Raw genomic sequence first — 351,503 nt, 5'->3', positions numbered from 1 at the left:
TTCTATCTCCCACCTCAATTTGTACCTTGATGATTCCTTTTTCCTTAATGCTATACCCAGTTTCCTGTTATAGGTCAATTTATTTTCAACAATTCCTCTTCTCCTGTTAGTATCTATAACAGGTATACTATGTGTATTCTCAAAAATATAATCATATATATCAGAGGAATCATATGCAGCATCCATTAAAATATAATTATAATTCCTTACAGAATCTATCATTTCAAATGCCATATTCTTGTCATATACAGATGCAGTGGTCATCTTCCATTCCATTACAGATAATGAATCGGTATCTATAACTGCATGCACCTTCCTTCCGTATTCATAGCCCATTGTGCCGTAGCCCCATGAACTTTCAGGATCCTTGTATTTTCCATTCTTCCTTCTTCTCTGTGCTGTGGTATCCTTACATGTCTTTACAATGGATGAATCCACTGCAGCATTATCATTATCAGGATTTATCATATCTATTATTGATGAATTTATATAATGCCAGTCTATCCTCAGAGACCTATAAGATAATGTCCTGAAGTTTGGTATATCAGTTATATTCAATAACTCCATGAATTCTCTATGGTTATTGAAGAAGTATTTAGATGACCTGTATGATACTCCATATATCTTTAAAATTACAATAATCTTTACAATAAGTTTATTTGAGTACTTTCTGATTCTATCCTCCGCAACTATTTGAGCCAGCCTTTGCATAATTAATGGGATGTGGTTCGCTGCCATATCCCACTAATAATTTTCAAATTAATAAATATGACAATTGTCGAACAAATTATGAAGGTTTGGACACGCTATAAAAATAAATTAATATATGCGTTAAAAATTCATAGAGGATGAATTCTAATATTACTGCCAGGATTGAAAAGGGCCAGAGGTATTCAGATATTATTTCTGATAGGGCAAAGCATTTAATAATTGCTGCAAAACAGGATGGCGTTTTACATGACCTTGATGATACAGCCAGCGAATCAGGAGAAGTTGAATTAATTAATATATACTCCGATGATGGTCTAAAAATATTAAGGCATAGCACCGCCCATTTGCTTGCAAACGCTATTGTTGATTTATATCCTGGTGCAAAGCCCAATACAAGCAATGAGGATTCTGATGTATTCTATTACGATTTTGATATGCCACCAATATCAGTGGATGATTTCCCAAAAATAGAGGAAAAAATGAGGGAAATTGCATCAAAAAATTTAAAAATAGAAAAAATAAGGCAGGATAAAAATGCAATGCTTGAGATATTTAAGGATAACCCTTATAAAATAGATAAAATAAATGAAAACCTTAAGGATGGTGAAATATCGAATATTTACAGACAGGGCAATTACATTGAATTCTGCCGTGGCCCGCATGTGCCGTCAACAGGGTATATAAAAGCCTTTAAACTTTTGTCTGTTGCAAGCACCAATTATGAGGGTGATATAAATAAGCAAAAAATGGTGAGAATTTATGGCACATCATTCCCTGATCAGAAAATGTTAAAGGATTTCCTTCAAAGAAGGGAAGAGGCAATGAAAAGGGATCACAGAAAAATTGGCCAGGAAATGGACTTATTTTTATTTGATGAACGTGCCCCTGGCTTTCCATTTTACACGCCAAATGGCGCAATCATAAGGAATGAACTAATAAATTACATGAGGGAACTTAATGAAAAAAATGGCTGGGAGGATGTCTGGACACCGCATGCATACCGTGACATCATATGGAAGGAATCAGGCCATTACGATAAGTACAAAAACGATATGTTTCTGTTTAAATTGAGCAACGGGGACGATTACGGTCTTAAACCCATGAACTGCCCCGGGCATATAGCAATATACCAGCGTTCTGTTCACAGTTACCGTGAAATGCCCATTAAATATTCTGAGGCCGGCACAGTTTACCGTTATGAAAAATCTGGTGAGATGGGTGGTCTTACAAGGCCAAGGGCATTTACCATAGATGATGGTCATGGATTTTTAAGACCGGATCAAATTTTTGATGAGGTATCATCTCTCATAAAAATAATCCCTGATGTTTTTAGGACAATAATGGGGGAATCTGAAATATCATACGATTTAAGTACTATAGATAAATCAAACCCACAGAATTACCTGCTATCATACATTTGCAGGGATTGTGGTGAAAAATTTGAAATGAGGGCTGCATCAGGTGTATTAAAATGCCCTAAATGCGGTTCAACAAATCTGGAGGTTGATTTCTCAATGTGGGATAATGCCACAGATAATCTTAGAAGCGCACTGGAAGATCTAAATTTAAAATACAAGGAAAATCCAGGGGATGCCGCATTTTACGGCCCAAAAATTGACATACATGTTAAGGATGCCCTTGGAAGATTCTGGCAGCTTTCAACAATACAGCTGGATTTCTTCATGCCCATAAACTTTGATTTAACATATGTGGATTCAGATGGCAAAAAATCAAGGCCGGTTATACTTCACAGGGCCATTTATGGAAGCTACGAAAGATTTATTGCAATCCTTTTAGAACACTTCAACGGAAAGATGCCAACATGGCTTTCCCCGGTGCAGACCTATGTGGTTCCTGTATCTGAGAATTATAACGATTATGCCTCGTATGTTCACAGTGAGCTTGTTAAAAATCATATAAGATCCAAACTCGACCTTTCTGGAAATACCATATCTAAGAAAATAAAACTTATAAGACCAATGAGAGTTTCATATATTATAGTTGTTGGTGAAAAGGAAAAAATAAGCAATACAGTCTCTGTTAGAAACCGCAAGGATAAAACAAGGTCATATAACCTTCAGGATTTTATTTCTAAAATCACCATGGAAATAAAAAACCGCAGCATTGATCAATTATTTTAAATATAAAATATATTTTATACATATTTAATATATACATTTATGTCAAGAATACCGGAGGAGTTAAAATACACAAAAACACATGAATGGTTCAGTGTGGATGCAGGTGTGGCAACCATAGGCATAAGTGATTATGCACAGCAGCAGCTTACAGACATAGTATATATTGATATGCCAAAGCCTGGAGACGACAAAAAAATTGGGGATGTGCTTTTAACAATTGAATCCGTAAAATCTGCAGAGGATGTTTATTCACCAGTTAACGGCAAGGTTATAGAGATTAATATGGAACTCGAAAAGTCACCTGAACTTGTAAACGAGGACCCATACAAAAACTGGATAGTGAAAATAAAACTTGATGATGAAAAGTATAATTTCCTAACAGCAGAGGAATACAAAAAATATATAGGAGAATAAAAGAAATTATTATGAACAGAAAGGATAAATATTATATAAAGGCTAAAAAGGATAATTTACGCAGCAGGGCAGCATTTAAATTAATGGAGATACAGGAAAAATTCAATGTTATATCAGAAAATTCAAACGTCCTTGAGATTGGGGCATCACCAGGTGGCTGGACCCAGGTCATCAGAACAATAACCGGACGGCCAGTAATCTCTGTTGATATAAACAGGATGAAACCAATAGATGGTGTTATATTTATTCAGGGAGATATAAAGAACCCTGATATAATAAATATTATACAAAAAACTATGGAAGGCGAGGGAATTGAAAAAATAGATGTTATACTATCAGATGCCATGGTAAAAACCAGTGGAATTGGGGAGCGGGATCATTATGAATCCTACCTGCTTGGTACTGCGGTAATGGAGATGGCATTAAAATTGCTTTCACCGCATGGTAATGTTGTTATAAAACAGTTCCAGGGAGATGAAACGGGTAATTTTATAAATAAATGGAAGCAGTATTATTCGTTTAATAAAATTACAAAGCCAAGGGCATCCAGATCTGAATCGCGTGAGATATACATAGTTTTCAAGGACAGGATTTAATTCTGGTTCCTGTTTTTAAAATATTTAACAAGGTCTTTATAAAAATCGTAATCGGATATGCACATCTTTAACTCATTATTTTTTTCATTTAAAATTTCATTTATACGTTTTTCAATATATACCAGGCGTTCCTCATTTAGTTTTTTAAATCCGTTTATATCAACCATTTTATTCCATTCATCAACATATTCTTCAGGCGTCTTGTTATTAAATGCTGTCCTGCTTATCCTTTTTTTCCTTATTGAGTGCCTTATAAGGTCAAGGGTTTTAACATCTCTTGAATATGCCCTCTGGTATTCATCCTCATTCATATCAAGTCCTATAAGCTCAATGTTATTATCAATTGAATATCTTGCAGCCTCTATGTACACTGGTGATGGCGTCATAACCTCTCCGTATTTCGAGAGATTAACACCATATATAATTTCATAATCCGAAAGCGTCATTTCAAAGGGATTCTCAATAAAATATTTTATGCCCTTAACCTCCTCCGGTGATATGGTAATCATCATAATTTCTGGTTTGACAAAATACAGCTGCCTTTTTAATTCATCGCCATCACGTATTAAACCCTTTATTCCACCAAATATATAGAAATAATCATTTATTTTTTCCATCATAGCCTTTCAACTAAAATTTTTTTAAATGTATCCCTATCATTTATATTCATTAAATCCCTGATATTTACGACGGGGCATCCATATATATTCTCTCTTGTTGAATATGTCCTGTTAATAATTACTGGTATATCACCAAGAACATCACTTATTTTTTTTATGGACATTATTTTTTCAGAATTTTCCTCGGCATTGTTAAAGGCTCCTATCATAAGGAATGATTGAACATCATATGAAAGGCCATTAAATGGATTCCTGCTTATGTATTCAGATATGTAACCAAAGCTGTTTATTATTTTAAAAACTTCTTTTATAAATACATCATTTATATCCTCTTCCTCTACATTTATATTTTCTTTAAGTGTGGAAATATCCACCTCCCTGCTTATATCATCACCAAGTATGTTTTCAAGCTTTAGATATATATCTATTGTTGCAGAGCTTCCAGATTCGTAAAGAGATATGGACCTTCTGGAAACACCCAATTTCTGGGAAATATATCCTATTGAAAAATTCTTGCTATTTCTTATCTCTCTCATCTTTTCTCCATCTATTTTAACATAGAAGCCGCCGGGAGCAGAATATATATAGGGTTTCTGTCCATTAATATATTCCTTAAATGTTTGGAATGAAAATATTGGGAGGCCGTGCCTGAAATATAACACACCATCTTCTAATGCTCCAGTTCCAGTTTTTTCTCCAATAATTACTGCTATGGATCCGGTTATTTTTTCCATTTTTAATAATGATGAAACACTCAGTTTGCTAAACGTGTCAATATTATAAAGAACCTTAATTATATATTTTTCACCATCTCTTCTGCAAACTATATCAAATGTAACGAGGCCATATAGATCCGGCTCAGATACATTAAATCCGTTCTGTTTTAAGAACTCGTATATTTTTTTAATAAGTTCTTTCCTAACATCCACGTTCTAATATTATTAATATCATATAAAAACTTTTTTAAACAATAAAGTCAGTCAGTTGCATAATTCATTTCATTAAAATTTACAATTAAATATCAATTTTTAAACAAGAAGAACCACAGAAAATATGTAAGTATAAAAGGTCTAACAGCAATTCACTATGGCATATTGACTGGACTGAATACAATAAAAAAGAGAAATTAATAATAATAGGGGATGATGCATCTCGATTTATAACAGGATTTGGTGTATACAGTGAGGAAACAATAGATAATACAATAAATACATTAATAAAAGCAATAGAACTATATGGTAAACCAAAGGAAATAATAACAGACCATGGCACTCAATCCTTCTCAAATGGAAAGAATGGAATAATAGGAGATAAGAATAAGTTCAAGCAGTATTTGGATGATAATAATATAAAACATATACTGGCAGGAACGGATCATCCCCAAACAAATGGTAAATTAGAAAGGCTAAATTATACAATTAAATCATTAAAACCCTATTTTACAACATGGGATGAGGTTGTATATTATTATAATTATAAGAGAAGTCATATGTCATTATGTATAGATGAAAGGCCTGGGGTAACACCATCAATGGCATATGAGGAAAAGGGGGTAAGTTATATGAAAAGCAATAAATTTATTAAGGAACTCATTTAAGGATTTCATAACTTATATTAAAAATAAATTATAGATTGTAGTATACATGTAAACTAACTTATTTATATTGATTTAATTTTTATACTCAAATATGGTTGCAAATAAGGAACCAATATTTAAAGGAATGACAAAATATAAATGGTTTATTTTTATAGTTGCGCTATTGGGTTGGTCAATGGCTTCCATGGATCTAAATCTATATTCAATAAATTTACCTTTAATTATGAGTACATATCATATTTCTATAGCTTTAACAGGAATAATAACTGCATTAATATTTTTAGGTGCTACAATAGTCGTTTGGATAGTTGGTCCATTTTTAGACACATATGGCAGAAAGTCAGTATGGCAGTACAGTCTTTTAACTATGGCAATATTTACTGGTTTTACTATCTTCGCTACCACTGTAGTTATCCTGATTATAATAAGAGTACTATCTGATGGGCCATCATATATTGAATTTCCTACCGGAATAACAATTGCCAACGAAGAAATGCCTGCAAAATTACGTGGTAGCTTGTATGGTTGGATACAAGCAGGTTTCCCATTAGGCTATTTCTTAGCAACATTGATAGCAATAACTGTAGTTCCAAGATTCCCGTTAGATTTGGGGTGGAAAATAGCTTTTTTAATAGGTGTTGTTCCCATACTTTTAGTTGTAATAATGAGACATTGGGTTAAAGAACCAGAAAGATCTAAAATTGCTATTAAAGCAAGAAATTTAGCAAAAAATGGTCATTTAGATGAAGCAAAAGAAATTACAAAAAAATATCAGATAGATTTATCAGAAGCACCAAAGTATCCATATAAACAATTATTTACAGACCCTAAATTAAAAAAACATACTATATATAGTACAATAACTGAGCTATCTCATGAATTTTCCACTCCAGCTTTATTTTTCTTTACATCAACGGCTTTAGTTGTTTATAAACACATACCAGTTGAACAATCGTTTTACATCATATTAGCAGGAAATGGTTTAGCATTCTTTGCATATGGTTTAATGGGACATTTAGGTCAAAAAATAACAAGAAAATGGGCTAGTGCAATTATAGGCTTAGTAGGTGGTATATCAGTTATATTTTTTGCATTATCTTCTGGTTTACTAGAAACTATAATAGCGACCTTGTTATTTTATCCATTAGTACTAGCTTGGAATGGTACATGGTGGGTTTATATTGCCGAAACCTATCCAACTAGGGTTAGAGGCACTGCCGATTCATGGCAAGTAGGTTTGAATGATGCTGCATGGATTTTGGGAAGTTTAGCTTATGGATTCGTTATTTCAGCAGCAGGATTTTTATACACTTACTTATTAATAGGTGCATTACCGGTGTTGTTAGGCGCCATACTAGTAGCAACTAAAGGAATAAAAGTTAAGCCTGATGAAGAGCTAGAAGAAATAATAGTTTAATATTTAACAAATATTTTTTAAAATTAAAAATGTTAATTTAATATATATTTTATTATATGATATTAAATAATCAGATTGATTTACATGTAATATTATCTATTTATTATTAAAAATAAATTTCATATATTATGGAAATTAATGGTTTTTCATTATTAGATTTAGGAGCTAATTATCATGAGAAATCTATTTTAGTATATGGTGAAAGTAATGAGATTATTAAAGTACCATTTATTGGTGTTGTAATTAAGTTAAACGATCTGATAGTATTATTTGATACTGGTCCCAATATCGATGGTAATTATAGCATTATGAAACGATTTTCAACAAAGCAATCCGATAATCAACATTTAATTAATCAATTAAATTTATTAAACCTAAATATAAAGGATATCAAACTAGTCATATTGTCCCACCTGCATTTTGACCATGCTGGAGGTTTGAAATTCTTTAGGAATACTAATATACCAATACTAATACAAAAAAAAGAATTAGATTATGCTTACAATCCTGATTGGTTTTATAAAGATGTATATTATAGAAATGATTTCGATTTTGATGATTTAAATTATATTACTATTAATGGTAACTATAAAATTAATGACAATCTTAAAATAATTTCATTATACGGTCATACACCAGGAACTCAGGGTCTAATGTATCATTCAAAAAATAATAAGATAATCTTTACCAGTGATGCTATATATACATTAGAAAATATTCAACCAACTTTAAGAAGACAAGGATTTGATTCTTGTACTTCAATGTGGGGCAAATCAGCAAATAAAGTTATTTTAAAAAATAAATTTGATAATTTTGAAATATACCCTGGACATGATCCTGAATTTTATTCAAAGAAAAGGTTTGCACCCTATATTTATAAAGAATAGATGTTATAATTTAAATCATATAATATACAAAATTAAGTTTCTTGATAGTGTAATACTTTTACTGTAAATTCAAATGACCCTTTACCATTATACTTAATCAACCAGCCTTATCAGTGAATCACCATTGGGAAATGCACCTATCTTTTTAGTCCTTCTCTTTAATTCCCTGTTGAATCTCTCTGTTACATTGTTTGTATGCAGCTTTCTCTGATGTTCTTTTGGTAATGATATGTATGAATATAAAGAATCATACCACTTATAGAACATATCTATTGATTTATTTAACTTCATTTCCTCCATCCTATCCATGGCCATCCTAAATAACGATTCATCCATTAGTGCCTCTGACACTATTTTTGATACATCCTTCAAATGCTCATTATTCATGGTATTTTTTAAATTCTTCATGAAATGGAAATGGCAGTACTGCCACAGTGATTGTAGAAATGATTCCATTATAATATTGAATTTCACCTCACTAGTCCATATTCTTCTAGGCATTTACATTACCCCTTTTATATATTTATATAAATCATTCGTTATATATCTTTAGATGTGTTTAAGTTTAAACCATCCATAACCAATAGTTTCTATGGATATTGGTTTTAAATTGTATACCAACATTAATAGAAAAAGCAGGAAATAGGCAAAAAAATTAAAATAATTTTATTGACAGTGGGGCATAGGCATAATATATTATAATTTATATGTAAGAATATGGATTTATATAATAATTTATATTGCTATTTATATGAAAATAGTTGATGCAAAAACATATATATTAGATATACCGGTGGATACAATAAAGGATTCCCAATATACAGTAAATAAAATAAATCTTATTGTATTAAAATTATCAACAGATGACGGCATTGATGGTTATGGATATAACTGGAATACAGCCTCTGGAATGGATTTACCATATAAAATGTTTAATAAATACATAAAAAATGTAATAATAGGCGAGGATCCTTTTATGAGATTAAAAATAATGGATAAGATAACTAATGTAAATAATTTTGGTTGGGACCCTAGATTGGGAATTAACGGTCTTGGTGTGTATATTTTATCCATGGTTGATATGGCTCTCTGGGATATATTATGCAAAAAAATGGATATGCCATTATATAAGGTTCTCGGTGCAAAATCTGATATAGTTGAGGCATATAACACACATGGAGGATGGCTTTCATGGCCACTGGATAAATTAGTAGAGAATGCAATGGAACTAAAAAATGAGGGCTACAACTCGATAAAAATAAAGGTTGGTAGTAAAAATACAGATGATGATTATGAGCGTATAAAGGCTGTAAGAAATGCTGTTGGCAATAAAATGAAAATCATGATAGACGCCAACACAAAATGGGATCTCGAAACAGCAATAATGATGTCAAATAAGTTATATGAATTTAATATATATTGGCTTGAGGAGCCATTAAATTCACTTGATGTAAGATCGCATAAAATATTGAGAGAGAAAAGCAGAATTCCAATAGCACTTGGTGAATCATTGAACAATGAATATATTTTCAGGGATTATATAATAAATAATGCTGTTGATATAATACAGGTTGATGCAACAAAAGTTTCCGGCATAACAGAATGGTTAAAAATTGCAAACCTTGCGGAGGCATTTGGCATAAATGTTTATCCACATACCAATATACAGCAGCCATTGCATGCCCAGTTAGTTCTATCAGTAAAAAATGGAAGGATGGTGGAGCATGTCCCATGGCTTCTTGATGTCTGGAAATATCCATTAAAGCCTGAAAACGGTTATTTCCATTTAAATAATATAAAGGGTGCAGGAACTGAAATAAAAGAAACGGCAATTGAGAAATATTCAGTTAAAAAATTATTATAATAATGTAATTACATGAAAAATATGTGTGATGTCCTGAAATAAGTTACCTAATAAATTTATTTATTTTTATATAACCTTACCTCTTTTTTCTTAATATGCCATTAATGTTGTTGCCACGGGCTTGTTATTTATAGATAATGGCATATGCCTTCATTTAAAATTATAATTATACCATCCCACCCCTCGCTGTAAAATAAACCCTTAATGAGTTAATTGTATAATTTAACTTTTCTAAATTACCTTTGTTTGTGGATGGTCTATTCCTGTCAAGTTTTCTATATTGTAATGTTTATATGGTAACTCCATTCGAGACATGATAAAATTTTTTTTTAAGATTATGTATTGATATATTCTTATAAAATATCAGTTTTGCTTAATTCTGACGATATCTTATGCGGGCAGATTTTGATCTCGCACTTGTTACATATTATGTTTAATTTTACCGGTGAATTGATAACTATTCTATTTATTCCGGGTATCTCGTCTATTTCCCTGAATATATTTTTATCTATTTCACTATAAAAAATAATTCTTATAAAATTAGATTCAAGATCAGAATTCATGGAATACATTTCCTTAATATAAGAAGAATATTTTTTAATCAGGCACATTACCTCCCATAATACCTTTGGAAATGATCCTATATTTATATAGATTGTTACTATCTCATAGCCCATTAACAGCGATATTTTTGATATATCCGGTATAACCGATATATTTTCCATTATGGTTCTAACCACATCATTTTTATTAATAAACTTAATTGTTTCATATAACGTTCTCCTATTTACATTAAGTGCGTTTGCAAGGCTGCTTATTGAAACCTCAACATTATTTAAAAAAAGTTTGTCTCCCTTAACGGATATACCATTATTGTAAAGTGCCTGAACTATCTTTTTTTTTACGGGGTATTCCTTTAGGTATTCGTTTAAGACCAGCAGCATAAATATCATAAAGATTGAATGATATATATACTTATATAATTTTAATCTTAAGACTACAATCAGCGCGTTTGTTAATACTCTTATTATTTATCCAGATTTGAATATTGTATCTTAATTATATGAGGATATTAAATTATCGGCAATCTGTACCTTAATATAATTCAGGAAATTCATTCCCATCATAAATTCAGTGGTTTAATTTCTGGTATATTTATTTATAAAAGGCTAATAACGAATAGATTATATACATTTTAAACATAACATTATAAATGATAATTGATATTATCATAATATAATCAATCAAATAAATAACAACGGTGATAATAGTGAATGTCGATCCAAATATAACCAAATACCTAATTAAGGCTAAAATAATAACTGATGGTGTTGTTGAAAAACCTGATGTGGTTGGTGCAATCTTTGGCCAAACCGAGGGTTTACTTGGTGATGAATTAGATTTAAGGGACCTTCAGAAGAGTGGAAAGATTGGCAGAATAGAGGTAGAAATTGATACCAAGAAGGGCAGAACTGAGGGGTTTGTGTTAATTCCCTCCGGCCTTGATCAAGTTGAAAGTTCCATACTTGCCGCAGCCCTGGAAACTATAGACAGAATAGGTCCATGCAAGGCCAAGGTTGAAATAGAGGATGTTGAGGATGTAAGAATTAACAAGCGTGACAGGGTAATCCAGAGGGCAGAGGAATTATATAAAAAAATGGGTGAGAATGGTAAGAGCCTTAGCGAGAGCATAATTCAATCTGTCAGAGAGGAGGTTGAGAAAAAGGAAATAATATCATATGGTGAAGAACATCTGCCTGCAGGTCCTGCAATTAACAATTCCGACTCAATAATAGTTGTTGAGGGCAGAAATGATGTTCTAAATCTGTTAAGATATGGTATAAAAAATACAATAGCAGTTCAGGGAACAAGTGTGCCCAAAACCGTCAAGGAACTCTCAAAATCCAGAACGGTAACATTATTTGTGGATGGAGACCATGGCGGGGATTTAATAATAAAAGAAATGCTTCAGGTGGCAGATGTTGACTTTATTGCCAGGGCCCCACCAGGAACAGAGGTTGAGGAACTTACATATAAACAGATAGTGAAGGCCTTAAAATATAAAACTCCAGTTGAACAGTATCTTGAATCACACGGCATGATAGAAGAGCTAAAAGAATTTACCGAAAAATCAAATATGGAAAAACAGAAGATTGAGGAAAACAATAAATTAGATCATCAGGAAAAACACTCCGAAAAGCCTGCAGAAAAAGAGGTAAAAGAATCCAGATCAGATTCAAGGGAAGAACATAAAAACGAAGATAAGACAAATCATAAAGAACAGGTTAAGGAAGTACAGGCCTCAGAAGCCACTGTCCAGGAAGTGGAGGAGATAAAGAGGAATATAAATGACCCAAAATTTATAAAGAATAAACTGGAGGAATTATTTGAGGAAAAGAACATGGAAATATTTGATCAGGATTCAAATTCATTAGGGAAATACCCAGTATCAACCGGCGTTGATATGCTTGATGGTATTACCGGAGCAAATACATTAATCACAGGTGGAATAATTACACAGAGATTAATAGATACTGCATATACCATTGGAATCAAAAACATCTATGGCATGAAGATAGGCCATGTGACTAAAAAGCCTGAGAATATAAGGGTGGTTACATGGGATCATATGTAAATCTTAATGATTATCCAGATACCTCATATGTTAAAATTCCAACAAATCCACTTGATAGGGTTATAGGCCAGCCAGAAGCCGTTAGGCTTGCATTACTTGCCGCAAAACAGCGTAGAAATCTACTGCTTGTTGGTCCGCCAGGTGTTGGTAAATCCATGATAGCACAGGCCATGTCATTTTATATTGAAAGACCAAGGGAAGAGATCCGGGTTGTTCATAATCCTGCATATCCGGAGAGACCATTTATAGAGGTAAAAACTATAGATGAAATAGAGAAGGAAAAGAATGAGCTAAATTCTATAGAAGGCCAGATTATAGATCCAAAGGACGCACCCCAGAACGTTGCCGAGCGTTTAGGCTATCGCTGCCCGCACTGTGGATTTTATTCCCCACCAACTGAAAATATATGCCCAAACTGTAATAACAGTAAAATTATAAACAGTGCACAGGGTCCATTTAATGACGTTTTTAATGTTATAGGCGTTGCTTTTGGAGTTAATAACACAAACGACAGGGTAACACAAACAAGAAGAATAGGGGATAAAGAGGAAATAGTTGTTTACGAAAAATTTGGGGATAAAATAAGGGTCCTTGATGAGAAAACACTTGAAAAAAGAAGAAAAATGGAGAAAAAAAGTCCAAGCAAGGTAATAGTTCCAATAGATAGAAATCCCTTTGTACTTGCAACAGGTGCAAGTGAAACTGAACTTTTAGGGGATGTTAGGCACGATCCCTATGGTGGTCATCCACAGCTTGGGACGTTACCATATGAAAGGGTTGTTGCCGGTGCAGTACATATGGCCCATGAAGGTGTTCTTTTTATTGATGAAATCACACATTTAGGAAATCTTCAGAGATTTATATTAACTGCAATGCAGGAAAGAAAATTCCCGATCATAGGCAGGAATCCACAGAGCGCAGGTGCAAGTGTAAGGGTTGACGATGTTCCAACCGATTTTATACTTGTTGCAGCATGTAACATACAGGATTTACAGTACATATTAAGTCCATTAAGGTCAAGAATTATCGGTAATGGTTATGAAATACTTATGGAAATAGCAATGCCAGATAATCCCCAGAATAGACTAAAATACCTGCAGTTTATAGCCCAGGAAATAAATATAGACGGAAAAATACCACACATGACCATGGATGCTGCCAGAATAATTATAGAGGAGGGCAGGCGCAGGGCAAAGGAAGATCATAAGGAAAACTCACTTACATTAAGACTTAGGGAACTGGGCGGTCTTATAAGGGCCGCAGGAGACATGGCAGTGGAAAAGCAGCACAAGCTCATAGAAAAAGATGATGTTAAGGAGGCGCTTTCACTTTACATACCGGTTGAGGAGAAAATAAAGAAGTACTATGGAAGCATGTATAATGCCATGAATCAGGAGGCTACAGGATCTCAGAAGGGTGAATATAATACATATTATAACTATAATGATGATAGAACATATCAATAAATTTATCTTTAATTATAAAATAATTTTTATACTCACAAAATAATTAATATTTGTTAAGCATCCTGATTAAAATGACATTGATTATTACATTTGTTACAGTATACGTGGCATTATTTGCCATAATGAATCCGATAGGCGCAGTGCCGGTTTTAATATCCCTAACAGACGGATACACAATAAAAGAAAGGAAGGATGTAATAAGAAAGGCTGTTTACACAGCATCAGGAATGATTTTTGGATTTATGTTTCTTGGAATATACATTTTTGACATTCTTGGAATTAATTTGTATGATTTTGAGATAGCAGGAGGCGCACTTCTGTTTAAGGTTGGTTTTGATATGCTTCAGGGAAAAATATCACAGACCAAAATGACGCAGGCAGAAAAGGAGGAGTCATCTGAAAGGGAGGCAATTGCCATAGCACCCCTTGGCACCCCACTTCTTGCAGGCCCTGGTTCAATAACCACTGCTATTATATTTTTCAATGAAGAGAACATTGCATTAACATCCAGATTCATAACTATAATAGCAATAGTGCTTGTTCTCATTTCATCTTTTATTATTCTTAAATATTCAGTTAAGACATTTGAAAAAATTGGAAAAACAGGGTCTATAGTAATTTCCAGAATAATGGGATTGTTACTTACAGCAATAGCTGTCGATCTAATAGCAAACGGGATAATACATATATTTAATGTTTAAGTATTTCAAAAATTTCATTATAATTATCTAAAGTTAACTGTCCTGGCGCTGTGCTTTCTTTAAATTTTGCATAGCCGATATCTGAAACAGTTATTAGGGAAAATACCCTTAAAAAGCTATTTTTATCTCCCATTGGTATAAAGGCCATTTCCTTATTGGTTCTTTTTTTGAAATCCATTATTATTAAAAGGTCCCTGAGGAATTTTTCATAATCATTATAATTTAAGGCTATCTTGTAAATATCAGGATTGTGCATCTCCATTTTTTTTAATATATTTTTTACATCATCGTTATTATTACCATGATATGATAGCATCAACCTAGATTTCTGAAAATCATCTCTTTTAAAATAAAAGTTGGAAATATCAATATCTATTATTGGTGCCCTGTTAAATGCATATGAATATACTTTTATTATATCTGCTATTTTGCTACCACGGTATGTAAATATGTAATTTATTTTGTTTTCATTCATGTAAGAAATAATATTCTCTGGGTTTTTATCATTTAATTCAAAAAGATCGAATCTTATTTCATAATTATTATTTTTTTTTAAAATACCTGAGTCAAAAGCATTTTTAAGTTCATTAAAGGATTTAAAATATATGGATATGTATATATTATGCAGGTTATTAATATCAGCCGTCATCCAATGTTATAATAATACAACAATAATAAATGTTATTCTTTGAGTTTAGATAAGGTTTTAACTAAAAAAAGAATATACATTTATGGATATGATAGAAATTAAGAAAGGATCTAAGTACAGGGTTATATCCGGCAGCGGTGATGATAAACCAATGATTACTGATGGGGAGTACGTTGGTTATGCAATACTTGGTGAGGAGGGCGCTCTTGGTTTTCGTGTTCAGGATAACAATTCACAAAAAATTCGCCTTATACCAATTAACTCAATAGCATACATAGAGTTCGATGAGGAAAACCTTGTTATAAAAAATAAGGATGAGGAAAAGGATAAAACAAACTATATAGTTTAAAAAATTTTATTTTAACATTGCACAGCACATCTCTTCATATATCCTTTTACCATTAAATATACTGTTATAGAGGCATACCCTGTCAATTTTTATCTCGCAGTTTATTTTTATTTCTGGCAGTTCTAATTTTCTTTTAAATCTATAAATTGTAATATGTGGTTTAAAATTATTATTTTTAACCCCCAAACTATTAATTATGTCATAATAAATTTTATCGAGGCCATTGCCTGTAATGTCCAGATATCCAATATTTGCACCTTCCTTTTTGGGAAAGCCGCTTAATCCCTTAATATGTATTTTTACTGCACCCTCATCGATATTTTTTATAATATCACATACCATTTTTGCATATTTTTTATCTATATTCCCAAGGAAGTAATATGTAATATGAAGCAGATTTAAATCAACCTTCTTTCCCGGAAGTTGTATTCCATTGTATAATTCCTGGCTTAAAGTTACCGGCGATGCTATAAAACACCTCATCCTATCATTTTTGTTAATCATTTTATATTGTAAAACCATGTCAGAATAAAAAAATTTTGACATCTTAATAATCAAATTATTAGCATATATTTTTAACACTTTATAACAAAATATTAATACAGATTTTTGCTTAGAGTTCTAATGTTATATCCGCATTATCTCCAATCATTTGCACCGTACATAACTTTATTATTGCTATTTTTGGATGGTTATATATTTGGCTTTATAGCTAAAAAATCAGTTTTAGCAGTTATATTATTACTAATAGCACTAATTATTGGTATTTTTCTCGGTATGGTTTTAATAGGCGTGCCATCATTGGCCACCATAATTTCATTTACCACGCATTATCTATCAAATTTTGCTCCCATATTTCATCTTGGTTCAAATACCGTAATTTTATTTGTGCTAATTTTTATAATAGGTCTTGCCCTAGGGATATGGAAATCATAAAAAAATTTGGATAAATATAATTTAAAGCCATCGGAGGGTTTCGATCCCCCGACCTGCTGATTACAAATCAGCTGCTCTACCAACTGAGCTACGATGGCAGTAATACCATTATTAAAACGCATTATTTAAAATTTTTACTTTTGGTTTTTATTTCAGGATTAAAATTTAAAAAATTTATAATTAAATAATTATTTTTATTCTTCGTGGTTATATGCTTCCATTACATATTCCGCAAACTGGTCGTCAGGGTATGCTCCAACAAAAGTAACATCATCATTTATCACTATATGCGGTACTGCAGAAACACCAACATCTGAAGCTTCCTGATCGAACTCAAGAGATTCTATCATCTCTCCTTTTATGTTTTTGTTAAGCAGCGCAAATTTATGTGCTGTTCCAACGGCCCTTGGGCAGTACTGGCATGTTGGTGTTACATAAACCTTTATTGTGATTGGTTTATCCACCTTTGAAATCAGTTCAACAGCCTTTTTGGACACGTCAGCATCACCTATTGAAACATTTTCAAGGTCCTCTATTAATGATCCGAATTCATATCCTGAGGGAATACCGTAATAAACTATCCTGCCATCCACGACACCTTTTGGGGCCACTATGGTAGCTGGATACTTTTCAACACCGTACTTTTCAACAAGATCTTTATCGGTCTCATATACATATTTTACCAGATTTATCTTGTCGCTTAATGTGGCAACCTCCTCGGCAAGCTGTACTGTTTCCTTGCAGTATTTGCAGTCTGTATTATTGGATGTAAATACAACCAGATCCACAGGGTTTTTTAGCTTTTTTGCAAATTCATCCATTAGGTATTTTTTATCTTCATCTCTTATCAATGCCATATTTATCGATTAAGTATTTTAAACTACTATTTAAAGATTTCTGCACAAATTTGTGTACTATATTTATTATATGATTACATTAATATATAATCTTGCCATATTTTAAAGAATGACCGAAAAGCTATATTATACAGATATGTATGGAACTGAGTTTGATGCAAAAGTTGTTTCTGTTGATGGAAATAAGTTTATATTAGATCGAACTTTATTTTATCCAACCAGTGGTGGTCAGCCAAATGATACCGGTACGGTTAATCAGGATGGCACAACATACAACGTTATAGATGTTTATAAGGAGGGCGATGATATTATTCATGTTTTAGATCCCAATTCATCGTTAACCCCAGGAGCCCATGTGCATGGAAAAATAGACTGGGATAGAAGATACATACACATGCGGTATCACACAGCTGTGCATATAATTGATGGTGTTGTTAATAATAATTACAGTGATGAAGGTCTTATCACCGGGGGTCAGATTTATGAGGATCATGCAAGGGTTGATTTCGATTTTAAAGAGATTGATAGGGAAAAAATATCTAAAATCATAGATGAGGCCAATGATATAGTGAATAAGGGCCTAAAAGTTTTTCAGAGGGATATATCCCGTGATGAGGCTCTAAATATTCCCGGTCTTGCCAGAACAGAGCCAGGAAGAGAATTAATAAAGAAACTTGATCACGTACGTATAATTGAAATAGAGAATTTTGATTTTCAGGCTGACGGTGGAACACATGTTAAAAATACCAGAGAAGTTGGAAAAATAATAATGGGAAAAATAGAAAACAAGGGAAAGGGCCATAAAAGATTAAATTTCAGTTTAGAATAAAAAGTTCTTAAACTTAATTTTTCATATATATTTAAACAGTTTATCAATTATGGTGTCATTTATTAATATTTGAAATGTTTTAGGTTTATGATAATGTTTATTTGTATATTTTTTTTATATAATCATTCATTAAGATTGATAAAATAAATAACTTTATTAACCACTTGTATATATCAATGTGATAAACATGGAAAATAAAATGCCTTTGATAGGTGAGAAATTTCCGGAGATGGATGTTATAACCACGCAAGGTGCCAAGAAGCTTCCTGACGATTATTCAGGAAAGTGGTTTGTATTATTCAGCCACCCTGGCGACTTTACACCGGTATGTACAACAGAATTTTTTTCATTTGCACAGAGAAGCGATGAATTTAAGAAATTAAATACAGAACTGATAGGATTAAGCGTTGATTCAAAGATATCACACATGGAATGGATAAATTGGATTCATGATAATTTAAAAATAGATATAAAATTCCCAATAATAGCAGACCCTATGGGAAATGTTGCAAGGAATCTCGGCATGATACATGCAGAATCAGCAACATCAACAGTAAGGGCGGTGTTCATAGTCGATAATAAATCAACTGTTCGGGCAATATTATATTATCCACTTGAAATAGGAAGAAACATATCTGAAATACTGAGAATGATAAAGGCATTGCAAATGGTTGATAAATTTAAAATAGCAACACCTGCAAACTGGCCAAATAATGAACTAATAAAATCAGCGTTTATAAATCCTCCACCAGCAACAATGAATGATATACCTGAAAGAATGAAAAAATACCGCGGCTATGCATGGTGGCTCACATACCAGGATGCTCCCGAGGAGGAAGTAAAGGAGGCCAAGAATTTATCAAAAACGGAGTGAGAAATATGCCAGTTTATGAATCAGAAGGCAGTCTGGATGAGAGAACAAAGGACCTTTCAAGGGCGAGGCAGTCACTAATAGAGGAAATGCAGGCAATAATGTTCTATGATGAGAGGGCATATGCAACAAAGGATAAAAATCTTAGGGATGTAATAGAGCATAACCGTGATGATGAGAAGGAGCATTTTTCATTATTACTTGAATACCTTAGAAGAAATGACCCGCAGCTTGATAGGGAATTGAGGGAGATACTGTTTTCAAATAAGGAATTAAAGGACTTGGGGGACTAAAAAAATTTAATTTAATATAAAATTTAATTATAATATAATTATAAACTTATGCTAGGTTCATTTCCTTGTAAAGGTATTCTGGAAGTCTTGTCTCCTTTGGTATATCATTCTCGTCAATTGTTTCATTAATATTGCTTAAAGAAAAATATGCATCAAGGAATTTTTTGATATAAACATCATTTATCATGCCCATGGTTCCAATTCTAATTGTATTTCCCGATATCATTCCCATGCCCTTGGCAACAACTATATTTTTTTCTGCAAGTAATTTAATCTTTTCACTATTATTATTATCATAAAAGCACACCACAGTACTTGAATATGTATCTGAATTTCCAAATATCTGTATATTATTCTGATTAAGCATTTTTCTTATAAACTCAGAGGATGCAGCTATGCGTTTTGCCCTTTTTTCTATGGTTTCATCCTTTAATATTTTTAATGCAACGTTAAGCGCATTAAATATCCCTGTAGCAGGTGTATATGTCGTTTCATTTTTTTCAAGGAATTTTAATGATGTTTTTAAATCAAGATAAAATGGGACACCTGACATATCCATTTCCATTACATCATTGTATGCATCCTTGGATAGGAATATTATTGCTATTCCAGGAACACATGCTATATTCTTCTGGCTGCCAGTGGCCATTGCATATATACCATCCATATTTAAATTGTATCCTGCATATCCTGAAACATCATCTATTAAGAGTTTGGCATTTTTTGATTTTACTATTTTTACAATTTCCTTTATATTATACAATGCTGTGCCGTTTGAAGTTTCATTATGCACCAAAAATAAATAATCGTAGTCTCTTGATTGTATATCTTTAATAAGGCTTTCCGGATCCAATTCATTATAATTTACAAACTCTGCATTTTTTGTTTTTCTTTTTATTGAATCTATAAGGCGCTCTCCAAAATTTCCATAACTTATTGAAAGAACCTTTTTGTTTGTATCTATAAGTGAAAATACCATTGATTCAACAGCAAGTGTTCCTGATCCTGTTACCATGACAGTTTTATATGCACCTGATAGATAATTAAGCATCTCCTCATTTTCCGCCATTATCTCCCGGAATTTCGAGGATCTGTGATTATCAAGATATGTGGCAGCATCGAGAACAGATATCGGTACCTCAACCGGTCCAGGTATTAATAACATTTTTACCACTCTTTTAGAATATTTTCTGCGGTCATTATTGCAATTCTTTTTTGAGCCTCTGCACTCTGGGCCCCAAGATGTGGGGTTATAAGCACATTCGGCATCTTTAACATTTCAAATTCATAATCCTCCCTTGCAGGCTCATGCCAGAAAACGTCAGAAACAAATGATTTTATTGTGCCATCCCTGAGATACTTAAGCATATCCCTGCCATTTATTGCATTTGCCCTCGATGTATTAACAATAATAACCCCTTTTTTTAACATTGATAATTCCGGATCATTTAATATATATGGTGAATCCTTTCTCATTGTTACATTTATGGATAAAACATCAGAATTTTTTAGCAAATCCTCCAGGGTAACCTTTTTAACAAAGTCCTGGTATTCAACCGGATATGGGTCATATGCAATAAAATTCATGTTAAATGCCCTGGCGGCATCTGCTATTGCATGGCCAATTCTTCCATATCCAAGAATGCCAAGGGTTTTACCTGCAAGCTCAAAGCCTTTTAACTTTGTAAAATCATTTTTTCTGGTGTTTTCAATGCCCTTAACAAGATCCCTGGCACCCATAACCATCATTGCCAGTGTAATCTCCACAACGCTTTCGGTTGAGGAACCTGGAGCGTAAACAATCTTTATATTTTTCGCCTCTGCATAATCTGTATCTATGTTATCTACGCCAATGCCAGCCCTGGCGATTATTTTTAAATTTTTTCCCCTGTCAATAATATCTCTATCTATTTTTGTTCTGCTTCTCACAACAACAACATTATAATCATTAATAATTGATAGAAGCTTATCACGGTTAATTTCGGGCTGATATTCAACATTAAATTTTGATTTTAGTTTTTCTATAAGCACATTATCCACAGGGTCACATATAAGAACTTTTCCTTCCATGACAGGGTATAGCATTATTGCTTATAAAAATTTGTTTAAACGTTATAAATTTTAGAAAAATTTAAAATTTTTAAGTCTATCAGAAATAAAATATTACCAATAAGTATATTTTTGAATATTTTTTACAGCTTAAAATAAATTCATAAATTATCTGGTCATTAAATTGATTACAAAAATTAAAATAATGTTAATTAATTAATTATAGAATGATTAAATTTGGTGTGGCTGGTATACCCCTAACCAGTAAAGGTAGAACATATGTTGATTCTATAGAGGATACTGCTAATTTGGGTTTAAATTCACTGGAAGTTCAGCTTTTAAGGGTTAATGTAAGTGAGGACCCGGCAATGGATTATGCAGGCATGTATCCGAAGGATGTTGAGGACTCAATAATAGTTGATGTGTTACGGCCAGACGAATCTGGAAATTATAACAGCGTTGGTACTGATACAGTTATAGAGGAAGACGACATTATTCAGGAACTATTCTGGAATATGGCCAGAAATTATGACGACCTAAATATTGGAAAACAGGTTGCAGAAGAGCTTGACATAGATATATCCATGCATTCACCTTACTATATGGACCTTTTAAATGGTGGTGAGATTGCAGATAAGTCTTTTAATCATTTAAAATGGTCATTAATAATTGGCAGGGCAATGGGTGCCAAAAGAATAATAACACATACTGGATTTTATTGCAAAACAAAAAATTGCAGTTCTAAGAAGGCATATGAAATATATTCAGAACTTGCAAGGCTATTCCCGCATCAGAAGGGGTATCCTTATATAGGTGTGGAAGCCTCAGGGAAAAAGGACATCTTTGGGACGCAGAAGGATTTATTTACACTGGCAGACAAAATAAGTGACGTTGAACCAATACTAAATTTTCCGCACATACATGCCTTAAATAACGGGTCATTAATAGAAACAAAAGATTTTGACCATGTAATATCTGCATTTTCAAAGTATGCTAAGGGGGATCTTTATACAGAATTCGCTGGAGTGGAATATGATAATGGCAATGAAACCAAAATTACTGCAATAAAGCACGGAGACCTTAAATTTGAAACCCTTGCAGAGGTTCTTATTAACCTTGACCATGACGTTACCATAATTTCCATGTCCCCACTCCTTGAACACGATGCTCAGTATATGGAACTAATGTACTGGCGTGCCTTGTTAAAAAAATATCAGAAAAAACTGGCCAAAAAGGCATAATGGTGGTTAAATATGGTTAGAGATTATCCTGTAAAAAAAGGAATTAAAATGGATAATGATTATATAAAATCAATTTTACAAGAGTTTGCTGGAGGCATAAAGGAGGAAGGTGGACATATAATATCCAATTTCCCTGGGCTTAAAAGGATAGAATTATGGACTGACGGCAAAAAATTATTTGCCATAACAGAAACAGATACAAGCTATGAAAAACCTCAGGAAACCATAAAGAATTACAATGCATTAATAGAGAAGCTTACGGGTTACACAGCAAAAGAGAGGAAAAAACTTTTATCAAAATGAATAAAATTAAAGTACAAAGGAGCATAATGTAAATATGGCAAAAGATAAATTATTTATTTTATTCACAATAATTTCCGTGGTTTCTATTATATTTTTTATAGCATCTTTAAACGGTTTGGTATTCCAAAACCCATCAGTAACCAGATTAATAAATATAAGCAAATTGGGTAGCTGGCAGTACTGGATTTTGGTGGCATCATTTATTATATTCATATATTTTGTGTATGAAACCTCAGCTTATGTAAATGATATATTCAAGTTTAAAAAAATGATAAATACTGAAAGCAAAAAAATATTCCTAAAAAATTTGCCTGAACTTGAAAAAATCTCTAAAAAATTTGGTGGCAGTTATAAAATCAAACTTAATGAGGTTAAAAAAAGGTGGAATATAAAAACAAAAAATTAGTCAATCAATTTTTTAACAAATTCTGGAAGTTTAAAGCAGCCATTAAGCACATCTTCGTTAAAATATTTACCAAAGGATTTTTTTTCATCCCTTATGGACATATCTTTATTAGAACCCATGGTAAATGACCAGAGTCCACTTGGATATGTCGGTATGAATGCAATATATGTTAGTACATTATTAAAAATCGATTTCATTCCCTTATTTGCCATGGATAGTGCCTCAGGCTGATAATATGGTGACCCAGATTGTGTCACCACTATACCGCCATCTGATAAGTGATCGGATACATTCTTGTAAAAATCTTTGGAAAAAAGACCCTCTGCTGGTCCCACAGGGTCTGTTGAATCTATTATTATTCTATCGAATTTTTCATTTGAATTTTTCATATATTTAATACCGTCCCCTATTATTAATTCCACCCTATTATTATCAAAAGATTTGGCTATTTCAGGGAAATATTTTTTGGAAACGTCAACAACGTTTCTGTCTATTTCTACATTTACTATCCTTTCAAAATTTAAATCAACCAATCTTTTAGCCGCACCCCCATCCCCGCCTCCAATAATCAGGGCTGATTTGGGTCTTTTATTAAAATAAAAAGGCACCATGGTGATCATTTCATGGTAAATATATTCATCCTTTTCAGTTAGCTGTACAGTTCCATCTATAGATAAAAGCTTGCCAAAATCATAAGTTTCAAAAAGATCTATTCTCTGATAGTCGGTTTTGATTGAAAGAAGCTGATCCTTTACCCTGAATGAAAGCTGCAAGTTTTCTGAATATCTCTCTGAAAACCAGTTCTCTATTAATCTCATGGTAGTGTATGGTTATACAATATATAATTCTTAGCAGATGTTTTTATTTTATTTTTTTTATTATATTTTTGGAATATTCCAGAACTTCGATTTTTCAATAACATAATAAAATTGTAAACGAAAGATTTTAATATGTCTATGTATATAATGGTATTGGTGAAATAATGGTAGGGATAAGTGAGCTTTCAAAAAGCATAGCAAAGAAAACCGGAATAACACAGAAAAAAACAGCAGAAATAATTAACGAATTCCTTAAGGAGACAGTTGAGCAGGTAAATAACGGTGCAAAAATAAACCTGGCCGGTTTTGGAATTTTTGAAAGGAAAAAGCAGAGCGCAAGAACAGCAAGAAACCCACAGACAAAGGCAGAAATACAGGTTCCAGCTAAAGATAAGTTTGTATTTAGGGCCTCTTCAAAAATAAAATACAAAGAATAAATTTCATATTTTTTATTTTAATATTTATCATTTTGATATTTATAAATTTAAGTTAAAATATTAAAATGTAATTATAATCAAATGATAGTTCTTGGTATAGAGGGTACAGCACATACGATTAGCGCTGGTATAGTTGATGACTCAAGAATTCTCGCAAATGCATCATCAACATACATACCTGATCATGGCGGCATACATCCAAGAGAGGCTGCAATACACCATGCAGATAAAATAATGGATGTTATGCATAAGGCCTTTGAGGAGGCTAAAATAGGGCCAGATAAGGTAGACCTTGTGTCGTTTTCTCAGGGTCCTGGACTTGGCCCATGCCTGAGAATAGCTGCTGTTGCCGCCAGATCATTTTCATTAAAATATAATATACCGATACTTGGTGTTAATCATCCCCTTGGGCATGTAGAAATAGGTAGAAAACTTTCAGGTGCCATAGATCCCATAATGTTATACATATCAGGCGGAAATACCCAGATTATTGCACATGAGGCAGGAAGATACAGGGTTCTGGGTGAAACAATGGATATAGGTCTTGGTAATTTACTTGATAAGTTTGCCCGTGATTCTGGAATTCCATTTCCTGGTGGGCCCGTTATAGAAAGGCTTGCATTAAAGGGTAGGAAGCTGTTGGACCTACCCTATTCTGTAAAGGGCATGGATACCTCATTTTCAGGCATATATACTGCCTCAAAAAGGTATCTGGAGACAGGTGAGAGGCTTGAAGATATATGTTTTAGCATACAGGAAACATCATTTGCAATGGTTATTGAGGTGCTTGAACGTGCACTTTATTATACCAGTAAAAATGAAATTCTCCTTGCCGGTGGTGTTGCAAGAAACGATAGACTTAGAAGCATGATTTTAGAAATGGCAGAAAGTTCGGGCTATAAGGCATACCTGACGGATAAAAAATACTGCATGGATAATGGTGCCATGATAGCACAGGCAGGTCTTTTAATGTATAAAAATGGTGCCAGGCAGCAAATTATGGAAACACGGGTAAATCAAAGATTCAGAATAGACGAGGTTGAGGTTCCATGGATAAAATCAGTAAAAATTGAGGCATGTGTAAATCGTGGTGCAGAATCCAAAATAACCAGAAAGGATTTCTATGGGCGCGATGTGATAATGAAGGAGCGGTTAATTAAATCGTACCGTAACAAAAAGCTGGATAAAAAAATCAGAAATGAAAGAACGAGAAATGAATTTATGATACTTTATAAGCTCCAATCAGCAGGCATAAAATCACCTATGGTTTATGATTATGATAAATATCAAAATATATTAACTATACAGTATATCCCTGGCATTACGCTTAATCAGGCACTAAATGATAACCATGATAAGGAATTCTATTTGGATTTGATGGATAAGCTTGGAAATACAATAGCATTAATGCATAATAATAAGATTTCACACGGAGACCTAAATCCAAATAATATTATAATAAATGGAACACAGATATATTTAATAGACCCAAGCATGGGAAAATACCTTGCAAAGGAAGAAGATCTGGCAGATGATATATTCTTATTTACCGAATCATTAAAAAATCTCTATGAAAATGGGAAAACTTTAGAAAAATTATTCATTGATTCATATAAAAAATATTACAAGAATCCAGAAGATGTGCTTGCACTTGTAAAAGAAATAGCAGATAGAAGGCGCTATGTTTGAAAATTTAGCCTGAATACATAAATATTATTTCCTGCAATAAATAACCAAAGTAATTAAACAATATTAATATTAGGATTTATGATTTATTTTGTTACCCATAATAAAAACAAATATATTGAGGCATATAAAGAATTTAAAGAAAATGGTATAGATATCTCATGGATAGAAATGGAATATCCAGAAGTACAGGGAAATGACAATGAATTTATTTCCCGCTGGAGCTGTGAAAGCCTGGTAGGCCAGGTAAATGAACCATTCTTTATTGATGATACCGGCCTTTATATTGAAAACCTTAATGGTTTTCCTGGTCCATATGCATCCTATGTCCATGATACGCTTGGAAATTCTCTGATAGTTCGACTTGCATCAGGGTCCAGAGCATATTTTAAGACAGTTATATCATTTTATTATAAGAATAATATCTACCAGTTTTCAGGAATTTTAAAAGGTATAATAGCAGATGTGGAACATGGTGGACATGCATTTGGATATGATCCAATATTTGTACCAGAAAACTCTAATAAAACGCTGTCTGAACTTAGCATTGAGGAAAAAAATAAAATATCACACCGTGGTAAGGCCATAAAGAAATTCATGGCATTTTTAAAGGATAATAGTATTGTTTAAACTTTGATTTAAAAATCTATAATTTTATTAATAAGCATATAATAGGGAATAAATCAAAAAATTATGGTGAAATATTATGGCAGTTGCAGTTATTGCTGATAAAAAAACCGGGAAAACGTACAAAAAAGAATTTTCAGACGATGTTCTGGGTTCTCTAACAGGCAGAAGGCTCGGTGAGGAAATAGATGGCATATTTTTTGATATGCCTGGGTACAAAATGAAAATTACGGGTGGAAGCGCAAAGGACGGTTTCCCCATGAGAAAGGACCTTCCAATCATGGGTAAAAAAAGATTATTAATAACCTATGAAAGGGGAGAAAAGGCAAAAAAGGGAATAAGGAAAAGGGTCACATTCAGGGGCAATGTTATAGGGTCCGATATAGCCCAGCTTAATTTGGTTATTACACAGTATGGCCCAAAACCACTAGAAGAAAATAATACTACTGAGGGAGAACAGTAAAAATGCAACAGCCTTCGGTAAATATAGGAATGGTTGGTCATGTTGACCATGGGAAAAGTACGCTTACATATGCATTAACCGGCAAAAAAACAGATGTGCATTCAGAGGAAGTTAAGCGTGGCATATCAATTAAACTTGGTTATGCAGATACACCAATATATAAATGCGTTAATGCTGAAGGCAAGGTCTTTTATAGCAATAAAAAAATTAATGATTCGTGTGAACTTTCAAGGGTTATATCAATAGTTGATGCTCCTGGCCATGAAACATTAATGGCAACAATGCTTGCAGGATCATCAATAATGAATGGTGCCATTCTTGTTATAGCTGCAAATGAAAAATGCCCCCAGCCACAGACACGGGAGCATCTTACTGCCTTGGAAATAATGGGCATAAAGGAAATTATTGTTGTTCAGAATAAAATAGACCTTGTGACCAGGGAAAGGGCAATAGAAAGTTATAATGAGATAAAGGCATTTTTGAAAGGGAGTATAGCTGAAAATGCACCAATAATTCCTGTTAGTGCATATCATAACACAAATATAGATGTCGTTCTGGAGGCTATTGAAAATATAATAAAAACACCGAAATTTAATGAGAATGATGATCCAATAATGTATGTTGCAAGGTCATTTGATGTAAATAAACCGGGAACAAAAATAAAAGACCTTAAAGGCGGAGTTCTTGGCGGCTCATTAATACGTGGCATGCTCAGTGTTGGTGATGAAATAGAAATATCACCAGGTATACAGATTAACCGTGGCAATAAAACGGTTTGGGAAAATATGACCACCAGAATAGTATCATTAATGGCAGGATCCGAATCATATGATAGAATATATCCCGGAGGCCTTGCGGCTGTTGGAACAACACTTGATCCCTTTTTAACAAAGGGGGATTCCTTTACAGGTAGGGTAATAGGAAGGATTGGGAAGGTACCAAAAACAATTTTCAATCTCTCCATGGATTCACACCTGCTCAAAAGGGTTGTCGGTTTTGATGAGGAGCAGAAGGTTGAACCATTAAAAATTAATGAAATGATAATGCTTACAGTGGGAACTGCAAATACCATCGGCGTTATAACCTCTATTAAAGATGGAAATGTTGAGGTTTCATTAAAATATCCTGTTGCGGCAAGTATTGGGGATAGAATCGCAATAGGTAGAAGAATTTCAAATAGATGGCGTTTAATCGGTTATGGTTCAATAAAAAATATATAAAATGATTTCTGGATTATTACAATGCATTTTTATTGCTTCTATATTTTTCACATGACATGGATAAAACAAATGCGATTGGTATTATTGCAAGGTGCATAATTAATGCAGATATTGTGCCATTCATAAATTTATCAGCTATGTTGCAATCAGTTTACAGTTTCTGCTAACAATGTTAACATGCACCTTTGTAAGCTATTTTCTCGTTAATGCTTAACCTTCCTGTATAAAACCCAATAACCTATAAACCTATATTCCGTTAAATTATTCAGAAATTGAATTTTTTATAATATATCACTTGTATAAATGGTTATCAGTATTATAGATAATATGTATGGTAACTGATTTATATACTAAATTTTTATTCGTATAATATAATAAGTTATTAAGTATTAATATTTAAAAACTATTTGGTGATAAAATATATAAGAAAAAATAATACTTTCTATTGGATTAAAGGTCATGGAGTTAGAAAATCGTGTTAAAAAATATTTTGCTATTGAGGAAGAGGCCCTAAAAAAGGTCAAAATATCAGTTCCAAAGGAGTCGCATTTATACCAAATAGCATCGGATCACCTTGAAATGGTAAAAAATTATTACAACGATGCACGATATTTTTATGAAAAAAATGATTTAATTAATGCTTTTGCAGCATTGAATTATTCATATGGCTGGCTTGATTCCGGGATTAGGCTGGGAATATTTACAGGTGGTCCGGACTACCGGTTATTTACTCAGTTTAGATGATTAACCTCATCAGCATTATTTTCAACGCTATATATATTAAGGTTTTTATCTTCTTTGGGTATCTCTGTTTTTATTAGTTTTTCAATTACAGGCTCAAGTCTTGAATTTAAATATTTTGATGCCTTATTAAAGGATTCAACAGTTTTATTTATGTTTCTTGATAAATCATTCAATGCACCTGTAAAATCATCCAGCTGTTTATAAAATTCCTTTACATCAGCAATAAGCGAATTAAAATTATTGTATGTGTTAACATCCCTCCATCCCATATGTATTGTTAATAAAAGTGATATTAGGGTTATGGGTGTTGCAATGATAACCTTTTTTGATATAGCATCCTCTATTATACTGCTTGAATTTTCCATTATTATACCAAGAAGTGATTCCAAAGGTATAAACATTATAACAAAATCTACAGAATTATTGAATTTTTCCCAGTATTTTTTATTTGAAAGCTCTCTAACGTGGTTATTAAAGGCGGATACATACCTGGTCAGTTGATCCTTATTTTCTGGATTTTCTAAGTACTCAAAATATCCTGTCATTGGAACTTTGGAATCTATTATTACCCGCCTATTATTTGGCATTCTTATTATCATATCTGGTTTTGCCTCACTGTCATTAGATGCTGTTTGTTCTGAAAAATCACAGTAGGGAGACATTCCGGCCATTTCAACTATCCTCCTTAAAGTTATTTCTCCCCATTTCCCCCTTATGGATGGATTTTTTAATGCATATACAAGCTTATTCGTATCTGTTTCAAGGGAGTTTATCTTTTTATATAAATTTTCAATATTGTTATTAAGTGACCCAAGTTCCATTTTTCTGCTTTTTTCTGCACTTTCTAAATATTCATTATAGCTCTTTAAAGATTCTTTTAATGGCTCAATTATACTGCTTATTTTTAAAAGATTTTTCTCATTTTCCTGCCTTTCAGTTTCAATGGCGTTTTTAAATACCATTGAACCAGTATTAATTAAATTACTGTTCTGATCATTTATATATTTATTAATGACATCCTTAAAATTCATATTAAGTTTTTCAAGCATTGAATTCATAGTTTTTCTGGAAATAACGTAATAAATTAAAATGCCTGAAATAATACCGGCACCCATGCCTGAAAGAAACCACTGAAGATTTATATTTAGCATGGTTATAGGATTTAATATAATAATTTAATCTTTGTCATACCTAGTCCAACAAATACTGTAAATTTATTAAATAGTTAAGCATGATATACTTAAAATTATAATTTAGAAAATTAATTAAATAAAATATATAATCTGCCTTATAAAAATATTAATTTTTAAATCACGCTATAAATTTAAGCGGGTCCGAAGGGATTTGAACCCTTGACCGATGGATTAAGAGTCCATCGCTCTACCTAGCTGAGCTACGGACCCACACCTATGTATAACAAAATAGTATTTTAACTTTTAATAATTATAATCCTCTGTTTAATACATTTAAAATAATAACTTTTAATATTAGTATTGAATATAACCCGTAAATGGTAAGGTATATACCAATTGGCAATGGAAAATTGCTTGTTAGCTTTAATAATGATTATAATCTTACGGATATATATTTTTCAAGAGAAATGGCTGAGAATCATAGTGGTGGTAGGCCGTTTAAATATGGTATTTCAGTGGATAATAATTTTGTCTGGATGAACAAAAATTTCCTTATTTCCAAAGATTATTTTGATCATACAATGATTGGAATTGCAAAATATAAAATTTCAGACGTATATTTTGAGGATCAAAATTTTGTTGATATCTATGAGGATATCTTTGTAAGAAAGGTTAAGATTTTGAATACAACTGATACGATTAAAAAAATTAAATTATTTTTCCACCAGAATTTTTCAATATACGGAAATAATATTGGTGATACAGCTTTTTATTACCCATACAACAATTCTATAATACATTACAAGGGAAGGAGATATTTTATGATATCCACCCTGGATGGTAATACCTCCTTTGATCAATATTCCGTGGGAATAAAGGATTTTAATGGTTTGGCAGGTACATGGAAGGATGCAGAGGATGGTGAACTTGCAATGAATACAATTGCAACCGGATCCGTTGATTCAATAATTAGGCATACAATTTCCATAGACCCAAAAGCATCATTTGAACTGTATTATTATATACTGGCAGCCAGAGATTTAAAATCACTTCTTGAAACATCAAAGGAGATAACTGTTGAGAACCTGGAAAGAATGCTTAAGAGAACTGAAAATTTTTGGGAATTATGGGTGTCAAAATTTCAGGTTAACCTTGACAATTCATTGAATGAAATGTTTAAAAAATCGTTATTTATCATAAGGTCACATATTAATGATAAGGGCGCGGTTCTGGCATCAAGCGATAGCGAAATCCTTAGAAGCAATATGGACTCATATTACTATTCATGGCCTAGAGACGCGGCATATGCAGCTATTTCAATGATTATGTCTGATCACGGAGACCCTGCAAAATTATTTTTTGATTTTTGTATATCCACAATATCAGATGATGGTTATTTTTATCATAAATACAATCCTGATGGTAAAATAGCAAGTAGCTGGCTTCCATATTACATGAATGGAAAAAGAATACTACCAATACAGGAGGATGAATCCGCCCTTGTCATCATAGCCATTTATTATTATTATTCCGTTTATAAGGATATAGAATATATATCTTATCTTTATGAAAAATTGATAAAAAAAATAGCAGATTTTCTATATGAATTTACATACGAAAACGGTCTTCCCAGGGAATCTTTTGATTTGTGGGAAGAAAGATTCGGAATTAACACATATACCGTGGCCACCGTGTATTCTGCACTTAAATATGCCTCAGCTTTTGCACAGATATTCAATGACATAGATCTCTCAAAAAAATATATGGATAAGGCTGATTTAATGCTAAAGACATTTAAGTCAACATTTTATTCTGATCTAACTGGTTATTATGGCAGAACAATGAATAATGGGAAGATTGACTTTACTCCAGATTCCTCGGTCCTATCACTTATAAACCTTGATGTGCTGCCCCCAGACGATCCGACAATAAAATCAACTGTTAATAATATTGTCTCCAGATTATGGGTTCCTGACACAGGTGGCCTGGCAAGATATGAAAAAGATTTTTATCAGAGACGGGATAACAGATATGATATTCCAGGAAATCCATGGATCATTACGACGCTATGGCTTGCGGACTACTATATCAAGATCAAAAATTTTGATAAGGCCAGAGATTTAATTTCATGGGTTGTGAATCATAGTGAGGCCTCAGGTATATTGTCTGAGCAAATAGACCCTATAACAGGTCAGCCTCTTTCAGTATCCCCATTAACATGGTCACATGCACAGTTTGTAATTACATTAATTAATTATAAAAATGCCATAAATCAAAAATAAAAATTTACAATTGTTTTTATTTAAAATAAAATATTTGAAGTAAAATTTCATATTATAAAACAATAGAACGTGTGATATCTAAATCAAATGTAATTCAATATAACAAAGTTAATAAATATTAAATTAATAACCTTAAAAAAACCATACACATTTGGGCAATGCATTTATGCATCCCGGTTTATCAGAAGTTCTTTCTGATATGGCAGGTGTAACGGTTGGTGATAAAAGATGGCAACTCCGCATCATTCCCGTAGGGGATCAATGGCGTACTATCCCAGGGTACGCGCTAAAAAAATTGGGGCTGATATTCGCTCTTGGCCTGAAATTGAGGGTAAGGCGAAAATTCAGGCATTCGCTGGCTATAAAGTTGGAATGACACATATACAGATGACAGACTATAGAAAAAATAGCGTTACAGCAGGTAAGACAATAATGGCTCCTGTCACCGTTGTTGAGGTCCCTCCGCTTAATGTAATAGCCATTCGTTATTATGAGGAAGGAGACAATGGTCTGCAGGTATTTGCAGAGGAACGTGCAGAAAATATAGATAAATCTGTATTTAGGAGAATACCAGAAATTAAAAATAAAAAGGAATTAAAGGTTGAGATTAAGGACGTTGCAGATGTAAGATTAATAGTCCATACAAATCCAAAAATGGTTCCAAGCATACCCTCAAAAACCCCAGAAATATTTGAGATAAGGATAGGTGGTTCAACAATAGAAGATAGAATAAAGCTTGCAAAGGAAAAACTTGGAAAGGAATTAATATTCAGTGATTTTGCATCTGCCGGCTCGTTTATTGATGTTATATCTGTAACAAAAGGAAAAGGATTCCAGGGCGTTGTAAAGAGATTTGGAGTCAAACTTCTTCCAAGGAAAAACAGAAAGCATAGAAGGATGATTGGTACACTTGGTCCATGGCATCCAGACTGGGTCAGGAATACTGTTCCCCAGGCAGGCCAGGTTGGATTTCATCAGAGAACACTTCATAATATAAGGGTTGTTAAAGTTGATACAAAAGATCATGTTGATGATATAAACGTTAAAGGAGGTTTTCTTAATTATGGCCTGGTTAAAAATGATTATGTCCTGCTTTATGGTTCAATATCCGGACCAGCCAAAAGGTTAATTAAACTAAGAGACCCGGCAAGACAGACAAGGCCAAATGTTGAAAATATAGATATAACCTATATATCAAAGGAATCAAAACAGGGTGATTAAACTTGAAGGTTAATGTATATAATATTGATGGTGAGGTCGAAAAACAGATAGATTTGCCTACTGTATTCGAAATTATGCCCCGGGAAGACCTTATACATAAAGCATTTAAAGCCATTACCTTATCATTACGGCAGCCATATGGGTCTAGCCCGGCTGCGGGAACACGCAGAGTTGGCCATAATCTGGGCCCAAACCATGGAATATCAAGAATACCAAGAATCGCTGGCGGTTCACGTGGAGTACTTCTGGCAAGCATGGTTGGTGGTAGGAGTGCCCACTCACCCAGAAGTGATAAGGTCTTATATAAGAAAATTAATAGCAAAGAATTAAAATATGCAAGATTAAGTGCAATAGCATTAACTGCCAGTAAGGAACATATAATAAAGAGAGGGCACAGGCTTGATGAGGATACAACATCAAATCTAACATTTCCAATAGTGGTTGATAATGACATTGAATCAATAAATAAGGCCAAGGATGCTATGAAATTCCTACAAAATCTTGGTCTTCTGGATGATGTTATTAGGGCAAAAAACGGTGTTAAGATAAGGCCAGGAAGGGGAAAAATGAGGAACAGGCCATATAAACATCCAAAAAGTGTTCTTATTGTTGGGTCATCACAGGAAAAACTTAGGGCATTTGCAGGCTTGCCGGGCGTTGATGTTGCCACAATAAACAGCCTTAGCATAAGGAAACTTGCCCCAGGAGGCAACCCCGGCAGGCTTACAGTTTATACCGAAAATGTAATTGAGCAGTTAAGAGGTGTTTATTAATGGATTATATAATTACTCCTATAATTACAGAAAAAACTACGTTGATGATGGAAAAGGAAAATAAACTTACATTTCTTGTTGACCGTAGAGGTAAAAAGGATCAGATTAAAAAAGAGGTAGAGGAAAGATTCAATGTTAAGGTTAAATCTATAAATATTATGATAACAAAGAAGGGCAAAAAAGCCATAGTTAAATTAACCGATGACTTTTCTGCTGAAGAAATAGGGGGGAGAATAGGAATATTCTGAGGTGAAAATAAATGGGAAAACATATAATTGCACAGAGAAGGGGGCACGGGTCACTTACTTACCGTAGCCCTAGCTTCAGGCACGTTTCCGAAATTAAACATTTAGGCGATGGTAATTATAAAATTGAGGATATAATACAGGCACCGGGCAGAAATGCACCTGTACTTGTATTAAAAAATGAAAATAATGAAAAAAAATATATGCTTGCATTCAACGGAGCATATGTGGGTCAGGAAATTACGGTTGGTAATGCTGAATCAACATCCGTTGGTTCCACAAATTTTCTTTCAAAAATAGATGACGGTGCCCTTGTATTTAATATAGAGAGCAGGCCAGGGGATGGGGGGAAATTCTGTAGAACTGCCGGATCCTATGGACTTGTTATAAGCCATGGTGAAAGTGTTTCGGTAAAGCTTCCATCTGGCAGAATTAAAGAGTTTAATCCGGGATGCCGTGCCACAGTTGGTGTTGTTGCCGGTTCTGGGGCACGTGATATACCTATATTAAAGGCCGGAACCCACATTAAATATCTGCAGAGCAAGGCAAAGAAGCCATATACAGTTAGAGGTGTTGCAATGAATGCTGTAAATCATCCACATGGTGGAGGTAATCATCAGCATGTCGGCGGCCCAAGCACTGTAGGTCGTGGTGCACCACCAGGAGCAAAGGTTGGAAGATTATCACCTAAAAGGAGGAATAAATCATGGTAGTTAGAAAACAGGCATCTGTAAAATCAATTAAGAGAAGATCACGAAAGGCGCAGAAGGCCATAACAGGGAGGGCAAAGGAATTCCTTTACCGTGGCCATACACTTGAGGAGCTTCAGGGTATGGAACTGGATGAGCTTTTACCGCTACTTCCTGCTAGGGCAAGAAGATCATACAGCAGAGAAATGAATCACGAACAAAAGAAGTTATTTGAAGATCTGCTCAGTGATAAGCAGGATATAAAAACACATGTAAGGGATATAATCATACTGCCACAGTTCGTGGGAAAAACCATAGAACTATATAATGGTCATAGCTATTTGAAGTTTGATATTAAGGGAGAAATGATCGGCCATTACCTTGGAGAGTTTGCCCCTACAAGGAAGGAGGTAAAGCATTCTGGTCCAGGTGTTGGTGCCACAAGGTCATCGAAGTTCCTTCCACTGAAGTGATATTATGAGAGGATACAGCATAAAAAATTTACCGGAAAAATATGCGCTTGCAAGACTTAAGGAAGAAGACATCTCACTTAAGGATGCAGTTAACATAGCACATTTCTTAAAGGGCAAAAAACTAGAATCCGCAAAAAATATACTTGATGGTGTTATAGAAAAAAAGGTACCTGTACCCTATTTTAGGTATCTTGACTCCGTATCACATAGAAAGGGCATCGGACCCGGCAGATATCCGGTTAAGGCTGCCAAGGCCTTCAAAAGGCTGCTTAACGATGTGTCAGCAAATGCTGAATTTAAGGGTCTTTCAGAAAATCTTTTAATATATTCCATAGCTGCATCAAAGGGCAGGGTAATAAAAAAATACACCCCAAAGGCCTATGGAAGGGCAGGCGCATTTTACAAGGAGCTTATTAACGTTGATGTTGTTGTAACTGAGGAGGGTCAGCAATGAAAGAGAAAAAATTTGTCAGTGACAATATAAGAAAGCTACTTGTTAGTGAATACCTAAGAAGGGAAAATGATAGCGCCGGCTTTGGTGGCATGGAAATGAAGAGAACACCATTTGGTACAAACATAACGCTGTATGTAAACAGGCCTGGGCTTGTTATAGGCCGGCATGGAACCAAGATAAAGGACATGACGGAGGAGCTGGAGAAAAAATATAAACTTGAGTCCCCACAGATAGAGGTAAAGGAGGTGGATAATCCAGATTTAAATCCACAGATTATATCAAAGAAGATAGCCCTATCTCTTGAGAAAGGCTGGAATTATAGAAAGGCAGGGAATACAACATTAAGGCGCGTTATAGATCAGCATGCACGTGGCGTATTAATAAGGATCGGCGGTAAAATATCAGGCGAAAGGGCAAGAACGCAGAAGTTTATGTATGGAGAAATTAAATACTCCGGGGAGCCTGCAAGGGCAGGAGTTGATGGCGGCTTCTCAGTTGCAATGCTTAAAACTGGTGTCATAGGCGTATATGTAAAACTGTTAAAATCTGATTACAGGCTTCCTGATGAGATTGGCATTAAACAAAACCCTGTACAGCCTGTAAATGAATCGCCTGAAAATAATGAGGTGGAGGATAATGGAACTGAAGAGTAAGGATTTAAGATCCATGAGCAATGAGGAGTTAAATCAAAAACTCAAATCCCTTAAGGATTCATTGCTAAGGGAAAGGGCATCTGTTGCAATGGGTGGTGCCCCATCAAGCCCTGGCAAGATGAGATCCATAAGGAGGCAGATAGCCAGAGTGTTAACAATAATGGAGGAAAAAGAAGAATGAAAGATAAAGATTTTACCGGGATGCCGAAGGAGCTGCAGCCATGGGAGGGCTTTAACAGGAATAATGAGGTAGTTAGAATAAGTGTAGATAAAAGACGGTACGGAAAAACAGTTACTGTTATTGAGGGAATAGACCCAAAATCCGAAAACCTCAACGATATTGCCAAGGTATTAAAGAAGAAGGCTGCCTCCGGAGGAACAGTTAAGGACGGTAAATCTATAGAACTTCAGGGAGACCATAGGGAAACCATTAAAAAAGAACTAGAAAATATGGGATTTAAGGTTCAATTAGTATGATAAATAATGATATATATCTTCAGGAATTCATCGGAAACTATATAGAAGTCATATCCTCATCAAATAACAACAACATTGGCCTGCATGGATATGTGGTTGATGAAACAAAGAATACATTGATTATAGATCATTCAGGCAAACAAAAGGTCGTACCTAAGGCATATTCAAAATTTCGAATATGGATATCAGGAAATCCGTATGATCTGGAAGGTTCATTAATAATAATGAAGCCTGAAGATAGGACAAAAGAAAAAAAGAAGATATTTAAAAAATTAAGGAGAAATGATTAAGATGAAAAACATAGGCATTGATGTTAAACTGCCGGAGAAGGAATGCACTGACGTTAACTGTCCATTTCACGGGCATTTGACAGTAAGAGGGCAGATAATAGTAGGTACTGTTGTATCCAATAAAATGAATAAGAGCATAGTTGTCAGAAAGGAATCCAAGGAGCTTATAAAAAAGTATGAGAGGTATGCAACGAAATTCTCCAAATATCATGCACATCTGCCGGATTGCATCGATGTAAAGCCCGGTGATAAAGTAAAAATTGCTGAATGCAGAAAGCTTGCAAAAACCATTAGTTTCGTTGTAATAGAAAAGGTGGATTAAATGAAGGGTATATCTGGGAATGAAGCAAGAGGTTTACCACTGGGTGCTGTTATCCCATGTGCGGACAATACCGGTGCAAAATTGGTTAGCCTTATAGGTGTAAAGGCACTTCATACAGTCGCAAGAAGAATACCTGCAGCCGGTGTTGGAGATTTATTAATAGCTAGTGTTAAGAAGGGCACACCAGAAATGCGAGCCAAGGTTGTATATGCAGTTGTGGTAAGGCAGAAACGCCCATACCGCCGTGCAGATGGTAACCTTATACAGTTTGAGGATAATGCTGTTGTTCTTGTTACCCCTGATGGCGAGGTTAGGGGCTCTGAGATAAAGGGACCTGTAGCAAGGGAGGCTGCTGAAAGGTGGCCCAGGATTGCTGCTATAGCTTCAACAATAGTGTGAGGTAAAATTATGATAAACAATAAAATAAATGTATCATTAAGTAAAGATTTAAGGAAAAAATATGGGATAAGGCGTTTCCCAATTTCTAAGGGTGATGTTGTAACCATAATATCAGGGTCAAGAAAAGGCGAGGGTGGCAAGGTAATTGATGTTAACCATAAAAATAAGAAGATATCAATTGAGGGCATAACAATAGCGAAGGCAGACGGTAAGCAGGTTGCATACTATGTGGATCATAGCAATCTGCAGATAACAAGGCTTGATCTATCAAGGACAGACAGACAGGCCAAACTTAGAGAGATAACTGCCGCCAGGAATCTGCCACCTCCAGAACCGGAAGAAATTAAACAGGAGGAAACCACAGAGACTGTAACAGAAGGCGGAGAGTCAGAAAAAACGGCAGAAGATGAAGGTAGTGAAGAGGAAATTAATGATGAAAATAATAAAGATGTAATAAAAGAAAATGGTGATAATAATGAAAACTAAAATAATGATGGCCTCAAATAGATTAAAAATACCCAGAAAAACCCATTTCTGGTCTGTTACACCATCTCCGGGTACCCATAAAAAGGAAGACGCACTACCATTATTAATTGCCTTAAGAGATTATCTGAAGCTTGGTGACAAGGAAAGGGAAATAACAAGAATACTTGCAAATGGAGATGTAATGGTAGACAACAAGGTTGTAAAGGATAGGAGATTTCCGGTTGGATTCATGGATACAATATCCATTAAGACCATAAATCAGGATTTTCTCGTACTTTATGATAAGAAGGGTAAAATAATAATTACAAAAAACCCCGAGGAAAATAAGGGAATGAAACTATTGCAGGTAAAAACAAAAACAGTAATTGGCAAGGATAAATATCAGATAGGGTTCCATAATGGCTTTTCAATAATAACGGATAAAAATGACCTAAATACATATGATGTTGTACTTGTAAAAATGCCAAAGGTTGAGATACAGGAGGTTATGAGATTAATACCTGGCAATAAAGCGTTTATTATCGGTGGATCACACGTTGGCGAAATAGGCACAATAAAATCTGTTGAGGTTAATAAATCCTCCGGAAGCAATTTTGTGCATTTCAATGAGGGATTTACAACCGTTAAAAACTATGTGTTTGTTATTGGCAATCCAAAATACACATTTAAAATACCAGAAAACGAGGTGATGGCATATGATGAGTGAACAGAAAACAAACCCCATGAGTGCAATTGTTATAGACAAGGTCGTTATAAATATCGGTGTTGGGGCTGCTGGAGAGCGCCTAAATAAGGCTGCAAAGGTTATAGAACTGTTAACACACCACAAACCAGTGTTTACCAAGGCAGAAAAAACAATAAGGGATTTCAATATAAGAAAGGGACTTAGTATTGGTGCCAAGGTAACATTAAGAAAAGATGATGCATACAAGTTTTTAAAGGAAGCATTTTATGCCAAGGATTATAAAATACCCGTATATTCATTTGATAGGCAGGGTAATGCATATTTTGGAATAACAGATTATACAGATTTTAAGGGAATGAAATATGATCCCGATATAGGTATATTTGGCATGGATATAGCAATAGTTTTTAGAAGGCTCGGAGGATACAGAATATCAAAAAGAAGAATAAATCCAAAGCACATACCCAATAAAATAAGAATAACCAAGGAAGAGTCCATGAAATTTTTAGAGGATAATTTTAATGTAAAAATAGTGAGGTGAACATAAATGAGTCAAATAAAGCTTCAACCAAAGAAAAATTTCGGGCATGTAAACGGCTGTGTGAGGTGTGGCAGAAAACGCGGTATTGTAAGAAGATATGGAATCAATATGTGCAGGCAGTGCTTTAGGGAAACTGCAGGGAAAATTGGATTTAGAAAATACAGCTGAGGTGATATTAATATGAAAAGTGATCCATTAAATGATGTAATAAATTCAATAAAAATGGCTTCAAGAATAGGAAAGAATGAAATATATCTATCACCAGCATCGGTAGTCATAGGACGTGTGCTAAAGGTTATGCAGGATTATAACTATATAAAAAGCTTTGAGGTGGTGGATGAAGAAAGAGGAGGAAAATTTAAGGTGGTTTTAAGCGACACAATAAATAACTGTGGTGTAATAAAGCCCAGATTATCTGTAAAAAAATCCAATATAGAAAAATACGAGGCAAGATACCTCCCAGCCCAGGACTTTGGTATTATAATACTTACAACCACGAAGGGCATTATGAGCCATCTTGAGGCCAGAAAATATGGTATTGGTGGGAAACTAATGGCCTATGTTTATTAAAATAAATGGTGTTTAAAATGATAAAGTGGGAAGAAAAATCAAGAATAAAAATTCCTGGAGACGTTCAGGTTTCAATGGATGGAACCATCCTTAAGGTTAAGGGTAAGCTTGGGGAAACATCCAGAAACTTTAGGGATAAATATGTAAGGGTATCAATATCAGAAAATAATGTAATTATTGAGGCAAGCAAGGAAAACAAGTTCATAAAGGGCATAGTTGGAACATGGGTGTCTGAAACCAATGCAATGTTTGAGGGTGTCACAAAAGGCTATAAATATGAAATGAAAATAGATTTCACACACTTCCCAATGAGGGTCTCAGTACGTGGTGATAGCCTGTATGTTGAGAATTTCCTTGGTGGAAAGTCCCCAAGAATAGCAAAAATTCTTAAAAACTGCAAAGTTTCAGTCAAGGGTGACAGGGTAATAATTGAGGGCATAGACAAACGCGACATTGGTGATACTGCAGCCAACATAGAAAAGGCAACATACATTAAGCACTTTGATTCAAGAGTATTTCAGGACGGCATTTATTTATTAAAGGGGGTGAATCCTGATGAGTTATAAACCCGCACTATCTAAGGAACAAAAGAGATTATTGAAGAAGAAGAATGAGGATAACAGAAGGCGTGTTGAATTCCACAGGCAGGAATGGTTCAGATATAAGAAGCTTGGTGATTCATGGAGAAGGCCAAGAGGCAAGCATTCAAAGATGGCAAACCATGTTGGTTACCGTCCTCCTGTAGTAAAACCAGGATACAGAACGCCAAAAATAGTGCGTGGTCTGCACCCCTCAGGATTTAAGGAAGTTCTTGTCCATAACGTTGCTGAACTTAAAAAACTTAATCCGGATCTTGAAGGTGCAAGGGTGGCATCAGCCGTTGGATATAAGAAAAGGATTGAAATAGAAAGCGAGGCTGAAAACCTTGGAATTCATGTGTTCAATAAGGTGGTAAGATGAAAATGGAAAGCGTTAAGGCTATAGCTGCTGAGGAACTCAAGGTTGGAAAATCAAGGGTATGGGTGGATACAAATAACCTTGATAAGGTGCTTGATACAACATCAAGGGATGATGTTAGAAAGCTTATAGACCTTCATATAATACAGAAAAAAAATAAAAAAGGCAATTCAAATTACAGGTTAAAGAAGAGGATTTCCCAGCTTCAAAAGGGAAGGAGAAGAGGACCAGGTTCCGTTAGAGGAACAAAATATGCTAGATATCCACGTAAAAGAAGATGGATCACATTAATAAGGGCTCTTAGATCAGAATTAAGAACCTTAAAGGCTGAAAACAAAATAGATCAAAAAGTATACCGCAGATATTATAGAATAATCAAAAGCGGAACTTTTACCTCAAGGGCCCAGCTGGTTTCACATCTAAAATCTTCATCAAATATGGCAGGTGATAAAAATGAAAACAATACCAGTTCTTAAGAGAAGAAAGGAAGGAATTACAGATTATTATAAAAGATACAAACTTCTGAAGGCCGGGGCAACCAGGGCTGTTGTAAGGCCGAGCAATAAGGGCTTTACAATACAGTTTACAGATTATTCCCCAGACGGGGACAGAATTTTACTTACAGTTACAGATAAAACACTAAAAAAGATATACAATCTTAAGGGAAATAACATTCAGATGTATTACCTTGGCGGTTATCTAGCAGGTAAAATGGCAAAGCAGAAGGATATAAGCGAGGCCGTTCTGGATACCGGCAGGTATAAGTTCATGCATGGTGGGCGTTTTGCCGCAGCATTGAAGGGTATGATAGACGCCGGTATTGACATACCTGCTGATGAATCAGTGTTTCCATCTGAAGAAAGATTAAACGGTGGACATTTAAAAAATGCAATAAATCTTGAAGAATATAAAAATAAGGGTGTATAAATATGGATGAGGAATGGGTTCCAAAAACAGAACTAGGAAGACTTGTGGCAAACGGCCAGATCAATACAATAGGTGAGGCACTTCATACTAAATTACCATTGAAGGAATACCAGATAGTTGACTATCTTGTTCCTGATCTTAAGGATGAAATTATAAATATTGAAAGGGCTCAGAGAATGACCGATTCCGGTAGGAGAATGAATTATTCCATAACAGCTGTTGTCGGCAATGGCAATGGTTATGTTGGTATTGGCATGGGAAAGGCAAAGGAGGCTGCACCTGCCATAAGGAAGGCAATAAACAATGCAAAAACCAATATAATAGAAATAAAAAGGGGATGTGGCTCATGGGAATGTGGTTGCGGAAGGCCACACTCATTACCATTTTACATTGTTGGAAAATCCGGATCGGTTACAGTAAAATTGAAGCCTGCGCCACAGGGAGTTGGTCTTGCTGTAGGTGATGTGGCAAAGGTTATACTTAAAATGGCAGGAATAGAAGATGCATGGGGATTTGCATCAGGCCATACAAAAACAACAGTCAATTATGCGCTTGCCACTTTTGATGCGTTAAAGAAAACGGTATCTATGAAAATAAATCCAAAGATTACGCTTTCAACGCCAATTTATGTAGGGGGTATAGGAAATGATAGCAATAATAAGGATTAGAGGAAGCACAGGAATAAAACCAGGTATAGAAAAAACATTAGAACTTTTGAACCTTCACAGCATTAATCATATGGTAGTTTATGATGAGACGCCAAGCATTAAGGGCATGCTTCAAATAGCCAAAGATTATCTAACATGGGGAGAGGTTGATGCAGATACACTTGAATTATTACTTGAAAACCGTATATTACTGAGAGGCAGGAAAAAAATAGACGATGAGCATCTTAAGGCCATGGGATTCTCATCATATAGGGATCTTGCTGATGCAATTATATCAGGAAAAGTTAAATTAAATAAATCTAATGATATAATTCCTGTAATAAGGCTTAATCCTCCCAAAGGTGGATATGAGGCAATACAGAAGCAGTATAAACAGGGCGGATCTGCAGGTTATCGCGGGAAAAATATTAATGAATTAATTAAAAGAATGATTGTATCTGGGGTTGATTTAAATGGTCAGAACGAGAACTAAAAAGCTAAGAGGTGGCCATTACGGCCGAGGAATGAAAGCCGGTAGAGGCAAGGGTAAGAAAGGAGGAAATGGAATGGCCGGCCTTGGTGGCCATAGAAAGATCTGGCTCCTTAAGAACGATAGAAATCATTATGGTGTTCATGGTTTTCACTCACATGCACAAAAATATGAAAATTCAATTACATTAAATCAGCTGATGAATATCTATGATGATCTTAAGGCAGATGGGTATGTCAATGATGATGTAATAGATTTAAAATCAGCAGGATATACAAAGCTCCTTGGTACCGGTAATTTTAACATTAAGTCGAAAATAATTATAGACAATGCAACCGAAAAGGCTATTAATAAGCTTTCCAATTACGGTATTACGATAGAAAATGACAGAGATTCACAGGAATAAAGGGGCTGCCATTCCAGTTATATTCGTATTTGCAATACTACTTGTAATTTTTTATTATTTTGATCATTACACTGGCCTTAAACTGGCAATTGCAGGAATTCTTGTTGCACCCGTTTTCTATATAGCATATCTTTTGTTAAGCTATACAGGGCCAAAGAAAAGCAGGTTATACGGTCTGGAAAACCTAACTGCAAAACTTCCTGCAATAAAAAAGCCATCCGGGCATGTGGAATTCAAGTATAAGATGTTATGGACAGTCCTGATTGTCCTGCTTTATTTTGTTTTAACAAATGTTTACATATATGGTTTAAATACAAAGGATACAATAGATGTATTTGCATCTTTTAGGGCAATATTCGCAGGTGCTTCAGGATCATTAATGGATTTAGGTATTGGCCCCATAGTTACTGCAAGTATTGTTATGCAGTTATTTGCCGGGGCCAAGATTTTCAATTTAGACCTTACAAATGCCGAGGATAAGGCCATTTATCAGGGTGTTCAAAAGCTGCTTGTTATTATCATGATATTTGTTGAGGCAATACCCCAGGCCTTTGGTTTCCTGGTTCCGGATGCCTCTCTTGTTTCAAACCTTAATGCGGCTGCTCCTGGCTATGGAGAATTTCTTGCACAGTCAATTATAGTTTTGCAGCTTTTCTTTGGATCATACCTTGTATTTTTAATGGATGAGGTTGTTTCCAAATATGGTATAGGTTCAGGTATTTCATTATTCATCGCTGCAGGTGTATCACAACAATTATTTACAGGTACATTTAACTGGGTGCCATCCACAATTACAGCCCCATTATCGGTAAGCAACCCACCTGCAGGTGCAATACCCAAGGCAATATACCTATTTTTAAACAGTCCGGCCAGTTTAACAAATACCGGCATGGAGCAGATACTATTTGCGCAGCCAAATCCCATGATAGCATTAGTCGGCACCCTGTTAATATTCTTTATTGTTGCATATTTCCAGAGCAGCAAAATAGAATTGCCAATATCACATGAAAGGGTAAGGGGTGCAAGGGGAAGGTACCCGCTTCAATTATTATACGCATCAAATATACCGGTCATACTTGCCACAGCACTTCTGGCCAATATATCAATGTGGACATTATTATTCTGGAGCAGTCCTGTGCTAAGCAAGATACCCATACTTGGTCATAATAAACTTCTTGGTGGCTATCCATCAGCAACACAGGTAACCGCATTGGGAATATCAAACACAACCCCAACCAGCGGTCTAGCATACTACTTATACACACCAAATGGGCTATCGGACTGGCTGTTCCCTATACTCGAACCAAAAGTTTCCCAGAATGTACTGTTAGGGCACACACCAATAGAGGAGGTTATACACGTCATTGTATTTATGGCATTTCTCGTTGGTTTCAGTATTTTATTCGCTAAATTCTGGATAGAAACTACAAACATGGGTGCAGGTGCCGTTGCCAGGCAGATAAGGTCAAGCGGCATGCAGATACCTGGTTTTAGAAGGGATCCGAGGGTAATGGAAAAGGTTTTAAGCAAGTACATACCTGCAATCACAATATTTAGCGGCGCCATAGTTGGTTTGCTGGCCGGTGGTGCAGATTTAATAGGAACCGTTGGTGACACCAGTGGTACCGGCCTTTTACTTGCTGTTGGTATAGTAATTCAGTTCTACGAGGCAATGGGAAGGGAGCAGTTAATGGAAATGCATCCCATGATAAGACAGTTTTTCATTGGTGGATAAATGAGGGTAATAGTTTCTGGTATTCCGGGGGTTGGCAAGTCCACTGTTATCGATCTGGTTTCGCAGAGATCCGATTATAGTGTTAAGAACTTTGGCACAATAATGTTTGAAACTGCAAGAACAATGTATCAAATTAATAACAGGGATGAAATGAGGAAGCTGGACATAAAGGCCCAGATAGAACTTCAGAGAAATGCGGCCATTGAACTTGGAAAGATGGATAATATAATTATCGACACACATATGTCAATTAAATCACCATCAGGATATCTTCCAGGACTTCCTGAATGGGTTCTTAAGGAGCTAAATATATCATCATATTTTCTAATTGAGGCGGACCCTGATAAAATACTAACTCATAGATTGAATGACCCCACAAGGATTAGGGATAATGACACAGAAAAAGATATAAAAGAACATCAGGAAATAAACAGGTATTATGCCGTTGCCTATTCTGTTTATTCAGGTGCCACAGTTAACTTTATATATAATCCAGAAAATCATCCAGAGGAAGCAGCAGAAAATATTTTGAGGAGGTTATAAAAATGCAACAGGCAAATAAACCCGCAGCCCAGCAGCAGATGCAAAAGTTTTTGATGATAGAGTTTATATTCATGTTTGCTGGTCTTGGGTTAATATTTATTATTAGCGATCCAGCAATAAGGAATCCCATAGGATACGATATGAACAAGGTATTTATGCCAATACTTGGATTTCATTATCAGTACCCTATCTTAACCATAATGCTTACAGGTATTATATTAGGTTTAATATCATCGATACCAAGGTATTTTTTCACTGACTGGATTAAAATGGGTAAGGCACAAACTGTCAGCAGGGCATATCAGCAGGCGATGAGACAGGCGATGCGTGATGGTGACAGGGTAAAGGTTCAGAAACTGCAAAAAATGTCCATGGAGAGACAGATGGATCAGGCTGCAATATCAATGAATACAATGAAACCTCTATTTGTTACAGAGGTTTTTTTCTTTTTGATCTTTATCTGGCTTTATGTATTCATACTGACATTAAATTATCAGGTTGTTGCAATGCCATGGGATTTTGATCTTAACATAGTAACCACAAAGGTTTATATAATACCATTATGGATGGCCCTTTATACACTTGGAAACTTGGCTGTCGGTTATTTTGTAACAATGATCATGAAATATGTTGATTTTACATACAAAATAAAGAAAATTGAGGAGGAGGAAGCCTCTTCACTATGATAGTTACAATAAGTGGTGAATCAGGATCAGGTAAAACAACGGTTGGAAAATTACTGGCAGATAAATTAAATTATAGATTTTATTCTGGTGGTTATTTTTTTAGAAAGAAGGCTGAAGAGTACCACATGAGCCTGATTGAGTTTAGCAAATACGCAGAGGAAAATAAAAATATAGATATGGAGGAGGACAATTCAATTCTTAATTTTATGAGGGAAAATGACAATATAATAATAGAATCAAGGTTGTGTGGATATCTTTCAAAACATAATAATATAGATGCCTTAAGAATTTTTCTGGAGGCTGATGAAGAGACACGTATATCAAGGATATATTCACGCGATAATAATGCCGGGAGATCATCAATAATATGCCGTGAGAGGTCTGAATTAAGAAGATATATGACATTTTATGGTATTGATTATCGAAATTACATATATTATGATTATATAATTAAAACAGAACTGTACCGGCCGGAGGATATTGTTAATTATATTTATTCTATTATCAATAGATAACATGGAAAATATTAAGTGCATAATCTCAATAAAGCTGTAACTTATGGAAAATATTGAAAACAGTATAAATGGATTCATTGTACTAGATAAACCGGCAGGTCCAACAAGCCATCAGGTGGATTCGTGGGTAAGGGATATTACCGGTGAAAAAAAGGTTGGCCATATAGGCACTCTTGATCCAAATGTTTCTGGGGTTCTTGTCATGGCCCTGGGCAAGGCCACAAAGCTAATTGACATAGTGCATGAAAGGCCAAAGGAATATGTTGCAGTTATGAGATTTTATAAAGAACTTCAAGAAAAAGATATAAGATCAGTATTCTCCCAATTTACTGGAAAGATATACCAGCTTCCACCAGTAAGGTCGGCCGTAAGCAGGGAATTAAGGATAAGGGAAATATATTCATTGGATGTACTTGAAATAAAGGATAAGCTTGTTTTATTTAAGGTGAAATGTGAATCCGGTACTTACATAAGAACATTATGCACTGATATAGGTTATGTTGCAGGCCCAGGCGGACAGATGGCAGATTTAAGGCGGTTATCGACTGGAGATTTCACAGAGAATATGGCACACACCCTGCAGGATTTGAGTGATGCTGTTATTTTGTCAAAACTTGGTAAGCCCGAATACCTTAATAATATGATTATAGGTATGGACTTTATTTTTAAGAACACACCAAAAATTATAATTAAAAAGAGTGCCATTAAGAACATTCTTAAGGGATCAGATATATTCCCACCCGGCATTAAAACTGTGCTGGGGAACCCCAGAAAGGGGGACAGGGTGGCAGTGTATTCAGAGGAAAATGAATTAATAGCCTATGGAACAATGCTTGTGGATACACTTAATGACCTAAAGGCTGTTGACATAGATGGGCTTCTTGTGGAGAGTGATAACGGTGGAAAAGATAATGTGGTACGGCGTGGTGAGGAACGGAAAAATATACCGGTTTATAAACCTGGAAAAAGATTACATAAAAATACTGAACATGCTAAGGAGCGGAATAATACCGGAAACGGAAAAAAACCCATCAGAAACCATACCGGATTTAAGGGAAATAATTCTTTCTTACGAAAAGGAAAGAATAAATGAGGAATTCTCAGGAGACCAGTACATTATAAAAATATATTCGGTTAAAAGGGAACTTGATGAGATTATAAATTTATATCTTGAAAAATTACTGTCAATTTATATGATTATGGACATAAACTACGGTAACGATCCATGTGCATATTTTAATAAATTATTAAATTCCGATGTAAATGATATAGACCGGCTAATAGCAAATATGGGCATTGAGTTATGCCAGTTCAGGGAGAAAATAAGCGATTATCTTTATTCAAAATTAAACAATTACATGCCAAATACAGTAAAATTAATAGGGTATGATTTATGCCTGGAATTTCTCTGGAAAAGTGGTGGTTTAAAAAATCTTGTAAAGTACCCTGCAAGTACATTACAAATTCTGGGTGCTGAAAAGTCATTTTTTAAGCATATGCGTACAGGGTCACCATCACCAAAATATGGCATACTTTTTAATTATCCCGGCCTTTCCTCACTTCCGGTAAAAAAGCGTGGAAAGATAGCAAGAATAATTGCCAATAAGATGGCCATAACCATAAAAATGGATTATTTTGGGAGGTCAGGAGACGTGCAATCCATGAGGGATTATATACTTGAAAAAATGAAAAATTAGGTATAATTTGGCTTTGCAAACGGTGGGATTTCCTCAGGATATCTGCCTGTCAGGCAGCCAGTACACAGATTTGATATGCCTATGGCCTTTTTAAGCCCGTTTATTGAGAGATACCCCAGTGAATCCGCACCTATCTCATTTTTAATGTTCTCCACTGTCTTTTCGTTTGCAATAAATTCATCCTTAGTTTTCATATCCACACCAAAATAGCAGGGTGCAATAATTGGAGGTGACCCTATCCTTACATGAATTTTTCCCGCGCCATCCTTTTTAAGCAGGCTAATAATGAATTTCATTGTATTTCCACGAACAATACTATCATCTATAAGAACAATATCCTTACCTGATATCTCTGATTTTATGGGGTTAAGTTTTAATTTTATTGCATTATACCTGCTTTGCTGATCAGGCATGATAAAGGTTCTATCAGAATATCTATTCTTGATCAGCCCCTCACTGTACGGTATTCCAAGCTGCACTGCATATCCCAGGGCCTGCGACCTTCCAGAATCAGGTACAGGTATTACAACATCAGCCACTGCAGGTTCTTCTATTGCAAGTATTTTCCCCAGATTATACCTGACATTAAAAACCTCCCTGCCATCTATAATGCTATCAGGCCTGGCAAAATAGACATACTCAAACATACAGTGGGAATGCTGCCATTCTATGGTAAATATGCTTTTAATTACACCATTGTTTATCTCAACAAGCTCACCTGGTTTAACATCCCGTATCAATTCACCTGAAACTGTGTCTATTGCAGCGCTCTCTGAGGCTATCATGATGCCATCAGAATTCTTTCCTATTACCAAAGGCCTGTATCCCCTGGGGTCTCTTAAAGCATATAATGTATTATTAATTAGTATGGCCGCTGCATATGAACCTTTAAGTTTAAACATGGCCTTTTTAATTCCATCATATATTCCATATTTATTTATCTCACTGGCCATTAAAATGAGCATTACCTCAGTATCGCTGGAGCTTGTGAATATGTATCCATTTTTTTTAAGTTCCTCCCTGAGATCATGTGCATTGGTTATCTCACCATTGTGTGATATCCCTATATAACCAAGAGAACTGGAAATAACAAAAGGACCAGCATTTTCAATTCCCTTGGAACCTGAGGTAGAATACCTGTTATGGCCTATTCCTATATTGCCCGGCAAAGACGACGATTTAAAAACCTCTGATACAAGTCCCATGCCCTTGTTTATATGTATGCTTCCATCATAGGTGGCCATTCCTGAACTTTCCTGGCCTCTATGCTGAAGGGCCTTTAATCCAAACAAAATATTTATAAAGGCATTATTACCGTAGTATCCAACCACGGCACATTCTTCACTTGGCTTTTGCCCAGTTGTAGTGTCTGATTCTGGGTGATGGGAATCCACAGTAGGAACACCTTTTTTGCCTTATATTATAACTGTTATGGCCGCACCTTCTGCAACGTATGTGCATTTTTTTATTATTCATTTTTCCCATTGCTGCTGTACCATTGCTCATTTTAATCTCCTCCTGATGGTGATATAAATATTATATTGTCACCTCTTAAAAGCATCTTATCAAACACACCCTTATTCTCTCCATTAATTGTTTCTGATACATTTTTAAGTACCAAGTTCATGTATATATCATACCCTTCAAGTATCCCTGAATAGCTTCTGGATCCCTTAACATCTATCATAATGTTTTTCTCAAGTGAATTTTTTAATGTATCCATGGGTCTCGCAATGAATCCTGGTTTATTATTTGCCATTATTTTCACCATCCAAATTATTAATTACAACGTAATATAGAAATGATATAATAACTTTTATGAAACTTATATAATTTATGTTTAATTATATATATTATTGGTTATCTATTTTAAAAAATCTATTGGGTTTTTTTAATATTTTGTCTTGATATTATAAAGCTTGAAAATGAAAGTGCCACAATTAAAACTGAAATTGATATAATCTCATTAAATTCTATTGCGGAAGAAAATTTGGCCTGAAAAATTATTAATAATATTTCCCTTGCTGAAAACGAGATGGCTGCATTTAAGATATACTGTACTGTTTTGCCTGTACCATCAAAAAAGTCTGATACACTTTCATATATCTCAAAAATAACAACCGCTAAAAGGGAATTTTCAACTATTATATCTATGAATGTATATAAAATGTTCTCCCCGCTGCCTTTATAATACAAAACACTGTTATATATTGCAATGATCATGTAAACTATTACAGCAATAAATGCCGCCAGAAGAAGAATTTTTAACAAAACTGTAATCGCATTAATAAGCTTTTTATCCAGATTTTCAAATCTATAGTTCATGTAAAATTGCATCATATAGATTTATTTAATTATTTTTCTAAATCAATTTAGTAAAAATATGTAGGGAATTTTTAATTGAAAAATTCTAAATTCTTAAAAGGTATTAACAATAATGAATTCTGAGGAATTATTTAAGGAGGCACAAACCTTATTTCCAATGGGTGTCAATTCACCGGTGCGTTACTATAAGCCAGTCCCTGTAATATTTAAACATGGATATGGGTCCAAAATTTATGATGTTGAAAATCACGAATATATTGACTATTCCCTTGCATTTGGCCCCATGATACTTGGCCATGCCAATAAAACTGTAGCAGAAAAGATAAAAAATCAGGTGGATTCAGGCATACTTTTTGGCTCACTTACCGAAAATGAGGTAAAGCTTGGAGAGATTATACGGAATGCGGTAGGATCGATAAAAATGATGAGGTTTACCAACTCTGGAACAGAGGCAACAATGCATGCTATAAGGCTTGCCAGGGGGTTTACCGGCAGAAAGCTTATAGTAAAGATGGAGGGTGGATATCATGGTGCACATGATTATGCATTGATTAAATCTGGAAGTGGAAATATAACATTCGGCGTCCCATCATCTGCCGGCGTTCCAGAAGAGGTTTCAAAGACTGTTCTGGTTGGACAGTATAACGACATTGAAAGTATAGAGACATTATTTAAACAGTACGGCAATGATATAGCATGTGTTATAACAGAACCTGTACTTGGAAACATAGGCGTTGTAAGTCCAAAAAATGACTTTTTAAAATCTCTCAGGGAAATCACAGAAAAATATTCTTCCCTTTTGATTTTTGATGAGGTTATTACTGGATTCAGATTCGCCTTTAAGGGTTATCAGGACATTATTGGCATAAAACCTGATCTTACAACCATGGGTAAAATTATAGGTGGTGGAGCCCCAATAGGTCTTTTCGGAGGCCGTGAGGACATCATGGAAAAGATCAGCCCAAGCGGGGATGTCTATGAGGCTGGAACATTTTCAGGAAATCCATTATCAACCGCTGCAGGGATAGCCACACTGGAAATTTTAAGAAATAAGGATTATAACTACATTAATAACTATGCCAGCATGCTGGGAAAGGCTCTGGAAGAAATTACATCAGAACTGCATATGGATGTCCAAATAAATGTTGCATATTCAATGCTCCAAATGTTTTTCAATAAAACTCCTGTTGTTGATTACAGAACTGCCATTTCATCAGATGCAAATAAGTTTAGGAGGCTCTTTATGGAATTATTAAAACTTGGCATATATGTACCCCCAAGCCAATTTGAAACACAGTTCATAAGCTTTGCACATACAGATTCAGATCTAAATAAAACTGTGGATGCATACACAAAGGCCCTGGAAAGCATTAGAGATTAATATAAGTGATATATAAACAAATTATGGCTAAATTTTTTAGTTATTAAAATTTTTCATTTACCAACTAATTTATATAATTTCAAATTATTAAGATTAGACACGTATGTCCCTAATAGACCTAGTTTCCTGGAATTATAAGGATACACCAGAAGAGTTTAATAAACAGGTTAGAAATGGGTACGAATATTTTGAGGATTTAATGATTAAAAATTCAATAGATAACTTTGTAATTCTAATAACATGTAACAGAATAGAGATATATTTTGAAAATAAGTTGCAAAAAGAAATACCTGCTGATGGTGCAATAAAACTTTCGTATCCAGAATCGGTTTTTCATTTATTTAATGTATCCTCCGGTCTTGAATCAATGGTTGTTGGTGAAAATGATATACTAAGGCAGATTAAGGACGCAGCAGATTTATCAAGAAAAAGGATGCATATGAGCAAGATTTTGGATTTTACATTTCAGAAGGCACTATCTATTGGAAAGCTTGTAAGAACCCAAACGAATATAGCACATGGAAAAACCTCAATGGCAGCCATTGCCACCGATATTATAGAAAATAAATATAATTCTTATCATAATTTATGTATAATAGGTACTGGCAAAATGGCAGAATCACTTTTAAATTATTTAAAGGGTAATAATGGTATTAAAATAACAGTTGCTGGAAGAAATATAGAGCATGCAAAAGATCTTGCCATAAGATATGGATGTTATTATTCAGATTTAAGCGATATAAATGGTATTGTAAATAAAAATGATATTATAATCACGGCCACATCATCAAAAAAATACATAATAGATTCTGGGATTCTGGCAGGAATTAATGATAAAAGAATCTTAATTGATCTTTCAAACCCCCCCAATATAGAAAAAATTGGCAGGAAAAATATCGAAATTTATTCATTTGAAGATATTGGGAAAATATCTGAAGAAACCAGAAAACAGAGGGACATAGAGATAAGAAAGGCAAGAAGTATAATAGAAGATGAATTTAAATTATATGAGTATAAAATTAACCAGATAAGATCAGATGATATAATAGCAATATTTTATAAATTTGCTGAAAAAGTAAAGGAAGATGAAGTAAATGAACTTACAAAAAAGGTTGACCTTAACGAGGTTCAGTTAAAATACATTAATTTGATGATGAATTCATTTACAAATAAGATATTATCACCATACACAAACAGCGTTAAAACATTTATTAAAAATAATGAAAGGTATTCATATATACTCAATGAGTATGAAAAAATGCTTAATGAACGCCTTGGCAGCAATTTAAAAAAGTTATTGGAGGAAAATTAACTTCCATAGATGATATTATATTATTATAACATTGATTTTTAATAATTACCCAGAATCGTATAATTAAATTAATTTAAATGGATGAATTTTCAATATGGTTAATATTAGGCTAATTAGAAATATGAATGTTAAATATGGTGCAGTATAAATAAACAGTCTAAATGAAGAATTTTTATCATTATTTTTAATAAATAAATATGAATAATAAATGACAGGTATTGATAATATTAAAACTATAATAAGATAGATATAATTGAATATCCCTATAAAATAAGGTATAATTGAGAATACTATCAAAAGTATTGATGAGAATGATATGGCAATTGCTGTTGTTTTATCTGAATAAACTACAGGAAGCATCGGGACATTTGCCTTTTTATAATCGTCCTTATACCTGAAGGCAAGGCTCCACACATGAACAGGAATCCATATCATAACAAGTATAAACAGTATCCAGGGAAGCCATGAAAATGAGTTTGTAATTGAATACCAGCCAATTAAAACAGGAAAAGCGCCGGAAAAGCCACCAAATATTATGCTAAATGGTGATATCTTTTTAAGCCAGTAACTGTAAATCACAACGTTATCAAAGATTCCAAGAAGCATAAATAATGCTGAAATAAATTTTAAAAAAATTATTAAAATTACTATTGAGGATATTGACAGTATGTAACCGAATAAAAGTGCCCCTTTCTTTGATATCTCTCCCCTTGGTAATGGCCTGCCCTTTGTTCTTTCCATAACAGAATCCATGTTATAATCTATGTAATTTGTAAGGCTCTCTGCACCCATTGACCCAAGCATAACTGAAACTGTTGCTATAATAATATATATTACATTTTCAACACTATAATCTTTAACTGCCAAAATTGCACCTGCAAATCCTGTAAAAACTAGTAACCACCATACTCTTGGCTTTGTATATTTAATGTAAATCGAAATTTTATTTGACATCCATACGCCTTGATATTAACCAGATATTTAACTTAAATAAATAACTTTATTGATTTTAAATGAAATAATGTGTAATTGAAATGACGGTATGTTATACTCAGGCTTCATAATAAATATAAAAAGTAAAATATACGTAAAATACAAAATTCAGTATTGGGCTTTAAAAGTAGTGTTTGTGGGGTTATATTATTTTTCAATAATTAAAATATGAAAAATTTATAAATAAGTTAACAATAGATATGTATGTCACAGTCAGATAATATTAATAAAATAATTAACAAGGCAAGATTAAACAACTCATTAAGAGATTTACCATCGGTCCTTGTTCCAGTATGGCAGATAAAGATAAGGGAAAGATTTGGCATTAATGTTGATAGGGAAATAGCAGAATATATAGTTCTGGCAGCTCATGAGAGTGGAACGTGGAAGAGGCAGAGGGCCATTAGAAAGATAGAGAAGCTTCTTATCGAAAGGGGTGGAGATAAAACCGAATCATATAATATTGCAAAAAATATAGTGGAGATGGCAGTTGGTAACCCACAGCAATAACATTTCCAGGAAAAGCCTTGAAATATTTCTTCAGAATATTGAAAAAATTTCATCTTATAAAATAAATTTAGAGCAGTATCCCACTGATTCCTATACTGCATCATTTATCTTGTGGAATGCCTATTTCGATGGGAACATAGCACAAAAAAATGTAATAGACCTTGGAACTGGAAATGGCATCCTTGCCATGGGATCAGTATATCTTGGGGCTGCAAGTGTAACCGCTGTAGATATAGACCCTGAGGCAATAGAAATTGCAAGGCGCAACTCCATTGAGAATGGCCTAAATATAAATTTTAAAAACCGCGATGTTTCAGACATTTCAGGTGAATATGACACTGTTATTATGAACCCTCCATATGGGTCAGTAAACCGGCATGCAGATCTGCCTTTTATTAAAAAAGCATTTGAAATAGGTTATTATATATATTCAATACATAATTTTAAATCTCTTGATTTTGTAAGAAAATTATATGAAGAGTGTGGGGAAATAATAAGAATGAATGAAATTGAAATTGCCGTTCCGCATATTTATCAGCATCATAAAAAAGATTTGTACCATATAAAATCAGTGCTCATTTATGCAAAATCCAAAAAACATGAAAAAATTATATAGCTAAAAGTAATATTAAGCAAAACCTGATCCAGTATGGTTTTATAATGGCCGGGGTGGGGTAATGGATATCCTTGGGGACTGTGGATCCCCGGACCCGGGTTCGATTCCCGGTCCCGGCCCTCTTTTTATATAATGCAAAAATTAACCATAGTTTATCTGGTATTAATATTGTAATATTAAAATATTTTAAAATTAAAATCCACGTAAAGAGACTTAATTATATTTTTATATTTATTTTATATATTGTTATATGGCAGATCAAATAAACAGAGATGAGCTATTAAAAGACCCGGTTAAAGATGAGCATATTAATAAAAATACAACCCTTGGAGAATTAATTAATATTTTTGCCAAGAGTGGTGGATTTACCTCCAAAAAAATTTATGAGGGGTATGAAATACTAAAAGAAGAATTTACAAGTGATGAAACCACATTTCTGTCCTTTCCTGCAGATATTATATCAACAGGAACAAGAGGTATTATAAATCAGCTTGTAAAAAATAAACTGGTGGATGTTATAATTACAACAAACGGTACACTAGACCATGATATAGCCAGAACATATACAAATTATTATGCAGGTACATTCAATTTCGGTGATACCTTATTAAGGGATTTAAGAATCAACAGGCTTGGTAATGTGTTTGTACCGGACGAAAGTTACGGTGAAATTATAGAAAAAAAGGTAATGCCAGTACTCGAGGAGCTTTATAAGGTCAAGAAGGAATGGGCAGGCTGGGAACTCATAAGGGAAATAGGGCTTAAAATGCACGATGACAACTCAATATTGTACAACGCGGCAAAAAATGATATACCCATATTTGTTCCCGGCATTACTGATGGTTCTGTTGGTTCACAGCTCTGGTCATTTTATGAAATGAACCATGACTTTAAAATAAATTTATTGGAGGATGAGCATAAATTATCTGACATAATATTTGATGCAAAAAAAACAGGTGCATTAATGATAGGTGGCGGCATATCAAAGCACCATACAATATGGTGGAACCAGTTCAGGGATGGTCTGGATGAGGCGGTTTATGTAACAACAGCCCAGGAGTATGATGGGTCATTATCTGGTGCAAAACTTGAGGAGGCAATAACCTGGAAAAAGGTTAAGGAAAATGCAAAATTTGTAAATATTTATGGAGACGCTACAGTTATATTGCCAATACTTCTTGGGCCATTCCTGTAAATTTAATTTATTTTTAATAAATTATTATCATTTGTTCTGATATTTATTTAAATTTTTACGTAAGGGATTTATTTTTTGTTTCGGGTGCGTATTTAATTGTAATTATAAGTCCTATTAACTCGAATACTGCGAAGTATATTACTATTGTTTTTAAACCATACAATGCATCAATAATTGGAAATGAAAAAACTGCAAGTATGGAACCAAGTCTTGATACAGATGTTGCAAAGCCCATTGCTGTTCCCCTTATACGTGTTGGGAAAATCTCTACAGGATATGCATATGTCATTGGGCTTGGCCCCAGATTATGGAAGAAATGTACAATACCAAATGCACTGAAGGTCATAATTAACCCAACAACCATGTATATATTCATGAAAAAGAATATAATAAGTGCAATGAACGATCCTAAAAATCCAATTATTAGGAGAGATTTTCTGCCTATTTTATCCACATAGTATATTGCTATTAAAAATCCTATAAATACTGGTATGGATTCTGCCATACCTGTAAACACTATATAAAGGTCTGCATAATAGGATGTGATCTCTGTTGAAAATATCAGGGGTGAATATGTCCATATGCCATAGCTAACAATGTCATAGGAAAACCATGCAACTGAAATAAAAATGGAATAGACAAGATATTTCCCCTTTAAAACGTCCCTGATTTTAGAACCACCAACCTCAAGTTCAGGGATTTTATTTATTCTGTATCCTGTATATTTTTCCATTTCAAGCCTTGCCCTCTCACCAGCATTTTTACCAAATTTGTGCTGTATCCAGTATGGGCTCTCTGGCATTTTTTTCCTAGAATATAATACCAAAATGGGGAATATTGCACCGATTATATACATAAATCTCCATGCATTTACACCAGTAAAAAGCACCAATGGAACGGCGACAAATAAAAAAATTATTGATCCAATTGAAAATGAAAAAATGTTAATTAAAAGGTATTTTCCCCTTACCTTTTTTGGAGAAAATTCGGCCTGTATTGATGAGCTTATTGGATAATCAGCACCAATACCCAACCCCACAAGAAATTGAAAAATTGAAAAGTTTACGTAATTTGTTGAAAATCCAGTTAAAAAAATAAATATGGAAACTGCTATTAAATCGTAGACATAAATATATCTCCTGCCATAAATGTCTGCCATTTTACCAAAAATAATGCTGCCAGCAAAAACTCCCAGAATTGATGAAATACCCATAATTGAAATCTCATAGCTTGTTAATGCCATTACCTTTATTAAATATAGAAGGGCATATGAGAATACAGTAAGTGTGTATCCATCCATCATTATACCCATGGAGGATAGAATTGTTATTTTCTTTAACATGGGGGTTTGTGGTATGTCCTCAATAGTGTTATACGCCATCATTAAATGTTAATTACAGGTAAATATATAAAAATTTTTGTAATTACTCATATATAAGTAATATTGTCCATCCATTACCGCGAAAATATTATATACCGGCATGTAATTTCTATTAGACGACGGCCATAACATCGGGGAAATACCAGGTCTCTTTCCGAACCCGACGGTGAAGCCCGGTGTGTTTCATACTGTACTATCTTCCGCGAGGGGATGGGAACTATGTTTCGCTGTCGTTATTTATATTTAACAAAATTAATTAACCCTCTTATTATTACCTTTTATGATTAACCCTTGGAGTTCAAAACAATATTTTGATTATGAAAAATTAAAAAAGGATTTTGGAATAGAAAATACAGATAATTTTTTTAATCATTACCTTTTTACAAGGAGATTAATCTTTGGTCAGAGATCCATAAGTTATATAGAGTTTGCAATAAAGAATAAAATGCCTTTTAATGCCGTTACAGGGCTAATGCCATCTGGAGAAATGCATCTGGGGAATAAGATTACCATAGACCAGATGATGTATTTTCAAAGCCTTGGTGCCAGGGTTACAATAGCAGTTGCTGACCTTGAATCATATGCAACAAGGGGCATATCATTTGAAAAGGCAAGAAATATTGCAATAAATAATTATATTGTTAATTACATATCCATGGGATTAAAACCCTGCAATATATACTTTCAATCAGAAAATTTTGATATGCAGAAAACTGCATATGTTTTATCAAACGAAACAAACATGTCTGAACTGAAGGCAATATATGGCCTGGAGGATTCATCATCCATTTTACATGTAAATGCCCCAATAATACAGGCATCAGACGTACTTCATGTGCAGTTAGGAAAATACGGTGGCCCTGCTCCAACAATTGTTCCTGTCGGAGTTGATCAGGACCCTCATATAAGATTAATGCGCGATCTTGCCCAGCGGTACAGAATATACAATGTAAAGAAGGAAAATACTGGAATATCAGTATATATCAGGGGAAAAAATGACCCGCATGAGTTTATTGATAGGGCTGTTGAAATCCTTTCAAAGAATTTATACAAAACCGAAATTAATTATGAATACAGATCAATAAAAATATCAAATTCAGTCCCAGAGGATGATATTAAAATCGATATCATTCTGGCAAACCTTGAAAAGGACTTTAATGATATGACATTTATAGGGCCATCTGCAACATTCCAGAAGCTTGAAACTGGTCTAAAGGGCGGAAAAATGTCCTCATCTGTACCAGATTCATTGATATCACTCAATGATGATCCAAAGGAGGCTGAAAGGAAAATAAAAAATGCGGTTACCGGCGGAAAAAAAACTATTGAGGAACAGAAACAGTTTGGCGGCAATCCAGATATATGCCCGGTCTTTGAACTTTATGCCTACCATAATCCTGATAATGAATATGTTACAAGGGTGTACGATGAGTGCAAGGGTGGTGCAAGAATGTGTGGCTCATGCAAGGCCGAGGCTGCTGAAAATATATCAAAATTCTTAAAAGATTTAAAAGAAAAAAGGGATGAATCCATGACAAAGATTAATGATTATCTCATGAATAAATCCCTTTGAATCATGGAATAGAGATTCTTTAGCTCCTCTGGTTTAAATAAACCATATTCAGTTATAAAGGCGGTTACATATTCATGTGGGGTAACATCGAATGCAGGATTTCTTGCATGGCTTTCTGCCGGGCCTAAATGCTTATCATTTACAATTAGAACCTCATTTTCATCACGCTCTTCTATTGGTATTTCATCACCTGATTTGATTGAAAAATCAAATGTGCTTCCGGGTGCTGCAACATAAAATGGTATGTTGTTTACCCTTGCCAGTACTGCCTTTTCATATGTGCCTATTTTATTTGCAAAGTCACCATTGGCCGCTATTCTATCGGCCCCAACTATTACAAGATTTACATCCTTATTTTTCATGAAATATCCGGCCGCATTGTCTGCTATGATTGAATGTTCTATTCCCTCCTGCTGAAGTTCCCATGCAGTAAGCCTGGCCCCCTGCAATCTGGGCCTGGTCTCGTCAACGTAAACAAAAATATTTTTGCCGCTATCGTGTGCAATTCTCATCGGTGCCAGTGCAGTACCCCAGTCAACCACAGCCAAAGCTCCAGCATTGCAGTGTGTTAGTATCTTATCACCAGACTTTATTAATTCATTGCCGTATTCCCCTATTTTTTTTGATCTGGCTGTAATTTCCATTGCATACCTCCTTGCTGCCGATTCTGCAAATTTATTATTTTTCATATAATCAATAGCCTTAAAGAGATCATATGCTGTCGGCCTAGATGATGCAATGCGCTTAACAGCCTCATCCATATTTTCCTTATTCTTACTGGCCATGGCAAGACCATATGCGGCTGTTACGCCAATTGCGGGGGCACCCCTAACCACCATGTTTTTAATTGCATAATATATATCATCACTATTTTTAGCGGTAAAAATTTCAATTTTATCTGGTATCAATCTTTGGTCTATCAGCTTTACCTCTCCATTTTCATACCAAACAGCAAGCAGTGTTTTTGTTTCACCATCAATATTAACTTTCATGTTTAGATAATATCAAATCAAATATTAAATTTGCCCATTATCTTAATTTATTGCAAAATAATCTGGTTTATCAATTTTATTTAGGTTATTATCTAAAAAATTAAAACCTGGATTGACCAACAAATTTTCAGAATACTAATATGATAAAATATCTATAATATTCATTGGTGTAATAAATAAGTGTATTAAAATTAAAAATAATAGATAACCGGTGAAAAATCAACATAAAAAAGTAAAAATTTAAAATACTATTTCGTGATATGGTTAAATACACAAAAAGTTATATCCATAAATAATATATTATAGCGAGCTACTTTGTATGGGTCCGTAGCTCAGCTAGGTAGAGCGTCTGGCTTTTAACCAGGCGGTCAGGGGTTCAAACCCCCTCGGACCCGTTTGGTGATAAAATGAGTAAGTTTAATGTGCTTGAGCACGAGATAGTGCCTGAACACCATTTGGTGCCTGTTGAAGAGGAAGATAAAGTTTTAAAAATGCTGAATGTTACAAAGGAAAACCTCCCAAGGATAAGCATTAATGACCCTGCAGTTAAAGCACTGGAGGAGATTCATGGAAAGTTAGAGCCTGGGAGAATAATTAAAATTATACGGAAGAGTCCGACTGCAGGCTACTATGAATATTATAGAGTAATTGTAAAGAGTGTGATATAAATGAACCCAATTTTGGATGCTTTTTTTAAATCGGAAAGTGTTGTAAACTATCAGATAGACTCCATGAATTATTTTTATGCATCAAAAACAAACCCGGATAATATAATGCAGCAGATTGTTGATGAGACAAAAATATCTGATGATGCCACACCAGGTGTTATAGAACTTGACACAGCAAAAACCCATGGCCGTGAAATTAAAATCTATTTTGGCAGGGAAAGGGATGAGAATGGAAAACCTGTGGGTGACCCAACAATATGGGTTGATAAACCTGAAATTAAGGAGGCCTCAGGTGCATCAAATCAAATAACACCGCAGGAGGCAAGATTAAGGGACCTAAATTATATGGCCCCTATTATACTCCGGTTAAAGGTTGTCGAAGATGGAGTTGAAAAGGATACAAGCACAATAAAAATTGGTGAAATACCAGTCATGGTAAGATCAAAAATATGCACGCTGTCCGATCAAAATCTTGATTTATATATAGAAAAAAATAACGGCCCTATTGACGGAACAAGGGAGGAGAAATTAAAATATGTTGATGAGGACCCAACAGACCCCGGGGGATATTTCATTATAAAGGGAACAGAAAAGGTCATTGTCTCACTTGAGGATCTTGCACCTAATAAGATACTTGTTGAATATGAGGAGAAATACGATTCCAAGGTTGAGGTTGCCAAGGTTTTCTCACAGAAAGGCGGATTCAGGGCATTAATATCAATGGAAAAGGGCAATGATGGAATTATTAATGTATCAATACCCACAGTTGCAGGCAGCGTTCCACTTGTTATTTTAATGAAGGCTCTTGGAATAGAGAAGGATGTTGATATACACAATGCCATATATTCTGATATAAGAATGGATCCTTTAATTTATGCAAACATAGAAGATGCAAAGAATCCAAAAATATTACCACCAAATGGTGTCAATACAAAGGATGATGCCATATCATACCTGGAAAAAAGATTTGCAGCGGGCCAGGCCAAGGAATTCAGGGATAAAAAAATCGTACAGATGCTTGACCGTGCGCTATTGCCACATCTTGGTGGAGATGTTTCAGACAGGCTTAAAAAGGGCATATACCTTGGAAGAATGGCAAGATCACTTTTGGAATTAAATCTTGGTATAAGAAATGTTGATGATAAGGATCATTATGCAAATAAAAGGATAAAATTATCCGGTGACCTTCTTGATGAGCTTTTTAGAAATGCATTTCAATCTGTAATGAAGGATCTAAAATATCAGCTTGAAAAAACCTATAATAAAAAGAGGGGAATAAGGCTTAGACCTGCTGTTAGGCAGGATCTATTAACACAAAAAATCCTTCATTCAATGGCCACAGGAAACTGGATAGGCGGTAGAACTGGTGTTTCACAGCTTCTTGATAGAACATCCAATATGGCCACATTAAGTCACCTTAGAAGAATTATATCACCATTAACCAGATCACAGCCGCATTTTGAGGCTAGGGATTTGCATCCAACACAGTGGGGAAGAATATGCCCCAATGAAACACCCGAGGGCCAGAATTGTGGACTGGTTAAAAATGCCTCATTAATAATCAATGTAACCCAGGGTATTGATCCTGATATAGTTTATAATGAACTGAAAAATATGGATATTTATGAAATAACACAGGAGGAATTCTCAGGCAGGGTATATTTAAACGGAGACTTTATAGGTTATCATGACGACCCTGCAACATTAACAGAAACAATAAGGAATTTAAGGAGATCCGGAAAGATATCCAATGAGGTTAATGTAAAATATGATAGAAATACAAACGAGGTTATTATAAACTGCGATCGTGGAAGATTAAGAAGGCCACTGCTTGTGGTTAAGGATGGCAAAACAGTCCTTAACGAGGACATGCTTGAAAAATTAAGGATGGGTGACTATACAGTCAATGATCTGGTAAAGCTTGGGGCTATTGAATGGCTTGATGCAGAGGAGGAGGAAAATGCATACATTGCAGTTTATCCATTTAGCTTCCCGGAAAAATGTCCAAACTGTGGCGAGGTTCTGTATAGAAATTCAGTAACATGGGTAAATCCTGGCGAGGATAATGTTGTTCTTGAATGCGATAAATGTCATGCAAGGTTTAAGGGCACAAACCTTCTTGAAAAGGATCATACACACTGTGAAATTGACGCATCAATGATCCTTGGTGTTGTTGCATCCTTAATACCATATCCTGAGCATAATTCATCTCCAAGAATTACAATAGCCTCTGCAATGATTAAGCAATCCATAGGACTTCCCGCCGCAAATTACAGGATAAGAACAGATACGAGAGGTCACCTGTTGCACTACCCACAGGTACCACTGGTAACAACAAAGGTTATGGACTTTATAAAATATTACAGAAAGCCTGCAGGCCAGAATTTTGTTGTCGCAATATTATCATATCATGGTTATAACATGCAGGATGCCATAATAATGAATAAGGCATCAATAGAAAGGGGCCTCGGAAGAAGTGCATTCTTTAGAACATACACGGCAGAGGAAAAGAGGTATCCAGGAGGCCAGGAGGATAAATTTGAGATACCAAGTCATGATGTAATAGGCGCCAGGGCAGAAGAATTTTATAAAAATCTGGATGAGGATGGTATAATAGAGCCAGAATCCAGGGTTGAAGGTTCCGATGTTCTTGTTGGAAAAACATCACCACCTAGATTTCTAGAGGAGGAAAATGCCGACAAGCTTGGGCCTTTAAGGAGGAGGGAATCCTCTGTTACGGTAAGACCAAATGAGTCAGGTTATGTTGACAATGTATTCCTTACGGTTTCAGAAAGCAACAGCAAGATAGTTAAGGTGAAGGTCAGGAGCGACAGGATACCTCAGCCAGGAGATAAATTTGCCTCAAGGCATGGACAGAAGGGTGTAATCGGCCATGTTGTTCCTCAGGAGGATATGCCATTTACCGAGGATGGCATAATCCCGGATTTATTATTTAATCCTCATTCAGTGCCTTCAAGAATGACCCTTGGACATGTGCTTGAGATGATGGGCGCAAAGGTTGCAACCATGAGTGGAGAGAATATAGATTCAACAATATTCGATGGCCAGCCTGAAAAGAGTCTAAGAGAGGAACTTAAAAGATACGGTTTCAGGGAATCAGGTAATGAGGTAATGTATGATGGTATAACTGGCAGAAAATTTAAGGTTGATATATTCATAGGGGTTATTTATTATCAGAAGCTTCATCACATGGTGGCAAGCAAATTCCATGCCAGATCCAGAGGGCCAATACAGATATTAACAAGACAGCCCACAGAGGGCAGATCAAGACAGGGAGGTCTCAGATTTGGTGAGATGGAAAGGGATACATTAATTGCCCACGGTGCATCAATGGTTATAAAGGATAGGCTGCTGGACCAGAGTGATGGAACAATACTTTATGTTTGCGGCAACCCCTCATGCGGCCATATAGCAATATATGATTTCAGAAAGGGTACATTAAGATGCCCTGTATGCGGTAATACAGGAAATATATATCCAATAGAGACCAGTTATGCATTTAAATTAATGAGAGATGAATTAAGCTCCATGGGAATTGTCATGAGGCTTGAACTGGGTGATATGAAATGAGTTTTAATAATGTTTCTAAAAGAATTGAAAAAATAAAATTTGCATTACTTTCACCTGAGGAGATTAGAAAAATGTCCCAGGTTAGGGTTATTACACCAGATACCTACGATGATGATGGTTACCCAATAGAAAAAGGGTTAATGGATCTTCACATGGGTGTTATTGAACCAGGACTTAAATGTGCCACATGCGGTGGCAGGGTAGATGAATGTCCGGGCCATTTCGGGCATATCGAACTTGCCATGCCTGTTGTGCATATAGGCTTTGTCAAGGAAATTAAAAACATGCTTGATTCTGCATGCAAATCATGTGGGAGAATTAAATTAACAGATGAGGAAATAGAAACATATAAAAAGCAGTTAAGTGCAATAAATTATGAAACAGAGGACCCTGAAATTATAGATCTAACATTAAAGAAGATCCTTGACGTTGCAGCACAGAGGGTAAAATGCCCACACTGCGGGGCCGACAGCCCAAAGGTAATACTGGATAAGCCAACAACATTCAGGGAGGGTGGAATAAAAATAACACCCAAGGAAATAAGGGAAAGGCTTGAAAAAATACCTGATGATGACCTTATATTTTACGGTCTAAATAAGGATGCAGCAAGGCCGGAATGGATGGTTTTAACAGTATTACCGGTTCCACCAATTGATGTAAGGCCATCAATAACATTGGAAACAGGAGAGAGAAGTGAGGATGATCTTACACATAAGCTTGTTGATATAATAAGAATATCCCAGCGGCTTAGGGAAAGCAGGGATAATGGATCACCACAGCTGATTATAGAGGATCTGTGGGACCTTCTTCAGTACCATATAACAACATATTTTGACAATCAGACTGCCGGAATACCACCTGCAAGGCACAGATCTGGCAGGGCATTAAAAACCCTTGTTCAGAGATTAAAGGGTAAGGAGGGTAGATTCAGGGCAAATCTATCAGGTAAAAGGGTAAACTTTTCGTCAAGAACTGTTATATCACCTGAGCCATTCCTATCAATTAATGAGGTTGGAATACCTGAAATAGCTGCAAGGGAGCTTACTGTTCCTGTAATAATAAACTCATTCAATATAGACAAAATGAAGGAATGGATAAAAAGGGGGACATCACCAAGAACGCCTGACGGCAAGTACATTGCCGGAGTCAATTATCTTATCAGGCCAGATGGGCGCAGAATAAAGATTACAGATCAGAATGCTGAAATCAACAGTGAGAGGGCCGACATAGGATGGACAGTGGAACGCCAGATGACCGAGGGCGATATAGTCCTGTTTAACAGGCAGCCATCACTTCACAGAATGTCAATGATGGCCCATACAGTGAGGGTACTTCCTGGAATGACATTTAGATTTAATCTTGCTGTTTGCACACCTTACAACGCAGATTTTGACGGGGATGAGATGAACCTTCATGTTATTCAAAGTGAGGAGGCCAGGGCAGAGGCAAGAATAATAATGAAGGTTCAGGAACAGATTTTATCCCCAAGATTTGGAGGGCCAATTATAGGGGCAATACACGATCATATAACAGCCCTTTTCCTCCTAACACATAATAACCCATTATTCTCAGAGGAGGAATTTATACACATAACATCCTACTTAAATATAGATAAAATGCCTGATCCTGTTATAAAGGATGGCAAAAAATATTATCACGGCAGGGATATTTTCTCACTTATACTGCCAGAGGGCATAAATATGAAATTTAAGAGCCATCTCTGTGCCGGTTCCAAGGATAAATGCGAGTATGAAAATGACCCTGAGGATACATACGTTGTCATAACCAACGGAAAATTAATACATGGTACAATAGATGATGAGGCTGTTGGCCCATTCTCCGGTGTAATTGTAGATAGAATATTTAGAAAGTTTGGACCTGACGCTGCCGCCAAATTTGTTGATAATGTAACACGCCTTGCCGTTGGGTTCCTGAGTTTTAATGGATTCTCAACCGGAATTAAGGATTATGATATACCTGCAGATGCAATTGCAAGGATAGAGGAAATATCAAACGAGACCATAGAAAAGATAGACAAGCTAGTTGAGGCTTTCAGGGCAGGACAATTACAGCCAATGCCTGGAAGATCAATTGAGGATACGCTTGAGGTTGAAATACTTGGTGAAACTGGTTCAGTAAGGGATGAATCAGGTAAAATAGCATCATCGTACCTTGGTCTAAATGACCCATCAGTTATTATGGCAAGATCAGGTGCCAGGGCAAAAATGCTGAACATTGCAGAGGTTGCGGGTATGGTTGGCCAGCAATCAGTTAGAGGTGGAAGGCTTAATAGAGGTTATGCAAACAGAACCCTGCCGCACTTCAAGGAGAATGATCTTGGTGCCTATGCCAGAGGATTTATTAAATCATCCTACAGGGCAGGGTTGAGTCCCACAGAGTATTTCTTCCACAGTATAGGAGGAAGGGAAGGCCTGGTGGATATCGCCGTACGTACTTCAAGGAGTGGATATATGCAGAGAAGATTAATTAATGCATTTGAAGATCTTAAGGTAGATCCAGAAAGAAGGGTTGAGGATACTGTTGGGTCAATAGTACAGTTTAAGTACGGTGAGGATGGCATAGATCCAACACGCAGTGATGAGGGCAAAACCATTGATATTGATTATATAGCATACGATGAGCTGGGTGATGAACAATGAATGTAATTCTATGGAAGGATACAAAAAAGAATATTTCAGATATAGAAAAAAAGGCTCCATGTTATTATGCCATAGATTTTGATATACCCGCAGATATAACAAAGGGATACATAACCACAGATAAAAAGAATTTTGAGTATGAAACATCAATTTCTGAGATAAAAAAGTATGATGAAAACACAGATAAGGATTTATTATTCAAAAAGAAGCCCGCATCTGTTACTGTTATAAAAATTGATTCAATTAAAAAGATAGATAAAAAACCAATTTCAGATTTTAAACTTAATGATAACAAATCAGAGATTGATTCATTTGCAGTAGGGGAGGAATTTACAGTTGAATATAAGGAAAAATCTGAATATAAGATTCCAGAGAAGGATGAGGATGTTATTGCGGATTTTAAGGCACGTGGATATAACTTTCCATTATCTGTTGTTGATAAGCTGGCAAAGTATAAAAAGGAACTACCACCAGATAAGTATGAAAAACTATTAAAAAGGGTTAATTTGGAAATAGAAAAACGTGAGGTCGACCCATATGAGGCTGTTGGCATTATCGCAGCCCAGAGCATAGGTGAACCCGGAACACAGATGACTATGAGGACATTCCACTTTGCAGGTGTGGTGGAAATGAACGTTACCCTCGGCCTTCCAAGATTAATCGAAATAGTCGATGCAAGAAGGATACCAAGCACACCGTCAATGACAATTTATCTTACCAAGGAATACAAAAATGATGGTGAGAAGGTAAAGCAGCTCATAAAAAATCTTGAAAATACAGCCATAATCGATGTTGCGGATATTATTACAGATGTTGGAGACATGTCCCTTACAATTAAACTTGATGCATATAAAAGTAAGGACAGGCTTGTAAATATTTCTGATGTAATTAACGCCCTTGATAAGATAAAGGGGATAATATACAATCAGGTAGATAATGAGAGAATTTTAATAAAATTACAGCAGGAATCATTTAAGAGGTTATACCAGCTACAGGAGCAGTTAAAGGTTACACCGATAAAGGGCGTGCCAAAAATAAAGAGGGCAATAGCAAGATACGATAATTCCAGCAATGAGTGGATATTATACACGCAGGGTTCCAATCTAAAGGATGTATTAAATATAGAAGGCGTTGATCCAACAAGGACATATACAAATGATATAATAGAGATAGAAAACGTTCTTGGAATAGAGGCTGCAAGGAATGCAATATACCATGAGGCTGAAAACACATTAAGCGAGCAGGGACTTGACGTGGATAAACGGCATTTAATGCTTGTATCTGATATGATGACCTTCTCAGGTGCTGTAAGGGCAGTTGGAAGGCAGGGAATATCTGGAAGAAAAAGCAGTGTACTTGCCAGGGCCGCATTTGAAATTACATCAAAGCATCTGCTTAAGGCGGGCCTTCTTGGAGAAATTGACCCATTAAGTGGTGTGGCGGAAAACATTATTGTTGGACAGCCCATAACACTTGGTACCGGTGCAATAGATCTTGTCTATAAGGGGCAGAAAAAATAAATGGTAGGGTAATTTATATGAATGAAATAACTCTTGATAATACAACGCTTGGTTATATTAAGCTATTTGAAAGCTACACAAAAACAAATGTTTATGAATGCCTTGAAAATGAGGAGATGGTATTATTCGTAGTTGGGGAGCGAAAGCTGGCAGAGATATTTAAAAAACATGAAAAAATTATAACAGACCTAAAGGATAAAATAAATAAAAGAATACTCATGGCCGAATATTCTCCAGACCTTCTTACATTTGTGCATAACCTGTTTTTTAGGTACGATGTCAAGGAAATAGATCTGATCTGGAAGGATAATGCAACCAATGTATTTGTGTCAATTGCACCTGAAAATATCGGAAGGGCTATAGGAAAGGAGAGCAGAAATGTAAAATTAATGAGAGATGCCATTGCCAGATATTTTAAGATTAAAAATGTGATTATAAAGCAAAGATAAATATATATTTTAATATATTTTGATTAATTATTCTAAAAATTAAAAAATAATAAAAATTATCCGTTGGTTTCAATGATTTATTTTTTCAATAATATTAATCATGAATATTAAGGTATAAAATTATCATAAAAATAAAGTTGCTACTATTTTATATTAAAATTAATTATAAAATAATAAAAAATTTATTTTGCTCCGCCTGATGTTGTTTCCTCCTCTTCCTGTATGTACTGTGTGCCTGATTCTATTATGTCTGAAATTTCCTCGGTCTTATATCCAGAATGTACTGATAGCAGATAGAATATTATTGCAACAAGTATCACTATAATAAAGTCATATGGATACGGGAATGTGTTGGTCCCTCCATAATCAGCCTCGCCAAGGTATGACAGTGCGTCAAGTACAAGTATGTATAATGGTACCCAGTATCCTGCCTTTATATTCTCTTTTGTGAATACATTTACAACCTTTTTCGTTGCCAGCATAACCAGATAAACAGCTATGCCAAGGAATATTCCTATGGAAAGTATTCCAACCGTTGGCCAGCCAGACCAGTAAACTATAAGTGTTGCACCTATGAAGGCTATTGGTGCCAGAACCTTTGCATATGGTAATTTAAATGGCCTTTTAAGTTCATCTGCCTCCCTTCTAAATACCATCAGTGCCGATCCGCCCACTATGTATGTAAATGCTGTGGCACCTGTGATTAAACCAACAAGGGCATACCAGCTGGGGAAAGGTGCTAAAAATATTAACCCTATTATTACTGAAACTATAATTGGTATTATTGGCACCCTTGTTTTTTTGCTTACCCTTGATAATGCGGCTGGAAAGTATCCGTTTTCAGCAAGGCCAAATAATGTTCTTGTGGATGTGCCGGCGTAAACGTTTAATGTTCCTGCAGGTGAAACGTAAGCATCAGCATAAAGTATGTATGTAAGTATTACAAGTGCAAGTATTCCACTTGATTTTGCAAGGAATGCAAATGGTGCTGCAGATACGGCCTTGGCATATGCAGTCGGGTGATTGGCCACAAGTCCAAACCATCCACCGGCATTTGCCAGATCTGATGGGTTAATCGCACCTATAAATACGACCTGTAAAAGCACATATACAAGTATCCCTGTTAAAACTGAGAATACTGTGGCTATTGGTATTGACCTCTGTGGTGTTTTTGCCTCACCGCCATAGTCAAGGGCCTGCCTGAAACCAAGGAATGAGAAAACTATACCATCAGTTGAAACTGCCTCAAATATTAATGATGTGTTCCCTGTTGGTAAAAATCCACCCAGTGCAGGATTGGTGAAATTGGAGGAATGGAATACCAGAAATCCAAGCATAATTATGGTTACTGTTGGTATTATTAATTTCCACCATGTCATTCCTGTATTTGTCTTTCCCATTAATTTTACCCCTGCATAATTAAGACCAAAGAAACCAATTATCAATATTGCGGCAAGAACTATGCCAAGGCCACTTAATAATGTAACCGTTGCGGATGGATTAAGTGGGTTTGGGGCGCTGTATGCTAGGCTTGGTATATAGGAACTTGCATATGTTATTACTGCCTCAGCCTCTATGGTTGGAACTGATACTGCAGACAGAAAATAGGTCCATCCAAAGAACAAACCAGCAACGCCTCCACGGGAATAATGGCCATACCTGCTAATTGCACCTGTACGCGGTATCATTGAACCAAGTTCTGCATAAACCAGTGCAATAAATAAGACAAGTATTCCACCTATCAGCCATGATAATGTTGCTGCAGGGCCTGTGGTACCTGCAGAGGCGGCGGCTGCAAACAACCATCCGGAACCTATAATACCACCCAGACTAAGAAAATACAAATCCCATGTATTTAAAGCTTTCCTTAATCTTTTATCCTGCTTCATACTATTTGCTATGACATTTTCTTCAGCTTTTGACTCAGCCATATGAGAACATATAGCAGTTATATATAAATTTTTCTTAATGCATATCGATTATTTGCCTAAATTTTTTAAAAATGAATAAAAATTATGCAATTAAAATAGATTACTATAAATACAAAATTCTGGTTTCTACCATTGTTAAAATTGATTATATTTATATTGATGTAACCAATTATGTATTTATATATGAATGATGAAGAGAATAATGATGAAAATATAACAAGGGTAATTACACCGAATAAGAAAAAAGGGGAAATATACGGAATTGTTGAGAAACTTTCAGGGGCATCAAGATTAACAGTAATGTGCGAGGATGGGCTTTCAAGAAATTGCAGAATACCTGGAAAAATGAAGAAAAGGATGTGGATTCGTGAGGGAGATCTTGTTATTGTAAAACCCTGGGATTTCCAAAACGAAAAGGGGGACATAGTTTATAGATATACAAGAACACAGGCTGCATATTTAAGCAGAAATAGGATGCTTCCTGAAATAATAGATGTATTCAATGAGCGATAAATCTGCACTTGAACAGTTAATAGATAACGACGAGTTTTCTAACAGGTTAAACCTGGATAGAAAAACATACGGATTGGTATTTGATAGAAGAACATTAAATGCTGTATACTATCTTATTAAGAAATATTCCATAGATTATGTTGATTTCCCGATATCCAGCGGCAAGGAATCTTTAATATTTAAGGTGGTTGGCATGAATAAAAAATCATATGCATTAAAAATATACAAAATGTCAACATTAAAGTTTTCAAATACCATGGATTATATAAAAGGGGATTATAGATTTGAAAAAGAGCGAATAAACAGAACCAATTTAGTATATATATGGGCACAAAAGGAGTATACAAATTTAAAGGATATGAAAAAATCAGGGATAAAAGTGCCTATTCCATATGGCTATTATAAAAACGCACTACTTATATCATATATAGGTACAAGAACAGAACCTGCAAAGCAAATAAAAAATATAGAAACAGATTTTAATGCACTTTATGAAAAAATAAAAACATTCATGCGGAAAATGTATAAAGATGCGCATCTTGTGCACGCAGATTTAAGCGAGTATAACATTCTATTTTACAGAAACAATCCTTACATCATTGATGTTGGGCAGTCAGTATCTGTGAAGCACCCAATGGCCCTGGAATTTTTGAGAAGGGATATAAAGAATATAAATAACTTTTTTTCAAGGAAAAATGTTAAATGTGATGATGAATATTTATTTAATTACATAACAGGTGATGTTAATGATTGAGGCAGGGAGTATAAAAGTCCCTGAAAATAGAGTTGCCGTCATAATTGGCAAGAATGGTTCGGTAAGAAATCAAATAGAACAAATGGGAGATGTGAAAATATTTATAGACAGCGAAAATAATACTGTAACTGTATATCAAAAAAAGGACCCGCTTAAGGCACTTCTGGCATTTAATGTTGTTCAGGCCATAGCCCGCGGATTTAATCCAGAAAAGGCAATGATACTCTTTGAGGAAAATATGCAGTTCATGGTTATTTCAATAAAAGAGTTTACAAATGGAAATACAAAAAGGGCAACAGAACTTAAGGGGAGAATTATAGGCAGGGAGGGCAGAACCAGGGATATAATAGAAACCCTCACAGGAACCTATATTTCTGTAATGGGCAACACTGTTTCAATAATAGGTGATTACATATCAATTCAGTACAGCAGGGAAGCAATAAATATGCTCCTTCAGGGTAGAAAGCACAAAACTGTTTACTCATATCTTGAAAAAAATGCGGGTGAATTAAAATTCAGAAAGATGGAAGAATCATTTTAATTAAAATTATTAAAGTTTATATTCCTTGCTGAAATAATGTAACAAAGCGGGGTGGGGTAGTCAGGAGATCCCGACGGGCTCATAACCCGTAGATCAATGGTTCAAATCCATTCCCCGCTATTCTATTCCAGTTTTTTTGAGTCTATGTAATTTATTATTTCCTTTATATCTGATTCAATTCCAGTTGTGCATGTTTTTATTCCATGTTTTTTTAATGTATCATCCGTTACCTTTCCTATTGGATAAATTTTAATTTTTGGGTTCGGGCAAACTTTTAAAAAAATTTCTGCCTCTAGCGATGAGGTTAATACTATGCCATCACAGTTTTCCATCCCGCAGTAGGAAGCAATATTATTCTCAATTATTCTCAGTGAATATATAAAAAATTCGGAGAAATTATAATGGTTTTCTCTTAAGAAATTGTAAATTATTTTATTTGATGCCGTGCTTCTAAAGAGGCCTATATATTTGTCCCTGTAATTTTTTAAAAGATTAATAATACCATATGAATCCCTTTCTTCAGGAATAATGGGATTGAAACCTTTATTTCTTATTTCCGCTGCGGTGCTGTTACCAATGGCAATGAATACTGGATCAATCTTGAAATAGATCATATAATATTTAAAAAAAACATCCGCCCCAAAGGAGCTTGTTAATACCACCACATCTGGGGGCATCTTTTTTATCCTCTCAGCAGTACTATAATCAGGTAAAATTGGATGCATTTCAGTTAAGGGTATATTAATTACATCAATGTTTTTTGTATTATAATTAACAACCTTGTTCTCCGGGCGTGTCGTAATTATGAATTTACGCGTAACCATATTCTTTTAGCACCTCCCTGATTTCATTATATCCTATGTTATTGTTAATGTAAAAAAAATCCCTGTAATCAGAATTTCTTAATGAATAGAACCTCATAAATATCTTGCCATTCTTTGATAGGATTCCTGCCGGTATTGAGCACCCCAAATTTAAATTCCTGACTATATCCCTTTCTATTAAAAAATTATTATATGTTTCCCCATCGTTTATTTCCCTGATTATATCAGAAAATACAGAGTCCTTCTTTGATACAACTGCTATAATTCCCTGATTTGCAGCAGGCACAAATTTATCCTCACTTAGCATAAAATAATTCTCATTAAGTCCTAGGCGATCATAGGCGGCCTTTGCAATAATAATGCCATCATAATCACCGTTTCTGTACTTTTTAATCCTTGTATCTATATTGCCTCTTATGTCTTTTATTGATAAACAGCCCTTAACTGCCTGTATTTCCTTTATTCTCCGCATACTTGATGTTCCGATAACTGATCCACATGGCATGGATTCCAGCGGTAGTTTTGATATGAATATATCATGATAGTCATCTCTTCTTAGGACACCACTTATTTCAAGATTTGGGTCTATTATGGATGGTATATCCTTGGCGCTGTGAACCGCAATATCGATTTTACCATCAAGTATTAAATTGTTAAGCTCATCAACGAAAACACCTGTAGTTGAGCTTCTATAGAGCGGTGTATCTGTATTTAGGTCACCCTTTGATGTGTAACCAAAAATTTCAACATCATGCCCTAGAGCCTCAAGCTGATTTTTCACCATTTCAGCCTGAATCATTGCAAGTTTACTTTTTCTTGTGCCCAGTCTTATGTTCATTTATATCCCTTTTTTATATCTTACAATATAATTTACAATTACTGTATTATTAATCATAATGACAATCTGTTAACAAGATAAGGTAATGATTTTTCATACCTCTTGCTGTTTCCAAAATGTCCTCCATTAAATTCTTCAAAGATATGATTTACACCATATTTCTCCATTTTTTTATGCAGAACATTCATACCTATAAATAGGCTGTACTCATCCTTGATTCCAACGTCCAGATAAATCGCATCCAGCTTTTTTAACTCTGATATATAATTATCAACATTCTTGGATGGATCGAATTTTAGCCACCTCTGCCATACATCATTGTTAAATCCTCCAGTTTCCAGATCAAATGGTAGTTCAAGTTTTAAATCTGTATTTTCATTATATGAATAAAATGCCGACATTCCAATAATATTTAATGTTCTAATATCATTATCGGTTAAATCATCTTTTAAACTTACCTCTTTTATGTATTCATTAAGTTTTTTATTTCTTAATTCCTTAAATGCAATTGGCATATCTGGAATGTAAACATATTCAAAACAGCTGTCACCAAAATGATTCGCAAATCCGCTTATTATGTCAGGATGCCTCACAGCAAGTGTATATGCACCAAAACCACCTGATGATTTTCCAAAAAGTGCCACCTTCCCTGTGTGAAACATATCAGAAATCTGTGGTATAAGGTCATTAATTATAAAATCCTCGTAATTACCAACTGCAGGTGAATTTATATACTGATTTACATGATATTTTGTTGAAAAATTTGGGTTAATTATTATTGAATTTCCAAGCAAATTTTTTTTATATAGTGAGTTTAATATTTCTGCAAAACGGTTGTGTAGTTTAGGCGTGCCGTTTAACCCTGCAAGCTCTATTAAAAGTGGTGCGCCATCAACAATTTTATCCGGATAAAATACCAGAACATCTCTATCGATATCATCATTTAGGTAATTGCCCTTCAGTGAGTCTCCATGCACCGTAACCATTTTTTGATTAAGCAACATATTTTCAATATTACTAAAAAATATTAGAACTATGTGATTTCAATGTAATAGTATTTTATTTCAAATATAATACTGTTTTTAATGAAAGAATGGTGTATAAAAGTTGATAAAAACAGCGCTGGCAAAATTATAAAAAAATTAAGGTCTGTTAGTCTCATTTTAGAGGAATGCATTATAGATCATGATGGGCAGTTTGTTTATATACCAGTAAAGAAGGATACAGGCAATTGCATTAAGCACGATTTTAAATTAAAGAATACACCTGAGAATATTATAAGGTCAAACCTGGGTTTAAGGGTTAACAATACCCCTAAATTTATAAAACTTGGTGATTCAATTATTTTTAATAAAAATCAACGTGTGAATAAAAGAATTGCAGAGGTATACTGCAATGCATATCATGCAAAAAACGCCTATATTTTTACCGGTAAGATTAAGGGGAAAATGCGAATACCCTCAATTAAATTTTTATGCGGGAAGAATGAGGATACCATTATAGTTGAAAATGGTGTTAAATATGCATTAAACCCGGCAAAAGTAATGTTTTCACCTGGGAACATAAATATAAGAACAGAGATGGGCAAAATTGATTTTAAAGATAAAACTGTTATTGATATGTTCTGTGGCATTGGTTATTTTTCAATGCCTGTACTCAAATATGGCAATCCAAAGAGATTGATTGCATGTGATATTAATCCCGATTCAATAGAATATTTTAAGAGAAATCTAAAACTGAATCGTATTATTTATGAACCTGAAATATTTTTAGGTGATTCCCGGGCAAAATGTCCTGATGTGAGTGCCGATTATATAATAATGGGAAATTTTGAATCACCAAAATTTTTAGCGCAGGCTTTAATCCATAGCCATAGGGGCACTTTACTATCCATGCATTTTTTGGAAAGGAGAGGAAAAATAAAAAGGCCAGAAGAAATAATTAAAAATGCAAGAAGGCTAGGATATATAATATCCGTGAAAAATATAAAAATAGTTAAATCTGTTTCTCACGAACTTGTGCATGTTAATTCATTATTTCAGGTATATAATTGTTTATGATTTTTTATAATCTAAGCAGGTATAAATACAAATCATCACTTAAAGTTTTGATAGAATGAATTCTAATGAATATCTATACCGCTTCCGGCCATTAATGATATGTTAAAATTAAGAAATAATAACATAAAAGACTGAATAAATTTTTTTGTTAAACATTATGGCATATACTTCATCAAAACCTATTTATATACTTATTAAATTCTATATATGGGCTTGGTGAACCAATGCTAAATATAGATATTTAAAAATGTTTAGCCAATATCTATTCATGGTCATTTAAGAAGCAACTTAAGCCTAACATATAAAATATAAAATAAATATAAGCTGGAGGAATGAATAATGGTTGATTCAGATATAGCACTTCCCGGAGACATCATAGCTAAAGAGGAGGAATACCTCCCCGGGAAGAACACAGAACCATACGATGGCAACATTGTTGCTACCAAGCTGGGGAGAATAGTTAGGGATGACAAAAACCTTACAATATCGGTTGTTGGCAGTAATAAAAAGACACCCATTGGCGTTGGAAGCATTGTGTATGGCAAGGTTATAAAAATAAATGGTAAGGACGCAATTATACAGCTTTACGCTATTAACGAGGGGGGGAAATTGCACCCAGTGGATCATGAGGCAAAATTAATGCTTCCTGTGCAGGGCAAATCCGGATATACACATATAATCTCCCTTGGAGACATAGTTAGGGCAAAGGTAACATCTGTTAAACCCATTTATGTTACAATTTTTAATACCGATCTTGGAGTTTTAAAAACAAGATGCCTGATATGTCGCAATGAACTTATATTGAAAAATAATGTGCTTTACTGTACCAACTGCCAGAGAATAGAAACAAGAAAGATAGCCAGTGATTATGGAAATATAAATATAAGTGGTGATAATTGTGAAAGAAGTTGAGAAGGTAAAAAATATGCAGGAGTTAACGAAAGAGGTCACTGACATGAGGAAGGAGCTTGAAAGCTTAAAGGAGGTCCTTAGCGGACTGATACAGGTTATGATGGATCATAATGATCAATTTAATGATGAAGATGAGTATAATTGAGGTGAAAAATTATGGCACTATTACCAATGAAAATGCTTGAGGAGAGTCTGAACAAAAAGGTATCGCTATTGCTAAAAGACAACAGAACACTTGAGGGTATTCTGACAGGTTATGATGAATACATGAACATGACACTGGACGACGCTGAAGAAAATGGAGAGACCCAGAGAAAAATTGGAAAGGTTGTTATCCGAGGCAGCAATGTTGTAAGGATAACAACAAAATAATTTTTTAAAAAGATTATATAATTTATTTTAATAGGTGTGCATGCCTAAAAAAATAGAGGATAATCATTATATTTTCGGATTTGCACATGCAGGATTTTACAAAGATATTAAATTTCCTGCACTTATTGAAACCACATCTGATGAATTTAAATCCAATTCAGATTACATTGAGGTTCTCGGGGAAAGAATAGACAAAAAAATATATTATCCTGCATTTCTTGAAAGATCTTCTGAAATAGTTACCGGCAATATAATAACAGTCATAAACGGAATAGAACTTCTTCAGAGGCCTTCGAAGTTTGCTGATTATATAATCAATTTAAGGGAGAAATATGGTTACAGCAAATTAATATACCTTCAGGGTGTGTCAGACCCATATTTAATACCTGTTTTGGTTTACATGGGAATTAATATTTTTGACGACATCTACATTAGAGTGGAGAGTCTTGATGGAATAAAATATTCAATGACAGGAAAGTCCAGGGTTGATTATGATCCTTTGAAAGATAACATTGTATTTGTTAAAAGTATGCTTGAATCATTATTTGATTCAATACGGGATGGAACATTAAGGGAGGTTGTTGAAAAAATTCAAATATCAAGTCTTGCCCTTGAATTGCTAAGGATAATGGACGAAAAATATTATAAAAATATGGAAAATATATTTCCCACGATAACACCATATATTAAGGCCAACAGTATTGAATCACTGACAAGGCCAGATATAGTTAGATACAGGAATAATATAGAAAATTATGAAAAACCTGCTGGTAGAAATATAGCATTAATATTGCCATGCTCTGCAAAAAAACCATACTCATTATCAAAAACCCATCAAAAAATCATACAGAAAATATCAAAATTTAGAAAATATTTGCACGAATTAATTGTAACCTCACCGGTTGGGCTTGTCCCAAGAGAACTTGAAAACAGTTATCCTGCAAGGTTTTATGATATACCTGTTATAGGTTTATGGTATGAGGATGAGAAATTAATGATGAAAAACCTATTAAAAAATTATCTTAAAAAAAATCAATATGATTACATAATTGGATATTACCCTGATGACCTTAATTTTATCTCAGACATTCTGCCAGAAAATTCAACTGTAATAAATGGAAGGGTAACAGATGATTCTAATCTCGATAGACTTTATATTGAACTGGAAAAAATAACAAAGACATCAGAAACAAGGGGAAATGTATTCAATGATTATATCTCTGTATTAAAATATCAGTTTGGTGGCTGGATATATGATTATGTTAAAAATCTTAAACTTGTCAATAATTTTCACCAGGATATGCTTGTAAACAACGGTAAGGTTTATTTTGTTTTTAATCAGCAGTCAGGTAAATTCACAATTACAAAAAATTCTGCACCATTTTTTTTAAATGCCAATAAGTTCATTGTAAGCATAGAAGATTTTAAACCCACATCATACGTTTATTCTATGGGGATAAATAATGCAACCGATGATATAAAACCATATGATGAGGTTGTCCTTGTTCATAACAATGAAATACGTGGTGTGGGAACGGCATTAATGCCATCAAGCGCCATGATTAATCTTAATGAGGGTATGGCAGTAAAGGTTAGAGGCTAAAAATTATAATATATTTTAATATAGACTGTCATGGATATACTCATTAAAAATGGTATAATAATAACACAGGACGACGAACGAAAAATATTCAAAGGAAATATAGCAATAAATGGAAATTTAATAACATATGTTGGAAAAGAAATGCCCAGTGGGAATTTCGATAGTATTATAGATGCAACAGATAAACTGGTTTTGCCGGGGTTTATTAATACCCATACACATGTAGCCATGACAGGATTTAAGGGGCTACTTGATGATATGGAACTTAATGAGTTTCTAAATAAAACATCGGAACTTGATTCAAAAAGGACAGACGATGGGATATTTAACTCATCATTGCTTGGAATATATGAAATGATTAATGGTGGCATAACCTCATTCCTTGATTTATATTACTCAGAGGACATCATAGAAAGTGCTGTTAAAAAAACAGGAATAAGGGCCTATCTTGCATGGGCAACACTCGACAGGGAATTTACAACGCAGAAGGGGGAACCTGTAAATAATGCAGAAAATTTTATTAAGCAAACCCACGCAGACACCGTAAAACCACTAATAGGCGTTCAGGGGATTTATGTATCATCTGATGAAAATTATTACCGCGTAAAGGACATATCAAAAAAATATGGGGTAAAAATTCATACACATCTTTCAGAAACCCGGCAGGAAGTTTATGATTTTGTTAAAAAAAATGGGGAAAGGCCTGTGGAGCATCTTTATAAAATAAACTTTCTTGACGATAATGTTATAGCAGCCCACACGGTTTGGGTAACATTAAATGAAATTAAAATGCTGGCAAAAAGTGGAACAAAGGTATCATGGAATGCAGTAAGCAATGCAAAGCTCGCATCCGGTGGTACAATGCCTGTACCTGAAATGATTGCCAATAATGTAAATATATCCCTTGGAACAGACAGTTCAGGAAGCAATAATTCATTGAATATGTTTGAGGAAATGAAATTTTCATCTCTGATGATTAATAATGATAGATGGAATGCAGACACTGTTAAATCCCAACAGATACTCGATATGGCTACCAGAAATGCTGGTAAGGCCCTTGGTGAAAATATAGGCATATTAAAGCCAGGATATCTTGCAGATTTAATAATAATCGATGGGCGTGCAGTTAATATGATCCCATCCAATGAAAATAACGCAATTAATAATATCATATTTTCTGCGACACCTGAAAATGTTAGGTTTGTCATTGTCAATGGCAGGATTTTAAAACATGATGGGAATATACCCGGATTTGATCCAGAAAAATTTGCAAGGCTTAATTATTTATAAATTTTTTATGGGCTTTAAATATAACAAAAATCAGTTTTTATATTCAAAAGTAAAATATAAAAATATATAAAGGCTTAAAATATTAACCTGTGATTAATTATGAGTTGGACTGAAGCTGAAGTACGTGAATTAAAAGTAGGAAGATACATGTTAATTGATGATTCACCCTGCAGAATAGTTGATATTACAATGTCTAAGCCAGGAAAGCATGGTGAGGCTAAAGGGCGAATTGTTGCAATTGGCGTTTTTGATGGACAAAAACACAGTGTAGTTTATCCGGTTAAGCATAAGGTAAAGGTTCCAATAATTGTCAAGAAGAACGCGCAGGTGCTATCGATAACAAATAATGAGGCACAGCTTATGGACACAGAAACATTCGAGACCTTTATTATACCGCTTGATCCTGAGGACATTGATAAGGTAAAACCAGGAATGGAGGTGCCATATTGGGAGGCAATGGGAAAGAGAAAAATCATGCTGCAGAATTGAGCAACCATTTTTCTCATCTTAAAATTGCAGATGCAATAGAAAATTACGAGGATTCAAAATATGTTATTTTTGGGGTTCCCTTTGATAATACATCAAGCTACAGACGTGGTTCTAGACTTGCACCGAATTCCATAAGAATTGCATATGATAACCTTGAATCGTTTGAGCCAAATTATGGTATAGATTTAACACAGTGTAAAATCTCTGACCTTGGGGACCTTCCTGTTTACGAGGATGTTTCCTATGTACTTAGTGAGGTTGAGGATGTAACAAGAATTATTTTTAATGATAGAAAAATACCTGTAATGATTGGCGGTGAACATTCAATTACCGTTGGTGCACTAAGGAATCTTAAGGATGTATCAATGGTAATAATTGATGCGCATTCAGATTTTCGTGACTCCTATTTTGATAATAAATATAATCATGCATGTGTAACAAGGCGTGCCCTTGAAATACTGGGCCCAAATAAAATAATTTCTGTCGGTACAAGATCCACCTCGCTTGAGGAAATCACATCGCCTGACTATAAAAATGTAAGATTTATAACAGCAAATGAGGTGCGCGAATCTGGAATATCAAATGTTATAAGCGAAATTAAAAACAGCATATCTGATAGTGTTTATTTCTCAATAGATATGGATGGCATAGACCCTGCATATGCACCAGGCGTGGGAACACCTGAACCATACGGTCTTTCCTCAGTGGATGTGAGGTCGATATTAACATCAATTTCAGATAAAATTATAGGTTTTGATATTAATGAAATGACACCACTGTATGACAATGGAAACACCTCAATGCTTGCCGCCAAGCTTATACAGGATTTTATTGCAAGCAGGGAAAAAGCAATTCTAAATAAAAATATTAAATAAAATTTTTACACAATGCCTATCCTTGGCCATTGAAATAAAAATATGATTTTATCTTTATAATGTAAATTATTATAAAAATTAATGCCAAAAATTTTGAATTATTTATATGCCAAGTTTACCTGAGAGTTCCTTGCCCTTGGTAATAACAACATGGCATGGTGTGGGCAGCTTTATGGAAGCCTTTTTTAAAGCCTCCTTTAATAATTTTGCATTTGCAGCATCAACCCTTGCAACCATAATTATCTCTCCAGGATGAACCCTTGCGGCAGTACCAACTGGCCTTCCAAAGGCAAGCCTCATACCGCTTGATATCCTATCTGCACCAGCACCTGTGGCCATTTTATGCTCTCTTATGACCTGATGTGGGTATGGTCTTATATGGAGGAAATATCCGGATGCACCAACCGCATCCAAAAGCTTTCTGTTTACCGATATCCTCGCAGCCTCAAGGGCTGTATGCCTTATCTGGCATGCCTCATCTGCAATTAGCTGCATTTCTATATCAAAGTCCTTTTTCTGGTTTCCCTGCACAAATGTTGTTATCTTGGGATATGGAACCCCACCCATAAACTCTTTTCTCGTGTATGCTGGACCGGAAATTTTTGAATACATTCTTGCTGGTTTAGTTACCATAATAATCCATTCATAAATTCAAATAAATATAAAAACATTTATAGTATTTAAAAAAGTTATCTTTTGACATTTCCGTACTGATTTATCACTATATTATATGGACCATCCGCATCAGCAGGAATTACATTGCCGCATTTAACACATTCAAGTGAAAAATCATCATTTATTTTAAATTCAACACCGCCACAGTTGCTGCACGCACTCCTTACCCATAGTTTTTCAGGATTCACTGAATTAAGCCTTCTTAATATTTCCGCATTCTGCGGATTTTCATTAATATTATTGATGGTGTTATTTTCCGCATCAATATTCTTATCATTACCGTTCCTGGAATTTTCCTCTGCCATTTTTTTATTCCTTTCCTCAATGGTTTTTGCATACAGCATGGTTATGCTATACAGACCAAGAAATGCCCATATCAGGAGGAAAAAGGCAATTATATAAGAAACCACATGGTTGGACCCAAAAAACGATTCTGCCAGTTCCAGTCCTGATGAGGTAAAGCTTACCAGCAATGCCCTGAGCATGCCAAATCTCAAATAAATATAGGTAAGTATGAGTGTATTAATATATATTAGAGTTGTTTCATATATATTATAATTGGTAATAAATACCGAAATACCTGCAGCAATTATCATGATTACAGGAATTAAGGGTTTCACGTTTTTATACGGAAATAAAAATGAATTAACACTTAATTTTTTTGATATTATCATATAAATAATTAAAATAATGGAAACCGGTATTATTTCAAGAAATATGATTTGAAAAACAGAGCTTACTGAAAATATAAAATTCTGGACTCCAAAACTGTATTTATAAACTGCAGAACTTGAAATTTTTGGGTATATGGTTTCTATTATAAGCGAAGAAAACATTAAAATCATGATGTAAACTGAAAAAAATATGTAGAAATTTTTATTAATGTCTGCATCAAAGCTCGATGATATATTTAACTTTAAAAAAATCGTGGAGAGAGATGCAAATATGAGTATAATGGATATTATAAGAATAATATAAACATCTATTGTGCTCACCCTTCCATAGAGGTAATAGTAAGCAGGTGATATGTGGCTTATTGAATGTGCACTTAAAAATGTTTGAGGCATAAGAAAAAGAAAGAATCCAAAGGCTATCACTATGCCTATCCAGGCAAAGGCCCTGTTAATTCTGTCTATTATTGTTATTTCATCCATTTATATCCAAATAAATATAATTAATAATTATTTCAATGTTATTGTGAGCCTTTTGTCAAGTTTTCCCTTAACCATTGAAGTCTTAAATTCCACGGTCCCTATTTCTCCAGTTGACTTGACATGCAGGCCATAATCAGCCTGCAATGGAAGCCCGGATATATTAACCACACGCAACTTTTCATCCTGAGGAATACTTCCTGTTGAGAATCCAAACATTTGTTTATCTATTGAAAACTCATTATTGTCTGCATACTTAATTTCAACCGGAAGATTTTGCTTAATTATCCTATTTGTTTCATCAATAAGCCTGTCAATTATGTCCTGCTTTATATTATCTATGTATATATCTATCCATGCATAGTTTTCATAGGTCTGGCTGATGCGTGATTTTGCATTATAAAATTTAAAGGCCAGGCCACCTATAATAAATAATGCAGTTCTGTACCTCATGTGGTTATATCTTATATTCCAGTCTATGCTTTGATGTATATTTACTCCATCAAGATTTTGTGGATATGTATCAAGTGAAATAAGGTGCACCAGCTGTCCATCCTCCCAGACATCCACTATGGAATATTTCTTTCCCTCTATTTCTATTTCTCCCTTGTCATTCTGCTGGCCATATGATGTGGGATAAAAAACTGTTTTATCCACTGTCAGATCAGTAAACTCAACAGTAACGGCCTTACTGTCGCATTCTTTTAAGTATGAATCTTTTAAAAATAATTTCTCAGTTTCCATTATTACTTAAGGGCATTTTTATATATAATATTATTTTTCATTTTCTTTATTGGAATTTATAAAGAATTCTGGAATATATCACTCTATTTACGTTTATATCTGTTAACTTTTTCCTAATCTTTCCATCCAGATAGGATGAATTGAAATCACTAAATGTTATATTTTCATAAAATATGTCCATTAAAATTAATCTTTCAGGGCTTGCGAGAAAAACGCTGTTGATTTTAAATGCAAATGGATCCAAATCCATTTCATAGTATCTCATCGCAAAACCCATTATCGCCCTGATCTGGTGCCATATAAAACTCCTGGCATAAAAATTAATAATAAAAAAACCATTGTGCTGGTAGTAATCTATGTTTTTTATTGTTCTTACAGTGTTTCTGTAGTCTTTTCTGGAGAAATTTCTAAAATCATGTGTGCCCTCAAATTTTCTTAGCATTACCATAAATTTTTCAATATCATAGTCCCCATCCAATACGTATGAATATTTTTTTAATGTGCAGTATCTGGGATTAAAATATTCACTGAGCCCGGCATACTGGTAAAAATACATGTCTTTTATCTGCGAATTTAAAATTTTTAAAATTTTAATTATATCAATTTTGGATTCTATGAGAAAAACATTGCCCGCCGCGGATACATATTTGTCTGTTCTTGCCGCACTTTCCATGTTATCCGAAATATTATGCGATTTTAATACGTTAATTATGGTGTTTTCCACGCTATTTTCCCCATTATTTCTCTGAAAGCCGCAAAATTTTTTTCCATCATATCCATATTTTATTAAATAATACATTGTATGATAATTATTTTTATTTAATTATATTTTTTAATTTTTAATTATTAAAAAATTATTGTGAAAATTAAATTAACATTTTAAGAATCCATTCATGGAATTAGGAAAACTTTATATTATGGCTTAATTTAATCTACACAATGGATGTTCCTTACAGAATCACAATTAGGGTTTCCGAAGATCTGGTAAAAAAACTTCAGGATATAGTTAACCGTGGTAAATATGACACAATTTCAGATGCCATTAGGGAGGCTATAAATGACTTCATAAAAAAGAATGAAGAAAATCCTGTAAGTGATGTGGATGTAAAATTACCTGGAAAAATCTATTCAATTTTAGAGGAAGAGGTTAAAAGTGGAAATGCAGTTTCAGTTGAGGATTTAATAAGATTTATTTTAAGGGAATATGCAAAAAGTAAAACCAAAAATTAAATAAAATATTAGTATTCCAAAGCAGTATGGTTGTAATAAGGGAATCAGAAAATGAACTTTTAAGCATTCTTGGGGAGACTTATAAAAATAAGCTTTTTGATTATGCAAATATTATTGGCTATTCTATAGAGGAAGATAGTAATGAGATCAGAATAGAATTTAATCCAGACCGCCCTGATCTATTCTCCTTTTTTGCACTTAAGGAAAATATGAAAATTTATTATGATAATAATTTTAGGATAAAGGGGATACTTGGCCAATCCGACATAAAATTAATACCAGACAATAATGTATTAAAGGTTAGGCCATACGTTCTTGCCTTTGTGGCCTCGGGTGGTAAAATTGGTAAAAATGTCAGCCATATTATAGAATATCAGGAGAGGCTTCATGAGATCATAGGCAAATCAAGGAAAAAGGTGGCCATAGGCATACATGATCTTAATAAAATAAAACCCAATTTTAAATATACTATTATTGATTCTAATAAAATTAAGTTTACAACATACGATGGTTTTACCGGTACTGCGGAGGAAATAATAAAAAATCATGAAAAGGGAACAGAATTCTCAGGCCTGCTTCCGGATAAATCAAAGGTTCCTTTAATATTGGATTCTGAAAATGACGTAATGTCAATGCCACCTATAATTAACGGCATAAAATCAAAAATAACAGAGGATACTGAAAGGTTCTTTTTTGATATAACAGGAACCGATTATAATGCTGTTAGAAATGCATTCTTCCTTTTAGCCTATGAAATGTCATACCTTGGTTACCGCATTTATAGCTGTGATTCAGGCATGGGAACTAAAAAAATGCAGGAGCTTCATAATTTTGATTTCAGGGAAATAAAAATAAAAAGTAAGGACATCAAAAATGTAATGGGTTTTATACCAGAAGACCCAATAATACTGCTGAGGAAAATGGGCTATCGCTGTGAAATCTCATCAGATGGTTATAAAATAAATGTTCCAGGCAACAGAATTGATGTGATGGGGCCTGCCGATATTGTTGAGGATATTGCAAAGTCATATGGATATGATAACATTAAGGAAACAAAACTAAAAACATGCGGTATTGGAAATCCATATGCTGAAAACGAAAATCTTGATCTCATCAGGGAAATAATGACATCCATTAATTATCAGGAAATAAAAACATTTGTCATTAATTCAAAATCGTTCTATGAATCCTTTGGATACCATGGCGGTGTCTATGTCCAGAACCCAAAAAGCCTGGATTTTTCTGTAGTAAGGGACAGGCTGCTTCCTGGGATAATGGATTTTTTGGTAATTAACAAGAGGAGAAAGCTGCCATTTAAGATTTTTGAAATAGGTGAGGTTATTGATAATACCTTTCAGCACACGCATTTATGCACTGTTTATGTTAACACCACGGCATCATACTCTGATATTTTTCAGGTTATAAATTATTTAAACAAACGTGTAAATAATTATAAATTAACAGTAAAACAGTACAGCACAGGAGAAATAATACCGGGACGCGGGGGGCAGGTTTTTATAAACAATGAATATGTTGGACTTATTGGGGAATTAAATCCGGATATAATTACAAGATTTGGTTTGAGTGTACCAGTATCATTTTTTGAAATAGATATTGGAAAAATGCTTAGTTTGTGATCACATCATTTTGAAAATTTTTTTTATTTTTTCTTCCGACAATAAAATTCCCATGCTGTTTGCATAATCCTTTAACTGGTCTATGCCAAATTTTATGCTGTAATTATATCTATGAATGGATTTTATTACATTATCATAGTCTATTGATGTTTCCCTGCTTATAATTTTAACTGCACGCCCATCTATATTTTCATTGGATTTATAGGCATTCATTATGGATTCTAAAATTTGATTATTTTTGGAATAAAATTCTTTGCCTGCTGAAATAAGGCAGCATGGCCTGTCGTCCAGCAGATCATGGTAATCTTTTTCCCTTTTTCTGCCTTTATATTCTATAAAACTGGCAAATGGTTCCCATATAGCAATATACCTGAATTTAAATTTCAAAAAATCTAACATTCCAGTTTTAGGATTTTTATAAAATGATATATTATTATATTTATTCATCATCATGAAATTTCTGGATAATAGCATCATAGAAGATATGTCAGAGGTTTTTATCTGGTCAGAATCAAATTTATCATTTGAGAATATGCATGAACCACCTGATGCAACAGGGCCTATTATAAAATAATTATCCTTTGTTATGGCATATATTATCTGGGAAACTGCTGGAGATAGCGATATTTCAAGCGCATTATTCTCCATAGCATTCATCATATCGACAGTGTTGTTAAAGGAGATAACCTGTATATTTAAGTTAAGGGTATCAGCAACTGAAAAAGCCGCAGAGAGGAATTTTACATACTCTGAGGATTTTAAAATACCAATTCTTATATAATTCTCTATATGCCCGGGATAATATACCTTTAACCAGATTTTTTTAATCAGTTTTCCACAATTTTTTTTGATGATTATATTTTTTGAAATCATCTCTGACAGTGTTTCGGAGATATGTGATTTTGAAAAATTAAAAAGGGTTTCCATCTCATACTGAGCCATACCGTTGTATTTTCTTTTTTTAAGTTCGGATATTATGATTTTTTTGAGACCTTTATCCATTAATAAAAATTATTTTTTTAAATTTAAATTTATTGAAACTTTATGTATAAAAAATCAATATGGTGCCATGGGAGATATTAATTTGCCAGAGGCTGTAATGCAATCATTTACATCAATAGGGCCCATGCTGGATTTTATAGCATTATTTTCTGTTATTGCAGTGTATTCAGGAACCCTACTTCCATTTGTTATATTATTCTCATTCCTTTTATCATATTTTACATTATATACGGTATATTCATTATCAAGGTTATTTATAACCAACGGAGGTTATTATTCCTATGTAGGTCATATACTTGGCAAGGATTGGGGAATTTTTATTTTCCTGATTTATTTTGGTTACTCTGTTTTGACGGTTCCCAACATAGCAAACTTTATATCTGGTTTTGCCTCAAATATACTGTCAATATATAATTTCAATAACAATCATTTTATTTATATATTAATTTTAATATTTATATTACTGGTTTACATAACTGTTGGAAGCGGTATAAAAAAATCGATAAAATATACATTTATTGCCGGCATTCTGGAAATATCATTTATAATACTTTTAAGCATCATATTTATATTAACAGGAAGAAACAGTATAGGCGATTATAAAATTAATTTCCATTTAAACCAGTTTTTCTTTGGAATAATTTTCGGAATTCTGGCATTTTCAGGTGGTGGTTCAAGCATATTTTTATCTGAAAAAACAAACAATGCAAGGAGAAACACACCAAAATCACTTTTTATCTCATTTACAATTTCAGGGATTATTATGACAATATCCGCATTTTCTCTTTTATATGCCATTGGGGATCATGGTATTTTGGAATATTCTATAAATTCCTTTTATATTGTATCGTTTATTAAGGCAAGATATGGGCCTATTTTTTTAATGATATTCTCATTTTTTGGTATTTTAAGCGGTTTCAATTTAAGCGTTTCCTATCTTAATGCATTTGTCCACATGTTCCCTAGATTTCAGTCGGATTTTGGCTTTAATAAATATATGGGTGAAAAAAAATTATTATTTATTATGTTTATTATAACATCAGTAATATCAACATCAACAACATACATTGCTGGGCCATTTACCTCATTTGTAATAATAGCAGGAGTTATAAGCTTTTTTTATATAATTATTCATATAATATCAAATATATCGCTTTATAAGGCCAGAAGAAAAAATATGATAATTCCAATGATTTCTTCAATATTGCTAACAATTGCATTCATAATAAGCTTTATAAGCAACACGGGTTTCTTCATTGTAATAAATTATGCTGTTTTGGTTTATCTATTAATTTCTGTAATTTCAATAATATATATTAAGCGTATGAAAAATACAATTTACAAGAAAATAAAGTTTGAACATCTTAAGGTATAAAGTGTATAAGTAAATTTTTATATAAAGATTTGATTGGAGGATACTGATTATGGCTATTAAAAATAAAATTAAACAGAAGATTATAGAGCATCCCGAGTTTCCAGTTCTAGCTATACTGCTTGCCATCTACCTGTTTATGGCAAATTATTTTGCCTATCCGGTTGCATTTGATTATCCATTCTTAAACACTTCAGGTGGTAGCGACCCGTACTTTAATTATTATGTTATTAATTATATATTAACCTACCATAAGCAATTAATTTATACAAAAATTATAAACTATCCGGTAGGTACATACAATTACAGGCCTCCATTTTATATGTGGAGCGTTGTATTTGCATCATATATATTCTCTCCATTTGTGGGTCTCAGTAAGGCCGCATATTTTGCATTTTCAGAATCCGATGCCTTCTATGCAGCCTTATTAATAATTCCGGTATATTTAATCACCAAGGAAATATTTGGGAAAAAGGCCGGTTTAATAGCCGCATTCCTTTACACAATAATGCCAAGCAATCTTACAGCCGGCATACTTACTGATGACAGGGCACATACACCAGAACTCATATTTGCATTCCTTGCAATTTACTTTTTTGAGATGGCTGTGAAAACTGCTGGAAAATATAATATTATAAATAGACTGACAGATTTTAGGTCATATATCCCGTCGATTAAAAAATATTTTATGGAAAATCAGCTTGCAACAGTTTATTCATTACTGGCTGCCGTATCACTCGGTGCATTAATAAACTTCTGGCAGGGTTTTCCATATATAGAGGTTATAATACTTATTTATGTGGCAGTACAGTTAATATTTAATTTATTTACCAAAAGGCCAACAGGATATTTAACATATCTGACAATATTTTTCATAGCATTTTCATTCCCGTTTGGATATTATTACTATGATGTAACTCACATGCTTATGCCATGGTTTTATCCGCCACTTATTATGGGCATACTTATAATAGGTTTTGGTTTTGTAATTAATATTATTGGTAGAAAACCATGGATAATCACAATACCATCAATTATTATTGCAAGTGCCCTTGGCCTTCTTCTTTTAGCCAAGGTTAATCCTGTTGTTCTAAAGGAATTAATTACCGGTGATGGTTATTTTGTCAAATCAAGGCTGTACTCAACGATAGCTGAGGCTGCCGCACCTCCACTTGGATTCTACATAGCAGGCTTTGGACCAGGTGTATTCCTCCTTGGCATAGCAGGAATACCGTATATTTTATATAAATTTATTAAGACCAAAAGCGATGCTATGCTTTCAATTATAATATTTTCTATATTCTCAATTTTCATGAGTTTTGAGGCTGCTAGATTTAATATAACCGCAGCGCCCGCATATGCCATTCTTGGCGGTGGGGCATTAATTTATTTTGAGGGCCTTTTAAAGGCAGGGGAAAACCAGGCAAAGGCCAGACACAATTCAATGAGAAAGAGGATAAAAACAAATATAACATGGTTGCAGGCCTCATTTGTGGTTATAGTTATACTTGTTTTAATAATACCTTCTGGAATGGGTGCAGTTTCAGCAGCAGTGCCTGACAATACAGCGTCACAGTATAACAGTGATATAAACTCATCCATCCCGGCATTTCTCAGGCCAAATTCAACTGATTATTTTGGTAACTATGGTTTTGGCGTTGTTAATTCAACGTCTCCATTATCAGAGTCATTTATCTGGCTTGCATCACAGGATTCCAATTTACCGGCAAATGAGAGGCCGGCATATTTATCATGGTGGGATTATGGTTTCCAGGAGGCCCTTCAGGGAAAACATCCTGCTGTGGCAGATGATTTTCAGCAGGGATATGTTTCTGCAGGGCAGGTCCTTTTAGCACAGAATCAGAGTGATATAGTGGCATTATTTATAGCACGCGATCTGGAAACTCCAGGTGCATTTACCAGCGGGCATTTTAATAGTACTGTTTATTCAACATTAAAATCATATTTTGGCACATCTGAGGCCAATAATATAACATACATTTATAAAACTGTAAGGATAGATAATAAAATACCATCAAATTATACCAAGCTACTTTCAGAGCCTGCATATGGAGGGCATCAGGTAAATGTTACAAATCCTGACAACGCTTATCATGCATTGATTATGGGTGAGCTGGCAAGCAAATATTCATTAAATAAACTTGTTAATGCATATGCGACACTTGAATTGGATACCGGATCCAAAATATCATATATACAGATAGACCACGGTTTATTCCCATTTAGTGGTTCTGATCCCGGCGTATTCTATGCGCCTGCGTATCTTACAGACACCCCAACATATGATGCCCTTGGAGAAATAGTGCCAACAAATTACTATAATATATTTGCAGTTACAAGCAGCGGTACATATCCACTTAATAAACTGCCACAGGGTGCATCAGTAATAACATACGATATTTCATACGCACCTGCATTTTACAATTCCACAATATACCGTGCCTTTATAGGATACTCACCATCAGATGTGGGTGAGGTAAATGGCATACCAGGTATAAATTATGGTACGGGTGCCAGTGCTAAACCTGCATTTAATATGAGTCATTTTGAACTTGTTTATTATGCCTCATTATGGAGCCCGTATAAAAATTCAACAAAGGACCTTCAGTTCATACCAATACAGGAGGCATACCAGTACAAGCAGGAACATAAGGGTACCGTTTACCTGCTTCCACCTATTAGCGATGTTTATAATGTGGAGGACCCAATAATAGAGTACTTCCCCGGGGCAAATATAACAGGTAATATTCTTGGATACTCCGGGTCAGCCTCCGGGATACATGTAACACTTCTGGATCAGTATGGAATACCACATGAGGTTGTTACAACAAACAGTTCAGGGACATATAATCTTGTTGGCCTGCCGGGAAATGATACCCTGGTCTTCAGTACAGGGTCAATAAACAATTATACACTTGAGGGTTCAAACATAATTGCGGAAAAAACTGTAAATGTTACAATGCAGGAGGCTGAAGACCCATATACAATAAATCTGGGCAGTTTTAATATAACGCATAATGATATAAGTGGAAGTGTATCTGTTAAAAATGTAACAGGAACACAGAAAATAACAAGTGGCGTACTTTATTTCAATAATTCAGCACATAAATACTCACAAAAGGTATACATATCAAATGGGAAATACAATGTTACAGATTTAAGGAATTATACATACAATGTAAGCGTAACTAATAATTCCACAAAAATTACATATACGAACTTTACATCGTTTACACCCCAAGTGGCCAAAAACATTACAAAGGATTTTACTGTGAATATGGACAATCTCACTGTTTTTGTAAATTCTGGTGGTTATGGTCTTTCCAATTTTACCATAGATGTTTATAATAAAACTGGAAATAAAATTTATACCAATTATACGGATAAAAATGGAGAGTTGAGTATAGGCTTAATGCCAGGTAATTATACAGTTAAGGCAAGTGAAAAAGAGAATGGAATATATGCCAATAACACCAGTTATTATAATACCACATCATGGGATAATTCCAAAATCTTAAACATGGTTCCTGAAATAAATAATATGGTTAAGGGTAATTACACTGCAAATATTAATCTAATTGGAAATCTGAGTAGCTTAAACAATGTTAACGTCACACTGGAAGGGTCCAATGGCAGGTATTATAATTTAACCTCCAATAATGAAGTAAATATAACATTACCGTCAGGTATATACCGTATATCAGCATATTCATCAGGCTATTATATAAACCCTTATAATAATACAATAATATTAAATGGCACATCAGAATTCAACATTACCTATACAGACATTAAAAAGATTTATAATTATACATTATACCCTGTAAATGGAACTGATTATGCCATGATAAATGGATCATATTACGTTGTTCCATTTTATCTCAACAATACAGGAAATACAAATATAACTGTAAATGTAAATATTTCAAACAGTAATGTGCTTAATAAAACAGATAAAATAATGGCAACATTTGCAAACGGCAAAAATTATACAACTATAAACATACCAGAAAAAACAAATATGACATTATATGTGTATTTAAAACCCGCATCGGGAATTAAAATACAAACATACGATAAAATAGATATAAACAGTTATTATGATGATAAAATAATGCATAATGCAACCGTATCGCCTGAAGTCCAGAACATTACGGCCAGCGGTGTTGGTTCATCTGGCCATGGTGTTTTAAATAACTATACAAAAAACCCTGTTGACACATTGTATATTGGAATTGGGATTATACTTGGGGCCATGCTTATAGGTCTAATTGGATCAACAGTAAGATCTAGAAGGGGGAAGAAATAATGAAATTCAAAATTTTGGCCATTGCAATAGTTATTATTTTGATTGTCTCCGGACTGTTAGTTGCCCCATATGGAAATAATAATAACCAGAAATCACAAAGCCCATCATCCCTATCATTTAAAAATATTAGTTACCCAACATATGTTTACCAAAGCCAGAATTTTAACATATATATAAATGAAACATCAGGTTTTACAAATTATTCAGTTAATGCATTTTTTGGCGTGCAAAATAATAGCGATAATACTGTACCGTCAGACTATTATAAAAACTCATCAAATCCTGACTTTGTAATACCAATAGTGGCGCCAAATACAACTGAAAACATATATGTTTATGTTGAGGCCACAGCATTTAATGGTAATTCTAAGGAAAGTGCATATACAAACTTTTCAATTAACGTTAGCCAGCCCGTGCATCTAAATGCAACGCTTACAAATACTGCTTCTGCACCTGCATATAATATAACCGTTAATTTTCTGGTAAATGGCATAACTGTTCAAACATCCATGATAGGTAAAATTAATGCAAAGTCTAATTACACTGCATCCGTTATTGTCCCTAGAGCGGAATTGCCACCAGGCAGGGATTTACTTACCATAAGCACAAATAATCCCAATATAGGTATTCCAAAGGGCGTATATTTCTATAATGGCCACCCACCAAACTATAACTGGATATACTATATAGCTGCTGTAACAGTGGCATTTGCAATATTTCTAATAGTCATATCTGGCAGAAGGAATACTGTCAAGGTTCCAAAATGGAAACATGCGGGCAAAAAAACATCAAAATCCACGAAAAACACAAAATAAAGGTATTACGAAATTAATGATTTTAATGTAATAAATTCCTTTTCATAAACATTTTTCCTTGAGAATTTTTCTGGGACCCTCGTAACATCATATTTATCCTCGATTAATGATATTCTGGCCGCAGAAAGGGCATTGTCATGGATCTTATGTGGTGTGCTTGTATTTTCCTCATTAACTATCATCAACGGTGCTATGTTCTTTAATTCCTTTATTATCATATCACGGTTTGGTCTATCGCCATTTCCAATTTTTATTGTTATATACTTATATATATAACTTTTGGATATATTCAAAACCTCTGTTTTTATTATCTGAATATTCGGGCACTCGTAAGCCTCCATTAGAACATTATCGGCCATCACCGCTATACCTGGTCTGGGGCCTGGATCTATTCCTATGATAACATTTTCAAACTTATCCTTAAATAAAAGGGTCGCAAGGCTCATCCTAATGGCTTCAATGGATGAATCGGCCTTTATCTGATTCGGGAGTTTAAATGTATCCCTGCTGGAACTAAGTATAACCTTTATATCCTTTGGGACGTTGTATAAATCAGTTATACTAAAAAAGGGTATATGCCATTTTTTTAAATCTCTTATAATGTCATGGTAAAATCTAAAATCATGAGTATAAATTCCTACCCTGCTCATCTGCTTTAATAATAATATCATTATTTATAAATTTTTATATTAAATTTATCACTATTTTTCTTTCGCTAACAAATAAAAAAAATAAATATAAAAACGCAATAGGGTAATACTGGATAGGTGGCAGAGAGGTCATGCGTGGGACTGCAGATCCCATTTACTTGGGTTCAAATCCCAACCTATCCTTACCGTCCAAATCATTTTGCTTTTGGCCATTTTCAAATAATTTTATTTTAGAAACTTCGTAAATTGCATCCTCCTGCGATGCATGGAGGTAGATCTGGGTCGATGATAAATCCTCGTGGCCAAGCAATCTGGCAACGTAGAAAACAGATAATCCCTTTTTTAACAATTCAGTTGCATATGTGTGCCTTGCCATGTGCGGATGGAACTTTACTCCGGAATTCATTGAGACCCTCTTGCATATCTTCCTGAAATAATTATATGACATTTTTTTACCGATTTTGGTTGTGAATAAATAATCCTTGTCGGATGATGTTTTCCCCGGAACCCTTTCAATTAAATAATCGTCTATTGCATTTTTAACCTCGCTAGGTAAATATATCTCCCTTTCTTTTTGTCCCTTTCCCGTCACAAATATCCTGTCATTTTTTACATCCTTTAATTTTAGGTTTACAGCCTCCCCGAGCCTTATTCCGGTTCCAAATAAAAGGTAGAATATGGCCCTCTCCCTGGAACCTTCCCTGGATGCCTCCATTAATAATTTGTTCTTTTCCTCCTCTGTGCATGTCTTAACAGTGTATGTCTCATATTCCTTAAAATATTTCAACGGTTTTTCATTTTTGTATAATAACCACCTGTTTATTATTTTAATATACTCATTTGCAGTTTTATTGCTCCTTGTATTCCATATATTCCTAACAAGTTCCTGAAGGTCCTCCCTATCCATGGATTTGGATTTATTTTCTATATATGGCATCCTCCTTAATGTATCATTTACCGTTGATGGCGAGAGCCTTAATTCATCTATTAAATAATTTTTAAAATCCCTGTAATCCATTTATAACACCTAATAATCCCTTAATTTGATTATCTCCAGAACTATAATGTCGCCCTTTTCTATTCCGAATCTTCTTCTTATTATAACCGGAATCACTATTCTGCCTATATCCTGGACTTTTGCCTGAAATATTGCTGTTGTATAATGATCATTAAATAAAACTAAAAGAATCTATTAAGCTTATATTATAATTATTATTTCAAGTGAAAGCTTTATTTTACGAATTTTTTTGATTTGTATAACCAGCAATATTTTTATATTATCCCTATCTTTATTCAAATTTATATTTAAGGGATAAAAAATTTTTAGAAAATGAATTTTTAAATTTTATATTAAACTGAATATTTAATTTAAAAGAACCTTAAATAAACATTTGATTAAATACAATAATTATCTATATTTATATTTTATATGCATTCTTTATATATATTTAAGTTTGTTTTAACATAAAATGACCATAACCATAAGAAATTCATTAAAATCAAATAATGAGGTAGAAAAAATGAATAAACAAGAAGGATGGTAAAAGTAATATCATCATTCCCTGATTATGACTCACAATGAATATATTCTATTTAAAATCATTAGATTTCAATTCAAAACACGCATTCAGAAAGATGAACGGATACTATAAATGCAATAATGATGAGATTAAAGAGATGTTCAATAAGAGGTACGCTTTATAAATATACAGAATATGGTACACAACAGAAAACTCTGGGAATTATATAAAATATATGCCATTATATTGGATTTTATATATTATATGGATTTCAATTAAATATCCATAAAATATATTTAAATATGGCTTATAATGCTTTAGATAATGCAAAAATGAACTCACTGCATAGAAAAATAACTGCGCTTTCTGTTGGTGGTACATTTTTAGATGGATATGATATTTCAATTATATCTGTTGCGTTAATAGTAATGTCCAAAACAGCCTTTGATCTTGATACCGATTTTGGAAAGGCAATGATTGCCGCGTCAACTACCATTGGTATGTTTCTTGGGGCAATTATTTTTGGATACATTACAGATCTTTATGGTAGAAGAACAATGTACATGTACGACATGGCATTATTTATCGTTTTAACAGCAATGTCTGCTTTTTCATGGAATTTTATATCTTTGTTTTCAATAAGATTTATACTCGGCCTTGGTCTCGGGGCAGATTATGCAATTGGTACCACAATTATCAGTGAGTTTTCTCCAGTTAAATACCGTGGCAAGCTCCTGGTTACAAATGTGCTTTCATGGTTCCTGGGAGCCGCTGTTGCTGCTCTTACCGGTTATTTCCTACTTTATCTTGGAAACCAGTCATGGAGATATATGTTTTTAATTGGTATTATCCCTGCTGCAATTATACTTGTTCTCAGGAGGGATGTTCCAGAATCCCCAAGATGGCTTAACAATAAGGGTAAAACTGAGGAAGCATCTGCAATTGAAAAAAAATTAACTGGAACATCTGATAATCTGGAAAAAATATCAAAAGATAGGACAAATCCCTTAAAAGAGCTGCTAAGCAAAAAATACATCAAAAGTTTAGCATTTATTGGGATATTCTGGTTTACCTTCGATGCCTCATTCTATGGCATAAGTATATTCAGCCCAACAATACTTGAACTGCTTGGATTAAAAGCCAGACTTGCTGTGCTTGGATCTGCTGTGTTTGATACCTTTGCCATTCTTGGAAGTCTAATAGCAATATTATTAATAGATAAAATTGGAAGAAAGGGTATAACAATAATAGGTTTCTCGGGCATGGCTATCTCACTGGGATTGCTGGGAATTATAACATTTTACATGCCAAATAAATCGGCATTCATAAGTGCTGGAATACCAATATTTGTTCTGTTCCTGGTATTTTATATCACAGAGGCAATAGGGCCTGGATCAACCGATTTTGTTTATCCAGTGGAACTTTTTCCAACAGAGGATAGGGCAACAGCCCAGGGGTTTGGAACATCTGTAAGCAGGATAGGTGCTATACTTGGTATAACTACATTTCCATTTATAGTGACAGCATATGGTTTCAGTGCAAGTCTTTTCTTCTTTACCAGTTTATCAATTATAGGATTAATGGCAACGATATTTCTTGGAACAGAAACCATGGGGAAATCCCTGGAGGAAATCAATAAAGAGGAGGTTAAGGAATCCATACTTGAGGCGGGGGCAAAATAAACTCATTTTTATAATAATAAATATTATATCAAATTTTATTCCTCTATTTTTAAAATTAACTATAAAAATTTCCTCATTAAAAATGTAATTTAAATTTTTCAACTCCCGGCAATTATGTACAATCACCAAAAAAAGATTTTACCGACCTATTATATGTAATAAACTATTTTTTATTTTAGTTTTTCAATAAAAAATTAGAATTTAACGTTATTAATAAAACACACATAAGTTTATTTTATTTAAATTAATAAAATATACATATCATCATTGCCCTGATAAAATAATATCATCGAATGGCATGATCATCTTTTCATCCCTTTTTTCATTAAGCAACGACAATGTACCATCTGTTAGATGCACAGGCACCAGTTTTTTAGCGCCACTTTCATTAAAAGCCCTCATTACCGAGGAATATGTTGAGTGCTTCCAGAAGCTTGCCGTTTCAGATTCAGAATCAGTATATGTCATTTCATGTAATAATAAATCGGCGCCCTCTGCTGCCAGTGATATTTGATCATTATACGCTGTATCACCTGTATATGTTATTATATTACCCTGATACTCTATTCTGTACATATTGTCCGGTATAACATGATTGCCTTGAAAAGCAACTATATAATCATATTCTGATTTTTCTATAAATCTTGATTTTATTTCATAAACCTCCTTACCATTATTTATCTCAACGTATTTTGATGTAATCCTAAATCGTTCATTATCTGGTGTGTTGTATATCTGCAGAATCCTCTCAGTATTTTTTTTAATACCGGGAGGCCCCATGATTATTAGCTCATCCTTAACATTTAAAGCACCACGGTACCAGAGTATTTCGGCCAGACCACCAAAATGATCCAGATGCATGTGGCTAATTAAAATCTTATCTATATTGGCCGGATTAATGCCATTTTCAAGCATGGACTCAATTGTATGGGGACCACATTCTATTAAAATATGATTATCTATTATCATTGAAACATTGCGTTTTCCAAATTCTATATGTGAGGACCAGTTTCCAAGAAATTTCAATCTCATCGTTTCACCACTATAAACTTTAATTCAAAGTTTATTTTCTATAATTTTAAAATAATTAATTATTTGCCATATATTTAAAATATATCTATATATTTTACATAAAAAATTTGCTTATTATTCGATTATTTTTTAAATCCCGTGACATTTGCTGCATAATCACCTATATAAGGTATAAAAATATCCTTGTTTATCGACGCCTCGTACCCTACATAGATGCCATAGAGCCAGACAATAGCTATCAGCAGATCAAATATATATAATAGTGGTAAAAATAAAGGCACCAAAAAATATGAAATAATATCAATTATGAATATCGCAATGCCGAGGAGTATTGCCTGCACACCGTGGAATTTCATCCTGTTATCATTTCCATACATAACATAAATGAGCACACCTGTTAAAACCGGAACCAGATATGCTATCAGGTACATTATTGAATTTTTATTTTCGTCTGACATTGTACGTTATTATAAGTCATATATATAAATTTTTATCCAAATTGACATCCACATGAATAATATTAATAATTAATTTATATTATATCATAGGTCAATTAACATGTATCAGCAACAAAGGAATAAAAACGAGGATTTTTTGAGAAAATCCAATGCTATATCAACAGTTTCACTTTTTATTCTATTTCTTGTTTACATCATATTATCAGAATTTAAATTTTCAGTATACACTGTAATAATAATGGTAGTTATAACAGCAATAAATATCATATTATTTACCTATTTTAAGTATAAAATACACATAGGATATAAGGAGGAAAATATAAATATAATGGATTATGTATCAAGTGATTTAAGCTGGAGATATTTAATATATTTATCACTTTTCTTTGTTGGTATGGTTCTGGTTGAAAATTTTGTTCTTATAATAAGGGAATACTCGTATATGATTGTTTTAAATGCCTTTATATTTTTCATATGGGCTTTATCATTAAACAATCCAATGGTTACATTATTAATTAAAAAATCGGTTCAGTTAAAAGATATTTTTATAGTGCATGAGGTCTCAGAATTATCACTCGAAATGGGTATAGAAACACCATCAATATATATTCTAAATACAGGCAACAGGATAGCAAATGCATTTGAAATTAACAGCAGGGAGGCATATGTTTTTATAACCAGTTATTTAATGAATATACTTGATTATAATGAGATAATAGCCGTACTTGCCCATGAATTATCCCATATAAAACTAAAGCATAACAGAAAAACAGCACTGATTAATTTCGGTGTATATATTATAGTAATAAATGTTGCGGCACTTGGATTTGTATTTAATATAGGAATACTTCTTGCACTTTCTCCATTCTTTTTTATATCCCTTATTGTATTCCTTTTTCTGATCATTCCTGCAATTAAAAGGAGAAATGAGGTGGCTGCAGATTTAAACGCAGTAAGGTATGTTAAAAAGGAATACCTTGAAAGTGCATTGATTAAAATATCAAACATTGAAAACATACCAGAAAATGTGATGAAATCATTAAGTCTGGATCATCCGGCCACATCAAAAAGAATTGAAATTATAGAAAAAAGTAAATCTTAATCGGCAATTATCCAGTTATGTTAAATCTTGTTGTTGCAGATGCGGAACTGCAGTTAATACCCGAACAAATGTTGGATGATCCAGCAATAAAGAAAATTGCAGCCAAAAACCATAAAAAACCATCAGAAATGTTACTTGACTCAAATTACATGCATACCTCCATAGATAAATATTTTCCGGGCAGGTCCACCAGAATGGGGCGCCCTGATATAATATATATATTTCTGGAGGTAGCCATGGAATCAATACTTAATAAAAGGGGGCTCCTAAGAATTTACATACATACAAAGGAAAATAAAATTATAGTAATAAATCCTGACGTGAGTCTTCCAAAATCATACAATAGGTTTACAGGCTTAATTGAGGATTTATTCAGGAAAAAGGAAATAAAGGTGGGCGGAAAGACATTATTATCCATGGAAAATGAGGATATAATAAGTTTCTTAAATAACACAGGAAAAAATACTGTGGTGCTCTCACCGCATGGTAAGTTTTCCAATCCATCTGATATAATAAACATGGATAATATCAATGTTGTTATAGGGGGATTTTCAGAAGGTGATTATGTTACAAATTTATATGACCATTTTAATTCATATTCCATATTTAAGGATGAATTAACCATATGGTCAGTGGGTATGGAGATAATTGCACAGTTTGAAAGATTTATCAAAGTTCTATAATAAATTTTATATGTAAAAATTAAAAAATATATCAGTTAGTTTATTATAAAAAACAAAAAAGATAAATTTATAGTTATAATACCGTTACAGATTATTATGGCACGAATGCATACACGTAAGAGAGGAAAATCCGGATCAAAAAGATTACAGCTTACCGAAAGGCCATCATGGCTGGTAACGGACGATGAAATTAAGGATCAAGTTTTGAAGATGAAAAAGGACGGGCTTTCAAAGTCAATGATAGGAATCAGGTTAAGAGATCAGTATGCAGTACCCGGTGTAAGACCTGTAATGCATAAGAAGATGTCCCAGATACTGGCAGAGAACGGTATTAAGGAGGATATACCTGAGGATTTATCATTCCTTATAAAGCGTTATAAAAATGTATCAAAGCACCTGCTTTTAAACAAAAAGGATATAAGCAACAGGCGTGGCAGGGATCTTATCATGTCCAAAATGCTTAGGCTTATAAGGTACTATAAAAGGACAGGAAGGCTTTCAAAGGACTGGTCTCTTGATAGAGTTCTGTGATGATAGAGGAAATCCTGGATAAAAAATTATACGATAATATCAATAAAGCGTGTGAAAAGGTTAGGGGCGAATCATATGTACGGGTGCTTGCACATAATGATGGGGATGGTGTAAGCTCCGCAATTATATTATTAAACGCACTTAAGAAATTAAATATAAAGTTTCATTTAAGTTTTGTTAAGAGCCTTGATAATGAGGGCTTCAGGCAGCTTTTTGAAGAGGAAAAGAACCCATTAACAATTGTTGTTGATGCAGGGTCATCACAGATTCCTGGTATAATAGATTATGATAATTATATCATCCTTGATCATCATTTTTATAATCCTGTGGATGGTATAAGGGGAATTAACATAAATATAAGGGATTACGGCATAAATGGCACAAGGGAGGCATGCGGTTCAACCATGGCATATATATTTTCACTTGTACTGGACGAATCCAACAGAAATCTATTCCCTTTTTTCCTTTCAGGTGTAACATCAGATAAACAGGATATAGGTGGTTTATCCGGCCTCAATAAAACAATTTACGATGCATATAATACATATAGCATTAAGCACACATTAAACCTTGAGGGAAATCTTGGAGATGCAATTACATACTCACTTGACCCCTTTTTTAATGGGCTCACAGGAAATCCAGATGCAGTAAGGGGTTTTTTGCAGTCACTTAATATTAATTTTGATAAGAATATTCTGGATCTTAACGATGATGAAAATAAGGTCCTTGCAAATGCACTGGCGTTAAAATTACTTGAGAATAATATTGGTTCTGACGGAATCAGGTATATTGAGGGTGACACACTCTATTATTCAGATCTTAATTTTACATCAAAGGAACTTGTTTCAATTATAGACGGAAACAGCAGGGTTGGTGAAAATTCACTTCCTGTCCAGTATTTTTTGGGTGATAATTCAGTAAGGTTAGAGATGCTAAATAATATAAAAATTTATAAAACCAAGTTAATAGATTACATATACCGTGCAAATTCAGAAATAACAGAAGAAAAGTATTTAAGGTATTTTTACGCCCCAGAATCCGAAATGGCAGGGCCAATTGCCGGCGCAATTGCACTCTACCTGATGAGGCCTGATAAGCCTGTAATAGGCTTTAATTCTGGAAATGATGATATCAAAATATCTTCCAGAGGGACCAGGGCCTTAATTGCCCGGGGATTAAACCTATCTGAGGTTATGTCCATTGCATGCAAAAAGGCAGGCGGTTCCGGCGGCGGTCATGATATAGCCGCAGGCGGTGTTATACCACCCGGAAGGGAAAAAATATTTATTGAGGCCGCCAGCGAGATAATAAAATCGCAGATACACCCATTGTAATTATAAATTTATTTAAGTATAATTGGCATTAACTGTTATGTATGATGATAATTTTAGGGAACTCATCCTGGATGTATCCAGTAAAATATACAATTTTGCAGAAATTGGCAGCCAGGAATATAAATCATCCAAACTTTTAATGGAAATTCTTCAATCAAAGGGATTTGTAATAACAAACCCATACCTTGGCATGGATACCGCATTCAGGGCAGAATATGGTATAGGTCATCCATCTGTTGGAATACTTGCAGAATTTGATGCACTTCCCAACGGCCATTCATGCGGCCATAATCTTATTTCTGCATGGGCCCTTGGCACGGCGATCAAGGTTGCACAATCTTTAAAGTCAGGCAGAATCGTGGTATTTGGCACACCCTCTGAGGAGGGCATAGGTCCATATGCTGGAAGCAAGGCCATAATGGCGGAAAAGGGTGCATTTAAGGATATAGATTTTGTAATGGGCATGCATCCGGATGACAGATGGGCTGTTGGATCAAAGGCACTTGCTGACGCCGAGATGGAATTTACATTTCTTGGAAAATCTGCCCATATGGCTGCCTCACCATGCTATGGAATAAACGCACTTGATGCCCTTGTTACCAGCTATACAGCAATTAATAATATGAGGGACTGGATAAAAAATGATAAGCATTCTGTCATAGGCATGATAATAAAGGAGGGTGGCAGGGCATCAAACGTTGTGCCTGACCGGGCCGTGCTTGAGGTGGATGTAAGGTCAAGCTCATCAGATTTCCTTAAAAAACTTGTTTTAAAAATAAAGAGGCTTGTCAGTTCTGTTTCAGAGGGTTTTGGAACGCAATTAATTATTAAGGACCTCATGCCGATGTATACAGAATATAAGCCTAACAAAACCATAGATTCCATACTGCTTAAAAATCTTAATAAATTTAATATAAACGCCTATAATATAGATAACGAAGAGGGATATGGCTGCGGCAGTACAGACGAGGCCAATGTGAGTTTAAGTGTGCCGACAGGGCATATTGATATGAAAATAGGAACAAACATACCCGGGCATTCCGATGAATTCAGGAATGCAGCAAATCCAAAGCGCGCAGCTAATAATCTATTTACGACAATAAATGTTGCATATAATTCTATTATGGAAATTTTGGAGAATCAGGAAACCTTGGTTAAAATAAAAAATGAATTTGGTGGTGATCATGGAGAGAATTAAGCCTCCGAAATTAAGGCCGGGGGATGAAATAAGGATAATAGCACCGGCCAGTGCACCTGATATGATCAGGCTGTCCAAGGGTATATCTAGGTTAAAGAAACTTGGCTACAGGGTAACAGTGGGAAAAAATATAAAGAAGCTTAACCAGAGAAATGATCTTGCAGCACCCGCAAAGGACCGTGCTGAGGAGTTAATGTCAGCCTTTAAGGATGATAATGTTAAGGCAATTTTCTGTGCAAGGGGCGGTTATGGGAGCATACATATACTATCACTACTTGATTATGATATAATACGTGATCATCCCAAAATATTTATGGGATACAGTGATATAACCGCACTGCATCTGGCAATAAACAGGAATGCAAATCTTATAACATTTCATGGCCCAATGGTTGCATCAGATATAGAGGATTTTGCAAAACCCAGTATAAAGGATTTTATGGATATACTAACAGGCAATTCCACAAAGATAAATATATACGAGGACCGGCTTATAAAATACATTATACCGGGAAATACGGAGGGCCTTTCAATGGGTACAAATATATCCCTTGTTGCATCACTTCTTGGTACAAATTATATACCGGATACAACCGGAAGAATATTCTTCATAGAGGATACCGATGTAACATCAGGTGACATAGACAGGTATTTCTTCAGCATGAAGCTTGCAGATATTGTGGATAAATTCAATGGTTTTGTCTTTGGTGATTTTAAGGCCATATTTGATAAGGAAGAGCCAATGCCGTCAATAGAGGATGTAATACAAAAATTTATGAACGAAATAAATAAGCCATCACTTTATGGTGCACCATTTGGGCATGGTGAGGAACAGATGATAATACCTTTAAATGCAATGGTCAGAATATCAGATGAGGAACCCTACATAAGCCTTTCTGAAAACGTTGTTGACTAATAAAATTATTACCAGGAATCATAAAAAAATCAAAAACATTTTTTAAACAATATAAAATAAGCGTTTGATAAAATGAAAATAAATACCCTTGTTTATGGCATTTATCCAAAAACAAATGAATTGCGATTAAGCATCAGCAGATGGGAAAAAGGTCTTCTTCCGGACGCGGCACTTAATGATCGCATTGACGATGAAAAGCATGAGTTCTATGACCGGTTAAATAATAATGGAATTTTATATACAGACCCATTATTTAACTGGTATGATATTTTTAGGCCCCTGGTTCTTATTACCGATGGCATGCAGCCAGGTCCCCTTACAAGATATAAGGAAACAAATACATTTTACCGCATGCCAGAGGTATCTGAAATTGGTGGTATAAAGTATTCCCCTGATAAATTCACACCATTAAATGAAAACCCTCCACTCCCCCTATATGCCGAGTATGGTAAAGATTTTAATGCATTTTTGCCATCACCCTATACATTTTTTAGAATGTCCAGGGTGGAAATGGCATATAATGACTTTGAAAAACAGCTGTTAAATAATTATGTACAGATACTTAAGAAATTTAGGACCAAAAATGTGGTCCTGTTTGACTCAATGCCATATGAAAAAAACAGTGTATTGAATCTGGAGGATTTTGTTAAGGAATACAATGTAAGGTTAATAACAGCTGGAAATATATATAAGGAGAATATTAGGGGAAGACCAAAATCTATAATATGCGATAATAATGAAAACAACGTAAAAATTGCATCAGAAATTTCTGATGAACCAGGAATAAAATTAATAGACGGATACAACACAAAACTGGAAAAACCTGAGGATATAAAGAATGAGGCCCTAAAATACGATCTTGATTCCATTATTATTACGCACACAGAATATTTTGATTTTCTCCCCAGGATGATTGCAGATAAAAAAATAGAAATTATGTCAAAAATAGGTGATTAAAAATGTCAGAAAAATATTTGATATCACAGGAAATTGGTAGTTTTAGAAAACCAACGTATCTTAGTTCTGTTTTTCATAAAATTCAGGGAACTGAGGAATTTAACGTACTTGCAGGAAGGGCCACCATTGAAACCATAGACCTTTTTAAAAAGGCCGGCCTGGATAATATAGGTGTTGGCGGAGAAATGTTCAGATGGGAAATGTATGAGCATCAGGCAAACAGGATAAACGGAATAACATTCTATGGCCCGGTCAGGTCTTTTGATAACAGATATTACAAGAAAGGTAGCATAACTGATAGGATAGAAAGAAAGGAACCATACCATCTGGATGAGTTAGAATTTCTTCTTGAAAATAATATATCAAATATAAAAATTCCTGTTACAGGCCCTTATACAATGATGGACTGGTCATTTAATGAACACTACAGGGATAGATATGAAACTGCCATGGAATTTGCCAAGCTTCTTAATGAGGATATGAGGGAGCTGAAAAGGGAATGGGATAGAAAATATCCGGGCAAAAAGCTTGAAATTCAGATAGATGAGCCAGCCACCACAACACATCCGGATGAGATGAATATTGTCGTTGATTCAATAAATAAATCCGTTGATGGAATAGATAATGTTGAATTTTCGATGCACGTTTGTTATAGCATTGATTATAGACTTCTTTATGATGTTATGGATGACATAAAAATAGATGGTTTTAACCTTGAATTTGCAAATCGTGATACACTCGAACGTGGTACTGATGATTCCTCCAGACCCGGTTACACTGATTTAAAGTATTTTAATGAACATAATGATAAGAAAAAATTTATGGGTCTAGGTGTAACAGATGTACATATAGATTATATTGAGCCGGTGGAGCTAATAAAGGATAGAATTAATTATGCCTTAAAAATACTCCCGCCCGAATTAATACGCCTGAATCCTGACTGTGGACTTAGAACAAGAACCAGGGAGATCGGATATGAAAAATTAAAAAACATGGATATTGCAAGGCAGGAAATTCTTAAGGAAATTCGTTAAATATATCCCAATCCTCCTCATTTTTCCTTTTTCTAAAGAATATTTTTATCATTATTAAAATGTATGCAATAATGCCACCTATTATTAGTGCATTGATGCCGTAGTTTATCAGGTTATATGTTACCTTAACCTCTGATGTGGAAATAAATGCTCCCTGGGCCGTGTATGCTGATATAATTATATAATATGTTTTCCCCGGCTCTATATTGGTTAGCACCGTAAAATCGACACCCTGTGTAAAAATAGTTTTATCATGATATCCAACCATATTGGGATTTGTTGAATAAAATATTTCATATAGGCCAAAATCAGGACCAGAATATTGATTCCATGACAGGTAAAGAAAATAAAACATGAATGGGAACAAATATGTGATTTTAAATGGTATATATACCAGGTTTATGTTTGCCGGTGCCAATGAAACGTTCTGATTACTCATGTTTTTATTTGCATTAATGTTTAATGTACTGTTTTTATAATATTCCAGTGAAAATTTTAATGTATTTTTCCCTGCCGGTAAAAAGACAATGTAATGTCCCTGTGGGCTTGAATATCCCGATATTCTTCCATTGCTGTACACTGCCACATGCGCCAGTGCATAATTAAACTCTATATTTGTGATATAACCTGTAACTTTATACAATGAAGATTTTGGCAGCAATAAAAATTCCCTGAATACATTTTCTGAGGGATAAAGATTCATGGTAAAGTTTTTTCCGATAAATCCGGGTGAGGTAATATTTACAGCTATGTGTTCTGGCCTAATTGATTCCTTAAAAATACCATAACTTCCAGGAATGTTACGTCCATTAACAATTACGGTTGTGTTGGCATTATAGACAAAAAATGTTATTGTTATATTTTTTGGATTTAGTGTAAATGTTTTAGTCGAATTAAAATGGCCGTAAATGGTATTATAGCCATCAGAATATATTATTATACTGTTATTTCCATTAATTCCATATATACTGAAATTATTGGTATTTCCTGAATATTTAAAATAGTAATCATCAATGATATACTTTGATTCATTAAAGTAAACCGGTTCAGGAATTGTATTTATATTATATATTGATATTTTGGGTATGTATATGGTTCTTGAAACATTAATTCCAGAAATGGTTGCATTGACATTATAAACCCCAGGGTCAAGTTTATCGCTGTTACCTTTTAATCTCAAACCGTTAACATAGAAAACTGTTTTCTGGCCATTATTTGCATAAAGGAACAGCCCCGATGTGCTACTGTATGATAAATTATACAGTATTTCAGGTTTATAGCCATTCTTATACAGATATCCAGGTGTGATATTATATGAAAATGCTGCTGTAAAATTCTTATTATTATATGTTATTCCCAGATCACCGTGGTTCTCAAGGCCGGATACATGGGATTCATAGTATGCATAGGGTATTAAACTGTAACTGTTATTTTTAATTATTAAATTTGAAAAGGTTCCATGCGGTATATATGCATTGTAAATACCCGAATTTTCCTGCAGAACGCCTATGGCCCCTTTATAAAAACCGGCATCATTCAATAATATACCGTTTATTTCATTAACTTTTGAATTATTTGCCTTAAATATTATATTATAATTATTATATAGAATTGTAAGATTCGCTTCCCCGCCTCCATTGAATGTGCCATTAAATTCCACGCCCGCGTCATCTATGATATAATGATAATAATATCCGGAAAGATTTGCAAGTATTCCAAATTCAACGTAATTATTATAAGAACCATACATTGATATGAAATAATATGTGCTTCCATTGAAACCCTCAAGGTTATTATGACCAGCATCTATACTTGCTGAGATTTCAGTGAGATTTTCAGTTCCATTGAGGTAAACAATTGATCCATAACCCTTTAGTATTACCCTGGAATCATTAATCAGATTGCTTACCATGGGAGTTCCAAGGCCATCGACCGGATTCCATCCTGAATGTGCCGAGTAGCCATTATTACTGCCTGATGTAATTTGAGTGAAATCCTTTGAATAAAAATGTGTCCGTGCTATCTGATATAATAATGGATTAACCAATCCTAAAGACCTGTTATTATACTGATCCATTAATGCAATTATTCCTGCCCAGATCGGTGTGCCCACACTTGTACCACCTATTTTGTATGTGGTTCCCGACACAACAATAAGAACCCCTGTGTTGGGGTTTGCCACCATGGATACATCTGGAACACCGCGTTGAGTAGAATTATAGCCTGTTGCGTTCTGATAGTATGGTGTGGAGAAATACGATGAATAGCCACCCCCACTGCCAGACCATGCTGTCTGTGAGTATGTCCCATCATGGCAGTAAAGGCTTGTTCCACCCACTGAAAGAACATAGGGGTCTGCGGCAGGGAAGTTCACAGTTTTTGCTGATGTACCATCATCGGCACCATTATCACCTGACGCAGCAACCACTGTAATATTTTTATCAGCTGCCTCCATATATATGCTGTTAAATACCTTTAATTCGCTTGCATTTAATGAGGATTCGGCAGAACCCCAGCTAAGGGATATCACATTTTCAGACAGGTTGCCAACTGCCCATGCCACAGCCTGAACAAGAGTACTATTTGAATTTGGTGCAAGCACGAGATTTATTTTTGCATCGGGTGCTATGGCATGGCTCCACTCAACATCCACTGCAGTTTCAATGGCCCAGCCAGAATTTTCAGATGTTATTGGGCCTACAGGGGTATATATGCTTAAATTTACAGGGGGTAAATCAGTTATATTATCAAATGATTCAACGTCATACATTATATTTGGATCACCATAGGCATCAACTATCGTTATTGTTGTATTTTGACCTCTGAATCCACTATTTTCAATATAGCCAATGTCATAGGCATTGTATATATCATATGGCGTGTATGCACCACCGTCGAATCTGGATGTATTTACAATTAAATACGGTACAAATCCATTGGAATCATTTGATTTAAATGAGCTTATACCTATATTATTCAATGATGCGAATATGCTTTTTTCATTATAATAATTATATAAATTATATGTTGCAGTTAAAATATTTCCATAATATGTGTAATTAATATTATTATACCTTAAAATTTTATTAACAACAGGATGCAGGTAGGATGGAACGTATGCCATATACTGGCCTGTTTGGCTGGATACGGGCTCCACTGTAATTTGATTTTCATTGAGGCCTGAACTAGCATATGATATAAATGATAGAATCAATATGAATATGAATATGCCGGCGACAATCTTTTTGAGCATATACAGCTAAAAACAATCTTTATTTAAATACTTAATTGTGGTAATTTGGTTTTAAATAAAAAAAGATTTAAATCATATTTTACATACAGTATTAAATGTACAAAATACTGGTAGCAATATTACTATCCATGTTCTTAATCGCCGCACCGGCTGTTGCCAATTCATCCCAGAATTTGCCAGCACCACCAAGCGTGCTTCCGACCATTACGTATTATTATAATGGTACAGAATATAATATATCAAATTCAGTATGGGTTAATTTTTTTTCTAATGTTATTGACAATAAAAAGTATGTAACATATAACTGGTCAGCAGTGGATACGCAGTATCTTATTGTGTTTGATCTTTCATATACATCAATGAATCCATACGGCGCATACTTTCTTTTAAAACTTTCTGAAACAGGCAGTCCAACAATGGCAAACATGACAAAGGCATTTCTTGATACAGAAAATGTGTCCTCTCATGTTAAGGGGTATACAAACATACAGGCACTTGATGCAGGTGCATATCCTGGATTTTCATTTTCAAAACCCGTGGTGGCACGCAAAACAGTTCAGTACGAGGAGGCAGGGGCAATAATAGCCATCATAGCAGGGATGTTTGTTCTTTATTTTATCTTTAATAGAAAAAAATGAATTAAATACAATTTAAGCATTATATAATAATGAAAAAAATTGTTATTGGATTATCCGGTGCATCAGGTTCAATTTATGGCATACGCCTTCTTGAAAAAATAAAAGAGGCTGAAATACATTTAATAATATCTGAAAGTGCAAAAAAGGTAATAGAACTGGAAACTGATTATGATTTAAATTATATAAAAAATCTGGCTGATTATGTTTATGATGATTCCAATATAGCTGCCACAGTAAGTTCCGGGAGTTTTATCTTTGATTCTTATATAATAATACCATGTTCATCATCCACAATGGCCAAAATAGCCGTTGGCATATCTGATACCTTAATATCCAGGGTGGCCCTTGTTGCCATGAAGGAAAGAAGGAGGATTATAATAGTTCCAAGAGAAACACCACTGAGCACAATCATGATAAAAAATATGCTTGCACTTTCAGAAAGTGGTGTGATAATAGCGCCGGCAATGCCGGGATTTTACAGCAGGCCAAAAACAGTTGACGATATGGTTAATTCCATGGTTGGAAGGGTAATGGATTTAGCGGGAATTGAAAATGAAATTTCTAAAAGATGGAGTCACCCATAAATTTATGGCAGACCATATGGCAAAAAGGGCCTGCGAATGGCTCCGCTTTATGGGTTATGATGTTGAATATCCGGATGTACATTATGATAATGAAATACTCAAGATTTGTATTGAAAATAATTTAATACTATTAACAAGGGATATAGAGTTCTATAAAAGGTACTCGCTTTCAATATTTCTGGATAGCACCGATTATAAAGATCAGGTAAGTGAAATAATAAGCCTCTTTCCACCGGATAAAAAACTTTTTTTTACAAGATGCCCGGTGTGCAATTCAATTCTTGTGGATGTTAGCACTGATACGCTGGATCCTTTAAAATATACAATGGTCAGGCAAAAATTTAAAACAGTTAAATACTGTAAGAAATGCAATAAATATTACTGGGAAGGTTCTCATTATAAAAAAATTCTTAATGAAATTAATAAAATTTTAAAATTTAAAAGTATTTAACCGATCTTTTAATTATCATTCATTGAAAATACTGGAAAATAATATTGGAAATGATGAGTTAAAAATACGGATAGAAACACTTGACGATCTCTGGTATATAAAAAATTTACTTGAACCCGGGGATCTAATAGTATCTGATGTTTTTAGAAGGGTTGAGCTTAATGACGACATGGACAGGGCAAAATCAACAGAAAGAAAGAAAATTAAGGTAAAATTAAAGGTTGAAAAAGTAGATTTTCAGCCTTATACCGATAAGATTAAAATTCTTGGCGAGATAATAGAGGGTGATGAAGCCGGTAGCCATCAATCAATCTTTCTTGGTACCGATGATGAATTCCTCCTTATTAAAGAATTTACAGATGAGGATTTAAACCTACTCAGGGAGGCAACCGATACCTCTCAGAGTACTGGAATTTATTTTATTTCCATGGATGATGAGGAGGCAACAGTATGCGCATTAAGACCATATGGAATACAGGAACTTGCAAGCATAAAATCTGGAAAGTCTGGAAAATATTTTGATGTCAAGCAGCAATCATCAGGTTATTACCAGGAAATTGAATATGTTTTAAAAAATATAAGGGATATTATTATTTTAATCATTCTAGGACCTGGATTTGAACACTCTAAGTTTTATAATTTCATTAACCAGAATCCGTATTTTAAAAATTTTAAAAAATATGATTTTGCCGTTGAGGATACGGGCAAAAGAGGAATTTATGAATTCCTGGGGAGTGAAAAAAGTGAAAATATTCTAAAAAATTCAAGGCTCATGAGGGATGAAAAAATTATAAATAAGTTTCTTGAAGGGCTAAATAAAAGCGCCACAAGCATATATGGTTATGGGGATATATTAAAATATGCACAGATGGGTATAATTCAGGATTTAATTATTTCAGAGGAAAAATTTCATGCCCCGGAAACAAGGGAGCTTCTTTCGATTTTAAATGGATCAGCAAACATACATGTTATAAGCCGTTACTCTGATTCCGGTGAAATTATAAAAAAATTTGGGGGATACTGTGCCATATTAAGATATTCAATCAAATAATGTCCAACTTAACAGGAGTTCCTGCTCTGTTATATGCGGAATAATTTTTTAAATCATATGGGTATCCAACAATAATATGAATCTGCCCGGTATTTGAGAACATATGCAGATCAGCATCAGACGGCCTTGTATTTCCGGATGGATGTGAATGCACAGATCCAACATATGAAAAATCAATGGGTATGGAATACATTGGGAAGATAACATGGACATTTCCATTTACAGTGCCCGGAAGTATGGCTATTTCATAAATTATATTTCCCTCAGCCCTGAGCATTGCACCAAACTCATTTGGATATGAATCCTTCGATGCCTCCATTATCATTTCCATTGTCTTCTTTCTAATTAACCACATCCTTAATCAGCTTTGTTCTTAACCTTTCAAAGAAGGAATCCTTCATCTCAATAAATGTTAAATGTTCCCTGGATACCCTGATTTCAACCATGTCATTTTCATTTATCTTTCTTTCCTTCTGGCCGTCCAATATAACTATGGAATCATATTTTCCTATTGATTTAATTTTTACTGAACTGGTTTCAGGACAGACAATTGGCCGGAGCCTTGAACCAAAAGGTGCTATATAGGATATTACCATTGCCCTTAATGATGGTATCAATATTGGGCCTCCAGCACTGTAGGAATAGGATGTCGATCCTATTGGTGTTGCCACAATGACACCATCGGCGCTTGTATTTTCCATAAACTTATCATCTATATACACGCTAAATTTTCTTATTTTAGAAATTTTACCTGTATGTATGACCACATCATTAATGCATTTCCCAAATAACCTATTATTTATAAATACATCAAGTTTCATTACGCTGTACTCCCTGTAATTACCCCTAATTAAATTATAAATTGATTCCTCAATGCTGCCTATTTCAACCTCAGATAAAAATCCAAGACCGCCAACATTTATGCCGAGTATCTTTCCTTTAGAAAACTGGGCTGTTCTCAGTATTGTTCCATCACCACCAATGACTATTAAAATATCAGCTTTAATATTGCTAAAATTATAACCCTTTTTATGAAGGGCCATGGCAAGTTTCATTTCAAGAAAAACCTCCCAGTCCTCAGGAATTATTTCAAGAATCCTCTTTGCTATTTTTATACACGAAGCGCAGTTTACCCTGGTTATTATACCTATCTTCATACCAATTCCCCACGTGGACGGCACCTTAAATATTGGTTTTTCCAAATTCAGGTATAGCAATATAAAAGATATTTATTTAAGATTTTGTAGCAAAATATTATTTAATTATATGTTGTATATAAAATAAGTAAAGTATTATAAATATAGATATAATTCATAAATATGTATTTTATAGAATATTTTCAATAGCAATGAATTTATATTATAAAATAATAAACAATCATGACAAAAATATCAGACGCAGTAAAAGTTATTGTGAATAACAATTTAATTTTTTCCATGGCAATTTCAAGCGGGTTATGCAATTACACTAAAATTGCAGAAAATATTAAGGATAAGGTTGAGGCCATGACCGGAAAGCCTGTAAAATTTAATACCATTGTCAAGGTCCTTGCAAATATGAAGACGCAAAAGCCAGAATACATAGATGATCTTGACATACTTAAAAGGTCGTCATTAACAATAGAATATGAATACAGTGTTATATATTTTGATGACATTAAAAAAATTCCAGATAATGCAATACTTGTAATGAAGGAGTCTAATTATTATGTGTGCATAGCAAGCAACAAGGGCAGCGAGAGCAAAATTGCGCTTATTAAGATAATACTTCCAAAGGAATCCTCATTTACACCAGGGTTAACATTGCTGATAACGGATTATCTTATGACCTATGGAATAAAGTTTACCAACATTTACAGATTGGATACAGAAATATGGATAATAATCGATAACTCCAATGCTGGGAAGGCCCTATATCACCTAAGCACGTTATTGCATGAAAATTAATCATAATAATGTATAAAATTAATATTTTTTCATAAATATGAATAATTAATGTATAAACATGAAAAACATATATATAGTAATTAGTTATATACCCTTAGATAAAAATGATAATAACAATCATTCAGTATTTATTTGCCCTAATATCCGGTATAGCAGTCGGTTTTAGTTTAGGCTTAATAGGTGGTGGTGGATCAATACTTGCAGTCCCTTTGTTTATATATTTTGTTGGTATTAATCATCCACATCTTGCAATAGGTACCACTGCACTTGCTGTTGGCCTGACAGCATTTATTAATTTCTATCAGCATCTCAGAAAGAAAAACGTAAATTTAAAAATAGCACCTATTTTTGCCCTTGTTGGTGTGATAGGAGTTTTACTTGGTGCATATGTTGGGCTTAAGATAAAGGGCGGCCAGCTGCTTTTCTTTTTCTCCATGCTCATGATAGTCATTGGTATATATATGTATATCAGCAAATGCCGTAGCCTGCCAACAGAGGATTGCAAGGAATTAACAAAACAAACAAGATATGACAAGGTATCTGCATTCTCACTTGCAGTGGGCTTTGCCTCAGGTTTCTTTGGTATTGGCGGTGGCTTCTTAATAGTGCCTGCATTACTATCATCCACAAAGATTAAGATAAGTATGGCAATAGGCACATCGCTATTTGCTGTTGGTACCTTCGGGATAGTTACAGCAGCAGAGTACGGATTCCATGGAGAGGTTCTGTATCTTGTTGCCATTGTATATGTGATTGGTGGCATTCTTGGTGGCTTCTTTGGAACAAAAATATCAGTTGGCATGAATAAAAAGCTGCTTAGAAAGATATTCGCAATTATTATAGTTCTGGTCGGAATATATGTTGCATACAGTTCATATCCAGCACTAATACATATTTTATAAAATTTATAAATTAAAATTATTTTTAAAATTATTGTAAAATTATTGACTTGCTGCAATTCTGTATCCAAGGACATTGGTAAATTGCATATCCTCCACGGGAACCTTAACCATGTGCCCGGGTGCAAGTTCATCCAGCTTCTGCCCAACCAGTATTGATCCACCGCCCACAGGAATTAAAGCAGTTATCCTATCAAGGTCTTCACGCATGTTTTCCCTCATATCGTCTATCACCTTCTGTGCAAGTGCGTCTAATAATGGTTGTGAAACAATTGGACCACCAACCTCCTTCTGACTGTAGACAACCTTTGACGATATTGCATCCCTGGCCACATCAGCTGGAACTATAAATCCTGTTTCCTTGGCTATTACCTTGCTTATTCCAGAAACAACATCCCCCACTCCTGCCTGTATTGTAAATGAAAGCTCAACTATTGGTTCCATGTTCTCCATATTTATTGTTAATACATCAGTTGTTCTAAACCCAATGTCTATAATCACCGCATTACCGTATTGTTTCCTAATTAATCCACGGTTTAATAAATATATTGCCGCACCGACACCCTGAGGTCTCATCACAAGTTTGGATATGGTGAATTTTTGTTCCTCACCAGCCGAGGATTTTATTTTTATGGTTTTCCCCTCAAGAAGATTCCTTGCCTTCTCCACCTCCTTTTCAAAGGACCCAAGCTGTGTACCACTGGCCAGTGTTACTTCTGTATTTTCCTTACCAAGATTTGTTACCCATAAGGCCGCTGCGAGCAATGGATATGAATTTGGATCAGAAAGTCTGCTGTCCTCCTGTGGCTGCCTAACACCTGAACCTATGGCATCCTTTCCAAATACAAATGAGTCTCCGTCATCAACAGAAATTACAGGTATATTACCACCAATACCCCAATTTCTTGACTCGGCCTTTGCCCAGCGGGAAGGGAATATATACCTTTGCTCATTTTCAGATATTACCTTGGTATCGCCGTAACCTAAATCCAAACCTATGGTAATCATTTTATTCATCCCCAAAAATATAATAAGAGATTTATATTTAAATATTTGCCTATTATTTAACATTTTTATCAAATTTAGCCATTTTTTTGTCGTACCATGTCTTACATTAACAAAATTTAAATTTTTATTAAATAATTTTCTATACTGATATTTTAACCTATAAAAATAATAAAAATTAACAATTTTCAAAATTGAAAGAGCCGCCGACGGGATTCGGTCCCGCGACCTCGTGCTTACCAAGCACGCGCTCTACCAGGCTGAGCTACGACGGCAGTACTGGTTAATCCCAAATCAATATAAATTATTTTTCAATTATCACATCTGGTTAAAAAAATCATTAAATACTTATAAATAATATTTATCTTTGTGATAAACCCTGATATAGAAACAGATAAAATAAAGAGATACTGGCAGGATTTCTTTGACCAGTATGATTATAATGACCAAATAAATAACCTAAGGTCAATATATCCAGATGAAAAATCACTTTACATTTCATATAATGATATAACCGGCTTTGATGAAACCTTCGCCCAAAGCCTGATGGAGGATCCCACACTTTATTTTTCAATTGGTGAGGAATACATAAGAGATACCATAGGGTTGTATAACAACAGAATTAAAAGAATAGATATACGGTTAACAGACGTTCCTGATATAACCGGCATTAAATATGAAATAAGGAACGTAAGAAGCTGCAATGTAGGTACATTTATTTCAATAAGTGGCATAATAAGAAAAAACACAGAGGTTCTTCCCAGGCTTGAAAGGGCAGCATTCAAATGCCCGGCATGTGGCGAACTTACCTATGTTAATGAGGACTATCAGAGACTGGTTGAACCATCCTCATGCCAGCATTGCGGATACAACAAGGGCAAGTTAAAGTTAATTCCTGAGGAATCAGAATTTGTTGATACACAAAAACTTGAGATACAGGAGAATCCAGATAACATTGATGGTACATCCCAGCCCCAAAGAATAACTGTAATAATGGAGGACGATATTGCAGGCAAGGTATTTCCAGGAGACCGGGTTACAATATATGGTATACTCAAGGCCGATCAAAAACATATAGGAACAATAATGCTAACAGAGTTCAATATATATTTATATGCAAACAATTATAAAAAAGAAACGAAGGATTTTGAGGATATAAAAATTAATGAGGATGATGAAAAACAGATAAGGGAACTTGCAAAGGACCCAAACATAATAAAAAGGTTATCAAAATCCATTGCCCCCTCAATTTATGGTCTTGAAATAATTAAAACTGCACTGGTGCTTCAGCTTTTTGGTGGGGAAAGAAAGATTATGAAGGACGGGACCAAAATCAGGGGTGATATACATATATTAATGGTTGGGGACCCTGGAACTGCAAAATCGCAGCTATTGAGATATATGACAATGATCTCACCAAGAAGTGTATTTGCATTTGGAAAAGGTTCAAGTGCTGCAGGTTTAACTGCGGCTGCCGTCAGGGACGATTTTGGTGAGGGTAGATGGACTCTTGAGGCTGGCGCTCTTGTTCTGGCTGATAATGGTTTTGTCGCCATAGATGAACTGGATAAGATGGATGACAGGGATACAGCATCAATGCATGAGGCAATGGAACAGCAGTCAGTGACCATATCAAAGGCAGGTATTATGGCAACGCTAAAATCAAGGTGTTCTATTCTTGCAGCTGCAAATCCAAAGTTCGGACGTTATGACCCCCTAAAAAGTATTACTGAACAGATTGACTTTCCACCGCCATTATTATCCAGATTTGATATAATTTTTAAGTTAATAGATACACCAAATAGGGAAATGGATGGAAAACTGGCAGAACATATACTCATGACACACAGACTTGGTGAGATATATAAGGGCCTTGAAAACAATAATGTGGATATAAAAATACCTGACGAGGAAAATTTTATACCCGAAATAGACAAGGATCTTATAAGAAAATATGTTTCATATGCAAAAAATCACGTTTTCCCCAGATTAAGCAATGAGGCAATTGATATACTTAGGGAAGAATATATTAAAACCAGAAGCTCTGGTGGTGATTCAATACCGATTACAGCAAGGCAGCTGGAATCCACAATTAGACTGGCAGAGGCCGCTGCCAAGGCAAGATTATCTCCAATTGTAACAGCAGAAGATGCATTACTGGCGAAAAGCATAGTGGATTATTACCTTAGGGAGGTATCTTCCATGAATGGCAAGGTGGACATAGATATATTGAACAGCGGTATAAGTTCCAGGCAGAGAAGTGAGCTTGAAATAGTTCTTGGTGTAATTAAAGAATTAAAGGAGGCAAAAAATCGTGCCCCTGAAGTTAAGGAGGTTCTTGATGAGCTTCAGGCTAGGGGCATAAGCCGGGAGCGTGCAGAATCAGATATAGAAAAATTAAATTCCATGGGTGAAATATACCGCCCATCAGATAAAAGAATAGATGTGTTGAAATGAATAATATTAATATGAAAATAGTTAATATTAATGGAGAGGTCGTTCTGGCAGCTGCGGATAGCGAATTAATAAACAGGGATCTAAGGGAAGGAAAGCTTCATTTAAAGGTAAAGCAGGATTTCTATGGTGATATGCGGGTTTCTGAGGATACTTTTTTATCATCCCTCTCCATATGCACGATTGCAAACTTGGTCGGAGAAAGGGTTGTGAGTGCAGCAATTAATGCAAATTACATAGACCCCGAGAACGTTATACGTATTAATGGCGTGCCACATGCACAGCTTGCCAAAATAGATTAATAATGATAAAGAATATATATACTGAAATAATAAGGAATAACTTACGTTAAACAGGATGATAAAATGGCAGAAGATAACAATAATGAGAATTTTCAGTATATAGTTAGGATCGCTAACCGTGATATTAAAGGAGAGAGAAAATTTGAGCTTGCACTTGCAGATATTAAGGGAATAGGATACAGGCAGGCAAAAATTATAGCAGCAAAATTTAATATAGACCCATCTGTAAGAATAGGCGATTTATCAGAGGATAAAATTCTTGAAATAAGGAAATATGTTGAAAATAAAGAATATGCAGATATGCCTGTATGGCTTTTAAACCATAGAAAGGATATAACCACGGGCAAGGATTTTAACCTGCTATCCAATGACCTTGACCTCCAGGTTAATGATGATATCAATTTAATGAAGAAAATGAGGTCATACCGTGGTATAAGACATGAGCAGGGTCATAAGGTCAGGGGACAGAGAACAAGATCAAATGGTAGAAAGGGTTTATCAATAGGAGTGGTTAGAAAGAAGGAGGAACCAGGAAAGAAATAAGGTGTTATTTATGGGAGATCAGAAATTTCAGAGGAAAAGTTATTCAACCCCGAGACATCCATGGGAGAAGGAAAGAATTGATTATGAACGTGAGCTTCTGATTAAATATGGCTTGAAAAATAAACGTGAGTTATGGAAGGCTGAGGCCATACTTAATAATTTTAGAACACAGGCAAGGAGCCTTCAGGCAAAAATAAGGTACAGCGACCCACTGGCCCAGAAACAGTTACAGCAGCTGCTTGCGAAATTAAGCCGGTTAAATATATTAACAGAAAACGCAACACTGGATGATATTCTGGCACTCTCGCTTGAGGACATTTTAGATAGAAGGCTTCAGACAATAGTTTATCAGAAAAATTTTGCATCAACAATGAAGCAGGCAAGGCAGTTAATAGTTCATGGGCATATAACTGTAAATGGTCGTGTCACAACAATTCCAAGCATGTTTGTTCAAAAAGGTTTTGAGGATAATATAGCATACAGTGAGAAATCACCATTTGCGGATGAAAACCATCCCATAAGGCTTGCCATTGCAGGGGCCGTTAAAGAGGAACAGGAAGAAGATAAAAAGGAAAATGTAAAGGAGGAAGAAGATGAATAAGACTGGAATAGCCCATATTTATGCATCACAAAATAATACATTAATACTTGTAACAGATCAGACAGGATCAGAAACAATAGCAAAATCAACCGGTGGAATGGTGGTTAAAAATGACAGGGATGAATCAAGTCCTTACGCTGCCATGAAGGCGGCAGATATTATATCTGAAAAGCTCCGTGAAAAGGAGATAACTGATTTAATTATAAGGGTTAGAGCTCCGGGCGGCAGCAAATCTAGAATTCCTGGCCCAGGAGCACAGTCTGCCATAAGGGCATTGTCCAGGGCAGGTTTTAAAATTTTAAGAATTGAGGAGGTTACACCCATACCCCATGATGGCACCAAAAAGAAAGGGGGCAAGAGAGGAAGGAGAGTATAAAATGCTTAAAATTATTGAATTAAAAGATAATTTTATCCGTTTTGAGATTGATGGTATTACTCCGGGAATAGCCAATTCTTTAAGAAGAACATTGATTAATGATATACCAAAACTTGCAATAGAAAATGTTGTTTTTCATCATGGAGAGATAAGGGATAAGGACGGAAACGTTTATGATTCCTCATTACCATTATTCGATGAGATGATTGCGTCCCGGCTTGGCTTAATTCCATTAAAAACAGATCTAAAACTTAATTTCAGGGACGAATGTTCATGCGGTGGGACTGGTTGCGATTTATGCACAGTTACATATTCCATTAATAAACTCGGCCCCGGGGATGTTTATTCATCAGATATTATGCCTGTAAACCGCCCGGACCTCACACCAACTGATCCCATGATCCCCATTGTAAAATTAAAAAAGGACCAGGCAATTTTGGTAACATGTGAGGCCATACTGGGACGTGGTAAGGAACATGCAAAATGGCAGGTAACCTCAGGGGTTTCATATAAATATCACAGAACATTCACCATCAATAAATCCGAATTTAATAAATGGACATATTATAAAGAAAAATGCCCAAAATCCGTGGTCAGCGAGACTGATGATCAAATTGTATTTAGCGATGACACTCCATGCAGATTTCTTTCACAGTTATTTGAGGAAGACCATGTGAAGATTGATGAGGATGATACCAGATTTATCTTCAAATTTGAAACAGATGGGTCATTAAAGGCCATAGATGTCCTTGATTATGCAATTAAAAGGCTGGAGGATCGCTTTAACACCCTAATGGAAAGCCTTTCAGATTAATTGATCATACTGCATTTTCCTGAATAAAGGAAGTATTAACCTTAATATTTCATTGCCCCTGTCTGTAAGCTCGTATGTTATATTCCCATAACTTTTTCTTTCTATAATACCAAATTTTGTAAGCTGTTTAATTCTCAGTGATATTAATGTTTTATCGGACCCTGGCAGATCATTAACAATTTTATTGAAATTTTGATTTTTTAATTTATTATTGGCAAGGAGCGTCATGATCATAATGGTATATTTTTTCCCGAGAAGCCTGAAAAGCTCTATTGAATTGTCTATGCATACCAACTCATCATTAAATTTTACCATGCAGTATTTTTGCCTCCCATCCATAGTTATACAATATCAATATTTATATAAACATATTGCTATGGAAGCCAGATCAGGACCATTTTCCAGCGCCTGATAAATTTTAACATCCCGTTTTAATGATTTCATCTCCTCATCAACGGCCATCTTTAATGGGGTGAAAAGGTCCTCACCCTCCTTGCTTATGCCCCCTCCAATGAATATTGCCTCTGGATCAAGAATATTTATAATATTTACAATACCCACAGCCAGATAATATATTGTTTCCTCAACTATTAGCTGTGCAAGCATATCGCCCTCTTTCTTTGCGTCAAACACAGCCTTTGCATTAATAAATTCAGGTCTGAGTTTTGATAGTATTGTGGAGTCATTTAATCCATGAACATCCTCCAGCACCCTTGCCCTTATACCATTCCCACCTGCCAGTGTTTCAAAGCAGCCGCGCCGGCCGCATCCACATATTGGGCCGTTTGCCACCATAACCATATGTCCAATTTCGCCTGCCATGCCATGGGACCCGCGGTAGAGTTTACCATTAATAAATATCCCACCTCCAATACCTGTGCTTAATGTTATATAAACAAAATTATTGTATTTTTTTGCCCCGCCAAATATTTTCTCAGCTATTGTGCTGGCCGATGCATCATTTTCAAGCCTTACTGTAACACCAAAGTGCTTTTCAAGCCCCTCTGTAATATTATAATTTTTTAGGCCAAGGATATTCGGGGATGATACAATTAAACCACTTTTTGAATCAACAATACCTGCAAAAATTATTCCAATCATATCCGGTTTATTCAATTTATTTCTTGATAGAAGCTCCTCGCCCATATCTATAAGCTGCTGCGAAAGTCCGTTTTTACCATACTGTTTTGTTGTTTTTCTCTTTATGGAATCTATTATTTCACCATTTTCATTGCCAATAATGGCTGAAACCTTCGTACCACCAACATCATAGCCAAGTATAATCATAATATCATAAGATTATTTTAAAAATAAATATAAATCTAATTGAAACACTGGAAAAAGTTAAAAATTTAATAAATAGATAAATATAAACCTCTAATGAGAACGTACATTAATAATATAAATAATCTAGAAGATGGTTCTATAATAGAAATCGATGGATGGGTTCAGGAAATACGGAAAATAAAAAAGCTTCTTTTCCTAATAGTTAGGGATAATACAGAGTCTGTCCAGGTGACAGTTAAGGATAATATGGTAAAAAATTATGATTCCATTTATAATATTTCCAGGGAGTCTGTTATTAAAGTATCTGGTAAATTAAACAAAAAAAGCATTAGCAAATCGGGTGTGGAAATTCTTGCAAATGAAATTATAATATTAAATACGGCAGAGACCCCACTTCCAATGGGCGTTATTGATCTTGTTGATGTTGATTTCGATACAAGACTAAATAATAGATTCATTGATTTAAGAAAGCCTGAAAATCTTATTATATTCAAATTTGAAAGCGAGCTTCTTTTTGGCATCAGAGAATATATGAACAAAAATAATTTTATTGAGGTTCACACACCCAAAATTGTTGCGGCTGCAACAGAGGGTGGTGCTGACCTGTTCCCTGTTCAGTATTTTGAAAAACGTGCATATTTAAATCAGTCGCCACAGTTATATAAGGAAATATTAATGAGTTCTGGTTTTGACCGTGTTTTTGAGGTTGGTCCAGCCTTCAGGGCAGAAAAAGAGAACACTGTAAGGCACCTAAATGAGTTTACATCCATAGATATTGAAATGAGCTTTTCTGATGATGAAACAGTCATGAGGATGCTGGAAAACGCCATAGCATATTCCGTTAACCGTGCCGACTCCATTCTTGGCAAGGAATTAAAAGGTCTTGGTTATTCCATTGAGGAGGTAAGGCCACCATTTCCACGTATAGAATACTCAGAGCTTATTAATTATCTGAATGACAATGGCTTTAAATTAAACTTTGGTGATGATTTTTCCCCGGAGGCCATGAAATTTGTCTCTAAAAAATATAATGGTTTCTATTTTATAACAAAATGGCCAAAGGATTTAAGGCCTTTTTATACTATGCCTGATGATACCAATAGAAATGTTACAAGATCCTTCGATTTACAGTTACGTGATATTGAGGTATGCTCAGGTGCACAAAGAATTCATGATTATAACATGCTTGAGAACAGTTTTAATGAAAAAGGATTAAACAAAAATAATTTCGAATTTTACATAAAAGCTTTTAAATATGGCATGCCACCACACGCTGGATGGGGCCTTGGCCTTGAAAGGCTTGTAATGAACCTCTTAAATTTAAGCAATGTGCGTGAATCAACCTTATTTCCTAGGGATAGATCTAGACTTTCTCCCTGATTTTTTGTTATCACTCCATATTGTTTTTTCTAATTCATCATAGCTGGCTGTTTCGTCTTCTAGTTCTTCTTCAAATTTCTTCTTATATAAAGCCATATTGAAGACCAAATAATATATTTACAAACTAGAATATAAAGTTTTCCATTAATTTATAATTAATAAAACAAAAAATTATTTTTTATAAATTTAAGCTGTCTAAATTTTCCTAAAATTTTGATTAACTATTTTTGTAACGCACCTCTCTGTTTATTGAGTATCACTATGGTTGGAGTTATTCTGTATTTTAATTTTGATATCCTCGTTATTGATATTAATGCGGATTTCTTGTTTGAGTGCATAAAGAATTTTCTGATTTCATTTGCAAGAGACTTATTTAAGATGAGCTCAACGTAGATTGGGTTGCCCATGTTATAATAGGTGGCAATTATTGAACCCTCCCTGACGTTCTCTATATCCGACCTCTCTATTTCGAAATCATATTTTTCTCCTATCTCTATTTTCACTTTCCTTACCTTATTATGATATAAAAAACAATGTTATATAAGCTTTTCCAATTGCACATGAAATGGCATTAAATATATTATTAAAATTAAAAAATCATTTATTCAATATTTTATAATTTTAAGATATGAATAATTTCTATCATTGATATTTTTAAAAATTTTCATGATATTTATCCAAAATTTGTGTTATTTTATTATTTATTATAAAATAAATAAAAATGCCACCCATGTTAATGTCTCACCATTGATAAAAGGAAGTTGCCAGAATCAAATGGGCGTAAATCAATTATCTCCATTATTTTAAAATTTTTTATATTTCTAATGGCATTATTTAGAATAAATCTCTCATTTTTCCTTGAAGAAATCGATTTTAGTTTCAAAATCAGCATTGCATATTTTGCGCAAGTAAATAAATCAGCGTTTTTATTAAAAATATCAACCTGATTCCTCTGGGCAATATCCTGATATATAAAGTTAACCTTATCCACAAAAAATCTGTATTTCTCAGGCATATTTGCATCATCAAGAATTGGAAAAATATTACTTCTAATTTTTGCAAGGTTATAAAGTTTTACAAATGGGTCGTAGGCAAATTCTACTGCAAATATCCTTCCATTATAACAAATATCTGATATATGACTAACGGTTGTTCCTGTTGATGCCCCCAAATATAGCACATTTGTGTTTTTATTCAATGGAATTTCCTTAAGCCCCTTTATGATTGCAGCTGCAAGTTTGCTCCTCTTTGGATTCCACTCACGTAAATATTTTCCAGAATAATTTCTAATTTTTTCACCGTACACTGATTTATTATACTCAGATACTGTGAAAATTCTGTTTTTTTCCATAATTATATTTTTGTTTATTTCCTTCACATTTTAATATTAAAGCAATGTAAATAAATATTTACGAGTGCAATAAAATTATATTGTAATTAATAATATATAACCATGAACTGTGATATGTGTGGAAAACAAACAAATAAATTAATTAAGATAAAAATAGATGGTGCAATTCTCAATGTATGCGAGGATTGTGCAAGATTCGGTGAACCTGTGGAGGAAAAAAAATATAACAGTTTAAGCGAAACACTGACAATAAAATTCCCCGAAAAAAAAATTATAGTTCCACAGCATAAAAAACCATTTAAAAAGCCTTTAAACAGGGATAATCCTAAAAAAATTTACAGGAAGCCTGAAAATATTGAAAATCTTGATATAGTGGAGGATTATGCCAGGTTAATAAAAAGCAAAAGGGAGCAGATGGGCATGACGCAGGAGGAGCTTGCGCAAAAGATATTGGAGCGGAAAAATGTATTATCAAACATAGAACGCGGGGAACTCCTGCCGGATATAAATACGGCAAAGAAACTTGAGAAGGTTTTAAATATTAAGCTAATAGAGAAGGATTAACTTTTATCTTAAATTTATAATATCTATTAAAATTTCCCTCACATCTTTATACTCCACATTATACCTTGCTGATGTTTTTCCAGAACCAACCTTTATTGTTATTGCATCTTTATTATTTTCAAAAGCCTCTTCGTCTGTAATATCATCCCCGATTATTATGGCCGGCCTATTCTTATTCCTTATCTTTTTTATTGCAGTTCCCTTATTTATGCCCGGCATTCTTAGCTCAACGATATTCTTACCCCTGTATACATCCATGCTGACCTCCCTGCTGATTTTTTTAACCTCACCTATTATCTCATTAATTTCATTGCCATCATGCACATTACCCATATGAAATAACAGGCCACCTGTTTTATTAAAAATTTTTAAATTTTTATACTTTTTTGTGAAAAAATGTCTGTTTTCATATAATTTATTGCATATTCTTACATATCTCTGGAACTCACATGTTTCAATAACCTCACCATTAATATAATATATATCACCATGGAGTGCAACAATGTTATAATTGCCTATAAATTTTATAAGGTCATCAAGTGACCTTCCGGTCACAATAAAAAGTTCATAATATTTATCCAAATATTTTAAAATAAAATCCAGCTCGCTGTCTGCATAGCAGTTTGAGGGATCATTTCTTATGGGAACAAGCGTGCCGTCATAATCTAGAAATATTTGTGGTTCCAGATCTATTATGCTTTTAACGTCCCCCAAAATTTTGTTAATTTCATTCATGGTGGGATTATGCAACCTTGCTTATTATTTTTTTATACCACCATGTGCTATCCTTTTTTTGCACCTCCATTTTTAGCTTCTGGAGTCTGTCATATTTCTCACCCTCGTCCATATTTATTGCTGTTACTATTGCATCTGCAATCTCATCAAGGTTATATGGATTAACATGCAGTGCATCATTTAAATAACATGCTGAACCAGCAAATTTGGATATTATTAAAACACCCTTTCTTGTAACTGATATAAATTCCTTGCTTACAAGGTTAAGACCATCAATTAATGGGGTAATTAATGCCATATCAGCTATTTTGTAATACGATAGTAACGTGCTATCCTTTATTTTTCTATACATGTATATTATTGGTGTCCATGACATGGTGCTGAATTCACCATTGACCCTGCCAACCGTCATTTCTATTTCCTTTTTCATTTTTATATACTCTGGAACATTGGTTCTGCTTGGTGTAACATTCATTACATAAACAAACTTACCTGCAAGTTCAGGGAATTTTTTGAGCATTCTTTCTATGGCCAGCACACGATTTATCAATCCTTTGGTGTAATCGAGCCGGTCAATGGAAAATATGATCTTTTTGTTTGCGATGCCATCATATTTTATTTTCCTTGCCCTTTCATATGAGAAAAATGACGCATCTATCCCAAGTGGTATTGAATAAACTTTGCTATGCGGTTTTTCATTGAAAAGGAATCTGTATGTTTCAGTAAAATTATTGGTATATAATTTTGTATGAAATGTTAAAACATCGCTCATAGAAAGACTTTGAATAATATCCCTCCCCTCTGGAAGTATAGAATAAAATTCCTTAGATACCCATGGTATATGCCATGTAAATATTATTTTATTTTTTATACCCATCTGCCTGAGATGAAATGGAACCATTGTAAGCTGGTAATCGTTTATCCATATTACTGAATTATTTTCAATATTCTGAGATATTTCCTTTGCAAATTTTTTGTTAACCTCATTATATATTTTATATGAAACAGGCATAAATTTTATTTTATCCCGGAAATAGTGAAAAAGTGGCCATAAAACACCATTTGAATACTCTTCATAAAACCCCTGCCTCTCTCGCCTTGTTAACATAATTCTTTTTAACGTATAATTGTTATACTTTTCCTCACAGAAATTCTCATCTGCGGACCCCCTTCCCCAGCAAATCCATGTGCCACCAAATTTTTCGAGCATGGACTTTAGGGCCGTTGCAACACCCCCAACATTACTGGTTGTAACAATTTTATTGCCCTGTTTATCATGTGAAAACGGACAGCTGTTTGTTACTATTAAATAATTCATAAATATATATGTTTTTATACCTTAAATTACTTTTTAAAAAGATATTTACAAATGTGATTAATTTAATATAATTTATTAGAATAATGCCAGAATGTTTTACCTTAATTTACCGCCGGTGGAGAAAATCGGCCTAACAATTATATTATTTATACACGTTTTATCCGCCATAATATTTGTCGGGGGCTCAATTTTTATCTGGCTTATACTGTGGCCGGAGTCATATAAACTTAATGATGAGAAAATAAGAACCAGATTGCTGGGGTTTGTTGGAAAAAAGTTTGCATTATATACTAATATTAGCTTAATACTCCTTATAGCAACAGGGCTAACGATGACATATAAGTATCTGGAAAATTTCTCACTTTATTTTACCAGCACAGAGGGGCATATCCTTTTTATTGCTGAGGTTCTTATTATAATAATGATTGTCATAATGTATGGAAATAATATTTATCATGGTAGGTTAATAGTTAAATTAAACGAACAGAACAAATTTGATGAGATAAAAAAGATAAGGAAAAAAACACACGTTTTCTCATTTATAACAATGATTCTGATGGTTATTATAGTGCTTCTTATGGTTGCACTGAGGGTTTATTATTAGGTAAAACTGCATGTATAAACATTTTATAAAATTATAGAATCAATACACACTAAAAACCGAATAAATATACTTTATTTATAAATTTTAAAAATAAAAAAATACTTATCTGGCAGAAGCTGCAACTCTTTCTATTTCTTCCTTTTTGGATATTGCATATGAGTTTCCATCGTTTCTTGATGCAAGTATAATTTCGTTTGCAAGGCATTCCTCTATGTGTATTTTATGTTTAAATGAGGCTTTAGTTGCACCTATGCATATATTTCTTAATGCCTCATCAAGCCTTCTGGATGGTGATACATCTACTGATTTCGGGACTGCAATACCACCATATTTTAACCTGGTTACCTCCTCTCTTGGAGCGCTGTTTTCTATGGCTGTAACAAGTACCTGCACAGGATTTTGTTTTGTTTTTTTATTTATTATGTCAAAAGCCTCACTTAAAACTTTATATGCAGAATATTTTTTTCCTGTCCATTTTTCTGTTCTCATAAGCTTATTTAAAAGCCTCTCGATGGTGTTCATGTTCTTCTTACCCGAAAGATAGTTTGAAAACCTTCCTCCGGTATGCAGATTAATGTAAGATGTTAAATTTATATAATTTGCAAGACCCTGATCGTGAATCTGTATCCCACTTACATCATATTTATTCATTAAAAGCTGATCCATGAAATCACCTTACTGTTTTCTCCTTCCTTCCACGAACAAGCTCAAGCAGTGATATTCCATTAACCTTTATTACCTTATATCTAACACCAGGAATATCTCCCTTACTCCTGCCCATTCTACCTCCAATACCCTCGACAACAACCTCATCATGCTCATCTATATAGTTTATTGCACCATCGCCAGGGGCAAAGGCTGATAACTGCCTTCCATTTTTTATAAGCTGTATCTTGACACACTTCCTGATGCCTGAGTTTGGCTGTTTTGCCTCAATACCAACCTTTTCTATGACTATACCCTTTGCCTGTGGTGACCCCTCAAGAGGATCACTCTTCTCTCTAAGATTAAGCATTCTTCTTTTATAATCACGATCTGACCATGCGTAATGTTTTCTAACTTTTTTTAATTTTCTGCCTGCATTCATACCATTGGGCATTATATCACCTTAAATTGGAAACAATTCTGACCACATCATTATTTAATAATTTATAATCTTTTCCTATTACTCTCTTGGTTTTTCCGTTTATGGCCCTTATAAAGTTCTTTCCAATATCTGTATGCACCAGAAAGGCGAGGTCAAGTGCAGTTGTACCATCCTTAACTATGTAGGCATCCGGAAGTATGTTACCATTTTTATCAGTCCACTTATTTTCATCTGCAACCGGATATACAACTATATAACCCAAGCCTTTTATAATATCTGTTATAATATCAGTAAATGTTCGAATGCCATTATTTTTATAAAACATTCTTATTTTTTCAAGGGCAATTTTTTGTTCCTCGCCAGATTTATTTGTATAGTTAAAATCTATTGAATTATTATTTATATAACCATTTTTGAACGCCTTGGCGAGAATAAATTCGTATTCTGCGGATATTAAAAAATTGTTATTTAAGTCCTTTTTTATTTTTTCAATTGAGTCTGAATCCAGAAGGTCTATCTTATTTCCAATATTAAAGATGGGCTTTACATATGTTAGAATATCATTGCAGAATCTCTCTACATCCACCGGTTTCCAGTCTATTAACCTTTCTGGAAATGAGTCTTTGGACATAATGTAAAATAGATCCTTCTCCTTAATCCCAAATGAGGCCACCTTTTTTAAAATCTTCTCAATTAATCTTTCTGAGGTATCAGCATCCTCCTTTCTGGCAAATTTTTGCCAGTCTCTATATATTCTCTCCTTTAGCCATAGCATTATTTCGTTCCTTACCATATTAATGTTTATTTTGTAGTCACCTGAATCCTCATCGCCATTTACATCATAAAGATTTATTATTATATCTGCATCACGTATATTATCCAGAAATTCATTGCCCATGCCCTTGCCCTCACTGGCACCCTCTATAAGTCCGGGGACATCAATGATTTCCACTGGAATGTATCTTATGCCATTAATACATTTGCCTTCGCGTGGATTGCATTTTGCACCGATATACCTTTCTGGGCATTCATCGGTAATATATGATATACCAACATTTGGTTTGATTGTGGTAAATGGATAATTTGCTATATCAACGTCAGATAGCGTTATTGCAGAAAAAAGTGTGGATTTTCCAGCGTTAGGCTTTCCAATCAACCCAATTTTAAGCATTTAATATTCCACTTCCCTCATATCATATCCCTTTGGGCATTTAATCTTGCCCAAAACCTTCCTGACAACAATTTTTTTGCTGCCCTTATAATTAATCAGATTGCATTTTTCTATGAAAGGGCATGTTATATAATCACATTTCATGGATTTTAGCTCCAGTGAAATTCCATCAATAAGGTGGCGGCTGTACTGTACATTAAATGTATTTGGCATCTCCTCAACCTCCACCGTGGAAACTTTATTTTTATTAAAAATAAAGCATGGATTTATCTGCTCCTTTACATTGACGATTTTATATCTTTTACCCTCTTCCAGGTTAAAACATACATTTCTTATCCTGCATTCATCGCATTTTCCAGTAAGAGGGCCAACAAAAGTAAAAACATCACCCTTTCTCGCTAAATCAACACCAATTAATGTAATTTTACCCATATAATCACATAGTGTAAAAATAAATACCTTATTAAAGTTATCATTACATTATATAATTCCTGTAATTTTAAGTGCCTTTTCGGCCACCCTCGTGCTAAGATCTGTTTCTCCAAGAATTGTGTACCTTTCAGGCCTCAATCTATGGGCAATTGAAAGGGCCTTTATTGCAATATCATCAGAAATTCCATATTCTGATGCTTTTGTTTGCACACCTATCTTTTTATATGTTTCCTTCAGTTTAATCCAGTCCCCTCCCTGAAGGTACATGCTTACCAGGGACCCCATTGCCACCTGCTCTCCATGCATTGAGGTGCCCCTGCCAAGAACCTCCAGTGCATGGGCAAATAAGTGTTCGCTCCCACTTGCTGGTCTGGAAGTTCCCGCTATGGCCATAGCTGTTCCTGAGGCAAGTATTTCCTTTGTTATGAGCCATATGCTTTCCTCCATTCCCGGCTGTATCATATTTGCGTTCTCCATTAGCTCCTTGGATGTATACTCTGATATGATTGCAGCAGTGCTGCTAAACTCCTCCCCCTTTAATCTGTATGCAAGACGCCAATCCTCAACAGCAGTAATGTTTGCTATAACATCTGCTGCACCGGCTGCAGCAAATCTGTACGGTGCCTTTAACATTATTGATGTATCCGCAACTATTGCAGATGGCATAACTGCCTCCACTGAAAGTACAGATTTTCCATCTGATATTGATGCCCTTGGTGATGCAATGCCATCATGGCTTGGGGCGGTTGGTACGCTTATAAAAGGAACACCAATATCTGCCGCGGTTTTTTTGGCAAGATCAATTTTGGAACCACCACCAACGCCAATAACAACACCTATTTTTGAATTTTTAATTTCATTTTTAATGAAATTTAAGGTATCAATGGATGCCCCATCAACAATCAGGACATTATATTGTATATCATCCAGCAATTTTTCTATATATTTTCCTGCCAGTTCATATGTTTTATTTCCGGTAATTATTAATGCTTCTCCGGACCTCAAATTTTTTTTAACAACATCGTTTATATTAACTATTGCATTATGGCCAATAAAAACATCATTGGGAAAATGCATTGATCGTATTTTATTAAATATCATAATATTGACATATTTAATTTGAATATAAATTTAGCCATAAAGATACAGTAATTCATTTAATTTTTAAAAAAATATTATATATAATTAAATTGATTTACCTTACAGTTATGAAAATTGACGATGAAATACAAAAATTCCAGAAATTTTTATTATCAGAAAGGCGCAGCCCATATACAGTTAAGGAATATGCATCACTGGTCAATAATTTTCTTGGTTTTATAAATAAGGATATTAATTCTGTATCCGCTGAGGATATAGAGGAATATAAAAGCTATCTGGCCCTCACTAAAAATTATTCAAAAGCATCACAGTACCTATCAATAAAGGCTATAAAGGCATATTATTCATCCAAGAGATTGTCACCTCCATTTAATCTTGTACCACCAAGAAGGTCACAGAAAATGCCTGTTTACCTTAATGAGTCTGATGCGCGCAGGCTTCTTGAATCTGCTCATGATATCAGGCTCAGATCAATTATATCATTATTTTTATATACCGGGTTAAGGGTTGGCGAATTAACAAGACTGGAAATGGAGGATGTTGATCTTCAGGAGAATATAATATATGTACATTCAGGAAAGGGAGATAAGGATAGAATAGTGATAATTCCGGATGAATGCAGAAACGATCTTTTATCATATCTTAAGAGGAGAATAACTATAACAACAGCATCAAATAATTTTTTTATTTCCAACAAAAAAAATAGATTTGATACAAGTTCCATAGAGAGGCTGGTAAAAAATCTTGCCAAAAAAGCAGGAATACAGAAAAAGGTCACACCACATGTATTGCGGCATACGTTCGCAACGTCTGTGCTGAGGAACGGCGGAGATATAAGGTTCATTCAGCAGATACTTGGGCATTCAAGCATTGCAACAACACAGATTTACACCCATATAGATGATAATACATTAAAGGAAATGTATATGCTTCATAAACCAAAATATTAATTTTCTCTGTGAATTATATAATTGGATAGGAACTCCAGCATTTCAAGGGGCTCCTCACTGCCCCTTATTGATTTAAGATTTTGTTTTGCTATTTTTGTAAATTCATCGATTTTTTTAAGGGAATAATCGTACGAACCTGTGTCAATAATAATTTTCTTAAGTTTGTTAAAATCATCATCTGAGACGTTCCCTGATTTAATGCATTTCTCTATGAAACTTCTCTGAAGGTCATTGGAATTCTCATACGCCTTAATAATCAAAAGTGTTTTTTTGCCCTCATTCACATCGCTTTTTATTGATTTTCCAGTCTTTGCCTCGTCACCGAACATGCCGAGTATATCATCATAGAGCTGGAATGCTATACCCGCATTTTTTCCAAATTCCCTTATATTCTGAGTATAATCATAGTTTCCTGCCAGAAAAGACCCCATCACCATAGGTCCCTCTATTGTATATCTTGCTGTTTTAAAATAATGAAGTTTCAAAAGTTTTTCCTCGCTGTATGTTTCATTGATTGTTGAGAACAGGTCAAGTAATTGGCCCTTGCCAGTATCCTCTATCACCTTTGAAAATTCATAATCAGCATTTAATAAATCTTTTTCATTAAATCCTGATTTTAACAAAACCTCATGTGAGAATGTATCTATTAAATCCCCAGCACTTATTGCTATGTTTTCTGCTATTTTCCTATTTTTAATTTTATTTTCAAAATGTTTATGGAAACTGGGTTTACCACGCCTTATATCGCTTTCATCCATTATATCATCATGTATTAAAAGATATGACTGTGCAAGTTCAATAGATGTGGATGCGCGGATTATTTTATCGTCTATGTCCCTAAAAATATTATAGCCAAGGATCATTATTATTGGTCTTACACGCTTACCACCATTCATTGTAAAATCCTTTAATACATTGATTACCTGGCTAATCTCATCATCAGAGCATTCTTTAAGCTTTTTCTCAAAATAGGTATTCAATTCATTATTGACTGCTGATTTTAGGCTGTCGAATTTTTTAATATAATAGCTGTTATCGTTTATCAATTTATGGTTTATATATTAGCCCATTATTAATTTTTTTGTATTAAAACAAATAAGGTTATGGTTTCTGTTAACATTGTTAACAAACACCTTTGGAAGTTATTATACCAATTAATATTGGTATGCTTAAACTTCCTGGATACAACCTTGAATTCTTGCCATCATGGTTATTATTATAATATATCATTTTTATAAATAGTTGCTGGAATCACCTATAATATTATAACAGTAATTTGCTTTACTATAAACTTTATACTTTCATCTTATCCCTTAAGGAAAAAGACTCCAACCTTTTTGAGTTAAATAACTTAATCTTAATATATATGGTTTAAATATTATACACATGGCAGATGGTTATATCTATAATAAGGATGATGAGGCTGATGATTATAACGAACGTGGCATTTCATACTTTAATGTGATGCAGTATGCAGACGCTGTAAAAGAATTTACAAAGGCAATAAATATTATTAAAACAGACCCAGATTTTTATCTGAACCGGGCACTGGCCTATTATTCATTAAAAATGTACAATGAGGCAATAAAAGATTGTCAAAAGGCAATATCATTAAGCAGCGATAGGGGAGATTATCATAATACCCTTGGCTCAATATATGATGATATGAGAAAATATGATGAGGCCATAAATGAATTTAATGAGGCCATAAAAATAGAATCAGATGTCCCTGATTATTATTATAATAGGGGAAATGTGTACTGGAAAGTTGGTAAAACAGATTTGGCACTGCAGGATTATGATAAGGCGGTTTCATTAAATGATTCAGACCCAATTTTTCTTTATAAAAGGTCCCAGCTTCTCACTGAACTAAATAAATATGATGATGCATTAAAAGACCTGGATAAATGCATAAAAATATCAAGGAACCCTGCATATTTTGTTGACGAGGCAGGTATTTATGAAAAACAGGGGAATTACCAGAAATCCTTGGATATACTGAAAGAAGCATTAAATCTTTCACCGCAGGATATATCAATAAAATCCAAAATAGCATCAATTGAAAAATTAATAGAATCAGAAAAATAAATTAAATATGACCGAAAAATTTTAATTTTATTTTTATCCAATTATTTATTAATAATGCAATTTTTTTTATTTTTTCAATCCTGTTTATTATTATTTGAGAAATAAAATTGACAAAATTTTAAATTATTAAATAAATTTTGTAAAAATATAAAATAACACTTATATATATTGTCAATGTTATGTATTTCCATATCATAAAGAATAAATACAACTCAATGTTTAAATCATTATGGTTGATACAGCCGTTGAGGATCAAAATAAACACTCCTATAGAAAAGATTTGGGACTATGGAGTGTTGTTATGCTTGCTCTTGGTGGGATACTAGGTCCTGCTGTGGCATATGCACCCGTGTATACACTGGCCGATGCAGGCCCTGTAGGCATTCTTGCATGGCCCATAGCAATGATAATGATACTGCCAATAGGTCTTGTTTTTGCAGAACTTGGCACAACCTGGCCAAAGGCCGGTGGTGTTGCATACTATCCATCAAAAAGTAACGGCCCCCTGGTGGGTGCAATTAATGGGTGGTCATCCATGGTTGGATACCTTTTTGTCGGGCCCGTAATTGTTTTTGCTGTCGTTGAATATCTGAGCTTTTATTATCCGCCCCTTTATGTAAACGGTGTTTTATCGTATGCCGGCATTGCTGTGGCTGAGGTAATACTTGTGCTTGTTTTTCTTGTTAATGTGTTAAGGATTAAGCACATGGGTGGGATAAATCTGGTTCTCACCATAATAAGCATAATATTAATAGCAATTATAATAATATCACTATCATTTTATTTTAAGCCCTCAAATCTTGTCTCACCCAGCGTTGGAGGATTTGCACCTTATGGATTTACCGGTCTGTTTGGAGCCATAACAATAACAGTTTTTGGGTATGGTGGATTCAGGCAGCCAATTGATTATTCTGAGGAGGTTAAAAATCCGGGCAAAAGTATACCCGTCGCAATTATAGTGGCACTGCTTGCCTCAGGCCTGATATTCTCCCTTGAATCCCTGGCATTTGCCGGTGCAATAAATTTCTCAAAATTCGGCACAGCCAACGGTAACTGGGCCTCATTATTAAATTACAGTGCACCATATGCCACCATAGCACAGACCCTCGTCCTTCCTGCAATAGTTGTTATAGCCATAATAGCCGCATTAATAGCCACCTTCAAGGACGGTGTTATATACTATGGGAGTACAGCAAGGGTTGGTGAAATACTTTCAAGGGAGGATAAATATTTCCCCAGATTCCTTGGTAAAATGAACATACGCGGAATACCAATTTACTCAATTATCATGGTACTCATAATAACAATAGTCCTGGTTGCACTGGGAAGGTCACTGGCAACCATTATAAATATCATGGTTGATGGATTTTTATTATCCTATGCCCCGGGGGCAATTAGCCTTATGGTGTTTAGAAAGACGGAACCAAATATAAAAAGGCCGTTTAAGCTTCCATTTGCAAACGTCCTGGCTCCAATAGCTTTTGTTGTTTCAAATCTTCTTGTTTACTGGTCTGGATGGTCTGCCATTGAAATCATAGTACCGCTGGATTTTGCAGGCGTTGTTTTTGTGCTTGTATACAACCATTACAATAAACTGGATGCAAAATATGCAATGTACGGTATCTGGCTTCCTGTGTATTTAATACTTATAGTTGTATTATCGTACATAGGCAGCAGCTTCTTTGGAGGCCATAATTACATACCATTTCCATACGATACATTTGTGTTCATAATAATCACGCTAATATTTTATTATATAGGCACTGAAATGGGCATAAGGAGTGTTAATTACATAAGAAAGAAGAACGGTAAGGCTGCGGCCGGAAATTAAAAATTAATAAATTATAATTTAATCATTTAAAATTTTATATATTTTTATGTTATTTTATTATTTTCCATTTAACAATATTTAAATTTGGCATGATATTTAATTTTTGATATAAAATGGTGAAAATTATAAATAATATAGATATGGAGAAACTTGAGCAAACATCTAAAAAGGTGCATGAAAATGGTGGTCATTTCGGGTCGGAAAAACATATAAAAGGTGAATTCCATTTTGAAGGAAGTCCGATGTTTACAGCAGAATTATCATCAGAAAAGGCAAAATTTATACTGGGTGCTGATGAACCCGGCGTTCTTGGCGGTCAGGGCACACATGCAACGCCGCTTAATTATTTAATGATGGGTGTTATGTCATGTTTTGCATCCACCGTGGCAATACAGGCTGCAAAGAGGGGTGTCAGGCTAAATAAGTTAAATTTCACAGGTCATTTATATTATGACATAGGTCCAGTTGTTGAGGATTCAAATTTCCCAATAATAAAATCTATAAAAATAGATGTTGAATCAGATAAGGATATCAGGGATATTTTAATAGCATCAAGGAAGGCATGTCCGGCTCTGTATGCAATGATAAATCCTATACCCACAGAAATTGCCCAGATTTAAATCAATGTTAATGTCACATACCAAAATTTATTAGTTTTTTATTATTTATATATCATGAAGGCTGTAGTAATTAATAATTTTGGCACTGAAAACCTAGAGATAAGGGATGTGGATGAACCATCCGGCGGAATAAAGGTTATGGTTAAAAAGGCAGGGCTTAATCCACTTGATTACAACCTAATAGCCGGAAAGGTTGTTTATGGTGTGTCACCAATGCCTCATATACCTGGTTCAGAAATTATGGGAATTGCCATGGATGATGGAAAAAATATTAAAAAAGGAGACCGTGTAATAGTTTATAATCGAATATTTGACGGAAGCTGCGAAATGTGTATTTCTGGAAATGAACATTTATGCTATAATGGTGGAATATGGGGCGTTGTGACCAATGGCGGATATTCAGAATACATATCAGTGGATGAAAAAAATCTTTTTAAGGTTCCGGATGTAATAGATGATAACACTGCTGTTAGCATAGGTATAGGTGCATTAACAGCATACCGCGCAATTAAGACGGCCAGGCCTGCCCCGGGCTCCAAAATACTTGTTTATGGTGCTGGAAACACAGGAATTTTTACAGTCCAGATTGCAAGGATAATGGGCCTTGATGTGTATGTGTATTCAAGGAAAAATGAGCTTGGCAAATTCGGCATAACCGTATTTAATAAAATACCTGATGATTTTCAGGCAGATACTGTTATTAACCCTCTTGGCAATGGCCTTCTTTCAGAGTCATTGAAGCATGTAAAAAGGCGCGGTAAATTAATTACATACGGTGTTTTAACCGGAAGAAATTTTGAGGCCGATATAGCAGATATATATACAAATGAAAAGCAGATTATTGGGTCCACAGGTGGAACAAGACAGGACCTTTACGAATTACTAAAAATAATGAGTTTAAACAGGTTCTACCTTCCTGTGTACATGGAATACAGTTTGTGGAACATTAAAAAGGCGCTGGAGGATTTTACAAACAGGGAAACTGGAAGGATAATATTAAATCTATAAATTTTTTAATGTTTGAATGCTCTTATATATATCATTGTTAAAAATGTAGGATGCTGATACAAGGATATCAGCACCATTTTCAACGCACTGTTTTCCGGTTATATCATTAATTCCACCATCCACCTCTATTCTTGTTTTTAAATGTTCTGATTTAATAAAATCAGAGGCCTCCTTTATTTTGGAAATTATACTGTTTATAAATTTTTGACCCGAAAAGCCAGGATAAACAGACATTATTAATAAGATCTCAGATCCTGGAAGGTATTTTTTAACCTTTCTAAACTCTGTATCTGGGTTTATTACAATTCCGTACCTTATACCATCCCTTTCAAACTTATTTATAAGTTCTCCTATATCCACGGGAGATTCATAATGAATTAAAAGAACATCCGCACCGGCAGATAAAAAATCTCTGTAATATTTATCTGGGCGGTTTATCATTAAATGCGCATCAAGTCTAAGCTTTGTTGATTTCCTTACTGCCCTGATAAGATCAGGTCCCATTGTTATATTATCCACAAAATTTCCATCCATTACATCAAGATGAAATGAACCTGCACCTGCATCCTCACATTTTTTAATTTCACTCCTTAGATCTGATAAATCGGAAGAAATTATTGACGGTGATACCTCTATATTTCGCATATTTTGTAATTTATTACATTCATATATGCTTTTTGCAAGATTTTTTTTATATAAAAGTAAATCCTTAAATGGCAATACGGAAAGTTTAAGCATATTTTGATTATTTAAGATAGCATATTAATGCCTTATTAAATAATTTAATACAATGTTAATATAATTGTATGAATGCATTAAAAATAATATTAGGGGGATACATTTGCCGGATGAAATTAAGGATATAAGAAAACTGGAAATAAAATATATGATTAAACTGCTTCCTGTATTTAGACGGTTTCTTAGAGATAGAAAAAAATCAAAAAAAAGTGAGGAATATGATTATTTAATAGAAAAAAATGGAAGAAAGGCAGTGAATGTGTTTATTGAGCTTGGCCCCACATTTATAAAACTTGGGCAGGTTCTATCTGCAAGACCGGATCTGCTTCCCAAGGAATATCTAAAGGCCTTTGAGGATCTTCAGGATAATGTCCCACCAGATGACTTTACTCTGGCAAGGAAAATTATTGAAAAAAATGTTGGAAGGATCGAGGAGAATTTCGAGCAATTCAATGAAAATGCAATATCTGGTGCATCATTGGGCCAAGTGTATATTGCCAGATATAAAAACCGTGATGCCGTTGTTAAGGTTAACCGTTATAATATTACATTCATACTTCAAAGAGATTTAATAATCATTAAAAGGCTGCTCAGGCTATTCAAAAGATTTATTGATAACTACCTTTATATAAGCATATCCAGTGTTATTTCAGATTTTTCTGTTAGAATATATGATGAGGCCAATTATTTTATAGAGGCCGAAAATCTGAGAAGGATAAAATCAAATATTTCAAAATATGGAATAATTATACCGGAAATATTTTTTGTTTCACGTGAGGTTATAATCCTTGAATATTTGCCAGGAATTAAAATAACAGATGTCAAAGGCTTAAAAGAGGCAGGCGTTGATACAAAAAAACTGGCCTATAAACTTGACCTCACATTTATAAGAATGCTGTTAAGAAATGATATATTTCATGCTGACCCACACCCTGGAAATATTGCAGTGACATCACAGGGCAGCATAATACTGTATGATTTTGGCATGGTTGGAAAGCTTGATGATAAAACAAGATTTTCCCTTCTTAAACTATACGATGGACTTATAACAAAGGACCCTGATATTATAATAGACTCGCTTTTAGAATTAAACGCATTATCACCTGCCGCAAACCGGGGAATAATAAGGAAGGCAATAGAATTATCCATAGCAAATCTGTCAGGAAGGAATGTAAATGAGATGGATATATCAGAACTTCTTGAAATTGCAAATAATGTCATTTTTGAATTTCCATTTCATCTTCCAAGGGAGCTTGTACTTTACATGAGGATGTCCTCACTTCTGGAGGGCATATGTAAAACCCTGGACCCTAACTTTAAATTTGTGCTTGTTCTGCAGGAAATACTGTATAATGAGGGCATGCTCAACGAACTTTACAGAAAGGAGCTTTCGGATTTTATCTCAAAATCAGTCATATCAATCGAAAAGGGCCTTGATGTGCTTCCGCTTTTAAAAAGAAGGCTTGAAGAACAGACGGATGCGGTAAATCAAAAAAATAACAAAATACCGGTTACCATATTTTTATCAGCCATTTTAATATCGCTCTTTATATTCTCCCATAATTATCCTGTGGTTGCATATCCATTGATGGTTCTGGATATAATATTTTTTATAATATATATAAAAAAATAAATTATTCTATTTTAACCGTTTTAACATTTTTCACAGGTATCTTTACTGTTAACACACCATCCTGGTATTTAGCTGTAAAATCAGCCTCACTGTCTATCTCAACGGGAAGAGAAATGCGTTTAAAGACCTTCTCCGGCCTCTGATTTTCATACAGATTACCATCGGGTTTAATTTCCCTGTCAGCCCTTATTATAAGGGCATTTTTTTCTGCTGTTACCTTTATTTTATTCTTGTCAAAACCAGGTAGATCTGCCTCTACAGTTAATTCTCCCCCATCCTCATAAATGGTAACCGGTGGATAGGCATAGCTCATTATTTCCCTTATGCGGTCATTAATATTCTTCATAAATTCGTCTGAATAAAATTTAAGTGGCCTGTACATAATAAACCTATTATTTTGCTATACAAAAACTTTATGTTATTTTTCTAGATAACCAAATTTTTGACCAGCAACATTTTTCATTATTTTTTCAGCAGCGTAATACGGGTTTTCATTCTCAATATCAGCAGAGTCTATATTATTTATGTATTCTGAATATATTCTGTAAATTTTTTCCATTATTATCTGCTTTATTTTTCTTTCGTTTCTTCTATATTTATTTTGGTATTCCCAGTCATTTATATATTTAACAAACCTGTCATAATTTTCAAGTGTCAATGAATTCAGTCCAATAACAGGAATATCTGCCTTATTGCTCATATTTAACGTTTCCCTAATATCTTTAATTGCCATGTAGGAATCCTCCCTATCCATTTTATTAACAATAAAAATATTTCCTATCTCCATTAAGCCTGATTTCACTGCCTGTATTTCATCACCAAGTCCTGGTGCAAGTATTACACAGGTTATGTCAGCTATATTCATTATATCAAGATCAGACTGTCCAGAGCCAACTGTTTCCACTATAATATAATCACTGCCTGATGCCTCCATCACCTTAATTATATCCCATGAATATTCAGACAGGCCACCCTCATAAAGCCTATTTGACGTACTCCGCATATAAATGTTGTACCTGCTTAATGCCTCTTGCATTCTTATTCTATTGCCCAGTATTGACCCCCCTGAAAATGGACTTGCAGGATCAACAGCAAGTATTGATACCTTGCCGGTTTTTGCAAGCATTGGCGCCAGATTTCCTATTATTGTACTCTTTCCAACACCCGGAGGGCCTGTTATGCCTATAATTTTTGCACTACCGTGGCTGTATATCCTTTCTATTATTGCCTCCCTTGCATTTTCATCATTTTCAATCAATGAAATTGACCTTGCAATCATCCTTTTATCCCCGGCAAGGATGCCGTTTACAATATCATTTATATTCATTTTTTCTCAGTTCCCTTACCTCTAATGCCCTTTTTGTTACATGGTCAATTATTACATCAAGCCTGGTGCCGGGGCCAAAATTTCCGGTAACACCCATTTTTTCAAGTTTTGGCTTATCCCCATCAGGTATGATTCCACCACCAACAACAGCTATATCATTTATTCCACGCTTTTTAAGTATGTCCATGACCTTTTTAAATGCAGTCATGTGGGCTCCATTTAAAAGGCTTAGGGCTATAACATCCACATCCTCATTAACTGCTGTGTCCACCACCTCCTCCGGCGTTGGAAGCAAACCAGCGTATATTACCTCCATTCCAGCGTCCCTAAAAGCCCTTGCCAGCACAAATATCCCACGGTCATGTCCATCTATGGCCGGCTTTGCAAGAAGGACTTTTATTGGTGGCTTAATAAATTTTTGGTTCTTTCCACTCTCCAAATATCTCCCTCCCTACATTTGATATTTCCTCAATGGTTGCATAGTTTCTAACACAGTCCATTATATATGGCATAAGATTAACATTTTCATCCTGCATCGCATCCCTTAATTTATCCAGTGATCTGGATACCATCTCATTATTCCTGTTTCTTTTTAATTCCTTAAGCCTCTTAACCTGATTTTTTTCTGCTATTTCATCAATTTTTAATATATTAATTGGCTTTTCATCCTCCTCAACATATTTATTCACACCAACCACTATGTCATCCATGTTTTCTATTCTAAGCTGCTTTCTATATGATGTCTCGGCTATTTCCTTCTGTATATAGCCCTTTTTAACTGCATTAAGTATTCCGCCCATTTTTTCTATCTCATCAAGATATTTATAAACTGCCTCCTCCATTTCGCTTGTAAGCCTTTCAACATAATACGATCCACCAAGTGGGTCTATAACGTCTGCAATGCCGGATTCCTCAGCTATTATCTGCTGTGTTCTTAATGCAACCTTCACGGCCTCATCCGTTGGCAGTGCCCAGGCCTCGTCATATGAATTTGTGTGGAGACTCTGGGTTCCACCAAGCACCGCAGCCATAGCCTCTATTGTCGTCCTTACAATATTATTTAATGGCTGCTGCCATGTAAGTGTATATCCTGAAGTTTGTGTATGGAATTTTAACTGCATGCTTCTTGGATTTTTTGCCCCATACTTTTCCTTTAATACAGTTGCCCATATTCTTCTGGCCGCCCTGAATTTTGCAATTTCCTCAAAGAAGTTAATAGAGGAATTAAAAAAGAACGACATCCTTGGTGCAAACTTATCAACATCAAGCCCCGCATCTATGCCTGTGTCAATATAATAAAATCCATCTGCCAGCGTGAATGCAAGCTCCTGAACTGCACTTGATCCAGCCTCCCTTATATGGTATCCTGAAACACTTATGTAATTCCATTTCGGAACATTTTCTGTGGAGTAGACAAGCATGTCCCTTATAAGTCTGATATGGGCCTCAGGGGGATACATCCACTCCTTCTGGGCAATGTATTCTTTAAGTATATCGGCCTGAACAGTTCCAGATATTCTGTCTAAATTCACACCCTTTTTCTGGGCAAGAACAAAATACATTGCGGTTAATATTGCGGCAGGTGCGTTTATTGTCATCGATGTACTAATTTTTGAAAGGTCTATGCCGTCGAATATCCTCTCCATATCAGCCAAAGAAGAAACATTAACACCGCATTTCCCGACCTCACCCTCTGCACGTGGGTTATCACAATCGTAGCCATAAAGTGTTGGCATATCAAAGGCTATGCTCAATCCAGTTTCACCATTGCTTATAAGATACTTTAACCTTTTATTGGTGTCCTCAGGTGTTCCAAACCCAGAAAACATCCTCATTGTCCATAATTTGCCACGGTACATGTTTGGATAAACGCCCCTTGTGTAAGGATATTCTCCAGGCATTCCCAGTACCTCATCAAGATTCTCTGGGAGGTCTCCCCTTGTGTAAAGCTCCTTTATTTTAAAATCAGATGAATTTGTGTAATTTTTTTCCCTGTATCCTGTTTTTTTATTCCAGTCAGCAAGTGTTGAATTTTTCCATCTTTCATATTTTTCATCTATTTTAAATGATTTCTGAATCTGGCTAACTTTTTCCTCATAAAATGAATTCTGCATACTTGCTTAAGTCATAAAAGAATTAATATTTTTCTTTTTTGAATTAATTAATATTTCATTAAAAATAATGTTGTTAATATGACTATTGGTCATGGTCTTATACCAAAATTTTTAACATTATATTTATTTTTCTTAAGGTAACCTTAAATTAAGTACTTATAAAATTTATAATGCAAATATAATTAAAATTATACAATTAAATTAAAAAAATTAAAAGGTTAAAATAAAAAATTAAAAAAATATTTTTACGGGTCTGATACAATATCCAGAGTTATTGTAAGCGAAAAGTCAGATCCCTGGTAATGGTTTACATCATGTCCTCCACTGTTGCCCAGGCCTATCCATATTTGCATTAATGCTGTGCCCTCTGGGCTAAGAGATGTGTTAAATCCGGATATCTGATTTACACTGTATATGTATCCAGTGCTTGTCTCAAGGTCGCCCATAAATGCCTGTTGAGTAACTCCCATTGCATTTATTGGTTTTGCAGGTGTGTTGTATTCAGGGTTTGATGATGTTGTAAAGGTTGGTGCTGGTGATGATACCATAAATCCTACTGTTCCATTGTTTGTTATTACAGCCTGAAGTTCAACATACTCACCGGGTGCAAGATTTGTCACATTCACAACGAATTCCTTTCCACTAGTGGCTGTCGTATAGAACTGGTTTCCAAGAGAAAGGTTATATATTCCACTGGTGTGATGGTATGGTTCTGCTGCCCCTATCTCGTATATATGTCCGTTTGGTCCCTCAACTGTTATTGGCGTGTTATTGGCATTTGTGCCAATAAGGCTCATATCATTTTCCCAGGTCAGATGACCTGCTGTGTTATTAATGGTAACAGTCGAATTCCCAGAGAATGCGGAGAACGCAAAGGTTCCCCCCAGTGCTATGAGAATCGGCACTACCAATAATACGGCTAACTTTTTATTCATTTAGTCACCAGAAATTAATTTTTTGATGGCTAATAAAAAATAAGAAAATAATAATAAGGCTAATATTTTAATAACTGTTATCACAATAAATCCTTAAAATAAGTTGGCAAAAAATATTATACATAGCTATTATACTAACAATTATTATTTATCATTACTAAGTATATTTAATAAATAAAAGTTAAAACATTCCCGGCCCTTAACATTTATGAACAAAAAACTATACATTACATTAATTGTAATTTTTGCATTACTCATTATTTTCTCATCAATAATAATTATGGAGCCAAGGGAGCACACAAAAAATATTAACGTTACAGATTTTGCATCAAATGCTAAGATTAATGTTAATGATTCTTTAAAAAATAACAGCCTTTATAGTGTTAGTACACTGTATAACCCATCAGTAATTTATAAGAATATATCAAAAAACATGACAGTATATGTAACCGGAAATTTCCTTGCATCCGAGGCACAATCGGTTTTAATTCAATATACTGTATATGCTGTCTCATCTGAACCCTCGTGGACAAGAATATTTATGCAAAATTCAAGCAGTTTTACCTTTTCCGGGAGCCATGAAATTAATGATATGGTTATTCCATTAAATATATCCGGCATTTACAATAAGGCTGCAAGCATAGATAATGAACTGGGTTATACGTCCAGCATGCCTGCAATTGATATAAACTTAACAATAATTGACGCAAATACCGGAACATCATCATCAACAGGGATAATAATAAACGGTGCAAATAAAGAATATACAATATCTTATGGAAAACCGGCTAGCATGACCTCTGATACTGACGTTAAGGATTCCTATGGTGGCAAACCGGTAATTCCAGAACCGCAACTTTATGGATACATTATAATGGCAGCATCCATTGCATCAATAGTTATAATATCACTGTCCTTTTTGGGCTTCCCAAAAAAGAGGAGTGAGATGGATAAAAACATCGATGAATACTCAGACAGAATTATTGAAATTAAATACATGCCCAGGGGAACATCTATTAAGGTTGATTCATTCTCGGATCTTGTTAAACTTTCTGACGCATATCATGAACCGTTATTTTACATAAAAGAAAAAAACCTATTTTTTGTATTTCACGATTTTAAGAATTATGTATACGGTGATAATATATGAAAAAAACATTTTTTCTTATTATTATTGGATACATTTTTTCATATCAAATGATTTTACATTATACCAAAAACGCATGGCTAGCTGTAATACTACCGGCTATTATATTTATACCATTGATACCCAAAATAAAAATAAAATTTAATAAAGATGTAATAAAACTGGGCATACTTGCATTGTTCATGGAATTTTTTTTAATAGAACCTAGCCTTGTATTTAAAAAAATTGTATTTCATTTTTATATAATCCCATTTTTAACAAGCGTTGTTTATTCCATCATAACTGCATTTATTTTTATACTGATTCTCATGGCAATTAAGGAAACCAAAATCAAGAGTTTCCTGCTTAGAGGTTTACTCTTTGGTTCATCTGTTTTACTTTATTATTATCCATACAGTGCCCTGATTAATACAAAAACAATCTTCTCATTTGCCGTTTTCAATATAATTTTTATATTTTTTCTGGGCATTACAATTATATTTATTTATAATAAAAGCGGTTATAATTTCCTTGCAACATTACTTTTTATTCTTATTTTCGCAATTTTTGCATCGTTCCCTATCATTATAGAAATCTCAAAATATTATTACCTTATCTGGCAGATGATTACTCTTTCACTTATAATATTTTTAACAGATCTTATGATTAAAAACTCCTTTGAATTTTTAAATATTTTCAGGAGTAATAAAATTAATTTTAAAAAATTGCTCAAAAATTCCAAATATATTATAATATTTCTGGTGGTTATTACCATTCTCTCAATTGCAATATCACCTGGAATAACTGAACACAGTTACTTTGTTATAGGAGACCCCACAGGAAGCATGTATCCTGTTATTAAACCAGGGTCTGTGCTTGTTGTTGGTCCTATTAACACAAAATCAATTAAGGTGGGCGACATAATAGTTTTCAATGCCCCCTGGGAAAATGGAACGCTTTTCGCACATCAGGTTATAAAAATATGTCACATCGGAGGGCATGAGTATTTTAGAACCAAGGGTGTTGCCAATCCAGCCCCTGACCCCAAACCGGTTCCACCATATGACGTTAAGGGACGCGTTTTGTTTGCAATTCCATATCTAGGTTATGCATTAATTTATTCAAAACTTGTCCTTGCCGTTGTATTTGTTGGAATAGCCGGAATTTTAATATACCCCGGAAAGCGGGGTTCATGGAAGAATACTAATATGAGGTGGTAGGAATGGAAAATTATAAAAAAATGAGGTGTGAACAATGAGTGATAATCTTACAGTTTTTTTCGACAGTTCTGAATGGGAAGAATCATTTAATGAATATCCTGGAAAATTAAGTAAAGATTACATCCCGGATATTATTATAAAGTCAAAATCTGGAGAGGAGCGGATACCGGTTCTTTTATTATCCGGGGAATCTAATAAAAAATTGAAAAAACTTCAGGAGTTCATTGATTATGTGCCTGGAAGCTCATTTAATAGGAGAATCTGCATATATTCTGGTAATATAACACCGGAAATAAGGATAATGTGCAGTAAGTACAATATTACCCTGTGCAGAAAAATAGTAATTAACCATGGAAGTTTTTATAAAACAATAGAGGCCACAGATATTAAAAAAAGCTCAGGTCCCAACGATGGCCATGGCATTGATAAAATCCAAAGAAGGGAAAAAAATCTTTATAATACGTGAGATGCTGGAGGCCATAAAATTAAGTGATGGAATGAACATAACAAAAATAATCTATAAATGCAATTTAAATTATCAATATGCAATAAAGCTTCTTGAGGATCTTGCCGGCAGGGGGGTAATTCAACTTATAGATTATAAGGGAGGTATAAAATATAAAATTACTGCAACTGGTATTAAATATCTTAATGATCTTAAATCAATCTGATTTAATCATTTAAATGCTTTTATTATACAAATGATCTATCATAATCATCATAACACAAACTTTATTAATACGATAATGTTTAATATTTATGAACAAAAATAATGAACTTCAGGTTTTTGATTTTGAACATTTATGTCTTGATAATTCAAATTTTTTGTTGGAAAACGCCAAAATCATACTAACAGAAAGGTGGAAAGTTTTGGTTTTGTTTCTTTCTGGAACCATAATTGAAAAGATAAATATTTTAAAAAATATTAAAATTCCGGAAGATATTCCATTATATGCAAAAATTGGTATATACGCTGGAATGGTAGATAGCAACATTAAAAAAATTGCCCATGAACATGATATTAAACTAGTTAAACAGCTCAGCTTCAGATCAAGTTTGTATAATATTATTATACGGACAAACGATAATAAAACAAAAATAAATTTTTTTGATAGGGAATCAAAAAGATCAAAGATTCAGATAGAAAAGGAAATACTTGAAATATTGAATTCTAGGGAAAAAATGCCAATAACAAAAATAGTTTATAAATGCAATTTAAATTACAAGTACTGTTCAGATTTACTTAACGATTTAATAAAAATTAATACCATTGAGGTTCTTGAAGAAAAGATGGGTATAAAATATAAAATCACACAGTTTGGTAGGGAATATTTATCCAATTTAAAAAAACTTGGAGAGATTTAAATTCAGGCGCCTTTTTGGATATCATTGGAAGATTTATTTTTACCGGTACCGATTAAAAACATCCTGTATAATTATATCTTGGATATTTAAGGTTTAGAACATTCATACATATGCATTTAATAAGGGGCTTTACAATATTAAAATAATGCTTTATGAATTCCTAACCCTGATAATATATTTCATACTTCTCTTTGTATTTTTATTATACATAAAAACCAGAATGGCAACGTTGCTTAACTTAATGGACAGAGAAAAAAATCTTACTGATTTACTTTTTTTAAAAAAGCTTCTTAAATTTATCTACAAAAATAATCTAATAAAAAATCTTGAAATAATTTTAGATAAATTAACCATATACAACGATTCAAGTGTTATGGAAATATTTAATGATATAATTCCTGAGGCAGAGAGTGATATAATTGATATATATCAGCCATTGAATAGATTTGGGGAACTTAAAAAAAAGTATGATATGATTAATGAAAACTATGTTTGGTTACTCTATTTTTCAATAACATATCCCGTTATTTTAATTATTATTTTTATAATAAATCTTTTTAGGTTAAAAATAATATTAAGCCTTTATTTTGGACTAATATTATTCTGGGCAATTTTAATTATGGCCGTAATAACATCAATAGCCATGGCAGTCCATACATTAAAACTCATAATGGGAACCTTAAATGAAATAGGGTCTGTATAAACATTTATTTAATTACCGGTCACTGGTAGAAAATCTAAATACAATAAATTCAAAAGATTATGGGCTCTAACAGATTTTATTAAAGTTTTAATCCAATACAATAATTCCAATAATCAGAGAGTAATATTCTTATATTTATGGTATATATTCTTATTTAGAATATATGGTGACTTTAAATTTTGGCATCTGTAAAAATTGCGGTCATGAAATTGTTTTCTTTGAAGGTCAATGGAAGCATCACATAACCCGGGCTAATCTATATCATGTCCCACACTGGCCTGCAGGTCATGTTATAACCATTGACTGCAAAAGGGATTCCTGTAAGTGTTTAATGCCAGAACTTGATGAATCAAAGGGGCAGAAATCAAGAATGGTTTTATTGGATAGACATATGGACAGATAGGGGAAGATCATGCTGCTATACACTGTAAACAGGATCATGACCGTCGCGATGTATATAGGTATACTTTCTCTTCTTATAGTATCGATTGGGTTATATTTATATTACTCTGGTGTGTACACAGATAGCACATCAAACATCTTCAATATTGGAAAGTCACTATTTTTATTGTCTCTAATTTTTCTCATTGTTGGCTGGATATACAAAGTCAAGAAAGGCAAAGCCAACAAAGGATAGGTTTAAGAATATAATAATTCAATGACATTGTTGAGGGCAAAAAATTGAGTTTTGGTGAATATATTTATCATATAATATTGGTCACAATTGTTTCCATGGTCTTGTTAGTCATGAATATTATGGCTTTTAGCAAAAGATGGGGCCAATTATCTCTTTATTTTTGACCTTGCATACGTAGTTGAAATAGGGTAGATTATGTTGCCCTATCCTTATATCCCGGTGTGGAAATTAAAAATGAAAAGGGATAATTATTCGATTAAAATAATAATTTACTGCCTGCCTATTCATTAAAAATAAGACTCAATGATAACTGTAAATGGGCCCGACCGGATTCGAACCGGTGACCTCCTCCGTGTCAGGGAGACATCATACCACTAGACTACGAGCCCAGTGAAGGTTTATTTTAAGATGATATATAATTTTTTACTTTTAATGAAAATTAGGATTATATGGTAAAAATAATAATATATATGTTATATAAATTAAAAGTTAAATAAGATGATATTGATAATTTTTTAAATTCCTATGCAGATTATAAAAGAAAATAAATGTTTTTTAAAAGGATAATTATAATATAGATCATTAACATGTTAATTTAATATGGAAAGCAGGGAACTATCACTTTATATTAGAGGTTTAATCCCCGGGGATAAAAAAGATGCAGATGCAAACAGACCTGTTTCAGTATGGAAGGAGCTTGACAGGTTACGGGGATTTCCTGAAAAAACAGTTGTCTGCATATTTAGAACAACTGGCTGTGCATGGTATAGGTTTAGTGCATGCTCAATGTGCGGGTACTTTAATGATACATCAGATAATATTATTGATGAGAATCTTTTTAAGCAGGTTGATGAACTTTATAATTCACTTGGGGATGCCAGGGTCGTTAAGATCTTTACCTCTGGAAGCTTTCTTGACCCCCGGGAGGTATCTCCATCTGTAAGGAACTACTTCTTTGAAAAAATGAAGGGAAAGGTTGACAAAATACTGGTTGAATCAAGAACAGAATACATAAGGAAGGACATACTTGAAGATATTAAGCGCCATAATATTCCTGTAAGAATTGCAATAGGTCTTGAGAGTGCCAATGATTATATTATGAAATATTCAATTAACAAGGGCAGCACGCTGAAAAAATATCTGGATGCAGCAAGGCTCATTAAGGAGGAGGGTTTTGAGCTGAGAACCTACCTGCTTTTTAAGCCACCGTTTATATCGGAGCTATCAGCAATAGCTGATGTTGAAAATTCTGTAAAAATATCTGCACAGTATTCAAACGATATATCAATAAACCCAATGAATATACAAAAAAATACACTTGTTGAAAAATTATGGAAGAAGGGTTTGTACAGGCCTCCAAGAATGATATCACTTGCAAGGATTTTAATAGAGATGTCAGGGCATAAATATCCTGTTCTTTCTTATCCCACAGGTGGTGGCAAGGAGCGTGGCGTTCACGATGATAAGTTTGATAAAAAACTTCTTGATTTAATAGTTAAATCATCTCTTGAACAGAATTTCTCGGAACTTAAGGAATACTACTCATCACTGGATCTTTCATTGTATAATTATGAACTTGATCTTGAGGATAAACTTTTACTGCAAACCGACTATAATACCCTTGTAAAAAGAATATCGAGATCATCCATTTTTTATTAAATTTTTGATGTAATCAAGGCCCCCCTGAATTTCGTCTATTACATTCTGAGTATATTTATTCATTAATATTGTATCATAAAGTATTTCCTTGCTTTCCTGTGAACTAATGCTGCACAGGTCAAGATATTTTTCATAGGAACTGGTTTTTATACTTCCATTCTGAGGTCTGGAAATCATGGAAATAATATATGGTTTTACCAGTATTTCAGACATTAATCTATCATGCTGGTCTGCACTCAGGCTGATTATATTGTAATCTGGAAAAATATTTTGAATTTTCCCCATGGAATCAGGTGGTGATATATCGTTTATAAATACTATATCCTTAATCTTACCGTAACTTCTTGGACCAAAAAGTGGATGTATGCTTATTATGCTGTTTTTAAATTTTAAAAATCTTAGCTTCACTGATGATAATTCTATAAATCCGGTAAAAAATTTGTATTTGTTTATTATATTTTCCTCCTGGTCAGGTGGTATTGCCAAAAATGCATAATCTGATTTCTTTAAATAATTAAAAAGCTTTTCCTCATTATCAACATCGACGCCGTATGAATCTGGAAATATTTTCATTAAAAGCGAACCCAGATTACCCTTACTTCCAACTACCGTAAACATACTATCTTATTATTACCCTGTATATATTTTCTCTATTCTCCAGAAAATTCTTTGAAATTAGCATTTGCCTGCCATTGATTATTATGTCACCGCCATAATTACCATTTACATCTACATACACGTCAGGGTCCTCAATTTTATGGTTTATAATATGTATACCAGGGCCGGATATCAAATTTTTATATTCTTTATTTTCAGAAAATACCACGGACCCTGGATTTAAAATAAATTTTAGCATTCCAAGCAGATTTTTGGTCTCTCCATTAAATTCCATGTAATTATTTCCATTAATATTTTTGTATACATACCCTGGTAAATTTAACTGGGAATTAGACTCATAATGTATGGAAAATTCAAAAAGTATATTTAATACAGACTGTGTAAATCTATCCCCGGAGATAAGCTTTATTATCTCCCTTTCACGGTTATAATCATGTATCTCCCCGCCGTTCATTTTTTTTATCTCCCCAATTTTCTGAGCCAGTTTAATTCTCTGTTTTAGCAGCCTTATTATTTCCCGTGAGTTTTCAAGCATTTCCCTTCTGAGATTTTCAAAGTCTGATATTAATTCCATCACCCATGACAATATTTATCACACATATATATAATTTTTTGAGGGAAAATATAATCCCTGATGTTTTTTATAAAGTAATAAAAAACGTTAAATCTCTCAAGGCAATAACTTTCTGTTGAAACTAAGTGATATAGGTGAAAGGCGAATAATAGATTTAATATCGAGGGATAGGGAACCCGATGATTGTGCAGTGCTTAACATGGGATCATTTGATTTGCTGTTATCCACAGATGTAATAACCAGAAAAACTCATATACCGGAGGGGGCAAGCCCTGAAATGGCTGGAAGCTTTTTTGCAGCCATAAACCTGAGCGATATAGCTGCAGATGCGGGAATACCTGTGGGGTTTCTGGTATCACTTTCAATATCCCCAGATTATGACATGGAATATTTAAAAAGATTTTATTCCGGAATATACAGTAAATTATCAGAATTTAACATAGGCATTATAGGCGGGGATACAAAGGAGGGTGATGATTTTACGGCCTCAGGAACAATAATTGGAAGGCAAAAACCCTCACTTATTCGCAGGAGATCAGACATAGCAGTAAACCATTATGTGCTTGTAACAAATTCTCTTGGGAGATCAGGTGCAGGCTATCTATTTTATAAAAATTCATATAAAACTGAATATGGAATAAAAAAAATGCTTGAAATTCATCCAAGGATAATGGAGGCACAGATTTTAAGCATGGCCGGTGCCCGGTTTATGATGGATTTATCGGATGGGATATACTCATCCATATATCAGATGAAGCACGATTATAATATAGGATTTAAAATAGATTATAACAAAATTAAGAAGGACCCTGATGTTTCCAGGGCAGCGCAAATTTCTGGTGTTTCAGAATCAGATATTGTAATGTCCTTCGGTGGTGATTATGAATTATTTTTTACAGTTGAAAAGAATAATTACGATTCATTTAAAAATAGGATAAATAAATACAAAATAGATGCATACATAATAGGAGAAACATATGATGGTCCAAATATGGTGTATTATGATAGCTGGGTTAATGTAAATGAAAGGGGATATGAACACTTCCTTAAGGACCCGCTGGATAAAAAGTAAATGTTTATATAAAAAATATTTATATAGAAGAACATATAGACTTATGATGAACCAAAACAAAGAATATATAGACCCCTTAGAATACGATATTGAAGAAGCCAGAAAGAGATTAAATATGTCAAAGAAAAACAATGAACTTGAAAAATATATGGAAATGTATAAACAGACCCTGGAAGATCTTAATGACTACAAGAATCTTTACATACGGCAGAGATCAGAGATGGAGAACTACGCAAAATACAAGGAACGTGAGATTGAAAACATCAGAAAAAATGCCGGCAGTGAGATAATTAAAAACCTTCTACCGGTGCTAGATACACTTGATGCTGGAATGATACACGATCCAAAACTTGAACCAGTGAGATCGCAAATAATAAAAATATTAAGCTCATACGGACTAAAGGAAATAGCAGGTAAGGGGGAAAAATTTGATCCTAACCTTGAGGAGGCCATAGGTGTATCAGATCAGGGTGAGGATGGAAAGGTGCTTGAGGTAGTTCAGAAGGGATATATGTTAAACGGAGAGGTTTTAAGAACCGCAAAGGTAATAGTTTCAAAAAGGTGAGTTAAAATGAGCAAGATTATAGGTATTGATTTAGGAACAAGCAATTCAGCAGCAGCAGTAGTTATTTCAGGCAAGCCAGAGGTCATTCCGGCAGCCGAGGGAGTCTCATTGGGTGGAAAATCCTTCCCAAGCTATGTTGCATTTACCAAGGATGGCCAGCTGCTTGTTGGTGAACCTGCAAGAAGGCAGGCTTTACTGAATCCAGAGGGTACAGTTTACGCAGCCAAAAGAAAGATGGGTACAGATTACAAATATAAAATATTCGGAAAGGAGTATACACCCCAGCAAATATCCGCATTTATTCTGCAAAAAATTAAGAAGGATGCAGAGACATTTCTTGGAGAGCCAGTGACAGATGCTGTTATTACCGTTCCTGCATATTTTGATGATAATCAGAGGCAGGCAACAAAGGATGCAGGTGCAATTGCCGGTCTAAATGTAAGGAGAATTATTAATGAGCCAACAGCAGCATGCATGGCTTACGGTATTGATAAACTTAATGAATCGCTTAAAATATTAATATATGATTTTGGTGGGGGTACACTTGATGTAACAGTTATGGACTTTGGTCAGGGAGTATTCCAGGTGCTTTCAACGTCTGGTGATACCCACCTTGGCGGCAGTGATATGGATGAGGCTATTGTAAACTTCCTTGCAGATGATTTTAAACAGAAGGAGGGCATAGATCTAAGAAAGGATAAATCTGCATACATAAGATTGAGGGATGCCGCGGAAAAGGCAAAAATAGAGTTATCAACAGTTCTTGAAACTGATATAAACCTTCCTTATATAACTGCCACGCAGGAGGGTCCAAAGCATCTTGAATACAAGCTTACAAGGGCAAAGCTTGAGGAGCTTGTGGCACCAATAGTTGAGAAATCAGCCGAATCATTAAATAAGGCCATAGAGGGTGCAAAGCTCAAGAAGGAGGATATAAATAAAATCATACTTATAGGTGGACCAACAAGGATGCCATATGTTCACTCATTTATAGAGAAATATTTTGGCAAAAAGCCTGAGGGTGGTGTTGATCCAATGCAGGCTGTGGCAATTGGTGCCGCAATTCAGGGTGCTGTACTTACCGGGGATATTAAGGACATAGTGCTTCTGGATGTCACACCATTAACACTTGGAATAGAAACACTTGGTGGTGTAATGACACCGTTAATACCTGCAAATACAACAATACCTGTTAAAAAATCCCAGGTATTTACAACAGCAGCGGATATGCAGACTGCTGTAACAATACACGTTGTTCAGGGGGAGAGGCCACTTGCCAAGGATGATGTATCCCTTGGAATGTTTAATCTTGAAGGTATTCCTCCAGCACCAAGGGGGGTTCCACAAATAGAGGTTACATTTGATATAGATGCCAATGGCATATTAAATGTTTCAGCAAGGGATAAGGGCACAGGAAAGGAACAGAGAATCACAATATCCGCATCAAACAAGCTTTCCAAGGAGGAAATAGAAAGAATGAAAAAGGAGGCTGAGGAATTCGCCGAGAAGGATAAGCAGGAGAAGGAAAATATAGAAACATTAAACAATGCGGAGAGCCTTGCATATACCGCTGAAAAAACAATCAATGATGCCGGTGATAAAATAGACAGCGCAACAAAAGATAATATAAAGGCCATAGTAAAGGACTTAAGGGATGCAATTTCACAGAAGGACATACCAAAGGTCAAGGAGATTACAGAAAAACTTACCAAGGAAATTCAGGAGGTTGGGGCAAAGATGTATGCCAGTGCCTCGGCCAATAACCAGAATAATACAGGTAATGCCGGCACTTCCGGTGAGAATCAGTCGGATAGTTCAAATGATAAGACATCCGGTGAAAACAGCGATACCGTAAACGCAGATTATAAGGAAAACAAATGATGGAACATGGCAGAGGACTACTATAAAATCCTGGGTGTCGACAAAAATGCAACGCAGGATGAAATAAGGGCAAAATTCAGGGAACTTGCAAAAAAATACCATCCTGATTTAAATCAGGGAAACCAGGAGGCCGAGGAAAAGTTTAAGCAGATTGCCGAGGCGTATGAGGTGCTGTCAGATCCACAAAAAAGACAGCAGTATGATGCCACCGGATCTGCCGAATTCAATGGCGGCGCATCCAACTTTAACTGGCAGGACTTTACGCACTTTGATGATATTAATGATATATTCAGCAAAATTTTTGGCGGTTTTGGCGGCTCATCCGGCGGCGATTTCTTCGGCGGCGGATATACAAACCAGCCAGATCTTGATATATACATCAGGGTTAATATAACACTGGAGGACGCATATTATGGCACATCAAAATCTGTCAAGTACAAGAGGGATGCAATGTGCGATGCCTGCAATGGTACAGGCGCCGTTGATGGCAAGCTTATGACATGCCCAACATGCCACGGCACAGGCCAGGAGAGAATAACACGCGGCCAGGGATTCTTCCAGATGGTTACAGTAACAACATGCAGAACATGCAACGGCAGGGGTAAAATACCTGTTAAACCATGCCCGGTATGTAAGGGTACAGGCACGGTACCAAAAATGGAGAATATATCTATAAATATACCCAAAGGTGCAGATACAAATATAAAGCTCAGGGTTGCAAAAAAGGGCAACTCATATGGTGGTGTTACAGGGGACCTCTATGCCGTAATATATGTCCAGAATAATTCAGAGATACGCAGTTCAGGGGATAATTTATATGTAAAGCATCACATAGACTTTCCAACAGCTGCCCTGGGCGGCGAGGTTGAGGTTTCATTGTTTAAAGAAAAATTTAAATTAAATATTCCGGCAGGTACACAGCCTGATGATGTTCTAAGAATAAAGGGTGCAGGAATGCCCAGAATAAACTCACATGGTTCCGGGGATCTTTTGGTTATCATTAAGCTTGATGTTCCAAAGCATCTAACAGCAAAGGAAAAGGAACTCATAGAGGAACTAAAGGGTGAACCCACCAAAAAATCATGGTTTCACATATAAATAAATTTTTAAATTTATAATAAATCTATATTTTTAAGCCTTTCCTTAAAATCATGTTCTGTTGTATCAAACAACGATGTTAATTTAATTAAATCCTCACCCTCAACCAGCTCCTTTGCCATGCTCCTGTATGGGTCAAGATCATTCTTATTTATTATGCCCTTTTCTGCAAGGTCAATTATTGTTTCCCATCCATTGAGCCTTATATACTGATTTGGTGATTTTAATACATTAAAAAGAAATTTTTTATATTCCTCATAATCGCCATCAACAATTACACCCCCGGACTTTAACAGCGGTAGCATATGCCATGTGTCACTTACAACACCTGCATTCTGGCTTTTAAGGCTCTCTATAAACACGTTCTTATAGGGTATAAGGTATGTTTTGTCAAGGTAATTTCCAAGAATCAGGTCTATGGCATTCCACCATGCGGTTAAATCCCCAGATTTTATATATGGAAGCAAATACTCCTTTCTGGAAACAATATCCTCCTTTGTTATGTACCCTGCATCAGCAAATCGCCTTGCAAGAACCCAGGCATGAACCTTAACCATTTCATCATCAGTTGTTAAAAGGCCCAGAAACTGATTTTTATTCTCTATCACATAGTCCTTTGTAAGTATCCCATTGTCTATTAGAAAATCAACCTTGTACCATGCATCAAGTCTTGAAAACTGGTCTTCAAGAGATAATGACTTTAAATAATATTCCTTATTTTTTTTAATAACATCCTCTGCCATATTAAAATAATGTTATTTTATTATAAAAAACTTTTTTTAATAAATTATCATGTATATTATTCAAATTCATGATATTTTATTCATAAAATCAGAAATTTATTTATATAATTCGTCAATATAAATGATAAAAATTCCTAAATAGGATTTTTCTTTAAAATATAAATTAAAATTATAATATTTTATCTCTCGTTGCATTATTTTCTTTAATAATTAAAAATAAGTAGATATATATAAAATATATGATTTATAAATATATTATGGTATAATTTTATATAATTATTTCATTTTTAGATATCTAATGATATTTTCATTAAAAGTTTGATTAATATTAAAAATATTCATAAACATGATTAAAAATGTTTAAATATGAATATTAAATTATACACATGGTGACAAAAAGTGCCAAAACCATATGTAGCAATAAACGAGGTAGAAATGTTAAATGATGAGACGACAATGAAAATGTTCCAGCAGGTTGGTCCAAAGGTTTGCCAGGTTACAGCCAGGCATCCCGGGTTTGTTGGATTCCAGAACCATATGCAGTTTGGTATAATACCGCTCGGAACAAGGTATGGTGGCGGATCAATGGACATGACCAAAATGAGCACAATGAACGTTTACCAGTACACAATGTGGAAAAACATAAAGGACCATGAGGATATGCACAGGGACAACTTCACATCAATATTCAGATTATGCTCTGCATGTTTATCACAGGTTGTATACGGACCATGGGAACCATTATATGAAATTGTTGATGCAAACATGCCTGTAAATACAGAAATGACGGACTTTACAGTAATGTTTGGCAAGAAATTTGCAGCAGGTGACCCATCTGGAGTACCACCAATATCAATGCCATATGGAAAAAGAACAATTGCCCTCTCAGAGCATACAGTAAAGAAGGATATGCAGAAGGAATTTGAGAGCAATATAATGGAGGTCATGAAGGATTTCGAGCATGCCCCCGGATTCCTTGGGTACATGATACTTAAGGAGATTGGAGTATCAGCAGTAGGTTCATTCCAGCTCAAGGCAAAGGGAATACATGAAACACTTGAATCAAACGGCGAGGTTCCAAAGGATCAGGAAGGTGCATTCAAGCCAGAGGAGGCAGTACCAACACCACCTGAATACAGGGTGCACATGGAATGGTCCTCACCAGAGGATGCAATGTTCGGAATAGGCAGGGTATTATTCGCACATCCCGCAAGGGAACTGCACGACAAGGTACTGGATACATTAATAAGGGGTCCATACATAAGACTATTAAACCCAATGATGGAAGGAACCACATGGAGAGAGTACCTTAACTCTCCATAAATTTTATTTTTAAATAATTTTTTAATTTTAATGCCTATTTTTATTTAAAATTTATAAAAAGAATAAATTATGTGACAAAATCAGATACACCTATGGCATTTGTAAATACTGCAACATACAATGGTACCTTATGCTCACCATTGCCTAATATAAAATGCTCATTGTTCATGGCAATTTCAAATTTATTTATTTTTATATTAATTATTTTTTCCTTCTCCTTAAATACATCAGGTATGGCCTCATTTAAGGGATTAAAATCTCTTAAATAATCTATTTTTAAGGGTTTTACCATTAATCCAGTTTTTCCATGAAGGCTTAATGGAAATCTGATAAGCCTGTGTATATCTGTTGTAACAGGCTCATCTATTTCAGCAAGGTTACCCTTTTTAAAGTTTTCAATGATGTATTTAAATATATCCCTGTTATATGTAATTTTGTTTTTCGCATCAAATGAATCCATGATCTTAAATTTATTTCCGGATTTATCGGTAAAAAAATCAATAATTTTTTTTCCGTTAAAATACTTTTGGAGATAATTTATATAGTTATTGTAATTTCTGCCAAGTATTGATTTTATAATATTCTCATCAATGTTTTCATAAAATTCTGAAATGTAGTTATTTAATTTTTTAAGTATACCGTAGTTAAAAAAATCATCGTCAAGGTTTTTAAGGTCATCAATATTAATACCCTCGATTCTTATATAATCACCTATTTCCCTTCTGGCATCAGAATCCAGCTGGTATACGGCATCACTCTCTATATGTACATGATACCCCCTGCCACCGGAAAAGTATAAATGAATGTTATCCTCGGTAAAACCAAAATCGTCCATGAGAACATTTATAAGTCTTAATGTATGCTTTTTTACCTCATCCAGTATCTGTGCATACGTCATCTTATTTGCACCCTCTATATGATCTGCATCAAGATCAAAAATCAGTTCTGCACCCAGCCATTCCTTTTCCTGCATTCTTGTAATTTCCGGATGCCTGTAATATGCCGATGAATAATAAAGATGCCTGGGCACAATTTTTTTCACAAATCTTTCTATTTCAATGTTGTTGTTATACATTCTGTGCCTTACCATGCTTCCATTAAATGGAATATACCCTATTTCCCTCTGGAATAGAAGATCCGGAGGTTTTATAGGATTTTTCACATAATAATCTCTAAAATAATCCCTGAGTTCTAATTTTTCCACCCAAACCAATTATTTTTTTTCTTATAATATTTTGCATAGCCTAAATAAATAAATTTATAACCATATGTAACATAATTATGCAATATGATTGGTGTAGGAATCAATGGATATGGTACTATTGGAAGGCGTGTCGCCCATGCTGTTTCAGCCCAGGATGATATGTTTGTTACCGGCATAGTTAAAAATTCCCCGGATTATGTTGCAAAGGAGGCATCAAAATATTTTAATGTTTATGTACCCTCTGAGGACAAAATTCCGGAGTTTGAGGAGAATGGCATAAGGGTTAAGGGAACACTGGATGATTTGTGTTCTGATTCTGACATAATCGTTGATGGAACCCCAGAAGGCATGGGTGAGAGGAATATAAAAAAATACCGGGAATACAATATAAAGGCCATACTTGAGGGTGGAGAAAAGGCATCTGCTGTTGAAACAAGCTTTAATGCCTATTCTAGTTTTGATGATGCATTAAATAAAAATTATGTGAGGGTTGTATCATGTAATACCACTGCACTTGCAAGGTCCCTGTACCCAATACATTCAAGTTATAAAATAAAAAATGTTAATGCGGTTATACTGAGGCGTGCCACTGATCCAAATGATTCAAAAAAGGGGCCTATAAATGCCATGGAACCATCAATGCAGTATCCTTCACATCATGCCCCTGATCTTCAGACAGTAATAAAGGGAATTAATATACTGACAACGGCTGTAAAGATTCCAACAACCCTGATGCATATACATGTTGTTGATGTCGATCTTGAGGATAATCTTAAAGAGGATGACATAATTGATATCTGGAAAAATTATGGCAGGCTCTTGCTTCTTAACAGCTCAGACGGCCTTAAATCCACAGCACAGATAATGGATCTTGCAAGGGAGCTATCAAGGAACAGGTCTGATTTATATGAAATAGCAATCTGGCGTGACAGCATAAAAATTAATAACAATAAACTGCATTACATACAGGCTGTACATCAGGAAAGTGATGTTATACCTGAAAATGTGGATGCTATAAGGGCTATGTTCAATTTGTTAGGTAAGGATGAATCAATTCGCAAAACCGATTCATCGCTTAAGATAAAAGGAGGGATATTTTAATGGCTAAAAAGGATGTTGAAAATGAGGAGAAGGTTGAGGAAAGCAAAAAGGAGATTACAATAGAGGATCTTCCAGGCGTGGGCGAGGCAACTGCTGAAAAATTAAGGGAAAGCGGATATGATGATATAATGACCATAGCCGTGGCATCCCCAAAGGACCTTGCAGATATAAGTGGAATAGCTGAAGGCGCCGCAATAAAAATCATTAATGCGGCAAGAAAATACGCTGATGTGGGTAATTTTGAAACAGGGGAGGAGATACTAAAAAGGAGGCAGGAGGTAATAAAATTATCAACAGGATCCAAAAATCTTGACACACTCCTGGGCGGTGGCCTGGAAACACAATCTATCACTGAATTTTTTGGCGAATTTGGGTCTGGTAAAACTCAGATAATGCTGCAGCTGGCGGTTAATGCCACACTTCCAAAGGAACAGGGCGGCCTTGAATCAGACGTGCTTATTATAGACACTGAAAATACATTCAGGCCTGAGAGGATTATACAGATGGCAAAGGCCAAAAATCTGGACCCTGATGAAACTTTAAAAAGAATACATGTTGCCAGGGCTTATAATGCTCATCACCAGATACTTCTTGCAGAAAAGGCTGCTGATGTTGCCAAGGAGTTTCCAATAAAACTCTTAATAGTGGATTCATTAACATCGCATTTTAGATCAGAATATGTTGGCAGGGGTTCTCTGGCAGAGAGGCAGCAGCTTTTAAATAAACACATGCATGATCTGCTTAAATTTGGAACCATATATAATGCTGTAATAGCCGTGACAAATCAGGTATCGGCAAATCCCGCCGTATTTTTTGGCGATCCAATGACACCAATAGGCGGTAACATTGTGGGGCATACTGCAACATTCAGAATTTATCTTAGAAAGGCCAAGGCTGGAAAAAGAATAGCAAGATTAATAGACTCACCATACCTGCCGGAGGGTGAGGCGGTTATAATGATAAGTGAGGATGGAATATCGGACGGTGTATAAATTTATTTAAAATATTTTAAAATAATTTGGTTATTATGATGTTTCCAAATGGTTCATTCTGTTCCATGCTAATCCTTCCCCTTTTTTCAAGAAAAAGCATGTAAAGGAGAAATTCTGATCTTTCCTCTGTAGTTTTACCCCAGTAATCCTCAAGGAAAAATGGATTTATATATTTTTTAATTTCCTCCTGGACGCGGTTTATTCCCTCCTCTATATCCTCCTTATTTGATTTCATTAATATGTCCTCATTTATATCCACCGATGTGTCCTTTATTGTTTTTTCTTCCCTGGATTTCTTATAAACCCTTTTTATTGAATCCAGCAATTCAATTAGCGTTACATTTCTTTTGTCCTCATGCATTACAGGCTCCTTAAGATCAATAAAATCTGAAACCTCGTCATCGTCCATGGAATCCTCTATTTCAGGATAATCATCAGTTAACTCATCGGATATTTTATTACTGTTATACCCTCTTATCATTGCAATGCTTTTTTCATAAAGAATATGCCATGCACTGGATATAAGAAGTCCGGCCACCTCAAAATTTGGCTCAGGCTCACTAAAAAAAAGGTCCTTAAACTGCAGTATATCGATTTTCCATGGGTCTATTTTGCCATCCATGGCCAGTTTAAATACCTTTGATACGGTTTCAGAAAAAATATCTGGATATACCAAATTTTCATTTGCCTCATTTAATATTTCCTCGTATTCTGATATATCCTCATTTTCACCTTGCCTTATTATCGCCCTGAGAATCTCGCTTTTCTCCATCGTCCTCCTCCATATATTTTTCCACAATTTTTGTATTCCCATGCCCATCGGTGGTTACACCTATTATGTTTGTTGCAAATTTTGACACAGCCTTTTTCAGGGATACCATTATAACCTGTGCCTTTTTAGAATTCTCCCTGAAAAGCTTTCCAACCTGTTCTGCATTATAACCATCAAGGAACATATCAACCTCATCCAGATAATATACCGGTGATGGTTTTTCATTCTGAAATGCCAGTATAAGGGCAAGAACAGCAACACTCTTCTCACCGCCACTCAGTGCATCTATTTTTATCATGTATTTCCCCTTGGGCATTGCCTTTATGTAAATTTCAGAATTTAATGGGTCATCCCTGCTGGTTATCTCCAGCGTGGCCTCACCACCAGTAAGCCTGTAATAAATCTCCTTAAAATTTTTATTAATGCCATCAAAAAGGTCAAGAAATGTTTTTTTCTCCTCCTCTATAATTTTATTCTGCATGTCTATAAGGCTTTCGCGTTCCCTTTTTAATGTGTCATATTTTTCTATATTTTCTGAATACTTTGAATACTCATCATCATATTCCTGTATTGCCTTCTGATTTATGGGGCCAAGTGATATTATTTCATTTTCATTATGGGCAATTTTTTCCCTAATTTCCCTTACAGTAAGCTTAAAATCAGGTATATCAGCATCAATAATCTCATTATGTATTTCATTAGATTTTTCAATCAGTGCATCTATTTTTGCGTTTAATGATGTTATAAGTATATTTTTTTTATTAATTCCATCCTCTGTATTTCTTATATCAATTAATATTCTGTCCAGTGCATCATTAAGTTCAACCTTTTTATTGTATAAATCCCTGGATTTTGAATCTATTTCATATTCTCTGCCCCTCAGTTCATTCAGTGCATTATTTTTTTTATCAAGATCATTTTTTAAATCCTGAAGTTCTTTACTTTTTTCTTCAAGGGATTTTTTGTAATTCCCTATTTTTTCATCAAGCTCTGTAATTCTCTGCTCAAAATGTTTAATATCATTATTTATTGTAATTAATGTATCGCTGTGCGACTTATATTCTGCATTGGCCCTATTCAATTCAGATTCTATCTGTTTTTCTATTTCCATGTTTTCAGGATTTATCTCCTTTAGCTGTTTAAAAATTTCTTCCTTTTCCCTGTTATTTTTATAAGCCTTTAGCCTTAATTCCCTAAGATCAACCTCAATATTTTTAAGGTTATCTGTAAGTTCTGCTATTTCCCTTTTTAAGGTTTCAATGGAATCATTATATGATTGCAGCGATTTTTCCGATTCACCTAAAAGATTTTTATTTGATTCAAGATTTGCAGTTTCAACATCCCTTTTTCTTGTTAAATCTGTCAACTGTGATGAAACATTTCCAAGCTCGGAGTTTGCATTTTTCAATTCGCCATCTATTATTATGTTTTCATTTTCAAGGCTGGCTATTTCCTTTGTTATTCTGTTATATAAAATCTCATCGTTTTTCAGGTATCCGCCGGTTATTGATCCGGAGGCCTCAAAAATTTCCCCATCCAGTGTAACAATCCTTACACCGCCCATATGCTTCCTTGCATTTTCAATATTATCAAATAGTAATGTATCGGCAAAGCAGTACATGACTGCCCTTTTAAATTTTTCATCATATCTTACAAAATCCCTTATAAACCCAATTGATATGCCATCCCTTACAAGTTTTTCACTTTTTTCATGATCCTTTGGGGCCATGATTTTATTTAATGGTATAAATGTAAGCCTTCCAAGTTTTTTTTCCTTTAAAATATTAATGCATCTTTCTGCGGCATAGTCATCATCAACAACTATTGCCCTCAGGCGTGCACCCCCAGAGACTATGACTGCATTTCCATATTTTTCATCGTATTCTATTAGATTTTTTAATTCACCATAAATCCCAGGTATGGTACCATGCTCCATTATATTATGTATCTCCTTAACTGCAGGAGACATTCCACCGCTGTAATTAAGCCCCCTTAACTGTTTTTCAAGTTCTCTTATCTTTTGATCATTATCTGATTTATTCCTTGATAATGATGAGACCTTATTCCTTAAATCAATGAAACGTGAGTTAATAAGATTTATTTCCTTTGAGTATTCATTTATGTTATCCTGTGACGCCTCTATTTTCCATTTTAAATCCTTTACCTTAAGCTGTAAATCCCTGTAACTATCCTCCTTTATGGAAATTTCCCTTTTTTTAACGGAAATTTTCTCACCAATATCATTTATTAACGCATTTTTTTCTTCAATTTCAGAATTTATTGAATTTATGGAATCATCAATAGATTTTAGTTTTTCATTTAAATCCCTCAATTTTTTGGAATTTGCATAATTCTCCTGACGAAATTTTTCAAGCTCTGCTGATATTTTATTTATGTTATTCTCATCTGTTTTTATATATGATTCATAATTCTTTTTCTCCCTGAGTTTATTCTGCAGCTCATTTTTCTGAAATTCCATGGAATCTTTGGAGGCCTTTATCTGCATTTCATAGCTGTCTATGTTTTCTCTATGGGTATTAATGCCTGCATTTATTGTTGCTATTTCCCTTGTTGTCTCCTCTATTTCCTTTCTGAGTTTTAAAACCTCTGATCCACCAAGGTCATTAAGCTTTTTCTCTATTTCCCTTATATTTTCCTGTGTTTTATTCTTATTATCATTAAGCTCTTTTAACCTTATATTAAGCTTATTTAATTCTGAATCAAGCCTTTTAACATCATTTTTATATAAATTTATCTCTCCCTCTATATTCTTAAGATCCTTTAGCTTTAAATATGCATTCATATCATCTATTTCCTTTTTTAAATTTGAATATTTTCTGGCATTTTCCCTATCAATATTTAATCTGTCAAGATTATGCTTAATTTCAGAGATCTTTGCATCCAGTATGTTTATGTTTTCATTGAGGCCATTAATATCGTTTTTGGCATTTTCAATTCTTTCTTTATAGCTCTCAATTCCTGCCATTGATTCTATTAATTTTCTTCTCTCGGCGCCGGACATTTTTATTATATTATTAATATCACCCTGAAGGACAAAACTGTAAGAATCGAGGTATATATGGAAGGAATCAATTAATTTTAAAACATCCAAATAACGTGCCCTTTTCCCATTAAGATAATAATTTGATTTTATTTCATTTCCATTGTTTACTATTTCCCTGGAAAGTGTGTACTTTTTATCTCCCTCTGAAATGGTCAGTGTGACCGAGCATCTTTTTAATGGTGGATCTGACTTATGTATGAAATCAGCAGCGCGATCCACCCTTATTGCCTTATTTGATTTTGCACCCAGAACAAATAGCATTGCATCCCCCAGGTTACTTTTACCGGAACCATTAGGGCCTATAATAACAGTGAATCCATCTTTAAGCCTTACAGTTACCTTTTTTCCGTATGACTTAAAGTTTTCCATTTCTATGGATTCAATAATCATATAATATGACAATGTCAGAAGGTATATTTATTTTATGTTATATATTATAGGCTTCATGCCTAAAAAGGTTAATAAAATAATATTATATAAACCATAAAATGGAAAATATAGAACTTTTAAAAAGAGATACATCAGAAATTATTACCGAGGATGAGGCTCTGGATGCACTCAAAAATTCCTGCAAGGGATACTGGGGCGTTGAACCCTCAGGGCTGCCCCACATAGCCACAGGCATACTGTTTACGAATAAAATAAATGATATGGTCAGGGCCGGGATTAAAATGAAGGTTCTTCTGGCCGACTGGCATGCCCGGGTAAATGATAAGCTCGGTGGTGATATTGAAAAAATAAGGGAGAGTGGTGAACTTTTAAAAAGAACCATGATCGCTGCAGGCCTTGATAGCAGTGTTGAATTCATCTGGGCCGGTGACCTCGTTTCAAGCAGGGATTACTGGGAGGAGCTTTTAAAAGTTTCAAAAAATTCATCACTTTTGAGAATAAGGAGGGCGCTTCCCATAATGGGCAGAACAGAGGAGGATGCCGACAGGGATTTTAGTAAATACATATATCCACTAATGCAGGTTACAGATATAATTTACATGGACCTTGACTTTGCCCTAGGAGGCATGGATCAGAGGCATGCCCACATGCTTCAGAGGGATGTTGCGGAGAAAATGGGGGTTAAAAAGGTAATCTCAGTGCATATGCCCCTCATATCAAGCCTTAAGGGATCAGGGAGAATGGATGACTTCAAAAAAATGTCCAAAAGCGACCCTGATTCGGCCATTTTTATTACAGATTCTGATGAAGATATAAAAAGAAAAATAAAACATGCATACTGCCCTGTGGGTGTTACAGAAAATAATCCTGTAATTGACATTTTAAAATACGTTGTTTTCCCGTACTATCAGGAAAGATTAACAATAAACAGGCCAGAAAGCAAGGGTGGCCCCGTGGAGGTGGATTTTCACGAACTTATTAATTTATATGAAAATCAAAAGATTCATCCAGTAGATTTAAAGAACGCGGCTGCAGAATCCATAATAAATATAATAGGTCCTGTGAGAGAAAAAATAGAAGGTGATTAAATGCCGTGGATTCCAAAAAAGGCTGTTGAAAAAACAGTTTACAGCAGTTTACTAAAAATGGATAATGGCCGGCTAATATCCCTAAAAACCAAAAAAAAGGACAGGTCAGTTACAATATATAAAGATAATAATTTATACAAAATAATAGAGGACGGATTTAAAAATGAATCATATGAAATAGGCGATGAAAAGGAATTAAAAAAAATGTTAAAAACACTTATAGAAATAGAGTTTCCAAGAAGCCATGAAATACTTGTAACCAGCCAGGAGGATAAAAATTAGGTAAATTTATCAAGGCTGGACTGGCTTGTGTCTGTAAAATTTCTGTCCATTATATCCAGCACATTTATTATTCTTGATTCAGAGAAATTGTGCTGGCCGCACAGGAAATCAATTATCCTGTTTCTATCCGGCCTTTTGAAGTTAAGGTTAATATTCTTCTCAACCGGTGGGTTTTTAAAAAAATCCTTTATTTCATCCAGATGATCTATGTTTTTGTTTTTTTCCTTTAGAACATTTTCTATAGTTCCAAATTTCTTTATGAGCTTTAATGCAGTTTTTGCACCAATCCCCGGTATACCTGAATTAAAATCGGTACCGACCAGAATCCCTATATCTATTAACTGTTCCTGTGTTATTCCATTGTTTTCAAGATTCTCCTCAAGGTTTATAATTTCCGGTGATACATTAATATATTTACCAGTGCCAGAAATCCTCCGCTTTCCATACACTGTAAAATTCCTTAATACACGCGGGGCACCAAATAGCAGGCAGTCATAATCCTGAGAGATAACAGAATCAACAATGCCGGCCCTTGCCGTGTATGATGCCTGCGCCTCACCCTCGGAAGGCGCCTGTATCCACGGTATCCCCATAAAATCAAGAAGCTTTTTGGATTCATTAATTATATCATCTGTAATATAATTTATTCTTGATGAAAGGGACCTTGCCCTTTCCATGTCGTTATTTTTTATTGCAGCATTAAGTTCCTCTATATTTTTTTCCCTTATCAGCCTTCTTTCCTTTAGTGTCTCATTTTTAAGATAAAATGGTTTTCCATCAAAACAGTAAACCGGTTTTATCTTATTTTCCAGCAGTGAGGATGTTCTATAAAATATACCTGAAAGATGTGATGTAATATTTCCCGCGCTATCCTTTAAAGGTTCACCATCCTCACCCCTTATGCTGCTTAAGAACTGGTATATAATGTTATAAGCATCAACAGTAACCATCTTACCTGCATTTTCCTTTAATGTTGTGGCATGCTTTATTAATATACTGGATATATCTACCCCCATGAATCACACCTGACACGATATGCCATTTTTTGTTATTTTAAATTCACTAAATAAATTTTCCTGGATTGACCTGTGCTTTATCACCGTTATTCTTCTGTTTCCATTATCCATTTTCTCAATATAATAAATGGCCTTCATGGCATGGTCTATAAAATAACCGCCAAATGGCTCAATTTTATGATTTTCAACATCTGCATATATCTGATTTGTAATAAGCACAGGAATTTCATATTTAATTGCAATACCGGACAGAATATTAAGCTGCCTTTCGTACCCCTCCATTCTTGCATTGGCATCGGTACCCGTTTCCATCCTGAAAAAATTTGTAAATGAATCAACAACCATTAAGCCTATACTTTTCCTTGAATCCCTTTTTTCTGCTATTAGCTTCTCCGCCTTTATCACAGCCAGATGCTGGTCATCAAGCGATTTAACCCTGTAAATATTAATATCGTTGTAGTTAAAATCATCACCACATATCTGTTTAAACCTTTCCACAGAAAATCCTTCAGTATCTATATAAATAACCTGCCTGCCAGATTTTACCATTGAGTATGAAAATATCATGGATAGATTTGTTTTGCCTGCCCCGCCCATTCCATAAAATTCGGTTATTATACCAGGTTCTATACCACCCTGCATTAAGTTATCTATGCAATCATATCCTGATGGTATCTTTTCAGGTACCTCTGTGAACTTAATTTTTTCCATTTATTGTTAAATCCATAATACTATAAAAAAATATATGATTGTTATTATGGACATTAACAACTTTTTTATAACCATATTCTATTATAATTAAAATGGCAGATGTTTATATTGTTATTGGTGTTGCGCTATTAATTGTAGGAATATTCTCAATATTTTCAAATGTCCTTGTAATAGGCATACCACTGATCATTGTTGCAGCCTTCTTTTTATTCCAGTATTACTACAGTTCAGGCAAGCATGTTAATAAAAAAGTATCCAAAATAACATATGATGGAATAATAGAAACGGGGCTTTCAAAAATAGAAAGGGGGACATTTTATGTTGATAAGGACAAATTCATTTCAGAAATGTCCAAAATTAAGGATATAGTCTCACTTCAGGGAAAAATGCCAGAATTTGGCCTTGATGCCATATATTTTGATTTTAATACCCAGGCCTCGGCAGAAAAGTTTTCAATGGCAATAAATAGCACTGGTGTTAAGGCCTCTGTTTTGCAGGAAAGAACACAATGGAAGGTTAAAATTGATTTTTAATGTTTTAACATGACCATGCAACACAGTGTTACACACTATATATAATTTATTAATATTTTTCTGATATTTATCTCTAAATTATTATTTTTTTTATATAAAATTTCTAATTATACGTTTTTATCATCAAAATATATATACTTTATTACAAAACTTTAATTCATATAAAGTAATTATAAATTTATGAAAACCTATGCTCATGCAACAATTTCATCTACAGGTGCATGGATGGGAAATATATATGATCTAACCCTGTTAACATATATTTATACAGAGCTGGAGAGATATTTCCATATAGATCTGCTTATGGTGTCACTGCTGTTCGCACTGGGATTAATAGGCAGATTCTTCGGCGGCATAATATTTGGCAGTCTAAATGATACAATGGGCAGCAAACCAGTAATGATTATAGGTACGGCCGGATATGCCATTTTTGCCGGAATAATGGCATTTTCCCCCACAGTGCTTATACTGTTTACCGCAAGATTTATTCAGGGGGTGTTCATGGGCGGTGAGTGGACTGCCGGTACGGTCATGAGCTATGAATTTGCCCCTCAAAATCTTAAAGGAACAATAGTTGGAATAGTGCAGAGTGGATACGGCATTGGCTACGCACTTACAGGCCTTGCCTATGTTTTATTCCTTCCAGTAATGGCGGCTGACTGGAGATTTTTCCTGCTGACAGGTATAATACCATTAATAATCGCCCCGTATACAATGTTTAAAATCCCCTCAGATAAAAGGCAGGGGGTGGTAAAGGAAAGGGCATCACTAAAGGGTTACATGAAGCCATTTATAAAATCATCCATTATGATGTCCGGATTTTTTGCAGCATATTTCTCGGTGTTTTCATTTTATCCAACAATTGCACCATCATTCGGTGTAAGCCATTCCATGGTGGGAATCATGATGATTGTGACAAGCCTGGTGCTGGCCATGTCATTTGTTCTTTTTGGCAGGCTATCGCTTAAGACTAGAAAAAAATACTTAATAATTGCAGGTTCAGCAGTATCAATGGTATCAGCATGGTTCGCCATTCCATTTTCATCCTCCCTGGATATACTGTCGGTACCTGCATTGATAGCCTTTACAGTGGGTGTGGGATCAATGCCTGTTGTGCCGCTGCTACTGATGGAGCGTGTAAATCCTGTTGTAAGGGGTATTATCTCCGGGATATCATACAACTTTGGTGCGTTATTTGGCGGGGTTATATCAATAATACTTGGATTTATTGGTGACATTGTTGGTTTCCATGGACTTTTATTAATAATAGATATAACAACACTGCTATGCCTTGCATCAGTAATCATAACCGGTGCATCAATAAAAAAATTAAAGGACTCATATGCTTACAGGCTGTACAGGAACATCGAGGACTAAAACAAAAATTAATAAATAAAAATCAATTAACTCTTACATGGACTTTATAGACGAATTAAAGAATTTAAAGGAGCAAATTAAATTTAATCAAAAATTTAACATAACTTCTGAATATGACAATATTGTAATCTCCGGTATGGGTGGGTCTGGCATTGTTGGCGATATATTTCAGGAAAAATTCTCAAAAAAACCTGTTATAACTGTTGGAGATTACGGCATACCAGAATTTGTCAATGAAAGAACTGTATTTATTGGCATAAGTTACTCTGGAAACACCGAGGAAACACTTAATAATGTGGATGAGGCAATGAAAAAAAATGCCCATGTTTATGCCATTACATCCGGTGGAAAGCTTGCCGACAGGGTAAAAAATTCAATAATAATACCATCAGGATTACAGCCAAGATCTGCTCTAGGTTACATGTTAATGCCACTCTTCAATACATTTGATCCAGTGGATGATGACATAATTAAAAAAACATATGATATTTTGGACAGCATGGATAAAAATCATGACGAAATGCGCAGGGAGGCATTAAAAATATATGAAAACAGCTATATACCAATAATATTTGGGTCAAGACCATTTAAATCAGTGGCATACAGATGGAAAACACAGTTTAATGAGAACTCAAAGACATTTGCATTTTATAATTATTTTCCTGAACTCAATCATAATGACACAATGCCATTAAAAAAGGCTTACAGAAGGGATGAATACAGGTATTACGTCTTTAATTCCGACAATCTTAGAATACAGAGAAGGATAGAAATCACACAGGAAATAACCGGGGAATCATTTAATATTATAACAGCACCAACCAATGAATATTTTGAGAAACTATTCTATCTAATACATTATGCAGACTATTTAACATATGAACTGGCTCTTGTGAGGGAGGTTGACCCCACAGATGTATCAACAATAGAGGAATTAAAAAGCAAATTATCCTAATTCCTTTATTTCCCTTGATGTTTCTATTATTACAGAACCACCCGGTGGAAGTATTGGCTCGATCTCATCCCTGGGCACATCAAGTATTTTCGATATTTTTTCAACAGCATTATTTCTTTTTTCATTTCCTGGTCTGATTTTAACCCATTTTTCTGATTCCACCCTTGTTGATGACGGGGATATCATTGGTATATCATATTCCTTATATTTAATCAATGATATTTTTAGTTCAAGCGGTAAATTAAAAACATAATTTCTCTTACCCCTTATTACCCAGGACCCCTTTGATATAAATTCTCCAGATTCTGGTGTTTTACTTACCTGATTTGGATACACCCAGTATGCCGTTCCGGAGGATATGCCTGCAGGCCATGCCCTTGACATGCATATTGCGAACTGGCATGCCTCATTTATGGTTTCCTCTGATATTTCAATGCCATCGTTTTTTATTACCGTGCTTGGGGCACCATAAAGATCGGCATGTACATATATATCATTATCCTCCATGTGCTTTTTGACAAGTTTCTCATTTGTCTTTGCATCCTTTCCTGAAAGGACCATATTGCCATTGGATGAAAAGAACCATCTGTATGTTTCAAACCAGTACCTTGGCCTTTTTTTCTGATTTACCTTTTCCCTTTCCTTTATTATTAATTTTTTTGTTTCCTCAATGGCCCTTTCAGCGCCCTCAATTTTATTTTTATAATCCTTTGCTGTATTAAATACATTGCTTATGTTATTTCCTGCAGATAATGTGTAGTTTAAATCTATATTTATATTATTATAGTCAATGGTAAATATTTTCTTTGCCGGATTTATGCCTAAAATTTTTAAATCCCCAAAATCAAACCCATTCAAATCCCCATTCTTCACCTTACCGTTAACAATTTTTATTAATTTCTCAATAGATGGTATATTCATCTTTAATTTATTCCCAAACTCTGTATAAATTTCCATCAATTTTTTAAACTCCTCAATTGATTTTTTCTGTGATTCTATCCTTTTTTCCACACTGCTTTTATTCTTTTCCTCCACCGGATAGTTATTTAAATAACTGACTATTCCATCATTGAAGTTTTCAAAGGTATCGTCTGGATTCCTTTTAAGGCTTTTTAGTATTATTGGGGACAGTATTTCCTCATCTTTATAATAATATGCCCTATTTTCCAGGGATTCCTTAAGGATGACATTTATCTCCTCATATACCTGATTTAATATTTTATCATCCATCTGATGTGGCATTAAATTTTTATCCATATTAAGACGGTAAAGAACCTCCTCTGCTATTTCCCCACCAAGATTTACCCTTGTTGCAAGGGTTTTAACCAGTGATGCGGTACTTTCATTAACAATCTTTTTAAACACGTCAAAATTTTCAATGGGATTTATAAGGGACGGTGGCACATAGGCCTCACCAATTTTTATTGTTCTTGTCCTGTATACATGCTGATCCATTGCAAATACTATTTTTCCATTTTCTGTTAAAATCAGGTTGCCGCCTCCAAACAGTTCCAGTATTATTTCCTGCCCTGTATGAAGTGTAATTTTTATAACCCTGTCAAAATTTATCTGTTCTATGCCTGTTATCCTTTTCTCCGATAACTGTTTTCTGAATATCATGGCCAGCTGGGACGCCTCATCAGGCCTGTCCGCGCTATAAAATGATATTCCCTTTGTAAGTGAAATAAAAAAATCTCTTTTTTTAACATCGGACCTGTATATCTGAAAAATAAACTCCTTTGAATTCACCTGGTATATTTTTTTTATAAATGAATTTTCTATATCATCCCTGAATATGTTTATAAATGCGTAAAAATCCAATGACGATTCCTTGAGTTTCATAATTTATTAGTAATTCCTGATATTTTAATCTTATTGGAAAGATTACATGCATGAAAAAATCAGAGCAACAGTTATAAAAACTAGTCTATGAATATGCAAATCAACATGGGATGTTTCCATGTTTACAAAATTTATAGGTTATTATAAAATTATTTTATTGATTTCTAATTATTTTTTAAAATTTTTATGGGTTAAAAATCAAATATAGTTATATAAATCAAAAATTTAAGGCATAAAAAAATTAACAATGGTTTTTAACAATTATTTAATACCATAAAATATGGAAGTTGAGCAAAATACAATGAATTTATCAGGAAAAAATGTTTTTTATCTTAGCTATGGCAGGGGCCTTCAGAGGAGCTTTATCTTGCTTCATGATTCCAAAAAGGATTCATCCTCATGGTCAGGCATTGATGCATTAAGGAAACTGGGGCAATGGGGATTTAATGTGTATGCCCCGGACTATCCGGGTTTTGGAAAGTCAGAGTATAATCCAAAATACAATTTTGGTTCAAATCCTGCAGCAGGTGCAAGATTCATTAAGGATTTTTCAGATGCCGTTTACGCCGGCTTAACATATATAATAGCACCATCTGTCTCGGCGGGCAGTGCATTAAAGGCTTTAATAGATTATCCTGAAAATATTGAAGCGGTAATAATAATTGGTGGCCTGGGCGTTGATCATATACTTAAGGAATTGAACAAAATAAATAAGCCTGTGCTTATCCTGTGGGGTGGCAATGACAGCGTGGTTCCAATAAATCATGGTATGAGATACCACGATCTTATCGCATCATCGCAGTTTATAAAGATTGATGGCGCCGGCCACTGTGTGCATCTTGATAAACCTGATATATTCTTTAACACATTAAAAAAATATTTATCAGAAATATAAAAAATTTAAATCACTCTTGGTATTATTATTATATAAAACAGAAGCATTATTATGAACAGCGCAAGACCATAATATATCTTTGTAAGTGTTTTTTCATTTTTAAGGAAGCTGAATCTCTCTCTTCTGGATGCTATCATTAAGGTATCCCTGAAAAATTGGCCACCATCAAACACTGCAACAGGCAGTGCATTCATTATTCCCAGAAGGAAATCTATCCAGAATAACCAGTAGAGAGAATTAACCAATCCAAAGTATATATAGTTATTAAATGGTGTTGAAAACAGGTGCGCAAGGTTATATGGTACCGGTGAAAGCCCAAGAACAGGAAGGCCAAGAACATCAAAAAATTGGGGCCCAAAGAGGGCTGAGCCAAATATAAGCCCACGCATTTCCTTTAATGGTATGTAATCAAGTCCGGAGTATGTTATGCCAACACCTATAAAACTCTCATTTTTATATATATTTTTATTTGCAGCAGGGTCATCCTTTTCATAGTAACTGTAAGTTGATACCGTTTTAAGTGTGTAATTATCTGTCTTTCCATTTAAAGTCATTATTTCCATTGTAATATTTGTTCCCGGCTTTATTTTATCAAGAACGTTTCCAAGTGTATTGATGTTATATATTGTTGAACCGTTAATGCTTAATATTACAGAATCAGATGGAACATGGGCCGCAGCAGCCGGAAACCCTGAAATTATCTGTGATATAAAAACTCCGGTAAGAACACTTTTATTTACCGTGGTGCCGTTGTAAAGTACAATATTCTCCATTCCCGGTTTTAAATATGAATCTGTTTCCAGGTTGTTTAGTGCAGAACCCGAAATATTCCCATATTTTATTATTTCATAACCATGGGGTATCTGTGCATTTTCTGATTCCTGGATATAAACGCCGCTGTGAACCGGGGGTGCGAGTGGCATCATAACAAAAATTAAAAGCATTAATGCTATAAATGCTATAACTATATTTATGCCCGGACCCGCAGCTATTATCCTCCTTCTTATAACGGGATCTGCATCCATTATCTCCTTTTCATCAGGCTCAACGAATGCACCAACAGGTATGACAAAGAATAAAGCGCCAACGCTGCTAACCTTTATTCCATGCTTTCTCGCAACTATTCCGTGGAATGTTTCATGGATTACCACTGCAAATACAAGTGATGCTGTGCCATAACCCAGCGGTATCAGGGGATTTATTAATGGAATTGCAAGATATTCATTTAATGGTGGGGCCTCACTGGTTGGCACATGAACTATGGTAAGCAGTATGGCCTCATATAAAAGCATTATGAATGCTGTTAAACCTCCAAGAACCACCAAAACATCAGATATTTTGCCAAATGTCTTTCCCGGGAAATGTTTGGATATGGCATCAAGTATACCACGGTTATGTGTGGATTTAATCATTAATGCAGGCCCCATTGTTGAAAAATGCCTGGTTTTATTTATGTGCGGGGAAAGGTATAGTATTATAAATATCCATGAAAATACGATTAATATAATTAAATAAATCTCATTATAAACCATAATTATCTACATAATTAAACATTAGTTATAATTTTTGCCATATGAATTAATTCTTTTAAAAAAAAGTATTGAATGAAAATCATTTAAATTATTCCACATTCTCCTGGATTTTTTTGAGGAATCTTATCATATTATACTTCTCCTCATCGTTAAAATCTCTTAATGTATTTTCAATGAATTTTATGTGTAATTCCTCAACACGCATGTATTCATCCTTTCCCTTATTTGTAATCTGTATCTTTATTATTCTTCTGTCCTCCGAACTTCTCTCCCTTCTTACATATCCCAGTTTTTCGAGCTTGTCAATAACACCTGTGATCCATCCCTGAGTCACCATATTTATATTTGCGAGCTCAATCATTGGCAACGGGCCGCGTTCAAGCAGGTTTTTTAGTATTCTATACTCTACAGTTGACATTCCAAGGGATAACAGATTTTTCTCAGATGCCCTGTACCATGTCTTCCATGTCCTAATGAATTCCCTCCAGACGTCGTAGGCCTTAATGCTTTCCATTTATATCATATTTTAATACGTAACTGGTATTTTATGCTTTCTATATAGTAAACTATTTGCCATTAAAGGATTTAGATATAAATGATTTACCCATTCCTTAAGATTTTTTATAGAAGCCATGTAATATTTTTATACTTAAAGTATATTCTTTATCCATGGGGCTAGGCAAGAGAGATTTAAACAGAAAAAAGAAAAGCATAGAGATGAAAATTCAGGAACTTGAGGAAAAGGCAAGAAAAAACCCACTGGATAAGGGCATACAGGAGGAAATAAACGAGCTGAAGAAAAAAATGGACAAATAATTTAATAGGGTGGCATTGGTTTTGTTAATTTACCATCCTTTATTGCAGGCGTATATGGTGGTACGTTAATCTCAACATATCTTACCGGCTTCGGTTCTATTCTTTTTAAAAGCATTTCTATTGAAATATCATTATCATTTGCCATGTTGCATATTGATTTTATTTCATCAGGTGTAAGCTGTCTTTCAGTATTGTCCATATATTTTATGTTTAGGCTTTTAATTTCCTCACAGTTATACATAATAATTAAATGTTAACTTATATAATTATTTTTTGAGCAGTTCATTTATTAGTTTTTTAACAGTGTCATATAATTCATTAATATCCATTCCTCTGGCATTAACAGTAAATATATGATTTTCTGGAAGCAGGTCCAGCGCCTCATAATATATTATATCGGACCTCTGTGCCTCAATGTTCTCGTTTATTTTTTCATTGCCATAACCACGCTGCTCCATTCTTTTTCTTAAAATATTTTCATCATCCTTAATTATAATCACATATTTGCAATGAATCATATGGGAATAGTGAGATTCAACAACATCATATTTAAGTTCAAGCCTTCTCAGCTGGTCTATGTCCACAATGCCATCACTAATTATCCCGGTGTTTTTTAATACCTCATTAAGGGATGCACATTGTATGCCACTGTAATTGAGCATCTTACATAACGTTGTTTTCCCGGTTGCCGGTATTCCAGTAATGCATATCGTTCAGACCACCCCGAAATGACCTGCAAGCTTTAATGGCATTGAAAGGTGCCTTCTGGCTATAACCGGTACCTCATAAAAACCCTCAGATATATTTCTTTTTATTTCAACTATCTCCGGATTTTTATACCTTTTTTTGCATCTTGGGCATCTGTAATCCATCTTCCCCTTGGATCTGGTTTTAATGCCGCAGTCAGGACATATGGGTGGTTCCTTAATATATTCCCTGGATAATTTTAATATCTTTATTTTTTCAAGCTTTAATGTGCCATTATCGAATGAACCATAGGCCCTTACAAGGTCTCCTGGTATAAGCGCATTAACAATTTTTCTAAATTCCTTTGTTGGTTCAAACGCTGCAAGATTTAATTCATAATCCCTGTATTTCATTTTTATGAAATAATGACCACCCTGGATTATATATGGATATGATGATATTATGCCTGATACTGAATAGGAACCAAGGTCAGATAGAAATTCAGGATCATAAATTATATGATCATCCGTACCCTGGTTTGTTTCATAAATTATGAAGCCCTCATCATTTATTTCAAAATTATTTTTTATTTCATCATATATGCCAAGCAAATCGCAGGGCTTTATTCCCCTTACACCGAATATAACCGGTGTTTTGAATTTTGGGAATATGGCAGGGTAATCGTTCTTATAATCTATATTATTAAAGGTTGAATCATATTTTTCCGGTATTTTTGCTATCTCCATTTTTATACTTTTATCCATAATTCCATAATGTGGATACTTATAATCCAGAAGCTCATAGGTCACACGTTTTTTATTCCAGCCAAGTGATGCTGTGGCACCTATTATTCCATGGCCGGTTCTTATTTTTTTGTAAGCTGCCCTTTTTTCGAGGAATGCCTCAATTGATGCTACTGAAATATCCTCCTGAAGGGCCCTCTCATATATCTGTGAATCGAATCTAATCTTTGATATGACTATTCCCGGATTTGTATTTTCACTATTTTTAACATAAAAATCCTCAACAATGCCCGATGCAAAATCCATAAGCTCCTCAGGTTCAGGTTCTGAAATGAGTTTTTCATATGCATATATATTATTACCGTTTATTCTGCCTATAATAATTTTTTTTCCAGCTCCTGTACCTATATTTATATTAAGGGCCCCATTGCCCCTTGTTTTATGGCTTATATTTGGATTAAGCCTGACAAGCTCTGGATATCCTATTATATCATAATTTGTTTTTCTGGCAATCTGCGATATTATATACGTTGTGCACATTTCGTTCTGGCTATCGGTATCATCCACAGCTATGTACATTTTTACCTACCAAACCTTCTTTTTCTTGACTGATATGACAATATCGCCCTTAAAAAATCCACCTTTTTTAATTCGGGCCAGTTCACATCGGCGAAGTAAAGTTCTGAATACGCTGCCTGCCAAAGGAGGAAATTTGAGATTCTTTCCTCACCGCTTGTCCTTAAAATTAGATCAGGATCTGGAAGTGTATTATCATAAAGATAATTTCTGAACATTTTTTCATCGATATCATCAACATTAATCTTACCCTTACATACATCATTGGCTATCATTTTAACAGCATTAATTATTTCCTGCCTTCCACCGTAACCTATTGCCAGATTAAACCTGAATCTTGAAAACTTCTTGGTGGTATTTTCAACATTAATAATGGTGTTTCTTAAGTATTCAGGAAGTGATGATAATTCACCTATTACATTAACCCTTATTTCGTTTTTGTATATTCTGTCATCCCTTAAAAGATCATTTAATGAATCGTTTATTAATTTAAAAAGAAAATTAACCTCATCATTTTTCCTCTTAAAATTCTCCGTTGAAAATGCATAAACCGTAACAACCTTTATGCCAACCTCCATGGCCCAGTCAAGCACCTCCTCAAGCTTGTCCTTTCCCCTTACATGCCCTTCATTTTCGGATAAACCGATGGATCTGGCGTACCTCCTGTTGCCATCTGTTATTATTCCAAGATGATTTGGTACCCTGTCCTTTTTAATTTCAGCCAGAAGGGCGTTTTCATAAAGATTTGAGGCTATATCACCAATCCTGTTAGCAATACTCATTTATTAATAATTATTATTTAGTATATATTTATAATTTTTTTAACTCTATTGAATACATATTCTTGAATTTGGAAAATCCATGCACTATTCTTTTATAGACTATCTCCAGGCCTGCTGATCTAAAGTATTCCATTCTGGATTCTAATGTTTCGTAATCACATATTTCATAGTAGTTTATTATTCCTCCAGCTGAAACACTGTTAATGGCATCATTTATAAAGTTAAATGCACCGTGGGGTAAATTCATTATTATTCTGTTGAAATCATGAAATGATTTTATTAAATTTCGGGAATCACCACAGTATGCCTCAATTTTACCCTTTAATGAATTTAGCCTTTTATTTTCATTCAAAAGTTCTATTGCATCACAGTTTATGTCAGATGCTATTATATCACATTTTATTCTGTGTGCTATTAGCACGGAAAACGGGCCAACACCGCAGAACATGTCAAAGATTTTCTCATTCTCATTTATCTCATTGGCAATTCTGGCCCTCTCTGTGGCCAGTCTCGGTGAAAAATATGCCCTTTTTATATCAACATGCAATCTTATGCCATTTTCCCTGTAAATTGTTCCTGTGTTATCCTCACCGTATAAAAGTTTTACATCCCTTGTTCTGTATTCTCCAGTAACACCTGAGTCGAGATAAATTGATTTTATTTCCTTTCTCATTTTTATTATATCGACCAGCTTTTGAGCCTCATCAAGTTTTTTGCCCTTTATTACGGCAATATCACCTATGATGTCATATGAAAATGAGTGGTTATAATCCTTAATACTATTATTTTCAATAGGATTTATATCAACTATTTTATATCCCTCCGGTGGCCTTATTACAGGAATATATACCATGGAGCCATCATGCTGTACTCTATATTTTTTGTTAAATAATCCCGAAGATTTGCAGTATTCTATGGCTGCCTGTGCATATTCCTTATCTACCGCTATATGAATCAAGGTTGTTCCCCTTATAATACTGCTTTGTTATTTTATCTGCATACTGTATAATTTCAAGGGCAAGCTTATTTGAGAAACCAAATATATTTCCAATATCCTCCATTTTTGCAGATGCAAGTTTTTCAATTGTGGTGTATCCATTGTCAAATAATCTCCTCGCCCTTACCCTGCCAACGCCCGGTATTTCTATAAGCTTTATAATATCCTCCTTAATGCCCTCCTTTATCCTTATGTTTAAATGGAATAACTGGCCTGAATATTCCTTTTTATTCATTGTTGATAATCTGTAAAGTGAATATGAAATCCAGTCAGCTGATGATACCTTTGCCTGTATATCGCCGGGGCCAATATCAAATGACTCTGCTATGGTATTAATTGGGACCTCATTTATCCATTCCTGCAGAATTATTGCTGTTTTGGCTGCCCGCATTGATTCCTCACTGAAATCGTTTATATTATATTTATCAAGGAAGTTTTCAACATATTCATAGTCATATTCCCTGAAATTAAAAGGTATCATATCTGGCGTTTTTGATATATAATAAAGATATAATGGCTCTGAATATTCATGATTTAAACACTCTGATAATATCAGCGCTGTAACAGGGTCTATGTAAAGTTCTGATGTTATTTTTCCAAATGGCTCCACTTTATAAATATCATTTTCCTCCGAAATAAAACCATTCTCCTTTAAAAAGTAAATGGCCCCGTCAAATGCCAGTGAATAATCCTCTATATCGTTTTGAATGGCAAGCAGTGTTTTTTTATAAAAATTTAGTATATCATCGTATTTCCTTGCCATTCCAGAGGATATTAGCGATAGTATGTTAAACCTGATCAGACTGTTTGAATCCATCTTGGATATCACAGGCTCCAGATCACCATTAAGATAGTTTTGTGCAACCTTTAGCATTGATTCACTTGATACAGTTATATATCCATAACCTATTTTATCGTATTTTGGCCTGCCAGCCCTACCAAGCATCTGCTGTACCTCTATATTAGAAATTGGCTTACTGTAACCATCGGAATACCTTGTAATATCCCGTATAATAACTGTTCTGGCAGGCAGGTTTACACCGGCGGCCAGTGTTGGGGTGGCCACAATTATCTTTATATGTCCCTTCTTAAATAGCTCCTCAATTGTTCCTCTCTGTTCATTTGAAAGTCCGGCATGATGGTATGCAATTCCATGCGATATTAGGTCTATCATTTTGTCATTTAAATTCTCAAGCGGCAGTTCAAGATCCTCAATATTCGTGCCAAAATCAAAATTATTCTTTAAAAGTTCAGCATATTTCTCAACATTCCTTCTGGAATTTCTGAAAACAATACACTGACCGCCATCATTGACGCTGTTTTCAATTAAAACAAGCTCGTCCTTATTTCCAAGGAATTCTTTTTTTCCGTCCCTTATCAGTGAGTGCCTGTAAACAATTCCAGTTTCCAACGGAACCGCCCTAAAATCTGATATTACGGTTTCGGCATTCATCCACATGGCCATTTCCTTAATGTTTGAAACCGTTGCTGAAAGCCCCAGAAGTATTATATCCGGATTAAGGTATAAAATTGAGGATATTACAGTTTCAAGTTTTGGCCCCCTGCTTTCATCTGAAATTGTATGAATTTCATCAAGTATAACAAAACCAAATTCATTTAGTATATCAGGGTCACGATGTATCATTGAGTCAGCCCTTTCTGACGTGCATACAATAACATCATAGTTCCTTACAAATGATGGTGGTATATCGTAGTCACCAATGGATATAGTTACCCTCATCCCAAGAGACCTTAAATTTAGAAGTTCCTGATACTTTTCCATGGCCAGTGACCTTAATGGAACTATGTAAAGTGATTTCTTGCGCTTGAGGAACGTTTTATATATTTCTATGTATGCAATTAGAGTCTTCCCTGAGGCGGTTGGAACGGAAACTATCACATTTTTTCCCGATATGAGTTTTTGGACCGCCTCCTCCTGATGTTTATATAATGAAAAATCATTATTATCTGTTAATTTTAAAAAATCTGCAGGAACTATTGATGTTAATTTCATTAAATCAATATTATTTTCATTATTAAATAAGTTTTTAAAAATTTACTTTTATTACTAATAAATATTATTTTGTTTTCTGTAATTTCTCAGGATTAAATTCATTAAGATAATTTATTATATCATTAAGTTCCTCTTTTTGCCCATTTTTTTCCAGTATAAATGAGTACCTTATAAGATTAATAATTCCCGGGCCTATTTTCTTAATTACATTTTTAAGAACAGTAAAATCATTAATGTCTGTGAATACGTTTATATATGGAAATTCCTGGCTTATTGTATCTATAATGGCCTCATTTTTGATCTCATCATTAAGTTCCATCAGGTTATTTACCAGCTTTTTACCGGAATCCGTTAAAAAATAATATTTTTTATTGTTTATAATTTTGGAATATATTAATCCTTTTTTTAATAAATTATTTATTGCGGGCATTAACGCACCATTTGATATATTCCTGTGGGTATTTGTGCTTAATATACGTTTTGCGAGGCCGTAACCTGTCATTTCCTTCAGGTTAAGTATATACAGTATTCTTAGTGTATAATCATTCATAGTTTCACATTTGATAAAGTTTTAATTAAATTTATTTTTTGTTATTTTTATTCATATTTTTTTCCTTTTTATGGCTGTGCCTTACCGCTGCTCCTATTATTATTAATATGGCTATTACAAGCACTATTGGAACAAGATATTCTGGTTTTATTATGTTATGTTCGATTTCCTCATCAGGTGATGGTGATACCTTTTCTGTAAATGTTGCGGTTTTGTAGAATACAGATTCCGTATTATTAAACCTGTATTCCACAAGGAGCTGAACAGGATAATTACCACTGTATACATCAGAAACATCGACTATAAATGTAACCCTCAGGGACTGCCCGGGTTTTAAGGAGGAGTATGTAACATTATCCGCATCCAGGGCTGCCAGTGGGTTTGATGATGGTATGTGTATTGATATTACACTTGGCATTAGCATGTGTATATTTAAATCCCTGAATGTCTTATTGCCTGTATTGTTTATATAAAATGTAATTATCTGTTTTTTCTCACCCGATACCAGTTTATCTGATGCCTCAGTTATTTTTAGATTAACATACTGATCTGAATTTATCCTTGATTTAAGTGTATATGTTATATTATACATTGAAAAATAAATAGGCGCGCTGCCTGAGACATTTTTGGCATCTAAATAGAATGTAAAGTTCATGATTTTCCCAAGCGGATAATACTTAATGCTATAATTTGCAGGTGATATAACATTAAAATATTTAGAATAAATTCCTGCGGTTACATTATTTGCATTGCTTGTTCCTGTATTTGATGTTACCACTGTTAATTTTATTCCCTTCTGATCCTGATATATCACAGGGGGATTTGTATAATATGTTACCACAGATAAACTGGGCTGGCCAATTGGAAGTGTAAAGTTTGCATTTGATGAACCAGATGATGTTGATAATGTTATATTTTCCTCATATAAATTACCTGATGCACTGGCGCTTATGTTCACCATCTGCATTATTGTATATCTATTCCCTGCTTTCAATGAAAGTGTGTATACTGATTTGACATCACTGTTAGGACCCGATATATAGCTGTAGCTAAAAGGTGATGTAAGGTTTATAAATCCACTTACATTTTCAGTTGCAAGTGCTGTGAATGTTACATAGAGTGGTACATCGCCAGAGCCAGGGGCTGGAAGCATGCTTGATGTCTGGTTGTACCAGTGCACACCTGTAACCTCAACAGGTGCCTGTGATGATGTAAACGCACTTTTATGGTCATTAACACCAGAATACTCATATGCAAGTAATCCTGAAGCAGCAAACATAAATACTATTAAAACAGCCAAAATTTTTTTATTCATTTAAATCACCTCTTGTGTTTTTTATAAGACTGGAGATGCCTATACTTATAATTACAAATATTATGCCTATAATGTATACCATGGTAAAGGCCCTTGATGACGGGAAATCATAGAATACAGGTATATAGTTCAATGATCCCATGCTGTATGGAAGTATTGATATTATCACAGGAACTGAATACATCGATTCAATTGATCCGGCTATTGCAGGTGCTATTGACATTCCTATTTCCCTAAAAACCGTATTCATACCTGTGGCCTCACCGGCCCTTTCATTTGGTGTTGAAATAAGCAATAGATTGATGACTCCCACCAGAATAAAGGAAAATCCTATTCCAAGAACCACCGCAGCATATATTATGTCAAATATGGTCGACCTGAAGAATATTAACATTATAAATGAAATAAGCCCTATTGAAAGTCCGGTAATCATTGATGCCTTTGGCCCCTTTTTCTCAGTTTCCAGTGATGCAAGTGGGGCTGATACCATGGCCATAACTGTTGCCGGCAGCATTATTATGCCAGACTCAAGAATTGTTTTTCCAAATCCGGCCGGCTCTGGATCCTGAAGCAATGTGGGCACTGTGAAGAATAGGAAGTACATACCTGACATGGCAAAGAGTCCCACAAAGTTTGCTATTAACACATTTCTTTTTCTGACAAGCTGTATGTTTATAAATGGATTTTCAGCATTTGATTCATACCTTACAAAAATGTAAAACAGGATGCCTGAAAGTATGAACATTGATATTATTGTAATTGAAGTCCATCCATAGGTTTGACCCTCAGATAAACCAAATATCAGAAATACCAGTGGGATTCCAAGAAGTGCAACACCGGCAAAGTCTATTTTTTCCCTTACAGGTTCCGCATAATCCTTAAGATAAAAATAGCTCAGGATAAACAGTGCAAATGCAACGGGAATTGCAGAATGATATGACCACTGCCACCCAAAATATTCGGTTATGTATGCACCTATAACAAGGCCTATTCCAGCACCAACGGCAAAGGTCGCACTCATTATCCCCTGTGCAAGTGCAAGTTCCCTTTTTGGAACAACATCATTAATTATGGCATATGCCAGTGGAAACATGCCAAATCCAATGCCCTGTATGACCCTTATTGCTATGAGCTCGTCCAGTGTGGTGGCAAATCCACCAAATGATACTGCAATGGCATATATCAGTGAAAGAATTAAAAATACCCTTCTTTTTCCAAAAACGTCACCGAGCTTTCCAAATATCCCTGCTGCAACGGTTCCTGTAATAATGTATGCAGTTATCACCCATGAAACATTATCGTATGTGGTATCAAAGAATTTTATAAACACAGGAATTGCAGGCACTATCATGGTTTCAACATATACAATTAAGGTACCCGCAAATGCCATGAGGCCGAGTATTATACCTGAATCTCTGTTTTTTGTTGTTATCATGTCTAAATAGACATGTCTAAAAAGTATAAATACTTAACCAGTAAACAATTAAAAAAAATAAATTTATTTTTATAATAATTATAATGATACAATTATAATGATTATTATGAATGCAATTATCATATAAACCATATAATAGCTTATTGAGCTGTTCATGATCCTGTATCCAATATATCTTGCACCATTTCTAAAACCCCTGGCGATTTTTATCATTGCAAACCAGAATATGTCAACCGTCTCCATACCTGATTTTTTGTTCCCTGTTTTTAATATTCTTTTTAAAATTAGTCTTATGCCACTGGAATATGAAAATGATGTGTACCCATCAAAATCTGATACACCATTGTTCCATGGCATAACCTTTCTGGTCTTCGGTTTTCCAAAAATTCCATATGTAAGCAATGAAAATATGATTATTAATACTAAAATATAAAATGGTGTTACCAGCCCAAAATCATTTTCATTAAATTTTGATTCTATCATAAATCCATTAAAAACCAGAACTTCAGGTATGCCGGATAAAAATTCTGGTTTAATAAATATTACGGATACAGCAAAAAGTAATATCAGCAAGAGACCGGTGGCAAGGACTGTATACGTTTTAAGATCATTTTTTTCTATTTTCTCATCATGTTTATCACTAAAATAATAAATTTTAAACATTGCAGCTGTGGCAAAACCCTCGCCGATGGCAAGTACAGAACCACCTATCAGGGAGGCAAGCCCGCTGATGCCTCCCAGGTACGCACCCATGAAAAATGATTCAAGGACCATCCATGTTCCAAGGCCTCCAATTCCGGGAAATAAACCGGATAGTGATGAAAAAATAAAAAATTTTCCGATTTTATTGGCACTGCTGGAATTCTTTGATACCATGCTGAAGTATTCCGCACCGGTATTGCCAACGGACATAAAAAGGCCTGTTTTTGCTATGGAATGCCCCATTGCGAAGATTACTACTGAAATAATTATAAACATCCTTAATATGTGATCATTAAATGTAACATAAAGGCCAATGGCTGACAGAAGGGTGCCGTTATTCTCTATGGTGCTAAACCCACCCAGTGATTTCATATTTTCCGATATATAAGCATAGAGTGATCCAAATATAACAGATATCACACCTATGGCGGTAAATAGGATTCCTATGGTCTGTGATTGTGGTGATAATAATGCGATTTTTGTTATGCCATATACACCCATAAGCGTCATGGTGGCGCTGAAAAGTGCAGATGAATTTGCCGGGGCACTTCCATGTGCTATTGGAAGCCACTCGCTTATCATAAATGGTGTTAACCCCATTTTTGACATTGCACCAATGGTAAAAATTAAAAGTACATAATCATTGGTTAGAATGTTAAATCCAAAATTGCCGGTATAAAAATATGACATAACCGCTGCTGTAATAATAAAAACTGTGGATATTTCCGAGAAAAACATAAAAACATAGGCCTCAGCATCATTCCTTTTATTGACAGCAACGGTAACATATGCAGGTATTGACATAATTTCCCAGCCTGTTATGAATATTAAAAAGTTTGATGAATAAAGTATAACCATCATGCCTGAAATTGTTAAAAGGAAAAGCGGGGAAAGCCATTTTCCGTAGGATTTTGAGTAGGATATGGAATATATTGATGATATTATCCATACCGCGCCTGAAATCATGTAAAAGTACGTTATATAATTATATCTGTTAAATGTGATAAAAATAAAGGCAATTGAGGATATTACGGATAATACATATGCAAACGTTCTGTATTTAATCGATACGGGTACAGAAATAAAAATTATTACAAGTGGAATATAATATAATATATTTATATTAATCACCTCTGTACCTTAAAATTGCAGATATGATTGAATATGGCGTTGGTGGGCAGCCAGCTATTTCCACATTGAATTTTTTATTTATGCCTGAGCCAATAATTCCACCTGAAAGTGTGCATGCCCCCATTGCTATTACTATTTTTGGATCTGGCATTGCGTTGTATGCCTCTTCTATTATTTTTTCCATGCCGTTTGTATAAACGCCCATAATAACAAGGGCATCGGCATGCCTTGGAGTTTCAGCCTCAAATATGTTAAACCGGTTTGCATCATACTGTGGAGAAAATATCGATTTTAATTCTGCATTGCATGCACCGCATGTGCCTGAGTCAATAGGATACAGGTAAAATGATCTTTTAAATATTTCAGGCATTTTTCCATGGATGTTATATATATTCTGGTTACCAGTTGGTCTTAAATCGCACCTTCCACAGAAAATGCATTTTTCCTTAATCCATGTTCCATTACTTATGGCACCTGTTGGGCAGTCATAACTGCTTTTTCCCTCAAGAACTGATGGATAATCAGGTTTAAACATGCTTTCATCGGGATTTTTTTCAGTTTTTATTCCCTTTTTTATACCGTTAAGAAACCATAGTGTCATATAAAATTCACCCCCATTTCAGAAACCCATATGCCAAAACTTTCCCATACAAAAAAGAAATCTGTGAAGATATTACCAGGCAGTGCCTTTTTAAATGCATAAAGATTAAGAACCGATGGTGATGACATTATTATATCAGATATTCTGCCATGATCAATTTTAACATAATAAAATATGTCTCCCTGCGGGGATTCAATTCTGGCGGCCCCCTCACCAGATTTATTTAAATCATATTTTTTCATGTAATGTTTCTTAATACCTGTATTTAATATTATATCACATGCTGAAAATATTTCATTGCTTCTAACCATGAATCTTGCAAAAACATCACCGGAACTGTACGTGCATATCTTATAACCATCATAGAGTAATGATTTTGAGTCAATTCTGGCATCATACTTAAGGCCGGCTGCCCGGGCAGCAGGGCCAATGGAATTTACATCCTTATATATTCCATTCTCCTGTAGCCTGTCCATAAATATCTTTGATGCCAGGAGGTCATTATACAATAATCTGAATTCCTTTTCAATATCACCAATTTCTTTTAAAACATAATCAATATTCCCATTAACCATGTTTATTAAATTTGCACCGAAGAAAAATCTGTGCCTGAATGATACTGAAATGGTCCTTGATACCCTCTCTATAATGTAAGAGACCTGCTTCTCTGGTACGGAAAAACCTGCAGACTCACATAATCCCTTAATGACATGCAGATTTGATCTTATCCTTTCAAGTTCTATTTCAATTATTCTTTCATTATTTGAATCAGAATTTTCTATTTCCAGGGCATCCTCAACTGCAAGCAAAAAGCATACTGAATTTGATGCGGCATGGTATCCATTTACCCTCTCTATTTTTAAAAGTGCAGTGTATATATCATCATTAATAATTTTAATATCCCTCATCTTATAAGATGGATTAACATCAACATTTTTTATTATCTCGCCTGGGGTTTGAAGGGTAAATCCTATGGATTCCTCAAGGCCGCCAGCAGATGGTCCATATGCAAAATTTATCTCATCTGGATTTTTTTCATACATTCTGCTTTCTTCATCCATTACTGAAATAAAGCCCTCAGAGTATATACTGTAATTTTTATATTTTCCTATCAGCCTGCCAGATTTAATCCCATTTTTATAATATTTCATTTATTATCACCAGAAATACAATTCCAATAAAAATGGCAATAATACCTGAAATAAGGGGTATTATGGAGCCATTTGTTTCATTATACTTATAATCCCCCTTAAATATCATTTTTGAAACATTCAAATTAATGGAGACAAAGGCAATAAAAATTGAGATTAAAATAATTATGAACTGTGCATAGTAATGTATTGTAATCACCGAATAAAGTATAAGAAATTCTCCAAAAAACGTTCCATATGGTGGTGTCCCGGTAACAGCAAAGGATGATATTAAAAGGGATGAGGAAACGATCTTATTTTTCATAAACCCTGAGATATTATTAATATCCTTCGTCCAGGATATCTTCATAATTTCTCCGGTTGAATAAAATGCACCAGCCTTGCCAAAACTGTGGGCCAGTAAAAGAACAAGGGAGCCAACAAGCCCGGCATATGTACCTGTACCAATGCCAATTAATGCCATGTTCATATTCTCCATTGTTGAGTATGCGAACATTCTCTTGTAGTTGTGCTGGTAGGTTAAAAACAGCGCCGCAAATAAAACTGATACCGTGCCTGCCCACACGAATATTTCAGGCATGGGATATATCTCATATATTCTGTAAAGTACATAAAGTGCTGTTGGAAGTAAAACACCGGAAAACATGGCACTGACCGGGGCAGGTCCCTCACTGTGCGCATCCGGAAGCCATGTGTGCATTGGAAAAACCCCAACCTTGGTACCAAATCCAACAAGGGCTATGCCAACAGCAAGCCTTACAGGCAGATCACCAGTGCTGGACCGGTATATAATTGCGGTAACTTCCAGTGTATGGAATGAATAATATATGAGTATTACAGATATAAATGCAAATGTAACCCCTGCAGAAACTATAATTATGTAACGCCATGTGGCCTCAAGCGATGCATCATTTTTTTCTGTTATTATTAATAGTGCTGATGATATGGTTGTTGTTTCAATACCCACCCACATGAATCCATAATTATTAACCATAAGTGCAAATTCCATTGAGATGTAAAAAAAGTTCATTAAAAGGTAATAATTTTTTTCTGTAATTCCCCTATTCTCGATTCCCTCTATGTATTTTCTTGAATAAAGTAGTGACATTAAATATACTGATGAAACCATTAGAATAAATATAAAATTTATCCTTGTTATGAAGAAAAACCCTTTATAATTAAGGCTGAAATATAATGGTATTAGCATTATCATTTCCAGAAAGGCCCCGGCAACAGATGCATTTTTAATGCTTTTATAAAAAGCGCTCGCTATAAGTGGAATTATAAGTATAATTAAAGGTACTATTATCATCCCCTCAACTCCTCCATTCTTTCATGTACATTTTTTTCAATGCTTATAACAGAGAATATTACAACAAGTATTAGCACATCCAGAAAAACACTGCTTTCTATTATTATTGGAACCGGCAGCAGAAATGTTCCAAGGATAATCAGTGAGTTTTCCTCCTCCACATAGCCAAGGATCTGTGCAATGGTTCTTCTTCTAGATGCAATTAAAAACAATCCCTGAAAGAATAATAGAAGTGGGAATAGTATTATGTTCTTTACAGGGAATATGATGGTTTTTATTTTTATAAAAGAAATTGAGTATACAATAAATATTGATGCTATTATGAATATGAGGTCAAGTATTAGCAGGTATGTTGTGCTTACCCTTGGCTCATACACATAGCTCAAACTCCTTGGTATTCTTTTTATTAAGAAATATGTAACCAGAAATACCCTTAAAATTATTACAAGAATGCCAAGTATTATAAATGTATAATTTTTTAGCATCATACCAAGCATGAAGGCTATAATTGCAATAATAAGCGATTGAAATGCCAGTGTTAAAACCATAGATCTAAGATACTTGTTGCCCTGAATGTAAAATCCGGTGATAACAAGTACAGCAGATATTAAATAAATAAGTGTATAAATTATGTTCATCCAATCACCTCTGTTAAAATCAGGAAAAGTATTGAGAAAATAAAGGCCACAGCAAGAAAGTCTACAACCTTAAACAGTCTTAGCTTGGCCATGGTTGTATCTATTATAAGCACAATAATTATAAGAAACATCCATTTTAAAAACATTACAGGTATGTTTAATAAGAAATCTGGAAATGTGTTTGTTATTCCCCACGGTATTAAAAACACATTTAACAGGACCGACCCAAGCAGATACTGTTTAATGTATGAAGACCATTTATTTACTGCAAGCAGCTTGCCACTGTATTCATAATCTATTCCCGAATCTATCATTCCCATTTCCTGGAGACCCTCACTCTGTGTGGGTATCCTTCCAGATTCATAAATGAAAATCATGAAAAACGCAAAAATGGCAAAGATATGAACAAGGCTAAGATTTGATAATGGATGGGATATCAGATAATTATTGGTTACATAGGGATTGTTTGTGCCCGTTATAAGTGCCACTGCAAAAAACACCGTTATAAGTGTCCCCTCACTAAAAAAATTAAATGATAAAATCCTTGATATTCCAAGGGATGAAAAATTGCTTCCCGAGTCCATGGTACCAGCAATTTTAACAAATGCCGCCGCAGAAAACAGTATTGCACCAGCAAAAAAATCGCCCGATGCGGTAAATATAATGGGCCTTGACATAAATACGGGAATAATAAGTGCAATTAAAGAATATATTCCAAAGGCAATATAGGGTGCGACTATAAAAAGCCGTGTTGATTTAAAGCTTATTAATGTCTCCTTTTTAAGGAGCTTAAAGATATCATAATAAGGCTGAAATATGCTAGGTCCATGCCTTGATTCAATAATGGCCTTTAACCTCTCAAAGATACCTGCAAATAACGGGGAAGCAAGAATAACAAATAAATATTGAGATAATGTCTCCACAACCAGATGAATCATGGTATCACCAAGTAGACGTCATCAGCCCTCTGGCATTGTGGAGACGTCATTCCATACCGGTATATTATTTTTCATTATTTAAAATTTATTTTTAATTTGCTTACATATAATGACATTTATAATATTAAAATGGTCCTAATTTTTAAATAAATTTAAAAAAAGGAATTTAAAAAATATTCATAAAATTAACTGCTGTATTCAAAGTCCTTTTCCTCTATTGTCCCCTCCTCTTTAACATGTTTGGTAAGGTACATTACAAGTGTTATAAGGCCTACAACGAGCAGATTTATGCCAAGCCCTATAAGGCCTATGTAAACCTCAAAGAAGTATTTATAGAATGATACTGTTAGATTCATCTGTATAAGCATTATAACTGTTATTACTAGGCTTACGAACCATCCTATTCCAACAGACCACTTGTTTAATTTCCTTGTGTATAATGAAAGAAAGACCGCCGGTAATGTTTGAAGAACAAATGCACCGCCAAATGTCTGTAAGAATATTATCTGCCTTGATGCGGCCGGCACAAATGAGAATATCAGGGCACCAAGAATAACAACCACCACCATTATCCTTGTAACAACGGATTGCCTTGCGGATGAGGCCTTTGGATTTATGTATTCAAGATAAAGATTTCTTGTAATAAGGTTTGCGGATGCCAGTGCCATTATGGATGATGGCACTATGCTGCCTATCACAACCGCGGCAAATGCAAAGGATGAGAACCATGATGGGAACATATGTTCTATTAGATACGGAAATGCAAAGCTGCTTGCCGGTGCACCATGCTTACCGTCAAATGGCATTCCTAGAACGGCAACTGCGGCCACACCCAATAATGTGACAAATAGCAATAAAACGCTGTATAACGGTAAAAGGGATGAATTCTTTTTTATTGTGTTTGCATCCTTTGAACTTAAGGCCCCGGTAAATGCATGAGGATACAGGAATAGGGCAAGTGCAGATCCAAATGCCAGTGTAACGTAGCCGGCATCGAGTGCAGGGGATATATTAAGGTTTAATCCGGCTACCTTTGCATCCGAAAATATTGTGCCAAAGCCTCCGAGTTTTATTGGCACAACAATTATTATTGTAAGAACAGCAGCCCATATAAGAACATCCTTAACAATGGCTGTCAGTGCTGGACCCCTTAGGCCACTTATAAGTGTAAATCCTGCAACAAAGAGGAATGCCACTATAAGGCTTAACTCAACGGGAAGCTTCATTGAATCCAGTAATACCTCTATGCCAACTATCTGCAATGCTATATATGGCATTTCGGCAACAACACCTGTTAGTCCAACAAGAAGGGCAAGAAATCTTGATGAAAATCTATCCTTTACATAATCCCCTGCTGTTATGTATCCCTTATTTTTTGAAACCGCCCATAATTTTGGCATGAATATATAAACTAACGGATACACAAGAACAACATAGGGTACTGCAAACATGGCAAGCCCGCCGGCTGATGCCTCAAGGCCCGGTACCGCTATAAGTGTGTATGCAGTATATATATCACCACCTATAAGGAACCATACTATTACGGTACCAAACCTCCTGCCGGCCAGACCGTATTCAAGCTCATTCTCAAGGCTTGCAACCCTCTTCCAGAATACGGCAAGGAAACCCACAACAATGGCAAAACCTATAAGGCCGAAGAACAGGATATAATCGAGATCATTGTACATGCTTATCACCATTTTCCCTTCTTTCATTTAAATATACTATGCTTGTGAACAGCGCAGTTAGAAATATCCATAGCATCTGAAACCAGTAGAAGAAAGGAAACCCACCAAGAGAGGGGGAACTCCTGTTGTACAGTGTTATTCCAAAAAGCAATACTATAAAAGGTATTGCCAGTAGTATTATATTTATTACTTTCATTAGTAGGCTCATATATTATAAATATTTAAACTTTACCTAGCATTTATTATACGTAATCATTTTATTATTATTTTCTAAAAATTGCATAAAAAATTTTTTAAGATTTTTTATCAGTAATCATAATAATTTTATTAAGCCTTAACTAAATATTTATTTAATTCCATTTCATTAACATTATGTGTTTAATGAAGATGAGGTTGTTGAAAAAATTAAAACGTTCTTAAAGAGCAGGCTTAATGGTAAAATCGCGGTGCTTGGAGTCAGCTCTGGAATAGATAGCTCCCTGGTTTTAAAATTACTTTCGGTTTCAATAAATACAAATAAAATTAAGGCAATTTTTATGCCTGATAGATTTACCAGGGAATCAGATTATGATGATATAAAGGCACTTGAAGATAATACCGGTATAAGGATAGAAACCATTAATATAGAGCCTGTATTTTCTTCATTTATTTCAATTTTGGGACATACCGATAAAAAAATTGAGGGAAATTTAAGGTCAAGAATCAGGGCCACCATACTGTATTATTTTGCAAATCAGTATAACGGCCTTGTAATAGGAACAACAAATCGTACCGAGTATCTTCTTGGATATTATACAAAATTTGGTGATGGTGCATGTGATATTGAACCCATTGAATTCCTTTATAAAACAGATGTAAGAAAAATATCAAAATATCTTGGCATACCAGATTCTATAATAAACAAAAAGCCCTCAGCAGGTCTCTGGGAAAACCAGTATGATGAGGATGAGCTCTCAATGCCGTATCATAGGGTTGATCAGATCTTAATTGATATATTTGATAAAAATATTCGAAAGGATACTGACGATTATAAAAAAATTATTGGCATATACAACAATTCCGAGCATAAAAGGAGAATGCCAGAAACACTGAACTAAAATGTTTATATCGACAATTACATATGAATACTACGAGATAAGTTTTATTTTAATAATAGCAGCGTTTTCCATACCAATATCGAGGAAGGCATCAACTGTATACATACCGGTTCTCATTGTATTTGGCCTGATTTTTGGGCCGGTTCTCGGATTAATATCACATGGCTTTGCCATCTATTTATTATCATCATTTGGAACTGTTGGAATCGGCCTGCTTGGTCTTGTAATTATCCTTTATTATGAATCACATAATATAAATCCAAGAATTTTAAGGAGATACCTTTATAAAATTGCCTCCCTAGATACTATAGGTATGGTTATTACTGCAGTGGGTGCTGGGATATTCTTCTCAATTTTAACAGGTGCACCTTTTATAATCGGATTTTTATTTGGTGCAATCATTTCCCCAACAGACCCCGCATCACTGATACCGACCTTCAAAAAAATAAAAATTAGGGATGATGTATCTGGAACTTTAATAGGAGAAAGCCTTTTTAATGATCCGCTTGGCATAATACTTTTAACAATAGGGATCGCCCTTACAGCACCAAGCGTATCATATTCCATGCTTTTTACATTTCTTTATAATCATACAGGAATTATATTTGGCTCAATCTCATTTCTTATGCTGGAAATAGCCGTACCATCCGCCATAGGAATAGGACTTGGATTTATTATAATATACTTAAACAGGTATTTTAATTTTGAAAACCTGCTGGTTGCACTTACACTGGGTATTGTCCTATTTGAATTTACATCACTCCAGGCAATAAGCATAACACCATTTCCAGCCATAATAGCAACAGGTGCAATAGTTGGTAACTATTCCGATAAAAGCATATTCTGGAATCGTGAGACAAGCTTTAATGAAAATTTATCATTTATGGCACAGTCAGTTATTTTTATCCTCCTTGGAAGTATTCTGACACGTGTGCAGCTTATTAATTATATATTCTTTGGGTTTATAATATCCTTACTTGTTATATTCGTTATCAGGCCACTTGCGGTGTTTGCATCCCTAAGCATTTTTGATTTTAGCAAGAATATAATAAAATTTGATACCAGAAGCAAAATATTTATGTCACTGGTAGGACCGCGGGGGGTTGTTCCTGTTGTGCTTTCAACCGTACCATTTGTCATAGGCTCACAGGACCATATAAAAATATTGATACAGTACGGTGCAATTATATATGCATCAGTCTCATTTGTTGTTTTAATATCAATAATACTCCAGACCATCTATGTCCCATATATTGGAAGGATTCTATTTGGTGATGATAAGGGTGATGAGGTATCATAAAATTTATACGCCATTCTGTAATAACCATGTAGGGCCGATAGATCAGCGGTAGATCGCTTCCTTGGCATGGAAGAGGGCAGGGGTTCAAATCCCCTTCGGTCCATTACTCTGTGGACAGGATGTATGGGATTTATATCCGCCATCCCTCACAAAGTGTGGCTTCTTCCTCATTATTCTCTCAATAGCTTCGCCTGAATCCAGAGCGGCGTAGATCTGGGTTGTTCCAAGGTTCTCATGGCCCAGCATCTGCCTTATTGTCTCCAGGTCCACATCCTCTTTTACTAAATTATGTGCATATGTGTGCCTGCATTTATGCCACGAAAATGGGATATTCGATTTTTTTGTGATTGTCATTGCTATCTTTCCCATGTACTCTGGTGTTACCGATGATGTTTTTGTGGTAAAAACAAAGGGCGAGTTCTGGTTATTGCGAATTCTTATATATTCTAACAGAACATTCCTGGTATTCTGATCCAGGAATACAGTTCTGTCTTTTTCACCCTTTCCGTGGTAAACAGAGATAGTGTATTCGTGTATATCCTCGACTTTTAATGCTGCAATTTCGGCCCTTCTTAATCCGGTATTCAATGCTAAAAGCACCATGGCATGGTTCCTTTTGTCCTCAACTGTAGAACCGTTGGATTTCTCAAGAATTGTTTTAATCTGGTCTGCATCATAGTATTTAACAATAAAGGACCTCTTCTCCTTAAGGTATATAATTTTGTCCTGGCCGAGGAAATCCAGCCAGCGGTTTAAATATTTTATATGTTCATTTATTGTCTTTGCCAGTGCGCCATTGCGCCTTTCATTTCTGAGAAACTCCAGTATGGCATCCCTGGATGATAGGTCTACCTTCCTGTCAAAGAACCTCATCTTTCTAATGGTGTCTTTCACTGTTGAAACAGCCATTTTCGAATATAAGTAATCCTCAAATTTTGTGAAATCTGTCATAATTTAATAACCTCCTGGCATTTCCTGCATATTGTATGATGCCTCGCCCCCCTCATTTTTATTATATGGCCACAATTAGGGCATACAACCTTCCTTTCTATGGAAATTTTCACACCCTTAAACACGTCTTTCGGTAGAATTAAATTTCCTGATTCATCAAACATTGACAGCCCCCTCTCTTTTCACAAATTCCTGCTCTTCCCTGGAATATTCATACCCGCACATCCTCATATTGTCAGAAAGGCGTTTGAACTCCTCCTTATCATTGAGATAATCTGGAAGCTTTAGGCCTGTCTTCGTTGGCACCAGATTGTATTTTTTCTTTATTGCATCAAGCAGGCCTGTTTTATCAAAATCTTTGTTAACTTTTTGTTCATCCAGCCAGTACTTGTATGGAGTTACAGTTTTCTCAAAGAATATTTGTAATTTTTCATGGTCAACTCCTATATCCTTCTCCTTTAAAAAACTGTGAATTTCTTTGTAGCAATTATTTAAATATTCCAAATAATCTTTTTGTATCATGGCTTCACCTCAATAGGCACTTCCATGTGCCTGCCCTTCTTGGATATCATTAACTGCCTTTCCTCTAGTTCCAGGAACTTTATGGCCTGCTTTACACTGACAAGGTCATAAGGAAGTTTTATCGTCTTTCCATTGATTTTTAAGATTATCCTGTATTTCATGCGTCCACCTCCTCATAAAAATGCTTCTCTCTGTAATCCCTTACCGCCGCCCTAAACAATTCTGATTTATTGATTTCAGGATGTTTCCTCAAAAACCTGTAATCTGGCTCTTCTACACTTACCATTACTTTATGTGCTGTCATATTCTCAATTATATAATACGGAATAATATTTAAACATTACTAATTATATAATCGTGAATTGCTCAAATAATTAATATTTTTAAAAAGATTTCCCTTTATATAATGGATATTTCAAAATATGGAAAGCATGGTTCTTCGATTTTAATTTATTTATTAGAAAAAGGAGAAATTCCCATCACAGATTTTTCAAAAATTCATATTGGTCCAACTACATATTATCGCTCTCTTGCTAATTTGGAGAAAGATGGATTAGTCAAACGCCGAGAAATAATTAACAAAAGAAAAATCGTTTTGTATTCCCTTACTGATAAAGGCAAATCTTTTGCCCAAGGCCTGAAAGACGCCGAAAATGCAGTTGAGGGAAAGCAAAAAGAACCCCGGGAATCATCAGAAGGCATAATTCATGTTGATGGCGAGGAGATTAATGTGAAGCTCGAGCCTGAAGAGCGGAAAAATTCAAAGTATCTTAAGATTTTAATTCATTCAAATGTCCTGGACGACCACATCAGCGTGGAGGAGGCAATCCCTGGAAAGCCTACCCGGATTTTCAACATCTACATAAGGCAGAACGGCCATGGATATTTTCGCCTGTGGTGTGAGGTGGACAACAGCTTTGATTGCTGGCATGTCAAGGAGGCCTGGACCTATCCGGCTGTGCAGAAAATGATGATGGAATACAAATATAAGGCCAAGGTCTGCCCTTACTGCAAGACCGTCAATGACCTCGATGCTGATTACTGCAAGCACTGCGGGGCGAAGCTGGAATGATGCTGAAGATAGGTGATAATTTGAAAGTGAAAAAATACTATAAGCGCAAATATTATGATATTGACCAGTTAATAGCTAAAATTCATTTTGACATATATTTAAATGTCATTGAGAGAGGGATATAAATGAATCAAAGACCAACTTGTTATTACCATGCAACTGATGAAATAAATTCCATGGAACTCTGTGATCAAAATACAAAGTTTGTAGGTTCTTTATATCTTATGTGTAACAATGCCCACGTGCTTAAATTTTACAGAAACCCAAATGGTACATTAACAGCTGATTCTGTTTCTACTATTTTCAATAGTTTAAAATGTAAATATAAGACATTTTTTCAGTATACCCCAAGTAAGGTCCTTGAACATTTTTATTATACTTTGAATTTTTTGACCACCGAATATTACTACGGAGCTGCATATAGCATTCGTACTTTGGCTGAAAGACTAATATACGATAATTATGGCACTCGAGTTTATTATGAAGATGAAGTTATTAATAGCGACGACCCAAGAATTGAAGAAATATCGAATAATATTAAGGATATTGGTTTTAAACCATTTATAATATTGTTAGAATCGTCCAGTAATAGAAATAGGGTTAAAAACGGTAAAACATTTAAGCATGATCCAAAACAATTAGAACAAGCCCAAAAGGCAGTTTCAAATATTAATGCCCATCCAGCTCTCTTCACTTCATTGAATACATTAGATTTCAACAAAATAATAGATGTAGCGGATAAAACTTCTCCTGTGTTACACGGAAGAACACAAATGGATTCTGTTTTAGCCTATGAGCTTTTAAAAGACACGCTTGAGGTATATACAAATTATTTTAAAAAATGTAAAAAATGGGGTGTTAACTATGTCTGAAAAAGAACAATTTGAAACTAGAATCTCTCTCCAGGTAAGTGTCCAAATAATAAAGCATATTTCTAGGGGGCTTTACAGGTCGGCAAGTAGTGCTATAAAAGAGCTGGTTAGCAACTCATTTGATGCCGATGCAAATAATGTGGTGGTTAAGTGGTTTTTTTCTTATGATAAGTCTGGCACAATCATGCTCAAACAAATAGAAGTGAGTGATGACGGGGAAGGAATGAACTTAGATAATCTCATATATTCTTTTACTCACATTGGTGGAAGTGCTAAGGAATTAAACGAAAATCTTAAAACAAAATCAGGAAGGCCCGTTATCGGGCGTCTTGGAATAGGCATGCTATCTGTGGCTTCCGCTTGTAGGGGATTTAGGGTAATTACAAAAAAGGAACACGAAGAAAGAGAATATATATCTGATGTGTCTCTAGAATTCCTCGACCAATTGAGGGAGCTTACTGATACTATGGACAAATTCAATATCGGAAATGTAAAGATAAGTTCTAGGAGTGTAAGTGGTTATGAGAAATATACAAAGATACAAATAAGTGATTTTAGGCCACCATTTCTGGCAGGCATTATAGGGGACCTTCCAGAATCATATTTTTTCAGCAAAAAGATAATAGCGGAGAATTCGAAAGAAAGTGAGTCATATATTGTCAGGTATATCGAAGAAAAATTAGGAAAAGGTGAAAAACTTTTAAAATTATCGCAATTTGACCAAATACTGACTGAATTAGCCTTAATGGCACCCATAAAATATCTTTCCGATGGCCCTGTGAGGAAATCAGTCCCCATGGCTGGTAGCGAGGAATATTCAATTCCGGGGACTGATAACATTGATTACTTATCACTTAAAAAAAGGTTAGAAGACCTTAATTTTAGGTTATATTATGAAATGTATATTGAGGATGAAAAGGTAAGCAAATTCGAACTATTTAAACCTTTGAGATACCCTCTCGATTCAGATCTAAAATTGCATTCAGTAAAAGAGTTAGATCCTTATGTTATAGTGGTTGGCCCAGTAGAGAGAAAAATACTTAATGATGTAGACGAAGAGGTAGAAACTAAAATAAGTGGGTATGTTTACCATCAAAATATGAGGATCCTTCCGCATGAATTCAGGGGTATACTATTCAGGGTTTATAATGTAGCAATAGGTACTTATTTTCAAGATGAATTACGGCTATACAGTGAGGATCCTGTTATATTGCACCAAATGCTAATTGAAGTTTATTTAGATGAGGGATTTCAATCGGCAGTAAACCTTGATAGAGAAAGCCTGTTTGAGGGTTCACGTGTAGTAATCTACCTTAGAGCCTTCCTAGAAAATTTCTTAAAAGGAAAAGCGCCAACAAAGCCAGCAAATATGGAGATACATGAGTCCAATGTAAAAGATGGTCAAGAGACGCATCAAGAGTCAAGTACTATGAAACCAACTGAAAGTAGAGTACCTCCAGTAAATTCAGAACTTTCTACATACTATACCAAAGATCTAAACTTTTTAAAAGAACTTAACAAATTATTCCCAGAAGGGAAAGGTGTAATAAGTGATATCAAAACCAGAATGTCTAACCAAAGAAAAATTAAAGTATCTAATTTTGCACCAATAAATAAACTTAAACAAAAAGTTATTGATGACTTTAATGTTGGCAGCGTTAATTTTGAACCGTCTTCTATAAACGATGTTGGCTTTAGTTTAGAACATGGGAAGGCCCTTATAAGAATCCCAAAACTAAAACGTGTAAAGAATGCTGATTTATGGGAAACAGTGCTAGCCGTAATAGCTGTTTGGGGACCTTCGAATAAGGAAGAGAAAGTAAAACTTGCCAAGGTTATTTATGATTTGTTCCAAAGTATCGAAACAAAATAATAATATTATTAATATTCGGCATAATTATTAGAATTTAAAAGTCTAAGAATTACTTCAATTTCACTATCATTTATTAATTTTAAATTTATTTCTTTTTCCAGAGTAATGATTTTTTTAAGGATATCTTTTCGGAATTCTTTCCTCATTCTTCCCTTTATCCCATTCTTTCTCATATAACGGTTCTCTGGCTTCCTTGCCTCTTCAACAAGCCATTGCCTGAATGCGAGCATTTTTCGTATTTTTTCATTGCCAGATTTAGCCATGGTCTCCATTGTTTTGTCCCTCTGCACAACGGTGCACATCCAGCAGCCAAACCTCATTGTTGTATTCCCGTAAAGGTCTATTACATATTTTACGGCAGGCACATATTTAACTGCTATTGATTGCAGGAAGTACCAAACATCAAAGGAAGTCCAGTTAATTATTGGTGCTGCAACATCTATGCCCTTCTGGCTAATCCACCTATCGCCACCGCATTCACTGGCGCCAGGCGAAAGGCATGAGTTCTTTATTTTTGCATCCCTTTGCCTGCTCTCCCCAACCCTCATTCCTGTAATAAAAATGCCCTTGTCATTGCTAATTTTCCTTGAAGGCTTTATCTTTATTTTATCAGTGCACCACCTGAACCTTGGGCTGGGAGGGGGATATCCCCTTCCAATCATCCTTACCCAGTATGTATCTGTGATTGCAGGCTTTACAATAGTTACTTCTGAAGCAGAATTATCCCTAATGTAATCAAGGAAATTATGTGCCACGCTTGACATTTCTGGTATTTCCATCATAGTGTCAGAATAAGTTATCCTTAAGTTAATATCAGGGTGCATTGATTTCATAAATAAAGCCAAAACAGTAAGTGCAGTGCTGTCCTTTCCACCGGAATATGCAATTGTCCAGCTTTTATCCTTATTATATAATTTTTCAAATATTTCCATGCTTTCCTCAAATTTTGGCATAAACCCTATTGGTATGTCTGCTTCCAGCCTAGATATTGCAATGCCTTCTGGCAATCCTATTTCCATTAATCTACCAGCCTTTCATTATTAATAAATTTATTGAAGCGGCTTACACAAATTCAGCTTGGAATTACATGGCAACTTTATGTCAATGGCTTTTAGCCTTGCTTTCAACGCCTTTATAGCCTTCTGGAATCCCTCTAAATCCAAGCGCATTCTTTATGCTTTCTGCTATGGCCCTTGCAAGGGGCGGCGGCACTGCATTGCCTATTACCTTGTAGCCATCAGCGACATTCCTGTACTTGAATATGAAAGAGTCTGGAAAGCTCTGCACCCTTGCAGCCTCCCTTACAGACAGCCTCCTGTAATTTGGCCCTGTGAACTCAAACCTGTCCTCCCCTACTTTGCACATGTCGCATGACTCTGGGTGCAACGGCGCATGCCTGCCGCCTGCCTGTATTGTGTATGACTGCTCATCCCAGCCCCTCTTGCGGTTCCTTGACATGTATATTGGGGAAAATGCGCCTACCATGTACTCATGGTTTGGCACATCTAATTTTGGGTTGGGCTTGTTGCTTGGCAATGCAGGCACAGCCTCTGGGAGGTCGCCAATTGCATCCTTAAGGGTTGGCCATTTCCCGGTCTTGTACCCATCTATTGTTGTGCCCTCCTTTGTGCATTTTGGGCCAGGGTATGCATATTCTATTCCCAATTCCTTGAGGAACCCAACTATTATTACCCTTTTCCTCTCCTGCGCAACGCAGTAGTCCCTGGCATCAATGAGCCTCCATTTTACAGAGTAGCCCGGCGCTTCAAGGACTGAGGTTATTTTCCTGAAGGCCTTTATGTTCCTGGATGAGATGATCCCAGGGACGTTCTCGGCAACGAAGAACAGCGGCCTCTTTGCTGCCAGGATGCGCGCATAGTCATAGAACAGCTTGCCCCTAGGGTCATCCTCTCCCCTCAATGATCCAGCAAGGCTCCAGCTCTGGCATGGCGGCCCGCCTATTATGCCATCTGCATCCGGGATTTCATTAGGGCTTATTTTTGATATGCTCCTTGCATCAACCTTCATGCCAAAGTTTAGCTCATATGTTGCCCTGGCATCCCTGTCTATGTCATTTGCATACGCAATTTCAAACCCGGCCTGGGCAAACCCGAGGTCCATCCCGCCGCATCCGGAAAACAGGGATATTACTTTCACCATGACACCTCCATTACAACTGCATCCATGGGCCTTGCGGGGTTGTTGGGGCTGGGGATTCTTGCCTTTGCCACATTTGCCCCGCCAGCGGCTTGCCCAATCGATATGTACTTTTCCTCCTCCATTATGGCATATGCAAAAAATTCCTTCCCATCCAGTGGCGGGGCTATGCCAGCAAAAGCCCTTGAAGGGTCCTGTATCTGCCACATGCCCCTGACCCTGAGCGATGCCCTGCCGAGCGGGTCTGCCCTGTTAATCCTGCCAAGCTCCCTTGTTTCAGAGTATTGGAGGCCGGACTCACGCATGGCCTTCCTTACGGCGTCTGAGAGCCTGCTGCTTATGGATTGGTAAATGCTGCTGCTTGCAGCATAGCATTTCCCCTGGACAAAATATATGCTCCTTGCCACGCCCTTGGTGACTGTGCCAACTATGTAGAACAGGTCCAAAGGGCTGGTGCCCATTGAATCCCGGCACTCCTGGGTAAGCATTGGGTCATCCCTGGAAAGCACATCCCTGGGGTGGGAGCTGTTTAGCGCTATTATTGATGCAGGCTTTTCATGCTTTTTTATTTCAAATGCGTCCCCGCCTGCTGCTATTGCGTCTGGCGGGAAATTCTGGTTGCCAAGCCAAGAATATTCATTAGAGAATGCCTGCGTGCGCTCATGCGGGCCAGGGTAAAACCTCCCGGTAAGCAGGTCTTTTACATACTCTTCAAAAGCAGAGCCAACAGAGTTGATGCCTATCTTATAGGACTCCGAATATTGCCCCATGTCTATAAGCCGGTGCTTAGACAGGGCTTCCATTGCCTTTACCACATTTGCCGGCATTCATGGCACCAACAACTTAATGCATAGTTGCATATATACATTTTCAATGAAAGATGGAAAAAGGTCCATGATAATGTCTAAGATAAGGTCCAGCAATACCTCGCCAGAAATAAGGATGAGGCGGGCGCTTTGGGCCATTGGCCTCAGGTACAGGCTGCAATATGGCAGGGAAAAAATAGACATTGCATTCCCGGGGAAAAAGCTCGCAGTATTCATTGATGGCTGCTTCTGGCATTCCTGCCCTATACATGGTCATGTCCCAAGGTCCAACATAGGGTACTGGAAGCCAAAGCTTGAGAAAAATGCCGAGAGGGCTGCGGCAAAGGATGCAAGGCTTAGGCAGGAAGGCTGGGATGTCCTGCATTTCTGGGAGCACGAGGTAAATAGCGATGCAGCAGGCTGTGCGCTGAAAGTCCAGGCAATTTTGTCAAATCCTAAAAAGGCAGGCAGAAGTTGAGCTTATGATGCTGATGGAGCAATTATCTAGAGAAGACATGTATAATAGCACCATCTGCCACTCAATGTTGCTTTTTCCGCGGTATTCAACCCTGTAGCCGTTTGGCTCTTCATAAACCACACAGTGCCTTGACTTTATATAGGCAATGATTTTCTCCCTATTGCTTCCATAGCCTTCCATTGCAATATAATGGCGGCTTTGCATATATATTTTAATATGTGTATTTATACCCCAAAATTCATAGCATATAATGCATAATATAATTGAGGAAACCTGCCCATTAGCAAAATTGAGCGGTTTTAAAATTTTGGAATGTAAAATGAGGAAATTTATGGTGGCGCAAAGTTTTTTATGCCCATAAATTATGCATCATTTATAATGGAAAATAATGAATTGGAGCATGAGATAGGAACTTTTTATAATGAACTGATTAACAGCAAAAAGGGATATTTGCAGTTGTTTTCCAGGCTCCAAATTCAGATAGAGGGGTGGTTTAGGAGGGAATTAATGAAATATTTTGACGGCAATGTTCATGAATTGACTAATAAGAATAGAGAGGTAAAAATACCTGGCCAAGAACAAGGAAGGAGAAAAAAGGCAGACTTTAAAATAAAAATAAATGGGGATTGTTGCTGGATAGAATTAAAACACCTTCTAATAGGCAATCAAATAAATGGTAGATAATAATAATTAATCCAAATTAGGCCAATTTAATTGAGCTAAAATAATCTTAGTTTATTTATATCTAAGGGTTGTAATGTGCTTTACATCATTTATTAACTGGCATTTATGGCATGACTTTCCTATTCTATATCCTGCTTCATATTGTAATTTTATTTCGATTAAAGAGCTGGCAATTTTATCGGCTTTATTATCTAACTCTTTCCGTTCTTTTTCCAGTTTCATGACTGTATCTGAGAATTTTTTTGTAAGGTCAGGCATAATAACATCTTTAAATTTTATTGCCTTATTCTCGTCTGTTGAAAAGAAGAATCCTCTCTCGTCATCTGTTTGATACACGGTATAGTAAGGAGGTGCAGTTGTATCCAACCCATGTATGTTTCCCCATGACTTATCTTTGTAATTTTCATTTTTAGATAATTGTATATTTTTGCCTACTGTTTTTTTAATTATATAATCAAATATATAATGCTGAAAGTAGCCATTATATCCATTTTCATTTGAATTTTCAACAGGCACAATTGTGCCATTGAACTTTGAATTAATTTCAGCTTCTGCTTGGTCTATGATTTTATCATATAAATTGTTAATTCCTTCAATATACGAATTAAGCGAATTAATTAAATCATTGATATCATTGATATTTGAATTAATATCTTTATATGGCTGTAAGTGCGCAATCAGTTCGTTTGGAAAATTTTCCTTTACATTGTTTGTAATTGTTAAACTGTTAGTACCATATGATACTTTTAAGCCTTTAGCATACAATAAATCGGAATTTCCTTGTAGAACCCCAATTAATGCTTTTAACTTTTCATATATATCTTCTTGATGTATTTCCAGCCACTGGTCCTTTCTATCCTGCAATTTAAATTCTAAATCTTTATTTCTTTCTAGATGTATTGTTACAAATGCGCCTGTTAATGCAGCTACAATAGCTAATATGCCAACTAATATTTGTATAATGTCTGTACAGTTCAAAGCAATACGCCCTTTAAAGCCTCTCTTTCAATTTCCGGCGTAATAACCATATAATACTTTATTGTGGTTGCAGCACTTGAGTGGCCTAATCTCCTGGCTATGATTTTATCCGAGACGCCATGCTGCAATAAGTATATGGCCAACCCATGCCTGAACATATGCGGATGCAACTCCAATCCTATTTTTCTGCCATAACCCTTAACTATTTCCCAGGCCCTCTGCCTTGTAAATGAGAAAAGCCTTCCAGTGCCTGTATTGAATTCCCTCATGAAATTTGAGATCTCCAATAATAGTGCATCAGAAACCGGCACCCTGTTAATATAACCGTGCCTTTTCTTTACTGTTAATATGATCTCCTTTTTTGAGAAGTCAACATCCTTTGTTTGAATATTGATAATATCCGATACCCTGCCGCCAAGCTCCCACATCATCATAACCAAAAGCCTGTCCCTGGCCTTTAAGAATGGAACAAGCTTTTTATTCAAATAATGGCGGTATTCCTCATTATCTATTGCGTTTAATAAAGATTGGTATTCATTATAGGATATATGCGGCGGCAGGTCATGCTCATCCTTTATCTTCATTATCTCATTGAATTTTTTATTGGCAATATCATTCATGATTTAACACTTCTGATATATGTAAAGTAATATTAAATATAATATTTTCTATCTTGGAATAGATCTATTGCAATTTAAAAATTTACTATTTAAAACACCTTAACAAAACTCGCGGTTTTGTAAAGCAATATCCCTTATATAAAAGTAAAAAATAAAATACTATTATCAGATTAAATAGTTAGATGTCAGAAGATAATTCAGAAATTAGAGATCCAAAGCACATAAACCAAATATTCAGAATTTTAAGGAAGGAGTACAGCATAATAGAAAATAGGCCAGAGGATAATATGCGAAACTTGTATCATGTTTACATGATACCTGTTTGCTTTCCAGATACTACAGCCTATTTGTTAGAATCTTTTGAAACTATATTAAATGGAGTAATAAGCCGTGAGAGTGCACCAAGGGATCCACCAATAGCAGATGTAATAGAGCTTGTAGTTGACGAAGGCGATATAAAAAGCCATTCATACATTGTCGCACCCATAGAAGAGGATGAACATAAAAACAAACGTATATCTGCACCACTCTATGCCTTCATTAGGCCTGCAACATCTGGATATGGTGGTGATGGCCCCGCTGATAGAAAAAAGATACAAAATATGATAGATAGTAAAATACCCACTATCAGGCAAAAGGTATATAATGTCGATGATATACGTGATTTTGCACGCCTTTTTAAAGAAAGTGGGCCAATAGTCCACTTTTTCATACCCTCATTGAATATGCCTGGTCGTCCGTTTGATCCTGATAAAAGATTTGCTTAATATATAAAATAAATGGTATATATATTTAAAAATATAACATCAGCCGTTTACTTTATTTTTCACTATATACCAGTAAAAAATAGATATCCATACTCCAGACGTAACAAGAATAATAATCATGGTATAAATGGCCAGTGCTACCATTCCATAATTATAATCATTATAAAAGACAAGCAAAATAAGAATAGAAAGCATTATTCCTGTAAGGCCGTAAAATAGTGCTGATTTTAATTTATTATTACCCACTAAAATGGATATTAATATAATGTTAAATATTTTTATTGTTTTTCATATTGTCCATCATTATCTTGTTTATTTGTTTTTGCTGTTCTCCATCCAAGATTCTAGGCGCTATCAGTGCATTTGTTGATACCTTGCTATTCCCTGAGGATATCTTTAAAGGAAAATCAGATTTGTATTCCAGAGACATAGATCCATGCTTAATTCCCAAAGATTTGTCCATTTTATTTACGGCCCTGAGCGCTTCTGAAAGGTATGTGCCTGATATTGTATCCTGCACATTTGTATGCGTGGATGTCCTGTTCCATATTTTCAGGGGCTTTCCCACCATATTTGTATCTGAATCAAAGACCCCTACATAGGTATCCTGTGAATGTTCAGGTGTAATGAAATAAACTACAGGTTCTGAATCCTTGCCTGCCCTCCTGGCCTCTGCAATCATCCTTATAAGATCTTTCCTGGAATCTGGATCCAGTGCAATGCTCCCACTTTCACTATCGGGATATACCACTGCTGGAACCTTGAAAGTATAATTGTCGTCACTGGGGGCTGTTCCCTCCATCTTCTCGTAAATCATTACCGTATGGGATGAATTTGTCAGGGTTGTAAACACCTCACCGTGCTGTGAATACATTTCAGGCTTTCTGCCGGACCATTCCTTTCCCCTCACTGCCTGCGCCACCCCATCCCTCATCCTCTGTATATCCAGCACAGTGGCGGATTCTGGATTCTGGGATTTCTCTTTCTGCATAGCGGATTGCACCACGCTGTTGAACTGTTCAACATCATTCTTGAGATCTCCTTCAAGCATATCCGGGTGGGCCTCCGCCCATCCCTGGGCATCTCCCCTGGACATTCCTAATTCATTTTCTATCTCCTCATAGGATGAAAACTTCTTATTGGGCAGGTCTTCTTTGGTGCTATTCGCAGGAAGCACAGCTTCATACGGTGCATATAAATCCAGCCTTCTATTTGTTTCTATTAATCTTGCCCTTTTTCCCTCATTCCTTAGTTTTAATACATCTTCATATGCGAGCTGCCTTGGCACTCCATATGGATTTCTTTTATTTATCGGATATACCTTTCTATTCTTTCCTTTGCCTTTTGTCCTAAATTCTACCATATTTTTACCTCCTTATTCCACCAGCCTGGCTGAGATCTCATTTATCAGCCACCTGGCATTGTTCATCACGCGGTCTATATTCTCCTTCCCAAGAGATTTTCCCTGGGCCTTGGCATTGTCCAGCCATCCCTTGATATATGCCGCTGAATCATCCTTGAAGTTGAACCCGAAATGGGATCCAACTAGGTACGTTGAAAGCTCAGCCTCGGATTCTGCTATGCCTCTTGGAAGGTCCTTCTGGTATAGGTGCTCCAGCCTTGCATGGGACATTTCATGAATCAATGTATGCAGTGCATTTACATCTTCTCCTGGGACTTTCATGACAACAATCTTCTGCCCATCTCCGGAATGTGCTGTGTAGCCTCTGGCACCGCTCATGATTACATCCTCCTCGACAGTGTAATGCTCCTTCGCAATCTTTTTGAGCGTATTGTATAATGCTGTGGCCTTTACATCCTGCTCAACGGGCTTCATTTTCCCTGGTATTACCTGCGTATCTGATATGTCGTATACTTTTCCGGTGCCGAATACAAAGGCAGTGCCCGCACTTCCAGTGTTGAATTTTTCCTGTACAAGCTTATCTATTGTTTCATCATCCAGGCCTTCCTTTCTTTTTTTCTCTATAAAGTCCTTTACCTTTCCCGGGCCGTCTTTCCTGGGCACGCCGATGGGATAAAGCACAGATATGGGCCTGGCATCATCCTTAAGCTCCCTTCCAAAGTATTTCCACTCAGTTGCGGACCTCACAATGGTGGCATTCTTGTTCTGCATGTTAATCAGCATTGAATTGAATGCTGAATAATCTCCCAGGGTTCCGCTGTACTTTTTCATGGCCAGCAGCAGCTGGTCCACTGAGGTGACATTTGCCAGGGATCCAAGCATATCCCACGCCTCCTTTTGCAGTGCCGATGGGCTGACTCCTGGATTCTTCACCTTAACCTCCCTGTGCTTCCTTCCCGTATTTATGAGCACATGCCTCTTCTTATCTCCGCTATCCTTTGTTATCCATCTCTGGTTTGCCATATCTTTATTCCTCCTTATTTTCAACTGGGTCCACAATGGCAGCCTTTCCGCCACTGGACCATACCTGCCTTGCATACTTTTTCCTTGGCTTTATCCTGTATTTTTCATCTATATTCTCTCTCATTTTTTGCTCCTCCATATTTAAATCATCCCGGTTCCGCCCCATCCGCCCGCCTTTTATTCATTATTATATAATAGTAGGAAGCAGCAGCAATATCAGATTTTCAAGATTTTATCCCTGATTTTACTGCCTTTCCATATATCTGATATTGTTCTGATATCAGATTTATATCCTATCTGTTTTAGTATTGACATACCCATCGCAGTTAGGGCACCTTGTCTGCTTTGCACCTCCTGTATATTCCCACTCATAACCGCAATGCCTGCATCTTAGCTCCACGCCTTTGTCTTCATCCTCCTCCACCTCCGAAATATACATTTTATGGTCGCAGTTAGGGCACCTCGCCACCTTTCTTCCGCCGGTGTAGTTCCATTCATATCCGCATTCGTCGCATTTTACCGTAAGCGCAGGCCTTCCATTTTTTATTGCCATGTTGGATGAACCTATTAGGTTCAGCTCGTTCTGGAACTCCTTGAATTTCCTGTCCATGTACTCAGCCTTCTTTGCCTCGTATTTTTCCCGGAGTTCATCTGAAGGGAGTTTGAATTTCACAGTTTTTATGGTAATTTCAGATATGCCCCTCCTAATCCGGGGATACTTTGCAAGCGGGCGTTCAGGGTCAAAGGGATTCCTTGAGATCAGCTTCGGCTTCATCAGCCCCTGGACATCAGTTGCCTCGAACCTTATATGCACCAATTTCCTCGACTGCCTTTCAATAAAGGATTCATCCGGAACAGTAATAAAAGTAATGATCTGCTTGTACCTGAACCCCTGCGTAAGCATGCCGAAGACCCTTGCATTCATGTCCTGCCACAGCCTTGCGTTTATGCCAAGGCCAGCATCATCAAATATTATAACCGACCCTGGTGGAAGGCCTGAATTCACCAGGGACACAAATTCCTGGACGGTGAATACTATACGGCCAACGTTGAATGAGGGGTCAACCCTCTCAGCAAGCCTGATGGAACTAAGGGATTTTCCTGATCCGGTATCCCCGACAAACAGTGCAATTACATTCCTGTTCTTCTGGATCCTGTGCTTGAACCACTGGAGCAGCCATATGCTGTTGTCTGTATTTATTTCATTCATATCCCTTCTTCACCTCCCTCTGAATATGTAAGGTCTTCCGGTATGAGCAGGCCAAGCCTCTGGTACTGCCTGGCAAGCATGCCCAGCCATGAAAACAGCATGTCATAGCCATCAGAGATATACCTGTCCGAGGGGTATTCCCTGGAAACCTCCCTAATCTCCTTTTCAAGCGCCCTTTTCTCATGCATGTATTCCTCATCCAGGTAACCTGAAAGTATATTCTCGAGCCCTTTGAGCTTCTGGCCCCAGTTGTAAAGGTTCCTGGGGTTGTGCGGCGATTCCCCCGGATACTCCGATGCCTTCACAAGCAGATCATATAAAAGCCTCAGGCCTTCCGGCGTTTCACTGTCCATCTTTCCACCTCAGGAGATCCCTATCAAGGATTAACACAGTAGTAGCCTTCTCAAGAGGATTTATCTGGCTTGATGGCCCTGGAGTATCTATTGCCGCATCGTCAAACAGTGCAGCCAGTGGCGGTGCCCTTTCTCCCTCATCCTCTATTTCAGCTATAACCTGCTTCTGGTGCATAAAAAATAAATTATTCTTCAGATCAGGCGATTCAAAAAGAATCTGGTCTATTGCACGCATTACATCTGTATTTTTTATGGCATATCCTGCCCTTCCATTATTCATTATTCTTCACCTCTTCTTCATCTTCTTTTTTCTCCGGCCCGTACAGCAGGAATTCATTCTGCCTTACAAGCATATCAATCTTCCTCTGCTGTTCCTCTATGCGCCTTTTTAGCTCAAGCGGGTTTTCCCGGTATGCCTTATCTATAAGGTCGAGCTGCTCTTTCTTCTGCCTCTTCCCCTCAAGGACTGATTCAAAGGTTTTGAGCTTGTCCAGCTCTGCATTTTCCAGTTCGAGGTTGGTTGCAAATTCAACAGCCTTATCCAGCACATCCGCCTCGGTTGCAAATTTAAGCACATTGAAATGGACCCATGCCAGGTCAGCTGCATATATTGTGCCGTTATCCAGTTTCTTGACCTTTGTTGCCAGATAGCCCTCATGCCCGTTTATTTCTATTGTGGCCGGCGCAATCGGCTTGCCAAAATCTATGAGTTCGAAGAGCTCGTCAGGCACTAGGTACCTGTTGATTTTCATGTGGCCCCCAGAATGCGATACCTCCCCGAGGTATTTTCCCCGTAGAGGCCTCACAGATTTTGTATAAAAGTAGAGCAGGGGCATGTAGATAAGCAGGGATACAATTGTATAAACAGCCCCGATAATTATGAATTCCACACAAGCAAGCACAGCACCGAGGAAAATCATGGGCAGCGACTTTTTGAGTATTGCCTTTCTGGATGTGTAATTCTGCACATTCATTCTGGCCTGCTCCTCTGCCTGCTTCCTCTGGTCCTCAAGCTTCTGCTCGATCTTCTGGTTTCTTTTTTCCCTCCAGCGGTTAAATATCATATGAGCCTCACCTCCCTTTTCTCATGCTCTATAACCCATTTCCTCACAGAAAACGATGCAATAACCACTGCGAACAGGGAAGCGATGAAGGCTTTTATTATCCCATATTCGTACTCTGCAAAGGTATACTGGAGGGTTGGAGGCTTCGGCCCGTAGTATTTCTGTATGGGGATTGTTGAAATTATCTCATTTGGATACTGATACACATGGCTTCCCAGGCCTATTGATACAGATGTTGTATTCCCTGTAACATTGAAATCCACTGTTTTTGTCCCAACCACTGTTCCGGAGGCGATCTGCTGGCCGTTTACAAGTATGGAATAGGTCTCATTCTCTGAGGACTGCAATGTCGCTATCCAGTGTGGGTACATCAGTGCTCCTGATACGCCTGATGACACTGAAAGGAACTGGTCCTGCCCCAGGTAGGATGATGTTACGGTTACCGATTCAATGGCATGGTGCGATAATGGCCCTATGATTGTATCCTTGAAGGTGTACGCAACTCCCTGGAATATTAAGGATGCGTTTGCGGCGCTTCCTGCCGGGCCCGTGAATGTGTATGAGAAATCAAAGGCTCCCAGGGATACACCTGTTTCTATTATGGTGCCGTTTGATGAGAATGTAAAGTTTCCGCTGCCGTAAAGGTATATGTGCCAGTCTGGGTAAACAAGCATGCCGGAGGAATTCACAGGGACATACAGCTCCTCATCCTTCCCTGGGAAGGTTGAGTATATCGATACATGCTGGGATGTTGATCCCGTTGACGCTGCAGGGGAATCAGCAATTGCCGGGGATGTCCCTGCTGAAGCTAAGGCGGCAATAATTGATACAGTGCCCAGTATAAGCACGATCAGCACGATCTTATTCAATTATATCGCCCCTGAATTCCTGCTTCACGTACCTGATCCATATCTGCCTTTTCCTTATCTCCCGGCGGGTTTCTATTTTTGATTTCTTCCTTGCATTTGATATCAATTCAACCACCCAAGAAGGAATGATGCTTTTGACCACCACCCTAGCAGGAATGATGCCTTTGACCCGTATATAAAGAGCTTTATGTCATGGATCAGGTCTCCTAATGTTATGCCGAGCCTGGTGAACACATATACTGCAATCAATATGGAAATAATTGAAAGGACAATATCAAGCACTTTTCCCATCCTAATCCTCCTCGAACCTTCCGTTAGCGATATACGCTATATCAGAATCTATTACCTTCTCCATCCTTGCATTGCCGGCATACTTGGACCTCAATATGGAGAGTTCCGCCATTGTGCCCCCCTTTCCATATTTTGCCACAGCTTTGCCCAGGGCCTTCTTCCTGAGATCATCTGCAAGGTCCAGGGCATAGCCTGCAACGGACAGGCCATGTATATGGGCTTTCTTAAGGTCTGCCTGTGTGATTTTCTTTTTGATTCCGTGGAACCTTCCATTCCCTTTTACGTAGACTCTCCCATCCTTTCTCGTCCTAAATTCAGTCATTTCTTTTTCCTCCGGATACATATTTTATGTCTTCCACTATCCTCGACCTGAGATCTGGCCTGTTGTAGTCAAGCCTGTACAGTTCCCCAAGCTTGCGCAGGGTACCAGTCCTCCCGTACTCCTTTATGGCCGCATTCAATGCAGCATGCTTCCTGGCCTCCGGCCCGTTTATATGGTACCCGAATTTTTCCAGTGAGCCTGGATTTATTATGTCAACGCCGGTAAGGTCCTGCACCTCTTCTCTTGATAGCTGCCTTTCCCTCTTAATGCCCCCGTTTTTTATCGGGGCCTTCCATGTTTTTCCATTTCTTTTTATTGTCCTTATTTTCATTTTTTTTACCTCACTTTACCTTTTTTCCCTGAAGGCGTATTCTCTCTGCCTTCTTTCCGGTCCCCTCGACTATGGTTAAGTCTGGGTTGTCCTCCCTTCTCAGCGATGCCCAGGCTATGATTATTCCAGCAAATGTCAGGACTGTGATGATGAAATTGCTGATCCCCCCGAAAAATGCAATAATGCTGCCGAATGAAAATGTAGAAGACGAGTACTGCGATGTCACTGTAAAAGGTATGGTTATATGGTTGCTCTGGGACTGGTTGTTAAAAGCCACTATTGAAATGGAATAGGCGCCGGCTGGGTAATCCCTCTGGTCCATGGTCAGGTTAAAGTATGCCACTTCCCCGGCCGGTGTATAGGTTGAATTTATCTCGGAAATTACAAGGGCCTGGGATGACATGAAGGCCTCAACTGACACGATTCCGTGTGTTGATAGAACCTTGACCGTGTAGTAATCCTCCGGGCCATTGGATGATTTGGAATACGATATTGATATGGAGCTTGACTTTCCCAGCGGCAGCACATCGATATTCTTTGTTACCGAGGATGATGCACCCAGTGAATCTGTTGCGGTTACCGTTATACTGTAATTTCCCGTGCTTGAGAAGTAGTATAGCTGCGTCTGGCCCGAATATGATACGCCATTGATTACCCAGGAATAGGTGAATGAATTGCTGTCCGGTGCTGATGCAGTAACATTCAATGAATACATTGTATCCACGGGAAGAACTGAAGGAGGCGCAAATGAGACCACAGGCTTCGCTGGAACCATCCTCACTGTGAAGGTTTCAGTATAAGTTTTATTCTCATAATAGAATGTGGCGATAACTGTATTCAATTCATTGTACACCGGGAATTTGTATTTTATGTCCATCCCCTGGATGTTCTGGCCATTTGGCATCGACCAAGTCATATTATAAGGAGATTTTGCGTCCCAGTTTGCTGTAGCATTGAAATAGAAGTACTGTGTTATGTTTTTATTGGTGCTGTAAGATATTGATACCGGGGGTGGAAGGGAAAATATTGTTATGTTAGCATAGCCCTTTGCACCATTTGCTGATGTAACCTCAAAATGCACGGTGTAATTCCCTGCCGGGAAGGAATATATTGGGTTTTGCTCCAGGGAATAATGGCCTGGAGAGAATGTCCAGTTATATGAATAGTCAGAACCACCGAGAACCGATGAGGAGAACTGCACTGAAAGAGGGCCAAGCCCGCTTGTAGTATTGGCTGTTATGGAAACATATAGATTTACAGATAGTGTGTAATTCTTTGTTAATGTGTATCCGGATGAATCTGTAACTTTTACCTCAAATGTGTTGGGCCCTGAAGCTGAAAATACATGGGATATATTGAAGCCTGACAGTGTTTCATCAGAGAAGATCCACGAAACAGAATATGGGCTTATCCCTCCGGTTACATTTGCCTGCATATGAAAAGGCTCTGACGCTGTCGGGGTGCCACTGTAGAGAATTTTTAAAACCGGATCAGGGTAAACCGTGATGTTTGCATATGATGTCGCATCATGGCCGAATGCATCTGATACAGTGAGCTCAACAGCATAATTGCCTGGGTCTGGGAAAGCATATGAAACTGTTGAATTGTCAAATGTGTGCCCATTTATAAGGAACTGATATGAATATGGGCCTATGCCTCCCGTTCCCTGGGCCCTGAAGGTATCAGAGACATTTGCATCTATCTTATAGTGAGAGACAATGATTGAAGATACAGGGTAGCTCACAACATTGACATCAATGATAGATGTTGCAGATTCAGATTCAGCATCTGTAATTTTCACCTGGACTGGATATATGCCGGGGGATGTGAATGAGAACGATATTGAAGTCTGGTTGCCCTCATATGTGCCATTGACATACCATGCCAGAGCATATGGTCCTGTGCCTCCAGATATGGTAGCATTGAATACGTCTGTAGTATTCGGGTCTATGTTAGGATATTTTGCATGTACTGAAACAGATGGCAGGTTGTGAACTATTATAGAAACAGTTGCAGATGCATGGTTTCCAAGAGAATCATAAACAGATACAGAAATATTGAAATCCCCTGGAGAGAACTCGTAATCCATTGAATTAGAATATCCTATAATCCCTATTCCTGAAACTGATATTGTGTAATTATATGGTCCTGTGCCACCAGATATGATAGCGGATATATCCACTGGAAGGCCGGAATCGGTTGTTGTTTTCGATACTGATATCGATATTGATGGTTTTTCATTTACGGTCACATTCATATATGCATAGGCCTTGGCACCCTGGGAATCTACTATAAGGAGGGTAATGTTGTATTTGCCCGTGTCCGGGAATGAGTACTCAAGGTATAATCCAGATAAGGTAGTATTCACGCCATTGATGTACCAGTAGTAATTGTATGGGGCTGTGCCGAATGAGCCGTAGCCTTCCCAGTATGTCTCTGTGCTTACATCAGTTTCATTATTTCCTATGATTGCAGCACTGGGCCTTGCTATAACTTTTATTATTATGCTTGATACCGCCCTTTCCCCTAGTGAATCACTGACTGTTAGATTGACTGTATACGTTCCTGTTTCATTGAATTTTAAATGGAATGATGAAGAATAATTCAGTATTTCTCCTCCCATGGACCATGTATAGTTGAATGGGCCTGTACCTCCGGATACCTCTGCTGTCAAGGTATCATTAACATCCTGGTCTACAGGATTATATTCAGAATTGATTTTTACGGAAGGATCAGGGTTAACAACCTCATTAACCGATGCGGATGCCGTGTTGCCATTTGCATCTGTTACAGTCAGGGATACAGAATAAGTGCCAGAGGATGAAAAAGTGTAATTAACATATGATGCGTAGAATGTATTTCCATTTATGGACCATGTATAGTTGAATGGGCCTGTACCTCCGGATACTACCGCAGAGAAGTTTGCCCATATGCCTGCATCTGTTGGGTTATGCACTGCATGTATGGATACTGAAGGATCAGGATTTACTGTTTCCTTGAATGATGCATTTGCAGAGTGCCCGTCTGAATCGACTATGGTTACATTGACATAGTATGCCCCTGGATTTGAAAACGAATAGGAAAATGATGATGCTGTTGATTCCTGGGCACCGTTGATATACCAGTCATATGTTATTGTCCCGGTTCCTCCAGATTCTGTTGAAGAGAATGAAACAGAATTGCCTGCATCTGTGGGATTCTGAGAGGACTTTATTGATACGGAAGGATTGGGATTTATTGTTACGGAAACTGAAGAAGAATATGTTTCTCCAACTGAATCTGTTACAGTCACTGTAAGTGTGTATGATCCCGATGTGGAAAACGAATAAGAGAAGTCCTGGGAAGTTGAGATTACATTTCCGTTCAATGCCCAGGAATATGAATATGGGCCTGTTCCGCCTGAAGGGGATGAGGAAAACTCTATTGGATAATTTACATCGGCAGATGTCACATTTGATGAGGCGGATACAACAGGATCTGAATTTACGGTTTCGGACATCGATGTATCAACTGAATAATCCGCAGCATCACGCACAGTAAGCTCGATTGTATATGACCCTGAAGCTGAAAATGAGACATTTACATCCTTAGTATAATAATTATTTCCATTTATGGACCATGTATAGTTATATGGTAAGGTGCCGCCTGAGACACTGGAAGAGAATTCAACGGTTTTCCCAACATCTGTTGGGTTCTGCGAGCTTGATATTGCCACAGTTGTATCAGGGTTCACTGTCTGGGTAAGCGAGGTTGATACTGTATTTCCATTGCTGTCGGTTACTGAGTATGTTAGAAGGTATGACCCTGTAGAATCATATGTATATGAGAATGAGGAGGTACTCCCACTTGCAAGCTCACCATCCGATGTGGAAGTGCCGTTATAGAGAACATATGAATATGAGGAATAGGTACCCGAACCACCTGAAACTGATGAATCATATGTAATGCTCTGGCCTAAATCCGATGGGTTATGCGTTTCTGATAAGGATAGGGACAATGCAGGGTCTACCGTTTCAGTCATTGAGTTTGAATAGGTATCTCCTGTGGCATCGGTTACACTAAGTGTTACCAGATAAGACCCTGAGGAGCCGAATGTGTAGGAAAATGAGGAGGATGAAGAGGTTGCCAGGGAAGAATCCGAGGTTGAATCCCCGTTATATATCGTCCATGAATATGTATATGGTGATGTTCCCCCTGAAATGCTGGATGAAAAGGAAACGGACTGCCCTGCATCCGCAGGATTGTGGCTTGCTGATATGGAAACTGAAGAGATATTAGAGTTGACTGTAATTGTGCCTGTTGGAGAATTTCCTGTATCGTCTACAATACCGTGGCCAGCGTCAAATGCATAACAGGCATGCACATAAAAAGTAACAGATGAATCAGAAGTTGGCGTATAAGTAAATGTTTCTGTTCCTGTAGCAAGATTCCAGACATCCTTACAGCTACCATCTACATATGCATATATATTTCCTCCCTCACTAGCAGAGTCTGGGTTATATGTTGTAGAAACAGTGAATGGTATTGTCTGCCCCACGTCATAAGTTGAATGTGGAACTGAAATTGTGGATATAACGATTCCACTGTCAACATTTACACATTCGCTTATTCCTGAGCCTGAACCTGTTTCATTTTCTGGCTGTGAACTGGGCACAGAAGCCAGAGCGGCAAATCCACTTACAAGCATTATTAAAACGAATGCATATGCTATGAGTTTTTTCTTATCCATTAAATATCACCTACACGAATGCCCCCACCACCGGGAGGTCTTTTGCGAAATAAAATGCCAGGAAGCATGCCCCAAGGAATGCCCCCACGGCAATAGTAAAGACAGGAAGGATGAATATTCCCATTCCAGTTGAAAATGAAACTATCCAGGATATTGTGGATTCAACAAGATCCATGATATACCCGAATATCGAATTCAGAAAGGATAAAAATTCAGATAAAAGCAGGGAGAAGACGTAAAGGAGTGTATGCTCAAAGGTAGAGACCGCACTCTTTTTGAGGTCGTGCCCCCAGCTTAATGGATTTAAATATGATAGGAGCCCCATTAGCCCACCACCTTTGCCGAATCAACAACAATGAATACTCCGGATAAGCCTGCTATGGTAATTGCGATGGAAACAACCATCAGCAATGGAATATAAATGCCGTATGGGCCAAATGACGATGCCCAGGAACTGAATACATATGATATTTGATAACCGAAATAATTTACAAGGGCTGTAAAATCAACAGATATAATGTTGATTAGGGATGCAAAAAAAGCGTATATGATTTTGAGAAAATCATAGAAAATATTCATAGGTCATTCTCGAAGCCTGAAACATCCTTTTCCGCATCGATTATATCAAAGAAGATATAGCCAACAAGGATAGCTATGCCTATGCCAACGACGAACATCAAAGGCGCCCATACCCCATACGGGGATAATGAGAATCCGAACGTCTGGAACATTGCAACTATTGACTGGCCTAACCCAGAAAAGGCATCCTGGAATAAAGACCCGAATGCATTGGCTATCTGGCCGAAGAGAGACAGTACGATCTTCCATATACCGTTGAATATAGTCTGCCCTATGCTTGATGTCATTTCCTACCACCTCCTGCTGCTTTTCTCATTGCACCCCTTGCCATATTCACAGGCATATCATACATTGAGAGGCTGAAGAATGCAGAAGCAAGAAGGACTACGCCGCCAAGAAGGTATGTGAACTGCATCACCTGGTATGGGCCGAACACTGTTACTTGGCCGTTGTTTCCGTATGTGTGTATTGCAAGAGACATGGATGTGGCATTTGCAGTGATTTTGAAAACAACCGGAGAGGACTGCACCCCTGTCAGGAGGTTAGGTGAGATATGAATTGCAAGGGAAGTGCTGTTCCCTGAGCTTCCAGAGGTTATCGGGGTGAATGTTTTTGATGAATTGCCGGTGCCCATTACAGCCGTGAAACCTTTGACATTGGCTGCCAGGACTATTTTGGACACTGCGAAATCATTCAGCTCTGCTATGGTGAGGCCTGTTTTGATGTACACTGTATGGCTGTAGGTTGTAACATTGTTTGATGTTGTGGATGGGAAATCAAATGTGGCTGTCCCGTTCACAGAACCGAATGGGACCGGGCCGGAGGAACCTGTTATATATGAAGCCTGGCTTTCACCCTGGAGAACAGGGGAACTGTCATGGCCTGCAACGAATGCATTGCCCACAGCCGCCCCTATGGGGACTATCAGGAGGAATGTTATGAATATGATAAGCAGCGCAATCATGCCCCTGGCACCTTTCGAGGATCCTGATTCAGCTGAGTGGAGGCGGTGCCCGCTGCCAGTCTGGCCACGGAAGCCGTGCTTGTGCTGCCATGCCGCATTCCATGTTACTGCTATGGAGGCGATAAGCACAGAGATAAGGAAAAACACGGCATCAACATTGCCTGACATTGCAGGCCTTATGATGTAGGTTCCAAAATTGTACTCATACCCCAGAAATCCGCCTATTAAACCTCCTATTACGAATGCAGGTATTATCCTTGCCAGGAGATCCTCAATGGTTTTTCCGGGAGGCGTAAACAGCTCGACTATGCTCCATACTATTGCACCCATGATGATTGCCGGGGCGACAACGCCCTGGGTAATCACCACCGTGTGGTGCAAAATCACTATCTGCGGCCTGGACAGTAAAGAGATCAGCAAAAGGAAGGTACCAAAGAGGGCTACTATAACAGCCCCGAAGTCCCAGGATTTATTGGCCCAGTGCCATTTCGGTTTACTTTTGATTTTCTTTGTAGTAACCATAGTAAGATAAGGAGATGGGAGCCTATAACACACGGAGTGCAGCAGATCATGTGCTGCACATGGTTGTTTATAAGGAGATAATTAAATAACAAGGATGATAATACCCATCAATGGGCGTATATCTTGAAATTATATTTACGGTGCTGGGTGGTTTAATAGCAGGAGTTGTGGGTTTATCATCCACTTATGTTTCATTGCGGGCCCATAGAAGGGAAATGCATTTTGAGGAGCACAAAGAAAACCTCAGGCTGCTGGAAAGTGCTTTGAGACAAGGCAAGAGATCATTATGGCCTTTCACAAACGGGGCAGAGGACATAGAGTTGCCTCATAAATATGAAATTACTCCTGCACTTGATACTGGCATTAATTTTATTTTAAACATTCTAGTAACTAAGTATTCTGATAATAATATGTATAGTGTGGACAGCGTGCTTTACAAAGATATAAAAAACCATTTCCATAATTTATGGAAGATGTTAACAAAAACAGATAAGGATATTAAAGAAAATGCTAGAACCACTTTTGAAAAACTCAACGAAATAAGCTCATCAATTTATAAAAGTCTAAATAAAAATAATCCTGAGGTAACTTTCAGGGTCCAAAATATGGCTCCAAATCAAATAGGTGGTGAGAAACCCAAGATAATGTTTAATGATACCGACGAGGATGGCCAATGTTCAGTTGCCGGGGATGTTTTTTTATTTGCTGTAAAAGAAGATGAAAGCGATTGGCCAAATAAAATCGGAATTTTAAAGAAAATTGGATTATATAATACCCTCAAAAATATAGGCGATGCCGTAAACAATGAGATGAAAGATGAGATAAATGAAATGCTAGGAATAAGAGAAAAATTATTTTCTGACATAGATGATTGCATAAATGAAATAGAAAACATTCTCCATCAAACAAAATTAATGGGAAGATGCAAACTCGCCTGAAAGCCTGTAGGAATATACCCTGGAGGTTTTCTGCTTTTCCACAATTGACAGGATAGACAGGATCTTTAACCTGGCTGAAAGCTCGCCATAGCCAATAAGGTACCCATTATATTCCATAATGGTCCTAATTTCATGGACCTTCAGGAACCTGATTGTGGACATTGAATTTATAATATTCCGGTCTACTGAATCAAGCGAAACCTTGAGCGATACTTTCATCGACCATTCGGGGCTATTCATTTGCTACCTCGGTTAATATTAATTCATTCATATTTATTTCTTCCCAGATGAAAGAGCCATTATGAAGATGCCTCTCCCACACACGGAATTTAAATTCCTTATGCCTTCTAGGTTGTTTTACCCATTCCTTCCATACCATCCAGACCTGTATCCTCTGGTATGGAAAATTATACGGGTAGTTTTTATCTATCTTCTGCATTGCATCTGATATATGCCCGCTTGATACTGTAGGGCCAGGCATTAGTTTAACCTGTGCGTATATCATGTTAAAATATCCCTCGGCCTTTACATCAAATGAATTATGGTAGTCATTGTCGCGTGATACCACTATGGTTCTTCCATCTGGCAGATGCAGGATTTTATATGTTCTCGGATGGATTTCACATTTATACCTGTAATCTGACAGGTAATCTGCAACAAAATGCTCGGCCTCATCACCTGATTCTTTTTTATTCATTTTTGCACCTCTTATTTTTGCTTCTCATATTTTCATTATATGCCTTTATATCATGAGGCGTAAGCGTTACCTTAATCCTCAGTGGATTTTTTTCCAGGATAAAGCAATCATTTTCGTGCCTGAATACCCAATTATACAGATATTCCTCTGATTTTTCTGCATCGTAATCAAAAAGATCCATAAATGTTGATGAAGATACTTCAATGCCTGAATATTTCTCTAAGATATTGTCAAGCGGGTTATGATAAATGATATTTTTTTCAAATGTCAATAGCAGGCATTCAGGCATACTTTTAATTTTACTGAACCACTCCTGATTTATTTTTCCATTGACCATTACATCCATGGAAATAACAGAATTATCTATATCTGCTCCATGCTTTTCCTCCACTGATTTAAGGGTGGCTATATGTGCAGGAATGCCTTTAATTGATATAATAAATGTTTCTCCCGGCCTGCTGTATTTCTTTCTGTTCTGGATGTTATACTTCCTTATTGTGGTCCATGTATTGTTATGCAGCTTGTCAAAGGGCAGCAAAAAATCAATTGTGTTCAATGTTCCACCTCTGGTTTACTATTTTTTATTGGAACTTTTAGGAACTTTATAGATTTAATTTCCGAGAATTCATCGCCGATCCTTTCTTCAATGTAATAATTTTTAAAGAATTCTTCAGGATCTTTGAGCTTTTTATATGAAATATGGATTTCAGCCATTGTCCTTCCATAAGCAATGAATTTTACAGAGTAGATATATTTATATGGCGAATTATCCACATAAAACCAGTAGAAAGGATCGAGGTCTTCGTATTCCTTAGAGATCTCTTCAATTACATCTCTGGATGGGAAATTCCCTGCAATGATGTTCTTCTTCAAAGTTAAAAGATCCTGATTTGTTTCCAGTGCAAATGCATAGTAGATTGTAGGAATCCAGTCATCCACAAAGCCTTCGTCATCTCCCATGCCTGCATCTACAAGCAGTTTAAAAAACGCCATGCAGTTTAGATGGTAATGGGCAACCTCATATGGCGCCTCATCGAACCATTCATCATATCCTGGCAATCTCACATATTTATAGTATCTATCACCTTTATTTATATCCAATCCACAAAGAATGCATTTATAGGTTTTTCTTGCCACCGGCGTTGATACAGGGTTTATTTCTTTATCAGGCTTTTCTATTTTTTCCATATCAATTAATTGCTGCCTGTACTCCTTTAAAATTTTTGAATTCTTGGAATAATCATATTTTCTCTGGAATTCAATAGAACATTTATCTGAACAATATAACCTCCTTGGGGCCACTTCCTTGCCGCAGTTAGGGCATTTATGGAGTTTTTTTGCATCGGCCCTGAGGATTAAGGATTCTCTCATCAGGTCAATCCTCTTGTTTTCTATTTTCTGTTTTATATCTTTATTCATATTTTAACGCCTCCTGGAAGTTATCCAGATTTACGTTTGAATTATTATATATCTTACTTCTCTTATTTTCCCTGCGCGCAGATTCAAGGATCATGTCCCTGAAACAGTTATAATGGTACGACATAAGGCCATCAGAATAGAAATTTACATATGATTCAAAGCCGACCCTTATTATCCTGCCGCATTTATCACATTTTTTCATTTCTTCACCTCAAGATTTATTTCGCCATTGTTTTTGATAAACTGGAATACTGGCGGGGCAATTTCAATATTATATTTCCCCGTCTGAGGATCAAAAGAAACCACGCTTACTGCGAATTTGGCCCTGATTTCTGTCCCGTCTTTCAATTTTATTATTGTTACCGCATCGTCGCTTTCAAAATCTATTCGTTTCATCATTCTTTCACCTCAACGCATAAATAATCATCTAAACTCTTTTCGCTTAAATTTACATTAGAATTCTCAATTATGTGCCGTCTTTTTTCATTGATTTTTTTCATATTAGACCTTGCTTTTTCTTTCTCAATTTCATCCATCTCTGTATTCCTGGATCTTTTTCTTACAAAATGTAGTATTTTGTCTATTTTATAAAATTCCTTATAAGGGAATATAAAAACAGCCTCTTCAGAGTCCTTATCTATTTTCTGATCTAATATCCTGGCAATCTGTGGCCAGTATCTTTTATGGTCCTTGAGATAAAGTACCAGTTTATCGCTTGAATACTTTGATATGTTTGATGGGGTGGGAAAGAATTTTTCAGGCTTGGAGCCTCTGACCCTGATCATCTCATAATAAGAAAGATCCAGAGAATCTTTTCTTGCAATATCATAGTCCTCTGTTTTTTCTATTTTATATTTTCCAAGGTCTTTGAGATTTTGAAAATATAGTATCATTGTTTATCACCTATTAAAACAGAATTATTGTAAATATCATTTATATCCTTGAGCCAGCATACAAAATTATGTGTCTCTGGAGAGTCAAATATGGTATTCAAAACAAATATTCTCTCATTGTCTATATATAAAAATTGATTCTTGAAAACCACTATAAAATTCCTGCCGTGCCTAAATGATATCATAGTTTTTGGCCTGTAAACGTTTTTCTCATATCTTATAAGATTTAATCTATTTACAAGTTTTTCTTTGTTATATAACGAGATTGTATTCATTTTATCACACCTGACTGCATGAATTCAGAAAACATTTTTTTGAACCTTGCCCTAGAATCAGGGTCCACTTTTGTAAGGATCTTAAATTTGTATTTCCTAAATTCCTCAAGTTCAGAACTCACAGAAATTTGACCCTGGTTTATGTCGTTAATATACAATTCCCTATCAGGAAAATCGAATATTGGTGTATTATTTGGTATTTTCCCCTCTTGCAGCCATTTCTTCAACACAAAGGCTTCAAGGTAGTCCTCCAGGAACTGTTCCTTTTCATGCTCCTTCTTTAATGCTAATGAATCCTTCATAGACTTGCACAAAGCTTTTTTCGTGGCCAGCTCTGTTTCAATATCTGAAATTTCAGCCTGTAGTTCTGCAAGTTCAATTTCTTGAGTTTTCTCAAGCCTTTCACTCAGGAAATCTCTGACCATCTGCGATGCATTGAGTCCCAATCTTTCTATAGCTTCTTTTTCCCACATTTCAACATGTACCAGCATAGGTACAAGCCTGAATTTTGGGTCTTTTATTTTTCCTTTTGATTTTTCTTCCATTTTTCCACCTTTTATTTTTATATTTTTATATTTTCTATTTTATTCTTATACAAAGAAAAAGTAGTAAAAAGAAATAATAAGAGTATAATATATAATAAAAAAATAAAAAGATATATATGATATATATCTTTTTTTTAAAAAAAATAATAAGATACAGAATTTTTTTTCTGCGAATTTTTTAAATATTGCCATGGTGATATCTAGCACGCCAAAACAGTTTTTAGATATCATATTTTTTTTGAAAAAATTTTTAGCATTCATTGCGAAATTCATTGTGAATCATCTTCTATATTTTTTAATGCATCCATGTATATCTTCCTTGCCTGTTCCATCCATTCTTTTTCAGGGCCTGCAAGATTAAATGCATTATAATCGTCATATACTGAATATTGTAGGATCTTCGACAGCCTGATCTTCATAAATGAAGAAAAATCGCTATTCAGATGCCCCTCAATAGATACAATTTTCATGTATTCATCCATGTTTCCCTCATTTAATGCTCTCTCCTTCTCTGATTTGATGTACCTAAAAGCCTCTGAAATGGAGCTGTAAAAATTATTATCTAGCGATGCAATCTTTCTCTGCTTCCTTTCTAAGTACATAAATGATGAAAGCTTTGCCGATATTTCATTGATATCCAGATTATTACATGTCATTTTTTCCACCCCTTGAATATCTGAAATACATACTTTTTCACATCCTTTATATCATTCTCTGAGACCTGATCTATGGTTTTACTCATAGAATCAAGGTCCATGCTTGATATATCTTTAGTGTGAGATGTTTTAATGGCCTTCATATGCCTCATCCCCTAAAATGTAATAATACAGTGCCTCATCGGCATTAACCGGCTCTTCCACATGGAAATGGTTCCATACGCGCATGATTGTACGTGCTGGGGCCATCCCATACCTTTTCCTTAAATTATAATAAACATTAGAATCTATAACCATGGATTGCATGGATTAATCCCTCCAAATTGGGGAAGATAGGAATGAACTCCCTTCGGTCCATTATATAAAAATTAAAAATTCCAAAATAAATTTTAAAAATCAAAACAAACAGGAAACTAAAATTTTAAAACAATTAATACGTGATAAATATACTGCTGAAACATTTCTAAATAATTAATTATAAAAATACCTGAATTAATTAAATTTATACATAATTTGTAAAAAGTTTTTAAATAATATGATTTATTTAAAAAAAGTATGAACACAAAAACAATTGATGTATTAAGATGGCTTGCAATACTGGGCTCATCCATATGGGCAGGAATTCACATGACACTGCTTGGTATAAAATTACCATACATAGTAAAGGTATTTTTTGGATTTGTAATTGCAATATCCATAGTATCCGCAATGATATACGTTAGTGATAAAAAGAGTTTTTATCTTCCTGTTTTTATTTTTTATATTCTTGATACAGCCTTATTGCTTGAATCAAGAATAACCATTGCTCCGGTATTTGGAAAAAGATTACCATGGACTGCATCTGCCCTGGACAGTATAATTTTGGATGTTATACTGATTATATTATCCGGCATCATATATTTTATTGGAAGAAAATCCAATTAATCCCTTATTTTTATTGTACTATGGCCTAAAACTTTAACTTATATAATCAAAACCTTAATTATATTTTTAAGTTTAGGTTAATTAAACATTATACAGGTGCAAACATTTTGGTCACAGGTCGTTAAGGTCTACCCAGAGGTATACCCATTTATCAAATTCGGAGGCGGCAAAGGATATGAAATCAAAGCTTAAGGAGCTTTTTCAGGCAAAAATAGGTTTAAATAAAAAGGCTCAAAAAATACATGAACCTGCACATATACTTAATGGGGCTGGCCGGGTTTGAACCGACGACCACCTGGTTATGAGCCAGGCGCTCTACCTAGCTGAGCTACAACCCCTTCCAAGCATTATTACTTTTTCACTTTTAAATCTTTTTAATGAGCGCCGTCAGTCGGGTTTGAACCGACGACCGCTCGGTTAACAGCCGAGTGCTCTACCTACTGAGCTATGGCGGCACTGTTATTAGTAATTACATTCTTATTTTTAAGATTTTCCGTTTTTAAATATTAATAAAATTAAAATTCAAATCTTAATTTACCATCCTCATTTATATTAACTCCATTTATTTTATTTATAACTAATTTGATTCTGTATTTATCCTCCATTATGGAATGTTTTTCAAATAATTTAGCCGCATCATTTGTAAAAAACAATCCATCATTTGGGCCGCATCCTGAGGGTTTTAGATACATCCTCATTTTTATATTGGAGAGTTCTTTAAGATCCTCTGTATTTAAATAATCCTTAATGGCATATACAGAAATTATCTCAACATCCATTTCTGAATCATTTTTAATGCCAAGTTTTGATGATAGATATAATGATCTGATGGGTATATAAAATCTTGATGCATCATCATAGGCAGGTCTTAAAAATTTTTCAGACTTGATAATCGAATCCACTTCTATCATTGTATGCATAATTTCATAATTATAAATAAAAATAATCATATTGAAAATAAAATTTACCAGATTATTATTTTTTCATGTTTTCTATTTTCTTTATTGTATCCATTAAAAACCATTTCAAAATCTGGATGATTCCATACCGGTATCTCCCCCCTAAATCTGGCCGGGGCATGTGGATCTATTGTAATAAGCCTTTTTATCTCATTTTCCCTTATCTTCCCGCGCCATACCTGTGACCACGCAATGAAAAATCTCTGCTCAGGTGTAAATCCATCTATATTTTTCCTTAATTCAGGATGTTTTCCCAGATGTTTTTTCAATGCTGCATAGGCTATTGTTACGCCGCCTATATCCGCAATATTCTCCCCAAGCGTGAGCCTGCCATTAACCTTTAGTCCGGGAAGTATTTCCAGTGAACCATAAAGTTCTGCAATTTTATTTGCAATATTATTAAAGGCATCCTCATCCTCCCTTGTCCACCAGTCTGTTAAATTTCCATTTTCATCAAAATGACGCCCCTCATCATCATAACCATGCGTTATTTCATGTGCTATTATGCCGCCTATGCCACCATAATTCACCGGGTCATCCATATCAGGATCAAAAAATGGTGGCTGAAGAATTCCAGCAGGAAACACAATTTCATTTGCAAGCGGGTTAAAATATGCATTTACTGTGGGGGGCGTCATCTCCCACTCGGTATGGTCAACAGCCTTTCCTGATCTATTAATCTGCCTGTTTATTTCAAAAATTTCTGATCTGAATACATTTCCAAAATAATCATCCGGTCTGATTAAAAGACCCTTATAATCCCTGAATTTTTCTGGATAACCTATTTTTGTTGTAAACCTTGAGAATTTATTAAGCGCCCTTGATTTTGTTTCATCACCCATCCATTTTACATTTTTTAATCTCTCACTAAATGCATCCTTTATGTCATTAACCATTATTTCCATTTTTTTCCTTGCATTCTCACCAAAATATTTTTCTACATAAAGTTTACCAAGGGCCTCACCAATGGATGCATCAATAACCTTCACAGCAATCTTCCACCTATCCTCCTGCTTTTCCTGCCCCAAAAGAATCTGCTTATAGAATCTAAAATTTTCATCCCGTACCTCCCTGTGCAGGAACGGTGCAGACTGATTCAGAACGTTCCATATCATGTAATGCCTTATTTTTTTTATGTCAAAATTTTCAATTATTTGCGATACACGCTCAAAGAATTCGGGCTGGCCTATTATAACATAGTCTGATGGCATATTTATGAACCTGAGAAAGCGCAAAAGATTTAACCCGGTAAATTTATTTTTTAAATCTTCTAATTCCATTTTATTGTAGTTTTTTTCAGGATCTCTTAGCTCCTCCCTGGGCCTGCTGGCCCCTGCAAGCTCCATTTCAATTTCAAGCACATCATTTACCGCCATTTCAGGATTTTCAAGCCCATAATAGCCAAAAATATTTTTTACATATTTTTTGTATTCATTCAGAATTCCTTTAAAATTAGAATTAAGGTAATACTCACGATCAGGAAGTGATAATCCTGACTGTCCCATGTAAAATCCATATATATTACTATTTTTTGCATCTGGTTCTGTTCCAATAGCAAAAAATAAGGAAAAACCCTGCATTAAAAGGTTTGCCATAAGATCAGGAATTTTGCTCCTGTCATTAAGTTCCTGTATTTCACTGATTATTTTTTCAACAGGCTGGAATTTTATTTTATCTATTAGGTCAGTATTCATTGCAGATTTATAGAAATCACCAACAATTTTTTCCTCATAATTTGGGTCTTTTTTTGTAGATGCCTCCTCACATATTTTTCCAAGCAATTTTTGATTCCTATCATACAGAATAGAAAATGCCTCATACCTTACCTTGTCTGGGGGTATTTCATACCTTTCAAGCCATTTCCCGTTGGCAAATGTATAAAAATCCTTAAAAGGATCAATGCTTTTATCCATGTATTCCACAGAAAATTTTAATTCCTTTTCCAGATCATCCATTATTTCTAATATCAGTATTTTATTTAAAAATTTTGAGCATATTAATTATTTAATAAATTATCCCTCCAGTATTTTGAATCAAAGCGGTCATCGCACAGATATATATTTGCCACGTCATCTGGAGATCTCGTTGACCGTCCAGCTGCCTGTTTTATTTTTATGAGTGCATACTCATAATAAAGTATGCTGTATATATTTTCACCGCTGAGTGTTTTTTCAAGATATTTTATCTTATTTTTCCTGTAATCATCAAGTGGCATCAATGGCAGGCCTGCTATAATAACATCACTTATCAGGCTTCTGTTATTCTTTGTTATCTGTATGCCCTCAAGAAGCCTGCCGCCATGAACTGAAAAAATAATTAATTTATCAGATAGAGCCTTTTTAATTATTAATGAGTATGTTAATTTTTTATTTTCAAAGACAGAAAAAGGCCTTAATTCATCAGGTAGGTAATCTGCAATTCCAGGAATTCTCTTATCATGGTCTCCATAAAGTATTTTATATGATGGTACAGCAACAAGAACAGAATTTATTGAGTTACTGTATGTTTTTATGATAAATTCCATATATTTTTTTAAAATATCTGACCAGATCTCAGTATTATCCCGGTATCTGCCAAGTGTTGAAAAACCCTTTACGATACTATATTTTTTAACACCACCAGTATTGTAAAATATATCATTTACCCTTATATACAGCATATTCTCAAAATTCCAGATCTTTGAAATATGGTCAGCGGATGGCATGGTTCCGGACATGAATAACACGGGCTTATTTTTCAAAAATTTAAGATATTCTGATGTATTATAGTACATAATCCTCAGTCTTTTATATGGATCGCCCCTCTCTGGATAAAATTTTTGTGAGTATATATCACCATTTTCAAGCCTCTGTGCATCATAAAGAAAGTTATAAACAGTCTCCAGGTAATTCCTCCTTCTTTCCTTTATGGGTCTGTTATCATTAATTGCCTGAAATTTTTCAGAAAAAATTTGGATATAATTAATATCACCGAGCCTTGATTTCACATCATCTGAAAACCTGAAAAGTTTTAAATCATCACCCGATTTTGTGCCCTCAATATCCTTTTCAAGTTTCTCCAGGAGCAGATTTGCGCCTATTCTTTCATGGCATTTATATTCCTCAAGGGGAAAGGTATCCACAAGTTCATTAATCGAACCATTCACTGTTTTTTCTGATATTGATCTTCCAAAGTTTTCAATGACCGAATCTATGTTGTGTGCCTCATCGAAAATAATATAGTAATCGTTTATATCCATGGATTCCTCACCCTCTGTCCCATGAAATATATTAAATCTGATTGATGGATTTAAAAGGTAATTGTATGTCATTGCCACAACAGTTGCATTTTTCATTGAGGACCTTACAGAATAATACGGGCAGTATGCGGTTATATTGCCATTGCCAGTCTGGATTAGATTTCCCTTTGAATCCCTTTTAATTAAATTATTATTTATGTCATTACGGATGTTTTCAATGGATAATGATATTATTTTGTTATAATAATCATCCGGTGGCATTTTAATATGCATATCAATATCCATAATTTTATCCTTTAAAATACATCCCTTGCAGACGTTTTTTTGTGATTCCTCATCAGAATCATACCATCTTTCCTTTAACGGACAAAGTGTGCTTTTTCCATAAAGGTATATTACCGGTAGGTCAAAATATTTAATATTATCCTCATAAAGCCTGGTGAATTCATTATGTGTCCTTGTTACATAAATGAGCTTTTTGCCTGACATGAATGATAAATATAAAATAAAGCTGGTTTTGCCGGAACCTGTTGGGGCCTCAAGGGCTATAACATTTCTGTCCTCAAGATTTTTTTCAACCGTGCCAAATAAATGGCCCTGCCATTCCCTTGGATGAAAAGGTTCCATGTTATTATTATGATAAAATAGTATTTAACAATTGATTAATATAATCTCGTTGTCTCAAGATTTTTCATGGAAATGGTTTCAACACCAAATTTTGCATGGATTAGACGTGCAAATTCATAGCACTTGTCACCATCCCCATGGTTTACCAGTATTCTCTGCGGTCTTGGCTGCATGGTTCCTATAAAGTTTATTAGCTGTTTTTTTGTTGAATGCCCTGAGAATCCCTCAGCATTTTCCACATTCATCTTTATATCAAATTTGGTTGATTTGCCATTCTCTGAAAGTGTTACTGATGATGCACCATTCTGTATGCGCCTGCCAAGCGTTCCATCGGCCTGGTATCCAACAAATGCGAGCGTGTTATTCTCTGATGAAACAAGTGCCTTAAAATATTCCAGAACAGGGCCACCGTTCATCATGCCCGCTGTTGCCAGTATTACCTTGCTATCCGGATCATCTATTACATCATCACGCTGTTTTTTTGTATCAACGCTATGGAATATTGGGCTTAAAAATGGATTGGCACGCTTAACCATTATCTGTTCCCTTAGCTCCCTGTTGAGATATTCAGGGTATGCGGCATGAATTGCGGTCGCCTCCATAATCATACCATCCAGGTAAACCCTGGTATTTTCAGGTATCAGCTTGTTTCTGTATGCGTCCTCAAGAACAAGCATTACCTCCTGGCTCCTGCCCACAGCAAAAACCGGTATAAGTACAGTGCCATGTTTGTCAAAGGTGCGGTTTACAACATCAACAAGTGTATTGTACGCCTCCACCCTTGTATATGAATAATCATCACGGCCAGCATACGTTGATTCTATCATTAAAGTTTCTGCCCTTGGGAATCTGTTAACTGCAGGATTAAACAACCATGTCTTCTCATATTTTTGATCACCACTTAAAACTATATTATATAAGCCCTCGCCTATGTGAAGATGCACTGCAGCAGATCCAAGTATGTGGCCTGCATTATAAAGTGTTAATCTTATATCCGGCGTTATATCTGCCGTTTCGTTGTATTTCAATGTGATTGTTCTTTTCAATTCCTCCCTTATGTGCTTTGATTCATATGAGATTTTATGCCCCTCTGAATGCGCAACCTTAACATAGTCATTCTGAAGAAGGGCGGCCAGATCCCTGGTTGGTGCAGTTGTGTAAACCGGTCCCTCATAGCCGTATTTGTATAACAGCGGTACAAGACCTGAATGGTCAAGATGTGCATGTGTTAAAACAACAGCATCAAGTGATGTAAACGGCTGTATTTCAGGGACATATAAATATGGTGCCTCCTCCCATGGCTGTTCAGGATCATTAACATTTATCATGCCACAATCAACAAGAACCTTTGAATTGTTTGTTGATATAAGTGTGGCACTTCTGCCAACCTCACGGTGGCCGCCAAGTGCCGTTATCCTTATCCAGGTTTCACCCGGCATTAATGGCGTTGTAAGCTTAACCCCAAGATTATGCAAGAATTCCTTTCTTTCCTTTTTTACATCCCTCAGGTATTCCCTGACCTCCTTTACAGTTCTTGAATACATGGGAGGTGCCCTTACTATTCTTGGAGACCAGTTTGTCTGTGATTTTATTTCCTTTATTATATCCGAGTTTGTTACTATTGAGGGCTCGTCAAGCTCTATGACGGCCTCTCCAGTATCCGGCTCAAAATAAAGATCCTGAAACCCTGCATCCTTCGGAATTAATTCCTGTATTTTTTTTGATGCGGAATCCTCGTCAAGCATAATGCTTGGATCAGGCCTTATTGCTATTCTTCTTCTTAGTTCCTGCGCGATCTGCCTTGCAAGGTCATCCCTTTTTGAGAATAATTCCTCATCCTTTGTGTAGACTATTATTGTTGAACCCTCATAGTCTATCTCTGTAATCTTATTTCCGGGATAAAGCCTGTCAAATATATTTTTAGCTTCGCTTAGATAATCACGAAAAGACATTTATAACACCTTAAAATTAATAAAAAATTTATAAAATTAATTTAAGTTTCTTTATCCTGGATAAAATCTCATCCTGGGATAAATAGTAGAAACCCTTTTTAGGATCGACAACACCAACCTGTATCATATTTCCTGATGCTGAATCCCTCTGTTTGGATACACTTATTGATTTTATTACAAGATCAATGGCATCATCAAGCTTTAAATCGGGGGAATATTCAGCCTCAAGAACACCGTAAACATACGGAGAACCAGATCCGGTGCTTGCGTAAATATCCTCAACCGCACCACCGGCAGCATCTATTGAATATATGTGTGGCTTTTTATCATAACCGCCTATTAAAAGCTGTACCATGTAAGGATAAAACTTACTCTGATTTAACATATTTGAAAGCAATGTGGCCGCAGCGTCCAGTGGCATGTTAATCTTTCTCTGAACCCTGTAGAGCTCCATCTCTGCCCTCATGTATCTAACAAGCACCTGGGCATCTCCAACAAGGCCCGCTATGGTCATCCCTGCATATGTGTCAATCTGGTAAAGCTTCTGAGCGTTCTTATTTGAAATGAAGGTTCCCATGGTCGCCCTGCTATCGGTACCCAAAATAACGTAATCGCCGGCAGTTATGCCGACTGTTGTTGTTCCAGTTTTCAATACATCCATATTATAATCCCTCTCTGACATAATTAATCCATCCAAGATAATTATTAATTGTAAATAACAAATAGTATATTTAAATTTTCTATGGGATGCAATTGACCATATATTTATATATCATTCGGCCTCCCTGCTTAAAACATCAGATATATGCTTTAATATTTCACGTTCAAGTATGGTCCCTATAAATTTCCCCCTCTCATCAACCACGGCAACTATTGGCGGGTCAGTTTCCCTAAAAATCTTAATAAGATCTGTTGCCGGTGCATTGCACCTGACCTTTATGGCCGGAACAATTCTCCCCTGCGAGACCGTATATGTTCTAAGTTTGTTCTCTCCAAGTGTTACCATGTCACTTAATAAAAGTTCACCAACAACACGGTTATTTGAATTTGTAACTATAACCGCCCTGGAATTAAGGTCCGTGCATATTTTAAATGCAAGGCTTATGGGATTTTTTACATTTACAGAAACCGTTTGCAGTGTTTTTGCAATATCACACGCCTTTAAATTTTTGAATTCTGAATTAACAATTTCCCAGACATATCTTGATTTTTTCACCGGTATAACAGGCGCATTGATGTTAAATAATAATGGCACCATTAATGTTAATAAAGTTATTGCTATCATAATTATTGAATAATCATAGCGGCCAACAAGTGAGAGTGTTAAAGCAACAACAAGAAGGGCCGCATCAACACCGCCGTTAACAGAAGTGCCAAGCGCATTTTTCCATGGCTGCACTTTTATAATTTTTGATGTTGCAAATCCTGCAATGGGTTTTATTAAAAGTGCTATTGCAAAGATTAAGAGTCCAAGTATAATGAGGGCAGGTGTAATTTTAACAAAGTACAGACCTAGGCCGATAAAGAATAACGGCTCGAACAGCCCGTATGTTACTGTGGATATCTTCTCTGCTATAATGGGCCTATCATTTATAAAATCCCTTAAAATGATTCCAATAAAGAGGGCGACTATGGCGGAATTAAATCCGTAAAGTTCACCTATAAAGCCAAGTATAAATATAAATCCTATTATTATGGCTATTGTAGTTTCGTGTGCCTTTGAATTTGCATCCATTTTTTCAAGCAATCTTATTAAAATGTATTTGCTAAAAAGTATTATTACAACAATTGAGGCTATCAGTTCAAGTGATGTTAATAGTACATTTATGAATGTTATTGGCTTATTGTGAAAATCTGAAATAAAGGAAAATAATATAACTGCAGAAATTTCTATTGTTACGACCTCCTGAAAAATCTTATTTCCCTCCTCAGTTTTATTTAGCCCTGTGTCACTTAAAAGCCTTGTGAGCGGACCAGCACTGCTCATTCCTGTAACTATCCCTGTTACTATGGCGATTAAAAGGCTGTGAAGTATTAAGAATACAAAATAAGAAATTAACGAAAATGGAATAAAAAATTCAATTACACCTAATATAATATTTTTATAATTCATTAACTTTTTAGTATCAACGTTCTTAAATTCCAGTGCACCACCTGAAAACAAAAGAAAATTTATACCAATGGATATGAATAGGGATATATTGGGCAGTACATTTATGAGTCCAAGCACACCAGGACCTATTATTATTCCAAATACTATAGCCGCCACATATGGAACAAGTTTAAGTCTTTCAAATATCTCCTCACCAAGTTTTGCAAGCAGTAAAAGTGTTCCAAGAAACATTAATGCAAGTACTGAATCTGAAATGCCGTACATTAACCATCCAATGAGGCAATTATATTTAATGTTTATGTTACTTTAAGCATATTTTATTAGCATAATAACCAAAAATGATTTATTATTTAGAAAGCAATCAAATCATTAAGCTATAAGTCCCGGCTTCCGGATTCGAACCAGAGACCTATGGATGTCTGCGATCTGCAGTATTCACTCTACAGTCCATCGCTCTACCAACTGAGCTAAGCCGGGTTATAACATAATATATACAAAGAATATAAATTTTAAGTTTATGCATGTTTTATTCTTTTGATTGATTTAATTATATTTTAATTTTTAAACTGGAAATTATTCAGGCATATGATATTATGCTAATTCTTATTTTTGGTTGCCTTACCAATTTCATTTAATCAAATTCACACATGCATATTGAAAATCAAAACTAATTATAAAAATAAAAAGTTTAATAATAATATTACGAATATATTATTCATGGAATTTTCTGAGGTTACATCAACATTTAGTGAAATGGAAAATACAACAAAAAGGCTTGAACTCACAAGAATACTTGCCAACCTTTTAAAAAAGGCAAATAATGATCTTAAGTACATTGTGTATCTTGTTCAGGGTAAACTTGCACCGGATTTTGAGGGAATTGAATTTGGCATGTCTGATAAGCTTATAATAAAATCATTATCCTCTGTATCAGGCCTCTCAGATGAGGAGGTAAATAAAATATTTTACAAAACCGGTGATCTGGGTACAACTGCAATGGAAATTAGTAAAAACATATCACAGAAATCATTATTTAATGAGGATTTAACCGTGAATTATGTTTACTCAAAGTTAATGGAAATAGCAAAATTTTCAGGTCATGGCAGCATAAAAACCAAGATGGATTCATATATGGATTTATTAATGAATTCAAAACCTGATGATATAAAATATATAACCAGAATAATTACAGGCAAGCTCAGGCTGGGTGTTGCCGATTCAACCATTCTTGATTCGCTTGTATCCGCATTTAGTGATAAAAAATATGCAGATATAATAGAAAATGCATACAATTTCCATCCGGATATTGGATACATTGCAGAATTGCTTCAGTCTGGAAATATAGACGCAATAAAAAATATGGGTCCAGAACCATTAATACCGTTTAAGGTAATGCTTGCTGAGAGATTAAAATCACTTGCTGATATTAAGGATAAAATGGGTGGAAGGGCAGCATATGAATATAAATATGATGGCCTAAGAACAGAGCTGCACCAGAAGGGCAGTGAGGTAAAGATATTTTCCAGGGGTCTTGAGGAAACAACACAAAATTTCCCTGATATTGTTAAAAATTTTAAGGATTCATTTCATTTTGAGTCCTGTATACTGGATGGAGAATCCGTTCCATATAACCCTGATACAGGAGAATTAATGCCGTTCCAGATGGTCTCACAGAGGCGCGGAAGAAAATATGATTTAACAGAAAAAACATCAGAGATACCAATAGTAATGTTTATTTTTGATATACTTTATTTAAATGGCAAATCGCTTATTAATCTGCCATACCCTGAGAGAAGGAAAATACTTGAGGAAAACGTTAAGGAAAATGAGTATTTTAAACTTGCAACAAGAATCGAAAGTGACGATGAAAATGAAATTATGAAATTCTTTGAAAAAAGTATTGAGGATGGCTGTGAGGGAATAGTCTCAAAGAACATTTCAGAGGATTCGGTTTACCGCGCCGGAGCCAGGGGATGGCTATGGATTAAATTTAAAAGGGATTACCAGCAGGAAATATCAGATTCATTTGACCTTGTTGTTGTCGGTGCCTTTAATGGTCATGGGAGGCGTAAGGGAACCTATGGCGCCTTATTACTTGCATGCTATAATGAAAAGAAGGACTCATTTGAAACATTTACAAAACTTGGATCAGGATTTACAGATGAGATGCTATCTGAACTCCCCGGGATTTTTAAAAGCTTAATAGTGGATAAAAAGCCCGCAAGGCTTGATAGCACCATGATTCCCGATTACTGGATTTATCCATCAAAGGTGGTGGAGGTAAAGGGTGCAGAAATTACAGTAAGCCCTGTTCATACATGTGCATATAATATAATTGAAAAAGGCTCTGGTCTTGCTTTAAGATTTCCGAGGCTAATAAAATTCAGGGATGATAAAAATCCTGAGGACGCCACAACAACTGAGGAAATTATTGAAATGTATAAAATGCAGAAAAAAACTATAAATACAAAAGAAAAGGAGGATTAATCCTCCTCCTCATTATTTCTATCGAACCCGCCTGATCTTCTGTTATTGTTGTATCTCCTGTTGCCTCCATTGTTCCTGTATCTGTTGTTATTTCCATAGTTGTTATACTGGTTTTCGTACTCCTTTTCACTCATATCAAGTTCTTCACTGGGTTCTATATCCTCATCACTTTCTGAAAGTGTACCATATTTACCGACATTAAGTCTCATATGGCCCCTTAAAAGTGATATATAGCCGTTATCTATCTTAAGAACCTCACCATCCCTTATGTCTTTGGGCTGGTCGTCCCATAGTGTCAGGGTTATCTTCCCTGTATCGTCGGCTATGACAACCTCAGTCACTGATTTGTCATCACCAAATCTGGTTTTTATCTCTTTTGGCTCTCCTAATACAATCACCTTTCCAACAACGTTAACACGTCTTGAGGAAGGTGTCAAATCCTTAATTTTGGTTACTTCTTCCATACTATTACTTCCTTAATCCTTTCGGATAAAGACTAATATTTAACTCTTATTTAAACATATTCTTTTTATATATGCTTATGTTTTTTTCCATTAAATCTGTCATTTCTTTAAGATTTTCATTTTTTGTCAATGCATTAAGCACACCCATTTGATCCTCTATAGGATGATTCTGTCCAAGTTTAAATGCGCATTCTATTTTATCAGGGATTAAATAAAATCCCTTAATCTGCTTTAGCATTGGAAAGTATGGCTTTTCGCTTAAATTATCTGGAATAGGAGAATCTGGTTCAAAAAACTTTATAAGTTTTTTAATTTTTTCTGTGTTTTCATTAAAATCAGTAAATTTTAATGTACCATGAACATGAACAGTCATGTAATCCCATGTAGGTACCGATTTATATTTATAATAGACTGGAGATATATAAGCATCAGGTCCCTGAAAAATAGCAAGTCCTCTCATATTGGTGGAATTTTCAATAATCATATTGCCTTCTGCAAGATGTCCCCAGAGTTTAAAATTTTCTTTGTATTCATCAACAAGAAATGGTATATGAACTGCATCAACATCATCTGAAGAAATTACTGCAAGTATTCCAAAACTATGTTTTTTGATGAAATCTATAATAATTTTCCTGTCGGTTATTCTGAAATATTCGGGTATATACATAAAATTTAAATTGATCCTTATATATTAAGTTATTCTATATCCAAATATCATAAATTATTATAAAGTTAAAATATGTTTAAGCAATATAATAAAGCCCGTGTGGGGTAATTTGGATATCCTAAAGGCCTGCGGAGCCTTAGATTCGGGTTCAAATCCCGGCGCGGGCGTTTTTATAATTGTTTAAATCACTGTAATGCATGAATATAAACATAATACATAAAAAATCTAAGTATTAAAAATTCAATAGAATCGAAATTCCTGTATTCTTAAATAAAGGAAATGAAAATAAACCACGTGGTTTTTATTTATTTAACAACTTTTATTAGATTCTTATAAATGATTTTCTTAAAAATTAAGGCGATTAGGCATGTTGACCATGATATTATCAAACCGATTGCAACGCCCCTAAAATATATATTGCCAGTAATAATTGAAATAAAAAGAAATATGATACTTAAAATAAAAAACAGTATTATAAGGGAGGTCAGGAGATGCTTTTCCAGAATATTTAGTCTCCATTCTGATAATCCCTGAATTTTTTTGGCCATAAAATTTTATTCATATTGAATATAAAAATATTTGTTTTTCCCAATATTGCCTTTCTTTAAGTTTTATTAATATGCACATAGAAATCTTAAGGCTTTTATATTAGTGATATATAAGATAGTATGAGTGAAGCTATAAGTCCAGGTCTTGAAAACGTTAATATAAAATATACTGAATTAACTTATATAGACGGTATTAATGGAATAATGAGATACCGTGGCTATGATGTAAATGAACTTGCAGCCAGATCATCATTTGAGGAGGTTTCATATTTAATGCTCTTTGGAAAACTGCCAAATTATGATCAGCTCAATGAATTTAAAAATCATGTGCTTTCAAATATGGTGCTTCCCGATTATGTTTTAAGCACAATGAAAAGCCTGCCAAAGAAATCAGATGCACTGGCAATAATGCAAACGGCCTTTTCTGCGCTTTCATCGAATGAAAACAATTACCAGTGGAATAAGGAAAATGATAAAAAAACGTCAATGGCAATTCTTGGCCAGGCATTATCAATTGTGGCAAATACATATAGAATTAAGGAGGGCCTTGATACAGTTACACCTGAGGCCCATGGCAGCTATGCAGAATCATTTTTAAATGCCTGTTTTGGTGAATCTGATAAAGAAAAGGTAAGGGCCATGGATGCTGCACTAATTCTTTATATGGATCATGAGATTCCAGCATCAACCACGGCAGCCCTTGTTACTGCATCAACTTTATCTGATATGTATTCATCAATAACCTCGGCAATAACCGCATTAAGGGGCCCACTGCATGGAGGTGCAGCAGAATCTGCCTTTAAGCAATTTCTTGAGATTAAAACACCCGATAATGTTGATTCATGGTTTCAAAAAAATATCATAGAACCAAGGAAAAGGCTTGTTGGTTTTGGTCACAGGGTTTACAGGACATTTGATCCAAGATTGAAAACATTTAAGGAATATGCCAGATCACTTGCCAGAACACAGGAACAGAAAAATTTGCTCGAAATAGCCACAAAACTTGAAAATCTTGGGGTTAAAAATTTCGGTGGAAAGGGAATATATACAAATACAGATTTTTATTCTGGCCTAGTTTTTAATGAACTTGGGTTTCCATTATATATGTTTACATCACTTTTCGGCCTTTCAAGGATATCTGGAATACTGGCACACATAATAGAATATGTGGAAACCCAGGAAAGACTGATAAGACCAAGGGCAATTTATAATGGTCCGGGAAGTATGGAATACATAGAAATAGAAAAAAGATAATTTTTATTTTATTTTTTGTTCCAGGTCCTCCACATATCCAAAATCCAGAAGGCCAAATTCCTCTGTTATGCCATAGGCCCTAAACCTTTTTGAAACGCTTTTTAGAACAGGTGTAAAATGTTCCTCACTTAATAATGATTCGGAAACATCTGTACCTGAGGAAAAAAAGCTCATTGCGGGCGTAATCAAAATTCTGTAATCAAAATTAAAAACAAACGCCGGTATTTTAAATATACCACCAACCTCATCCCTGAGAACAACGGCAGGATGCTCATGGCCAAGTATGGTTATTTTTCTTGTTGACATATCCCTGTCCCCATGATATATGTAATAATTATCATCCTCATAGAAATCGATTATCTCCATATTATTATGTTTTAATATATTTGTAAGGTAATTATCATGATTTCCCCTTATAAAAATAAGTTTTGCCTGATCTTTATACCGTTCAATAAAATGATTTACATCATCCCATTCCTGCGGTAGATTCCTTGAAAATTCCTGTTTAAAGTCCCCGTTTATAATAATTTTATTTGGTGAGTACCTATCTATTATGGCATCCATTGTCCTTTCTATATGCTCCCTCTGTAATTTTGGTAAGAACAATCCATGAAGGTTCATCTCATCCTCAAATCCTAGATGAAGGTCAGAAACCACAACAGCGGATATATCCTTTAAATAAACACAGTATAAATCGGATATAAAAACATTCTTTAATATTTGTATTTCCTTCACAAACTACATTAACAAATTATTTATTATAATTTTTACTATCTGATAATTAATCCTGTAATCAATTTATAAAAACATTGTGCAATGGAAAAGATTTTAAATTAATATGGCATTAATTAGTTATGGAAGCTAATTCAGAGTACATAATGAAAACCGCAGATATGCTTAAAATACTGGGTCTGTCATCATATGAGGCACAGGCATTTGCGGCCCTTGTATATCATGGTGTTGCCAATGCAGATACAATAGCGGATACTGCAGGAATACCCAGAACATCAGCATACAAGGTTATGGAATCTCTTGTGGAAAAGGGCTTTGCAAAGGAAACGGAGGGCAGGCCGAGGATGTTCAAGCCCGAGGAAATGGACAAAATTAAGGATAATTTTATTTCAAAGGTAAACAACCTATTTGAGAGGCTTAAGGAGCTTCAGGACGTTTTGCCGTCCAAGGGTGACCCACAGCTTGTTTATACAATATATGGAAGATCAAAGGTCATGGCAAAAATGGCAGAAATGTTTGATCTATCAGAAAGGGAAATTTTGATTGCAACACCAAGAATAAAGGAAATAAGAACGGAATTAAAGAAAAACATAGACAACGCAATAAAGCGCGGGGTTCATGTCATATTTATCACACCACCTAATAAAAGGGTTCCGCCAAATACAGAGGTTTATAGAAAGGAGGGGCTTATAGCAACTGATGTGGCAAGTGATGAATCAAGGGCAATGCTGGCCGGGGCTGATCTGGACGCCTGTGGTTACACAGATAATCCCATACTTTCTTTGCATGTCCTTCAGTTTATACACATGATGATAAACAATGATGAATATAAAATCTGAATTTATAAAAAATGAAAAAATCATTGGTGGCCACGTTTCAATATCCGGTGGAATATACATGGCACCTGAAAGGGCATCACAATTCTGTTTCTCTGCCTTTCAGATATTTGTTAAAAATGGAAGGCAGTGGAACACAAATAATAATTTAGATAATAAAGATATCCTTCAATTTAGGGAAAACGTTAAGAGATTTGATATTAAAAACACGGTTGCACATGCAACATATTTAATTAATTTGGGCAGTCAGAATCCAGAGGTTGTTGAAAAATCTAAATTAGACATAAAAAACGAGGTAAAAATGTGCAATGACCTTGGTATAAACTATCTTGTAATACATCCTGGTTCGGCGGAAAACCATAATAATGCCATTCATAACATAATGGACTTTTTAAATTCACTCGATACAGGCGATACATCCATATTAATTGAAAACTCTTCAGGTAAGGGAAATACATTACCCGGCAGCATTGATGAAATGGCATCAATGATGGACATGGCAAAAAACAGGATTTATTTATGCCTTGATGTATGCCATTTTTATGCCTATGGTTATGATATAACTAAAAATTATAATGATGTGATGTCCACCCTTAACGATAAAGTTGGTTACAGTAAAATTAAAACCATACACCTTAACGATTCAAAATATAAGCTTGGTGAAAAGGGAGACCGGCATGAAAATATCGGTTACGGTTACATTGGTGACAGTGGATTTTATAATATTATAAATGACAATAATCTTAATAATATCCCCATGATAATGGAAACCCCAGATGGAGATGAATACTATAAAGCCAATCTTGAAAGGCTTCTGGGTTTAATGGGTGGTAATGTTGAACATAAGTGAGTTTAAACCATATGTGTTTAACTGCGATATGCAGGAGGTTGTCTCACCTCCATTTGACACCATATCGTGGAATCAGGAAATGGAGTTAAGAAATAAAAAGTGTAATATAGTAAAGCTGACCATGCCTGAAAAAAATCTTGGAATAAAGGCCTCACTTGATATATTTCACAGATGGATATCAGAAAAAAAACTTGAGCAGATTAATAATGACATATTAATAATTTTAAAGCAGGAATTCTATAACAATAAGGAATTGATGCAGAGATTTGGCATAATTGCACTGGTTGACGTCTGTGCAGACAATATTAAGCCACATGAATTAACATTTCCAAATCAGGTTATTGATCGCAAGGAGGTGATGAAAACACTTAATGCCCAGCTGGAACCAATCTTTATGGTTGTTCCTGATAATTCATTCGATAAACTTTTGAAGAGAACGGCATCTGAACTGCCCACAGAATTTGTATTTGAAGAGCCCCTTGGTGTACACAATTATGTTTATTTTTTGGATTCAAGGGAAAAAATAGAAAAGATTAAAAGTTCTGTCAGGCAGGATGTGGGCATAGTTGCCGATGGCCATCACAGGTTAAGAGCGGTGCAGGAACTTTACAGTGAAACAAATGATGGGTTCTGGAAATATGTTATGTCATATATAACCTCAATATACGATCCGGGCCTTATGATAGGGGGCGTTCACAGGCTTGTATATGGCATAAATTTTGAGCCATTTATACCCCGGATTAAAAATTTTTTTGATATTGTTGAGGATAAAAATTTTTATGGGGACCACAGAATATGCATTTACAGCAACTCTAAATTTTATTACTTGACCCCAAAGGATTATATAATTAAAGAAAAATTTGGAAATTCAAAGCCTCTTCCAACTGAAATAGTAAATAATATTCTCTTTCAGGACGTTTTTTCAATGAATACAGCAGAGTATCAAAAGAATATAAGATTTATATATAATTATACAGACGCAATAAATTCCGTTGATAACCATGAATGTAACTTTTCCATTCTTATTCCGTCATGGCAAAAGGAAGAATTTTTAAAATTCATTACTGAAAACAAGCTTCTTCCACAAAAATCAACATATTTTTATCCAAAAATACCATCAGGAATTGCCTTGTATGTTAAGCCACTGTAGCTCAGCAGGCAGAGCAGCTGATTCGTAATCAGCAGGTCGGGGGATCGAAACCCTCCAGTGGCTCATTTATTTTTGTATATTCAATGTTTTTGGATATTTTATTATATTATGGATATGAATTATAACCACAATTTCTATAACCACTATTCCGAAAATCTCGTTCTCTGCAACAGACCCCCAGGGAATAATGGCAAAAAGAATCCATGCAATTACAAGTATAACCAATAATGAAATTCCAGTTTTAATATTTATTAAAATTATTGAAAAACCTATCGCCGTATATGAAATTGTGGCAAGTATAAAAAACCAGATGGAAACGAAATCGTGCGGGTATGTCCCCTCATGGTATATCCCAATTAGTGCAAGAAACAATCCAGAAATTATAAAGAAGGATGAACCGACTATTTCAATTGTATTTCTTGCCCTTAAAATAAAAAATGAGGATAAAATTGCAATTAATATACCTTCGATCATAAGGCCAACATTATAAATCCATGGATATAAGGGTGCTGGATGGCCATTATTTATTAAATTTCCACCGCCCAAATCGCTAAGGGCATTATGTGTTATCCCAAACCATGGATTAAATGCTGAAGAAACAGCAATGACAATCCATATTAACAGCATTGTAATACCACCAGAAATTATTAAAACTGAATTTTTTATATTCATGTAAATACAAATGCGTGATTTATTAAAATATTTATATTACTGGGAAAAAATAATAAAATCCATGCTGTACCAATTCTATCATAAATGCCATATTTTATAATAAAGGTTACCCAGAATATTTCTATTATAATAAAGATATAACATTGAAATTAATCTTAAAACGTTATTCAAGTACTTACCATTTTAGAGCCACCAATTCCAAAAATATAAAAAAATTAAAAAGTTAAGTTATTTATGACGATATCTTTTCAAGTGTTTCCCTGGATGCCCTTGGTCCTAGAAGTGATATAAGACCTGCAATAAGGCCTGTTATGGCAATAAATATAAAACCTGTCTTAAATGTATATGAGGCAACTATAATTGGTAGGATTATTGCTCCCAGTGCACCCCCTATATGTCCAATTCCATCAGTAAGTGCGAATCCGGATGCCCTGGCCCTTGTTGGATAGTTTTCTGCTGTATATGTATAGGCCACCTGAAGATACATGCCAAGAGCAAGTGATGCCATGAATGACCCTGCAAGTAATGTGGGTTCTGTTTTTAATGAAAATATGATAAGCCCAATAAACCATATAACAGTGTCGAAAAATATTACGTATTTTCTTTCATATTTATCTGCTGTTAGGGCCATAATTATTGCGCCAACCGGATAGCCTATTGCACCTATGGCAAGGTAAAGTATGGAACTGGCCAGTGAAATGTGGGCATCCGCAAGCATGGTGGCAGCATCCCCAAGAAATGCATAGTTTCCTATATACCAGAAAAACCACATAAACACAAGAATTGTCAATCTCTTTGAATATATTTTTCCAGTTTTTCCCTCAAATAGGTAAAGTGTTGGAAATTTTTGTTCATATTCTTTTAAATCAACATCCTCCGGATGGGGGTCGGGTAATTTCCCAAACCTCTTCTCTGCGGTATCCTCCATCATCTTTAGCACACTTTTTGCCTTTTCAAGATTTCCAGATTTTATTGCAAGCCATCTCGGTGATTCTGGTAATTCAAACCTTAAAAGCAATGCTATTACTGCAATTATGCCACCTATGGCAAACAAATACCGCCAGCCATTGTAATATACTGGAACAAGTCCAAGTGCTATAAATGGGGTTATTGCCTGCCCAAGTATTCCTATTATAAAGGTATACACTGTGATTCTGCCACGCCACTGCGGTGGTGCAAACTCGCTTATGTAACCAGAAACAAGGTTTAAATCAGCACCAAGCCCTAGCCCTGTGACAAATCTTGCTATTGTCAGTTCAGGCACATTAAAGGATATTGCATCACCAAAAGACCCAATTGCTGTTAATGCCATTGTGATTATCATTGATTTGTACCGTCCAAATACGTCCGCTATGCTACCGATAATATAAGAACCAAAAGCATAGCCTATTAAACCAACAGAGAGTGCAAGAAATAATGATGTTGATGCACCTATGTGAAACTGTGTGGAAATTGCTGGCATGGCAAAGCCAATATCGGATATATCATAGAAGGTAAAAAAATAGCCAATGCCAATTATAATTAGAAAGGAATACGGTAGGGACCAAACCGGTATTCGGTTAACCCTTGCAATAATATCTTTTATCTCATTATCATTATTCATAGTAAAAGGGAATTAATATATAATATATATATTTTTACTACAAATACAGGTATTATATTATTTATTATATTTAAACATTGTTTTGGTCTTAATATAGCTGAGACTAAATAAGATTTTTATGATTTCCTTATATGTCAATTCTAAACCTCTTTTAAAGGCGCTTCATTAAAATTTTTATGTGTTTGTATAATAATATTAGTATTATGATTAAATAAAATGAATAAAATACAATTTTTTAGTAATTAAAGATAATTAAAATTAATATAGGATATAATAATTATGTATTGATAAACATGTTGCAAATAGGAGTAGAAGCACTGGATTTTGAAGCAGACACATATTTTCCAGAGAACAAAGAAATTAAAACAATAAAGCTCTCAGATTACAGGGGGAAATGGGTAATACTGACATTTTACCCGGGAGACTTTACCTTTGTCTGTGCTACAGATATAGAGGCATTAATGGGTTCATATGATAAATTTTTAAAGGAAGGGGCCCAGATTTTCGGCATCAGCGAGGACTCAGTATTCTCACACAAGGCCTGGTCTGATACATCTCCAAGGGTAAGCAAGAGCAAGATCCCGTTAATAGATGATTATACAAAGAAAATTGCAACAGAGTATGGATTCCTTGATACAAAGGGATACCAGGCACAGAGGGGTCTGGTAATAATAGACCCTGAGGGTAAGGTTCAGTACATAGCAATGTTCAACAATGGCCTCGGAAAGGATGTAAGGCACATATATGGTGCATTTATGGGACTTAAGGTACTTCATGACACACCAGAGGGCGAGGGCCATATGTGCGCCATACCTGCAAACTGGGAACCCGGAGAGAAACCATTAGACATAGATGTAGTAAGGGATATTGGAAAATTATAAAATTTTATTTTTTAATATAAATATTTATTTATATGTAAGCAATTTCCTTTTATGAATGACGATGAAGTATTTGAAAAATTATCTAAATTTGGTTTATCTCCCTATGAGATTAAGGTTTATAAAACACTTTTATTGAATGGGCCGCAGACTTCAACATCAATTGTTTCAACTGCAGGCATACCGCAGCCCAGGGTTTATGACCTTTTTAATAATCTAATTACCAAGGGCTTAATAGAGGTAAGTCCCGGGAAAAAAAAGATATACCGTGCCGTCCCTGTTGAGGTTGCACTTAGCAAAATAATCAATGAAATGACTGAATATAAGGATGAAATATCAAAGGTTGTTGAAAAATCAGCGTTAACTGCAAATAAATACAATCCATATTTATGGTATCTGGATAATGAGGTATTAATAAGAGAACAGATGAAGGATATGGTTGTAAACTCACAGAATGAGATTATTGGATCATGTAGATTGTCCACACTCAGATATCTTGATAAATATCTTATAGAGGCCGCAGATCGTGGTGTATCTGTTTTTTTAACAATATTTCCAGATTCAGATAGATACGATATTACAGATCTTATCTCAAAAATAGTTATTAAAAGAAGACCTGGAATATCTCCAGAAATTATCATAAAGGATAGAGATGAGGCAATAGTACAGGTGGATAATATCAATCTAAGAAATAAATATGCCATAGATTTTGAGGAAGAGGAAATGATACATATAATAAACTACTATTATTACAATATTATATGGAAACCATCAATATATATATCAAAGTTCCAGATCAAAAGCAACTGGATTTTTAATACTTCATGGATTTCATGCGAGGCAATAAACATGTTTTTAAATAATGGATATAAACTTGAGGGCCGTGTCATAGGTGTCACACAGAATGGTGATATAGATATATCCGGATCAATAAAGGGTACTGATATAATACCCGGCTATAAAAATTCATTTATTATACAAACAGATGAACAGGTTTTTTCAGTTGGTGGCAGGCTTACAAGAATAGAAGATATAAGAATGGATAAATTCTATTTAACTGCAGAAAAAATAAAATAGAGCGCTGGGAGGGAGATTTGAACTCCCGAGCTATTGCTAGCAGCAGATTTCGGGTCTGCCGCCTTTCCGGGCTAGGCTACCCCAGCATACAACCACATTAAAATCAACCTTAAAAATTTTTATTTCTGTTTTAATTTTTCCAGCTCTTTTTTCATGCATTTGTCCATAACAACATACATTCCATTTTTTTCTGCAACATCCCTGGCCTCCTCGTTGATTATTCCCTCCTGCATCCATATAACCTTTGCCTTACCTATTGCCTGTTTTACTATATCTGTTACATACTCCGGTTTTCTAAATATATCCACCACGTCCACTGGTTTATCAACAGAGTTTAAATCCTTATATGATTTTATACCGTTCCATTCCTCTATTGAAGGATTTACCGGTATAATATTATAACCATTATCCATGAGATATTTGGCAACAATATTGCTGTATCTATCAGGTTTTTCCGAAATGCCAACAACGGCCACATTTTTATATTTTTTCAAAACTTCTTCGGGGCTCATAATAAAATATTATGAAATTTTATTTAAACCTTTTATTTAATTATCTTTATATATCAACTTGTAATATTATAAGCATGTTCTGTCCAAAATGTGGTTCCTTAATGGTACCAAATAAAGATAAATACATATGCAATAACTGTGGTTATGAGGTTTCAAAATCAGGTCATAATGAGAAAATTACAGCACAGAGTTCTGGAAAGGAGACAATAATGATAGAGGAGGAAGTATCCGGTGAACCGCTTGACAGTGAGGCGGTTTGCCCTAAATGCGGTCACGTTGGTGCCTATTATTTATTAAAGCAGACAAGGTCTGCAGATGAACCTGAAACAAAGTTTTATACATGTGAGGCCTGCCATCACAGATGGCGTGAGTACTGATATTTATATATCGCATTGTTCTATCTCGGGCCTCTCAGGCGTTCCCGAAATCCGTGCAGATATAATGTTTGTATCATGATTAAAGATCATTATTGCCCTTTCTGAAATTGCCATTTTCAAAATTTTTTTCTTCATCTCCATTGACTGAATTGGATTAACATCTATGGCTGTTAAATGATTCGGTTTTACATGGAATGCTGATGGGAATAGATCGCCACCATATATGTACCTTTTATTCCCTATTTTTATCTTTATTATCTGATGACCAAAACTGTGACCGCCTGTGTAAATAACACTGATTTCACTGCTAATTCTCCTGCTACCATCAAGCGTTAGAATATTTTTCCTATTTTGATATTTAACATAGCTGCCACGTGTGAAATCATTGGGATTTTTATAGGCCTTTAGTTCAGGTTCCTGGCATATTATAACCGATTTACTGAATAAATCAGAACTGGAAAATGCATGGCCTGAGTGATCAAAGTGCATGTGTGAAAGTATTATAAAATCTATGTTTTTTATTCCAGATTCACTTAATTGACCTTCAGCGTCCACTGATTTATCCGGTTCAAAAATTTTCACAAATTTTTCATCAAATTTATTTCCAATGCCGCTGTCGATTAAAAAATTATAATTATTATTTTTAAAATATAAAATATTAAGTCCAAGCCTTATTCTGTTGTTATTATCATTAAAATAACGCTGCCATATTGCCTTTGGGGTTATGCCAAAATATGCACCGGCATCTATATAATAATAGCCATCATTTATAATTTTAAATTCAGACATAATACATTATTATCTATTTTTATATCAAACTTTATAAGTGAACTATAAACCTGAACCCACATCAATGTCATGGCCTCCTGCAACCCTTATGACTTCACCTGTAATCATATTATTATGCAAAAGCATATTAATGGCATCAAGCACCCCATCTGGCGGGTATCTACCGGTGGCACCAGCCCTGCCGGAATTTGGGTTATTTTCCTTATCAATAAAACCCGGTGCTATCGAATTAACTCTTATTCCATATTGAATAAGGGAATGTGCAAGATACTTTGTCATAAAATAAACCGCACCCTTGCCTGCTGCATATCCTGGATTTGAATTTAGATAAACATTTTCTGCCGCTGAGAATCCTATGGCAGTTCCTCTGGATTCTTTTAGATAATTAAGCGATGCCTTAATTATATTGAAAAATGTGATCGCATTGTTTTCCAGTGCATCCACAAATTCTTTTACATCATAACTTTCCACAGGTTCCTGAGAAAAGTAATTACCGGAAACATTTATGACAGCATCAAGACCTCCCAGTACATTATATGCCCTATTTATTGCAATTTCCAGCGAATTATAATCTTTTATATCGCATCTGGCATAATTACATTTAAGTTCTTTAGCCAGTTTTATTACAAGCTCACCTCTGGAACATAAAAAAATATTGTGCCCCTGATTTTTTAAATTTACGGCTATTGCACTTCCCATGCCCGGTCCAATTCCAGCGATAAAAATATTCATAAAAATCCATTTTAAAACAATATTTAAGATTTTTTTACACGACTAAAAAGCGCGGGGAATGGGATTCGAACCCATGCTCTCTGTTGAGAAACAGCTTAGCAGGCTGCCGCCGTACCTCTGGGCCATCCCCGCATCATGATGGATATCTGTCCTCAAGGTCGTTTGCAATCTGTTCCAATATCTCCTCAAAGCTTTCATTTTCCATGTTAACAACTTCACCGCTGGGCAGTGTCATTTTTACATAGTATATTTCGCCATCCTTGGATATTTCAATTTCGGCAAGAGTTTCTCCCATAATACTGTAATTGATAGCCATATATTATTTTTTTCAAAATTTTCTGTTTATATTTACCTCAAAATATTTTTACCCAATTTTTTAACAAGCAGTTTAACTCCACGCCTATCCTTTATAACAACGTTATCGTATTTTTTAATTACCTCATCACCAATGTTTACTGCCTCCCATGGAACACCATCAACAGTAACCGTACCGGTTTCATTTTTGTTAATTTCAGACTGTGCTATGCCTATTTTATTAATTAACGATTCAGCACCGGTATATCTTCTTGACCTCTGGGATGTTATTATCTTTGCAATGTAATATACTATGATAAATAAAACAAGAAAGAATATAATAAATAATATAATTAAGGTTGCAGGTACAGACCCTGAATTAACTGCTGCAGGGTTAAATGAAAATTTTCCCTCACTGATACATATTTGATGGAGCCTTGTCAGCATCAAGTACCTCACTTATTAATTTTTCTGCATCCTCATCCCTGAGACCTATTGTCTTCTTTAAATAATCCTTTATCTCGTCCCTTGACTTACCCTCATCAGCCATATTTTTTATCATCATGTATGTTCTTTCAATTATCTGTGAATTAAACTGATCCTCGAGATGAAGGGCCTGAACCATTAAATAAAAGGCGGTTAGTATTGCATTTAAACCTGCATTTATCTCATCCTTGGTTAAGGTGTCTGTAACCATATCCTCCCTTGCAACGACCTCCTCGTTTATTCCGTCAAGCATAAATTTAACCATTTCCACACGTTTATTAAGTATTAGCAGAACCCTGTAAACTGTCAATCTCTCCTGGTTATCTATTGTTGCGGTCTCAATGCCTGTTCTGATCAATAAATTTAATGTGTTATCGTCATTAAATGTAAGAAACATTGTAAATGGTATCTTATCATTTTGAAGAACCGTGTATGGCCCAACCTGAGAAACCTTCCATTTCAGGTCTATTAATTTCTGTGCATTATCATCACCATTCTGAAACCATGATAATACTTCATCTTTTGTTGCCATAAATATATAATGTTTTTATTATATTTTAATATTTATGGAGTTATTATTTCATAATGCCTTATATCTTTTCAATGAAACCTCGTATATATCCCCATTTGATCCCAGTAGATTCAGGGTTTCATCCACCTGCTCCTGTGTTATACCCTCATTTTTTGCGGCGATGATTATATCATCATACCTGCATCCCGGGCCGTCATCATTATTTTTTATATAATCAAGTATGAAACCCTCAACATCAGGTATTAATTTTTCCTGTCCGCCTGTTTCTGTTTTTACCACCTCATTTGAGGGCATCTCATAATTTATTGCCGAAATTGCAGAAAGGTATGAATTAAAATCATAATCCTTATAATAATTTTTGGATCTAACTGCGTCCTCTGCCTCCTCCCTTGTATAACCCAATTTTATTAACGTTTCCTCGTTGGCCTCTTCATCCTTGTTAATTTCCCTGATTGCATATATTTTTCTTCTGGCAATATAGAAGCTTCTCTCACCCCAGAAGTATCTTTCTATTTCTGATATTGGCTTAATCATTTCAGGATTAATTGAAAAATAAAATACATTATCCTCTGTTTTAAATGCACTCACCTTTCCCATTATCACAACTGTATCATTTACATTGTATTTATCAACCTCCTCTGCCATATCGCTGTTAAATCCGCTTTTAAAGGCTGTTATGTAAAATGAACCGATATAGTCTGCCAGTGTAATTTTAACCATCTTTTCATCGCTGTTTTTGAACGTTATGTGGCCGGTTATTAACACCCTTTTTACCCTTGTTCCCAGAGGTGTTATTACATACGGTCTTTTATCCTCGCCCTCAAGCACATTTGAATCCTTTAATTCCCTTGAAAATATCCAGTTTGCCTTTTCCCTCTTCTGTCTTTCGATTATAGCCATATTCACACCTCCAGTTCAATTAGGTCCTGCCTTACATCACTGTTCTGTATCTCCTGTATTTTATTAACCCTGAGAGATAATGAATTATCATTCATGACAAAATCCACATTCATCTTGAATGCATGCCCATATAATTTTTCATAAAGTCTATTGTATATATCACCTGCAACTTTTACAATCTCATCCTCACTTATGCCAAGAACAGGCAGTATGGCATTCTTTCCTGCTATTGCCTGAATATGGCCTGTTCCATCATCAACAGTAAAATAGGTAAAAATATCCAGAATGGTTTTGGCATCTGGATGATCAGGACATACACCTGTTGTTAATGGTTTATTGCACACACTGCATCTTTTTATTATCCCGCTCTTGGTTCCAAGTGTGATTACAAAGGCCATTATGTTTATACTCCCGGCGGGATTTTTTATCTCAAATATTCTGTAATTTCTTTCAAGATTTATGTTATACCCCTGAATCTCATTTAATGTTGTTTTATCACTTACAGATATCTCCATCTGGCCATTAAATTCTGATACCCTTGCACCCTTAATGGAGTATATTTTTCCATTCTCAAGGGGTCTTCCAAATGATGAAATTCTAACCTTTGATGTATCATCCTCAATAAAACCGGAGTATAGAATAAATTTGCCTCCTGATTTTTGGTATTCATGTTCTGTTATTCCAGAAACCATGCCGGTTACTGAGACAAATGGTGTTTTGGATGAAATATCCTGAAGTTTTACCTCCTTGTATGTATTTTTAACCTCTATGTTTTCTCCTGGTTTTAAAATTACCTCTGTTCTTGAATCAATATAAATTCTCAATCTTCCATTATATTCCTTAACCCTTGCATATTTTATTTCGACAGCATCACCTGCCTTTATCACCTGGGGAAATTCCCAGGCAGTGTATGGGATTACACCCGTATCATCACCAATTAATCCATAATAATATGTGGTTTCACCCCTGGATGTATTTACTGTTCTCTTATCAATGGATAAAATTTTTACAAGGATATCTACTGTTGAGTCCTTTTCACTAATTTCATCAATTTTCATAACATTTCATATATATATTATCTTTATATAATGTTTTTTGATTTTTCAAATTTGCTGCAGCCTAAATTTAAATATTCATTTTATTTTTTATTAAAAATTTACCATTTAAGTTTTAAATTTCTGGCTGCAGCAACCTCGTCGATTCTTGAAACAGAGGTATTTAATGGTGCTGCCCTTAATTCGTCATCAGATGCATCAAGTGCTTTTTTCATAACAGAAACATAAAAATCTATATCCTTTTTTGTGGCTGTTTCTGTTGGCTCTATCATCATTGCCTCCTTAACAATTAATGGAAAATATGTTGTTGGTGAATGAACACCAAAATCAAGGATATATTTGGATATATCGAGTGCCTTTTTGCCTGTACCTTCTGTTGAAAGCACAAACTCGTGTTTTTTAAGTTTTTTGTATGGTATTTTATAAAACCCTGACAGCTGATTTGCCATATAATTTGCATTTAATACAGCCCTCTGTGTATTTATCTTCAGGTTATCCCCGTTTTTTAAAATGTATGAATATGCGCGTAACAGAATTGAAAAAGAGCCATAATAGGATGATATTTTGCCGATTGTGTGCCTTAAATTATAGTTCATATAATAATAATTCTCATTTTTCTCAATTACCGGTACAGGAAGAAAATCTTTTAGGTAAGCCCTGACGGCAACAGGGCCTGCACCAGGGCCGCCACCCCCATGCGGTGTTGCAAATGTTTTATGAAGATTAAAATGAACAATATCAAACCCCATAATTCCTGGTGTTGTTATCCCCAGTATTGCATTAAAATTGGCACCATCATAGTACAGCATTGCTCCATGGCGGTGCAGTATTTCAGAAATCTTTATTATGTTATCATCAAAGATCCCAAGGGTATTTGGATTTGTTATCATGAAGGCCGCTGTTTTATCAGAAACAACAGATTCAAGGGCATGCAAATCTATTAACCCATTATCATCAGATGGGATTTCTATAACATTAAAACCTGCCATGGTGGCGGATGCAGGATTTGTTCCGTGGGCGGAATCCGGTATGATGATATCAGTCCTTTTTCCTATTTCACCCTTAATCTCAAAATATTTTCTTACAATTAATATTCCAGTAAATTCCCCATGCGCTCCGGCAGATGGCTGCAGTGAAACATAATCCATGCCCGATATCTTTTTAAGATATTCCTGAAGGCCATACATTATTTCAAGTGTACCCTGCATATTTTTTTCATTATCAAGGGGGTGCATCTCTGTGAAATTTTCAATCCCTGCTATATAATCATTATACTTTGGATTATATTTCATTGTGCATGATCCAAGTGGATATGTACCTATATCAACACTGTAATTCATTTCTGAAAGCTTGGTAAAATGCCTTGATACATCAGAGCTTCTTATATCCGGAAGCCTGAGATTGTTCCTTTTTAATTTATCCGGAATATTTGCATTGCAATCATTTAAATAATAGTCATTACCGGTATTATAATCTATTAAAAAATCCTCATCATAATGTGCCTGTCTGTACATTTTAATCATCACCAAGTATTCTGGCAAGTTCATTTATGGATTCATCCTCTGTTTTTTCTGTAACAGAGAAAAACACTGCATCATCATAATAATCTATGTTTGTGAGATCAGAAAGCCTTAACCCACCTGATATCCCATTTTCGGCAATTTTTTTGTAATTACCATAATGAAAGAGTACATCGGAGAAATTAATGCCATTAAAAACAGTTTGTATGCCATGGGATTTAAGTGCAGATTTAAGCCTTTCTGCCTTATTAACAGTTATTGAGGCAATCTTTCTGAGTCCAGAAGAACCCAGTATTGACAGGTATGCTGTTGCCGCAACAGCCATTAGTGCCTGATTTGAGCATATATTGCTCATGGCTCTGGCGCGCCTTATATGCTGCTCCCTTGCCTGTAATGTCATGACAAATGCCCTGCGGCCATTTTTATCAACCCCCTCACCTATTAGTCTTCCTGGAGATTTGTGGACATATTCCCTTTTGAATGAAAATAACCCAAGAAGCGGGCCGCCAGCATTCATGTGTATGCCAAGCTGCTGTCCCTCAGCCACTGCAATATCCGCCCCATACTCACCGGGTGGTTTAATTATTCCAAGGGATATCGGGTCATAATAAGAAATAATCAATGAATTCTTTTTAACCTCATTTATGCTTAATACATTTTCATCAATAAGCCCATAGGAGTTTGGATTTTCTGTTATTATTGCGCATGTATTTTCATTGACTTTTGATTGAATATCATTAAGATCAACCAACCCTGTGTCCCTATCAAAACCATATTTGACGTATTTTATATTAAGTCCATAGGAATAATTATTTAATATGCTTAATTTTGATTTATAAATGTTTTCTGGAATTAAAATTTCATTTTTCCCATTTATTCTGTATGCCATCCTTACAGCCTCTCCCAGTGCGGTGTAGCCATCATACATTGAGGAGTTTGTGACATCCATTTCTGTTAAATCTGAAATAATGCTTTGGTATTCAAACAATGCTGTTAGCATTCCCTGTGATATTTCTGGCTGGTAAGGTGTATACGATGTTAAAAATTCATTTCTGGATATGATTTCATCAACAAGGTGTGGTATGTACCTATCATATATGCCATTGCCTAAAAACATAAGATGATTTCTTTTATTTTTATCCCCAATTTTTTTTATTTTATTTATAAGGTCATATTCACTTAATGGTTCACCAAGCTTCATATTAACTTTTAGATCCTCCGGTATATCCAAAAATAGCTCATCAATACTTTTTATTCCAAGTGCATTAAGCATAGAATCAAGATCTTCCATTTGAATGGAAATATATTACCTTTATTTAAATATTTTATAAAAATGAAAATTTTAATACTTAAAAATATTATTTAAAATATAGTTTTATTTATTTTCCTCCCATTCCATTGCACCCTGTTTGGTATAAATGTCCTCCGTGAAATTTTTATGTACAAACTGTTTTTTAAACCCGGATAAAACCCCAAGCGGGTATATTACAACCAGAGCCACTATAAATGTAATTATTGTTCCCTCCATGTATGTGAAATACTGCGGGAATACACTAGATGACAGCCCATCATGGCTTGTGGCCACCATAAATGTTATAAAGGCTATAAAAAATACATACCACAATGCATTTTTGGCACCTATTTTAACCTTTGATATTATACCAAATAATACTGAACCTGCCGCTATTAAAAGCACCGCATATGGTTCTGATGGCCATCCTGTCCAGAAAACAATAAGTGCAGAACCGGCAGTTGCCAGTGGTGCGATTATGCTCATACCCCTTACCATATCGCTTTTCTTGGTTATCCCCTGTCTTCTGGTAACCATTAATGCAATGGGGTTGGTTATCAAGCCTATATAGCCCGCAGCAGTGGCATCATCTATAAATGTGTATATGCTCGGTACAGGGGCAGTAACAAATACAAGTATTACACCGACAACGGCAAAAACAATCAAGGAAAGAAGTGGAATTGAATGCTTTTTTTCAATTCCCTTTAACTTATCTGATATGTAACCCGATCTTCCCATGGAAAACAGCACACGTGTTCCAGATCCTAAATATATGTATCCTGTGACAAATGGTGTTAAAACACCGGTTACCACTGCAGCTATGAACACCAGGGGAAATGGTTTTCCGAGTATAAAGAATGGATTATCGCCGTGGAATGCTGCCTGAACGGCCAGGAAATCTCCGGGGGAAACACCTATAAGTGACCAGTTTGTTCCCATTATTATTGCAAATGCCACGCTTATATATATCAAAGTTTCAAAGAGCAAAACCATGCCTATTGCCCTGGGTATCTTGCTCTTATTATTTGTTTCCTCTGCAAGGTCTGGTATTACCCTTATGGCCCCAAAATCATACATTGCATATGGCATTATTGAGAATAGTGGTACTGCAACACCATATGGTGCAAAGCCATATTTATAAAAATTGGCATAATCCAGCGCAAAGAAGATAAGCCCAAGTGACATTGATAAATAAAAGAATATTTTTACTATGCCTATGTAAAGCGAAGACCTGCCAAATTGCTTTATTCCATAATAATTAAACGGTATAAGTGCGAGCATGAGTGCAAGACCAAGGCCAACGCCCAGATATGTGGGTGCCCCGCTGGCCGCAATAAATATTGGGTCAAAATAATTAACCCCTGCAATTACTGATATAACCTCTATTGGGGGTATAAATAAATACCATATAATATCGGACATTGCATTTATTATATTTGTCCAGCGCCCATGTGTGTATATTGAATACCTTGTGGGGCCCCCAGCCTCAGGATATGTAACACCCAATTCCATATATGTAAGACCTATAAGTGAATATATAGCAGCACCCAGAACAAAGGCAAGTATTGCCTCAGGGCCAGCATATGTTATCATGGTTATCGTTCCAAAAAGAGCCCCATTTCCGAAGGCACCAACAAGACCCACCATAAGCATTTCATTAAAGGTAAGATCTTTTTTCAATCGTGGTTTCTTGCTTTTCACTTTTATATTATTATTTATAGTATGCTCATTTTCCATAATATGTTATTATTACATTATATTACTTTATATTTTTGGAAAATGCTTAAATATAATGTGTTTCATAATTTTTATTTTAAATATTAAATAAAAATATTCATTCAACTCTAATAAAAATTTAAATAAAGTTTATCCATATTTAATTATGGAAACAATAAAAATTGGAGCACTGGCAGATTCCGGAGACCTTTATCCATTTATCCCAATGATACTTGGTAAGGTCAGGCCGGCAGATTTTGATATAGAGTTTGAGTTTATACCAACTGTTCAGGAGGTAAATGATAAGGTTGTTAAAAAGGAGGTTGATATATCTGTGCCCTCAGCCGCACTTTATCCATATATACAGAATAATTATTACATACTTTCAAGTGCAGTTGCCTCGGCAGTTGATGGTATTACAGGCATGCCTGTACTCTCAGTGGATGACATCACCATGGATGACCTTCCAAACTCAAAGATTATTGTTCACGGGTTAAACACCACCGCCTTTAATTTGTATAAATTGCTTATAGGCAAATACAAAAAACTGGTTGTTGTTCACAGGGTTCTTGATGAGATTAATGCCATGGTTAATGAGGACGGTGTTATGGTTGCTGTCCATGAGTTAAAGGCAATGTATGATCTAAAAAAGATGGGAATAACCCCGAAAAGAATTGTTAGCATGTGGGATATGTGGAAGAATTTATCAGGGAACAAACCGATGCCAATGGGAATGGTTGTTATTAATTCTGATCTGGGCGAGGAAACAGCATTGAAATTCAAAGAATTTTATAATAAAAGCAAGAAATATGCGGAGGAACACATGGATGAAATTTTGCCTGAGGATATAAGACTTATGAGGGAAATCCAGAATGCCAATATAGAGGAGGATGTTATTAAGGGTACAATAGGGGCTGATGTCAAAGAATATAATGTTAATTTGAACGATGTAAAATCTGGATTAGAATTCTTCTATGGAATAATGCAGCAAAAAAATCTTTTACCTGGGGTTAATGAGCTTAGGTTAATATAAATTTTAATATTTTTAATAACTTAAAAAAAATTTTTTTTATGAATAATTCTTAATATTCTGTATTTTACTGGTAAATTAAACCCAGGTCCCCAAATTATTCGTTTTTATATTTAAATAAATTAAATCATAGTGACGAATTAAATATAAATTATGATAAAAATATTAATAATTCATAATTATGAAGGAAAAAATTATATAGCAGCATTCCTTAATATTATACGATAGTAATGTCAGCACTTGGAGAAAAAACAGAAATGGGATTAAAGGAATTATTGACAGCCAATGCAGAGGACCATATGAGGTTAATGCTGTCTGCAGAATATTTCGAGAAAATGGGAAAAGCAGATGTGGCCAGAGAATTAAGGGAAAAGGCAAATGTGGAGCTTGGACACGCAAAGGCCATATTTGCAACATTAGTTAAATACAATGGGCTTGACAAGATGGTACAGGATATGGCAAAGGAGGAATCTGAACAGCACGTATCAGAATACACAAACGTTGCAATGGCTGCAAAGGCCGAGGGGTATAATGATGTTGAATCCATGCTATGCGCATTTTCTGAGCAGGAAAAAGGAATAGCAGAGGCACTTAACAGGGCTGGCATGGAAAAGGTAATAACAGATATGGCAAAGGAGGAATCTGAACAGCACGTATCAGAATACACAAACGTTGCAATGGCTGCAAAGGCCGAGGGGCATGAGGACATAGAAAAAATGCTTTGTGCTTTTGCAGAGCAGGAAGAGGGCATAGCTAAAACACTTGAAAAGACAAAAAATGCCTTCTAAATTAGAAAACTTTAAATATTATATTTTAATTTAATATATTAATTCTGTCACACAATTTTTATTTTTTATATTTCCCTGTGAACAATTGAAACCGGCAGCTTGCATGTTTTGATTTTATTAAAAAATTCTATTGTTGTTTCGTTTATTTCATTGCCATTTAAACTGTTTATATCGAAGAATTTTATCTCCAATGAATCTGAACCGGCCTTTAAATTTCCACCCATTATGATGCACTCATAATCAAGTATTACATAATGAAAATTTGTATTAATGAATTCTGCCACGGCCATGAGTTTTCCAGTTTTTATTATCAACCCGGTTTCCTCGTGCATTTCCCTTTTAAGTGCCTCCTCAAGTGTTTCATTTAAATTTACCTTTCCACCTGGTATGGCCCATTTATTTTTATTGGGCTCATCCCTGCGTTTCCCAAGCAGTACCTGATTGTTTTTTATTATAATTCCACCAACAGCTATTTTTGGCAATCTGATCATTTCTTCTCATCCCAAAAATTTTCTTATTAAACTCATCTCATATATGTAATCGCGCATTTCATCAAATTTACCATCCTTAAATGCCAGCATTGTAAGGGATGAGTACATTAGATGTTTTCTGATTCCATATGAATTATCTGTTGGGACACCAATATTATTTTCAACATATCTCATATCGGATCTTATCATATTTATTATCTCATCATCGATATTCCATATCTCCTTAAGCAATTTTAGTGAATCATAATTAAAATACCTTGCACTCATCTTCAGGTCAAAATTCAAGTTTAAATACAATTTATGTATTAATTCATATTCCGGTTCGGTCATTTCATTCAGGGATGCCATTCCAAGTATTTCCGGGGGTATCCCCATTGAGTACAGGGCAGCAACAAAGGATATTGCACGTGGAAGAACGGCCTTTCCTGTACTCCTGGAGTAACCAAACAATCCTATGTGCAGTTTTCTTGCCCTTCTCTTGGGCAAATATAATGTAATATCATTTATGGGCCTTGCAATTGCCTCTATTTCCCTCTGGAATCTTTTTTTATATTTGTCAAGTATGGATTTAAAAATATTTAAATCAACATTATCAGGCAGTTTCCTGTAGTCTGGATCATGCAGGTTAATTTGTGACACCGCCTTTTTTACAGTGTTTATATCATAATCAAATTTAAACGCGGACTGTACTGTATATGTATAGTATGAATCATACTCCTCCAGTGCATTTACCGTGTTATCCGGGCCAAGGTTACCCCTGAATGGTGATGACCCTGCACCAAGCATGGGGTAAATGTTAATATTGAGTTTATTGCTTAATTCCCTGAGTCTTATGGCCGCAAATTTTGCCAGAAGTGTGGCAGGAAGCATTCCATAATTCATTGCCGGATCTGATCTTGCTATAAATACCCTCATGTGATCTGGACCTGCAGCCCTATAATATCCATTAATTATGGAATCTATATTTAATATTGAGTCCATATCCTCTATTAATGGAATTACATTAATTTTTTTGGGGTAAACCTCACCTGTAACATCCCTTGCATATACATCGTCATAAAGCTTAATATCCTGCTGTCCAACTATGGCCTTTTCATAGTACTTTAAAACACCCAAAAGATCGGTATAATCAGTTGTAAAGGGTATTATTACCTCAAAAATTGGTGGTGTCTTATTCATATAAACCCTGTTGCCAACATCATAATTAAGCGGTATGCTTGATAATGTTTCAGTTAATATTTTCCTTTCTATTCCCTCTATTCTTGGGTTTGGAACCCTGTATGTTAAAAATATATCCCTTCCAAGAATGTTCTCACTAAAAAATTTGTTGTCCTTGGAAATAATTTTTCTCACAACATGTGTGTCAACATCCTTTCCCTCAGCATCCCACATAACCTCCTGAATTCCCATCTTCTTATATGCTATGTATGCTTCCTCGATCTCATCCTCATTTTTTATAATGGCTTTATCATGAGACCATTCCGGCATCCTTGCATTATCTGGATGCTGTGTGGACATTGTTTTTGGTATCATAACCTAGTTAAATGCGTTATTATATAAATATAAATCTGTATAAAATTGCACTGTAGATAATATTTTAAATAATATTGTTTTAAAATATATCAAAATTATTAAATTGTTTATTTAATAAGTGGAAGTCCATGCAATCGGCATTAATGTTATGCATTCAAAAACATTTATTAAAAAAATTGGAAATAATAATATATTATCCTTGCATGCAATTTATATGGAAGAGAAATTTAAATACGCATATTACTTCACAGGCGGTTTAGTTTTACTGCTTTTCATTCAGTTTATTCTTGGAATATATATTAATCTTTATGTTAATTTTCCGCCAATAACATCCCACGGATTCATGAGAATGCCCATGACTAACTTTATACCAATTATGATTCACATGGTCTTTGGCTTTCTGATTTTATTTGCATCATTTATTATATTTTATTTAATGCTTAAAATCTCTGATAATGTGCTGATTATATCATCCACAATAAGCTTTATTTTTGTCCTGATAGCAGGCCTTTCAGGCTTTTTATTCCTCTTTAATGAATCAAATACATATTCATTTCTCATGGCATTTTCATTCATAGTCATATTCGTGCTTCAGTTTGTGAATATTTACCGGCTTTCAAGAATTCAGAAATAATTTTTAATTATGTTTTGGGTCAAAATAAAAATATGTATAAAATGAAATAATATAATGGACATGCTGGAATACGATAAAAATCTTTTTTCAAGGACACTTGAGGGTTATACTGTGGTTTTGGCCCTATGTGGAAGCATTTCAATATACAGAATACCGGATCTGGTAAGAAATTTAAGAAGGGAGGGTGCAGAGGTTATTACTGGAATGAGCTTTAATGCAGCACAGTTCATAAGCCCCGAGGTTATGAAATGGGCATCTGAAAACAGTGTGATAACCAGAATATCAGGAGAATTGGAGCATATCAATATTTTTTCTGAAAATGGCGATAAAAAAATTTTTTTGGTAGCTCCTGCATCATATAACTGTATTGGTAAAATATCCTCAGGCATAGCAGACACGGTGCCATCATTATTTTTTTCACAGGCACTTGGCAGTAATGTTAAAACATTAATAGCACCTGCCATGCACAGGTCAATGATGGAAAACCCTGTAAATAAAAAAAATATAGATAAACTGATTTCAATGGGTATTTCCATTGTAAATCCAGTATATTCAGGGGATAAGGCAAAATTGGGCGATAATAACTGTATTATAGACCATGTTTCAAGGTGTGTTCATAATGAACTTTCAGGGAGGAGAATATTAATTATCTCTGGAAGGGGGGAGGCCAGAATAGACCCTGTAAGGTCCCTGACAAATGACGGAACAGGATTTACCGGTTACTGGATTGCAAGAAATGCATTTAGGCTGGGTGCTGATAAAATAACATACATAGGGAATTCTGAGGAATCAATGCCAGATTATGTAAATTACATACCTGCAAAAACCTTTGATGAGTTTAAATCAAATACTATAAAGGAATTAAAAAACAACTATGATATTGTTATAGTATCCGCTGCACTGCCGGATTTCGAGGTTATTAATAAAAACGAGGAAAAATATGATAGTAATAAGGAAATCACAATAAAACTCAAACCTGTTAAAAAACTGTTAAATATTATAAGAGAAAATTTCTCAGGGCTTCTTGTTGCGTTTAGATTAACATCAGATTTCAATGAGGATGTTATGGCGCATTTTAAAAATGTACCCGACCTTGTTGTTGTTAACACCTATAAAATGGAACCTTTTGGGAGGATAACAAATCATTACATATTTGCCGGTAATAATATATCAGAGGATATGGGTGTTATGCCCAAGCCAGTAATGACCAAAAAACTGCTTATTTATCTCTCAGGATTAAAAGGCAGGGGTGTATAAAATGCCTGAGATAGGTGCATCAATAATACAGTTAAAGCGTACTGATAAAAATTCGGCACATGACAATGCTGTAAACTCATTGAAAAATGTAAATTCAGAGATTATACTCTTCCCGGAAAAGTGGATAACAGAAAAACTGACAATGGAAGAGGCTTTATCCATAATAGAGGATCTAGGAACAGAAAATATACCATATTTCATTCCCGGGTCTTTTTCAATACAAACAGACGCTGGCCTTTTTAACAGATCATTTTTTGTACATTATGGAAAAATTGCCGGATATCAGGACAAAATAATGCTGTATGGAAACGAGAAAATTCATTATAACAGTGGAAATATTATCACCATATTTTCACATAATGATTTAAAATTCGGCATAGCAGTATGCTATGACATTGATTTTCCTTACTATATGAAAATCCTTGCAGGTAATGGATGTGATATTGTATTAAACCCATCATTAATTGGCCATGATTTTAATGTGGAATGGCATATGTACATAAAAATAAGATCTCTTGAAAACAGAATGCCGGTAATGTCTGCCAATTCTATTTCAGACCCATATCTGGGGGAATCAATAATGGCTGTACCGTTCGGATTTAAAAACGGATTTAGAGTAAGGACAAAAATAGAAAAATATAAAAATATTGAAGATGTAATAAATACTGAAGACTACCGTGACGGAAGAAATAAAAGGTTTATGGAGGATCCCGGTAAATACGCTGGGCCGGAATCCAAAATAATAAAATTTTAGATAAAATTATTTTATTTTTTGTATGTATCAAGGGCCCTCTGATAAAATACATCGCGCATGATCCAGAAGGCCTCGAAGTATTCCGGTAAAAATCTGTGTTTGTAATCATCCGTTTTAGACATTTTTTCATAGTAATACATAACCTCAACTGTTTTTAATACAGCCCTGAAGAGAAGCCTGGAAACCCTGTTCCTGCTTTGAATTATATTATAATCGTCTTTCCATCCCTTAACAGAGGGGAGGGTCTTTAAGAACTGAAAATCATCTGGTTTTTCACCGGTTATTAAAAAATTCTCAAAAGACTGTATAAATTTCAGAATTCTGGAGTACTGAATGCTATCATTGTCCAGCTCAATAAGCCTGGAAACCTCCATGGCTAGTTCATACTCTCTGGTAAAAAACAGCTGTATATCGGCGTCATACCCCTCATCCTTTTGATTTATTAGGCAGTGGAAGGTTGGGAATTTATCCATAAATGTTGAATATATGTTATTTTAAATATTTTTTTAAATAATCACCAAATTATATATATGTATTTAAATAAATTATTATAATCATCCCAAAATTTTCTCTATTATCCTGTAGGGATTCTTAAAAAATACATCCTGATAATGATCAAGTTTTGATTTTAATTCCTCCATTTTAATTATATTTTCAAAGCCAGCAGGGACATCGTTTATGCCAAGAAAATCTGTTCCAATGCCAACATATCTCCACCCATAGTTGTCTCCAATATAATTGATGTTTTCTATAATTCCATCAACACTGGCATGATTGAGTGTGGCGGGAATTGCGGTTATACCTATAATACCATCTGTCTCTGTAATTGCCTTTATTTCCTCGTCATCTATGTTCCTTGTGTGTTTTTTTAACGCTGTTAAATTTGTATGTGAATCTATTACCGGTGCCTTTGTTAACGCACAGGCTTCAAGAACGGTTTTTCTGGATGCATGTGCAAGGTCAATAATAATACCAGTCTTGTTTGCTATGTTAATCAATTCCTCACCAAAGCCGGTAAGTCCATAATCCTTTCTGGACATGCACGACGCTGCAAATTTTGTATCATAATTCCATGTTAATCCAATGGCACCAAGCCCAAGGTTTTTTAATATGTATAAATCATCGGGCTGATTCAGAACATCGGTGCCCTCCATTGAAATCAAAAAATTAATTCCATTGTTTATATCACTGTATCTTCTTACCAATCTTAAATAACCTGATCTCTCAAGATAATAATAAAATTTAAACTGGTCCATCATTATGCTGTACTCTGGATATGTTCCTTCCTGTTTGAACCCATAATTCTTTGTCATTTCATCTGACAAATCAGTGTATGCTGGAATATGTGGAAAAATAACAGAAAATATTGTTACCTTTTCAAATTCCCTGAGCATATTTATTCCAGACTGGCCGTTACCAGATATTATATCACCGCGCAATGAAGAAAACGCGAAATCCTCATGCATATCAACAAATTCCATCATGGTTTATATGGCAATCCTATATTAATTATTATTGATTATTATAAATTAAATAACCATTGTATACCTTGCCAGCCTCTCGGCAGAACCCTCTGAAAGGCCATTTATACCAAGTATTGTATACCATGGCCTCATTGTATGTGCAATTGTAAGCGCCTTTATTATTTCTTGGGGTTTTATATCCAGGTCTGCAGCTGTTGTGGCCGCACCAACATCGTTTAAATAGCCCCTAACCTCGCCATCCTTTTTGGATTGTATATATGCCATCATAATGGTGCCAAGGCCGCAATACTCACCATGATTTGGCATTCCATGTATTTTTTCAAGTGCGAAGGTAAATAAATGTTCGCTTCCTGCCGCAACCCGGGTTGTTCCAGAGAGCTGCATGAGATAACCATCTGTAACCTCAGACAAAAACAAGGTTTCTATTCCGATATAATTCATTGCCGCAACATCCGCAATCCTCTTCTTTAATAAATTGGTTGTGGCCTTTGCAACATTCATGGCGAAATCATTATATGTTTCACCTGCAAGCCAGAAGGCAAGCCTCCAGTCATAAAGTGCAGACATCTTTGAAAGCATATCCCCAACCCCAGCAGAAATGTATTTTTTTGGCTGGTTTTTTAATATTTCATAATCACCAACAATAAGCGAGGGTGCCTTCGTCTGGAATGCCTCGTTTTTATCATCAATCCATAAAACAGAGTATCCGGTAGCTATTGCATCGCTTGAAAGAAGCGTTGGAACTGCAATAAAATTAAGTTCAAGTTTAGCAGATATATATTTGCACACATCAAGTGTTGAGCCACCGCCTATGCCAATTATAAAAACATCATTTTTTGATGAATAATTTTTAATTATAGCTGTCAAATTCTCAGCATTTTTAAGTGTTGGCTCTATTTTTTCGTAAATAAATGTGTTAACATAAAATCCACTGGATTCAAGGGAATCAACCACTATTTTACCTGCTATTTTAAATGCTGTTTCTCCCGATATAACAGCAGCGGTTCCGGTTATCCCTATATTTTTTAGATGCTCGCCAATATTTTTTAATGATCCAAACCCCGCCTCAATGTTTGCAGAGAATTTCATAAATTTAAACTGCTGCATATAACCATCTATTTCATTTTTTTAGTGACCTCATCCAGTGATTCAGAGAATACATCAAGTCCAGATTCTATTATATGATCCTCTATTGTGAGTGGGGCTATATACCTCATTACATTTCCATAATGCCCGCATGTAAGCATAAGCAGTCCATGCCTGAAAAGAGTTTCCTTCATGGCATTTGCTATTTCAGTGGCAGGTTCCCTTGTGCCTTTATCCCTTACAAGCTCTGCAGCGATCATGTAGCCAAGGCCGCGAACATCACCTATGAATGGATTCTTACCGGCCATTTCCTCAAACCTTTTCTTTATATATCTGCCCTTGTCTGTCACCCTGTCCAGAATATCACTTGTTTTTAAATAGTTTAAAATTGCAGTTCCAGCGGCAAGTGCCAGTGGGTTAGCCCGGTATGTGCCAAGGTGAAAGCCTGCAGGCAGATCCCTGTCATAATCAGCACGGTATGAAATCATTGATGCTGGTATTCCACCACCAACACTCTTTGATATGCACATAATATCCGGGCTAACATTATAATGCTCGGATGCCCATATTTTCCCGGTTCTTCCCATTCCACTCTGAACCTCGTCAAAAATAAGAGGTATTGAATATTTTTCAGTAACCTCCCTTAACATCGGAAGAAAATCATCAGGTGGGACTATGTATCCCCCCTCACCCTGAACAGGCTCAACAAGGACACCCCCTATTGATCCGGGACCTGCAGCCGGATCCCTTATTATATATTCAAGCTGTTCTATGACGACCTTGCTTATATCCTCCTCAGGAACATTTACCGGAAATCTATATGGATAAGGAAATGGAAGGTGGTATATATCCCTTGGGGATATTCCGGCATAATCCCTGTAATGATAATTTGCTGTTGCACCCACAATGTCCCCGGCAACGCCATGATATGACCCACCAAAGGCAACAATGGTTTTTTTGCCTGATACATGCCTGGCAAGGCTTATTGCAGCCTCGCATGCATCGGCACCGGTAACAGTAAACATTGTCCTTGCATGGTCCTTAAGTTCCTTTGGTAGCACTGAATTTAAAGTTTTCAAAAAATTGATTCTTGCCTCCGTGGGGACCTCATTGATATGAACTATTTTTTCAAGCTGCTCCTCTATTGCATGCCTGACAATAGGGTTGTTATGCCCAAGATTTAAAACACTAATGCCTGCAAACCAGTCTATAAATATATTGCCGTCAAGATCCATTACTGTTGATCCCCTGGCATTATCAACGGCAAGTTTAAATGCCCTTGTATAGGTTCTGCTCTGTGTTTCAAGCATGTCCTGCTCATTTAACGCAATCCTTGACCTTGGACCTGGCAGCTCTGTTTTTATTACAGGCGCCTCATCATAACTTAAATTATATACCTCCATTTTAATCACCCTTAACTGTTTTCACTTATTTCCATTTCAGCATCATAATTTCCTGCATTCTGCAGCACTTCCGGTTTTTTAAATTTATAATATAATGTAACCGCAACCGCACCAACAACTATCCAGAGAACCGCGAGTATAACTATAATAAAATACGCAAGATTAAGCGTGTTTGGATCAGATATATATGTCTGTATGTTTGTAAGCACTGTATAATAAATAATAACAAGCCCAACAAAACTTGCAATGGTCGGCATAACATAATGGTACAGTATGCTTGATTCCCCTGTTTTCTTAAGCACCGTGTGGCTAAAGAATGTAAGAGATGTATTTCCAATTATATGTACTGTAACTATGCATACGCCCGTCATTGTTAAAAGAATTAATGCGGCGTTCACAGGTCCAAAATATATGCCTGTTATTATATCAAGCACAAATGAAATGGCAAGCCAAACAAGCATGGCATGTCCTGGTGTTCTGTATTTTTTATGCACCTCACCAATATACTCCGGAAATATGACCCTATCCCTGGCTGCGGAATACCATATCCTGCTCACTGCATTTGTTTTTGAAACTGCATACGAAAAATAGCTATTTGTAGTGAATATTATTAATAAAATGAACCCAACAGGTCCAAGATATCTATAGAATACAATAAGTCCCGGATCAGGTGCGCTGGCAAAGGCTGATATTGATGGAAGGCCCCATCCAACAACAAGGGCATATGAGGCCGGTATCAGTGCAAGCCCTGCAAGAAGCCATGCAATTAAAATTGATTTTCTCACGTTTCTCTTTGAATTTTTCATCTCCTCGGATATTGTTGTAACAGTGCCAAGTCCGGTGAAATCCACTATGGAAAATATAACTCCAAAGAAAAAAGAACCTATGGCACTGCCTGTTGGCAGGTAAAATGGCTTTAATGTATTTGCCGATCCAAGCCTTGCGATAATTATAAATGAGCCTATGACAAGGAGCAAAACCTCAAGCATTCCTGTAATTGCCATATAATTTGTTGATACCTTTATTCCAAGATATGGAAGAATAAACATGTAGAGTGTTATTATTACAGCAAAGAGGATCCATAAATATGGTATATTGCTAATATAGGTTGAGATCGCAAATATGAACGCAGATAAACCGAGTATACCGAAGGCCTGACCTGTAAAGTTCTCACCCATCCATGTAAATAGCGCCATTGGTCCGAAGCCGCCACCCCTGGTGCTACCCGCAGCATATGCATAATAACTTCCCGCATTTGCCTTGTATTTTGAAAATTCATATGGCATTATCATGAATAAACCGTATGAAAGCCATGCCACTATAATTGCCAGCGGTGTGGCAACAAGTGCAAATGCAACGGTGCCAAGTAATAAAATTGCCACATCTGCAGCCGGGCCGACATATGATAAGGACTGAAAAATTCCCTGAATGCTGCCAACAGCATTGCTTTTTAATTTATTTGTTCCAGAAGAATGCTTAATCTCATCAACCATATAAATATAAACTTAAGATGATATAAAATGATTCTTATGATTAAGTGAAACAGTATTTTATAGCAATAATTTTTCCTTTTTTATTATTAAAACAAAATTTTTTGACATAAAAACATATTTATTGATAGAAAATATAAAATAGTGATAAAACTTTTAATCATTATGGTGGATGAATTTGATAGAAGAATATTAACCATTCTTAAAAATGATTGTGATGTGCCATTAAAGGAAATTGGCAAAAAGGTTGGATTATTTTCAGCCTCCGCAATTAGCAAGAGGATAAATAAACTAAAGGAGGATGGCATAATAAAAAAACAGGTTGCACTCCTGGATTATGAGAAATTGAATTTTGATTTTATATCCATAATATTTGTTAAAACAAAATATCATAAGGATTATGCACAGATAATTGGAGACAAGCTAAAATCACTTCCAAATGTTGTTGCAGTATTTTTTATACTGGGTGATATTGATTTTGTTATTCTGACCGTGAACAGAAACAGGCAGGATTTTTTGCGTATAATGGAAAAGCTCACCAGCATGGACGAAATAGAAAGAAGCGATTCACGGGTTGTTGCATATACAATTAAGGATATTGATTTCTCATCTATAGAGCTTTAAATATATCTTTTTCATAGGACTCTGCCATTCCAAATATCCTAAGGCTCTCCTCATAAAACAGTTTAATTTTCAATTTTTCTGTAAAAATATATTCTGAGCCTTTATATATCCCTAAATTTATGGCGATGTTTCCCAGAGATGCATTTATTGAGGAGTATGCCATATATGCCGAGGTTATATCATCTGTAACAAGATTTTTATTTCCATTATAAAGAAGATAAACTGCATTTTCAAGGTTTATCAATGATCTAATTGCTATTTTCCATGATGTTATTATGCTTTTTTTTACCGCATAATTTATTTTATTGGGCCTGTTTTTATCATTACGGGAAATTCTTAAGGCATCCATTATGTCCATAAAATTTTTTTCATCCTCATTCATTAAACTTTTTAAGTCATCTATAATTTTATTGCTCTGTAAAACAATATTATTATATTTCCCGTAATTTTCCCTGAGCTTTTCCTTTTTTAATGATAGCAGGGATGCCATTGAATTTAATGATGCTGAAAATATTGATGTTAATGCTGATGCAGATCCACCGCCGGGTGCTGCAGAATCGCTTTTTAAATTATTTATATATTCATCTATTTCCATAGCTTCCTAATATTTTATATTCTAAAATATTTTTGCCAGATATATCCGCCTTTATGAATTTTCCAAGGGATAATGTAACAGCGTCAGCAGGCAGGAGACCAATTATCTCACTTGATTCTATGTCAAATCCCATACCTTTTGCCTCGGAATCTATAAAATTATATATGTTATTAATTGGTGAACATTTATAACAGTATATATTCATGGATAACTGCGTGTAACCCTTTGACTTAATTGGGAATGCAAGTGCCTTTACCCCCTTAAAATATTTTCCTGATCTTATTTTTTTCACAATCATATTTACCTTTGAAACGTCATCTGTATTAATATTCACATTATAGGCTATAAGGAAATTTCTTGCGCCAACCATCATGGCACCTGCACTGCCCAAAACAGCAGGTCCGTAATCAGGTTTATATTTTTCCTCCAAAATATGCTGTTTTAGTTCCTCATACTGAAAATGCATATTCCTTATGTATGATATATCCCTCCTTTCCGGAATTTTCGCTGATTCACCATACATATAAACAGGGATGCCAAGCTCGCTACCTATTCTATAACCAAGTTTATTTGATATTTCTATGGCCTCATTCATGGTGGAATTTCCCATTGGAACTATAGGAAGCACATCCAGCGCACCTATTCTTGGATGCAATCCCCTGTGTTTTTCCATATCTATGAGTTCCTTTGCACTTTTTGCAAGGTCAAACAGTATCTGTACAATCCTATCGTTATCTGCTATCAGCGTTATAACACTTCTGTTATGGTCCCTATCAGATGTGCTGTCCAGAAAAGTACCACCGCCTGATGTTATTATGCCTTTTAATATTTCAATTATATTCTCATCGGATGTGCTAAAATTGGGGACTGATTCAAAAATATTCATGATATATTATATATTATAGGTATTTATACTAATTTGTTTTAAAAATGATGTTATCTTATATTTTACCTGATCTGATAACATATATGTTTATGCTGTAAGTAACTTATCTAATTACATGTTGGGTTCAAAAATTTTTATATTCCTTCAGGTATTGTCATTAATGCACCGTGATGTAATATGATAACTAGTATAAAAAATGTTATAAAAAGGGACGGAACTGAGGTTCCATTCGATAAGGGTAAAATAGCAATGGCAATTTATAAGGCCATGCTTTCGGTTAAAATGGGTTCAATGGAGGATGCAAACAAGCTTGCCGATATTGTTACAGAGGAATTGGAAAAATCAGGGGGGGTACCAAATGTTGAATCCATACAGGATACTGTAGAAAATGTTCTTATGACAAGAAAGATTGATGGTAAATCGTATATACCTGTTGCAAAATCATATATATTATACAGGGAAAAGAGGAAAACCATAAGGGAGGAAAAGGAGCTACTTGGTGTAAAGGACGATCTAAAATTAACTGTAAATGCAATAAAGGTTCTTGAGGCAAGGTATTTATTCAAGGACTCTGAGGGCAAAATAATAGAAACCCCAAGGCAGATGTTCCACCGTGTTGCAGTACATCTGGCCATAATACAGGGATTATATGATTACCGTGATTTCCAGAAAAATGGTGTTATACATGAGGATGGTGAGGTCTATTCAGGTCTTTCAAAAACACAGATAGATGAATTGAGGAGGGCCTTTAATGAGTTAAAGAAGGAAAAGGAGCTAACAGGCACGTTTGATGAATTCCTTGATTTTCTTGAGACAAAGAAAACAAGAATAAATTATTATATCAAAAAATTTGAGGACGAAATGATAAACCTGCGCTTTGTTCCAAATTCACCAACATTAATGAATGCCGGTGGACCACTTGGTCAGCTTTCAGCATGCTTTGTGCTTCCAGTCGATGATAGCATAGATTCCATATTTGATGCATTAAAATATACCGCGGAGATACACAAATCTGGCGGTGGCACAGGTTTCTCATTCTCAAGGCTAAGGGCATCAGATGACATAGTTGCATCCACAAAGGGTGTTGCATCAGGCCCGGTATCATTTATGAGAATATTTGATGTTACAACAGATGTAATAAAACAGGGTGGCAAGAGAAGGGGGGCAAACATGGGCATACTTAACTATAACCACCCGAACATAATGGACTTTATAATGAGCAAGGACTCAGATAACAAGGTTCTAAGCAATTTCAATATATCTGTTGCGGTTGATGATGAATTTTTTGAAAAGCTGGATAATGATGATTATATTGAGCTTAAGAATCCACGTGATAAAAGAACGATGGGAAAAATTAAGGCAAGGACCCTCTGGAATTCCATAATAAACCAGGCATGGAAGACCGGAGACCCCGGAATGGTTTTCCTTGATGAAATTAATAAAAAGAACCCTGTGAAAAATATAGGGTATATAGAATCAACAAATCCCTGTGTAACAGGTGATACAAGAATATACACATCCGAGGGAATAAAAACAGCAAAACAGCTGTATGATGAGGGAGAGCCATTAAATATAAAGATAGATGGAAGGCTTGGCGGTAATTTTAGGAAATCATCAAATGTCATTTATACAGGCTATAAGGATGTATATAAGATAACAACCAGGGAGGGATTCGAAATAAAGGTAACCGGAGACCATAAAATCTACAGCGATGAAAGAGGATGGGTAGAGGCATTAAAATTAAGAAAGGGCGAAAAAATAAGAATACTAAATGAAGGAGGAGCCTTTGGAAGCTATGGCAGCCTTGAGGAAGGAAGGGTCCTTGGATGGCTTGTGGGAGATGGCCATATAAATAATGGGAATAACAATGATCGTGCTGTACTATCGTTCTATGATAAGGATCGCGTATTGGCAAAGGATTTTGAAAATTATGTAAATAATATAATAAGACCATCAACGAATAACCGTGATTACCATGTAGGACTGGTAAACATAGAGAGCAGAAACTGCACAACAATAGCATCTGAAAGATTAAAGGAAATGGCTAAAGAATATGATTTATTGGATGAAAAATTAAAGGTTCCTGACAAGGTATTTGAAGGTTCCATGGAAATGCAAAAGGGATTTATACAGGCACTATTCGAGGCAGATGGTACAGTAAATATAGATGGAAATAGCACAAGGCATATACATTTAACATCAATAAGCGATAAGTTATTACGTGGTGTTCAGGAATTATTACTTAACTTTGGGATATATAGCAGGATATATTTCAATCGCAGAAAAGCAGGATTTAAAATGCTTCCAGATTCGAATAGAAACCTAAAAATATATAAAACTCAGGCATATCATGAATTATATATAATGGGTAAAAGCGCGGTAACATTCTATAATAAAATAGGATTTATATCTGAAAGAAAGAACTCAAAGTTATTAAAGCTTGTAAATAGTTACTCACAGGGGCCTAGAGAAGAAAAATGGGTTGCAAGGGTTGATAATATAGAATACATTGGCAAGGATGACGTTTATGATTTGGTTGAACCATCTACTCATTCATTTGTAGCTAGCGGAATTTTGGTACACAACTGTGGCGAGCAGCCGCTTATGCCTTATGAATCATGCAATCTTGGATCAATAAATCTATCAAAATTTGTGGAGAATGGTCAGTTTAATTTTGATAAGTACAGGGAAACAATAGACATAGCCACAAGGTTCCTTGAAAATGTTGTAGATGCCAATAAATTCCCTGTTGAGGAAATAAAAAATATGACAAGGAAAACCAGAAAAATAGGCCTTGGATTAATGGGGTTTGCCGATATGCTCATAATGCTCGGCATTCCATACAACAGCAATGAGGCCCTTGAAATGGCAGAAAAGGTCATGAAAACACTTAATGACGAATCACATCTTGAATCACAGAGGCTTGCAGAGGAAAGAGGGGTATTTCCTGGATGGTATGGATCAGAATGGGAGGAAAACGGAATAAAGATGAGAAATTCAACAACAACAACCATTGCCCCAACAGGTACAATATCCATAATTGCCGGATGTTCCTCATCAATTGAGCCATTATTTGCCATAGCCTTTGTAAGACATGTGCTAAACGGGCAGGAATTACTGGAGGTAAATCCCCTATTTGAGGATGCCCTAAGGTCAAGGGGGCTTTACTCAAATGAGATAATGGAAAAGGTTGCACAGACAGGGAACCTGCAGAATGTTGATTTACCTGATGACCTGAAATCAATATTTGTAACTGCGCAGGAGATAGATCCTGAATGGCATGTAATAATGCAGGCCACATTCCAGAGGTACTGCGATTCCGGAGTATCAAAGACAATTAACCTTCCCTATGAGGCAACTCCAGATGACATTGCAAAGGCATACAGGCTCGCAAAGGATCTGCACTGCAAGGGTATAACGGTTTACAGGGACAGGAGCAAGAGCCAGCAGGTATTATATGCAGGAACAAAAAAGGAAACTGAGGAGACAAAAAAAAGTGATGAGGAAAAAAAAATTGATTTATCATTAAAAATGCCGGATAAATTCCTGAAACTTGACTCCACATTTGACCCTGCATGCCCAACAGGAAAATGCGATTTATAAAATATTTTATAATATCCTTATTTTAAATTTATACATTTAATGGATAAAAAATACATATTAACATAATTGTTGTAAATTACTATTTAAAAATTTTCAAGAATATTTGTGAAATAAAAAAATGCGTTGTATGGTGATTTATAGGGATTAAAATATTCATGGACCTCCTGATCCGGGCCTGTGCCTGCTGCCATATAGTAAAAATTATCCGAGGTCTGAAGATATCCAAAGAGTTTTTCATCAATTTTATCGCCCTTTGATAACAAAATATTTAGCGCCTCAACCTGCATACTGTTTCCAGTCCATGGTGATAAGTCCCTCCAGGTATCAGCCCATGATATTGTGGAATCCGTATTTATAACTGATTTAACAGAAAATTTTAACGCGTCATTTACCCTGAGGTCGTTTATATTATTTTTAATCATTTCAGTTTTCAATGATTTTAAAAATTCAAAAATTCCCGTGGAACTGTCCTGATGCTCCCCAAAGGTCTCATAATCCATAAAAATATTAATTACATCGCCTTCTGAGTGTTTAATCCAGGATGCATATTTTTCGGCTGTAAGTGGAAACTCCGGCCACGATCTGTTTGAGAATCTAAATGATATGTCATCACTTAAATTATAATTCCTTAAAAGCATTCCTAATCCATTAATATCCTTATAAACAAAGTTGGGTGAATTGGCGTTATTGAATCTGTCTGTAAATTCTGTTAAAATTAAATTGTATCCAATATTTTTAACAATCCTGCCAATATTTGTATTGTAAATCAATTCTGTATTTCTAAAATTTTTGGGTTTGATTCCAAATACATTTTTCATTTTTTCAGCATGCATGGAAATTTGTTTTTTAAATTCGTTTTCATCATAGATTCCTGCAAGGCTATGATAATAGGTTTCATCAAGCAATTCCCCAAGCCCGGATTTAAAGTATTCCTTAAACACATCAAGAACCTCTGGATAAAACACCTCAGCCTGTTCTATAAATGTACCTGATAATGAGAATGTGGCATTTATATTATTCTCCATTAAAATTCTTGTTGCAGGTATGTATGATTTTTCCGAAATTCTTTTAAAAATCCTCTCATTTTCAGAGTCCCAGAAGAATGAATTATTATTGCCTATTTCGTACCTTCTGTAAGGTCTCAGCCTACGCGGCTGGTGAACCTCAAAATACATTATTACATTATCCGTCATATTGATCTGTATACCTCCATTGTTTTAATGGCAGCACTCTCCCATGTAAATTTCCTTGCCTCAATCTGGCCATTTATACCCATGGTCTCTCTTAATCCCCTATGAAGAAGCATTGAGATTATATATTCGGATAAAAGTTCAGTGTCCCAGTAATCAGATCTGAAAACATTATGAAGCGCCTCACCAACACCGGTTGTGTAGCTAATTATTGCGGGGGTTCCGGTGCTCATTGCCTCTATAACAGACATGCCAAATGGCTCGGATACCGCGGGGAGCAGAAACACATCACTGTTTTTATAATAGTATATCTGCTCATTAAAGCTTACAAAGCCCCTGAATATAACATTCCTATTTATTCCAAGTTCACCTGTAATCCTCCTCATTTCAGGTTCCTGATCACCGGTACCGGCAAATGTAAATTTAATATCTGGAAATTTCTTTATAACACGGTATGCCGCATCCAGGAAAAATCTTGGTCCTTTCTGTGTTGTAATTCTCCCAAAATAAAGAATGTTTCTGTATAAATCATAGGATTTCTGCGGCATGTTTATGAATGTATTATCTATACCATTATGCACAACATAAATTTTTTTTGGATCTGCATTATAATATTTAATAATCATCTTCTGGGTGTATTCTGATACGGCTATTATCCTGTCAGCATATTTTATGCCCCTTCTTTCAATGTCCATTATATATTTTTGTGGGAAAAAGTTTCCGGATCTGTCTATTTCTGTACTGTGCACTGTTATTACAAGTGGTTTATTATATCTTTCCTTAAGCTCAATGCCCGCCTCAAATGTAATCCAGTCATGGCAGTGTATAATATCGGTTTCAGGATCGAATTGATCAACAACCATCTCATTATAATATTTTATCTTTTCATTAAAATCATGAAATTTAATGCCATCGAATCCGGTATAATAACTTTCATTTCTTATATTTTTTTCATTAATTTTATAATTGGTTTTCACCCTTTTTACCCTAAATGGATAATATGGATAAAGTCCTGAAACATCTGGAATATACAGCGTTACATCAAAAATCTTATTTATAATTGAAAATATATTTATGGTATGAACACCCAGGCCACCTGAAAATGCAGGCGGAAGCTCCCAGCCGATTACAGATATCCTCATTTAATTGCCCCCAAGATCCTCAAAGTAAGATCTTATTAATTCCCCGTAACTCCATGCCTGAAGTATGCAGCCCTTTGGCGTCCCATCATCATCAAAGAGTTCCGGTATTTTCCTCATGTTATATAGTGATGAAAAATAATCAAGCAAATCTGAAGCACTGTTGCCTGACCTTACAGCCGCCGTAATATAAGGGCCTGCAAGCCACGGCCATATGATTCCATTATGATATGCCCTGTCACGGTGAAGCCGGTCACCGGTATATACAGGTATGTAATCAGGATCCTCTGGGGATAATGTTCTGAGCCCATATGGTGTTATAAGGTATTTATCAACCTGATTTTTGTATTTATTAAAGTTATTTAATACCGGGAATGGAAGTGAAAAGGCAAAAATAAAATTAGGCCTTAATCTAAAATCATCTGGAAGCACATCGTAAATTTTTCCATCATGCATGTATAGATTTTCAAAATTTTTTTCGATATACTTATATATATTTTTATAGGAATCATCATAACCAATTGAAACCTCATTGCAGAGGAACTCATATGTTTTAAGCGCATTATACCATAGTGCATTTATCTCCACAGGCATTCCTGAACGTGGCGTGAATATTATATTATTATACTCCGCATCCATCCACGTCAGCTTGCCCATCTTTAATTTTATAAGGTTATTTTCCATAAAATAATAGTCATTACCCCTAATATATCCATCTATAATTTCCTTAATTGCTGGCATAAAATGCCTTATGGTGTTAACATCTTTTGTGTACTCATAATACTTATAAACTGCATAGATAAACCAGAGCGATACATCTGCAGCATCATATTCCCCTGCCATTGTTTTGGGAATTATACCATTTTTCATTTGCCTCATATATGTAAATAGAATATCCCTGGCAAGTTCATATCTGCCGGGTATAAGCGCAAGCCCCGGCAGGGATATAAATGTATCCCTGCCCCATGGGCCAAACCAGTAATATCCCGCTATTATATTATTTTTAAGAAGGAAAATATTTGCCTTTTCATACATGTTTTTTATATTTATTCTATTTGATCTAATTTTATATCTGCTTTTAATGTATTCTTTAAGGGTATCATCAAAGGATTCGCCAGCATATGATGCATCAGAATGCACAGTAATTTCAATGTTTTTGCCTGGATATCTTAGCTCAAAGTGCCCCGGAAGATACAGATCCTCCTCATAATGTGATCCTCTTTCAATTTCAACAGGATACTGAAAATTATAATACCACAAATTATCTGTAATAAAATTGCCATCAGCTCCAATCCAAAGATTATTTTGAACGGATGAAAAATGAACAAATTTACCATTTTTCTGCCATACAAAAATACGATCACCCTTTCTTATTATATCATTGGAATTTCTAAAACTTAATAATGGATAAAATCTTGCAATTTCAGGCTCAGGGTCCATTTCATATTTTATTATTAAAACATCCTTAAGTGGATGCATAATTATGCTTTTTTTTATTTTGAAATTCTGTGAAGAATATACAAACTGGGGATATGGATCATCATTAAGGTCACTTAAATATTTTCTGCCGTCGGGAAATACAGTGCCCGGATAGTAATTTGAATCCAGGTTTATCCTATCTGAATCAAATTCAAATTCCTCAAAGAATTTTGAAAGCATTACCATTCTATCATAATTCTCATTTATATTTTTTACAAAAATGCCGTGATACGTCCTTAGATTTGCAAAGGATGCTGAGGATGATGAATAGCTTGCATTTTTATTTGCAATGATCCACTCATAATTATAATCCATATTAAATTAATAAGCCAAGGGATTATATAATAATTCCTAAAATACTAAATTCATCCACAGGGTTTGATAAAAAAATTAGTTAATTGCTAAATTGTTTTGCACTTTATATTTATATAGTAAAAATAAATAAAGTATAATATGCTGCAAAAATGGATAGCCCTATCCAATACAACAATAGGGCAGCTAATGGCCACAATAAATACGAGCATAATAATAGTGGCACTTCCACCAATTTTCAGGGGCATACATCTGAACCCACTGGCACCACAATCATTTCCATATCTTTTATGGACAATAATGAGCTATATGATTGTTGTATCAGTTCTGCTGCTCACCATAGGCCGGCTTTCAGATATGTACGGCCGTGTGAGGCTTTTTAACTTGGGTTTTTTAATATTCACAATCGGATCCATACTGCTTTACCTAACCCCGGGAACAGGATACACAGCAGCCACCGAATTAATTATTTTTAGAATAGTTCAGGCTGTTGGTGGATCATTTATAATGGCCAACAGCTTTGCAATCATTACAGATAATTTTCCAGGTGAGGGACGTGGATTTGCCCTATCCATAAATAGCGTTGCTGCTGTATCCGGTGTGAGCATAGGCATAGTCCTTGGAGGATTTTTATCGGTAATTTACTGGCGTGATGTTTTTCTCATAAGCGTTCCTGTTGGTATATTTGGCACATTCTGGTCATATTTTAGACTTAAGGAGACATCAATGAAGAAAAGGGACAGGCTTGATATACCCGGAAATATTCTATTCGCCGCCGGTATTATAATACTTCTCATTGGTGTGACATATGGAATAACACCATACGGGAAAAATCCAATGGGATGGACAAATCCATTTGTTATAATTTCACTGCTTACCGGTACATTGCTGTTAATAATCTTTCCCTTTATTGAGAAAAAATCAGGGAACCCAATGTTTAGGATTGATTTTTTCAAAATTAAGGGGTTCAGCATAGGCAATTTTACTGCGTTCATATCCGCCATGGAAATGATGGGATTAATGTACATGTTAACAATTCTGTTTCAGGGTGTATGGCTTCCAATACATGGATATCCATTTTATATAACACCATTATGGGCAGGGATATATATGCTGCCAATGACAGTTTCCATGGGCCTTTTCGGTATACTTGGGGGGCGTTTATCAGACCGTTATGGATTCAGGATTTTAACATCTGCAGGCCTATTTATATCAGCATTTTCATTGGTTCTGCTTGCATTTTTACCATATAACTTTTCATACTATTTAATGGGCATAATACTTGTTATATTTGGCATTGGTTATGGCCTTTTCAACGCTCCAAACATTTCTGCGGTAATGTCTGTGGTTCCTCCTGAAGCCCGTGGAACCGCATCCGGCATGGTGAATACAATGAGGAATACAGGATATACTGCCAGCATGGGGTTATTCTTTTCCATTCTTATATATGGGCTTTCTAAATCATTGCCTGTAACAATTTCCTCCGGCCTAAGGGCAAAAAATGCAGGACAGCTAATACCATATTTAATCCACATGCCACCAACCGAGGCCATATTTGGAACCTTCCTTGGAATAAACCCTGTATCAGCAATCATCTCAGGAATTCCAGGGCCTGTAATTTCCTCTGTACCTGCAAATGCATTATCCACGATTACTGGAAATACATGGTTTTCCTATGTTTTTGCCCCTGCCTTCATGGGGTCCCTTGACACTGTTTTCTTTATAGTGGCAGGCATAACGGTATTTGCAGGATTAATCTCATTGCTCAGGGATAGGGATAGGATAAGTATTGATAAAAAAACAGGATCCTCCTCTAAAATTATTAAAAGGCTTAAGGAATATAAATAATTAAAATATACCATATAATGAATAGTTTTATATTCATTAAATAATTTTATTTATTATGGACAGAAAAATCTTAATGCATGTTGGACCAACCATGATTGATATTGATGTTTTACTGGCCGGTGTAAGGAATAATACCGGATTTGCATCACCAGAATTTGTTACTTCCATGGGAAATGCACTTAACGGATTAAAATATGTAATGAATGCCCCTGATTACCAGCCATTCATACTTCCGGGCAGCGGAACCATGGCCATGGAGAGTGTAACATCATTATTAAAAAAGGGTGATAATGTACTTATAGTCAGCTCCGGTGTTTTCGGGGATAGATGGGTAAACATTTTTAAAAAATATCCCCTAAACATCAAGCATTTAAGATCAGAACCCGGCCATATAATCCCGCAGGAGGAGGTTTCAAGAGAACTGGAAAACGGAAAATATAAAATGGTTACAATAACACAGGTTGAGACAAGCACCGGTGTTTTATATCCTGTGGAATCCCTTGTAAAGAAAATACGTGATAAGGTTGATATCATTGTTGTTGATGCGGTTGCCAGTGCAGGTGCCGAAAAATTAAATGTGCAGGACTGGGGCATAGACGTCTGCCTCACAGCCAGCCAGAAGGCCATGGCAGCACCACCCGGTGCAGCCCTAATGGTTTTATCCCAGAACGCTGTTAACCATTTATCAGAAAATTCAATATCAGGATTTTACACAGATTTAAATCAGTGGATTAAGGTTATGAACAGCTTCCAGAACGGTAAATCAGGATATTATACAACACTTCCTGTGCATATAGTATTCTCACTGGAAAAGGCATTTGACCTTATAAGGGAGGAAACTCTTGAAAACAGAATAAAAAGGCATGAAATAGTTTCAGGTGCAATCAGGGCCGGATTAAATGGTATGGATATGCCTGTAATGGCTGAAAAGGGTTTTGAAAGCCACACAGTTACCGGAATGATGCTTGATGGCATAAGCATGAATGATTTTCTTTCAGAATGCCTTAATAATGGTATAGAAATGGCCACAGGCATAGTCCCGGAATATGCTGGAAAATATGTAAGAATTGGACATATGGGCTGGATAAACCAGAACGATGCAATTTCAACAGTGGCCGTAATAGAGCGGGTTCTGAGGGATATGGGCAGGAAAATACCTGCCAATTCTGGTGTATCTGCAGCACAGGAATATCTATCCTCAAACATTAAAGACTAAATTTTATTCAAATGTAAAAATCATTTATTTTTGTATATAAATTATAATTTTCAATTTTAAAATCCCTGATAAGTATTTCCATATATTTTTTTCTTGCATCATCCATTGGTATTTTAAATCCCTTTATTTCCTCAATTGAGGTCATTATCTCAGGATCAAAATTGCAGGGGTTTATCAGATAAAATTTTTTAAGGTCTGTATTAATGTTTAATGCCATGCCATGCAGTGTTGAAAAACCTTTTATTGCGAGGCCTATTGAACATATCTTTTTATTATTTACCCAGACACCTGTTTTTTCATTTAGTTCAGGATGAGCATCAATATTATAAATTTCAAGGAAATCAGTAACGGTTTTCTGAATCAATCTGATAACATCAAGCACATTCTTATTACCTTCCTTCATATTTATAATAAAATATGCTACCAGCTGTCCAGGGCCATGGTATGTTAAATATCCACCGCGCTCAGTCTTTATAATGTTGTCCATTGCGCCTTTATAGTGAACACCTGAGGTATAAACATCATTATGTTCAAGAATTATAAATGAATCATCTATTTTATTCTGATTCCTTAAATTATTTAACCTTCTCTGAAAATCCAGAATTTTTTTATAATCCTCAACACCAAGCACATAAATATCTGGCATAATATGATATTATGAAACAGTATATATTTAATTTGCAAAGGACTTTTTTTGATTTTTATTATATTTATGGGCAATCTTTAAATAAATCATTTATATATTAAGGCATATGCCACAGGATACAAATTTGAAACAGTACTATACATCGTTTAAATATCAGTTACTGGGTTATATTAAGACCAAAAGGTTTATCGGGCTTACCCTTTTTTCATTAATAGTTTCGATTGCGGTTATACTTTTAATGTTTCATGTGGAATACACAACGTTAAAGGATTCAAACTCGCCAACATTTTTTTTAAATTATCTTGATACATCACTTCTGGATATTATTGTTGTGGTCGGTTCATTTTTTGGTGGTGATTTAATTTCAGGCGATGTTGGCACCGGTTCAGCATATTACATACTTGTTCAGCCGGTAAAAAGGTCAGTTTTATTTCTTGGGAAGTATACCGCTGCACTGCTATCATCCTTTTTCATAGTTTTCCTTTATATTCTTGTCGGAATTTTTGCATCGATTGACCTTTATGGAAAGGTAACATCCAAGGTTGCACTGAGCCTTGGCCTTGTACTTTTAATGGTTGTCGCAACCATCATGCTGGCATCATTTTTCAGCTCCATATTTAAGAGCCCAACATCCGGCATGATCACATCAATTGTTCTATTAATTCTAGTATTTCCTATAATAACCGGAATTATTGGCAGCCTCGAGGGCATATATCCAATTGAATTTTTAACCTTTGCAGGTGAGATTACATACCTTATTTTCAATACCAAATATCCCGCAACAAAAACAGTGAGTCCGGCATTGCATGGCCTTAAAATATACACGTTTAATCCGGCATTATATCAGGGGATAGAATCACTTCTGATTTATTTAATCGTCTTTGGCATTATATCAATTGTGGTTTATTCAAGGAGGCAGATCGAGGGATAAAAATGGAAATATCAATGGTCAATGTTTCAAAAAAATATAGGAATTTTACCGCACTGGACAATGTATCATTTAATTTTTCAGGTAAAAGGGCCATAGGATATCTTGGTCCAAACGGTGCGGGAAAAACAACAACATTAAAAATTATGACAAATTTATTAAGGCCATCACAGGGCACAGTAGAATTAAATGGCATAAATGTTAATAAAAATCCAAAAAAGGCCCTGGAATCGGTTGGCTCCATGATAGAAACACCAGTGCCATACCCATATTTTACCGTAAAGGAATCACTGGAATTTATCGGTGAGCTGAGGGGCATTGACAAAAGAACTGTTGATGGCAAAATAGATGAATATTTTGATGCACTTAAACTACCCCCATTAAAAAATAGAATAGGTTCATTATCAAAAGGCCAGAGGCAGAGGGTTGTTTTTGCATCTGTTCTTGTATCTGATCCTGACATAGTAATACTTGATGAGCCAACAAGCGGCCTTGACCCATTTGAGAGGAAGATATTCCGTGATTTTATATTGAAACTTAAAAAGGACAAACTTGTTTTCTTCTCATCCCATATACTCTCAGAGGTCTCAGAAACATATGATGATGTAATATTTTTAAATCATGGGGAGGTTCTTAAGATAGGAAATATGGGCGAGATAACAAGGAGTTTTAACACAAACGCGGTAAAAATTGAGTTTGTTAAAAATGTGGATGATGATATACTATCAAGGTTAAGGGAATTAAAATATGACATTATGGATTCATCAGGAAGAACTGTAACAATCAATTATTCTGGCGATGAGCAGGAGAGGGCACAGATTCTGATTAACGCCATTAAAATCTGCCCTGTAATATCATACACATCTGCAGGATCAGACCTTGAAAAGGCATATATATCAATTCTTGGGGAGAAATGAGGTGGCACCCTGGCGTTATCTGGGGCTTCTCCATTCCATGGAAAAGCCCTATATCCAAGGGCATAAATTCGGTAAAGTTTTGTGTTATATAAATTTCTGGGCAAATGCATAATATAACCTATTTTATTTATCTGCGTTTTATTTGGATATATTCCAAATTTATATGCTCTGTCTCTCTTTAATAACTTTTTTAGAATCTATATTATAAATATAGAATAATATATACTATAAAACTTTGCATCCCCATATCCCAATGGAAGGAGACTTAACACTTTAAAGTTAAAATTTAAATTATAATAAATAATCAGATTTTATGTTAAGAAAATTTGTTAATGATTTTATGCTGGGTTTTTCCATAAATTCATTTCAGAACGATCAGGGTAATGATTCCATGGCTGTTAACACGGACTGGTATAAATGGTCCACTGATAAAACCATGGAAAATATGAATTATGTTTCAGGTGGAATAGGTAATGGCCCGGATTTCTGGAATAATTTTAGGAAATATATAGATAAAATTGTAAATGCTGGATTAAACTCTGTAAAAATCGGGATTGAATGGTCAAGAATATTTCCAGAAAGCACAGAAAATGTTGAGATTAATTATAAATCAAACTCCTCAGGCGATGTGTATTCAGCAGAATTTGATGATAATTTATATAAAATGCTGGATATCAGGGCAGATAGAAAAAGCCTTGAACATTATGAGTCAATTTTTAAATATATACGGTCAAAAAATATCAGAATAATTGTTACATTATGGGATGGAACATTACCATTGTGGATCCATGACCCTGTTGAATGCAACAGGAATTTACATAATTCAAAGAATAAGGGATGGCTTAATAAGAATACAGTTCTAGAATTTGGAAAATACTCATATTACATTTCAAAAAGGTTTGGCAGTTATATTGATTATTTTAACACGATGAACCGGCCAAATTATTTTGCAATAAACAGCTATTTATATGGCAATATTGAGGGATATCCACCGGGGCTTTCAGATTTTTCACTTTTAATGGAGGCATACCGTAATATGGCCTATGCACATAATCTGGCATACCTTGCCATAAAAAAATCAATTAATAGGCCCGCTGGATTAACCATGGAGGTTCCATATTTTACACAGGAAATGGATAATGATAATAATATATTCATGGTAAATTTTGTCAAATATCTTTATTATAATTTATTTATAAATTCAGCACTTTATGGAAATTTTGACATGAACCTTACAGGTGAGTTTAAGGAATCAAGGCCATATGAATTCAACGGTACGGATTTTATAGGCATATCATATTATGGAAGCATTCCAGTAAGGTATGTGCAGAATGAGGGTGTTGATATAAGATACCGGTTTGCCTTTATACCATGCACTAAGTGCAGCGACGATTTCCATGAAATCCATCCTGACGGAATTAAATATGTGGCATCCGAAATATATAATACATACAGAAAACCCGTAATAATAACGGAAAACGGTATTGCAACAGAATCAGATGATAAAAGATGCGATTTCATTAAACATACATTAATAGCCCTGCATCAGGCAGTTAAAGATTATCATATAAATTTAAAAGGATATTTTTACAGATCGCTTACAGATACCTATGAATGGGCACATGGTTTTTCATATAAATATGGGATTTTAAATGATAACATAAACTTTAAGGATACAGGGTCCATGGATTTATACTCAAATGTGGCAAAAAATAATGGAATAGAGGATGAAAAATACCGTGCATATGAATAAAAAATAAATATAATCTTTAACTTATTAATTATGAACATCATAGAATACATTAAAACAGATGAAATAAAGGGCATAATAAAAAATATAATGAATGCAAAATTTGTGCTGGAGATGCAGGATGGGTCATTAAGTGATGATAAATTCAAATATTACCTTATTCAGGATGACATATATTTAAAATATTATAAGGAGGCCGGAACAAAAATAAAAAATAATACAAAGAACAATGGCATTATAGAACTCTATGATGCAATAGGTTCCGATGAACCGGTTTTTCATCTTCAAATGCTGGATAAATTTGGAATAAAAAAGGAAAATATAACTGAGGATTTAATTAATTATACAACATATTCTTATATAAATCATTTAATAAGATGGTCAGAGGATTCAGATTATAACGGCATGCTGTCAATGCTTCCATGCCAGTGGTCCTATGAGTACATAGCGGAAAATTCAAATGTTAAATCTGATAAATACTCATTCTGGTTTGACTTTTATAAATCTGATGGTTATATAAAAATCACGGCAAAATACTTTGATATACTAAAAGATCTGGAATTAACCGGGATGCAGAAAAACATCTTTAAATTTGGATTATTATATGAATTAAATTACTGGATATGCAGTTATAATGGAATATAAATATGGCTTTGGCATTAACCACTGGATGATTGAAGATACTCTTAATTATCTATATAATTTAAAGAGAAATGGAATTAAACTGGATTTAACAGCCACAAGGCTGTTTGCGGAATATAATGGCAATCCTCAGGATAATTACAGAAGCATACACATAGCGGGAACAAATGGAAAGGGTTCAATTTCATCATACATTTATAATATATTGAGGCAGAAAAATAATACAGGACTTTACACATCACCACATTTAATAGATTTTAATGAAAGAATTGTATTTAACCGCGAATTAATCACTGATGAATATATAAAAAAATTTGTTGACAATAACAAAAATTATATAGAGGAGATGGCAAAAGAATACAGAAATCCAACCTTTTTTGAGACCACAACGGTTATGGCATTTAAATATTTTTCAGACAAGCATGCAGATTATGCTTCAGTTGAGGTTGGCCTTGGGGGGCGTCTGGATTCCACAAATATAATAAATCCCGAGGTAAGTGTGATAGCCCAGATAGGCTATGAGCATTACAGAATACTTGGCTGCTCATTAACATCAATTGCATATGAAAAGGGCGGAATAATTAAGGAAACAAAACCTGTTGTACTGCTTGACGATAAGCCCGAGGTTGTGGCCGAGATTAAAAAACTTGCAGCAGTGAGAAAATCAAAATTAATCCGTGTATCTGAATACTGCACTGTTAAAGATCTTGAATATGATATGGAAAAAATAAAATTTACTGCAGTTACTCCTGATGGCAGCTATAATATAGACGCAAAAAATTCAGGGCTGTTTCAGGTTAAAAATATCTGCACTGCAATAGCAGCCGTGAATTCACTTGAAAATCCTCCAGATATAAATACAGTTGAAAGGGGAATATATGAAAGCAGATGGCCCGGCCGGTTCGAGATTGTTGACAGCCATCCGCTGGTTATTTTTGATTCCGCACATAACCCGCCAGCTGCAAATGCACTTGTTGAATCATACACAAAAATCATAGGTAAAAAACCTTTACTTGTTATAGGCATGCTCTCAGACAAGGATGTTTTCTCATACCTTTCTGTCATGAGCCGTTTATCAGACAGTGTTATATTTACAACGCCTGATGAACCAGAAAGGTCCATACAACCCCAAAACCTTAAGGAATTATCAGGCAATCTGTTTAAGAACATCACTGTTATTGATGACCCTGTTAGGGCATATGAACATGCCATTAAATCATCAGACTATATACTTGTGACCGGATCTATGTATCTTGTCGGATTTTTAAAAAAATATATAGGTTCACCAGCAGCACCATTTATCTAAGAATAAATAAATAGATAAAACAGTCAGTAACTAACCCAGTTAAAAAATATTTTTGTATATCCAATACATAGCTATTTTATTAGCTGATATTTATGGACAACCCTTTTATTAAATACAGTAAAACAAGCGATTACGTTATAGGCGACCTTAAAAAATTAAGCAGTTCATATATACCCGACAACTTTCCACACAGGGAAAGGCAGATAAATGAAATTGCAAAAATACTAAGCTCAATTATTAACGGGGGAATTGCATCAAATATACTTATATATGGAAAATCCGGATCAGGAAAAACATCCTCAACATTGTATGTTACATCAATGCTCTCCGAGGCTGTTTCAGGAAATTTAAACTCAATTTATATAAACTGTGAAATCTATGATTCACAGTATTCCATACTTATAAATATAATAAACTCAATAAATATTGGTGAAACACAGGTGCCCTCTCTTGGACTTCCACTGGATCGCGTTTATTTTGAATTAATTAGAAGATTAAAAAAATCAGGAAAATATACAATAATAATACTTGATGAAATAGATAAATTAATCCAGAAAAATGGCAGTGATGCACTTTATGTTATACTTAAGGTTATATCTGAGGTTAACGCATCGATTATAGGAATTACAAATGACTCATCATTTGTTAACAGGCTTGATGCCCGGGTCCAGAGCAGGCTTAATCAGGAGAGCATAATATTCCCGCCATACAATGCAATTGAACTAAGGGATATACTCAATTTTAGGGTATCCGGGATTATTAAAAGGGAATTTATAGATGATTCTGCCATTAATTTATGTGCCGCACTTGGTGCACAGGAACATGGAGACGCCAGAAAATCCATAGATTTGTTAAGAATAGCCATAGAGAATGCACTCAGGGAGGGTAGGGATCTGGTAACAGCAGATGATGTATACCGTGCCAGGGATAAATTTGAGATGAATATATTAAAGGAATCAATAAAAACCCTGCCAATACATTCAAAAATGGTACTTTTAAGTGCAGCATTAACACAGGAAACAGACTCAGATCTTACAGTGACCGGTGAAATATATGAAAATTACAAAAACATTAGCACCGAGCTTGGTTTTCAACCATTAACAATGAGAAGAATATCAGACCTTTTAACTGACCTTGAGGATCTTGGCCTTCTCTCAACAAATACCAGAAGCCTTGGGAGATATGGTAGAACCAAATTTATTCGTGTTATGGGGTCAATAGAAAATATAAAATCATACATTATGGAAGATCCGGCATTTATAAACTTCCAGGGTTCCAAAATAGTTAAGCAGACCAAACTGAGAACCAACTTCGACTCATATTTCGACGGGTTAAATGAGAACAATAATAAATAATGAAAATTTTTAATAAACATATGACAATATACAATCATGTTTAAGGTATTCGAAATCTCAAAGGAAAACAGAAATATTATAGACGAGGTTCTTAACGATGATGTTCTTGGCAGGCAATCAGTTCAGTACAAGGATGGCGCAGAATTTGGATATGATTCATCATATATACTTTTGATTGAGGGTTCTCCAGATATTTTTGAGAGGGTAAATTCAATACTCAATGGAAAATCTGAAGAAATTGGCGGGAAAAAGGCCGAAAAAATTTATGAGAAAATAAAGGAGGACGAAAACAATTCAAAGGAAGGCATGGGATTTATTTTTGGATGAAAAATGTTAATTATTACTGGCATGCCGGGTGCCGGCAAGGATGAATTTGTTAAGGTTGCCAGATCCATGGGCTTTGTGGATGTCCACATGGGCAATACTGTGAAAAAATATGCATTAAAAAATAATATTAAGCAGGATGATTCATCAATAGGTAAGTATGCATCAGCAGAGCGTGAGCGTTTTGGTATGGATATATGGGCAAAAAGAACGGCCGAGGACATTAGGGAACCGGACATAACAATAGTTGATGGTTTAAGAAATTGTGAGGAGCTTGAATATTTTAAAAACCATTTTGATAATATAATAGTTATAGCTGTATTTGCAAATGAATCAGAGAGGCTTGAAAGAATCCTTAAACGTGACCGCGAGGATGATGTTAAAAGCCAGGAGGGCCTTCGAAGGAGAGATAGCAGGGAGCTGTCATGGGGCATAGGCAAGGTAATATCACTTGCAGATTACATGATTGTAAATGATTCAACCCTTGATGAATATCATAAAAATGTAAGAATTCTATTGAATGATATTATAAACAGGCACTCTGAAATAAAGAAAAAACTAGTCAAATAATTTTTTTGTGTAATTATATATGGCCTTAAAAAAATATTCACCTGTACCTTTTTCATGCACATGGCCGTCAGGCATCATCTGAAAATTATAGTAAACACGTTCGGGATGTGGCATCAGACCTATTACATTGCCATTTTCGTTTGATATTCCGGCTATGTCCATTACCGAGCCATTGGGATTCCATGGATATCCTGATCCGGTTCCATCAGGATTTGTGTACTTAAATAATATCTGATCATTTTGTAAAACCTCATCAAGTATATTTTCATTTTTGAATAAAACGCGTCCCTCAAGATGTGCCACAGGAACCTGCATTATCCTGTCCCTAAATGCACTTTCAAATATTTTATTTCTGGATGTGTAATTAAAATATGTATACCTGCATTCAAACCTGTTGGATTCATTTACTGCCAGAACCATGGATCTTTCCATTTTATTTCCTGTATCAGGAAGCATGCCAAGCTCACTAAGAACCTGAAATCCATTACATATTCCAAGAATTACCCTGTTTAAATCATTAAATTTCTGGAGGTCTCTTATATATGCCCTTAGCCTCGCGGCAAATATGGCACCCGCCCTGATATAATCACCGGCAGAGAATCCACCCGGTATTAATAAAACATCATAATCCAGAAGATTTTTTCTACCTGAATTTAAATCGAAAATATGTATGTAATCCGGTATAAAGCCAGAACGCTGGAGGGATAAATATGCTTCCTCCTCGTTATTTGTCCCCTCCATTCTGAGGACTCCTGCCCTTAAACCGTCACTTTGCACTTTTTATCTCCTTTGATTTAACTCTAAGACCGGTATAACCGCATTTTCTGCATCTTTCGGCCCTTATTGAGTTCCTTGCGTAGCATCTCATGCATATCTTTTTATTTAATCTTCTCTCTACTGCTTCTGGAAAAGGCATAAAATCACAAGGCTTAATCAAAAAAGAATATTTTAACTTTGTTATAAAAATTTAAAAAAGTTATTTTTATCTTTCAAGCTTCATTTCACTCTTTGCACCCTTATCCTCTATGTTCTTAAATCTGGGTGCAAGTTTTTCAAGTATTCTTGGAAGTGCTGTATATTCCATGTCCTCATCAGGAAGCCTATGAGGCTCAAATACGCCCATCTTCCTTATGTAGTTTGCCATCTGAAGGGCCTCTGTTCTTGCAAAGTCAAATGCAACATCGTTAAACATATCTACAGGCCCATGAAGCTTTCCATCCTTTAACACAAAGCCCATGGCAGCAACCCTTGGTGGACCATCAAATCTGGTCATCATTGAGTTATTTAATCCAACAGGCATTATGGGCCCATTAAATGATCCACGCATCCAGCCTGATACAAGATATGAGTTTGCAAATGGTTCAAGTGCCTCACCTGATGCAGGAAGACCGGACTGTATTCTCACTATGCCCGCTGGGTCATCCTTTCCCACGTATTCACCGGCTATAAATGATAATTTATCAGTGGTTATAACTGCAACATTTTCGTCCGGGAGCTTGCTGTGTGTTTCCTTTGTAAATACCCTTTTAATTACATATTTCCCCTTTGAACCTATAAGTGCAAGGAGATCATATGTATCCTCAGGCAGGGACATTATTACCTTCTTTCCGTTGTATATATCCCAGACCTCAAATTTGAATCCCATGTGCATATTCGGGTCTATTACCAAACCCGGGGTGTTAAAAGGATCCCCAAACATTTTATATATTGGGTAATTAAATGCTCCAGGCTCTGTCTTATCCATCATGTAAACTATGAATGGCTCTGCCTTTCTTGGTGTAATTTCGAGTTCTGCGACTCCTGGCCCTATGCCCTTTATATTTCCTGAAAATGCATCCTTTAGCAAGTCCTGACCGGCACCATACAAGCCCGCCTCCTTTGCCACCTCTGTACCGGCCTTGAAGGCGTTCCATGCGAGTTCATGTATTTCAGGGTTATCAGCACCCATTTTATGTACCATGGTTATCTGTATGTCATCACCTATATGTGATATATGGTAATCAGAAATAAGAGATTCCCCATTTTCCTTTATGTATTTATCAACAGCATTAACCACCGGCTCATATACAACAGTGTGCCCTGGTAAGCTTCCAATATCTGCCTTTATATGTGATATGGTTGTCTTCATGCTTAATATATTGTTAACATACTTATTAAATTTTTTGTTATAAATCGTAACTGTTTTTAAATAAATATTCAGTGCATTTTCCCATTTATAAAAAAATACTAAAAAACTTTAATTATATTTTATAGCATTTTTGCATAATTAATGCTGATGGCAATGCCGGATTCCTTTATCATTCTTGCAATGAAGCCATTAACACGGTAATTAAAAAAATCACCGAAATAATAATTGCCAACTCTTATAATGTTTGCAAAATTATTCGGCTTATATTCCAAATCCTCACCCATTGCATTTGCCATGGCCCTTATGCCTGATGACCTTGCTATAATTGCAGACATGGGTGTGAATGTGTTTTTAATGGCCATGGAATCACCGCATGCATAAACATCATCATAATCAACAGATCTTAAATAACTATCAACAACAATTTTTGAATTTAGGGTTGTTATGTCAAGATCATTAAGCAGTAAATTTCCAGTGAGCCCTCCTGCAAAAACAGAAACATCAGATTTAAAATCACCAGCATCGGTAATTATGGAATCTTTTTTAACCTCAATAACCTTTGTGTTAAAAAGAACATCAACACCGAGTTCAGAAAGTTTTTTTAAGGCTATTTCATGATACTCATTCTTTAAGCCCTGCAATAATCTTTTTCCCGCCTCTATTATTTTTATATTCACTCCATGTAACGACCCTGCAAGTTCGACACCCAAGTAGCCGCCGCCTATTATTGTAAGATTTTTTGCATTCTTAATTGAATCTCTCAATTTAATGGCATCACTCAGCTGGGCCATTGGGTATATGTACTGTTTACCCTTTAAAAATGAATAATTCTGTGATTTTCCAAGAGCAACTATTAACTTATCGTATCCAATTTTTCTTTTTTTTGTAATCACCTTCCTATTTTTAAAATCTATATCCATAACCTCATCATATACATCTGCATTTCTTTTTATTACAGCAAATTTTTGATCCATGCCCGAGGCAACATCAATTAACCTTGGAAATACAGTCATTAATTCAGATTTTTCAACAAGCATGGCATCCCTGTTATAAGTTTTCGCGGCCACGCCCGCTATGCCTCCACCAATAATTACAATTTTTTCCATAAACGGTAAATCAGAAAGCATTAATAATTTCTTTTAATGTCTGGTATACATCCACAGATTTTTCTATAACTGTACCTGTAACTATTATATCCGCACCGGCAGATAAAACATCATGGGCGGATTCATAATCCCTGATGCCACCACCAACTATTAACGGAATTTTAACCTCCCTTTTAATCCTTGATATTACATTTTCAGAAACATGTGTTGGTGAACCAGAACCCGATTCAAGGTAAAGCAATTTAAATCCAAACATCTCTGCGGCCAGTGCATAGGAAAGTGCTGTCATTTCATCATCCCTTTTTATAAGCATGGCATTTCCAACACGCCCAACAGTCATGCCCGGGTCAAAGATCAAATATCCCATTGAAATTGTTTCAATACCAAGTTTTTTAAGTATTATTGATGACCTTACCTGATGGCCAATTAAGAATTCATTGCTCTGGGAATTCATCAGCATCATATAATAAATGGCATCGGCCTTCTTGCTTATGCTCTCACTGGAACCAGGGAATATTATTATTTTTTTATCTGTTACCTTTTTAATTTCTTCAATTGTTTTGTCAATTAATGCTGGATAAACCTTTGTAGACCCGCCTATCATAAAAAAATCTGTTCCAGCCTTATCAGCCTTCTGTGCAATACTTACTGCCTTTTCAACATTTTGTGAGGCGGGATCTATTAATGTCATATGCACCTTTTTGCTTTTTAATTTTTCAAGTATTTCTGAATAAACGCTCAATTAATACCACCCAGGAGGAATGAAAACATGCCGAATATCATGGCTATTTTAGACACCTTTTGACCCTCTGATACACTTTTTCTCATTATAACCACACTGTATATAAATATAAAGTCATCTATAATAACTGCATATAAATAGTACACAGAAAGAATTTTAATAAGATATGGAACAGCAGATATTGATACTGTTATTCCAACAAAAACAGTGGATAATATTTTGGCATTCCCTATACCATATTTTTTTGGGAATGTCATTCTGTCCTGATCTCCCTTTATATCCTCTATGTCCTTCATAATTTCCCTTGAAAAATTTGAAAAAAATGCTAGCAAAAAAAGAAGTGTCATTTTTAGTAATGAATCTGTTATTACACCACCAAATAAAAAAATCATGCCTATCAGGAGGCTTATGGTAAAATTTCCTGTCAGTCCAAGTTTTTTGGTTTTAAACTCATAACTTACCAGAAGCATTTCTGCAATAAAAACTATAAGCGATATCCTATATGATATAAATGATGATACAATTATTGCAATAATGAAAATTATAATCGATGCTGTGAGGGCAGATTGCCTTGTAATTTTTCCAGATGGCAATGGCCTGTCAGGGTGATTAATTTTATCTGTGTTGAGATCACTTATATCATTTATAATATTCCCTGCGCCTGTGACGAGGAATACACTTATGGCCCCAAGTGTTAGTGGTACCAAAAATTTATAAAACATAACATTTACAGCTATAAATCCGATAATATATATTGAAAAAAATCCCATTAAAGCGTTAACAGGTCTTAATATCCTTATCCATGGATTCATTTAATGGTTATGCCTAACTATATGAAATATTTTATTATGCTCTTATTTATTTTAACATGTAACTAATATATAAAAAATAACATTTATTATATTTAATGTAATTACTATTCAATGAATGACCCGGCATCAAAATATTTTAAGTGCACAGATCGGGAAAGAGCCATATTTGAGGCCGGGATAAAACTTGGCGCCATATATCATCAGTATACAGGCATTCCGGTAAATGAATCAAACATTGAATATATCCAGAAGGCAATAGAAAGCGCTACAATGTTACAGCCCTTTGTGGAAAATGTAAAAGTAAAAATAAATCTAAATGCAGAAAATGATACTAAATTCAATTATAAATCTTTAAACGGTACCATGCTTGAGGTCGATTTGACTATAAATTATAACGGCAGCACTGCAAGGGCAAAAATGAAATATTTAAGGGATTTAAATTATCCGCTAATGTATCTGGAGGAATAAATATGGGAATAAAGGTTGGTATAACAGGGCCGGTTGGCTCCATAAAAAGTGAGGCGCTGGCAAAGGTTATGGAAATGCTTCAGAATGATGGCAAGGTTATTGAGGGCACCCTGATGTCTGAAAAATCTGAGCATGGTAAATTATACAGTTATTTTATTACTGATATACTTACAAAGAAAAAAATAGAATTTGCAAGGTATGACCTTGTATCAAGGGTAAAGGTTGACAAGCTGGGTGTTGATACAAAGGCCCTTGAGGAGCTCCTGATACCATCTCTTGAAAAGGCCCTTGAGGAGGCAGATATAATAGTTATTGATGAACTTGGAAAGATAGAAAATGCTACTAAAAATATAAAAAATGAAATAGAAAAGGTAATGAAATCGGAAAAAGAAATTATCATAACGCTTCATAAAAAATCAAGAAATCCCGTGTTACAGGAGTTCAGGGCATATGAGAGCGTCAGGGTCTTTGATATAACACCAATAAATAAAAATATACTTCCATTTAAAATAGTTAAGGTGCTTAATGGAGAGGAAGAATCAATTTAAATTAATACATGAGGGTGCAGTACAATTAAGGGTTCCATTAAATTATAATCTTAAGGGCCCGGGCACAGCACAGTCCGGGTTTTATAATGCATCACAGAAATTAAACAGGGATATTACATTATCATTTCTTAAAACATTTAAGCCACGCCTGGCCCTGGATGCATTTGGCGGAACCGGGGTCCGTGGGATCCGTTTTCTAAAGGAGGCTGGGATTAAAACAGTGATAACTGAATTAAACCGTGAATCCTTTGACATTATTAATCAGAATGCCCTATTAAATGGTGAAGACCCAGAGGTAATTAATGCGGACTTTAGATGTGTTATAAATAAATACCTTTTTGATTACATAGATATTGATCCATATGGGTCTGTAATACCATATATTGGCGATGCAATCATGGCAGTAAAAAACAGGGGATATATAGGTATTACAGCAACTGATTTAACAGCCCTAACAGGATCAATGCCACAAAAAACCTTAAGGAGATATAATGCATATATAAACAATGATGCATACAGGCACGAGTCCGGAATCAGGCTTCTCATAGCCAGTTTTGTCAGGGCTGCGGCAGCACAGGATAAAGGTGCCTTTCCCTTAATTTCATTATGGCACTCTCATTATTATAGAATAATTTTTAAAATATACTCATCAGCAAATAAGGCAGATGAGGCACTGGCATATATAGGTAAAATAAATAAAAATAAATCAATATCAGATATATACATGGATATGGATGAGGGGCCATTGTGGCTTGGCCACCTTCACGGTATTGATTTTAACAGCCTTATAAGAATTGACAGCCCTGACCCAGAGTACCTTAAAATTCTGGACAGAATGAAAAATGATGATTTATCATTAATGTTCTTAAATCTTCCTGATATATTTAGGGCAAAAAAGATTAATTCAATAAAAATGGAGGACGCCATAAGAATACTGAATGATAATAATATAAGGGCTGGCAGGACACAGTTTTCAGATACCGGCATAAAGGCCGATGCAGATCTAAGGGAGTTACCAGAACTATTGATTTCTTAAGATGTTCTTTTCCTTTTCAAGGACAAACTGTCTTACATCTATATTATTGTCTGATAATACTGTAATAATTGCAGTTTCAATATCTATGTACCTCATATTTTTGATGAGTTCCTTTGCACGCACAATTGCCTCCTTTTTTGTCATTCTGCCTGATGAAGCCGCCGTATCAAGAAGCCTGTCTATCAATGGTCTTTCACCGGAATCCATGAAAAGCCTGTCAGGGTCAACGGTAAAATCCAGTGGAACTATTACACCATCGGAGTTAAAATTTGGTATATACTTTCCATTTTTTTCCACAAGAAGTTTATCTTTTAAACAGCCCTCTATAAACCTGTCTATTAAATCCGGAGGTATTAAAGCCCTTTTAAATGATAATGATGTTAAAAAATCGTTTTTTGTGTACCCCTCCAGTTTTTTGGCTGCCACTATGGCAATTAATTTTCTGGCATCGTCCTTATTCATTATATGATAATAATATTATTTTATTAATGTTTATCCTGTAAAATATCTATATCCCTTTTTATCATGTTTATTACATTTTTTATTGTTTCCTGAACCATATTTTTATCATTGCCTGATGCGGATACCTCAATTTCAAGAACCGGCGATTTAATCTCATTGCCCTTTGGGTGTGTCTTTATATAAACCATATCACCATAATCTTTCATCAAATTTTTTATATATGGTGCCAGGGAGCTTTCCATAATTCCATTTACGGTAAAGGATTCATCAAGATAAACATAATTTTTTATTCTTATTTTCTCAATAAAGTTGTTCATTATTGATTCAACCTCCCTGGGAACCCCTGGAAGGATAATGTACTTTTTATTATCAATTTCCATGTACACCCCGGGGGCCGTGCCAGCATCATTTTTAAGTGGTATTGACCCCTCAGGAATTATTGCCATTTTCTCTCTTTCAGGGGTTATCTTATCAAATTTATTTTTTATCATGTTAAATGCAGTTTCATTAAGCTTTAAATTAAGATTAAATGCCCTTGCAAAACCAGTTAATGTCATATCGTCATAGGTTGGTCCAAGACCTCCGGATGATATAATAAGATCACCATAGGCGGCAGCATTTCTGAATGCAGCTGCTATTGCATCGAGATTGTCTGGAACTATAATGCCGAGTGATACATTATATCCAGAAAATGTAAGCAGCTTGCCTATAAATGAAAAATTTGTATTAACTGTCCTCCCCTTCAAAATTTCATTGCCTATTGTAATTATAACAGCCTTCATAAATTATTATTATAATAAAATATATAATTGTATAGTAAATTCATTGGGGTATAAAATAAATAAATTCTGCCATCTGATACCCTTGCACATACCAGTATGTCAAAAATTGAATATTTTAATTAATTTGCCTGAATAAGAGATGACATTCCACAGATTAAATATGCCCTATTGCTGCATGTTCTTGAAAATTGAATCATATATATTTTCTTCCTTTTTATTATCGTCCCTTTCATTTGCTATTTTTTTTATTTTTTCCGAGTCTATATACCACTGATTTATCCTCCATGTTTTTCCCTTTATTATGGATATTTCCTCCCTGTGTGTTGAAAGTATACCGCTTTCCTCTAGATTATAAAAAACATCACGTTCTGATGGTGATAGCACATTATCCAGTACATAATCGTCATAACCGAAAAATGATAATATAAAATCACATAGATCCTCCACATCCCTGCTGGACATGCCCTTTTTACCATATATGTTGTCCAGCGCCTTTAATAATTCATTTCTATTTACGGTCATGATAATATCCATTATTATTTACTAAATAAACATTTGCAAAAAAATTTAAATTTTTTTAATCCTATTTATTATTTTCTGGTTTCAAAAAATTTATTATTTGAATTTTTGTATTCTCATATGGTAATATATAGAAATCTTTATATATTGCATCTGAAAAGTTTTCATCATATTTTCTTTTCTCATCGTTTAAAATATAACCGTTACCGGAAATTATTTTTATTATACCACCATCATGAATTTGTATTTTACTCCCCTTTCTGATAAAATACTCTAAAATGGATACACTGTCCGAGTTGAAAATTTTTTTAATGTATCCAAAACTTTCATCGTGCCTGTTCATATATTCCTTTCTGATGGCCTCAAGATCCTTCTCACTGTCTATCCCCATCCAGAGGGAATCATCCTTATACACACCAAGGTTATCAGACGCTACAAGAACAGGAAATACTGACTTTTCAATATCCTTTTCAATATAATCCCTTTTAAATAATTCAAAAACATTCTTTTTAATATAGTATATGCCGGCATTTATATAATAATTCAGCTCGGGTTTTTCCTTAAAATTAAATGCCCTGTCTCCGGCAAATTCAACTATGCCGTAGGGGCTTTTCATTTTCGTTATGTACATAATCATGCCATAATTTTTATTCCTTGAATAATCTATAAAATTATTAAGGTCTATATCAGATACTGTATCACCATTTCTGAGTATTATATCCTCATTTACATTTTCTAGTAAATTTTGTATTGAATATAATGTTCCCATGGGCTTTTCCTCCCTTAAATAATGAATATTAACATCCTTAAAATTCCTATATCTATCCTCTATTTTATCCCCCAGATAGCCTGAAAGAACATAAACATCATTAATTCCAGCATTTTTAAAATCAAAGAGCTGCCTGTCCATTATGGTATAATTATCCTTAAGTTCAATAAGCGCCTTCGGAATTCTATCAGTCAGGGGCTTAAGCCGTTTTCCGTATCCTCCTGCAAGTATTGCTCCTATCATTATTGGGGATGAATAAACTATATATTGTTTTTTCCGTACTATTATTTTAATATTTAATGATTCATGCTAATTTATTTGCCCGATAAAGTTTATTTTAAATACATAAAATTATACTATAAAATATGTACGGTAAAAATGAATTATTATACGATATAAAATTGCTTCAGGAGGCCAAAACTGAAGAAAATATAAACCTAATCGTTGAAAGGATAAGACGCGGAATAGAAAACAGTGATAAAAAAATTATTCTGGATTTATATGAAACCATACCTGAAAATTTAATGAAATATTTCCGGGATTTATTTCCATTCTGTTAATGCGCCCCTGGCGGAAATATTATATTATCAAATTCCAGATATTTTTTTTCATCGAATCTTAACAGGTCCGGGTTAATATGCCTCTGAACTGCCATGAAATATGCAAGATAATAAAGGGGCACAATGTTTAATACAGGATTAAGGTAAATATCATTAAATCCATCTATGTTTATGTTAAAATCACCACTGCCATTTAATGTCAGTGTTTTTGTCCCGGTTACCCTGCATGCTCTTACTATCTGGTTCATTCTTTCATTGTTATAGCCATCGCCAATGAGGATTAGCAACGATTTATCATCTATAATTGATGTGCATCCATGGTTGAATTCCTCAAGCTCTATGCCCTCTGCATGTATGTGTGTTGCCTCCTTTATCTTCTGTGCAGCCTCCCTTGCCACAGGATAGTTGGGGCCTGACCCAAGCACGAATATTGTATTTATATCATTGAGCTGCCCTGCAATATCCATAACCGGTTTTTCCATAACTGAAACAAGATTTATTATTTTTTTTATTATTTCCTTAATTCCCACATCAATGCCTGCATAGTTCTGTGCTATATACATTGATGCGATTGCATTATCAAAAAATGCCTTGGTATTGCACAGTGAAAGATCAGGGGTTTTTATAATTACTGTTTTGTCTGTTATATTCCCTATTGTTGTATTTTCATAATGTGTTATTCCAACAGTAAATGCATATTTTTTCATATAACTTAGTGCATCCATGGTTGATTTTGTTTTTCCACTGTGGGAAATTCCCACCACAGTCCCCTTTGAAAGGCCGGAATAATTAAGAAGTTCATATGCCTGTATAACCCTGTAATTAACATCCAGTTTATTAAGGAACTGAGAGCCTATATACTCACTGTGATATGCAGTACCATTTCCGGTAAATACAAGCGGTGATTTTATAATATCATAATCAAATTTTTCCATCTCCCTTACAGTTTCATTAAGCCCATTGGGAATATCCTTTATCATATCATACATAAAATATGGATGCTTATTCCGTTTTTCAGGTATTTCATCTGTCATTGGATTTATAATGCATTTATATTATTTATTTTTATATTCAGTTTATTTTTACATTGTTAACATCGCTTATTATATGCCCGTTTGAATATTCTGCTATTAAATTATTATATGTTGGTAAGAATCCATTTTCGCCATTTATTATATAAAGCCTTGAAACATTCTTTAATTTTTTGGATATATCAATAATATCATCCTTCATATTTCCGGGTGGATAATTTCCGCGACCATCTGTAAAAAGTACTGAAACTGTTTTTTCACCAGAATATGCTGACGTTTTATATATCTGTTTTAAGCCCTCTAAAAGGGGTGTTTTCCCTGAACTTTTTATGGATTTAAGCCTCTGGTTGAGGACCGTGAAATTTCTGGAAAAGTTCATTAATACTCTGGCGCCTGTGCCTGAAAACGATATTAGTGCAACCCTGCTTCTTGTAATATAAGCCTTTTTAAATAAAAGTTTTGACAGCTCTAGTGCATTTCCTATCCTTCTTTTAAAACCCATGGACGTGCTTGAGTCAATTGCTATTATAACCGGGACGGCACCACCGGAATAACCCTCCCTCAGGACAATATCCGATGCCTGCATCTTTTTATGATTATTGATTTTCATGGATACCATGGACGAATAAAGATCAAGGTGATTCCCGTTTTTATGTCCTGTTCTTATAAAATTTCCAGATTTTGCATTTCTTCCGCTCTTTTTAATAATCTCATTTCTTAATTTCATATCTATTCTGGGATTCTCAATATTATTTAGGGTATCATCCCCTGTGGAATTATTTTTTTTTACCGGCATTTTTTCATCATTATTTATATCATTATTGTTCATATCCTCATTTATATTCTCATTTTTATTGCCCTGATTTTGACCGGTATTGTTAAGTTCCCTTTCCATGTTGCTTTTTTCATCATCGTTGATTCTATGCCTTAGTGCAAATTCAAGTGCCTTCCTTGCATCCTCCATTGTAACATTTTTATTACCATTATATGCTGCTATTGCCCTTGCCGCCTTAACCGCAGATATCATGGCCCTGTTACCCATATGATATTTCAATATAACATCAGCCATATATTTCTCTATATCATCGGGTATGATTACATATCTAAGAGCATTTCTTGCCCTCACTATTCTTTCTCTTAAAATTTCATCATCCTGATCATATTTGCTTATAAATTCCACCGGATTGTGATCAAATTCATCAACCCTGTTTGCAATCTCAATTAGCTCTTCTGCGCTTGATGGCAGTTTTCCCTCAGCTGAAATACCAAATCTGTCAAGAAGCTGTGGTCTGAGCTCTCCCTCCTCAGGATTCATTGTACCAACCAAAATGAATCTCGCAGGATGTATATATGAGACGCCATCCCTTTCAACAGTATTTATGCCTGATGCGGCTGAGTCCAGTATTGCGTCTGCTATGGAATCATCAAGCAGATTTACCTCATCTATGTATAAAATTCCATTGTTTGCCTCACCAAGCAGCCCCTCTCTGAAATTAACCCTTCCTGAAATGGCAGAATTTATATCTATTGATCCAACAACACGATCAAGTGTTGAACTTATTGGTAAGGTTATTACAGGCACTGATTTCTTCACTATCTCGGCAGAATTATTATCTATCTTTTCACGGCATTCATCACAAAGATTTTCAGAATTTAATGTGCAGTTGAACCTGCACCCTCTTATTGAATCCATTTCTGGCAGTATATTTGAAAGCGATCTTACCATTGTTGATTTTGCAATGCCCTTTGGACCTGTGATTAAAATTCCACCTATTTTCGGGTCAATTGCATTGATAATTAATCCAAGCTTTATATCATCATTTCCAAGAATTGCAGAAAATGGGAAGTAGTTAATTTTCATTCACTCTCACCCTCCATTTCAATATAGGCATTATCAAGTTTTTCCCTCATATCCTCAGATGCATTCCAGATGCCCCTCTTATATGCCTCTATCATTCTGGATGTTATCTCACTTAATGCCCATGGATTTTCCCTTTTAAACCATTCCTTCATTTCATTGTTTAAAATGAATTTTTCGGCTATATTATTAAAAATTGCATCATTTACCATTTTGGTTGTGGCCGCCCAGCCATACAGGTGCTCTATTTTTTTGAGCATTTCCGTGGCACCCCTGTATCCAAAGTTTTTCTGTGCATTAATCCATTTATCATTTAAGAGCTTCCCTATTGCCGTCCTTTCTATTTCCTCCTTCATTGTCCTTACCTGCGGGCGCGATGGATTGAATGTATCCTCAAACATAAGATTTGGGCTTGAACCATACTTTTTTGCCATTAAATAAAATCCGCCTGCATATGAATAGTTGCATGAATCGTCGTTTATATCTATCTCATCAATCTCCCTCTTATGTATAATTGTATCTATATTTTTTGATACCAGTGAAAGCTCATTTTTTGCCTCCCTTCCAAAGTTATTCTTACCATATGAATACCCCATCCACTCTATAAACACATCTGCAAGGTCATTTTCATTCTTCCATTTTGATGATTCCACCGCATTGCTCACACCGGACCCGTAGGACCCTGGTTTAGATGAAAAAATTCTCATTAAATGGCCGTACTCCCTGTAATGTTTTTTAATGTAATTATCCTCCTCAGACTCATCAAGTTCGGCAACCTTCCTAATTGCTGTATCTATAAGCTCAATAATATTAAATAGATTATCCCTGACTATTCCGCTTGATTCAATGACAACATCTATTCTTGGCCTCTGAAGTTTTTCCATTGGTATAACCCTAACATCGGAAACCTTCTTTGAACCCTCCTGCCATATGGGCTCAACACCAATGGTAAATAAAATCTGTGATATGAGCTCCCCATCCGATCTGTATGCATCTGTTGACCAGAGCACAAAACCCACTGTCTCTGGAAATTTATTATTCTTCTTATATTCGGCTTCTATTAGTTTATTTGCAAGTATAACGCCAACCTGCCACGCTGACTGGCTTGGAATCTTAAATGGGTCCACAGCATAAAAGTTCCTGCCAGATGGTAAAACATCATATCTTCCACGTGCGAGGGAGCCAGACAGGCCGGATGGTATAAATTCTCCATTGAGTGCCTTTAGAAGATTATTTTCCTCATTTTTTGATGAAAATTTTAGATTATTTATAATGCCTCTTTCAAGTTCTGGAATATCATTGTTATGATTTATATATTCCTTTATCATTTTAACCGCTGCATCCTTTCCATGCATTGATATTAATGAGTGTTCATCAAATCTTGTGGCAGTTGCAACATAATCAGGCAGATCATCGTTATTAACCTCCTGGGCATATACATAGAGACCGTGGGTTATTACAGAATCCTTGAAAAGATTTATTCTGTGTTCTATTTCATGTGTGGCCTTATGTGCGTCATCAAAGTCTATGCTTAAACCTATTTTGCTGGCAAGATTTTTTATATCCCTTAAAATTAAATCCTCTCTTGCATTATTTTCTGATTTTTCAGACTCCTCATAATCATCTATTAATTCCTCAAGCTTATTAATTTCATCAGGTACCTCATCATAGGATGTTGGTGGCGTTATATAATCTAAAAGTACTGCATAGCTCCTGCGCTTTGCTATTATACCCTCACCAGGAACATTTGTAGAATAAAGATATATATTCGGCATGGTACCTATGGAAATTTCTGGGAAGCATGAGGGTGAGAGGCCGAGACCCTTTCCGGGTGTAAATTCAAGTGTTCCGTGAGTACCAACATGAATTATGGCATCCGCACCAAATTTTGTTTCTATCCATTTATAAAATGCAAGCCAGTAATGCGTAATTGGTGTTTCAGAATCATGTATGGTTCTTATGCTGTTATCATCATCTGAAAACGTTATTCTTTTTGGCTGTATGCCTATAAAAATATTTCCAGAGAGAAGCCCCGGTATGTAAAATTGTGAATTTAATACCATGTAATCCCTGTTCCAGTTTATATTTCCCCAGCGGTTGATTATTGCCTTTCTTGAATCCTCGGGTATTGAATTAAAAATTTTGGAATATTCATCAGAGTTTATGGTATCGACAGCACCTTTTCTATCTATTATGTTTTCAATTGATGTCCATTTACCCTCAGGGATGGCCTTTTTCCTTAATATTTCCTGTATAAGATCCTCGCCATTTTCAGGTACATAATCCAGAGAGAAGCCAGAGTTTTTAAGTATTTTCATTATATTGGCAACAGAATTTAATGTATCAAGGCCTGTTGCAGTGCCTATATTTGCCTCAAGGTCCTTAAAAGATGAACCTGAATGGAGTATAATTGCTATTTTTTTATCACCGTTATTTTTATATTTTAAATTAACCCACTTTTTTATTCTATTTGCCATATAATTTATCTGCTCATATACCGGGGATAATTCCCTGTAAACTGTTCCCTTTTCAGAAATTTTTTTAATAACGCCAACAAGTATCGGTTCTATTGTACCATCTATTTCTGGAAGCATGGCGCTCATTATGGAGCTTACAACATCAAGTCCTGATGAATCTATCCATTCCTTGTATTCTTTATAATAATATATAAGGCCCTGAAAAACAGGTACATTTAAATTTAACAGCGTATTTTTTTCCTCACCCTTAATAAGAGAAAATGAAAGAAGATTTATGACGGCATCAACATTTACCCTGCCATTTTCATAAAAATATTCATTAATGCATTCCTCAGCACTTTTTATGTTTTTGGAGGAATCACCAAAACCATTTGTAAAAACTGGAATGCTTGAAATACCCCTTTCATCAAGTTTTTTTATGATTTCATCAACTATTTTTGTATCCCCATCCACCCAAGCGGTTCTATAAAATAGTATTCCAACCCTTTTGTTATATTTATTTAGGTTTAAGTTTTTGGGCCTGTATATGCCGGAAAATGGCAGCGGATCCGGATCATTATAACTGTTTTTTTCAAAAAAGCTCTGTACATACAAAACAAGATTTTTTATATTGTTATAACCACCATAAAAGTAATATAAACTAACCTTTTCAACAATTTTAGGATCAACATTGGAATATTTGCTTAATATGGGGTCTATTGCTATTACATACTTTTTATTACCAATTATTTTTTCAAGCTTTTCAAGTATGCTGCTGTATATATTCTCCCCGGAAAAATGATGTATAAAAAGTGCATCTGCATCCCTGACAAAATTAAGAAAATCATCATCTATTGGATCAAGCCGGGGGTATTTTATTCTAACATCATTTCCAGTTTCCTCACCCGCCCTCAGGAATGATTTTACCACGGAACCATTCCAGCCAATTAATACAGCAAACTTCATAAAAGTAAAGTATATTTTAGTATTTAACAATTTTTTACTGTTTTTTTATTATGCATGAATATATTTTATACCTAATGCAGTCCATGTAGCGGTCATGATGATTTCCGCGATTTCTGGCTATATAGTCAAGAACATCCTCATTTTGCAGGAAATTGTTTGGGTCTCCCTGAATTAATTCAGCTATATCAGAACCGCTGACATTTTTTGATGATTTATATTTTTTAAGGATGCCGTCAAGGTATGGATCTGTTTCTATTATCCACCTTTTTATTATCTTTTCAATTTCTTCCCTCTTAATTCCTGTATTTTTTGCTATATACTTAACTGGTTTATTTTTGCACCTGAAGCTGGCAATTATTTCCTCATCCTTTCTGGCCATTATAAAACAATATGTAATAATTATAATTAAAGTTAAATCAAATCATAAAAGCTCTTATAATGAAGTTTTATGTACCCTTATGAATTTTTATAATATATTTGAAAATGAACAGCAAATTCGTAAATTTTAATTATTATTACGCTTTCAATAAAACATGGATTCCATAGATAAGGAAATTAAGGAAATTTATATTCAGAACTCACATTTTAGGAATAAAAAATATTTTGCTCTTTATCTTGGTATATCAATCTCTATCGATTTGATAATATTCCTTATTTCTGTCATTACCGCATCATTTTTCATGAAAATGTTGTTTGACGTAGTTTCTGGCATTTCAATGACCTTTTTCTTTTTATGGTTTATTCACAATATAAGAAAGGAGTCTGAATGATGTGATTAAATAAAAAATAAAAAAAGGTTAAATAAAACTAAACAATTATGTTACACAAATTGCCCCGATAGTGTAGCGGCCTATCATACAGGCCTGTCGAGCCTGTGACGTGGGTTCAAATCCCGCTCGGGGCGCTGGTTACATATCAGTTTGCTTTCCCCTCCTTTTTACTAATCCGCAAAATCAAGCTTCTTCAGTTTTTGCGAAACACCGAAAATGCCTCCACCGTATCAGGCTGCATGTAAGGCAGTGTAGTATTCAGTTTTTTATTGTTCCGTGAGCTTCTGTATCAAATCCGGTTGTGTACTCATGTCATATAGGTACCGGGCATAAAACCTTCCTGCTCAGTAAGGAAAAAACTTCATTTCATATGCTCTAAAATGAAGACGAAATGTAAATGTGTTCATTAAATGCAATTATATTATTATTTTAATGAATCATGGAAAAATTTGATGATATTGCACATGAAATATTATTGTATGTTTTGGATATAATAGACCAAATATATTAATTGTAAGACTTTTTACCAAACTACAAAAAAACTTAATAGAAAGCATAAATAATATTATATGGGAACAAAATACCTTGTTGTAATAACATCTGGGCTGGATCAAAAAGATAAAATGATTGTTGGTATGAATTTTGCCAAAAATACATTCAGGAAGAAGAAGGCGGATGATGTAAAGGTTGTTTTTTTCGGGCCAAGCGAAAAGGCATTTTCTTCCAATGATAGCGATTTTCTTAAACTGTTTTCTATCCTTAAGGACCTTGGAATAGTTACAATAGCATGTAGTGGATATTCGAAAGCACATGATCTGGACAAGGCAATTATGGATTTGAGCACAGAACTTGAAGACGTCTCAGAAACGATACCAAGATATGTTGATGCAGGTTATACTGTAATGACCTTCTAAGAGACCATTTATAAATTATCCTGAATTTGTATTCTAAATTTATCTTACAATTCCTGCATCATTCCTATCAGAATTTAAAAGTTATAAGGATCTATCTGGCAACCACCATTAATCTTTGAATTTAATTTTCCACATCTCTGATGTTCTTTCAATTCAGGGTGGTAAATTCAATATTAATATCCAATTAAATTATTCCTTTAAAATTATTGTTTCCAGCCATACCATGCTACAAATAAATAATAAATTCTGATTGTATAGTTATCAAAGCTGATAACCTTATACCATATTGATGCATTATATTATCAATATATATACAATAAAACAATTAATTTTAAAATTTTTTCAGAACTCATAGATTGACGTGATTTTTAAAATAACAATAAATTAATTACTTTTAGAATAAACATTATTATGCAGCATTTATGGAGAAATTTTATATATACTCATGGCATTATAATATTTGTAAATGAAGATAATCAGAACTGAACAGATATTCATTTTGGATAATGGAATAATATCATATATGTGCTATAAATCAAAGAACCTGTTCAATTAGGCAAATTACATTCTCAGAAACCAGTTCTTTAATAAAGAAAGATTATCATCATATAAGGAGCTTGCAAATGAATTCTCAATGCCATCAGAAATAGATGAATATAATAATTTCCAGAAACTACCCGCACAGACAGCACAATGGACAATAAAAAAGGTAAAAGAATCATGGAGTTCATTCTTTAGGGCATTAAAAGCATATAAGAAACATCCTGAATTATTTAATGGAATTCCAAGACCACCCAAATATAAATACAAGGATGGAGAATTCATGCTAATATTTACCAACCAGCAATGTTCCATTGTTGATGGGATTCTTAAATTTCCTAAAATAATGAATCTGGAGTTAAAAACAAGATTAGAAAATGTAGATTTAAGAGAGGTAAGAATTATACCATTGGGCACAGGATATAATGTTGAGATAGTATACTCTAAGGAGATATCAGATTTTAATGAGGTAAGTGCAAACAGGATACTTGGTATAGATGTTGGTGTAAGGAACACCATAACCATTGGAAACAGCATATCTGAAAAGGGTATTGCTGTTAAGGGTGGTGTTTTAAAATCCATAAACCAGTATTTTAATAAAAAACTTTCAAGGCTTAAATCTATTAATGATAAACAGAGGAAGAATCATGAAAATACTAAAAGAATCAATAAATTATACATGAATAGGAACAGAAAAATAAAGGATGTAATGCATAAACTATCAGATGCAGTTATAAAATATGCAATTAATAATAAAATAGATACAATTGTTATAGGCCATAATAATAGGTGGAAGCAATCAGCAGAAATGGGAAAGAAGAACAACCAGAACTTTGTCCAGATACCATTTAATACATTAATTAACCAGATATATTATAAAGGTCAGGAACATGGAATAAATGTAATTATTCAGGAAGAATCATATACATCCAAATGCTCTTTTCTTGACAATGAAAGCATAGAAAAGCATGATAATTATCTTGGAAAAAGGATAAGCAGGGGAATATTCAAATCTCTCAATGGAACATTAATACATGCAGATTTACATGCATCATATAATATTATAAAAAAGCAATCCCCGAAGCATTTGCCAACGGGATAGAGGGTATTGGGTTGTATCCAGGAAGTTTAAGCATACCCAAATTCATTGACATGATAACTTCCAAAGGTGTATGTTAACATGGTTAACAGAAACTGTAACCTTCACATTTTGTTCCTTAAAATTGATTTTTTATTTTTTTAACATGTTTATTATTTTATTAATAAGACCATCTAACTTTTCAAGAGATTCTTTATTTTTTGTAATTCCGTATTCCTGTTCAAGGTCCTTAATATTTTTATAAACAGCATATGTTTTATCATTAATTGAATATAATAGAATTTTGGTAGGCAGTTCAATACCAATTTCAGGTGATTCAATCATTATGCCGGTACCAACTGCAGGAGAACCAAACATAACTAATGTCTCATCGTTCATATCCATTCCGGCATCAATGGCGTTTTTCCTGTGGTCAATTATACCGAAGATATTTATTTTGTTATCTTTCAGAAATTTTTTGATAATTTCAAGGGCATCACTAACATTATAATCTATTTCAACCTTTAATATTCCCATAATATTGAAATATGATTTCATACATATTTTTTTTGGTAGTTCTATACTAAATGCGCAAATAAAATTATTTGATAATTATTCTTAAAAAATTAATATATAAATAAAAACATTTAAATACAGTTATAAATTGATTACACCATGGAGCCTTTTTATTTTAAATCGTATAATAAATTAATAGGCGTGGCCTGCGATCTTGAAAGCCTTCTTGCAGAGCTTGAATGTCTGAATATATATGACCGTGATGCTGTGAATTATCACGTTTTAAATGGGCATATATCAATGTGGCTTGAATATATGGGCATGCACGACCTTGCTGAAAACCTAAAAAATGCCAAAACACCTGAGGATGCCATAAGGGAGATAAAATCATATAAAATGTCCTTAAAAGGCCATAGAAACGGCATGAAACCAGGAAGAAAAAAAGCAATGAATAAATTGAATAAAAATTAATCAATTCTGTTAAATTCTGTCAAATCCTCCTTTTTAATTGATAGTACTGTTATTGTATTGCTCCTTTCCACGCCATCTATTAATGATATTTTATTGAGAATTGATTCCAGATCTTTTATGCTCTCTGCCTTGATCACCGCAGTAAAATCATAATCGCCAAGGACATAATATAATGCACATATTCCCTTTACCTCTTTTATTTTTTCGCCAACCTCCTCAGCATAACCCGGACCATACCGTGCCTTGATCATGGATATGGCCGTTAAGGTTTCCGGCAAGTTATTTCTATCAAGTTCTGGTATAAACCCCTTTATAATTTTTTCCTCCTCCATTTTTTTAATTCGCTTCTGCACAGAGGATTTTGAAATGGATACCCTATCGGCTATGTCCTGCAAATTATTTGTTTTTAAAATCATCATTGTCTTTAATATTTCCTTGTCCTTTTCATCCATATTAGATTATGTTTTACGATAATATATTGTTTTTTGATTACAATTTTTAATGCAATTAAAGAATAAAATATATCATGCAATTTTTATTTTACGATATAAATTATCAATATAATAATAAATCTAGATATATTATCAATGTTTTCATCAAAGTTTTTATATATAAGATAATCTTATTATAATTATGGCAATAAAAAATCCAGAAAATGAGTTAAACAGTACCGTTGAAAATACCTTTGTAACGTGGAGCCGACAGAAAGGATGGAACCCTTTGAAAATAATTTCAGGTGAGGGAAGTTATTTTACAGACTCTTCAGGGAAATCCTATCTTGATATGTCATCACAGTTAATGTGCTGCCACCTTGGCTATGGAAATAAAAATGTTATAAATGCCATCAAAAAACAGGCTGAAACACTATCATATATTGGCCCATCATTTGACACGGATATAAGGGAAACAGTTTCTGAAAAACTAAAATCAATACTCCCAGACAATATGGGCAAATATTTTTATGGCACCTCTGGAACTGAGGCAAATGAGGCCGCCATAAAAATTGCAAGGATGTACATGGCAGATAAAAAGAAGAACAAGATAATTTCATTTTATAATTCATATCATGGATCAACTCTTGGAAGCCTGCAGCTAACAGGTGATTTTAGAAGGATGCTTGTGGATTCATATGAAAATGCTTCAGGATTTTTAAGGGTTGCCCCACAGTTCTGTTATCACTGCCCGTTCAAACTAAAGTACCCCGAATGCAACCTGGCATGTGCTGAAAATCTTGAGTATACAATAAAACAGGAGGGAAATATTGCCGCTGTGATTTTTGAGCCTGTAACAGGCACAAACGGCGTTGTTGTTCCACCCGATGGATTTGTTAAAAGGTTACGGGAAATCACTGAGGAAAATGATGTTCTTTTAATAGCAGATGAGGTTATGACCGGATTTTGCCGTACAGGAGAATGGTTTGCAGTGAACCACTGGAATGTTAAGCCTGACATAATCACAACGGCCAAGGGAATTACAGCTGCGTATGCACCATTATCACTAACAGCGGTTGATAAAAAGATTTCTGATTTCTTTGAGGATCATATTTTTGCGCACGGCCATACATATGAGGCACATCCATTAATGCTGGCCGCAGCATCAGCAGCAATTGATGAATATAAAAATTATGTTCTTGATCATGTAAGGCGTATATCACCACTGTTTGAAAAAAGAATTAAGGAACTAAGGGAAAACCATGTATCGGTTGGGGATGTCAGGAGCATAGGATTATTCGGTGGGGTCGAAATAAATTACGACCGTGAAAATAGAATACCATTTAATACTGCGCAGGATAAAATTGATGGGAAACCATTGATGGTAAGCAGGATTGCAAAATACGCCATGGAACATGGCGTTTATCTTAACACATGGATTTCACACTTTATTGTGGCACCGCCACTGATAATAAGTGAGGAGGATTTAAACAGGGGTTTTGACGTTATTGATGAGGCGTTAAAAATATCGGATGCGGAGGTGAAGAAATGAAGACAGAAAATATGGAGTATAAGGTCTTTAATTATGTGAATGGGCAGAGGGTTGAGAACAAGGGAAAAACAGAATACAGGGTTTTCAACCCGGCATTTGGAAAGCAAATAGCATCTGTATTTGATACAGGTGCCGAGGATGTTAATAAGGCTGTGGATTATGCATATGATGCATTTTTAAAATGGTCAAAGATTCCAATAACTGACCGCATAAAAATATCTTTTTAGGCTTGAAAATCTAATGAGGGAAAATGCAGATGAACTTGCAAAAATGGTTACAATAGAGCATGGCAAAACATTCAAGGAGGCTCAGGGAGAGGTTCTCAGGGCCATAGAAAATGTTGAGGCCGCATGCTCATCAACATATAACATCATGGGGAAAAATAATAAAAACATCTCTGCTGGCATAGACGAGGAATTAATAAGGGTTCCCATGGGTGTATTTGCTGCAATAACGCCATTTAATTTTCCAATCATGGTTGCATTCTGGTTTATCCCATATGCCATTGGCCTTGGGAATACAATAATAGTAAAGCCATCAGAAAAGACACCATTAACAATGCAAAAAACACTGGACCTTTTCGATAAGGCCGGTTTTCCACCAGGTGTAATAAGCGTTGTCAATGGTGCTGTTGATACTGTGAATGCCCTGCTTAATAATGATAAAATTGTGGGTGTTAGCTTTGTTGGATCCACAGGTGCTGCAAAATACATAGTTTCAACAGCATCGGCCAAACACAAGAGATCACAGGCAGGGGCATCTGCAAAAAATTATGAGCTTGTTATGCCAGATGCAGACCCTGAAAAGGTTGTACCACACCTGATATCATCATTTTATGGTAACGCCGGAGAAAGATGCCTTGCCGGGTCTGTATTGGTAACTTTGCCGGAAAATCATGATAAAATAGTGAATTTATTCAAAAAACAGGCACAAAAACTTATACTTGGTTATGGATTGGATGAAAACGTGACATTAGGTCCATTAATTAGATCTGAGCATAGAGAACGCGTGCTTGGATACATAGATTCAGGCATCTCAGAGGGGGCTAAACTTATACTGGACGGCAGAACATTTGATGCAGGAAAATACAGGGATGGTTTCTTCCTTGGTCCTTCCATATTTGATGATGCATCAACGGACATGAAGATCATAAGGGAGGAAATATTTGGGCCCGTTGCAAGCGTAATAGAGGCAAAGGACTTTGATGATGCAATAGAAATCATAAATAAAAGCCAGTATGGTAATGCATCAACAATTTTCACAAATTCAGGAACGTATGCAGAACGCTTTACCGAGGAGGTACAGGCAGGAAACATAGGCGTAAATATTGGTGTTGCGGCACCAATAGCATTCTATCCATTCGCAGGATATAAAAATTCCTTCTTTGGGGACCTGCATGCACAGGGCGGACCGGATCATGTCATGTTCTTTACAGACAGCAAGGTAATTATAAAGAGGTGGTAAAATGCAAGAAAATGATAGTTTGGAAATAGATTTTGATGGTGTAAAATTTAAAAACCCGTTCTGGGTTGGTTCAGGTCCAACCAGCGGCACCGCCGATAAAATCATTCAGGCCCTAAAGGCCGGATGGGGAGGCGTTGTCATTAAGACCGTTGGGGATAGCATTGTCAGAAAGGGCGTCAGGCCAATGTATGCCGCCATGAGGGATCAGAATAAGGACCTTGTGGTGTTTGAAAACATTGAGCTAATTACAGAGGATAACCTTGAAACATGGGACAGGTATATAAGAACTGTATACCATGAAATTCCGGATGCGCCAATTATATTTAGTATAATGGGTTCAGCCGATATATCTGAATGGGCGAAGCTTGCCAGATGGTCAGAAGATCGCGGTGCAAATCTAATAGAATTAAATTTTGGGTGCCCGCATGGTGAACCAGAAAAGAGATCAGGGGCGTATATATCACAGCATCCAGACCTTGTCTATGAATATACCAAGGAGGTTGTGCAGTCTGTTGGTGTACCGGTTATTGCTAAATTATCACCGAATGTAACAGAGATAACAGAGATTGCAAAAAATGCAGAAAGGACAGGTGCAAAGGCCGTATCTGCAATAAATACTGTATCATGCCTTATGGGCGTTGATATAGAGCGTGAAATGCTCTTCCCACCCGTCTTTGGATACACAACCTACGGTGGCCTGTCAGGTCCCGGGGTAAAACCCATTGGATTAAAGGCAGTTTCATCCATTTATAATAACACAAAACTCACAATAAGCGGCATTGGTGGTATTTCTAACTGGACAAATGCTGTGGAATATATAATGTGCGGTGCAACATCGGTGCAGGTTGTAACCGACACAATAATGCACGGATTTAACCAGATTAAGGAATGGACATCATCCATGGCGGATTATTTAAAAAGGCACAACTATGCCAGCCTGGATGACATAAGGGGGAAGCTGGCAGGCAAGATAAAGGAATACTCGTATCTGGAGAACCTCATATCAGAAAGGGATTCTATTGACGATGAACTTAGAAAAATAAGGGAGGTGTGATTAATATGGCAGAAAATGAGCTTGTCAGGATCGGAATGGTGCAGATGGGATCTGTTCCAGAAAAGCAGGAGAACATAGAGAAGGCAATATCATACACCGATGAGGCTGTATCGCAGGGCGCTGATATAGTCGTTTACAATGAACTTTTCACAACACCGTATTTCCCTGCAGAGGAGAATATGAAATACTTTGAGTATGCTGAAAGGGACGATGGTGAAACAGTACAGATTTTTAGAAAATATGCAAGGGAGCACAAGGTTTCATTAATACCAACAATTTTCGAGGAGGATAAGGTTGTTAGAGGGATATTCTATGATACAGCTATATTTATTGGCAAGGATGGAAATGTCATGGGAAAGTACAGAAAGATTCACCTTCCACAGTTAAATGGGTACTATGAGAAATATTATTTCCATCCTGGAAGCGGGTATCCTGTCTTCCAGCAGGACGGCTACAAAATAGGGTCTGTTATATGCTATGACAGGCATTTCCAGGAGGGCCCAAGAATACTGTCATTGAAGGGTGCCGATATTGTTTTTGTTCCAACAACAACAAATTTTTACCCTGAAACATGGGAACTGGAGTTAAGGGCACATGCGGCGTTTAACACAATCTTTGTGGTGGGTGTTAACAGAACAGAGGAGGAATTTAACGGCCAAAAAATCAAATATCTTGGAAGGAGCCTTATTGCCGGTCCATCAGGTGAAATAATTGCACAGATGTCTGATAAAGAAGGTGTAAAGGTTGCGGATGTAAATATAGACCTAATCAAACAGAGGAGGGAAAAGGCACCATTCCTTGCTGACAGAAAGGTCATAGCATATAAAGATCTGGTCGATAATGATATCGGCAACATATATTATGAAAAGGATGTTATGGGTGATGATAAATGACCGATAAAATAGAGATAGACAACGGCCAGGTTTTCCTTGATAAGGAAAATAAGATCAATGACTATCTCTGGAATCCTGATTTTAATCCTGTGCCAAAGGATTTAAGAAAATGGGGTGCGGCATCATTTACAAGCCTCTAGTTTGCAATGGCAGTTATAGTCCCAACATGGACGCTCGCCACGGTTGGCCTTGCCCTTGGTCTGAGCTGGACTCAGGTTATTATATATATGTTTCTTGGCAATTTAATTATTTTAATACCAACAATAATACAGTCCCATGGCGGTGCGAGGTACGGTGCTGCAGAACCACAGCTTACCAGAAGCAGGTGGGGAATCTACGGTGCGCAGATACCATCATGGATAAGAAGCGTAATATCCATGGGATGGTGGGGCATTGAATCATTTATAATAGCCGAGGCGGCAACATATATTTATCTTGTGAGTGCAAAGGCATCATCCCTTAAAACGCTGGTAGCCTATGTTGGTCCGGGAACACTGCCAAAGTATTTTCCAACAGTATTCTGGACAATATTCGTTATAGTCATAATCACACAGCTGATAATTTTTTACATATCGCCACCGGTAAAGGGGCAGAATCCGCTTAGAATTATGGCAAAAATTGCAGCACCAATAATGGTGGTAAGCTTTGTCATAATGTTCTATTTATTCATGTCTGCCGGAAAATTTAATTTTACACCTATAACAACATATAATAAGGCGGGAGCACCACTAATAGTCCAGCTTGCATTTATAAATTCAAATGTTGCATACTGGGCAACCATGGCGGTGAGCATGCCTGATTATACAAAATATGCAAAGTCGCAGTTTTCACAAACCGTGGGCCAGATACCCATGCCGTTTATTATGATGGCCGTTGGTGCCATGGCCCTTCTTGGTGCAGGTGCATCAATCAGTGCAGGCTGGCTCCATGTTTCAAGTTCAGCAGGCTTCTTTAACTATGACCCGCTTGAATTAATGGCACTGTACTTTCCATCATACTTTTCAATACCGCTGCTAATTGCAGTGATTATTGGAACATTCTCTGTAAATGTGTTTGCAAACTCCATAGCACCGGGATATGATATAGCCAATACATATCCGAAAAGATTAACATGGTTCAGGGGCATTGTCATAGGTGTAATAATCAGTGTACTTCTTGGTGCATATACAGCATACAGTACAAGCGTTTACACATATGTTGATGGATGGCTTCTTGCATATGGTGCACTTCTGGGCATGGTTGAGGGCATAATTGTGTTCGATTACGCAATATTAAGGCATTTCAAATTAAACATAAGGGATTTATTCAGGTACGATGGAATATACACATTCCTGCATGGCTTTAATCCGGCAGCGCTAATATCAGGCACCGTGGCTGTTATTATAACATATGTATATCCCTGGGGAATCTCAAAGGCCTATATATTCCAGCTGTTATACGATAATTCATGGATCACCGCATTCTTTATAGCCGGAATTCTTGATCTGCTGCTTAACGCCTTCTGGGTTATACCAAAGTACGGTAAGAATCAGATTGGAAGCCTTAAATCAGGATATGTTGACCCGGAAACGCAGAGTCTTTTTGATGCAAAGATGGCCGCATCATCCGGCAAAAAATAGGTGCATCAATGAGAGAAGAATCCTCATGGAGACAGGATATTATCTCTGTTGATCCAAAAAATGGATATGTGGACTTAAAAACCACATATCCTGACAATAAATATTTATGGAATCAGGATTTCCAGCCCACGGCTGAAAGGAATAGAACATGGGGATCATGGACATTTTTTGCAATATGGTTTGGCATGGCGGTGGAGGTTGAATCATGGAGCCTTGTATCGGTGGGCTTTGATTTCGGGTTTAATTGGTTCTGGTCCCTGATGGCAGTGTTTATAGGTAATGCTGCTGTTTTGGTACCGATTTTAATCATAGCACATGGAGGTGCAAAGTACGGCATGCCTGAAACATCATTGACAAGGAGCAGGTGGGGAACTTATGGGACATGGGTGCCATCATTTGTAAGGGGTCTTATTGGTGCAGGATGGTGGGGTATAGATACATGGATTATTACCGAAAGCGTTTCCGGCATGTATATAATATACTCAGGACTCAAACCCGAGCTTCTAAGTCTGGTTGCATCAGGAAATGCAACACCATTCACCATATCAACCATTAATCCTGACCTTTTCTGGGGTGTATTTATAGCCACCATACTGGTAAGGCTTGCAATACTTTATTTATCACCACCAAAAAGCGGTCAGACCCTGCTTAAAAAAATTTCATGGATTGTTCCATTTATTGCTTTTCTTGGTTTTATAATCCTATTTTACATCGATGCCCAGAGTGTTTCCTGGAATTTTTCACCCATTTTTAAAATAGGCACCACTGTTTCTGGATCTGCATTCTGGTATGCAATGATTGGATTAATTAATGCAAACATAGCATTCTGGGCAACCATGGCAATAAGCATGCCTGATTATACAAGATATGCAAGATCACAGAAATCCCAGATTTATGGCCAGCTAACACTTCCAATCATGATGCTTGGAATTGGCGCCATGGCGCTTCTCACCGCTGGAATAAGCATTATAAAATATAAAACACCAATATACGACCCAATTCTGCTGACTACAATCTCGCTTCCACCGGATCTTGCATACATAACGCTTTTCCTGCTGCTTCTTGGTGTCTTAATGGTAAATATATATGCAGATACTGTAGGTCCAGGATATGATTTTTCAAATATTTATCCAAAGCTTATTCCATGGTTTGGTGGTGTTTTAATAGTTGTTGCAATTGCAGCATCGCTTCAGTCATGGAGTTTTTACTTCAGTGCAGGTGCGTATGTTGAAAACTGGCTTCTTGGATACGGTGCAATACTTGGCGCAGTGGAGGGTGTATTAATATTTGACTATGTTATCATAAGGAGGTTTAAATTCGAAATATCAGATGTGTTCATGCCAAATGGAAGATTTAGATACTGGCGCGGGTTTAACCCTGCAGCAATTATAGCATTTGTGCTTGCAATATTCCTTGTGTATCCACCATCAACATACCTTCCTGTAAGCTTTTATCTTTACCCATACCAGTCCTGGATTTATCAGGCATCGTGGATATCAACAATTCTAATATCTGGTTTTGTATATATTATACTTATGAAATACTGGGTTATACCAAAATATCAGCCAGAGTTAAGGGGAGGCTTACTTCATGGATATATAGCAGATGATACCAAAAATATCTTTGAGGGTGCAGAAAAATGATTATAAAAAATGCATTAACATATCCTGACGGAAAATTAATGGATATCAATATATCCAATGGAATGGTATCAGAATATGGGGATGGGGAGATCATTGATGCCCAAAAACATCTTGTAATACCAAGCTTTTCAGAACTGCACATTCATCTGGATTCTGCATTTATATCAAGATCTGGCATTATAAATAAAAGCGGTACTCTTGAGGAGGGGATAAAACTCTGGGATGATTATAAGCTTCATAAACTTAATGCAGAGGATGTCCACAGCAGGGTAATAAATGCAATCAGGCTTCTGGCCAAAAACGGCGTAACAAGAATAAGAACCAATGTTGATGTATCCGATCCTGAATTAACAGCATTAAAGGAAATTTTAAAGATAAAAAAAGAGGTTAATGATGTTGATATTCAGGTAACAGCATTTCCACAGCATGGAATTTATACAGAAAAACAAAACATTGAGCTGCTGGAAAAATCACTGGAAATGGGTGCTGATAATGTTGGGCTTGCACCGCATCTCGAAAATACATATGAGGATGGCATCAGGTCTGTTAAAACTGCCTTTGACCTTGCAGAAAAATATCAAAAAAATATAGACGGCCATATTGATGAGACAGACGATCCTGAATCAAGGTTTATCGAGTATCTTTGCACTGAAAAAATAAAAAGAAATTTTAATGGTACAGTTTCTGCCGGGCATCTCACTGCAATGCATTCATATAATAACCAGTATGCAAATAAAATTATTAAGCTCATATCACTGGCCGGTGTTAATGTTATATCAAATCCATTAATTAATATGAACCTGCAGGGTAGGTATGATTCATATCCAAGAATAAGGGGAATTACAAGGATACGCCAGATGATTGAAAATAATGTTAATGTTGTTATAGGTCAGGATTGCATTGAGGATCCATGGTATCCGCTTGGCACCGGGGACCCTCTGGATGCACTTTTCATGGCCGTACATGCCGAGCCATTAATGACCCCAGAATTACTTAATTATTCACTAAACATGGTTACATTCAATGCGGCACGGGCCTTTGGCATTAAAAATTATGGGTATTCAAATGGTGATCAGGGTGATTTTATAATCACAGAATCAAAAAATCCTGTGGAATTCCTTCAGTTCAGATCCCCAAGGATTGTAATAAGGAAGGGAAAAATTATAAAAGGTGATAGGAATGAATGATTTATTAATAAAAAATGGAAATATTTGCCTGCCCTCAGGCATGGTAAAAAAGGATCTTTATATTAGGGATGGCAAGGTAAGCAAAATAGGTGATATTAATGAAAAGGCTGATGAGGTCATCGATGCCTCTGGAAAACTAATTCTTCCAGGGCTTATAGATGGCCACACGCATATGGACTTTCCATTCATGTCAGAGGTAACCGCTGACGATTTTTATTATGGCACCATGGCGGCCCTGGGTGGTGGAGTTACAACAATAGTGGATTTTATTACACCATCCAAGGGGGAAAATCCACTGGATGCATATGAAAGATGGAGAAAAAAGGCTGATCCAAAGGTAGTCTCTGATTATTCACTGCACTGCATACTTAGATCAGGTGATAAAACATCACTTGATGCTGTAAAGCCATTAATAGACCGTGGCGTTATATCATTTAAATTATTTATGGCATACAAAAACGAGCTTCTGCTTGATGATGAGTCATTGTATGATGCCATAAAGGAGATAGCAAGGCACGGTGGTGTTACCGCAATACATGCTGAGAACGGCGCAATAGTTGATAAAAGAACAGAGGAGCTTCTTGCGGATGGAAAAATAGATCCGGTTTATCACTATTTTTCAAGGCCGGAAATAGTTGAAATAGAGGCGGCAAACAGAATAGCGGCGATAGCATCCATGATAGGCAGGGATGTAACCCTTTACATGGTGCATACATCAACATATGAATCTGTAGATATTTTTAGGGAGTACAGAAAGAAGGGGTATAAGTTCTATAATGAAACAACACCGAATTATCTGACATATGATTATTCTGTTCTTGAGGGGGAATACGGTTACAGATATATTATGAGTCCACCCTTCAGAACACAGGCGGAAATAGACGGCCTGTGGTCAAGACTTGCCATGGATGAAATTTATGTCATGGGAAGTGACCACTGCGTTTATTCAGACGAGCAGAAGAAACGTTATATGGACAAGGTGCCCCCATTTAACGAGGTGCCAAATGGTACTCCTGGAACAGAAACAATACTCCCACTTTTATTTACAAATGGTTACATGAAGGGAAAAATATCAATGGAGCAGCTTGTATCTGTATCGAGCACAAATCCTGCAAAACTGTTTGGCCTTAAAAATAAGGGAAACCTGCTTCCGGGATATGATGCAGATATTGTTATTATAGACCCAAAGAAGGAATTTACAGTGTCATACAAAATGCTCCACAGCAATATTAAATACTCAATATTTGAGGGGGAAAAACTTTATGGTTTTCCTGAGATAACAATTCTTAAAGGGAAAAAGGTCATGGAAAATGGCAGGATACTTGCCAGTGCTGGATCTAGAAAATATGTACCGGGTGAGATATCAAAATAAAAACTTAAAAAAATTTTTTTATGACTTTTTTATAACCAAAAATGCGAAAAATTTTCATGATCATCATTCTTATAATAACATTATTAATTCTTGTATCAGGCAATTTTTTAAATATAAATAATATTGACAATAAAATTAATGAGGATCAGGCAGCTCAAAACATAAATGTTTTTTCAGGCAATTCAAGTGATCCTTATATATATTTCAATGGAACAGTTGATAATTCAACATCCTTTAATTATGGCCTAAGCTGGAATACAAGCAAATATTTTGCCAGTACTGAAAATTCTATTTTAATATATCAGAATAATGTAACACTGCTTAATATAACATATGGAAAATATGATTACTGTGCAACGGTTGTAAATGCAGATAAAAAATATAGTAACCTGTTCAGCCTTAAAAGGGAAAACCACTGGTATAATATTACATTTATTTTTTCACCATACAGCAGTTACTGTGCATATATAATTATAAACAGTTCGCATGAAATTAGCATACCATATAAAATAATGTTAAAATACCCTGTTAAAAATGGAAGGATTGTTATTGCATTTGGCGGGCCAAGATCAACACAGAAAATAATAAATTACGGCGAAAGGCCATTTAATAATCTTATTTATTTTAATAATCACAGTTTGAAACTAAATAAATATTCATACAGCCTAATTTATAACGGCACATCCAGTTACAGTGCTGTTTTTAATGGTTATTATGGTGAACTTTTATATGTCCATAATAAGTCCATTGTTGGATATAATATATACAATAAAACATCCCATATAATTTATTCATTGAATAATAATTACACAAACATTTCATACGTTATCCAGAATCAGAAATACTATATATTTGTATCACAGAATAATATAAATTTAAATCTAATAAAAATCTGCAAAAATGGTACATTTGCAGGAACATTAAAGATTAAAAAGCTTTTTTCAGGATATATCTATTTCTATGATGGATATTATATTTATTATGGTTTCAATCATATGGAGGTATTTAAAAATGAATCATTATTAAAAACATATGAGTTTAATGGAATTATAACATATTTAATGCTATCCGGTGATAATTTGCGCTTCAATGTACTAAACAGAACTGTCATTAATGAATATGAATTTAATAATAGCATGGTTCCCGCAGAATATAAGGTATTAAACCTAAGCAGGGCTGTTAATGCAACGGTACTAAATTATTACGGAAATAGATTTAGCATCATCCATAACGGCACAGAGATGCTAGGTGCCGGCAAAATTTTAAATGGATTTTATCCCCTGCCGGAAAATTATTTTATTGATTCCAAAAATATATACTATTGTGAAAATGGTACACTGCTTAATACCGGCATAAAAAACACCGGTTATTTTAGTTTTCAGAAGGGTATAATAATCAACTTTTACCATAATTATGCCTTTATTTATGATTCCAGCACAATTCAAAAACCGAATAAATTTTATGTTTCAATGAACTATAATATATCAGGAAAAATATTGCACCTGCACTATCATATTCATGGTATATACAGGCACTATCTTGCATTTATAAATATAAAAAATTCCAGCATTATTATACATGCCGGAAAAAATTTTAACATATCATATGAAGTTAATTATAATGGATTATACATTATGAATCTAACACTTATTGATCCACAGGGGATTAGGGAATATTACAGCACATCAGTTGGTATAAACAGCTTCCCGGTTATTAAAACCATGGATATAGCCCAGCGTGGCAATTCGGTCATTGCAATAATTAATGGAGAAAATATAAATAATGTTACATTTAAATGGTATGTTAATGGAAGATTTTATGGTTCGGGTACGCAAATAAATAACCTGCCTGACGGTATAGACCATGTTGAACTGACCGCATATTACAACGGCCATTATAAAAATGTTACAGAGACATATTTAATTCTGGGCAATATTCCATATTATACTGCAGCCGCAGGGATTATAATAATTTTAATAATTTTCTCATATAATATGGTTTTTAATAACAAAAATATCGAGGAATTAATAATGAAATACGATAAAAAAATGTTAAGGGAGATTTTACATGAATCACGTAAATTAAGGATAAAAAAACATCTATTAATGAAAAAGTTACGGGAAATGGAGGGCAGTGGAAAAATTTCACTTGAAAAAGACATGGATAAGAATATTTACATTATAAAAAAATGAATTTTCATAAATAAAAAATATATACATCGCCATTATAAACCTGCATGCTGGTTTACTATTTAATAAATACAGTAAGCGCAATGCTTGGCAGGCTGGATGAAATTGTCATAGGTGTATCGGCATTGATTATTTCAATACTCTGGATACCAATAGCCTTGAGCTTTTTTAGCACCGATGATGCCAAAAGAACAGTGGCAAAGGAAAAATTGAAAAATGCGTTGATTGGAACATTTATTTATATTCTGGCTGTTAGCGGGGCCATGTACTCAATATTTAATTATATTATTACCGGACATATATGAATGCGGAATATATTATCAAAATATTTATTAATTCATTATACTCTTTAATTAATTATTCAGTAACAGCCTCATGGGATATCCTTGTTAAATACGGTCTAAGCCCTTATTATTCCTACACACAATTTTTTAATCAAAATAAGGGATTTATGGGATTTTATAATATTTTAATTTCAAATATTTATATTTACGTTTTTTCCACGGCGGTAATAATTTCGGCCCTTATTTTATTTATAAAAAGTTCATTTGACCTAAATCCTGATTTCAGGAGATACATGGTAAAGGCATTTTCTGCATTTCTTCTTTTCTGGAATTCATATTATGTGGCAATTTATATATTAAAAATTTCATATGCATTTTATATATACATTTACAGATTAAATGCCAACTGGTACAATATTTTAAATGTATCAATTAATATAAATAATAAGCTCCTATCATTTCTATTTACCGGTTCATATTTATTTTCAATACTTCTGCTCTTCACCATTTTTATTGTACGGCAGGCCCTTATAATCTTTTTTATTATTTTTATGCCAATGGTATCATTACTTATCATTGTTCCCGGAACTGAAAAATACGTATTTAAATTCATAAGAATGTTTTTTGAGCTGGTATTCTTCCCATTTTTTAGCATATCAATGCTGTACACCTTATCATTTTTTTCAGATGACCCGTTTATGCAGATTGGTATAATTTATGTATCAGCCCTTGCACCAGTATATTTAATGACAGAAATGTTTCAGTTATTCAGAACAGGCATATATGCTATTGGTGAGGCTGCATATATAAATACCATTGATACAGGCAGCATAAACCCGGGATATATACTTAACTCTGGTATGTCAGTGGATAAAACCCTTGATGATCAGTTTGGTGATGAAACAAGATTAAAATTCAATTAACCCTTATTTTTTCATAATCTTATAATCAATATCATATTTGTGTGTTATAAACCCCTGGCAGCAATCCAAAAGCACCGTGTGCCCGCATACTGGACAGGCCTGATTATGCCTGTAGATATAGCATTTATCACAATTACAGCCAGGTTCAAGGCAGTCCTCACACATAATTTAATATTATTATATATTATTTTAACGTTTTTTATTGTTTATTACAACATTTAATATTCATATTTTTTACTGTAACCCCGGGGTGTTATCATAAAATCCTTATACGAATATGTCTGTGAGTTTCCAATAATCACCGTGGAAAACATATCTATTGTATTATAATCCATGGATTTTATATCAGTTAAAATAACCTCCTGACCATCCCTATATGCATTTTTCACAATACCCACTGGCGTCGATTCATTTCTGTATCTTTTTATAATTTCCATTGCGTTTACTATACCATTTTGCCTCCTCATACTTTTTGGGTTGTAAAAAATTATTACAAAATCTGCCTCCGCAGCATTCATTATTCTTTTTTCAATAATGTTCCATGGTGTCAGATTTGTGCTCAGGCTGATGCTGCAGAAATCATTCATAATTGGTGACCCAAGAAGCGCGGCTGCAGAATTAAGCGCTGATATGCCGGGTATAACATGCACATCAATATCTATATTCTTTTTTGAAATAATTTCCAATGCAAGCCCTGCCATGCCATATATGCCCGAATCCCCGCTTGAAACAAGTGAAACAGTCTTACCATTTAGAACCTCAAGAACTGCACGCTCCGCCCTGTCCACCTCATTTGTTATTTCGCTTTCAATTATTTCCTTGTTCTTTAATATTGGTCTTATTAAATTTATATAATATTTGTATCCAATTATAACAGATGATTCGTTTAATTTTTTAACTGCAAGGCCTGTTAAATTATCCATGCTTCCAGGACCAATGCCGATTAAATAAAGCGATGCCATTCAATCATAATATCTAATTTATATATTTCATTTTTTATGCCTTTATAATATATCCAAGGAACTGATTTCCAGAACTTTTTATTGCATTGATGCCGTTCAGGTTAGACATAACATGGGCAGGACTGTCCGGTGCCCAGGCGTTTTCATTTCCTGTTCCAATATTATTCTCAGGATTATATAAAAGTCCCTGATATATATACGCCCCCCTGGGGCCGGTTATTATCATTGTCGTTTCTATATGCCCATCATATGTAATATTGCCCCTGTATTTATAGAACTCGGATGCCACGCGTGCAGGAAATGTTTTATTTATTATACTAAATCCATATGCAATCTTTGAACCGCTTATTGTTTTATTATTTACGGTACCTGTTAGCGTCTGATTATATAAATACAATGGATAAAATGTTATTACCTTAGATTTATAATTAAATGTTATGTTATCTTTAAATATTAACCCGGGATTATCAGCAAATATGTCAGTCGATGAAGAGGTATGCAATTGAACATCTTTATATATATTTTCAGTGGAATTCATTGCATAGTATAATGACCATGAGTCAGCTGCACCTATTGGGCAGCCGTACCATGAAACATAATAAACCGCGTATTTATTGCCATTTATAAGGTCATACTCAGATATCTTGTAGTATTTATTTGATTCTATACCTGATGGTGGAATAAAGAATGGATTGGTAACGGCAAGCACAACTATAATTACAAGTACAACTGATAATATTGACCCAAGAATAAAATTTTTATTTTTAAATATACCTGCTTTTTTAATTTTTTTCTGTTCCCCCCGATTTTTATTCCCAACATTTTTTTTATTTTTTGCCATTTATATTGTACTAATTAAATTTTGGTATTAAATATTACTGAATCCAAAAAACTGAATTTATTTACAAAGATAATCGTTCTTAGAATTGGTTTTACAAAAGGAAAAGAATAAATTAAAATTATCCAATGAAAAACAATATATTGTTAAACACTATCTTGATTTATGAACATTGAAGAGGAACTGGCAGATTTTATATCCAATACAAAATATAATGACCTAGCGGCGGACGTTAAACATGAGGTGAAAAGAAGGTTCATAGACAGCCTTGGTGTTGCATACTCATCCATGGATTCACAGCCCGCGTTAAAGTTCAAAAAACTTTCGGGGCTTTATCCTGGAAATGCCAAAATGATTGGGCTTAATACTGCATCACCTGATTATTCAGCCTTTTACAACTCGCTTATAATAAGATACATGGATTTTAATGATACGTATTTATCACTGGAGCCACTGCATCCAAGTGATATATTCGGTTCGCTCATATCCTTAGGGTCAATGTTCCATAAAACCGGAAAGGATCTTATTACGGCGGCAGCCGTTGGTTATGAAATAGGCGCCCGGTTCTGTGATTCGGCAACTTTAAGAAAAAAGGGGTATGACCATGTAAATTATACAGAAATTGCAATGGCCGCTGCACTTTCAAACATGATGAATTTTGATGTGGACCAGACAATAAATACCATTTCCATTTCACTGGTGCCACATATAGCATTAAGGCAGACAAGGGTTGGTGAGTTATCAATGTGGAAGGCCGGTGCCGCTGCAAACTCTGCCAGAAACTCAATATTTGCCGCACTTGCAACACTTTATGGCTTTACATCACCAAGGGAACCAATTTCTGGAAAGATGGGTTTTAAAAATATTATAGTTCCTGATCTTGCTGAGGACGCATTAAGGAAAAAATCTTCTGATGCAATAATGCGCACATATATAAAGAAATATCCAGTTGAGTACCATGCACAGGCTGCTGTTGAGGCCGCATTAAAGCTTGCAAATGAAATAGATGTTAACAGAATAGATTCTGTTGAAATAGAAACATATGAGGCGGCTGTAACAATACTTGCAGACCCTGAAAAATGGAGTCCGGAGAATAAGGAAACTGCAGATCACAGCCTTCCATTTATCGTGGCATCGACACTTTTAAATAAGGATTTCTGGACAAATAATTACAGCGACATCAGGAATGAAAATGCCAAGTCATTAATGAAGAAAATAAAGGTAACCGAGATTCCAGAGTATACCAAAATGTATCCGGAAAGCCTTCCTGTTAAAATAAAAATAAAATGCGGGGATAAAAAATATGAAAGTGAGGTTATAATTCCAAGGGGCCATTATAAGAATCCAATGGATGACCGCGAGGTGGAAACAAAGTTTATTAGATTAACCGGTATGGTTTCAGCCGTAAGGGACCTGTGGAATATGGAGGATAAGGAGGTGGAAAATCTTGTCTAATCTTCTTGATGAAAAATTTACAGTTGTGCCCGGGGTTTTTAACCCATTTGCGGCACTTCTGGCAAAGAGAAATGGATTTAAGGCTGTTTATCTTTCAGGCGGTGCCCTGACATCATCATACGGCCTTCCAGACCTTGGAATGATTAGCATAACAGAGCTTGCTGATATGGTAAGAAAAATCCATGAGGTAACAGATATACCTGTAATAGTTGACGCTGACACCGGCTTCGGGGAAACATTAAACGTTTACAGAACCGTTAGGCTGCTGGAGGACGCCGGCGCTGCAGCCATACAGATCGAGGATCAGGTTTCACCAAAAAGGTGTGGCCATCTTGATGGAAAGGAGGTAATAAGCCGCGAAAATATGATAGAAAAAATAAGATCGGCAAATATGGCAAGAAAAAAATCCCTAATAATTGCCAGAACAGACTCACGTGCAGTAAAAGGACTGGATGAGGCAGTTGAACGTGCAAGAATATACATTGACGAGGGCGCTGATATAATATTCCCTGAGGCACTTACATCTGTGGATGAATTTAAGTATGTTGCGGATAAGGTTGATGCACCACTTCTGGCCAACATGACCGAGTTTGGAAAAACACCATTAATAGACGCCGGAACATTTGAGAGACTAGGCTACCGTTTTGTTATATTCCCTGTTACCACATTCCGTGCTGCAGCCAGGGCAATGGATGAAACATTAAAGGCATTAAAAAGTGATGGAACCCAGAAAAATATTATGAATAACCTGATGACACGTGCGGAGCAGTATGATGTAATAAATTATAAATTCTATGAGGATTTTGATAAAAATATAGCAGAAAGGGATAAAAAAATGCTATAATATATTTTTATAAATTAATTATTAATTTTTTAAAACCGTACATAATATCGCTGTCTATTCTATCATCACCGGACGGTTTTTCAACGGTAAAATCTTTTATAAATTTGGAAAATTCCTTCAGAACAACCACTGCCTCAAGGCGTGCCAGTGGGGCACCTATACAGAAGTGTATACCGTGTCCGAATGCCATGTGCCTTTTATTATTCCTTTTTGGATCAAACAAATCCGGTTCCTTATATATGTCCTCGTCCCTGTTTGCCGATCCAAGATATAAAAATACAATATCATTTTTAAGCACCTCAGTACCCGATATCTCTGTATCCTCCCTTGCATACCTCCTTGTTGATTGAACAGGTGATCTGTATCTTAGCGTTTCCTCTATGACTGCCGGGATAAGTGATGCATCATTCTGCATTTCATAAAAATATTTTTTGTTCTCAGAAATCGTTAATATGGTATTTGTTATTAGATTTGTTGTGGTTTCATTACCGGCCACAAGAAGTAAAATTGCAAAGCTAACTATCTCCTGATCAGTTAATTTTCTTCCATCAATCTCAACCGTGCATAGATCCTTTAAAAGTCCTTTTAATTTATCAGGCTTCCTTATTAAGCCATAAAAATAATCTGCAATCTCATACTGTGTTTTTATGTCCGGTCCACGGCCAAGGGAGGATGCAAGTCGGTCTGACCAGATCTTAAACAGTGGCATGTCATTATCCGGTATGCCCAGTATCTCTGAAATAACCATGACAGGCAGTGGGTATGAAAGTTTTGCAACTATATCCACATTTTTTTCCGTAAGCATGTTAATAATGAGGTCATCAGCAATTTGTCTTATTCTATTTTCGTAATTATCTATTGTTTTTGGCACAAAGGCATAATTAATGAGGTTCCTTAACTCTGTATGTTTTGGAGGGTCAAGTATGAGTATGCTTGGTGCAATTTTTTCATTAAGAATGCCGGAAAGGTTTTCATCAAGGAGATCTCTGAACTGTGATGAAAAGACACGGTGGTTTGACAGTACATTTAATATATCATTATATTTAAACACATGTACTGAATTACCATATCTGAATACAGGATGATTCTGTCTCATAAACTCATACCATTTAAATGGTTCGTCCCTGTATGTTGGCATATTCATAATAACCATATTCAAATTTTAGTATATCTCTTTATCCAAATTCCATTTATAACATGGATAAATCATATCAGCCCAGGTTTAACAAAATATACCTATTTTTTATAGTTTTAATACATATTCAACCATGATTATTGATAATATTATTGAGAATTATAAAAAAGATGAAAACTTTGTTTATCCTTGTTACAATGGATATAATTTTGCAAATATAAATGCATCAATATTAAATTTATTCGGCATCAGCCATGGAAGGGGCCTTGACAGAAATTTATATTTTAATCTTGATAATGATGTACCAACGGTATTCATTTATATTGATGGCCTTGGTTACGGTCACTGGATTGATTATCTATCACAGTACCGGCCATTTAAAATTATTAATGATGCCGGGCTTGTCTCTCCAATCACCGCAGTTTTCCCATCCACAACGGCCGCTGCAAGCAATACAATAAATACAGGTAAATATCCATCTGAACATGGCCTCTTTGAATGGAGGCTTTACATTGATGAATTTTCAATGGTATTAAAAAGCCTCCCGTTTATTCCTGTTTATAAAAAAGATAATGAGCGTTTTAAAAATTCAAATTTCAGTCCTGAAATACTCTTTAACGGTGAAACGTTTTATGAAATCCTCAGAAAAAGTGGAATAAAATCCTACATAATATCAAATAGCAATTTAATGAAGAGTGATTACAGCAGAATAATGTATTCAGGTTCAAAGGAAAGAAAGCGTTTTGATTTTTTATGTGAGGGATTTATTATCTTAAAAAAGTTGCTTATGAAACTGCATGGCCCCTCATATGTATTCTTTTATATAGAAAATTTTGATAAGATACAGCACAGATACGGGCCTGGCAGTTTGGAGCATTTATATTCTATAAAAAATATATCATATCTTTTTAATGACTTTTTAAATGAACTTGCCGGCCAAAAAATAAATGTAATTATATCATCGGATCATGGATTTATGCCTGTGAAGAATAAGATATATGTTAGGTGCATAGATGAATATATTACTGTAAGGGATGGGAAAAAAATACCGGAAACATGGAGCCCCAGGGATATGTCCATTTATTCTGAGGATGATAAAATTATGGATGTTTTGTCCGAACAGCTCATGGGAAGGGCCATGATAATAAAAAAGGGTGATCTTATAAGAAGACAACTGCTTGGGCCGGCTGATATCACAAAAAAATACTGTTCACGCATTGGTGATTTTATAGTTTTGCCATATTATGGAAACACTGTATGGTATAAATACTGTGAAAATGACATTATTAAGGATAACGGTATGCATGGTGGTCTAAGCCCTGAGGAAATGATAATACCGCTTGCATCCATAAATTTAAAAGATATTAAAAATTATTAATTTGATGCCTTTATGGCATTTTCAAATATTTCGAGGAATTCAAGTCCCTTGTTGATTCCACCCTCTATTTCATCTCTTCTAATTTTTTCTGCATCCTTTTTAATCTTTTCTGGATCTGCAAGCCCACCATATGATATCATGGTCTGAACACATCTGTTTATTCTAAGGTTGCTTACCCTGATGTTAAATAATAGGTCTACAATGGTTTCTAAATTATTTACTATAAATTCCCTCGACTCCGGATATGTTGCCATTGATGTAAAGAATGAATCTGCATCCTGTTTTTTTACCCTGCCTGATTTAATGAAATCAATTATCTGGTCATGATCCTCATTTTCAGATAATATGCCGCAGGCCATTATTGCCTTGGTTTTGTCCTCATCACTTTTTGAATTCTCTATTATGTCCCTGAAATATGAGAAATCTGAGCCTGTTACAGCCCTTGATATCAAATAAGCCTGCCTTTCATCAGGATTGACAAGCTCAAAACTGCTGTATTTCTTTACAAGCTTTGAGGCAAAATCAGAGTTGATGTATGCCAGCCTTGAGTACAGGTTTGAAAGCACTGTTTTATAATTAAAATCATCCGATTTATTTTTTTCAATATATTCAATTTTATCCTTAATATAGAAATTAACTATATCCTTAAAGTATATATTCTGCGATATTATAAATAAATTATAAAGTTCCTTTGATATTTCCTCAATAATAACGGGCTCATTAATCTTGTAAAAAGTTTCCATCCTGCGCATAAATTCTGTTAATTCCATCCTTCCTGCAAGGAATAAGGCATACATGTCATTTATAATTCCCCACTTCTCGAATACGCTTATCTTGTCAAGGTTTTTTATTATGTTATTAAAAAGTTCATTATCATAATATACGCGGTAGAATCCAAAGTGCATTTTATTTAAGGAAATAATATCGCCATCAAGTTTAAGGTCTTTCCCCTCCATTAAAATCTTCTGCTCGCCGCTAAATCTGTTTATAAATAAAGGTATCTTCCATTCTTCATGTTCATTGCCGTGCAAATTGAATTTTTCCTGTGTTAGCAAAAGGCCATTATCTGTTTTTTTGGCCATTAAAAGCGGGTAACCCTTCTTGGAAATCCATTCATTCATTATTTCCGATATTCCCTTTTTTGAAACCTCCTCTATTGAATTCCAAAGATCTGAACCCTCTGCATTTGAATATGAGAATTTTTTTAGATAATTTCTTAACCCGGTCATGAACACATCATTTCCGGTGTATGCCTCTATCATTCTGAGCACATTTGATCCCTTTCCGTATCTTATTTCATATGATAATTTTGACACGCCCATGGGATCGCTTACCTCAGCGTTTATTGGATGTGAGTTAATTATTGAGTCCATTGTGTATGCGCCATCTGTCTGATCCAGAAGAAAATCACCAAAGAAATTCCATGAGGGCTCAACAGCATCAACTGTTTTAAATGCGAAGAATGTGGCAAAGCTTTCATTTAGCCACAGATCATTCCACCATTTCATTGTTACCAGATCACCAAACCACTGGTGCACAAGTTCATGTGTTATTACCTCTGCACTCCTTCTGTAACTTTTAGAGGATGATGAGGCATCCATGTTTAACAGTATTTCCCTGAATGTTATTGCACCCCAGTTTTCCATGGCACCTGCTGCAAATTCTGGAACAGCAATTAAATGCAGTTTTGGCAGCATGTATTCTATATTGGTATAATTTTCAAGGTATTCAACAGATTTTTTTGCAATATCCAGAGGATATGATGATTTTGAAAGCCTGCCATCCATGGCGGCATAATAAAACCTCTTGTTGCGGTACATCGTGGACATCTCATCAAAATGCCCAATACCTATGTAAAGAAGATATGTTGACATAACCGGGGTTCTCTCAAACGTTACTATTTTCTTGTTTGCCTCTATTTTTTCATGCTTTATGGGCATGTTTGATATGGCCTGCAAATCCTTATCTATTTTCACCTCAAGGTCAAAGGTTGCCTTGTACAACGGATTGTCAAAGCATGGAAATGCCCTCCTGGCATCTGATTCTTCAAACTGCGTTGATAATATATATTTATTGGCATCACCTGCTACATAAAATCCCTTTAAACCTGGATCATTATATGTGTAAAATTCTATGGAAAGATCAATAACATCACTGGAATCATTATCCACAACCAGCTGTGTGTTTGAAACTGAAAATACGGCATCCATTCCATTAATTTTAACACCTTTTATATCTATTTCATTAATGTCAAGCTCAAGTTTTTTATCCGGTTTTTCTATTTTTATATTCTCGGTTCCTGAATATTTTTTGCCTGCAAAATCTATATCCAGATGTATGTCATAATTTAAAATTTTCATAAATCCATATAAAATATTGTTTTATAAATTTGTTCATGTTTTTATCATAAATTTAATATTTTATACAACATTTTTTTATACCTGAAGGTATGGTTAATGCAGGTGACATTTGGTATGTAATAAATATGCCATATGATGCAATTAATGGACTGAAAACAATTGTGCATACAATCTAATATAAAGGAAGGAGATAAGCACGGGAAAATAAAGAAAATCCTAGTTGTTAAAATATTGGCTATTTATTAAAATACTTATAATCAGGACAAGGTTAATTTTTTATCCTGTATATCTAAATTTAATTTTTTCTATAATTTTTGGTATTGGTATTTTCATTGGGCATACCTCACCACAGCCGCCGGAATGCATGCACATTTCAGATTTGTCGTATTCCTTAAATATTATGGCAGACCACATTATGCCCGTTGGGCCGGTATAAGGGCTTGTACCAAAATCTTTTCCATAAAGCCTGTAGGCAGGGCATGAAAAATAGCATCTGCCACATCTTATGCAAAGCAGTGATTCCATTAACTCAGATTTTATAGCATCACTTCTTCCATTATCGACCAGTATTAAATGGAATTCCCTGGGGCCTGTGGCCGGCGTCACTTTCTTGAGTTCTATATCACCTGTGGAGCTTGGGCCTGATGATACATTTATGTATGTTGGTGGATAAAACCCGGCATTTGCGGCCTGAACTATAGCCTCATTAAATGCATCCTTGAGCGTTGGAACTATTTTATCAATGCCTGTTATTGCAATATGTATTCCAGGCAGAACAGTGTCCATTCTTATATTGCCCTCGTTTTCAACAAGAATAACAGAACCAGAATCTGCTGATACCGCATTTGCGCCTGTTATGCCAACATCGGCTGCAAGATATTTTTTCATTAAAAATTCCCTTACACTATGTACCATATCCTCTGTTTTTGAATTCTCATCTATTGATTTATCCAGATTTTCATTTAAAATTTTACCAACCTTCTCCTTCGTTAGGTGTATTGCCGGGGCAATAAGATGAGATGGCATGTCATTATTTATCTGAACAAGGTACTCACCAAGATCTGTTTCCCATATGTCCCTGCCCTCGGATGCCAGAGTTTCCCTTAATTTTATTTCGTAAAGAACGTTTGATTTTGATAACACTATATTTTTCTTATCACCTATTATTTTTCTTACAATATCAATTGCATCATTTGAATCCCTTGCAAGATGAAAACCTCCGCCGGAGCGTAAAACACTTTCTTCTGTCTGCTTTATATATCTATCAATATTGTTTAGGACATCAAGCTTTTTCTCTCTTAAATCCGCAGCCAGATCATTAATATATGGGTTCTCCCTTAATATTTTTTCAACCTTTGGAGCATTATTAACTATTGCCTTGTTAATTGCCACATTCCATTCATAATCCATTTTCAACACCCTATGAAACTACCTCTGCCAGGTCCTTTATATTATCAATATATGGTGAAAGGTTTTCAAAGCACAGGGGGCACATCACCATAACATTATTATTAACCTTAAGCAAACTTTCAGACCTCATCTTTGAAATTTCCTCACTGTCTGATTCTGAAATAAGGGATAGCGGGCCACCACAGCAGAATCCCATTTCCCTGCTTGTTACGAGGTAATCCTCATGAATATTTATACCAGCATTTTTTATCTTTGCCCTAATAGGGTCATACATGTTTAACGCCCTTGAATAAAGGCAGGAATCATGTATTACATAATCACCGGAACCCTTGAAATTTATAATTTCTAAATAATTTACAACATCTATATCAAAGTTTATTATTTCCTTTAGCCTGTTTAATGCATTTGTTGTATGCGGGTCAACGGTTATAAGTTTTTCTATGCCCCGATCATGAAAAAAATCCCTTAATTTTTCTCCGTATTTCTGGAATTCATAAAGGAATCCAGACTCAAGTAAAATAGCACCGGAATATGGTTCATCCTCATATAAATACCCGAAATCAATTCCGTTTTTTTTCAGCATAGACGATATATTATTTAAAATGCTGAACGACCTCTGCAGTTCAGAATCAGATGGCCTGATGATAAACTTTGATAAACTGATTAATTTTTTCGGCATGTTAACCCTGTATATCTTTGGAAAGAGTTTCTCGTATCTCTTTAGTATTCCGGATATCTGGTACATGTAAGATGTATAAAGCACTGTTTTTTTATTTCTTTCCAGGGATTCAGTCCATGAGGAATAAAGTTTTTTATCCATTGGAAAGGGGATATAAGACTCCATTAGGTTTTCAAAAACCATACTTTTCATTTTTATAATCCTTTCCCTAACATTTGCATCCATGTATAATAAAACAGGAAATAATATAATATATTTTCTATGCTAATATCTGTTCACGGAAGCATGAATAATGAAGAATAATTACAGATTAAATTATAAAATCTGGTTTAATTTAATATATTTATGCCCAGAAAAATACCTGTAATTCTTAAGGCTTAATTAATATGAATTAAGTTAAACACCCTGATAATCAGATGTAAGACTTTATAATTTACGGCAATTAAATTTTATAAAATTTTTATATTATAACATAAAACAATGTTACAGATCTAAAATCTTTCTGTTAATTCCGTCCACTATGGTGCTAAATATTATTGCATTGGTTATATCTGAACTCTGCAATTTTTTTTCTGAAATTTTATCAGGAAGTTTTTCTATATACTCCGGGTCTATATTACTGGATGAAACTGTAAAAATTCTGGCATCTGTTTTATATTTTAATGTAAATGTATCAAAAACACTCTTAACCATTGAATATTCAAAGGAGTCGTCTTTATTATATACAGCATTTATAATTAATGTTGCACCGAAATTTCTTGCATTTTTTATAAAGTTTATGTAGTAATCCAAAGATTGAAGAACATTCATGAAATCTTCATTTCCCTTATTAATATTTTCAAAATATATATTATTAATAATTATGTCTACCCTGCCTGCAATTTGCTTAACCTTATCATAAAGGTTTTTTTCATCTCTTGAAAATATATTTATTATGCCCTCCATTTTTTCTATTTTTTCCTTTAATTTCACCGCCTTTTCCTTATCTGTATATATAAGGACAATCCTTGCACCGTTCTTTGAAAATGTTTCTGAAATATCCTGTCCTGCCCCGCTCTCACCGTCAACTATTAATAATACCTTATCCACCGGATTCATATAATCACTCACCAGTAATATTATAGATTTATAATTTATTTTCCATGAATTCATCCATGGCATTTATTGCAATATCATTTTCCTCCTTTGTGCCTATGGTAATCCTTGATCTATCCTTAACAAGTGGCAGCTTTCTTATGTGTATCCCCTTTTTTTCCATAAAGTCATACAAATCATGCCTTAAATAAAGGAAATTTGCCCTGCTTTCATATGCAATATCCTTTACATGCCTGTACACCCTTTCACGTTCATCAATTATATATTTTATCTTTTCGCGTACGTATGAGTAATTGTCAATCATTATCTCAGCCATTTTTGCTGATAAAATGTTTAAATAAAACGGTGCCTGAAGTGATTTAAGTACAGATGCTGTTTTTTCACTGGCTATTCCGTAACCAACCCTTAGGCCGGCCATGCTAAAGGCCTTTGAAAATGTTCTCAGTATTATAAGATTATCATAATCATTTATCATTGGTGTGTAATCCTCCTCCGAGAATTCAAAATATGCATTGTCCAGTATTGTTGGTATATTTAGATCAAGCACCTCCTGTATATCATTTTTTGATATTAAATTGCCTGTGGGGTTATTTGGAGAGCATATAACTATGAGCCCTGTGTTCCCTGCCTTTTTAATGGCATCAACGTCTATTGAAAAATCATCACGCAGTGGGATATCTGTTATTCCCCTCCCATAATTTTTTGCATAAAATGAATACATTTCAAATGTTGGTGAGTTAATTAGAACGTTTCCTCTTGATGAGGATATTATTAAATTAAGGAGCTCATCGCTGCCATTTCCTGCAATTATATTTTCCTGATTAAAACCGAGAAAATCGCCTATTTTTTCAAGCAGTGTGGGTAATCCCTTTTCTGGGTACCTGTTAAATGGTGTTTTTTTAATATATTCCATTAACTCATACTTTAAGTTTTCTGGTATATCAAATGCATTCTCATTTTTATCAAGGAATATCTCTTTCATAACACTTTATGTTTTTTTGATTATTAAATTTATATTATGCCATTAATTTATTAATATAATATTTTTATCCTAACTAGTGGATTTAAGAAAATTAACAACATCATTTATTATCTTATCACCATAAACCCTTGAGGCACCTTTAAACTCCACCCTGCCATTGATTTCATGTATTTTTATGCCATCTGGAGATTCCATTGCATCTATTCCAATCACACCCGCATCAAATATTTCAGATGCCTTAATTATAATCTCCCTATCATAATCGCTCAGGGCCGCCTTTTCCACCTTGCCACCACGGTAAAGATTAGTTTTCCAGCCATCGTTGGAATACCTGTACACTGCTGCTGAAATATCATGATTTATTAGAATCGCCCTTATATCCCTTGGTGGTCTTTCCACATACCTCTGGATGTAATAAACACCTGATTCATTAACCATATCATTCATTGAAAAAATTGTTTCTGCCATATTATCATTTTTTATTAATGATACCATCCTGCCCCAGCTTCCTGATGCTGGCTTAAACACAACTGGATAGCCATAGGAATTGCAAACCCCAATGGCAGCATCCTTTGAAAAGCTAACAGTGGATTCAGGAGTTGGTATATTATTTTTATAAAGATACGCGGATGTAATTATCTTATTCCCTGTGATATTAAAAATATTAAAGGAATTTATTGTTCTGATACCCTGATTTTCCAGTATTGCAGAGTAATATAAGGACCTTCTATGGCTCACACATCTTATAAATGCAACATCACCTATTTTGCTATTTTTGCCAGTAATATTTAAGGGCTCATCCTTTGCATTTATAATATTGTATTCTATATTTTCCTCCTGCAGCTTTTTAATAATCTGTTTTTCCTCCCAGTTAATGTAATCGTAAATGATTGAAATCATAGGAAAAAATATTGTTTCTTTATTAATAATTTATTAAATTAATTATCATATTAAATAAAAAAAATGTGTTTTTAACCTTATTAATATTAAAATTAATATTATAATATATATTATGATATTAATTATATACAAGCCTGGATTCTATGCAGTGAATTGTCTGCTGTATATTCTTTAATGATATATCCTCAACTTTTTGAATGCCAATAAGCCTCATAAGTATTCCAAAATCAAATTTGCTTTTCCATGTAATGCTTGTTTTGTCATTGTATTTTTCATACGTGATATCTATATTAAAAACTATTTTAGAACCCTCTATTTTACCCTTTCCGTTTATATTTACCCTATTCTCATTTTTGTTATATTTAAAAGACATTTTACCTGATACAGTGCTCAGGTTTCCTATTCCCTCATCTGAAATATCGAACTTAACCCTGCATTGTATTATCTCACCTCTTTTAAGGTCATATATTCCCGGCAGGCAGGGTATAACATTATTTATATCTGAAAAATAATTATTTACATCATCTAATGGATAATCAACAATGAATGTACCGCTATATTCCAAGCGCACCACCAGCCTGTAAAATTAACATAAATATCACTTAAACCACATTTTTTTATATTTTATAAAGTCTTTTGTTTATATGTAACCTTATATTTATGTATAATAATATTCATTCTTTTTGGAAAAATTAAATATTAATTAAAACATCACATAATTATGAATATTGCAGTCCTGATTAAACAGACCATAGATATGGACCAGCTGAAGACAAATGAAAATGGAGAGCCGATTCTTGATAATCTCCCCTTGAAACTTGACATCCTAAGCAAGAATGCCATAGAGGCCGCAGTCCAGTTAAAGGAAAAATATGGTGGGGAAATAACCGGCATATCCTTTGGCACCGATAAAACAACATCTGCAATAAAGGAGGCATATGCCATGGGTGTTGACACCGGTGTTATATTAAAGGGTTACAAAAAATCTAACCCGCATGTAACAGCAAATGTAATTTATGAATATATTAAGGACAAAAATTTTGATATCATTATCCTAGGCAACCAGTCATCAGATTCATATTCTGGTATTCTTGCACCGGTACTATCTGAAAAAATGAAAATACCACTTCTTAGCAATGCCATAGGCATAGAAATAGCGGATAAAAATGTAAAAGCCACCTTGGAGCTTGAGGAATATAATGTGATTCAGACCCAGGCCATGCCGGTTGTAATATCTGTTGCACAGGAAATTAATAATCCAAGACTGCCGAATGTTATGCAGATCATGAAGGCCGGGAAAAAGGAGATAAAAATCATTGACGCAAATCCAAATTACAGTGATTCACCTAATGTAATATCCAATACCGCACCAAAAAGTGAAAGAAAAAGGATAATATTTGAAAATACTGATGATGGTGTTGCTGAAATATCCAGGCTTTTAAGGGGTGCATCAAGATGAGGGGATTACTTTTCTCTGATATACCAAAAAATGCAGGGGAGATGGCATCATATTTTTCAAAAAAAATGGACATAGATATCATATCGATTCATGATGAATCTGTATTAAAGTACGGTGCATCAAAGGTTTATTTTTATGACTCCGGTTTTTCTGACAACCTTTCAGATGCCATAATAAAGCTTAATGATAAAAATAAATATGATTTTATTTTTATATCCTCCACGGTGCTTGGAAGGGAAATAGCCGGAATACTTTCTGCCAGAACTGGAATGAAATGCCTTACCGAAATCTTTTATTTTGATAATAATGATAAAATCATTACAAAAAGATTATTTTATGGTGGCAAGACGGTAATGGAGGAAAGTTCAGATTTTCATTTATTTACAGTTGCACCAGGCATATCATCTGCAGATACACTTGAAAAGATATCGGAATCTGAAAATCTTCAATTACAAAAGAGCATTTATGAAATAAAATCAAGACTTGATAAAAACTCTGGTGGCGAGGATATAAGCGATGCAAAAATTATAGTATCCATTGGAAGGGGTGTTGGCAGCAAGGAAAACATACAAAAAATTGAACCGCTTGTAGATATCCTTCATGCAAAACTTGCAGGTTCCAGGCCCGTTTGCCTTGACTATAAATGGCTCAGTGAGGATCAGCAGGTTGGTCTATCCGGTAAAAAGGTGCGGCCAGATTTTTACATAGCGCTTGGCATTTCAGGTCAGATACAGCACATAGCAGGAATACGTGGCGCTAAAACGGTAATTGCAATAAATAAGGATAAAACTGCACCAATTTTTGATGAGTGTGATTATGGAATAGTTGATGACCTGTTTTCTGTTGTTGACAAGCTTGTTAATGAGCTTAAAAAATAACATTTTTTTATAAATATATTCATATTAATAAAAATTTATTAATAGTATTTATACAAATCTCATTTTTATTGTTACCATAATTAGTAATTTTTTACTGCATATGCCGTATATGGGTATAAGAAATTTGTAAAAAGATTTAAATACAGTTTTATTTTACTTTTAATTATGAATGATACACTACCCATGAATGAAAGATATAGCGCGCATTTATCGAGGTATTTTGAGACCTATAAAAAATCCCTTGAGAATCCGGATGAATTCTGGAATGAACATGCATCCATAATAGACTGGTTCTCACCAT

378 protein-coding genes, 17 tRNA genes, 1 rRNA gene and 2 pseudogenes (1 of these 398 cut by a window edge) are annotated in these 351,503 nt (G+C 35.1%); 205 read left to right on the top strand and 193 right to left on the bottom strand.

Annotated elements, in window-relative coordinates; translation table 11 throughout:
- The coding region (locus tag TZ01_RS05705) for a transposase (protein WP_048101801.1) at positions 1-738 on the bottom strand (738 nt) is incomplete at its 3' end.
- Positions 739-848: 110 nt separating this feature from the next.
- Between TZ01_RS05705 and TZ01_RS05700 the strand changes: the two genes are divergently transcribed.
- Genes TZ01_RS05700 through TZ01_RS05690 form a run of 3 tightly spaced genes read left to right on the top strand, consistent with a single transcriptional unit; the run spans position 849 to position 3,862 of the window.
- Positions 849-2,852: a threonine--tRNA ligase gene (locus TZ01_RS05700; protein WP_052656785.1), complete on the top strand. Its 2,004-nt coding sequence runs from the start codon at positions 849-851 to the stop codon at positions 2,850-2,852.
- Between the two features lie 39 nt (positions 2,853-2,891).
- Positions 2,892-3,266, top strand: a complete 375-nt coding sequence (gene gcvH / locus TZ01_RS05695) for a glycine cleavage system protein GcvH (RefSeq protein ID WP_048101800.1) — start codon at positions 2,892-2,894, stop codon at positions 3,264-3,266.
- 11 nt (positions 3,267-3,277) lie between these two features.
- Positions 3,278-3,862, top strand: a complete 585-nt coding sequence (locus tag TZ01_RS05690) for an RlmE family RNA methyltransferase (RefSeq protein WP_048101799.1) — start codon at positions 3,278-3,280, stop codon at positions 3,860-3,862.
- On the opposite strand, the gene TZ01_RS05685 is transcribed toward TZ01_RS05690, so the two are convergent.
- Together TZ01_RS05685 and TZ01_RS05680 are read right to left on the bottom strand one after the other, a co-directional pair.
- Entirely contained in the window at positions 3,859-4,479 is a 621-nt protein-coding gene (locus TZ01_RS05685; protein WP_055040914.1) for a hypothetical protein, read from the bottom strand. The two genes, TZ01_RS05690 and TZ01_RS05685, sit on opposite strands and share 4 nt — an antisense overlap.
- On the bottom strand, positions 4,479-5,411 hold the full coding sequence (locus TZ01_RS05680; RefSeq protein WP_048101797.1) for a transcriptional regulator: 933 nt from the start codon (positions 5,409-5,411) through the stop codon (positions 4,479-4,481). Before TZ01_RS05680 ends, TZ01_RS05685 begins: the two co-directional genes overlap by 1 nt.
- 102 nt (positions 5,412-5,513) lie before the next feature.
- Here TZ01_RS05680 and TZ01_RS09430 point away from each other — a divergent pair.
- The 3 genes and pseudogenes from TZ01_RS09430 to TZ01_RS05665 all read left to right on the top strand — a co-directional run.
- A pseudogene (locus tag TZ01_RS09430) lies at positions 5,514-6,079 on the top strand (DDE-type integrase/transposase/recombinase); the annotation flags it as partial.
- Positions 6,080-6,170: 91 nt separating this feature from the next.
- A complete protein-coding gene (locus TZ01_RS05670; protein WP_048101796.1) occupies positions 6,171-7,496 on the top strand; it encodes an MFS transporter in 1,326 nt (441 codons plus the stop codon).
- Between the two features lie 128 nt (positions 7,497-7,624).
- Positions 7,625-8,383: an N-acyl homoserine lactonase family protein gene (locus TZ01_RS05665; protein ID WP_048101795.1), complete on the top strand. Its 759-nt coding sequence runs from the start codon at positions 7,625-7,627 to the stop codon at positions 8,381-8,383.
- Positions 8,384-8,476: 93 nt separating this feature from the next.
- On the opposite strand, the gene TZ01_RS05660 is transcribed toward TZ01_RS05665, so the two are convergent.
- On the bottom strand, positions 8,477-8,884 hold the full coding sequence (locus TZ01_RS05660; protein WP_082180457.1) for a transposase: 408 nt from the start codon (positions 8,882-8,884) through the stop codon (positions 8,477-8,479).
- A gap of 250 nt (positions 8,885-9,134) precedes the next feature.
- On the opposite strand from TZ01_RS05660, the gene TZ01_RS05655 reads away from it, so the two are divergent.
- Positions 9,135-10,247: a mandelate racemase/muconate lactonizing enzyme family protein gene (locus tag TZ01_RS05655; protein WP_048101793.1), complete on the top strand. Its 1,113-nt coding sequence runs from the start codon at positions 9,135-9,137 to the stop codon at positions 10,245-10,247.
- A gap of 353 nt (positions 10,248-10,600) precedes the next feature.
- Here the strand turns inward: TZ01_RS05655 and TZ01_RS05650 are convergent, their stop codons facing one another.
- Complete coding sequence (locus TZ01_RS05650) at positions 10,601-11,200, bottom strand: hypothetical protein (protein ID WP_052656782.1); 600 nt, start codon at positions 11,198-11,200, stop codon at positions 10,601-10,603.
- A 317-nt stretch (positions 11,201-11,517) separates the two neighbouring features.
- On the opposite strand from TZ01_RS05650, the gene dnaG reads away from it, so the two are divergent.
- The 3 genes from dnaG (at position 11,518) to TZ01_RS05635 (ending at position 15,049) form a co-directional block, all read left to right on the top strand.
- Positions 11,518-12,882, top strand: coding sequence for a DNA primase DnaG (dnaG, locus tag TZ01_RS05645; protein ID WP_048101860.1), 1,365 nt, complete (start codon positions 11,518-11,520; stop codon positions 12,880-12,882).
- Positions 12,867-14,348: an ATP-binding protein gene (locus tag TZ01_RS05640; RefSeq protein WP_048101792.1), complete on the top strand. Its 1,482-nt coding sequence runs from the start codon at positions 12,867-12,869 to the stop codon at positions 14,346-14,348. The genes dnaG and TZ01_RS05640 overlap by 16 nt, the downstream gene beginning before the upstream one ends.
- Positions 14,349-14,419: 71 nt before the next feature.
- Positions 14,420-15,049: a MarC family protein gene (locus TZ01_RS05635; RefSeq protein WP_048101791.1), complete on the top strand. Its 630-nt coding sequence runs from the start codon at positions 14,420-14,422 to the stop codon at positions 15,047-15,049.
- Here TZ01_RS05635 and TZ01_RS05630 read toward each other — a convergent pair.
- Positions 15,039-15,698: a type I 3-dehydroquinate dehydratase gene (locus TZ01_RS05630; RefSeq protein ID WP_048101790.1), complete on the bottom strand. Its 660-nt coding sequence runs from the start codon at positions 15,696-15,698 to the stop codon at positions 15,039-15,041. The genes TZ01_RS05635 and TZ01_RS05630 overlap by 11 nt on opposite strands.
- Positions 15,699-15,780: 82 nt before the next feature.
- On the opposite strand from TZ01_RS05630, the gene TZ01_RS05625 reads away from it, so the two are divergent.
- Positions 15,781-16,047 (top strand): hypothetical protein, encoded by a 267-nt coding sequence (locus tag TZ01_RS05625; RefSeq protein ID WP_048101789.1) that lies wholly within the window; start codon positions 15,781-15,783, stop codon positions 16,045-16,047.
- Positions 16,048-16,053: 6 nt separating this feature from the next.
- Here the strand turns inward: TZ01_RS05625 and TZ01_RS05620 are convergent, their stop codons facing one another.
- A complete protein-coding gene (locus TZ01_RS05620) occupies positions 16,054-16,551 on the bottom strand; it encodes a 2'-5' RNA ligase family protein (protein ID WP_162200876.1) in 498 nt (165 codons plus the stop codon).
- A gap of 120 nt (positions 16,552-16,671) precedes the next feature.
- Between TZ01_RS05620 and TZ01_RS05615 the strand changes: the two genes are divergently transcribed.
- Positions 16,672-16,983 (top strand): hypothetical protein, encoded by a 312-nt coding sequence (locus TZ01_RS05615; RefSeq protein WP_048101787.1) that lies wholly within the window; start codon positions 16,672-16,674, stop codon positions 16,981-16,983.
- Positions 16,984-17,008: 25 nt separating this feature from the next.
- Here the strand turns inward: TZ01_RS05615 and TZ01_RS05610 are convergent.
- Positions 17,009-17,081, bottom strand: a tRNA-Thr gene (locus TZ01_RS05610).
- Positions 17,082-17,177: 96 nt separating this feature from the next.
- Positions 17,178-17,840 carry a thioredoxin family protein gene (locus TZ01_RS05605; protein WP_048101786.1) on the bottom strand — a complete coding sequence of 221 codons (663 nt, stop codon included), beginning with the start codon at positions 17,838-17,840 and terminating at the stop codon, positions 17,178-17,180.
- 109 nt (positions 17,841-17,949) lie between these two features.
- Here TZ01_RS05605 and alaXM point away from each other — a divergent pair, with 109 nt between their 5' ends.
- From alaXM to TZ01_RS05590, 3 genes are all read left to right on the top strand, one after another.
- A complete protein-coding gene (gene alaXM, locus TZ01_RS05600) occupies positions 17,950-18,669 on the top strand; it encodes an alanyl-tRNA editing protein AlaXM (protein WP_048101785.1) in 720 nt (239 codons plus the stop codon).
- A 187-nt stretch (positions 18,670-18,856) separates the two neighbouring features.
- Positions 18,857-19,543 (top strand): peroxiredoxin, encoded by a 687-nt coding sequence (locus tag TZ01_RS05595; protein WP_048101784.1) that lies wholly within the window; start codon positions 18,857-18,859, stop codon positions 19,541-19,543.
- A gap of 5 nt (positions 19,544-19,548) precedes the next feature.
- Positions 19,549-19,833: a ferritin gene (locus TZ01_RS05590; protein ID WP_048101859.1), complete on the top strand. Its 285-nt coding sequence runs from the start codon at positions 19,549-19,551 to the stop codon at positions 19,831-19,833.
- A 46-nt stretch (positions 19,834-19,879) separates the two neighbouring features.
- Here TZ01_RS05590 and TZ01_RS05585 read toward each other — a convergent pair whose 3' ends face one another.
- Positions 19,880-20,998, bottom strand: coding sequence for an alanine--glyoxylate aminotransferase family protein (locus tag TZ01_RS05585; protein ID WP_048101783.1), 1,119 nt, complete (start codon positions 20,996-20,998; stop codon positions 19,880-19,882).
- A gap of 2 nt (positions 20,999-21,000) precedes the next feature.
- Positions 21,001-21,903 (bottom strand): NAD(P)-dependent oxidoreductase, encoded by a 903-nt coding sequence (locus TZ01_RS05580; RefSeq protein ID WP_048101858.1) that lies wholly within the window; start codon positions 21,901-21,903, stop codon positions 21,001-21,003.
- A 206-nt stretch (positions 21,904-22,109) separates the two neighbouring features.
- Here TZ01_RS05580 and TZ01_RS05575 point away from each other — a divergent pair, with 206 nt between their 5' ends.
- Genes TZ01_RS05575 through TZ01_RS05565 form a run of 3 tightly spaced genes read left to right on the top strand, consistent with a single transcriptional unit; the run spans position 22,110 to position 23,832 of the window.
- A complete protein-coding gene (locus TZ01_RS05575; RefSeq protein WP_048101782.1) occupies positions 22,110-23,123 on the top strand; it encodes a TIM barrel protein in 1,014 nt (337 codons plus the stop codon).
- 12 nt (positions 23,124-23,135) lie between these two features.
- Positions 23,136-23,426 (top strand): DUF5611 family protein, encoded by a 291-nt coding sequence (locus TZ01_RS05570; protein ID WP_048101781.1) that lies wholly within the window; start codon positions 23,136-23,138, stop codon positions 23,424-23,426.
- A 34-nt stretch (positions 23,427-23,460) separates the two neighbouring features.
- Positions 23,461-23,832 carry a DUF3198 domain-containing protein gene (locus TZ01_RS05565; RefSeq protein WP_048101780.1) on the top strand — a complete coding sequence of 124 codons (372 nt, stop codon included), beginning with the start codon at positions 23,461-23,463 and terminating at the stop codon, positions 23,830-23,832.
- Here TZ01_RS05565 and speE read toward each other — a convergent pair.
- A complete protein-coding gene (gene speE / locus TZ01_RS05560) occupies positions 23,829-24,650 on the bottom strand; it encodes a polyamine aminopropyltransferase (protein WP_052656781.1) in 822 nt (273 codons plus the stop codon). The two genes, TZ01_RS05565 and speE, sit on opposite strands and share 4 nt — an antisense overlap.
- A gap of 164 nt (positions 24,651-24,814) precedes the next feature.
- Between speE and TZ01_RS05555 the strand changes: the two genes are divergently transcribed.
- The 6 genes from TZ01_RS05555 to TZ01_RS05530 all read left to right on the top strand — a co-directional run bounded on the left by TZ01_RS05555 (position 24,815) and on the right by TZ01_RS05530 (position 29,827).
- Positions 24,815-25,087 (top strand): HU family DNA-binding protein, encoded by a 273-nt coding sequence (locus TZ01_RS05555; RefSeq protein ID WP_048101779.1) that lies wholly within the window; start codon positions 24,815-24,817, stop codon positions 25,085-25,087.
- 81 nt (positions 25,088-25,168) lie between these two features.
- Positions 25,169-26,776 (top strand): bifunctional N(6)-L-threonylcarbamoyladenine synthase/serine/threonine protein kinase, encoded by a 1,608-nt coding sequence (locus TZ01_RS05550; protein ID WP_048101778.1) that lies wholly within the window; start codon positions 25,169-25,171, stop codon positions 26,774-26,776.
- 78 nt (positions 26,777-26,854) lie between these two features.
- Entirely contained in the window at positions 26,855-27,403 is a 549-nt protein-coding gene (rdgB, locus tag TZ01_RS05545; protein WP_048101777.1) for an RdgB/HAM1 family non-canonical purine NTP pyrophosphatase, read from the top strand.
- A gap of 76 nt (positions 27,404-27,479) precedes the next feature.
- Positions 27,480-27,863, top strand: coding sequence for a 30S ribosomal protein S6e (locus tag TZ01_RS05540; RefSeq protein ID WP_048101776.1), 384 nt, complete (start codon positions 27,480-27,482; stop codon positions 27,861-27,863).
- Between the two features lie 2 nt (positions 27,864-27,865).
- Entirely contained in the window at positions 27,866-29,083 is a 1,218-nt protein-coding gene (eif2g, locus tag TZ01_RS05535) for a translation initiation factor IF-2 subunit gamma (RefSeq protein WP_048101775.1), read from the top strand.
- 459 nt (positions 29,084-29,542) lie between these two features.
- Positions 29,543-29,827 (top strand): DUF357 domain-containing protein, encoded by a 285-nt coding sequence (locus tag TZ01_RS05530; RefSeq protein WP_048101774.1) that lies wholly within the window; start codon positions 29,543-29,545, stop codon positions 29,825-29,827.
- Here TZ01_RS05530 and TZ01_RS05525 read toward each other — a convergent pair.
- Entirely contained in the window at positions 29,815-30,978 is a 1,164-nt protein-coding gene (locus TZ01_RS05525) for a DNA recombination protein RmuC (RefSeq protein ID WP_048101773.1), read from the bottom strand. The two genes, TZ01_RS05530 and TZ01_RS05525, sit on opposite strands and share 13 nt — an antisense overlap.
- Positions 30,979-31,156: 178 nt before the next feature.
- A tRNA-Lys gene (locus tag TZ01_RS05520) sits at positions 31,157-31,230 on the bottom strand.
- Between the two features lie 107 nt (positions 31,231-31,337).
- Here TZ01_RS05520 and TZ01_RS05515 point away from each other — a divergent pair.
- The 31 genes from TZ01_RS05515 to TZ01_RS05365 all read left to right on the top strand — a co-directional run bounded on the left by TZ01_RS05515 (position 31,338) and on the right by TZ01_RS05365 (position 50,123).
- Positions 31,338-33,242, top strand: a complete 1,905-nt coding sequence (locus tag TZ01_RS05515) for a glycoside hydrolase family 15 protein (protein WP_048101772.1) — start codon at positions 31,338-31,340, stop codon at positions 33,240-33,242.
- Positions 33,243-33,470: 228 nt separating this feature from the next.
- The gene (gene rpl3p, locus TZ01_RS05510; RefSeq protein WP_048101771.1) at positions 33,471-34,463 is read left to right on the top strand and encodes a 50S ribosomal protein L3; all 993 of its coding nucleotides are present in this window, start codon (positions 33,471-33,473) and stop codon (positions 34,461-34,463) included.
- A 2-nt stretch (positions 34,464-34,465) separates the two neighbouring features.
- Entirely contained in the window at positions 34,466-35,236 is a 771-nt protein-coding gene (rpl4p, locus tag TZ01_RS05505; RefSeq protein WP_048101770.1) for a 50S ribosomal protein L4, read from the top strand.
- Positions 35,236-35,484 carry a 50S ribosomal protein L23 gene (locus tag TZ01_RS05500; protein ID WP_048101769.1) on the top strand — a complete coding sequence of 83 codons (249 nt, stop codon included), beginning with the start codon at positions 35,236-35,238 and terminating at the stop codon, positions 35,482-35,484. The genes rpl4p and TZ01_RS05500 overlap by 1 nt, the downstream gene beginning before the upstream one ends.
- Before the next feature lie 11 nt (positions 35,485-35,495).
- Positions 35,496-36,194, top strand: a complete 699-nt coding sequence (locus tag TZ01_RS05495) for a 50S ribosomal protein L2 (RefSeq protein ID WP_048101768.1) — start codon at positions 35,496-35,498, stop codon at positions 36,192-36,194.
- Positions 36,188-36,643, top strand: coding sequence for a 30S ribosomal protein S19 (locus TZ01_RS05490; protein ID WP_048101767.1), 456 nt, complete (start codon positions 36,188-36,190; stop codon positions 36,641-36,643). The genes TZ01_RS05495 and TZ01_RS05490 overlap by 7 nt, the downstream gene beginning before the upstream one ends.
- A 4-nt stretch (positions 36,644-36,647) precedes the next feature.
- On the top strand, positions 36,648-37,097 hold the full coding sequence (locus TZ01_RS05485; protein ID WP_048101766.1) for a 50S ribosomal protein L22: 450 nt from the start codon (positions 36,648-36,650) through the stop codon (positions 37,095-37,097).
- On the top strand, positions 37,094-37,750 hold the full coding sequence (locus TZ01_RS05480; protein ID WP_048101765.1) for a 30S ribosomal protein S3: 657 nt from the start codon (positions 37,094-37,096) through the stop codon (positions 37,748-37,750). Before TZ01_RS05485 ends, TZ01_RS05480 begins: the two co-directional genes overlap by 4 nt.
- On the top strand, positions 37,734-37,931 hold the full coding sequence (gene rpmC / locus TZ01_RS05475; RefSeq protein ID WP_048101764.1) for a 50S ribosomal protein L29: 198 nt from the start codon (positions 37,734-37,736) through the stop codon (positions 37,929-37,931). The genes TZ01_RS05480 and rpmC overlap by 17 nt, the downstream gene beginning before the upstream one ends.
- A complete protein-coding gene (locus TZ01_RS05470) occupies positions 37,928-38,227 on the top strand; it encodes a translation initiation factor (protein WP_048101763.1) in 300 nt (99 codons plus the stop codon). The genes rpmC and TZ01_RS05470 overlap by 4 nt, the downstream gene beginning before the upstream one ends.
- Positions 38,224-38,517 (top strand): ribonuclease P protein subunit, encoded by a 294-nt coding sequence (locus tag TZ01_RS05465; protein ID WP_048101762.1) that lies wholly within the window; start codon positions 38,224-38,226, stop codon positions 38,515-38,517. The genes TZ01_RS05470 and TZ01_RS05465 overlap by 4 nt, the downstream gene beginning before the upstream one ends.
- A 1-nt stretch (position 38,518) precedes the next feature.
- On the top strand, positions 38,519-38,839 hold the full coding sequence (locus TZ01_RS09750; RefSeq protein ID WP_048101761.1) for a 30S ribosomal protein S17: 321 nt from the start codon (positions 38,519-38,521) through the stop codon (positions 38,837-38,839).
- Positions 38,840-39,238: a 50S ribosomal protein L14 gene (gene rpl14p, locus TZ01_RS09745; RefSeq protein WP_048101760.1), complete on the top strand. Its 399-nt coding sequence runs from the start codon at positions 38,840-38,842 to the stop codon at positions 39,236-39,238.
- 9 nt (positions 39,239-39,247) lie between these two features.
- Positions 39,248-39,724 carry a 50S ribosomal protein L24 gene (gene rplX, locus TZ01_RS05450; RefSeq protein ID WP_048101759.1) on the top strand — a complete coding sequence of 159 codons (477 nt, stop codon included), beginning with the start codon at positions 39,248-39,250 and terminating at the stop codon, positions 39,722-39,724.
- Positions 39,714-40,430: a 30S ribosomal protein S4e gene (locus TZ01_RS05445; protein ID WP_048101856.1), complete on the top strand. Its 717-nt coding sequence runs from the start codon at positions 39,714-39,716 to the stop codon at positions 40,428-40,430. Before rplX ends, TZ01_RS05445 begins: the two co-directional genes overlap by 11 nt.
- On the top strand, positions 40,420-40,950 hold the full coding sequence (locus TZ01_RS05440; protein ID WP_156150319.1) for a 50S ribosomal protein L5: 531 nt from the start codon (positions 40,420-40,422) through the stop codon (positions 40,948-40,950). The genes TZ01_RS05445 and TZ01_RS05440 overlap by 11 nt, the downstream gene beginning before the upstream one ends.
- A 6-nt stretch (positions 40,951-40,956) precedes the next feature.
- Complete coding sequence (locus TZ01_RS05435) at positions 40,957-41,118, top strand: 30S ribosomal protein S14 (protein ID WP_048101758.1); 162 nt, start codon at positions 40,957-40,959, stop codon at positions 41,116-41,118.
- Positions 41,119-41,130: 12 nt separating this feature from the next.
- Positions 41,131-41,520, top strand: a complete 390-nt coding sequence (locus tag TZ01_RS05430; RefSeq protein ID WP_048101757.1) for a 30S ribosomal protein S8 — start codon at positions 41,131-41,133, stop codon at positions 41,518-41,520.
- A gap of 17 nt (positions 41,521-41,537) precedes the next feature.
- Complete coding sequence (locus TZ01_RS05425) at positions 41,538-42,086, top strand: 50S ribosomal protein L6 (RefSeq protein ID WP_048101854.1); 549 nt, start codon at positions 41,538-41,540, stop codon at positions 42,084-42,086.
- Positions 42,076-42,480, top strand: a complete 405-nt coding sequence (locus TZ01_RS05420) for a 50S ribosomal protein L32e (protein WP_048101756.1) — start codon at positions 42,076-42,078, stop codon at positions 42,478-42,480. The genes TZ01_RS05425 and TZ01_RS05420 overlap by 11 nt, the downstream gene beginning before the upstream one ends.
- Complete coding sequence (locus TZ01_RS05415; RefSeq protein ID WP_048101755.1) at positions 42,477-42,953, top strand: 50S ribosomal protein L19e; 477 nt, start codon at positions 42,477-42,479, stop codon at positions 42,951-42,953. The genes TZ01_RS05420 and TZ01_RS05415 overlap by 4 nt, the downstream gene beginning before the upstream one ends.
- Complete coding sequence (locus TZ01_RS05410) at positions 42,931-43,404, top strand: 50S ribosomal protein L18 (protein WP_048101754.1); 474 nt, start codon at positions 42,931-42,933, stop codon at positions 43,402-43,404. The genes TZ01_RS05415 and TZ01_RS05410 overlap by 23 nt, the downstream gene beginning before the upstream one ends.
- Positions 43,405-43,406: 2 nt before the next feature.
- Positions 43,407-44,072 carry a 30S ribosomal protein S5 gene (locus TZ01_RS05405; RefSeq protein WP_048101753.1) on the top strand — a complete coding sequence of 222 codons (666 nt, stop codon included), beginning with the start codon at positions 43,407-43,409 and terminating at the stop codon, positions 44,070-44,072.
- The gene (locus TZ01_RS05400) at positions 44,050-44,544 is read left to right on the top strand and encodes a 50S ribosomal protein L30 (protein ID WP_048101752.1); all 495 of its coding nucleotides are present in this window, start codon (positions 44,050-44,052) and stop codon (positions 44,542-44,544) included. Before TZ01_RS05405 ends, TZ01_RS05400 begins: the two co-directional genes overlap by 23 nt.
- Positions 44,525-44,947, top strand: coding sequence for an uL15m family ribosomal protein (locus TZ01_RS05395; RefSeq protein WP_048101751.1), 423 nt, complete (start codon positions 44,525-44,527; stop codon positions 44,945-44,947). Before TZ01_RS05400 ends, TZ01_RS05395 begins: the two co-directional genes overlap by 20 nt.
- A complete protein-coding gene (gene secY / locus TZ01_RS05390; protein ID WP_048101750.1) occupies positions 44,925-46,682 on the top strand; it encodes a preprotein translocase subunit SecY in 1,758 nt (585 codons plus the stop codon). The genes TZ01_RS05395 and secY overlap by 23 nt, the downstream gene beginning before the upstream one ends.
- Positions 46,683-47,225 carry an adenylate kinase gene (locus TZ01_RS05385; RefSeq protein WP_048101749.1) on the top strand — a complete coding sequence of 181 codons (543 nt, stop codon included), beginning with the start codon at positions 46,683-46,685 and terminating at the stop codon, positions 47,223-47,225.
- 2 nt (positions 47,226-47,227) lie between these two features.
- Positions 47,228-47,911: a DUF106 domain-containing protein gene (locus TZ01_RS05380; RefSeq protein ID WP_048101748.1), complete on the top strand. Its 684-nt coding sequence runs from the start codon at positions 47,228-47,230 to the stop codon at positions 47,909-47,911.
- Positions 47,908-48,426, top strand: a complete 519-nt coding sequence (gene cmk / locus TZ01_RS05375) for a (d)CMP kinase (protein ID WP_048101747.1) — start codon at positions 47,908-47,910, stop codon at positions 48,424-48,426. Before TZ01_RS05380 ends, cmk begins: the two co-directional genes overlap by 4 nt.
- 43 nt (positions 48,427-48,469) lie before the next feature.
- Positions 48,470-49,519: an RNA-guided pseudouridylation complex pseudouridine synthase subunit Cbf5 gene (locus TZ01_RS05370; protein WP_048101746.1), complete on the top strand. Its 1,050-nt coding sequence runs from the start codon at positions 48,470-48,472 to the stop codon at positions 49,517-49,519.
- Positions 49,416-50,123 (top strand): hypothetical protein, encoded by a 708-nt coding sequence (locus TZ01_RS05365; RefSeq protein WP_052656779.1) that lies wholly within the window; start codon positions 49,416-49,418, stop codon positions 50,121-50,123. Before TZ01_RS05370 ends, TZ01_RS05365 begins: the two co-directional genes overlap by 104 nt.
- On the opposite strand, the gene purF is transcribed toward TZ01_RS05365, so the two are convergent.
- From purF to TZ01_RS05345, 4 genes are all read right to left on the bottom strand, one after another.
- Positions 50,120-51,517 (bottom strand): amidophosphoribosyltransferase, encoded by a 1,398-nt coding sequence (purF, locus tag TZ01_RS05360; RefSeq protein ID WP_048101745.1) that lies wholly within the window; start codon positions 51,515-51,517, stop codon positions 50,120-50,122. The two genes, TZ01_RS05365 and purF, sit on opposite strands and share 4 nt — an antisense overlap.
- Positions 51,465-51,629 (bottom strand): 50S ribosomal protein L37e, encoded by a 165-nt coding sequence (locus TZ01_RS05355; protein WP_048101744.1) that lies wholly within the window; start codon positions 51,627-51,629, stop codon positions 51,465-51,467. Before TZ01_RS05355 ends, purF begins: the two co-directional genes overlap by 53 nt.
- A 1-nt stretch (position 51,630) precedes the next feature.
- Positions 51,631-51,882, bottom strand: coding sequence for an LSM domain-containing protein (locus tag TZ01_RS05350; protein ID WP_048101852.1), 252 nt, complete (start codon positions 51,880-51,882; stop codon positions 51,631-51,633).
- 119 nt (positions 51,883-52,001) lie between these two features.
- Positions 52,002-52,448, bottom strand: coding sequence for a phosphate-starvation-inducible PsiE family protein (locus TZ01_RS05345; RefSeq protein WP_048101743.1), 447 nt, complete (start codon positions 52,446-52,448; stop codon positions 52,002-52,004).
- Between the two features lie 112 nt (positions 52,449-52,560).
- Between TZ01_RS05345 and hemL the strand changes: the two genes are divergently transcribed.
- Positions 52,561-53,829, top strand: coding sequence for a glutamate-1-semialdehyde 2,1-aminomutase (gene hemL, locus TZ01_RS05340; protein WP_048101742.1), 1,269 nt, complete (start codon positions 52,561-52,563; stop codon positions 53,827-53,829).
- Between the two features lie 103 nt (positions 53,830-53,932).
- Positions 53,933-55,141: a glutamyl-tRNA reductase gene (gene hemA, locus TZ01_RS05335; protein ID WP_048101741.1), complete on the top strand. Its 1,209-nt coding sequence runs from the start codon at positions 53,933-53,935 to the stop codon at positions 55,139-55,141.
- A gap of 63 nt (positions 55,142-55,204) precedes the next feature.
- Here the strand turns inward: hemA and TZ01_RS05330 are convergent, their stop codons facing one another.
- Complete coding sequence (locus tag TZ01_RS05330) at positions 55,205-56,095, bottom strand: heme o synthase (RefSeq protein WP_048101740.1); 891 nt, start codon at positions 56,093-56,095, stop codon at positions 55,205-55,207.
- A 243-nt stretch (positions 56,096-56,338) separates the two neighbouring features.
- Between TZ01_RS05330 and TZ01_RS05325 the strand changes: the two genes are divergently transcribed.
- From TZ01_RS05325 to TZ01_RS05310, 4 genes are all read left to right on the top strand, one after another.
- Positions 56,339-56,644 (top strand): hypothetical protein, encoded by a 306-nt coding sequence (locus tag TZ01_RS05325; protein ID WP_048101739.1) that lies wholly within the window; start codon positions 56,339-56,341, stop codon positions 56,642-56,644.
- Positions 56,625-57,260, top strand: a complete 636-nt coding sequence (locus TZ01_RS05320) for an METTL5 family protein (protein ID WP_231563425.1) — start codon at positions 56,625-56,627, stop codon at positions 57,258-57,260. The genes TZ01_RS05325 and TZ01_RS05320 overlap by 20 nt, the downstream gene beginning before the upstream one ends.
- A gap of 47 nt (positions 57,261-57,307) precedes the next feature.
- A tRNA-His gene (locus tag TZ01_RS05315) sits at positions 57,308-57,379 on the top strand.
- Between the two features lie 131 nt (positions 57,380-57,510).
- Entirely contained in the window at positions 57,511-58,455 is a 945-nt protein-coding gene (locus TZ01_RS05310) for a deoxyhypusine synthase (RefSeq protein ID WP_048101738.1), read from the top strand.
- A gap of 55 nt (positions 58,456-58,510) precedes the next feature.
- Here TZ01_RS05310 and TZ01_RS05305 read toward each other — a convergent pair whose 3' ends face one another.
- Positions 58,511-59,839: an MFS transporter gene (locus TZ01_RS05305; RefSeq protein WP_052656774.1), complete on the bottom strand. Its 1,329-nt coding sequence runs from the start codon at positions 59,837-59,839 to the stop codon at positions 58,511-58,513.
- 112 nt (positions 59,840-59,951) lie between these two features.
- Between TZ01_RS05305 and rrf the strand changes: the two genes are divergently transcribed.
- Both rrf and TZ01_RS05295 read left to right on the top strand, forming a co-directional pair.
- Positions 59,952-60,072, top strand: a 5S ribosomal RNA gene (rrf, locus tag TZ01_RS05300).
- Positions 60,073-60,116: 44 nt separating this feature from the next.
- Entirely contained in the window at positions 60,117-61,409 is a 1,293-nt protein-coding gene (locus TZ01_RS05295; protein ID WP_048101737.1) for a tryptophan--tRNA ligase, read from the top strand.
- On the opposite strand, the gene mtnA is transcribed toward TZ01_RS05295, so the two are convergent.
- On the bottom strand, positions 61,385-62,401 hold the full coding sequence (gene mtnA / locus TZ01_RS05290; RefSeq protein WP_048101736.1) for an S-methyl-5-thioribose-1-phosphate isomerase: 1,017 nt from the start codon (positions 62,399-62,401) through the stop codon (positions 61,385-61,387). The two genes, TZ01_RS05295 and mtnA, sit on opposite strands and share 25 nt — an antisense overlap.
- Positions 62,402-62,722: 321 nt before the next feature.
- On the opposite strand from mtnA, the gene TZ01_RS05285 reads away from it, so the two are divergent.
- The 6 genes from TZ01_RS05285 to TZ01_RS05260 all read left to right on the top strand — a co-directional run bounded on the left by TZ01_RS05285 (position 62,723) and on the right by TZ01_RS05260 (position 71,289).
- Positions 62,723-62,796: transfer RNA gene (locus TZ01_RS05285), tRNA-Lys, on the top strand.
- Positions 62,797-62,808: 12 nt separating this feature from the next.
- Positions 62,809-63,069 carry a DNA-directed RNA polymerase subunit H gene (locus TZ01_RS05280; RefSeq protein ID WP_048101849.1) on the top strand — a complete coding sequence of 87 codons (261 nt, stop codon included), beginning with the start codon at positions 62,809-62,811 and terminating at the stop codon, positions 63,067-63,069.
- Positions 63,070-66,660 carry a DNA-directed RNA polymerase subunit B gene (locus TZ01_RS05275; RefSeq protein WP_048101735.1) on the top strand — a complete coding sequence of 1,197 codons (3,591 nt, stop codon included), beginning with the start codon at positions 63,070-63,072 and terminating at the stop codon, positions 66,658-66,660.
- Entirely contained in the window at positions 66,657-69,320 is a 2,664-nt protein-coding gene (rpoA1, locus tag TZ01_RS05270) for a DNA-directed RNA polymerase subunit A' (protein WP_048101734.1), read from the top strand. Before TZ01_RS05275 ends, rpoA1 begins: the two co-directional genes overlap by 4 nt.
- Complete coding sequence (gene rpoA2, locus TZ01_RS05265) at positions 69,317-70,840, top strand: DNA-directed RNA polymerase subunit A'' (RefSeq protein ID WP_048101733.1); 1,524 nt, start codon at positions 69,317-69,319, stop codon at positions 70,838-70,840. Before rpoA1 ends, rpoA2 begins: the two co-directional genes overlap by 4 nt.
- A 17-nt stretch (positions 70,841-70,857) precedes the next feature.
- Positions 70,858-71,289 carry a NusA-like transcription termination signal-binding factor gene (locus TZ01_RS05260; RefSeq protein WP_048101732.1) on the top strand — a complete coding sequence of 144 codons (432 nt, stop codon included), beginning with the start codon at positions 70,858-70,860 and terminating at the stop codon, positions 71,287-71,289.
- A 182-nt stretch (positions 71,290-71,471) separates the two neighbouring features.
- Here TZ01_RS05260 and TZ01_RS05255 read toward each other — a convergent pair whose 3' ends face one another.
- Positions 71,472-73,220 (bottom strand): APC family permease, encoded by a 1,749-nt coding sequence (locus tag TZ01_RS05255; protein ID WP_052656772.1) that lies wholly within the window; start codon positions 73,218-73,220, stop codon positions 71,472-71,474.
- Between the two features lie 183 nt (positions 73,221-73,403).
- Between TZ01_RS05255 and eif1A the strand changes: the two genes are divergently transcribed.
- From eif1A to TZ01_RS05235, 4 genes are all read left to right on the top strand, one after another.
- Positions 73,404-73,733 carry a translation initiation factor eIF-1A gene (gene eif1A, locus TZ01_RS05250; RefSeq protein ID WP_048101847.1) on the top strand — a complete coding sequence of 110 codons (330 nt, stop codon included), beginning with the start codon at positions 73,404-73,406 and terminating at the stop codon, positions 73,731-73,733.
- Positions 73,723-74,487 (top strand): serine protein kinase RIO, encoded by a 765-nt coding sequence (locus tag TZ01_RS05245; RefSeq protein WP_231563424.1) that lies wholly within the window; start codon positions 73,723-73,725, stop codon positions 74,485-74,487. The genes eif1A and TZ01_RS05245 overlap by 11 nt, the downstream gene beginning before the upstream one ends.
- Entirely contained in the window at positions 74,480-75,028 is a 549-nt protein-coding gene (locus tag TZ01_RS05240; RefSeq protein WP_048101730.1) for a pre-rRNA-processing protein PNO1, read from the top strand. Before TZ01_RS05245 ends, TZ01_RS05240 begins: the two co-directional genes overlap by 8 nt.
- Positions 75,029-75,073: 45 nt before the next feature.
- Positions 75,074-75,148, top strand: a tRNA-Met gene (locus tag TZ01_RS05235).
- Between the two features lie 2 nt (positions 75,149-75,150).
- On the opposite strand, the gene TZ01_RS05230 is transcribed toward TZ01_RS05235, so the two are convergent.
- Genes TZ01_RS05230 through TZ01_RS05220 form a run of 3 tightly spaced genes read right to left on the bottom strand, consistent with a single transcriptional unit; the run spans position 75,151 to position 77,694 of the window.
- Complete coding sequence (locus TZ01_RS05230; RefSeq protein ID WP_048101729.1) at positions 75,151-75,852, bottom strand: uroporphyrinogen-III synthase; 702 nt, start codon at positions 75,850-75,852, stop codon at positions 75,151-75,153.
- Entirely contained in the window at positions 75,839-76,690 is an 852-nt protein-coding gene (gene hemC / locus TZ01_RS05225; protein ID WP_048101728.1) for a hydroxymethylbilane synthase, read from the bottom strand. The genes TZ01_RS05230 and hemC overlap by 14 nt, the downstream gene beginning before the upstream one ends.
- Before the next feature lie 53 nt (positions 76,691-76,743).
- Positions 76,744-77,694 carry an alpha/beta hydrolase-fold protein gene (locus TZ01_RS05220; protein ID WP_048101727.1) on the bottom strand — a complete coding sequence of 317 codons (951 nt, stop codon included), beginning with the start codon at positions 77,692-77,694 and terminating at the stop codon, positions 76,744-76,746.
- Between the two features lie 81 nt (positions 77,695-77,775).
- Here TZ01_RS05220 and TZ01_RS05215 point away from each other — a divergent pair, with 81 nt between their 5' ends.
- The 8 genes from TZ01_RS05215 (at position 77,776) to speB (ending at position 84,291) form a co-directional block, all read left to right on the top strand.
- Positions 77,776-78,750, top strand: coding sequence for a class I SAM-dependent methyltransferase family protein (locus TZ01_RS05215; protein ID WP_048101726.1), 975 nt, complete (start codon positions 77,776-77,778; stop codon positions 78,748-78,750).
- 339 nt (positions 78,751-79,089) lie between these two features.
- A complete protein-coding gene (locus TZ01_RS05210; protein WP_048101725.1) occupies positions 79,090-79,662 on the top strand; it encodes an exosome complex RNA-binding protein Csl4 in 573 nt (190 codons plus the stop codon).
- Positions 79,663-79,675: 13 nt separating this feature from the next.
- Complete coding sequence (locus TZ01_RS09955; protein ID WP_255350864.1) at positions 79,676-79,807, top strand: hypothetical protein; 132 nt, start codon at positions 79,676-79,678, stop codon at positions 79,805-79,807.
- Between the two features lie 11 nt (positions 79,808-79,818).
- The gene (locus TZ01_RS05205) at positions 79,819-80,034 is read left to right on the top strand and encodes an LSM domain-containing protein (RefSeq protein WP_048101724.1); all 216 of its coding nucleotides are present in this window, start codon (positions 79,819-79,821) and stop codon (positions 80,032-80,034) included.
- Between the two features lie 40 nt (positions 80,035-80,074).
- Positions 80,075-81,637: a DUF5591 domain-containing protein gene (locus TZ01_RS05200; protein ID WP_048101723.1), complete on the top strand. Its 1,563-nt coding sequence runs from the start codon at positions 80,075-80,077 to the stop codon at positions 81,635-81,637.
- Positions 81,638-81,667: 30 nt separating this feature from the next.
- Complete coding sequence (locus TZ01_RS05195) at positions 81,668-82,927, top strand: amidohydrolase family protein (RefSeq protein ID WP_048101722.1); 1,260 nt, start codon at positions 81,668-81,670, stop codon at positions 82,925-82,927.
- 99 nt (positions 82,928-83,026) lie between these two features.
- Positions 83,027-83,416: a translation initiation factor IF-5A gene (locus tag TZ01_RS05190; protein ID WP_048101721.1), complete on the top strand. Its 390-nt coding sequence runs from the start codon at positions 83,027-83,029 to the stop codon at positions 83,414-83,416.
- On the top strand, positions 83,374-84,291 hold the full coding sequence (speB, locus tag TZ01_RS05185; RefSeq protein ID WP_052656770.1) for an agmatinase: 918 nt from the start codon (positions 83,374-83,376) through the stop codon (positions 84,289-84,291). Before TZ01_RS05190 ends, speB begins: the two co-directional genes overlap by 43 nt.
- A gap of 102 nt (positions 84,292-84,393) precedes the next feature.
- On the opposite strand, the gene TZ01_RS05180 is transcribed toward speB, so the two are convergent.
- The 4 genes from TZ01_RS05180 to TZ01_RS09200 are packed head-to-tail and all read right to left on the bottom strand — an operon-like array spanning position 84,394 to position 87,660.
- Positions 84,394-84,924, bottom strand: coding sequence for a 50S ribosomal protein L16 (locus TZ01_RS05180; protein WP_048101720.1), 531 nt, complete (start codon positions 84,922-84,924; stop codon positions 84,394-84,396).
- Between the two features lie 56 nt (positions 84,925-84,980).
- Positions 84,981-86,120: a hypothetical protein gene (locus tag TZ01_RS05175; RefSeq protein WP_048101719.1), complete on the bottom strand. Its 1,140-nt coding sequence runs from the start codon at positions 86,118-86,120 to the stop codon at positions 84,981-84,983.
- A gap of 27 nt (positions 86,121-86,147) precedes the next feature.
- Positions 86,148-86,861, bottom strand: a complete 714-nt coding sequence (locus tag TZ01_RS05170) for an alanyl-tRNA editing protein (protein WP_048101718.1) — start codon at positions 86,859-86,861, stop codon at positions 86,148-86,150.
- Positions 86,862-86,907: 46 nt separating this feature from the next.
- A complete protein-coding gene (locus TZ01_RS09200; protein WP_052656769.1) occupies positions 86,908-87,660 on the bottom strand; it encodes a tRNA pseudouridine(38-40) synthase TruA in 753 nt (250 codons plus the stop codon).
- 140 nt (positions 87,661-87,800) lie between these two features.
- On the opposite strand from TZ01_RS09200, the gene TZ01_RS05160 reads away from it, so the two are divergent.
- The gene (locus TZ01_RS05160) at positions 87,801-88,091 is read left to right on the top strand and encodes a ribbon-helix-helix domain-containing protein (protein WP_048101717.1); all 291 of its coding nucleotides are present in this window, start codon (positions 87,801-87,803) and stop codon (positions 88,089-88,091) included.
- 26 nt (positions 88,092-88,117) lie between these two features.
- Positions 88,118-89,728: a phenylalanine--tRNA ligase subunit beta gene (gene pheT / locus TZ01_RS05155; RefSeq protein WP_048101716.1), complete on the top strand. Its 1,611-nt coding sequence runs from the start codon at positions 88,118-88,120 to the stop codon at positions 89,726-89,728.
- Here the strand turns inward: pheT and TZ01_RS05150 are convergent, their stop codons facing one another.
- Entirely contained in the window at positions 89,729-90,730 is a 1,002-nt protein-coding gene (locus TZ01_RS05150; protein WP_048101715.1) for a hypothetical protein, read from the bottom strand.
- A 67-nt stretch (positions 90,731-90,797) separates the two neighbouring features.
- On the opposite strand from TZ01_RS05150, the gene TZ01_RS05145 reads away from it, so the two are divergent.
- From TZ01_RS05145 to TZ01_RS05135, 3 genes are read left to right on the top strand one after another with little or no spacing between them, the layout of a single operon-like run.
- A complete protein-coding gene (locus tag TZ01_RS05145; protein WP_048101714.1) occupies positions 90,798-92,105 on the top strand; it encodes an amino acid permease in 1,308 nt (435 codons plus the stop codon).
- A gap of 49 nt (positions 92,106-92,154) precedes the next feature.
- Complete coding sequence (locus TZ01_RS05140) at positions 92,155-96,432, top strand: STT3 domain-containing protein (RefSeq protein ID WP_052656767.1); 4,278 nt, start codon at positions 92,155-92,157, stop codon at positions 96,430-96,432.
- A complete protein-coding gene (locus TZ01_RS05135; protein WP_048101713.1) occupies positions 96,432-97,247 on the top strand; it encodes a hypothetical protein in 816 nt (271 codons plus the stop codon). Before TZ01_RS05140 ends, TZ01_RS05135 begins: the two co-directional genes overlap by 1 nt.
- 5 nt (positions 97,248-97,252) lie before the next feature.
- Here TZ01_RS05135 and TZ01_RS05130 read toward each other — a convergent pair whose 3' ends face one another.
- Positions 97,253-97,897 (bottom strand): hypothetical protein, encoded by a 645-nt coding sequence (locus tag TZ01_RS05130; RefSeq protein ID WP_048101843.1) that lies wholly within the window; start codon positions 97,895-97,897, stop codon positions 97,253-97,255.
- Between the two features lie 111 nt (positions 97,898-98,008).
- On the opposite strand from TZ01_RS05130, the gene TZ01_RS05125 reads away from it, so the two are divergent.
- A tRNA-Cys gene (locus tag TZ01_RS05125) sits at positions 98,009-98,080 on the top strand.
- Here the strand turns inward: TZ01_RS05125 and TZ01_RS09420 are convergent.
- Positions 98,052-98,915: a tyrosine-type recombinase/integrase gene (locus TZ01_RS09420; RefSeq protein ID WP_082180456.1), complete on the bottom strand. Its 864-nt coding sequence runs from the start codon at positions 98,913-98,915 to the stop codon at positions 98,052-98,054. The two genes, TZ01_RS05125 and TZ01_RS09420, sit on opposite strands and share 29 nt — an antisense overlap.
- A gap of 457 nt (positions 98,916-99,372) precedes the next feature.
- Between TZ01_RS09420 and TZ01_RS09860 the strand changes: the two are divergent.
- Both TZ01_RS09860 and TZ01_RS05115 read left to right on the top strand, forming a co-directional pair.
- Positions 99,373-99,601, top strand: a pseudogene (locus TZ01_RS09860) (IS256 family transposase); the annotation flags it as partial.
- A 118-nt stretch (positions 99,602-99,719) separates the two neighbouring features.
- A complete protein-coding gene (locus tag TZ01_RS05115) occupies positions 99,720-101,099 on the top strand; it encodes an MFS transporter (protein ID WP_048101712.1) in 1,380 nt (459 codons plus the stop codon).
- 264 nt (positions 101,100-101,363) lie between these two features.
- On the opposite strand, the gene TZ01_RS05110 is transcribed toward TZ01_RS05115, so the two are convergent.
- Positions 101,364-102,131 (bottom strand): MBL fold metallo-hydrolase, encoded by a 768-nt coding sequence (locus TZ01_RS05110; protein WP_048101711.1) that lies wholly within the window; start codon positions 102,129-102,131, stop codon positions 101,364-101,366.
- Positions 102,132-102,253: 122 nt separating this feature from the next.
- Positions 102,254-102,589: a hypothetical protein gene (locus TZ01_RS05105; protein ID WP_048101710.1), complete on the bottom strand. Its 336-nt coding sequence runs from the start codon at positions 102,587-102,589 to the stop codon at positions 102,254-102,256.
- Between the two features lie 100 nt (positions 102,590-102,689).
- Here TZ01_RS05105 and TZ01_RS05100 point away from each other — a divergent pair, with 100 nt between their 5' ends.
- The 8 genes from TZ01_RS05100 (at position 102,690) to TZ01_RS05065 (ending at position 110,344) form a co-directional block, all read left to right on the top strand.
- A complete protein-coding gene (locus TZ01_RS05100; RefSeq protein ID WP_048101709.1) occupies positions 102,690-103,691 on the top strand; it encodes a M56 family metallopeptidase in 1,002 nt (333 codons plus the stop codon).
- A gap of 17 nt (positions 103,692-103,708) precedes the next feature.
- Complete coding sequence (locus TZ01_RS05095; protein WP_048101708.1) at positions 103,709-104,374, top strand: 16S rRNA methyltransferase; 666 nt, start codon at positions 103,709-103,711, stop codon at positions 104,372-104,374.
- A 96-nt stretch (positions 104,375-104,470) separates the two neighbouring features.
- Positions 104,471-104,905 (top strand): 30S ribosomal protein S15, encoded by a 435-nt coding sequence (locus TZ01_RS05090; protein ID WP_048101707.1) that lies wholly within the window; start codon positions 104,471-104,473, stop codon positions 104,903-104,905.
- The gene (locus TZ01_RS05085) at positions 104,905-106,239 is read left to right on the top strand and encodes a DHH family phosphoesterase (RefSeq protein ID WP_048101706.1); all 1,335 of its coding nucleotides are present in this window, start codon (positions 104,905-104,907) and stop codon (positions 106,237-106,239) included. Before TZ01_RS05090 ends, TZ01_RS05085 begins: the two co-directional genes overlap by 1 nt.
- A gap of 37 nt (positions 106,240-106,276) precedes the next feature.
- Entirely contained in the window at positions 106,277-107,437 is a 1,161-nt protein-coding gene (locus TZ01_RS05080) for an amidohydrolase (RefSeq protein ID WP_048101705.1), read from the top strand.
- Positions 107,424-108,353, top strand: a complete 930-nt coding sequence (locus tag TZ01_RS05075; RefSeq protein WP_048101704.1) for an LD-carboxypeptidase — start codon at positions 107,424-107,426, stop codon at positions 108,351-108,353. The genes TZ01_RS05080 and TZ01_RS05075 overlap by 14 nt, the downstream gene beginning before the upstream one ends.
- 72 nt (positions 108,354-108,425) lie before the next feature.
- Positions 108,426-109,310, top strand: coding sequence for a hypothetical protein (locus tag TZ01_RS05070; protein ID WP_048101703.1), 885 nt, complete (start codon positions 108,426-108,428; stop codon positions 109,308-109,310).
- A 2-nt stretch (positions 109,311-109,312) separates the two neighbouring features.
- The gene (locus TZ01_RS05065; RefSeq protein ID WP_048101702.1) at positions 109,313-110,344 is read left to right on the top strand and encodes a methionine synthase; all 1,032 of its coding nucleotides are present in this window, start codon (positions 109,313-109,315) and stop codon (positions 110,342-110,344) included.
- Here the strand turns inward: TZ01_RS05065 and TZ01_RS09195 are convergent.
- A complete protein-coding gene (locus TZ01_RS09195) occupies positions 110,328-113,597 on the bottom strand; it encodes a S8 family serine peptidase (RefSeq protein ID WP_052656765.1) in 3,270 nt (1,089 codons plus the stop codon). The genes TZ01_RS05065 and TZ01_RS09195 overlap by 17 nt on opposite strands.
- A 95-nt stretch (positions 113,598-113,692) precedes the next feature.
- On the opposite strand from TZ01_RS09195, the gene TZ01_RS05055 reads away from it, so the two are divergent.
- From TZ01_RS05055 to TZ01_RS05040, 4 genes are read left to right on the top strand one after another with little or no spacing between them, the layout of a single operon-like run.
- On the top strand, positions 113,693-114,235 hold the full coding sequence (locus TZ01_RS05055; protein ID WP_048101701.1) for a hypothetical protein: 543 nt from the start codon (positions 113,693-113,695) through the stop codon (positions 114,233-114,235).
- 29 nt (positions 114,236-114,264) lie between these two features.
- Positions 114,265-114,819: a UbiX family flavin prenyltransferase gene (locus tag TZ01_RS05050; RefSeq protein ID WP_048101700.1), complete on the top strand. Its 555-nt coding sequence runs from the start codon at positions 114,265-114,267 to the stop codon at positions 114,817-114,819.
- Complete coding sequence (locus tag TZ01_RS09190) at positions 114,788-115,270, top strand: Mut7-C RNAse domain-containing protein (RefSeq protein WP_052656763.1); 483 nt, start codon at positions 114,788-114,790, stop codon at positions 115,268-115,270. The genes TZ01_RS05050 and TZ01_RS09190 overlap by 32 nt, the downstream gene beginning before the upstream one ends.
- A gap of 22 nt (positions 115,271-115,292) precedes the next feature.
- Positions 115,293-116,321: an mRNA surveillance protein pelota gene (locus TZ01_RS05040; protein WP_048101699.1), complete on the top strand. Its 1,029-nt coding sequence runs from the start codon at positions 115,293-115,295 to the stop codon at positions 116,319-116,321.
- Here TZ01_RS05040 and TZ01_RS05035 read toward each other — a convergent pair.
- Together TZ01_RS05035 and TZ01_RS05030 are read right to left on the bottom strand one after the other, a co-directional pair.
- On the bottom strand, positions 116,314-116,676 hold the full coding sequence (locus tag TZ01_RS05035; RefSeq protein WP_048101698.1) for a Mov34/MPN/PAD-1 family protein: 363 nt from the start codon (positions 116,674-116,676) through the stop codon (positions 116,314-116,316). The genes TZ01_RS05040 and TZ01_RS05035 overlap by 8 nt on opposite strands.
- Positions 116,663-117,478, bottom strand: a complete 816-nt coding sequence (locus TZ01_RS05030; protein ID WP_048101839.1) for an NAD(+) kinase — start codon at positions 117,476-117,478, stop codon at positions 116,663-116,665. Before TZ01_RS05030 ends, TZ01_RS05035 begins: the two co-directional genes overlap by 14 nt.
- A gap of 222 nt (positions 117,479-117,700) precedes the next feature.
- Between TZ01_RS05030 and TZ01_RS05025 the strand changes: the two genes are divergently transcribed.
- On the top strand, positions 117,701-118,267 hold the full coding sequence (locus TZ01_RS05025; RefSeq protein ID WP_048101697.1) for a hypothetical protein: 567 nt from the start codon (positions 117,701-117,703) through the stop codon (positions 118,265-118,267).
- Positions 118,268-118,371: 104 nt separating this feature from the next.
- Entirely contained in the window at positions 118,372-119,169 is a 798-nt protein-coding gene (locus tag TZ01_RS05020) for a sulfite exporter TauE/SafE family protein (RefSeq protein WP_048101696.1), read from the top strand.
- A 39-nt stretch (positions 119,170-119,208) separates the two neighbouring features.
- Here TZ01_RS05020 and TZ01_RS05015 read toward each other — a convergent pair whose 3' ends face one another.
- Together TZ01_RS05015 and TZ01_RS05010 are read right to left on the bottom strand one after the other, a co-directional pair.
- Entirely contained in the window at positions 119,209-120,174 is a 966-nt protein-coding gene (locus TZ01_RS05015) for a ParM/StbA family protein (RefSeq protein ID WP_048101838.1), read from the bottom strand.
- Between the two features lie 198 nt (positions 120,175-120,372).
- A tRNA-Thr gene (locus TZ01_RS05010) sits at positions 120,373-120,446 on the bottom strand.
- Between the two features lie 94 nt (positions 120,447-120,540).
- On the opposite strand from TZ01_RS05010, the gene TZ01_RS05005 reads away from it, so the two are divergent.
- From TZ01_RS05005 to TZ01_RS04980, 6 genes are all read left to right on the top strand, one after another.
- On the top strand, positions 120,541-122,628 hold the full coding sequence (locus TZ01_RS05005) for a minichromosome maintenance protein MCM (protein ID WP_048101695.1): 2,088 nt from the start codon (positions 120,541-120,543) through the stop codon (positions 122,626-122,628).
- On the top strand, positions 122,625-122,927 hold the full coding sequence (locus TZ01_RS05000; protein WP_231563423.1) for a DUF424 domain-containing protein: 303 nt from the start codon (positions 122,625-122,627) through the stop codon (positions 122,925-122,927). Before TZ01_RS05005 ends, TZ01_RS05000 begins: the two co-directional genes overlap by 4 nt.
- A 63-nt stretch (positions 122,928-122,990) precedes the next feature.
- The gene (locus tag TZ01_RS04995; protein WP_048101694.1) at positions 122,991-123,470 is read left to right on the top strand and encodes a 30S ribosomal protein S13; all 480 of its coding nucleotides are present in this window, start codon (positions 122,991-122,993) and stop codon (positions 123,468-123,470) included.
- Between the two features lie 10 nt (positions 123,471-123,480).
- Positions 123,481-124,071 carry a 30S ribosomal protein S4 gene (locus tag TZ01_RS04990; protein ID WP_048101693.1) on the top strand — a complete coding sequence of 197 codons (591 nt, stop codon included), beginning with the start codon at positions 123,481-123,483 and terminating at the stop codon, positions 124,069-124,071.
- Positions 124,064-124,447, top strand: coding sequence for a 30S ribosomal protein S11 (locus TZ01_RS04985; protein ID WP_048101692.1), 384 nt, complete (start codon positions 124,064-124,066; stop codon positions 124,445-124,447). The genes TZ01_RS04990 and TZ01_RS04985 overlap by 8 nt, the downstream gene beginning before the upstream one ends.
- A gap of 1 nt (position 124,448) precedes the next feature.
- On the top strand, positions 124,449-125,261 hold the full coding sequence (locus TZ01_RS04980; RefSeq protein ID WP_048101836.1) for a DNA-directed RNA polymerase subunit D: 813 nt from the start codon (positions 124,449-124,451) through the stop codon (positions 125,259-125,261).
- Here TZ01_RS04980 and TZ01_RS04975 read toward each other — a convergent pair.
- A complete protein-coding gene (locus tag TZ01_RS04975; protein WP_048101691.1) occupies positions 125,253-125,600 on the bottom strand; it encodes a helix-turn-helix domain-containing protein in 348 nt (115 codons plus the stop codon). The genes TZ01_RS04980 and TZ01_RS04975 overlap by 9 nt on opposite strands.
- A gap of 12 nt (positions 125,601-125,612) precedes the next feature.
- A complete protein-coding gene (locus tag TZ01_RS04970; protein ID WP_048101690.1) occupies positions 125,613-126,548 on the bottom strand; it encodes an ROK family protein in 936 nt (311 codons plus the stop codon).
- A gap of 93 nt (positions 126,549-126,641) precedes the next feature.
- Here TZ01_RS04970 and aspS point away from each other — a divergent pair, with 93 nt between their 5' ends.
- A complete protein-coding gene (aspS, locus tag TZ01_RS04965; RefSeq protein WP_048101689.1) occupies positions 126,642-127,928 on the top strand; it encodes an aspartate--tRNA(Asn) ligase in 1,287 nt (428 codons plus the stop codon).
- A gap of 221 nt (positions 127,929-128,149) precedes the next feature.
- On the opposite strand, the gene TZ01_RS04960 is transcribed toward aspS, so the two are convergent.
- Positions 128,150-128,431 carry a hypothetical protein gene (locus TZ01_RS04960; protein ID WP_048101688.1) on the bottom strand — a complete coding sequence of 94 codons (282 nt, stop codon included), beginning with the start codon at positions 128,429-128,431 and terminating at the stop codon, positions 128,150-128,152.
- A gap of 230 nt (positions 128,432-128,661) precedes the next feature.
- Entirely contained in the window at positions 128,662-129,306 is a 645-nt protein-coding gene (locus TZ01_RS04955; RefSeq protein ID WP_052656761.1) for a fibrillarin-like rRNA/tRNA 2'-O-methyltransferase, read from the bottom strand.
- A gap of 75 nt (positions 129,307-129,381) precedes the next feature.
- Between TZ01_RS04955 and TZ01_RS04950 the strand changes: the two genes are divergently transcribed.
- Positions 129,382-129,843, top strand: a complete 462-nt coding sequence (locus tag TZ01_RS04950) for a multiprotein bridging factor aMBF1 (RefSeq protein ID WP_048101687.1) — start codon at positions 129,382-129,384, stop codon at positions 129,841-129,843.
- 3 nt (positions 129,844-129,846) lie between these two features.
- Here TZ01_RS04950 and otsB read toward each other — a convergent pair whose 3' ends face one another.
- Positions 129,847-130,578, bottom strand: coding sequence for a trehalose-phosphatase (gene otsB / locus TZ01_RS04945; RefSeq protein ID WP_048101686.1), 732 nt, complete (start codon positions 130,576-130,578; stop codon positions 129,847-129,849).
- A gap of 7 nt (positions 130,579-130,585) precedes the next feature.
- Positions 130,586-131,896 (bottom strand): trehalose-6-phosphate synthase, encoded by a 1,311-nt coding sequence (locus TZ01_RS04940; RefSeq protein ID WP_048101685.1) that lies wholly within the window; start codon positions 131,894-131,896, stop codon positions 130,586-130,588.
- Between the two features lie 91 nt (positions 131,897-131,987).
- On the opposite strand from TZ01_RS04940, the gene TZ01_RS04935 reads away from it, so the two are divergent.
- Positions 131,988-132,500, top strand: a complete 513-nt coding sequence (locus TZ01_RS04935) for a DUF2269 family protein (RefSeq protein WP_048101684.1) — start codon at positions 131,988-131,990, stop codon at positions 132,498-132,500.
- 102 nt (positions 132,501-132,602) lie between these two features.
- Here TZ01_RS04935 and TZ01_RS04930 read toward each other — a convergent pair whose 3' ends face one another.
- From TZ01_RS04930 to TZ01_RS04910, 5 genes are read right to left on the bottom strand one after another with little or no spacing between them, the layout of a single operon-like run.
- Positions 132,603-133,166: a 30S ribosomal protein S7 gene (locus TZ01_RS04930; protein ID WP_048101683.1), complete on the bottom strand. Its 564-nt coding sequence runs from the start codon at positions 133,164-133,166 to the stop codon at positions 132,603-132,605.
- A 4-nt stretch (positions 133,167-133,170) separates the two neighbouring features.
- Complete coding sequence (locus TZ01_RS04925; protein ID WP_048101682.1) at positions 133,171-133,599, bottom strand: 30S ribosomal protein S12; 429 nt, start codon at positions 133,597-133,599, stop codon at positions 133,171-133,173.
- Between the two features lie 4 nt (positions 133,600-133,603).
- On the bottom strand, positions 133,604-134,758 hold the full coding sequence (gene ychF, locus TZ01_RS04920) for a YchF-related putative GTPase (protein ID WP_048101681.1): 1,155 nt from the start codon (positions 134,756-134,758) through the stop codon (positions 133,604-133,606).
- Entirely contained in the window at positions 134,759-135,190 is a 432-nt protein-coding gene (locus TZ01_RS04915; protein WP_048101680.1) for a UPF0179 family protein, read from the bottom strand.
- A 48-nt stretch (positions 135,191-135,238) separates the two neighbouring features.
- Positions 135,239-136,291: an NAD(P)-dependent glycerol-1-phosphate dehydrogenase gene (locus TZ01_RS04910; RefSeq protein WP_048101679.1), complete on the bottom strand. Its 1,053-nt coding sequence runs from the start codon at positions 136,289-136,291 to the stop codon at positions 135,239-135,241.
- 107 nt (positions 136,292-136,398) lie between these two features.
- On the opposite strand from TZ01_RS04910, the gene xerA reads away from it, so the two are divergent.
- Entirely contained in the window at positions 136,399-137,241 is an 843-nt protein-coding gene (gene xerA / locus TZ01_RS04905; RefSeq protein WP_048101678.1) for a site-specific tyrosine recombinase/integron integrase, read from the top strand.
- On the opposite strand, the gene TZ01_RS04900 is transcribed toward xerA, so the two are convergent.
- Positions 137,238-138,287 carry a polyprenyl synthetase family protein gene (locus tag TZ01_RS04900; protein ID WP_048101677.1) on the bottom strand — a complete coding sequence of 350 codons (1,050 nt, stop codon included), beginning with the start codon at positions 138,285-138,287 and terminating at the stop codon, positions 137,238-137,240. The two genes, xerA and TZ01_RS04900, sit on opposite strands and share 4 nt — an antisense overlap.
- Positions 138,288-138,627: 340 nt before the next feature.
- On the opposite strand from TZ01_RS04900, the gene TZ01_RS04895 reads away from it, so the two are divergent.
- The 4 genes from TZ01_RS04895 to TZ01_RS04880 all read left to right on the top strand — a co-directional run bounded on the left by TZ01_RS04895 (position 138,628) and on the right by TZ01_RS04880 (position 142,788).
- Positions 138,628-139,329 (top strand): tetratricopeptide repeat protein, encoded by a 702-nt coding sequence (locus tag TZ01_RS04895; RefSeq protein WP_048101676.1) that lies wholly within the window; start codon positions 138,628-138,630, stop codon positions 139,327-139,329.
- Between the two features lie 229 nt (positions 139,330-139,558).
- On the top strand, positions 139,559-141,160 hold the full coding sequence (locus TZ01_RS04890) for an APC family permease (RefSeq protein ID WP_048101675.1): 1,602 nt from the start codon (positions 139,559-139,561) through the stop codon (positions 141,158-141,160).
- Between the two features lie 113 nt (positions 141,161-141,273).
- Positions 141,274-141,780 carry an OsmC family protein gene (locus TZ01_RS04885; protein ID WP_048101674.1) on the top strand — a complete coding sequence of 169 codons (507 nt, stop codon included), beginning with the start codon at positions 141,274-141,276 and terminating at the stop codon, positions 141,778-141,780.
- 54 nt (positions 141,781-141,834) lie between these two features.
- The gene (locus TZ01_RS04880) at positions 141,835-142,788 is read left to right on the top strand and encodes an alcohol dehydrogenase catalytic domain-containing protein (RefSeq protein WP_048101673.1); all 954 of its coding nucleotides are present in this window, start codon (positions 141,835-141,837) and stop codon (positions 142,786-142,788) included.
- On the opposite strand, the gene rpe is transcribed toward TZ01_RS04880, so the two are convergent.
- A complete protein-coding gene (gene rpe, locus TZ01_RS04875; protein WP_048101834.1) occupies positions 142,783-143,433 on the bottom strand; it encodes a ribulose-phosphate 3-epimerase in 651 nt (216 codons plus the stop codon). The genes TZ01_RS04880 and rpe overlap by 6 nt on opposite strands.
- A gap of 196 nt (positions 143,434-143,629) precedes the next feature.
- Between rpe and TZ01_RS04870 the strand changes: the two genes are divergently transcribed.
- Complete coding sequence (locus TZ01_RS04870; protein WP_156150315.1) at positions 143,630-145,159, top strand: AarF/ABC1/UbiB kinase family protein; 1,530 nt, start codon at positions 143,630-143,632, stop codon at positions 145,157-145,159.
- Between the two features lies 1 nt (position 145,160).
- Here the strand turns inward: TZ01_RS04870 and hsp14 are convergent, their stop codons facing one another.
- From hsp14 to TZ01_RS04845, 5 genes are all read right to left on the bottom strand, one after another.
- On the bottom strand, positions 145,161-145,541 hold the full coding sequence (gene hsp14 / locus TZ01_RS04865; RefSeq protein WP_052656759.1) for an archaeal heat shock protein Hsp14: 381 nt from the start codon (positions 145,539-145,541) through the stop codon (positions 145,161-145,163).
- A gap of 36 nt (positions 145,542-145,577) precedes the next feature.
- A complete protein-coding gene (locus TZ01_RS04860) occupies positions 145,578-146,486 on the bottom strand; it encodes an ArgK/MeaB family GTPase (protein WP_048101672.1) in 909 nt (302 codons plus the stop codon).
- On the bottom strand, positions 146,473-146,925 hold the full coding sequence (locus TZ01_RS04855) for a cobalamin B12-binding domain-containing protein (protein WP_048101671.1): 453 nt from the start codon (positions 146,923-146,925) through the stop codon (positions 146,473-146,475). The genes TZ01_RS04860 and TZ01_RS04855 overlap by 14 nt, the downstream gene beginning before the upstream one ends.
- Positions 146,894-148,600 (bottom strand): methylmalonyl-CoA mutase, encoded by a 1,707-nt coding sequence (locus TZ01_RS04850; protein WP_048101670.1) that lies wholly within the window; start codon positions 148,598-148,600, stop codon positions 146,894-146,896. Before TZ01_RS04850 ends, TZ01_RS04855 begins: the two co-directional genes overlap by 32 nt.
- A 245-nt stretch (positions 148,601-148,845) precedes the next feature.
- Positions 148,846-149,535: a hypothetical protein gene (locus TZ01_RS04845; protein WP_048101669.1), complete on the bottom strand. Its 690-nt coding sequence runs from the start codon at positions 149,533-149,535 to the stop codon at positions 148,846-148,848.
- A gap of 208 nt (positions 149,536-149,743) precedes the next feature.
- On the opposite strand from TZ01_RS04845, the gene TZ01_RS04840 reads away from it, so the two are divergent.
- From TZ01_RS04840 to TZ01_RS04815, 6 genes are all read left to right on the top strand, one after another.
- Positions 149,744-150,685, top strand: coding sequence for a DUF5305 family protein (locus tag TZ01_RS04840; RefSeq protein WP_048101668.1), 942 nt, complete (start codon positions 149,744-149,746; stop codon positions 150,683-150,685).
- Positions 150,682-151,881: a signal peptidase I gene (locus TZ01_RS04835; RefSeq protein WP_048101667.1), complete on the top strand. Its 1,200-nt coding sequence runs from the start codon at positions 150,682-150,684 to the stop codon at positions 151,879-151,881. The genes TZ01_RS04840 and TZ01_RS04835 overlap by 4 nt, the downstream gene beginning before the upstream one ends.
- Before the next feature lie 34 nt (positions 151,882-151,915).
- On the top strand, positions 151,916-152,347 hold the full coding sequence (locus tag TZ01_RS04830; protein ID WP_048101666.1) for a hypothetical protein: 432 nt from the start codon (positions 151,916-151,918) through the stop codon (positions 152,345-152,347).
- On the top strand, positions 152,298-152,552 hold the full coding sequence (locus tag TZ01_RS04825; RefSeq protein WP_162216766.1) for a winged helix-turn-helix domain-containing protein: 255 nt from the start codon (positions 152,298-152,300) through the stop codon (positions 152,550-152,552). The genes TZ01_RS04830 and TZ01_RS04825 overlap by 50 nt, the downstream gene beginning before the upstream one ends.
- Before the next feature lie 88 nt (positions 152,553-152,640).
- On the top strand, positions 152,641-153,246 hold the full coding sequence (locus tag TZ01_RS09185; protein ID WP_052656758.1) for a winged helix-turn-helix domain-containing protein: 606 nt from the start codon (positions 152,641-152,643) through the stop codon (positions 153,244-153,246).
- A gap of 145 nt (positions 153,247-153,391) precedes the next feature.
- Positions 153,392-153,949 (top strand): hypothetical protein, encoded by a 558-nt coding sequence (locus TZ01_RS04815; protein ID WP_048101664.1) that lies wholly within the window; start codon positions 153,392-153,394, stop codon positions 153,947-153,949.
- Between the two features lie 954 nt (positions 153,950-154,903).
- Here TZ01_RS04815 and TZ01_RS04805 read toward each other — a convergent pair.
- A tRNA-Val gene (locus tag TZ01_RS04805) sits at positions 154,904-154,975 on the bottom strand.
- A 211-nt stretch (positions 154,976-155,186) separates the two neighbouring features.
- Between TZ01_RS04805 and TZ01_RS04800 the strand changes: the two genes are divergently transcribed.
- The gene (locus tag TZ01_RS04800) at positions 155,187-156,245 is read left to right on the top strand and encodes an archaeosine biosynthesis radical SAM protein RaSEA (protein WP_048101662.1); all 1,059 of its coding nucleotides are present in this window, start codon (positions 155,187-155,189) and stop codon (positions 156,243-156,245) included.
- Here TZ01_RS04800 and TZ01_RS04795 read toward each other — a convergent pair.
- Entirely contained in the window at positions 156,228-156,863 is a 636-nt protein-coding gene (locus TZ01_RS04795) for a hypothetical protein (RefSeq protein ID WP_048101661.1), read from the bottom strand. The genes TZ01_RS04800 and TZ01_RS04795 overlap by 18 nt on opposite strands.
- Position 156,864: 1 nt before the next feature.
- Positions 156,865-157,437: a chorismate mutase gene (locus tag TZ01_RS04790; protein ID WP_054963827.1), complete on the bottom strand. Its 573-nt coding sequence runs from the start codon at positions 157,435-157,437 to the stop codon at positions 156,865-156,867.
- A gap of 115 nt (positions 157,438-157,552) precedes the next feature.
- Here TZ01_RS04790 and TZ01_RS04785 point away from each other — a divergent pair, with 115 nt between their 5' ends.
- Genes TZ01_RS04785 through dnaJ form a run of 4 tightly spaced genes read left to right on the top strand, consistent with a single transcriptional unit; the run spans position 157,553 to position 162,053 of the window.
- Positions 157,553-158,509 (top strand): thiamine-phosphate kinase, encoded by a 957-nt coding sequence (locus tag TZ01_RS04785; RefSeq protein WP_048101659.1) that lies wholly within the window; start codon positions 157,553-157,555, stop codon positions 158,507-158,509.
- 46 nt (positions 158,510-158,555) lie between these two features.
- Positions 158,556-159,074, top strand: coding sequence for a nucleotide exchange factor GrpE (locus TZ01_RS04780; protein WP_231563421.1), 519 nt, complete (start codon positions 158,556-158,558; stop codon positions 159,072-159,074).
- Positions 159,075-159,080: 6 nt separating this feature from the next.
- Complete coding sequence (gene dnaK / locus TZ01_RS04775; protein ID WP_048101657.1) at positions 159,081-160,955, top strand: molecular chaperone DnaK; 1,875 nt, start codon at positions 159,081-159,083, stop codon at positions 160,953-160,955.
- Between the two features lie 6 nt (positions 160,956-160,961).
- The gene (dnaJ, locus tag TZ01_RS04770; protein ID WP_048101656.1) at positions 160,962-162,053 is read left to right on the top strand and encodes a molecular chaperone DnaJ; all 1,092 of its coding nucleotides are present in this window, start codon (positions 160,962-160,964) and stop codon (positions 162,051-162,053) included.
- Between the two features lie 14 nt (positions 162,054-162,067).
- Here the strand turns inward: dnaJ and TZ01_RS04765 are convergent, their stop codons facing one another.
- Positions 162,068-162,796: a hypothetical protein gene (locus TZ01_RS04765; protein WP_048101655.1), complete on the bottom strand. Its 729-nt coding sequence runs from the start codon at positions 162,794-162,796 to the stop codon at positions 162,068-162,070.
- 399 nt (positions 162,797-163,195) lie between these two features.
- On the opposite strand from TZ01_RS04765, the gene sor reads away from it, so the two are divergent.
- Positions 163,196-164,119 (top strand): sulfur oxygenase/reductase, encoded by a 924-nt coding sequence (sor, locus tag TZ01_RS04760; RefSeq protein WP_048101654.1) that lies wholly within the window; start codon positions 163,196-163,198, stop codon positions 164,117-164,119.
- 67 nt (positions 164,120-164,186) lie between these two features.
- Here sor and priS read toward each other — a convergent pair whose 3' ends face one another.
- The gene (gene priS, locus TZ01_RS04755; RefSeq protein WP_048101653.1) at positions 164,187-165,323 is read right to left on the bottom strand and encodes a DNA primase catalytic subunit PriS; all 1,137 of its coding nucleotides are present in this window, start codon (positions 165,321-165,323) and stop codon (positions 164,187-164,189) included.
- Between the two features lie 84 nt (positions 165,324-165,407).
- Here priS and TZ01_RS04750 point away from each other — a divergent pair, with 84 nt between their 5' ends.
- Positions 165,408-166,424, top strand: a complete 1,017-nt coding sequence (locus TZ01_RS04750) for a type II glyceraldehyde-3-phosphate dehydrogenase (protein WP_048101652.1) — start codon at positions 165,408-165,410, stop codon at positions 166,422-166,424.
- Entirely contained in the window at positions 166,424-167,416 is a 993-nt protein-coding gene (gene radA / locus TZ01_RS04745; RefSeq protein WP_048101651.1) for a DNA repair and recombination protein RadA, read from the top strand. Before TZ01_RS04750 ends, radA begins: the two co-directional genes overlap by 1 nt.
- Before the next feature lie 16 nt (positions 167,417-167,432).
- Here radA and TZ01_RS04740 read toward each other — a convergent pair whose 3' ends face one another.
- On the bottom strand, positions 167,433-168,188 hold the full coding sequence (locus TZ01_RS04740) for a hypothetical protein (protein ID WP_048101650.1): 756 nt from the start codon (positions 168,186-168,188) through the stop codon (positions 167,433-167,435).
- Positions 168,145-171,642, bottom strand: a complete 3,498-nt coding sequence (gene smc, locus TZ01_RS04735) for a chromosome segregation protein SMC (protein ID WP_048101649.1) — start codon at positions 171,640-171,642, stop codon at positions 168,145-168,147. Before smc ends, TZ01_RS04740 begins: the two co-directional genes overlap by 44 nt.
- A gap of 98 nt (positions 171,643-171,740) precedes the next feature.
- On the opposite strand from smc, the gene TZ01_RS04730 reads away from it, so the two are divergent.
- Both TZ01_RS04730 and TZ01_RS04725 read left to right on the top strand, forming a co-directional pair.
- Positions 171,741-172,730 (top strand): tyrosine--tRNA ligase, encoded by a 990-nt coding sequence (locus TZ01_RS04730; protein ID WP_048101648.1) that lies wholly within the window; start codon positions 171,741-171,743, stop codon positions 172,728-172,730.
- Entirely contained in the window at positions 172,731-173,012 is a 282-nt protein-coding gene (locus tag TZ01_RS04725; RefSeq protein WP_048101647.1) for a hypothetical protein, read from the top strand.
- Here TZ01_RS04725 and fen read toward each other — a convergent pair.
- Positions 173,009-174,028 carry a flap endonuclease-1 gene (fen, locus tag TZ01_RS04720; RefSeq protein ID WP_048101646.1) on the bottom strand — a complete coding sequence of 340 codons (1,020 nt, stop codon included), beginning with the start codon at positions 174,026-174,028 and terminating at the stop codon, positions 173,009-173,011. The two genes, TZ01_RS04725 and fen, sit on opposite strands and share 4 nt — an antisense overlap.
- A 3-nt stretch (positions 174,029-174,031) precedes the next feature.
- Positions 174,032-174,739, bottom strand: a complete 708-nt coding sequence (radB, locus tag TZ01_RS04715) for a DNA repair and recombination protein RadB (protein ID WP_048101645.1) — start codon at positions 174,737-174,739, stop codon at positions 174,032-174,034.
- Between the two features lie 92 nt (positions 174,740-174,831).
- Here radB and TZ01_RS04710 point away from each other — a divergent pair, with 92 nt between their 5' ends.
- The 3 genes from TZ01_RS04710 (at position 174,832) to TZ01_RS04700 (ending at position 177,604) form a co-directional block, all read left to right on the top strand.
- The gene (locus tag TZ01_RS04710; protein ID WP_048101644.1) at positions 174,832-175,272 is read left to right on the top strand and encodes a hypothetical protein; all 441 of its coding nucleotides are present in this window, start codon (positions 174,832-174,834) and stop codon (positions 175,270-175,272) included.
- Between the two features lie 180 nt (positions 175,273-175,452).
- Positions 175,453-176,649, top strand: coding sequence for an MFS transporter (locus TZ01_RS04705; protein ID WP_048101643.1), 1,197 nt, complete (start codon positions 175,453-175,455; stop codon positions 176,647-176,649).
- 37 nt (positions 176,650-176,686) lie between these two features.
- Positions 176,687-177,604, top strand: a complete 918-nt coding sequence (locus TZ01_RS04700) for a bifunctional phosphoglucose/phosphomannose isomerase (protein WP_048101642.1) — start codon at positions 176,687-176,689, stop codon at positions 177,602-177,604.
- Here the strand turns inward: TZ01_RS04700 and rqcH are convergent.
- Complete coding sequence (gene rqcH, locus TZ01_RS04695) at positions 177,596-179,446, bottom strand: ribosome rescue protein RqcH (protein ID WP_048101641.1); 1,851 nt, start codon at positions 179,444-179,446, stop codon at positions 177,596-177,598. The genes TZ01_RS04700 and rqcH overlap by 9 nt on opposite strands.
- Before the next feature lie 280 nt (positions 179,447-179,726).
- Here rqcH and TZ01_RS04690 point away from each other — a divergent pair, with 280 nt between their 5' ends.
- Positions 179,727-180,341, top strand: coding sequence for an alpha/beta fold hydrolase (locus TZ01_RS04690; protein WP_048101640.1), 615 nt, complete (start codon positions 179,727-179,729; stop codon positions 180,339-180,341).
- Positions 180,342-180,346: 5 nt separating this feature from the next.
- Here TZ01_RS04690 and TZ01_RS04685 read toward each other — a convergent pair whose 3' ends face one another.
- Both TZ01_RS04685 and TZ01_RS04680 read right to left on the bottom strand, forming a co-directional pair.
- Entirely contained in the window at positions 180,347-181,873 is a 1,527-nt protein-coding gene (locus TZ01_RS04685) for a site-2 protease family protein (RefSeq protein WP_048101639.1), read from the bottom strand.
- Between the two features lie 88 nt (positions 181,874-181,961).
- Complete coding sequence (locus TZ01_RS04680; RefSeq protein ID WP_048101638.1) at positions 181,962-182,387, bottom strand: MarR family winged helix-turn-helix transcriptional regulator; 426 nt, start codon at positions 182,385-182,387, stop codon at positions 181,962-181,964.
- A gap of 155 nt (positions 182,388-182,542) precedes the next feature.
- Between TZ01_RS04680 and TZ01_RS09740 the strand changes: the two genes are divergently transcribed.
- A complete protein-coding gene (locus TZ01_RS09740; RefSeq protein ID WP_169749788.1) occupies positions 182,543-182,689 on the top strand; it encodes a hypothetical protein in 147 nt (48 codons plus the stop codon).
- A 1-nt stretch (position 182,690) separates the two neighbouring features.
- On the opposite strand, the gene TZ01_RS04675 is transcribed toward TZ01_RS09740, so the two are convergent.
- From TZ01_RS04675 to TZ01_RS04595, 17 genes are all read right to left on the bottom strand, one after another.
- Entirely contained in the window at positions 182,691-182,930 is a 240-nt protein-coding gene (locus TZ01_RS04675) for a hypothetical protein (RefSeq protein ID WP_048101637.1), read from the bottom strand.
- Between the two features lie 25 nt (positions 182,931-182,955).
- Positions 182,956-183,393 (bottom strand): AAA family ATPase, encoded by a 438-nt coding sequence (locus tag TZ01_RS04670; RefSeq protein ID WP_255350865.1) that lies wholly within the window; start codon positions 183,391-183,393, stop codon positions 182,956-182,958.
- A 9-nt stretch (positions 183,394-183,402) separates the two neighbouring features.
- Complete coding sequence (locus TZ01_RS04665) at positions 183,403-184,698, bottom strand: tRNA(Ile)(2)-agmatinylcytidine synthase (protein WP_048101635.1); 1,296 nt, start codon at positions 184,696-184,698, stop codon at positions 183,403-183,405.
- Between the two features lie 2 nt (positions 184,699-184,700).
- On the bottom strand, positions 184,701-185,477 hold the full coding sequence (gene uppS / locus TZ01_RS04660) for a polyprenyl diphosphate synthase (RefSeq protein WP_048101634.1): 777 nt from the start codon (positions 185,475-185,477) through the stop codon (positions 184,701-184,703).
- Between the two features lie 28 nt (positions 185,478-185,505).
- Positions 185,506-186,435 (bottom strand): class I SAM-dependent methyltransferase family protein, encoded by a 930-nt coding sequence (locus tag TZ01_RS04655; RefSeq protein WP_048101633.1) that lies wholly within the window; start codon positions 186,433-186,435, stop codon positions 185,506-185,508.
- Positions 186,413-188,488 carry an ATP-dependent DNA helicase gene (locus TZ01_RS04650; protein WP_048101632.1) on the bottom strand — a complete coding sequence of 692 codons (2,076 nt, stop codon included), beginning with the start codon at positions 188,486-188,488 and terminating at the stop codon, positions 186,413-186,415. The genes TZ01_RS04655 and TZ01_RS04650 overlap by 23 nt, the downstream gene beginning before the upstream one ends.
- A gap of 64 nt (positions 188,489-188,552) precedes the next feature.
- Positions 188,553-189,038, bottom strand: coding sequence for a PadR family transcriptional regulator (locus TZ01_RS04645; RefSeq protein WP_048101631.1), 486 nt, complete (start codon positions 189,036-189,038; stop codon positions 188,553-188,555).
- Positions 189,039-189,069: 31 nt separating this feature from the next.
- A complete protein-coding gene (locus tag TZ01_RS04640; protein ID WP_048101630.1) occupies positions 189,070-190,353 on the bottom strand; it encodes a hypothetical protein in 1,284 nt (427 codons plus the stop codon).
- Entirely contained in the window at positions 190,346-191,788 is a 1,443-nt protein-coding gene (locus TZ01_RS04635) for an MFS transporter (RefSeq protein ID WP_048101629.1), read from the bottom strand. Before TZ01_RS04635 ends, TZ01_RS04640 begins: the two co-directional genes overlap by 8 nt.
- Before the next feature lie 78 nt (positions 191,789-191,866).
- A complete protein-coding gene (locus tag TZ01_RS04630) occupies positions 191,867-193,621 on the bottom strand; it encodes a proton-conducting transporter membrane subunit (RefSeq protein ID WP_048101628.1) in 1,755 nt (584 codons plus the stop codon).
- The gene (locus TZ01_RS04625) at positions 193,614-194,222 is read right to left on the bottom strand and encodes an NADH:ubiquinone oxidoreductase (RefSeq protein ID WP_048101627.1); all 609 of its coding nucleotides are present in this window, start codon (positions 194,220-194,222) and stop codon (positions 193,614-193,616) included. The genes TZ01_RS04630 and TZ01_RS04625 overlap by 8 nt, the downstream gene beginning before the upstream one ends.
- Entirely contained in the window at positions 194,219-195,373 is a 1,155-nt protein-coding gene (locus TZ01_RS04620) for a hypothetical protein (protein WP_048101626.1), read from the bottom strand. Before TZ01_RS04620 ends, TZ01_RS04625 begins: the two co-directional genes overlap by 4 nt.
- Positions 195,360-196,685 carry a proton-conducting transporter membrane subunit gene (locus TZ01_RS04615; protein ID WP_048101625.1) on the bottom strand — a complete coding sequence of 442 codons (1,326 nt, stop codon included), beginning with the start codon at positions 196,683-196,685 and terminating at the stop codon, positions 195,360-195,362. The genes TZ01_RS04620 and TZ01_RS04615 overlap by 14 nt, the downstream gene beginning before the upstream one ends.
- Positions 196,682-197,323, bottom strand: a complete 642-nt coding sequence (locus tag TZ01_RS04610; RefSeq protein ID WP_048101624.1) for a hypothetical protein — start codon at positions 197,321-197,323, stop codon at positions 196,682-196,684. Before TZ01_RS04610 ends, TZ01_RS04615 begins: the two co-directional genes overlap by 4 nt.
- Positions 197,320-198,261 (bottom strand): respiratory chain complex I subunit 1 family protein, encoded by a 942-nt coding sequence (locus TZ01_RS04605; RefSeq protein ID WP_048101623.1) that lies wholly within the window; start codon positions 198,259-198,261, stop codon positions 197,320-197,322. Before TZ01_RS04605 ends, TZ01_RS04610 begins: the two co-directional genes overlap by 4 nt.
- Positions 198,262-198,446: 185 nt before the next feature.
- Positions 198,447-199,949 carry a sodium:solute symporter gene (locus tag TZ01_RS04600; RefSeq protein WP_052656756.1) on the bottom strand — a complete coding sequence of 501 codons (1,503 nt, stop codon included), beginning with the start codon at positions 199,947-199,949 and terminating at the stop codon, positions 198,447-198,449.
- A complete protein-coding gene (locus TZ01_RS04595; protein ID WP_048101621.1) occupies positions 199,939-200,145 on the bottom strand; it encodes a DUF3311 domain-containing protein in 207 nt (68 codons plus the stop codon). Before TZ01_RS04595 ends, TZ01_RS04600 begins: the two co-directional genes overlap by 11 nt.
- A 178-nt stretch (positions 200,146-200,323) precedes the next feature.
- Between TZ01_RS04595 and TZ01_RS04590 the strand changes: the two genes are divergently transcribed.
- From TZ01_RS04590 to TZ01_RS04580, 3 genes are all read left to right on the top strand, one after another.
- The gene (locus TZ01_RS04590; RefSeq protein ID WP_048101620.1) at positions 200,324-201,046 is read left to right on the top strand and encodes an NAD+ synthase; all 723 of its coding nucleotides are present in this window, start codon (positions 200,324-200,326) and stop codon (positions 201,044-201,046) included.
- Between the two features lies 1 nt (position 201,047).
- Entirely contained in the window at positions 201,048-202,346 is a 1,299-nt protein-coding gene (locus TZ01_RS04585; protein ID WP_048101619.1) for a sodium:proton antiporter, read from the top strand.
- 31 nt (positions 202,347-202,377) lie between these two features.
- Positions 202,378-202,449: transfer RNA gene (locus TZ01_RS04580), tRNA-Ala, on the top strand.
- Here TZ01_RS04580 and TZ01_RS09415 read toward each other — a convergent pair.
- Genes TZ01_RS09415 through TZ01_RS09585 form a run of 5 tightly spaced genes read right to left on the bottom strand, consistent with a single transcriptional unit; the run spans position 202,431 to position 204,123 of the window.
- The gene (locus TZ01_RS09415; protein ID WP_082180453.1) at positions 202,431-203,297 is read right to left on the bottom strand and encodes a site-specific integrase; all 867 of its coding nucleotides are present in this window, start codon (positions 203,295-203,297) and stop codon (positions 202,431-202,433) included. The genes TZ01_RS04580 and TZ01_RS09415 overlap by 19 nt on opposite strands.
- On the bottom strand, positions 203,294-203,461 hold the full coding sequence (locus tag TZ01_RS09595; RefSeq protein ID WP_156150314.1) for a zinc finger domain-containing protein: 168 nt from the start codon (positions 203,459-203,461) through the stop codon (positions 203,294-203,296). The genes TZ01_RS09415 and TZ01_RS09595 overlap by 4 nt, the downstream gene beginning before the upstream one ends.
- Positions 203,454-203,819, bottom strand: a complete 366-nt coding sequence (locus tag TZ01_RS04575) for a hypothetical protein (protein WP_054964283.1) — start codon at positions 203,817-203,819, stop codon at positions 203,454-203,456. The genes TZ01_RS09595 and TZ01_RS04575 overlap by 8 nt, the downstream gene beginning before the upstream one ends.
- Complete coding sequence (locus TZ01_RS09590) at positions 203,816-203,980, bottom strand: hypothetical protein (protein ID WP_156150313.1); 165 nt, start codon at positions 203,978-203,980, stop codon at positions 203,816-203,818. The genes TZ01_RS04575 and TZ01_RS09590 overlap by 4 nt, the downstream gene beginning before the upstream one ends.
- Positions 203,977-204,123 carry a hypothetical protein gene (locus TZ01_RS09585; protein WP_156150312.1) on the bottom strand — a complete coding sequence of 49 codons (147 nt, stop codon included), beginning with the start codon at positions 204,121-204,123 and terminating at the stop codon, positions 203,977-203,979. Before TZ01_RS09585 ends, TZ01_RS09590 begins: the two co-directional genes overlap by 4 nt.
- A gap of 102 nt (positions 204,124-204,225) precedes the next feature.
- Between TZ01_RS09585 and TZ01_RS04570 the strand changes: the two genes are divergently transcribed.
- The 3 genes from TZ01_RS04570 (at position 204,226) to TZ01_RS04560 (ending at position 207,636) form a co-directional block, all read left to right on the top strand.
- The gene (locus TZ01_RS04570; RefSeq protein ID WP_048101617.1) at positions 204,226-204,891 is read left to right on the top strand and encodes a winged helix-turn-helix transcriptional regulator; all 666 of its coding nucleotides are present in this window, start codon (positions 204,226-204,228) and stop codon (positions 204,889-204,891) included.
- A 125-nt stretch (positions 204,892-205,016) separates the two neighbouring features.
- Positions 205,017-205,763, top strand: a complete 747-nt coding sequence (locus TZ01_RS04565) for a hypothetical protein (protein ID WP_048101616.1) — start codon at positions 205,017-205,019, stop codon at positions 205,761-205,763.
- Entirely contained in the window at positions 205,756-207,636 is a 1,881-nt protein-coding gene (locus TZ01_RS04560) for an ATP-binding protein (protein WP_156150311.1), read from the top strand. Before TZ01_RS04565 ends, TZ01_RS04560 begins: the two co-directional genes overlap by 8 nt.
- A gap of 8 nt (positions 207,637-207,644) precedes the next feature.
- Here the strand turns inward: TZ01_RS04560 and TZ01_RS04555 are convergent, their stop codons facing one another.
- The 3 genes from TZ01_RS04555 to TZ01_RS04545 form a co-directional block, all read right to left on the bottom strand.
- Positions 207,645-208,655, bottom strand: coding sequence for a phosphoadenosine phosphosulfate reductase family protein (locus TZ01_RS04555; protein WP_048101614.1), 1,011 nt, complete (start codon positions 208,653-208,655; stop codon positions 207,645-207,647).
- Positions 208,656-208,737: 82 nt separating this feature from the next.
- Positions 208,738-209,793, bottom strand: a complete 1,056-nt coding sequence (locus TZ01_RS04550) for a DNA cytosine methyltransferase (RefSeq protein ID WP_197065857.1) — start codon at positions 209,791-209,793, stop codon at positions 208,738-208,740.
- Positions 209,790-210,620, bottom strand: a complete 831-nt coding sequence (locus tag TZ01_RS04545) for an NgoPII family restriction endonuclease (RefSeq protein WP_048101612.1) — start codon at positions 210,618-210,620, stop codon at positions 209,790-209,792. The genes TZ01_RS04550 and TZ01_RS04545 overlap by 4 nt, the downstream gene beginning before the upstream one ends.
- Positions 210,621-210,666: 46 nt before the next feature.
- Between TZ01_RS04545 and TZ01_RS04540 the strand changes: the two genes are divergently transcribed.
- Positions 210,667-211,077, top strand: a complete 411-nt coding sequence (locus tag TZ01_RS04540) for a very short patch repair endonuclease (protein ID WP_052656755.1) — start codon at positions 210,667-210,669, stop codon at positions 211,075-211,077.
- On the opposite strand, the gene TZ01_RS04535 is transcribed toward TZ01_RS04540, so the two are convergent.
- Complete coding sequence (locus TZ01_RS04535) at positions 211,048-211,281, bottom strand: hypothetical protein (protein ID WP_048101611.1); 234 nt, start codon at positions 211,279-211,281, stop codon at positions 211,048-211,050. The two genes, TZ01_RS04540 and TZ01_RS04535, sit on opposite strands and share 30 nt — an antisense overlap.
- A gap of 147 nt (positions 211,282-211,428) precedes the next feature.
- On the opposite strand from TZ01_RS04535, the gene TZ01_RS04530 reads away from it, so the two are divergent.
- On the top strand, positions 211,429-211,761 hold the full coding sequence (locus TZ01_RS04530; RefSeq protein ID WP_156150310.1) for a hypothetical protein: 333 nt from the start codon (positions 211,429-211,431) through the stop codon (positions 211,759-211,761).
- A 51-nt stretch (positions 211,762-211,812) separates the two neighbouring features.
- Here TZ01_RS04530 and TZ01_RS04525 read toward each other — a convergent pair whose 3' ends face one another.
- Entirely contained in the window at positions 211,813-212,739 is a 927-nt protein-coding gene (locus tag TZ01_RS04525; RefSeq protein WP_048101609.1) for a hypothetical protein, read from the bottom strand.
- On the bottom strand, positions 212,736-213,359 hold the full coding sequence (locus TZ01_RS04520) for a site-specific integrase (protein WP_048101608.1): 624 nt from the start codon (positions 213,357-213,359) through the stop codon (positions 212,736-212,738). Before TZ01_RS04520 ends, TZ01_RS04525 begins: the two co-directional genes overlap by 4 nt.
- Positions 213,360-213,646: 287 nt before the next feature.
- On the opposite strand from TZ01_RS04520, the gene TZ01_RS04515 reads away from it, so the two are divergent.
- Positions 213,647-214,126 (top strand): hypothetical protein, encoded by a 480-nt coding sequence (locus TZ01_RS04515; RefSeq protein ID WP_156150309.1) that lies wholly within the window; start codon positions 213,647-213,649, stop codon positions 214,124-214,126.
- 39 nt (positions 214,127-214,165) lie between these two features.
- On the opposite strand, the gene TZ01_RS04510 is transcribed toward TZ01_RS04515, so the two are convergent.
- The 16 genes from TZ01_RS04510 to TZ01_RS04435 all read right to left on the bottom strand — a co-directional run bounded on the left by TZ01_RS04510 (position 214,166) and on the right by TZ01_RS04435 (position 227,590).
- On the bottom strand, positions 214,166-214,372 hold the full coding sequence (locus TZ01_RS04510; RefSeq protein WP_048101606.1) for a hypothetical protein: 207 nt from the start codon (positions 214,370-214,372) through the stop codon (positions 214,166-214,168).
- Between the two features lie 22 nt (positions 214,373-214,394).
- On the bottom strand, positions 214,395-215,489 hold the full coding sequence (locus tag TZ01_RS04505) for a hypothetical protein (protein ID WP_048101605.1): 1,095 nt from the start codon (positions 215,487-215,489) through the stop codon (positions 214,395-214,397).
- 12 nt (positions 215,490-215,501) lie between these two features.
- Positions 215,502-216,512, bottom strand: coding sequence for a hypothetical protein (locus TZ01_RS04500; RefSeq protein ID WP_048101604.1), 1,011 nt, complete (start codon positions 216,510-216,512; stop codon positions 215,502-215,504).
- Between the two features lie 286 nt (positions 216,513-216,798).
- Positions 216,799-217,722, bottom strand: coding sequence for a hypothetical protein (locus TZ01_RS04495; protein WP_048101603.1), 924 nt, complete (start codon positions 217,720-217,722; stop codon positions 216,799-216,801).
- Positions 217,719-218,075, bottom strand: coding sequence for a hypothetical protein (locus TZ01_RS04490; RefSeq protein ID WP_048101602.1), 357 nt, complete (start codon positions 218,073-218,075; stop codon positions 217,719-217,721). The genes TZ01_RS04495 and TZ01_RS04490 overlap by 4 nt, the downstream gene beginning before the upstream one ends.
- Positions 218,065-218,355 carry a hypothetical protein gene (locus tag TZ01_RS04485; RefSeq protein WP_048101601.1) on the bottom strand — a complete coding sequence of 97 codons (291 nt, stop codon included), beginning with the start codon at positions 218,353-218,355 and terminating at the stop codon, positions 218,065-218,067. Before TZ01_RS04485 ends, TZ01_RS04490 begins: the two co-directional genes overlap by 11 nt.
- Positions 218,348-219,139, bottom strand: coding sequence for a hypothetical protein (locus TZ01_RS04480; RefSeq protein ID WP_048101600.1), 792 nt, complete (start codon positions 219,137-219,139; stop codon positions 218,348-218,350). Before TZ01_RS04480 ends, TZ01_RS04485 begins: the two co-directional genes overlap by 8 nt.
- On the bottom strand, positions 219,136-220,008 hold the full coding sequence (locus TZ01_RS04475; protein ID WP_156150308.1) for a hypothetical protein: 873 nt from the start codon (positions 220,006-220,008) through the stop codon (positions 219,136-219,138). The genes TZ01_RS04480 and TZ01_RS04475 overlap by 4 nt, the downstream gene beginning before the upstream one ends.
- A gap of 102 nt (positions 220,009-220,110) precedes the next feature.
- Complete coding sequence (locus tag TZ01_RS04470) at positions 220,111-220,299, bottom strand: hypothetical protein (protein ID WP_048101598.1); 189 nt, start codon at positions 220,297-220,299, stop codon at positions 220,111-220,113.
- 1 nt (position 220,300) lies between these two features.
- Positions 220,301-220,642, bottom strand: coding sequence for a hypothetical protein (locus TZ01_RS04465; RefSeq protein ID WP_156150307.1), 342 nt, complete (start codon positions 220,640-220,642; stop codon positions 220,301-220,303).
- On the bottom strand, positions 220,614-220,952 hold the full coding sequence (locus tag TZ01_RS04460) for a hypothetical protein (RefSeq protein WP_048101596.1): 339 nt from the start codon (positions 220,950-220,952) through the stop codon (positions 220,614-220,616). Before TZ01_RS04460 ends, TZ01_RS04465 begins: the two co-directional genes overlap by 29 nt.
- A 10-nt stretch (positions 220,953-220,962) precedes the next feature.
- Positions 220,963-225,681: a PKD domain-containing protein gene (locus TZ01_RS04455; RefSeq protein ID WP_048101595.1), complete on the bottom strand. Its 4,719-nt coding sequence runs from the start codon at positions 225,679-225,681 to the stop codon at positions 220,963-220,965.
- 10 nt (positions 225,682-225,691) lie between these two features.
- On the bottom strand, positions 225,692-226,006 hold the full coding sequence (locus TZ01_RS04450) for a hypothetical protein (RefSeq protein ID WP_048101594.1): 315 nt from the start codon (positions 226,004-226,006) through the stop codon (positions 225,692-225,694).
- Positions 226,006-226,260, bottom strand: a complete 255-nt coding sequence (locus tag TZ01_RS04445; protein WP_048101593.1) for a hypothetical protein — start codon at positions 226,258-226,260, stop codon at positions 226,006-226,008. Before TZ01_RS04445 ends, TZ01_RS04450 begins: the two co-directional genes overlap by 1 nt.
- Positions 226,257-226,547 (bottom strand): hypothetical protein, encoded by a 291-nt coding sequence (locus tag TZ01_RS04440; protein WP_048101592.1) that lies wholly within the window; start codon positions 226,545-226,547, stop codon positions 226,257-226,259. The genes TZ01_RS04445 and TZ01_RS04440 overlap by 4 nt, the downstream gene beginning before the upstream one ends.
- On the bottom strand, positions 226,544-227,590 hold the full coding sequence (locus tag TZ01_RS04435; protein WP_156150306.1) for a hypothetical protein: 1,047 nt from the start codon (positions 227,588-227,590) through the stop codon (positions 226,544-226,546). Before TZ01_RS04435 ends, TZ01_RS04440 begins: the two co-directional genes overlap by 4 nt.
- A 266-nt stretch (positions 227,591-227,856) precedes the next feature.
- Between TZ01_RS04435 and TZ01_RS04430 the strand changes: the two genes are divergently transcribed.
- Positions 227,857-228,684: a hypothetical protein gene (locus tag TZ01_RS04430; RefSeq protein ID WP_048101590.1), complete on the top strand. Its 828-nt coding sequence runs from the start codon at positions 227,857-227,859 to the stop codon at positions 228,682-228,684.
- Here TZ01_RS04430 and TZ01_RS04425 read toward each other — a convergent pair.
- From TZ01_RS04425 to TZ01_RS09575, 12 genes are all read right to left on the bottom strand, one after another.
- Positions 228,658-228,903 (bottom strand): hypothetical protein, encoded by a 246-nt coding sequence (locus tag TZ01_RS04425; RefSeq protein ID WP_156150305.1) that lies wholly within the window; start codon positions 228,901-228,903, stop codon positions 228,658-228,660. The two genes, TZ01_RS04430 and TZ01_RS04425, sit on opposite strands and share 27 nt — an antisense overlap.
- Before the next feature lie 13 nt (positions 228,904-228,916).
- Positions 228,917-229,381: a hypothetical protein gene (locus TZ01_RS04420; protein ID WP_048101588.1), complete on the bottom strand. Its 465-nt coding sequence runs from the start codon at positions 229,379-229,381 to the stop codon at positions 228,917-228,919.
- Positions 229,374-229,937 carry a hypothetical protein gene (locus TZ01_RS04415; protein ID WP_048101587.1) on the bottom strand — a complete coding sequence of 188 codons (564 nt, stop codon included), beginning with the start codon at positions 229,935-229,937 and terminating at the stop codon, positions 229,374-229,376. Before TZ01_RS04415 ends, TZ01_RS04420 begins: the two co-directional genes overlap by 8 nt.
- Entirely contained in the window at positions 229,934-230,800 is an 867-nt protein-coding gene (locus TZ01_RS04410; RefSeq protein ID WP_048101586.1) for a hypothetical protein, read from the bottom strand. Before TZ01_RS04410 ends, TZ01_RS04415 begins: the two co-directional genes overlap by 4 nt.
- Entirely contained in the window at positions 230,793-231,002 is a 210-nt protein-coding gene (locus tag TZ01_RS04405) for a hypothetical protein (protein WP_048101585.1), read from the bottom strand. Before TZ01_RS04405 ends, TZ01_RS04410 begins: the two co-directional genes overlap by 8 nt.
- Positions 230,999-231,196, bottom strand: coding sequence for a hypothetical protein (locus tag TZ01_RS04400; RefSeq protein ID WP_156150304.1), 198 nt, complete (start codon positions 231,194-231,196; stop codon positions 230,999-231,001). The genes TZ01_RS04405 and TZ01_RS04400 overlap by 4 nt, the downstream gene beginning before the upstream one ends.
- Positions 231,196-231,693, bottom strand: coding sequence for a hypothetical protein (locus TZ01_RS04395; RefSeq protein WP_048101583.1), 498 nt, complete (start codon positions 231,691-231,693; stop codon positions 231,196-231,198). Before TZ01_RS04395 ends, TZ01_RS04400 begins: the two co-directional genes overlap by 1 nt.
- Complete coding sequence (locus TZ01_RS04390) at positions 231,690-231,968, bottom strand: hypothetical protein (protein ID WP_048101582.1); 279 nt, start codon at positions 231,966-231,968, stop codon at positions 231,690-231,692. The genes TZ01_RS04395 and TZ01_RS04390 overlap by 4 nt, the downstream gene beginning before the upstream one ends.
- Positions 231,965-232,513 (bottom strand): hypothetical protein, encoded by a 549-nt coding sequence (locus TZ01_RS04385; RefSeq protein WP_048101581.1) that lies wholly within the window; start codon positions 232,511-232,513, stop codon positions 231,965-231,967. Before TZ01_RS04385 ends, TZ01_RS04390 begins: the two co-directional genes overlap by 4 nt.
- Positions 232,514-232,782: 269 nt before the next feature.
- Positions 232,783-233,169, bottom strand: coding sequence for a hypothetical protein (locus TZ01_RS04375; protein ID WP_048101579.1), 387 nt, complete (start codon positions 233,167-233,169; stop codon positions 232,783-232,785).
- A complete protein-coding gene (locus TZ01_RS09580) occupies positions 233,166-233,312 on the bottom strand; it encodes a hypothetical protein (protein ID WP_156150303.1) in 147 nt (48 codons plus the stop codon). Before TZ01_RS09580 ends, TZ01_RS04375 begins: the two co-directional genes overlap by 4 nt.
- Positions 233,299-233,475, bottom strand: a complete 177-nt coding sequence (locus tag TZ01_RS09575) for a hypothetical protein (RefSeq protein ID WP_156150302.1) — start codon at positions 233,473-233,475, stop codon at positions 233,299-233,301. The genes TZ01_RS09580 and TZ01_RS09575 overlap by 14 nt, the downstream gene beginning before the upstream one ends.
- Positions 233,476-233,724: 249 nt before the next feature.
- Between TZ01_RS09575 and TZ01_RS04370 the strand changes: the two genes are divergently transcribed.
- Positions 233,725-234,093, top strand: a complete 369-nt coding sequence (locus tag TZ01_RS04370; protein ID WP_048101578.1) for a hypothetical protein — start codon at positions 233,725-233,727, stop codon at positions 234,091-234,093.
- Between the two features lie 264 nt (positions 234,094-234,357).
- Here TZ01_RS04370 and TZ01_RS04365 read toward each other — a convergent pair.
- The 9 genes from TZ01_RS04365 to TZ01_RS04325 all read right to left on the bottom strand — a co-directional run bounded on the left by TZ01_RS04365 (position 234,358) and on the right by TZ01_RS04325 (position 243,459).
- Positions 234,358-234,431, bottom strand: a tRNA-Ile gene (locus TZ01_RS04365).
- Between the two features lie 44 nt (positions 234,432-234,475).
- Positions 234,476-234,548, bottom strand: a tRNA-Asn gene (locus tag TZ01_RS04360).
- Between the two features lie 60 nt (positions 234,549-234,608).
- On the bottom strand, positions 234,609-235,004 hold the full coding sequence (locus TZ01_RS04355) for a hypothetical protein (RefSeq protein WP_054964311.1): 396 nt from the start codon (positions 235,002-235,004) through the stop codon (positions 234,609-234,611).
- Positions 235,005-235,057: 53 nt separating this feature from the next.
- Positions 235,058-237,007 (bottom strand): M13 family metallopeptidase, encoded by a 1,950-nt coding sequence (locus TZ01_RS04350; RefSeq protein ID WP_048101576.1) that lies wholly within the window; start codon positions 237,005-237,007, stop codon positions 235,058-235,060.
- Positions 237,008-237,048: 41 nt separating this feature from the next.
- Complete coding sequence (locus TZ01_RS04345) at positions 237,049-238,917, bottom strand: helicase C-terminal domain-containing protein (RefSeq protein ID WP_048101575.1); 1,869 nt, start codon at positions 238,915-238,917, stop codon at positions 237,049-237,051.
- A 35-nt stretch (positions 238,918-238,952) separates the two neighbouring features.
- Positions 238,953-240,869: a beta-CASP ribonuclease aCPSF1 gene (locus TZ01_RS04340; protein WP_048101574.1), complete on the bottom strand. Its 1,917-nt coding sequence runs from the start codon at positions 240,867-240,869 to the stop codon at positions 238,953-238,955.
- Between the two features lie 28 nt (positions 240,870-240,897).
- Positions 240,898-241,530 (bottom strand): archaeal proteasome endopeptidase complex subunit beta, encoded by a 633-nt coding sequence (gene psmB, locus TZ01_RS04335; RefSeq protein WP_048101829.1) that lies wholly within the window; start codon positions 241,528-241,530, stop codon positions 240,898-240,900.
- A 111-nt stretch (positions 241,531-241,641) separates the two neighbouring features.
- A complete protein-coding gene (locus TZ01_RS04330; protein WP_048101573.1) occupies positions 241,642-243,246 on the bottom strand; it encodes a cation:proton antiporter in 1,605 nt (534 codons plus the stop codon).
- 117 nt (positions 243,247-243,363) lie between these two features.
- Positions 243,364-243,459 (bottom strand) — tRNA-Tyr (locus TZ01_RS04325).
- Positions 243,460-243,699: 240 nt separating this feature from the next.
- Here TZ01_RS04325 and TZ01_RS04320 point away from each other — a divergent pair.
- Positions 243,700-245,469, top strand: coding sequence for an ATP-dependent DNA ligase (locus TZ01_RS04320; protein WP_048101572.1), 1,770 nt, complete (start codon positions 243,700-243,702; stop codon positions 245,467-245,469).
- Here the strand turns inward: TZ01_RS04320 and TZ01_RS04315 are convergent.
- Complete coding sequence (locus TZ01_RS04315) at positions 245,466-245,933, bottom strand: single-stranded DNA-binding protein (protein WP_048101571.1); 468 nt, start codon at positions 245,931-245,933, stop codon at positions 245,466-245,468. The two genes, TZ01_RS04320 and TZ01_RS04315, sit on opposite strands and share 4 nt — an antisense overlap.
- A gap of 46 nt (positions 245,934-245,979) precedes the next feature.
- On the bottom strand, positions 245,980-246,600 hold the full coding sequence (locus TZ01_RS04310; RefSeq protein WP_048101570.1) for an FMN-binding negative transcriptional regulator: 621 nt from the start codon (positions 246,598-246,600) through the stop codon (positions 245,980-245,982).
- A gap of 93 nt (positions 246,601-246,693) precedes the next feature.
- Here TZ01_RS04310 and TZ01_RS04305 point away from each other — a divergent pair.
- Positions 246,694-246,767, top strand: a tRNA-Arg gene (locus TZ01_RS04305).
- Positions 246,768-246,905: 138 nt separating this feature from the next.
- Here TZ01_RS04305 and TZ01_RS04300 read toward each other — a convergent pair.
- The gene (locus tag TZ01_RS04300; protein WP_048101569.1) at positions 246,906-247,148 is read right to left on the bottom strand and encodes a hypothetical protein; all 243 of its coding nucleotides are present in this window, start codon (positions 247,146-247,148) and stop codon (positions 246,906-246,908) included.
- A gap of 120 nt (positions 247,149-247,268) precedes the next feature.
- On the opposite strand from TZ01_RS04300, the gene gltA reads away from it, so the two are divergent.
- Positions 247,269-248,402, top strand: coding sequence for a citrate synthase (gene gltA / locus TZ01_RS04295; RefSeq protein ID WP_048101568.1), 1,134 nt, complete (start codon positions 247,269-247,271; stop codon positions 248,400-248,402).
- Positions 248,403-248,405: 3 nt separating this feature from the next.
- Here the strand turns inward: gltA and TZ01_RS04290 are convergent, their stop codons facing one another.
- Positions 248,406-249,137, bottom strand: coding sequence for a metallophosphoesterase (locus tag TZ01_RS04290; RefSeq protein ID WP_048101567.1), 732 nt, complete (start codon positions 249,135-249,137; stop codon positions 248,406-248,408).
- A 119-nt stretch (positions 249,138-249,256) separates the two neighbouring features.
- Between TZ01_RS04290 and TZ01_RS04285 the strand changes: the two genes are divergently transcribed.
- The 4 genes from TZ01_RS04285 (at position 249,257) to TZ01_RS04275 (ending at position 252,033) form a co-directional block, all read left to right on the top strand.
- Positions 249,257-249,973, top strand: a complete 717-nt coding sequence (locus tag TZ01_RS04285) for a TrmB family transcriptional regulator (protein ID WP_048101566.1) — start codon at positions 249,257-249,259, stop codon at positions 249,971-249,973.
- Positions 249,954-250,820 (top strand): deoxyribonuclease IV, encoded by an 867-nt coding sequence (locus TZ01_RS04280; protein ID WP_082180452.1) that lies wholly within the window; start codon positions 249,954-249,956, stop codon positions 250,818-250,820. The genes TZ01_RS04285 and TZ01_RS04280 overlap by 20 nt, the downstream gene beginning before the upstream one ends.
- On the top strand, positions 250,807-251,970 hold the full coding sequence (locus TZ01_RS09410; RefSeq protein WP_169749820.1) for a DUF1015 family protein: 1,164 nt from the start codon (positions 250,807-250,809) through the stop codon (positions 251,968-251,970). Before TZ01_RS04280 ends, TZ01_RS09410 begins: the two co-directional genes overlap by 14 nt.
- Positions 251,961-252,033 (top strand) — tRNA-Thr (locus tag TZ01_RS04275). The genes TZ01_RS09410 and TZ01_RS04275 overlap by 10 nt, the downstream gene beginning before the upstream one ends.
- Before the next feature lie 3 nt (positions 252,034-252,036).
- Here TZ01_RS04275 and TZ01_RS04270 read toward each other — a convergent pair.
- Positions 252,037-252,642 carry a DUF998 domain-containing protein gene (locus TZ01_RS04270; RefSeq protein ID WP_048101565.1) on the bottom strand — a complete coding sequence of 202 codons (606 nt, stop codon included), beginning with the start codon at positions 252,640-252,642 and terminating at the stop codon, positions 252,037-252,039.
- Positions 252,643-252,874: 232 nt separating this feature from the next.
- Positions 252,875-254,245, bottom strand: a complete 1,371-nt coding sequence (locus TZ01_RS04265) for an MFS transporter (protein ID WP_048101564.1) — start codon at positions 254,243-254,245, stop codon at positions 252,875-252,877.
- 293 nt (positions 254,246-254,538) lie between these two features.
- Here TZ01_RS04265 and TZ01_RS04260 point away from each other — a divergent pair, with 293 nt between their 5' ends.
- A complete protein-coding gene (locus TZ01_RS04260; protein ID WP_048101563.1) occupies positions 254,539-255,126 on the top strand; it encodes a peroxiredoxin in 588 nt (195 codons plus the stop codon).
- Positions 255,127-255,177: 51 nt separating this feature from the next.
- Entirely contained in the window at positions 255,178-256,200 is a 1,023-nt protein-coding gene (locus tag TZ01_RS04255) for a TrmB family transcriptional regulator (protein ID WP_048101562.1), read from the top strand.
- 2 nt (positions 256,201-256,202) lie between these two features.
- On the opposite strand, the gene TZ01_RS04250 is transcribed toward TZ01_RS04255, so the two are convergent.
- Together TZ01_RS04250 and TZ01_RS04245 are read right to left on the bottom strand one after the other, a co-directional pair.
- Positions 256,203-256,286: transfer RNA gene (locus TZ01_RS04250), tRNA-Ser, on the bottom strand.
- Between the two features lie 33 nt (positions 256,287-256,319).
- The gene (locus TZ01_RS04245) at positions 256,320-256,712 is read right to left on the bottom strand and encodes a CoA-binding protein (RefSeq protein ID WP_048101561.1); all 393 of its coding nucleotides are present in this window, start codon (positions 256,710-256,712) and stop codon (positions 256,320-256,322) included.
- Between the two features lie 74 nt (positions 256,713-256,786).
- Here TZ01_RS04245 and TZ01_RS04240 point away from each other — a divergent pair, with 74 nt between their 5' ends.
- Positions 256,787-257,089 carry a transcription factor S gene (locus TZ01_RS04240; protein ID WP_048101560.1) on the top strand — a complete coding sequence of 101 codons (303 nt, stop codon included), beginning with the start codon at positions 256,787-256,789 and terminating at the stop codon, positions 257,087-257,089.
- A gap of 3 nt (positions 257,090-257,092) precedes the next feature.
- Here the strand turns inward: TZ01_RS04240 and TZ01_RS04235 are convergent, their stop codons facing one another.
- The 11 genes from TZ01_RS04235 to TZ01_RS04190 all read right to left on the bottom strand — a co-directional run bounded on the left by TZ01_RS04235 (position 257,093) and on the right by TZ01_RS04190 (position 266,389).
- A complete protein-coding gene (locus TZ01_RS04235; RefSeq protein ID WP_048101559.1) occupies positions 257,093-257,878 on the bottom strand; it encodes an MBL fold metallo-hydrolase in 786 nt (261 codons plus the stop codon).
- A gap of 42 nt (positions 257,879-257,920) precedes the next feature.
- On the bottom strand, positions 257,921-258,610 hold the full coding sequence (locus TZ01_RS04230) for an SDR family NAD(P)-dependent oxidoreductase (RefSeq protein ID WP_048101558.1): 690 nt from the start codon (positions 258,608-258,610) through the stop codon (positions 257,921-257,923).
- A 50-nt stretch (positions 258,611-258,660) separates the two neighbouring features.
- A tRNA-Ser gene (locus TZ01_RS04225) sits at positions 258,661-258,742 on the bottom strand.
- Between the two features lies 1 nt (position 258,743).
- The gene (locus tag TZ01_RS09735; protein ID WP_169749806.1) at positions 258,744-258,905 is read right to left on the bottom strand and encodes a hypothetical protein; all 162 of its coding nucleotides are present in this window, start codon (positions 258,903-258,905) and stop codon (positions 258,744-258,746) included.
- Between the two features lie 53 nt (positions 258,906-258,958).
- Entirely contained in the window at positions 258,959-259,351 is a 393-nt protein-coding gene (locus TZ01_RS04220; RefSeq protein WP_048101557.1) for an NfeD family protein, read from the bottom strand.
- A complete protein-coding gene (locus TZ01_RS04215) occupies positions 259,317-259,922 on the bottom strand; it encodes a hypothetical protein (protein WP_048101556.1) in 606 nt (201 codons plus the stop codon). The genes TZ01_RS04220 and TZ01_RS04215 overlap by 35 nt, the downstream gene beginning before the upstream one ends.
- A gap of 48 nt (positions 259,923-259,970) precedes the next feature.
- Positions 259,971-260,822: an OB-fold nucleic acid binding domain-containing protein gene (locus tag TZ01_RS04210; RefSeq protein ID WP_048101555.1), complete on the bottom strand. Its 852-nt coding sequence runs from the start codon at positions 260,820-260,822 to the stop codon at positions 259,971-259,973.
- A 2-nt stretch (positions 260,823-260,824) separates the two neighbouring features.
- Positions 260,825-261,880: a replication protein A gene (locus TZ01_RS04205; RefSeq protein WP_048101554.1), complete on the bottom strand. Its 1,056-nt coding sequence runs from the start codon at positions 261,878-261,880 to the stop codon at positions 260,825-260,827.
- Positions 261,881-261,978: 98 nt separating this feature from the next.
- Entirely contained in the window at positions 261,979-263,391 is a 1,413-nt protein-coding gene (gcvPB, locus tag TZ01_RS04200) for an aminomethyl-transferring glycine dehydrogenase subunit GcvPB (RefSeq protein ID WP_048101827.1), read from the bottom strand.
- A gap of 1 nt (position 263,392) precedes the next feature.
- Positions 263,393-264,688, bottom strand: coding sequence for an aminomethyl-transferring glycine dehydrogenase subunit GcvPA (gene gcvPA / locus TZ01_RS04195; protein ID WP_048101553.1), 1,296 nt, complete (start codon positions 264,686-264,688; stop codon positions 263,393-263,395).
- 84 nt (positions 264,689-264,772) lie between these two features.
- Complete coding sequence (locus tag TZ01_RS04190; protein ID WP_231563419.1) at positions 264,773-266,389, bottom strand: APC family permease; 1,617 nt, start codon at positions 266,387-266,389, stop codon at positions 264,773-264,775.
- A gap of 181 nt (positions 266,390-266,570) precedes the next feature.
- On the opposite strand from TZ01_RS04190, the gene TZ01_RS04185 reads away from it, so the two are divergent.
- Positions 266,571-267,437: an MqnA/MqnD/SBP family protein gene (locus TZ01_RS04185; protein ID WP_048101551.1), complete on the top strand. Its 867-nt coding sequence runs from the start codon at positions 266,571-266,573 to the stop codon at positions 267,435-267,437.
- A 227-nt stretch (positions 267,438-267,664) separates the two neighbouring features.
- Positions 267,665-268,222, top strand: a complete 558-nt coding sequence (locus TZ01_RS09855) for a hypothetical protein (protein WP_048101550.1) — start codon at positions 267,665-267,667, stop codon at positions 268,220-268,222.
- Positions 268,223-268,287: 65 nt separating this feature from the next.
- Here the strand turns inward: TZ01_RS09855 and TZ01_RS04175 are convergent, their stop codons facing one another.
- Complete coding sequence (locus TZ01_RS04175; protein ID WP_048101549.1) at positions 268,288-268,713, bottom strand: NUDIX hydrolase; 426 nt, start codon at positions 268,711-268,713, stop codon at positions 268,288-268,290.
- 6 nt (positions 268,714-268,719) lie between these two features.
- Positions 268,720-270,246 carry a phosphoenolpyruvate carboxylase gene (ppcA, locus tag TZ01_RS04170; RefSeq protein ID WP_048101548.1) on the bottom strand — a complete coding sequence of 509 codons (1,527 nt, stop codon included), beginning with the start codon at positions 270,244-270,246 and terminating at the stop codon, positions 268,720-268,722.
- Positions 270,247-270,460: 214 nt separating this feature from the next.
- On the opposite strand from ppcA, the gene TZ01_RS04165 reads away from it, so the two are divergent.
- Genes TZ01_RS04165 through TZ01_RS04155 form a run of 3 tightly spaced genes read left to right on the top strand, consistent with a single transcriptional unit; the run spans position 270,461 to position 272,891 of the window.
- Positions 270,461-270,880, top strand: a complete 420-nt coding sequence (locus tag TZ01_RS04165) for a hypothetical protein (RefSeq protein ID WP_054964344.1) — start codon at positions 270,461-270,463, stop codon at positions 270,878-270,880.
- A gap of 54 nt (positions 270,881-270,934) precedes the next feature.
- Positions 270,935-272,137: a bifunctional phosphopantothenoylcysteine decarboxylase/phosphopantothenate--cysteine ligase CoaBC gene (coaBC, locus tag TZ01_RS04160; RefSeq protein ID WP_231563418.1), complete on the top strand. Its 1,203-nt coding sequence runs from the start codon at positions 270,935-270,937 to the stop codon at positions 272,135-272,137.
- A gap of 1 nt (position 272,138) precedes the next feature.
- Positions 272,139-272,891 carry a carbon-nitrogen hydrolase family protein gene (locus TZ01_RS04155; protein WP_048101825.1) on the top strand — a complete coding sequence of 251 codons (753 nt, stop codon included), beginning with the start codon at positions 272,139-272,141 and terminating at the stop codon, positions 272,889-272,891.
- Between the two features lie 11 nt (positions 272,892-272,902).
- Here TZ01_RS04155 and TZ01_RS04150 read toward each other — a convergent pair whose 3' ends face one another.
- From TZ01_RS04150 to TZ01_RS04130, 5 genes are all read right to left on the bottom strand, one after another.
- Positions 272,903-273,364 (bottom strand): hypothetical protein, encoded by a 462-nt coding sequence (locus TZ01_RS04150; RefSeq protein ID WP_048101546.1) that lies wholly within the window; start codon positions 273,362-273,364, stop codon positions 272,903-272,905.
- An 81-nt stretch (positions 273,365-273,445) separates the two neighbouring features.
- A complete protein-coding gene (locus TZ01_RS04145) occupies positions 273,446-274,372 on the bottom strand; it encodes a membrane dipeptidase (protein ID WP_048101545.1) in 927 nt (308 codons plus the stop codon).
- 48 nt (positions 274,373-274,420) lie between these two features.
- The gene (locus TZ01_RS04140) at positions 274,421-275,464 is read right to left on the bottom strand and encodes a sn-glycerol-1-phosphate dehydrogenase (RefSeq protein WP_231563417.1); all 1,044 of its coding nucleotides are present in this window, start codon (positions 275,462-275,464) and stop codon (positions 274,421-274,423) included.
- A gap of 26 nt (positions 275,465-275,490) precedes the next feature.
- Positions 275,491-276,864 (bottom strand): aspartate aminotransferase family protein, encoded by a 1,374-nt coding sequence (locus TZ01_RS04135; protein WP_048101543.1) that lies wholly within the window; start codon positions 276,862-276,864, stop codon positions 275,491-275,493.
- An 11-nt stretch (positions 276,865-276,875) separates the two neighbouring features.
- Positions 276,876-278,357 (bottom strand): APC family permease, encoded by a 1,482-nt coding sequence (locus TZ01_RS04130; protein ID WP_048101542.1) that lies wholly within the window; start codon positions 278,355-278,357, stop codon positions 276,876-276,878.
- A 162-nt stretch (positions 278,358-278,519) separates the two neighbouring features.
- On the opposite strand from TZ01_RS04130, the gene TZ01_RS04125 reads away from it, so the two are divergent.
- Positions 278,520-278,978, top strand: a complete 459-nt coding sequence (locus TZ01_RS04125) for an Lrp/AsnC family transcriptional regulator (protein ID WP_052656751.1) — start codon at positions 278,520-278,522, stop codon at positions 278,976-278,978.
- On the opposite strand, the gene TZ01_RS04120 is transcribed toward TZ01_RS04125, so the two are convergent.
- Positions 278,965-279,573 (bottom strand): cyclodeaminase/cyclohydrolase family protein, encoded by a 609-nt coding sequence (locus tag TZ01_RS04120; protein ID WP_048101540.1) that lies wholly within the window; start codon positions 279,571-279,573, stop codon positions 278,965-278,967. The genes TZ01_RS04125 and TZ01_RS04120 overlap by 14 nt on opposite strands.
- Positions 279,560-280,459: a glutamate formimidoyltransferase gene (gene ftcD, locus TZ01_RS04115; protein WP_048101539.1), complete on the bottom strand. Its 900-nt coding sequence runs from the start codon at positions 280,457-280,459 to the stop codon at positions 279,560-279,562. The genes TZ01_RS04120 and ftcD overlap by 14 nt, the downstream gene beginning before the upstream one ends.
- A 177-nt stretch (positions 280,460-280,636) precedes the next feature.
- On the opposite strand from ftcD, the gene TZ01_RS09405 reads away from it, so the two are divergent.
- Positions 280,637-284,062: an LAGLIDADG family homing endonuclease gene (locus tag TZ01_RS09405; protein WP_082180450.1), complete on the top strand. Its 3,426-nt coding sequence runs from the start codon at positions 280,637-280,639 to the stop codon at positions 284,060-284,062.
- Positions 284,063-284,145: 83 nt separating this feature from the next.
- Here TZ01_RS09405 and TZ01_RS04105 read toward each other — a convergent pair whose 3' ends face one another.
- Genes TZ01_RS04105 through TZ01_RS04095 form a run of 3 tightly spaced genes read right to left on the bottom strand, consistent with a single transcriptional unit; the run spans position 284,146 to position 288,185 of the window.
- Positions 284,146-285,255 (bottom strand): glycoside hydrolase family 57 protein, encoded by a 1,110-nt coding sequence (locus TZ01_RS04105; RefSeq protein ID WP_048101538.1) that lies wholly within the window; start codon positions 285,253-285,255, stop codon positions 284,146-284,148.
- Positions 285,252-286,394 (bottom strand): glycosyltransferase family 4 protein, encoded by a 1,143-nt coding sequence (locus tag TZ01_RS04100; RefSeq protein WP_048101537.1) that lies wholly within the window; start codon positions 286,392-286,394, stop codon positions 285,252-285,254. The genes TZ01_RS04105 and TZ01_RS04100 overlap by 4 nt, the downstream gene beginning before the upstream one ends.
- The gene (locus TZ01_RS04095; protein WP_048101536.1) at positions 286,395-288,185 is read right to left on the bottom strand and encodes an amylo-alpha-1,6-glucosidase; all 1,791 of its coding nucleotides are present in this window, start codon (positions 288,183-288,185) and stop codon (positions 286,395-286,397) included. It abuts the gene before it with no gap.
- A gap of 138 nt (positions 288,186-288,323) precedes the next feature.
- Between TZ01_RS04095 and TZ01_RS04090 the strand changes: the two genes are divergently transcribed.
- On the top strand, positions 288,324-290,030 hold the full coding sequence (locus TZ01_RS04090; protein ID WP_048101535.1) for an MFS transporter: 1,707 nt from the start codon (positions 288,324-288,326) through the stop codon (positions 290,028-290,030).
- A gap of 55 nt (positions 290,031-290,085) precedes the next feature.
- Positions 290,086-291,246 (top strand): alanine--glyoxylate aminotransferase family protein, encoded by a 1,161-nt coding sequence (locus TZ01_RS04085; protein WP_048101534.1) that lies wholly within the window; start codon positions 290,086-290,088, stop codon positions 291,244-291,246.
- 7 nt (positions 291,247-291,253) lie between these two features.
- Here the strand turns inward: TZ01_RS04085 and lipB are convergent, their stop codons facing one another.
- Positions 291,254-291,892, bottom strand: coding sequence for a lipoyl(octanoyl) transferase LipB (gene lipB, locus TZ01_RS04080; RefSeq protein ID WP_048101533.1), 639 nt, complete (start codon positions 291,890-291,892; stop codon positions 291,254-291,256).
- Between the two features lie 106 nt (positions 291,893-291,998).
- Here lipB and TZ01_RS04075 point away from each other — a divergent pair, with 106 nt between their 5' ends.
- From TZ01_RS04075 to TZ01_RS04040, 8 genes are all read left to right on the top strand, one after another.
- A complete protein-coding gene (locus TZ01_RS04075; protein WP_048101532.1) occupies positions 291,999-292,823 on the top strand; it encodes an ABC transporter permease in 825 nt (274 codons plus the stop codon).
- Positions 292,824-292,825: 2 nt separating this feature from the next.
- Positions 292,826-293,737, top strand: coding sequence for an ABC transporter ATP-binding protein (locus TZ01_RS04070; protein ID WP_048101531.1), 912 nt, complete (start codon positions 292,826-292,828; stop codon positions 293,735-293,737).
- 313 nt (positions 293,738-294,050) lie between these two features.
- On the top strand, positions 294,051-295,490 hold the full coding sequence (locus TZ01_RS04065) for a family 1 glycosylhydrolase (RefSeq protein ID WP_048101530.1): 1,440 nt from the start codon (positions 294,051-294,053) through the stop codon (positions 295,488-295,490).
- Positions 295,491-295,520: 30 nt separating this feature from the next.
- Positions 295,521-296,132, top strand: coding sequence for a TenA family protein (locus tag TZ01_RS04060; protein ID WP_048101529.1), 612 nt, complete (start codon positions 295,521-295,523; stop codon positions 296,130-296,132).
- The gene (locus TZ01_RS04055; RefSeq protein ID WP_231563416.1) at positions 296,122-297,435 is read left to right on the top strand and encodes a folylpolyglutamate synthase/dihydrofolate synthase family protein; all 1,314 of its coding nucleotides are present in this window, start codon (positions 296,122-296,124) and stop codon (positions 297,433-297,435) included. Before TZ01_RS04060 ends, TZ01_RS04055 begins: the two co-directional genes overlap by 11 nt.
- 92 nt (positions 297,436-297,527) lie before the next feature.
- On the top strand, positions 297,528-298,790 hold the full coding sequence (locus TZ01_RS04050) for an ORC1-type DNA replication protein (protein WP_048101528.1): 1,263 nt from the start codon (positions 297,528-297,530) through the stop codon (positions 298,788-298,790).
- A gap of 36 nt (positions 298,791-298,826) precedes the next feature.
- Entirely contained in the window at positions 298,827-299,117 is a 291-nt protein-coding gene (locus TZ01_RS04045) for a hypothetical protein (RefSeq protein ID WP_048101527.1), read from the top strand.
- Between the two features lie 3 nt (positions 299,118-299,120).
- Positions 299,121-299,684 carry an AAA family ATPase gene (locus TZ01_RS04040; RefSeq protein ID WP_048101526.1) on the top strand — a complete coding sequence of 188 codons (564 nt, stop codon included), beginning with the start codon at positions 299,121-299,123 and terminating at the stop codon, positions 299,682-299,684.
- Here TZ01_RS04040 and purQ read toward each other — a convergent pair.
- The 6 genes from purQ to TZ01_RS04010 form a co-directional block, all read right to left on the bottom strand.
- Positions 299,673-300,461 (bottom strand): phosphoribosylformylglycinamidine synthase subunit PurQ, encoded by a 789-nt coding sequence (purQ, locus tag TZ01_RS04035; RefSeq protein ID WP_082180449.1) that lies wholly within the window; start codon positions 300,459-300,461, stop codon positions 299,673-299,675. The two genes, TZ01_RS04040 and purQ, sit on opposite strands and share 12 nt — an antisense overlap.
- Positions 300,451-300,600, bottom strand: coding sequence for a 50S ribosomal protein L40e (locus tag TZ01_RS04030; RefSeq protein WP_048101525.1), 150 nt, complete (start codon positions 300,598-300,600; stop codon positions 300,451-300,453). The genes purQ and TZ01_RS04030 overlap by 11 nt, the downstream gene beginning before the upstream one ends.
- A gap of 66 nt (positions 300,601-300,666) precedes the next feature.
- Entirely contained in the window at positions 300,667-301,812 is a 1,146-nt protein-coding gene (gene fbp, locus TZ01_RS04025) for a fructose-1,6-bisphosphate aldolase/phosphatase (protein WP_048101524.1), read from the bottom strand.
- 119 nt (positions 301,813-301,931) lie between these two features.
- Entirely contained in the window at positions 301,932-302,918 is a 987-nt protein-coding gene (locus tag TZ01_RS04020; protein ID WP_048101821.1) for an NAD(P)/FAD-dependent oxidoreductase, read from the bottom strand.
- Positions 302,919-302,928: 10 nt separating this feature from the next.
- Complete coding sequence (locus TZ01_RS04015) at positions 302,929-303,660, bottom strand: geranylgeranylglyceryl/heptaprenylglyceryl phosphate synthase (protein WP_082180448.1); 732 nt, start codon at positions 303,658-303,660, stop codon at positions 302,929-302,931.
- Complete coding sequence (locus TZ01_RS04010) at positions 303,657-304,472, bottom strand: UbiA family prenyltransferase (protein ID WP_048101523.1); 816 nt, start codon at positions 304,470-304,472, stop codon at positions 303,657-303,659. Before TZ01_RS04010 ends, TZ01_RS04015 begins: the two co-directional genes overlap by 4 nt.
- A 111-nt stretch (positions 304,473-304,583) precedes the next feature.
- Here TZ01_RS04010 and TZ01_RS04005 point away from each other — a divergent pair, with 111 nt between their 5' ends.
- The 3 genes from TZ01_RS04005 to TZ01_RS03995 are packed head-to-tail and all read left to right on the top strand — an operon-like array spanning position 304,584 to position 306,524.
- Entirely contained in the window at positions 304,584-304,940 is a 357-nt protein-coding gene (locus tag TZ01_RS04005) for a dihydroneopterin aldolase family protein (RefSeq protein WP_048101522.1), read from the top strand.
- Positions 304,941-304,942: 2 nt separating this feature from the next.
- A complete protein-coding gene (locus TZ01_RS04000; RefSeq protein WP_048101521.1) occupies positions 304,943-305,488 on the top strand; it encodes an NTPase in 546 nt (181 codons plus the stop codon).
- Positions 305,466-306,524, top strand: a complete 1,059-nt coding sequence (locus TZ01_RS03995; protein ID WP_048101520.1) for a N2,N2-dimethylguanosine tRNA methyltransferase — start codon at positions 305,466-305,468, stop codon at positions 306,522-306,524. The genes TZ01_RS04000 and TZ01_RS03995 overlap by 23 nt, the downstream gene beginning before the upstream one ends.
- On the opposite strand, the gene TZ01_RS03990 is transcribed toward TZ01_RS03995, so the two are convergent.
- The 4 genes from TZ01_RS03990 to TZ01_RS03975 all read right to left on the bottom strand — a co-directional run bounded on the left by TZ01_RS03990 (position 306,510) and on the right by TZ01_RS03975 (position 309,299).
- Positions 306,510-306,986 carry a DUF2240 family protein gene (locus TZ01_RS03990; RefSeq protein WP_048101519.1) on the bottom strand — a complete coding sequence of 159 codons (477 nt, stop codon included), beginning with the start codon at positions 306,984-306,986 and terminating at the stop codon, positions 306,510-306,512. The two genes, TZ01_RS03995 and TZ01_RS03990, sit on opposite strands and share 15 nt — an antisense overlap.
- A 23-nt stretch (positions 306,987-307,009) precedes the next feature.
- The gene (locus TZ01_RS03985; protein ID WP_048101518.1) at positions 307,010-307,768 is read right to left on the bottom strand and encodes a nicotinamide mononucleotide deamidase-related protein; all 759 of its coding nucleotides are present in this window, start codon (positions 307,766-307,768) and stop codon (positions 307,010-307,012) included.
- 165 nt (positions 307,769-307,933) lie between these two features.
- The gene (locus tag TZ01_RS03980) at positions 307,934-308,290 is read right to left on the bottom strand and encodes a DUF6015 family protein (RefSeq protein ID WP_052656788.1); all 357 of its coding nucleotides are present in this window, start codon (positions 308,288-308,290) and stop codon (positions 307,934-307,936) included.
- Between the two features lie 61 nt (positions 308,291-308,351).
- Positions 308,352-309,299, bottom strand: coding sequence for a nucleotidyltransferase family protein (locus TZ01_RS03975; RefSeq protein ID WP_048101516.1), 948 nt, complete (start codon positions 309,297-309,299; stop codon positions 308,352-308,354).
- Between the two features lie 122 nt (positions 309,300-309,421).
- Between TZ01_RS03975 and TZ01_RS03970 the strand changes: the two genes are divergently transcribed.
- Positions 309,422-309,616: a hypothetical protein gene (locus tag TZ01_RS03970; RefSeq protein ID WP_048101515.1), complete on the top strand. Its 195-nt coding sequence runs from the start codon at positions 309,422-309,424 to the stop codon at positions 309,614-309,616.
- Here the strand turns inward: TZ01_RS03970 and TZ01_RS03965 are convergent.
- The 4 genes from TZ01_RS03965 to TZ01_RS03950 are packed head-to-tail and all read right to left on the bottom strand — an operon-like array spanning position 309,613 to position 316,306.
- Positions 309,613-310,650: an SIS domain-containing protein gene (locus TZ01_RS03965; protein WP_048101514.1), complete on the bottom strand. Its 1,038-nt coding sequence runs from the start codon at positions 310,648-310,650 to the stop codon at positions 309,613-309,615. The genes TZ01_RS03970 and TZ01_RS03965 overlap by 4 nt on opposite strands.
- A gap of 37 nt (positions 310,651-310,687) precedes the next feature.
- Positions 310,688-312,508, bottom strand: coding sequence for a VWA domain-containing protein (locus TZ01_RS03960; RefSeq protein WP_048101513.1), 1,821 nt, complete (start codon positions 312,506-312,508; stop codon positions 310,688-310,690).
- On the bottom strand, positions 312,505-315,927 hold the full coding sequence (locus tag TZ01_RS03955; RefSeq protein ID WP_048101512.1) for a cobaltochelatase subunit CobN: 3,423 nt from the start codon (positions 315,925-315,927) through the stop codon (positions 312,505-312,507). The genes TZ01_RS03960 and TZ01_RS03955 overlap by 4 nt, the downstream gene beginning before the upstream one ends.
- 34 nt (positions 315,928-315,961) lie before the next feature.
- The gene (locus tag TZ01_RS03950; protein ID WP_048101511.1) at positions 315,962-316,306 is read right to left on the bottom strand and encodes a hypothetical protein; all 345 of its coding nucleotides are present in this window, start codon (positions 316,304-316,306) and stop codon (positions 315,962-315,964) included.
- Positions 316,307-316,460: 154 nt separating this feature from the next.
- On the opposite strand from TZ01_RS03950, the gene TZ01_RS03945 reads away from it, so the two are divergent.
- The 4 genes from TZ01_RS03945 (at position 316,461) to TZ01_RS03930 (ending at position 319,253) form a co-directional block, all read left to right on the top strand.
- Positions 316,461-316,697: a hypothetical protein gene (locus TZ01_RS03945; RefSeq protein WP_048101510.1), complete on the top strand. Its 237-nt coding sequence runs from the start codon at positions 316,461-316,463 to the stop codon at positions 316,695-316,697.
- A 61-nt stretch (positions 316,698-316,758) separates the two neighbouring features.
- Positions 316,759-316,831, top strand: a tRNA-Asp gene (locus TZ01_RS03940).
- A 435-nt stretch (positions 316,832-317,266) separates the two neighbouring features.
- On the top strand, positions 317,267-317,611 hold the full coding sequence (locus tag TZ01_RS03935; protein ID WP_048101509.1) for a hypothetical protein: 345 nt from the start codon (positions 317,267-317,269) through the stop codon (positions 317,609-317,611).
- Between the two features lie 565 nt (positions 317,612-318,176).
- Entirely contained in the window at positions 318,177-319,253 is a 1,077-nt protein-coding gene (locus TZ01_RS03930; protein ID WP_231563428.1) for a transposase, read from the top strand.
- 129 nt (positions 319,254-319,382) lie between these two features.
- Here the strand turns inward: TZ01_RS03930 and TZ01_RS03925 are convergent, their stop codons facing one another.
- Positions 319,383-319,766, bottom strand: coding sequence for a DUF302 domain-containing protein (locus tag TZ01_RS03925; protein WP_054964029.1), 384 nt, complete (start codon positions 319,764-319,766; stop codon positions 319,383-319,385).
- A gap of 138 nt (positions 319,767-319,904) precedes the next feature.
- On the opposite strand from TZ01_RS03925, the gene TZ01_RS03920 reads away from it, so the two are divergent.
- On the top strand, positions 319,905-320,216 hold the full coding sequence (locus tag TZ01_RS03920) for a hypothetical protein (RefSeq protein WP_048101507.1): 312 nt from the start codon (positions 319,905-319,907) through the stop codon (positions 320,214-320,216).
- Here TZ01_RS03920 and TZ01_RS03915 read toward each other — a convergent pair.
- Positions 320,213-320,668 carry an Lrp/AsnC family transcriptional regulator gene (locus TZ01_RS03915; RefSeq protein WP_048101506.1) on the bottom strand — a complete coding sequence of 152 codons (456 nt, stop codon included), beginning with the start codon at positions 320,666-320,668 and terminating at the stop codon, positions 320,213-320,215. The two genes, TZ01_RS03920 and TZ01_RS03915, sit on opposite strands and share 4 nt — an antisense overlap.
- Before the next feature lie 181 nt (positions 320,669-320,849).
- Between TZ01_RS03915 and TZ01_RS03910 the strand changes: the two genes are divergently transcribed.
- From TZ01_RS03910 to TZ01_RS03860, 13 genes are read left to right on the top strand one after another with little or no spacing between them, the layout of a single operon-like run.
- Positions 320,850-322,199 (top strand): aspartate aminotransferase family protein, encoded by a 1,350-nt coding sequence (locus tag TZ01_RS03910; RefSeq protein WP_048101505.1) that lies wholly within the window; start codon positions 320,850-320,852, stop codon positions 322,197-322,199.
- Positions 322,196-322,426 (top strand): aldehyde dehydrogenase family protein, encoded by a 231-nt coding sequence (locus TZ01_RS09950; protein WP_197065855.1) that lies wholly within the window; start codon positions 322,196-322,198, stop codon positions 322,424-322,426. Before TZ01_RS03910 ends, TZ01_RS09950 begins: the two co-directional genes overlap by 4 nt.
- A 13-nt stretch (positions 322,427-322,439) precedes the next feature.
- The gene (locus TZ01_RS03905; RefSeq protein WP_197065854.1) at positions 322,440-323,663 is read left to right on the top strand and encodes an aldehyde dehydrogenase family protein; all 1,224 of its coding nucleotides are present in this window, start codon (positions 322,440-322,442) and stop codon (positions 323,661-323,663) included.
- Position 323,664: 1 nt separating this feature from the next.
- Positions 323,665-324,717 (top strand): NAD-dependent dihydropyrimidine dehydrogenase subunit PreA, encoded by a 1,053-nt coding sequence (preA, locus tag TZ01_RS03900; RefSeq protein ID WP_052656748.1) that lies wholly within the window; start codon positions 323,665-323,667, stop codon positions 324,715-324,717.
- Between the two features lie 5 nt (positions 324,718-324,722).
- Complete coding sequence (locus TZ01_RS03895) at positions 324,723-325,610, top strand: carbon-nitrogen hydrolase family protein (protein ID WP_048101504.1); 888 nt, start codon at positions 324,723-324,725, stop codon at positions 325,608-325,610.
- On the top strand, positions 325,607-325,750 hold the full coding sequence (locus tag TZ01_RS09570; RefSeq protein ID WP_156150301.1) for a hypothetical protein: 144 nt from the start codon (positions 325,607-325,609) through the stop codon (positions 325,748-325,750). Before TZ01_RS03895 ends, TZ01_RS09570 begins: the two co-directional genes overlap by 4 nt.
- A gap of 6 nt (positions 325,751-325,756) precedes the next feature.
- Complete coding sequence (locus tag TZ01_RS03890; RefSeq protein WP_052656745.1) at positions 325,757-327,229, top strand: cytosine permease; 1,473 nt, start codon at positions 325,757-325,759, stop codon at positions 327,227-327,229.
- An 8-nt stretch (positions 327,230-327,237) separates the two neighbouring features.
- Entirely contained in the window at positions 327,238-328,872 is a 1,635-nt protein-coding gene (locus TZ01_RS03885) for a cytosine permease (RefSeq protein ID WP_048101503.1), read from the top strand.
- The gene (locus tag TZ01_RS03880; protein ID WP_048101502.1) at positions 328,869-330,059 is read left to right on the top strand and encodes an amidohydrolase family protein; all 1,191 of its coding nucleotides are present in this window, start codon (positions 328,869-328,871) and stop codon (positions 330,057-330,059) included. The genes TZ01_RS03885 and TZ01_RS03880 overlap by 4 nt, the downstream gene beginning before the upstream one ends.
- A complete protein-coding gene (hydA, locus tag TZ01_RS03875; RefSeq protein WP_048101501.1) occupies positions 330,052-331,431 on the top strand; it encodes a dihydropyrimidinase in 1,380 nt (459 codons plus the stop codon). Before TZ01_RS03880 ends, hydA begins: the two co-directional genes overlap by 8 nt.
- Positions 331,432-331,472: 41 nt before the next feature.
- A complete protein-coding gene (locus TZ01_RS03870) occupies positions 331,473-333,623 on the top strand; it encodes a hypothetical protein (protein ID WP_156150300.1) in 2,151 nt (716 codons plus the stop codon).
- Between the two features lie 44 nt (positions 333,624-333,667).
- On the top strand, positions 333,668-333,925 hold the full coding sequence (locus TZ01_RS03865) for a hypothetical protein (RefSeq protein ID WP_048101499.1): 258 nt from the start codon (positions 333,668-333,670) through the stop codon (positions 333,923-333,925).
- Positions 333,922-334,827 carry a hypothetical protein gene (locus tag TZ01_RS03860; protein ID WP_048101498.1) on the top strand — a complete coding sequence of 302 codons (906 nt, stop codon included), beginning with the start codon at positions 333,922-333,924 and terminating at the stop codon, positions 334,825-334,827. The genes TZ01_RS03865 and TZ01_RS03860 overlap by 4 nt, the downstream gene beginning before the upstream one ends.
- A 3-nt stretch (positions 334,828-334,830) precedes the next feature.
- Here TZ01_RS03860 and TZ01_RS09565 read toward each other — a convergent pair whose 3' ends face one another.
- Genes TZ01_RS09565 through TZ01_RS03850 form a run of 3 tightly spaced genes read right to left on the bottom strand, consistent with a single transcriptional unit; the run spans position 334,831 to position 336,630 of the window.
- Positions 334,831-334,992, bottom strand: a complete 162-nt coding sequence (locus TZ01_RS09565) for a hypothetical protein (RefSeq protein WP_156150299.1) — start codon at positions 334,990-334,992, stop codon at positions 334,831-334,833.
- A 53-nt stretch (positions 334,993-335,045) separates the two neighbouring features.
- Positions 335,046-335,789, bottom strand: a complete 744-nt coding sequence (gene cobJ, locus TZ01_RS03855; RefSeq protein ID WP_048101497.1) for a precorrin-3B C(17)-methyltransferase — start codon at positions 335,787-335,789, stop codon at positions 335,046-335,048.
- A gap of 34 nt (positions 335,790-335,823) precedes the next feature.
- Positions 335,824-336,630, bottom strand: a complete 807-nt coding sequence (locus tag TZ01_RS03850) for a DUF929 family protein (RefSeq protein ID WP_048101496.1) — start codon at positions 336,628-336,630, stop codon at positions 335,824-335,826.
- Between the two features lie 162 nt (positions 336,631-336,792).
- Between TZ01_RS03850 and TZ01_RS03845 the strand changes: the two genes are divergently transcribed.
- Both TZ01_RS03845 and prpB read left to right on the top strand, forming a co-directional pair.
- On the top strand, positions 336,793-338,082 hold the full coding sequence (locus tag TZ01_RS03845) for an MmgE/PrpD family protein (RefSeq protein ID WP_048101495.1): 1,290 nt from the start codon (positions 336,793-336,795) through the stop codon (positions 338,080-338,082).
- Positions 338,075-338,926, top strand: coding sequence for a methylisocitrate lyase (gene prpB, locus TZ01_RS03840; RefSeq protein WP_048101494.1), 852 nt, complete (start codon positions 338,075-338,077; stop codon positions 338,924-338,926). Before TZ01_RS03845 ends, prpB begins: the two co-directional genes overlap by 8 nt.
- Positions 338,927-338,933: 7 nt before the next feature.
- On the opposite strand, the gene TZ01_RS03835 is transcribed toward prpB, so the two are convergent.
- Positions 338,934-340,070, bottom strand: a complete 1,137-nt coding sequence (locus TZ01_RS03835; protein ID WP_048101493.1) for a cytochrome P450 — start codon at positions 340,068-340,070, stop codon at positions 338,934-338,936.
- Positions 340,071-340,194: 124 nt separating this feature from the next.
- Here TZ01_RS03835 and TZ01_RS03830 point away from each other — a divergent pair, with 124 nt between their 5' ends.
- A complete protein-coding gene (locus tag TZ01_RS03830) occupies positions 340,195-341,439 on the top strand; it encodes an alkaline phosphatase family protein (protein ID WP_048101492.1) in 1,245 nt (414 codons plus the stop codon).
- Here TZ01_RS03830 and TZ01_RS03825 read toward each other — a convergent pair.
- From TZ01_RS03825 to TZ01_RS03795, 7 genes are all read right to left on the bottom strand, one after another.
- Positions 341,436-343,799 (bottom strand): M1 family metallopeptidase, encoded by a 2,364-nt coding sequence (locus tag TZ01_RS03825; RefSeq protein ID WP_048101491.1) that lies wholly within the window; start codon positions 343,797-343,799, stop codon positions 341,436-341,438. The genes TZ01_RS03830 and TZ01_RS03825 overlap by 4 nt on opposite strands.
- Positions 343,800-344,075: 276 nt before the next feature.
- Positions 344,076-345,209: an LUD domain-containing protein gene (locus tag TZ01_RS03820; protein ID WP_048101818.1), complete on the bottom strand. Its 1,134-nt coding sequence runs from the start codon at positions 345,207-345,209 to the stop codon at positions 344,076-344,078.
- A gap of 10 nt (positions 345,210-345,219) precedes the next feature.
- Positions 345,220-346,113 (bottom strand): (Fe-S)-binding protein, encoded by an 894-nt coding sequence (locus TZ01_RS03815; RefSeq protein ID WP_052656743.1) that lies wholly within the window; start codon positions 346,111-346,113, stop codon positions 345,220-345,222.
- 258 nt (positions 346,114-346,371) lie between these two features.
- Positions 346,372-346,986, bottom strand: a complete 615-nt coding sequence (locus tag TZ01_RS03810; protein ID WP_162216741.1) for an SDR family NAD(P)-dependent oxidoreductase — start codon at positions 346,984-346,986, stop codon at positions 346,372-346,374.
- Positions 346,987-347,014: 28 nt separating this feature from the next.
- A complete protein-coding gene (locus TZ01_RS03805; RefSeq protein ID WP_048101489.1) occupies positions 347,015-347,965 on the bottom strand; it encodes a histidinol-phosphate transaminase in 951 nt (316 codons plus the stop codon).
- A gap of 69 nt (positions 347,966-348,034) precedes the next feature.
- On the bottom strand, positions 348,035-348,865 hold the full coding sequence (locus tag TZ01_RS03800; RefSeq protein ID WP_048101488.1) for a RimK family alpha-L-glutamate ligase: 831 nt from the start codon (positions 348,863-348,865) through the stop codon (positions 348,035-348,037).
- 118 nt (positions 348,866-348,983) lie between these two features.
- Entirely contained in the window at positions 348,984-349,430 is a 447-nt protein-coding gene (locus TZ01_RS03795) for a CoxG family protein (RefSeq protein WP_048101487.1), read from the bottom strand.
- Between the two features lie 156 nt (positions 349,431-349,586).
- Between TZ01_RS03795 and TZ01_RS03790 the strand changes: the two genes are divergently transcribed.
- The 3 genes from TZ01_RS03790 to acs all read left to right on the top strand — a co-directional run.
- A complete protein-coding gene (locus TZ01_RS03790) occupies positions 349,587-350,324 on the top strand; it encodes an electron transfer flavoprotein subunit beta/FixA family protein (RefSeq protein WP_048101486.1) in 738 nt (245 codons plus the stop codon).
- A complete protein-coding gene (locus tag TZ01_RS03785) occupies positions 350,321-351,202 on the top strand; it encodes an electron transfer flavoprotein subunit alpha/FixB family protein (RefSeq protein ID WP_048101485.1) in 882 nt (293 codons plus the stop codon). Before TZ01_RS03790 ends, TZ01_RS03785 begins: the two co-directional genes overlap by 4 nt.
- A gap of 165 nt (positions 351,203-351,367) precedes the next feature.
- On the top strand, positions 351,368-351,503 hold the 5' portion of the coding sequence (gene acs / locus TZ01_RS03780) for an acetate--CoA ligase (protein ID WP_048101484.1). Its footprint extends 1,790 nt past the window's final position; 136 of the gene's 1,926 nt are visible here — the first part of the coding sequence; it begins with the start codon at positions 351,368-351,370; its stop codon lies off the right edge, out of view.

Source organism: Acidiplasma sp. MBA-1 (assembly GCF_000949015.1).
Lineage (GTDB): Archaea > Thermoplasmatota > Thermoplasmata > Thermoplasmatales > Thermoplasmataceae > Acidiplasma > Acidiplasma aeolicum.
The sequence above is the reverse complement of the archived record's forward strand: the minus strand, read 5'-3'. Positions and strand labels throughout refer to the sequence as shown.

Excerpts from the sequence above, each read along its gene's own strand:
- TZ01_RS05700 (WP_052656785.1), top strand. The coding sequence starts at position 849 with ATGAATTCTAATATTACTGCCAGGATTGAAAAGGGCCAGAGGTATTCA.
- gcvH (WP_048101800.1), top strand. The coding sequence starts at position 2,892 with ATGTCAAGAATACCGGAGGAGTTAAAATACACAAAAACACATGAATGG.
- TZ01_RS05690 (WP_048101799.1), top strand. The coding sequence starts at position 3,278 with ATGAACAGAAAGGATAAATATTATATAAAGGCTAAAAAGGATAATTTA.
- TZ01_RS05685 (WP_055040914.1), bottom strand. The coding sequence starts at position 4,479 with ATGGAAAAAATAAATGATTATTTCTATATATTTGGTGGAATAAAGGGT.
- TZ01_RS05670 (WP_048101796.1), top strand. The coding sequence starts at position 6,171 with ATGGTTGCAAATAAGGAACCAATATTTAAAGGAATGACAAAATATAAA.
- TZ01_RS05665 (WP_048101795.1), top strand. The coding sequence starts at position 7,625 with ATGGAAATTAATGGTTTTTCATTATTAGATTTAGGAGCTAATTATCAT.
- TZ01_RS05660 (WP_082180457.1), bottom strand. The coding sequence starts at position 8,884 with ATGCCTAGAAGAATATGGACTAGTGAGGTGAAATTCAATATTATAATG.
- TZ01_RS05655 (WP_048101793.1), top strand. The coding sequence starts at position 9,135 with ATGAAAATAGTTGATGCAAAAACATATATATTAGATATACCGGTGGAT.
- TZ01_RS05650 (WP_052656782.1), bottom strand. The coding sequence starts at position 11,200 with ATGATATTTATGCTGCTGGTCTTAAACGAATACCTAAAGGAATACCCC.
- TZ01_RS05640 (WP_048101792.1), top strand. The coding sequence starts at position 12,867 with ATGGGATCATATGTAAATCTTAATGATTATCCAGATACCTCATATGTT.
- TZ01_RS05635 (WP_048101791.1), top strand. The coding sequence starts at position 14,420 with ATGACATTGATTATTACATTTGTTACAGTATACGTGGCATTATTTGCC.
- TZ01_RS05630 (WP_048101790.1), bottom strand. The coding sequence starts at position 15,698 with ATGACGGCTGATATTAATAACCTGCATAATATATACATATCCATATAT.
- TZ01_RS05625 (WP_048101789.1), top strand. The coding sequence starts at position 15,781 with ATGGATATGATAGAAATTAAGAAAGGATCTAAGTACAGGGTTATATCC.
- TZ01_RS05620 (WP_162200876.1), bottom strand. The coding sequence starts at position 16,551 with ATGATTAACAAAAATGATAGGATGAGGTGTTTTATAGCATCGCCGGTA.
- TZ01_RS05615 (WP_048101787.1), top strand. The coding sequence starts at position 16,672 with ATGTTATATCCGCATTATCTCCAATCATTTGCACCGTACATAACTTTA.
- TZ01_RS05605 (WP_048101786.1), bottom strand. The coding sequence starts at position 17,840 with ATGGCATTGATAAGAGATGAAGATAAAAAATACCTAATGGATGAATTT.
- alaXM (WP_048101785.1), top strand. The coding sequence starts at position 17,950 with ATGACCGAAAAGCTATATTATACAGATATGTATGGAACTGAGTTTGAT.
- TZ01_RS05595 (WP_048101784.1), top strand. The coding sequence starts at position 18,857 with ATGGAAAATAAAATGCCTTTGATAGGTGAGAAATTTCCGGAGATGGAT.
- TZ01_RS05590 (WP_048101859.1), top strand. The coding sequence starts at position 19,549 with ATGCCAGTTTATGAATCAGAAGGCAGTCTGGATGAGAGAACAAAGGAC.
- TZ01_RS05585 (WP_048101783.1), bottom strand. The coding sequence starts at position 20,998 with ATGTTATTAATACCTGGACCGGTTGAGGTACCGATATCTGTTCTCGAT.
- TZ01_RS05580 (WP_048101858.1), bottom strand. The coding sequence starts at position 21,903 with ATGGAAGGAAAAGTTCTTATATGTGACCCTGTGGATAATGTGCTTATA.
- TZ01_RS05575 (WP_048101782.1), top strand. The coding sequence starts at position 22,110 with ATGATTAAATTTGGTGTGGCTGGTATACCCCTAACCAGTAAAGGTAGA.
- TZ01_RS05570 (WP_048101781.1), top strand. The coding sequence starts at position 23,136 with ATGGTTAGAGATTATCCTGTAAAAAAAGGAATTAAAATGGATAATGAT.
- TZ01_RS05565 (WP_048101780.1), top strand. The coding sequence starts at position 23,461 with ATGGCAAAAGATAAATTATTTATTTTATTCACAATAATTTCCGTGGTT.
- speE (WP_052656781.1), bottom strand. The coding sequence starts at position 24,650 with ATGAGATTAATAGAGAACTGGTTTTCAGAGAGATATTCAGAAAACTTG.
- TZ01_RS05555 (WP_048101779.1), top strand. The coding sequence starts at position 24,815 with ATGGTAGGGATAAGTGAGCTTTCAAAAAGCATAGCAAAGAAAACCGGA.
- TZ01_RS05550 (WP_048101778.1), top strand. The coding sequence starts at position 25,169 with ATGATAGTTCTTGGTATAGAGGGTACAGCACATACGATTAGCGCTGGT.
- rdgB (WP_048101777.1), top strand. The coding sequence starts at position 26,855 with ATGATTTATTTTGTTACCCATAATAAAAACAAATATATTGAGGCATAT.
- TZ01_RS05540 (WP_048101776.1), top strand. The coding sequence starts at position 27,480 with ATGGCAGTTGCAGTTATTGCTGATAAAAAAACCGGGAAAACGTACAAA.
- eif2g (WP_048101775.1), top strand. The coding sequence starts at position 27,866 with ATGCAACAGCCTTCGGTAAATATAGGAATGGTTGGTCATGTTGACCAT.
- TZ01_RS05530 (WP_048101774.1), top strand. The coding sequence starts at position 29,543 with ATGGAGTTAGAAAATCGTGTTAAAAAATATTTTGCTATTGAGGAAGAG.
- TZ01_RS05525 (WP_048101773.1), bottom strand. The coding sequence starts at position 30,978 with ATGCTAAATATAAATCTTCAGTGGTTTCTTTCAGGCATGGGTGCCGGT.
- TZ01_RS05515 (WP_048101772.1), top strand. The coding sequence starts at position 31,338 with ATGGTAAGGTATATACCAATTGGCAATGGAAAATTGCTTGTTAGCTTT.
- rpl3p (WP_048101771.1), top strand. The coding sequence starts at position 33,471 with ATGGCAACTCCGCATCATTCCCGTAGGGGATCAATGGCGTACTATCCC.
- TZ01_RS05500 (WP_048101769.1), top strand. The coding sequence starts at position 35,236 with ATGGATTATATAATTACTCCTATAATTACAGAAAAAACTACGTTGATG.
- TZ01_RS05495 (WP_048101768.1), top strand. The coding sequence starts at position 35,496 with ATGGGAAAACATATAATTGCACAGAGAAGGGGGCACGGGTCACTTACT.
- TZ01_RS05490 (WP_048101767.1), top strand. The coding sequence starts at position 36,188 with ATGGTAGTTAGAAAACAGGCATCTGTAAAATCAATTAAGAGAAGATCA.
- TZ01_RS05485 (WP_048101766.1), top strand. The coding sequence starts at position 36,648 with ATGAGAGGATACAGCATAAAAAATTTACCGGAAAAATATGCGCTTGCA.
- TZ01_RS05480 (WP_048101765.1), top strand. The coding sequence starts at position 37,094 with ATGAAAGAGAAAAAATTTGTCAGTGACAATATAAGAAAGCTACTTGTT.
- rpmC (WP_048101764.1), top strand. The coding sequence starts at position 37,734 with ATGGAACTGAAGAGTAAGGATTTAAGATCCATGAGCAATGAGGAGTTA.
- TZ01_RS05470 (WP_048101763.1), top strand. The coding sequence starts at position 37,928 with ATGAAAGATAAAGATTTTACCGGGATGCCGAAGGAGCTGCAGCCATGG.
- TZ01_RS05465 (WP_048101762.1), top strand. The coding sequence starts at position 38,224 with ATGATAAATAATGATATATATCTTCAGGAATTCATCGGAAACTATATA.
- TZ01_RS09750 (WP_048101761.1), top strand. The coding sequence starts at position 38,519 with ATGAAAAACATAGGCATTGATGTTAAACTGCCGGAGAAGGAATGCACT.
- rpl14p (WP_048101760.1), top strand. The coding sequence starts at position 38,840 with ATGAAGGGTATATCTGGGAATGAAGCAAGAGGTTTACCACTGGGTGCT.
- rplX (WP_048101759.1), top strand. The coding sequence starts at position 39,248 with ATGATAAACAATAAAATAAATGTATCATTAAGTAAAGATTTAAGGAAA.
- TZ01_RS05445 (WP_048101856.1), top strand. The coding sequence starts at position 39,714 with ATGAAAACTAAAATAATGATGGCCTCAAATAGATTAAAAATACCCAGA.
- TZ01_RS05440 (WP_156150319.1), top strand. The coding sequence starts at position 40,420 with ATGATGAGTGAACAGAAAACAAACCCCATGAGTGCAATTGTTATAGAC.
- TZ01_RS05435 (WP_048101758.1), top strand. The coding sequence starts at position 40,957 with ATGAGTCAAATAAAGCTTCAACCAAAGAAAAATTTCGGGCATGTAAAC.
- TZ01_RS05430 (WP_048101757.1), top strand. The coding sequence starts at position 41,131 with ATGAAAAGTGATCCATTAAATGATGTAATAAATTCAATAAAAATGGCT.
- TZ01_RS05425 (WP_048101854.1), top strand. The coding sequence starts at position 41,538 with ATGATAAAGTGGGAAGAAAAATCAAGAATAAAAATTCCTGGAGACGTT.
- TZ01_RS05420 (WP_048101756.1), top strand. The coding sequence starts at position 42,076 with ATGAGTTATAAACCCGCACTATCTAAGGAACAAAAGAGATTATTGAAG.
- TZ01_RS05415 (WP_048101755.1), top strand. The coding sequence starts at position 42,477 with ATGAAAATGGAAAGCGTTAAGGCTATAGCTGCTGAGGAACTCAAGGTT.
- TZ01_RS05410 (WP_048101754.1), top strand. The coding sequence starts at position 42,931 with ATGAAAACAATACCAGTTCTTAAGAGAAGAAAGGAAGGAATTACAGAT.
- TZ01_RS05405 (WP_048101753.1), top strand. The coding sequence starts at position 43,407 with ATGGATGAGGAATGGGTTCCAAAAACAGAACTAGGAAGACTTGTGGCA.
- TZ01_RS05400 (WP_048101752.1), top strand. The coding sequence starts at position 44,050 with ATGATAGCAATAATAAGGATTAGAGGAAGCACAGGAATAAAACCAGGT.
- TZ01_RS05395 (WP_048101751.1), top strand. The coding sequence starts at position 44,525 with ATGGTCAGAACGAGAACTAAAAAGCTAAGAGGTGGCCATTACGGCCGA.
- secY (WP_048101750.1), top strand. The coding sequence starts at position 44,925 with ATGACAGAGATTCACAGGAATAAAGGGGCTGCCATTCCAGTTATATTC.
- TZ01_RS05385 (WP_048101749.1), top strand. The coding sequence starts at position 46,683 with ATGAGGGTAATAGTTTCTGGTATTCCGGGGGTTGGCAAGTCCACTGTT.
- TZ01_RS05380 (WP_048101748.1), top strand. The coding sequence starts at position 47,228 with ATGCAACAGGCAAATAAACCCGCAGCCCAGCAGCAGATGCAAAAGTTT.
- cmk (WP_048101747.1), top strand. The coding sequence starts at position 47,908 with ATGATAGTTACAATAAGTGGTGAATCAGGATCAGGTAAAACAACGGTT.
- TZ01_RS05370 (WP_048101746.1), top strand. The coding sequence starts at position 48,470 with ATGGAAAATATTGAAAACAGTATAAATGGATTCATTGTACTAGATAAA.
- TZ01_RS05365 (WP_052656779.1), top strand. The coding sequence starts at position 49,416 with ATGCTAAGGAGCGGAATAATACCGGAAACGGAAAAAAACCCATCAGAA.
- TZ01_RS05355 (WP_048101744.1), bottom strand. The coding sequence starts at position 51,629 with ATGAGCAATGGTACAGCAGCAATGGGAAAAATGAATAATAAAAAAATG.
- TZ01_RS05350 (WP_048101852.1), bottom strand. The coding sequence starts at position 51,882 with ATGGCAAATAATAAACCAGGATTCATTGCGAGACCCATGGATACATTA.
- TZ01_RS05345 (WP_048101743.1), bottom strand. The coding sequence starts at position 52,448 with ATGAACTATAGATTTGAAAATCTGGATAAAAAGCTTATTAATGCGATT.
- hemL (WP_048101742.1), top strand. The coding sequence starts at position 52,561 with ATGAATTCTGAGGAATTATTTAAGGAGGCACAAACCTTATTTCCAATG.
- hemA (WP_048101741.1), top strand. The coding sequence starts at position 53,933 with ATGTCCCTAATAGACCTAGTTTCCTGGAATTATAAGGATACACCAGAA.
- TZ01_RS05330 (WP_048101740.1), bottom strand. The coding sequence starts at position 56,095 with ATGTCAAATAAAATTTCGATTTACATTAAATATACAAAGCCAAGAGTA.
- TZ01_RS05325 (WP_048101739.1), top strand. The coding sequence starts at position 56,339 with ATGTCACAGTCAGATAATATTAATAAAATAATTAACAAGGCAAGATTA.
- TZ01_RS05310 (WP_048101738.1), top strand. The coding sequence starts at position 57,511 with ATGGCAGATCAAATAAACAGAGATGAGCTATTAAAAGACCCGGTTAAA.
- TZ01_RS05305 (WP_052656774.1), bottom strand. The coding sequence starts at position 59,839 with ATGATGGCGTATAACACTATTGAGGACATACCACAAACCCCCATGTTA.
- TZ01_RS05295 (WP_048101737.1), top strand. The coding sequence starts at position 60,117 with ATGATTAACCCTTGGAGTTCAAAACAATATTTTGATTATGAAAAATTA.
- mtnA (WP_048101736.1), bottom strand. The coding sequence starts at position 62,401 with ATGAAAGTTAATATTGATGGTGAAACAAAAACACTGCTTGCTGTTTGG.
- TZ01_RS05280 (WP_048101849.1), top strand. The coding sequence starts at position 62,809 with ATGAGTAAGTTTAATGTGCTTGAGCACGAGATAGTGCCTGAACACCAT.
- TZ01_RS05275 (WP_048101735.1), top strand. The coding sequence starts at position 63,070 with ATGAACCCAATTTTGGATGCTTTTTTTAAATCGGAAAGTGTTGTAAAC.
- rpoA1 (WP_048101734.1), top strand. The coding sequence starts at position 66,657 with ATGAGTTTTAATAATGTTTCTAAAAGAATTGAAAAAATAAAATTTGCA.
- rpoA2 (WP_048101733.1), top strand. The coding sequence starts at position 69,317 with ATGAATGTAATTCTATGGAAGGATACAAAAAAGAATATTTCAGATATA.
- TZ01_RS05260 (WP_048101732.1), top strand. The coding sequence starts at position 70,858 with ATGAATGAAATAACTCTTGATAATACAACGCTTGGTTATATTAAGCTA.
- TZ01_RS05255 (WP_052656772.1), bottom strand. The coding sequence starts at position 73,220 with ATGGCTGAGTCAAAAGCTGAAGAAAATGTCATAGCAAATAGTATGAAG.
- eif1A (WP_048101847.1), top strand. The coding sequence starts at position 73,404 with ATGAATGATGAAGAGAATAATGATGAAAATATAACAAGGGTAATTACA.
- TZ01_RS05245 (WP_231563424.1), top strand. The coding sequence starts at position 73,723 with ATGAGCGATAAATCTGCACTTGAACAGTTAATAGATAACGACGAGTTT.
- TZ01_RS05240 (WP_048101730.1), top strand. The coding sequence starts at position 74,480 with ATGATTGAGGCAGGGAGTATAAAAGTCCCTGAAAATAGAGTTGCCGTC.
- TZ01_RS05230 (WP_048101729.1), bottom strand. The coding sequence starts at position 75,852 with ATGGTTACGCGTAAATTCATAATTACGACACGCCCGGAGAACAAGGTT.
- hemC (WP_048101728.1), bottom strand. The coding sequence starts at position 76,690 with ATGAACATAAGACTGGGCACAAGAAAAAGTAAACTTGCAATGATTCAG.
- TZ01_RS05220 (WP_048101727.1), bottom strand. The coding sequence starts at position 77,694 with ATGTTGCTTAATCAAAAAATGGTTACGGTGCATGGAGACTCACTGAAG.
- TZ01_RS05215 (WP_048101726.1), top strand. The coding sequence starts at position 77,776 with ATGAAAGAATGGTGTATAAAAGTTGATAAAAACAGCGCTGGCAAAATT.
- TZ01_RS05210 (WP_048101725.1), top strand. The coding sequence starts at position 79,090 with ATGGTTGATTCAGATATAGCACTTCCCGGAGACATCATAGCTAAAGAG.
- TZ01_RS09955 (WP_255350864.1), top strand. The coding sequence starts at position 79,676 with ATGCAGGAGTTAACGAAAGAGGTCACTGACATGAGGAAGGAGCTTGAA.
- TZ01_RS05205 (WP_048101724.1), top strand. The coding sequence starts at position 79,819 with ATGGCACTATTACCAATGAAAATGCTTGAGGAGAGTCTGAACAAAAAG.
- TZ01_RS05200 (WP_048101723.1), top strand. The coding sequence starts at position 80,075 with ATGCCTAAAAAAATAGAGGATAATCATTATATTTTCGGATTTGCACAT.
- TZ01_RS05195 (WP_048101722.1), top strand. The coding sequence starts at position 81,668 with ATGGATATACTCATTAAAAATGGTATAATAATAACACAGGACGACGAA.
- TZ01_RS05190 (WP_048101721.1), top strand. The coding sequence starts at position 83,027 with ATGAGTTGGACTGAAGCTGAAGTACGTGAATTAAAAGTAGGAAGATAC.
- TZ01_RS05180 (WP_048101720.1), bottom strand. The coding sequence starts at position 84,924 with ATGGTAACTAAACCAGCAAGAATGTATTCAAAAATTTCCGGTCCAGCA.
- TZ01_RS05175 (WP_048101719.1), bottom strand. The coding sequence starts at position 86,120 with ATGGATGAAATAACAATAATAGACAGAATTAACAGGGCCTTTGCCTGG.
- TZ01_RS05170 (WP_048101718.1), bottom strand. The coding sequence starts at position 86,861 with ATGGAAACTGAGAAATTATTTTTAAAAGATTCATACTTAAAAGAATGC.
- TZ01_RS09200 (WP_052656769.1), bottom strand. The coding sequence starts at position 87,660 with ATGTATTATTTAATAAAATATGGATATGATGGAAAAAAATTTTGCGGC.
- TZ01_RS05160 (WP_048101717.1), top strand. The coding sequence starts at position 87,801 with ATGGATGTTCCTTACAGAATCACAATTAGGGTTTCCGAAGATCTGGTA.
- pheT (WP_048101716.1), top strand. The coding sequence starts at position 88,118 with ATGGTTGTAATAAGGGAATCAGAAAATGAACTTTTAAGCATTCTTGGG.
- TZ01_RS05150 (WP_048101715.1), bottom strand. The coding sequence starts at position 90,730 with ATGGATAAAGGTCTCAAAAAAATCATAATATCCGAACTTAAAAAAAGA.
- TZ01_RS05145 (WP_048101714.1), top strand. The coding sequence starts at position 90,798 with ATGGGAGATATTAATTTGCCAGAGGCTGTAATGCAATCATTTACATCA.
- TZ01_RS05140 (WP_052656767.1), top strand. The coding sequence starts at position 92,155 with ATGGCTATTAAAAATAAAATTAAACAGAAGATTATAGAGCATCCCGAG.
- TZ01_RS05135 (WP_048101713.1), top strand. The coding sequence starts at position 96,432 with ATGAAATTCAAAATTTTGGCCATTGCAATAGTTATTATTTTGATTGTC.
- TZ01_RS05130 (WP_048101843.1), bottom strand. The coding sequence starts at position 97,897 with ATGAGCAGGGTAGGAATTTATACTCATGATTTTAGATTTTACCATGAC.
- TZ01_RS09420 (WP_082180456.1), bottom strand. The coding sequence starts at position 98,915 with ATGGATTACAGGGATTTTAAAAATTATTTAATAGATGAATTAAGGCTC.
- TZ01_RS05115 (WP_048101712.1), top strand. The coding sequence starts at position 99,720 with ATGGCTTATAATGCTTTAGATAATGCAAAAATGAACTCACTGCATAGA.
- TZ01_RS05110 (WP_048101711.1), bottom strand. The coding sequence starts at position 102,131 with ATGAGATTGAAATTTCTTGGAAACTGGTCCTCACATATAGAATTTGGA.
- TZ01_RS05105 (WP_048101710.1), bottom strand. The coding sequence starts at position 102,589 with ATGTCAGACGAAAATAAAAATTCAATAATGTACCTGATAGCATATCTG.
- TZ01_RS05100 (WP_048101709.1), top strand. The coding sequence starts at position 102,690 with ATGTATCAGCAACAAAGGAATAAAAACGAGGATTTTTTGAGAAAATCC.
- TZ01_RS05095 (WP_048101708.1), top strand. The coding sequence starts at position 103,709 with ATGTTAAATCTTGTTGTTGCAGATGCGGAACTGCAGTTAATACCCGAA.
- TZ01_RS05090 (WP_048101707.1), top strand. The coding sequence starts at position 104,471 with ATGGCACGAATGCATACACGTAAGAGAGGAAAATCCGGATCAAAAAGA.
- TZ01_RS05085 (WP_048101706.1), top strand. The coding sequence starts at position 104,905 with ATGATAGAGGAAATCCTGGATAAAAAATTATACGATAATATCAATAAA.
- TZ01_RS05080 (WP_048101705.1), top strand. The coding sequence starts at position 106,277 with ATGTATGATGATAATTTTAGGGAACTCATCCTGGATGTATCCAGTAAA.
- TZ01_RS05075 (WP_048101704.1), top strand. The coding sequence starts at position 107,424 with ATGGAGAGAATTAAGCCTCCGAAATTAAGGCCGGGGGATGAAATAAGG.
- TZ01_RS05070 (WP_048101703.1), top strand. The coding sequence starts at position 108,426 with ATGAAAATAAATACCCTTGTTTATGGCATTTATCCAAAAACAAATGAA.
- TZ01_RS05065 (WP_048101702.1), top strand. The coding sequence starts at position 109,313 with ATGTCAGAAAAATATTTGATATCACAGGAAATTGGTAGTTTTAGAAAA.
- TZ01_RS09195 (WP_052656765.1), bottom strand. The coding sequence starts at position 113,597 with ATGCTCAAAAAGATTGTCGCCGGCATATTCATATTCATATTGATTCTA.
- TZ01_RS05055 (WP_048101701.1), top strand. The coding sequence starts at position 113,693 with ATGTACAAAATACTGGTAGCAATATTACTATCCATGTTCTTAATCGCC.
- TZ01_RS05050 (WP_048101700.1), top strand. The coding sequence starts at position 114,265 with ATGAAAAAAATTGTTATTGGATTATCCGGTGCATCAGGTTCAATTTAT.
- TZ01_RS09190 (WP_052656763.1), top strand. The coding sequence starts at position 114,788 with ATGAAATTTCTAAAAGATGGAGTCACCCATAAATTTATGGCAGACCAT.
- TZ01_RS05035 (WP_048101698.1), bottom strand. The coding sequence starts at position 116,676 with ATGTGGTTAATTAGAAAGAAGACAATGGAAATGATAATGGAGGCATCG.
- TZ01_RS05030 (WP_048101839.1), bottom strand. The coding sequence starts at position 117,478 with ATGAAGATAGGTATAATAACCAGGGTAAACTGCGCTTCGTGTATAAAA.
- TZ01_RS05025 (WP_048101697.1), top strand. The coding sequence starts at position 117,701 with ATGACAAAAATATCAGACGCAGTAAAAGTTATTGTGAATAACAATTTA.
- TZ01_RS05020 (WP_048101696.1), top strand. The coding sequence starts at position 118,372 with ATGATAATAACAATCATTCAGTATTTATTTGCCCTAATATCCGGTATA.
- TZ01_RS05015 (WP_048101838.1), bottom strand. The coding sequence starts at position 120,174 with ATGATTACCATAGGTTTGGATTTAGGTTACGGCGATACCAAGGTAATA.
- TZ01_RS05000 (WP_231563423.1), top strand. The coding sequence starts at position 122,625 with ATGAATAATATTAATATGAAAATAGTTAATATTAATGGAGAGGTCGTT.
- TZ01_RS04995 (WP_048101694.1), top strand. The coding sequence starts at position 122,991 with ATGGCAGAAGATAACAATAATGAGAATTTTCAGTATATAGTTAGGATC.
- TZ01_RS04990 (WP_048101693.1), top strand. The coding sequence starts at position 123,481 with ATGGGAGATCAGAAATTTCAGAGGAAAAGTTATTCAACCCCGAGACAT.
- TZ01_RS04985 (WP_048101692.1), top strand. The coding sequence starts at position 124,064 with ATGAATAAGACTGGAATAGCCCATATTTATGCATCACAAAATAATACA.
- TZ01_RS04980 (WP_048101836.1), top strand. The coding sequence starts at position 124,449 with ATGCTTAAAATTATTGAATTAAAAGATAATTTTATCCGTTTTGAGATT.
- TZ01_RS04975 (WP_048101691.1), bottom strand. The coding sequence starts at position 125,600 with ATGGATGGGAGGCAAAAATACTGCATGGTAAAATTTAATGATGAGTTG.
- TZ01_RS04970 (WP_048101690.1), bottom strand. The coding sequence starts at position 126,548 with ATGATTATACTTGGCTATGATGTTGGTGGTACGAAGGTTTCAGCCATT.
- aspS (WP_048101689.1), top strand. The coding sequence starts at position 126,642 with ATGAGAACGTACATTAATAATATAAATAATCTAGAAGATGGTTCTATA.
- TZ01_RS04950 (WP_048101687.1), top strand. The coding sequence starts at position 129,382 with ATGAACTGTGATATGTGTGGAAAACAAACAAATAAATTAATTAAGATA.
- otsB (WP_048101686.1), bottom strand. The coding sequence starts at position 130,578 with ATGAATGAAATTAACAAAATTTTGGGGGACGTTAAAAGCATAATAGAT.
- TZ01_RS04940 (WP_048101685.1), bottom strand. The coding sequence starts at position 131,896 with ATGAATTATTTAATAGTAACAAACAGCTGTCCGTTTTCACATGATAAA.
- TZ01_RS04935 (WP_048101684.1), top strand. The coding sequence starts at position 131,988 with ATGTTTTACCTTAATTTACCGCCGGTGGAGAAAATCGGCCTAACAATT.
- TZ01_RS04930 (WP_048101683.1), bottom strand. The coding sequence starts at position 133,166 with ATGGATCAGCTTTTAATGAATAAATATGATGTAAGTGGGATACAGATT.
- TZ01_RS04925 (WP_048101682.1), bottom strand. The coding sequence starts at position 133,599 with ATGCCCAATGGTATGAATGCAGGCAGAAAATTAAAAAAAGTTAGAAAA.
- ychF (WP_048101681.1), bottom strand. The coding sequence starts at position 134,758 with ATGCTTAAAATTGGGTTGATTGGAAAGCCTAACGCTGGAAAATCCACA.
- TZ01_RS04915 (WP_048101680.1), bottom strand. The coding sequence starts at position 135,190 with ATGGGTAAAATTACATTAATTGGTGTTGATTTAGCGAGAAAGGGTGAT.
- TZ01_RS04910 (WP_048101679.1), bottom strand. The coding sequence starts at position 136,291 with ATGATATTTAATAAAATACGATCAATGCATTTTCCCAATGATGTTTTT.
- xerA (WP_048101678.1), top strand. The coding sequence starts at position 136,399 with ATGAAAATTGACGATGAAATACAAAAATTCCAGAAATTTTTATTATCA.
- TZ01_RS04895 (WP_048101676.1), top strand. The coding sequence starts at position 138,628 with ATGGCAGATGGTTATATCTATAATAAGGATGATGAGGCTGATGATTAT.
- TZ01_RS04890 (WP_048101675.1), top strand. The coding sequence starts at position 139,559 with ATGGTTGATACAGCCGTTGAGGATCAAAATAAACACTCCTATAGAAAA.
- TZ01_RS04885 (WP_048101674.1), top strand. The coding sequence starts at position 141,274 with ATGGTGAAAATTATAAATAATATAGATATGGAGAAACTTGAGCAAACA.
- TZ01_RS04880 (WP_048101673.1), top strand. The coding sequence starts at position 141,835 with ATGAAGGCTGTAGTAATTAATAATTTTGGCACTGAAAACCTAGAGATA.
- rpe (WP_048101834.1), bottom strand. The coding sequence starts at position 143,433 with ATGCGAAATATAGAGGTATCACCGTCAATAATTTCTTCCGATTTATCA.
- hsp14 (WP_052656759.1), bottom strand. The coding sequence starts at position 145,541 with ATGTACAGGCCACTTAAATTTTATTCAGACGAATTTATGAAGAATATT.
- TZ01_RS04860 (WP_048101672.1), bottom strand. The coding sequence starts at position 146,486 with ATGAATATAAATGATATTGTAAACGGCATCCTTGCCGGGGATAAAAGG.
- TZ01_RS04850 (WP_048101670.1), bottom strand. The coding sequence starts at position 148,600 with ATGCAGAATTCATTTTATGAGGAAAAAGTTAGCCAGATTCAGAAATCA.
- TZ01_RS04845 (WP_048101669.1), bottom strand. The coding sequence starts at position 149,535 with ATGAATAAAAAGTTAGCCGTATTATTGGTAGTGCCGATTCTCATAGCA.
- TZ01_RS04840 (WP_048101668.1), top strand. The coding sequence starts at position 149,744 with ATGAACAAAAAACTATACATTACATTAATTGTAATTTTTGCATTACTC.
- TZ01_RS04835 (WP_048101667.1), top strand. The coding sequence starts at position 150,682 with ATGAAAAAAACATTTTTTCTTATTATTATTGGATACATTTTTTCATAT.
- TZ01_RS04830 (WP_048101666.1), top strand. The coding sequence starts at position 151,916 with ATGAGTGATAATCTTACAGTTTTTTTCGACAGTTCTGAATGGGAAGAA.
- TZ01_RS04825 (WP_162216766.1), top strand. The coding sequence starts at position 152,298 with ATGGCATTGATAAAATCCAAAGAAGGGAAAAAAATCTTTATAATACGT.
- TZ01_RS09185 (WP_052656758.1), top strand. The coding sequence starts at position 152,641 with ATGAACAAAAATAATGAACTTCAGGTTTTTGATTTTGAACATTTATGT.
- TZ01_RS04815 (WP_048101664.1), top strand. The coding sequence starts at position 153,392 with ATGCTTTATGAATTCCTAACCCTGATAATATATTTCATACTTCTCTTT.
- TZ01_RS04800 (WP_048101662.1), top strand. The coding sequence starts at position 155,187 with ATGGAAAGCAGGGAACTATCACTTTATATTAGAGGTTTAATCCCCGGG.
- TZ01_RS04795 (WP_048101661.1), bottom strand. The coding sequence starts at position 156,863 with ATGTTTACGGTAGTTGGAAGTAAGGGTAATCTGGGTTCGCTTTTAATG.
- TZ01_RS04790 (WP_054963827.1), bottom strand. The coding sequence starts at position 157,437 with ATGGAATTAATATCAGACTTTGAAAATCTCAGAAGGGAAATGCTTGAA.
- TZ01_RS04780 (WP_231563421.1), top strand. The coding sequence starts at position 158,556 with ATGAACCAAAACAAAGAATATATAGACCCCTTAGAATACGATATTGAA.
- dnaK (WP_048101657.1), top strand. The coding sequence starts at position 159,081 with ATGAGCAAGATTATAGGTATTGATTTAGGAACAAGCAATTCAGCAGCA.
- dnaJ (WP_048101656.1), top strand. The coding sequence starts at position 160,962 with ATGGCAGAGGACTACTATAAAATCCTGGGTGTCGACAAAAATGCAACG.
- TZ01_RS04765 (WP_048101655.1), bottom strand. The coding sequence starts at position 162,796 with ATGGCAGAGGATGTTATTAAAAAAAATAAGGAATATTATTTAAAGTCA.
- TZ01_RS04750 (WP_048101652.1), top strand. The coding sequence starts at position 165,408 with ATGATTGGTGTAGGAATCAATGGATATGGTACTATTGGAAGGCGTGTC.
- radA (WP_048101651.1), top strand. The coding sequence starts at position 166,424 with ATGGCTAAAAAGGATGTTGAAAATGAGGAGAAGGTTGAGGAAAGCAAA.
- TZ01_RS04740 (WP_048101650.1), bottom strand. The coding sequence starts at position 168,188 with ATGGAGAAAAGCGAGATTCTCAGGGCGATAATAAGGCAAGGTGAAAAT.
- smc (WP_048101649.1), bottom strand. The coding sequence starts at position 171,642 with ATGATTATTGAATCCATAGAAATGGAAAACTTTAAGTCATACGGAAAA.
- TZ01_RS04730 (WP_048101648.1), top strand. The coding sequence starts at position 171,741 with ATGGAAAATATAGAACTTTTAAAAAGAGATACATCAGAAATTATTACC.
- TZ01_RS04725 (WP_048101647.1), top strand. The coding sequence starts at position 172,731 with ATGCCGTGGATTCCAAAAAAGGCTGTTGAAAAAACAGTTTACAGCAGT.
- fen (WP_048101646.1), bottom strand. The coding sequence starts at position 174,028 with ATGGGGGTAGATATATCCAGTATATTAATAAAGCATGCCACAACATTA.
- radB (WP_048101645.1), bottom strand. The coding sequence starts at position 174,739 with ATGGAAAAAATTAAGTTCACAGAGGTACCTGAAAAGATACCATCAGGA.
- TZ01_RS04710 (WP_048101644.1), top strand. The coding sequence starts at position 174,832 with ATGGCAGATGTTTATATTGTTATTGGTGTTGCGCTATTAATTGTAGGA.
- TZ01_RS04705 (WP_048101643.1), top strand. The coding sequence starts at position 175,453 with ATGAAAACCTATGCTCATGCAACAATTTCATCTACAGGTGCATGGATG.
- TZ01_RS04700 (WP_048101642.1), top strand. The coding sequence starts at position 176,687 with ATGGACTTTATAGACGAATTAAAGAATTTAAAGGAGCAAATTAAATTT.
- rqcH (WP_048101641.1), bottom strand. The coding sequence starts at position 179,446 with ATGAAACTCAAGGAATCGTCATTGGATTTTTACGCATTTATAAACATA.
- TZ01_RS04690 (WP_048101640.1), top strand. The coding sequence starts at position 179,727 with ATGGAAGTTGAGCAAAATACAATGAATTTATCAGGAAAAAATGTTTTT.
- TZ01_RS04685 (WP_048101639.1), bottom strand. The coding sequence starts at position 181,873 with ATGGTTTATAATGAGATTTATTTAATTATATTAATCGTATTTTCATGG.
- TZ01_RS04680 (WP_048101638.1), bottom strand. The coding sequence starts at position 182,387 with ATGGAAAGCATTAAGGCCTACGACGTCTGGAGGGAATTCATTAGGACA.
- TZ01_RS09740 (WP_169749788.1), top strand. The coding sequence starts at position 182,543 with ATGGGGCTAGGCAAGAGAGATTTAAACAGAAAAAAGAAAAGCATAGAG.
- TZ01_RS04675 (WP_048101637.1), bottom strand. The coding sequence starts at position 182,930 with ATGTATAACTGTGAGGAAATTAAAAGCCTAAACATAAAATATATGGAC.
- TZ01_RS04665 (WP_048101635.1), bottom strand. The coding sequence starts at position 184,698 with ATGTACATAGCTGTGGATGATACCGATAGCCAGAACGAAATGTGCACA.
- uppS (WP_048101634.1), bottom strand. The coding sequence starts at position 185,477 with ATGAGTATTGCTAACAGGATTGGTGATATAGCCTCAAATCTTTATGAA.
- TZ01_RS04650 (WP_048101632.1), bottom strand. The coding sequence starts at position 188,488 with ATGAAATTAACATCAATAGTTCCTGCAGATTTTTTAAAATTAACAGAT.
- TZ01_RS04645 (WP_048101631.1), bottom strand. The coding sequence starts at position 189,038 with ATGAATGATTATACACTAAGAATACTGTATATACTTAACCTGAAGGAA.
- TZ01_RS04640 (WP_048101630.1), bottom strand. The coding sequence starts at position 190,353 with ATGAATAAAAAAATTTTGGCTGTTTTAATAGTATTTATGTTTGCTGCT.
- TZ01_RS04635 (WP_048101629.1), bottom strand. The coding sequence starts at position 191,788 with ATGATAACAACAAAAAACAGAGATTCAGGTATAATACTCGGCCTCATG.
- TZ01_RS04625 (WP_048101627.1), bottom strand. The coding sequence starts at position 194,222 with ATGACACTATGGTTTCTTAACGGTATAAAAAAGGGAATAAAAACTGAA.
- TZ01_RS04620 (WP_048101626.1), bottom strand. The coding sequence starts at position 195,373 with ATGAAATATTATAAAAATGGGATTAAATCTGGCAGGCTGATAGGAAAA.
- TZ01_RS04615 (WP_048101625.1), bottom strand. The coding sequence starts at position 196,685 with ATGATAATAGTACCTTTAATTATACTTATAATTCCACTTATAGCGAGC.
- TZ01_RS04610 (WP_048101624.1), bottom strand. The coding sequence starts at position 197,323 with ATGAACATAATTTATACACTTATTTATTTAATATCTGCTGTACTTGTT.
- TZ01_RS04605 (WP_048101623.1), bottom strand. The coding sequence starts at position 198,261 with ATGATTCATCTGGTTGTGGAGACATTATCTCAATATTTATTTGTTATT.
- TZ01_RS04600 (WP_052656756.1), bottom strand. The coding sequence starts at position 199,949 with ATGTACAATGATCTCGATTATATCCTGTTCTTCGGCCTTATAGGTTTT.
- TZ01_RS04595 (WP_048101621.1), bottom strand. The coding sequence starts at position 200,145 with ATGAAAGTAATAAATATAATACTACTGGCAATACCTTTTATAGTATTG.
- TZ01_RS04585 (WP_048101619.1), top strand. The coding sequence starts at position 201,048 with ATGTTTATATCGACAATTACATATGAATACTACGAGATAAGTTTTATT.
- TZ01_RS09415 (WP_082180453.1), bottom strand. The coding sequence starts at position 203,297 with ATGACAGATTTCACAAAATTTGAGGATTACTTATATTCGAAAATGGCT.
- TZ01_RS09595 (WP_156150314.1), bottom strand. The coding sequence starts at position 203,461 with ATGTTTGATGAATCAGGAAATTTAATTCTACCGAAAGACGTGTTTAAG.
- TZ01_RS04575 (WP_054964283.1), bottom strand. The coding sequence starts at position 203,819 with ATGATACAAAAAGATTATTTGGAATATTTAAATAATTGCTACAAAGAA.
- TZ01_RS09590 (WP_156150313.1), bottom strand. The coding sequence starts at position 203,980 with ATGAAATACAGGATAATCTTAAAAATCAATGGAAAGACGATAAAACTT.
- TZ01_RS09585 (WP_156150312.1), bottom strand. The coding sequence starts at position 204,123 with ATGACAGCACATAAAGTAATGGTAAGTGTAGAAGAGCCAGATTACAGG.
- TZ01_RS04570 (WP_048101617.1), top strand. The coding sequence starts at position 204,226 with ATGGATATTTCAAAATATGGAAAGCATGGTTCTTCGATTTTAATTTAT.
- TZ01_RS04565 (WP_048101616.1), top strand. The coding sequence starts at position 205,017 with ATGAATCAAAGACCAACTTGTTATTACCATGCAACTGATGAAATAAAT.
- TZ01_RS04560 (WP_156150311.1), top strand. The coding sequence starts at position 205,756 with ATGTCTGAAAAAGAACAATTTGAAACTAGAATCTCTCTCCAGGTAAGT.
- TZ01_RS04555 (WP_048101614.1), bottom strand. The coding sequence starts at position 208,655 with ATGGAAATAGGATTGCCAGAAGGCATTGCAATATCTAGGCTGGAAGCA.
- TZ01_RS04545 (WP_048101612.1), bottom strand. The coding sequence starts at position 210,620 with ATGCCGGCAAATGTGGTAAAGGCAATGGAAGCCCTGTCTAAGCACCGG.
- TZ01_RS04540 (WP_052656755.1), top strand. The coding sequence starts at position 210,667 with ATGAAAGATGGAAAAAGGTCCATGATAATGTCTAAGATAAGGTCCAGC.
- TZ01_RS04535 (WP_048101611.1), bottom strand. The coding sequence starts at position 211,281 with ATGCAAAGCCGCCATTATATTGCAATGGAAGGCTATGGAAGCAATAGG.
- TZ01_RS04530 (WP_156150310.1), top strand. The coding sequence starts at position 211,429 with ATGCCCATAAATTATGCATCATTTATAATGGAAAATAATGAATTGGAG.
- TZ01_RS04520 (WP_048101608.1), bottom strand. The coding sequence starts at position 213,359 with ATGAATGATATTGCCAATAAAAAATTCAATGAGATAATGAAGATAAAG.
- TZ01_RS04515 (WP_156150309.1), top strand. The coding sequence starts at position 213,647 with ATGCGAAACTTGTATCATGTTTACATGATACCTGTTTGCTTTCCAGAT.
- TZ01_RS04505 (WP_048101605.1), bottom strand. The coding sequence starts at position 215,489 with ATGGTAGAATTTAGGACAAAAGGCAAAGGAAAGAATAGAAAGGTATAT.
- TZ01_RS04500 (WP_048101604.1), bottom strand. The coding sequence starts at position 216,512 with ATGGCAAACCAGAGATGGATAACAAAGGATAGCGGAGATAAGAAGAGG.
- TZ01_RS04495 (WP_048101603.1), bottom strand. The coding sequence starts at position 217,722 with ATGAATGAAATAAATACAGACAACAGCATATGGCTGCTCCAGTGGTTC.
- TZ01_RS04490 (WP_048101602.1), bottom strand. The coding sequence starts at position 218,075 with ATGGACAGTGAAACGCCGGAAGGCCTGAGGCTTTTATATGATCTGCTT.
- TZ01_RS04485 (WP_048101601.1), bottom strand. The coding sequence starts at position 218,355 with ATGAATAATGGAAGGGCAGGATATGCCATAAAAAATACAGATGTAATG.
- TZ01_RS04480 (WP_048101600.1), bottom strand. The coding sequence starts at position 219,139 with ATGATATTTAACCGCTGGAGGGAAAAAAGAAACCAGAAGATCGAGCAG.
- TZ01_RS04470 (WP_048101598.1), bottom strand. The coding sequence starts at position 220,299 with ATGGGAAAAGTGCTTGATATTGTCCTTTCAATTATTTCCATATTGATT.
- TZ01_RS04465 (WP_156150307.1), bottom strand. The coding sequence starts at position 220,642 with ATGTATCCGGAGGAAAAAGAAATGACTGAATTTAGGACGAGAAAGGAT.
- TZ01_RS04460 (WP_048101596.1), bottom strand. The coding sequence starts at position 220,952 with ATGAAAATAAGGACAATAAAAAGAAATGGAAAAACATGGAAGGCCCCG.
- TZ01_RS04455 (WP_048101595.1), bottom strand. The coding sequence starts at position 225,681 with ATGGATAAGAAAAAACTCATAGCATATGCATTCGTTTTAATAATGCTT.
- TZ01_RS04450 (WP_048101594.1), bottom strand. The coding sequence starts at position 226,006 with ATGGGGCTCCTATCATATTTAAATCCATTAAGCTGGGGGCACGACCTC.
- TZ01_RS04445 (WP_048101593.1), bottom strand. The coding sequence starts at position 226,260 with ATGAATATTTTCTATGATTTTCTCAAAATCATATACGCTTTTTTTGCA.
- TZ01_RS04440 (WP_048101592.1), bottom strand. The coding sequence starts at position 226,547 with ATGACATCAAGCATAGGGCAGACTATATTCAACGGTATATGGAAGATC.
- TZ01_RS04430 (WP_048101590.1), top strand. The coding sequence starts at position 227,857 with ATGGGCGTATATCTTGAAATTATATTTACGGTGCTGGGTGGTTTAATA.
- TZ01_RS04425 (WP_156150305.1), bottom strand. The coding sequence starts at position 228,903 with ATGAAAGTATCGCTCAAGGTTTCGCTTGATTCAGTAGACCGGAATATT.
- TZ01_RS04420 (WP_048101588.1), bottom strand. The coding sequence starts at position 229,381 with ATGAATAAAAAAGAATCAGGTGATGAGGCCGAGCATTTTGTTGCAGAT.
- TZ01_RS04410 (WP_048101586.1), bottom strand. The coding sequence starts at position 230,800 with ATGAATAAAGATATAAAACAGAAAATAGAAAACAAGAGGATTGACCTG.
- TZ01_RS04405 (WP_048101585.1), bottom strand. The coding sequence starts at position 231,002 with ATGAAAAAATGTGATAAATGCGGCAGGATAATAAGGGTCGGCTTTGAA.
- TZ01_RS04400 (WP_156150304.1), bottom strand. The coding sequence starts at position 231,196 with ATGAAACGAATAGATTTTGAAAGCGACGATGCGGTAACAATAATAAAA.
- TZ01_RS04395 (WP_048101583.1), bottom strand. The coding sequence starts at position 231,693 with ATGATACTATATTTTCAAAATCTCAAAGACCTTGGAAAATATAAAATA.
- TZ01_RS04390 (WP_048101582.1), bottom strand. The coding sequence starts at position 231,968 with ATGAATACAATCTCGTTATATAACAAAGAAAAACTTGTAAATAGATTA.
- TZ01_RS04385 (WP_048101581.1), bottom strand. The coding sequence starts at position 232,513 with ATGGAAGAAAAATCAAAAGGAAAAATAAAAGACCCAAAATTCAGGCTT.
- TZ01_RS04375 (WP_048101579.1), bottom strand. The coding sequence starts at position 233,169 with ATGACATGTAATAATCTGGATATCAATGAAATATCGGCAAAGCTTTCA.
- TZ01_RS09580 (WP_156150303.1), bottom strand. The coding sequence starts at position 233,312 with ATGAAGGCCATTAAAACATCTCACACTAAAGATATATCAAGCATGGAC.
- TZ01_RS09575 (WP_156150302.1), bottom strand. The coding sequence starts at position 233,475 with ATGCAATCCATGGTTATAGATTCTAATGTTTATTATAATTTAAGGAAA.
- TZ01_RS04370 (WP_048101578.1), top strand. The coding sequence starts at position 233,725 with ATGAACACAAAAACAATTGATGTATTAAGATGGCTTGCAATACTGGGC.
- TZ01_RS04355 (WP_054964311.1), bottom strand. The coding sequence starts at position 235,004 with ATGATAGAAGTGGATTCGATTATCAAGTCTGAAAAATTTTTAAGACCT.
- TZ01_RS04350 (WP_048101576.1), bottom strand. The coding sequence starts at position 237,007 with ATGGATGATCTGGAAAAGGAATTAAAATTTTCTGTGGAATACATGGAT.
- TZ01_RS04345 (WP_048101575.1), bottom strand. The coding sequence starts at position 238,917 with ATGGAACCTTTTCATCCAAGGGAATGGCAGGGCCATTTATTTGGCACG.
- TZ01_RS04340 (WP_048101574.1), bottom strand. The coding sequence starts at position 240,869 with ATGTCTTTTCGTGATTATCTAAGCGAAGCTAAAAATATATTTGACAGG.
- psmB (WP_048101829.1), bottom strand. The coding sequence starts at position 241,530 with ATGGATGTATTGAAAACTGGAACAACAACAGTCGGCATAACTGCCGGC.
- TZ01_RS04330 (WP_048101573.1), bottom strand. The coding sequence starts at position 243,246 with ATGTACGGCATTTCAGATTCAGTACTTGCATTAATGTTTCTTGGAACA.
- TZ01_RS04320 (WP_048101572.1), top strand. The coding sequence starts at position 243,700 with ATGGAATTTTCTGAGGTTACATCAACATTTAGTGAAATGGAAAATACA.
- TZ01_RS04315 (WP_048101571.1), bottom strand. The coding sequence starts at position 245,933 with ATGGAAGAAGTAACCAAAATTAAGGATTTGACACCTTCCTCAAGACGT.
- TZ01_RS04310 (WP_048101570.1), bottom strand. The coding sequence starts at position 246,600 with ATGTATATACCCGAATATTTCAGAATAACCGACAGGAAAATTATTATA.
- TZ01_RS04300 (WP_048101569.1), bottom strand. The coding sequence starts at position 247,148 with ATGGCCAAAAAAATTCAGGGATTATCAGAATGGAGACTAAATATTCTG.
- gltA (WP_048101568.1), top strand. The coding sequence starts at position 247,269 with ATGAGTGAAGCTATAAGTCCAGGTCTTGAAAACGTTAATATAAAATAT.
- TZ01_RS04285 (WP_048101566.1), top strand. The coding sequence starts at position 249,257 with ATGGAAGCTAATTCAGAGTACATAATGAAAACCGCAGATATGCTTAAA.
- TZ01_RS04280 (WP_082180452.1), top strand. The coding sequence starts at position 249,954 with ATGATGAATATAAAATCTGAATTTATAAAAAATGAAAAAATCATTGGT.
- TZ01_RS04270 (WP_048101565.1), bottom strand. The coding sequence starts at position 252,642 with ATGAATATAAAAAATTCAGTTTTAATAATTTCTGGTGGTATTACAATG.
- TZ01_RS04265 (WP_048101564.1), bottom strand. The coding sequence starts at position 254,245 with ATGAATAATGATAATGAGATAAAAGATATTATTGCAAGGGTTAACCGA.
- TZ01_RS04260 (WP_048101563.1), top strand. The coding sequence starts at position 254,539 with ATGTTGCAAATAGGAGTAGAAGCACTGGATTTTGAAGCAGACACATAT.
- TZ01_RS04255 (WP_048101562.1), top strand. The coding sequence starts at position 255,178 with ATGAATGACGATGAAGTATTTGAAAAATTATCTAAATTTGGTTTATCT.
- TZ01_RS04245 (WP_048101561.1), bottom strand. The coding sequence starts at position 256,712 with ATGAGCCCCGAAGAAGTTTTGAAAAAATATAAAAATGTGGCCGTTGTT.
- TZ01_RS04240 (WP_048101560.1), top strand. The coding sequence starts at position 256,787 with ATGTTCTGTCCAAAATGTGGTTCCTTAATGGTACCAAATAAAGATAAA.
- TZ01_RS04235 (WP_048101559.1), bottom strand. The coding sequence starts at position 257,878 with ATGTCTGAATTTAAAATTATAAATGATGGCTATTATTATATAGATGCC.
- TZ01_RS04230 (WP_048101558.1), bottom strand. The coding sequence starts at position 258,610 with ATGAATATTTTTATCGCTGGAATTGGACCGGGCATGGGAAGTGCAATA.
- TZ01_RS09735 (WP_169749806.1), bottom strand. The coding sequence starts at position 258,905 with ATGGGAGAAACTCTTGCCGAAATTGAAATATCCAAGGATGGCGAAATA.
- TZ01_RS04220 (WP_048101557.1), bottom strand. The coding sequence starts at position 259,351 with ATGCTGACAAGGCTCCATCAAATATGTATCAGTGAGGGAAAATTTTCA.
- TZ01_RS04215 (WP_048101556.1), bottom strand. The coding sequence starts at position 259,922 with ATGGCAACAAAAGATGAAGTATTATCATGGTTTCAGAATGGTGATGAT.
- TZ01_RS04210 (WP_048101555.1), bottom strand. The coding sequence starts at position 260,822 with ATGGCTATAATCGAAAGACAGAAGAGGGAAAAGGCAAACTGGATATTT.
- TZ01_RS04205 (WP_048101554.1), bottom strand. The coding sequence starts at position 261,880 with ATGAAAATTGATGAAATTAGTGAAAAGGACTCAACAGTAGATATCCTT.
- gcvPB (WP_048101827.1), bottom strand. The coding sequence starts at position 263,391 with ATGTACAGACAGGCACATTATGATGAGGATTTTTTAATAGATTATAAT.
- gcvPA (WP_048101553.1), bottom strand. The coding sequence starts at position 264,688 with ATGGAAGATCTTGATTCTATGCTTAATGCACTTGGAATAAAAAGTATT.
- TZ01_RS04185 (WP_048101551.1), top strand. The coding sequence starts at position 266,571 with ATGGAAACAATAAAAATTGGAGCACTGGCAGATTCCGGAGACCTTTAT.
- TZ01_RS09855 (WP_048101550.1), top strand. The coding sequence starts at position 267,665 with ATGTCAGCACTTGGAGAAAAAACAGAAATGGGATTAAAGGAATTATTG.
- TZ01_RS04175 (WP_048101549.1), bottom strand. The coding sequence starts at position 268,713 with ATGATCAGATTGCCAAAAATAGCTGTTGGTGGAATTATAATAAAAAAC.
- ppcA (WP_048101548.1), bottom strand. The coding sequence starts at position 270,246 with ATGATACCAAAAACAATGTCCACACAGCATCCAGATAATGCAAGGATG.
- TZ01_RS04165 (WP_054964344.1), top strand. The coding sequence starts at position 270,461 with ATGGAAGAGAAATTTAAATACGCATATTACTTCACAGGCGGTTTAGTT.
- coaBC (WP_231563418.1), top strand. The coding sequence starts at position 270,935 with ATGGACATGCTGGAATACGATAAAAATCTTTTTTCAAGGACACTTGAG.
- TZ01_RS04155 (WP_048101825.1), top strand. The coding sequence starts at position 272,139 with ATGCCTGAGATAGGTGCATCAATAATACAGTTAAAGCGTACTGATAAA.
- TZ01_RS04150 (WP_048101546.1), bottom strand. The coding sequence starts at position 273,364 with ATGGATAAATTCCCAACCTTCCACTGCCTAATAAATCAAAAGGATGAG.
- TZ01_RS04145 (WP_048101545.1), bottom strand. The coding sequence starts at position 274,372 with ATGGAATTTGTTGATATGCATGAGGATTTCGCGTTTTCTTCATTGCGC.
- TZ01_RS04140 (WP_231563417.1), bottom strand. The coding sequence starts at position 275,464 with ATGAAATTCTCTGCAAACATTGAGGCGGGGTTTGGATCATTAAAAAAT.
- TZ01_RS04135 (WP_048101543.1), bottom strand. The coding sequence starts at position 276,864 with ATGGAGGTATATAATTTAAGTTATGATGAGGCGCCTGTAATAAAAACA.
- TZ01_RS04130 (WP_048101542.1), bottom strand. The coding sequence starts at position 278,357 with ATGGTTGATGAGATTAAGCATTCTTCTGGAACAAATAAATTAAAAAGC.
- TZ01_RS04125 (WP_052656751.1), top strand. The coding sequence starts at position 278,520 with ATGGTGGATGAATTTGATAGAAGAATATTAACCATTCTTAAAAATGAT.
- TZ01_RS04120 (WP_048101540.1), bottom strand. The coding sequence starts at position 279,573 with ATGGAAATAGATGAATATATAAATAATTTAAAAAGCGATTCTGCAGCA.
- ftcD (WP_048101539.1), bottom strand. The coding sequence starts at position 280,459 with ATGAATATTTTTGAATCAGTCCCCAATTTTAGCACATCCGATGAGAAT.
- TZ01_RS09405 (WP_082180450.1), top strand. The coding sequence starts at position 280,637 with ATGATAACTAGTATAAAAAATGTTATAAAAAGGGACGGAACTGAGGTT.
- TZ01_RS04105 (WP_048101538.1), bottom strand. The coding sequence starts at position 285,255 with ATGACGGATAATGTAATAATGTATTTTGAGGTTCACCAGCCGCGTAGG.
- TZ01_RS04100 (WP_048101537.1), bottom strand. The coding sequence starts at position 286,394 with ATGAGGATATCTGTAATCGGCTGGGAGCTTCCGCCTGCATTTTCAGGT.
- TZ01_RS04095 (WP_048101536.1), bottom strand. The coding sequence starts at position 288,185 with ATGGATTATAATTATGAGTGGATCATTGCAAATAAAAATGCAAGCTAT.
- TZ01_RS04090 (WP_048101535.1), top strand. The coding sequence starts at position 288,324 with ATGCTGCAAAAATGGATAGCCCTATCCAATACAACAATAGGGCAGCTA.
- TZ01_RS04085 (WP_048101534.1), top strand. The coding sequence starts at position 290,086 with ATGGACAGAAAAATCTTAATGCATGTTGGACCAACCATGATTGATATT.
- lipB (WP_048101533.1), bottom strand. The coding sequence starts at position 291,892 with ATGCCAGATATTTATGTGCTTGGTGTTGAGGATTATAAAAAAATTCTG.
- TZ01_RS04075 (WP_048101532.1), top strand. The coding sequence starts at position 291,999 with ATGCCACAGGATACAAATTTGAAACAGTACTATACATCGTTTAAATAT.
- TZ01_RS04070 (WP_048101531.1), top strand. The coding sequence starts at position 292,826 with ATGGAAATATCAATGGTCAATGTTTCAAAAAAATATAGGAATTTTACC.
- TZ01_RS04065 (WP_048101530.1), top strand. The coding sequence starts at position 294,051 with ATGTTAAGAAAATTTGTTAATGATTTTATGCTGGGTTTTTCCATAAAT.
- TZ01_RS04060 (WP_048101529.1), top strand. The coding sequence starts at position 295,521 with ATGAACATCATAGAATACATTAAAACAGATGAAATAAAGGGCATAATA.
- TZ01_RS04055 (WP_231563416.1), top strand. The coding sequence starts at position 296,122 with ATGGAATATAAATATGGCTTTGGCATTAACCACTGGATGATTGAAGAT.
- TZ01_RS04050 (WP_048101528.1), top strand. The coding sequence starts at position 297,528 with ATGGACAACCCTTTTATTAAATACAGTAAAACAAGCGATTACGTTATA.
- TZ01_RS04045 (WP_048101527.1), top strand. The coding sequence starts at position 298,827 with ATGTTTAAGGTATTCGAAATCTCAAAGGAAAACAGAAATATTATAGAC.
- TZ01_RS04040 (WP_048101526.1), top strand. The coding sequence starts at position 299,121 with ATGTTAATTATTACTGGCATGCCGGGTGCCGGCAAGGATGAATTTGTT.
- TZ01_RS04030 (WP_048101525.1), bottom strand. The coding sequence starts at position 300,600 with ATGCCTTTTCCAGAAGCAGTAGAGAGAAGATTAAATAAAAAGATATGC.
- fbp (WP_048101524.1), bottom strand. The coding sequence starts at position 301,812 with ATGAAGACAACCATATCACATATAAAGGCAGATATTGGAAGCTTACCA.
- TZ01_RS04020 (WP_048101821.1), bottom strand. The coding sequence starts at position 302,918 with ATGGAAAAAATTGTAATTATTGGTGGAGGCATAGCGGGCGTGGCCGCG.
- TZ01_RS04010 (WP_048101523.1), bottom strand. The coding sequence starts at position 304,472 with ATGAATCCATGGATAAGGATATTAAGACCTGTTAACGCTTTAATGGGA.
- TZ01_RS04005 (WP_048101522.1), top strand. The coding sequence starts at position 304,584 with ATGAATGACCCGGCATCAAAATATTTTAAGTGCACAGATCGGGAAAGA.
- TZ01_RS04000 (WP_048101521.1), top strand. The coding sequence starts at position 304,943 with ATGGGAATAAAGGTTGGTATAACAGGGCCGGTTGGCTCCATAAAAAGT.
- TZ01_RS03995 (WP_048101520.1), top strand. The coding sequence starts at position 305,466 with ATGGAGAGGAAGAATCAATTTAAATTAATACATGAGGGTGCAGTACAA.
- TZ01_RS03990 (WP_048101519.1), bottom strand. The coding sequence starts at position 306,986 with ATGAATAAGGACGATGCCAGAAAATTAATTGCCATAGTGGCAGCCAAA.
- TZ01_RS03985 (WP_048101518.1), bottom strand. The coding sequence starts at position 307,768 with ATGAAGGCTGTTATAATTACAATAGGCAATGAAATTTTGAAGGGGAGG.
- TZ01_RS03980 (WP_052656788.1), bottom strand. The coding sequence starts at position 308,290 with ATGACCGTAAATAGAAATGAATTATTAAAGGCGCTGGACAACATATAT.
- TZ01_RS03975 (WP_048101516.1), bottom strand. The coding sequence starts at position 309,299 with ATGATAGGAGCAATACTTGCAGGAGGATACGGAAAACGGCTTAAGCCC.
- TZ01_RS03970 (WP_048101515.1), top strand. The coding sequence starts at position 309,422 with ATGTACGGTAAAAATGAATTATTATACGATATAAAATTGCTTCAGGAG.
- TZ01_RS03965 (WP_048101514.1), bottom strand. The coding sequence starts at position 310,650 with ATGACAGATGAAATACCTGAAAAACGGAATAAGCATCCATATTTTATG.
- TZ01_RS03960 (WP_048101513.1), bottom strand. The coding sequence starts at position 312,508 with ATGAAAATTAACTACTTCCCATTTTCTGCAATTCTTGGAAATGATGAT.
- TZ01_RS03955 (WP_048101512.1), bottom strand. The coding sequence starts at position 315,927 with ATGAAGTTTGCTGTATTAATTGGCTGGAATGGTTCCGTGGTAAAATCA.
- TZ01_RS03950 (WP_048101511.1), bottom strand. The coding sequence starts at position 316,306 with ATGGCCAGAAAGGATGAGGAAATAATTGCCAGCTTCAGGTGCAAAAAT.
- TZ01_RS03945 (WP_048101510.1), top strand. The coding sequence starts at position 316,461 with ATGGATTCCATAGATAAGGAAATTAAGGAAATTTATATTCAGAACTCA.
- TZ01_RS03935 (WP_048101509.1), top strand. The coding sequence starts at position 317,267 with ATGGGAACAAAATACCTTGTTGTAATAACATCTGGGCTGGATCAAAAA.
- TZ01_RS03925 (WP_054964029.1), bottom strand. The coding sequence starts at position 319,766 with ATGGGAATATTAAAGGTTGAAATAGATTATAATGTTAGTGATGCCCTT.
- TZ01_RS03920 (WP_048101507.1), top strand. The coding sequence starts at position 319,905 with ATGGAGCCTTTTTATTTTAAATCGTATAATAAATTAATAGGCGTGGCC.
- TZ01_RS03915 (WP_048101506.1), bottom strand. The coding sequence starts at position 320,668 with ATGGATGAAAAGGACAAGGAAATATTAAAGACAATGATGATTTTAAAA.
- TZ01_RS03910 (WP_048101505.1), top strand. The coding sequence starts at position 320,850 with ATGGCAATAAAAAATCCAGAAAATGAGTTAAACAGTACCGTTGAAAAT.
- TZ01_RS09950 (WP_197065855.1), top strand. The coding sequence starts at position 322,196 with ATGAAGACAGAAAATATGGAGTATAAGGTCTTTAATTATGTGAATGGG.
- TZ01_RS03905 (WP_197065854.1), top strand. The coding sequence starts at position 322,440 with ATGAGGGAAAATGCAGATGAACTTGCAAAAATGGTTACAATAGAGCAT.
- preA (WP_052656748.1), top strand. The coding sequence starts at position 323,665 with ATGCAAGAAAATGATAGTTTGGAAATAGATTTTGATGGTGTAAAATTT.
- TZ01_RS03895 (WP_048101504.1), top strand. The coding sequence starts at position 324,723 with ATGGCAGAAAATGAGCTTGTCAGGATCGGAATGGTGCAGATGGGATCT.
- TZ01_RS09570 (WP_156150301.1), top strand. The coding sequence starts at position 325,607 with ATGACCGATAAAATAGAGATAGACAACGGCCAGGTTTTCCTTGATAAG.
- TZ01_RS03890 (WP_052656745.1), top strand. The coding sequence starts at position 325,757 with ATGGCAGTTATAGTCCCAACATGGACGCTCGCCACGGTTGGCCTTGCC.
- TZ01_RS03885 (WP_048101503.1), top strand. The coding sequence starts at position 327,238 with ATGAGAGAAGAATCCTCATGGAGACAGGATATTATCTCTGTTGATCCA.
- TZ01_RS03880 (WP_048101502.1), top strand. The coding sequence starts at position 328,869 with ATGATTATAAAAAATGCATTAACATATCCTGACGGAAAATTAATGGAT.
- hydA (WP_048101501.1), top strand. The coding sequence starts at position 330,052 with ATGAATGATTTATTAATAAAAAATGGAAATATTTGCCTGCCCTCAGGC.
- TZ01_RS03870 (WP_156150300.1), top strand. The coding sequence starts at position 331,473 with ATGCGAAAAATTTTCATGATCATCATTCTTATAATAACATTATTAATT.
- TZ01_RS03865 (WP_048101499.1), top strand. The coding sequence starts at position 333,668 with ATGCTGGTTTACTATTTAATAAATACAGTAAGCGCAATGCTTGGCAGG.
- TZ01_RS03860 (WP_048101498.1), top strand. The coding sequence starts at position 333,922 with ATGAATGCGGAATATATTATCAAAATATTTATTAATTCATTATACTCT.
- TZ01_RS09565 (WP_156150299.1), bottom strand. The coding sequence starts at position 334,992 with ATGTGTGAGGACTGCCTTGAACCTGGCTGTAATTGTGATAAATGCTAT.
- cobJ (WP_048101497.1), bottom strand. The coding sequence starts at position 335,789 with ATGGCATCGCTTTATTTAATCGGCATTGGTCCTGGAAGCATGGATAAT.
- TZ01_RS03850 (WP_048101496.1), bottom strand. The coding sequence starts at position 336,630 with ATGGCAAAAAATAAAAAAAATGTTGGGAATAAAAATCGGGGGGAACAG.
- TZ01_RS03845 (WP_048101495.1), top strand. The coding sequence starts at position 336,793 with ATGAACATTGAAGAGGAACTGGCAGATTTTATATCCAATACAAAATAT.
- TZ01_RS03835 (WP_048101493.1), bottom strand. The coding sequence starts at position 340,070 with ATGAATATGCCAACATACAGGGACGAACCATTTAAATGGTATGAGTTT.
- TZ01_RS03830 (WP_048101492.1), top strand. The coding sequence starts at position 340,195 with ATGATTATTGATAATATTATTGAGAATTATAAAAAAGATGAAAACTTT.
- TZ01_RS03825 (WP_048101491.1), bottom strand. The coding sequence starts at position 343,799 with ATGAAAATTTTAAATTATGACATACATCTGGATATAGATTTTGCAGGC.
- TZ01_RS03820 (WP_048101818.1), bottom strand. The coding sequence starts at position 345,209 with ATGGATTATGAATGGAATGTGGCAATTAACAAGGCAATAGTTAATAAT.
- TZ01_RS03815 (WP_052656743.1), bottom strand. The coding sequence starts at position 346,113 with ATGGATGCAAATGTTAGGGAAAGGATTATAAAAATGAAAAGTATGGTT.
- TZ01_RS03810 (WP_162216741.1), bottom strand. The coding sequence starts at position 346,986 with ATGAATCCGGTGGATAAGGTATTATTAATAGTTGACGGTGAGAGCGGG.
- TZ01_RS03805 (WP_048101489.1), bottom strand. The coding sequence starts at position 347,965 with ATGAAAGAGATATTCCTTGATAAAAATGAGAATGCATTTGATATACCA.
- TZ01_RS03800 (WP_048101488.1), bottom strand. The coding sequence starts at position 348,865 with ATGATTTCAATCATTTACGATTACATTAACTGGGAGGAAAAACAGATT.
- TZ01_RS03790 (WP_048101486.1), top strand. The coding sequence starts at position 349,587 with ATGAATATTGCAGTCCTGATTAAACAGACCATAGATATGGACCAGCTG.
- TZ01_RS03785 (WP_048101485.1), top strand. The coding sequence starts at position 350,321 with ATGAGGGGATTACTTTTCTCTGATATACCAAAAAATGCAGGGGAGATG.